This window comes from Bradyrhizobium sp. STM 3566, from assembly GCF_045571445.1.
GTDB lineage: Bacteria > Pseudomonadota > Alphaproteobacteria > Rhizobiales > Xanthobacteraceae > Bradyrhizobium > Bradyrhizobium vignae.
The window spans coordinates 6112799-6574171 of sequence record NZ_CP120692.1; the positions used below are offsets into that span (position 1 = coordinate 6112799).

Consider the following 461373-nt stretch of genomic DNA (forward strand, 5'->3'; position numbering starts at 1 on the left):
CTCGACCTGCTCGCCCATGCCGATGATCCCGCCGCAGCAGATCTTGATGCCGGCATCGCGCACATGCGCCAGCGTATCGATGCGGTCCTGCAGGCTGCGGGTAGTGATGATCTTGCTGTAAAACTCGGGGGATGTGTCGACGTTGTGATTGTAGAAGTCAAGGCCGGCCTCGGCGAGACGTGCGGCCTGCTTCGGCATCAGCATGCCGAGCGTGACGCACGTTTCCATGCCGAGTCCGTTGACCGCCTTGACCATGTCGCAGACGGAATCAAGATCGCTATCTTTTGGCGTGCGCCAGGCCGCCGCCATGCAGAAGCGCGCGGCGCCTGCATCCTTCGCGCGCTGCGCGGTCGCAACCACATCCGCGCAACGCATTAGACGAGTGGCTTTCAGGCCGGTCTTGTAATGGGAGCTTTGCGAGCAGTAGCCGCAGTCCTCCGGACAGCCGCCGGTCTTGATGCTGAGCAGGCTCGCAGTTTCGACGTGGTTTGGATCAAAGTTCTTGCGATGAGTGCACTGCGCCTGACGCATCAGGTCGGCAAAAGGAAGGTCGTAGAGCGCCTTAGCCCTACTGAGTCAAGCGGTCGCAGTCCTTGAGGCTGGGAATCAAGTATTGAGGAGATTCAATCTTTGGCGCGCGGAGGCAAGATGGATCTCGATCAGAGCGAAGCGCGGTTCGCGTCGTATGTCGCGGGGCTTGGGAGCGTGATTGGTCACGCGGAGCGGGCGAGGCCGCTGCGCGACTATTGCACAGGCCTTATGTTGCGGGTGAGCGCAAGAGCGTTGAGCCGATGGCGGCGCGGACGGCTCCGGCAAGGACGGCAGCACAGCACCAGTCGCTGCTGCACTTCGTTGCCAACGCGGGTTGGTCAGATGAGGACGTGCTGGCCAAGGTCCGCGAGATGGTGCTGCCGGCGATCGAGAAGAATGGACCGATCGAGGCGTGGATCATCGACGACACGTCATTCCCCAAGCAAGGCAAGCATTCGGTCGGCGTGCACCACCAATATTGCGGGCAACTCGGCAAGCAGGCCAATTGCCAGGTCGCAGTGTCGCTGTCGATCGCCAACCACTCTGCCAGCCTGCCGGTCGCCTATCGGCTGTATCTGCCACAGGAGTGGACCAAGGACCGTGTCCGACGGAAGAAGGTGGGCGTTCCAAAGGAGATCAAGTTCAAGACCAAGCCGCAGATCGCACTGGAGCAGATCCGCTGGGCCTGCGAGGCCGGCCTGCCGCGCGGCGCCGCGTTGATGGATGCGGCCTATGGCAGGGACTCGCAGCTGCGCGCTGGCATGACGGAGTTGGGCGTGCCTTACGTGGCCGGCATCGTGCCGACCATCTTGATGTGGGCCCCTGGCAGCGGCCCACGGCGGATGGACAAGCCGATGAACAACACGGGCCGCCGCGATGAGCCCGATCTGATCTCGGCCAAGAAAGTGGCACTCGGTCTACCAAAGCAGGCCTGGCGCACGGTGAACTGGCGCGAACCCTCGGCCGATCAGCTGTCCTCGCGCTTTGCGCGTGTGCGTGTCCGTGTCGGGTACAACAAACTGATCCCCGAGACGCTGTCGCCGGAGTGGCTGTTGATCGAATGGCCAGAGGACGAAGCAGAGCCAACCAAATACTGGCTTGCCACGGTGCCTGAGAATGTCAGCTTCCAGCAATTGGTCGATTTGGCCAAGCTGCGCTGGCGCATCGAGCGCGACTATCAGGAGCTGAAGCAGGAGGTCGGGCTTGGTCACTACGAGGGACGCGGTTGGCGCGGCTTCCATCACCACGCAACTCTGTGCATCGCGGCCTACGGGTTCTTGATCGCCGAGCAGGCGATGATTCCCCCTCAGCACCTCGTTCCGTCGCGCCGGTCCAGGTACCTTCCTTACCCGACAATTATAGACCCAGAGGCTCCGCCCATGCGGCCTGAACGCCATGTGCCAAACTCAATCGCAACCATGCGCGTGCGGCTGATCCACGATCTCATCAAAACGATGACGCGATGTCCCTGTTGCGGTGCCATTGCCGCTTCACGCACGCATAGAAACCCGTGACGCAGTAAGATTAGTCTCTTCGACTTTCCAATGACAACGAACCTGCGCATCGGTGCCTGTTTCTTTGCGCTGGGCTTGCGCGGCAGCATCCATAACCATCTCGCTCAATTGTAGATAATCGCGTCAATTATCTATCGTCATTGCTCTCGAAGAGATGCTAATCGAGTTGCCTCACAAATGCATCGGTTATTGCGGTAGATAATCTATGATCACCTACTGACAACATGACGACGGTCGCGCGCATCGCGGATTCAATCGCTGAGCGCATTATCAGCGGCGCCTTAGAGCCAGGCGCGCCACTCCGCCAGGATCATGTTGCACGAGAATTCAATTCCAGCCACGTCCCCGTGCGTGAGGCATTTCGGCAGCTGGAGGCGCAACATCTTGTTGTTGCTGTGCCACGTCGCGGTGTTCGGGTCGCCCCGCTCGATACCCGCTCAGTGAAAGAGATCGCTGAAATGCGAGCTGCGCTTGAGGTGGTGGCATTGCGCCATTCGGGGCCAAGGCTCACAATAGGTCATTTGACTCAAATCGAGCTCGCCTTTGATCCAAGGAGATAATGCAAAGACGGTCGAGGAATTTGAGATGGCCAACCGCGCCTTTCACCAAGCCTTGATCGCGCCCTGCGGAATGCCGCGTCTGCTCGCGAGCCTTGATGGACTGCAGCTTGCCAATTCGAGATTGGTGTTCGCGATGGCGCGATCAGTGGGCTGGCGACCGCGGTCCAATCAAGATCACCGCCTGATTCTGCAAGCCTTGCGAACGCGCAACTTAGATCAAGCCTGTAACCTGCTTACGCGGCACATTCAAACCATTGAGCGCCTTGCCCTTCCGGCGTCCTGAGCAACTCTGGCAAATTTCATTACGGATCGCCGACGATCGCAAGCGACGATCATGTGGCAAGCGCCTAGCCTCATTGCAACGGCCTCTATTCCCAGATAGTTATGGCACCAGCTAGCGACATCTCCAGGAATGGCCATGATTCGTCACATCGTCTTCTTCAGCGCCAAGGAAGAGGCGCGTTACGACCAGATCATGGACGGTCTTTCGCTTCTCACCACGATACCACATGCGCGCCGGCTTGAGGTTGCCCGCAACCGCAAGACCGATCAGCTCGGCAACGATATCGACATCGTGGTCTATGGTGAATTCGACAGCGAAATGGAGCTCGCGGCGTACAAAGCGCACGATCTCTACCAGCAGTCGATTAAGTGGGGCCGACCGCTCCGCGAGCTGCGCTTCGCGGCCGACTACGAAATATCAACAGATGCTCCTTTCACCTCCATTGCAGGATGACGCATGGAATAGTGGCTCCCACTCGCGACTTGTCACCTGAGGACAGGGACGTCCTTTTAGGGATCCAATCGGGGCAGCAGAAGACAGAGAGCCGTGCGTTGTGACGTGGCGGCTCTGGACGAGGCGGCGGCGAAGTATGGCACTCCAAATATCCTCAACATGGATCAGGGTAGCCAATCCATCAGTGCGACCTTCACTGGCGCGTTGACGAACCTGGGATCAAGATCTCCATGGAGGCCGCGGTCGTTAAATTGACAGCATGGGCGGCAGTGACGGTCGCTTAAGCAAAAGGGCATCTATTTCAAGCGAAAACGCGATAACTATTGCATTAGCGCCCAGCCGGTATCCGCTTTGTGTGACCCACTACCCTCTACTCATGAGAAGACTTGAAGACGTGGCAAGCGTATTGCATTCCGCCGCTGCCCCCTGTGGTCCCTGATGGGATTGGCAAAATTAACGAGCGTGTTTTGATTGCAAGCACTCGGACTACATTAGGCGATATTGAGGATTCGCTCCAGTCGCGCGACTTCGTCCCGCAACATTTCGATAGCCGCGTCGCGATTGTCCGAGACATTCCAGGCGGTGTGGACTGGCGCTTCAGCGTGAGACGAGGCCGATAACGCTCCCCTCTTTGCTGTCTGGAAACCCACCACGTCCGAAATATCCGCCGATAGCGTTCAGTTACCTCCTCTCCCGTGTCCATAACTCCGGCTTTTCGGGCGTGTAGCAGTTCCTCCTCATATCCGAGTTCTAGAAAAAGCTCGGCGCCGACCAGATTGGTCATTGTTTGCATCTCTTCGACGCTCAATTGAGATCGCCATGCCTCAACAGAGCCTTGGTCGATGGTGGTTCGCTCTAGTATTTTTCGGTCTCCGAAGCTGCTGGTTCGGAGATAATCTGCTTGTTTCATGTACGCAGATGTGAAAGCCGCTGGATCACACTCGAGCGCCGCCAGCAGCCGCCGAACTTCCTCGTCAGGGTGCGCCACGAGCATTTCGTATTGCACCACGTGTGTCTGCGGGCGAGTGCGGTGCGCAGCTAACCTAGGAAGGCCCAGAACTAAATCGGCAAGGGAGGATATGATCACGTCGGGCATGCGGAGCATGAGATCGACGATACTGGAGACGCTAATAGTATGCGAGCTTTCTGCCCGCAGCGGGATGCCCCACGTAGATTTCAAGGAAGCGGCGATTGCATAGGGGATTGCGCATCAGAAGGATATGCGGCGCTTCTGGGTAGACCGAATCGAGAAACTCAAGAGCCGTCCAATATCGTGGTGTCTTGTCTAAGATGATCCGCTTGCCCGCTTCTGCGAGATACTGATCGTATGCTGCATCCGCAAAAGCGCGGCTGGCCGCCGTGCGATTTATCCGCCCCAAGAATTGAGAGGTCGCGGCCTCAATCAGTGCGCTCCCCGCCGGATGGCAAGAATCCACCCAGCCAAATGCTTCAAGCGCCAGCATTAACCAGGGCTCAGGGGGAGCCACAATGTCTGGATGATGCTGGAGCAAATGCGCCAGGAGTGTGGTTCCGGATCGTGGAAGACCGAGGAGAAAACACACCGCAGGTGAACGGCCAGAACGTCCGCTCATCGTTCAGACACTCGTGCTTGAAGAGAGCCCACCGTCGGCTTTAGCTCGACTGGGCGAAGCAAAGCCAGCCAGAGGAGCTCTTGAGAGCGGCTACTTCCGTACAAAGTCTGAAACCGACGACGATTCATACCCTCACGCCTTGGGAGTCGCTCAATCAATTGGGCCGGACTGCGGAAGACTTAACTGGCATCGCTTTGCTAATTGCTCGAGAGCTACACGAAATCAAGCGAGCGCTCAATTGCACGAACATTGATCGCCGATATGGGAAGGTTGGAAAGAACTATACGGAAGTTTGCCTGCGGCGAAGACGCCGTTCATATCGCGGATATCACACTTGGAAGGACCCAGCAATTCTGTCAAAGGGGAAGCGATCCCGACCCAACTTCCTGTGGCCCGTCCGCGGTCAATACACTTGATTATAGCTCCGGCCGGCTTGTCTTACACAAGCCTACTCCCCCAAACCGCACCGTGCATTTGGGTTAGCGGATCATGCAACGTTGCTCCTTACTTGACCAACGCGAAGAAGGGTTGGAATAACGGATCTGATCCAAAATTCAACTAGTGGTTCATCGCAGTGGTTTTGACGTTTTGATACCGAGCCATTCGAGGATGGGCAAGTTTTCGGGTGGCAGGAGGATCTCGATGCTTCGTGCGACGCCGGGCTGACGACGAATGAAGCCGTTGCGTTCGAGGGTGACGATCATCTGGTGGACTGACGGCGCGCTGACGCGGAAATGCCGCTGGATGTCAGCCTCGGCGGGCGGCTGTCCGAACATGTACGAGTAGGTATGGATGAAAGCGAGATAGTGTCCCTGCTTCTCGGTGAAGTGCGCGCCTGATTTTTGACTCATAGCTGGATTCGTCCCGGCCTCCGACAAGGAGGCGAAGCATGAATGTACGTTATCGGGTCGAATTGAGCCAAGCCGAGCGGGACGAACTGACGGCGATGCTCGGCGGCGGCACGCATTCCGCCCGCAAACTCAAACGGGCTCAGATTGTGCTGGCGGCCGATTCCGGCAGCTGCGACGCGGAGATTGCCCGAACCGTCCGGGTCAGCCTTTCCACCGTCGGCCGGACCACACGCCGCTTCGTAGAAGGCAATCTGGAGCGGGCCTTGAGTGAGGAGCCGCGTCCGGGCGCGGAACGCAAGCTGACAGGCAAGGAGGAGGCCCTGCTGGTGGCGACGGCATGCGCCAAGCCGCCCGCCGGCCGCAAACGCTGGACGCTGACATTGCTGGCCGACGCGATGGTCAAGCTCACCGGCCACGACAGCCTGTCAGGCGAGACCGTGCGTCGCCGGCTGGCCGAGAACGACCTCAAGCCATGGCGCCGGGATATGTGGTGCATTCCTCATGTCGACGACGAATACGTCGCCCGGATGGAGGATGTGCTCGATCTCTACGCCGAGGCGCCGGATCCCGAGCGGCCCCTGGTTTGCTTCGACGAGACCAGTCCAGCTGATCGGCGAGGTACGCCAGCCGATCCCTGCCCAACCGGGATAGCGCGAGCGCTACGATTACGAATATCGCCGCAACGGTACCGTCAATCTCTTCGTCACCTTCGATCCGCATCGCGGTTAGCGCAACGTCAAGGTTACAGACCACCGCGCCGCCGTGGACTACGCACAATGCATGCGCGAACTCGTCGACGTCCATTATCCCGATGCCCCCTGCATCCGTGTCGTGCAGGACAATCTGTCGATCCATACCGCCGGCGCACTGTATCAAGCATTTGCGCCTGCCGAGGCCCGTCGCATCCTGCGCCGCCTCGAATTCCACTACACCCCAAAACACGCCAGTTGGCTCAACATGGTCGAGTGCGAGATCAGCGTGCTGCAGCGCCAGTGTCTCGGCCGCCGCATCGACGATCCCAAAAGGCTTCGAAAAGAGATCGCAGCATGGCAACGGATGCGAAACAAGGCGCGAGACCGCATCAAATGGTTGTTCACAACCAACAAGGCCCGCGCCAAACTCGGTCGCGCCTATCCAGTTGCCACCAAAGAATCAAAACCACTGTGATGAACCACTAGATTATCCGATCAACAAGCGCTTAGCCGCAACTCTGCTGATGCAGACGAGATTGCTCGGGCGTTCATGGGTAAAGCTAGTCTCGGCAAATTTCTGTGGCGCTGAGGGCAGCCTGCAAGCCGCCCTACCGCGCCATTGCCGGCGTCACCCAACGCTATCGCTGATGTCCGAGTCCAATTCCGAGGTTTAGGGCCTTCTGGCGGAGCGCACCGACGCTCCGTTTGGTCATCTTTGCAATTTTGACTACCGGCGTTCTGGCCTTCGAATGGACTTTGAGCTCCTTGATATCTGCTTTCGTCCACTCGCGTCGCTTAACGCGTTTCTTGGTTGCTTTTTTCACGATGTATGCTCCTTTTGAGAGGCGTGGCTTGTAACACGGTTTTCTCTGCGAGACGATCTGACCTGCCCCTGCGTATTTCCTCCAGATGGAGTTAGAGTCCGGCCCGAAGAAGGACGGACAGATGAAGCGAGCAAGGTTCACGGAAGAGCAGATTATCGCAGTGTTGAAGGAGCATGAGGCTGGGGCAAAGACGGCCGACCTGGCTCGCAAGCACGGGGTCTCGGAAGCAACGATCTACAATTGGAAGGCCAAATTCGGCGGCATGGACGTTTCAGAGGCGAAGCGGCTGAGGGCGCTGGAGGACGAGAACGCGAAGCTGAAGAAGCTTCTAGCCGAGCAGATGCTCGACGCCGCCGCCCTTCGCGAGCTTCTTTCAAAAAAATGGTAGGGCCCGCCGCCAAGCGCGCTGCGGTCGCGCATCTGCAGGCCGTCATGAGCCTGTCGGAGCGGCGGGCCTGTTCGATTGTCGGAGCGGATCGGAAGATGATCCGCTATCGCTCCAGCCGTCCTCCGGACGCGACTCTCCGTGGCCGGCTGCGTGACCTTGCCAACGAGCGGCGGCGTTTCGGCTACCGCCGGCTGTTCGTGCTGCTGCGGCGGGAGGGTGAGCCATCGGGGATCAACCGGATCTACCGGCTTTATCGGGAAGAAGGGCTCACCGTCCGCAAGCGGCGGGCTCGCCGCAAGGCCGTGGGGACCCGTGCCCCGATCCTAGTCGAGGCGATGCCCAACGCGCGCTGGTCGCTGGATTTCGTCCACGACCAATTCGCCAACGGTCGGCGCTTCCGCATCCTCAACATCGTCGACGACGTCACCAAGGAATGTCTGGGCGCCATTCCGGATACGTCGATCTCAGGACGACGCGTCGCTCGCGAACTGACGGCCGTCGTCCAACGACGCGGCAAGCCAGGAATGATCGTGTCCGACCACGGCACCGAGTTCACCTGCAATGCCATGCTCGCCTGGTGCAGGGACGCAGCTATCGACTGGCACTTCATTGCACCGGGAAAGCCGATGCAGAACGGCTTCGTCGAGAGTTTCAACGGCCGGATGCGTGACGAGCTGCTCAACGAGACTCTCTTCTTCGATCTCGACCATGCCCGCGCCAAGATCGCCAATTGGGTTGCCGACTACAATCTTCAGCGGCCTCACTCGTCGCTGAAATACATGACCCCCGCGGCTTATGCCGCCCACCTCACCGCAACGGACGATCGGCTACGCAACCCCGACCAGCTCCGCCGATCGTCCGTTGCTCCAACCGCGCCACTTGGCGTACAAAGCTCCGAGACTCTAACCGCTGCCGGATGAAAATTCAGTGGCAGGTCAGATCGTAAAAAGACGTCGACATAGGCTGTCACGCCTACATATAGTCTCGATCATGAGTCGAAAGCGTCCGGATCTAATGAAGCTCTGGAACTGTAAACTTCGTACGGCCGCGGCGCTGAGAGATTCGTTATTTGAATGCCTCCCAATCGACTTATTACTGTTCGAATCTAAGCATGAAGACCGACACGTTCCGGAATGAACGTCGCTATGAAGCTGAACAGCTCCAACCTGGGACGTTCGGAGCGCGAACGGAACGTCGCTGTGTTTGAAGGTCCGGCGATGATTGCTTATTGGGGCCGCAGAGGTGAGGGGCACGAAACCCCCTGGCTTTGATTCTGTGCCTTTTGTAAAGTTCGCCTTTGCAACGCATATAACGAGAAGACCGTAGCTGCTCGATAGGCCCGACTGAAGTGATGAATACCGGTAAAGCTGACGCCTGCTGACACCACTAAACTAAATGCTTGCTGGTCGAGCTCGATCGGCAGCATGCAGCCCAGCTGCAAGTGATCGCGCCATGCGCGGTTGAGAAGATGTATTGCTGAATGAGCCACACTATCCTTCAACAATGCTAAAGCCGTATAAATGGGCTTCGTGCGGAAGCCAGATCCCGGTCAGGACACCGAACGCTCACAAGACAGGCAGAGGCCTCGCTAGGTGACGCCTCCAACAAATCGACAGGTTCTACCTCAAGGGCCTTTAACTCATGTCTGAACATGATGCGTTCGGCGAGAATCAGATTCGGCCGATCTTCTCGATCAGGTAATGTGCACGCTGACCCGAGAATTTCCATCATTGAGTTTCAATTGAGCAAACTGCTGGTCGCCTCGAACCACGTCATCACACCAGAGACGGCCCTAAATCGAACCTCGCGATCTAGGCGAAGTACATCACAATCAATCGGCAAGATAATGAGCCACGAGCCTTTAAGCCGATGGCGGCTTACCTACGCTCAATCGCTTGCGGGGCGCCTTTTGCCCACGTTCATTCCTAGCTGCAAAGTCAAAGGAGGCGGCTGATCAGTTATCGGCTCTTGCGCGTTCTCTCGCCAGACCTCAGCTTGCATGACAGTCCGATCTAGCTGTTCGAGTGTCTCAAGATATTTTCTTCCCTCCTCGCTGATGATCCAACATCCAGCCTCCCGCTCGATCAACCTCTGGCCAAAAATATCGAGTTGGGGTGCGCGGCTTGCGATGCGCTTCATACGAGCCGGCCACTCCGGGCCGCTGCTATAATAGATAGCCAAATGCTGCTTAACGACTTCGATGCTCGCCCGACCGTGTGGCTGGCCGGCAAGTATTTTCAGAATGGACAGTTGAAAACTCACGCGCTCGCCATCGACTCAAATAAACTCTCCATATTAATGAACTTGAGGTAAGCTCTTGAGCCGCGCGCAGCCTTTCAAAAGAAGTCGTCTTCCTCAAGTCCTTAATGCACGACAACCGCTTGCTTCCGGTGCGATAACCAACGCTTTGGACGGTATCTGAGACACCCTCCCCAGAGTGTTCCGAAGAACGATGCAGCATGGGGGTGCCGTCTAAGAGTGTGTCACGGTCTCAACTGTCGGCTTCCGCCGATTTGGGATCAGACGACGTCGGTGGTAGCCTCGCTGTTGCACATCATGTCGAATGACGTCGCTCACGGAACGAACCGCCCGCTTCTTTCGCTTCCAATTCCCGCCCAATCCCGCGGGGATCGCAAAGCCTCTCGGGACGACCAAGAGATGTCTTCGATTCAGATAGATATCGAACATATCGTCTCTCTTTTGACACGAGCGTAGATCGCTCATTCACTCATTTGGTGACATCGAAGCAACAGTCTTCTTTAAAGTCGCTGGACAGCCAAAGGATGCTCCACGGTGGGGCAAAATGTAAGCACTCACGTCCCACCTACGTCTGCTGAGAGCGCAATCGAAACGAGCTGTGATGCGCAGAACGCATCGGAGGCCTCAGCTAATTGGTGGCCCTGTTGAGCAGGCCCTACGATTTTTTGCAGCTAGCAACTACTCCATGGATCATATGCCTGATCAGGATTAGCGACCCAATCTTCGCCATCGGCCCCAACAACGGTGTCGCGATCGTCGCGCCAGAAACTGACGAATACGTGTACGTCGGCAGTCGAAATAATCCTCTGGGCCACCTTCGACCACTGTGTCGCGCGTAAAGCAATGGAATCCCCCACCAAAGATCCGCGGACCGGGACGACTTGAAGGCGTTTCTATTCAAGGATCGAGCCAGCTCGGGGGAGCAGGCTGAGCGGCCCCCCCCCCAGTAGGGCTATCGCATATGGGCGAGGGCGGAGAGAAGGAAGTCATTATTCCATCTGGCTTGGAGCATTTTGTGGCTGATGCGGGCAGGACCGGGCGTTGCCTGCAGGGTATTGATGGCCAGCTTGCGGATGAGGGCGAGATTTTCGGCGGCGTGATCTTTGCGGCTGCGGCAGGCATCTTCGTCGAACAGAACGTCGAGAACCCAGTGCAGGTTGTTCTCGATGCTCCAGTGAGCACGCACGACCTCGAGCAGCTTTTTGGCCGACAGCAAGCGCGAGGCGAGGAAGTATCGGACCGTGTGCTTGACGGCCTTGCCAGAGTTGGCGCGCCAACTGTCGATGCGACCGACTGCGGCGATAGCGGGGAAGTCGTATTGCTTCGCCAACTGAGGAGCCGGCGCGACGATGGCCTGCCGGCGCTCGACGCGACCGTGGGCAGTGGCTCTTCGTTGACTCGCTCGCGCGGGCTTTCGGGCTGTATCGACCAACGTCTTGGCGGCCTTGAAGAGCCGGCCACGGTTACTCTTGATGGCCAACACGTAGTGCCCCTTCCGATCGAGGATGGCCTGCGCGGTATCGGGCCGGCAATGCAAGGCATCGGCGGTGACAAGAGCCCCGTCCAGATCGAGCAGCGCGAGAACTTCGAGAGCCCCGGCAACCTCGTTGCGGTTGGGAGCCTTTCTCTGAGCCAGCGCCATGCGAGTGCCTGCGGCCCAGACATTGACCATATGCAGCGGCGTGGCCTGCCGGCCCCGCGTGTAGGCCCCGCGCAGCGCCTTGCCGTCGATGCTGACCACCCCCTTGATGCCGAAGCTCTTGCTGAATTTGCGCAAAACCGCTTCCAGCCCCTTCGGATCCAGCGCACGGAAGACGTTGCTGAACGTATCGTGGCTCGGAATGCCGTGCCTGAGCTCCAGGAAGCGCCGCAACAGCTCCTCGCGGCCTTGGCCAAAGAACTCGAACTCGGTGCAGGTCTTGGCGCCAGCCAGCGTCGCCGCCAAGGCGATGACGAGGATCTCCACAAGATCATGTCGGGTGTTGCTGGCGCGCGGGTCCTTGAGCGGTCGAAACAGGCGCTTGAGCTTGCGCATTCAGGTCTCCCTCTGGAATCGAGAGACACCCAAAGAATCCAGTTCCAACCGCTTGGCAACACCCTGCCAGCACCATATGCGATTCCCCTACCCCCCCCCAGGGAGGCGGCATCGACATCGAGCGCTGCCTAGCACGCACGGTGTTCGCCGCCGGCGTCGTCACAAACGGTCTTGATAAACCGAACGCTAAATGAAGGCATGGTCTTCTCTCGATCTGGATTCGCCTGACCATTACTGCCACTTCGGGCGAGAGTTTTTGATCTGCCTCAATTAGCATCTAAAGGGGTTTGTCCGCTCCCCCAAGAACAGGCCGCGGGACTGAAGGTCCTGTTGCCTCGAAGGAGCGCGATCATCCTTGTCGAACCTGTCATATCGCCCGCTGCTTTGGGCCGATGGCCGGGGCCTCGTAGGCACCTCATGCAAAAACGGGGCTTTGACCGAGAAATGTCTCGGCCGGGCGTGTTCGGCTCGTAGCGTCCGGTCGAGTTCTGCCTAGATATCAGCTTCCATCTGCACAACCATTGGCGTGCGTTTGAGGACGAATTGCCTTTCCGGACTCTTTGATCGAACCATCGGCTATTCTCCCTCGGTCCGCAAAAATAACGCGACGCGTTTCATCGGCCGCCGTTCCATCCCCGGCCCATCAAGGGCCGGGTACTTTTGTCGGCGAAGGCTTGCCTCGACATTGTGGAGCGCGCAAAATGGCCACTAGCGAATTAACTTTGTCAACAACAGACCCAAGCTCGGGATCAATGGTTTTGCGGATAGGATGCAGCGCGCAGCTCGCGGGCGGCATCGACCATGTTGGCCAACGCGGGTCGCACTTCCTCCCATGTGCGCGTTTTTAGGCCGCAGTCCGGATTGACCCACAGCTGCGATTTCTGCAAACGCGCCAGAGCCAACACCATCAGCTCCTTCATTTCGCTCGTCCCGGGAACGCGTGGAGAGTGGATGTCGTACACACCCGGTCCAATTTGATTTGGATATCTATACTTTGTGAATGCGTCCCGCAGCTCCATTTTTAAGCGCGACGTTTCTATCGATATTACATCCGCATCCATTGCGGCGATCGCCGCTATGATGTCGTTGAACTCCGAGTAGCACATATGTGTATGGATTTGCGTGTGATCGCTAACGCCGGACGAGCCGATGCGGAAGCAATCTCCTGCCCAATCGAGATATGCGTTCCACTCCGATCGGCGCAATGGTTAGTACCTTCGCGGAGTTCGGGTTCGTCAATGTGGATCATGGCTGCACCGGCATCCTCGAGATCGCGGAATTCGTCTCGGATTGCGAGTGCAAGTTGACGACAGACCTCGCTTCTAGGAAGATCATCGCGAACAAACGACCAATTCAGGATTGTCACCGGTCCGGTCAACATCGTCTTCATTGGCTTTCTCGTTAGTGACTGCGCGTAGCGCCACCATTCCACGGCGATCAGCTTCGGCCGCACTACATCGTCCAACAGGATCGGGGGCCAAACGCAGCGCTAGCCATAGGACTGCACCCATCCATTGCTGGTCGATGCGAAGCCGGCGAGCGAAAACCGTGATAGCGAAGCACACGGTTCAAACCGTGGCAGTGGCGCTCCAGGCTCCGTCAGACATCCGCCCGAGATGCTCGCCTCTTCCGCTGCAGGATAAGGTGCCCAAGCTGCGGCCGATCAGCCGAATGGAAACATCGAAACACGCGCACGTCGGATAAGCGACAAGAAGGCACGAAAACCAGTACGTATTTCCGCCTATTGCTTTGGCATGAAGAATGCAATCCGTCAGCATGCCCAGACTGCTCCTGCTGGGCACGTCCATCAGCCAATTGAATGCTGTCGCTGACAGGGAAGTTAGTGGCACGTGACATAGGCCGCGTGCGCTTGCGGGAACAGCCTCATCGTGTCGTCGCTAAATCATTGCTCTCACTCAGAGCAGGTTCAAAGGCACGTGCTGCCTAAGTCTCTGGATGAAAGAGCGGGGCCGAGGCTATGAAGAGAAGGTTTGCAAGACGCCTGCTATGGATTTGTCTAGGTACATTTCTGATCTGCCTCGCCTGGCCAGCCATTAGCAGCCGTATTCGCTCGATCGACAGCCCCCTTATCGAGAGATTCAGGTCAGCTTGGGGGGCGCAAGATGGAGAGACGGTAGAACAAATCATCTCCAATGTCGCGAAGGTGGCACAGTTCGTCCCTCAAATGTGGGGCGTCGCTGAACTTGAACTTCGCGAAGACGACTTCGTTTTCATTTCGTGGACCAAGCACCAGAACAGAAACTCTGACGAACAGTACGTTATCGCCTGGAAAGTCGGGCTCGATGGTACGATTGAACTTGCGTCAACCTATGCGAAGCCGATGGAATTGGGCTGGCACGCGCTCGCACTCTCGTTGATCGCCAGTGAAGTCGTAGATGGCGAAAGGAACGCAAACCTTCGCTTTCTACATGATCTGTCCAACTTCAATTTTGTGACTACCTCCCAAGGCCGGCTCGGCGATCTTCTTCGGCAAGGCCGATGCACTATCGTTGAAGCTGTAGTTGATTACTTACCGAAGCCCAATGACAAGCCGACCCAGAAAGGTGATCTGTGGCGCGTTCTGCTGTTAGTAAACTGTAATATCCAAGGACCACGTTATTTTACGCACAAACGGGGTCATCACTTTCGAGAAGAGCGAAGGAAACAATGGGAGCCACAGTCCAGCTTTGCCAATCTTATTGCCAAATTCCCTCCTGGGTCCTGGTTTCAGCGCACCGAACCAGAGGAAGAGGAAGAGTAGGAGAGCGAAGGCCTCATTGAACGGTCGCGCACCGCAACATGCGCCGAAGCTCGCCCAGCCCCTAGCGCCGGGGCCAAAGCGAGACATCCGCGCCCTGCAATTGCGACGGTTAAGTCGCCTCTCCCGCCGCCTTCGCGCCGTCGCCAAAGGTTGGGCAGCATGATTTCGCCATCTTGCCGGCCGTATTAGTTTGCGAGATGCTTTCCGACCTGCCCTCCGCGCCGTGAGAGCGACCTGCTTCCCGGCGAACCAGCTCTCATGCATTCTTCGATGCGTGCCGGTGGAACACTAGACGGCGCTGGCACTTTGGTGCGCCCCGGAATATTGCCGCCAATCGTCATCACGACGCCAAATGTGCCGATCGTATGAGAAAAGCCAACCAGGGCGCGGCTTTAACAAACTCCAGTCGCGCCAGCGGCGCGCTCACGGCAACGAAGGCATGCAGCGGCGAAACGCGCCGGTTCGTTTCCGACGGGCAATCGCTCATCGCAACAAAGGCGTTACGGATCGGCTGCACGACCACCGGCAGCGCCGACAGGAGCGATCCGACCACGATTCCTGCGAAAGTAAAGGACAGCGTGCGCTCGTCCCAGAAAGACGCGATAATTCCACCCGGTCCGTGGGGGCCAAGCAAAACAACTACGCAAAAGCCGAGAGCCGTGGGCGGTAGCACCAGCGGCAAAACGATAAACGCGGCCACCGCCTCACTTGCGAGAGTCTTCGAAAGCGCCAACCACCAAGCGAGGGGCACTCCAACCGTGAGAAGGATCCCGGTCGTTACGCTGGCGAGCTCGATCGTGAGCGCAACAGATTGCGAAATCTCTCCCCAAACGACATCCATGTGCGTCAGCTCACAGCTCGGCGCAGGTCGCCGTATCGAGCAGCGATCTCCTGTACGCCGGTCTCACCTGGCGATGTGGCGCGAATCCCGTTTTGGTCGGGCCGGAGGTCGTCGCCGCGGCCAAATTCACACGCGCCTTGTCTGCGAGAAAGAGCAGCATCGCGAGCCTCATCGACAACCCCGGTGGCGAGTCCGGCTCGATTGATCTGACAACGGTCGCTTCTCTCTTGTCATCAGCAATTCTTGTGCCGCTTGCGAACCATGAGGTCTCTATCCCCATGTGAGAGGACTTCGCGTTCGTGCCGATGCCACTTTGGAGCGGACCTCACGACGCTCTGTCAGGGTTCTGGCATCTTTTTGTTCCTAAGCAGACGGCGACAGCCGCACAAGGAAGAATCGGAATTTTTCGCCCGAGGAGATGTTACTAAGAATGGTAGACGGTTCGCGCCGCGCAGGAGGCCTGCCGTATGGCAGCAACACACACGGTTCAGCTAAGAAATCGCCCTGGGCGGCTTCTGCGACTTAGCAAAAGGGTGCGAGGGCCCGCCAGCGAATGCCGCTTCTGACCGACTTGGCTAATGCGCGGCGTTGGCGCTCGTTGCAACAACGAGCTTCGCCGCTAGCCGCAACGCAGCTCATGCCAAGAATTTTTTCGCGCAACATAGTGCCTAAACCGGGTTTCCATACGGCAACTACATGCAATCCAAATAATCAATTTCGTCGATGCTGCTGCATCGATCTCAGCACTCCGCACCTACGGCCGGGAAGCTATGCTGTTATTTGTGCTCGACCTTGAGAACGTCGAGCTCATACCAGTCAGCCGGTGCCGCTGACGAAAGAAGAGTTGTCCGCCGCTAGTTAATCGGCCCCAGTTCGGACATCTGGTGCAGATCTTGCTTAAGGAAAATGGATAACGCAACTAAACGCCTGCCTTTAGATGGACGCGCCGGCTCCCGGAACTGCCTTCAATCGGACACGGCTAAAATGATGAGTCTCGTATGACGCTGTTGCCTCGCAACGACTCGGCGTCTCAGCGAGTATCTTCGGGAAGGAAGCGTCATGACTACCATGACAGCTGCGTCGCCTCTACGCGCGTCGCAAGTTTGGTATAAAATACTCTACGTCCAGGTGCTAATCGCAATCTTGATTGGCGCGGTGCTCGGCTGCCTTTGGCCGTCTGTCGCCACCAACGATTGGGTTAAGGCGCTCGGTGACGGGTTCATCAAGCTCATCAAGATGGTGATCGCGCCGATTATATTCTGCACCGTCGCATCTGGCATTGCTCATATTCAGGATGCAAAGAAAGTCGGGTCCGTCGGGGTCAAGGCGCTCTTCTATTTCGAGATTGTCTCCAGCTTTGCCTTACTGTTGGGCCTCGTTATGGGCAATCTGGTCCGAATTGGCCATGGCCTTGCGGTCAAGCCAGATGCTGCGGCGGTCGCCACTTACGTCAAGCAGGCGGAAGCCTCGAAGAGCGTCGACTTTATTCTCAACATCATTCCCGACAGTGTGGTCGGCGCCTTCGCTCGCGGCGATGTTCTGCAAGTTCTCCTTTTCGCGATCCTTTTCGGCTTCTCGCTAATGGCGCTGGGAAAGCGGGGGGAGCGTCTGCGCGGCATGATTGACGACGTCGCGCACGCGGCGTTCGGGGTGATCGCAATCATAATGAAAGCGGCCCCGATCGGTGCCTTCGGCGCCATGGCTTTCACGGTCGGCAAGTTCGGGCCCGGAGCACTCGGCAATCTCATCGGTCTGATCGCGCTATTCTACGTGACGGCTGCGCTATTTGTGTTGGTGGTGCTTGGTCTAATCGCCCGCCTCGTCGGCTTTTCGATATTCAAGTTCCTTGTCTATATCAAGGACGAGATTCTAATCGTGCTCGGCACTTCGTCCTCCGAAAGCGCGCTGCCGCAATTGATGGAGAAGCTCGAGCGGCTAGGCTGCTCTAAGCCGGTAGTCGGGCTGGTGGTGCAACTGGCTACTCCTTTAACCTCGACGGCACCAATATCTATATGACACTTGCAACATTGTTCATTGCCCACGCACTCGGCGTCGATCTCACATTCGGCCAGCAGCTCACGATCTTGCTCGTCGCAATGCTAACGTCGAAGGGAGCCAGCGGCGTCACCGGCGCAGGGTTCATAACGCTCGCTGCGACATTGTCGTGGTAAACCCAGCTCTGGTGCCCGGCATGGCAATCGTGTTTTCGATCGACAAGTTCATGAGCGAGGTGCGCGCCCTTACCAACATCATCGGCAATGGCATCGCGTGCGTGTTCGTATCCTGGTGGGAAGGCGAGCTCGATCACGCAATGCTGCAGTCTCGGCTCAACCAGCCTAACGTTTCCACTACCAGCTACACGACAAGCACAACGAGGTAGGTTCCGGAACTTATCCGCCGCCCATCCGACACGAACTTTATCCCGTGCGCTCCCCGCGTACAGCCCTCCTCAGCACCGCTGCCAGGCAGCTTCTCCTAGAGGCAGGCGAGCAAAGGAGTAGAGACTCCTTTCGGGGCTTCTCTTTCGCGGTCAGTGGCTACCGGCGGTGCAATACTTAGGGAGCGTTTGCCGAACCAGATGAAGAGTGATTTCCCGCATAGCGAACTGGGTATTGCTCCGTCGACCAATACCCATATAGGCGGTTTCCTCATGCGAGTGAGGACGTTGCAGGGATCCTGCGACTCGTCATCGCCATTGCTATGCGCGCTGCGTCATCAAGTTAGCGGTCGATCCGCTTGGATTAGATGGCACTCGACGGAGCAGTGGCGGATCATATACGGCTGGTTCGGCGCAGGCGCTCGATTCCAGCGACACCAGTTGGAGACGAATCTTTTGCGACTAGCCGTGATGGCCTGATCCGATAGGTAGCACTCGCGTAACTCCGGCATCTGAACTTGCACTTCCTCGTGGAAACGGCCTTGCCGGGGAGGTCAGTGGTTCGGGAGTACGCAGCGGGTGTAGAGGGTGCATCGGCCAAGCGATCGAGCGACTGCGCCGAATGGCTACCGGCGGGGGCGCAAAGCAGACATTTCAGCCTCGCCGGCAGGCCAGTGACAGCTCATCGAAAAGTTTAGGACAATTATACGTATGTTTATAATGCGTTTTTTCCCCGCGCGTGCTGAGTTCGGCCGCAGGTGACCAATCTCGCACACGCTAAACCCAAGCGTTGAAGATTGCCCCAATTTTGCCGAAAATGCTATAGCTCTCGCCGGAGAACAGGCCGGACGGTCTTAAAATGTTTGTCCAGATCAGGAGTCTTAAACGTTCAGCCCCGCAGTTCATCTTCGGCGGCATGACGCTAGGCGCGGTTACATTGATATGCGTATACCTTCAGGCGCATTTTGCCGCGGCGGCGTTCGTCTATATGTTAGTAGTATTGCTGTTTTCGTTAATGGGCATCTTCATCGCGTCATCCGCGCTTTGCGTCGCAGCGATCGCTGTTCTCGCGTACTACTTTGCGCCGCCGGCGTTCAGTCTGCGTTTCGATGACCCCCACGATCTTCCAGTAGTCGTTGCATTTTTTGTTGTCTCCATTGCGGGAACGTACCTGATGGGGAAGCTCCGCCAGGAACGAGAGGCTGCGCGTGTGGCTGCGGCCCAACTTCAGCGGAGTGCGGCGGATTTGGAGGATCGCGAAGAACTTTGGCGCGCGATCTTCGAGCACAACCCGGCCATGTACGTCATGGTCGATGAAGCCGGTACTATCCTCAACGTCAATACGCTTGGCGCGACACAACTCGGCTATACTCGTGCCGAACTGATCGGCCGATCCGTGCTGGACGTATTTCTCGAGGAGGATCGCGCGTTCGCTCGCGAATGCGTTCGGAGCTGCCTTGAGAATGTCGGACAAGCGCGCACGTGGGATGCCCAGAAAGTCAGGAAGGACCGCTCGGTCTTGTGGGTGCGTGAAAACGCCAAAGCCATGCTCTGGGCGGATCAGCGGCCCATTGTCCTTATCGCCTGCGAAGATATCACGGACCGAAGGCGGACCGAACTTGCGCTGCAGCGGAGCGAAGCCCATTTGGCCCGGGCGCAGGAGTTGAGTCACACAGGTAGCTTCAGCTGGAACACAACTACCTGTGAGGCTTTCTGGTCAAACGAAACATTTCGCATTTTCCAATTGGATTCTCAGACGGTGCGACCCGGGCCGCAGCTCGTCGTTGAGCGCACTCATCCAGATGATAGGGCTTCGGTAAGAGAAATTATCGATCGCGCGATGCGAGACCAGAGCGACTTCGAGCACGAATACCGGCTTCTGCTACCGGACGGCTCGATTAAGCACATTCATGCGCAGGCACGTGCCACGCGAACCGCCTCTGGCGAGATTGAGTTTGTTGGCGCAGCCACCGATGTTACGGCAGCGAGGACAGCAGAACAGCAGTTGCGCCGCAGCGAGGCCTATCTGGCAGAGGCCCAGCATCTCACTCACACAGGAAGCTGGGCCTGGGATGTCCACGGTCTAGATTTCGTGTATCGCTCCGCCGAGGTCGATCGTCTGTTTGCCTTTAGCCCACAAGAGCCGGTATCGATCGAGACCATTCGATCACGCATCCATCCGGACGACCTGCCGCGGCTGCAGGAGGTGCAGCGCCAAGCGATTGAACTTAAGGAGCGGCGGTTCGAATATGATTTTCGCATCCTTCTACCAGATGGCGGGATAAGACGCATACACTCCGTTGCGCAGGTGGTGATCGGCAGCGATGGTAACGCCCGCGAGCTGATCGGAACGCATATGGATGTGACCGAGCAACACGCAGCTAAGGAACGCCTGGAAAACACACTTGCCGCATTGCGTCAAAGCGAACAGCGCTTTCGCGACTACGCCGAAACAGCTTCCGACTGGCTCTGGGAGACCGGGCCGGATCACCAGGTCACTCACGTGTCTGAGCACACCAGCGCTGCGGGAATTTTGGCCACAGGATTGACAGGCCTCTTTCGCTGGGACATTGCGTGCGACCTCGAAGAGGAACCGGAGAAGTGGCGGCAGCATCGGGCGACATTGCAGGCGCACCAGCCATTTCGGGACCTCGTTTATCGTACGCAGAGTCGGTTTGGATCTCCAATATATGTCCGCACGAGTGGCAAGCCCTTTTTCGATGGAAATGGTACTTTCCTCGGCTACCGTGGCGTGAGCACTGACATTACCGCTACCATTCGTGCCGATCAAGCCGAACAAGAACTACGGAAAGCGCAAGCGGAGCTTGCACATGTGACGCGAGTAACAACGTTAGGAGAGCTGACAACCTCGATCGCCCACGAAATAAACCAGCCTCTCGCCGCTATTATCAACAACTCCGAGGCGTGCCTCGGCTGGATGGGTCGCGAGGCTCCTGATCTTGCCGCCGCGCGTTCCTCCGTCGAATGGATCATCGAAGATGCAATTCGGGCAAGCGAGGTGATCCGTCGCGTTCGCGCGCTCGCGAAGAAAGGTGAGATTGAGATGGTGCCGCTCGATATTAATGAGGTCGTTAAGGACGTCATTGCGCTGGTAACACGAGAGCTGGTGAGCCACCGGGTTAGGTTGCGAACCGAGTTGACGGCCGCGTTGCCTATGATCCTCGGTGATCGAATTCAGCTACAACAGGTCATCATTAACCTGGTGATGAACGGAATCGAGGCGATGGACGCAGTTACAGACCGGCCGCGCGAACTTCTGATTCATTCATCCAAGGACGATCTGGGACACGTGCAGCTCGCTGTGGCCGATTGCGGCGTCGGCGTAGCCGAGAAGCACGCGGACCACGTCCTGGATCCCTTCTTCACTACGAAGTCGACCGGCCTTGGAATGGGCCTTTCGATCTGCCGTTCGATCGTGGAAGCTCATGGAGGCCGGCTGTCAATGGTCCCCAAAAATGGACCCGGCGCGACCTTCCAGTTTACCCTGCCGCTGCATAAGGAGGCCGTGTCGTGACAGAACGACTTGATTCGCCAGGTGAAGGCGGCAATGCCGAGGCCTCGACGAAGGCGATCGTCTTTGTCGTTGAGGATGACATCTCCGTGCGCCGCTCGCTTACGAACCTTTTTAAACAGGTGGGGTTGGAGGTCATTGCGTTCGGATCGGCCCGGGAGATGCTGCAGAGCCAAATTCCGGACGTCACCAGCTGTCTAGTTCTTGATGTTCGACTGCCAGGCCTGAGCGGCCTTGACTACCAGACCGAGCTCGCCAGGTTGAACATACACATCCCGATCATTTTCATTACCGGCCATGGCGACATTCCCATGACTGTCAGGGCCATGAAGGGAGGTGCCGTCGATTTTCTCGGCAAGCCATTCCGCGATCAGGAGCTGCTTGATGCCGTGGTTGCGGCGACAGAACGCGATCGCAAGAGACGGGAAGCTCAGCGAACCGTCGCGAACCTGCAGTCGCTATTTGAGACCCTAAGCCCGCGAGAGCAGGCAGTGATGAGACTTGTCGCAGCCGGCCTGATGAACAAACAGATCGCCGCCGAACTCGGGCTCGCGGAGATTACCGTCAAAATCTATCGCGGACACGTAATGAAAAAAATGAGTGCCCGCTCGCTGGCCGACTTGATCAGGATGAGCGAGACGCTGGGACTTAGTGCCAATCGTCCTGAACAAACCCAAGTATGATTTTACAAGTCTATCACTTAAGCCCACTTTTCGCCGAAAGTGGCTAGCGCTTGACAGCCGCTGTACTGCGTTGGGAGGGCTCATCTTGTCCACGCCTTTGATTTCTGTTGTCGACGACGACGCCTCGGTCCGTGCGGCGACAGAAAACCTTTTGAAATCGCGTGGCTACGACGTGCAAATATTTTCGTCCGCCGAGGCACTCCTGCTGTCGCCGCAATTGGCCGAGACATCCTGTGTCATTACCGATGTGCAGATGTCGGCGATGAGCGGGCTGGATCTTTTGGCAGAGGTGCGAACACGTGGTTACGACGCACCGTTCATCTTCATTACAGCTTTCCCCGACGAGCGCGTGCGCGCCTCAGCTATGGACGCGGGAGCGATGGGATTTCTCGCCAAACCGCTTGGCGGGAAAGAGCTACTCAAGTGTCTCGACAACGCACTGAAGGCATATGGCGCTCGAGGCGGCATCTGATTCCAACCCGAGGCTTGACTTCATGTCTGACTAAAAAACACGTCAGAACGAAGATTCCCACCGCCAAGCATCGTTTCGCAGTTGGAACTGCAACTCGTCCTAAATAATTCCAGCTACCAACAATCTAGCCCCCACAAGAACGCGCATTCCTCGTCGACTGGGCTCCGTCGACGGAGAGCAGTTCCCGCTGATGAGCAACAGCTACCTATGCCCGACCACGGATGTTGCGACCCAATTTGAAATGAGGCCATCAGCATAAAGCCAGCCGGCCGAGCGTTTAGACGTCAGACCAATCGGGTTGACAGCCGCACTGGTCGATTGATGTGGGCCGCCGTGCGGCAGTTAGGCAGTTACGAGCGATTTCCCGGATTAAAAATTAGTTGTATTCCCACCCACAAACGACGCAACGCAACCCAAGCCGAGCGGCTCGAGCCCGAGACCTCTCGGCCTGGACAAAAACACTACAGCCTCATTCCACAGTGACCGATTTGCCGAGATTTTCGCGGCTGATCCACGTCCGCGCCCATGGCAACGGCGGTATGGTAAGCTAAGAGCTGGATCGGAATAGCGTAGACCATCTGCGTAAAGCTTGTGGCCATTGTCGGCAGCACGATGGTGCCGAGTGTGTCCACCGTCGCTTCCGAAGCCCCCTTCGCATCGGTGATCAGGACTATCTTGCCGCCCCGAGCGGCCACTTCTTGCATGTTCGAGACGGTCTTGTCGAAGATTTGGTCGTAAGGCGCGATCACGACTACCGGAATAGCCTCATCGATCGTAAGCGTAGCTCTGCAGCCCTTTTGAATGACGTACGCCTCCGATGGGGGCCGTCTTGCGTGAGGGGTGGTAATTCGCGAAGCGTGTGACCTTAAGTCTAGCTTTAAGGTCATCAGGCGATGCGGGTCGAGGTTTTGGGCGGGCTGGAGCGGCGGCGGCGTTGGTCGCAGGACGACAAGGCACGGATTGTCGAGGAGACGCTGGCACCGGGCGCGAAGGTAACTGAGGTTGCGCGGCGCAACGGAGTAGCGGCCAGCCTGGTGTTTACCTAGCGTCGACAAGCACGGACATCGGTATCCATTCGGCGTAGGCCGCAGGACTACCGCTTGAGCAGTCCAGGGTTCTCTTTGTAGAACCTGATCAGCTCGATGAGCTTTTCGATTCCGAAGTCGGTGAACGCCTGGACGCCGTCTTCTCCGACGCCATAGACCCAGATGACGCCGTCCTCGATTTCCATTTCGTTGGCGATGTCCCAGAGCCAATCTTCGTCTTCGCCGAGGTCTTTCGCGACCTGGGCGATGGTGGTGACGTGATGGACCTTGTTGACGTGCATGGTCATGCCGCTCGAGCGGAGATCGCTGATGCTGGCGTCCAATTCCAGGGCAGAAGTTCGTTCAGCCGATGAGCCGGATGGGCGGCGATGCGGGCGAGGATGTCGGTGAGCCAGGCCTGCGGGTCGATGCCGTTCATTTTCGCGGTGACGATGAGGCTGTACATAGCTGCGGCGCGCCGCCCTCCGCGATCAGATCCGCAGAACAGCCAGGACTTCCGTCCAAGAGCGATGCCTCGCAAGCCCCGCTCGGCGGCATTGTTGGAGAGACACACGCGTCCATCTTCCAGGAACCGCGTGAAGCTCGCCCATCGCTTCAGGATGTAGTTGAACGCCTTGGTCAGATCGTGGCCGCGAGACAGTTTAGCGAGCTGTTCGCGCATGTAGAGCTGAAGATCCTCGACCAGAGGCCGGCTCAGCGTCTGCCGAGCCTGAACGCGTTCCTCGGCACTCTTGCCATTGATGGAGCGCTCGATCTCGAACAGCGCATCGATCCGCCGCACGACCTCGATCGCAATCGGCGAGAGCGGGATCTCCTTCTTTCCGGCACCCTTGCGCCGCGCATTCTCTTCGATGTCAGCCATGGCAAAGAATGGGCGTCGTCCATGCGACCAGCAGGCAGCTTCCCGGATCGATCCAGGCTGGCGCCCGGCCAAATAGAGCTGGTTGTACCCATCATAGGCGTCGGCCTGCAGGATGCCGGCATACCGGGCCAGATGCGCCTGGGGATGCTCGCCCCTACGGTCGCGGGAGTAGTAGAACATCGCCGCCGGTGGCCCGGCGCCGCCAAACGGCCGGTCGTCCCGGACGTAGATCCAGCACCGTGCCGTATCGGTCTTGCCCTTGGCCAGCACCGGCACCGTCGTATCATCGGCATGCAGGCGCTCGGCCGCCATGACATGGGCTTCGATCAGGCGCAGCAGGGGGGCCAGCGACGCATTGACCGATCCCACGGCGTCCGCCATCGTCGACAGCGCGATCGGCACGCCTTCCAGCGCGTAGCGCTCAGCCTGGCGGTTCAAAGGCTGATGTTGGCCGAACTTCTCGAACATGATCATGGCCAACAGGCTTGGGCCGGCCCATCCCCGTGCGACGGCATGGAATGGCGCCGGCGCCTGGCTGATCTTCTCGCAGTCACGGCAGGAGAACTTCTCCCGGACCGTCTCGATCACCTTCCACTGGCGCGGCACCACTTCCAGCGTCCGCGTCACGTCCTCGCCGAGCTTGCGCCGACGATTGCCGCCACAGCACTCACAAGCCGTCGGCGGCTCGATCACCACTCGTTCGCGCGGCAAATGCTCAGGGAAGGTCTGGCGCTCGCGACGCTTGCGCGTAAATCCGCGCACCGTCGTCGCCTTGGCCACAGCGCGCTCTGCCGCCAGCTCGTCTTCAGTGGCGTCACTTTCCAACTCGTCGAACGTCAAGGCCAACTGCTCGATCAGGCGCGACGAACGCTCCGACCGCTGGCCGTAAATCTGATGTTTTAGTTTGGCAATTTGCAGATTCTGCTGGGCAATCAGCGCTTCGTCCTCAGACGCTTTCGCACGGGCGACCGCGAGCTCGGCGGCGATCTCCAACCCCTTCGCGCGCTCGGCTGCCAGCGCCGCCTTCAGGGCGGCAACGTCATCCGGAGCAGCGTCGCGATCCGCATTCATACGACGCAGTGAATCACAAATTGGACGCGATGGGATTCCCCAAAATGCAAGAAGCTACAGATTCTGCGCTCAGCCCGCGCTCTGCGGCCGCCAGCTCAGTTGGGGATTCCGCCAGTCGATGCCTTCGAGCATGTAAGCCATTTGCGCCGCCGAGATCGATATCGCGCCGTCCGACGCCGAGGGCCAGATGAACTTGCCGCGATCCAGGCGCTTGGCGTAGAGCGACATGCCAAGCCCGTCATGCCAGAGGATCTTGACCAAATCGCCGCGGCGCCCCCGGAAGATGTAGAGATCGCCAGCATGAGGATCGCGCTTCAGGCTCTCCTGGACCGCAAGCGCCAGGCTTTGCATCCCGCGGCGCATGTCGGTGTGGCCGGTGGCGATCCAGACCCTTACGCCGCTCGGGATCGGGATCATCGCCGTCTCAGAAGCTCAAGAACCCGCTGCAGCGCCTCAACGTCCACGTCGCGGTCAACGCGAACACGACAGCTGCCAAGCTCGATCTCGATAATGCCGGCCCTTGCACGTTGCGCAGGCGGTGAAGACACCGGTTCTGGCGCGCTACTCGAGATCGTAGCCGCCGCAGGCGTGATCTCCACTGGAACAAGCACCGGCGCGGCATCCCCGCTCAGCTTGCCTTCGCGCGCCAACCGGCGCCACGTGAACAGTTGGCTTGTCGACAGCCCGTTACGTCGCGCCGTCACCGACACCAGACGTGGCCCGCCATAGCTCTCGGTGACGATCCGCTGCTTTTCTTCCAATGTCCAACGGCGTCGAGCGCCCGTCGAGACGACTTCAAGTCGGGAAACCTTCGGCATAGGCATATGGTCAGTCATAAGCCTATGTCTTCATCGTCTATCAAACAGCGCAAGGCGGTCCTCGCCGGAGCGATACAGATGAGCAGTATTGCGCCTGAAAAGGGCGACAAACTTGCTGGCTGTGTACTCATTAAGCAGCTGTCCGCTTAATATCCGCTTGTCGCCTAACAGCGGCTAGAAAGCGGTGTCTCCGGAGCTCGCTGAACCGGCGAGCCGACGTTCTGAAGGCGCGTTCATATCGAATTCGCTCAGAACATGCCGAGCCAGCGCCAGTAGGTCGACGCGCAAATCACATAGACGATGCAAGCGAGCAGGCTGATCGGGACACCCACCTTTGGGAAGTCGAGGACAGTCAAGCGGCCCGTACCGTAGACGATGATATTCGGCAGCGTGTTGTAGAACATCAGCACCGGGTAACCACCGATGATCATGCCAGCCGGCAAGACGAGCACGCGCGGATCCACCTGAGCGGTCTCCGCGAGAGCCAACACGATCGGAATGATGCCCGTCGCCATAGCGGTTGTCCCGACGAAGAGCACATGCAGCAGCTGCAGGACGATCATGACAACAAGCAGCATGGCGAGCAGACCTGCCCCGCCCAAACCGAGTCCATGGAATATCGTCCCTGCAATCCAGTTTGCTGCGCCGGTCTTGATCAGCAGATCGCCGAGCGTGATGCCACCGCCACATATGAGGATGACTTGCCAGGAGATCTCGCGGCTGCATCATCACGCAGCTGGGTGTTCCTGCCGAAACAGGCAGCACTTGTCGGACGCGCGCTACTTGAGATGGATCAAAGGCGGAACAGGAGCATCGCGGCGACGCCGACTGTGAAGATTCTTGCCCCGAGCTAGCTCTTTGCCCATGCTCGAAATCTAACTTAGGGTGGGGCCGGTGTGCAATTCGTGCCATTCCCAAGCCAACTGATGGGGTGGATGGCCCCCTCTCGCGGCATCGAGTGCCATAATGGTGGTCGTCGAAGATCACCAGTAACGGGAGCCATCCATGGGCAATATTACAGCAATCGGTCTTGATCTGGCAAAGAACGTTTTCCAGGTGCACGCGGTCGATGAGGCGGGCAGCGTAGTCATGCGCAAGCGGCTGCGACGAGGCCAAGTTCTTGCTTTCTTTGCGGAGATTCCCTCGTGCCTCGTGGGGCTGGAGGCCTGCGCGACGGCGCATCATTGGGCGCGCGAGCTAACTGCGCTTGGCCATGTACCACGACTCATGCCGCCTACCTATGTGAAAGCCTATGTGAAGCGCAACAAGAACGACGTGGCCGATGCCGAGGCGATCTGCGAGGCGGTTAGACGTCCATCGATGCGCTTCGTACCGATAAAGACGACGGAGCAACAATCGGCCCTCATGATACATCGGGCTCGCGAGTTGCTGATCCGCCAGCGCACTATGCTAGTCAATGCCTTACGTGGGCACTTGGCCGAGTTCGGCCTTATCGAGGCGCAGGGGTTGCACAAAGTGGCGAAGCTGATTGCAATTGTCCTGGACGAGAAGGACAGGCGCATATCGGATATTGCCCGCCAGGTGCTGAAGATGATCGTCAGCCAAATCGAAGATACTCAAACCCGGATCGCTGGGCTCGAGAGGCAGATCCTAGCATGGCACAAGAACAACCCAGTCAGCCAACGACTGGCCACCATCCCGGGGATAGGGCCGATCATCGCCACCGCCATTGCAGCAACTGTTAGCGATCCAGGGGCATTCTGCAGCGGCAGAGACTTCGCCGCTTGGCTTGGGTTGGTGCCGCGACAAAACTCCACTGGTGGTAAAGCGCGTCTGGGCGGGATTAGCAAACGAGGTGACTGTTATCTCCGCCGCCTGCTCGTTAATAGCGCTCACACCGTGCTGCTCTGTTCGAAACAAGCCAAGACCGACCCTTGGCTAAGCTCCTTGCTCAGTCGAAAGCCAAGACTAGTTGCCGCAGTCGCCTTGGCCAATAAAACGGCACGTGTAGCTTGGGCGATTATGAGCAGACAGGAAACCTACCGAAATGCGACATTGGCGGCCTGACCTCTAAGGGGCGTACCGCCAGCTTGCGAGAGTGAAAACACGTGATGGCACAGTCGGTCACCCGACGGATCGAGAGAAACCTGACCGCCTCAGTGGCGTTCGAACCCGGCCAACTGATAAGGCCTCGATCCGCGGAATCCATCAAGGCCAGCGGTTATGTACGACCGCGAAGAAAGGCCGGACACATGACTGCAAGCGACCACTGCTCATCACGCAAAAAATTCTTGCAAGCCGGGGGCCAATGGTATGGACCCCGCCCTCGCCGCGGTGGAATCTCGAGCGTCAACTGCAGTGAAGGAGGATATCATGCAGGTCGTTCGGATAGGTCTAGATCTAGCGAAGTATGTCTTCGAAGTTCACGGCGTCGACAACCACGGGAAAGTCGTTGTGCGAAAGAGGTTGCGTCGCGATGCGGTGGCCGGCTTTTTCGCCAATTTACCGGCCTGCCTAGTCGGCATGGAGGCTTCCAACGGGGCACACTATTGGGCTCGCGTACTCACGGCGCTTGGCCATCAGGTCCGACTGATCAGCCCTCAGTTCGTGACACCATACGTCAAGTCAAACAAGAACGACCAGAACGATGCGGAAGCCATCTGCGAAGCGGTCGGCCGTCCGTCCATGCGCTTCGTGCCACCGAAATCAACCGATCAGCTGGCGGTACAGGCTGTCCACCGCATTCGCCGACGCCTGGTCGCCGACCGGGTCAGGCTCGCTACCAGATTCGCGGTCTTCTGTCCGAGCATGGCATTGTCATTGCCCGTGACATCGCGCAGCTGCGGCGCGGCCTCGCTGTCATCGTCGGGAACATCAATGACGGCCTCAGCGAGATGCTCCGAGCGCTCATGAGGGAATTGCAAGACAAGAGGAGTTGTCCGAGCTTGATACCCGCGTTGCAGCCTATGACCGGCGCATAAGGGAAATCTTCCGTACGAATGAGCAGTGCCAGCGGCTCGGCAAAATCGAAGGCATCGGACCTGTGACAGCAACAGCCTTGATCGCAGCCGTAGGCGATAGAAGCTGTTTCAAGAACGGCCGCCAGTTCGCGGCTTGGCTTGGCCTGGTGCCGAAGCAGCAATCCAGTGGAGGGCGGGCCCGCTTGTTAGGCATCAGCAAACGCGGCGATCGATACCTGCGGACGCTGATGATTCACGGAGCTCGTGCCGCCTTAAGCCGGGCCACTGGCAAGCAGGATCCGCGAAGCCTCTGGCTCGGCAAAATCCGACAACGGCGCCATCCCAATGTCGCGGCCGTGGCTCTTGCCAACAAGAACGCGCGGATCGTGTGGGCTATGCTCACAGGCGACGCAGCTTATGAGCCGGCGCTGTCGGTGAAGGCGGCCTGAAGCGAAGCGGCAATCAAGGAAAGGAGATCTCACCCGGCAATTGCAACAAATGGCAGGAGATGGCGAAACGGTCACCCGTCGCTTCCCGAACCTGATGTGTGGACCGGCACGGCTTGCGCCGATGTCTCGGGGCCGTTGAGGTGGAAGCGGGCGAAAACCATCGAGGCTCGCGGCGGAGACGTTGTCCAGCCGCATCAAGAAGCCGGATATACGTCTGCAGTTGTGACCGTCGATCCTGATCAAGCCGGTCGTTGCAATCGGGCGGGGTCCATATACTCGCCAGCCTCTTTGGTCTGCATTCGGCTAATGCACGCTCCAGCTCGCCGGCTAAAACCTTGTAGTGCGCAGCCGCGCGGCGGAAGACATTTCGCTTGATGTCGCTCTTAGCCGATCGTCCAAGCTCCTCGCAGTTGGCGATGTTCGCCCCGGAGCCTCTCAAGGTGGACAAGGATGTCTTTCATGGAACCGTCCCGATCATGCCGAGCGCGTTAGCAGATCGCTGATGATTGGGATAGTACAAATGGCACCGTGCTCAGGATACCTGCTCGGTGACTTTGGATAGCTCGGATTCCAGCCTCAGAGCCCGTTGAGCAGGCGCCCCTCATGTGTAAGGGTTGGTCGGTCGCTGCTTGCGCTGTTCGTCTACCCTCCTCTCCCGCGCCAGTAGCGGTGGCAGACAGCGGAACGGCATCGAGAATAAAGTCTACCCAGGCGGTCGCGACTCTCAATTCGAGAATCGAAGCGGGATCGGCCCAGAACACCACGATCGTATTTCCTTCTCAGACGCTTGATGCCTTACGATCGACCACCTTCGACCGTTCTCAGAAACGATTATTGCTCCGAATTTCGATAACGGGCTTGAATAGACTGCCGATCGTCGGTTTCGATGTTCACCTGACGCGCGTGGCTCCAAGCGGGGAGTTAAAACGCACTGATCCGAGTTTTCTCGGCTCCGTACATCTATTCGTCCATGCACACCATGGCGAGGAGGTCTTTCAGGATTTTACGATCCAGGACCCGACAGTTGTCAATTCCGCGTCCCCGGCCGTCACCTTCGTGCCCGTCGCGCTCACGCAAAGCATCGGTACGGGCCGGCCGAATCTGCAAGGAAGCCCGTTGAGGATCACGAGCATCTCCGTTCTCGCACAGGATCGGTAAGTCACGTTAAAGTCCAATCAATTCGCCCAAACATGTCGCGGCTGGAGAAGTCGTACTTTCATGACTTGAAGGCGCGGCCGCCGCTACCACTTGCCTCGCTGGCGCTAAGCCGAGCCGGGTGTTGAGGTGTCAGCGCCCCATCTCTGCGAAGAAGTTAGCGCGACCAACTGCAGGAGACGCATGGCAGACACTTCGCAGAGCTAAAGATCGGAAAGTCTGCTGCCCTGTTCGATGACAAGGGAGAGCTTGTCGGCGCCCACCCCGGTGGTTGGCGCATGCAGTTTCGCGAAGATGATGGTGGAGCGGAAAGCCTCCTGTTGCGTGCGAGAACGGCCACACAGGCATCAGCATCGAAGTCCCAACGACAATGGCGAGCTTCACCGGCCCTAGCCAGGAGCAGAATCCCTGTCCGTTCTGCGGCCAAAGCTTTCAGCCTCTCCGGGCCACTCTGTTCGAAACGAACAGGGGTCTTCGAACGCGTCGGCGGAATGCCATCTTAGCGCTGTCCTGTTTCCTCGCGACTACAGAGCCGTGAGATGGCGGCTTTTGTGAACTACTTCACACTTAGGGCTGCCAAGACCTGATAGGCCCTGTCGAGGGGAAGACTATCGAATTGATGACACGGGGGTAGGTGGTGGCAACACCTGATGAGATCCGCCAAGAGGCCTGGACGCAATTTATCAACGCGCGAGGCACTTCCACCGTCTTTCAGAGACGAGCTGCAAAGCTGAAAAGATGGATGCAGGCCCGAGATTTTTCTGCCGTCGCGATCCCGGTGATCACTGCCTTTGTAGCTACAACTGACTTCGTCGATAAGCTTGGATCGTTCAAAGCAATAGCCCTTGGCGTTTTGGCCTTCGCTGTCTTGATGCAGGTTCTCTTATCGGCTTGGTCATTAATCGCCCGCTGGGACGAAGAGCGGTCTTACTCGCTAAGGGCGCTGCGGGACGCCAACGATATGGAGGTTAACTGGCGAGAAATTGCCAAGAACCTTGTTGCTGGCGATATTGAAGAAGCTTTTGAATTCGCAAGATCGCAGCAGAAAGTTATCGACAGCCACGACATCGGCAAAGAAATTTCCGAAGATGAGCGACGCATCGGATTGCGCGCAGGACTGAAAGAGGTGCCTCGTCCGTGCGTCGAATGCAAGAAAATCCCGGCAACGATCGACGTACCCAAACACGTCGTTAAACCCTGTCCAGTTTGTGGAGGAGAACTATAATGGACAATCAAACACGCGCTGTCTTGAAGGGCTATCTTTCGCTCAGTTCGCAGCAACGCAAGGAAGTTGCAGACATCATTGATAACGAGCGTAAGCAAAAAATCACTGAAGGCACGATCCGTAAAGATGCTGGGATCAGCATGGGGCCTTCTGGCTCCGGCTGCCCCTGCTGCGGCCGCTAAGTCCCGCCCGCCGATTCACGCTGGCGGGCAGATTGAGTACGGGGACCGGCAGATCTCCGGTCTTGCGCCGATTGTCGTCAAGATCGACAGAAGCCCCCAACCGAATAGGCGGAACGAGGCTTCATCTTTTGCAGCTCGTGTAAGTCCTATTCGGGCTTCGCTCTTCTCGACAGGCATGCGACGACTCCACGGTGTCCTCCAAGGCAACGTGGCATCGGCGCGGGCCTTCGCTTTCTCGAAGCGTGTACGCGCGGCCTGCTCTTCCTCCCGCGTCGCATCGAACGTATCCTTAAATCTCATTGTCGTTGGTCCGCTCCTACTTACGGCGCGCACATTGTATGCGAGCCCGGCGCGTCGCTCAATGCAGACCGTCGTATACGGTATACGCCCCCTCCTCCTCCTCGTCTTTGTCAACGTCATCGTCTGGCCAAATGGGGCCTAACCCGAAGCGGATAGAGCACAACAACCGGGATTCAGTGTTGCCAGTGCAGCCTGCGCCTTAATCAGGCGATTTTTCGATACAGAAAAATTTCAGCAAGTCTTTCGATCGCCCTCCAAAGGCACATTCTTATACGCCCCTTAGGAGGCTGAAGCCTCGCAGCCTCAGTTCCCTCCGTTTAGACCAGCTGGACATTTTGGTGTTAGACCCGACTTAGAGAGGGCGGCCGACAATGACGGTCAAAAGCCCGTGGCCCCACAGCCGCTTGCCGCCGCCTTGGCATCATCCAGAGTTACGGCATCGACGATGGCGTTGCGCTTCTCGTAATCGATCGGCAGCGTGTGCTCCTGATGCTGCAGCAGTTTCAGCGCAAAACTGGAGGACGTGTCGAGCGCCAGCATCTGCGAGCCTTTGAGATAGGACTTCACGTCGTCGAGTTCTTTCTGAGTGGGGCCATCCTCGGCGACACGGCGGACCTCCTTCTCGATCGCCTTTATCGTGTCGCCGGCGCGCTCGGCACGCGTACCGGCTGTGCCGATGAAGATCGCCGAGTGCTCCATCCACAGCGGCGATTCAAACACGACTTTGTCGGTTGTCCGTTTCAAAAATACCGTTTGAAAAATCAGCTGCCCAAAAGGTCTTGCCGGCTAAGACACTGATATGGTGAGCGCACCAGGGCTCGAACCCGCTGATTAAGAGTCAGCCCCGGGGTAAGAACAATCTCATCGGAATCAGACTTTGTCCGCCGGCCAGCAGCCGCGCCCCCCTCTCCATGCTTGGCAAGCGCCGCGATCGCATCCTCGATGGAACTAGCACTACTTTGGCAGATTGTTGATTTTGGCGCGTTTTATAGGATTCCCGAATCAATTTTTTAATGATTCATGGGTGGTCGGCTCTTGGAGGGCTGACCATGCTGGGATGGGAAGACGAACTCGAACGCTGGCTGATGCCGTTCTTGGACCGACTGGGTCATAAGACCCGGCAGCGGATGTGTCCTCTGTATGTTGCGGGATTGATCGGTCCCGGCGATCGTAAGAGCGTTCAGCCGATGGCGGAACGCCTTGCCACCAGCACCTACGACCAGTTGCACCATTTCATTGCGGACGGTGTCTGGGACGCGACGCCGCTGGAGACAGAGTTGCTCAACCAGGCGGACCGACTTGTCGGCGGCAGGGATGCGGTGCTGGTTATTGATGACACCTCACTTCCCAAGAAGGGTGAGCGCTCGGTCGGTGTTGCGGCTCAATACGCCTCGGCTCTCGGTAAAACGGCAAATTGCCAAACACTGGTGTCTTTGACGCTTGCGCGCGGCGAAGTACCCGTGATGGTCGCGTTACGTCTCTTTCTGCCTGACAGTTGGACAAGCGACGAATCTCGTTTGAAGCGCGCTCGCGTGCCAGTCGAACATCGAACGCCACGGTCCAAGCCGGAGATTGCTTTGGCCGAGATTGACCGCGCGATAGCAGCCAACGTGCGCTTTGGATATGTGCTGGCGGATGCAGGATACCGCCTCAGCGCACCGTTTCGACAAGGGCTAACAGAGCGCGGGCTGGTCTGGGCTGTCGGAATCCCGCGGCACCTGAAAGTGTATCCGGTCGATGTGAAGCTCATTTGGCCGATTACCAAAGCCCGCGGGAAACCACGAAAGCACCACGTGCCCGATATCTTATCAATTGCGGCCGAGCAAATGCTGGCCGGCGCCAAATGGAAAACCGTGAGTTGGCGTAGCGGGACGAAAGGTCGGCTTAAAGCCCAATTTGCTGCGGTCCGTGTCCGGACCGCCGACGGCCCTCCGCAGCGGATATGGGATAAAGGTCAGCAGCATCTCCCAGGCGACGAAGCCTGGCTCATTGGCGAGCAACGTGCGTCCGGGGAGAAGAAATACTATCTGGCCAATCTTCCGGCGGCGACGGATCTGCGCACGCTGGCCGCCACCATCAAGGCACGGTGGATTTGTGAGCAGGCGCATCAGCAGTTGAAGGAGGAACTTGGACTTGATCACTTCGAAGGGCGATCATGGCAAGGTCTTCATCGCCACGCCCTGATGACAATGATTGCCTACGCCTTCCTGCAACATCGTCGCCTCGCACACGCGGGGCGGAAAAAAAAAAGAATCTACGGGCCTCCGCCTCAGCCAACCATGCCAGCCGTACGTCACGCCATCGTCGATCTCATCCTTCGGCCGCCGTCTCAGCATTGCCCATATTGCCGAAGGCAAATCCGTGAAAAACAGCGGCGAAAACACAATCTGCCAAAGTAGTGCTAGGGTCTGTACTCAATAGGGATTCCCGCTGAGGCGGAGTTGTGATTGTCGGGCGACATGGGAAATTGCCCCCCCATATTGCCTCAGATGACAATGTTACTGAAGCGCACCCTGGTGTCTTTCTGGATCGGCTGCCGCGAGTCGGAGCAAGCCGCTCGCGAAGCGCGCCCTCCAGAGCGCCGTAGCGAGCGAGCGGCTTGCGGTGCTTCGGCGAAAGAACCTGTCAGGATTAAATACGAAGGCGCGAAGCTTGGACCGATAGTGTGATCTCTGTGCTGCTGATGAGCTGTCGAGCGGCCTTTGATCGCCAATTCTTCACCAATCGCTGCACCGTGCGCCGCTGATGGCCGCTGAACCGACCGGGCGCATGCGCTTCCAGCCGGGAGAGAAGATCGACCGCGGACAAGTGCGGAGCCGCGGCGAGCCATTCCTCGATGATGGGAATGTAGGGGTCGAGCATCGATGGCCGACGTGGCACAGGCTTGCGCCGCACATAGCGACGACGATGAATGCCCCGCTGCTCACCCTGTTTCCAACCATCGCCGAGCTCTCGGGCAAAGGCCGCTAAGTCGCCATGCCCCTGCGCGACAGTCATCGCTGGCTTTCCAGCCCGTTGATCGACGCGCTTACCCAGCTCATTCTGAGCGTCCCGCATCTGTGCCAGCAATGCCACCGGATCAAGCGTCCGGTAAATCTCCCGCAGCCGACCTTTGAATGCCTCATTGAGCCTCGGGTGGACCAATGCTCTTTCGTACGGCGTAGCGGGAGGAAGATAGCGCTTGATCATCTTGGCACCTTCGCGGTGCTTCTCCTTCAGCTTAAACGAGGGCTGGAAGAAATTGATGTGCAGCCGTGCCGCCGCAAACAGGCGAGCTAATGAGCGAGCAGCATCAATGCCTTCAAACCGCCCGTAGCCCACCAGGCGGCGAACGATAGCTCCGTTCTTTTGTTCAACGAATGCCTGATCGTTCTTCTTGTAGGCCCTGGAACGAGTGACTTCGACATCGTGAGAACGGCACCACGACACGACCGTGTCGTTCATGAAGGCGCTGTCGTTGTCAAAATCGAGCCCCCGAACGGGCCAGGGAAATAGGTTCTGCGCGCGCTCGAGAGCTTCGACCACAAGAGCTGCTTCACGCACGACGAGCGGAAAGCATTCGGTCCACCCCGTTGCGATATCCACCATTGTTAGCGTCTGAATGAACGCGCCGGATACGGACATGCCGCCGTGCGCAACCAGATCCGCTTCGCAGTACCCCGGCGGAGGTGATCCCCAGTCATTGAATGTACGCACCGGGACTTGCCGCCGTACGGCACTGGAAAAGCCCGCCCGCCGTCGGCGTCCTCCGGCTGCTGCGATCTTTACGTCGCTCAGCAGGCGATCGATCGTCGCCGCGCTCACCTTCAAAACCTTCGACCTCTCATCGGCAGAAAGCTTCAATCTGCCGTGCCGTTCAAGAGCCGGAAGCAAAAACGGGATCATCGCGACGAGCCGCTTACTGCAGAGCCGGTCAGAGGCGTCCCATAGCACAATCAGTGCAACGCGAATGGAAGCTCCGTAGGTCCGGCTCCGTCGCCGCGGCACGGCCGATCCCGATGCCCCGTCCACCGACAGTGCTCGGATAGCGTGCTTGCGATGCCATCCCGTAACGGCACACAGCTCGTCCAGGATCCGTGCCTTCTCGAGCCGTCCGCTCGCCCGATAACGCTCCACCAGCGCTGATGTGATCTCGCGCTTTGCGCGCATGCTGATCTTCCCTGCCATACCCGCCACCGAACTGATTCGGCAGCTCCGCCCCAGACACGACAGGGAAGTTGTCCGGTAACATTTTTACTGAGGCAATGCGCCCCTCGCGACACGATCAAAACGGGGGTTTTATGCAGCGACTCAGTTCAGGTCCTCTGCGGTTCAAAGATCCGCGGAGGGAGGCCATGCTGGAGCCGGACGAGGTTTCGGCGATACTCCGGCTCAACGAGCTGGGGTGGGGTAGCAAACGGATTGCCCGGGAGCTCGGGATCAGCCGCAACACGGTGAAGGAGTACATCGCGGCCGGCGGCTGGACACCTTATCGGCAACCGCAGCGCAAAAAGGCACTTGAGGGCCAGGAGAGCTGGCTCAAGGAGCGTCTGCGGCAGCACCGCGGCAATGCTGACGTGATCCGCCAGGAGTTGGCAGCCGAGAAAGGCATCGTTGTCTGCCTGCGCACAGTTGAGCGGGCGGTACAGCGCTATCGCCAGGAGCTTGCGGCGGAAGCGCGCGCGACGGTGCGGTTCGAGACAGCGCCTGGCAAGCAACTGCAAATCGATTTTGGTGAACGGCTGGTTGAGATCGGCGGCGCCAAGGTTCGCGTCTACCTGTTCGTCGCCACGTTGGGCTACTCGCGCCGGCATCATGTCAGAGCCTTCCGCAACGAACGGCAAGAGAACTGGTTCGACGGCCTGGAAAGCGCGTTCATGAAGTTCGGCGGCGTGCCCGAAGAAGTGCTGTTCGACAATGCCCGTGCCTTGGTCGTAGAGCATGACGCCATCACGCGCACAGTGGTCTTCAACGACAAGCTGAGCGCATTTGCCAAGCACTGGGGCTTCCGGCCCCGTGCCTGCGCGCCATACCGAGCCCGGACCAAGGGCAAGACCGAGAACGGCGTTGGTTACGTAAAACGAAACGCGATCGCGGGCCGCGCCTTCCCGAGCTGGGACGCCCTTGAGGCGCATCTTGAGGCTTGGACGCGGGAGGTCGCCGACCTGCGCCAGCATGGCACGACCGGCGAGCCTCCGATCGAGCGGTTCAGGCGGGCGGAAGCGCAGGCACTCAAGCCCATCGTTGGGAGGCCGCCCTTCCAGGCTGCACGTGAAGTGATCCGCCGTGTGCAGGCCGACTGTGCCGTCGAGATCGATGGCAACGCCTACTCGGTGCCCTGGCGGCTAATCGGCGAGATGGTGCGAGTGATGATCGCCGACGGGCTGGTGCGCATCCACCATGGGATCCATGAGGTGGCCGTCCATCCGATTTGTGCCGGTCGTCGCCGCCGCGTCGTCGACCCCGAGCATTTTGCGGGCCTGACTGGCTTTAGATCGAACCGAGCTGCCGCGCTCGCAGGATCGTCCGTTGCGCCGCACTCGCCGGCGCTGCTGCGGCCGCTCGGCGAGTATGAGGCAATCGTCGGAGGGGGCTTCTGATGCGCGCCGCTGTCCCCGATCGCCTGAGCGATATGCTGACCCGCCTGAAGCTGACCGCCGTCCGCGACCAGTTGGATGGGCTATTGGACGAGGCCGGCCGACAAGAGCTGAGCCTGCGCGAGACCCTGGTGCTACTGTGCGAGCGCGAGATCGCCCGCAAGGACGAGCGGCGCATCGAGATGACCCTCAAACTCGCTCGCTTCCCGTTCGTTCGCGATCTCTCCGGCTTCGACTTCTCGGCCCAGCCGTCCCTAGACCCCAAGCAGGTACGTGAGCTTGCCGGTGCGCGCTGGATTGCCAATGGCGAGAACGTGCTGCTGCTTGGGCCGCCTGGCGTTGGCAAGACGCACCTGGCGGTCGCGCTGGGGCGTGAAGCGATCCTGGCTGGGCATTCCGTGCAGTTCGTCGCAGCCACGACGGTCGTTGCGCAACTCGCCAAAGGACACAGCGAAGGCAGGCTTGACGAGCGGCTCGCGCAATTTGCCAAGCCAAAGCTCCTGATCATCGACGAACTCGGCTATCTGCCCTTTGAGCCCAATGCCGCACATCTCTTCTTCCAGCTCGTCAGCCGCCGTTACGAGAGAGGCGCGATCCTGCTCACCAGCAACCGCAGCGTCGGCGAGTGGGGCTCAGTCTTCGGCGACCCTGTGGTCGCCACCGCGATCCTTGATCGCCTGTTACACCACAGTCACGTGATCACAATCCGCGGCGACAGCTACCGCTTGAAAGAAAAGCGTCGTAGCGGGCTTTTGCAGAAGGCCGCCGCGCCAGAAGCTAAATCGGAGAAAAAGCCGTGAAGCAAGCCGCTCGCTCGCTACGGCGCTATGGGGGCGCGCTCCGCGAGCGGCTTGCCACATCCACCAAAACAACAAGGGGGTCACTTCTTCACGTCGCTACGGGGTTAAATCCGGACGTCGCTTGACATGTGATTCAAGACCTCCGAGTCGAAGGGGGGCTTGATGGGGCAAAAGCTATATTGGCTGAGTGAGGCGGAGTGGAAGCGGATTGAACCGCTGTTGCCACGTGGGCGGCGCGGCGCCCATCGCGTGGATGACCGACGCGTGATCAGCGGGATCCTCCACATGCTGCGATCGGGCGCACGCTGGCGAGACTGCCCGGCAGATTACGGCCCCTACACGACCATCTATAACCGCTTCAATCGCTGGAGCCGCCAAGGCGTGTGGGGCAATATTTTCTACGCCTTGACTGGCTCAACCGGCCGGGTCGGGACAATGTCCACCGACGCGACCCACATCAAAGCCCACCGCTCGGCGGCGGGCGCAAAAGGGGGGACTTCCAGCAGGCGGTCGGCCGCTCGCGAGGCGGACGCACCACCAAAATCCACGCGCTGACCGAGGATTATGGACGTCCGATCGCCTTCGTGATCACGCCTGGCAACTGCCATGACCTCACGGCGGCGCGCGATCTGCTGCCTGCCGTCTCACCTGCTCGACGATTGCTTGCTGACAGGGCCTATGACGCCAATAGCCTGCGTGAGTGGTTGGCCGAGCGCGGAACAAAGGCAGTAATTCCGCCCAACCCAACTCGCAAGCATCCGCACCGGTACGACGTGAAGGCCTACAAAGGACGCAATCTCATCGAACGCATGTTTTGCCGCCTCAAGGACTTCAGGCGGATTGCGACCCGCTACGACAAGCGAGCCGACAACTTCCTCTCGGCCATCCTCTTGGTCGCCGCCGTTACTTGGTGGATCAATTGAGTCCGGACCCTAGCACGATGGTATTCGAAGGGCCACGGCTTCATTCGGATCCTCTCGGCGATCTATCAATGGATCATTTTCTGATCCTCAAGAATCCGACCAATTGCCGGAGCGGCTTCGCCCACATCCTTTTGTGCATCAAGCAAAGTACAGACGCCGTGAACAACATTACGATGGACGACAGCCCTAGTCGACGAGCGCAGTGGCATTGTAGCCTCGGCAGCTCGCCTTCGGCTTGATGAAACACAACCCTACTTCATCATCGCTTCGACCTCTGCGCGAAAAGCCTTCCGCGAGGCATCGCGTGAATAGAACATGTGGCCGCCCGAATAGGCCACGAGTTTGACGCGATCCACCGCCGAGGCAAAGGGCGGCAATTGGTCGAGCGCCATCTTCGAGCCGAAATAGGGTGTGACAAGATCGAACAGGCCGTGTCCGACCAACACGTTCATCTTGGGGTCTGTCGCAAGCATCTCGCGCAGCTCTGAAAGCGATTCCGGGGGGCTACCGTTGCCAAAATTCCAGGCCGGCCTGACGCCACGGTTGAGCAGTTCATAGGAGCCGTCTGGCCGCCAGTTAAGCTTGCGCGTCAAGACATCAACGGCGGCGCTCGCCAGCGGCGCCGCCACCGCATCCCCCGAGGGATCGCCGAAGCGGTGGCCATCGGAGTCCGGATAGGCATCGAGGCCGCGCGCGGAGGCGTCATAGCCGCCCGTCACCTTGCCGCTCTTGCGTTCTAACTCGCGACGGAATTCGCCGACGCCAAAGCGCCCGGCCAGCCGTCGGCTTACGGCCTGGTCGATGCCGGTCAAGGCGGCGACTTTGTCGGCTAGACGGTTGGTGGCCTCCCTATCTGCCTGGCCTTTGACGAGGTCAGTCAAGAATTCACCACGCGCGTAGGCTTCGATATCTGCGAGATCGGCGCGTGTGACCGCTCCCCTGCCTTGGCCCTTGGCTTCGCGGGCCACCGCGACATAGCTTGGCAGCGTCGCGACATATTGCAGAAGGCTCGTGCCTGCGACGCGGTAGTCGAACAGCGGCGAGACCAGGATCAGGCCCTTCACGCCGACGCCCAGCTGAATCTGCAGATTGCGCACTACCTTGGGTCCACGAATGCCGCCGTAGCTTTCCCCCGCAATATATTTCGGCGAGGAGAGCCGCTCGTGCTTCTCAAGCCAGCGGCGGATCACTAGCGCGATCGAACTGGCGTCGCCGTCGACCGAATAGAACTGCTCGCTCACTTCCTCGCCAGTCGCCACGAAGCGGCTATAGCCGGTGCTGACGGGATCGATGAACACGAGGTCGGTAAAATCGAGCCAGGTCTCGGCGTTGGGCCTGACCTCCGGCGAGGCCGACGGCGTGACAGTCTCCGCATCGATTGGCAATCGCCAGGGCCCGGCACTGCCGAACTGCAGCCAAGCGGAGGATGAGCCGGGGCCGCCATTGAAGAGAAACGTCACCGGACGCGTGGCGCGATCTGTCCCGTCGAGCTCATAGGATGTGTAGGCGATATCGGCCTGGGGCTCGCCTTTGTCGTCTAATAGGCAGATCGAACCCGCAGTCGCGACGAAATGAAGCGTCCGGCCCGGCAGCTCCAGCGTCTGTTTAGTGATGGAATCCTGCGGCAGGCGATGCTGATCGGCGACCACTGGCAAACTCGGTGTGCTACCGCTACGCGCCCCTGGCTCTCCCTTCGGGCCGGCCGGCATCGTAGAGCCGAGGCGCGGCGGCGAATCGTCGGCCCGGGCGCCCATTACGGCGCAGGTAACGAGGGCTAGCGCAAGAGAGGTGCGGCGCAGCGCGATCAAATCGAACAGCATTGATTTCTCCCGGTCCGACCGGACCTTGCTCGTCAATCAAGAAACAACTGGTGAGGCCCGGTCCGAGCTGCCAATTGCCCGTCTTGAGGTTGCGGCACAATCCGGTTTCGCACGACTATGTTACACAGTGGGTGTTTCCCAAAGCGGCTCTAGTCACTTAGCTGAAAACCGGGAACAACAGACCTACTAAGGCTGGTAGTCTCTATTATTGGGCAAGGCGTCGGCGGATTCGCCTGGCTTGGTCTTCAGTATTCAAATTTACCCGTCAGATCGAAAGGCCGGCACGGCGGATGAGCGCTGTTGATGCTCAGGTCTGTACCTTTCGGGAAGTACTGCCGCAACAAAGCGTTGGTGTTCTCGTTAGTGCCACGCTGCCAATGGCTTTGCGGGTCGCAGAAGCAGACTTGGATACCCATCCGGCGCTCTTCATGTCAGACGGGAAAAAATCACAGAGTTGGAGCCCGTTTGACCTGCCACTGAATTTTCATCCAGCAGCAGTTAGAGTCTCGGCGGTTTGTGTAGCGAGACCGAACTTTGGACCACCCAGAACTAGAGTTTTGCGCTCTTATCACGTTGGCGGGCTGGTGGCGCCGGCGTGATTTTGCAGCAAAATCGGCGGCCGATTGCCGATCGCTCCATGGGGCCGCTCCTCGTTGTAGTATCTGCGCCAAGTCTCCACCTTTTCCCGGGCGTCCGCAAGCGACAGGAACCAATGGGCGTTGAGGCATTCGACCCGGAAGCGGCCATTGAACGCTTCGATAAAGGCATTGTCGGTCGGTTTGCCCGGGCGTGAGAAGTCCAGCGTGACGCCGCGCTGGTAGGCCCAGAGGTCGACGTCGCGCGACACGAACTCGCTGCCTTGGTCGAGGCGGATCGTCGCCGGGAAGCCCACTTCGTTGCAAACCCTTTCCAGCACCTCCACAACATCGGTGCCGCGGAAAGTGAGTCGCGGCTCCAGGGCGGGCGAGAAGCGGGAGAAGATATCGATAATCGTGAGCACCCGGAGCTTGCCACCATTTGCCAGCTGGTCATGAACAAAGTCCATCGCCCAGGTCTCGTTGGCGCGCGTCGCTGGCCTGCGGTCATCGCGCAGCTTGGCCTTGACCCTCCGCTTCGGCGATTTATTGCGCAATTGCAGGCCCAATTCGCGATAGATGCGACGGGTCTTGTTCTGCCCATGACGCCATCCCTCGCGGCGGAGCAGGACGTGGACGCGGCGATAGCCGTAGCGTACGCGAACATGGCAGATCTCCTTGATCCGAGCTTCGAGGGCGGCCTGGCCGGAACGACGAGATTTGTAGTGGTAGGTCGAGCGATCGAACTCGAGGGTCTCACAAGCCTTGCGGATCGAGACTTGCCACTCACCACAAACCTCATCGACGAGCTTGCGCTTCCGACCAGGCTTTATAGCTTTCGGCGGATCACGTCCTGCAACATCTCCTTGTCGAGCGACAGATCGGCTACCAGCTTCTTTAGCTTGGCGTTCTCGTCCTCGAGCTGCTTCAGCCGGCGCATCTCGGTCGGCAGCAGACCGTCATACTTCTTCTTCCAATTGAAGTAGGTCGCCTGGCTGATCCCGGCCTTGCGGCAGATCTCCGCAACCGGGACCCCGTCGTTGCCCTGCTTGAGAATGAACACCTTTTGGGCGTCCGAAAACTTCGAGGCCTTCATCGTCGTCGCTCCTCCCAGTCGAGGGATTTACGCAGCGCCAACTCTAGCCAAAAATGGTCCAGTTTGCCGGCCTCAGATCACATCGTTCCCTCGCCACCGCGAATGAAATCGCCGTCGAGAACAGCTGAAAGACACAGGCGAAGGCGATCGTCGACGGCCTATTCAAGGCGATCGCCATCGCAGCTTCGAAGAAGCTGACCTTCACGCCAGCCAAAGCAATCGAGAACGTTCTCAACGGATGAGCGGAGCCGTTACAAGTGCCGTAAATCGCTAGACGATGGAGCCTACGCCCCTCATCCATCGTCAGTGGCTCGTCGCATTGGCGGATGAGGCCGGCCAGCTCGGCTTCGAGCACCTTGCGCCCCGCGGGCGTGGACGGCGATTTCCGCCGTCCCGCGCGCAATTCCTCGATGGTGTCAACGATCATGAGGAGCTCTCCCACCGCCGCGACCAGATCAGCACCAGGCCTTCCTCGCCCTCCAGCCCGATCAGGGGGCGTAAAACGGAGCGGGAAAACTCGGATCGTCCAGCTTGACCGTAAGCGCTTAGCCATGAACCTATTGAAGCTGACTTGACGTTTTGCGGAAGCGCCACGGCATCAGGTCGCCGATTCTGCTATGGGGATGGCCATCGATGATCGCCTCGAGTGTTTCGGCGATGTAGGCGGCCGGATTGACTTGGTTGAGCTTGCAGGTAGCGACTGTCGACGCCAGCATGGCCCAGTTTTCTGCCCCGATTTCATGGGCCGCGAAGAGGGCATTTTTTCTGGTTAGGCAGACTGGCGGATGGCGTTCTCGACCGGGTTGGTGTCGAGCTCGAGACGCCCGTCTTCGAGGAAGCGGGTCAGCCCCTGCCAATGATTGAGCGCATAGCGGATATCCTCGGCGAGGGTCGAACCGCTGGAGATCATCGACAGCTGTTTCTCGAACCACGACTTTAACGCGGCTACCATTGGCAGCGAGTGCTCCTTGCGCGCGGCCAACCGGATGTCCGGCGATGAGCCGCGCACCATGGCTTCGAAGGCGTAAAGCTGCGCGATGTGCCGAACAGCGGCCTCGGCGATCGGTGACTTGCTGTTGCGCACCAATTTGACGAAGCGCCGGCGCAAATGGCTCCAGCAATGCACGAGCGTCCATGGCCCTTGCGGTCGAACGACCTCGGTCAACCGGTCATAGCCGTCATAGGCATCGCATTGCAGGTAGCGTCCGCCAAAACCGTCGAGGAACTGCTCAGCAAAGGCACTGCTGCGACCGGGGGCGTATCGGAACAGCACGATCGGTGGACTTGGGCCGCTGTGGCCACGGTCGTCTGACGCGATCGCCCAGAAGTAGCCTTTCTTCGTTTGACCTCGCCCCGGATCAAGCACCGGCCGTGGTCTCATCCATGAACAACCGATCCGCCATAGCCAGGTGGTGGCGCATGTGGTCCGCGATGGGCTGAAGATGGAAGCAGGCGCGGCCAGACCAGTTGCCCAGCGTCGCCCGATCGAGCCGGATCCCCTGGCGCGCATAGATCTCGGCCTGACGGTAAAATGGCGTATGGTCGCCAAATTTGGAGACGATCACGTGCGCGATGGCCGCTTCGGTCGGCAGCCCGCCGGGTACGACGTGCTCCGGTGCGTGCGCGTGCACGACGGGGCCCGAGCAGCGGCGACAGATGTATTTCGAGCGGCGCGTGACCAGCACCCGCCATTGCGCCGGGATCACGTCAAGGCGCTGGCTGACGTCCTCGCCGATCTTCGTCATGGCGCCGCAACCGCACGGGCAGAGCGTGCTTGCAGGCTCGATGATCCGTTCCACGCGCGGCAAATGGGCAGGCAAGCAGCCGCGATTGCGATGAGAAGCTTGATCCGTCACGCTCCGCGATCGGCCCTTGATCACAACCTCGGCTCTCTCCTGCGCCGCGTCCAGGATGCCTTGCGCGATCTCCACGTCTTCCAGCGGTAAGTGATACTGATCTGGCCGCAGCTTCTCGGACTTCGCGCCGAACCTGTCGGCCGCAATTCGGCGAGGATGACCTCCAGGCGGCGTCGGGCTTCTTCCGACGCCGCCAGCGCCCCCTGATGCTCCCTGCGTTTGCGCCAAAAGCGCTTTCAGTTGTTCATTTTCGTCGCGCAGCGCCGCGATGCTCATGCGCTATTTCGAGCACATCGCCGCCGCGTGTGCCACGATCAAAATAGCTGCCGAGTCATGCTGCCGCAGTTATCCCGCCGCCTGCGGGCGCCGTGCTTCTTCCGGGCGGACGAATCTCCAATCCAGCCCTTCGAACAAGGCAGCAAACATCGCGGGCGAACTGCGCATCACGTCCGCGATCGTTGGCCAAACGAACTTGCAACCTTCGAGGCGCTTGTGCACCAATACCAGGCCCGTTCGATCCCAGACCAAAACCTTGATCCGGTCCGCTCGTTTCGATCGGAACACGAAGGCTGCGCCGCTGAACGGATCGAGACGGAGCATCTCCTGCACCTTTGCCGCAAGCCCGTCATGGCCACAGCGGAAGTCGATCGGCCGCGTTGCAATGTAAATCTTCAGATCAGCACCGGCCGCGATCATCGTGACGCTCGCACCGCACGGATCACCCGGGAGAGCTGCTCACCATCAATGGCCGTATCCGTCCGCAGCACGACATCTCCGATCGCGATCTCGAGCGTGACCGTCGGAGCGTGACGCTCCTCCAGCGCATGTTCCACGACCAGCGGCGCGAATGTCGGCTGCGGCGCGTCGCACGGCGGCAACATGCCTCGCTGTCGAAAACGCCGTCGCCAATTGTAGATCTGCCATCGCGTCGCTCCGTGCTTGCGCGCAACCTCGGACACCTGGGCACCGGGCAACAGACTCTCGGCGACGATCCGAGCTCTCTCTGCTTCCGAGCGCACGCGCCGCCCCGACGGTCCTTCCAGAACTTCCAACCGGCTCACCGACCTTGGGCCGTCTAAATGGACGTCCTTTTTGCTGTCCAATCCCATCTCAAACCTCCGTCCAACCCCGGAGGCTTCTTCGCACAGCTATTACGATCCCGAAGCAAGGGCTCCGGCTAAGCGCTTACGGATGATCTTCGCCTGATCACCGTCTGCGGCGAGGACCTGAACGACGCCACGCTCACCGGGGGTCGAGATAGGGTCTATAATCGACGAACGCTGACAGCCAGGCTGCCATCAGGGCCGGGACGCGTAGCTTGAGCGTGCGGCCAGCGATCAAGTCTGTGGCCTGCTTCTTCAATTGAAGCGAGTGCGGAGAGCATCGAGTTATCGATACTCACTTGCCTTGTGATTGCAGGCGCTCGAAATCCGTGCTCCATCTTCGTACGTGCGCGACTGTGATTATCACGCTGGCTCACGATGTACCGGCCCCACTGCGCCCCCTGCCTTTGGCCACTCACCAAAAGCACAATCAATCCAAATAGATGCGGCGCGCAGCTGCTCTGCACAACCACCCGTTCCGGCGCGTGGCGATCGAGCAGGAGGGGCGACCAATGGGCATTGTCACCTAGACCGTCGTCATTCAATGACAGAAACAACAAAAGCTGGCTGTGTCGTTGCCATTCTGGTCGCGGACCCCGGTTGCGAGCACCAGCGGCCCTCTATCGAGCAGCGGGCTGATCTCATTCGCCTCGAGATCCCTGAAATGCGCCTCGCCGTCCTCCGCGAAAATCATGGTTATGGACTTGCCAGCCTTCGCCTCGATCTCTTTATCGGAGTCGACGAACGTCAGCCCCAGCTGCTTTGCGAGTGCACGTCCCACACCGGATTTCCCGGCCCCCATCATGCCAACGAGCACGATCGGGCGGTTGTCGAGGGCGCCAACAATCTCTGTTGCGTGCCGACCGCGCTGCACATGTGGGCCGGGCCACGTTCGACACACGAGCAGGGCTGGCGCCAACGCTGTTGACGACTTCGGCTTCCCAATGGGGGATCTCTGTGGCCCCCTCGGGGATGACAACCTTGTTGCACGCCCGTCGCACGCGCTCCAGGAGTTGCTCGGCTATAGACTGATCCGAGGGCTCTTCGCTCCCTCGCTGCAACCGTCTGAGCTTCTGCAGCTCCTTGTGGGTCGCATGATTGTCGAGCTTGGCCTTGTAGCTGTCTGCGGTGTGAAACTCGAGCTCAAAATGGTACCCGCCAGTCGTGGCGAGCACTGTCCTAATGCCAGCGAAGGTCCGCGATCGCGTCCTGAACCAGTTAGTCGTGCTGACCTCGCTATAGCCGCTCTCCTCAAACGCTAGAATGGCTTTCTTGAAGGCACGTGTAAAATCCCTGTCAGAGAATTCGAAGACGTGTCGTACAGCGTTATTGAAAAGCTGGATGCCGGTCTCAGAGCTGGCCTGGATTCCGGTGAGCTCGTCTGTCATTGAGCTTGGCGATCTAAGACGCTTAGCCAAATGGGGCATCTTCGCGTCGATGCCGGCCCCCTTAAGTAATTCGGCAACCGACATTGCCGTCCGGGTGATGTCCTTCTCTTCGGCTTGAGCGCGAGAAGCCTCCATTTGGGCGCGCTGTGCCGCTTCCTCGCGAGTCAACTTGATTGTGGTGGCCACATCTTCGGCAGCAAGCGTTAGAGCCGAGGGTTCGCGCAGAATTCCCCGCTCGGCAGCAAGCTTAATCGAGGCTTGCATGACCGACGCCGCCAGCGTCGGATTGCCTTTAGATCCTCCAAGGCCGCATCGACATCGAAACGACCTTGGTTGAGGGTAGCCGCCAAGCTCTTGATGTATGGCGCCGATTTCAACCCGGCTGTCTGTTGCAGCAGGCGCTGAAGCTGCCTGCTCTTGATCATAAAGGCGTAAGCGCCAGAGAGCAGCTCGATCTTCTACACAACTTCAAGAATCGAATGAGCGCATATCCTGAGGTTACGCAGTGCTACTACGTAACGGGTTCGGCTGATTTCATTCTGGTCGTCAACGCCGGCTCTATGGAGGAATATGGAGCATTTACCGAGCGAGCATTCTTTCCCGACAAGAACGTCAAATCATTCAGTACATATGTGTCGATGCAGACGATCAAGTTCACCACCCGCATCAACCTTGACGTATCCTGACTAGCGGGCTTTGCTTATGCCTGTTGATTTCCGCTCCAAAGCGATAGGTCGGTGGGACCTTCCGTGGCAAAGAGCAGAACCTTGGCGGACTGATCGAGGCCAAGTTTTTTACGGTCCTTCTCTTCGGTCGCCCTCAAGAGGCCTGCTAATCCAGCCGCTCCGGACTCTCCGACGTGAAGAGCCTGATCGCCTGAAACACCTTCATGAAGCAAACGTACCGCGCCCACGGCTTCTTCTTCGGTCACCGTGATGTAGCCGCTGGTCAGCTCGTGGAGGATCGGCCAAACCAACAACGATGGGCTTTGGCATTCAAGCATCGACATGTGTGTCGCAGGTCCAGATGGGAGCCGCACGGGCATCTTGGCTCGGGCGCTTTCGTAAAGGCATGCCGACCGTTCTGGTTCCACGATCCAAAGATGGGTATCGCTCCCGAATAGCCCTCGTGCCGCGCCATGGGCGAACACGCTTGCTGCAAGGCCTCCCACACCAGCCTGAACCAGAACATGCGTAAACGGCTTCGAATGTCCTGCCGTTGCCGCAATGATTTCGTCGATTAAAATCGCATAGCCCTGGACCACAAACGTGCAAGCAGTGTCGTCCTCGCCAGGGCCAACCGTATCCGGAACAGCGATCCAACCATCCTGGAAGGCAGCCTTGGCTGCAGCTTCGACGGAGTCGTTATAGTCTCCAGCCACGCGCACGATTGCAGCGCCGAGCCGCGAGATATGAGCAGCCCGCTCGTCGCTCACACCTTCGTGGAGATATACGACGGCCCGGGCCCCTATGAGCCTCGCTCCGGCCGACGCCGAACGGCCATGGTTACCGTCCGAAGCACACGAAAATGTGAGCTCTGAAAGAATAGATCGCACGCCAGGCTCCGCCAATTCGGCAGGCAGAACCGAGCGTCCCGTCCGTCTTTCAACGTGCTTCATTGCGAGCTTCAGCACCGCATAGGCGCCGCCGAGCCCCTTGAAACTGCCTATACCAAGCCGCTGCGTCTCATCCTTGATCCAGATTTCGCCGAGACCCAGCTTGGCGGCGGTATGCGGCAGGGAAATCAAGCTGGTGGGTGCATAATGCGGGCAGACCCGAAGGAGGCGGAGAGGCTCATCTCCTGCGTTGCGGTCGCACCACCAAGGAGCCTTTATCAATCCGGGTGAGCGATTGCGCAACAGAAAGGGCCGATGCTTGGCAAGCGTCTCCGACGAAGTTTCCGCGGACTTTGAAGTGGGCAGCAAGGTGATCCTCCAGGCCAGGCAATTACGATCTTCTCGAACCACTTTGCCAGTCCTTGAGGCCGTTTGGCGCAATCTATGAAGCGGCAAATGAAGGATTTTGGCATTGTGAGCCTTAAAATGGCGGGTTTGGGCCATTCTGTCAGTTATGTTTCGAGAGATTTTGCCGGTCGAGGGACCGGTGGTGTCTGCGCATCTATCCATCTACCTTCGTCGCGAAGAAGGAACTTCAGGTGCATAATGTTCGGAAGCAAACTGCAAGCTCGATCAGGATCTTTCTGATTCCGACGTCGCTCGCTTGCGAGCGGATACGCCGGGCGTTGCACACCGAATCCACCTTAATAACGCCGGCGCTGCGTTGATGCCGAGCCCCGTCGTCGATGGTATGGTCGCATACCTTCAGCGCGAAGCCACAATCGGCGGATACGAAGCGACTGCCGAAAGCACGCGGCAGTTGGAGGGCGTATACGATAGCATTGCTCGACTAGGCTGTGTGGACTCTTGGGATTCTCAAATCAGATGGAACATGATTCAAGGCTTTCTTTTAGGAGAAAGCCTTGGGTGTCCTGGATCGGCTCGTTCTGAGCGACATGCAATGGGACCGTATCTCCGGCCTGATCATCGGTCGGCCGGATCAGCGCGGTTCGACCGGCCGGGACAACCGGATGTTTGTCGAGGGCGTGTTGTGGATCGTGCGAACCGGTTCGCCATGGCGTGATCTGCCCGAAGCGTTCGGCGAATGGAACAGCGTCTTCCGACGCTTCAACCCATGGAGCGCCAAGGGGGTCTGGCTGCGCATGTTCGAAGCGCTCGCAGATGATCCAGACTTTGAATATCCGATCGTTGACTCCACCATCGTCCGCGCCCACCAGCACGCCAGCGGCGCAAAAGGGGGGCTCAAAATCAGGCCATCGGGCGTTCGCGCGGCGGCCTGACGACCAAATCCATATGGCTGTCCGCGGCTGGGTTGTCCGGTCCGCTTCTTTCTCACCGCAGGTCAAGCCGGTGATGCACCTCAGGCCCAGCCGCTCATCGAGGCGCTCGCAGCCGAGGTCGTGATGGGCGATGCGGCCTACGATTCCGATGCGTTGCGATCCGCGATCGCCGCAAAGGGCGCCGAAGCCGTTATTCCGAACAACCCCTCACGAGCAATCAAATATCCGCTCAACAAACCCCTCTATGCCGAGCGTCATCTGATCGAATGCTGCTTCTCGAAACTGAAGCGGTTCAGGCGCGTCGCTACGCGTTACGAAAAGACCGCGCGAAACTACATGCGCTCCAGGCCTCCGGGTCCAGAACGTGATTTGCCTCGTCGGAATAACCTCGACCCGAGCGCCCGTACGGCGAGCGACCTGCAAAATCGCAATAATTTGTCGCAAACTCTGCGGAGCTAGTGAGAATTCGGTCGCCAGGGCCAAGGCGGAGCGAATAGAACGCGCGCTGCCACGCCAAAGTGGCATTCTCGGCCAGCGCGATTTCTTCGCGCTTTGAGCCGACTAGGCTGTGTGGACATTTACCTTAGCCAGAGCAGAGTTGCGGCGATAGCGACGATGGCGAAGTAGGATAAGCGCGTAAGGCTGATCGCCATCACGTGGATACCGACCAACGGCGGCTTGGTGAACCCAGCTGAAGCCGTGGGACGCATCGCACGCGCTCATAGCGTTCGCTACCTGCTGGATGCGTGCCAGGCCGTTGGCCAGATCCCCGTCGACCGAGGCGATTTCCTGAAGGACATCGAATCCGCCATGATAGACCTGTTCGGCGCACCTTGGGTTGGACCTGAGCGCTACGAACTTAGGCCCGACGCACGACGATTCGAGGCTTGGGAAGCGAACTACGTGCGCGGCTTGGGCTTCGTATCGCCGCGGACTACGCGCTTTCGATTGGCATAGACAGGATCGAACAACGTTGCCGCCACCTTGCGAACGAATTGCGAGCAGCACTTGCCACCGTCCCTGGGGTGTTGCTTTACGATCTTGGAGAACGTCCGGCTTCAATCGTGTCGTTTACAGTTCGGGGCACAGTCGCCCGCGAGGTCAAGTGCAATCTTGCAGGGCAGAACATTAATGTATCCGTCTCGCCACCAACAAGTACACCGTTAGATGCATCGAGCAGAGGTCTGCCGGACATCGTTCGCGCATCCCCGCATTACTACAATACGATTGATGAGGTTCACAATCTCGCGTCAGCGGTGAAGGGAATTGCCGCGTCATCATAGGCTGCGGGCGGCGCCGATTGATCAAACACGTCCAGTTTGCGATTTCGGCCTAGCGTGTGGCTTATCTAGAGGTCGCCTTTCGGATCACGACTCTGCATCCTCAATTTCGGTCGGCGTAGGGGCCAAAGAAGCTAGACGCGCTAGCATCACTTCTGAGCTCGCGGTACTAACGGTAGAACGCCCTATTTGCTGTGACTATTTCGGTCACGACATCAAAGACCGCCGCCATCTTTGGGACGTGCCGTAACTCCTCGTGGATGGTAAGCCAAAACTCTCGATTGGTCCTTGCCTCGGAGGCCGGTACGCGCCGGAGCGTGGGTTCAAAGTCCGCCAGGAGGTGGGAAATGTTCCGCAAAGCCTCGCCTGACCGCCTCCAACTGGACAAGTGGACTGGTGCTGCGGAAAACGACGCGTCTCTCGCCGATAGTGTCCTGCAGCCATTTCACTGCGGAGATTTACTGCAAAGGCGTTGGCCGGCGCAACCATATCGGCGAGCCATTTCCGGAAGAGCTCTTCATGCGCCTTCATCAAGGCTCACGCGCGCCTCCGTCACCAGATTGCAAACAGGGATTGGAACAATCAAGCCATGCCGATGTGGAATCCAGCACAGCCAAATAGCACTAGGCGTACGGAGATGCGGCCAGGCGTGTTTTAGGCTGGCCTTCCGCCGAGTGCGGGTCGACCTCGACGGCTTGCCGCTCGAACAGACTGCGATAGATGCCGCCGGGTTGCACGATCAGTGCCGAATGCGCGCCCTGCTCGACGATCTTGCCGCGATCGAACACCAGGATGCGGTCGAGGCAGCGCACCGTCGAAAGGCGGTGCGCGATTACGATCGAGGTGCGGTCCTTCATCAGCCGCTCCATCGCCTCTTGGACCAGCGCTTCCGATTCCGAATCCAGGCTCGACGTAGCCTCGTCCAGGATCAACACTGGTGCATCGGCAAGGAACGCGCGCGCCAACGCTATACGTTGCCGCTCACCACCCGACAGATTTACGCCCCGCTCACCCACAAGTGTGCGGTAGCCCTTCGGCGATCGTATGATGAAGTCATGTGCATTGGCGAGCCTCGCCGCCTGCATGATCGCCGCCAGGCCGGCGCCGGGTCGGCCATAGGCGATGTTTTCTGCCAGTGAGCGGTGAAACAGGATCGGCTCCTGCTCCACGATCGAGATCTGGCTGCGTAGTGACTGCTGCATGGCTTTCGCAACGTCCTGGCCGTCGATCAGGATACGGCCGCCGGAGAGGTCGTAGAGCCGCTGAAGCAGCTTGACGAACGTGGTCTTGCCGGAGCCGGAGCGGCCGACCAGACCAATCCGCTCGCCGGCGCGAATGTTGATCGACAGTCCGTCGTAGAGCGGCACGCGAGCGCCGCGATACAGGAAGGTGACGTCCTCGAACGTGATCCTCCCACAGTGAATGTCGATTGGTTTGGCGTCGGGGGCATCGACGATGCCGATCGGCTCGCAATACGATGGTAACCAGTTCCTCCATGTCGTTCACCGAGCGCTGCAGATTGTTGATGTGCATCCCAACATCACGCAAATAGGCGTGAATAATGTAATAGCTTGTCAACACATAGGTGATCTCGCCTGGAGAGGTCCGCCCGCCCAGCCACAGCAGGATGGCGCCGCCGATCACCGAAGCACGGAAGCACAAGAGCATCACGAGCTGCACCGCGCCCGCGTTGTTGGACCGCAGCCAGGTGCGCTGCACCCGCGCCCGCCAGCGTCTGACGATACTATCAAGCCGCGCATCCTCACGTGCTTCAGCACCAAAGGACTTCACCACATTATTGCAGGTGAGTGCGTCCGCTAGCGTGCCGCTGACTTTGCTGTCCCAGGCGTTGGAGACGCGCGCCGCCGGTGCGATGTAGCCGATCGTGAATGCCGTCGTCATGGCGACGTAGAAGACTGCGCCGAGGCCGACCACGGCGCCGAGCTCGGGCCAATACAGGCCGAGCAGGATCGTCGAGCCGACGAGCACCGCGAGTGACGGCAACAATGCCATCAGGATCGTATGATTAAACAGATCGATCGCCCACATGCCGCGGGTGATCTTACGCACGGTCGAGCCGGCGAACGAGTTACCGTGCCAGTCCGTTAAGAAGCGCTGCACTCGCATGAAGCCCCCCCGGGCCACATCTGACATGGTCTGCAGCGTGAGCGGCACGATTGCCCGCAAGCCCGTAAGTCGCAATATAATCGAGAGCAGACCAAGTGTGAGGGTACCGGCGAACGCAATCAGTGCCGCATGCCGCGCCCCTTGGTCGGAAGGGACTGAGGCCAATGCATCCACTAGATGGCCGGAATAGACCGGCATGAACAGGTCGGCGACCGTTGACCCTAAGAAGCCGGCGAGGACAATAGTTGCGCGGACTGGCTGCTTCAGCCACTGCTCCAACGCAAACGGGAGAACCAAGCCGATTGTGGCCGGTCGTTTGTCGTCTTGACTTGTCATGGCGCTAGGAGTTGGTGGCACGCGCGGTGTGCAAGCCGGGCGATCCAAACCCGATGCGCACAATGCTTGGCGCGCCGTTCGAGCAATGCGATAAATGCCCGCAATGTCGGGGCTGCGGCCGAACTCTTCCCATTTCCCTCACTCTTGGCGTAAGCGCTGAGCTAAAGCGCCACGTGCTTTGCGAGCTTCTCCGGCTGAGAGCATGAATCTGAAACATCGGCCAACCTTGCGCGATCCGAGCTTGTGTGAGCCAGATAGGCGGGATCGGCGCCACTCTCTTCTTCATCTTTTCTCTTCCGGCGCATGCACTTTGGTGGTCGGCGAACTTCGGGTTGCGGGGTCGCGCATAGAGATCCATGGCAAGCCTTCTGCGCCGTGTAGTTTGCCAGTGTTTGGACCAATACCAACATAACTTGCTGGGATAGGTGCGGGGCCCCCAGCGACCTCAGCGTTACCTCGATCAACTCGATCGCGCGATCCTTGTTGCCGCTCTCATAATAGTACCGGGGGCGACCGCCGGATAGGACAGGAACTTAGGGGCCTCCTCGCGTGGCGGACGATCCACTGCCAGAATGTGCTCGGATTACTCATGGCCCATTGCGAAGCGCTCGACCTGCGGCAAATGAGAGTTGTCATTCGCCGGATCGAAAAGTTGGCGCATCGCCATGGCCATCCACAGCCCGGACTTTTTGTTGATCGCATCACGAACAAATTGGCGCATCACGGGCAGGCCGGCCTGCACGTCGTTCATTTTGTGGAGCAACAGATCCGCATGCAGCGCGCGGAAGTTCACTTCATCCGGCAGAACAGCGACGGCTTCTTCGACCACCGAAAGCGCCTCGGCCCAATCCCGTGCCTCCATCGCCGGCGTCAGTTTAGCGAAGATCGACATTGTGCGTTTGCCCTTAGCGATCCGCTCGGCATCGGCGGCTTTCGCTTCATCGCTGGTCCGCCAGCGGCCGTTCAGAATCTTCGGCAAAACGTCATCGAGTTGCATCGGGGAATCGATAAAGGCGACGTGGCCATCACGGTCGACCACGAACGAGGTGGGAATTTCGACAGAAAAGCTGGAATCCATCCAAAGCTTGTCCATTTTGCCTGTGTAGTTGAACCCAATCCGATAGTTGAGATTCGGCAACCTTTCGGTCAACCATGCGTCCAACTTGCGTCGGGCCTCTTGCGCTGTTTGAGCGCGTTCACGAGCTGCTATTCCGATAACCTCAACTCCGCTATCTCTGTATTTCTCGTGCAGCTGCACCAGGCGGGACAACGCCGCCGCACATGGCGCGCACCAAGTTGCCCAAAATTCGACAATGTACACTTTCCCCTGCTGGAAATTCGTGACGGGCTGACCGCCCAGCCAGTTCTCCACCTTGATCGAGGGAGCAGGAGATTCTAAGCCGGGCGCCATGTTACTCTCCAAAGTGATTGTCGGAGGCTGCGCGATGTTTTGCGTGAGCTGACTTCCGTCGGGACCGAGAGGGGTGACGCCTTTGTGTAGATGCGCTTCCGACCGAGATGCGCGGCGAATGTCGGTGTCCCCGGGCTAAGCGCGATCACACAAAAAGCCACAAGCAATAAGCGCTTCCTCTCACAAACGGGCCACATCGTTTCAAGGAAGGTGAGCATGGCTGGTCTCGCGTTTGGTGCGCTGAGCGCATTCAGTCCTGCTGCATCTTAGTAGCAACGTCTGTGCCAGCATCGTCGCGAGCAGTGCCTGACTGCGCATGAATAGCTCAACGGCACGATCGCCACGTATCTGCCTGCCTGCGACAAACCGGTTGAGCCGCAACGCTTGGCTACTCTGAATGACGTCTCAAAGGTGAAGAGAGTGCTCCAGCTGCGTAATCCAGTCAACCTCACTCGAGGTGACGTTATCCGATCATCGCCGAGCCTCGCACGGTGGTCCGGGCGCGGTCACTCGCACGGCTCTGCATCGACCAATCCAACCAAAGCGCGGCCGCTCAACCAATGGCACCGGCAGGCGAGCGATCGCCTTGCCGAAAACAGACCCTTCCCTGTGGCTTGGGGCACGTGCAGATCGGTCAGAATACAAGGCGCATGTCTGAAATCCGCCTCCGACTGTCTACGGAAGCCAGCTGCGTTAAAAAAGCGAGATTGCCCCTTCTGTAGTGCTGGCCCAAATCCTGCACCGGCTCTAGGCGCCAGAAAGTTTGGTGCCGGCAACAAGATGGGAGTCGAGTTGAGCCTCGATCGGTCAATCAACAATCCGGATGTCGCACGGGAGGTCGTTTATCTGTACCACGCTCGGAGAACGGAAGATTTTCCTGCTAGCCACGGCCTCGTCCGCATCAGTCTTGGCACCGGAAAACTGCTTTCAGAGGAGGGGCGGCCTATCTTCACTTGCACGCCCCCCTTCTGCGGCGGGCGATGTCGGTTGGATTCGGAGACAGACAACGATGTCCACGTAAATCTAGGCACTTGTCGGACAGTGCCGCGCGGAACCGCCAGAGCGCGGAACGAGCTTGCTGGCGCACCGCTACACCTATTGAACCACAATGCGGCATTTCGCCATAAACACCGGATCATACGTTCAGGCGCGTCATCTGATAGCTGGATGAGGCGGCTTCATCTCAATTTGCCTGTCCTGACCTTCCAGCTGCAAGACCTCTCCCGAGTTCAAGGCGGCCTGGGTAGCAATCCTCGACATGGCGCGATCGGCAACCTAGCCGCGCCCAACCCTTTCCTAACACCGCCATCGCCTGCCGCGTCAACGTTGGCGGCTGCCTGCTCACCCTGAAGCGAGGCGCCAATAGATGATCGATGAACTGGATCTGCGAACCTTCACGTTACACCCTCAACGCGCCGCTGTGCTTGGCGAAGTGCACACGCGCCCCTTCACTCGCCTTGTTTCGCCCTTCAGCGTGATCCACTTCGCTTTTGTTGCACAGGGCGAGGCAGCCACAAGCGACCGCTGTCGTTTTATCGACTTTTGCCTCGAGCGCAATCTTACGCCGCCTGAGCAATCGGCGAAACTTCACCAAATTGTAATCGGGCCCGTTACGCTACGCTGGGAGCAGCATTCGGAGTTTACAACATTCACCTGGATCTGGACTGACGAAGATTGTTCTGCCGCGGACCGATTTGACAAAGTTGATGACACTGTGCGATCGCTGATCCGCGCGTTACGTCAGACCGGACAGTTGCTGGTCGCGATCAGGCTAGAAGTGGAGCGGGAAGGATCGCCCACCAAGCGGGCCGAACAGATTTTTGACAAGAACAGCCTGGCCATGGTTGCCACAAAGAGCGGCGCAGCCGTTGCCGCTTCAGACTTCCGCGTAGACGAAAAAGGCTTCACGAAAATCCTCGTCTGCGATCTCGGGTTGACGTCGCACGATCTCGGAGCGCTAGTGCAACGGCTCCTGGAGATCGAGACCTACCGCCCATTGGCGCTTCTTGGCCTGTCGGCGGCCCTGGAGCTTGCACCATCTATTGATCGCATCGACCGCCGTCTTGTTGAGGCGCTCGAGAAAATGCAAAGTGGTGAGGGGCTCCAGTTCAACAACCATCTGCTTGCCGAGCTGACGGCATTGGCCGCATCCTTCGAAAGAGGCGCGACCGGCAGCCTGTTTCGGTTCGGCGCCAGCAGGGCCTATAACGAGCTGGTCCAATCTCGACTATCCATCATTGAAGGCAACGATGTCTCGCGCTATCCAACCTGGTCATCGTTTTTGGCACGCCGCATGGCGCCCGCGATGCGAACCTGCGCAACTGTGGAGGATCGTCAGGCGACCCTGTCGGTCAAGCTCGCGCGTGCCGCCGATCTGTTGCGAACCCGGGTCGACGTCGAAATCGAACGACAGCATCGTGACCTGTTGCAGGCTATCAACGAGCGCGCGAGACAGCAGCTTCGGCTTCAGTGCACGGTCGAAGGATTGTCAGTCGGGGCGATCGGATATTATGTGGTCAGCCTGTTTAGCTATCTTGCCAAAGGCGCGCATGATGTCGGACTGCAAGTAGAGCCCTCGTTCCTGACCGCAGCCTTCGTGCCGATCGCAGTCGGCGTGATCTGGCTGATGAGTTACAATGTCCGAAAGCGACACCTCAAGCACGACGATGCGCGCTCGGTTACTTGCGAGTAAAAGCTCCTTGAGGAAATCGGTGGGTTCGTCCTGCCAAGCTCGCGTCGTCGGGGGCGACGCTGCCGCAAGATTGCTGCCGCCGACTGCGCAAGGTAATGCCCCGCCAGGACCGGCCGGGCAAGGTGCACTGTGGATCGGGTCAGTCGCCGTTGCGTCTCCGACGGGACCAAATCGAGCTGAAGCCCTCACCTTTGCTGGTGTGCTGGCGCTTTGGTGCGCAACTATTTCTCGTAATTGTAAACGCTGAGCATTGGATTTGCCGTCACAAAGGTCGGGCTGTGGAGAGATCTCGGTAGCTCAGATTGTCGGATTTGAGACGACCGCCGGCAAGTTGACGCGGCCAACTGTTAGAAAACCTGCAAAGCACATCCAATTCAGTGTGGCACATGCATTGCTCTAGTCGGTGCATCGTCACCAATCGCAGTGCGTGATGTTTGGAGCGGATTTGGCAAGCTTTCCGCGACTCAATTCTCGCCGCGACGCTTCACCATTTGCGACAATTTAAGAAGCCGGTGTGGACCGGGAAAGTGCAAGGCCTCTGATGAAATCGAGAGTTCTTCTGTTGGGTGTCACGACGATTGCGGCCATGGAAAGCGGAGCGGCCAACGCACGCGTTGAGCCAGGACCGACGCTGCCGCTTACCGTATGGAATTGGTCGGGTGGCTATATCGGCGGACACGTCGGCGGTGGGTACGGGCAAACCTCCTTCAGCAATCCCTACGGTCCCTCGATCTATGGCGGCATCGTGGAAGCCCGGCATTTCTCGCGGGTGGCCAGATCGGCTACAATTGGCAGAGCAGCAGCTGGGTGTTCGGCATTGAACTGAATGCCAGCGGCCTTATTTCCGAAGGCACAAATACCTGCCTCGCTCATTCGGGCTTGATTGTCAGCGCAAACTGCGTCGCAGGTCCCGACCTCTTCGCCAGCGGGACTGGCCGCATTGGCTACGCTTTTGGCGCATTCGGTCATACGCTGGCGTATCTCAAGGGACGCGTCTCCTGGCAAAACAACAGGGGCGATGTCGTCAACAACTTTGAAGGCGGCCAGCCACAAGAGAAAACCCATTTCGACTATGGTCGGGTCGGGAGCATCATCGGGCTGGGCGTCGAGCAAGCGATTACGCCTGCATGGTCGGTGAACGTCGAGTATGACTATCTGCACTTTGGCGGACCGGGCGTCGCGACGCCTTCGACAGTGCAATTTCCGCCGCGTGCGGTTCTGCCAGCGAACACAACCAGCCTGTCCAGCGACTATCACGTCGGAAGGATTGGCCTTAACTACCATTTCGACGCCGACCGAAGGGCTGCAGAGTGGTCTAGTGCGTCACTGCCAGGCAGCGCACGGCCCATCCCCTACGTGCCGGGCTGGTCATTCGAAGGCGGCTCGCGGCTCTGGCTCAGCCGGGGGAGATTCCAGTGGGATCACAGCGCAGCGGACCAAGACGAAGATCCCAGCTTTCTGATATCAAGGCTCACGTATCATGGACTGGACGGATTTTCCGGGGAGTTATTCGGCCGCATCGACGGCCCGTGGGGAGTTTTCCTGAAGAGCGATCTTGGTACCGGGCCTCTCAACAAAGGGAAGATGAGCAATGAAGATTGGATCCCCCACAAAGAGCGGCCCTACCAGAACGCCCTTGAAAGTCAGTCAAACGGAAGATTCACATATTACGCGGCCGACGTCGGCTAAGATTTCCTGCGCGCTACGAACTACAAAGTAGGTGGATTTATAGGCCGGACCTATTACAGCCAGAGCTCGGACAGGACCGGTTGTGTTGAGGTCGCTCATCCCTGGCGTCGATGTCTTGCCCCGGGTGACAACAGGATCGTTGGCACTGAGGATACGCAGTGGAATGCTCCTCGAATCGGCCTGAGCGCCGAAACCATGCTGGCCGAGCGCTGGCTCTTGAGCACTGATGTCGCTTACCTGCCCTGGACTGATTTCATCGGGCGAGACAATCACCTCCTGCGTGCCGAGACGACCTTCACGGAACAACGCGGCAATGGTGGCGGCGGCGTCCAGCTTGAAGGTGCGCTGTCCTACTTCGTCACCAGCAACTTTAGCATTGGCTTTGGTGCCCGCTATTGGGCTATGTGGACTAAAAGGGACGCTTGGTCCATGCACTGCGAACGGTTGCATCGAGCACTCGCCCGCATTTGCGAAGTACAGCATGGAGCGCTGGGGTACATTCTTTCAGGCTTCATACAAATTCGATTCAAAGACTTGATTTCGGCAGGCCCGAAACTATCAAACGCGACATCCAGGCGTGCTCGTAAGCATCGACCTCGGCACCATAACAACGGCGCCGAGGTCGTGGGTAACGATGGTGAAGCACCTCGAAATCGAGCAGAGCTGCTGCTTGGTACAATGTGCAAGCCCAGAAGGCTCTCGACTTCCTTGAGGACCAAAATTGTCGGGCCGACACGCTGGCACCCATCATCCGGCCTTCCTTGAGGATTTTCCAACCTCCTTCGATCGTTTCTATGGCAATACAAGTAAAGTGTCGGAGCTTCATTTTCGCTCTTGAACAAAAGTTTCAATCCGCGTCCCCAAGTTGACGAAACGCCGCAACGTTTCAGGTTGGCCTGGAAACGACAGCAGTGCGCGACACTCAAGAGGGTTGGCGCGTCTGTTTTTGTCCAAAAGCTGGGTAATTCTCGGATCTGATCATCCAAGAGCTTCTTGCCGTATCGGGATCTTCCTCGGACAAGGAATGCAGATTGAGTGCGTGCATTCTGGCGGCCGGTAATCCCGAGCTCGATTCATTTGTTCGAGGAGCTAGCGCGCAGCCTCGAATTCCCGCCGCGCTCGCTTGGCTGCCGCTTTTGTTCGAAGCTCGCCCTGCTCTGGCCAACGATTATCGGGATGATTGGCGAAACTGACACGCTCCTTGAAGTCCTCGATCAAGCTGCCCAGGTCTTCCAGCCCGTTCTCAGGGAGTGTGCACGACCAAGTTTGTTGTCGTCCAGGACGCGATGACTTCGCTCGCTTCTGAGAAAGTTCTTTGGATCTATTCAGCACTCCCGATCAGGGCTATTGAAATGGCTCGAGCCAGAACTCGGCGGTTCTCTGGGTGGTTCACCATTGTCTCGTGGTTGCCTGGAACTTGGTACAGCATGAATAGACCTAGCATTCACAACCCGGTCCCAACCCTTCATTGGCAACTCCCGGTCGGGTTGTCCGTCATGTGATAACCCACGACTTGTGAGAGGCTCACTTTCATAAAAAACTGGTGGATTTCAATCGGCAGCGACGGAATGCGATAAGACTGTAGCGACCGGTGAAATGTCGTGGCCCTTTGATACATCGAAAGTTCGTTGTGGATCTCGTAATCTGAAGGGAGCGCACCTAGTTGTTGCGCCTTTTCAAGCACCTCAAAGACGGAAGATTGGTCGGCGTCGCGTTCCAGTACCTGCCGATGTGCATCCCGCAAGACCCCGCAACGATCCAAGACAAATTCTCGCGCCAAATTATCGAGCAGCGCGTTTGAAGAAACCGCAGGTAGACTAACATCGATGAAGGCCATGAATGACACAGCTTCATCAAGACGCAGTAGCTGCTCGGCAATTGCATAAGCGAGGATTGCACCTGATGAGTATCCAGCAAGGCGGTATGGGTCATGTGGTTGGATCTCTTTCATCGCGACAATCATCTCCGCGGCCATCGTCTCAAGAGGCAGCGGCCAAACGTCGTTTATAGGCGGCCATGGCAGAGTGTAAACAAAGTTCGCCGACCGCGCCGAACGGCACCGGCGCGCCATCGCCATCCAGCAAGTACACCCGCGTGTTGGCGATGGGACGTCCGACGTGAGGCATCGTGAGGCCAAGTGTGTGCGGGTCCGGGTTCGAAGGCGACCGCGGGGCCCAGGACGGCGTCGCGGTCTCCAGGTCGACCACCGTCACTCCCGCTAGAGCCTCCGCACCTAATGCGGTTCGACCGGCAACATCACAAAGCAGCAGTTTCGGTTTTGCATCGTCGACAATCTGCCGCAGCCGTTCTGAGGGATAAGCCGGATCCAGCGGCAGATAGGCGCCTCCCGCCTTGAGGATAGCCAAGACACCAACCACCATCGGTAGGCTGCGTTCTAGGCAGATCGCCACTGGCTGGTCCGGCCTAACGCCGAGCTCGATCAGATGATGCGCCAGCTGGTTGGCCCGCGCATTGAGTTCGTCATAGCTCAGTCTCTCCTTCCCGTGGACCACCGTCACCGCTTCGGGGCCTTATACACCTGGGCCTCGAACAGCTCATGTATACATCGCTCGTGCGAAACAAGCGTTGCCGTGCCATTCAAATCCTCCAACGGATCTCGGCGTTCGTCGCCTGGGAGATGTCGATTCGGCCGACAGCCTGCCCGGCATCGTTCATCGCGCCGCGCAACAAAGTTTGCAAATGCTGCGTCATGCCGTCGATCACCTGCGGGGCTAATCGCGCGGCATCAAAATGCCAGCGGAAGCTCCCATCCGGAGCACGAACTTCAAACGTCAGCAAGTTGCCGCATACGGCTTGGCCAGCTTTGTGGCTCGTCGTCAGATCGTCAGCGACGGAACCGCTCTCTGACGTGACTGCAATGCCGATCGGCCAAGGCTGGCGCAACCGCAACGCCTCAACATCTCGCAATGTCGGGCAACGAGCGATTAGATCCCGGGCAAAGCTCGCATGCGCCCTCAGCTGAGCGACTTCGGCCGCTACGGCTTTGCGCACTTCTTCAAAACCATGATTAAGATCAATGCAAACATTCATCGGCACGACGGAGGCGATCAAAGCCTCAAGGAGCTTAGAGCCAGCCTGTAATCCATCCCATGCAGGTTTCCATCCCACTTGAGGTTCTTTTTCTCCCGTGAGGCGCGCGAGATAGATCAACCAAGCCGTTAGCAAATACTTCGAGCGATCTTGCGGACATAGTTTGGCCAAAGCGCTTAGGTTGGACCACGAACTCGACTGCCATTCGGGAGGCGGCGCAGCCGCGGACGATGACAGTAAAGGAAAATGCAATCGCTTGAACTGTCCAAGCCGCTTCCGCCAAAAATTCTCCAGAGGCGCCAGCAACTCATGTGCGGCGGTTATGCTCTGCACCTGCTCATCGCTCAAGATAAGAAAGCGACCACTTTGATCCACGTTGAAACGCTTGGCAAGAGCTTGCGCATCCAGCACGTATTTGAAAGCACCTCGACGCGCTCGCTCTAACACGTCCAATGGCAATGTGAATGGATTGGCGATTGAGAAGATCCAATCTACCGGCTCAGCCTTCATAAATGACGAGAGCTCTTCAATACTTTCCATACACGGAATGTTGGCATCAGCTGCCCACTGAGCAAAGGTGGAATCGGCACACAGCGCTGCACCAATGACGTGGTCCATTACCAATGCCAGCTGAGCGTCGCGGATTGCGGGCCTTCCGCTGCCGATAAACACGCTTGAGAAGGTTATTCGGCTTGCAGAAGGCCTATCCCGGTCGCTTGGTTCGTAGGCGTTCGCGGGCTCCAGAGGCGACTCGTGCTCCATCGTCATCCTTTCAGCAGTTCAGCTATCAGGCTGGCCTGTGCCATCGGCGCCCCCCTCCCCCCGCAATTTCGGTCACAGATCAACCTGGGCTGTGGCGAAACCTGGCTACCCAAGGCCAGAATCTCTCAATCTCCTCTCATCGAACGATTTCTCCTGCGTGTCGCAATTCAGAGGATTACGCATCTATCGTGCCAAAGTTGAAATCGACTGCAATCAATGCGATAGCAGGGTCGGTGCTATGTCACGTGTCCAACAGCGCCGCTCGATATCGTACAAATGGGGCGCTATAAGTCGGCATGCGCCTCCGGACTCTCGCTCGGTGTTCCGGACAAAAATGGACGTGGATTGGCAACGTGAGCCGTCAGCTCAGCTGAACCGCATTCGGCGAGCGCGTCTCCTAAGACCGCTCCGAAGGATTTAGTGTCAATCGGCTTGCAAGTGAGCCAGGAGAGAAGCAAGCCGTTGCTCGACAACATGCACGCCCGGCTGCTGCGCGATCGAGAACCTCTCTCGCGCTCCTCCGAGATCCTGAAGCCCACGAATTACATGCTCAGGTGCTGGGCCGGCTTTGCCCGCTTTCTTGACGATGGCAGGATCTGCCCCAGCAATAACGCCGGCGAAAGAACGTTGCACGGCATAGCCTTGGGAAGGCGCAACTGGACCTTGGGCGGCAGCCTGGGCGGTGCCGACCGCGCCGCCATGGGAATTGCTCCTCATATTACCTCAGAAGACAATCTTACCGAAGCGCCCCCAGCTGTTGCCCGAATTGGACGCCGCGGGTCCGAGCAAGCCGCTCGCGAAGCGCGCCCTCCAGAGCGCCGTAGCGAGCGAGCGGCTTGCGGTGATTCGGCGAAGCAACACGTCGGATTTAGACACCGAGGGAAGCTTGGACCGATAGTATGGTTTCGGTGCTGCTGATGAGCTGTCGGGCGGCCTTTGATCGCCAATTCTTCACCAACCGCTGCACCGTACGCCGCTGATGGCCACTGAACTTATCGGGCGCATGCGCCGCCAGCCGGCAGAGAAGATCGACCGCGGACAAGTGCGGAGCCGCGGCAAGCCATTCCTCGATCATGGGAATGTATGGGTCGAGCTTCGATGGCCGACGTGGCACAGGTTTGCGCCGCACATACTGGCGCCGATGAATACCCCGCTGCTCACCGTGTTTCCAACCATCGCCGAGCTCTCGGGCAAAGGTGGTCAAGTCGCTTTGCACCGGCGCGACCGTCATCGCTGGCTTTCCAGCCCGCTGATCAACACGCTTGCCCAGCTCATTTTGAGCGCCCCTCATCTGCGTTAGGAATGCCAGCGGATCAAGCGTGCGGTAAATCTCACGCAGCCGTGCCATGCGAATGGAAGCTCCGCAGGTCCGGCTCCGCCCCCCTCCCCGCGGCACTGCCGTGCCCCCCGTCCACTGACAGAGCTCGGACGGCAACGGCGCACAGCTCGTCTAGGATCCGTCACTTCTCGAGCCGCCCGCTCGCCTGATAACGCTCGGCCAGCGCTGATGTGATCTCGCGCCTTGCGCGCATGCTGATCTTCCCTGCCATAGCAGCCACCGAACTGATTCGGCAGCTCCGCCCAGGCACAAGGAAGTTGTCCGTTAACATTTTTAGCGAGGCGATGCGGACCTTTGCTATTAGCGGCAGTTCATATCAGATCGTCGTTTACTCGCGTCGCTCAATATGTGGAGCCTGCCGGGTCGTAGAGGTTGTGGCGCTCGGTTCCGTTGAGGGGCGGGTTAAAGATGCTAACGAGGACCGTGTCCTTGCCGCGTCCCCTGCGCAGAAAATGCTTGTCATGCTTGTCGAGCACATACATGTCGCCCTTGCGAATGGGATAGACATATCCGTCCATGTCCTCGACCTCGCCCTCTCCGGCCATTGAAGCGACCGACCACTTCGTTGATTGGGGCAATGGTACGAGCCACCGATGCAGCAGATGATCATCGATTATTTGCCGCCTCGCGACCTCATGATGAGGCCGCCGGCGAGAAATCGCGTGGTCCCGAATGCGCGCGTCGTTCGCGCCTCCGATTTGACCACTCCGTTCCGAAGGCTAAACGCGAGCGGAAACGTCGCGACCGAAAGAGACCCGAGCGCGGCCTGATCTTCGGTGAGGCGCCGTTCAACGAACTGACTTTCGACATCCGACAGGCTCGCCTTCAGCAGGCGACGATAGCGGTCGATGATGTTACGGTGAGCACGAATGCGGGCCAACTCTTTATCGAGCATCCTGAACGCTCCTGAGGTGTTCGCAATCTCTGCGAAGAGATATTCAGGCGAGCATGTCGTCGATCAACGCGCCGCCTGTCATCGCATTCGGTAGGCGGATAAGGACCATGCCAGTTCGTGATATCCTCCCTCCCCTAGCCCTAGCAATTCCATGGCGACGATCCGCACCGTTTTTGGCCCACCTTACACTGTCTTTCTTCCCGACTAGTTCCGCAAACAGAGCTGAACGCTGGTAAGGCGGAGGGAATGGGCGACTCACGCTCCCCTCGCCAGCCGCTTGTCGCTAACAAAGCTCGCCCGTCAGTACTCTCTCCGAATGAGCTGAACATCATTTGCCGATGTGCTATACGCTCTCGTTGAGAATAGCTTTGTTTGAAGGTTTCGATGTCTCTTTCGATTGAATTGATTGTCGACGGCTATGTGAAACTAAACAACCGTAGCGCGCTGGAGAATCTTCTGGCGCATCGGCGGAAGCTAGTGCAGCAGTTGAACTGCGTTACCGGCACTGATCCGAAGCAAACGATCGCTCAGGTCACTCAAGAAATCGCAGTCATCGAAAGGGCACTTGCGGCGCTCGCACGGGAGTAAACAGGAACGACGCACCGGCTCGGGTCAGTTGACGGCGTTCCGGCGCCGAACATTGACTTCGGCCGCTTTTTTCGGTTGAGGCTTATTGGCGCGATGCGTTCACCGGCATCGTAGCGCAAGGGCGTGCGCAAAGGCCAAGATGCGCAGCCTTTTGTGCGAGCTACTCTCTTGCTTCAGTGATCGGCCGCTCGCGGCGAGCAACGCGCCAACCGATATACATATGCAGATGCGCGAAGCCGGCTGCATGGCCTGTCGTGATGGATCGCGGTAAACAACTAGGGGGACAAGGATTGACTGACGGCGCCTCCTCGCAAAACAGATTCTTCGTTCGGAGGGCGGGAACGGTCGGGCGGTCTATGATCGAGAACGTAAGGCACCAGCGCTGATTGTGACAAGCTTGGCACTAATCTAACGATTGAAGAAGCCGAATCGACAAAGTTTGCACCGCTCCGCAGGAACAAGATTTCATTTTGAGCAGAGCATTCCAGATGCCGGATTGTGTGATCGGTCGACCCCGCGCGTGCGATGGGGTGCCACTAGGAACCGGAGCGCATTGATACGACACTTCGCCGGCCGCCATCGCGCATACGTCCCATTTGACGCGTAGTCGACGAACACTGCGTACTGCTTCTTAACCAGCATACCGACCACCGCCGCACGCTGATGAATGTCGCCAACGAAACGAACAATGAACTTCAAGGCGCGGAGCCTTTCGCATCCGCTGCGCGCAAAAGAATGCGCCATGACAATGCTCCATCGGATAATGCCGAAGGTGACGTGTGAGCGCTATCGATCTGTGAGGACGATAACTTTCCGCGAGCTAGCCGGATCGCTATGCCGCAGGGGACATCGCAATTCGCGAACCTGGATAACAGGCCAGGATCCTTCACCACTGTGCCTTTGAAATTCACCTCGATGACAAAGGCATGTAGTAGATCTACCGCCACATCGTTGGTGCTTTGGAAAGAGCTTCCTGACCAACCTGTTTAAGCAGATCGGGGCGCGTCTCACCTTTGGTGGCGGCCTCCAGGATTTTGGAGGCGACGTAGACGCGGACGCCAACGTCATACGGTGAAACGCTCTCGCAAATCTCATCCAGGATCGTGCGCAGAAGCGCGGTCGTGGCACCGTCCAGCATTGGAGATCTCCCTCACCCCATCAAAGAAGATAATGGGCATTTGTAGGACCGCAACTTAAATACAACAGATCGTACTAGCCTTCGCGCTGCCGGGCGGCTGATTTTCAGCGCGGTGCCCAGCACGTCGCCCCCTCTCTGCTTAACAGCCAAGCCTGCTAGAGCTCAGAGGCCAACTTGACGCTCTTGGGTCCCCGGAGATGAAGTCGCGCCGGCTTATTGCACGCCGGACTGGCTTCCGGCTGTAGCAGGCCAATGCTCGGACGGTGCTGCTCGTTACGAGTCTCATCTAGTTCAATTGCCGCCAGAGGATTTGCCGCTTATCGAGCCTGCTGCGTTCAAACGAATGCTTCGGCATACCCGCCCGGAGGGAGTTGGTAGAGATCGCTTGCCACTGCCCTGCTCCGGAAGACCGCACCTATCGGCTCCAGGCCCGAGCCCTTCCCATCCTGCGCTGGCTCGCGAATAATTTTTGCGGTGAAGGGTTCGTTTGCATCAAAAATCAGCGCCAACCCCGCGTCTGGCGAAGAAATCGGGCCGAGATCCGTTGCCCGCTCTCAGTCACCCGCAACTCACCCCGCTAGCGGCTCTTGAGGGAGGTTCGGCTTTGTGCAGCTTGACTAGGTCGACTGCGCGATCCTCGCGATTTCATGATCATGGGCGTCTGTTATCGATCCATCATCGCACGTATTGGCAGCAGCGACCTTCCTTTGGCAAAGCCGCTTGCAGGCGGATGATCTCGCTGCTACTTGGGTTTTGGACATTTAAGCTAGTGTAGCGGAGGGACCCTGCGCGGACACGCGAACGTCGCGTGAAACTTCATCAGGGGCGCTGCCGTAGTGCAGGATTTGCGCGCGACAGCGCGGCGCATTGCATTAATCGATATTGCCATTTTGTTATAGTCTCCGCCCAGAGTAATCACATTCAGCCGAGCGCGGCATGTTTAGTGGCCACGTTATCTGCGCGATTCTTGGATCGTCGACCATTGTGGTAACTGGGCATGAGTTGTGAGCGGGCTGGCGTCACCAAAGCCTGCGAGATGGGCGCGAGCTCTCTGCAGCGAGTGAGCTAGCAAACCAGGCCGCGCGGGCTGCCTGCTGAAACTGCTGCGATCTGACGCCGAGACGACTGGCTCAGGTAAAAGAAGCGACCGGCTCGTTGATTATCTGCCGTGCTTTTGTTGAATCACGCGTTTTTTTTTAAAACGGAAAGGGAGCTATATGAATCATCTCGGCAGTAGCCGTCGTCGCACAACATCTGTGATGACCGACGAACAGCAAGAGCTGGAGCGCTGCAAGCAGGAGATTGCGCGTCTCAGACAGCTGGTCGTACGACTTTCTGAAATTGTTTTGCGCCACGTCGTAACTAGCGCGCAAAGCAGCCGGAATGTGCCTGAGAATCTGAGCGAGCCGCCGAGGTCATAATACGAAATGCGAACTCGCACTTGGGGTGCTTTCGGCAGCGCGGTGCGGCCTCGCCTCGCCCCGCCAGTGGCAGAGTCAATTCCAACCTACATCATGAGCTCGATCGCGGGGCAGTTGTTGAGGACACAAAAGAGCTGCTCCGATCGCGTTCGAGAGTTCTTCCAGGATTATCAGGATTTGCAGGGCTGACCCATCGGGCTCGAGTGCTTCTAGGCGCATGACTTGCGCATCTGGCTACGATGGCGCCCAGGACAGGACTACATTGTCGATCAACCGAGTCGAGCCTACGTAGGCTGCGACAGAGAGCACCGCCGGATAGCGCAGAGGGCTCACGGCACGCTTGAGTGTCCCAGTGTCGACAAGCTCAAGGTACTCCAGTCCATCGACCTTTTCCAAATGCGTCCTTGCGAGCGCACTCAGGATTGCCGCGTCGCGCTCCCCTGAGGCAAACTCTTGCGCTGCGGTAGCGAGGGACTTCGTCTTTAGGGCCAATCTCCGCGCCTGTCCCTTAGGGGAACTCGTGGGGCTGCTGCTTTGGCGTCGGGGCACCGAGCAAAGCGAATGGATGGCAGGCCAGGAATGTCCAAAGGAGACAGGTTGCTGTGAGGGCAGCGAGAGTCGCGGTCGAATAGATGTCGTCGCGAAGCCGCTTAGATCGAGCCAGCCTGTTGACCCTGTAGGTTCTAAAGTCGATTATTTGTGCCGATGTTTCTGTCACTTGACCTCCACACCCTCTAGAGGGCCACTCGCATTTTCTGACCAGGGCCGTACCGGCCACAACTCAGTCAGTCCCTTCCTAGGCCGCCCGCCGCCATCGAAGCCATTTCTGATCAGCCTCCCGTCGCGCCTTAAAGCGGTTGACGCATTTCTTGGAGCAAAGGGCCGTTCTGCAGCAGTAATGCCTGATCAGCCCAAACTTTCCGCCGCACTCGCGCAGCACGCTCAACGATAAAGAGAGCTACGGAAGCCAATGTGCATTCTCGCCTCCTGTGAGACATTTACTTGGGAAGCCCCGCTGCCCTCTGACCACAGCACCGCGTGCACCATCGCTCGGTCCGTCCACCTGGTTCTTGCAGCCATCAAGTGACTAAGTGCGATTGCCTCGCGAAGCAGTACTTTCCGCAGAAAGCCTCCCCGAGAATTTTCTCAAGATAAGGGATTGCTTTAATCGTGATTAGCGCAATTCGCTCGACATTTCGGCCAAATGCTGCGCATTTCTCGACTAGCCGGCAGGATTACTGCGGCGGTTGGATCAGGAGCGCTTAAAGCAAGTGCTTAAAGCACGAGCCTGCGAAATCTTGGGTGCTTGCAGCCTCGTGGGACACTCAAACGGCAGCAATACGGACACTTTCGCCTTGCAAACTCCTGTCACTGCAGAAGGAGTCTCATGCAGTCACATCAGCAAGTCAGCAGCGTCACGGATGGCAGCATAGATTTCATCAAGGTCGGCGGCCGTAACGCAGTAAGGCGGCATCACGTAGATCGTGTTACCGAGTGGGCGTAACAGCAGATTACGCGCTTGGAAGAAAGCCAAAAGCCTCGGTCCGATGTCCGCCAGATACCCGGCATCGCTCGTGTTGAGTTCAAGCGCTGTGACTGTCCCTGTGCGTCGGACGTTTGCGAAACGTGAATCGGCGCGGAATGGCGCGAGTGCCTGTTCTTGCATCCTGGCCAAGGATGACAGCCGCCGGCGATATTCCTGATCCTGCCATAGGTCCAGATTTGCCTTGGCGGCGGCACAGGCCACTGGATTGGCCGTGTATGAGCTCGAATGAAAAAAAGTACGCGTGCGATCTTCCGAATAATGCGCATCGAAAATATCGGCACGACAGAGTGTGACGGCGAGCGGCAGCGCCCCGCCCGTGAGGCCTTTCGAATAGCAGGCGATATCGGGCGCGACATCGGCCTGCTCACACGCAAACAATGTACCCGTCCGGCCCCAGCCGGTCATGACCTCGTCCGCAATGAACAGGACGTCAAAGGCTTCGCAGACCCGCTTCATATCTCTTAGGACCGAGGGAGAATACATCAGCATTCCGCCTGCACCCAATATTAGCGGCTCCACGATAAAGGCTGCGGGACGTTCGTTTAGACAAGCGGTTTCAAGCGCATCAAGCGTTCTTTGCTCACGATCTCTTGTCGGAAATGGAATCGAGGTCACCTCGAACATCAGCGGCCCGTAGGCCGCGTTGAACACGCCTCGGCTACCTACCGACATCGCCCCGATCGTGTCGCCATGGTACGAGTGCTGCATCACCACAATTCGGGTTCGCTCTTTTCCGGTATTGTACCAGTAGCCAAGCGCCATTTTCAGCGCGACTTCGACGCTGGTTGACCCGCTATCGGAGAAGAACACATGTTCGAGCGCCGGGGACGTCACCTTCAATAGTTCCGTCGCAACTTGCTCAGCCGGTTCGTGAGTGTATCCAGCGAAGATGATCTGGTTGAGCTTGCCTGCCTGTTCTCGGATCGCGTTCACGATGCGTGGATGGCAATGGCCGTGGGTCACGACCCACCAGGCGGAGATTGCATCGATAAGGCGTCGGCCATCTTTGGTGTAGAGATAAGCCCCCTCTCCCCGCAGCACCTTCGTCATGTCCTGCTGTAGAGCATGCTGCGTGAACGGGTGCCAGATCGGCGACCTCTTGGCCATCTTCATAGGTTCAGGAAATCACTGCCAACAAAGGAGACTTTGAAAGCGGCCTGCAGCCCATCGTTCGTGAGGGGATCAAGCCACGGGAGCCGTCCCAACCAACGCACTCTCCCGATCTCGCAAACCGCGCTTTCAGTTTCTGCGTTTCTTTCGCCAATGAACGCAATTCCAAGGATTCGAATCTGACGCTTCCGCAGAGCCTCTATGGAGAGCAGAGAGTGGTTGATTGTGCCTAGTCCCGTCCTTGCGCAAAGCACGACGGGAAGCTGCCAGCGTTCGAAGATGTCGATGTAAAGAGTGCGCGCTGCCAACGGCACCATGAGCCCGCCGGCGCCCTCGATCACGAGTGGCCGCTCGCCCATGTCCGGCAGTCCAAGTGTCTCTGTGTCTATGCGAACGCCGTCAATCTCCGCGGCGTAATGGGGCGAGGCGGGCGTCCGAAGTCGATAGAGCTCCGGGACAATGCGATCGGACGAGAGGCCGCCGAGGCGGCAGACGCACTCGGAATCGGTCTCTTGTTCGAGTCCAGCCTGGACCGGTTTCCAGTAATTCGCGCCGAGCAGGCCAGCGAGTCCTGCGGAAAATACCGTTTTGCCGACCCCGGTGTCCGTACCGGTCACGACGATCCGATTATTGATCAAAACGACCCCCTCGTCACCTCAACAAGCGCATCGAGCATTGCGCACACGTCCGCTTCCCCAACATTGAGCGTCAACGAAATTCGCAAACGGGCGGTGCCTGCTGGGACGGTTGGCGGCCGAATTCCGCGGATGTCGAAGCCGCGCGCCTGCAGAGCAGAGGCAATTCGCATTGCATGAGCATTGTCACCGACGATATACGGCACGATCTGAGAGGTCGACGGCGTGTGCAAACCAAGGGAGGTGATCTGCCGATGCGCGAACGCAACGAGCTTGGCCAGCCGTTGCTGCCGCTCCGGCTCCTTCTGTAAGATGAGGAGTGCCTCTCGAACGGCAACGGCCATCAATGGTGATGGGGCAGTAGTAAAAATAAATGGACGGCAGCGGTTGACCATGAAATCGCGCAGGATGCCGGAGGCCGTAACAAGTGCACCCGCCGCACCGAGCGCTTTGCCGCAGGTATGAACGACGATGAGATTGTCGCGCCTGTCATAAGGAGCCGTGAGCCCTCGTCCCTGATGCCCGTAAGCACCTGTGGCATGAGCCGCATCGACGATCAGAAACGCGTCATGGCGATCGGCGATTGCCACCAGCTCTTCGAGTGGAGCGAAGTCGCCATCCATGCTGTAGAGACTTTCGGCCACAATCCAGATGCGGCCCGCTCCACCATTGGTTCGCCACTCGCGAATTGCGTCTTCGACTGACTGGGGATCATTGTGCGCGTGAACTCGGTACTCTGCGCGGCCGGCTCGCGCCCCTTCGTGAATACTGGCGTGCACGAGGGAATCGAGAACAAGCAGATCGCCGCGCTGCGGCAGCGTTGTCAGGAGGGCAAAATTTGCGATGTAGCCGCCTCCAAAGAAAAGCGCCGCCTCCGCGCCAAAGAACTGAGCCGCTTCCGTTTCGAGCCGTTCATGCTCCTCGCAATTGCCGCGCAGAAGCCGCGACCCGCCGGCGCCAACCGGAGTGCCCGCCTCGAGCGCGGCGACCATCGCCTCTTTGATGCGCGGGGCGCTCCCGAGCGCCAGATAGTCGTTGGATGCGAAATCGATCCCCACGCGCGGCCTGAGTCGCGCCGCCGTTTATCTTCGTTCAAGGCCTTCAGCGCTGCGACGTAGGGACTAAGTCTAGCTGTTTGGATTGACCGCATTCATCTCTCCCAAGATCGCATCAAGTCACGTAAAAGATCCGTTGGCCGCTGAAGAAGGAAGGATGGCCGTTGAGGCTCAACTTGCCAGGATGCGATTGTCTCGGTCCACACGCACAATGCGTGGCTTGAATATCTTTGCTTCGGCCGCGTCGAATGAGGCATATGCAACGATAATGATCTTGTCTCCGGGCATCGCCAGTCGGGCGGCCGCACCGTTCAGGCTTATCGTGCCAGACCTCGGCGGCGCCTCGATCACGTAGGTGGCAAAGCGCGTTCCAGTTTCGACATTGTAGATTTCGACGCGCTCGTTGATCACTATTCCTGCTGCCTCCAGGAGCGTACGATCTATCGAGATCGAGCCTTCATAGTGCAGATCAGCTTCAGTCACTGAGGCGCGATGGATTTTGCCCTTCATCAAAGTTATCTGCATTTCTCGCCTAGGCTGGATGTAGGGGCAACATATTGCGCGCACTGCTTCCCTCCGGCGAGCCCGGACGTGATGCCGAGCCGGGCCAGCAGATCCGCATCGCGATCAACTCTCGGGTTTTTGGTGGTCAAGAGCACGTCGCCTATGAAGATCGAATTTGCGCCAGCCAAGAAGCAAAGCGCCTGCAATTCATCCGTCATGTATTGCCGCCCGGCGGACAACCGAACCACACTCCGCGACATCATGATCCGCGCGGTCGCCACCAGCCGGACCAGCGCGATCGGGTCGGGAGGTTCCGCGGTGTCTTCCACCGGCACCCCCTCGGTCTTGTTCCATAGGTTGATCGGCACGCTTTCGGGATGGCGGGGGAGATTGGCGAGCAGCACGAGCATACCGAGGCGGTCCTCGACCTGCTCGCCCATGCCGATGATCCCGCCGCAGCAGATCTTGATGCCGGCATCGCGCACATGCGCCAGCGTATCGATGCGGTCCTGCAGGCTGCGGGTAGTGATGATCTTGCTGTAAAACTCGGGGGATGTGTCGACGTTGTGATTGTAGAAGTCAAGGCCGGCCTCGGCGAGACGTGCGGCCTGCTTCGGCATCAGCATGCCGAGCGTGACGCACGTTTCCATGCCGAGTCCCTTGACCGCATTGACCATGTCGCAGACGGAATCGAGATCGCGATCTTTTGGAGTGCGCCAGGCCGCGGCCATGCAGAAGCGCGTGGCGCCCGCATCCTTCGCGCGCCGCGCGGTCGCAACCACATCGGCGCAATGCATCAGACGGGTCGCTTTCAGGCGGGTTTCGTAATGCGCGCTTTGCGAGCAGTAACCGCAGTCTTCCGGACAGCCGCCGGTCTTGATGCTAAGCAGCAGTTTCGACGTGGTTTGGATCGAAGTGCTTGCGGTGAGCGCGCTGCGCCTGAAGCATCAGGTCGGCAAAAGGAAGGTCGTAGAGCGCCTTAGCCTCCTCGAGGTTCCAATGATTTTGAACCTGCGCCCCGTCGCCTGTTTCCTTCCGTTGGATCTGCGCAGCAGCATCCATAACCTACCCCGCTCAATTGTAGATAATCGCGTGAATTATCTATAGTCATCGCTCTCCAAGAGATGCTAATCGAGCTGCCTCGCAAATGCACCGGTTATTGCGGTAGATAATCTATGATCGCTGCTGACAACATGACGACCGTCGCGCGCATCGCGGACTCGATCGCTGAGCGCATTATCAGCGGCGTCCTAGAGCCAGGCGCGCCACTCCGCCAGGATCACGTTGCACGAGAATTCAATTCCAGCCACGTCCCGGTGCGCGAGGCCTTTCGGCAGCTGCAGGCTCAACATCTTGTTGTCGCTGTGCCGCGTCGCGGTGTTCGGGTTGCCCCGCTCGATACCCGGTCAGTGAAGGAGATCGCCGAAATGCGCGCCGCGCTGGAAGTGGTGGCATTGCGCCATTCGGGGCCTAGGCTCACAACAGCTCATTTGGCTCGGATCGAGCTCGCTTTGATCGAAGGGGACAATGCAAAGACGATCGAGGAGTTTGAGATGGCCAACCGCGCCTTTCACCAAGCCTTGGTCGCGCCGTGCGGAATGCCGCGTCTGCTCGCGAGCCTTGACGGACTGCAGCTTGCCAATTCTCGATTGGTGTTCGCGATGGCGCGATCGGTGGGCTGGCGACCGCGCTCAAATCAAGATCACCGCCTGATTCTGCAAGCCTTGCGAACGCGCAACATCGATCAAGCCTGTAACCTGCTCACGCGGCACATTCAAACCATTGAGCGGCTTGCCCTTCCGGCGTCCTGACCAATTCTGGCCACGATCCATTGGGGATCGCAGACGATCGCAAGCGACGAACATGCAGCAAGCGACTAGCCTCATTGCAAGGGGCTCTATTCCCAGATAGTTGTGCCACCCGCTAGCGACATCTCCACGGACAGCCATGATTCGTCACATTGTCTTCTTCAGCGCCAAGGACGAGACGCATATCGACCAGATTATTGAAGGTCTTTCGCTTCTCACCACGATACCACATGCGCGCCGGCTTGAGGTTGCCCGCAACCGAAAGACCGATCAGCTCGGCAACGATATCGACATCGTGGTCTATGGTGAATTCGACAGCGAGGCGGAGCTCGCAGCGTACAAAGCGCACGATCTCTACGAGGAGTCGATTAAACGGGTCCGACCGCTCCGCGAGCTGCGGTTCGCGGCCGACTACAATGTATGATAGGTGCCCCTTTCGCCTCGCCGGCAGCATGAGCAAGGTGCTGCCGCAGCACAAGTCCACCGCCGGATACACTTAGCAATCGGCCTCAATGTTCGACCCATCGCAGACGAGAGTCGTTCTTATCGGGTGGGGCAACAGATGGAACGGCACTTTCACGACGTCAGCCGCCGGTGATCGATAAGCCGATGTACGTTTGCGAATTGCAGTGGATTGAACCTGTCACAGCGATGCGAGGTCTCGCGCATCGGTCGCATCTCACGTTTCTCGATAGCGCAGCAAGGCACGACCTGCTTGGGCGCTACTCATATCTAACGTGCGACCCCTTCAGCACCTACAAGGTCGCGAACGGCCAAGGCAGTTGGAACGGACTAACTCTTCAGGGCGATCCATGGATGGTCCTTCGCACACTACTCGCGAAATACCCGCAAGAGCATCATCCCGATCTCCCGCCGTTCCAGGGTGGAGCGGCAGGCTACCTTGCCTACGACATGAACAGGACAGTGGAGCGATTGTCTGCGCCGGCAATTGCCGGAATGGGTTTGCCCCAATCCGTCCTGCATTTCTATGACGTGGTCATCAGCTTCGACCACCGGGATAACAAATGCTGGATCGTCTCGACCGGATGGCCTGAGCAGGATCGCGTGAGACGGAGCGAACGCGCGCGTCGTCGAGCCGACGAGTTTGCAGCATTGCTTGCTCATCCAACGGCGCCCCAGAACGGTTGTGACGGCAAAGCGGGCGCATGGCGCTCGAACTTCAGCCGCGAAGGCTACGTTGCGGCGGTACAACGCGTGATCGACTTCATCCTGGCTGGTGACGTGTTCCAAACGAATATTGCGCAGCGTTTCAGTGCCCGCCTGTCGACCTCGTTTGATCCGCTCGCCTTCTACTGTCAGCTGCGATCATTGAATCCAGCGCCTTTTGCGGCCCTGCTGCGATGGGGAAAGCTGACCATTGCATCGAGTTCGCCGGAACGATTCCTGAAGCTTGAGGGGCGACATGTCGAGACACGACCCATCAAGGGCACGATCGCGCGTTCGCCTGATTCGAAGGAAGACTACCGCCGTGCGGCTGCTCTCCTCGCTTCCGAAAAGGATCATGCCGAGAACACGATGATTGTCGACCTTTTGCGAAACGATCTGTCACGCGTTTGCACTGCACATTCGGTCGAGGTTCCGGCCCTGTGCAATCTCGAGTCCTACGCCTCGGTGCACCATCTCGTGTCGATCGTTACGGGGGAACTTGCCGGAAAGGAAGACGCCGTTAGCCTGCTCCGTGCTTGCTTTCCGGGCGGCTCGATTACGGGAGCGCCAAAGCCGCGGTCGATGGAAATTATTACAGAAATCGAGCGCATAGCGCGAGAGGTCTATTGCGGGGCGATTGGCTTCATCGGGTTCAACGGGCACATGGACACAAATATTGCGATCCGCACCGTCACGATTGAGGACGACCTGGCTGTGTTTCATGCCGGCGGCGGTATAACGGTGCTGTCCGATCCCGAGGCCGAATACGAGGAAACGCTCGCCAAGGCAGAACGACTCTTTGCTGCATTCGGTTCTGAACCAGCTGGTGCATTTTGATTGCCATCATCGATAATTACGATTCCTTCGTGTTCAACATTGCACGCTATTTCCGCAAGCTGAGTGAAGCAACGGAAGTAATCCGGAACGACGCTATCAGCATCAGCGAGCTCGTTGGTCTCAAGCCGCGCGCGGTGGTCATATCGCCCGGCCCCTGCACCCCAAGGGAGGCCGGAATATCGACAGCAGCGGTCCGCGAATTTTCAGGACGCGTACCAATTCTCGGCATCTGCCTTGGACATCAGTGTATCGCGAGCGTTTTCGGAGGGCGCGTGGCGCGTGCGCATCGGCCCATGCATGGTCGGCGCTCATACGTTGCGCATGACGGCCGAGGGTTATTCAAGGCGCTGCCCACCCCGCTTGACGTCGGCCGCTACCATTCTCTTATCGTCGAGCTTGATCATTCATGCGGGCAGAACCTGGCAGTGACAGCGCGCTCGGAGGAAGGCGAGATCATGGCCCTCGCGCACCGCGATCATCCCACCTATGGCGTCCAATTCCATCCCGAGTCGATCCTTACCTCACAGGGGCACGTCCTGCTTATGAACTTCTTGCGACTCGCAGAGGATTTCCGAAACCACGCGGAGGAATGAGAGCTGGGCCTGCCGGTCAAATGGTGGACCGTTGGTTTCCGCGTCCTTACGTCGTTGGAAGGCGCAGCGTCATATAGCAGGCATTTTGTGTCAATCAGCGCTGTTTCGTGCTCGGCTCCGCAGTCAGCGGCGCGCCTCCCACAGAAACCGGACCTTGCGGTTTGGGCGGGCGGACGTCTCTCTTGGCCGGCTTGGATGTGGTGCGCACGGGTGGCGGAGAGGCGGCGGGAGAAGGAGAAGCAACAGGCGCCGGATTCTGCAGCTCCTCGATTCTTTGGGTCAGGGCTGCGATCTGATCCGAGATCCGCTTTAGATCGGCTTGTTGTGCATCGACGTTGCGATTGAGCTCGACCAGTTCATCGGCTGTCTTCTGCTGCCCCGATTGGATCCCTAAAAGAACGGCCCTATCCTCAGCTGAGAGGCTAAGTGTGGGAGGCTCGACGTCATGCGCCGGCGGCGCCTCCGCAAACGCTTCGATATGCGTCCACAAATAGGCTCCTCCTGCGCAAAAAGCGAGCGATACGGCTACCAGAGCAAAGATCCACCGAAAGCCTTTTGAGGGTGTCTGCAAGACAGGCGGCAACTCCGATGTTTGGGATTGATCCATCACAGCCCCTCTCATCATTTCGATCTGCTTCTGTTGTTCTCGTTGCCGCGATAGCAGAAGATGGTCAAGAGCTGCCGCACGCCGCAACACCCGCGGCATCGTTTTCAGCAATCTTGTCCCACTTGATCGGGTCGGAGTCTTTACGAGAAAAGCATTGCGCTCCAGGTGGTGAGGTAAATAGTGAGGGCCGGTAGACGGGCTTACCCTTGAAGCACATTCATACCTGCTTGCTCTTAAGGCCACCGAAAGGTGCGCGTCGGGGATTTGCTAGGTGAGCCTCCAGCGCTCCTGTGCCTAATTGTTCGATCGATAGTTGCCGTGCCGAAGTTGACCTGACGCAGAAATGCTGCGCAATGCGCGCAAAAACGCGTGATGCGAGCGCTATCATAAGCCTACCTATATCTTTCGATGGATGGGGACTTAGTGGTCAACTGTACGAAACCGAGCCAGGAGATCAGGTCGGCCATTCAGAAAGGCAGCACTACGTGCGAAAACAGAGCGTTTTGCGGAAGCGGATCCCTGCGGAAGCCTGAGCAGATCATCCGCGACCGCCGGGCCTCCAAACGTGGAAAACCATACCAGCCCGCTGCCCGGCTGCGTCAGGTCGCGCAGAGATCCTAGCGCGCCAACGGCCGATCGCGAGATCTAAATGAAAGCAAATGCGAGCAGGCTAGAGCAAAGCAGCGCGAGGCCAGCGGCGGTCAGCGCCAACAGGCTGCCGGACACAATGTCATGATTGTGCATGGATCGTCCTTCACGGCGCCCGGAAGCAGCGGATGGGCGGCTGCCTTCGCGGTGAATAGCCAATCACTAGATTACTACTCGAAACCGCCGCACTATTCCTGCGGCCCTCAAGGGAAAATGCATTTTTTGAGCGCAATCATCCCGCTGTTTGGCGGCTACCGGCGAGAACGAACGAATATCAAGGTTTGTGAGCCTTTTGCTCGCCAATACGTTGTATGCGATAGATGCCCCGACAAAGCCGCTCCTCCTCCAAAGGCACGGGATGTGAGCCGTTTCATAATTGCGATATATCGTTTCGGGTAATCCTTGTTGCATGCGCGTTCTCCTGATCCTCCTGGCGGCTCTAACGATCATGTTGGCGGCACGCGGCCAGCACCAGAATGCCTTCGTGCCACGCCCGACGGCGTCCATGCCCCCGGTCGACGTGCCGTAACCCAAGCACCTGACTCTGTCCTCAAATGACCTGAAGCATTTCATCAATATCGGGGAGCAATTAGTGACACGGCTCGGACTCATATTCGCGATCTGCACTGCCGCCTTTGTAGGCAGCACATCTTCCGCACTTGCCTGGGGGCAGCTAGGTCATTCTGTCATTGCGGAACTGTCTCAGCGGCACTTAAGCCCGGCTGCACAGGCGAAGCTCAAGGAGCTGATCGGTGACACTTCGCTGGCCGCCATCTCAAACTGGGCGGACGACTATAAATTCACGCCGGCAGGAAAGAACACCTATCGCTGGCATTTCGTCGACATCGACATCGAACGGCCGACATATGACGTCGCCCTTGACTGCAAGGATCAAAACAATCAGGGAACCTGCATCGTCCAAGGTCTTCCGGCGGCTATTGCGATCCTCAAAGACAATTCGCGCTCTAAGGAAGACAGGTTGCGCGCGCTGAAGCTCGTTATCCATCTGGCTGGGGACCTGGAGCAGCCGTTGCACGCAAGCGAACACAATGGCGATCAAGGCGGTAACAGACTTCATGTCATCCTGCACGCGAAGCGGTCCGACGGCACGTCATATACACGCGCTTCGACCTTCCACAGCATGTGGGATGACTCTCTGGTCGATCTCCAGGCATATTCGTGGGGGAGTTATGCTGATTCGCTCGATGCCGATCCGCTGCCGACAGTCGAAGCCCCGCCCTATGATGAAGCACGAGTTGCCGCGTGGGCCAACGACACGCACGCCTTGGGTATAAGAGCCTATCAGTTACTGCCGGCAGGAATCCCGGACCACAACGATTCGAGCCACCCCGTAGAGATCAGCAACGATTATGCTGTGGCTATCAAAGCGGAGCTCGATCGCGAGCTGATAAAAGGAGCCGCGCGTCTTAAAGCTATTCTGGAGGATGCATTCGGCAGTTCATAGATCAACTGTCAAATTTTGGTCGGCCGCAGCAAAACCCTCCCACAGATCTCCAAACCGATTTCACACGATCGGTGTTGGCTGCCTTGTACACTCGCACCCGCGCGATATGCCAGGGACCGTTCTGGCGATGACGTCGACGGCTTGAAGGCAACCTTGTCGTATGGTCGCGAACGCACCGCGCAGCGTTTCTCGCGCTCTCATGAACTTAATCGACCCACGGTGATTGGGACCTCTTCTGGCTGGCAATTCAGAGCACCGCGCGAAGCGCGCACCGGTCAGCGCCGATCCACGCCAGCCTCGTCGTGGTCGGAGGCGGCTAGCCTACCGTCTACTCGCGCTGTCCTCTAATGGATGCTGCGCCTCGCGTCCTGCGAGGCTCCGCGGCTCGGCCACACTGTCGTGCATCACGGGCCTCTTCGGCTCGTCCTCTGAGCAAAATGCATTTGCCTTCCCTCCTGAAAGCCGCACACGTCTTCATTGATACGAATGGAACCGGCCTTGTTCGCTGCTAGGATTACCTAGCATCGCAACAGAGCAAACGCGGTTGCTGCCACAGAGCAGGTAACAGCAGACCTCCTCGTCGCTCCAACGGCCCTCACTTAACGAGTAACGCACGTCTGCTCTCATGAAGTCCAACATCCGCAGACAGCCACAACAGCCCGGTCGCACCGGCCAAAGGAATACGGTTCAGAACTGTCGAAAACCTCAAGCTAAATAATCTCGAAGTATCTCCGACGTTCAAAGTCAGTGACCCGATGTTGAACGGCTTCCCACTCCCAACAACGTGAGCAAGAAAACGTTTCAACAAACCTTTCTCCGAAGATATCACTGGCTGCTGCAGACTGTGCAAACCGAGATGTTGCCTCTGATAGGTTTTGAGGCAGTCTCGCGGACGGACGACACATCTCCACGCTTGCATCACCTGCGATAGAAGACGGTAGCGCCGCACCCGTCTCGACCCCCAATATTCCGGAACCAATCGCACCTGCCAGCGCGAGATATGGGTTCGCGTCTGCGCCAGGCAGCCGATACTCCAAGCGATGGGCAGATGGCTCCCCCGGAATGGCACGAACCGCGCAGGAACGGTTGTCAACTCCCCAGCTTGGACAGATTGGCGCCCAACAGCCAGGCACCAATCTCTTGTAGCTGTTGAAGTTCGGCGCAGCGAGCACACAGAACTCATTCATGTATTCTAGCTGTCCGGCGATGAATTGACTCATAAGTTTCGAGACGTTGCCGAACGCATCACCGTCGTAAAACGCATTCTGACTATCCGAGGACATCGAGATATGAATATGGCCGGACTGGCCGGGCCATTTCTCGGAAACCTTGGCCATGAATGTAGCCATCATGCCTCGCCTTTGCGCCCAGGCTTTTATCATCGACTTGAATATGGTTGCTCGATCAGCGGCTTCCAGCGCATCACAATGACGAAGCGATGCTTCGACCACGCCAGGTCCCGTTTCAAAGTGCAATCCGCTGAGAGGTGTTCTAGCCTTCTCACAAAGCGCCAAGATCTCGTCGAACAGCTCATGTTGCGCGACAGAGCGCGCAATCGAGTAGCCGAACGGGCCGCGCGTTAAAGGAGCCCATTCGCCGAACGGCTTTTCTCCGATCGTGTCTGCATTCTCCTTGAACAGCATGAATTCAAACTCGAACCCGGCAGTGCAGCCGTATCCGTGGTCAGCAGCCCTTCTCAGCACCTTCCGCAGAATACCCCGCGGGCAGATGCTCTCATGTGCGCCCGTGAACTCCGCGAGGTAGAGATACTGATCGCCGACAAGAGACACTGAACGGCCGGTGCCTGACAGAATACGCAGGTCAGCATCTCCGAACGCTGATAGCGGCTTTTGCGTGAAACTGGCCGGAATAACCCGATCCGAACAATCCCACGCCAGCACCGCTTCAGAGAACTTGATAACTTTATCTCCAACCGAGAGATCTTCACCCAATACGTGTTTTCCTCGCAAAACGCCATCGAAGTCGCTTACGCCGACCATCGCCGCGCGGGCTGGATTTGCTCCGGTCAACCTGGCACCAGCAGTTGGCATTAGTCGCGATCCTGCGTCACTAAATCGAACACCTGGTCCATCCGCATTGCTCGCAACTTGCGATAATCATCCTCAAGCTGAGTCAAATCGCTATTCACGAGATAAACGATGCCAGGTGTCGACGCCAAGTCGATCGTGGGAACCAGCTTTTGACCAATTGGAACGAAGGCGATGGCATCCGCGAAGCTCGGAAGCTTGCGGATTGCTTCGAGCCCCGGGTAACCGGCAACGACACCGCCCATATCTGAGATCAGCGAGACGCAAAGTGCGGGGGCCTGCCGCTTGTACGGCCCGCGCCGCCTCATATATTCACCAAAGCCCTTGGGATCTGCGTAGCGCCAGGCCGTCAGGGTCATATGATTGTGCCCCAACGCCATCGTTCGTGCTCTTGCAGACATGGTCCCTTGAAGCCTCGCTCCGAAGTCCACCAGAACCGGTCCCCGATGATCGACGATGATCTCAGCATGAGCCGGTCCGTCGACGATCTGTAGTGCCTGCAACGCACGCACCAAGTAGTCGGACAGTTCCTGAACGATTGGTTCGCTGCCGTCCAACAATCTCTCAAGTGAGCAGACCGATGATGCCCCATCAATCGGAACCGTGTCATAGGTCCAGGCCTCCGTAACGAAGGCTTGCCCGTCGATCGAGACGGCATTCACGGTGTATTGCTGGCCGTTTATTTTTTCTTGTCCAAGGGCAAAACGATTCAACGCTCCGATACGGTTCGTCTTCCCGACAATTGTGCTTAGAGCTCGCTGAATATCTTCTTCTTTCGAGCAAAAGAATACGTCTTCGGTACCCGTACTGTTCAGAGGCTTGATCACGATCTGATCGAACTTCGCTTCACGCTTCCAGCTCGCGATCTCTACTGCACTGTCGGACACGACCTGTCTGATCGATCGCACGCCTGCAGAGCTCAGCGCGCAAGACAATCGCGCTTTGTCACGCCGAGCAGCGGAAAGCGCGGTCCCATTTGATGGTAAGCCAAGCCGCTCCGACAGAGAATCGGCGAGCTCAACTCCGGTCTCGCACCCCGCGATTACGAACTCCAAGTCCCTCCCGTGGAGAGACTGAAGATGATATTCAACGATTTCGTCATAGCCCATCCGCTCGTTGGGGCGAATGACTTCACCATAAAGATCCGCATTGAAATGCGACTGGAATATGGGCGGTATCTGTGCAGCCGACATCACATGGACCGTTCCAATTCCATAGCGCTTGAATTCTTCCGGTAGATATCGCCCGGTAGAGTATGCGTCTACGATTACACAATTCCGTTGCTTCATGCGGATCTCCGATACTGCAAGTAGATGTTGCCGACAGCGACAGCCGTAATGAGAACGTTTCCAATGAACGTATGTGACGAAGGCACGATGCGAGAATCGAAGTACTGGAATAGGAAGGTGATGACAGGGGCGCTGGACAGGACCATGTTGACGGTGAACGGCTCTAAGCGGCGAATGCCCTGCTGGATCAAAAGCAAAGGAACAATGATCGTCGACAGCCCAATTGTTGCGATCGCAAACCAATGCTGCGAGATCTCGGGCACGATAGATGAATGGTCGACCAGTCCCAGCAGCAAGAGGATCGTTCCATAAAAGCGATGCGCCAGGACCTGTCGGCCAGAAAAACCACGGTCGAACAGAAGTTTGACAAATATATTTGTAAGGGCCAGCGATAGGCCGGCCACGATGGCCAAGGCGATGCCAAAGGACGATCGAGGCCCCCACTCCACGCCTGCGTTGCCGCTGGCCGAGATCCAAACCATGTAACTCCCGATAGTTGCGATCGTACCGCTCACGACAATATCGGATGCTGGAGGGACACCCTGGCGCCTGATCAGTGCGTTTAACCACACTGTTGCGGTTGGCCCCAGAGCCACCATGAAGGCGACGACAATCGCAGGTTCAGCGTATTTCAGTCCGATAAATAGGCCGATCCAGCTGATCGCTGTCACGGCATTAAGCGCGACGAAGACCAGCAGCGACCAGTTCGCCACCGTTGCCTTGCCTCTCTCGTGGCGAGCCAGCAGATTGAACGTCAGACAAACCATAGCGAAGGAGAACAGGAGCGCGACGAACACATCCGCCTGCTGAAAATACGACGCCGCATAAACCTCGCCTGCCGCGCTCACGACGACATAAAGCGCCACAAAGAAGACCCCTAGAGCGAAGGGACCCGTTAATCGCCCAGTTTTCCTGTGCCCGCGAGGCGGCGCGCGACCCTCGCAGGACCAGGCGCGTGCATCGGTTCCGAAGGACTGTCCTTTCGGCCCGCACGGACCACGTTTGGTTTGAAATGTCACAATCCGCCTCTAGTTCTTCTTAGTCTGGTGGTACCCCACACACGCCTCTCCAAATGCCTTGAAGAGTTGCTTGCTGAGGGGATCGGTTGAAACGTGCCATTCGGGGTGCCATTGCACACCGATTTGCAGCGTTGGGGCGCCAATGACCGAGGCCGCCTCGACCAAACCATCGGGCGCCCACGCCTCGGGCCTCAGCGCTGGGGCAAGCGCCTCGATGCCTTGGTTGTGCAGCGAGTTGACTTGCGCGTCGATCGTCCGCGCGATTGGAAAGAGCGGGCCATCGGAACATATCCTGACGCTGTGCGCGGCGTCGTACTGGCGGTCTCTTGGACGGTCTGGCTTCTCGGCATGCATCGCGCCACTTTCCGGGCTCCACTCGGCAAGCGATGAGCGGAGCGTGCCGCCGAAATAGACGTTGAGTTCCTGAAGCCCACGGCAGATGCCCAGAATAGGCATTCCGAGCGCGATAGCGCTCTTTATAGTTACGGCAGAGAGCCTGTCCCGCGGACGGTCGAGGATCCCAACCTCAACGTCCTGCCGATCAGCGTCCGTCAAGTACGCAGGCGCTCTCAGGACGGCCGGGTCGATGTTCGATTCATCACCCGTCAACACCAAGCCGTCGAGCCGGCGCATGATCGCCGGGGCGACCTCCTCCCTCGCATCTTCGGCGTCGACCGTCGGCAATATGATGCAAGCCACTCCCGCATGACGATGGAGTGCCTGCAAGTACTTGCGCCGCAACCAGTCGCGATGCACACCATCGATCAGAAGACGGTTTGAAGTGACGCCGACCACGGCTCGGGTGCTCTCTGGCCGTAACAACGTCACGCGACCTGCCCTCGGGTGCGAACCTCGGCAAGGGACTGCTCATACAAGCGTCGATTTCGCTCCTTCAACTGAGCTATGACGCTAGGTTGACCTTGAGGTCCCTTGACAAAGAGCCCGCCCCAAGTCGCGGCAACCTTCGCGTAGTTCGGATCCTGCATTCGGATTTTCTGAGCTTTGCGCAACAGCCAAAACGGGATACCGGGCGAAAGGTGATGCTCAAGGTGGTACTCATCCAAATTCTGCCCAAGGATGGCCCGCTCGAGGAAATTTCCTTTCCGATTCCGGGTGAGATAGACGTTCTGCGTCTCGGTTTCGCACATAGGTGAGTGCTCGGCGAGCTCGATAAACCAGCCGAGGACCTGAAACGTGGTGAGATAGGGCACGATCCAAAACAGGACGACGATATGGAGCAGCCCAACAGCATATGAGCCGCCCAGGATGGTGACCCAGAAGAGATAGAAGCCATACTTGTCGATAAGTATGCCGGAGCGGCTCTGATCATCGACCTCTGTGATCGAAAATCGATTGGTCCAAAGATACTTCAGATACGCCACTGTCGCGCCACCGAAGATCGGCTTCCAGATCATGTTGAAAGCGTACCGCTCCGGAGGCTGCACGTCGTAAACGCCGCTGGCCAGGAAGAACTTCAGGTCGGGATCCTTGTCCGGGTCTCCAAGATAGGGATGATGCAAATAGACGTGCGAGATCCGGTAGGCCCAGTGGCGCTGGAACAACGGATAGGAGGCGAACAGAATGCCCAGCACGTAGTTCCAGGTCGTGTTCTTCGCGAGCGTGCGGTGAGCCGCATCATGAGCGATGGTTGTCAATCCGCGCTGATAGGCACCAATTAGAATGACGGCCAGCGGGTAGAGCCACCATGAGACCGACACAGTCGCGAGCGTGCACGCTGTGATGACAGCGTAATCTTTGGCAATATAAGCAGCTCCCGTTATGTTGTCGGGTCTCAACTCGGAGAGCTGCTTATTGATCTCTCGGCTGAATTGAACGGCCTCATAGCGTGATGACCTCAATTTCCAAGCTTCTGCCTGATTCATGAGAACCTCCTCCTGATCGCCTTGCAGGTTGTCAGATTGCGGAAAGCGCCTTGTCCAGATCGCGCAGGATGTCGTTGACGTCTTCGATGCCGACGCAAAGCCGGACCGAGCCGCCAAATATGCCGGCGGCTTCGCGCTTTTCCCGCGGGACGGTGGTGTGGGTCGTCGAGACAGGATGGGTCACGAGCGTGCGGGCATCGCCGACATTCGAAACGTGATACATCAAGTCGACGTTCTGGATGAACTTGCGCCCGGCTTGTTCGTCCTCCACTTCGAACATGACCATCGCCCCGTGCCCGTATGCAGCATTGAGTGTCTGTTCGACGGTTTCCCGATCCGCGCCTTCAAAGAGCCCCGGGTAGAAGACACGGCGCACTTTAGGATGCTCCTTGAGAACGTCGGCCACGATCCTGGCATTCGCGCAGTGCTGCTTCATGCGAAGTGGCAGCGTTTCAAGCCCCTGGATTAGTTGAAAGCTCGCAAACGGGGCGATCGCCGCGCCGGTATCGCGCAACCAGGTCATGCGAGCCTTGAGCAGGAACTCGCTCTTTCCAAGATCGTCGACATCGCGCACCGCGTTATGCCAAACAATTCCGCCATGCGCATCGTCGGGACGATTGAACAAGGGAAAGCGAGAGGCTCCCCGGTAGCTAAACTCGCCGTTGTCAACGATCAGTCCGCCGAGCGTCGTACCGTGGCCGCAAATATATTTCGTTGCGGAGTAGGTCGTAATCGCAGCGCCAAGATCTGACGGCCGGCATACCAGTGGCGTTGTCGTATTGTCCACGACCAAAGGCACGCCGTACTTTCGGCCGATGTCGGCCAGCTGTTTGACGGGGAGCGGAACCAGACAAGGATTCGAAATCACCTCTCCGAACAGACATATCGTGCGATCATCAATGGCACGCTCAAAGGTCTCGGGCTTTCGAGGATCTGCCGTCCTCACGCTGATCCCAAGGCGCTTTAGTGTGTTGTGGAGCAGGTTCCAGGTATTGCCATATAGATACGGAGAGGCGACGACATTGTCCCCCACTTCGCCACTTGACAGGTTGACGATAGCAAGGAACGTCGCCGCTTGACCCGACGCAACCGCGAGCGAGTCGCTTCCCATATCAACGGCGGCGTAGCGCCTTTCCAACGCGCGGGTCGTCGGATTGATGATCCTTGTGTAGGTGAACCCATCGGCCTTGACGTTGTAAACGTCGGCAATGTGGTTTAGATCGCCATCGAGCTCATAAGCTGTATTCTGGTAAATCGGCACTGCGACGGCTTTCGTCGCTACGTCACGTCGATAGCCCGCATGCAGAACAGCAGTCTCAGCCGAGAACGGCAGCTGCGTTTCTTTAGCCGTTCGAGCCGGCATATTTGCGCGAGCCGCGCATGTCTCTTGCGCCGACATCGGCGCCACCGACCGAGCCTGGCCGGACCGGAAATATGTACGAAAGGCGCACCCCAGCTGCTCGATCCAGCTTGATCGGATTTCTCCAATGCAACCGATGCGGAAACTCCGCGTCGGAAGATGCAGCTTCGAGTAGACGTAAAGGTTGTGAGCCGCCAAGTGGCGGTACAGCCCGTCAAATCCTGCCTGGTCCACGATTCCGGACGGCGCACTGAACGCGACGCAGACCGGCGACAGCAACTCCGTGGACAGCAGCGGCGACACTACTCCTTCGAGTTCTTTGACGAGATCGTCCCTGATCTTCTCATACCTGCGGCGCCTGGCATCAATTCCCTCCTCGTGCAGAATCTCCAAGGCCTTTGTCGTTGCCTGAACAATGTGGGTGGGTGGGGTCGATCGCCACTCACCAGTGCGCTCGAGCGAGAGCCATTGATCTCTCACGTCAAGCACAAACGACCTCCGTTCTTGAACCGCATTCTCGAGCAGCTCGCGAGACGCGATGACAAACGCTACTCCCGGCGGCCCTTCTATGCACTTGTTGCTCGAGGTGACCAGGACGTCAGCTCCACGCTGGCGCAGATCGATATTAAGGGCGCCAAAAGAACTCATCGCGTCGACGATGGTCTTTACGCCACGTCGCCTCGCCTCCTCCACGATCGCGTCCAGCGGATTGACGATTCCGGTTGTCGTCTCGCAATGCACGAAACATAGGTGCGTAACGCCGGGATTTCGGCTCAGATACTCGCCAATTTCTTGAGGATTCAAAGGATCGGTCGCTCGCTTGACGAGCTTCAGCGCTTCGACGCCCCACAGCCTCAAGATTCGCAAAATGCGCTCGCCATAGATGCCGTTTATGCAAACGAGCGGCCTGTCGGCTTGGGACACAAATGAAGAGAGAGCGGCTTCCATTGCAAAAGAGCCGCCTCCCTGAATAGGCACCACCGAATAGTCCTCAGAACTTCCCAGCAAGTTGAGCATCAGCCGCCTCATGCAGGCGGTCACTTCCTTGAACTCGCAATCGCGCGATGCGAGATCAAGCTGCATCTGGCTTCTGACCGCCAGCGATAACGACAATGGACCAGGCGTCAGCAAAGAGCGCTGTCTCGTCAAACCATTCCTCCTCAGGTTGTAGTGGTCAATTGATCTGGGGCCACCAGGGAGCTCCTGTGGCGAGCATCGACTTTCTCGGTCAACAGCTTCGGGGCAGGCGCCATACGCGGGCGCGTTTCGCCTCGGCGTCCGAAAACCCTGCCGGATGCCAACCTCCGTATCTCATGGCAGATACGGAGCGAGCGCTCCTAAAGCTCATCACTGTTGCCATTCACGCCTCTCAGAAATTGGCTTTGCGACCGCCCCCTCGAACGCAACTGGCACCCACGCGCGCTCTCATCCAGCCACGGATGTGCCGGGTTGAGCGCGCTCGCCTTTTGCGTCGCGAAGCGGCAGGTCGACCGACCGACTTGCGGTGAACCTGCCCTATGCAGGCAAACCTTGACCTTACGGAACGATGCAGTCGGATGTCATCGCGCCTGGGAGGCAGATCAAGGCATGGCACACACGGTGATCGTCGTTGGCAGCGGGAGTTTGATGCGTGGGCTTGAGGCTTGATGCATTCGCACTCCGTCACTCATTGGAGGGTTTCGGACGCTGATGACTGTCCCGTCCATTTCAAAAGCGTACAACTTGACGCTAGGGGCGTTTCAACCCTCTCCGGGCATTTTCTTGCGTGAATTTTTGCCGACCGTACCCGCATCTGCCCGCGACAAGCCGACGCAGACAGCACCGTGCGGAGATTCACAGCGAGCTATGACTACTTTGACAGTTCAGGACGCTCGGCCTCCCGCCTGCGAGCGTGCTACCTGCAGGTGAGTGATGGCTCAATCTTGCCGTTCACGTACGATTCCTCGCCACCCCCCAAATGAAGGTACCGAGCTTAACCAGCTCGCCGACGAGATCCTCCTGTTGCTGGTGTTGGGAAACTGTACGCCCTCGTCGCACATGAGTATCAAGCCCTTGCGCTTGAATGGATCGGCCCTCTGGCTGCGGTCGCATCCGCCTCGAAGGCAATTGAGCGAACTCGGATCACTGACCGTTTCGGAACGATCTGTTCGACAGCTTTAGGCTAGTCTTTTCCGATCGAAGCACAGCATGAGCGGCCGTTTGAACTGGGCTACCACATCACGCATGATTTCAATCGATTGAGCTTCGAGGCGGCCCAGATGTTTCGGCAGCATATATCTTCAATTCGGTGCAGCATCTCTGCCCTTCACCGTTCTATGGCTCCAGCCCGGAGTGGGAACATCCGCGGCGGAACGGCCGGCCAGTGGCGTATGGCTTGTCCAAAGCCCTGTTGGACAGCAAGCATATCTGTTGTGCCGCTGGTGCGGCCGGCGCCCGCGTCACACCTGATCGGGAGAACAGCTCGTACGGGTCAAGGATCTTGGCTAAATTACCCGACGTGTTTGGCTCGAAAGCATTCAGATCGACCTAGGGGTATTGAGGATCTGCTCAAGCCGCGCGACCTCGCCTCGTAACATCGCGATAGCCGCGTCGCGGTCGCACATGGCATCCAGCCTCGCAGCTCGATCAGCTTCTGACGCCAATAGCGCCTGTTGCAACTGGACAGCCATCGAAGTGGCCAGGCGCAAATTCTCCTCAACGTTGGCGCCTGATGGACCGTTCGCCTGGCGCACCTTGGAGATGTCCAACGCCGAGGGACTTTTCTCCAAAACGCTCCGAGCAGTGTGGACCGACTCTCCGGCGTGAGGGGGGCCGGAGGGTTCTCCCGCCTTGGCACTTCGAAAATCCCACCAGACTCGGAATAGCCGACGATAGAGCTCAGTTACCTCCCCTCCCCTATCCAGGACTCCGGCCTGCTGTGCATGCAGCAGTTCTTGCTCATACCCAAGTTCTACCAAAAGCTCGGCGCCGACCAGATCAGTCACGGTTTGCATCTCTTCGACGCTCAATTGAGATCGCCATGCCTGGACAGAGTTTTGGTCGACCGCGTTTCGTTCCAGGATTTTTCGGTCTCCGAAGCTGCTGGATCGAAGATAATCTGCTTGTGGCATCGCTGCAGGTGCGACGGCCGCCGGATCACAGCCTAGCCCCCTCAATAGACGCCGGATTTCCTCGTCCGGATGCGCCACGAGCAGTTCGTATTGCACGACCTGTGTCTGCGGGCGAATGCGGTGCGCGGCGAGCTTGGGAAGGCCTAAAACCAGATCGGCGAGTGAAGATATGATGACGTCGGGCAGACGAAGCATGAGGTCGACGAGAGTAGAGACGCTGACCGGATGCGAGCTTTCTGCCTGGAGTGGGATGCCCCACGTTGATTTCAGTGAAGCGGCGATTGCATAGGGATTGCGCATCAGAAGGAGGTGTGGCGCTTCTGGATATACAGATTCAAGAAACTCAAGCGCCGTCCAGTAGCGTGGTGTCTTGTCTATGATGATGCGTTTGCCGGCTTTTGCCAGATACTGACCGTATGCTGCATCGGCAAAAGCGCGGCTGACGATTGTGCGATCTATCCGCCCCAGGAATTCCGAGGTCGCGGCCTCAATCAGTGAGCTGCCCGCCGGATGGCGCTGGTCCACCCAGCCAAATGCTTCAAGCGCCAGCATCAACCAGGGTTCAGGCGGAGCCACAATGTCTGGATGGTGCTGGAGCAAATGCGCCAGGAGTGTCGTCCCGGATCGTGGAAGACCGAGGAGAAAGCATACTCTAGGGGAGCAGCCAGAACATCCGCTCATTGTTCAGACCCTCGTCCTTGAAACTCGAACCATGTCGGTGCTCGCTCGAACAAGCCAAACAAACCCAGCCGCAGGATCGCGTGGGCAAGCGCTTGCGTACAAAGCGTCAAAACGGCAAGCATTTCTCTGCCACTCATGATTTCAGAACCGTTCAGTTCAATCGATCGGGCGGGATCACGGAAGAATAACTGCATTTGCCTCCTCGATTGCTCGACCTCGAAACGAAGTCAAGCGGCACTCAATTACACGAATATTGATTGGGGATAGGATATGGGAAGGTTGCAAAAACTATACGTACGTTTGCTGAAGACCGCCCGCGGCACACGGAAGTTATTACGTGTAGTTACAAGCTGCCTGTTAATGGGCCATGGAACCAGCAAATGCGACATGCACCTCGCTGATGCTCGGCATACGCCAACGAAGCTCGGCAAAAGAGCGGGCAACTCGGCGAGTGCGGCAAAGAAGCAGACCACATGGCGGACATCTCATGTGCCAGCTGAATGCTGCCGTTGGTCCGTCAAGACACGGAGCCATAGCCCCGGGCCGCCTGTTGTTGCGCAAGCCCATTCCTCCAAACTATACCACGGGTTTGACTGCCTGCTCTTGCGAGCGTTGCCTCTCCCCTAATCGGCGCCAATGGAGGCTTGTAAAGGATGGAACCTGACTTAAGATGCCTCCGGATTTACCTGATGAAGCAAGCGCGCTTGGACGCATCTCTTCTGACGGAGACGAGATCGTCGGGCGGTTCATGTGGGAGATCAGATCGATCCATGCGTGTCTCGAAGAGCTTGCCAATCAAAATATGCTGGGCACCACTTGGCCACGGTGAACGATCCTGATGGGTGCACCAATTTGGGCAAAGAAACGGGGGTACAGGTCAACCTGCTGTCACGAATGATGCACGTCGACCCTTCCTTCGTAACCTACTCAAAGCTGCTAGAGAAACACGGTTTCTTGCGGCATGAGTCCTTCGTAAGGATGTGCGGATTGTGCTAATGTCGCTAACGGCCATAATGTGCAAGCATCTCGCGTCGGGACAGGCAGCGCAGGATGAGCTCGCTTTTGACGAAAGCGGCGTTGTCCGATCAAGCGAGTTCATTGCCAAGCGTGCTAGAGTGAGGCGTCGCGTGGCAGGAGTCCGCTCTGGCATTCAGAAGACCAAACCACGATTGTCAGAAACGGAGCTCGCTAACCAATGAGTCTCCCATTCTTCGAATACGTCTTAAAGCAGCGCGGTCGAAGGTGGTTGTGGTCCCTTCACGACGCTGAGGGCGCGCAGGTGATGATGGGTTCAGGACGTAACCGCCCCGCCGCCATCTATCAAGCTAACAGAGCGCTTTTTCAATTGCTGTTGAGCGCGCCATATCGCCCAGGAGCTCGACCTAGCCGACAGGCTCGGCGACGCCGGCTTACACCCAAACTTTAGCTGGCATGAGCTTCGAGGATGTCCCCATTCGCGAGTTTGTTTCCATTTGGCTAAAGCGGTCAGCCGATGTGTTCGGCCCGGCGCTGCCTCGCCGAAGCTGAAGAAGCTGATGCCCGAACGAAGACTAGATTCGCCCCGGAGGGGTTTCGTCTGCGACTGGTCAGCTTCTCGAGGTAACGCGCCTAGGACTGGGTTGGCCCCATCGCATGTGCTCCCGGACCAAGCGGCTTTATCTTCAAGACCGGTCTGTGGCTATGCTATGTCTTCACTCAATCATACATTGCAAGCGGCCGTCGAACCGCCTTCCAAAAAACTTGATCAAAGATAAGGAGACGATGGAGCCCGTTCCGCGACATTGAAGAGCATCCGGCACGTGCGTGAAAAACTCTCTCAGCGCAGACGGCAAAACTAATGTGCAACAAAGTATTCATGGCCAAACAGGGCGGCTCGACAGCCGCCCTGCCGCGCCATTAGCCAGCGTTGCTGAAATTAACGCTGATGTCCGAGTCCGATTCCGAGATTTAAGGCCTTCTGGCGTAGCGCGCCGACGGTGCGTTTGGTCATCTTTGCTATTTTTATGACCGGCGTCCGAGCCTTCGAATGGACTTTGAGCTCTTTGATATCAGCCTTCGTCCACTCGCGCCGCTTAACGCGTTTCTTGGTTGCTTTTTTCACGATGAATGCTCCTTCTGAGAGCAGCGCTTGTAGCATAGTTTTTTCGGAGCGACGACCTTAAAAAGACGAACAGTCATCGGAACTCGCGCCAAGTATTAGCTCGGTCATGTTTTCGGAAGAGAAGGCGTCTGGACTACTGCAGCTGATTGCTGATTTCGTACAAACGCTGTGTTGAGAGGCTTCGTTATTGAATGCAGCCCCATTGGCGGTTTAGCCCGCGCTAGTTAACTAAGTGCTAGAGCCCTTCGGGCCGTGCGCGAATACTAGATTCGGTCTCGCCTTCGTGTCCGTCGTCCGGGCTCGATTCAAGGCGTCGAAGTGCACGAAGACATCAGGTCCTCCACCCTCAGGTCGGATGAAGCCATATCATCCCTTGGTCCCGTTGAACCGCTTCACAGTACTACTAGCCACTGCATTATCTCCAAACTGAACTTGCGCGATCTAATCGGGGCATGTAGCCACCAGCAAGGGATTGAGCGGCAAGCCGTCTCGCCGATAACCCTTGCGCCGACTCAATCGCTTGCCAAGGAACGCTTTCTGCGCGCGCTCGTTCGCAGCTGCGAAGACACCATGAGTGGCTACTCATCTTCGGGCTCTTGCGCGATCTCCCGCTCAACCTAACCCTGCATAGCACCCAGATCTAGCAGCTCGAGCAGCCTCTCAAGAGCCTTCCTTCCCTCGTTGGTAATAATCCAGCACCCGGCCTCTCGCTCGATCAGCCGTTGGCCGAAAATATCGAGCTGCGGCGCGCGGCTCGCGATGCGCTTCATACGCGCCGGCCACTCTGGGCCGCTGCTGTAATAGATGGCCAAATGCTGCTTAACGACTTCGATGCTCGCCCGTCCGTGCGGCTGGCCGGCAAGTATCTTCAGTATGGACAGCTGAACAGTCACGCGCGCACGCCATCGAGTCGAGCAAAAGCTTCATAATACTCATCCTGAGGGAAGCCGGGGCGCCGTGCGCCGCTTTTCCAAAAGAAACCTTGCGCCATCAGCCTAATGAAGCAGGATACCGACTGCCGTCGACGACAGCCTGGATTGCTTCCTCGCCAGCGCAAAATTGCTTCGCCGTAAGCAAGGTTCTCAACGGCATCGGCGACATCCTACCCACAGTGTTTTGAAGAATGTGCCAACGGAGATAGGGCTAAGCCCGTGACGAGGTCTCGACTGACGTCTTCGATCGATTTGAGATCAAACTACGTCTGTGGTAACCGCGCTGTTGCACATCTTGCCGAATGACATCGCTCACTGAACGCACCGCCCGCTTCTTTCGCTTCCAACTGCCGTCCAACCCCGCCGGGATCGCAAACCCTCGCGGAACGACCAAAAGATCGCGTCTCCCGTTCAAATAAATATCGAACATGTCGTCCCTCGTTTGACACGAGCGTAGATCGCCGGTCCATACATTTGGTGACATCGAAGCAACAGTTACGCTTAAAGACCCTACGCGAGTTTTCTCCAGATTTCGCCCGTACTTGAGCATGCCCTGGGGGCAATCCCGCTTTTCCTTCACGTGCTCCGCATCGCCGAGGATACCGAAGCCTTCGCACGCCTTATTTATCGCTAACATAACGAGACGGTTGAACCGAATTTCCTTCAGTAGACAGGGGCCAGATCTGCGATATGACAGCCTTTTATTCAGCATTGTCTGCTGTGGCATTCTTCTTTTATTCTGAGTATTTCCCTGCCCGCACGTCAACCCGTACTCGGTTGCTGTTGTTCCGATGTAGGTGAGGACCGTCGCGGCACGCATAGATAAGGACTGCTTCACCCCTGTCGTGGATTTCAAGGCGGCAATGAAGCTTGCCCTGTGTCGGCCTCTCTTTGAATGCGGGGATGTTCAGAAGTCAAGATCTTCGGCGAGGAGCTGATTGAGCGATCAGTCGCGAGAGCGCTGCGGGAGGATCCTCACGACCGAACGCGCAGGGTCTATTCACTCGGTCAATCTTTGAGCGCACTTGCATGGTTTTGCCTCTCGAGCTCGGCGCCGCAGCGGGCTTTCGTCTGACAAAGCCAGCTCACCCACTTCAAATCGCGCGATACGTCTCCATAGCGGCAACAAGCGCATTCTCCGAAAAGCCGGCAACTGCGAGACGCTTGCTCAAAAGTTCAGGAGAGCGTCTTTGTGACATGGTTCGAAAGGCAGATGAAAACAGATTGCGGTCATGGGCCACCGCATCGATGTCCTGCGGGCTCATGTAAGCCAGTAAGAATGTCCGGGACAGGCTCGCGCACAACCGGCTGAGCGGATGCCTTACCCGTCAAGGGCATCGATGTGTGCAGATTGGCCAACGATGCATACTCTTTCAAACAACCACAGCTGCCGGAGGCAGACTTGTTCTTGACATGCAAACAAGAGCAATTTGTGGGAGCAGATCCTTATCCGGATCGCACTGCCGGTACGACGCTTGGAGGAGCGCTGCAGAGCCAGTTGAATGGCAGGCGGCAAATCCTCCAGCAGGTCCGCTTAGGTGTGGTAAGACAACGGGCCCGCCGATTTGACGCCAGTATCACCATGTTGTTCTCGAATCGACGATCGACGCGAGCCTGTCGGGGATCACGCTTAGATTACAGATTGCCCCACAATTCAATTCGCGGATTTCCCGCGCCAAAGTCAAGCTAACCGGCCCATGCCGGCGGCAATGCAGGCGGGGTTCGAAGCTCTATCACATCGGCGAAGACCGTCCAATCGCGGACACTCTTTTGCTTGCAGAAGTCGGCCTCAGCCTGCTGTGCAGCAGCGCTCAACGAGGCAGCATCGACTTTGAAGGCTGCCTGACAGGCACGATGTTCGTGGCCGGTATCGTCACAAACGGTTTTAATGAACCGAACATTAAATGAAGGCATGACAGCTCTTGTGGTGGGTTTGCTGATCTACCATTGTGCCACCCGCGCCACCAGAGTACTTGATCTGCCTCAAGCAGCATCCCAAAAGGTTGTCCGCTCCACCATCGAGATAATGTTGAGACTCTGGCAGCGCCCGAGCGCTGCCGTTGTCCCGCAGACCACGCGACCTCTATTTGTCCAGCTTCGCGGATCGCACTTTGGTTTGAACCGCGGGATCACTGGTCTACTCATGCCCTCGACCGACAAAGTTGAGTCGCCGATGACTCGAGGAATGTCTTGAACAGACGATTGAGTGCGCCATGCACCGTCACGCCAAAAATGCCGGCTATTGATCACGATCGATCCCATATGCGGCTCGCAGCCGCAGCTCGAGGGGGGCCAATCTAGATGCGCATCAGCTCTTTTTGACCTGTATCAATAACGCGGCGACTGCCTACTGATAGAAGTGAGCTTCTTGCTCAACGTCGCACACATGGCAGACAGAAAGACATGGTGCACCATCATCTTTTCATGTCCAGATACCGGCGACACAGTTCAAGGAGCGCTGCCGGATCCACCCAAGCCGCGTGCCGATGACCTGCGCACAACAACCTGCGCCGCGCGCGAAGGCGTCCACTTCATCGAGCCGCGGACGAGCGCTGATCGACGCCGAGCGCAGCTAGGCTCATCCGAATGGTGCCAAGCGAGTTCCGGCTCTTTCGGTTCTCGGGAAGGCCGCGCCCGCTCACAACGGCTGACGTCATCACAACCGAAAGCCCCACGCTGACGACGTGGGACAAGGAGATTCCCACCAACGAAGGATGTTCGACATGACAGACCATGGGGACATTCGCCCCGCCGCGGGTCAGGCTGCGGGAGCGGCAGTCGAGTTAAACTTCTGCAGAACAGCGGTTAATACCAGCCGCCGGCGGCTTGAGCTGATCCAGATCGATTCAACCGAAGCCCGGGAGTTGTTTCGCAGCGCCAATCCCAATATCTCTGCTGGCGAGAAGATCATGTCCCGGCGCGAAAGGTTCAACGGCGCCACGGCCGATAAAAGCCCGGCCACGACTGGCGCAATCGAGACCACGCCGCCTGGGCAATATTGCGCTGAGCCCGATCGCGGCGCCAAGCCATCTCGTGCGAAGTGTTCAGAAGGTTGCCTGAATTTGTCAGCCAGCAGCGATGAACACCGTGTAAGATCTACTGGCGACCTGACGTGGGAGCGGCTCGAAACGGTGCCACCCTCAGATCGGGACCTGGAGATTGCCGTGATCGAAGGTGGTACCATTCACCGGGTGGTCTTTCCTTGCCGCCGGGCCTTCGGCGGCTGGATCAAGGCCAAGACAGGAGAACACGTAGCCGTGCAGCCGACGCACTGGCGCATATGGCCCAAATAGCCATCCCGCGAAATAAATTGATGTGAGTTGAGGCGCCTTCAGCTCCGGTGGCCTCTCGTAGGAAACCATGTAGAATCGAATAAGAGCGTCTGCCAGGAAACATGTCAGACCACGTCTGGTAAAGCTATGGCATTGCCGCGGCCGCCGCCGCGCTGGCTCTCGTGATCTGCCCGGCCTAACGTCGCTCCCCTGCTCTGCCTCTTGATCGGCGTGGCCTTTAATCCCGCTGCCATGATCGATATCGCGGAATTCGCGGGCGCCATGATCGTGATTGAGGAGAAGAGAATCATTCTCTCGTTCAGCGCCCCAGCCGCTCGTGTAATTGGTTTCTCTCCGGACGACGTGGTCGGAATGAATGTATCGAGCTTGCTGCCGCAGCTCTACCGCCCCGAGCACGAGCGCTGCATCGCACGTTGTCTGGCCAAGGACGAGCGGCACATCATTGGCATCCGCCGCATCGTCGTCGGCGAACCGAGCGACGGCTCGACCTCCGTCGGTGAGGCCAAGGTGCGCGCCGAACGGTTCTTCACCGGTTCCATCCGAAATCTCGGCGAGGGTCGGCGGAGGAACGGCGGTTGGAAGAGCTGCAATCTGACCTCGTGCGGGTGTCGCGGCCCGGTCGCCATACGTGAAATGGCATCGTCTATTGCCCGTGAGATCACCGGCCGCTCTCCGCAATTACAAACTGCGGGACACAAAGCCTCTGCTGGCGCGCAACGAGCCGGACGCCAACTGCAATGGTGGCGCACTCGAACGCGCCGCCTCTACACGCTCTACGCGCCAAAGATATCATCAGCGCCTGCGGGACTTCATTTCCAGGGACGAGCACACTGCGGAGACTCCGCTCACGCTCTTTGAAGAAGCTGTGGCTCTGGCCCTAGTGGCCCCAAGGAGCAAAGCGTCCGCATGATGACCCCCAGCGACCGCGGGGTCATTGTCGACAAGATCCAGATTCAGCAGGTCGCGCTAAACCTGATACGCAATGGAATCGAGGTCATGGCTTCCTGCCCGCGCCGCGAAGTTGCCAAGGTCGACACGTATACCGTTGCCGATAACGGCCCGGGATCAAGCGCTGATATCCGCCGACCGACAGTTCCAGCCCTTTGTCACGAACAAACGCCATGGCATGGGTGTGAGGCTATCAATCTGCCGGACGATCATTGCGTCATATAGCAGCCATATCGTCGCGGAAGCGACTCCGAGTGGCAATCCTTAACTCGGCATCTGCGGAGCGTAGCGAAAGAGACATGATTGGGCGGCGCATTCTTGTGATCGACGATGACGCCGCAATGCGGGACTCGCTCGCGTTTCTTCTTGATGTTAACGGTTTCTACGTAGCAACCTATGAGACAGCGACCGCGTTTCTTAATGACCACGCGGGCGGTCCAGTCGATTGCATCGTGTCAGACATCCGTATGCCGGGTATGAGCGGTCTCGAACTGGTCAGCAAAGTGAAGGCCAATCGCGTAGACTGCCCGGTCATCTTGATAACTGGTCATGCCGACGTATCGCTTGCAGTCGAAGCGATGAAAACGGGCGCGGTCGACTTCATCGAGAAACCGTTCGAAGAGGAGGTGCTATTGCGTGCGATCAATAGTGCCTTGAAAGCGCGGCCAACGAAACTCGCCGATGACGCAGCGAAACTGCAGGCGGAAGCCCGCCTCGCGGACCTCTCCTCCCGCGAACGTGACGTCCTGCAGGGACTATTAGCCGGCAAGATCAACAAGGTGATCGCCCATGATCTCGGCATCAGCCCCCGGACAGTCGAGGTTTACCGTGCAAACCTCATGGCCAAGGCCAATGTTCGCAGCATGTCCGAGTTGATGCGGATCGCCATTACCGCGGGACTCTAACAGCGGCGCAGATGGTGCGACGATTCATGCATTCAAGCTGCGCAGTCCAGACGACGAGGAGGGTTTTCAGGTGCACGGCAACGAGCCGATCATGTTTTCGGTGGTGGCTATTGATGCAACCCAAGCTGCTGGTTCCTTGGAATCCCGACCGCACCTGAAGCAGATCAATTGCGTCACCGAAATTTGTGCTCCGATAACAGAAGGTCTGTCAGCCCGGAGAACGGCATAGTTCGGCAATATATTGTCCATCCTCCAACGGAGCTCCCAGTGCGGGCTGCCGTGAACGGTTCGATTTCCTTCGCATTGGAAACGGGTGAGCATGTTGACGCTGTGGCAATCGGTCACGAGAGGACCATCCTTCCGTCATTGCGCTTGGCTGGGCGACAGTCACCTCGGTCTTCGAAATCAAACGATCGCGTGCGTTGGAGGCGCATAATCATCAAGCGCGGCGACGACGTCAGCCGCCGTATATCGATCCGAGTTTGAGCAACCAAGGGACCCCGCCGGCCGCATTTCAATGCCCCCTCCTCATCGGACTTACGTGTAAATACTTAAGGGCTTCTACCTAGGGAAAACATCCAAATTTCCCAGTTCGTCAGGAACAGACAATCTGCGTCCCATCGACGTTCGCAAGATAGGGTCCGCCATGCACGCCTAGGCCGCCAGTTTTCCCGAGAGCAGCCGCCATCGACCAGCGTCTTGTGTGGGCAACTCAACACTTCGGCTAAGCTGCTTTACGCCAGCTCAAATTTGAGCGCGCTACTTTTTCGCGTCGAACGGCGCGACAAACGCGGCGCAGCGAAGGGCCCCGATTCGGTGCTTAAGCGATCTTCCGAGCCGCAAAAACGCCGCCAGCCAACATTGTGCCTCCAGGAGCACCGCAATGATCATCGATCTTTTGCTTCGAGAGCATCGCAACATTGATCTGCTTTTGGTCGCTCTTGAACGCGAAGTGGAGATTTTTGAGAAAGGGATCCGTCCTGATTATGAAGTCATTCGCGCGATTATCAGCTATTTCGAGGTTTATCCTGAAGTGTACCATCATCCACAGGAAGATTTGATTTATTCCAAACTAAAGGCTCGCGATCCGGATGCAGCTGCAATCATCGGCGATCTCGCGCTCGAACACCAGGAAGTCGTCGACCGTTTGCACCACTTCGCGCGGGCTATTGACGCCATCCTCGCGGATCGTGAACTTTTTCGGCAGGACGTCGGCAATATCATACGGGACTTTATAGTACGCGAGCGGCACCACATGATGTGGGAAGAACGAGATTTCTTTCCGACAGCTCTGAAGGCGCTCTCAGCTCAGGATTGGACCGAAATCGCTTCCGGCCTCACCGATCATGGAGATCCGCTGTTCAGCGAGACAGCGGCAGCGACTTCCGATGCGCTAAGAGCGCATGTTCTGCAATTGGAGCAAGAAGCCGAGGCCGAACGGAGCTCGGTCGCGTTTGCATCCGACAAGGCCGCCCCCCCGTGACACGGCGCCGAGACGAACGGGCTGTATTGATCGCTGCCGTTTCACAGCCGGACAGGCGGCCTCATGTTCACCCCGTCGAAATGAAAATGGGGGGGGCTCGCGCGCGCGTAGGCTGCCCTACTGCCAAAATGGCTTCTGCGCAATATAATCGCTTGCTCGACCACCGGTGCAAACGGCGCATCCGAGCCTTCCTGAGCTCTCGTGACGGTTCATGCATTGGCTACGCTTGCGAGATCCTTAAAGCCGGGCTTCTCCTATCATCGCGCGATCGAACATAAGTTTTCCAGGCAGGAAAGCGCGCCGAGTTTGCGGGTGGTGCCCTGCGGTGGCCGCCGGGGATCACCGTCGCTCGCTGATGTCGTAGTCGTTCCCGACGTGCTCATGAGCGACAAACTTTGGTGTAGATTCATAAACCTCGGACTATATGGTGGCATACCACGGCATAATCGAGCTAGGCTGAGCTTGTGTTTCAACTCGGCTCCGATGCGTCAGCGTCGCTCCTTCTCCAGACTTTCGCCCGGCCCGCCTAAGCGGGACCGGGCATTTTTTCTGTTCCCAAGGCTACCTCGATTACCGAGCGCGCAAATGACCACAAGCGGATCCGCCTCGTCGAGAAGAGACCCAAGCCTGGATCAACGGCCTGGCGGATCGAATGATGCGCGCAGTTCGCGGGCCGCAGCGACCATGTTCGCTAGCGCCGGCCGAACCTCCTCCCATTTGCGTGTCTTCAGGCCGCAGTCCGGATTGATCCAGAGCTGCGAGTCGTGCAGTCGCGTCCGAGCCAACGCCATCAGCTCCTTCATTTCGCCCATCTCGGGAACGCGTGGAGAGTGGATGTCGTACACGCCCGGCCCGATCTGATTTGGATATTCGTAGTTCCTAAACGCGTCGAGTAGTTCCATTTTCGAGCGCGACGTCTCGATCGAGATGACATCCGCGTCCATTGCAGCGATCGCACCGATAATGTCGTTGAACTCCGAGTAGCACATATGGGTATGAATTTGCGTCTGATCAGCGACTCCCGATGAGCAGATCCGGAAGCAATCCACGGCCCAGTCGAGATAAGCCGTCCACTCCGATCGGCGCAACGGCAATCCTTCGCGAAGCGCCGCTTCGTCGATCTGGATCATGGTCGCTCCAGCATTCTCGAGATCGCGGACTTCGTCGCGAATCGCGAGCGCGATCTGGCGGCAGACCTCGCTTCTGGGAATATCATCGCGAACAAAAGACCAGTTCAAGATCGTCACGGGTCCGGTCAACATCGCCTTCATCGGCTTCCTCGTGAGCGATTGCGCGTAGCACCACCAGCCTACGGTGATAGGCTTGGACCGCACTACGTCGCCAAACAGGATCGGTGGCCTGACGCAGCGCGATCCGTAGGACTGCACCCATCCGTTCCTGGTAAATGCGAAGCCGGCGAGGTGCTCGCCGAAGTACTGCACCATGTCATTGCGCTCGAACTCGCCGTGCACCAGGACGTCAAGACCGATGTCCTCCTGCCAATGTACAGCGCGCGCAGTCTCCTCCTTGAGGAACCTGTCGTATTGCTCGTCGCTCATCGCGCCTCGCGCATGCGCCGCACGGGCATTCCGGACCTCTGTGGTCTGCGGAAACGATCCGATCGTCGTGGTAGGAAAAGGCGGTAGTCCGAAACGATTGCTTTGGATCTCGGCACGACGGGCAAATGGGCTCGCGCGGCGACGCATGGTCTGATCGATCGCTTTCATCCGCACAGCGACATTGGCATCACGGATTTTGGGCGAAGTCTGGCGGACAGTCGCGGCACATTCCGACTCGGCAAGAGCTGGCGCGACATTCTGGTCGCCTGCGAGTGCCCGCGCCAGGATCGCAAGCTCTCGCATCTTCTGGACCGCAAAAGCAAGCCAGCTCTTGACGTCAGAAGCGAGCCCCGTCTCGAGGCCAACATCGACCGGAACATGAAGCAGAGAGCAGGATGGGGCGATCTGTACACGATCTTTGCCGAGCTTCGCAATCACGGGTTCGAGCCGTTGGCGCAGCGAGGACAAATTCGACCGCCATACATTCCGGCCGTCGACGACACCGAGCGACATGACGAGATCACTTCGGCCGCCAGCGATGATCTGGTCCAACAACTGTGGCGCTCGAACCAGATCGAGATGCACTCCGGCAACTGGCAGGCTCAAGGCGGTGTGCAGATTGTCGCCGAGGTCGCCGAAATAGCTGGCAACCATGATCTTGATGGCCGGCCCCTCCTTTGCGAGCCGGTCATAGGCATGCCGCAAAGATTTTCGCATCCCCTCATCCAGATCAAGAACCAGGCAGGGCTCGTCGAACTGAACCCAATTAGCCCCACGTTGGGCCAATTCCTGCAGAACCTCGATATAGACTGGTATCAGCTCATCTAATAGCGAGAGTGGCTGGAACGCAGGATCGGGACTCTTGCCGAGCTTTAGGAATGTAACCGGCCCGATCAGGACAGGGCGGGTCTGAAAGCCGAGAGCCTTGGCTTCCTCATACTCCTCGATCGGCTTGCGAGAGCATAGCCTGAAAGTCTGTCCCGTGTGAAACTCGGGAACCATGTAGTGGTAGTTGGTGTCGAACCACTTGGTCATCTCCTGCGCGGGTGCGCCAACTCCGCACGGTTGATCACCGCAAGTCGCATCCTGGTCGTCGACTTGTGAACCACGGGCCATGGCGAAGTACGTCTTGAGCGAAACGAGTTCGGATTTCGAAGCGTAGATCTCCGGGATGGCGCCAACCATGACACTTGTGTCGAGCACCTGGTCATAGAGGGAGAAATCGTTCGATGGAATGACCGTGACGCCGATAGATTTCTGACGAGCCCAGTTCGCGGCACGCAGGCCAGCTGCGTCCTCGAGCAACTGCTGTTCGCTGCTTTTTCCGGCCCAGTAGCTTTCTAGAGCGAGTTTGAGCTCGCGCCTTGGACCGATGCGTGGCGTTCCGAGCGTGGCAACCGGAAGGGAGAGAAGAGACATAGCGGTAACCCCATGTTGGGGGCAAAGGCCATGGCGGACGCAGGCAGGGGAAGTCGCACGGTGCGACGGCTGCTTGGCGCACCACCGGGACACCCCGCCCGTGGACGAATATATTGTCGGGGCAGGTCTCCTGGCTCACGGGTCATTGCTGCTGTCCGGCCTTCCCGAAGCCGCGCAGGCTTCAGTGACATCGTTGGACAGCGGCTCGCCGCTCACAGTTGCGGGGGCAGCGCCGGCATCTTCACCGGCTTCCCTCTTAGCTCCGGATCAAGTGGGACCGGAGAACCTCGACGACTTGGGATATCGGCAAGACAAGTCTTCCGTCAACCTCTCAGATTATGTCTCAAGCTGGTGCTGCGACATCCGCTACGCGAAGGGCCGCGCATCCTTATCGTTGCCTCGATGGAGAAAGGCTCTCCAGTCAGCCATATTGTAATAACCGTCACAGCTGCCCCGGGCCCGCACGCCAGATGGTGGAAGGGACAAATGCGGCTTGCGCCGGCAGGCACCGCTGCCTGGAGCAGAACGCATTTGATGCCCCGGCTTCCCGCCGGTCTTCGAGCGCGTCCGCCATCCAGCCGCCCTATCGACCAGCTCGATCCGTGCTGAATAAGCCTAGGGTTCAGACTCAATTGATCCAATAGGCGACGATGGCGGCGAGGTGCACGGCAGCCAAGAAGTTCCTGGCAAGTTTGTCGTAGCGAGTTGCGACACGCCTGAAATCCTTGAGCCGGCAGAAACAGCGCTCGATAACATTGCGCCCTTTGTAGGCGCGTTTGCTGAAGGTGTGGAGGGTCACCCTGTTGGATTTGTTTGGAATGACGGGCTTTGCGCCGCGATTGGCGATTTCGGCGCGAAAGCCGTCGCCATCGTAGCCTTTGTCCCCAATGAGGGCAGACATGGGCGGCGCGAGTTTCAAAAGGGCCGGCCCTGCGGCAATATCTGCGTCTTGTCCCGGAGTGAGATGAAATGCGCAAGGTCTGCAATCAGGGTCGCTCAGCGCGTGGATTTTCGTGGTCCGCCCACCGCGCGAGCGTCCGATCGCCTGTTCATGCTCCCCCCTTTTCCACCGCTCGCCGAGCGATGCGCCTTGATCGAGGTGGAGTCGATGGACAAGGTCACGCCATCCTTGCCGCAGCGGGCGAGCGCTTCAAAGATCGCCTGCCAATGTCCGCGCTTAGCCCAGCGATTGAAACGATTGTAGATCGTCGTGTAAGGACCATAGTCGGGCGGGCAATCGCGCCAGCGTGCGCCGCACTGAAGCATGTGAATGATACCGCTGATGATGCGTCGATCGTCATCGCGCGCCGGGCCGGTCTGGTTCGTTGGCAGATGCGGCTCGATCTGAGCCCACTGCTTGTCGTTCAGCCAGAACAGCCCTTTGCGCACCGAAGTCCCCCATCCCGAATCAACTTGGTGCGAAGGAATCAGAGATCGCTAATTAGGTACAGACCCTAAGACACCTGGCAAAGCCAGCAACATGCCTGACCAGCACGTTGATTTGCAGTACCAGCCAAACGCCAAATGCTCGGCGATGAAGATCGGCTTCGTCGTCGTTGGCCTTCTACCGCAAAGCGGCCGAACGGGAGGCTGCTCTCGAGCCGCACGTCGCGAAAGAAGCGGCAAACGCCGCTCTGGCCTCTTGGCCGCGAGCGCCCAGAGGATGGCAGAGATCGAAAGCCACATTCCGGCAACGATACGAACGAAACGGTTCTATGGCGGCAAGCGTGCTCCCAATTGTCATCAGGAACTTGGTCGAGGCGTTCAGCTGCGCCGTCGAATATTCGGTGCGTGCAAGGACGCATAAGCCGCGTTGCGTAGCGTTGAAGGTAAACATCGAGACGTGCGCAAGTCGGAAAACCGACAAAGAGGACAAAAAAGCGGTGCAAATTGCCGTCTATTACCTGGCACGAGGAATGCAAGTCTTCGGATATGCCCAGTCCTCCTGCTGGGCATATCCAGCACAGCAACTTGAAGCTGTCGCCGGGAGCGAAGTTAGCGGCGCGTGACATAGAGGGGAGCGCCCGCTCGCACGGGACACCGTCGGTCTCCTCGTTGCGTCGCCGCTAACTTCTTGCGCTCGCGAATAGCAGGTTGAAGCTTGCCCGCTTGGAATGACGTGTGGATGAAACCAAATAGGCCGGCGGTTATGAGGAAAGTGTCTGGAAGACGCGCGCTATTGTTTTGTCTCGGCCGATCGTTGATCTGTATGGCCGCGCTGGCTGCGACAAGCAACAGTGTTCGCGCCATCGAGAGCCCCCATATCGAAAGATTCAAGTCAACGTGGCGAGCGCAAGACGGTGAGACAATAGAACAACTTATCTCCAACGTTTCGAAGGTGGCACTTTTTGTCCCTCGAATGTGGGGCGTCATTGAACTTGACCAAAACGACTATGTTTTCGTTATGTGGACCAGGCACCCGGATGATACATTAGACGAACAGAACGTTATCGCCTGGAGAATCGCGCTCGACGGCACGTTTCAACTTGCGTCGACCTATGCAAAGCCGATGGAGTTGGGTTGGCACGCCCTGGCGCTCTCGTTGATCGCTACTGAAGTCAAGGAGGATGAAAGGAACGCAAATCTTCGCTTTCTGCATGATCCGAGCAACTTCAACTTCGTGACGACCACGCAAGGCCGGCTCGGCGATCTTCTGCGGCAGGGCCGCTGCACTATTGTTGAGCCTGTTGGAGTGGACTACTTGCCGAAGCAGAAGGACAAGCCGAACGAGAAAGGCGATCTGTGGCGCGTTTTGCTTTTGGTGAACTGTAATATTCCAGGACCCCTTGCTTTTACACACAACGGGGTCATCACTTTCGAGAAGAGCGAAGGTCAAGATTGGGAGCCGCAATCCTCCTTTGCCAAGCGTATCGCGGCCTTTCCTCCTGGCTCCTGGTTCGCTCGCATTGAGCCAAAGGAACGGGAAGAGTAAGAGAGGAGCAAAAGCCCTGTAAAATGGTCACAGAGCAAGATCGCGCCGCTGCTCCTTCTGCCGCCGAACGCTTCAGAACAACTGCAAGACATATCAACGCTAAAGCGTCGGTGCTTACGCATTCGCAACAGTCGCGAGCCTTTCCCGCAGCCTTCAGCTCGTCAGGAAACACTCGGCCGGCACGATGACTCGAGTCTTTCTGCGAGGAGTAGGGTCGGCCGCAGCGGCGCGTGCCAGCTGGCGATTTGCCCTCCGACCCAGTGAGAGGACACCAATCTGCGGGCGAACCAGCTCTTTCATGCTACTCTTCAAGAGACTGGACCTGGAGATGCCTCGGGCCCAAACCCGATCCGGCGTGCACGCCGGGCATCGCGCGACTGACTGGTGAGCGTGCCGCCGCAGAGGCTGCGCGGGCGGCACGATCGTGTGCCGCGACGAAACCTAACAAGAGTGAAATGGGGCATTGTTAGCGGGCCGGCACACCCCCTGGACACCGGCCTTTTTCCGAGTGCCCCGGCGAGGAGCCCCGGAGCCGTTCGCGAGGCATCGAGGGCCGGCTGAGTCGGCGCTAAATTTCCTCGCGCGCATTCGTCTGCGCGTCATAGATCCGGATTTGAACCATGGGAAAACGCTTCTTCAGTTCTGCTCCGCCTGCCCTGGCGCCGTCTCTGGTCGCGAATTCGGCTCTGAGTCGGCCATCCACTTCAAGCGCGTAAGAAGAGACCGGCAATTCCCGGGGGGCAGCAACCATTTCATTCCCATTATGTAGTGAGATCGTTGAGAATAATTTGTAGCTTGAGTCGGCCAAACTGCACCAGAGCGACCTACCCGAGTGCCGCGATGGGGCAACCATGTTGTGGATTGACGCGTCGCACCGAATGGCATGCGGGCGGCTTATCCCCGCCCGGTGCGTATACGACGAACCCACTGAGGCTGCCGTTCCCCTGACGCAAACGCACGCCCTCACCCTGGGCTTGCTGGGTAGACCCAGTTGGCACAAAGGATAGCCAGGTTGCTCCTCGACGCGTGGCTTCCACTCGACGCTCAAGATTCGCAGGCGACTTTTGTTCTTCAAGTGCGTGAGAAACAGCGTTCGAGGTTCGGCTTTCTCCCGCATACCGAGCCCGCGGCTGCGCGATGGGGATCTTCTCTCCTCAGGTCGAGAGGGTGCAGTGCGCGCCCAGAGAGAGAGAGAGAGAGAGAGAGAGAGAGAGAGAGAGAGAGAGAGAGAGAGAGAGAGAGAGAGAGACCGGCGAGGCTCGACGGATACCGCGACACGTACGCCGGAAGAAATCTCTTGAACCTCACGCAGCGTCAGGTCGTAGCTTGGAAACTACGGCCACGCCTTCATAGAGTAAACGTCGAAAGATGCCGATCGAATAACGGGCATAGTGCGTTTAAGCAGTCGAATGGCGGCGCCGGGTCGTGCGTGAACATGGATCAAGAGCGAAAGGTTATTGTCGGGATGAAACAGCGCATAATGGTGGTCGCATTGCTCGCTGTCATCGCATCTCCGGTGTGCGCGGCGAAGCTCAGGGGCCCTGCGCGCATCCTCGACGGCAATACCATCGAGATTGAGCAGACCAAGATTCGGCTCTCAGGCATCGAAGCTCCTGAGACTGATCAGATTTGCCTCGACGCCCACGGCCGGAAATGGACTTGCGGGGTAGCTGCTCGCGACGAGCTTATCAAGCATTCGAACGGACGAACGTGGGATTGTCATACCAAGGGAGTCGATGAGTACTGGCGGTCACGCGGCAGTTGCTTCATCGAAGGCGAGGACGTGAACGCCTGGATGGTACGCTCGGGCTGGGCACTCTCGTCGGGTCCTTACGTCATCTATGAGGTTGTGGCGAGCAAAACCTGTGCAGGGCTATGGTCGGGGGCGTTCGTCGCGCCCTGGGACTGGCGTCGCCGCAATAAGGGGACGATCATCATCGGCGCGAGCTCGGTTCCGGTCGACGCTCAGGAGCTCCTGCTCGGATCCGCCCTGCTATCGGACCCGCCCTCGTCTGAGTGTGTGATAAAAGGCACCGTGGGCCGCAATGGCGAGCGGATTTATCACCTGCCCGGGCAACTCAGTTACGAAAAACTCGACATGACGAAGCCCGGTGAACGCTGGCTCTGCAGCGAAGCGGAAGCCGAAGCCAACGGGTGGCGTAAAGCCGCGCGATGAGGTGAGATACATGCAAGCAGGCCATTCTCCGAATATGCCCTATCTGACCAAGTTCGCGTCTTCGCGCCGCTCGCTGTTGCTGTTCGCTGTTTCGGCGGCTTGCCTGCGGCTTGGCAACAACATTGTCGATGCTAAGGAAGCAGAAGCGCCCCCCAAGCCAGATAACCTACTCTCCCCGGATGCTGCCCTGAAGAGGCTGATGGAAGGCAACGATCGCTATGTCCAGGGCGCATCACGACGCGACGATTTCCAGCGCGAGCGCCGAGTCTTAGTGGATGGCCAAAATCCATATGCCGCGATCCTGAGCTGCGCCGATTCTCGCGTGGCGCCTGAACTTGTCTTCGGTAGCGGACTTGGTGATCTGTTTGTCTGCCGCCTCGCCGGCAACTTCGCCAACGATGACACGCTCGCCAGCATGGAATATGCGGTAGCCGTGCTGAACACGCCGCTGATCCTGGTACTTGGTCACGATCATTGCGGTGCGATAGGCGCCACGATTAAGTCGCTCCAGGACGATAAGCCGCCGCCGGGACACATTTCATCCCTCGTCGCTGCGCTTGCGCCTGCGGTAAAAGTAACCCGCCAGCAACGCGGTGACACGTTCGCTGAAGCAACCCGACAAAATGTAATCGATAATGTCAACAAACTCAAATCGACGGGGCCGATTTTGAACGCGGCAGTTGAGCAGAACAGACTGAAGGTCGTCGGGGGCCTTTATCGGCTCGACACCGGCAGGGTCGATTTGCTGAGCTGACGCTGGCCCCTTCACGCGGCCAGCTACTCGTTTGCCGCCTGATACAGGGCTTCGGTCGAGTTCCGCGCAATTCGCTCGTGCATCGCCTGCATCAAATGCACGGAGTACAATTCGCTCCACAATTGTAATAGCTTCGGGAATACCTTTGGTATGCGCGGCCTCTTAATTCTCCTCGTATTCTACGTGCTCATGTTCGCAACGCGAGGCCAGCACCAAGAAAAACTGATACCGGGGGCGACACTATTCACGCCTGCACGTTGATGGCTAGGCCAACAGAGGTGGTGCAAGCAGCAAATCGCGGTGCGCGGCATGCAGGGTCTGAGCTCTCGGCCTAACGGAACACGCGACGTTCCGGCAGTCTCTCAGCCGCGATCCGGCAAACCACCTATGCTCCTGCCATGATCACCACGCTCATCCAGGGCCGAAGATCACATAGAGCAGGATGACGAGCACCACGGCTGCCCACCCGGCGGATGTATAGAAAACTACTACTTGCGTCGGCAGCGCACGGTCCGTCCTGCACCAGCCCCTGTTGAGGACGATACTGACACACCCGGCGATGGAGCCCCCCAGGTCGTACTGCGCTTAGCAGCCTGGGGATGCGCGAGAGTTCAGTCGCTCTACGGGATTGCTGTCGGCCCAAACCGAAAACCTTGCTAGCGCTTCCTGGTAGGGGACGGCAACCTCAGGTCTGACGGGATCATGCCGGAGAAGAGGAGCGGCGACATGGACGAGTACGTCGCGCGCAACGTAGATGGGTACCGGCGTCCTGTACGGCACTGGTCTCAGCAGCAAGGACCGGACGACGATTGTGCCGCTATTGCTGTGCGAGCTGGACAAGCTAAGCTAGGATCCGAAGCATCTAAGGTCGCTGAAGATAGAGGCATCAGCGGCCGCAAAGGGTGAATCACGCGAGACTCTGCGCGAATCGCTTGGCCTTTGGTACAGGCGGATCAGTTGCTGCGAACCTCGAAAATCTCAAAGTCTCCTGGAAGATTTTTGCCTTCGCTTGCATGAACGGCGGCACTCTTGCAGCATCTAGAAAACGACTTGATCGCGAAACGGCAGCGCCTGACGCGGCCGTCACGTTTGTTGAACACCTTCCCTCTGACGTCCGCTTCCAACCAACACACCCACAGTCGTGAACAACGGTACATTGCGCTGTTGGTAATGTCGGGAGATCGGAGCGGGCTGAACCTCCACTGGCAAGCCGAGCCCAACTGGTCCGCGGTCGAGCTCCGATTCAGTGTTCTCCTCCGCCCTGTCCGGTTGGTGACGTCTTGTGCCAGGAACCAGACACGGCAGGCGCGAGCATCCTGCTGGCGTGCGCACTTTGAACGTGATCTCGCTCGATTAAAGACCCAGATGGCAAACCATGTTTGATGGCACGTCGATTGCTGGGCAGACGGAAAAGAGCCGCAGGCTTGGAGCGCCTCGCGTTCGCCAAGTCGGGAATTCGCAACGTGGCTCGAGCCGGGCGGGCTCCATTGGTGACAAATCGTCCGTTGGAGACGACATGACAAAACGAGCGGTGCCGTCAACCGTCGGAGACATAGTGCAGCAGAGGCGGATCGATCTCGCCGCCGCATATCGGCTGCTTTGCCGCTTGAGCCTCAAAGACAGCATTGACAGCCATACTCTGTCAGCCTTTCCGGCCCTCAAGACGTTTTCTTGCAGCCAATACGTTGGGGCGCTAACCGCCTGCAATCGCGTCACAGTACAATATCAACTGCGGCAGTTTCGACGATCCCTTCCGACTAGTTATCAATCCGGCCGGCTTCGCCATGCGCGCGCGATCCAAATCAATGAGGCGCGGCGTGGTCGGCTCAAGACACCGAGGACAGCTTATGAACGCTCCACCAGAGAAGATCACTGCAGAAACCGACACTACGCCTGCGACCTGGGATAATCTGTCGCCGCTACTGGTCGATATCCGCGCGCGTCGAAACGAGTTCGCCCCCGCGCAGAAGATTCCCGATGAGATTATCGAGGGTTTCAAGCGCGTTGGCGTCTATCGGGCCTTGGCCGCCAGGCGGTTCGGCGGCGACGAGCGAACGCCGGCCGATTTTTGTCGCCTGATCGAGCGCATTTCCGAAGCCGACGGCTCCGCCGGTTGGGTCGCCAGCTTCGGCGATGGGGCTCGCTACCTCGCTGCCCTTCCGGACGAAACGCTTCGCAAGGTATACGCGAATGGACCTGACGTGGTGTTGGCAGGTGCGCTTTTCCCGCTCCAGCTCGCCAGGCGAAGCACCGACGGGTTTGTCGTGAGCGGCGTGTGGCCATTCGCCAGCGGCTCACCGGGCGCGGATCTGATAGGCGTTGGCATCACTGTGGAAGACGATGAGACCGGTGGCCTTCCGCGGGTAGCCGTAATGCCGGCTGAAAAGGTGACAATCCGCCCCAATTGGGACGTCATTGGCCTGCAAGGCACCGGCAGCCACGACGTCGTTGTCAACGAGGTCATTGTGCCGGAGGAATGGACCTTGATCCGCGGCGGGCCGCCGACACTCGACGGTCCGCTCTATCGTTATCCGTCCGTGGCTTTCGCTGCACAGGTGCATGCGATTGTCGGCATCGGTATTGCGCGCTCCGCGCTAGACGAGGTAATCGCCATGGCCGGAAGCCGCGCCTCAATCACTGGAGCGCCTGTGATGGCAGAGCGCGGCTATGTCCAACTGGAAATGGCCAAAACCGAAGCCTTGCTGCGTTCGGCCCGTTCCTTCTTCTATGAGGCCACCGAGGAGCTGTGGAAGGAAGCGCTGAAAGGTGCGGTAAACCCGAGCACGGCGGCGCTGATGCGACTCGCCGCGACGAACGCTGCGCGGCAGAGCGCTGAGGTCTGTAGGATTGCGAGCGGTCTTGCCGGAAGTGCGTCGCTCAATACCACCAGCAATCTGGCGCGCGCCATGTGCGACAGCTTTGTGGTCGCCCAGCACGCAGCTTTAAACGAGGGAACGCTTCAAAGCGCCGGCCGACTCCTGCTCGGAAGTGAAGCACAGCCGGGATTTCCATGAAGTGGTTGTCCACGCTCCGCACGCCCCTCAGCAACGGATTGCCGGACCTGCGATATGATGTTCTCTTCAGCTACAGGACCTAGTGGCGTGCCGGCCTTGTTTAAACGACAGGAGAAATGAGCATCTGCTTTCGGTTTAACAGATTTGTGATGACTGTCGTCATGTGCTCTCCGGTACAACTCACGATCATCACGGGATTTTGCCTTTTCTGTGCTTTCACAAGCGCTTCTGGCCGCGACACAGAGCGTCGCAATGCCCAGAAATCACTTCGATGAACCTGAGCGCGCGGGGCTCGCGGCCGTTGCAAAACGCAGCAGCCGTGCAGCATTTACGCGGTAAATAGGATCCAGCCAAACACATAGCATAGCGTCTCCTTTGTGCGCATTGGCAGTCTCGAATACTCGAGGTTGGTAGGCACCCGCTCAGCAGATTCGCACTGTTCTCGCTCTCGGTGAGGTGTGCGCGGAGGTGGAGGCTTATGCCAGCGGCCGTAAGGCGCATTCCCTGCTATTTTAGATCGCACTGTCGTATTCGCGACAAGACAGGTGGGTTTCGGCCAGCGCATCCTTCCCATCAACACCGATAGTCGCATCGCCTCGACATTGTATCAAAGTACTTACGCGCGGACACTCGTTTGAGGTCTGTCACTTGATGGGCGGAAAGCCACGACATGCCCTTCGGGGCGTCAAGAACCAGGAGCTGCTCTTTGCGGAAAGCGGTGGACCTCAAGACGCCCTCGCCGCCCCACGCAGCAAGGCTGTTGTTGTGGTCCGAGCATCCGGAAGTCTCGTCTGTGTCCTTCGTCGCAACAGCTTTCCGCCGCGTTCATAGCCCCCTATTGATGGCGCCGATCGATCTTCCGCCTCGGGTCGCATGTACAGTTTCTGGTAATCGCTCACCGCTTCTGCCGCAACGCTATCCTGTGCGGGCGCCAAACCTTCGCCGAGTGCTTCGCTGTAGGCGAATTGCCTTCATCGGCGCGAGACTGGACTCAATCCTGATCTTCTGGACAAGACGACGCCCTTTCAAAAATAGAATGCGACGCGCATGTCGATCGCTGGCAGATCCCCTGCAGCTGCCTGTGAGAGGGTCGGCGGGTTGAATTTTGAGCTGATCAGCTCAAAGACGTTGACTCGCACGTGGCGTCAGATTGTAGCATTTCGAAATAGCTGACGGGGATGCCCGGCAACTCAGACCGGCCGCTGTCTGCTACCGTCGGTGAGGCGATGATACCAATGCAGTCGATGGTGTGTACAGCAGATGGCGGAGCAGGTGCCCCAATCGCCGTCTGCGGGCCCGCACGAACATCTCGGGGTGCTCGCATACGAACAACAACATACTCCGTCCCAGCCTCGGGGAATGCTGGCTTGCTGCACTCTGCGGCCGGAACGTTGACGCCGTTCGAACGGCTGCGAATTGTGTCTGTTCGACTCCGCTCAGTTAATCTGCATGACTTTGACGATCCTCAGGACAACGGAGAATACGACCTTAAAGGTTTGTGCGAGGCAGTCGCGAGCTGCATTTCATCAATGTCGTCTCATCCAAAAAAACGACGCCAGATTTCTTCGATCATTGATCAATTCGCAATTGGGCATTTGCGGTGAACGTCTTTCCGCAAATAACCGCCGGCAGTTCTCCCTCTGTCGGTGGCTGACTTTGGCCCGGCCATCGAGAAGAGGCCGGGCTTTTTTTTCGAGCAATGACTGGCAGCTTCAAGTGTTCTGGCCCGCCGTGTCTCATGATTTGCGAAGGAGGCGGGAGCCAGAGGCAAACGGAAGCGATCGATTGACAGTCACTCGCTGAAATCGATCGATCCCGTCCTAGCGCCCGACCTGCCCTGGCTGCTCGCCTCATGGGCTATGGCGCATCGATCCCTATCACCGGGCCACCCGTCGCCGCAACTCTGCTCGGAGCACCTGATGCACGGCATGAGTCATAGAGAGACCGTACGCGCCATCCTAACGCTCTCTATCTGCTCGACGACTTTGTGGATCCGTGCTCGTGATGATGTCTGTCCAGGATCGAGAACGCGTGCCCAGACGCAGCGCACATCCTGGCCGAGATCGAGCGCTCGGTCGGCCGCGTCATCAGTCCCGGCAAGCTCTCGCGCTCGGGCTCTCCCTTGCTGCTACGCTGTGGGGCTTTGGATCCTGCAGGTGGATGACAGCCGGGCATATGCATGCTTTCTCATCAGGAAGGACGTGATCAGCTAACAGAAACATTCTGCGCGAGATGCGCAGAACTCTGCACCGACATTTGAATGGCCTCCGCGCACGCGACCGACTATTGTCGATCCATATCTCGCCTAGTGTGCCTAACTGCTACTGTGATCCTGTCGCCGCTGCCGGTCGTCACGAACGCTGCGCCAATTCAAAAGCGGCCCAAGGTCTGGCAAGGTTACGGCTTCCTGCCCGGCTATCGCCAGCCGCTGAGTAACAGCATTCAGCTCTACAAGCACAAACACGCAATACCACGGCTCTCGCGCGCCGACCAGCGCCACTGATATATTGACCCCGTTCCTCAGTACTACACTGGGGTGGCGAGTGGCACTATTTCGGCCCCCCGGCTTCCGCGGCGGACGCTACAATGGCGGCAGTTTCGGGCCATGTTGGAGGCGGACGCCGATCGGACCGATCTGGAATTGCGGGTGATCGGGCGGCGCGCCTAGGAGACACCTCGGGCATTGCGCCGGGATTACGTTGAGGCGTTTACTGACGTCCTCGCCTATCTTCGTCATCGCGCCGCAGCTGCACTGGCGAAGTGAGCGCGCAGATCGGTGATCAGCTCGACCTGAGCCACATCAGCAGGCAAGTAACTCGGGTTGCGATGACGATCTTGATCCGATCCGGCACGACATCGGCCGCTGATGATGCGGCCGCCTTCTCCAGCGTCGCGCCGGGACGGCTTGTGGCACAATCGGCTGCTGCGGTTATGCTGGACGCGTCACGGCCATCTTCATTTAGAATGAACAGATGCTTCAGCTCGCTTTCTCGTTGAGACACGAACGTCTACAACTGGTGCAATTGCTTTGCAATTTGCTCGAAGCAGTGCACCTACTTCCTAGAAGTCCAGACCATGCAGCAGCCGCTCAGACAATTCAGCGCTTTGAGCACCGGCTGGCGGTGTTGATTCAAGGGTCTGAAACGGCACGGCTTGCTGACCGCGACGTCGTCGGTCGTGCCGGCTCGCTGACGTCAGAGACTCACCACCCGAACGCCGACGTGATGCGCGGGTCAGCAATGGCGGTCGGAAACCGGGGTGCCCGTTCGGCTGCTCATATCCCCTCACCTAATCATCACCAGTTTTGCAGTTTTGGATGACACAGACCGCGCAGGTCATGTCTTGCAGCGATGAATGAGGCGCTCGATCCGCGCAGCCACTAGAAGCGCGTATTTTTGAGCAATACATCACCCTCCACTGTGCGTGGATAGTGGGCCGCCACTTCGAATGATGGCAACAGGTCAAGAATGGCTTGCAGGGACAACTGCCCTTCGTAGAGCTCGCGGTCGCTATATTCCGTGTAGACGAAGCGCGTGTTACTTAAGGTCTGCCTGCCGCCGGCAATAACATCGGCTTCGGCTCCCTGAACATCCATCCAGATGAAATCGACCGTGTTCAGCTCCGCTTCGCTGCACCAGTCATCCAGCCGCCGCGTTTCAACCGAGACGGGGCGATCGAACCGAACCCACTCATACTCGGTAAGATGATTCTTCGGACGGCGTATTGAGCCGGAGAGGTCCCATTCCTTCGCATCACCATCTGCATTGCTTGGATGAAAGTCGATCATCCCGTTTCGATCACTGATGGCAATTTCAAACAGCTTCACCTTATTGAGAGATGAGCCCAGCTTCTTCTTGAAGCGCGCGATCGCTCTGGGGTCCGGCTCAAAGCAGTAGAGCTGAGCATGCGGGCAGAGATTGAGAAATTGTTGCGTATCGGTCCCGTCATTGCAGCCGATATCTAGGATGACCGGATTCGGCTTCTGAAGAAGTGAGACGATGTGCTGGTGTACTTCTACAGGAGACACAGGTGCTTTTTCCATTTGGCCCGGAGATCGCGTGAGTTTTCGAACTTCGAAGCCGAAATCACACGCCAGACGCACTGGCACAACGTATATCAACGTATATCGTTCATATGCCGCTGAGTCCCCTTGATCCATGGCGGCTATTTGGATGCCGTCAATATCAAAAGGGACACCGCTCGGACAGACAGGTGCAGCGACTGCCCCGCAATACAAATTCCAACCCAGCGTCGGCAGAGGCGCCTCTGTCAGCCAAATCGTTCGCCGGCGGCTCTTTTTTTCGGGACGGGCGAACGATCGGCTTCACTCGAATCTCGTCTTACAGCTATTCTCAGCGGAGCGTCCCCGGGCAGAGTGATCTCTCGTCCGCAGCAATAGCCAATCAGCTCGATCACAGCTGGGCGAACTGTGTTCTGCCGACCAACGGTCGCCATCTAAGATTCGCTGACGCAATTTGCGGTTTTCGAGATAGTTGGCATATTTTTGTGACTACGTCAGACCGATTGAGCACTGCTCATCGAGGGGCTTTGTGCACCGCACGGTTCGCCGGCGTCAGCCGCTAGATGCTGGCGTCAGACGACGCAATCATATGCTGCACCCTGCCGTCGTAGTTGAAATCGCAGCGCTTAGATCGATGCAACGGCCCCCGTACAATGTCGAGGACGCTGGGCTCAATCCGGGTGCTTCGACGAGGCGCAATGTCATTTTTAGCGCAGCTTGGCGGGCTGCGTACCTGAGGACGTTTGCTTCCGGACAAAGACACGCGAGACCCAGCTACGATTCAGCAGAACTGAGCGTCTCTCGGTGAGCTCGTTTTGGCCTGACTCTTGCTATGATTAGGCTTGTCACAATGTGACTATCTCAAACTTGAGCTCAGGAGTTCTGCATGAAATTCCGTCCGCTTCACGACCGCGTCGGCAAGCGCATCGACGCCAACGAGAAGACCGCTTGCGGCGTTATCATTCCCGACACAGCCAAGCAAAAGCTGTAGGCATGGATCGTTCAGCTCATTTTTGGCTTGACCCTTGCTACAAATTGGCTTGTCACAATGTGACTATCTCTAATTCGTCAAACGCTCAGGAGCCTTGCATGAATTTCCGTCCGCTTCACGACCGCGTCGTAGTCAAGCGCATCGACGCCGATGAGAAAACCGCTGGTGGCATTATCATTCCCGACACAGCCAGGGAAAAGCCCTCCCAGGGCGAAGTCGTCGCTCTCGGCCCCGGCGGCCGCGACGAAGCCGGCAAGCTGATCCCGATCGACGTCGAGGTCGGCGACCGCGTGCTGTTCGGCAAATGGTCGGGCACCGAAGTCAAGATCGACGGCCATGAGCTGTTGATCATGAAGGAGAGCGACATCATGGGGGTTCTCACCGACGTGTTTTCCAAGAAGAAAGCCGCCTAATCCAGCGCTCGCACAGCTCCCCCTGACGAGCGCCCGCTTGGGCGCGCCGAAGGATGAGAGAATAAGAACTGAGGGAATTGTTTATGACAGCCAAGGAAGTCAAGTTCGGAGTAGACGCACGGGACCGCATGCTGCGCGGCGTCGACATCCTCGCCAATGCCGTGCAGGTCACGCTCGGTCCCAAGGGTCGGAACGTCGTGCTCGACAAGTCGTTCGGCGCGCCTCGCATCACCAAGGACGGCGTTGCCGTCGCCAAGGACATCGAACTCGAAGACAAGTTCGAGAACATGGGCGCCCAGATGGTGCGCGAAGTAGCTTCGAAGGCGGCGGATGCTGCCGGCGACGGCACCACCACCGCGACGGTCCTGGCCGCCGCGATTGTCCGCGAAGGCGCTAAGTCCGTTGCCGCCGGCATGAACCCGATGGACCTCAAGCGCGGTATCGACCTCGCGGTCGAGGCCGTCGTGGCCGACCTCGAGAAGAACTCGAAGAAAGTCACCTCGAACGACGAGATCGCCCAGGTCGGCACTATCTCGGCCAACGGCGATGCCGAGATCGGCAAGTTCCTCGCCGACGCCATGAAGAAGGTCGGCAACGAGGGTGTCATCACCGTCGAGGAAGCCAAGTCGCTCGAGACCGAGCTCGACGTCGTCGAGGGCATGCAGTTCGACCGCGGCTACATCTCGCCCTACTTCGTCACCAACGCCGACAAGATGCGCGTCGAGATGGACGACGCCTACATCCTCATCAACGAGAAGAAGCTCTCCTCGCTGAACGAGCTGCTGCCGCTGCTCGAGGCCGTGGTGCAGAGTGGCAAGCCGCTCGTCATCGTCGCCGAGGACGTCGAAGGAGAAGCGCTCGCGACCCTGGTCGTAAACCGCCTGCGCGGCGGCCTGAAGGTTGCGGCCGTCAAGGCTCCGGGCTTCGGCGATCGCCGCAAGGCCATGCTGCAGGACATCGCGATCCTGACCGGCGGCCAGGCGATCTCGGAGGATCTGGGCATCAAGCTCGAGAACGTCACGCTCAACATGCTCGGTCGCGCCAAGAAGGTGATGATCGACAAGGAGAACACCACGATCGTCAACGGCGCCGGCAAGAAGGCCGACATCGAGGCGCGCGTGGCCCAGATCAAGGCGCAGATCGAGGAGACCACCTCGGACTACGACCGTGAGAAGCTCCAGGAGCGTCTCGCCAAGCTCGCTGGCGGCGTCGCGGTGATCCGCGTCGGCGGCGCGACCGAGGTCGAGGTGAAGGAGCGCAAGGATCGCGTTGATGACGCGATGCATGCGACCCGCGCGGCGGTCGAGGAAGGCATCGTCCCGGGCGGCGGCGTCGCCCTGCTCCGTGCCTCCGAGCAGCTCAAGGGCCTGCGCACCAAGAACGACGACCAGAAGACCGGCGTCGAGATCGTGCGCAAGGCGCTGTCCTGGCCGGCTCGCCAGATCGCGATCAACGCCGGTGAAGACGGTTCGATCGTGGTCGGCAAAGTCCTGGACAACGAGCAGTACTCTTATGGCTTCGATGCGCAGACAGGTGAGTATACCAACCTTGTCTCCAAGGGCATCATTGACCCGACCAAGGTGGTGCGGATCGCGGTTCAGAACGCCTCCTCGGTGGCGGCGCTGCTGATCACCACGGAAGCCATGGTTGCCGAGCTGCCGAAGAAGGCCGCGGCTGGTCCGGCATTGCCTCCAGGCGCCGGCATGGGCGGTATGGACTTCTGATCCACTCTGCCAACGTGTCAATGATGACATGCAAAACCCTGGCAGGAATGCCAGGGCTTTGTTTTGCGCGAGCTTGCAACGTAGCCCTTGCAAGCCGCGCCAAAGGTCCAGCCCTCGGCCTATCCGCATGAACGGCGGTAGGGCCTAGACGACCAAGGTAAGACGGTCCAGCACTGCGATGGAAGTGGGCCTGTCGCGTTTGTCTGTCACGAAGCTGCCTCTACCAAGCGCTTGAACGCTTCGTCTGCCGTCTCCGGCGGCGACCGAAAGGCTCCGACGCACCGATCGGTGGGAGCCAGCCCAGCGATCGGACAAGGTTTCAGTTCAAATTCGAGAGCGTTTCTTCCGTGCCCAACATCACCGGTCGAACTCCCCCCGGGTGCCCGTCGCGAGAGATCAAGATCGGCCGTCAACACAATGCGAGCGATCCGCTTGCAGATGTGAGCGCAAGAACATTCGCCCGCGCAGCGGCCGCAATAAATCCAAGTCCCGGAGAACGTGCTCATACTGATCTGGCATCCACACTATACCAATGTGTAGCCGAGCTAGCCACGGGGATGAATTGGCACGAAGCGCGACCGGGTTCATTGTGGGCCTTATGGCCATGTATACTCAGGTTTACGCCCAATTCACGGAGGCGCAGGAACGCACAGCCGAAGGCCGTGCAGCTGCACTATACTCCAGTTTGATCGCTGACCTCAGTCAGCTGAATTTCGCAGACGCGGATGACCGTCGAGCATTCCCTCCGACCCTACATAGCATATTGGCAAGGCATGGACTGTTCGGGCTCACGACGCCAGGAGAGCACGGCGGATTAGCTCTTCCCTTGCAGGAGGCTATCAACCTGATCTCCGCTACTGCATCGTTTGATGTCTCCGCTGCCTCTACCCTCGTCATCCATAACTTCCTCGCCTTGCCCTGCATCCAAGCGGCACCGCACATTCCCGAACAAAAGCAAATCATTTGGGGTGCAACACGCGGCGATCTCTGCGCTTTTGCTTTGACCGAGCCTGGAGCCGGTTCGGCCCCGAGGCATATAGAGGCTTCGGCTCTCATGCGCGAAGATAAAGTTCGTATCTCTGGTCGCAAGATCTGGATCGGTCTCGCTGACTGGGCTCGCTGGATCGTTTGCTTTGCGCGCGCGTCTGGAGCCGATGCGAAAGGTCGGCTCGTTGGTGTACTCGTTGACAGGCAAGCTCCAGGCCTCAAGGTCACGCACGAGCATCGCACACTCGGTCTACGTGGCATCATTCAGAATACCCTGGAGTTCCAAGATGTCGAGGTGCCGCGTTCTTACGTGCTCTCTCGCGATCAAGACGGCTGGGGCGCAGCGGCATCTAGTATGAACCGAGGCCGTGTCGGTGTGGCTGCTATGGGTCTTGGAGCCCTTGAGCGCGCTATCCAGGTCGCAGCCTCTTATGCAAGCCATCGTCGGCTCGGTAAATTGCGTATGATCGAGAACAGCTACATCGAGCAGTTATTTGGGCAGATGGTGCTGCGGCGGGAAGTCGTCAAGGCGATGCTGGCCGCATCCTGCCGACTTGTGTCGGCGCAGGGCGCGCCAAACGTCCACCTTGCGTCGGCAACGAAGGTTTTATCCTCGGAGTGGTGCGGCCTTGTCGCTGATCAATGCGTCCAGCTGTTAGGTGGCCGTGGTTACGATGAGGGAGCGCCTTTAGCCAAAATCTATCGAGACGCTCGCATCCTTCGCATCTTCGAAGGTCCGACTGAGGCGCTCCTATCACATCTCGGCCGGTGCCTACTCTCTAAAGCCACCCGTGACGAAATAGCCGATCTCTTTCGGTCTGTTGGAGCGGCATCAGTTCATGCTGCAGCAATTGAGGAGCTCTCTGGGCTCAATGAGACAGACGGTGCCGTGCTGATCTATGCGGGTTGGCTCACCACATTGGGACTGGCACAAGCTGTCATGTCTGCTGGTTGCTTCTCTGCCACAGATTGCGCCCCAGCAGCGGCTGACCTGGTCAGTTCCGAGCTAGCAACTCTCCGTGCTCGCGCGCCGGCACGGCAATCTGTCGAAGTCCGGACTCGGGCTAGTCGGACTCTGACCACCTTCCTTGAAGACGCGGCTTGTTCTATTCGCTCACCTGTCCTCACAGACGATTATCTTAGACTGGTGCAGTACGTCTGAGATCTACCGGATGCCGGACGTCTTTCTAGCTAGTGGTCCCGCGCGCGACGATGCAATCGCGCAAGGGTGAAGCATTCCTGCGCACTGCCACGTCTAAGCCGGCAGGCTCTGCTATGAGGGCCTAACCTACTGAACCCATCAGCCATAGTGAGCCGTATGACGGTCTGGCTTAGGACCAAGACCATCGAGCCACTCGATAACCGCGCTTGAACTTGCGACACTTGCAGGTGGCCCAGCGAAAGGGCGGCGCACGCTCTCTCGCAGAGCCGATCCAGAGCATCCGCAAACCCACCTATTTTCCGGGTTTCCTGGAGCGCCTGCGCATGGCCGAGAAGGCGCTCACCGCTGCCGTCTCGATCCGCTCGGTCGACACTTGGTGCAGAGCAAACGGTCTCTCCGATTGCGCTGGAGCGGTCAGACACCTCCATGCGTTGTTCGAGATCGAACGCACCATCAATGGCTGGGACGCTGACGAGCGGCGCGCCGTGCGCCAGGAAAAGCAAGCCGCTTCTCGAGGACATGCACGCCTGGTTGTTGCGCCAACGCGAAACCCTCTCCCGCTCCTCCGAGGTCCCAAAGCCTGAATTGAATGCTCAGGCGCTGGGACGAGTTCGCCCGCTTCCTCGAGGATGGCAGGATCTGCTTGACCGACAATTGCGCTGAGCGCGCCTTGAGAGGCATTGCCTTAGGAAGGCGCAGCTTGACCTTCGCTGCTAGCCGGCGTGGCGCCGACCGTGCCGCCATTATGCTGACGATGATCACGACCGTCCGATCGCAGCGGTCGGCGACCTCCTTAGAGGGGGATCGCAACATTTGGGCTATGAGGGGATCGGCACAAGTTCACGACCTCTTTGAAGAGATCGGTTTATATCTATGCTTGACCATAGGACCGATGGGTGGGGTTCCAGATAATGTATCGACCCACACCAACCGCTTTCGTTTTGTGAACGCATCGGGTTCGTCAGCTTTCGGAAAGCTAACCCGTGTACAGTGACGTTGAAGTTAGCGGCCCGTGGTAGGGACAGCGCCTGCCCCGTGTATGCGTGGGGCCTTGAGCGCCGAGTCACGTTTCCGCTAACTTCAACCAGTGCGGGCGTGGCAGAAATGGCGTCTGTCCAACCTGACCAGCGCCGAGTCGCGCCCGCGCTGCTTCCGGTGTGAGACTGAGATCAGATCTAACCCACATAGCCTGATCACTGGGTCGGTTCCGTTTTCGACGTCACCAGAGCCAGACGGCAGCGGAAGCGCTGCGGCGAGGACAACGGCCGTACCGTTGCGGAGCTCGTGACGAGCGTTGACTCGGTCGTGAGCTGGTGCGGCGACACGCATCATCCTCGACAGCAGCTGTTTGGCGGCGAGGTCACTAGAGAAGTGGTCGGCGACGATTCCGAAGCAGACGAAAATACAGCTTGTGCCGGCTGTAGTGGATGCGTGATGCTCGCCCTTCGCCTTGAGCGAGCAAGGCCTCGAAACGCACACCAGGAGCTGAGCCAGCTTTCAGACAAGGTCTAACCGGCCAACGGACCTGCTTGAATGCACGCGCAGCCCCTTCAGGCTCTGACGCGCGAGGGCATGCGCTCATCAACCTGAGTGAACCGGCCCACCTCTCTTGATTATTCTCGTCTCGCTGCACTACTCTCAGAGAGCTTCTGTCGAGCGTACTCCTGCAACGAAGGCTGCGTTGAGCTCCGCTAGCAAGCACGTCGGGTGCACGTTCAGGGGGCCACAATCCGTGTTGCCTGCCGCGATTGCACTTTCGGACCCGATGCGGCTGTCCGGCATCGATCGCGAAAGGATCCGATCCGTGGGGCTCGACACGTCTGTTGCAACCTCCCAAACACTCACGTCATTCTTTGTGTGACGACAATCGATATATCATGTCCGTTCGGGCTCCTGTAACGCTCGGCGAGACTTTTGAGCAACTCACCCATCTGACCTGACTGAACTGTAAATTCTCCATAGTTTGGATCAAAGAGCGTCGTCATTCCATTCGATGTCGACGTTGCGATTGTGTGGGCACCACCTGCGCGGAAACGCAAGCTGACCAAATAGACCGATGGATCGTCGGTGATTTCATTCACGATCTGGTCAATGCGCGAAGATGTACCAAACCTATGTCGCGTCTGTTCGGCGGACGGCTCTAGGCCGGCTTCGCGTAACATCACGCTTTTTGCCTCAAGGTTGTGAGACTCTTCCGCTCTATCGCTTTGCAACAGAGTCTTGAGCTCTTCATATCGCTGCTGACGCATTGCCGCTGAGCTGTGATTTTGAGTCCCCGGGCGTAGCGCCCTCATCCGGGATGAAGGGCTGCTTGGAAGATTGAGGAGCCACTCCGCTGCCAATCCAACGCAGATTCCATCGACATTGGCCTCGGGCAATTCGGCCGTCCTGTATTCGAACAGAGGGTGCGTAGACCTCACTGGAGAGGATGGACTTGAGCTGGAGGACAGAGAGGATATGCTGGGATCCGAGGTGCTCGCACTATAAATGATTGCCTCCGAGGCATGTGGCTTGCTGCAGCAGAGCCCCATTTTGTCGGACAAATCCCCAGATGGCGCACTCTGCCGTTGAGCCAGATCCGTCATCGTTTGCGCAAATCCGCAACTGTCCGCCGACGGACTCTGTTCGTCAGCTTGATTAGGGCGTGTGGGTTGCCCATTAACTCGATTATACATGCCGGTTCGCCTGCTTCAGCGTACGTTTCTTCAGAGCGAGCGCGGGCTGCTTACGCCCCGCCTGCGGATGATATTCGCGGCAAGCTGACGACGAGCTGACAACCAGATAAGTGCCGAAGCTACCGCCCCCCGCGCCCACTTGGTGTCTCCACCGCCACTGCTCACGATCCTCGCTCCGGGTGCGGGGTGGTGGCCGACGAGCTCATGTCTGTCGCTCAGCGACGGCAGGCCGACCCTTTGCAATTCCGGACGCAGTACAGGGTCGTGGCGCCCCTGGAAAGCGCGTTCGTCAAACTGAATTCGACCGTCCCGTTGGCCTCGATCTCACATTACCGCGTTATGCCGCCGATCGGCACATACTTTTTCGCTCCAAAGAGTTGCGCAATTGGCGTCGTCGGAACGGCCAGTGACTGCGTTGTGTCCGGTCGCCGGCTCGATGGAATGTTGCTGCCGGACCCCATTCAGCACGGCTCCGCAATCCTTACCCGGATCAGTGCACTGTTAGCTGCCCAATGTGACAGCAGAAAATTTCAGGCTCAGCCCGCCCCACACGGCAAACACGCGATTGATCTTGACCTATACCGGCTTATGTCGCCTCAGATCGGCGCGCCGACTCGGTGCTTCTGCAGCCGCTCGGCGTTACCTTCCGCTCGGATATTACCAACTCACCTCATCATGCTGTCGCGCTCATCCGCGCGAACAACATTGCCGCGTCTGAGGGCCCTAGTCCAACAATGCCTACAAAGCTTGACGGCGGCGTCGGGATCTCCCGATGAGTGGGTCTCCAAAGGTGAAGACAATATCGGCTGTTATTCACGTACTGAGATTGTGGCGGATGCAGTTGCATGACGCACTCCTCCTCATCCCAGAACAGGTCTTTGACAAAGCACATCTCTTCCCAGTTCGGACAGCGTCGCGGCGTCGAGACGGCAACATGCTCCCAGCCGGGACGGACGAATCCACTTATTTTTAGTTCACACCCGCAAGGCCCCTGCACAAGGAATACGCCGCAAGGTCCCGATCCCGGAGCGGTACCGAATCGGCCGTGTTGCACGCGGCCGGCCTCCAGCTTCTCTATCATTTGCGCGCGCACGCCCGCTCCTTTGCCTCTCGGATGGCCTTGAGCTCGACGCGGACGACGTTGTCTCGCAACTCGTCAATCAGCTCGATCCTCGGCCCAGCGCTCCTAGACCACTCTTCAGTGCACCATCTGAGAAATCCGCAGATGTCCATCATCACTCGTTCTCCTGTTATGCTCTTTTAATGCTTTCACTGCGGGCGACGAACGCTCTCAAGGGCCACCGATTGCTTGAGTATGAGCGGCAGCACGATGCGCGCGATGGCAACTCAGTCCGCCGATTGCACCTTCCCGCTCACAACGCAACTCTGTCCTCAAGCTTCTCTTATGCGAAGCATCTTGCTCATCGATGCCAGCCAGTATTGGCCGCACATGGCCGAACAGAGCGCGCATCAGCAACAATAATGTCCGCCACCGCTCTCTCGCGCTTCATGCAAGCGTTAGCGCCCGTTCATGTTCGACGGCGACCTGCCTGAACACGAGAACTTGGCGGCTCTTGGCAGCCACCCCCTCTTCAATGAATTGGTCCTAATCATGGCGCGCCCCTGTAGTTGCGCTCGACATCCACATTCGATGACGATTCGCAAAACCAGTGCTGGCATCAGTTGGTGCTTCGAGGCCGTGTCAATGCTCGCTAAGACTGTAGCATTTGACTATCCGCGTTTTGTCCTCGAGTCCGAATACTGCCAATGCGCCGTCTATATGAACTCGGCTTGAATTGTACGAGGTAAAGCCGAACAGGCCTGTAACAGAGCCGCGAGCGCCTGACATGAACCGTTCTTGAGTTGAAAACATGCAGCGCATTGCCTGCCATATCGACGTCTCTCGTAAGCTAACGGTCAGAAACAATGATTAGTCGATCTCATTTAGTGCGACGGTCGTCCGCTCTCCCTGTTTCACCACGATGGAAGTTCCTCACTCATTGTTCACGGTATGGCGCTCGCGAACGCGCTCACGCGTTTGCTGCTAACGCGGGTGTCGTCTTTCAGACATGGACGTCGCGAACCCGACCTCGGGCAGCGGCTCTGTGTCGCCAACGCACGACAGACGCGCCTTTGCTTGCATCACAGCGGTCCCGATACTTCTCCGTCTTGGCATGTCGATTGCTGCGGAGACGGAAAGCGGCCTTAAGTGTACCGACGATACACGAGCATCCCATCGGCCGGATGCTCGCCGCGCAACAGACAACGATTCTGATACTCTCCTATGAAAGAGGCCTGCGAACTTATGAGTGGTACGAGGGATGCAAAGCCCGGCATTTTTCCGTGGACCAGCGCGACACTTGATGAAATGACGCATTGGCGCACACCAAAGCACAGAACGATCAAGCATTACGGAGGCGATTATCGCTCCGGGCGGGCGCAAACGAGGTGGAATCTTTGGCCGCTGGCCGCACTCCTTATAAATGCGCTGCTTTGGGCAGCTATCTACTGGATCGTCGCAGCGTTCTTGTGAAGCAATCTGTCGGACGAAGCCCCCGGGGGCTTTCGGACGTCTCCCGCATGCCGCAGCCGCACCTTATGCGCAGAATCGATCGGACGTGGCGAGCTCTTTCACAGACTCCGGTTCCAGCGAATACTTCGCGCGACTACCTGGAAATGCGCATCCACGGCGCAAAGGAACAATTGAGGCGTGACGCAGATATCTCGGGTTTAGGCGAAACTGATTGCCATTGCAGCCGGGACGAAGTGCCAAACACTGACCTCTAACAGCTCAACACGTCCCCGCGCGGACGTCATCCGCGATTCCGCGCTAAGCGCCAAGCATTGACCGGAACATATCTAGGGTTTCGCATTTTCGTGATATGAGAACTAGCTTTCGAGAAAGCTGACTGAATAGCTCGACCTGACGGGCGTTGAGCAGACCTGCTCCGCCTTCCCTTACGTGTCGCGATCAGGAGCGCGGCACAGGACCGTAGGGTGACGCACTGCGGTACCCCTCAGCCGCTGACTTGCTTGCTAAGCGACATTGGGGCGCCACTGGTCGAGTAGCGATCAACAGGCCGGGGCGTCAGCGACGCTTACAGCTCTTCCTCGGGCCACATATCGTCCTCGTTTTTGTGCATCTTCCACATCTGCGCACGCCGAGCTAGCTTGTCGTATTCCTCGGCAATTTTAAGCAGCCTGTCTTTGGCTCTTCCGTCATCGAGCGCTTCCGCCTTCTTTCGCGTTGCTTCCGCACGGCCTCGCCAGTGGTCGGGCTGGTAGAGTTTACTTTTCGGATTCATGCCGAGAGCATGCAACTCGCAGATCAAAGAAGTGCGACACCGTCGCTCCGTATAATCACGTAGCAGCGACGCTCGCGGCCTCGGTTTCCGAAGCAGACGTTCGCCGCGCACAGCCGCTATTCTCGAGGGCCTCAGCGCGCGTTTGAGCCGACGCTCGAACGAAGAATGCACATCCCGACATCCTCAGACGATCGTACGCACGAAGGGACTTGAATCGCACGTAGCGTTAGATTGTACGATCCTGGACACGTCCGACAATCCAGACCGTCCCGAACACGTCATGAGTACTACGAATGCTTCAAACATCGAGCCTCACCTGGCGCGCCTCACTCAGGACGATAAGATCCTACAGGAGCATCCTTGCCCGCGCTGCGTCGGAGCTATTCCTGTCGCGGCTGGACGAAGTCGCGCGTTTCGAGATCTGCACGGCAGGCGGTCCCCTGACCGTTGCCTCACCGGAACGGACGCGAGACGGAGGCTCGATCCCAGATCGCCCACCGAACGTCTTCACTTAACGCGGAACACCGGCGCAATTACACCAAGCATCGTCCTCGCGCGCGCCATCATGGTTCCCTCCAAACGACGAGTGCATCATCAACAGTCGCTTGAGTGCACCTGCGCTTCTGCCTGCTCTCTCCGCGCGATAGCTGGCGCAGGCCCTTCAACCCGGCGTCCCTCCTGCTACGGCGTCATTAGTTGGCTGGCGAGTAGGTTGCGCCAGAGCACCTAAGCACAAGTCACGCTCAAGCAATGCCTCGCGCCATTAGGGCATGCACTGCATCAACGGAAGATCCAGGATGATCACTTGCAGGACCAGCTCAGCCGCTAGTGCCTCCACTCTTAATGGTGCTCTGCCGCTACGGCAGATATCGTTTCTGTCGTTCCGCACAAATGACCTGCACCGTACGGACCAGAAAGGCGGAAGAACGAGCTTGCCGGCATGTCCTTAAGCAGTTCCGGCCTGTTTCCCGATTGACAGGTCATGTTGCGCTTCGCGCAGGAAGAACAATAACGCAGCCACACGGGCCTTGAAGGTAAATCATGACTCAAGATCAAACAACTCAGTTCACTTCGCGCCTCACACTCCACTGCGCCATTGCCCTTGTCGTGGCAATGACAGTGGCAATCCCAAAGCCGGTCAAAGCGGGCGATCAAACACCGACCGCAGAAGAAAAAGAGGCTTGCATGGATGACGTGTTCCGCCTTTGTAGCAGCCACATACCAGATCGCTCCGCTATCACTGCCTGCCTGAGATCCAAGCAAGCGAGCCTCAGTCAGCAATGTCGCTACGTGATCTCCGCGCGAGACACTGGCCATAAAAGCAGCAACTCGAGGTGAAGATGTGGCGGCCAGAAATGGAGAGCTTGACCCTCACGTAGCGTCAGGTTGTAGCCTCGCCAAGCTGTGCCCACACTCAACCGACTGCCGCCTCAAGCGTCGATTGGGCCGTGCCGCTGGGGCAGGCGACTGCATCAAGGCAATCGGTGCCTGGGTCTCTTGAACAATGTCTCGCTGTACGGAAGAGCTCGAGGTTTGGACAAGGAAGCGTGTAAAGTTCGATGGAAGTGCTTAGATCGATCATCGGCAAAGTTGCCACGGGCGCCACTCTGACGCGTGAGGAAAGCGCGTCAGCCTTGGACAGCATAATGTCGGGTGACGCAACTCCCTCGCAAATCGGTGCTCTGTTGATGGGGATGCGCGTCCGGGGCGAGACCGTCGAAGAAGTCACCGGCGCCGCCTGGGCGATGCGGAATAGAGCGCCGCGGGTCGAGGCGGCATGCGACCCCGTCGGTCTGGCTGGCACGAGCGAGACCCTTATGTATTCGGCCAACGTGTCGACATGTGCTTCCTTCATCGTCGCCGGGGCCGGCATTCCTGTGACCAAGCATGCCAACCGCGCTGCGTTTTCGGGTTCAAGCGCCGCAGACCTGCTGGCGCGCCTCGGTGTGAAGGTCGATCTCAAGCCTCAGGCCATCGCACGTTGCTTGAAGGAAGCCGGTATCGGCTTCATGTTTGCCTCCGTGCATTATCCGGCGATGCAGCGCATCGGGCAGATCCGGAGCGCGGTTGGAACCCATACGATCTTTAATCTGGCCGAGGCTCTGTGCAACCCGGCGGGGCTCAAGCGGCAGATCGTTGGGGTATTCTCTCCTGAATGGGTGCAGCCTCTGGCGTACGTCTTGAAGAACCTTGGCGCCGAGTCGGTATGGGTTGTTCATGGCTCGGACGGGCTCGAGGAAATAACCCTCACCGGCCCAACGTCTGTAGCTGCGCTCGAGGCGGGTATAGTCCGCACCTTCGAAGTGACGCCCGAAGAAGCCGGGCTCGCCCGCTGCCGCAACGACGCGCTGGAGAGCAGGGATGCGGAGGCTAGTGCCGTCGCGCTGCAAAATGTGCTTGATGGCATACCAGGTCGATTTCGCGACGCCGCTCTTTTGAACGCTGCGGCGGCGTTGGTCGTGGCTGGGCGGGCCTCGACACTGCAGGAAGGCGTAGCACTTGGGCAAGAATCACTTGATCGCGGCGCCGCAGCCAGTCGACTGAAGCGCCTGATCGCGGTTTCGAACGCCTGACAGCCGAGCGGGCCGATGTTCCATTGCGATCAAGTCTGCGGATCACGAGTGCGAAAATATTGCGGCCTCGAATGCGCACCAGCTCTGCGGATTTCAAGGAGCGTGCGCCGCCTATGCTCGCCCGCACGAAAGCAATTTGCGCCGAGCACGCGGCCCGAGAGCCCACTTTTTTGTCGACGAAATCCTGTTCACCCCGGGCCGCCGAGGTGAGGACCCGCCATCAAGCACGCCGCGCGCCAAAGGAGAGAATCGATGATGTCCTCGCAGAGGATTGAAACACTCGGGTCTATCGCAGTGATGGAACACATCATTCGGAAGTTTCGGGAGTTGATCGACACAGATAGCTCGATCCCGCCGGAGCTGCGCGGTGCGCTGCACGCCACACTCGATGAGCATCTTCTCGATGCAAAAAGACGTATTCTCCTAAAAGTGCATTAGGTGCACCGATGCCGTCTACATCCCGAGACAATCTGGCAGGCGCGCGCCGTACCGCGATCGGCATCATCCCATCCGCACGGGTCCAGCGAGACTCCAGCCTCGCCTACTCGGATCGCGACCGCGGCTGCATGTGCACTGGCGCGTCGCCGGGTTGCTCAGGGCGCTTCCTGTTTGATGAGAGCCCCGTGAAAACAGTGGCGGCGGCAGTTCTCAGTGCTACCGCCGCGATTGCCGATCCGACTCAAACAATTGCCTGGGCTGCGACTGGTTTCAAGGATTAGAGCTCGTATTGAACGGTCTCATGAGCTCCAGCGATTTCGGCGCTTTGTTTGTCTATGCTAGCGCCGATGTGCGGCCTGTCGAAAACTACCAGCTTTGGTAGATCAGTTGTGATCGACAGGCGAGTAGCATCGTTCCGGCAGCAGGACGGAATCAACGGCACGCCTTGAGTCACAACCGTTAGAGCCTCTCTAGACCTTCTGGCTCGATTCCGATGTGAGTAAATGGTCATGTCATGATCTTGCGGAAGCGATGACAATCGAATGCCAAGGCGTCAGACAACTATGTTCAGCAGCGCGTTCGAGATCGCCCCGATCCTTGAGAGCATTCGCACCTGGGTCGTGATCGAATCTCCGACGGAGCGGCCAGATCAGATCAACAAATTGGCCAGGGTCGTCGCAGCAGGGGATCGCGACCTACCGGCCAACGTCGAGCGCGTTGCGGGGCGTGACGGCTGCGGCAATCATTTGATCACCCGCTCCTCTTGGGGGCAGGCCCGTCCCGGGCATTTTGGTGTTGAGCCATCTCGAGACGGTTCATCCGATGCGATCCATCGAACGGCTACCATCAGCGACCCTGATCTCAAAAGCAGACGAACTTTCTTGACGCAAATCGCAGCGCTGAATGCGTGGGACACCAGACCGGTCGGGCGCCCCGGTTTGGAGCCCCAGTCCCGTTCATAACGTTGCATAAAAGGGCTTGAATCGGACGTAACGTTAAGTTGTACGTTCTTGAGGAGGGCACCTATCTCGATTCATCGGAAGATATCGCTTGGGATTATGGAGCAGCAAGTTGAAAGAGCCCGACGGGGTCAAGAAGGTCCTGTTAATCGATCATATTGAAGGCCAATGCCGTTGCATCATCGGCTTCAAAGATGGAGACGCCAGAGAGGCCTATATGTGCGGCGAGCCTGTATATCAAAGACGCGGCAAGAAACTCTCTTCATGGTGTGCCTACCACTACGGACAGATGCACACGGCCGCCGCCCAGCAGAACAGAGAGAGTGATCAATCGGCCGCGAGCCCTCAAGCAGTGTCCATTGTTCGCAACCCATGAGAACCATCAAATGCCGCGTCATCCCAAGGCACAAGGGCAAAGCATGTGATCGGGGCCTCGCCAAGCAATTCTGGGCTGAGGCGAAAGCAACTCGCGGCAAGAATACTATGCGGGCCTGAGTCGCATGCATAACGAGCTTGATCTCTGCCGCCTGATCGACCGAACCGGTGTGCATGCTCCGACAAACCTGCGATCCATTTCGAAGGGCACTCTCAGCTTCGTCAGCCTCAACGGAAAGACTGAGCGGATCGCTCGCTCCTTCAATCAGCGCGGCGTTCAGAAGGGAGACCGGATCGCGATCCTCAGCATCAGCAGGCGGAATTATCCAGAGCTGCAATGGTCGATGAGAAAGCATCGACCTATCCTCTCTCGGAGCGGGACGGCGCCAAATCAAACTTCGCTTAGTGCTCACCAAGACGTACCAAGTTCACCATTATTGGCATCACGATCCCTGTCTGATCGCGCCCAAATGCCCGGAGGTCGCGCATGCCGCGGATCCTGATCATGAATGCCGGTACAGCTCAAATGTCCGGCGTCGATCTGACGCGAGCTCAACTCTCGCTCGCCGCCAATTCGGCATACCGTTCGGCGTGGTTTGCTCATGAAGGTGACCTGATAGTGTCCCCGGTAGACATCCCGGCGGATCTGCTCTCCTTCATTGGCGCGACGCTCGATTTCGACGCATCGAGTCTCTGTCTCCTTGTACCTGAAGGTGGCCGCCAATCACCGGTCCTTGATGATGGCACACTTCTGTCCAAGACTGTTGTTGAGCGCATCAACAGACATATTCGTCAGAAATCAACCTGGCGATTATATCCCTGTTACACTACCGAAGGTGTCGCACGCCTGGCGGCCATGTTGGGCATACCGCAGACCGGCGGCGACTTCGCTCTGCAGCGAGGGCCTGATCTGTTGAACCGCAAGAGCCACTTCCGTCAATTAGCGACAAGCGTCGCACTTCCGCTGCCCAATGGTTCCGTCACGGCAGACCCAAACGAACTATCCAGAGCTGTTACTTCCCTCAGAGCCGAGACTGGCAGCGTCATTGTAAAGCTGGACAATGGAGCCGGTGGAGTCGGAAACGTCATCCTGACCGGCAACGAAAGCGATCCACTACCGGGGGCAAGAGATACCCGGCGAATTCCGTGGCCCTCGTTTGATCCTGACGCGCTTTGGTCTGAGATGACAAACGCATCTTGTAAGACGCTGGTCGTGGAGTCGTACCACCTGGCCAAGTCATTGTTCTATCTCGAGTATGAAATTGAGAATGATGGTTCAATCGTCTTCACGAACAGTGGAAACATACGTCTGCGTAAAAGCGCCGATCGGTCCGAAAGAGCTCTGATCTGGACAGGACTTGAGATTCCAAGCGACCTGGGGAACGAGCAATGGTTGATCGCACAGGCGCATGCCTACCGATTCGTGGCGCTTGCGCGAAACCTGGGATATCGCGGAATGATCAACATTGACGCCATTTTCGCGGATGACGGACGGCTGCTGTTTAATGAAGCGAACGGCCGCTGGGGTGGCGGCTCGGTATTACACAGCATTGCGGTCCGGCTGCTGGGCTTCGACTATTCCGGTCGCAACGTTATTTTATCCGTAAGAAATGTTCGATCACGATCCCTCCAAACAGCGTGTGAGCGTTTCAGCCAGGACGGATTTCTGTTCGACCCCACACGCAAGGAGGGCGTGATCCCGCTTGCCTCCGACGCAGAGGTTGGCACGGTGGAGTGCCTTGTGATTGCGCGCAATAGGCCGGCGGCCCGCGACCTGGAGCAGCGGCTACTGCGAATGGTTTGATTGAGATCCCAGCGAATATATCTTCAACCGCTCAATTAATCCGAACTTGTCCCTGCTCTCGACCGCGTGGCAAGGATGCGCTGGCTTGATGAATAGAGACTTGCATCGGCACGCCGCCACCTGCATTGGCGATCTCCCGCAACTGCTGTTCGAAAGCCGCGGCATCTGCCGACGAGGAAACCGACAAGTTTTCTTGCGGGCTCCCGCTGCCCGACTGCTGGAGCCCCCCGAGTTGAGGTAAAGTCCATCCATTCTCTCTGTCGAAATAAATACTTAGGACTCGGCTGACGCAGGACGGTCGAGCAAAAGGCCGAGCGGGATCAGGGAGCTTCAGAAGAGTCTTCTCTTCTGATGGCCGTTCCAAAGACCCAGTGCGCGCAGGTGCCGTCCCAAACGGGCCGAGCATTCGGCTGTTTGCTAGGTCTGATTGCTGTGGAGAACCTTACGACAATACAGGGCTTCCTACGCGAAGCGCGAGTACACGATAGCGCGCGCCGACACACCTCCCGGTTTGACGCAGCGACGATGGCTTGCCGCAGTTACTCTGAGCAACCTCGGCTAGGATTACGCGTGGTGGCCTTTACAGGCATCAAGGATTGCGATGACTTCCGACCGGCATTTTGGCAGCGTTTGCGAGGGATCGTCTGAGCACAAGAAGGCCAAGCTACCCCCTCTCCTGAGAGCTCACCCCTTACCAACTTCATTCAAAAGCAATCTCAGCCACCCCACCTCACACGCCAGCGGTAGAGTTTTCGATGATCCGGCGGTTCGCGCCGCTGCGTTTTGAACAGAAGTAGACCAGCGATCGGCGTTCGCCGGACAGCACAGGCTTCACCTCGTGCCGGAGCTTACATGTGGTGACAAGCACGGCGCCAAATGGCGGTCGGAATACCTGGTGTTCGTACCCGCTTGGATATACCACGAACTCACCTCCCTCGAAGTCCCTCGCCAGCTGCACAATGACCGCGTACTCGAAATCCGGATCGCTCGCAGCATCCAGATGAATGCCAACAAACGAACCAGGAGGCATCCGATGCGTTTGGCACCGGCGAATCACGTAATCCGACGTTGCTCCCAAGATCTTTCTTAGCGCGAAGCTGCGGTCTTTCCTTTCCAGCAGTTCCATGATCTGCCCTGGAGCTGCACCGCTCACATCGCTAGGAGCGCGGCCGGGCGGGTCGACCCTCACGCGTTTGACGAAAACATTGTGCGAGTCGCCGGCATCTCCCTCCCTCACTTCTTCTTCGGGAATCTCAGTCTGCAGCTGATCGATCTTGGCCAACTCATCTTGGGTGAATAACATCTGGGGGCCGATCACCACCGTCCCCTTCACCAACAGCTCAATACGGTATTTTGTCAACGCTTCTTCTGAAAGCAGACGAGACTTATCATTCATTGCGCGCGCCATTCGAATTCACTCCAGGGTTTCATGTTCGTTGCAGGACTCCAGGCCCCGGTGCATCGAGCCAAATGCTTGCTCCCAATGCTCGCCATCGAACTCGCTTATTGTTATGCGTTCGATGGTCCTGTCATCCAGGCATCGAATATTCACGCTGAACCCGGCGGGGTTCGACCGCGGCCTATAGAATGGCTTTACACCACAAACCCGGCAAAACGTGTGCCGAGCGATGTTCTTGTTGAACTGATACTCCGTCAGAAATTCTTCGCCGCACTCTATTCCGACCTTATTGTCAGGTACGAGCAAGTGCAGAAATCCTGACATTTGGCAGATTGAGCAATTGCATCGAACTGCAGAGAGCTCTCGCGGTGCTTGGACGTAGAACTTGACAGAACCACAATGACAACGGCCACGGTGTTCGATCTCCGAGTGATCATCTCCTTCGAGTGAGGCAATTTGGAGCAGATCGCAGCACCACTGAAAGCTAAGCCGATAGGCTCGATGGAATTCATCCCAAAAGCGAGCGCTACAGTCAGGAGGGACAAGTTCGCCAATGAGCCGGCTTGTCATTTCTCCGTGATACTTCTCCGCGGGATCTTCTCCGCCGACATGGCTACGGAAGTACTCCAGGTCGTCAGGCCGCGCATTAAAGGTTTTGACGAGAGTCGTCCATAGCGACTGGATCATGTCCGCAGCATGTAGCTCAAAAGCGACCATGTGGGCGCAACGCACTAAGGGATCTTTCGACGACAATCCGGCATAGAGAGAATGCAGATACCGCTTGGTCGCGGCGCTGTAGTTGGGTCGTATTGCTCTGCGGAGGAGTTGCGACGCATCTTTTCTAAACAGGTTTGAGTGGAAGTTCTCAGTCACGAGGATATCGGGTAGCGCCGCCTTGCCGCCCTGGAGAATTTGGCCATAACCGCCCGTCTCATCCCAGCAGATGAAATTTGCGACCACACTGGTCAGTTCAACGTCCCTCGCAATATCCCGATTGTGCTTCATTGCATCGAAAATGAGATCCCGTTGCGACCCCGCCTGCAGGTACGGGAACGCCTGTGACATCGCCAGATATTCAGGCAGCAGGTTAGCGACCTGGTCCTCGGACATCTCCGCAGCGAAGGGGTGCGGGCCGAACAGGGCTCGCGCCTGCTCAGACAAGTACTCGCAGCATATCTGCGGAGGCTGATCGGGTGTAAATCGAGATGCTCGAGATGTCATTTGACCCCTGGCGATGAGGAGAGAACGATCGTTGACGGCGCCACTTTGGATCCGGGCCGACTATTGGCGACCGCGAGTTCGTCAGTTTCGATGGGCTTGTGATCGCGTTCACCATCCAGGCGCACTTCTTGGTGGCCACCTTCGCGGTAGCAGACAGTGCCATGCTCAGTCCTGCTCACGCGCATCGAAGGGAACGCGTAGGTCAACTGACGGGCGATCAACACGGATTCCGGTTTACGAAAATCCCGGTGCCGCGAATTCCCGGCACGGTCAGCATTCGCTTGCAGAGTCATGGTGAAATATTGCGCCGCGCAGGCCCTCGCAGTTGCTGCTCCTGCCATTTGATCGAACTGCTAAGAGCTTCGTACAGCATTGCAAGGACTATCCGCATCTACCTGGCCGTGGGGCCTTCGGGGGCAAGCTGTGCGAAATGCCGGCTGCCGGCCGGCACACGCTTCTCAAAAAGGGACCGCCCTAGCGCCACTACGCTGCCTTCTTGCACGCTTAGAGCAATCACCGTGCCAACTCGTGCACTCACTCCCAGTCTGAATGCTTTGACAAACTCTCGCGACCGACTCCTCATTGCAAATGTATTGAACCTGACACGGCCGCCAGACAGCAGACCGCGAAAAGCCAGCCGCCACCCAGAATGGGCTCTCCAGATCAAGCGTCACGGACAAGTGCAGCAAGATCGGTTTCGAGCTTCGGCTGACGCTTGAAGATTGCGTCTATCAACGCCTGCGCCGGCTGCTCGCCGGCCTCGACCAGCGCTGCCTTCTCAGCCCGCGCAGAGGGAGCGAACACTCGCTTGACGACGGTCGGCGATCCCTTGAGGCCGCATTTGGAGACGTCTTCGATACCGGCATCGTTTGCGCTCCATTTAACGATTTGGGCACGCGCGGCACGCAAGGCATCCGGCATCGCGCCGCGCCGAATCTGATTCGTTGCCTCCAGCATTGTGATCAGACACGGCAGCCTCGTGTGCAGCACCTGAACACCACCTTCGGAGCGTCGTTCCGCTTCAATTGTATGGGCGGCGAGATCTAAGGATCTGACCTTCGCAACATAGGTTAGCTGCAATACGCCCAGTCGCTTTGCGATGCCGGGCCCAACCTGCGCCGTATCGCCGTCGATGGTCTGCTTTCCCGTGAAGATGAGGTTTGTCGGGCCATATTCGTTGCCGATTTTTCGGATGGCTGTTGCAAGTGCATACGTTGTGGCCAGGGTGTCGGAGCCGGCAAAGCAGCGATCGGTGAGTAGGACGGCGCGATCGGCGCCGTAAGTCAGCGCCTTTCGCAAAGAATCTTCCGCCGATGGCGGTCCCATTGTAAGCACCGTAATTTCGCCGCCGAACCGATCGCGCAGCTCCAGCGCGGCCTCGAGGGCGAAGAGGTCATATGGGTTAATGATGGTCGGCACTCCCTGACGCATGATTGTATTGGTCACGGGGTGCACGCGGATCTGCGCCGAGTCCGGAACCTGTTTGATGCAGACGACATTGTGCACGGTGTTGCTCCAAAAGCTGCGACAGCTGCGGAGAGCACAGCAAGTGTTGTACCATCGCCCGCCCTTTTGGGATCGACTTGCCATCACAGAGGCTTAGACCGGGTGATGCGCCCCTCTAGCCCGCTTCCCGACGAACGAATGCTAACATAGTCAGGACTGCGACAGCGCTTTCCGCAGGGCGCGCGAGCTGAGCGAGGCCAGGATGGCTTGCGACAGATTATCGCCGCCAATCACCAGCGGCCGGCCGACCGGTTTGACGTCCAATGAGCATTGCCGCTCACTAGTCCGAGCTTGATCGACGAATAAGCATGACGCTTGTTAGATGTTCAGCAACCGACTGTTCGCGATTGCATGGCCCGCAGGTGACGCTAAGTATGTCATTGCGAGCAAGTCCTCCGTCATCGAACCAGGTGAGCCCGCCTTTCGACAGCAGACCCGCAAGCGTGCGCGGTGACGCTCGGGGCCAAATCGCCCCGTGGGCTGACCCATTTCCTTCAGACTGCGATGAGATTGCCTATCGGAGATAGTCCTCTTATAGCTATTTGGCAGTAGCAGTTCCCACCGATGTCGTCGTTCAGAACCGCTTTATCTCGATTCCATATTTCCTCAGCGCGTAGCCAATCTGGCGCGGCGTTAGTCCGAGCAGGCGCGCTGCTTTTGCCTGCACCCAGCCAGATCTTTCCATGGCCGCAATGACCCGTTCGCGATCGGCTATCCTCGCGCCACTAACGAGAACTGTGCCGGGAGGCCCCAGTGAGGCCAGTTCGCCGCCGACAGACTGGATCGGCTGGGTCGGCTGGCTCGGCTGAGCTAGCGGAATGGTGGACTTTGCGGGCACCGATGGCATGGGTGCGGGTTGGTCTGGTCTCTCGTCCGACGTGCCTTTCCACAGCATCGCAGATAGGCACTGGCCGTGGCAGCATGCAAAGTCACTTCTCACGATCGATGATCCGGCGCACAGAGTCGCTGTACGCTCGATGCAGTTCTCGAGTTCGCGGACATTTCCCGGAAAGCCGCAGTTCATCAGTACATCGATCGCACTCGCCTCCAAAGTCAGCGTACGGCCGTTCTCGTTATTAAAATTTCTGAGGAACTCCCTGGCAAGCAGCGGAATATCACTGCGTCTTTCGCGCAGCGGTGGCAACAGTAAGGGAACTACACTGATGCGATAGTAAAGGTCCGCGCGAAACTCGCTCCTTGCGACAGCCTCTTCAAGGTTCTTGTTGGTCGCAGCTATTACTCGAACATCGACCTTAACAGTCTGGTTACTGCCGACGCGCTCGAACTCCTGCTCTTGCAGAACGCGCAGCAACTTTGCCTGGAACGAAGCTGAGATCTCGCCGATCTCGTCAAGAAACAGCGTTCCTTTGTCAGCAAGTTCGAAGCGCCCCTTGCGCGAGCTGAATGCACCGGTAAAGGCGCCTTTCTCATGTCCGAATAATTCGGATTCCAGGACAGTCTCAGGAAGCGCCGCGCAATTCAGCTTAACGAACGGGCGCCTGGCGCGGGACGATGATTCGTGAATGGCCTTGGCTACGAGTTCCTTTCCGGTACCGGATTCGCCACGCAGCAGAACCGTGCTGTTAGATCTGGCTACAACCGCAATCTTCTCGAGCAGCCCGCGCAGGGCCGGACTGTCGCCAATGATCCCATGGGCGTGTAGCTTCTTGCGCTCCCGAGCCGGTTGCCTGAGCTCTAGTACTTGCTTTTGTAGCCGGTCTTTCTCCGCCATCAGCCGTTCGCGATCGCAGGCGAACAAGCGATGTAACTTCACTGTTTGTCCCACCAGGTTGGCGATCATGGCGAGCAGTCGCGCATCGTACTCGAGCCCGAGGCTCGACCTATCGTCGCGGATCCGGTCAACCGTCAACGTACCCACGACCTTCAGATCAATGCGAATCGGAACCCCGATGAACGACACCGGGATATCATCAGAGGCGCCGAGCACTTCCCGGTCGGCAGCGCTGAATACCGGCTCGGCGGCCACGTTCTCGACGACAAGAGGCCTGTCCGTCGCGATGATCTGGTCGATTGCCTTCCGCGGCAGTCGCATCCGGTAACGTTCGTCGCTGCCTTCGCTCCAGCCCGCGCCCACTGTAATGTCCGGCATGCCGTCGTCATCGAACAGTGAGACAATGCCGTGTCGTATCTGCACAAAAGACTGCAGAAGACCAACAACGTTGGCCAACGTGAGTTCGAGCCGACAAGGAGCGGTGAGTATTTTCGATATTTCGAAGATACCGGTGAGCGCGCTCTCACGCAACGGCTCCCCCGAGAGCTTACCTTCCGGCTCAGGTTGCGAGGCAGGTCTTTCACGTGAGGAAGGTATATCCAGCATGAGGCGGGCTCCGTTCTCTTGATCATCCTCCCTGGTACCTTGTCCCGGTTGGCGAGCTTCGTTTTGCATGTCACTCTCGATCTAACGCCAAGTGTTGACGAGATGACATAGAACCATGACACCTTTTCATGGCACGACGGTAAACTTACGGTGTGCATTCATTTCATTTTTGCGGATTGCGTGCGCGTCGTCAGCGGAGAACATAAGCACCGCTGCTGCAGCTCACGTCAGCTGCGTCGCCAAGGCCGGCCGATTCACAGATGTTGCCCACCATTGATCGGTACCTCGGCCCCCGTGACATAGCTCGCCGCATCCGAGCACAGGAAGAAGATGACCCTGGCCACTTCATCCGGGGTTCCCACTCTGCGAAGCGGGATACTTGACACGAGACGCCCTTCTGTGTCGGGCGACAACATGTCCGTCCTGATTTCGCCGGGCGCGATCGCATTCACGCGAATACCATGCGGCGCATAATCGTGGGCCATTTCGCGTGTGAGGCTCGCAAGCGCAGCTTTCGACGTCGCATAGGCACTGCCGGCAAACGGGTGCACCCGCGAGCCCGCAATCGAAGTCACATTCACGATCGATCCTGACGCGGCTCTTAGCTCGTCAAACAAACCCTGCGCCAACAGGATCGGGGCCACCAGATTGAGATGGAACACCTTCATCCAAATCTCGATTGACGTCGTCAACGACGTCATCCGATCGCCAGCGGGCGTTTTCGGCGAGACACCGGCATTGTTCACTAGCGCGTGCAAAGGTGCACCGGCCAAGCGTTTCTTGACCTCAGTGATCGCGCGCGGCAGCATTCGATGATTGCTGAGGTCGATCTGGAGATGATCTTCGTTCCCTGCCTCCCAGGGGCATCGCTCGTGGTCAAACGGTTGACGCGCGCAAGAAATGATGCGCCAGCCCGCCTCCGAGAACAGCTTGGCGGTGGCATGACCAATTCCGCGCGATGCGCCGGTGAGTAACATCACCTTCTGTTCTCCGCCCCGAACACGGGCTTTATGGGCTTGAAGGGGGCAACCCAAATTTGCTTCGGGCACCGGGCCTTTGATCAGATCGTCATTTGGCAGATCCAGACCCACGCTCGCCTCCTCTCCTGCTGCGCGACGCACGCGTAGCAGGATTTGGGCCACTGCGATGCATGTAAATCGGCTTCCGTTTTGCGTCCTAATGTCGCGCACAGCCAATGCTTGTCGGGTTCAAGACACGTTGCGTGTGCCTTGTGACAGCGATGGTGCATCAGCTACGCAATATCGCAAGCACATTCCCCTTCGAGAAGGCAACGAGCCGCACTCTCTTGCTGATCGCACAACCGGAAGACCAGCAGATGGCCAACGCCTCTCGTCGAGGCAACGAGAGATCAGGATAGCGACTGCGGTGAGTAGCCGCCTCAACTCAAAAAGCTGACGTCACCAGCTTCTACGTTAGGTTCGTCGGCAACTGATGCGACTTCATGGCTCCTGTTCTGTGTCCAGCGCTGGCACATCGCCCCGCCGATTCGTTGCGGACCACCACCTGGCGTACTGAATTTCTCCTCAAGACTAGTGGAGCTCGAGAGCGCCCGTCCGCGCCAGCGAGCGCCGACCGCCAAGAGGGAACTCGCCGGCTGAACGGAGACCTTTCGCATTTTCATCCGCGATCGACCACCGATTAGCTTCGACTTGCGAGCTTCCGAGGCGACGACAAAGACGTGTTCCCCCTGTTTAACGCGGCGGCGTCACGCTAAGGTCATTGTTCTCGAGCTTCAGCGGAAGACACTCGCACCCCGCCTCGTTCTGGTCTGCGGTGGAAGTTGGCGACAGAGCATCACTTTGGGCAGACAATTGCCGCCCCGAAAAGATCTGCCAATATTGCTGGATGCAAAAAGCGACAATCAGATCGATCAGCCTGGCTACGACTTTCATGAAGCCACGAACTCTTGCGAGGTTTCTTCAATCAGGATCAATCGACTCGGATCGTTCAAATCGAATTCTATAACGCGTGGGGCAAAGAGACGCGCATAGCGCGTGAAGGCGCTTGTCGGGGGAAAACGGATCACGGTGTCGCAGCGCGCTAGGAGATACATATCAATGAGGGCGGAAAAGCCGCCCTCGGCTCCGAGCCCGGCCTTGTGCAATGGGCCGGCCTGAGGTGCCTGGAACCGTTTTGGGATCGTCCAAACATCGGGAAATATAGTCGAAACCTTCTCGAGGACGATTGCGCTGTCCGTGCACAGGAAAGCCTTCACGGGTTTTGCGTGGGATAACCCCCTCGCCTTATCAATGGCATTACAGACCTGTCGCAAGGCGCGCTCCGAATCAGCCCAGTAGGGAGCATGCCCCATAATATCCTCGCCATTGCCATGGCGGACATGGATGCCGATTACGCTGTACGATTCAAAGTGCTCGCGGTAGATTGCATCGATCCGAGCCTGAATTTCAGGTCGTGGCTTGATACTCCGAAAGATTTCTCGTTCGGCCTCCTGATCGCAGCGCCACATCAGGCAGGCGTCACATACAACCGTGTTAGCGTCACTATCTTTCTGACTTTGGAATAGTTGATCGAGTTCGTCGCGTTCCCGGAAAATCTGCTCGTCCGGGCGATAGACGCAATCGATGGATGGTTTATTCCACCAAGCCGGGAAGAATGGTCCCGGAAATGAACACTTATTGATCTCGTCGTCGCAAATCACCCGCACGCCAGCAATGCCTTGAACGGGTTCGAAGAAGACTGGAAAGGCATTCGTGAATGGCTCATCGAGGTAACAAGATCCCCGCCAATCAATGGCTAGCGTCCGTCCTGTCTGCTTTGCAAAACGCCAGGCTGCCGCCAGTGACCACAGGCAATCGCCAAACCCCGTACGCCGCCGGGAAACTACGAATCGTTCATTCCTCAAACCGCTAAGCATCTGCATTGCCTGTTCCAGGCCTCCTGTTTGGACAGAAGACGTCACTGCAGACGTCTCACTCATCTCGTCCGACGCCATGGCCTGAAATCGCGGTGCCGGCGAACTACGTCGGTAGAACTTCATATCAGCGATATCCCTGGTGCGCCGCGTTCTTTCAAGTTTGCGTTTCTTCAGCGGCGTAGCGTCGACGTACCGATCTCAGTCGGATGCAGATGCCGCCCTGTGCGTCGGATGGCCTGGCCGCCCTCACATGCGGGCGATAGCAGCGAACGTACGATAACCCTCAAGCCATGCAGCAGCTGCTCTGGCAGGTTGAATAGCCTCGAGCTATCGCAAAAGAGCATCGCGAGGTGGCATCAATTCACTTTTCGGCGTTTTTGCGGAATTTCATGTCAACGCAGCAGGCGCCGCCGAAAAAGTACTGTCGACACGAAGAAGGGCAATACCGCGTACAGGCAAAGCGCACCGACATGCAGCGCAGCGTCGCCGACGCCGCGCTCAAGCATCACCGGACGAATGAGGTCGACCGAATGCGCGAGCGGCAACAAGCCGGCGAAGTGCTGAAATGAGCTGGGCAGTTGGCTTATCGGGAAGACCGCGCCACAAAGAAACACCATGGGCGTAAGAATGAGCGACTGGTAAAACACGAAGTAGTCGTAAGTTGGCGCAAGAGCTATGACGACCATTGCGAGGCTAGCAAAGACAAAGCCAGTAAGGGCGACTGTTGGTATCGCACAGAAAATGGACGTCCAGGATGCATAACCCAGCATGGCAGCCACAATCCCAATTGCTGTCCCGGCCAGAACGGACTTACTGGCCGCCCACACCAATTCACCTAGAACGACATCGCCAAGCGTGAGCTGTGTGAACAGGACTGCCTCCCAGGTGCGCTTTGCATCCATGCGAGCAAAGGCAGCATATAGGGTTTCAAAGGTCGCGGATGTCATGGCGCTGATCGCGACCATACCCGCCGCCAGAAACGCGATGTACGAAGTCCCCTCAACCTGTCCCATGATGAGTCCGAGGCCAAAGCCGAGGCCAAACAGATTTGTTATGGGATCTGCGAGGTTGCCGAGAAGCGATGCAAGCGCGACTTTCCTCCATGCCAGGAAATTTCGACGCCATACCGCGATCCAGTTGTATGCGTTAGCGGGCATTACCGCGGCATAACCTTCACCCATCGCTCATTTCTCCATCTCACGCCCGGTCAAACGCAAAAACACGTCCTCGAGATTGGGCGGGCGCTGCAGAACGCGAAGGTTCGCTCGCCCGCGCAGGTGCACGCGTATCTGCTCCGGGTATGGCGCATAACAAAAAAGAGTTTCTCCGCTCACTTCGATGTGCCGCGCATAGGGTCTGATCAGCTCACGAAGCTGAAGTGGATCACTGCCATAGATTTCGATCACGTTGCAGCCGATATGCTCACGGATCAAGGCGTCGGGCTTGCCTTCGGCGATCTTAGATCCACTCTCAAGCACGCACAGCCGATCGCACAGGCGTTCGGCCTCTTCCATGAAGTGAGTGGTCAAGAGGATCGTCTTGCCGCGCGCAAGCAGAACTCGCAGGCGTTCCCAAATCAGGTGACGTGCATGCGGATCCAGACCAGTTGTCGGCTCGTCCATGACGAGTAAATGTGGATCATTAATCAGGGCGCGCGCCAGCGTCAGCCGCCTCTTCATGCCACCGGACAACTCGGAGACGCGCACATCCGCCTTACGCTCGAGGCGCGCAAACTCGAGCAGCGATGGCGCGAGCTCCTCGATCTTGCGAGCGCTCATGCCGAAATAGCGGCCAAACACAAGCAGATTCTCTCGCACGGTGAACTCTAGTTCAAGGTTGTCGAACTGCGGCACCACGCCGATGCGTGCCCGCGCCACACGAGCGCGGGACGGCACAGGCTCATTGAGGACCGTAATCTTGCCTGCATCCGGCGAAATCATGCCGAGGAGCATACGCGCAATCGTGCTCTTGCCAGCTCCATTTGGCCCAAGCAGGCCGAAGCATTCTCCTCGCGCAACCGAGAATGACAGTTCATTGACGATGACCTTGTCGCCAAATGACTTTTTCACGTCGGCAAGGTCGATCGCTACCGTGGACATGTTCACCTTAGGCTGAAAGAAGTCGTTCAGCGGACGATGGCTTCTCAACGACCGTTTTGGTCCAAAGCTCGCCGTCGCACCACACATGCTCAACACGCCCCCATTGGCAGGCCGCGGCAGCATCCGGGAAGAATCCCCGTCCGTGGAGGTTGGCGCTCGTGTTGCAGAGCAGCGGGATTCCCGTGAGTTGCTCAAATTCGACGAGAAGCGCGGCGACCTTGTGCGGAGAGTTGCGGGAGATTGTCTGCAGCCGCGCCGAGCCGTCAAGATGGACCACAGCGGGGACCTTGTCGCGCCATTCCGCCCGGGTCTGGTGATCGAACAGCATGTAAGGATCTGTCGTACCTGGGCTGAAAATTTCTGGCGCCCGATCCTCCAGACAGATCGGCGCCACTGGCCGGAAGTGCTCGCGACGCTTAATGTCGTTGAGATGATCCTTCATTGCGGGCGATGTCGGCGCTGCAAGAATGCTTCTGCCGCCCAACGCCCGCGGCCCAAGCTCGGCGCGCCCGGAAAGGAAGACGACCGGCTTGTTGTCGGCGAGAATCGCCGCAAGTTCACGCAGACTGCATGGCGTCGCCTCCCAATCCGGCGGAAGCTCGCTGTCCTGCAGGTCCGGACCACTGTAGACTGACCATTCCAATGGCCCGAAGCCATTTTGCGCCGCTATCGCGCCACAAGCGGCGCCGATCGCCGATCCGCTGTCATTCGGAAAGGGTGGCACCCAAACATCATCGAACAGTCCCGTCGCACGAAGCGCGCTGTTCCACTTGATATTGAGACCGCAACCTCCGGCGATACATAGATTTCGCGCTCCCGCAAGCGACGAGTGTCGCAGCAGAACCATCGCCATTTCCTTGACAAGAAGACGCTCCACGAACACATGAAAGGACGCAAGGACGTCCTCCGCTCGCTTGTCCGTCAGGCGCAGCGCGCTTGCCTCGAAGAAGTCGTGCAGTGCCGCAAGAGAGGATTCCGCATTGTTGATGTCAGCGCGGTAGCGACGAGCCTGCTCGGTGTCAGCGGCGAAGCGCTTTTCATAGAGCTCCTGAAACACCGCCACGATGCTTTCGTCGACAGAGCCAAGCGCGATGTAAGCCATCAGCTTGCCGGCTATGCCCAAATCCCAACTCGAGCGGTTCGGTTGCCTGTAAGGGCCGAAGTGAAGGCCCGCGGCGGCGTAGGCATGGCCGATCATCGGAAATAGGGATGCAATGAGCCGCGCCCCCCGAGGTTCGACATAGTAAAGACGTGGAAAGATGCAGCCATCCCATACCAGACAGAGTGCGGGTTTTCCCGCGCTGGCAAAGGGACTGGTGCTATACGCTGACGCGACGTGGCCCGTGACGTGCGGGTAGCTCTTATATGAAAAGACCTTGCCTCCGAGGATCAGGCCAAAGCCGTCGACGGAATCAAGAAGGCCCTCAGCATGGCGCTCGACATATGGCGCCCCTTTCAGCGCGATCGGCACAGCGCCACTTAGGACCTGGAACTGCGACTCAATCTCGCCATCCCAGCCGTCGATGACGAACTGATCGATATCCCGCGGATCCAGTCCATGCTCCGCCAAGGCGAGCACGACTGCATCGAGATTCTCGACGGATTGGTAGCGTGGACCGTTGCCGCACTTTTCTTGCTCGGTGCAAAAGACAAGCCGCCCGTCCTCGACGACGGCAATTGCCCCGTCATGTGTTAACTTGATACCGCAGATGCGCATACGATCCCCTGGTCTAGTGACCGACGTTTGATTGTTCTGACGAGTGACCCGGCTTTCGGAACCGAACGATCAAGCAGTCTTCGTTGACCGATTCGGTGTGGCAGTGCAGTCGCTCGACCTCCGATAGGCTCTCGGTGAAGAGCGCGATCACCGTTTCGGCACCAGCAGCATGACCCCACCGTTGACATGTGGCGTCACGTGCGGACCCGAAAATCAGAGCTCCATTTGGAGCGAGCATACTCACCAGGTTGCGGATAGCCGCATGCATCTCGACAACGTCCTTGAGGTAGTAAAGAACCTCGGCCACGACGATCAAATCGAACTGCTCAGTGGTTGAGAATCGCTGAATGTCGCAGACCACCCACGTGATATTTGACCGCTTCGACGTCCGTCGTCGCGCTCGCTCGATGGCCTGCGGCATGACGTCGACCACGGTGAGTCGCTCGCATAGCGGCGCCAGCATGTCGGTGAATGCGCCGGCTGCACATCCAACTTCGAGGGCACGCGCAACATTTCCATTGCAACGCGACATCCGAAGCATTTGTGCGTATCGCTCCTGCTCGAAAGAACTACTGTCGAGGCGCCATGGGTCGTCGACAGCCAACTCTCGCTCTAATAGCTGGTGACTTGCGTCCGGACTCATGAGCCAATCACCTACTTGCAGGCCGTCGAACGATCGTGAGCGCAAGCACTCTTCGTTGCCGTCAGGCTCGATTCACTGGACGACAACCCCGCCTTGCGAATTGTTCCAGACATTCCCCATTTGCTCGCAGCACTTCGTCCAGCGGTCGGGTGCAGGATGACAGACTGCTTTTCCCCTTCGGCCGGCACATTGGTGACCTTGCGCGATAGCCAATCGCTGTTGCTCAATGTACAAAGCGCATAGGCCTTCAATGGAAGTAAGAGAAAGATATTGATCGGTGTGTGGAGCGAGAAGCCGAGAAAGCGCAATTCGCGCGCACGAAGGGCCGCCACACTGCACCGGACCATTGTCATTGCTGCAATCGTCAATCCCGTCCACCAGGGCACAGAACCGACGATCAGGAGCTGTGCAAGCGCTGCCAGTGATGACAGGGCGAGAAGCAACGGGCCGAGATTTTGGCCGATAACGTCTAGCGTCAGATAGCCATCGAGCTCCGGCAGCAGGCGCAGTGCAAGGAACGTATCCCGGAAGGTACTGCGCGCCCAGCGGAGTTGCTGACGTAGATATGGCCCTAGGCGGTCCGGGACGACTGTTGCTGCGATCGCGTCCGAGACGTATTCGGTTCGAAATCCCGCCTTGAGCATGAGGATCGTTAGATGGCGATCCTCGCCGAAATCGCTCGGCTTGCCGCGAAAGAATTGCGCCTCGTATTGATCAAGAAGCAAGGCGAGCGCGGAGCGACGATACATGGCACATGGGCCGCAGCAGCACATGACGGCACCGAAACGCGCCTGCGCCGCGCGCTCTTCGTTGCATGCCAGCCAGTATTCCATATCGATCAGCCTGGTCAGCCAGGTTTGGCTGCGATTGCTCGCTATCAACTGACCCATGGCCGCACCGATTTGCGGGTCATGCATCTTCAATACGAGCTTGGTAACGACGTCAGCGGCAAGTATCGTATCCGAGTCGACGTTGAGGACCAGGTCACCGGATGAGCTGCGTATTGCGGCGATCTGGGCCTTGCGCTTTCCGACGTTCTTTGCCAACAAGATGATGCTGAACCTCGAATCGTTCGCATAGATTTTGTGTATAGGCGCGACAAGGTCGCGATTTGCAGATCCGTCGTCGACCACATAGACCTGTAGCTTTCCCGTGTAGTCTTGACTCGCAAGCGACTCCAGACATTGGGCGAGCGTGACTGGATCCTCGTTGAAGCATGGTACGATGACGTCTACACTGGGAAGGACCGCCTCCGATCGTCCCAGGTTGTCCTGCAGCGATGGGTTCGTCGCCGGTTGGGCATATAGCGCTTGCGCGCTCTTGTATATCGTCGAGAGCAGCGCATAAGACGAAACAGCGGCAGCACTGGTTGTAGCGAGCAGGTCCATAGGATGTTGGTTCTGTTCAGTGAAGTTGAGGGAGTGGACGGATTACAAACCCGCGCCGTTGTAGTGCTGGGATCAGATGTGACAGCGCCATCGTGGTCTGATCACGCAGCGTGGCAGCAGTGCAAAGTCGCTCCTCATCAGGCGGATATCCATCGTGCAGGAGCACAATTGCTCCCGGGCGAACGGTCGCCAGTACTGAATTCACAATTCGATCAACCCCGGGGCGTGACCAATCTCTGGGATCGACCGACCAGTGCACAGCTGTGAGACCAGCGCTCGCTGACGCAGAGAGCACCTCTTGTGTCCACATGCCGTAAGGTGCCCGCATGTGTCTGGGCGAAGCCTGCGGGCACGCCGAACGGATCGCCTCGCTCGCCGTCAGCACTTCGTCGCGCACCTCCGCTGGTCCGCATCTGGATAGATCCGGATGCGTCATCGTGTGGTTCGCAACCTCGTGCCCTTCCGCGATCATTCGCCGAATGAGTTCAGGTTGTTCGGCCGCATATGTGCCAATCACGAAGAACGTCGCCGGAGCTTGATGTTTCGCCAGGACATCGAGCACCTCTGGCGTGCAAAATGGATTGGGCCCATCATCAAAGGTTAAATAGACGGGGCGACTTCCGGTCACGTCAGCATAGTCGCAACGGACAGCGGATAGGGGGAAACGCTCTTTCACAACTCAGGTCCGTTCCGATCGATTATCGTCCCGGCGGGCCACTCGCTTATCGCGCGTCCAACCGGGAAAACCACCACGATCACGTCTTCGATGCGGATCGGCGACAGATTGGGGTAGACGTCCGGATGCGTGGAGCGGACGCGAATGCCAGACATCAGGGTGGCGAGCCCCTGCCTTGCGACCAGTCGGGTCATATGTTTCGCAAGCGCAGGCCGAACCGTACCAAAACCGAATGGAACCCCAAGCTCATGCAGTATCGGATACGTCACGCGCATTGCGTGGCTGATTCCCTGTCCTTCGAGGTCCGGGCGCACCGCATACAAGCCGAGCTCGGCAACGAGTAGATCGACCCCACCAATCTTGATGAAACGGCGTAGTAGCCCGACATGAGCGGCTACCCCGCGCGCGTCATAACCGATAATGCGGACCTCGGGCCTCGCCCCGGCCCAACTTCGGTTGCCTTCAAATGGCTGCGCATTGAACGCACCGGTCGGCCCGTAACTGTTGCGGAAGAACTCGGCGAGTTCGGCATGATCGCTGAGCTGCAATTCGCTTTCCCAGCGACGGCTCCACTGCACTTGAGTGCGTGCAGAAGGATCTTCCGTTCGTGATACGGCAATGTTCATGGCGGGTTTCTTTGCGCCAGTTGAATTATGAGCGGAGATGGTCACGTGAACTCCCTAATCGCCGAACCGCTGATCAACACTCAAATGCGCTGCCACGACCCGCCGAGAGCGCGGCACTTCTCGACTCCACCGCGCCGTGCGGCTTCGCTCGCGACGAAGCGATCTCATGGTTCGGACTCGTCATTCGGCCAATGCCCCGCGCGAGATATCCCGGAAGATGCCGACGAGGCGATTGGACTAGCCACACTCTGTCTGCCCCACGGAGCTTTTCCGCCTCGGCTCGCATCGCTGTCGACGTTTTGACGTCTAAGGGCAGGCCTTCGATCCGCGGAGCCTCATCGAGGGCGCATCCGAGTGGCATCAAATCAAGCTGGTTCTCATGCATCTTCGACACGCCCTGAAATGCGGTGGACAGGCGAGCTATTTGGGAGCCGCCTGAATTACTTGACATCCGCAATCTGCGTCTGCCGCTCTTTCGGGACACTAGAATGCGGCTAAACGCGCTCTCAAGTGTACGCGGGTAAACCTCCAATATGGAAACGGATGGAACGCGCATACCAAGGTTTACGCAGATCGGCCTGGCATCTCCAGCGAGCGCGCTTCGCACGGAGAAGAAGCGACGCGGCTCGCGCGGACCGACCATCGCCATCTTCGAGACGAATGCGCCCGCTGCTCGCACGTCGAGTACTTTTTCTCTGAGCCGGCGTGAATGAGCAGCAGCCATCGTGGTACGACCGATTACTTTTCCAAACTGATGTTTGCTATTCAACATCCCCCAGTTTGGTAAAATCGATTGTTCCGATGGAACACATCCACATGATGGATAGACTCAGAACATGCGGTTCAAGGGACTTGATCTAAACCTTCTCGTTGCGCTCGATGCTCTGATGACGGAGCGAAACCTCACAGCGGCGGCGCGCAAAATTCACCTGAGCCAGCCCGCTATGAGCGCTGCGATCGCGCGGCTGCGCAGCTATTTCCGCGATGAACTATTTACCATGAGAGGTCGCGAGCTCGTCCCCACGCCTGGCGCGGAGGCGCTTGCAGGTCCGGTTCGCGAGGCCCTGCTGCACATCCAACTCTCGATCATATCGCGGGACGCGTTCGACCCTACTCAGTCGAGCCGACGCTTCAGGTTCATTCTCTCCGATTTCATGACCATCGTCTTTTTCCGCAAAATTGTGGACCGCATTGCACAGGAAGCTCCCGCGGTGCGCTTCGAATTGCTGCCATTTTCCGATGAACCCGATGAGCTGCTCCGCCGGGGCGAGGTCGACTTTCTGATTCTGCCGGAACTGTTCATGTCGAGCGCGCATCCTAAGGCGACGCTGTTCGACGAGACCCTCGTATGCGTGGGATGCCGCGCGAACAAGCAGCTCTCCCGGCAGCTTACGTTCGAGAAATACATTTCGATGGGGCACGTTGCGGCGAAGTTCGGACGCGCGCTCAGACCAAACCTCGAAGAATGGTTTTTGCTTGAGCACGGCGTCAAGAGACGCATTGAGATCGTTGTGCAGGGGTTTAGCCTGATTCCACCCATATTGTTGGACACGGGCCGTATCGGCACAATGCCCTTACGACTGGCCAAACACTTCGAAAAGCGGATGCCACTGCGGATCGTCGAACCACCGCTCCCCCTGCCCGCATTCACCGAGGCTGTGCAGTGGCCTGCGTTCCACAATACCGACCCGGCGAGCATTTGGATGCGGCGGATATTGCTGGAGGAAGCATCCAACATGGCATCTATGCATCAGGAGCCTCCAACTCGCAGGCGCTGCTAGGCTCGACATAGGCCGCTCCACCTTCCAAATACGCTAACGATCCTTCGATCGTGCTCGGACGATTTCGTCACTTCAACGTCTCTGGCGCGAAGCTGCCAGAGACGGCGATCGGCTGCGAAGACTTGGCCCGTGGTGAGCTCCTGGCCTCGCAGGTGAGGTTTGACGCGCTTGCACTGCAAACAGGCGACGCCGGCACTATCGGCAGAACACGCCCTCCTCCAGTACACTAATGTTTGGCTTGCCCGATAAAATGGCTTGAATCGCACACTGCGTCAGGTTGTAGGTTCGCCGCCGTGGCTAACGCTGCGCTACGCGGCCGTCGACTGGGCACTTTGGCGAACTCACCGCACTGGCCGGACACTAGGTTGATCTGCCATTAACCAACTGACCGGGTCCTATTGTGTGGCTCGCCGGAAGCGGCGAGACCGACCAACTTCGGGACTCCTGACGGTTTGCGGCGGCCGCTGGTCCGCCTACTGCCGAGCTCTCCATCGTTGCGGTCATTTCACGAGCGTCTTTTTGCGATCGTGAGTTGGAACGATGTCCATTCGGGCGAGCCAATAGGACCTCTCCAGACGCGGCCGTCATTGCTCGCGGTGGCGTCGCAATTACGTTCACGCCGGATAACAAGACATGCGCTTCAAAGGTCTGGATCTAAATCTGCTCGTCGCGCTGGATGCTCTAATGACCGAGCGCAACCTCAGCGCAGCGGCACGCAAGATTAACCTTAGTCAGCCTGCCATGAGCGCAGCCGTTGCCCGGCTGCGTTCCTACTTCCGTGATGACCTGTTTGGAATGAGGGGCCGTGAACTTGTCCCGACGTCACGCGCGGAAGGACTCGCAGCCCCTGTGCGCGAAGCTCTAACGCACATTGAACTCTCAATTATCGCGCGGGACGTGTTCGACCCAGCTCGGCTGAACCGGCGGTTCAGGATCGGCCTTTCTGACTTTATAACAGTCGTATTCTTTCGAAATGTCGTGGAGCGCGTCGCGCGAGAAGCACCCGCCGTCAGCTTCGAACTGGTGGCGCTCACCGATGAGCGCGATGAGCTTCTCCGCCGTGGCGAAGTCGATTTTGTTATCTTGCCGGAATTATTCATGTCCAGCGCGCACCCCAGGGCGGCCCTATTCGAGGAGAGGCTCGTCTGCGTAGGTTGCAGCACGAATAGTAAACTGCTGCGGCCTCTTACATTCGACCGGTATATGTCCATGCGCCACGTGGCGGTTAAGATCGAAGGTGCGCGCAAGACGCCGGTCGACGAATCCTTTTTACTCGATCTCGGCCTCAATCGGCGCATCGACATTCTTGTGCAGAGCTTCAGCATGATCCCGCCCCTGCTGGTAGGCACAAACCGCATAGGGACGATGCCGTTAGGGCTCGTAAAGCATTTCCAAAGAACGATGCCCCTTTGCATTGCGGAGCTCCCGCAGCCATTCCCCGCCTTCGCTGAGGCGGTCCAATGGCCCGTGCTTCACAATAGCGACCCCGAAAGCCTGTGGATGCGAGAGATATTGTTGCGGGAGGCTACCCGCATGGCGACTGGAGACGAGCCCTCCATCATCTGCGCTTCGGAACGGGCAGATGCTGCCGGAGATTTCGCATGATCTGCCTCGCCGTTTTTCGTAAGGACGTTCGCAAGGTCTGCGAACTTCATATCCCAACGAATGTCTCAGAGCAGACAATTTAGGCTCGCCTCGCTCGAATTCATGATCGCTCCATAAAGATTGTCGCAGCGGACGCCTAGCATGATGAGTTCTGTAGGTCTTTCGCACGTTGGCAATCGGCTCAAGGCGCGAGGGGCGGCTCGGACTATTGGCTTGCTTAGAGAGACGACGTACGTGGCACCGGGCCGCCGGCCGCACCCGCCTCGACACAGCAGAAAGGGCCATGGGCTGCTCTCGTCAACTCTCCGAATCGGTAGGGGCTCCGATGAACGGAGAGGCTGAGCTTCCTCGCAGTCGTACCATCACACACCGTGAGCGTGCCGGTCATCGATCATGCACATGGCCGCGATCTCTCGCGCTGTCGAAGCAGGGATCGCGCTCGCGTGTTGCCCTGTCGCATCACCTGTGAGCACATCGCATCTTCGTCGCTCGCCGCCGCGGGTCTGACTTCTTTTGGCCCTATCGCAGCCAAACGTCTTGACGACGTGCGCTGCCACGACAATGACAAGCAAAGGAGCTGAACGTTGGAGCAATGCAGCGGCGTGTTCGATCCGGAAGAGCTTTCCATCCTGGGAAGCCTTTATGATAGTGCGGTCACCGCGCTACCCCCGTCCATGCAAAGTCCGGAAAATCGCACAGCAATCGCCAAGCTCATCCTGGAGCGTACAGCGGCTGGCCAGACTCAACTGGCATGCTTGACGAACTTGTTGATCACCATTTCCCCCCAGGGTTGATCCCACGCCATTCTGAGGATAGTCACCACTCTCGCGCTGGAATGAAAGACGATCCAGCGAGAGCTTTGAAATTACTTGAATCACACGTGACGTCAGGTTGTAGGCTTTGAAATTGAGCAACATGAGCAAAGCTACACCACGAAGGCGTCGATGGCGCATTGGCGAACTTGCAGAGGCGACCGGAGTAACGGTACGCACGCTGCATCATTATGAACACACTGGGCTCCTAGCAGCTTCAGAGCGTACCGACGGCGGCCATCGGATGTACGACCGCGAAAGCATGCAACGGGTTCACCAGATTCGGGCGTTACGTGAGCTTGGCTTCTCCCTTATTGAGATCCGTAAGGCTATGGAGGGCACGACCTCACTCCCCGATCTTCTGCGCAAGCATCTACAGCGGATAGAACTTCAAGTCGCTCGAGCAACTCTGTTGCGAGATCGCTTGCGCAACATGACCATCGACAGTGAACTCCAGGTAAGTGTGGATGAGCTGCCTGCCACCCTCAATGCCATGTCGCGGGTCGAGACGCCCAGTCAGACGTCCCGATGCACCTGCAAGTTAGCTGCCGATCGCGAGGAGCGGTGGCGGCGGATCCGCGACGACTTGCGTGATTGTATGGATCGGGGCGAGCATCCTTGCGGGGAGCGGGCCAAGGCTGTCGCAGTTGCAGCACGCTTGCTGATCAGCGAAATCGCCGGCGCCGATACGCGCGTTTCGATGATCCTGAAGGTCCTTGCACGATTAAGCGCCCCCCGTAGCCTAGCTGGTTGGGATCCCTGCCTCATGCAATATCTCGATCTCGCCCTTGGCGGGTTAGAGGATCAGCCGTACTAATATCTGATGGCCGGCTCCGCGCGGCCTTGGCGATCGGCCCTGGCAATCTGAAAACGCGATGATACTTGGTAGGTCGGCGGCTCTGATGCGGGCCGAACGTTTTATAGGTTCAAGCAGACAATCGTCATGACCTCGTCGATCGGTGCTCCCTGACGCACTGATCGAGGCTCCCTTCGAAAACGGCCTTGAACCGCACGTAACGTCAAATTGTAGGTTCTATCGTGGCCGCACTCTGGCCGACCGAACGCAAGCTTCGCCTTGCAAACAGCCTTAACGTGCAGGCACGCCTGATCGAAGCTGCCGGCAGTTCACTTCAGGTAAGCACTGGGATCTCTGCAATGTTGAATAGACGTTGTGCTTCTGCTGCGAGTGCAGCGCTTCTCTTCTGCACTCTCGCCTCGGTTGCGCGCGGCGCAGAGGTCAATATTGCCGTGGCTGGCCCAATGAGCGGAAGCAGCGCTGCGATGGGCGCGCAAATGCGCGATGGTGCAGCTGCGGCGGTCGAGGCGTTGAACGCTTCTGGCCTACTTCTCGATACCAAGGTGATCTTGAGTGTCGCCGACGACGCTTGCGACCCGAAGCAAGCTGTCGCAGTCGCCAATAAACTCGCAACAGAGCGGGTCAGCTTGGTCGTTGGCCATTTCTGTTCGTCTTCGTCGATCCCGGCCTCCGAGATTTACGCCGAAGCAGGCATCATCCAGGTGTCACCCGGCTCGACAAATCCTCAGCTAACAGAACGCGGCCTTGCAAGTGTCTTTCGGATCTGCGGCCGCGACGACCAACAGGGCATCGTTGCCGCCGAGTACATTCACCGGAACTACCCTAACGACAAGATAGCGGTGCTCGACGACAAAAGCACCGCAGGCAAAGGTATCGCCGACGTGGTCGAAGCCTATCTTCGGAACTTCGGCGAACAAGTCATTCGGCAGAGCTATGTAGCCGGTGAAAAGGATTACAGGGCGCTGGTCTCAAGAATGAAGAAGGATCGGGTGCGCGTCGCCTATATCGGCGGCTATCATACCGAAATCGGATTGTTTGTACGCCAGGCGTCAGAAGCAAGAGCGGCGCTCATCGTCATGGCGAACGATCCGTTGATGACCTCTGAGTTCTGGGCCATTACTGGCAGCGCTGGAACTGGCACGTTGTTCACCTTCATGCCGGACCCAGCCGCGAATGCCAATGCGGCCGGCGTGGTGGCCGAACTCAAGGCATCCAACCTGTCTGCCGAAGGCTATACGCTTTACGCCTATGCAGCCGTGCAAGCATGGGCAGAGGCGGTGAACCGGACCGGCTCTTTCAATGCTGCACGCGTGGCCAACGCACTTCGTTCACGGCAGATCGATACAGTCATTGGGCCAGTCCGGTTCGATGCAAAGGGAGACAATGCGGCTCCTGGCTTTCTGGTTTACCGCTGGCGAGACGGCCGTGTTGAAACTGTCGAGCAGAACTGATTGGCATCAACGCCGTCTCCCCAAAAAGCCAAAGTGACAAGGATTATGAGACGCACTCAGGTCGTAGGAACAGCGATACTCGCAAGCTCTCTTATACTTGCAGCCTTCGGAGCGTTTCTCGCGTTCGTCGCAGCGCTCGCCGAGCTACCGGATGTCGACCTGACGGAGACGCTACGTCCAATGATAGACAAATAGTAGCCGTGCCGATCTGATCTGGCTCGCAAGGCACAGGACCTCTGAAGCGGCTAACGATGCTTCTGGTCGAGGACATGCTCGCTGTGGAGGCGCTTGGGGAACGTCTATCAACGGTTGGACTGGACCGCCATTTGCGCATTCTCGTGATCCACTCACATGGTGCAAGCTCAGATCGCGCCCTAAAGAGAAACGGCCTAAGCGGTCAAATGACGAACGAGACTCTTTGAGTGCGATGCCATGAAGCAACCAGGCCTCGCCATCTGCCCCATTATCGGAGATTGATCGAGTGAAGAGTGGCCTTCCTTCAAGACTAACGTGCGGTGTTTTCGACCATTTGGATGACGACGGCCGAGATGTCACACGACAATATGAAGATCGTCTCAAGCTGACCGAGGTCTGCGACTCGCTCGGCTTCTACGCTTATCACCTGGCCGAACACCACTGCACACCTCATGGCAGAGGGCCCTCGCCGAACCTGTTTCTTTCGAGCGTCGCGCAGCGCACCCGGCGATTACGCTTCGGTCCGCTCGTCCTGTTGCTCAACCTTTATCATCCGTTGCGCGCATTCGAAGAGATTTGCATGCTTGACCAATTGAGCGGCGGCAGGCTCGAGGTCGGGATAGGCCGCGGCTCCCAGCCGATTGAATGTGGTTATTTCGGCATCACTGCCGACGCTGCACCAAGCCGTTATACGGAAGCCAGTGAAATCCTGAATATTGCGCTGAAGGGACATATGCTATCTTATCATGGACGCTACTTCGAGTTGAGCGACGTACCCTTAACGTTGAGGCCTCATCAACGTCCATATCCGCCTATCTGGATCGCAAGCAATCGGGCTGAGACGGCACAGTGGGCCGCGGCAAATGGCGCCAATCTGGCGTGCATAGGCCCCGCCAGTGTTGTCCGGAACGTTACGGACGCCTACCGCTCCCATCGAGCCCACAATACAGCCGCACATGGCCGCGAGCCATTTCTCGGGCTGGCCCGCATGGTCGTGATTGCGAAGTCTGATCGGGACGCTCATGCGGCGGCCGAAACTGCGTATCGGCGATGGCTGGAGAGCTTTAAGTTCCTTTATGAGCTTAACGCCATTCCGACACCGCCCGCCCTTCCGCTGACCTTCGATGCAGCACTTGAAAGCGAATTGTGCGTCGTTGGAACGCCGGCTTCCGTCCGACAGCTCCTTCTTCAGCAGATGGAAGTGGCAGGTGCCAACTACTTGCTTTGCCAGCTTGCATTCGGAAACCTACCGCTGGAGATTTCCCTGCACACCGCAACCGCGATCAAAGCTGAAATTCTCGATAGCTTTGGCTGGTAATGTCTGCATTTGGGGTAGTATGCGTGGCAAATAAACCGAGATGCAGGATGAGCCCTGAGCAATCGCGGGCCTTCATTGCAAAGGCCCGCGAGATCGAAGCGGACGAAGAGCGTTCGGCCGCGGATGAGTTGATAAAGCGGCAGCAAGACGCCAGGAAAAATAACGCGCTTTCGATGTAAGAGGAAAGATTACGCGCGTGCGCGATCCACAAACTGGATGCTTCCCATCAACACTTTCGATTTTACCATTTTCAGCCAAATACCCCATAAGTCGATCGCCGGTTTCCGGAAAGCACATTTAACGAATGTCGTGTGAGCAATGGACCCTTTTTGCTTTCAGCCTAGTCGCAGGCCGATTCAAGGTTCTCGTGGCTGCATCGCCAACGACACCCATCACTCTTTGGAGTCGACGCACGTGCCGCGCAAATGCGGTCGGATGGTCAATCGCAATGTCTGGCGCGTAATCTATCGCCCTGGCGCCTGCCTTCTCAATCATCCAAAGGCCTCGAAGAAGATCGACTCTCACGCACACTGCTTGGCCAAGGTAAATGCGTGCGCTGCATAGAATTGGGGCAGGCGAACTGGCCTCTACCACGGTGCGGGCTGGACTATTTGCCCTGACCAGGGGGGCGCCCCCGACGATCCGACGCTGTCGCGGCTTTCAAAGAAAGCAGTGCGGTCAGCTATCTGACCACGCTAGGCGCAAGCCGCATATCCTCCGCCCAGGACGAGGCAATGATGTCGATCGGTGTGATGAGACCAGCCTAGCGATCTTACTGCCCACCCCTGTACGCCGTGTAATCGTGGAGTCTCACTCTGCTCGCGTCCTCAGTCTTCGTCGGCAGGCGGCTTCCACACCCATTTCCTACAGACTGACGCTACCCTATCTCCTTCCATGCGCCGGCGCTGTTCGACCATATCCCGGCGCGGTTATCCCTTCTCAGCAATCCTTACTTCACCATCGGAACGAGGGGTGGAGATGCGCGATCTGCCGGTCTTGTGTCTTAGCGCGCCCACCTTCCAGGAGCCCATCCGCACCCTCGTCGGGCCAGGCATCGCCTGTCAACGAACGCAGAGAGAAACCGCAGACGTATGTAGCGGATGTTATTTCTGGGTTGCCTAGCATGGGCTGGGCCATAAGTTTCTGGTATGATGAGCAGACCGGTCTGGACCAGTTGACGGAGCGCCTTCAGCAACAGCTTCGTCCAGCGCCAAGCTCTTTTTATGGCACTCTGCCCTGGGGAGCCTCCGGTTACGTCTGGATCGCTATGTCAGGTTACGAGCAATCGCGCAGCAGTTCGGGTCGCACTTCTCGACTCGCGGTCATCAGCGGTGTCCCCGCTGGCTGGAATCACTGCCACTGTCCCACGCGCTGGACCGGCTCGATATCAAGTGCCGGTTCGCGCTCTCTGGTCGATCGCCTTTGCGGTCCTTTAGCGGCACATGCCTACCACCCTCTTCCTCCGGCGACCGTGCGTGCACACCTTGCCTTGTGCAGCAGCCATTCGTTCTATCGCCGCCTCTGCCGTCTCGCCAACGGGAAAGCACGACCCAACCGTTACTCAACCTGGTTTCTGCATTTAACTACTTTGGAGCAAACACCGTGGAACTTGACCCTTCCAATTCACGCTCAGAGGACCTCGATGATCGCATCGACCTGCAACTCGACATCGTAGCCGCCCTCGTAGGCGAAGAAGGCAACGAGCTCGAAGCGATCCGACTGCTAAACGCCCTGACAAACCAAATGATTACGGCGGAACTTGAGCTCGGCCAGCTCGGCGATACGAGAACCGGGGGCCGCGCCGGCGACCAGAACACGAGGCGACTGTCGCAAGACCGTGGCGTTTACTACCCAGAAGACCTTCAGGTTTTGGGACGCCTTTTCGATCAGGCCGTGGCGGCATTACCGGCAGTGTTGCGAACTCCCGACAACCAATTGAAGATCGCGAAACTAATTCTGTCACGTGCAGCAGCGGACTGAGATGTCGTTTGGCTTTCTCTCCGTTTGATGGCGCGCATCGCGGGGCTGGCTGCTACGGCCGTGCGCGCCAGGGATCGACGACTTGGTGTTTATGACTCACTGTCCCGTCAAGCGCGCCGCTTCCGCCGGCCTTTCCATATCACAACTGTTCGCCACCATTCTCGAAAGCTGGAGCCTGCACCGAGAGCAGGAGGCCACGTTGGGTCGAGCAAAGGACGACGGCACGCGGATACTTGTCAGAAAGCAAGCAAGCAGTGGTCGGAAAACGCCACACGCTTCAAGAAACGCTTCTTAGCTAGAGACTGCGAAAGGAGCGGAGCGATCCATTTTCATCGATGGTCGGCTTTAGTCGCGATTGGCATGACCCCGATCTTCCGATTGCGGGAACAATAGCCCAATATCGACCGACACCGAGAAAAAAAGACCACTTTGGCAACGAAGCCGCGCGAACAACGCGAGCTCGTTCAGTCGCTTCAGAAATATTCGAACGCGCCTGGCAATACGACGTTCGGGGTCATCGGAACTTCAACAAACATCTGTAAATTCATGACGCATCGAGAGCAGCTCGATGCTCCGAGTGTACTGCGGCTCTGATGTCTTACTTGCTGGGACAAGCCACAGACGCTCGGTTTGCTTTTGCGAAGGTACTTTCCTTGTATCAGGCCGTCGTGGAGTGTTGAGATGGATCAGCAGATGCAAGATGCTATCGTGAGCGTCGCATTTGATAAGGCCTGGCGCTTTGTTGAAACGGATCCGTTGCTGGCGCATAATCGCAAGACGGTCCTTCATAGCCGGTTGTGCACTTTACTTGAGTCTTCGATAAAGAACGGCGAACGGAATACTTTGAATCTGGCTAACGAGGCGATACGCAGCTTGCGGGCTGAATTGGCGCGGTCGACCGAGCAATAAGGCGCTTGACCCTATACTGCCACACGAGCTTGGCTTGTGGGGACATCGGCGGAAAAATACCGGGGCTGAGCGTGGTGGAGCTGACCCTCCTTCATGTTCAGCCCCTGCTGAGACGAGCACGTTGGCGACGACTATCGCTTATGCAGCTCTTCTGGTGATCCAAGACCAGTCACCTGGAATCCAGTGCAAGTCGGCGACAAGACGAGACAGCCGCGCTATTACTCGCTGGCGCCAGCAAAAGCGATACCGTTTCCTCTCCTGACCCCTGGCTCGGCACGAACTGCGCAACTTCAAGCAAGGGCCCTCGTCAAGCACAGCTGCATCCACATCTGTCGATCGAGGGCGAGGTTTAGCTGTGCTAGAGTTGTGACCGGTCCTCAGCAAAGCGATCCGGGGCCTGTGATGGATCGTCCCGCATCGCTCACGATTGCAAGTGGTAGCACGAGCCTCCTACCGAAATAATGAACTGGAGCGCCCGAGGCCGGTCCTCGATCAGCGGTTTTCATTTGCCGAACTCTCTGAATAGCGGGCATGCACGGGGCATGCTGGCGCGGCCTTGCTCTGTCGCTAATTCGCGGCTGAGGGAGCCAAAGATCTCGGCTCTGTCACGGGCCATCACGAACTAATCGTGTTCAAGGACGCCTCTGCGCGAGGCGACCAGTGTCAGGCCCCAGCATTTCCGTCGAGGCAGTGCATGGCAAGTTGCGCGCTCCACAATCTGACGCAGCGTGCGATTGGGCCCATTTCTTTCGAAGACATGTTGTGCGGCAGTTACAGCAATTCGCGGTCATATTGTTAAATGCACGCCGCCGGGGGAGCACCGAAAGGAAACGACACTCGAATGAAAAATATTCTGATTCTGACCGCAGCCATCGGCGTACTCGGTGCGGCCGCTCCCGCATTCGGCACGGACCTGGCCGGGCAGCCTGTCAAGGCCCACGCGGCATCGCTGCCGGTCCCAGCCCCGATTATCGACTGGTCCGGCTACTATATCGGCCTCAATGGTGGCTGGGGAACGGGCCGCAACTGCTGGGATTTCAATGGCGTCACTCCCGAAGGCTGCCATAATTCGGCTGGCGGGACCATCGGCGGCCAGATTGGCTATCGTTGGCACATCTTCAACATGGTCTACGGCATCGAAGGTCAGGGCAACTGGGCCGACTTCAGCGGCTCCAACGTCAGCAGCGTCTTTCCGGCAAACACCGTCGGCACCACGACAGATGCATTCGGTCTATTCACGGGGCATATCGGCTACGCGTTCAATGCCGTCCTACTTTACGGAAAGGGCGGTGCTGCGGTGACCAGCAACACCTATCACGTCAACTCGGTGGCTACGGGCGCCGAGCTTGCCAACAGCAATGATGTCCGTTGGGGTGGCGTGCTGGGCGCCGGTGCCGAAGTCAGCCTCACGCCGAACTGGTCAGTTGGCGTCGAGTATAACCACTTGTTCATGCAGCGCAGCAACATCAGCTTCCCAGGATTTCTCGGCACGGACCGCACCCACCAGGACGTCGATCTCATCACGGCACGGCTCAATTACAAGTTTGGCTCACCCTTTGCCAAATAGAGACCTCCAAGCGGTTGAGTGAAACGGAACCCCGACCCACGGTCGGGGTTCTTTCCTCAGCGGGACCTCTCGCTGCCGGCTTCCAATCCCAGTTCCGAAGCACAAAGTGCGAGTTCATCTGAGCAACGGGCCACAGGCTGGGTGGTGTAAGGCCGAGATGGGGGAACAGGGTCAGTCAACTTCGACAGTCCATCGATCTCATGAAGTCCCACAACCTCACGCAGCGTGAGATAGCGGACTTGTCGCAAGGAGCGTCGCGAGCTCCGCCGAAGGCGCGATGCTCAACATGGTAGACTCTGCCAGCCCACGATTTGGCACTTAGTGCCCCGTTTCTTAAAATTCAAAGAACATTGAGGCGAATAGCGATAGCGACCGCTTGAATTCGGCTCGTCGCACCCAGCTTCCGCATCGCATTTTTGACATGAAAGTTGACCGTATTCTCGCTGATTTCCAGGATCTTTCCGATTTCCCATGACGATTTCCCCTCCGCCACCCACCGCATGCAACTGATCTCTCGCTTTGATAATGCCACTTTTCTCTCGCAACCATCATCATTGCACGGACGAGCGATCTCGCTATAAGCGGTGTGAAAGAGGCAGGCCAGCGCGTTGAGATGACCGATGCAGTCCTGAGGATCGGCATCGTCGAACGCGGATGCAAACGACACAACAGATATCCGACCCAACGGGCCGAACAACGGCACGCTCATGCCGTGCTTCAGCCCCGCCTCTCTCGCCTCCTCCAGTACGCGTCTTTCGTCCGGTTGAAGTTGATAGTGGTCGGCGAGTTGATCCCACAAAAACGGCCGCGAATGCATCGGCGTCCGCCGGACCACCGGATCGATAGTATGGTACTTCCGCTTGAAATATCGGTCGCACCAGTCTGGCGGCCACTTCACAGCCACAGTAGGAGGTGGATACTCTGCCAGGCGAAGTGGCTCAACGAAGTTGAGAGCGCCATATGCAACTTCACTGAAGCCTTGCTTGGTGGCACAGCCTACAAGAAGCTCGAATAGCGCTCTGAGTGAATGAGTCTGGCTCGCACATTCGGTGAAGCTAAAGAGGTCCATGATAGGCCCCTGAGTACGACGATCGAGCTCCCCGTCGTCGTGTTCGATTGCGCTTGTTTCAGGCGAAGCCAAATTCCAGTCCATGATCTGAACCTGACGGTTAGTTATTCGTGCAGTCTGAGCGCTCGCCCTGTGCCGGGCGCCATTCGCCGAATTCTTTGCCCTGCCGCCGAGTGCGCCGGCGCGATCCATCAAACACCCGAGATAGGGCCATCATCCTTATCTCAAAGGCCGAGCGGAAGTGATTGGTCCAGTTCGCCGATAGCGCACTGGTCAAATTAGAGATCATCGCTCGTCATCCGCGTTGAAGGACCGTGCCACCGGTACGTACCCAACGGTGCCCCCCTTGAATGATGCGGACGCCGATAGAAGGTTCGCGGGTCCAGGACCGAGCTGACGACAATAACCAGACAGCTTCAGCGGCTAGAGGCTCGGCTCTGTTAAGCTTGCAGAGCGAGAAAACGCAGTCGCGTCCGAACGACGCTTTCGTTTGTCTCGAGGCCGAGCACGACGAGATCCTGGGCTCTGATCTGCGCGATACAGCTAAGCTCGACCACGCGCTTGGCTGTGCGCGACTCGACGAGCGTCCTGTCAGCATCCAGTCTCCGCTGAGAGACGAAGACAACACGAGAGTCATGTCTTTTCCCAATCTTGCGAATTGCCATCGCTAATCGCTCGCCGATCCTCCGCCGTGCGACGGCGCCGGGGACGTGATCGATGAGCAACACGCAACAGCCGGCGCAGACGCCATACTCCTCGCACCATTGTCCGGCGTCTCATCGGCTCCGTCCGGCAGGCCTGGCGCAAACGTATCGAACGTGCAGAAACGGGCCGCGTCAAAGGCGCAGCGAGAGATACTCGTCGCCGCGAGATCTGCTTGATGCGGAGGAGATTTTGCATGCGCTTCTCCAACAGCGAGATGACCCAGGTTCGACTAGCAAGTGTCGTACCAACTGTTGATTTCAACAAACTCAAACGTCGCGGAGAGGGGTTCGGACCCGCACGGTTGGTTGCGAGGTAGGAGCGTCGAAGCCTTTCTAACATGCGAAAGAAAGGCGACAGCACCATTGCGAGGCGCGGCAGGAGATGAGCTACAGCAAGAAATGCAGCTCACCCCGGCGGCCCCTGGAGTGCCGCCCCTCAGGGTCTCAACGCAGCCCTATTCCAGCCCAGTCAAGTACCAGCTTCGGCAATTGATGGGACGGTTCAACCATGGCACTCGTTAGGAACTTGACCTGCCTGCACCTCCGGCCACCGATTTCGGCGAAATGCTTAGATCCGTCGCCAAGCAGAAACACATTTAGACCGCGCTTGATGCACGAATCATGATGGGCTCGGCGCAAAAAGGCGAAGATCTTCGCCAAGACCGGTGAGGCATGACTTCTCTGCTCTTCGCGATCATCTCAATGCTCTATGCGAGCGTTGGCCAGGCTGGTGGCACTGCATTCCTCTCGTTAATGGCATTTTTTGGTATGTCGTCGACAGAGATGCGCCCGACGGCGCTTGGTCTCAACATTGTCGTCGCGACTTATTCTACGTGGCTCTTCAACCGCAACAGGATCGTTGACTGGACGATCCTGCGCCCGCTTCTGTTTTCGTCGATGCCAGCGTCGCTCGCCGGTGGCCTGATTGTGCTCGGGGACCACATGTACAAGGCGCTGACCGGGCTCGTTCTTCTTCTGGCGAGCGCAGTGATGATCATGCAGCGGGCACGAGTTTCCGATCGTGTTTCCGAAACTCCGGTCGCAGCAAGCGTGAGCTTTGGCGCGGCCCTTGGCCTGGTTTCCGGGCTGACCGGCGTGGGTGGTGGAGTGTTCCTCGCGCCGACGCTCATCACACTGAATTGGGCATCACCGAAGCAGACCGTCGCGTTATCACCCCCTTTTATTCTGGCCAATTCTGCAGTCGGCTTCGTCGGAGCTCTTTTCAGCGGCCAATTTCCTTCTCCGGATTTGGCTCTTTACGCTATCTCCGCCCTGGTGGGTGCGGTCGTTGGAACGATAATCAGCCTGAACTGCCTGAACCCGGCAGGCATCAGATTTATCCTCGCGGCGGTTCTGCTTGTTGCCGGCATCCAATTGGTTCTCGCTTGAAAGTCTCAATTCCCATGTTTCGTGGGATCGGCACGAGATCCTACACGGTCAGCTCGAGTGCACATGATGGCGGCGGCAGCTTCTGGTCCGCGCGCCTTGCCTAACTCTGAAGGCTGCCAACGGGACCACGAAAAGCTGTCGGGCCGAGCGACGATGGGCGGCATCTTGCGATCCCCGCTGATCGTCATGAGCCGAGCGGCCCGTATCTCGGCACATCCCGTTCGCGCACCCCATTTGGCAGTAGGGCTATCGCATATGGGCGAGGGCGGAGAGAAGGAAGTCATTATTCCATCTGGCTTGGAGCATTTTGTGGCTGATGCGGGCAGGACCGGGCGTTGCCTGCAGGGTATTGATGGCCAGCTTGCGGATGAGGGCGAGATTTTCGGCGGCGTATCTTTGCGGCTGCGGCAGGCATCTTCGTCGAACAGAACGTCGAGAACCCAGTGCAGGTTGTTCTCGATGCTCCAGTGGGCACGCACGACCTCGAGCAGCTTTTTGGCCGACAGCAGGCGCGAGGCGAGGAAGTATCGGACCGTGTGTTTGACAGCCTTGCCAGAGTTGGCGCGCCAACTGTCGATGCGACCGACTGCGGCGATAGCGGGGAAGTCGTATTGTTTCGCCAACTGAGGAGCCGGCGCGACGATGGCCTGCCGGCGCTCGGCGCGGCCGTGGGCAGTGGCTCTTCGTTGACTCGCTCGCGCGGGCTTTCGGGCTGTATCGACCAACGTCTTGGCGGCCTTGAAGAGCCGGCCACGGTTACTCTTGATGGCCAACACGTAGTGCCCCTTCCGATCGAGGATGGCCTGCGCGGTATCGGGCCGGCAATGCAAGGCGTCGGCGGTGACAAGAGCCCCGTCCAGATCGAGCAGCGCGAGAACTTCGAGAGCCCCGGCAACCTCGTTGCGGTTGGGAGCCTTTCTCTGAGCCAGCGCCATGCGAGTGCCTGCGGCCCAGACATTGACCATATGCAGCGGCGTGGCCTGCCGGCCCCGCGTGTAGGCCCCGCGCAGCGCCTTGCCGTCGATGCTGACCACCCCCTTGATGCCGAAGCTCTTGCTGAACTTGCGCAAAACCGCTTCCAGCCCCTTCGGGTCAAGCGCACGGAAGACGTTGCTGAACGTATCGTGGCTCGGAATGCCGTGCCTGAGCTCCAGGAAGCGCCGCAACAGCTCCTCGCGGCCTTGGCCAAAGAACTCGAACTCGGTGCAGGTCTTGGCGCCAGCCAGCGTCGCCGCCAAGGCGATGACGAGGATCTCCACAAGATCATGTCGGGTGTTGCTGGCGCGCGGGTCCTTGAGCGATCGAAACAGGCGCTTGAGCTTGCGCATTCAGGTCTCCCTCTGGAATCGAGAGACACCCAAAGAATCCAGTTCCAACCGCTTGGCAACACCCTGCCAGCACCATATGCGATTCCCCTACATTTGGCAGGACGGTCAATGTTGGCGGGGCAGCGTAGCAGATGAAGCGTACCTCCACTCGTCGATGGCTTGCGCGGCCTCTAATCTGGCGCGCAGAATCGTCCGATGCATCTGGCCGGGATTGCCTTGCCATCAGCACGACGTTCAAAGTCGTTGTGAGTTGGTGAGCTGCATTAGACAGCGATGAGACGCCCCTGAGCCAAGGCGCCCCGACGCACTTCGCCGGGGGGCTGCAAGTGCGCTGGGGTCGCCCCAACATCATCAGTACATCCGTGATGATGCTTGTGGCAATGAGACAACCAGCGTGGCGGAATTGAGGCTTATGCGTTCGATACTAGGGATGAACGCTCGTTTGGTCGGCTGCGTCAAAGGACTTGAATCGCACGTTGCGTCACGTTGTACTATGGCGCTCCTCGCGCTGTCAGCTAGCCGCCAACCTATCTTCCGTGGCACGCGGGCCATGGATGGGAGGCAACCGCTGAACTCTGTGAGCACCAAATCGGCTTTTGCTTGAAGAAGACTCCGCTTTGAAGATCCAGTGCGAGCTCGGCTGCTCCTGGTGAGACCTACAAGCCCCTGTTTTCGTCGCAAAAATGACTGACCGTCAGCGAATGCGAAATGACGTGCCCTCCGATGAGCGATTGATCGCTCGCGCCGGCTCGTCGGGCACCTCTAGCAGCTTCAACCGTGCGCGCACGAGAACATTCATAACCTAAACGTCCGGATAATCGCCAAACGAGCGGCTCTCTCTTCCTGCTCTGCCCCTAAGCCGCGTTGACTGTCACATCGAAAACGGGACCAGATCTTAGAAACGACTGGGTGGGTTTGACATAACGCAAAGACACAAGAGAGAGCATCGGTTAGCTCTCTGTGTGTTTGAGCCTGGGAACGTTAAGCGTTGCGGACCTTCCTCCTAAACAAGTATTGCGATGCTCGCCTGCCTTGGTACACGATCTATCCGACCGTACCGGATTTCTCCGCGCTTGTTGGTGCCAAGACTTGTGAGACATGGCTGAGGCGGCTGCCGCCCCACGAGCCCGTTTCGTTCTATATCCATGTTCCATTCTGTCACTCTATCTGCTGGTATTGCGGCTTTCCTACAAGCCTCACTCGCAGCGAGCGACCCGTCCGCAATTATTTGGCAGCACTGCGCGACGAGATAGGCTTGGTCGCAGAGCAAGTGCCGCGCGCTCTGCCGGTGAGCGACGTGCATTTCGGCGGCGGGACGCCGACCACCATTGCACCGAGCGATTTTCTCGACTTGATGGAATTCCTGCGACACTGCTTTGCTTTCAGCAAATCAGCTACCATCGCAATAGAAATCGATCCGCGCGGAGTCACGACCGAGATGGTCGAAACGTTACAAGCGGCCGGGATCAGCCGCGCGAGCATCGGCGTGCAAAGCTTCGATCCAGTGGTTCAAAGGTCGGTCAACCGCGTGCAGAGCGAGGAGCTCACAGCTTCGGTCGTCAAAAGTCTACGGCAGCATGGCATAAGCCGCATCAATTTCGACCTTCTCTTCGGACTGCCGCATCAGACAGTGCGGTCCTGCGTCGACTCCGCGCGGACGGCTCTGGCCATGCGACCAGACCGGCTTGCGGTTTTCGGCTATGCTCACGTCCCCTCCTATATGAAACGTCAGCGCCAGATCGACGAGACGGCGCTGCCGGACAATGTCGCCCGCGCTGAGCAAGCCGCGGCTATTGCAGATACGCTGGTCTCGGCCGGCTACCGCCAGATCGGGCTCGACCATTTCGCCCTGCCCAATGACGAGCTTGCGCTGGCGCAGAAATCTGGTCGGCTGCGCCGCAACTCCCTGGGTTATTCGGCTGATGCCTGCAAAACCGTGATCGGCTTAGGTCCGTCAGCCATCGGCCGTCTGCGTGACGGTTACGTCCAGAACGAGATCGCAACCGCTTCCTATCATCAACACATTCAGGCTGGGCGTCTGGCAACGTCAAAAGGCTACTGTCTCACCACCGAAGATCGCCTCCGCGCCGCAATCATCGAGCGTCTAATGTGCGATTTGCAGGCCGACATACCAGCGATCTGTGCTGCTCACGGATTTGATCCGATTCCTCTTCTCGATTCGGCCGACCGCCTGGGAATGCTTGCCGAAGACGGGATAGTGGCGATCGAAGAGGGATTCATTCGGGTCAAGCAGGAGCACCGGTTTGTGATTCGCGCCGTTGCTGCCGCGTTCGACACTTATCTCGACCGTGCCCCTAAGAACTAAGCCACGGCATGTGAACAGATCGCAAGCCTTTAAGCTCTTGGCGAGGGAGCGATCCGAAGAAGCGCCTCGGGCAGACAGGTCAGATTTCGAGGAAGCAGGATGGTGTGCTGGCACAAGCTTTCAGGTACCGTCTCAAAATTGGCGAGGGCTGATTAAAAAGGGAGCTGATTGTAAGGACAGGCGCAGCGCGCTCGGCCGCCCAGGGCTACGCCTCGATCATGCGGAAAGGGCTCTGCCCCATCTCCCCTAGAGCGCTCTCGATGGTGACAGCCTCAGCGACATGCCGCTGTAGACGCCGGCGCCCGCAGAAGCTTCGGGTATTTTGCGGGTCTAGCCAGTTTTGCCAAGCTACGGTCCACCTCCTCGAGCACAGTTGGAGACTCGACCATGCCTACAGCGTCTCAGACCTCAAGGCTCGGATGTCTTCGGTCCGGCGATCACTCGCGCGCCTCCGACGGAAAGAGGTCTCCGTGGTTTGGACCGCCCGAAGCGTTTCCTTTCGACGCTCGAAACAGCCCGGACTGGCGACACAGGAGGCTCGGAAGCAGCAGAAGGGACAGGTGTTGAACTCTGCAGGGAATCGATCCACGACGTCAGCGTGGTGATCTGATCCAGGATCCCTTTTAGCTCATCCCGCTGGGCATTGATCCGATTATTGAGTACTGCGATCTCATCGCCGATTTTCTGCTGTGCCCAGTTTATCTCAAACAAGGCTGCCCTGTCTTCCAGTGACAGGCTCATCGTTGAAGCGAGGTCCCGGGCTTCCGGCTTCTCGACAAACTTCTCAAGGTTAACCCAAAGCCAGGCCCCAGCAGCACACGAGCTGACGAGGACAAGCGGGAGCACCAACACAGGTAGAATCCGTCTTGACGGCCTGTGCAAGAGCCGCCGCAAGTCTGAAGCGGTCGCTTGATCAATCGAGTCCATTGTCCCTCGCTCAGGACTTCGACGCGACAGGCTGCGATGCTCATGCGCTCCGGGAACTGCCAGCGTCGACATAATCAATTGCCGAGCTTCCCGATCGGCTGCTCTGCTCCTATGAAACGCTACTTCTTGAGCAACGCAACGCGACAATTTGCGCGCGTTCACGTGATAGCGTCACCAGCGAGCAATGCTCATTTTTGTCGGCAATGGCGCAGCATTTTCTCACCATTCAGAAGAACCTCCGAGATTTTCTTCCCGTGCCACGGCACGAACGAACACCGTCCACTCATTCCTGAGTGTGTTCGATGGAGTCCCGCCTCACGCCTTGCCGAGACCATCAACTTCATTCGGGGCGCGCCACGTAGGCGCCAGGGCCGATCGGCAATGGCCGATTGGACCGGCAAGAACTGCACCTGGTCAACTACCAAGTCCGGGAGATTGTTCGAGATGATGGGGACGTGGCAAGCGTGACCAACGACCCCGCGCACGTCAAGGATTGGGATGCAAGACAGGTTTTGCGGCGCTGACGGCAGCCAGCACATGCTCGCCGATACGGGAGCAGTTTCTTTCAATTTCGGACCAAGGGGAAAGCACTCTGCGCTTGTTATCGCCTTTTCGCTAGCGGCTTGTCTGGTCGGCAATTCCGTACGGGCACAAACGGGGAGCAGACTTAGTCCTGGTAACCACGCTTCGGATCAGGCCAGCAAAAGAGGAAAGACTTCCGGTCCGGCCGCAAAGCTCCCGCTCGGCCTGATTCATCAGGCAATCCGCTCTCCTGCCCTGGGGCCAGCAGCAGGTCCCGGAGTGCCTTTCGAAAAGAGCGGCAATGCGGACAGGCGTGCTCAGACGAGACCGCAAAAAACGATCGATCCCTTCGAAAGGTACGACAAGCTGCGTGAGAAAGGGACGTGGCTCAACATACCTGGACCTGCGGACACGATCGATCAGGACAGGGACGGCGTTAGATCGGAGCTGGCAGATGTCGGCATCGGCTACATCGGCTGGACACACAACAGCTTTGTAAACAACCAGCTGCCGAATGCGGCCAGAAGCCCTATCGCAAACCAGCTCTATATGGGCCAGAATCCGACCTTCGCGTCGGCAAACTTCATGATCGTTACCTACGATCTCAGCCGGTTTGGCATTGCCGACGGACAGATTGTCTTAGGAGCCGAGCACCAATACTGGACGTGGGATCGCCCGGGACCAGATCGAGCGGGAATCAATACGCTCGCCTACTACCAAACTTTCTTCGACAGGACGCTAGAACTCAAACTTGGCTATCTCAGAAACCAAAATGAGTTCACCGGCACATTGTTCGGAGGGATTACAGGATCGAACATGTCTGCCTTGTTCCAGGCAGGGATGAGCACCAATGCTGCGCCGACGCCGGCGGTCAACTTGAAGTACAATTTTGACGATCGCTTGTACAACAAGGTCTCCGTACAGCGCTCAATCAGTCCAGATGGCGTCTATGCCCACATAACCGAGAACCCCACCGGCTTGAATTGGAGCACGGCCAATGCGGGCATCCTTCTCGTTGACGAAGTCGGGTACAAGAGCAAGGCTGCCCCCGGCCTGCCCGACACGTGGCTGCGGGCGGGCGTTGGTTTCAACAGTAGCCGCTACACGAATTTGGTCGACCCCAAGCGACAAAGGGAAAGTGGGAATAATTTTTTCTACATCGCTGCGGACAGGCAGCTCTGGCAGAGCGACGGCCTCGGGTCGCCGTCTCGCGGCATCTATGGCGGCTTCTCCATCATGGGAGCTCCGCCTGACCTCAACAGGATCAGCCAGTATTGCGAGCTTCGTCTTTATGCGAAAGGCCCCTTTGATAGCCGGCCCAGTGATCTGATTGCACTCGTTGCTAGCCAGACGAGCTGGAGCAAATTTGCGGTGGATGCTGCCCTGGCTAAAGGCCAGCTTGCGCATCGCGATACCACGGCAATCACCGGAACATATACCGCCCATCTTGCTCAGGGAATATATGCAGGAGTGGGATTATCATACATTCATAACCCCACAAGCGTAACGCACACGCCTCAAACGGAACACGCGCTCAATCTGTTGGTATCTACGTTGATATTCTTCTGATCATCACAAACGCATCCACTTTCTCGTGACGCACGGGACTTGAGCTTCGCGATCTTTTCGGAGCGACCGGCGCCAGACGAGCCCGTTGGGATGTAAGGCTGCGCCGGCTGTAAGAGCGTATGGACAGAAGATGTCGTTGGATCGCAGGGAGGGTGAGGCAGATTGTGCGGGAGAGCCTGGTCCCGAACGCGGTCATTTCGAGGTTGGCAACCGCGAATAACTCTTCGCCGCGGAACCATATCCAAGTCAGGTTCTCGAAAGCTTGCCCGACTAGGCAGACCTGTTCAGGTGATCCTGGAGTGAGGTTAGCGTGGATCCGCAAAATTTTGACCCGTTTAACGTGCCAGCTTGGTCACAAGTGCAGCAGGACGTCCCGCAAGAGCCGCAGACGAGCCAAGCCGGACAAGATGGTTTTGAGCAGCACTTGGCTGAGGCAAGGCAGGCCGAACCCGCTTCCGTTGGCGGACGAGGCTCCTATCCCCATCTATCCACTGAAGACGGGGACGTTATCGACAAGGCGATTGCTCAATATGTGGATCAGAAGAACCCACAACCGAACACGGTCAAGCTTTATACTTCGGCACTTCGTCGACTAGCGAATGATCTCCGCGCCCGTGGGCAAACGACTGATCTAAGGGACCACGAGTCCCTGATCAACCACATAGATACCTACTTTCCGAAAGACGCCCTGATGAAGACAGGCGTAAGCGTCCTTCGTGCGTATCATGATTCAGGTCATTTGGTTTCTCGCGGGCGACCGCGCGCACTCCCCTCAGGGAAAGACGCATCTAACGATGACCGGCAATCCCCGGACGAGGCGATGGACCCACGTGCCGGCAGCAATCTCCTGGCAAGTGAGGAGGTCCCCGTCCATCATGAACATGACACAGCTCAATCGAGAGCAGCGAAAAGACAGAGGACGCTAAACGATCTGGAAGAAGTTCAGGTATATCGGAAACCGAGCGCAAGCGCCGCTTCAGGAGCAAGTGGCGGAGCAATGCCAGTCGCCTCAACGGGCGTCATAATCCGGGGTCAGTGGGACAGGCGGCCTCTTTATCCCGAGGATGCTGCCGATATCTTCAGGCTTGAGGAGGCGCTCATTGAGGGCGGGACGGCCGCCGTTACGGCGAAGCAGCACGCAGGTTCTCTTATTGGCTATAGCCGCTGGCTCTTCGCAAAAAACAAACCGAGCATTGTTGCTCGGCTAGACGGCAGATCGCTGAGCGATGGCAGTGACGTGCGCGAGTTCAGCGGTGCCTCTAATAGCAAGAGGCTCGTTAAAGCATTAGAGCATCTGCGGACCTTCCGGTCGACCGGGACCATCGTGCCCATCGTGCGTCCAGGGCGTACTCGCGCTAAGCTCAACCCTTCCCCTCAAAACGTTGCGCTCGTCAATCCCGAAGGCGCTTTACTGACAGAACCGACACGCATCGACAGCGCCGCTGCGCAGCACCGCGCGGCGTACGAAGCTATTCGGCAACAGGAGCATCAGGAGGGACACGACAACCAACCTATCTCGTCGGCTCTCCTCGCAGGACCGGGCGTGGTCGATCCAGAGCAGCTTCCTCAGGAGCAGCCTCCGCTCCTGCGGGACCATCTTGATGACCAAGCTATCCCCTCGCCGGTTTCCCTGCCTTCAGAGGAGCTCCAGCAGCTCGAAAAGGACTTGCGTCACGAGCTTCACCGGCAATCGGAGGATCCCCCCTTTTTTTCCTTTGATCCCGAAGAGTTTATCATTGATCCAGACCAGTTCTTTCCAGCGGAGTTTCGGCGACTGCTCGAGGACGAAGACGCACAGGAGCTTGCCGAGGAGCGAGATAGTCAACCCGCCACCTCGGCTTCTATCCAGGAGCAAGTCGCATCCGATTCGGGGCAGTTCCCTCAGGCAGATCTTCGGCGAGTACTGGATCATCTCGATGATCAACCCAGCAACTCGCCAGTCTCTGTCCCTCCAGAGGAGCTGCGGCAACTGGAAAACGACTTGCATGACGCGCTTCACCGGCCGGGGGAGGATCCGCCTGGCCCGTCGGTTTCCCTTGATCCAGAAAAGCTTACCATGGATTCAGAGCAGTTCTCTCCAGCGGAATTTCCGCGACTGCTCGAGTATCAGGACGCACAGGAGCTTGCAGAAGTGCGCGATGATCAACCCGCCACGTCGGCTTTCATGCAGGAGCGAGTCGCATTCGATTCGGGGCAGCTCCCTGAGGCAGTTCTTCGGAGAGTACTGGATCATCTCGATGATCAACCCAGCCCCTCGCCAGTCTCCGTCCCTCCAGAGGAGCTTCAGCAACTGGAAATGGACTTGCTTGACGCGCTTCACAGACCACGGGACGTTCACCCCGCCCCTTCAGTGTCCATTGATCCAGAAGAATTTACTCTCGACCCAGAGCAGTTCCCTCCGGGGGAGCTTCGGCGACTGCTTGATAATGAATAAGCAGAGGAGCTTTAGAACGGGCGAGATGATCAACCGGCCTCTGCAAGGGCACATCGCATTCGGCGCAGACCAAAGTCCTCAGGATCGAACTTCGGAAAGTGCTGCAAGGTAGCCAAAGTAAATTAGCACCCCGTCGCCCATATACTTCGCGACGAATAGTTGGCGGGATTCTGGAAACAGACGGCATCAATAAACGTGGCCGCATCATTTGACCAGAGTGCCATGCTGTTCAAGTGCGGGTACGTGTCACGGGGACGTCCCCGCCCGAAACACTGACTGAGCCAACATCGCCGACGAAATCAGGCGTGTAATCACGCCCCACACCTCTGCGATCCGCATCGATTGGGTGCCTGGCCAGTCAAGCGCCACGTAGTAGAACGTCTCGCGCGAGCTGCCCACCGCGCATTTGGAATTGCAGCCAACTTGCTTCTTCACCGAGGTTCGGGATAAACGCGAACGCGCTGGCGTCCTTCGCTTTCCACCAACTCGCCTCTATATCGCATTCCGCGGATTTCGAAATAGGTCGGCCGCCCGGGCTGGGGCATGAGGCCCTCGCCTTCCAAAACGCGCACGAGGTAAGGCGGCAGGAACCGCTCCCTATGCTCCCAGCCGCCCCGGATAAGATGGCCAAGATCGACTGCACCTTCCCCGGTTTGCCTTGCGCTTACGATTGGCCGTGGACGATGCAGCGGCCGGGATGGCCCGGCTTCGTTCATCCCAGCGGCGCGCGGGTGATGGATCAGGCGAATATCTCTGCGACCGCCCGGTCCAAATGTCGCCGAATAGCGCTCCCCACTGATTGCAAACTGACTTGGCTCGAACTGGTTTGGCAGCAGATTGATGTTGCCCAAAACATCGATCAGCACGTCTGAAGCCGCCTGGGAGCCGTGGCGCCAGTTGGCGCCAACGATTGCTCCAATGTCCCGCAGCTCCGAAGCCGCCCCCGGCTGTCCTGCGAACGACGAGGCGGCCGCAAATTCAGGTGCTGGCGCGGAGCGCGCATCGTCACGCAAGTCGTGGGGTGTGGGTGGATCCAGATCAACAAAGGACTCGAGACCGCCATAGATGTTTGATGATCGAGGCCTCACGGACGAAGGTGATGCGGGTTCTTGCATCTGTTGCCCAAGCCAGGCCCAGGCTCCCTGGCTCGGGGTGGCTGGAGTGGCAGGAAGCTCGAGCGGCAGATGAGCTTGTGCAGCCCACTGCGGCGCCGGCACCGGCGAGGCAGGTTCGTGCATTTGGTCGCCGAGCCAATCCCAGGCTCCCGCGCTAGGCGTCGCAGGCGTTGCGGGAAGCAGCTGTGACGGGTCGGCCGGCCATCCGCTTTGCGGCGCCGGCATCGATGAGCCAGATCCGTGCATTTGCTCTCCAAGCCATTCCCAAGCTCCCGCGCTCGGCGTGGCTGGCGTTGCGGGAAGCCCTTGTGGCGAGCGGGCCCGACGAGCAGCTTCCGCAGAAGGCTGACCCGGGTCCTCAGGAGGCGGCAATCCCAGTGCCCTGTTCGCCTCAAGGATTTGCTGGTAGAGCCCAAGCCTGACCAGATCAGCGTTGATCTTGCTGTCGCCGGTCTCGTGCTTGTACTCTTCAACGTCCTGAGCCAGTGCAGGCGTGGAAAGTCGGCCGGCGATCGGCTGTCTATCATGCGTCTGCAGCCACTCACTCAGCCTGAACATGCGGCGAGTTTGCCTGTCGATCGTCTTTGGGTCTATCCTGTCTGTCGCCTTTTCCGCCGCCGCCCACATGCGAATGAGGGTTGCGTCCTCAGCATGAGGAGCCAGCCGGCGGACATCGGCTGCCAAGCTGTTTCCGGCACCGACTTCACGAAGCTTCTTCAGGGCCGCCTTGATGCGCCTGCCGCGGTCCTTTGCGTAGGTGTCGACGTCCTCATCGAGCTCAGCCTCGAGCTGGTGGTTTTCCACATCCGGATTTTCCAGCTGCGCGTTTTCCAATTCCCGGCGAATTCGATCGGCAATTGAGGGCCTGCCGGCGTCGCTCAGGCGCGCGCTCAAATGGCGCAAATCGGCTGCCGCATTCTTGATGGTACCGTCGCTGAGGTTACCCGCCGCCTTGTTTCGGAAATCTTCAATGAGCTCCTCATCGGCCGAATTGACCCCGCGCGTCCGGCCCGGCTGCCTGGCGTAGTCAATTCGCAGGTTCGTCGAAAGGACGTCAGATTGACCCGTGTCGCGCGACGACTTTCCGCTGCTGCTCCCGCCAAGGGCCTTGCCGATTCCCGACTTGAAGCGTGACCATAATCCGCGGCTTTTTCCGCTCTTGGTCGAGGCGGCAGACTCTGCGTCCGGAACGCTGTAACGTGCGCTGCTGAACAGATCATCTCGCAAACTAGACTGCGGCACTTGCGCCGAAGCGGGAAGCTGAAAGCTAGGAATGTCTACGCTCCGGCGCGTGCCACCTAGCGCACTCTCCCTGAAAGCGGAGTGCGGCGGCACCCGCATCGAACCGCCGAAATCCTCCCGCCGGACTGCTCGACCGCCTGCTGCGGGGGCCGGATCATGCGAACTTGACTTGCTCTCATCGGACGGATCGAGATTCAAGTCCTGGAGCCGCCCTTCAAAGTCACGCTGCTCGCTGGGGCTGCCCGCTCGCTGCCCCGTCCGCCCCTGCAGGGCGGCGTACTCCCGCATCCAGGCTCCTGAATCGAAGAATGGGTCAACCGGATCCATCCTGCTCTCCTCATGTTTATATAGACCCTGCAGCAACTCGTAGGGCGTGGATTACGGCCAAATAGTAGCTCGTTCAGCAAGAACCAGATTCTCGATTGTTGTAGCCGCAACCTTTCGAAAAGCTGACGGGATCGCTCCAATTTCGCCGCACCTCTTCCGCCTCCAGTTCGAGCGACGAAATTCATCGACCGACCTGACAATGGATCGCCTGTCGATCGTGCGTCGAACACAAGCATCACGGCCCGAACAGATAGCTGCCTCGTCAACCTGACGGCTGCGGCAGCGCCTCCGCAATCGAGGATTTCCCCCCTGCGCGCCTTGGTTTCCTCAACAACTTTTCGACCCAGGGAGCGCTCGTTCCGAAGCGGCTTTGGACGGGACGCAGATAGGCCCTCGCCTGGCGCGCAGGAATTTTCGTCGCTCGGCAAGACCGAACGGCCCTGATCGACGGCAGCGCACGTTCCAAGATGCCAAAGAGTTGGCAGCGATGGGCGGGGCTAATGTCCTTTACCGCCGCAGAGCAATGATAGATATCTCTGCGGCGATTTGCGAGCCTTTATAGTTCCAGGCCACGCTCTGTGAGCACACGGTGCATGACCTCACCTTTGATCTCGCCAGCGATCTCGTTTCGGACTTGGGCTCCGAGCACCCGCTCGGCATCTGGATCGCCTAGAAGACCATGCTCGGCCAGTCGCTGACCCAAGCGGGTTTGAAACTCCTCGTCCATGGCTTCGACCACCCGGTCTCCCATCGCTGCATGTTCGTCTGGAGCGATGCGCTTCAGCACCGTATCCCAGGGTTGCCAGAGGCTAGCCATGTAGTTGGTAAACTGGCTTGCTTCCCGCTCCCGGATCAGGTTGAGCGCCTGCGTCGCATCATCCTCGCTTACATGAGCGACCTCCAGGAAGCGCATGTCAGGGGCGAGATGGCTGAGCTCCAGCGGCTCGCGCAGCCGATGTTGATAGGCCAGGTAGACTTCGATGTCGTCTACGTTCGGGTTGCCGCTGGCGAGCGAGTTGATCCTGTCGCGCGCGATCTCGTCCAACGCCTCCAAGCGGAAGGCGACGCGGCCGCGCTGGATCAGTTCGCCCAGGCGGTCGTCATATACCCCGTCCTTGACGTCAGCGTTGATGCGCGCGGTCTGCATACCATTCCAGTGCAAGGTGACGCGATCCTCGCAGCTCGTGTTGGCTTCGGAAGCCTGCGCAAAGAACTGCTCGCGCAACGTCGGATTGGCGGCCGCATGCCGCAGATCATTAGCCACTGCCTGCCGAAACTCGTCATAGCCGTAATTCACGGTGCCTCGCAGCCTCTCCAGGAACTGTGCGTAGTCTTGGGCGCCGGGCTCATCCGCAAAGTGCTGCCATTCGGCCAGAGTGGTCGGGTCGTCTGCGAGCCAGTGTGCGGCGGCCTCATGCAGAGATTGCTGTGTAAGCTGCGGTGGCGCTTCAGCCGCCGCCAGATGAGCGAGGATGTCGTCCGGCAGCGCGTTATCGCCCAATTCGAGGTTCTCCAGATGCGGGTAGTAGAGGCTATTATTCGGCACAAGAGCATCTAAAAGACCTTCAGGCAGGCTGGTCAGCTGGTTACCGCTGACATTGAGTGATTGGAGCGTGCTCGGAAGAGGGTCGGGGAGGTTGGCCAGTTGATTGCCGCTGACATTGAGTTCAATGAGCCACGAGGGCAAGGACTCCGGGAGGTCAGTCAACTGATTGCCACTGACCGCAAGCGAGGTGAGCCCGCTCGGGAGAGCGCGCGGCAGGCTGGTTAGCCGGTTGTCGTTTGCGTTCAGGATCTCGAGCCCGGCCGGGAGGTTAGCCGGCAGACTGGTCAAGCTGTTGTCAGCGACCTCCAGCTCAGAGATCGTCGCCGGAAGATTGTCCGGCAAACTGGTCAAGCGATTATGGCTAATGAGAAGATGCTGGAGACCGGGTGGGAACATGGCAGGCAGGCTGCTTAGCGCGTTGTGCCTGGCGCGCAGCTCCAGCAACCTTGGCGGCAGAGCGGCGGGCAGAGCGGTGAGTGCGAGCGAAGACAAATCCAGCGAGCGCGAGCCTGTGTTTTCCGAATTCCTGATTCGTGTGCGGCCCTGTCGCCTATTCTCGGCTTCGCCCTGCCCCTCTTCGGCAACCCAATTGTCCAAAATCTGCGCGCGCGCGGAGGCTGGGGTCCGATACCCAGTCAAGGTTTCGACCAAATTCGCCAGGGCACGATTGAAGCCGCCGAGGTAGCTTTCCTGGTCCGCGTCTTCAGAAGGGGCCGAGGAAGAACCTGCACTCCACTGTGCCTGTCCCGTGTTCATCAATTTCTCCATCGTCAGAACAAAGATACCCCCGCTTCTCAAGCTCGCGAAGCAGGTGGCTGCAATGATCATTCGAGAGCCGGTGCACGTGCACTGCGCCCCCCCCCCGACTTAAGTGGGGACAGCTTCGCACGAGCCCGAGCGCGGCAAATCGATCGATACTGCTGTGAGCTTGCTGCCTTTCGTTGACCAGATAAGTCCGGCAGGACAGTCAACGGGGTAGCGTTTTCTGCCGTTAGCAGGCCTACCTGTCGATCAGCTGACGAGTGTCGCTGCAGAACCTCAGAGTTGCTCAGTTTGCCACTGATGAGCGAGGCGAGCCAGCTTGCGGCTGAACGGTCAAGCTTCGTAAAGATCAGCTCGACACCGACTGGCACGGCGTCTGAGAGGGGCACCGCGAACTTGGCCGCTCGGACCGCCTGCCGCCCTTCGTTTCCAGCTACTCGGCCGAACAGAGTCCGCTGGCCGCCGTTGAGATAAAGCAGCATCGCGGCTCTGGGGCTCTATATTGAAACCGCTGTCGCCTTGGTATCCGCAGAAAAGTGTACGCTGGAAATAACTACCCGCGGCCGAGATCGAGCCACTGTTTAAAATCGTCGTACCGACAGTCATGCCGGCTCCGATGCCATGGATGCCACCTTGATAGTCTGTCAGCTTACCGAAAGCTAAGTGTCTTAGCTCCTAGAGCATGTCGCCATGGGCTGAGTTTACTCAGTTTCGTAAGGAGGGTGAGATTGATCCTTTTGAAACAGGGCAGATTCGGGGCGGCGATGACATCCCCTCTGCATCTTCCGGACAGGAGGGCGCGGAAAACGGGGCGGCGGCGCAGTGGAACGAGGTGGTGACAGGCCACGCAGCGAACTCCGGAGATTCTGCCCACCCGGAGGACGATGAAGGCGACGTGCTTGAGAATTGGGCTGCCGAACCGGAGGTAGGCCCGCTCGAGGATCGGGACGAAGCGGTGCGCCGAGTGAATGCTCTCGGTGAGGCCATTACACTGGATCTTGAATCGCTGTCCCTTACAAGCCTGCCAAGACTTCCGAGCGCTGTCGTTGTGCTTGATGTGCCCTTCAACAGGCTGACCACTCTGCCCGATAGCCTGCCCGCTTCGCTCCGGCGTCTTGACGTTAGGGGTAATCAGCTGACCACCCTGCCCGAGCTTCCGACCGAGCTCAGAGGTCTCGACGCGAGCTCAAACCGGCTGAGGAGCCTGCCTGGGGTCCTCCCTGCTGAGCTCGAGCTTCTCGACCTCAGCCACAATCAGTTGCAGGAACTGCCCGAGGTGCTGCCTGCTTCGCTCCAGTTTCTCCGGGCCAGCAACAATCAGTTGACCACTCTACCGGAGGCCCTTCCGGCCGCCCTCCAATTTATCGACGTGAGCCAAAACCAACTGACGCGTCTGCCGCGGCACTTCCCTGCCTCGCTGGACTTTCTCGACGTCGGCCAAAACCAATTGACGACCCTACCCGACGACCTGCTGACGCAATTGACGGCTCCTGGCAGCATAGTTCTGACCGACAATCCTCTGCCCGAACAGGTGCTCACGAACCTGGATATAGCTCTACACGCCGAGGGCTATGCCGGTCCGACCGTCTACCATTCCCGCAATGACGAAAGTGAATTGTCCGAAACAGACAATGAACAGGCCGATGCTCTCATTGAAACGGTCGCAGACTGGCTCCGGGGCAATCCACAGGAGGGTGATCGAGAGGTACTGGACGCTTGGCAGCGCGTTGCTGAAGAGCCGGGCGCGCGAGAATACGCGCTCTTCCTTGGTAAACTGTTCGACTCCGTGAACTCTGGCAACGAAGAATTCCGGCAGTCGGTGGCCAATGATCTGCGCCAAGTGGCGGAAAAGCCGGAATTGCGCAAGCGCTACTTCCAACTGGCCCTGGACGCCAACGAGAGCTGCGAGGATCGCAGAACTTTGACCTGGAATGGCATGCAGACCGCACGCCTCATCGCAGAGGTCGAGAACGGCGCCTATAACAACAAGGCCCGGCTTCCCGATCTCATCGATCTGGGGCGGGTCATGTTCCGCCTGGACGCGCTGGAGAGAATTGCGCGCGAGAAGGTTCACGCGTTAGGCTCGGGCAACAACGTCGAAGACATCGACGCCATTGAGGTCCTTCTTGCTTATCAAAATAAGCTTCGCGAGCGGCTGGGGCTGCAACACGTCGCCCCCAACATGCGCTTCTTTGCGGTTTCCGGTGTGACCGACGCTGACGTCGACAGTGCAGAGACATCCGTGCGGAACCGAGAGGCGGCGGAATTCCCCGACTATTTGGCCGTGGACTGGCAACCTTGGGACGACGTGGTGCATCACATCGCGCCGGAAGACCACGCCACGGCGCACGACCAGCTCCTTGCTGCAATGGGGACGGAGTTCGAACGCCGGCTGCAGCAACAGCTCACCGACAAAGGTTTGATCGGGGTCGAAGCTGACCTTGTGGAGGATGCAAAGCTAGAGTTGGGTGCCGCAGTCCGTAGGGAAATCGCTCGTGAGATCATGGGCGCTCTCCGAGATAAGGTGCTCAATGAGAACGGCCTCACCTTATGAACCGGGCTTTGCCGTGTTAGAGCAGCTTCCGGGCTGGTCACTCCCAGGTCGTCCTCAACCCGGATCGTTGTCTCAGCTCGCCGCTGTATGCCAGCCGGGCAGCTATGATCGTCTCGGATATTGTCGAGACCAACCTTCAGTGAACGAAGCCCTTCTCTCTTCTGGGCCGATGAGATTCTGGACTACGAAATCCGCAACCGATGCTGGATCGGAAGGATTAGAGAATCTGGGCAAGTTTGTCATGCGCGCGATCCGTCGGTCGGCTCCCCGGCTCTCCTAGCGCTCGCGAAGCTGCCGCTCCAAATCAATGGCTTGATCGGCATTGTGAGCGCGCTTCAGCAAGGCGCGGCGTTCATCACCTGAAGGCTTTCGCTCCGCTTGATCTCGCATATCCTGTGCGAATTGCGTCAATCTCGTTTCCAGAGACTCTGTTTGCTTGAACCGCCTGCGCTTCAATCCCATTGCAACCTCCCTGTACCATTGCAACCATCGTACGCCTTCATGCTGCGCGGTGCAGGAACATATGTTTATTTTCGGCTCAAACCTGTGATCGAGCTCGCATGCAACAATCCTTCGGAAGGTGCAACAAATGTTGGTTCGACCAACGTCGGCTTGGATTTTGAGCTGCATACTCAAGTTACTCATTGAGCTTACCCCAGTCTCCCTTGGCTTGGCGTTCTTGGCTGGCGCTGCGCGATTTCCGCCCGTGACACCTTCCCCATGTGACAAGCTCCGAGCCTTCGTGCTTGCCGGGACTAAGCGCGCCGAGGCCGGTTGCGGGCGATGTACCCGCTTTTGAAGGACACCTTCGTAGTCGAGCCTGCTGGCGGCAGCAAATAGGGGCGCGCGCCGCCTTCATGAAGCTCGCTATAGAGGATAGGATTTTCCAGCCTATGCCGGTCAATCCTTCAGTAGCCGCCGCGCTTCAGCTGCGGCTCCGGACCAAGATCCGTGCCATTGAACCAGAGCAGATCGAATCAAAATACGGCGACTGTCCTGGTCGCCGAATCTGCCAGCATCTCGGAAAGGCTCGCCCGTCACGGGCGACACGACCGCCCATCACTCTCGACTGACTGGGAATCCGAATTCTGCCTGCAATGGCCGAAAATCTTGTATTCGAGTTCAGGCGGTTGCGTGTGCTGGCTTTACGATCGTCCTCGTCGATATGACGCTGAGAGCGGCTCCCGAAAGGCGCCTTCAACTCAAGGGGCGCCACTGGGAGGGTGGTGAAGCCCCGGGATCCGAGACGGGACCGGCGACGGGTAGGCTTCGCCAGCAACTCACAATAGTACCGCCGCTGGTCTTTGGTGGGCAATGAACGTCCGGGATCGATCGGAGTTCTATTCAAGTCGCGCGGCCGCAATCGGCAGGCTCGAAGCAGCGAAACTGAGCGGGTGGACCAAGCCTGCTTAACGTGTGTGAATCCGCGTTTACCGGGAGTCAGATAAGAGATTAATTTCGACTATCAAAATGGTTAGGGGCTGCTGCTCGGGCTTTTACGCGGGTGCGGCAGCTACTCGTTCACAGCATACCTAGACTCTTGGGAACGGCCGAGGTCGGCCGGCGGGCGGCGGCAGAGCTCGCGGCTGAGATCGTTGAAATGGACTGACTGTCTTTGTTCGGGGGAGATCGCCGACCCACCTTTAAGAATCGAGGAGTGAGATTAACGACGGGGATGTTTGTCGAGGCATGAAAGGTCCGATATTTGCAAACGAGCAGAGGACCAGACTTGGTAGCCGGGACTTTACCGTGAATGCAGACGAGCGTCGGCGAAATGGCAATCAGCTGGTTCCTATTGGATTCGTTGGAGTTGCCACCATCGCAGTGATCGCCTGGCTTGCAGGGATAATTTGGGCGAGTTGGAGTATAATCACGTGGATTTTACACTAAGCACCAAGGGGCCGGAGGAGGATTTCACAGGCCTTTCCGACCATTTCATTATTCGGATGTATGAGTTCATTCGTGATCAGGTGGCGGCGGATGCGGCAGCGGGCACACGGCTTGTTGGAATTCCGGCGAGGCATCGCGCCGACAGTCTGCTTGCTGAGATCAACCGCAGGGGACTTTATTGTAGGCCTATCGATTGGCCCCCCTTGGAGGTGAACGGCGAGCCGAGCTGATGGCGACCTGAACGCATTCGGGCAGGCTCGCTTTCTTGCGATCGAAGCCGCGGAAGCCATCAGACGCACAGTAACAGATGTCGCCTCACCAACGTTCGGAGCTGCCGCGAACGTTCTGCACCGCGCCATTTGGCTTTGACTGCGACCTGACGAAAAGCGGCAATCATCCCATTCCCGGGGGGCCCGCGTTTCAAGCAGGGCGGCGCTTTGTATGAGGTGGAGTACCTGTTGTCGGCAGCTGCTGATCTCGCGCCCTCTTGCGCTCTTCTTCGTCAGTCGCGCTGCCGAAGAGGCGCAGAGGAAAATACATCCGACCAAGGTAAGGGGACATCACGGACTCGAGCAGGGCTTCTTCAGGAGCCTCAAAGCTTTGCTAATCCGCCACTACGGTGGCCAGGAATTTCTGCACTTCCAGCTTCAGACGGTTGCTATCCTGAGCCGCGGACCTGGCAACGGCAAGCACCTGCGTTGACGCGGTGCCCGTCTGGTCCGCACCTCGATTAACTTCGAGCTATTGTAGCGACCTCGGTCGTACCAATTGCCGCCTGCTGCACATTCCGAGCAATCTCCTGGTTTGCAGCGCCTTGCCAAGCACCTCCTACCATCCCGGCTGCCGTGCCAGCGCCAGCATCCACCCCGCTCCCGACTTAGACTTTGCTGGGTAGGCTGGTGAGCAGAGTGCTTCGTCAGCGGCGGGCAAACGCTGTGACTTGCGTTGATCCGCGGACGAGCAGCTCCGCCATGCCTTTCAAATCGGGGCAAAGCGCTTTCTGTTTCGCTACGCAAGACGGAAGACTTTCCAAGCTTCGAAAGACGATTCAGAAGACGTCACTCGCCTTCCGTCGTTGCGCAGAATACCGGCCGAGCAGTGCCTTCGCTTGGCGAAGAGTACTCACCCCGTCCTATTCAAGACCTCCATGTGCAGAACCCGACAGAAAATTTCGATTGAGTCGATCTGAAACCTCAAAGAGATGATGGTCTGAATCAACTTCGCAAGTCCTGGCATGTCAATTGCTGGGAAGGGCCCGCTACATCACGCCACTAACTAGACGCGAAGGCCGAGTCAGACCCGACTTGCCGTGTACACCAAGTCTCTAGCATAGAAGCGGCTCTGTTAACTGCCGCTCCGCCAACGGAGCCAGGTTATGTTGATCGACACATCCGAAATCTTCGACTCCATTCGCATCAATAAGCAGGAAGCGCAGAAGCGCCAGCCCGCTCCGCTATGCGAATGGCCTGGCTGCCAGAACAAGGGTACCCATCCCGCGCCCAAAGGCCGCGACAATGTGCGCGCTTATTGGCACTTCTGCATCGATCATGTTCGCCAATACAATCAGTCCTACAATTTCTTCTCGGGAATGGACGCGGAAGCGGTCGCGCGTTACCAGCAGGACGCGCTGACCGGCCATCGTCCGACTTGGAGGATAGGCGAGAACATCAGCGCGCACAAAATGACCGGCAGCACTGCCAATTTCGAGGACGACTGGCATGCCCTCTGCACGCACCTCGAGCTGAACGGACGCGCCGGTGCCCACCCCCGCGCGAAGGTCAAGCCTGAAGCGCGCAAGATTTTCAATGCCGAGGGCAAAGCGTTGCAGGTGATGGGCCTAAATGCCAATGCGACGCTCGGCGATATCAAGGCGAAGTACAAGGCGTTGGTCAAGCAGCACCATCCTGATGCCAATGGCGGCGACCGCTCCACGGAGGATCGCCTGGTCGAGATCATCAAGGCCTACCAGTACCTGAAGACCGTGGTGCGCTAGAGCTAGCCCGAACATCTCAGCGGGCCTCAACGGCTCATCGGAAGTGGAGGGCGGAGACATCCAGAGCTTTTCTCTGGCGTAACCGTCCAGTGAGGCTTTTGATCACCCACAAATATGGCCCCAGCGCGATATCGGCAACAGCCCACGCCGCCTTCATATCCGCACTCCTCCGTCATGCATCCCACGATCGCCGTCGTCTCGTCACCCTTGCTTTGCCTTCCATCCTTATCGTTCCCTCGGCAGCCAATCGGTGGCGCCTCCGAAGAACACGCCCAGGGACCATCTTGCAGCTTCACCATCTGTCAGTTGATGGGAGTGAGGCTCACGGCCTGAGGGGTTCGCCCCGACGCCGAAGGATCTGTATTCAGCATAATAGCTTGTTCTCAAGGTATTGGTCTTGCCGGGCGTCCATTCGCGCCACCCTTCCGCGATCACGGGGGCATCTATCTTCGCCGCGAGGAAGACCACTGTGGCGTAGGGCCGCCAAGGGCGGCCAAGTGCGATATAGCCCGCAGCAGGGTCGGCAGTTAGCCTACAATGATCAAAAACATACCCACTGTCCTCATCCGGCGCTGCCTTGCTCTGAGCGGTATAGATGACTGCTTGATTTGCGAGGCCGTGCAACTCACATTGCCGGAACCAGGCCTTGGCGTTGCCAAATATGAAATCGACATGCCCCTCGATGTAGCAGTTCGAGAAGTATTGTCGTGACATTCTGCCGTTTGATCCCTTGCCGGCAAACAGCGTGTCCTGGGCACCGAGCAGGCGGACGCGCGTAACGACGTCCCTGTCTCCGGTAACGGACAGTGCTACCGCCTGAGAGGGGGGATTGGCCGGATTGAGCGCGTAGTCGTTCTGGATGGTCAGATTCTCGAGCCGCAAGGCATCGCCAGCGGCATCCAGCGTCGCCGAACGAGCGGTCCCTCCTACATTGATCGCGCCGTCCCCATACACAATGACCGTATCCTCCGGCTTCCTGCCAGTCCCTTCCATATGAACACCGGATTTGGAGATTTTGACCTTCTCGCGATAGACGCCCGGCGCGATCCGGACATTTCCGCCTTCCGCTGGCAAGGCGTCGATGGCTTGCTGCACGGAGCGATAGTCTGCATTTGCGGCATGCGACACGAATAGAGGCTCAGCGTAGGCTGCCGGGATGCAGAAACATCCGACCAGAAGCGCAGCGGAGGGCACGAAAATTCGCATGTGATCTCACTCTTCGTTGAGCTCGCGGCACGTTCGACGCAGTCGATATGAGATACCGCTCCGGGATGGCCGCTGTGCATGGTCAAACACATTTTCATGGCCAGCCCAGAACCCCACGTAACTCTCGCAATTGCGGTCCTGCAAACCGGGCGGCCGCCCGCAACGAAGTACCGGACATGAGGCTGAGGTTCTGCAACCCGAGCGATTTAGGCCTGCCGATGTGCAAGTCACCAGCCGGGTTCGGCGCCGGGTGTCGTGCTTAGCGATGTGCGTCGCGGAATGCTCTGGAACATGCCTCCGATCCGCGCGGCAGCGGTTCGCTGGCTCGTCCCGGCAGCGGCGGCGATACGTCGGAGGGACTTGCAGTCACCTTCGCGTGTTCGAGTTGCCAGGTCGCGAAATTTGCAAATCGGACGTCCTCGAGTGCAACGTCGAGGGCATGCCGCTCGTCTACGCCGCGCATCAGCAGCACACCATTGTCACCACGCACATGGCGCAGAACGATCTGCCGATAGACCGGAATCCTCGTGCCTTGCGCGCGGGGATCATATTTTGCATCGAACGACACCGGCGACCGGTTTCCCCTCAGGCACACGTTCTCATAAGTCACGCGCTCGACAAGACCGCCTCGACTGACATCGCTCTTGATGCGCAGGCCAGACGTCGTACCGTCCAGCGTCAGATTACGCACCAGTATGTCGCTAACTCCGGAATTCACCTCGCTGCCGATAGACATGCCGTGCCCCCAGCCGAAATAATTATCAAGGATGGAGATATGGCTGCTTGAGCCATTGTCGCCGGCCTTGATGGCAACGTTGTCGTCTCCCGTGCGGATGAAGCTGTGGGTGATGGTCACATCCTGGCTCGCGCCGGGGTCGATGCCGTCGGTATTGCGCGCATCCGCCGGTGAATCGATGGTCAGGCCCCAGAAAGTGGCACCTTCGACCCGGTTCATCGCGACGTGGAAATTGGGGGCATTGCGCAAGGTGATACCAGAGAACGTGATGTCCTGCGCATGATCGATCTGGATCAAGCGCGGGGCGTTCTGGTTGCCGCCCTCAGCTTGCGCGCGGCGGGCCAGCTGCCACCAGGTTTCGGCCCCGCCGCTCATCATTGCGCCGCCCTGACCATCGATGATGCCCTCGCCGTAGATGCCCCCACCACGCGTTTTGGAAAAGCTGATGAATGGCCGGCAACCGTCGCCCTTGCCCATGATGCGACCACATTGTCCCCGGCCCTTGTCGTAAGCAGCTGGTTCGGGGATGGCGATCAGCGCGGCGCCGCGTCCGATCCATAAGGTCACGCCCGATTTCATCTCGAGTGGACCTGAGTGAAACTCGCCGCGCCCGAGATAAACTGCAGCGCCAGCGGGGCAATGTTCGATGGCGTCCTGTAGGCTGACTGTATCGTCCTTGCCGGAAGGCACAGGGCGATCGCAGACCGTATGAGGTGCAACAGGTTCGGCGATCGCCCGGCGGTCCTGGGCTTTTGCGGCGGGGCAGACAATCATGGAGACGAGTATGGACGATAGGGCCCAGTTGCGAAAACGCTTTGTCATCGAGCTGCTCGTGTTTTATCGCGCGCATACTTGCCGCGTGCCGTTCTGGTAATGAGTGCTGGCTCCGATGGAGCCGCCGCGCACGTCACTGGCCCGCGCAAGTTGACATTTATAAGACGCAGCAGAGGCCTGGACTTGCGATCGCGCAGTAGCACCTTGCCTATGCGCGAAAACGAAATCGTTGTGCGATCTCCAAATCCAAACAGATTCTCAGCGTTCTCATACTGATTGAGTGCCCAACTGGTCCCGATTTGCGGGCGACGCGCTCGATATGAGCTAAACGCGGCGTTGGCTTTTTCGGGAATTCAGGTGGTCGCGATAGCGAGTTCGGAGCGTCTGCGACAATGGCTTGTGTCCTCTAATAATCGCTGGACAACCGGCGAGGCGCGTGATCGGAGGACGCCGGCTCATGTTCAAGCAGTCGCCGAAGCTCTCCTGGCGACATCTGCCCCTCGTTGAATATAATAAATGCATCTGGATCAGCCCTAACCGGCAGATCGCCGACCTGATGATCTAGGTCGGACGACACCGGCCCATGGTCCAGCAGTCCACGGAGCTCGCCTGTTGAGAATGGCAGGTACTCGAGTTCCCGCGCCGCGGTATTGGCCATCGACGGCATGTGGCCGGAGGACGGGTCCACTCCGCCCGGTGCAGGCGCATCATCGATCAGTCGACCAAGCTCCCCCGCAGAAAGCGGTAAGGAATCGGAACTGAAAAGATTTGGATCTGTCGAGCCGGAGTGCTGATCGAACAGCCGATCCGGCAGCGGTGGTGTGAATTCATCACCCAGCAGTCGCCAAAGCTCCCCAGGCGAAAGGGGCGCTGGAGCGATGACAGAAGGTTCTGGATCTAGCGAGCCTGCGGCCTCCTGTGCGAGCCGATGTGGCTGCGACGTCGTGGGTTCAATATCCAACAGCCGCGACAGCTCCCCCGGAGAAAGCGGCAGGGGCGCGAAAGTAAAGGCGTCTAGATCTGCCGGGGCTGCGAGCTCATCGGCCAGCGGATCCGGATCCAACTGCGCAGACTCACTAGCCAAGAACTGGGAAGGCTCCGCGGGAGCAAACTGCCGGGCGTCCAACGTGAGCTCCCCTGGATCGACGGAGACCGGCGAATGCACTGATTGGCTCTCCAGTGCTCGCCTGCGTTTCGCCGGGCGGTCCGTGAGATCCTCTGGATCCGAAATGAATTGCTCTCGACCCGTGAAAGCCGACAGAAGGATGGATTGATCATCCCACCCGCCGTCGATTTGGTCGCGAAGCTCCTGTTCCTGCCTCAGAAGTTCGGGATCCTCGGCCATGACGGACGGCTCGTGGCCATCGTCATCATCGAGGAGACGCCAAAGCGCCTCCGGGATGACATCCGACCTTGGCGAGCCGGCGGCGGCGCTGCTTTTGGCCTGGTCAGGGCCGACTGATGAGGAAGAGCCATGCTCCGAACGGGCCAAGCCCCCTCGATGCTCGCGAAGGGCCCAGAGCGAACCTGTCATTCTCTTCCAGTTCTTCGGGAAGGCTTCCTTAACATAGTCGTGCAGCGCCTCATCGCTTGTTCCAGCAAGCGTCTCGCCGCGCTCGGCGAGACTGTTCGACAGCTTGCGAAGGGTGGTGTCATGATGCTGGACGGTAGCTGGCGCCCAGTGCTTGCTCTTGATACCTTCGTCTATGACGCTTTCGATAAGCGGCGCATCAACTTTAGTTGGAGCAACACGTGTGCGGCCAGTACTCATCGAAGTGGCGGCACGCGCGCGCCTGACCCTGACTACAGGCGAACCTCCGCGCTGTTCTTGAAGCGCCCGCAAAGCTATACCTACGTGCTTATTCTCCCTGAACACGGTGTCAGAGAGCTGATTTAGTGCACTATCATCACTGGATTCGAGCGACTGGCCCCGTTCGCCGAGGTAATTCGCCAGCTTGTAAAGCATTAAAGTATACTTCTCGGCCGTCAACGGCGACAGTTTTCGGCGAGCACTGACGCCGCTCATCATCTCGTGAATGTAATCAAAATCCGCGCGCGACACATTCGGCGGCGGTTTACGGCCGCGGCGCCAGGCAAGGTCAGCGGAATCGACCGCGCGCGCCGCATCTAGTTGCTGCTCAAAGGCGCCTGCTCCCGTCTGGTTCGGTTGATCGTCCGGAACGCCGTGCTGTACCTCTGGCGGAGGTGCGGCATTGGATATGGCGAAATCGTGCGAATCCATGCCAGCCTCCTCAACCAAGGATCACCAGGTCAGTCCGTATTCGGAGAAGCTTTCCAGAAGCTGACGAGGCTACGGCCGGCCCCGGATCGCATTCGCCGGGAACCCTTTTCTTGGGTTCTCACGAATTTAGGTGACTGAAGTGCCTGCCCTCTTTCGGATGGCATCGTGATCATTTGCGAACATAGTCAGCGAGTTCTCGTCATCCTCCATGCAATGTCGGATGAGACATGGTCGGCTCCCGCGGTCAGCACACGCCCGTGACCCGCATGCCATAGCGGACCATCGTGTCATTGAAGCGCCCCCTCGCGCTCCAGACACGTCTGGCGGTAAATTGAAAGACCTTAAGAAGGACAAAACGGAACTGGCTGGCTCAAGGTGGAGAGCTTTGACATTCCCTCAGAACATCTACGTGAGCAGCCCCCAAAACAGGAGGCTCTAGCCTAAGACGCGGCGCTACGTCCGGATGTGCGTGCATCTCTGGCCAACGCACCGCGGGCAACCAAAAAGACGAGCCTCTCGACAGGGCTGCCCCCCGTTGTCCGGTACGTCCGCCGGGCTCGCAACCCTATGCGCCTCGAAATCTTCACCAACTCCGCGACAAAAACGTTCGCCGCCAAGTCCGGCGCGCAGCTTTCAGCGATCCCATGATTGACTCGAAAACGCCGCACCAGCATTCTGATCAACAGGATCATCGACGCTTGAGGATGTGCGCGGTCGTCTTTTACCTATTGAATTGATTGCCGCAGAGTTGCGCTGGCATTCATCTATCGACGGTGAGACCGCTCGACGCTCAAGCCTTCGCTCCAGATCCGCCAATTCTGCCTTACATTCGGCGACAACCGATTGAGCGTGAAGCAGCTTGACCTTGAGCTCGTCCTGTTGCCTGACTATTTTCTCGAGATCCCAATCGTCCTGCATCAGCTCATTGACCATCTGCAAAGCGCCGATTCAACGCCGCCGCTTAGCTTTCAAACCCAGACTCGGCATCTCGCAGATGCCCGCGCTTGAGCCCCAGCCAAAAGTGACGCAACCAATGGTCCTGAGGTATAACGCTTTTACGTTGGCCTGCACCATCTTGTTGAGGACCGCCATTCGGCGCGCCCTTTACAAGACAATCGGATTCTGCCCAGCAAACCGGAGCGCGATCCGAAGATGGCAGAGTTCGCGGCGCAGCCGCATGGTTTGGAAAGCGCATCAGGAGACCTCCGCCACTGATCAAGCGTGCAAGTTTCATCTGAATACCTCGCCCGAATGCTGAACGAGCATCACAGTCAGAAGTGGTTGGTCACATGTTCAAGCAACCGGCATGCCAATGCCGGCTGAGCGTTTTATGAAGAAACGATGTCGGTTTTCCGGTGCTGTTGTCGCGTTTGAACAAACCACGTCTTGAACGAGACATCCGAAGCCACAACCACGACGTCCACAGCAGCGCTCACGATTGCAGCGGTCAATAGAGAAGATTTTGCGTGCGGCGGCGAGAATGCTCTCACCATTTTTGATTGGTGGGTTGTGCCGAAGCACGGCAAGGAGCCACCCTACTCATTGCGTTCGCGCTGCGGAACGCAGGTGTTGTTCACAAAGGCCGACGGAGGTCGTCGACCGAGCAAGCTCATCGGGATCGGCACCGCGTTGATCCGCGCGCATTTTCTAATGAAGATCTGGCAGGACTGGATCGAGTTCTTCCTGCTCGAGCGTCTTGGCTCCATCTTCCGCCAGGTACACTGCCAGAGCCGCGATACCGGAGTTCGGTGGACATCGAGCGGGTGCCGATTTTTTGAAGGGCACTTGTCCCAAGCGCTCGGCGACTTCGACGCTCATGAGGTGGGGACGGATCGGTCGATCGACGGCGCGCTCGATGGTGTGGAAGATCCAGGTGCCGTCCGGATCGATGTCCGACCAATGAAAGATCGGCGTCTGTTCGGATACCAATCCTGCGATGGTCCGCAGCGCCTGCTGGGTGGCAAGCGAGGGGTACCCGCCGACATACATGGTCGTTCCTAATCGGCCCGGGTCCGCCTCGGCAATGTGCCGGTTGAAGCTTGCGAAGTTTTCAATCGTCAGAAGGTAGGCCGGCGGCTGCCGGAAGCGGACGCGATCTGCTTCGTTGGGACTGATCCCGAGATAACGCGGAGAGATACCGGACAGGTCGGCTCCATCAAGGTCGATCTTGCCCGCGATCAGCAGCGGCGGGGCGAAGCGCTCCAGTCCGATCGCGCGCAGTGCCTCGCGGGGGCGGGCGCCAGGCGGAAAGTCCATTATGCCGCTCAAAAGCCGGACCACGGCACCCTCGATGTGCTCGAGTATCTTGCTGTGCCCCACCGTACGTCGCGAGAAAGTTTTGTAGTCGACGTCCAGATGCTTGTTATCGAGGATCGCCTGCGCGAGAACGAATGCGTGGCGCAGCGTCTCGACGTCGGACGAACCGAATCCGTGCCACGTCTTACCCCGCGCCCACACCTCTGCGATTTGAGAGCCACTGTTCTTCAGGGACTCGTGCAGCGCCACGCCGGCTACAAGCCGCGCGGCGGCGTCCTCCGCGATGCGTGACGCCGGGGTGCGGTCGAGATATCGGTATAAGATCTCCGCTGAGGCCAACCGCACGTGCGCCACTTGGTCTCGTTTGGCACCGCGGCCCCAGCCAATGGACACCGCGCCGGCACTTTCGGCTATCCTGATCTGCTTCAGAAAAGCGTCCGCCGCGACTACCGACGAGAAAGCGGCATAGTCGGGGTGGGCGATTGGGCTTGCGGCGCCGGCCTCGAAGCGGTCGAGCAGGTCGTTCAGCAGGCCGATCGCGTCCGTGAAACGTCGCGCCATGACTACTCGGCAGCCAGACGGGTGGCGAGCTCATCTTCGGACATCAGATCCGGATCGATGGCCATCAGTTCGCGCTTGGCCTTCTCTTTCAGTTCCACCACTGTGGCCCTGGACTGTTCGCCGATGCGGTCCACCTCCACGATGGTGTCCATGTGCTCGAGCACGGCGACCCGCTTCTCGAACGGCGCCGCGATCACGAACTGGAGCCCCAGGTTCTTGTAGAAGCTCATCATCTGCCGCTGGTTCTTGCCGTCCATCTTGGAGAAGGCTTCGTCGAACATGGCGAGGGCGAAACCGGAGGGCTTGCCCGTGCGGCGCTCGGCGCTGCCGTAGACGGCGGCCAGCGAAGCGCCGATGGCGACGTAGATGGGCACCTGCTGTTCGGCGCCGGATCCGGTGCCGCGCCGCTGCTCCCAGCGGGTTGAACGACCCGTAGCTACATCCTCCATGTGAATCTCGAAGGTGTAGAAGTTGCGGTAGTCCTCAAACTGGGTGAAGTCCTTGTCTGGATCCTCGAGCAATGCCTCGAGCGCAAGGATCGTATCCTTATGCGGGAAGTCATCGGGCACGTCGCCTCGGAACAGCATATCGAGCGCCTCCGGAGAGGTTTTGGTAATCTCGATGATCTTCAGGATGGGCTGGAATTCCACCACCTGGGTGCGGTGGAATGAATAACGCTCGTTGTGGAAGGGATGTGCGTAGAGGCTACGGTTCAACGATTGCAGCTCCCGCTCCATCTTGCCGATCCGGGCTGTGAGCGCGTTGATGAACTCGCCGCGCAACAGGGTGGAGGCCTTTTCCGCCGCTTCCCGCGCCTGCCGTTCGTACTGGCGCAGCTCGTTGGATTCGATATCAGCGATGAGCTGCTCCATCCAGGGCTTCACCTCCCTCAGCGGCTCGCTCTCCGCACCGACTTGCGAGCTCATCCCGAACTGGTCGAAGTAATCGTAGAGGAGCTCGCGGACCCGCCGCTCGATGCGGGCGCGCTCTGCGTCCGAGGCGTCCGCATCCTTCAGCGCCCTGTCCGCGATAGCGCGGTGCTTCTCGGCGAACCCCTTCTGGACTGCGGCATTGAGGCGCTCGCGGTACACGATCCTGCCCTTGGCGGCGGAGTAGAGCGGGAAGATCTTGCGATAGATCGACCGGGCGACCCGCAGGTTGAGCTCGGAGCCGGGTACGTTTTCGCCCTCTCCCAGTCTCCTCTCTGCCGATCTGACCTCACCGTCGTGCTCGCCGAACGCCTTCTGCTGGATCTTTCGCTCATCGAGCCTCTTCTCCTTCAGCTTCTGCTGCGCTCGTTTCTTGTCGCGAAGTCCGCCGTCGCCCGCCCCATCGAGCGCTTCGAGCCTCGCCTGGGATTCGGCGATGTCGGTCTGCGCGGCCGCGAAGGCAGCGGCGCAAGCCTTCAGATCGTCACGTCCCTCACAGATGTTCTTCAGAGCGGCAAAGGCCTGCTCTGCCGCGTGGGCCTCCTTGCTCTTTTCCGTTTGGAGCCGATCCAGTTCTTCGGCCTGATCCTGCAGGGAGCGCAAGGCGTTCGCCTGGGCCGCCTTTCCGATCTTGTGTTGCGAGGTTTCGATCCAGCGATGGGTCCTTACGAGTCCGTCGTCGTAGAGGCCGTCCTTCATGATAGCCCGGCCGGGTCTGTTGAACTGGTCAAGCGTGTCCGCGAGGCGGACCGTGCCGTAGCGGCGCATGATGAAGGCCATCGCGTCCGGATCCTGGCTCCGGAAGATCGAAGGGAAAGTGCCGCGCTCCGGCTTGGCCCTGAACTGCTCGAGCTTGTTGAGGCTCACGAGCGATGCATGGCGAAACTCGCGGCGACCTTCCTTGAAGATTGACGTGGCGGCGCTGATATCCGCTCTGTCCACGAACACGGCTTCCCGGTCGCGGCCGAGGAGCGCCTCGGCGGCTCCTACCCAGTCGGGTTCGGCGACTTCGATGATGTCGCAGAGCACGCGCGGGACCATTCCGCTCCGCCGCAGCCTGCGGCAGAGGAGTTCAGTGTCGTCGCCGAGATAGGCCCGCGCCCCTCCGGCGGCGTGCTGTCGGATCCGTTCGAGCACCTCGTCGCGGCGACCTCGGAGCCCGGAAAGCTCCGCGATGATCGTTTGACGTGCTTCGTCGATCTTCGGCAGCCATTTCGCGCCGCTTGCGGCGAAGGACTTCTCGGCCGCGGAGAGTTCGTCGGAGACGCGCCCGATGTCGGCACCGGCGGTGGCGGTCAGAAGACGCCCAAGCGCAGGAACGAAGTCCTCGAAACGGTCCGCGCACATCGCGCGGAGCGGCTCCAGGCGACGGATGTTCTCCATACGAGCTTTGAAGTCCGCCGAGGCGCGGTGCGCCGCCTGCCCGGCCACATCGGCGGTCTGCTGCAGGGACTTTCTGCCGGTCTTGGCATCGTGCTCGGCGATCGCGGCCGTGAGGCGTTCGATCTCGTTATCGATGGCCTTGACGTCGTCGTCGATGAATTCGAGTTCTTTTGCTGCCGCGTCCCGGCGCGCCATCTCGGTACGCCGCTTGGTCTTGAAGTCCAGGTTTGTCGCGCGCGCCGCGAGCCAAGTCGCGCGTTTTGCGATCCACTCCTCCCTGAACTTGGTCTCGAGCGCTTCTTCAAGAGTGCCGAGGACGGCCCGAAGCGCCCTCAGGGCTTCGAGCCTGAGGCGCATCTTTCTGATGGTTTCGCTGATATTGCGGTATGTCTGGATCGACTCGCGCAGCTCCTTGATGCCAATCGGACTGTCCTCGAGGATATAGTTCCGGACGAACTGCGTGGCCGTCTGGTTGTGGTCGAGCGTCATCGCGTTGACGATTGACTTCTGCAGGGCGCTGGCGTTCTGCTCGCCATAGGCCGAATGCGGCAGAAGATGGCGCATGTACTCGCGGACGTAGTCGCTCGGCCGGTCGCGATGATTGACGAAATTGCCTTCGCCGACCGCCGCGACGATCCGGGCGCGCACGTCCTCCCACTGCGCCGGGAATTGCGACTTTCCTCGCTGCTCGATGAAGTCCTTGGAGCTCAAAACGGTGCCGACGGCGATGAACAGTGCCAGCACAGTCTCCCTGCTGTCGGACTTGCGCGCCTCAAGCGCCATGCCGATCGTGACCGGCGGTCGATCGCCTTCCTTGTCTTCGAAGCCTAGCGCCACATAGGTGCGTGCCTCGTCGCGCCGGCGCTGGTCTTCTCCGAGCGTCCCAAGGCAGTAATCGACGACGCTGCGCTTCGAGCCGCTGCGCGATTTTCCGCTGTCGCCGGCGACCGCGTTCAGGCGCAAGAACCGCCGGCTCCCGCCGGTGAGAACGACCTGTGCCATGTCGAGGATTGTCGATTTGCCGGACCGGTTCTCGCCCAGGACCCCGACGTGTCCTGTCACGTCAATGTCGGCGACATCGAACAGGTGCCAGTTCACCATCGTCAGGTGGCGTAGCTCCATCATGCCTCGTCTCCTGCAGGCTGCGGAAACCGCGCCTCCTCGCTACGGACGTAGCGCTCAAGCCGTTGGAGGGCGTCGCTGCCACTGATCAACTTAATCATCGGGCGGATTCTGATCTCGCAGTCCTGCTGCTCGTCGTCAAAATCACCGATCTCGACCAAACTGCGTTGGGCGGCCTCGCGCAGGATGTCCCGGAAGCGGGCGGGCGAGATCGCGCCTCCGCCGCCGTGTTGCGCCATCTCACGGTAGCGATCGAACAGGTCGTTCAAAGTGGCAACTACGACGGCCCGGTCCTCGACCGCTCCGACGTTGACCTCCTGTTGCCAGTATGCCGCCAGTACCAAGACAACAATGGTTTCGTCGAGCTTCATTCGAGGCAGCGGCACGTCCTCGTCCATTGCGACGATGCCGGCCCACTGCGCCTCCGGATCGCGATGGACGCGGTATCCGCAACTATCGAAGAAGCCGTCGACCACGTCGCGAAAGCGGCCATCCATGATCGTGTTGTAGACTGTCCCAGTCCGGGGATCTCCCGCGAACACGAACTGCCGCCGTAGCAGGAACTGCAGGGCTTTGCGGAGGTCGGCTGCCTTTTCCGCGCCGAAGGAGCGCTCGACGTTTTCGAACTCACTGAGCACGGGCAGCGTCTGCTTTCCGAAGGTGGCCGGATCGCCTGACCACGAAGTTCGCACACCGAAGCCATTCGCTGTCGTGGGGCGGTGTGTCTGGGCGCGGCTCCAGATCGAACCCGGCCGCGACCTGCGCCGGAACCTCGCCCGTTAACGCATATCGGCGGGCGCAATCGAAGGCGAGAAAGTCGTCCACGGTCTCGATTTCCATGAAGCGGGCTTCCTTGGTCGCGAATGGCGGCACCTGGCCCTCGAGAAATCGTCTGACATCCTCAGGTCGGGGCGCGATGCGAGCGATGTACTCGAGGCGGAGCTTCTTCCGCAGTTCGTACAGCGGGTCCGACGGGGGCCCTGCGAGCTCCCTCGCTTCCACGGGACGGCGCGGCTGCCTGGCCGGGGCTGATGGTGCTCCGACCAGGGGGACCGCAGCGGCTCGATGCTCCATTCGATAGTCGCCTTGTGGTGTCTGCCGTCCCGCAGTAGGGCATCCAGGCGCCGCACCAGGTCGCCGGCCCGGCCGACGAGTCCCTGCCCGCCCCGCTCGGCGTACTTAATGGTGTTGCGGACCCGGGCTTCGAGCTGCCTGCGGAAGGCCTCGATCCTATCGAACATCTCCCCGATCTGATCGAAGATGCTCTCGATCGCCAGCAGGTCGTCGGCCGCGGCCATTCGACCGTCCTCGATGTCGGCTGCCATGCTGGAAGCTGTGTACTCCTCGGCGAGGACCTGCATGGTTTCTGGGGTGTAGGAGATCCGCCGCGCGAGATCGACGATGGCATCGCGGAAGCGGTACGGATGGTTGACGGTGAGGATGGACTCGAAATCCTTCAGCAGGAGCTGGTCGACGAACTCCTCGAAAAAGGCTTCCAGCCGGGTAGCAACTGTTTTCGACTCCATGACGGTCCGTCGGACGCGCTTCAGGTCAGCCAGAATGGCCCGCAGGCTCTTCGTGAACTGGTCGGCCTGATTGCGCGCCTCGCGGAGGGCGAGCGCGGCTTCGCGCTGCTTGCGGTCGGTGATCTCGGGCCTCAGTTTTTCGACGGCCTCCAGGTTGAGGCGGATTTGCACGATCAAGCCGCCGAATCGCTGCGAGAGATCCTTATTGAGGCTCGCGAGCCGCTGGATCACGAGCAGCGGTCCCATAGCCATGTCCACGGTAACGCGAAGCCCGTATTCCTCCTCTTCAAGCCATCCCCAGGCGAGCAGTCGGGCGTACAATTGTCGGGCAAGGCCGAGCGCCTTGTCGCCCTTCTCGGAAGCGAGCGCGACGTCGGCCTTCCGGATGCGGCGGCGTCCCGCGGAGATCATTTCCGGCAGGCTGCCGAAATCATCGCCTTCATTCCAGAGGGCGGGGTTGGCGCGCATGACGTCGTAGATGGCATGGACGACCTGCTGAGGGGTCGGAAACGACGGCGCGCCTGAAAAGAAGCGTTCATGCAGGTCGAGCAGACAGGCTGCGTATAGGTGCTTGTGATCGCGCGAGAAGGCCAAAAACGCGTCGTCATGCAAATGGCGGAACAAGGACAATCGCTATCACTCCCTGAATCGGCATCATCCAAAAAGGGATGCAGCTTGCCACTCCGACACTCAGAATCTGCCGAGGGGATATCTCAGTCAGGTGTATCGCAAGGCTGCCGCAACTGGAAGGGTCTGTTCGCTGTATGTTCGTCTATAGCTTGCCACAGAGCTGCTGTCGAGCTGTAGCTCTCGCCCTCACCTGTGCAGAGATGGGGCGTACTGGCCTCCCGGCTCGTCCTCAAGGGCTCGTCGAAGCGCTTTCGGTCCTGCTTTGTCCTCTATTGAGTCCTCGCTGTGCCATGCGCCTTGAGCGCAGATTTGCAGCCACACTCAGCCGCTGAAGCGGGCGGGCTCGGCTTTCGTCGCAACATGCGTCTATTGCTATGGCGCTGACGCTGCTGCGTCTTCCGCCGTTGGATCCGCTTGCTTCAGGCGCTCTAGGTAGCCGCGTGCGCGCGAAATCACCGCCTCGACCACCGTGTCCAGGACGGGATCGCCGCCGGCAGGCATGGCTTCGACCTCGGCCTTTGCCGCCATTGCATGGTGCGTCACGGCCTGAGCAATCTCGGAGACGCGCCGGACCGTCTGCGCTGGAGAGAGCTTGCAGTCGATGGCCAAGCGCTCCCAGTGGTTGCGTCCGAGCTGGTCAGCCTGCTTCTGCCCGCCGATCTTCTGCGCCATGTTGCGGGTGATCTTCGGATATGGCGCCGCACAGACGATGTCGTAGCCTGGCGCCATGGCGGCGCCCCGCGCCGATAGCATCAGCGAGTAATTTTTGGCGTGGGAGTCCGTGTTCCACACCATCGGATTGAAGATCGCAAGATCGACGAAGCGGGCGCTCTGCTGTGCTGTCATGTGGCGCTGGGTCACGCCGACCATGTCGGCCAATGATGGTCCTTTTAGACCTCTATCGTTGTTCTGGTACTTGGCAGCTGGCGGGCGGCCCAGGGCTTGGCAGAAGTCCTCCTGATGCAGCCGCCGCCACCGCTTGCCGTCATGACGGCGGTCATAGCGCTCGACCAGCAGGTAGCTACGTTCGCCTGCCGTCCCGGTCGTCACGTTCGGCGTGGGGATTCCGATCATGCGCGCGAGCGTCAGGCAGAATGCCTCGTTCTGGACGGCGCCAGGCAAGCGCTCGCCATCGGGCTTGATGATGTGGGTCGATGGCGCTCCATCGATCGGTATGTACAGTGTATCGCCGTCCACAGCGACGGCGAGCTTCGTTTGCACACCGGCAAGCGACATCGACACGCCGTCCTCGCCGACGAGGAAGGGCTTGTGGGGTAGCTCATTCAGGATGCGCTCGAGCGAGGCCTTGTCGGGGATCTCTCGCCATCTGCCGGCGACGAGACCGGTGCCAGGTTGTCCGACGGAGAGCGCGCCGGCGGTGTCGCGGCCCATCTCGGCAAGAAGACCGATGACATCGGCCGGCGACTTGCCGAGCATATGACCTACGGTCCCAAGAGTTGCGTTCTCCGGCAGCAGATTTGCCGCCCATGGCAGAATTGTCGAGGCATGGTGCGACGCCCGCGAGAGCGGCATGGTGAGCGACACAGGGAAGGCGCCAGTCAGCCCTCGCCAGGATTCGGCATAGGTGAAGGCTGACGCTTCGTCGGCGGCCGTGATCCAGCCGACCTCTCGCGTCTCAAAGTAGACCGGAAGACGGTCCATGAGGCTCCTCCTCGTCGCTGTCGGGAATGTCCGGTGTCTCGGAAGTGTTCACGCGGCGGGCTTGGGCGTCCTTGAGAACATCCTCGATGCGCAGCCCGAGCACGTTTGCCACGTGTAGGCTACGCCCAAGCTGACAAGTGCTTTTTCCGGCCTCAAGGTCGACGATGAAGCGCTTTCCTGTCCCGCTCACCATGGCCAGCTCGTCCTGCCGGAGGCCCTGGCGTTTGCGTTCTTCCTGGATGAGGCGACCGAATGCTGCAGCAAACTCGGCCGCTTGGCGCGCGACACCGGTCTCGCCACGAGCCTCGTTTCCGCCCGAGGGGGGAGTGCCCCTTGCAGGTGTGTTCATAGCTCTCTCGCCAAAAGTTACCGAACGGGAACTTTAGGGGTTCAAACAGCAAATGTCCAGGGAAATGTTACCGATCGGGAACTTTCAATCAACTCGATGGAGAGGGCATAAAGTTACCGCACGGGAATATTTCCCTCAAAGTGAGGCTGAGCGGCCCCAAAGTTACCGATCGGGAATTCTCCTCTCAATACAAACGGGGTTCATTGAAGAGGAGGTCGACAACGGAAAGCTGGAAATCCCCTGCGAACTCTCTGCAGTCCCGAGCGACAGACAATAGCCATGGTGGATCACAACTCGCTCCATCCTGTGCGAGGGCATCACCCCAAGGTGACAAGAACGTAAGCGCCGCCTTGGAAGTGCCTCTGGCGTATCGTGACCCGGCGATCCTGGCCACGAGCACCCGGGGCAATCATCTTCCACCTGCGAAAGCTGTTTCCAGCAACAAAAGCCTCATCAGCGGGCTTGGCATAATCCCTGATTACCGCAAGGGGCCGCGCACCAGGCGCGGAAGGCCCGCCGCAGGCGGACGACGGTCCGGCCCTCTCACCGAACTTGAGTATCGACCCGGCGGAGCTTCGCTGCCTGCTCCATGACGAATTCATGACCTACCAGGCGATTGATAATCCGTCGGGACTTCACGACGACATGGATCATGGTGATCAGCTCCCCACGCAAACTCTGGGTACTGCGGAGCTGTTGGAGATGCTCGCTTCGTCTGGCAATCACAGGTGCAGCAGGGTGACAGCTGATCCATCTGATCAACACCTGCTCTAGCTAGCGACGATTACGCGCGCTTCCTCCGACAATCATTCCTCGCCATCAACAAGCGCGGTCGATTTGATCGCCGCTGCGCGAGAAGATAAGAACTTTACCTAAACATAGGTGCCGCGCCGTGCAAGCCGCGGCGAAAATCAATGCGCTCCAGCGGTCCGCTTCTCCAGCAACGACTCCGGGCGCTCTGACTGCGACTGCGGAGGAAGTCAGTGATTTTGCCGCGTCCGTGATTACTTGCGCGGCGATTTCGCTTGGCGAGGAATTGGCCCAACCCGGCACTCAAGTCCGGCGCGCACGTCAAGCTGGAGCCCTGGTTAAGAGGGGCCGCTCTCTTTGATTGGCGAGGGCCTTTTCGAGCGAGACAGGAAGTGCAGCCCGTCTTGCGTATTGCCCAGCAGAGAGTATCACGAAACACATAGTCCGCCGGGAATCCGGCCGGTGTTCTGCTAACGGCTTCATGCTCACGAGGTGTGCGCGACGTACACTTCCCGGCGTGTTCACGGGCGTACGGCTCGGACCGTTCGTGGCTAGCTGGCCGAAATATGTTGCACAGCGGTACTGCGACGTGAGTGGTACAGCTGTAACTCTCGCTGCAGCGATTAGTCGGCTTCAGAAGATCAAGGCTCTCAAGCGGTTTGCGAGACAGCCCATGCCCAGAAGAGACGGCCAAAGGCCGAACGCCCGGCGCGCCATGATAAGGCATCGCCGGACAGGTGCGAGAACACGCTTTGCAGAGCGCAGTTTCCGCAGGGGGATCAAATCAGCCAACCCGGAGATCCTCAGCTGACGTCTTACCCGAACGCCCGGCCTTGAGCTGATAACTGACCCGAGCCCCCTCTTCGAGGGTGGTGTAACCGGCCTTTTCGACAGCACTGATGTGCACGAAGACATCGGGACTTCCGTCCTCAGGCCTGATGAACCCATAACCTTTGGTCGGGTTGAACCACTTCACAATACCCATTGCCACGGCCGCATCTCCATAGTGAACCATTGTGATCTAGCGAAGAGTCTCCCCGCCATCAAGACGGCCGGCAAGAGATGTCCAGAATCGCTGCGCTGGTCACGTGGTTGTTTTCTGTATCGCCTGGTCTCGCTGCGGCCGCATCGTGCAAGCGACAAAAATCCTGACGTCGACTGCAGTTTCGCCGCAGGGCTTCAGCCCAGATGACGTTTTGATATTCGCTTCACTCGTCGCGCGCACCGCTGACAGAAGAGTTGCGGAGCCTCGAACATGCCGCGTTGGACCCAGAGCCCGCGGATGGTTTCATCGACCTTGAACAACAGGGCGGCCTCAAAATCCTTTGCGCAGCCTGGAGCAGGGTTATCAATCCGAGCATGCCTGCATGAAGATACCTGAGGTGTTTTCTTCAAGCACGAAGACGCTCGCAGATCAGCGCTTTGGCTCCTCGTCTTCGGATCTCAATCGCGTGTCGCGCCCAAGACAATCCTCAAGGAAGCGCATTTGGGCAAGTTATCCGTCCCGCATGTGGTGTTACTCGCGCCACCCCCGAGCGAACGCACCGCAATCAACAAAACGCCCACCATACGGAGGCTATCACTTCGCCCGACCCGCCATAGAGCGATGCGTCTTGGCTTGCCGGTGGCGAAACTTGCCGCCGTACACATGCGCCCTTCTTTCAACGATCCCACAATCGCCTGGAAAATGCCACGGGACCCCTCTTGTCACGATGGTTTCGCCATGCGGGCGATGGCGCTCTCCGCATTGGATTGGTTGCCGCTGGGTCGCGGTGGCCTTCATCTACCGGTAGTGAGATTGCTCGACGCTCGAGCCGCCGCTCCAAGTCTCCATTCGGCGACAACTGATCAGGCACGAAGCAGCTTCACTTTGAGCTCGTCCATTTGCCTGACCTTCTTCTTCAGGATCCAAATCGTCCTGCATCAACTCACGACCGCCTGCGATGCAAGGCCAGCGCTTGGCTCCAAGACTCCCGCTCGACACCTGGTCGCTTCTGCCGGCTGAGCCGCGGCTTAAAAGTGACGCGAACGATCATTCCAAAGCATAACGTCTAACCTTAGCGGGTATCATATTAATGAGAGAGCCATTCATCGCCAGTCCGTTACATGACCGGCGGATTCCGGCTGCCAATGCAAAGCCCAGCCGAACATGGCCGAGTCGCGATGCTGGCTCGCGGTTTGGGAAGTGCATCAATCTCAATACCTCGCTCGGATGCTGCATGAGCATCATGGTCTCAAGTGGTGTCGTCACACAGGCTACCGGCATGCCAATACACTCGAGCATTTCTATAGAGAACACTACGTAGGCCTTCCCGCGCCATCTAGTGGCTGGCGCCCTATCTGTTGCGCCTGAAACAAGCGATGGCTTGAGCAAGACAGGGACAGTCGCAACCTTTCGGCCAGCATGATCTCACTATTTTGCGCAGGTCGTTGCGGTACGAGCTCAAGTGAATGTGGCTGCAGCGACAAGACCGCACCGGACTAGATAGCTGAAGCGTGTGCAATCTGAGCGGCCTCTTTGATGAGCTGGATATCAGCCAACGCACGGCAGCGCACGTGCGTCTGGCTAAACAATACCTGTCCTGAACATCTTTCGTGGCGCTATCGTCAGCTTAGCGCTGAACGCGCGCTCCATCCGGGGGCGCTCTCGTCATTGAAGGAAAACGAAAACGTCCCGCCCGCGATGGTCGTAACGATCATAGGCCTACCGTTTTTCTTCCAGCCAATCGATTTCCGTGTCAGGCTCACCCCGCTCATCACGTCGTGCAGGTTCTTTGGCCATCACTTGCTCTTGCGTCGCCGACAGAGCGGCATCTGTGCGGCTATCTCACCCGCCGAATTGTCAGCTTCCAGAAAGCTGCACCTGCCAGTCTGGCATCGTGGAGATATCTCGGTCGATCCACGAGTGCATCGAACCGGAACATCGTCAATGGGAGTTACGAGATGGTTCGAATCCATGACGCGTTCGACACCGCAAGGTCAGGCGCAACTGAGCAAGCTGAAAGTGGAGGTCAGATTGCCTTCGACATGCACCTGGACGGCGTTCCGCTGGAGCAAGGGCAACACGAAGGAGCAGGACCTTCCGCTGCGGTTGTCTCAAGCGACCCGGAGGACCGCCTCGACACCGTAAACCAGCAGCCCGACATGAAGCTGGTCGTCATCTCGAACCGGGTTGCCCCCTTCGCCCCTGATAAGCCCCAGACCGGCGGGCTTGCGGCGGCCCTCGAACCGGTCGTTGAACGTTCCGGTGCACTCTGGGTGGGTTCCTCTGATACCCGAGGAGATGGGACGGACCAGCCCTTGCCGCTGGTGAAGAGCGGTGCAGGCGACGTGGCAAGGCTAGACCTGCCAGAGGCGGACTATCCCGGCTATTATCGAGGTTTTTCGAATTCGACACTGTGGCCTGCACTGCACTCCCTGCTCCAGCGGATGTCGGGCTCCGAAGGCGATTATGAGAGCTATCGGAATGTCAACGCGTTTATAGCGCGAGCGGCCTTCGACGTCCGGGATCGGGACGCATTCTGGGTCCATGATTATCATTTACTTCCGCTCGCGGCTGAAGTGCATAGGCTCGGCATCGATCGGCCGACCGGCTTCTTTCTGCACACGCCATGGCCGGCGCCCGACATGATCGAGCACGTACCCCACCATCGCGAACTTATGAAGTTGATGCTGGAGTACGATCTGCTCGGCTTTCAGACAAACCGGGATCTCAACAATTTTCTGGCTTGCCTGCAGGTCTATTTCGGACTTGAGAGCAAGAATGGCATCGTCACAACAGAGCGTGGCCAGACGCGGCTCCAAAAATTCCCGATCGGCATCGATCCCAAGCAGTTCGCAGAGTCTCTTGCGGCAGAGCTTTCCCCGGCAGAGGAAGAAAAACTCTCGTCATTATTGCAGAAATTCGAGGGCGCCAAGTTTGCGATCGGCGTAGACCGGCTCGACTACACAAAGGGTATCGATAAGAGGGTCGAAGCGTTCAACCACCTTTTAGCCGCGAAACCTGGCAGCATCTCGTTGCTGCAGATCGCGCCGTCCTCTCGTGCAGATGTCGGCGAATATCAGAAATACAAGGAGGACGTGGAGAATGCGATCAGCCAAGTCAATGCTGAACATGCCAGGGAGGAGTGGAAGGCGATCCACTACACGAATGACTCGTTCAGCCAGGCTGCACTCGCCCGTCTTTACCGCGCCGCAAATGTAGGTCTCGTCACGCCGCTGCGTGATGGCATGAATCTGGTAGCGAAAGAATATGTCGCGGCCCAAGACCCAAATGATCCCGGAGTTCTGGTACTATCGAAGTTTGCTGGGTCGGCCGAAGATTTCAGCGAAGACGAGGCACTGCTGGTTGACCCAAACAATCCCGAAGAGATTGCAGACGCTATTTCGAAAGCGACCAACATGCCGCTGGAGGAGCGTGTCAAGCGCTGGCGGTCGATGATGGATAAGATTGAATCCTATACCATCCACGACTGGTCAGCTGACTACCTCCGGGAACTGGACAAAAGTCGCGTCACCGTTCCGGCTGATCAGTTCCACCATCTCGGTCTCGGCTGGACCAACGAGGCCCAGATGCCGCTCTATCGAAATTATACAGCGGCGCTGACTGCCTACAATGAGATCGAGCCCGCGGCTTGCGCCTTAAAGGAAGCCGCCTACGCAGACGTGAAGTTGGGTTTTCAGGCGTTGGCGGCCCCGCTGAAGCATACACAGGATAAACTCTGGGATTTGCGGGCGCCGACAGGATCACGCGATGGTGCACGCGAGCAAGGTCTCGACACTAATGAGGATTGACCGCGCAAAACGCACGGCGGATGGCGGGCCCTGAGCAAAATCGCGACTTTCGCGTTGAGGCGGCTCATGCGGGCGAATCACGTCCGCATAATGAACGAGACCTTTAAGTACCGGCGTCACGACAATGCGGCGTCGCCCAACACCAAAATTGCCGCACATCGCTATGTTGCTGCATCTGACCGACGCTGATGCGATGGGCGCGAGCGGTACTCGGCGCACTGCTGTCCGCACCGGAAAAGCGCTTACCTGAATAGACCGCGCTAGTACCTTCAACGAATAGCTCGCCGTGAGGGCAATAATCGCGAGCCGGTCCGGGTGATCCGCAGCAGCGGGCTGCTCGAAAGAAATCTCCCCTCTTGATCTTGTTTGTGAAGTCTGGCTGCTATGGGCCTAACTGATGAGGGATGGTGGGCCGCGCCGTAAATGACCAGTGCACCGGCTCAGCGAATATCCGCGCGTCGAGACCATCTTTATTGACAGCCTCGATGAACAGCGGTCGCGAGCACGGTCGTGACGAAAGGGCAAGCAGCGCCGGCCTGACGAGCGCCCCCTCACACACAGCGAGCTCGCGGCTTTTCAATGTGTCAATGGCACCCGGGTCCACGACCCAAAGTCCAGCGTGCAGATCAAATGTCTACCATGGAAGGTACAGCGCGACGAACAGCAGCAAGGCCAAAAGCCCGAATGTCCAGATAATCGGCCCCATCATTGTCGACATTTCTAAAGCTCGTTCGAGCTCTTCGGCCGCTCGCTTGCAATCTTCTGCGATGTTCATTAGCCCATTCCGCTCGAGATCCAAGTGGGCACGCTCCGCTTCAGACCGACAAATCTGCTCGACCCGCCGCAACTCTCTGAGATTTCGTTTTCTTCGTTTGTGCCCGCTCATCCGAGCAGCCCAGTCTCAGGGCGATGCGGCAAGAATTTGGCGGGCCAGCTCAAATATGACTGCTGCCAGGTCCGACAGGCCTACGTCACGTTTGTCGTCCGACGTGAGGCAGGCTAGTCCCACAAAGCTAATCGAATCGACTCCCCCAAGCCAGCGACGGTAAAGACTTCGAGCTCCTGCACCGGCTCCTTGTGGAGCGAATGACTTCGCGTTTGCTGAATCGAAGAGAAGGGCGCGACCATATTAAGCGCTGATTCAGCGGCAATGGTATCGCTATCCGAGAACGCGCATACAGATTAAGATCATCAAGAATGATCGCACAGGGAAGTAGATCGGAGCGACCGCCTGCATATTTCGTAAACACCTCGGCCGCGATATCCACGCCGGGCTTAGAGGTTCGCAAAGCAAACCAGTCGCCCACGTATTGTCGCATCCCGGAAGCGCCCCAGATCTTCTGTATCCCGTTGCGATGACCGGGATATCACAGATTTCCATCGTGGTTGAGCCCGCCGCCTCAATCCAAACCAGCTTGGTTGCGCCAGGTCGCAAAATGACCGACCTCACCTGGAAGCCCGCTCATTCTTTCGGGGAAGATCAGATAGGCGTCGTTAAAGAATTTGCACCGTATCAAAGAAGGACTTGACGGATCGTAGTCGTCTTTTGTCCGATGTCGTCACTATGTACGTTTTGAAATGAATGCTGAGCTCGTCGACCGGTTTGTATACGAGTTCTTCTGTTGGAAACACACTGTCTTCGAGAAGTATTCCTATCCCGATTCCGTGCAGAACGGCTTCCTTCAGAACCGCATAGGTGGTCATCTTGATAATGTTCGGCATGCTTATGCTGTTCTCAAGGCATGCTTTCTGTATTTCGCGCAGCGTGAGTGAACCATCCTCGGTCAAAATGACTCTTTCTTGAGCAAGTTCAGCCAGACTGAGTGTCTCTCTCCTCGCGAGTGGATGCTCCCGGCGGATGAGTGCCATAAGCCGCGTCTTGCTCAGCTCCACATGAAATAGATTGGCGATGTCGTCTGGCTCAGTGACGATGGCAATGTCTACATCATGTTGCTCAAGTCGCTGCTTCGCAAGTTCCCAAGTTACTAGCGAGAAGGTGATTCTCACCGCGGGAAAGCGTCTGTTGAACTCAGAGATGATCGGCATCGCAGGACGAGGCGCATTTGCGATGACCGTTAGATGCCCAGCTGATAGGTCACTGTAGGCATCAACCGTCTCCGCGACGAGTTGCTCAAGGACCCGCACGCGATCAGTTAGCGCAAATAGCTCCTGAGCGGGCTTGGTCGGCTCAAGCCCATTGCGATGGCGGATGAAGAGTGTCGTGCCCATACGTTGCTCCAGCTTGGCAAGATGCTGGGTGACGGCCGACTGGGTAACGCCGAGGACAGCCGCAGCCTCCGAAACGCTTCTTCGCCGGAAAACCTCCGTGAAGGCTGCTATCTGGTGAGAACTGATCTTCATAGCGCTCATGGCCTTGTCGCGCGGGCCTTCTTCGCATTCCGAACCTGGGCTCTAGGCCTGCCTGACCGCATAGCGCTCTGCGCTTCCAAAAGTCGGAACCCTTTGGATTGGCGTGTGATCATCATTGTGGGGCGCTAATGCGCTCCCGCCACCTGGATCTCGAGAAATCCGTATCGGCACCAGATCCTCAGGTACAAGAGCCTTCGTCCTACTGCTTCTTGAATCGTCCCCGACACGGGAGTGCTCCTCGATGAAGCAAGGCTTCTGCTCACCCGAATCGGGAGCAAGATGAACGGCGCCCTCTCGAACTACCGACCGCTTGCAGCGCTACTTAACCGGGACTGACGTGAAATCGACGTTTCTTATACCGCTTTCGCTTGGCACGACGAAGCGCTCCTCGATAGGCTCTCAGATCGCCATACAGTGGCCTGTCACGGTGCTGTGAATGAAGATCACACGGTATCTGAATTGTCAAACATCTGCTGTGTCCGGCAAACGTCGTGCGCTAGCCCTGGCGGTCTGCGCCAGCAATGTTCGTTGCGCATACCTAGGATAGGTTCAACTTTCGAGTGTCTCAGCCGGGGCCGTTCTTAAAAAACGAACGGACCAGCTTGATCATTGAGCGCGCTGAAAGGGACCTCGCGATCGGCGGCTATTTGGTGCGAGGCATATGACATCAGCTATGAGCGGTAGGCGACGGCATCAGCCCGTTAAGCCGATCAACTCTACGCTGCGCATCATTTACGGGCGCGGCTTTCGATGAGTGTGATGACGCCATCTCAACCGGCCGCACGGAGAAATCGCGTAGGCCTATGCGCAGGGTAATCGGTTCATACAACATATTGCTAATTCTTAGAGAGCGTTGTTTTTCGCCATCTCGGCAGCGTGCGGAAACCAAACTACGGCGCTCGCCTTAACGGATCAGAGCTGCGGCAACCAAATAGTCAAACGTGAGATTGTCGTGGCCTGTAGAACCGATGTCGCTGCTATTAGCTGCGCTAATATCAAGACATTTCTACGTCAACAGCACTTGCTATGCCCCCTGAATGAAAGCGGTCGGGCAGTCCTCGCGCAAAGCTAACAGCGCAACGCTCTCCCGCAAGGCATCAATACAGGAGCCTACTCCCCCGACGAAGGAGGGAGGCGGGACAACCTTTTTCACTGCAAGCAATAGGACACGCTATGAAAATAAGCATCGATCGGATCCTCACGACTCATGTCGGTAGTCTGCCGCGGCCACCCGCATTGGAGGAGAAGCTGCTGGCGAAAGAGAAGGGCAAATGGGACCCCGCCGCTGGCTTGTTACTAGCTGGTGATATCAGCTCGGCGGTCGAGGACGTCGTGAAGAAGCAGGCCAGCATCGGCTTAACCATCGTCGACGATGGCGAGATGAGTAAATACGCCTATTCGACCTATGCGCGGGAGCGCATGACAGGCCTGACCGGAGTTGATCAACCACTCGCGCTATCCGAATTGGCCGAGTTTTCGAATTTCGCAAAGAGGGTCAATCTAGACATCAAGACGCCGGCCTGCGTCGGGCCGATCGAGTATCACGGAGAAGCGGCTGTTGCGACCGATATCGCCAACCTCAAGAAGGCGCTCGCTACGGTTTCTGTTGAGGAGGCGTTCATGAACGCATCCTCTCCCGGAATCATGGCCCATTACATGCCGAACAATTTTTATCCGTCCCAAGAAGCCTACCTCTATGCGCTGGCGGATGCCATGAAGCAGGAGTACGACACCATCGCAGACTCGGGCCTTCTTCTGCAGATCGATTGTCCGGATCTTGCGCTCGGCCGCCATTTCCGCGCCAATCCGATGGACGTTGCGGAATTCCGCAAGGAAATCGCCCTTCACGTCGAAGTGCTTAATCATGCTCTGCGCGACATTCCCGCCGATCGGATGCGCCTGCATCTATGCTGGGGCAATTACGAGTCGCCGCATCATCACGACATCGATCTTCACGAGATCTTCGACATCGTCATCAAGGCACGGCCAATGGCGCTGTTGCTTGAGGCTGCAAATCCACGTCATTCGCATGAATGGAGCCTGTTCAAGGAAACCCGACTGCCCGAAGACAAGGTCATCGTGCCCGGCGTAATCGATACCTGCACGAACTATATCGAGCACCCCGAAGTCGTGGCGCAGCGCATCGAACAATATGCCAATCTGGTCGGGCGAGAGCGCGTGATCGCCGGCACGGATTGCGGCTTCGCCAGCTTCGCAACATTCCACAGCGTCGACCCGGACATTGCCTGGCGCAAGCTCGAATCGCTAACTCAAGGCGCTGACATTGCATCTCGTCGGCTCTGGAACGCGAGCTCCAGCCGAGCTGGTCAAGCCATCGCATCCTGACAACGTGACACGCTCGCAAATATCACAAATGAAAATCATCCAAATCACCGACCTCCACCTGGTTTCAAAAGGTGAGCGTCTGTTCGATAATGATCCAGGTGAGCGCCTAAGTGCCTGCCTCGCCGATGTCGCCAAGCACCATTCAGACGCTGGGCTTTGTGTCATTACAGGTGATCTTGCCCATCACGGCGAGAGGAGCGCCTATCTTCGCCTGCGCAAAGCACTCGAGGTTTTGCCGATGCCGGTGCGACTTCTGATGGGCAATCACGATGATCGTGATAATTTTCGCAACGTATTTCCTGATGCTCCCATAGACGATGCCGGCTTCGTCCAGTCGGCGCTAGACACGGCGGCCGGGCGCTTTCTTTTTCTCGACACCAAATGCTCCGAGGGCCATGCGGGTCATTATTGTGCGAAGCGCCAGGCCTGGCTTCGCGAGCGCCTCGAAGAGGCGAAAGGCAAACCGATTTATCTGTTCATGCATCACCCGCCGCTGTCGGTTCATTTCCGGCCTGCGGATGAGCTGATGCTTGGCGACGGCGAGGCCTTCGGAAAGCTTCTTCAGGGGCATTCTATCCGCCATCTGTTCTTTGGACATGTGCATCGCCCGATCGCCGGAAGTTGGCAGCGGATTCCCTTCTCGACACTGCGCGGGCTCAATCATCAAGTGTGGCTCGATTTCGAGCGTAGTCGAGGAATTCCCTGCAGCATGGAGCCGCCGGCTTATGCGATCGCATTTTTGAATGCGGATGCTGTGGTGATCCACACCCACGACTTTCTCGATACAAGCGCAAAGTACTTGTACGATCCCGACCTTCCCGTCGAGCGTCAAGTTGTTCCGATGCCGCGAGCGACCGAACGCTAATCCCGCACGCGGCGGGATCCCCTTTCTCGCTGACGATCGTCAAGCCTGCCTCTCCGTCGTCTGCCCCGGCGGCAGTCTCGGTCGCGCCATTGAGTTCTTTATTTCGAGTCTCGAAGGAGCATTCTCATGGATTCGTCCGTCGCGCGTTTTGTAGCCGAACGGCCGATAGCGCGGCGCGCCGCACCAAACGAAACACGGGCTTCAATGGGCGGCACCTGATCTCTTCGTCTATCCAAAACAAGGAGCATTCATATGAAACTATCCCGTCGTACGTTTCTCGGCGCTTCTGCGGCGATCTCGGGGGCATCCATCGCTGGCGCACTTTCTGGTCGTGCCTGGGGCGCATCCGACAGTGTTGCTATCGCCTCCCTACACGACTTGTCGGGCCCCCTGGATATTTATGGTGTGCCGTCGAATTTGTGCATGAAGGTCGCCGTCGAGGAGATCAATGCCGCCGGCGGCCTCCTCGGCAAAAAGGTCGAACTCAAGGTTTATGACGGCCAGTCCGACATCAACAAGTACCCGCAATACGCTCAGAAGGCCGTGCTGAATGACCGGGTTGTCATGGTGCAAGGCGCGCTCAGTGGCGCTGCCCGCGAGGCGACGCGCCCCGTTCTGCGCAAGCACAAGATACCGTTTATCTATGGTTCCTTTTACGAAGGCGGGCTCTGTGAGAAGAATACCTTCTGCGTCAATACGGGGGGCAACCAGCAAGTCGTTCCGCTGCTCGAATGGTCGTTCAAGAATCTCGGCAAGAAGCTCTATTACATTGCGTCGGACTACAACGCCCCCCGCAATTTCGGCATTTGGAATCACGTGATGGCCAAACGTGAAGGCGGTCAGGTGTTGGCCGATGACTATTACCCGATGGACGTCACTGATTTCACCGCGGCCATTGCAAAAATCCAGGCCGCCAAACCGGACATCGTGCATTCCTGCCTGGTTGGCGGTCCAGCCATGTCATTCTATCGGCAATGGGCCGCGGCCGGCATGCTGAACAAGATTCCGATTATCTCGATCGTGTTCGCCGCGGGTAATGAGCACGCGTTACTTGCTCCGGAGGAAACCGATGGCGTGATCGTCGCCTACAACTACTTCCAGGAACTCGACACGCCCAAGAACAAGGAGTTTCTGGCCAAGGTCGAAGCCGTAGCCGGCAAGAACCATTCCTACATCAACGGTGAAGTGTTCGGCGGTTACAGCGGTGTCATGCTCTGGGCCGAAGCGGTCAAACGTGCCGGCAGTTTCGAACGGGACGCGGTTCTGGCGGCTCTGGAAAGCGGCATCCGCTGGGAAGGCCCGGCCGGGGTCATGACCACGGACGGTCCCACTCACAACACGATGCAAGATGTTCACATCATCAAGGTCAAGAACCGCGTCTGGAACCTGATCGAGAAGAAGGAGCAGATTGCGCCGGACACATATGGCGGCAGATGCAACGTCTTCACCAATCCACACCAGACCGAGTTCCTGATGCCGCAGATCTAGAGGGCTGGCAGCTGCGGCGCGTCATTCTGCGGTGCCGCAGTTCGCCTGTCTCTCATTTCCGCAAGCCGAGATAGATCATGGACCAGTTCGTCATATTGTGTTTCGCGGTGGTCAATTCAATTGCGCTTCTTGCCCTGATTAGCCTCGGGCTTACCGCCATTTTCGGAATGATGCGCGTCATCAACTTTGCCCATGGCGAATTCATCATGCTTGGCGGCTACGCCACCGTGATTGCCAATCATGCCGGGGTTGATCTTTGGCTTTCCATGCTGGTTGTCTCGCCCCTTGTCGTCGGCCTGATCGGCGCTGTGGTCGAGCGACTCATCATTCGGCGGCTCTACGGTCATTTGGTGACGACGATGCTGGCAACCTGGGGACTTAGCCTTTTCCTAATTGGCGCGGTGACAGCCATCTTCGGCAACACGACGCTGGGCGTGAGCGCACCGCTTGGCAATATTGCAATTGGTGCCTATTCGATCAGCGCTTACCAGCTGTTCCTGATCGCGATCACGGCTCTGCTCGTCGTGTTCTCCCTGTTGGCGCTGCACTGGACGAAATATGGGCTGATCGCTCGGGCGGCGATGCAGAATGCAGAAATGGCGGCGACTCTCGGAGTCGATTGCGATCGCGTTTATGCGACCACCTTCATCATCGGCGCGGCAGCCAGTGGCCTCGCCGGCGCGCTGCTCGCGCCGATATCGGGCGTGCTTCCGCATATTGGGGCCGCCTATGTCGCGCGCGCCTTCGTGACCGTGATCAGCGGTGGCGGAGCTCTCATCACGGGCTTCCTGTCAGCCGCAACGATCCTTGGGCCGGTGGAAGCGCTACTGTCCTATTTCGCAACGCCTGTCGTCGGCCAAGCCTCGCTGTTACTTTTGGCCGTGATCATCCTGCGCCTATTTCCGACGGGCCTCTCCAGCCTCTGGACTGGAGGGCGATAAAATCATGCTGCGCCACATCAAACATGCCCTGTTTCCATTCGCTCTCGTGCTCGCCGCCGTTACCGGGCCATTCGTTCTGGAGCCGTTCGACCTCGTCAATTTGTCCGCCTTTTCGGCCATGGCGATTGCAGCGCTTGGACTGGCCTTCGTTTGGGGGACGCTCGGGATCCTTAACCTCGGACACTCTGTGTTTTTTGGTATCGGTGCGTATGCCTATGCCATCGCGGTCTCAAATTTCGGCGACAGCACCCTTGCCGTGTTGATCGGAACCATGCTGCCGGTGGTATTCTCGCTGGTCCTCGGCTCCTGCCTGTTTTTCAGCCGGCTGGGTGATGTTTATCTTGGCGTCATAACCCTCTGCGTAACGTTGATCTTCTATTCTTTCATGACGTCGACCGCGGATCCCTGGTTTCACATCGGGCCGGTGCCGCTAGGGGGCTTCAACGGCATTACAGCGATTCCCTCGCTCAATATGCCTGCTAATCCGCAGGCCTCCTTATCTACAGAAGCGGCCTTTTCGATCTGCCTGCTCGCATTGGCGGGCGCTCATGTTCTGCTCTCGCTTGTTCGTTCGAGCGATGCCGGTCGGATCATGACGGCGATCCGCGAAAGCGAGTTGCGGAGCGAGCTTCTGGGCTACGACATCCGTTTCTACAAGCTCGTCGGTTTTGCTTTGAGCGCTGCCATTGCCGGGTTTGGCGGGACGCTTTACACAGCGGTAATGGGGTTCGTCAGCCCAAGCGTCTTTGATCTTCCGCAAGCCTCGCAATTCGTTCTGTGGGTTATCGCTGGCGGCCTTGGGACCTTTGTCGGACCCGTGGTTGCAAGCTTCGCCTTTCAGCTTCTAAGTAGCCAGCTTGGTGCCAATCAGGTTTTCAACACGGAGCTGATTTTCGGCGCGACGATCGTCTTATTCGTCCTGCTGGCGCCGCAAGGCCTTCAGCCGATGATTGCTCGCATAGCAAATCTAAAGCTCACATACCGTTTCGGCATCTTCAGGCGGAAGGAGAAAGCGGCATGAGCGGCTTTCCCATTCTCGCAACCCGCGGGCTCGTCAAACGGTTCGGCGGGGTTGCCGCAGTCGACGGCGTGGACCTGGTCGTAGATGTGGGCGAAATCCGCTGCCTGATTGGCCCGAATGGGGCTGGCAAGAGCACGTTGTTCAAATGCCTCACGCACCAACACCAGCCAACCAGCGGGCATGTTCTGTTCGAGGGTCGGGATCTTCAGGGCTTGCCGACCCACCGCATTGCCCGCCGGGGCATTGCGATCAAGAACCAGATACCCAGCATCTACGTCAATCTTGACGTCCGCGAGAATATACGGCTGGCCGCGCTGCGAAGAAAACTAACGAAGCGCGAGTTGGACAGCGTCGTTGATTTGGTCTTAGCCGAGATCGGCTTCGACAACCTTCAAGCCAAACGACCGGCCGCGACCCTCTCACACGCGCATCGCCAATGGTGCGAGCTCGGCATGCTGCTCGCCAGCAATCCGCGGCTTGCTCTTCTGGACGAGCCAACCGCGGGCATGACGCGCGACGAGATGCTGAAGACGGTCGACATCATCAAGCGGCTTAACGCTCGTGCCACCGTTATCGTGGTCGAGCACGATCTTGAGTTCATTGCCCGCCTCGCCCAGAAGGTCACGGTTTTGCACAGGGGAAAGGTGCTGGTGGAAGACAGCATGGAACGGATTGAGGCGAACGAAACCGTGCGAGACATCTATCTCGGTCGCAAGAAGGACACAGCCCATGCTGAAGGTTGAGCGTTTGAGCGCGGGCTACGGCAAGACGCGGGTTTTGCGCGGTCTAAGCTTCGATCTCGCGGCTCAGGAACTTTTAGGCATCGTCGGCCTGAACGGGATGGGCAAAACGACCTTGCTCAAGACGGTCATGGGTCTGCTTCCAGCGGAGGACGGCAAGATCCAACTGGACGGTGTCGCGATCGAAGGTCTGCCTGCGCACCGGCGCAGCCGGATGGGCTTCGGCTACACCCCACAGGGTGGAGCGGGATTTCCCGGCCTGACAGTCAAGGAAAACCTTCTGCTCGCAGGCATGATGCCAAGTGCAGGCCATGCCAAGCCGCTCAGCGAAATCATGTCGCTCTTTCCGCGGCTCGAGAGGCTTCTTAACCGTCCCAGTGCTGCCTTGAGCGGCGGGGAACGGCAGCTGCTTGCGCTCGCGCGCACCATGGTCAGGTCGCCGCGCCTACTTCTCCTTGACGAATTGACCGAGGGCATCCAGCCGTCAGTGACCGACGACATCGCCGAATGCCTCTTGTTGATCCACCGACGTGAAAGGACCGCAATGATCATCGCCGACCAGGACCTCAGTTTCCTCGCATCGCTGGTCGGCAGAGCGCTCCTGGTCCAGAAGGGAGAGGTCGTAGCGCAGCGGTCGCCTGCCGACCTTCTAGCTGACACCGTATTTGAGACGTAAGTGACGATCTAGTTGGCGCTTCGAGGCGGGGTGGATATCCAGGCCGATGCGGGACATCGCCGGCGACAGAGCGGCGAGGTCAAAGCGAGGATCGTAGTGGGGTCGTATGCGCCGGGCGAGGTCTTGTCGGACGTGGCGCGGCGGCACGGCATCGGCCACAGCATCTATTCGTGTGGCGCAGGGCGGCGTGTAGCCGGCGTGCTCAGCCTGCCCGATGATGGTCCGCGTTTAGTGACGCAGCGATGGAAGCGCGTCGCGCTGAGGTGGAGCCCAAAGCAACGGTACCGAGCTCAATAAATTGAGATTGGCGGACGGTGGTGCGCGCGGCAGTCGGGGTCACCCAGTATGGCAGCCCGATGTGCTCCGGGCCCGCGAGGGCGGTCGCATGATCGCGGTTCGAGCGTCAAGGCTTGGTCAAGCCACCTCTCTCATTCTGCCGGCAATCGCCGCCGCAACAACTAGGATCATGGCCATTCCAATCATGCCGGCGTTAAAGGATCCGGTCGCTTCTTTGAGCGAGCCGACCCATGTAGGGCCCAACGAAAGCACCAAAGGCACCGACGGAATTGATGAAAGCGATACCCCCGGCAGCAGCCGCGCCAGTCAGAAAGCTCTGCGGCATCGTGTACAGGATCGTCCGTGCAGAGATCGTGCCCACAAGAGCAAGCGTTAAGCATGTGAGCGTCGGCAAGAGAGACGAGAGGACCGCCGAAAGGGCGAGACCAACTGCGCCAAGCATCAACGCAGCCATCAGATTGTAGATCTTGTAGCCCTTGCGATCGACAAGCCCGGCCCATAACAACATGCCTACGCTTACAAAAAGATATGGCACGGCCGAGAGCCAACCCACCTGCATGTCGCTTATGTTGTGAGTCTTTAGAATCAGAGGAAGCCAGATTCCAATTCCGAATGAGCCTATCGTGAAAGCGAACACGATGGCTGTCAACATCATAACACGGACATCTTTTATTGCAGGCCAAACGTCCTTTTTAACGTTCTTGTGCTCTTCCCTGGCGAGTTCTTTGAGCAGCGCTTCCCGCTCTCCAGGCGTCAGCCACGACGCGTTAGTTGGCTTGTCGGCAAGCAGGACGAAGCAGAGGAGGCCGAGAAGGCAGGCCGGAAGGCCCTCAAGCAGGAACATCCATTGCCAGCCGGCCAGTCCGCCTAATCCATCCAGTTCGAGTAGCCAGGCAGAAAGAGGGTTGCCGATTAAAGAGGACAGTGGTGTTGCAGCCATGAACCAGGCGAGTGCCCTGGTCCGTGATCGCGCCGGAAACCAGATCGAAAGGTACCAAATCACCCCGGGAAAGAAGCCTGATTCAAATGCTCCCAGAAGCAAACGGACCAGGTAGAAACTGTACGGTCCAACTACAAATGCCGTCGAGCCGGCCGCAAGACCCCAGGTGATCATGATGCGGGCGAACCAGCGGCGCGCCCCGAAGCGATACATGAACATGTTGCTGGGCACTTCCAGCACACAATAACTGACAAAAAGAATTCCTGCGCCCCAGCCGAATTGGCTAGCACTCAAGCCGATGGCACTGTTCATCTGCAGCGCAGCGATGCCGACGCTGCTGCGATCAATGTTATTGAAAAGATAACCTAGGACCAAAAGCGGCAGGAGTCGCCGCCTGTTTTTGGCAACAGCGCTAGCGACCAAGGCAGACCTCGCCTCGGCTTCCCCCATTTAGTTCTCCTTCCGCAGCTAAGTACTCTTTCATCCCGGAGCGACATGGCTAATAGAATCGAAGGTGGAAAGACGTGAACCACAGGTATCGCTAGTCCAAGGCGCGATAGGGCGCGTCATTCAAGGCCAAGTTATCGTAGTGCTCTCGAGCGGCAGCACTGGACGGCTGTTCGGGGTGATTCCGTGTCGCAAGTCCAAGCACCGCACGAGCTTTATCTGTTGTGGCGTGCTCGTCACCAAGTTCCCGAATAACGCGCCTGTTTTCTCGCCAAGCCCTACATTGGAGGTAATGACTCCCTGTTCGACTTGTCTTCCAGGCCGACGCGAAGGTAAGCGCCGGCGAGCACTCGTTGAATTGTTGCGAATATTGGTGGGCGCGATGCGGCAGCCTCGTTGGATCCGGTCGTAGCGTTCCTCTAAGGGGCTGTTAGATTTCGGCATATGCGATGCCGGTGAAATTGCCCTGAGACCAGAGCACGTTGCGTTTGTTCTTTCCATCGAGATCAGCAGAATAGATTGATCCTGCGAGATCAGTGACGAACATCTGGTTACCTGGAACGTTGAGGGCTATGCCGATCCCCTCCATGAGGTGCGTGATCAGGATCTCTGGTCCACCCTCGGTATCCGGTCTTGCCCGATTGACAGTGTTGCCGCGCGGAGGGTCGCCGCGGTCAGTCCAATAAAGGACCCGGTTCGACAAATCGAACTCTAGATGAATGGGTTCCGGCAAACCGCCGTAGAGCAACTCGACATCAGAGCGATTCGCCGGGTCCTCGCCGCTTCGAGTAGCGGTGTTGGCCCGAAAGATGCGGCCCAGCCCGCCATTTTCAGGACCTTTCTGCGTCCAATACATCTGCTGACGCTCTGTATCGATCGTGATGCCCACGCACCATCTGGTTGGATCCCGTCGATCGACCTCGCCGTGACCAGCCTCGATGAGCGTCTCGATCTCTGACCCATCGAGATTGCAGCGCATCACGCGCATTCCTTCGCGGTCGCACCAATAGAGCTTGGCGTTCTTTTGATCGAGTTGGATCTGCTTTGGCGTGAACGTCGCACCGCGTGGGACAATCACTTTCCGAGCCCCTCCATCAATGTCAGTCCGCTCGATTGAGCCGTCGTTGACATCGATAGCGGAACCCATGTTGGTCCAATAGATATGACCGGCACGGACATCGACGGCGAGTCCGTCCGGAAGTTGACAATCGGTGACAATGACCTTTCGATTGGAGCCATCCGGATTCATGGCCTGAATGCGGTTGGTGCTGACCTCGAGAAAAAATAGCCGGCCGGCTGACGTCTTCGGAGGAATCGAGGGTTTCGAATTGGGGGTATTAGCACCGGGCACGCTTTTCGCCTCGTGACGGATGTGTAATCTACGCTAGTCGCTGACGAGCTTGAGCTCGCACCAATTGCCGAGCCGATCTCTTCGCTTCAGGCAAGGGCGCCTAAGGCTTGAGGCATCTCAGCATCTTGTATCGCCGTCCGGTACAAGCTCCGTCGAGTGGGGCTATACAGTCCTTCGCAAGTAACGCAGCAAGAGCTGGGCCAACTCACTACGTCTGTGCCAGCTATGGTCGCCGGAATCTGCCAAAGCCCACGATAACTGATTGTGCTGGCGTGCTTTGAAGATAGCTGCACAGCTTTTCTTGTTTCTAATCCGCCACCATTGCTGCCCCGCGGCACCTTGGACAGCCGAAGCCGAGGCAATCTGAGTCGCCTGCCCTGCTTGACGCTTACAGTTGCGGCCATCAGACGGAAGACAGGCACAAGTAGATCAGCGGCGCTTTTTCATGGGTCGGGATCGATCTTCGCGTACGATCAACTGCAGTGATTGGAAGAAGCATCCGCCGAATCGACGTAGATTGTCGCGCCGACCTGCACGCGACGCAGGTCCTGCCGGTATCCACCGGCTCTCGCCTTATGAACCGTCTCGATGGCCGGAGGATTCTCTGCACCGAAGATAAGGGCCTCTGCGAGGACGCGGCCGGTCATCGTGGACGGTCGCGAAATGCCAAGCAGGCTGAGCACGGTCGGCGCAAAGTCGCAGATACCTGATGGCACATGCGATTCCACGCCGCTTCTGAACAATGGGCCCGCCAGGATGCCGAGCGACGACATTTCTTTGGCGTGCAGCCCGCCGTGCACACCGAGCCCAACCGGCGAATTCGGGCTCCAGCAGCGGCCGGGAAAGCCAAAGGAATCGAGACAATGGTCTCCCCGAAACGAAAACAATATGTCAGCCGACCGGGGATGATCGGCGAAAACCAGATGACGGGCGAGGCTACCTGGGGCGATCCCATCCTCCCCGCTCTTAGCGGCCGTAAAAACCGGTCCGCACCAAGACCGTTCCATCATTGCCGCAACCAAGCGGCGGATGGCGCGGTCGGATGGCTCCCTCAGGTAAATGGCGCCAACCTGACCCGATATGACGACCGCGTCGATCCCCGGTCCTGGCACTTGGCCACAACGCATCCCAGTCGCCTTCACCGTGTCCAAGAGATCAGCCTGCTTGTGGACCGTGACATGGCCATGATCGGATGCAACGATAAGATGCACGCCCTTGGGCGCACCTTCAGATTCCCACCAGTTCAGCACCCGGCCGAACTGGCGGTCGAGAAAGCGGATCGCCTCCAGGGTCGGCGTCGCGCCGATTCCGCAATGATGCGACGACGTGTCCGGCTCGCCGAAGGAGAGAATTGCGACATCGGGCTGAATTTGAGGCCAGACCTCGTCAAGAAACGCCGAAGTTAGAAAGGCTTGAGCGGCAAGATCCGGCGTACCGAGGGGCGTAGGCGCGGGCGTCGGCCCAAGCCGCGCCTCCACCCTTTCGAGCATTGCGGCCGGCGTTGCGACGCGGGCGAAATGACCCGAGAGCGTCACTTGGCTCAGCGATCGAGCCTTGTGGTTTAGCATGCGAGTTGCTCCGGCCGAATTGGAGGCGAGAACCGCAAACGTCTTGCCGTTCGCCGCGAGGATCTCGCCCAGCGACGGCGCGCCGACCACATGGCCGCAACTCGCGGCATCGAGGTCCTCGACCAAGCGGTCGTCGCTCGTATCGATCAAGCGCGGCGCTGCGGCCACGCGGTCGACAAACCTGTTGCCGACAATGCCATGACGATCTGGCGTCGCGCCAGTGATCAGGCTCGTCAGTGAAACTCGGGTGTCGCTGGGGTAGATGGTGCGCTGCCGCGCTAGCGTAGCACCGCGGCGCTTGAGTCTATCGAGGTTCGGCGTCCGCGATGGACTAACAAGATCGGGGCGAAGCCCGCCAAACAACACGATGATAACCCGGTTTGGACCTGATCGATCTGACATAATGGCACGCTCACTTAGCTGTATGTTTCAAGGCTCCTACGGCTGCTCGCTTGAAGCGCCGAGACACGGTTAGAGATCGACACAGGCTGGGTGAGAACATGTCACCGATGCTTTTCGCGCCGTCCATGTGAGCCTTTCCGTGATCCCATCACGACTTTCGCTCAGAACGCGAGATCGTGCCGCCATCATCACACACGACAGCCGCTCCCGGACACAATACCTGGGCCGGTTATCCTGAATACGCATTCCTTGCCTTTAACGTCCCTCACAGAGCACTGTCGTCCCGATGATGCCTTCGCTCGCCAACTCAGCAACGTCCTTATCGGAGAGCTTGAGAAGCTCAGTCAGGATCTCGCTATTGTGCTGCCCCAGCGTCGGCGCCGCCGTCCGAATCATACAAGGTCCGCGCCCCCCGCGGATCGGCATTAATGGCTGTAGATGCGCACCGATGAAAGGGCGCTCGACTTGCTGCAGAAATCCGCGCGACCTTAGATGAGAATCCTGCACCAGGTCGATTGGATGCCGAGCTACGCCGGAAGCAACTCTTACCGACTGCAATTCGACCATTGCCTGATCTGCATCACGGGTGCGCGTCCAGGCTTCGATAGCGTTCTCGATGTCATCCTCAACGCTACGGCGGGCTTCCGCAGAATTAAGCGAGGCGTCCGTGGCCCAGTCTCGTCGACCAATAAGAGTGGCCAGCCTCTGCCACATCTCATTGTCGGTGGCAGCTACTATAAGCCAGTTATCCTCGCCCGCGCATCGAAAGCAGCCGTGAGGCACGAAATGCGGATGTCGATTGCCGTACCTTTTCGGCGGCATAGGGTCGATCGAGTGGATAGTGAGCCATGGCGCCGCAAATGGCAGCATGCATTCGATCTGGGCAAGGTCAATAAGTTGTCCTTGCCCGGCATCACGGGCACAAATCAGCGCGATCAGAATTGCGGCGCAGCCGTTCAAGCCGCCGATAGCATCTCCGAAGGCAACATGGCTCATCACGGGCGGCATATCGGCCTTTCCGACCACAGTCGGCAAGCCCGAGCCCTGCTCGAGAGTCGAGCCGTAGGCCCGACAATCGCGATACCTACTATCCGCGCCAAACGCGGACATCGACAGCTTAACCAGTCCAGGGTTGAGCGCTCGTAGCACATCAAAACCCAGTCCGAGCTTCGGGAGGACATCTACTGAATAATTGTCGACGACAATATCGGCTTTCGCCAAAAGGCGCTTAACAAGAGCGAGACCTCGTGGCCGCGTGAGGTCAAGTGTAATGCCGCGTTTGTTGCGGTTCATGATGCAGAAGCATGGCGCCCGCTCGTACATTTTGTCTTCGATGAAAGCCGGGCGTCGGTCAACGCCGCGCCACCAATCCGGATATTGGATGGCCTCGATCTTGATGACGTCCGCACCAAGATCCGCCAGGATGCGCGTACACAAGGGTCCTGCCCACCCCATCGAGAAGTCTATCACGCGAACCCCATCCAACGGCGGCCGTCCGGCATTAATGCAGGCCGATGAAGGTGAGGGCAGACGCCTCCGGACGTTCGCGATAGCTTGCTGTTCGCCCGGTACCGGAACCTTACCTCCTCGGCGCGGCGGCGTTAACGTCAAGCGTTGCATCGAGCCAGCGGTCAGGCCCTCCTCTTCGTCAAGGAGCACAGGCACGATCGCGCCGCGCTCTGTCCTCTCACCGTCGTGGAGAAGATCGGACATTTGGGGTACTGGCACGATAGGAATCTTACGTTTACGCCCCTCCGTAAACCACTGCTGCGCTGTACGCGTTTTCAGTCTCGGTAGGAATTGTTGTTCGATCTGTTCAATGTCGCGCAGACGATCTTTGCCGAGGAGCAGAGCCGGATTCTCGCCGAATTCGGAAAGGCCGAGCATATCGCAAAACGCTCTCCACTGAGCGGGTGTGAAGGCTGTAACGCCAAGCCATCCCCTTTTCGTTTCGTAAATACCCGCCGGAAAGACTGGCCAGAAGCGATTGATGCCAAGACGGCGTACGACCTCGCCACACGCCGATGCCTCAAACATGAGGTATTCGCTGAGAACGAGGCTCGATTCGAAAATACTCAGTGACCACCTCCGGCCCTGCTCGCCCCGCATTCGAGCAATCACCGAAGAAGCCGCGGCAATAAAACCCCACAGGCCGGCCAGAATACCTGTCTGGAAATCTGGAGCGTGTGAAGGTGGCCCTTCTGCCGGTCCAACCAGCTTGATCAGCCCAGCAAGCGCACGGACCGTCGAATCGGTCGCTGCAAAGCCTGCATAGGGTCCTCCACGCCCGAACCAGCTCGCCTCAACGTGGATCAAGCCCGAGTGGCGGTCACGGATCGCAGCGACGTCAATGGGCGGGCAATTCGCGGAATCAACATCCCGACCATCGATCAAGACGTCGCAATCCTCGATCAGCGCAGTTAGTCGCGCGATCGCCCCCGCCTCAGCAGGGTCAAGGATAGTGCTCGATTTGTTGAAATTGAGAAACGCGAACCACGCACTTTGGCCATTGGGAGTGAGTGGCGCAGTACGGCGTATTCGATCTCCCCACGGCGGCTCGATTTTCTGAACGTCAGCCCCGAAATCCGCAAACAATCGAGCGCAATAGCTGCTTGCGTCCGAGCTGCCGATCTCGATCACCCTCAGATGTGACAATACCCCTGGAGATTGTTTCCTTTTGCTATCCATACGATGCCCCAAATATCACTCGCCGACTCCGCTTCATTACGAGCGAGCGTGCCGCTGCTTAGCAGGCCATGAGTATCCCGGCCGTCGTGGTACAGCGATCAAGGGCCCGTTCTGTAGCCGGTACTCGGAAGCGAGCCTGAGCTCGGCGGAAATCACGTGGACCCGAGCGACAATGACTAGGACACTCAACATCCGGCTCGAAGAAGCAAAATGCCCTTAAGTGGCCGGCACTTGCGTGTCCACGGCGGGATGAATTGCCGAATTTATGCAGAATGTAGGAACAGCTAGGTGCAGACAAGGCTGTATGCGCTCTTTTCGCTATCGTAGAGGAAGTGAAGCCAATGCAGCAACAATTGTACCAATCGCGTCCAGCGCGAAATTGATGACGCGAGACAAGGGCTAGATGGACTTTGCATCTCGTCCGAGGCAATGGCGCATTGAAGCAACTATCACAAAATGTGCGGAATGAGACAACGCGTCGGCTTGCGCTCGGCTGTCTGCCAAAAAAGATCCAATATGGTGGCGGCGTGTCGCTCCGTTCTTTCTAGTCAACTACCAACTCTCGCAATTGATTCAGTGGAAAGACTTGCGTTACTGCAGTGGGCGAGCGCTAGCGTACCGTCAGCGGTCGAATGCAACAGGAGCTCTCCAGCTAATGGAAGCGCATAATGACTCGGACGCGCATTCGCCAAGCACGCTGCCTCAGTTGTCACCGGAGATATTTCTGGCCCTCGTGCTGCCGAGTCGGTCCGCTCTCAGGGGCCGCATCCTCAGCCTCTTTCGTGCGGCGCCAGCTTTCTCAGAGGTGGCGGCCGTGATGAGCAATCTCATCTACTTCTGAATGACTTTGATCTAGAGGGACATGCGATCATGCAATCGTCTGCATTATCATCTGGCGCCGCGTCAATGTCGCAAGGCTCGCCCGACTGCCCTATATGCGGACCCGAGTTAGCGCAAATAATCAGGTGGCGTGACAGTTCGTATGCCGCGGATCTCTATATTGCGGCTGTCTCATGGCTGGATCTTTTCACCTACCTTGACGGTCATCCGGTAACGGAGGAGGAGCTCCGGGTCCATTTCTCCCTTCGGGAGCGTCCGATGCGGACCATGCTTCGCCTCTTTGAATCGTGGGGCCTCATCACTAACGAAGCCGGCCGGCTGCACGCAACCGCAGCGTCCGTTCGGTATCTGAGTGGCAAATCCCCGGACAGCGTCGCATCGTATATTGCAACGATGAAGTATAAGCCTTCTGTTCGGGAGCTTTACGAAGTTTTGCGAGATGGAGGCGCCGACACCTGGCACGTTGAGCGCGGGGTGACGAAGAGCTGGGACGCCCTGATGCAGACCGACGAGTTCGCTGACCTGAATACACGCGGGATGGAGGAGCGAGGGCGGATTTTTGCGCCACACCTCGCAACTCTTCTTGATTGCACGGATGAAAGTTCCATCCTCGACGTGGGCGGTGGATCGGGCGTCTATTCCGCTTATTTGCTAATGCGCTATCCCGCACTCACAGCAACGATTCTGGAACGGCCGCCCGTTGATCAGCTTGCGCGGAGATGCCTCACCGAGCGGAAGCTTTATCCCGATCGCGCCCGAGTCATAGCTGGAGACATGTTCGTTGACCCGCTACCAAGGGACGCAAGCCTCCATCTTTATTCGCACGTTCTTCACAATTGGGGATCAGACAAGGTCCGCCTTCTCCTGAACAAGTCCTACGACGCTCTTCGTCCTGGCGGGCGCGTGGCGATTTTCAGCTGCCACCCGGACGACCGTGGAGGCCATCCGTCTCCGGCTGCTGAAGCAGAATATTCCGTGCTGCTCACGACAGGGTACGAGGGCTGCTGTTACAGCTTCGAGGACATGCGCACGATGCTTGAGGACGCTGGCTTCGAGCAAATCGGATATCACAAATCCATCTGCAACCGCAGCTTAGTTGTCGCACGAAAGACCACCTAAAACATCAAGACGGCTTGGGGAGGCATTTGGTGCTGCCGCTGCTCTTCTTCAATTCGTGAGTGCGACATGCCGATTCAGACCAACGTTCTGTTGTCGAAGCTCCGGACAGCTGGGTACAGTCTCTTCTCCGGCGTCCCCTGTTCACACTTTGCTGACCTGTTCGACGAAGCAGCTCGTCAGCCTGGATTCCTGGCGATTCCCGCAGCTAATGAAGGCAGTGCAGTTGCCTTGGCCGCGGGTGCGGTGCTGTCTGGTCGCCGAGCGGTCGTGGCGCTTCAGAACTCCGGTTTCGGAAATATCATCAACCCGCTGACCTCATTATTAATGGTCAGCGAAATACCGGTCCTGCTCCTCCTATCCGTCCGCGGTCACCCCGATGAGCCTGCGGATGAGCCACAACACACGATTATGGGGGCCAAGACAATGGCCCTCTTGGACTTGCTCTCTATTGAGTGGCGCGACTTCGATGGAACTGATACCGGCGCGGATCGTGCGATCGCGCGCAGCGACGAACTATTTCGCAAAGGGGCACCCTTTGCGCTGCTCTTTCGGACTGGCCAGCTATCCAGTTGCAACGCAGTAAAGCGACCGCCTGGCACGATCGACTATGGGCTCAGTGTCGGGGAGGTCATCGAGACGATTTGCAAGCAGATCGACTCAGATACCCTCATTATTTCTACGTCCGGATTTATCTCTCGTGAGCTGTTCCGGGTCTGGGATCGTCCGCTGAATTTCTATGTCCAGGGCTCGCTCGGGCATTGTGGCGCGGTCGCTGCAGGACTTGCGCTTACGGCGCCTGCCAGAACGGTCCTGGCATTGGATGGAGATGGCAGCGTACTGATGCACATGGGGGCTCTGTCGACCATTGGCTACGCAAGCCCAAACAATCTGATCCACCTGGTGCTAGATAACGAAGGCTACGTTTCAACGGGTGGTCAGCTCTCGACCTCACGAACATCATCTCTCGACTCCGTCGCCTCAGCGTGCGGGTATCGCACCGCCGCCCTTTGTAAACGGTCAGACCATCTCATAGCCGTCACCCAGCAATGCTTGAGGACGAGTGGCCCTCACTTCATAGTTTGCAAGGTCAACCGGCTTCATCCGTCGCGGCTTCCTCGCGTCACCTCTCGATATTCGCCTCTTCAGAACAAGTCCACATTCCAGCGAGCGCTCCACAACCGCGGCAGCGAGCCAGCTACAGCATGGTAGAAGGAAATAGTGATGCACCGGAAGCCATCATATTCGACTCTGGCCATGCTGTGCCTGGTCTACATTGACAACCCTTTCCAAAGCGACGTGCCATCAAAGAACCGCTCCGGCGGCTCCGCTCGCCGCCAATGCATCTATTCCCGACCAAGACGCGACATGTTCCAGCAATCTCACAGTCACATTCTGGTTGAGCTATCGCATGCCTGATTTCGATCAAGACTATCATCCAATGCTCATAGCAGGTTCGCCTTCCCATTCGGACCGGACGATCGAAGTAAGAAATCCTTTCACGGGGATGCTTGTAGGCAAAGTGCCGCAGGCACGACCGGAACATGTACGGAAAGCGTTTCAGGCGGCGGCGCGAACTCGTCCCCGGCTGACCCGACGCGAACGGATGGATATTCTCCTTGGAACCGCAAGCGCGGTTAGACGAGATCAAGATCAGCTGGCTCGGCTAATTACATCGGAGACGGGTCTCTGCCTGAAAGACGCCCTGCACGAGACCAAACGCGCCTGCGACGTCTGGTCGTTTGCCGCCCACGCAATGATTCAGAGCGAGGGCGAGATTTATCCATGTGACATCGGCACAACTCCTCACGAACGACGCATCTTTGCCATTCGCAGGCCTCTTGTCGGTGTGATCTCCGCAATCACTCCATTCAATCATCCTCTCAATCTTGTCAGCCATAAACTTGCTCCAGCCATAGCGACAAACAACCGCGTCGTCCTAAAGCCATCCGAACGAGCTCCACTGACCGCCCTGGCACTCGGCAGGATACTGTTTGAGCAGGGACTGCCGGAGGAGATGCTTTCAATCCTGACGGGAACCCCGGATTCGTTGGAAGATGCTATGTTCACCGACCCGGATGCGGAGCTGGTGACATTTACAGGGTCCGTTTGCGTAGGGCGATACATCGCCGAGCGGGCCGGATACCGGAAGCTCATACTCGAGCTCGGAGGGAACGACCCAATCATCGTTCTTGAGGATGCTGATCCCGAACGTGCAGCGTATTTAGCGGTCCAAGGTGCAATCAAGAATTCGGGTCAACGATGTACAGCCGTCAAGCGGGCCTTGGTAGCCGACACTATCGCGGACGATTTTGCAGATCGTGCGCTCCATTACATGCGGCAGGTCATGACCGGCGACCCCAGCGATCCATTTGTGGACGTCGGGACCGTGATCAGTCAAGAGGCCGCTCAACTTATCGCTCGACGTGTTGCCGGCGCGATTGATGATGGTGCCATCCGGCTACTCGGCAGTCGGCCTCACGGCGCATTTTATCCACCTGCGCTCTTGGATCATGTTCGAGCGACCTCCGAACTTGTTGTTGAAGAAACATTCGGGCCCGTGCTGCCGATCATCCGTTGCCCAAACGATATCGATCAAATCATATCAATCGCAAACGCTACCAAGTTTGGACTTTCCGCGGGTGTTTGCTCCAACCGGATTGATCATGTCACAAGACTGATCAATGGTCTCGACGTAGGAAGCGTGAATGTGTGGGAAGTTCCCGGTTATCGGACCGAAATGACGCCCTTCGGCGGAATCAAGCAATCCGGGCTCGGCCATAAGGAGGGGATTCTCGAGGCGATGCGCGGGTTCACGCAGCTGAAGACGTACTCACTCCCGTGGCCAGTCTAGGGTTACAACGGGCTACAGCATTCCGAAAAGTGATTCGAGGAACAGTAAGAGCCTGTTTGCCGTCAGCACTTATGGGACGAGTTGAGGACCATCACGGAGCAGCGATTTCCGGTTCATCGTAGCCACCATGAGCGAAGATGAAGCGGAAATCGAACCGCGTAAAGCGCCGGCAGATCAAGCGCTAAAAGCATTCAGCGTCAGACACGCCGGTGGTGCGCGCCTCGGGCATTGATATTGCCCGCCGCACGGTCGCGAAGTACCGCGAAGCAATGCGCATTCCTTCCTCAGTGCAGCGCCGTCACGACAAAGAATGGGTAACAATCAACAGCCGAGCATCGGCCATATCTCGCCATCCTCCCAAGCCGTCGATTGGGGAGCCCGAAAGCGACCCTTTGTCGTAACTTCCGAAAAAGCGGCCTTGAACTTCGTCCGGCGCTATTACTCGCCTCGGACTGCGTTGGCCAGGAGCGATAAGCGACGACTGGAGTGCTGCGATATTAGAGAACGAGACTTTCCCCAGCTCGGCTCGATCACATCACCGAGATAAAATCCGCTGGTAGCGCGTGGCTGGAGGGCGGATGGGCTCTTGGAGGGTGCAATTCGGGGAGGTTTAGATGATAATCCCGGCCGGCCGCTGCTACCAACGCGCGGCTTTGGATTAGATCATGAGTAACGTTGCTCGAAGCAACACCGCCGATCACGATGGGACGCGGCTTCTTCGCCTCAGGGACTTTGCCCGGCAAGTTGATGACGAGAAAACTCAGAAGGCAGTTGGCACCATTCTGTGCGTTTGCACGTTTCGGCCCCCCGCAAGCAGGTTGGCTAAGCCGCCGGCGGTGGATTAGACAATTGCGCTAGGACAATCGTAGCCCGCAAACGGCAGGAGCGAAAGCGGCACTGGTGCCTCGACTTTTTCCGAGCCAACGGCGAAGCCCGTCAGCTTCTCGCAAGGTTTCCGGGGTAACGGTGCCGTCCTTGTTTACGAAATTGGTGAGCCCGGGACAATCATACCCATCTAAGAGGACGCGATGTCCCGTCTCAGGTGGTTCTTACCAATACATAGATTGACGGAGAATCTTCAGCAGGCAATCCAGCCAGAGAAAACGCGCCGGACGAACAACAGAGCACGGTCCGGAGCTGTACTGGCGTTCTTGTAACTCAGATCTCGTGGTGAAAAGATCGCTGCACTAAAGCCACGATCGTCTACTGGCCCGCGCTGAGAGACCCCTTTTGTCCCGCGACAAGCTAATGGCTCCTGCGTCACCAGCGCTTCACCTCCTTCACCATCGCAATGCTCCGGCGGAGCCCGTCGAAGTTATGTTCCCTGCGCGGAAAAGAGGTGGCCACGTCAGCGAGACGTCACCACCACTGCACGATCATACTCACAAGTTCGAGACAAGCCGTGCTCTCGTTTAGGGCATCATCAGCTTGCTCGTATCAGCCAACCCGGAGATCCTCAGCTGACAGTTTGCCCGTACGCCCCGTCTTGAGTTCATAACTTACGCGGGCTCCCTCCTCGAGGGTGGTGAAACCAGCTTTTTCTACGGCACTAAGGTGCACGAAAACATCGGGGCCTCCATCCTCGGGCCTGATAAACCCATAACCCTTGGTCGGATGAACCACTTCACAATACCCATTGCCACGGCGGCACCTCCATACTGAACGCTTGTGATCTAGCGAAGAGTCTTCCGCTCATCAAGACCAGGGACAACTAACGCCGCGGGCTCGATGCCAAGGGCTCGCGCTCTTTTTTTGTCGGATGGACTAGCTATGCTTCAATACGCGAACGATAGGAACGTCCCTGGCGCGAATTCCAGGCCTCAGGGTCCTGATGACGCTTTTGCCTCGGCTTGGGTTGCTGGCTGCCGGCTGCCGGTTTACAGGAGAATTGCATGCATACATACGCCGCTCTAATCACCCAAAAGACGAGCTGGGGATTAGTGGCCCGCGAAGATCGTTCACCAAGCCGGCAAAGCTCCGTGAGCATCACCCGATTTCGGTGAGGCGTGTACACCGCTAGAGTTCGAGCGACGTCTACCAGCAGCACGTTTTGGAAATGCGTCGGCCGACTGTCACTGCCGCCCCCCCCAACGCCGTCTAATCCGCCTTTGGATAGGCATAACTTCAGGACGTCTGCCGCTATGATCACCGGACCTTCCTGTGACGCGTATAAGGCCAGTAGGCTCGCAGCGGGAAGACACACGATTGGGGCCGGGCTCACCGTCGAGCTTTCAAGAGCGTGACGCGCCGGCGGCACTACATCGGCTCGCTCGTCCGCGTTACGCCTCACCATTACGATAGGCGACGACCTGGAAGCGCGCATATATCAGCGCCTCTTTCATCGCAGTACAGTCGGCGGGACGCAATTTCTTTCGCATTTCGCCACCGTAATCCACGGCCTTATGAGCCAGAGCCCGAACCGCGATCTAAATAAGACCCAGACGCCTCGCTTTGACCACACACTCGGTCCGGGTGCTCGTTTCGAGCTTTCGCATCGCATTCTTGATGTGGAAATTGACGGTGTTCTCGCTGACGTTCAGGATGACCCCGATCGACCAGGATGACTTCCCCTTCTCGACCCATCGCAAACACTGTACTTCCCGTTCCGACAGTACAACCACTTTCTCTTCGATATCGGCCATGACTTTTTCCTGGGCGTGAGAGATCAGGAACGGCATCAGCAAATGCCATACCATTCACTCGCCCAGGCAAACTGCCGCCGAATCAGAGCAAGTTCTTCGGAGCTAGCGGCTCCACTCTGGTGAGGCTGCCATTTCAAGCCGGCCCTATCGAGGAGCTCTCGCCATATGTCGTAAACGCCACAATCTCCATTACGACAATCGTAGCGGTCGAGACCACACTCTGTGTGAAATATCGCCCCTTCACTAAGCGTTCCTCGCGCCAGAGAGCGGGACCAACGCCCGTGAGCTCATAACGACGGCTTTGCATTTCATGTCAATCCTTGGAGATCATGCAAGCCCTTTACGTCAAAATAAACTACCAAAGCTGGTCATTGGTCGACGTCACTCCAAAAGGCTAAGAACGGCGACGTTTGCGTCAATCGAAGCGCTTCCAGGATTTGTGAATGCGGTATCAACCACAAGCCGTTCGGCCCACCGCAGGTCAGCAATACACCGGGCCATCCCCTGTCGAAAAGCTTCGCGCCGAGGTCTGTTCGAATGGTGAGCTCTCGTTCCTGATGGAGGCGCATGATGGCCTTTCGGCTAGAATCGCCGAGCGCGCGGGATTCAAGGGGCTCTGGGCGTCTGGTTTGTCGATTGCCACTTCACTAGGCTTTCGCGATGCCAACGAAGCCTCATGGACCCAGCTCGTCGAGAGCGTCGAACGCATCGCGGATTCGACTGAGCTACCAGTGCTCGTTGACGGGGATGGGGGCTTCGGCAATTTCAACAATGCCCGCCTCTTTGCACGCCAGCTTTGCAAGGCTGGCGCGGCCGGCGTCTCGCTTGAGGACAGCTGCTTCCCGAAGATGAACTCGCTCATTGGTGACCGGCATCCCCTTGCCGATATCGATGAATTCTCCGGACGTCTGCGGGCTGTGAAGGATACGGTCGCGCAACACCTTCTTCTCGTGGCCAGGATCGAAGCGCTGATCGCCGGTCACGGATTGAACGATGCCATCTTGCGTGCTCATGCCTATGCGGACGCAGGCGCCGATGCCGTCTTGATTCACTCGCGAAAGAGTACCGCGGACGAGATTCTTTCGTTCGTCACCGAGTGGGGGAACCGGCTTCCTGTCGTGATCGTTCCGACGACATATTATCGAACGCCAGTCTCCGCCTATCGTGATGCGCGCATCTCCACCGTTATTTGGGCCAATCACTCCATGCGAGCTGCGGCAGCTGCAATCCGGCGCGTCTGCGATAGTATCGCAGCTCAGGAGAGCGTTGCCAGTATTGAATCTCATATTGCGCCGCTCAGCGAGATTTTCGAACTCCTAAGGTATGACGAACTCGCCGCGTCCGAGAAGCGATATCTGCAGCCCGGATAGCCTAGGATAGCAGGGTTTGGCACCTGAGTTTTCATTCTTCAAGACGTTCCCGTGCGCCCTCACCTCTCGTCGGTCCCGCTCCAGTGTCACCTAACGGGCTGCGAAGCAAACTCCGGAGACGCTCTGGACATCCCAAAACATCTCGCCGTACGGCTCAAGAAACCACACACAGATCGGTGCCATTCTATGCGTCGACTACAAATCACGCCTTCTTTCAATCAGCGAGGTGATCCTGAGCTGGTTTCGAGCTTTCGCATCGCATTCTTGATATGGAAGTTGACGGTGTTCTCGCTGACGTTCAGGATGACCCCGATCGACCAGGATGACTTCCCCTTCTCGACCCATCGCAAACACTGCTTTTCCCGTCCCGATAGCACTACCTCTTTCTCATCGACATCCGACATGACCTTCTCCTGGGCTTGAGAGAACAAGAACGGCATCAGCAAATGCCATACCATTCAGTCGCCCAGGCAAACTCTCGCCGAATCGGAGCAAGTTCGTCGGCGATAGCGACTGCACTCTCGCGAGGCTGCCATCTCAAGCAGGCCATATCGAGAAGCTCTCGCCATATGTCGTAAACGCCACAACCGCATTACGGCAATTGTAGCGTTCGAGACCAAATTCTGTGTGAAATACCCCCTTCACTAAGCGTTCCTCGCGCCGGAGAGCGGGAATCAACGCCCATGAGCTCATAACGACGACTTTGCGTCTCGCGTCAATCCTTGCAATCATGCATGCCCTTTACGTCAAAAAAACCTACCAAAGCTGGTCATTGATCGCCGTCAATCCAAAAGGATATAAACCGCGACATTTTGCGTCAATCGAAGCTCGGCCGTCTAGGATTTGCGTATGCAGCGTCAACCACAAGCCCTTCGGCCCACCGCAGCTCATCAATACACGCGGCCATCGGCTGTCGAAAGGCTTCGTGCCGAGGTCTGTTCGAATGGTGAGCTCTCGTTTCTGATGGAGGCGCATGATGGCCTTTCGGCTAGAATCGCCGAGCGCGCGGGATTCAAGGGGCTCTGGGCGTCTGGTTTGTCGATTGCCACTTCACTAGGCTTTCGCGATGCCAACGAAGCCTCATGGAGCCAGCTCGTCGAGAGCGTCGAACGTATCGTGGATTCGACAGAGCTACCGGTGCTCGTTGACGGCGATGGGGGCTTCGGCAATTTCAACAATGCCCGCCTCCTTGCACGCAAGCTTTGCCAGGCTGGCGCGGCGGGCGTGTCGCTTGAGGACAGCTGCTTCCCGAAGATGAACTCGCTCATTGGTGACCGGCATCCCCTTGCCGATATCGACGAATTCCGGGCGTCTGCGGGCTGTGAAGGATAAGGTCGCGGAACATCTTCTTCTCGTGGCCAGAATCGAAGCGCTGATCGCCGGTCATGGATTGAACGAGGCCATCTTGCGTGCTCATGCCTATGCGGACGCAGGCGCCGATGCCGTCTTGATTCACTCGCGAAAGAGTACCGCGGACGAGATTCTTTCGTTCGTCACCGAGTGGCGGAACCGGCTTCCTGTCGTGATCGTTCCGACGACATACTATCGAACGCCAGTCTCCGCCTATCGTGATGCGCGCATCTCCACCGTTATTTGGGCCAATCACTCCATGCGAGCTGCGGCAGCTGCAATCCGGCGCGTCTGCGATAGTATCGCAGCTCAGGAGAGCGTTGCCAGTATTGAATCTCATATTGCGCCGCTCAGCGAGATTTTCGAACTCCTAAGGTATGACGAACTCGCCGCGTCCGAGAAGCGATATCTGCAGCCCGGATAGCCTAGGATAGCAGGGTTTGGCACCTGAGTTTTCATTCTTCAAGACGTTCCCGTGCGCCCTCACCTCTCGTCGGTCCCGCTCCAGTGTCACCTAACGGGCTGCGAAGCAAACTCCGGAGACGCTCTGGACATCCCAAAACATCTCGCCGTACGGCTCAAGAAACCACACACAGATCGGTGCCATTCTATGCGTCGACTACAAATCATGCCTTCTTTCAATCAGCGAGGTGATCCTGACACGCTCGCCGGAGGCCCCAACGGAGGCGTCCACGCTTGAAGGAGTGACACTCGGGATGAAGAAAGCGCTTGGAACGCCTCTGAATGCTCTGCGGCCACTACCCCTGACCTGCCACTGAATTTTCATCCGGCAGCGGTTAGAGTCTCGGAGCTTTGTACGCCAAGTGGCGCGGTTGGAGCAACGGACGATCGGCGGAGCTGGTCGGGGTTGCGTAGCCGATCGTCCGTTGCGGTGAGGTGGGCGGCATAAGCCGCGGGGGTCATGTATTTCAGCGACGAGTGAGGCCGCTGAAGATTGTAGTCGGCAACCCAATTGGCGATCTTGGCGCGGGCATGGTCGAGATCGAAGAAGAGAGTCTCGTTGAGCAGCTCGTCACGCATCCGGCCGTTGAAACTCTCGACGAAGCCGTTCTGCATCGGCTTTCCCGGTGCAATGAAGTGCCAGTCGATAGCTGCGTCCCTGCACCAGGCGAGCATGGCATTGCAGGTGAACTCGGTGCCGTGGTCGGACACGATCATTCCTGGCTTGCCGCGTCGTTGGACGACGGCCGTCAGTTCGCGAGCGACGCGTCGTCCTGAGATCGACGTATCCGGAATGGCGCCCAGACATTCCTTGGTGACGTCGTCGACGATGTTGAGGATGCGGAAGCGCCGACCGTTGGCGAATTGGTCGTGGACGAAATCCAGCGACCAGCGCGCGTTGGGCATCGCCTCGACTAGGATCGGGGCACGGGTCCCCACGGCCTTGCGGCGAGCCCGCCGCTTGCGGACGGTGAGCCCTTCTTCCCGATAAAGCCGGTAGATCCGGTTGATCCCCGATGGCTCACCCTCCCGCCGCAGCAGCACGAACAGCCGGCGGTAGCCGAAACGCCGCCGCTCGTTGGCAAGGTCACGCAGCCGGCCACGGAGAGTCGCGTCCGGAGGACGGCTGGAGCGATAGCGGATCATCTTCCGATCCGCTCCGACAATCGAACAGGCCCGCCGCTCCGACAGGCTCATGACGGCCTGCAGATGCGCGACCGCAGCGCGCTTGGCGGCGGGCCCTACCATTTTTTTGAAAGAAGCTCGCGAAGGGCGGCGGCGTCGAGCATCTGCTCGGCTAGAAGCTTCTTCAGCTTCGCGTTCTCGTCCTCCAGCGCCCTCAGCCGCTTCGCCTCTGAAACGTCCATGCCGCCGAATTTGGCCTTCCAATTGTAGATCGTTGCTTCCGAGACCCCGTGCTTGCGAGCCAGGTCGGCCGTCTTTGCCCCAGCCTCATGCTCCTTCAACACTGCGATAATCTGCTCTTCCGTGAACCTTGCTCGCTTCATCTGTCCGTCCTTCTTCGGGCCGGACTCTAACTCCATCTGGAGGAAATACGCAGGGGCAGGTCACCCCGATCTTGCCCCGAAACCCCTGATCGAACTCAATGGCAATTCATCCAGCTCGACGCGCTACATAACCTCGGGCGTGCCGGCTTGGAACAGGTTACGATTGTTGTCGAGTATCGCAAAGAGGCGATCCAAAATGCCTGCGGCTGCCACTTTGGCGCTGTTGCAATCAAGTCCGTCGACTCCCCTCTCAGGATCGTACCGGAAGTGCCTATTCGCTCTGGTTGGCGCGTGACACACTCCTTTTCGGTGACCACTTCGTTCTTGAGGGCGACGTCTTCTTCGAGGAAAATGCTTTGAGGTTGATCATGCCGAGCGCATCTTCGCAAAAGCCCATACGCGTGATCCAACCGCCTGGGGCTAGGTTCATGATGGTCACGGAAGTTTGCCGCAGCACCTGTTTATCACTTTCGCGGCTGCGTCTGTTGCCGGCGCGCAAAAGCGCTTGAGACTCACAAGCTTAACGGGGCCGAACCAATGCGGCCGGCTATTATCTCAGCAGAACGCGACCGGGTCGTCCCGGCTTGGAGGGTGAAACACACACCTCAAGCGATGGTGGGCAAAGGAAACAGTTGTTTGGCCGGCGGCCGCTTTGGTCACAGGAATGGGACGATATCTACACTTTGAAGGAGGCAGATGACTTCGATTTGCTTGCTTGCGTTTTTCCGGATCGACGCTCTCCTGCAAGCGACTGCTCCGCCGAACAAATCTAATCTAAAGTCGAATCTGACTCTAATGATTTGTGCGCACAGTACACCTCATCGATCGGCATTCAATGATTGCGGACACTACGGATTCAACCGCCTGCTGTCTCGGACCACGAAACGTCTGATGGCGCGGCGAAAAGATCCTTAGAGCAATGGTAAACTTCACTTTTTAGCTCGTCACCTGTTACCCACACTAGCCAATTATCCTCAGCAATATCCTCTTCAACAAGCCGCAAGATCGATCCGCCGGGTTCATGATGATAATAGTGTGGAAGCCCTTTATCCACTCGCCAGCGAGCCACAAGCGCGCATAAGAAATCGGGAGCCCACATAGCATAAGCGATGCGGCGCGTAACTCGGGCTATCATCCCCGGGACGCCCTGTCCTCTAAGATCTCTGCGCACCCAAAGATCCCCGTTGTAGGCTATTTTTCCGGTCATTTCCTCTGCGGCGGGGGCCATGCAAGCGCAACGATCGTGATGATGCGCATGTGTGATCGGCTCACTGTAAAATGCTCTCAGCGACCGAAGATGCTCTGCAAAGCTACTGTGCGAAAGGTCATACAGCCGAGTAGCATTTGTAAGCACGACGTCGTTGTTCTTGTCGAGGCCGACCACCCAATATCCCTCGCCTGGGCGAATAGTCGATCGGTCAGGCCGAAAGTTTGGAAACGTTCGCCCTTTCGTCGGAGTTGCCCGGGTAATTGAGACATATTCATGAAAATCGAATCCCAGGAACAGGGTGATGTCTTTCTGCGCGGCCATGGTGTCGCATATCGGGCTGGACCGTGAGAGATGCACCGGAATGCGTGCGCACATTTCTGCCGCTCGCTCGTCAACCGTCATGAGTTACCTCGCACGTTATAACGATCAAACATGATACGCTCTGCACAATGAATGTCGTACTACCTTTTCTCTTGGGCGCTTACGGGCCAAGTTGTGGGATGCCGCTCGTACGCAGGTACGCGCGAGAGGACCAGACTGGTGGCGTTCACATTGAACTAATCGAAATCAAACAACTCGCAAGTCTTGTTGGACGGACCACTGCGCATGCGATCGCGAACTTCTTTCGCTTCAGCTTGCATCTTTTTCGAGGAACACAGGACTCGTTCACCAAGGCCCCTGAGCCGCGCCTCACGCAGCATAATCATTTTAGTCGTCCTGCCCGTCTACATTGGCTGACGATACGTCGATGCTTTGACTTCCCGTTCAGTTTGCATCAAGCAGCGGCTAGCGACTCATGTATTTTTCGGCTAAACTGTTCTTCACTCGAAGAGTTCTGCCCTTCTGTCACATGTGCGCAACCTTCGCTTGCTTGCAGAGCCTTTCCAGCATCACCACTCCGCCCCGATGCCGCCCATCTCACCGCAACGGACATCGGCTGCGATCCGGACGTCCATTGCTCACCCCTACTTGGCCGACAAGATGGCGACGCGCAGTTTCCGTGCCAGATCAGCTCGCATCATCTTTGTCTCTATCCCGCCGGGATTTATGCCTCGCAGTCCCTCTTTGATCCAGGGCCTCCGCCAAGGCTTCTTCAAATATTTGAAGGCCCCTATTGAGAGTCTCGCTATCAATCGTGAGTGCCGGCAACAATTGTATGACCTCACCAACCGAAGCGCATCGCTCAATAAATAGACCTCTCGCGAAGGCGTTGCGTCTGGTCGCTTCTGCAATTTCAGACGTCTGGCAATCAAATCCCAACGCCAGCCCCCTCCCCCGAACAGAAAAGCTACTCCCATAGTAGCATGCAACGTCGTTGAGCCGGCAGCGCGCAAGCTCTCCCAAGCGCTGCACCTCCTCCGAGAGGAGGCGGTCGCGCCAATAGATATCTATGGCCGCGGCTGCAGCCGCAAACGCAATGTCGGTCTTTTCCGTACCCGCGTTCTGCACAGGCCAAGTATGGTCGACCTCATCTTTAATTAGCAGCATTGACAACGGCAAACCACAGCCGCTCAGAGAACTCGACATCACAACGATGTCCGGCGATAAGCCCGCGACCTCGAAACTAAAAAATTGGCCTGTCCGGCCACAGCCCATTTCCGTTTCGTCTAGTATCAGAACGGCGCCAGTCTCTTTCGCAATTGCCTGGATCGACCTTAACCACTCTTTGCTCGCTACGTTCATGCCACTGTTTCGCTGCACAGCTTTGACCAGAATTGCAGCTGGACGATCAATGCCGCGGTACTGGTCAAGCAACACCTTTCGCAAATGGTCGGTTGTACTAACGACCGGCCCAACATAGCCGTCGAATGGGACAAGACCTAGTCCGCGTGGAGACACGTCAACGCCAGTACGTCGAAGCCCGCCACCGCGCAGAGCAATGGATTCGCTCTGTCCACTGGTGAACGAGACGATATTCTGACGTCCCGTAACTTTGCGCGAGAGCTCCAGAGCTGCGTCGATAGCGATGGCGCCACTTGGTCCAGTGAATTTGAAATGATATGGCCGCAAACCCCGTTCGCAAAGCACGACAGATCTGAACGTATCCACAAACTTAAGTTCAGCAGAAGTAGCCATGTTAAACCCGCTGACCACCGCATCTGACGTTAGATACTCGAGAATAGCCTCCCTGATCTGATGATTGTTGTGGCCGTAGTTTAGCGACCCGGCTCCTGAGTAGAAGTCGATAATCCTCCGGCCATCCACCGTCAAAGCAATGGAACCGCGCGCTCGAATTAAAATGACCGCAGAGGTCTCCGTATCAAAATGGCTGTTCATAGCGGCTTCAAGTCGTGCATTTTATCCGGCTCGCTACCCACTCTTCTTGCACTGCGATCCTCCAACAGCGATCAGCCAGGCGCCTGCTCGGCACGACAGCATATGTTCCCGAATTAGTTCACTCAGTTACCGGAGCCCCTTTACCGGAGCCCCCTTGCGACCCGTTGCTGGACGACTGGGTAAATTGCTGCCGGGGAGTAGATGAGGCGCAGCCTGGGATCCGCCGCCCCTTGGCTTGATCCTCCTCTGCACCTTTTCGCCCAATACGGAAGTGCTTCACGTCGTGCCGCGGTAGCCTCTAGTTCTTCAATCGATCATCCTCCGGCAGATCATCTAACCAGCAAGCGGACTCGACGTATTGCCTCGAAAAGATCTTCCCGATTTTTTCCGGGATCTTGTTTTGATGATATCGCATATAGATACGTCCATCATCACCCACATCAAGAATCTCGATCTTCCCGGTGTAATGCGACATGATATATTTGAAAGTCTTTTCGATGCCCGCCAGACGTTGATTGACGCCTTTCGCGATCTCTATTCCGCGACGAAGCGGCACCTGAAAATGGGACGCACCCTTTACCGGCCTTGCTTGAAAGAGATAATAAGGGCGGATGCCAATTTGGTGGAACTTAGAGAAAGTCGCTGTCAAAAGCTCTGGATTGTCATTTACGTCTGCAAGCAGCACAGATTGATTGAGGAACTGCACTCCTTGTGCACGCAAGGATCGGATATTTCGCTCAGCATCGACCGAGATCTCACCGATGTGATCGAAATGCGTGACAAGCACCGCGGTCTTGCCCGCATCACGTATTCGTTGGAAGAGAGCAGGTAGAGCGGGATCCTCGAAGCGCTTTGGCTCAAAGGCGAACAGTTTGGTGCCGATTCGAATGGAACCTAGATGCGGAATCGAGAGTAGATGAGCAAGAATCTCGTCGAGCTTTGCCGTACTAAGAACAAAGGGATCGCCTCCCGACAGCAGGACGTTTGTCATCTCAGGATGGCAGCTAATGTACTGACCAACTTTCGCGACATCCGGGACGATCTCATCTGATTCTCGGCCAACTAGTCGCTTGCGGAAGCAAAACCGACAATAAGAGGCACAACGGTTAGTCACCAGCAGCAAGCCGGTCTGTGCGTACTTGTGCTGAAGTCCACGCACCACGGTGTTGTCATGCTCACCACTCGTGTCCAGAATGCCCGGACTGTCGAGCTCCTTAACCGACGGCTCCACAATCCGTCTTAGCTGCTCGTAGTAGCCGCTGTTCGCCATCTGCTCGCGGTAGAATTTTGTGACATGATGACGTGTGATGCTACGCGCTTGTAGCTCTGTCTCCTCAATCTTGCGATCGCCTTCTATAAATCTCATGACCACGGTGCCGGGGGATGCCTCTGATTGGCCGGATGACAACCGAGGTGAGAGATCTCCAGCAGCCGTCAATTCGCCTGGCGCACTGCCCGCGTCAGCTATTTGAGTCAACGGAGAAGGTTTCATTTGAACTCCTTCGGAACGGAGGGAGATCGTTCCGCAATGACGTTATTCGTCAGCTTCCAGCAATCCGCGTGCCAACAAGATCTGGCGCTCCACCAGCGCAACACATCAGACTCGAAGCGACTTCCCGGCTGTCGAGTAAACAATGGTCGTCCGTTTGTCGGGATTCAAACATGATGTCCTCGATTGGACATAAGCTCCGATGAGACAAGAAGGCTCATTTGCTTCAACCGTTCGCCGCTTGACAAGTTTGACGGTCCGACCGATCAGACACCACCGCCCCAATGTTTCGGAGGTCACAAAAAGAGGTCCTCTCGCTACGACAGACTCTCAGAGCGTTGGTAGGCGTACTCGTCCCATGAGACCGGCGACCGCGAACGGATAGCTTGCGCCCATCGAAATAGACGCCGCTTAGAACGTGCACTTCTCCGCGGAGACTAAGTCAGCCAACTGATCGGCGATTTCTCAGGCCAAAAGGGGGATTCGAACAGGGCAATCGGTCTGCTCCCATCGCATCTGAAGCAGAATGAAAATAAATCCTCACTGCCTCCCGAACTACCCTCTTTGAAGATCTGCGTACCTTGCTTGCTGCCTCTACTGTATGGCTGCAGATACGAACATGTCCGGTAAACACTGCCGTTGCCTGGCTTTTACGGCACAATATTGAACGTCGAGCGGCTCCGACGGCCGCTGAACGCGATTTGACGGGCGAACTCCCTCTGTTGGTAGGTGCGCACATCTGTACGCGTCGCTAAATGTGCGGCTGCTAATCCAGTAAGTCAGTCCGGCATGCTACGACGCGAAGCATGCGGTTACCAAAGAGCCCGACGCCGTCATGACCACAATCGTCGATTCAAAGGCATAGTTTTGCGGAGCATGATGGATTGAGGTCTCTATTCACGTAAGTAATGAGACGACAGTGATGCAGATGAAGCTCTAGGTTGGTTTCTATGACACTCTTCGTAAACGGACATCACAGGATGAAGGCCGTTTCCATCGGCTTCTATGCCATTTTCAACGCAAGTCCCTTGCTCTTCGGCCGCGCGGCCGCGGTAGAGGAATGATACGATGGAGATGCTGACGAGAACTCCAAGGGACGGCAAGATTGCTAGCTCCCACTCACTCGCGAAGCCATGCGGGGTGGCAACTTGCCATCCTCACTTCGGCGAGCTGCTCCAGGGAGCTTTCGCCCTTGAGAACGGGGCGGACCGCCGCACCGTGCGCGCGCTCGTTTCAGTTCACATGCCGCACGCCGATGGGTCCGAAGCCCGTGCGACGTTGGAGCCGAGCCGCATCGGAAAGTTTGTGCCGCAAGTCGGCCGCACCGGCATCCAAGTGACACCAAGTCATTTCTACAAATGTGAGCTCGCGGCTCGACTTACCCTCGATGCTTTTGAAATGGGGAATATGGCGGCCACCCTTGAAGTTAGGACTTTCGTTCCGGAAGGCGCCGGGATGGGGTCGTCTACGAGCGGCGTAGTGGCCACCATCCGCGCGATCGCGAAGAGCGTCGCGGCCTATCGGGGATCACGCGTGCTTATGGCGCCCCATCTCCAAGCGAAGCTTGCGGTGGCGGCCGAACATGCGTGCGACTCGCTGATGTTCGACTGCACAAGCAGCACCATTCTTTTCGCCCACCGGATGGGCAAGGTTGTCCAGCTTTTCAACGGTCCTCTCCCTCAAATGTACATTTTGGGGTTCGACACCGGCGTGGCCCAGGGGGGCATTGGAACAGACCGCTTACCGCGGGCGCGCTACTCACGTGATCAGATCGCCGCCTTCGGTTGCGCATTGGCCGTCCTGGAGCGTGCGATCGCAGAGCAGAGCGTTGCACTCGCCGGCCGGGTGGCGACTTTTTCCGCCATACAGAGCGAGACCGCCCTTCAGAATCCGCTCAAAAAGCCGAAGTTTGACGAACTCCTCCGCATCAAGGAAGACACAGGATCGGCCGGCATTGTTGTTGCGCATAGCGGCACGGTCGCCGGTCTGATCTTCGACCCGCATTTAGCCGACCTTCGCAGCCGACTGGATGAGGCCAAATCCGCGATCGGTCGCCTTGGCTTCGATATCCTCCGTAGTTTCTCGACTCCCTATTGAGGATAGCCCATGGTGCACACGCTCTCCGACACCATCGATGCCCATGCGCCTCTCAAGATCGTTTCACTGCGGCCAGAAAACCTGGCCGCGATCGATTTCAGGATCATGAAGGTATTTCCTGCCTTCAACATCATCGAATCGGGCCTTCGCGATGGCACGATCGGCCCCAACACGACGATTGTCGAAACCTCTAGCGGAACGATGGCTCTCGGTCTCGCCATCGTTTGCATGCAGTTCTCGCTCAAGTTGCACATCTTCGGCGACCGCGCCATCGAGCCCCCCCTTAGACGCACGATCGAGGAGTTAGGCGCTGAAGTTCACCTCGTCGAGGCGACAGCGTCCGAGGCGAACGTCCAGCAGCTCCGTAAAAAGGCACTCCTCGACTTTATGGATCGGACCGGAGCTACCTGGTCACGACAGTACGACAACCTCGGCAACCATCTTTCGTATGCGCGCCCAGCTGAGCAAGCCATAAGGCACTTCGGGAAGATCGACATTCTGGTCGCAACCGTGGGCTCCGGAGGTTCATCCTGTGGCCTTGCCCGCTATTGCCGCGCATTCTTTCCCGAAATGAAACTCGTCGGGATCGACACCTTCGGTAGCGTGTTGTTCGGGCAACCGGCGGGCCGGCGTGATTTGCGGGGGCTCGGCAACAGCATTCTACCCGGCAACTTGTTCCACGACGCCTTTGATGAAATCCATTGGCTCGGCGCTAACGAAGCATATCAAGCTGCACACCGGCTCCATCGCGAGACTTCGTTAAGGCGTGGGCCGACGAGCGGGGCGGCCTATCTCGTCGCTAAGTGGTACGCCGAGCGCTTTACCAAAAGCAAGGTGCTCGCGGTCTTTCCAGACGATAGCAATCGCTACGAGCATAATGTTTACGATCCCGCGTGGATGTACGCCAACGGCTATCAGGCCGCACGCGCCGCGACCGAGCCTGTCCTTGTTCATCACCCGCTTCATGCTGATAGCGGCTGGTGCCGCTTCAACTGGAGCCGGCGCTCGTTGACCGAGGTGATGGGTGATCGACCTTCCCTCAATTGAAGTAGATACAAGTGACCAACCCAGCTGCGATCTTCATCGAATCCAACACCACAGGCTCGGGCGCCGACTTTATTCGGCGCGCACAAGGACTTAAGCTCGTTCCGATCCTTGTGACAGCCTCACCAGAGCGGTATCCCTTTCTGAGCCGCATTTCGGGCCTCGAACTACGTATATGCGATACATCTTCAGAAACCGCTGTTAGATCTGTGATCGACAGCATCGCCGCCACCACGCCGATCGCGCTGCTAACGACCTCAAGCGACTTCTACCTTTACACAGCAGCGCTGGAAGCTAGGCGGCTAGGGCTTCCCGGTCCGAATCCAAATGCGATCGCACTTTGTCGAGACAAGGACCGCCAGTCCGCAGCCCTGCGGGCGGCAGGTATCGGCGTGCCCTATAGCGCGACAGTGCGAGCGGAGTGCGATATCGGCAACGCGATCAAGCAAATCGGGTTACCTGCGGTAGCCAAACCGATCAGCGGGACCGGCAGCATCGGGGTCACCCTGGCGGACACCGAATCAGGCGCGAGTGATGCTTTGCGCAAGCTACTCCGGACCACGAATGACATGCGAGGCCGCCCTATCCAGCCTGGTGCTCTTCTTATGTCGTATGTCGCCGGCGAGGAGTATTCAGTCGAGATTCTCGATAGCAAGATTCTCGGGGTAACGCGCAAACACCTTGGTCCTTTGCCGCATTTCGTTGAAATCGGACATGATATACCAGCGTCGATCTCGCCCAGGTTGCGCGTGAAAATCGAAAATGAGGCGCTTCGTGCCATCCAAGTTCTCGGGCACGTGAAGGGACCAGCTCATGTCGAACTCCGGGTCGGCGAGGATTGTGTCACGATAATCGAGGTCAATCCACGCCTTGCTGGCGGTTCGATCCCCACCCTTTTTCGTTACACAACTGGTTTCGACCCGGTCCTCGCGGTCCTCCGTGCCCTGCTCGGAATGTCCTCGCCCGCTTTGACCGGAGACGCACACGGCTCGATACGATTCATTGTTCCGGAGCGTGACGGCTTCTTCGGCCTTCCTCCGAATTGCGAGCAGCTCGTCGATCGCTTCGGACTGACGGAGTTCGTACTGTACCAAACTCCACCATTACAGTTCAGGCGCTGTAACGATTTCCGCGACCGGATCGGTCACGTCATTGCAGTTGGCGACGACCCTTCTGCTGTTGCACGACGCGCCGAAGCTGCCGTCGCTTTCATCCTTGGCGCATGAGGAGATATCTTTGCAGACCACAGGCCGCATCAAATCGACTCTTCACCCTGAAGCCAGCGCCATCGTTTTCGACAGTGATCTACAGCGTGCAGCCAAGGACGAGCTACCCTTCTACGCCGATATCGATCGGGCCCAGGCCATCATGCTTGAACGAGCCGGATTGATCGACTGCGATCTCGCCCGAAAAGTGCTGACCGAGCTGGACAAATTGCAAGCTGAATCCTTTCAGAGCATTGCAGGTCGACCCGCCCCCCGCGGCTCCTATCTCGCTTATGAGGATCATCTCCGTTCAGTAATTGGCAACGAAGCCAGCAATTTACATCTTGGCCGGAGCCGAAACGATATCAATGCGACCCTGTTGAAACTAAAGCTGAGAACGCCGTATCAAGAACTGTCAGACGAACTACTAAAGCTTCTGCGACTGCTGTGCAGTCTGGCTCGGGAGCACCTTGAGACCGTCCTCCCGCTGCACACCCACCGTCAACCAGCATTGCCGTCCACTTTTGCACACCATCTGACGGCCTTCGCCAGCGCGCTCGCGCGCGATCTAGATGCGCTTCTGGCCGTGCATCCGATTCTCAATTTTTCCTGCCTCGGGGCCGGCGCGGGCGGCGGCTCGACCTTGCCCATCCTGCCGGAGTTGACGGCCAGGCTACTCGGCTTCTCAAGCCCGCCACTTAACTCCATCGACAGCGTGGCCTCTCGGGACCTGGTTCTTCGCCTGCTGGCAGCTTGCGCGATCCTAGGATCATCTCTAAGCCGCATCGCCGAGACGTTGCTGCTGTGGGTCGGCGATCAGGGATTGGCCGCTCTACCTGACGAACTAGTCGGATCTAGCTCCGCCATGCCTCACAAGCGCAATCCTTTCCTTCTCGAGCAAGTCCAAGGAAAAGCAGGCGCGATCCTTGGGTGTTTCGTGGCCGCAGTCACTGCAATGCATAGCACGCCCTTCACAAATTGTGTGGCGGTCGGAACGGAAGCTACGCGCAATCTCTGGCCTGGGATCGACCATTCAATTGGGGCGGCGCGCCTCATCCGCTTGTGTCTCTCGGGCTTGATCATCGCCGAAGACACAGCATCCGCAATGCTCGCAACGTCGTTCGTGAATGCCATGGAAACGGCGACTCGCCTCACCCTCGGCGGCGACCTCGATTTTCGTTCCGCCCATAATGAAGTCGGCCGGTTGGTTGCCAGAGCACTTGAGGGTGGTGCGCCGAACCTCTTGACGATCGGGCAACACGATCGGGCGCTCAACTCAGAGACCTCACCGCCCCCGGACGTCATCGCGCGAACGGCTCGGGCAGGGGGAGGACCCGCGCCGGATGCCACAGCGACATCGCTCGAGGAGCTGGAGAGCGGGATCGAACGAGCAGCCGCCGCTTTGGGTGAACTTAGCAAAGGCTGGAGCCGTGCTCAAGAAGAGCTTCGATCAGCCATCGCGAGTGTCAAAGGACCAAGACGAGAAGGACTCGATAGCGGAGAAGAAGCTCAAAAATGAGACCCGACATGCCACACTGCGCGAAGACATTCAAAAGCATTGGGCCGAGCGATCGGTCAAGTCAGTCAACGGTGAGCCGAGCAGCCTCTGAGCACTACATAAGCGCAACCACTGTGCCATGCTCAGCTCCTGCCCGCTCGGGGCTTTCACACCGACGCGGCCGGGGCAACACGGGCCGCTTGAATACTTACTGGTTCGCCAGCGGAGGCACTATGATAACGAGCTATCACTCGGAAGACTATTTATGACAAGGAACAATTCTCGTCCTCTTGGAATTCTCAACCTGGAAAGGGGGCCGGCACCCTCCCCCCGAGGCTCGGCTCGCTCCTTCACCCGTCAACATTTGCGTTTCCAATCATCTCGGAAACTGTCGAGGGAACGCTCTTGGTTCTGCTTCTATCAGAACGGTTCCTTGCGTTCCTGTTCCTTCCAGCCGAATATAAAGGTCGGGTTAGGCAGACTTTGCGTTTGATGAAAGAACAAGCCATTGACGTCCGTGGTGACCTGCGAAACCGACTTACGATATTTTTGTTGGCGAACCTGGCACGACACCGCAGCTGACGACTCGACCTCGACTTCTTGTTGTTCTCTCCTCTGGCGAAGCAATTGTAGTCGTCCCAGACGGATCGATCAGCTCTCTATAGGGATACGACCTGGGTAGAAAGTTGCCGGACGGCCCAATCGAAGGAGTGTCCGCGCTTGCTTACGCATTTGCGTGAACTACTGGCGAGCATGCTAGTATTGGCATCGAGCTTGGCCCGTAAAGCTTTGGTTCCCTGCGACCACCTTTGTCGATGCAACGGAACGATCTTCACTCCTTCGAATGACCGGAGCTAAATCGGGTGTGAATCGTATGGGCTTGCTTCCGAAGCGTTTGACAGTCTCACACCGAAGCTGCGTCCGGGTGGCGGAACGAGAGGCGTGTCGTCTGTTCGAGTTCGAACGTTTTTGTCGCGAAATCGAGAAGACGGCGAAGATGTGGATGGATCACCGAAGCTGATGCTGCACCAAGACGTTGGTGTCGTGACCGAATCTGGCTCACAATTACTTATTTCTCGTGCATCTCGAGAAATAACGTGTCTCGGCACATAAGGAGAAGGCTCCGGCTCCGCAGAAGCCGCAGGCCTGAAGCTCGGAAGATAAGAGACCGTCTTCTCTGGCGAAGAAGGACTGGGTGAACGCCAATATTACGCACGGATGTCCTAGATCATGCGGCCGCGGAAATGGCCGCCTGGCCGCTAGAAAAACGCTCCCATGCCAGCGCGCTCGCAATCCCGCTCCTGTCAGAAAGGAGCTGGCTCGCTATCAGGTCTTTGACATCCCGCGCGAACAGCTTTGTTCGCTTCCCGCTTGAATGCTGCGTCTGCAAACTCCTGCAGGATATCACCCAACCGTGCGAGCTTAACGCCATCCATCGTTCGCCAACCGAAAGTCTCGATCGTTTGGTATGTAGCGCAGCTTCGTTCGTAAGCGTAGCGACGAGACCCTTTGGATTGTTTGTGCGGAGTCTTGAGAGCACCGTTAGAAGAGTCATCTTCTGGAAGGGTGCTCACAATGGACGACCATTCTGACGACATAAGACGACCGTTGTCACCGCGTATTGAAGTGTTCGCAGGCGCAGGTCGCAAGCGCTGGCCGGATGATTTGAAGGCGCAGATTCCTGCGGAAAGCCTCGAGCCGGGGGCGATTGTCACAGACGTCGCCCGTCGCCATGGCTGCCGGCCCCAGCAAGTGCATGACTGGCGGCGCCGGGCGCGTTTGGGCCAGTTGGTATTGCCGGCGTCGGCGGACACGCTGTCGTTCGTGCCGGTGATGTCGGAATCGGCGTTGCCTGCGGCCGCAGACCCCTCCGGGTCGCCGGAAGCCGCCGTTGTGACGGTTGAGTTCCAGGGCGCGCGCGTGGAGGTGCGCGGGGCGCCTGGCCTTGCTGTATTGAGCGATGTGTTCATCGCGCTCCGACGGACACGTTCATGCTGACGCCACCCCCGAGCCTCATGATCTACGTGGCGACGCAACCTGTCGACTTCAGGAAGGGAGCGGAAGGCTTGGCGCTGCTGGCGAAGGAGACGCTGGGCCATGACCCGATGAAGGCGTGGCGGCGGTGTTCCGTGCGAAGCGCGCCGATCGGGTTAAGATCGTCTGGGACGGCAGCGGCCTTGTGATGTACTGGAAGCGGCTCGATGGCAGCGGCTTCAAATGGCCCCCCATCGTGGCCGGTGTGATGCGGATGAATGCGGCCCAGCTGTCAGCACTGGTGGCCGGCATGGATTGGACGCGCATGCACGCGCCTCGAACCCCGCAGCCGAAAGCGCTTGCGTAAAGATACAGATCTTCGCTGCATCGTGACGCGAAGCATGGCAAGCTCGGGCCAATGAGTGATTTGCCCGATGAGCTGCCGAGCGATCCCGCCGAGTTGCGTGCATTTGCCGCGGCTCTTCTGGATCGCTGCGCCCGGCTCGAGCGGGTTGTGACCTTGCCCCCATATGTGGAACGGCCCGCGTGGCAAGAGCTTTTTCAGTCGATTTCACACATAGGAACGGTGCGGTCATATGTCCGGCCTTTGCGCGCGGCACATGGCCGCTGGCCTCGATGAGATCCGCGGAAGAGGAGCTAAATCAAGTTTGCGCGTTTGAGCGCATTGGGGGCAGTAGCTTCACTCGTTTCGGGATGTCGTCCCATGGGTTCATCGGCTGTTGTTGCACCTTGCCCTCTGCCGGCCTGCGCCGGTCAGATCGCTTTGGCGGTCCTGTGTCTATCAGACGGCGGCCGCGGCAGTCAGCGGGTCGGGACGTCGGTACGTCCCGCCCTTGTTCAGAAGCGCCCAGATGATCCGCGCCGTCTTGTTGGCCTGCGCGACCGCGGCAACCTTGAAGGGCCGTCTGGCGAGAAGCGCCTTCAGCCACGGCCGCGCCCGAGCGTCGTTTCGGACAACCCGCAAGACGGCCGTCGCCCCGACAACGAGCAGAGAGCGGAGTTCCGGATTTCCCATCTTCGTATTCCTCCCAGTCGCTCTTTGCCTCCGCTTGAATGAGGCCGCGGCGTCAATCCCAGCCAGGCGGCAAAGTGGCGAGCCGACTTGAACCCGCCGGGATCCGGCACGAGCGCCTTGATGGTCGCTGCCGTGATGGCGCCGACGCCAGGTATCGTGGTCAACCGACGCATGTCCTCGTCGTGCTTGGTCTCCACAACAATCGCGCGCTCGAGTCTCTCGATTTGGTCGGCTGAAGCTTCAATCTCGTCGGCAATAGCCCTCAGCGCGAAGCGCGCTGCTGCGGGCAGGCGAGCATCTGTCTCATCCCGTACGATTGCGACCAGCGCCTCAATCTTTGCCAGGCCAGCGGTGGCGATGATGCCCAATTCGGCCAGATGCGCGCGCAACGCGTTGACCGCCTGCGTTCGCTGCCGCACTAGAAGAGCGCGGGCCTTCAGCACCATCGCGGCAGCCTGTTGCTCGGCCGTCTTGATCGGGACGAAGCGCATGGTCTTGCGGATCACCGCTTCGCTGATGGCCTCTGCGTCCGCCGCATCCGTTTTGCCTCGCTTTACGAAGGGTTTGACATAAGCCGGCGGAATGAGCCGCACCTCATGACCGAGAGCTGCGATCTCGCGCGCCCAATAGTGGGCGCTACCGCAGGCTTCCATTCCCACCAGGCATGGTGGCAGTTTCTCGAAGAAGCGCAGAACCTCGCTGCGCCGCAATTTCCTGTTGAACACGGGCGAGCCCCCCGCATCCGCGCCGTGAACTTGGAAGACGTGCTTGGCCAAATCTAACCCGATGGTGCTAACCTGTTTCACGGAACGGTCCCTCCTTTGTGGCGTTCGAACAACGACCACGTTCTAGCACTTTGATGCTGTTGGAGCGGGCCGTTCCACCACATCAAGTTTTATCCATTCCTGAGTTCGCCCCGGTCGTTGGATTTGTCCATTTGGGCGGTGGTAGCGACGGGAGCTGGCGCGGAGCCCTCAGCATAGCGCAGCGCCAGATCCCGTCGCGGGTTGCAGGTGATGGCGAACTCGGACGGCGTCCTCCATCCGAGCCGTGAGTGTGGTCGTGTGTCGTTGTAATCCGCGCGCCAGCATCCGAGCGCGACGCGGGCCTGGGCCAGCGAGGTGAACAACGTCTCGTTCAACAATTCATCCCGCAGCCGGCCGTTGAAGCTCTCGATGAAGGCGTTCTGCATGGGCTTGCCTGGCGCGATGTAGTGCCAAGCGACGCGGCTCTGATCGGCCCACGTCAGAATGGCGTTGCTGGTGAGTTCGGTGCCGTTGTCGCTAACCACCGTCTTGGGCTTGCCGCGCTCGGTGATCAGGCGGTCCAGTTCCCGCGCCACCCGGGCGCCCGAGAGCGAGGTATCGGCCACCAGCGCCAGACACTCGCGGGTGCAATCGTCGACCACGGTCAGAATGCGGAAGCGACGGCCGTTGGTGAGCTGATCCGACACGAAGTCGAGCGACCAACGATCGTTGGGGGCCATCGGCGCCATCATCGGTGCCCTGGTCCCAATTGCCCGCTTGCGGCCACTACGGCGCGTACCGCGAGCCTCTCTTCCCGGTAGAGCCGGAAGAGCTTCTTATGGTTGACCAGATAACCCTCCCGCTTGAGCAGCACGTGCAGGCGGCGGTAACCGAAACGGCGACGTTCCTGGGCGATCGCCCTCATGCGCTGGCGAAGGCCGGCATCATCTGCGCGGGTCGCCTTGTATCTCATCGTCATGCGGCAGCAGCCGATGGCTTTACACGCCCGCCGTTCGCTCATTCCGTAGACGTCCACGAGATGGGCGACAGCTTTCCGCTTGGCAGCGGGCATCACCATTTCTTTCCCAGGAGATCTTTCAAGGCCGCATTGTCCAGCATGGCGTCGGCCAAGAGCCGCTTCAGTCGTGTGTTCTCGTCCTCCAGGGTCTTCAGCCGCTTGGCCTCCGACACCTCCATCCCGCCGAATTTTGCCTTCCATTTGTAGATGCTGGCGTCACTGACGCCATGCTTGCGGCACAGATCGGCGACCGAAACGCCAGCTTCGTGCTCCTTCAAAATCCCGATGATCTGCTCTTCCGAAAAGCGGCTGCGCTTCATGCTCTGGTCCTTGTTGTGGGCCAGAGCGAACTTCAAGCTGGATTAAGCCCGTGGGGCAAGGTCAAACCGAACTTCCCCCTCCCGGCCTGCGTCCGCAATCGCGACGGCATTTCTCAGCTTGGCCACATCGATTCCGACGAATGCTTCCCTATAATCTGCCACGGCTCGTCCTCCTGTGATGAGGATCGGCTCGGTCCGCCCGAGCAACCCTCGGACGCGCAGTGTAGGGCGAGCCACCTCATCGGCAGACACGGACATACGGCCTTACCCTCCGTTAGGGCCCCACGCATGTGAAATCGCGATCTCTGATCCGCTGCGACAGCCAGGTTGTGTGGTCTTTCGAATCGCCTTCGCTTTATGACCGCCGATCCGACCTGGCCCCGCGCTGCTGGTCTCCTCAACCCGCCGCAGTCTAACCGGTTGGCAGTGCTAATGTGAGCGTCACGATAGTATCACCGGTGCCCGGGCTTGACTTGCGCGGAATGCTTTGGATAGCGCGGTCGGGATGATTGACGCCGCCGGCGCGCGGTGATGGGGTGACCCTGGTTCGGAGCGGGTAACGAGATCAGAATGACCAGCGAGTCGCAGCTGCGCGAGAAGCTTCGGAAGATCGAGGCCTTGTTCGCAGGTGCCGGAACTGCTGGTGAGCGCCTTGCGGCGGAAGCCGCGCTGCAGCGGGTGCGAGCTAGGGTCGAGGAACTCGCTCGCCACGATCCACCGATCGAACAGCAATTCTCACTTCCCGACCAATGGTCTCGGCATCTTTTTCTAGCGCTTTGCCGCCGATATGGGCTGCGGCCGTTTCGTTATCACCGGCAGCGACGCAACACGGTGATGGTCCGTGCATCACGAGGCTTCGTCGATCGAGTCCTGCTGCCGGGTTCACCGAGCTGGAGGGTGCGCTGCAAGTGTATCTGCACGAGGTGACGCTGCGCGTGATCCGCGAAGAGATCTACGACGACGCCAGCGATGCGCAGGAAGTTCCTGACGCCTTGCCGTCGAACTGATCAAGCGGCGAGCTTTGCCTCCGAACCGTCGCGTTCGGCCTTCCAATTCCACGGCAGCAGCGTGTTCAGCTGATTGATCTTGGTGCGTCCAGAGACGATGCGCTCGAGAACATCGGTCAGATAGTGCCGCGGGTCGATGTCTTGCAGCTTTGCCGAGTTGATGAGCGAGGCGAGAGAATGGCCCATGTCTCGGCGCCGCCTTCATTGCCGGCAAACAAGTAGTTCTTCTTTCCCAGGCCTATCGGCTTGATGCTGCGCTCGACCGTATTGCTGTCTATTTCGATGCGTCCGTCATCGATGAAGCGCGTCAGGCCGTCCCAATGGTTGAGGGTGTAGCGGATGGCTTTGCCCAGACCGGACTTCTTCCAGACTTCCAGCAGTCGCGCTTCGAGCCAGGGTTTGAAGTCCTCGATCAGCGGCTTGGTGTTGGTTTGCCGCACCGCAGCCCGATGCGCCGCTGGCAGACCGCGGATGCGATCCTCAATGGCGTAGAACATCGCGATCCGTTGCAGCGCTTCCGCGGCAATCGGCGACTTCGTCGCGACGTGAACGTCCCAGAACTTCCGCCGCGCATGCGCAAAGCAGAACGCGAGCTGCACCAGATGGCCGCCGTTCTTGATCAGGCCCTTGTAGGCGGCATAGCCGTCGACCTGCAGGATGCCGTGGTAGTCCCCGAACAGCTTCTTGGCGCGGATCGCCTTGCGATCCTCGGCAAACATGTAGACCAACGCCGGCGGCGCCGGGCCACCCCACGGACGGTCATCGTGGCGATCGCCCAGAACTGGCAGACTTTGGTCCGGCCACGGCCGGGATCGAGAACCGGCAGCGGCCTCTCGTCGGCAAACAGCCGCGGGTAGGACATCACTGTGTCGCGCAACAACGTGTGAAGCGGCTTCAGCCACCAGGCGGCGCGGCCCATCCACGAGGCCAGCGTTTGCCGGTCGAGCGTGATGCCTTGGGCGGCAAACATCTGTTCCTGGCGATACAGCGGCAGCTGGTACCCGTATTTCATCACCGCGATGTGGGCCAGCAACGCTTCCGTCACCATCCCACCGTCGATCGCCTGGGCCGGCGCGGGTGCCTGCAGGACACCCTGGCGGCATCCCCGGCAGCCGTACCGCGGGCGCACAATGCGCTTGACCCGGTACTGCATCGGAATGACGTCGAAGGCTTCCTTGACGGTCTCCCCGATCTTGTGCAGCTGCTCGCCGCAGCAGGGGCAGATCTGGCTCTCCATATCGATCACGACATCGATGCGCGGCAAATGCTCCGGAAGCTTCCCACGGTTGCGTCGCGCCGGTCGCTTTCCACGGTCCTCCGCTCCGTCGGGCAGCCTGCCTCCGGTCACGTCGTCGTTGGCGGCGGCACGAACCGCCTGTGCCGTGATGGTGAAGAGAGACAGCTGTCCGAGATCCAGTGTCTCGGAGCGGGGACCGAAGATCGTGCGCTTGTACTGGGACAGGATCATCAGGAGCTTGTCGTTCTCCTGGATCGCAGCGTCGCGTTGGGCGATTGCCGCATCACGCTCGGCCGAAAGCGAGCTGCATTCCGCCGACAACGCCGCAAGCCGTGACGATAGCACTATCACGGTTTGACGGAGCAATGCTGGATCGAAAGGCAAATCACTCATGCAGAGTGATTCTACAACAACTCCGCATGAGTGACGAACGACTTAATAAGGATCAACCAGCTCGTAGTGGCTGATCCACAACTCGCATCGGCAGACGCTTCCAGTCCGAGCCATCGAGCAGCACCGAGAGCTGAGCATGAGATAGCGGCATGACGCCTCCCTTGATCGGCGGCCAGGTGAACTGTCCCTCGATTCTTTTGTAGTAAAGGACAAGGCCGCTCCCATCCCAGGTCAGGATCTTCACGCGATCTCGGCGCTTGGAGCGGAAGACATAAAGTCCGCCGTCGAACGGATCGGCTCCAAAGGCCTCGCTCACCAGCATCGCCAATGAGTCCATGCCGCGGCGGAAATCGACCGGCTGCGTCGCAATCCAGATCGACAACCCAGATCGAAGCCCGATCATCGACCAATCGCCCCGACTGCCGCCAGCACCTCGCACAGTGCCCGCCGGTCGATTGTCCCCCTGACACGGATCCGAACCGCGCCGACCTCGATCTCGATCGCCGCCTGCTCCCCACTCGGCAATTTGCTCCCGCAGCCGATGATCGCGGCCGGCACAAAGCCAAGTAGCATGCCTCTGTCCCCGCGCTCCGCGACTTGCGCCTGCGTTGCCTGGCGACGCCAGAGAAACAACAGGCTTGGACTGATATCGTGCCGCCGCGCCACCGCGGACACGCTCGCCCCCGGCGCAAAACTCTCCGCAACAATCGCCGCCTTCGCGTCGGTCGACCAGCGCCGACGCCGGCCCGTCCCCGTGATGATCTCGATGCGCTGCAGCGTGTCGGCGCCGTCTTCAAGGATAGACGTATGCCTATCCTTATCGCTATCCTTACGACTATCCTTACGACTATCCTTGGACATTGTGACCCCGCGACAAACCATTCCGCGAGATATTCTTAGCCGACCAGATCAGCCCTCAGTGCGTGGTCCCTGGATGACGCTCACGTGCTAATCACGACCTCAAACTGTCTTGCCGCCCGATTGGAGGGCATCCTGCCCTCAATCGCGGCCACGACGTGCTTGCGGAGATCCGGCTACTGGCACAGTCCGCGGTCTGGTCAACTCCCAATGTCGATAATTGAGCGGATTGCACGGAGGTGCCATGTATTCGGACGAGCGTCAGGTTGACCAAAACCGGGTTGGAGGAGTTCGCGATGCAAATCGATAAGCTTTAGGTGTCCGCTGGACCAGCAGCACGATCGGCGCCCGCGCTTGCGTCGAACTCGTCATTCATTTAGCGCGATTGCGATCCACGCTTCGCCGATGTTGCAGCTTGAGGCAGTGTGATGGACGCCGGGCCATTTGCTGCGCAAAGGAACTAGATCAAGGGAGTGGCTAACTGTGAATACAAATGTTGAGAGTGGCAGATGGATGCGTGCTATTCTTGGCCGATTGACCTTACCTTTGATCGTCGCACCAATGGCTGGTGTTTCTGGGGTGGAATTGGTGACCACTGTCTGCCGGTCAGGAGCGATCGGTGCGTTTCCCACAACCAATGCCCGAACGGTTGAGGAGCTCGATCACTGGCTCGTTCGGATTGAACAAGACTTAGCCAACCTAGATCGGCCCGTCGCGCCGTACTGCCCAACGCTAATGATGCGTCACCGACGGTTCAAGGATGATCTGGCTTGTCTAATGCGTCACAAGGTGGAGATTGTCATAACTAGCGTCGGGTCGCCGGCGCAAGCAGTCCATACCTTGCATGAAATCGGCTGTCTTGTGTTCGCCGACATCGCCTCGCTGCGCCACGCGGAAAAGGCGATCGAGGCCGGTGCAGACGGTTTGATTTTGCTCTCCGCTGGCGCGGGAGGGCATACCGGATGGGCGAATCCATTTGCTTTTGTTCGCTCGGTCCGCGCGATATTTGATGGTCCGATTGTTCTTGCGGGCGGAATCACAAACGGCGTTTCGCTAGCGGCAGCTCGCGTGCTCGGGTGCGAGCTTGCTTGCATGGGTACTCGCTTCATAGCCACTTGGGAAAGCATGGCGAGTGACTCCTATCGTCAGATGTTAGTGAACAGCACTCTTGACGACATAGTCTTAACGAGCGCGTTTTGGGGACTTCCTGCGAACGTGTTGCGGAGTTCAATAGTGGCGGCCGGTCTTGACGCCGCCAAACTTGAGGACTCAGTATACAACGCTACGCTGAATGCAGCCAGTAAGAGTTCTAGTGAAGGACCGCCCCAATGGAGCAACATTTTCTGTGCTGGTCACTCAGTGTCAGGTGTCAGCTCAGTCGCCGGTGCAGGCGAGCTTGTCAAAGAAATCGCCGGAGAGTACGAAGAGGCGTTAGCCAATGTCGTTCGAGCTCGTGGCTAGCCCAGCTGACTCCGCTGCTCGGCTGATTGAACTTCAAGAGAGTGGTGGTGCAGACGAAAGTTACAACCCCGGAGACTCACCCTTGCAATGTCGAGAATTGGAAAACTAGCCAAATGAATGCACAACAGGATAAGAGGTGAACAACTATCCTCTTGATATGCGCGAGTTTCGTATGAAGGTTCTCTTAATGTGACTTAAAGGCGACATCAAACGGTACTCCCGCAAGATGTGCGCCTCCTAAGTGGGTGAAGTCCAAAGGTGCCGCTACGAGCGCGATCAGGTTCGCTGGCCTTAATGTGATGGGTATCCGATGAGAAACGTGATTGCCCGCAGCCAGATGTCGCGGCAGGTGTGCTTTGGACCTGTCTACGGGAAACAGGTTGATCTGAACTTGAGAAGGAAAAAGCGGAACTGTTGGCAAGCACGTCGTCGACAAAGCTCAGTGAGCGGCTTGGATATGAGTGCACCATCGCCACAGCTCTGTCGGCGAGCCGCTCCTTGCGGAGTAAGCTCCTTCTCGGACTAAAGGCGGTAGATCTGGCTAATACGTGTGTGGGCAACACGCACCGCCCAGGCCTTCATCGGAGACCATCGGGTTGATGCCCTGAGAACGACGTTGGCAGCTTCGAACAAGGTTGTGCGCGTCTCTCCATCTGCGACTTTTGTGATCCGTCCCACCCGATCAACCTCGATTGGTATCGACGGGGCATTAACCCGAGATAGGCGCCGACAGATTGGGAATGCAGGAATCGCCTGGGATCGTCCACAGTGTATTCCTCCGTTGAGGCTTTCAATTACCCACATCGTCGACGAGTTCTGATTGAGAGGCCGAAGGCGATGTCATTGAGGCGTGTTAGGCCTCGCCACACCACCATGTTTCCTGGCGGCGGATCGTGGTTGCGCGCGAGGTAGCCGCCCAGCATGGCAATCTGGAGCAAGTAGGTGGCGAGGGTCTTGCGCAAGATGCGCGGCTTGGACCGCGCCGCGTCGATGGCATCTAGCGTCGCGATTTCGGTTGAGGTGAGGACTGTCTCCGGCGCAGCGTCGGGCTTCGCTCGTGCGGACATGGTGAGGAAGAAGATGCGCCAGCTGACCATCGCGATGAGGGCGAGGAACTTGGTCAGCCGCTCGGCGGTCTCAAGCCTCGTCTCTTCGGCGCGGCAGCCAGACTTCATTACCTTGTGAAACACCTCTGCTTTCCAGCGCAAGGCGTACCATTCGAGCTTCTCGATGGCCATGGTGAAATCTCCGACCGGCAGATTGGTCACCAGCTTCCAGTCGATCGGCGGACGGCCCGCCGGCGGGTCGATCTCAAGGGCGTGAATGTAGGTGAGAAGCTGAGGACTGTATCGCTTCTGCTTGCCTATGGGCGGCAAGGTTTGGATTGCGGCGAACTTCACGTGCACGCACGCCGTCTCATCCTGTCCTATCGCGACGTAATGGCGTCCCGCCCAAGGCGTGGCCGAGAGCTGGGCGAAGACCCTATGAGCTCCATCCCGTGGCTCTGCGTCGGCGGGCGCGCCGGCCAATCGGTTGGTCTGCACTCGCACCAGAAAGCGCGTGCCGAGATCCTGCGCCAGGCAAAAGAGCTCGTAGATGTCGCTCTCGCGGTCGGCCACATGCACGCAGCGTTCCGGCGTGCCCACGAGCGCCATCGACTGGCGCAGGTTCTCCAGCCAGCGATAGCTTTCCTTCGTCTCGATCGGTACCCGCGTGGGGTTCACATGCCGCTTGAGCGTCCAGGTCCCCTTGAACTTCGTGCGTGTCCAGAACTTCGCTGCCGTCAGCCCGAGCGGCGTGCCGCCGAGGGTTACGGCCAGGCTCGAATGCATCAGCACTCCGCACAAAGTCACCACGTTGGGCTGACCCGCCTTGTAACGTCCGGCGTTGATGGTCTTGGTGAAGCCGATCTTACCCGGCTGCGCACGGCTGTAGATGAACTCGGTGGTATCCTGCAGAATGAGGATTGGTCCTTCGCTCGCCGCGCAGCGCATGGCGGTCGCGGCAAAATGGCCGGCCAGCATCCCATGCTCGGTAACGCGCGGATTATCGAAGAAGCGATAGGCCGCCTTCGTCGCCGCCCAGTCGCCGCACGCGGCCGGGACCGGTTGGCCAGGTGCCGCCGACATCTGATCAAGCAGGCGGACAAATCGGCGCGCCAATCGCTTGTCCGGCAGCGTTCGGCCCGGCAAAGCCGCGCGGTGTCACGTGGAAGGGCGCTGGCGGCTGGGTGATCCTCTCGCAATCCCGGCACGGCAATGCAGCGGAGCGGGCGCTGCGCGGCTTTGCCCTGGGCCGCAAGTCATGGCTCTTCGCCGGCTCCGAACGTGGTGCCGAGCGCGCCGCCACCATGGCGACGCTCATCATGACGGCAAAGCTCAATGACCTCGATCCGCAAGCCTGGCTGGCGGACGTCTTGGCCCGCATCGCAAGCACACCGCAAGGTCGGCTCAATGAGCTGCTGCCTTGGGAATGGAAGAGAACCCCCGTTCAGTCTGCGGCCTGATCGGGCCACCGCACAACGCGATGATCCCGCGGCCCTCACCGGCTTTCAATTACCCATAACTTTGACGACTCGGGCTGATCCGCTGATCGGCGAAATCTTGAATCGAAAGAATCACTTGTGATTCCTTGCTGAGCACCTGATTCGCGAGGGGGTGCTCTATGGGGCTGACATTAAGGGATCGATCGGCAAAAGGCTGTTTGCGGTCCTTGGAAGGCGAATGTTGGATTGATCGAGAGAGTAGTGGATGCGAGTTTAGGGACGCGCGGCTCGGCGACAGATTCCGCAAACTGCTCACACAGATTGGAAGCGCCATGGGACAAAGCATTCCGCTCGTCTGCCAGGATTGGGCGAATACCAAGGCAGCCTACCGCTTCTTCTCTAACGACCGGGTCAGCGAAGTGGACATTCTGGCGGGCCATTTCCAATCGACACGTGATCGTGCCGCCGCCACTGAAGGTCTCGTTCTTGTGCTGCACGACACGACCGAATTTAGCTATCAACGCGAGAAGTCAGAAGCGATCGGCATCACCAAGAGCATAAACAGTGGACGGGATAAGGCAGGTCGCCTCAGATCGCACACGGTTTGCGGCATCCTGATGCATTCGAGCCTCGCGGTTACAATCGAATGTGTGCCGCTGGGGTTGGCGGCCGTCAAGTTCTGGACCCGGAAGAAATTCAAGGGAACAGCAGCGCTTAAAAAGAAGATCAATCCGACCCGGATTCCCATCGAGAAAAAGGAAAGCGTCCGGTGGTTGGAAAATCTCAAGCAGTCTACGCAACTCTTGGATCATCCGGGACGATGCATCCATATCGGTGATCGCGAGAGTGACATCTACGAGCTTTTCTGCGCAGCGCAGGAGACCGGAACTCATTTCCTGATCAGGACCTGCGTCGACCGCTTAGCTGGAGACGGGGATCACACGATCGCCGACGAAATGGACGAGGTCGCCGTCAAAGGGCTCCATCGCATCGAAGTCAGAGACAGCAACGGCGATTCCGACCAGGCCGTTCTTGAGATCAGGTATCGCAAGATTCGAGTCCTGCCGCCGATTGGAAAGCAGAAGCGCTATCCCGCTCTGACCCTGACGGTGATCCATGCCGAAGAGCGTGGGACGCCGAAAAACAGAAAGAAGATCGATTGGAAGCTGATCACCGACCTGCCTGTTGGTTCCCGCGCCGGCGCCATTGAGAAGCTCGAATGGTATGCTTTGAGATGGAAGATCGAGGTGTTCCACAAGATCCTCAAATCGGGCTGCAAAGCTGAGGAGTCGAAGCTCAGGACCGCCCAGCGTCTGACCAATCTGACCTGACTTGGCGGGTCTTCTGAATGACGATGCTCAACCGCTCCGTCCCAGACGCGCCGCCAACCCTCGCGTTGACTGCGACTGAAATCGGCGTGCTCGATCGCCTCGTCAACGACAAACCAAAAGGAAGCCAGAAAACGCTCTCGCACTATCTGATCAAGATCGCCCGGCTCGGCGGTTATCTCGCCCGCGCCAGCGATCCGCCGCCCGGTAATACCGTCATGTGGCGCGGGCTGTCACGCCTCACCGACATCTCGCTGGGCGCCATGGTCGGAGCAGAATTTGTGGGTAATTGAAAGCCTCACCGGACGGTTACTCCACAGTGGAGCGGAAGGTCAACGCAGAGACCGGGCCGACCCCCGGGCATCGTCATCAAAAGCCGACAAGCTGGGTCACTGCGCACGGCCTTTAGAACCAGACGATGCGGTCGGGCGTACTCCCGCATCGGCGCTTCGCTTCCCGCAAGCAGCGAATTCATGATCGCCTCCAGTAAGGCGTCATCGCTGACCAACTCACGAACTCCCTCGCGAACAGAGTCCGCGAGAAGATTCCGACTTTGTGACCGAGCGGACGCAGAAGTCCGCGGATGACTTGCTCTGCGGCAGCGATGGAGCGGATGATATGCTTGCGAGCCGCGGCCAGCGTCCGCGCCCTTTGGCTGCCGATGCTCTTGACGTGAACAGGCTTGAACCTTGAACATCCCGTTCTCACCACCTGGGCGATCCCACGGGCGTCATTCCGGTCGGTCTTCACTGGCATGGCCGAAAGTGCCGCCTTAACCTGGCGGGCTTCCAAACTGACAGCCGGCAGCCCCCAGTTCGATTAGATTTGCGGTCAGCCATTCTGACATCGGTCCTGCTTCAAGGCCCACCCCTTCAACTTGACCAGCCCATGGTTTGAGGTACTGCACAATGGATGGCGCGTCCGCCAACGTGGTTCCCTCCCGGATAAGCTTTCCGGTCTCGTCCACCGCATATACCGCAACGGAATTCAGCGAAACATCGAGGCCGACGTAGATCATGGCTTCTCTCCTTTCCGGATTGAGTTGGTCCATGATCGTCAGCAAAAACGTGCCGCGCGGCAAATCGGTCAGGCGATCGGGACCGAATACCCCATCTCTTCCTTGAAACACATCTTCATCTGTTCCCCTTCTTTGCGCCGGACTGTCGCCTTCTTCTGGGACATCCTTAGGCAGGTAAGTAGTAGGTGGCCCCTCGCTGTGACACCGCCAAATTCTCGATGTCACCCCTAACAGCGCCGGTAACTCGTCAACAAAGCTGGTTCCTAAGTTGACGTATGCCACTCGATCACCTTGTCCAGAGCTCGGACCGAGACTCCCGTGCCTTGCAGAAGTGGTCGGCCGGCGAACATGGGTGGGACTCCATCAACTTCCTTATCCCAATAGACTCCGCTCATCTGCGAGACTGCGACAACAACAATCTGAGGATGTTCGGCCTCGAGCGCTTTAAGAGCCATGCCGACTTCTGATTCGTCATCGATGCTCATCGGCAAATCCTTCCCCCATAGGAGGATGTCAAACTCACCGCTATCTCCGAGCGTCTGCATGCACCTGCTCAGGACCCCGGTATTGAAGGCACTCTGGGCGCTCAGATCCAGAGGGTTGAAGCTGTTCGCGAATGAAGGAAGAATGGCGGCCAATCGTTTGCACAACCGATCGGAGAACGAAACAAGGTTTAAGCTCCGCGTAGACAAAATCAGATCGGCCATGATATTTCCCATGCCACCGGAAAAGCTCGCAAAGGCAACGCGATTACCCCGCGGTCGACAGAACGCTTTGAAAGCGAGGACGGTTTCGATCAGGTCCTCAGCCGAATCCACAGTGATCACACCCAATTCTTTGAGGAACTGGATCTCCGTCTCATAGCTGTTCGCGGCTTGGGTTGCCGTGTGTCGGCTGATTCCCTTGCGCACCTCAAGATGGGCGCCAACGCGCAACATGATGATCGGCTTGCCTCGTTCCCGCGCGCGCGTGCAGGCAGCTGCGAAATTCTCCGGATCCTTTAGCCCCTCGGAATAACTCACAATGACTTCTGTTTGTGGATCGGTAGCGAAGAAGCTGATTACTTCGGCTGTCGTGACGGTGACTTCGTTACCGGTCAGAGCAATTTTTCCTATCCCGACACCTCTGCCGATTAGAGGATGCATAATTGTGAACATCTGACCGCTCTGGAAAACGCAACTCACGCCCCCCGGAACGATTTTAGGTATCCTGCTATCGCCGATGGCAACCATTGGCCGGTGCAGATTGATGACTCCGAGGGTGTTAGGCCCGACAACGGTTGTTGTCGGCGAGCGCTTTGCCCAGCGCTCAATTTGCTGCTGTCTTGCGCGGCCCTCCTCAGTGTCGAGTTCAGCGAAGCCGCTTGATATGATCTGCACCGCGCCCACCGACCTGAGCTTGCATTCCTGCAAAACAGCCAGAATGTTCTCAGCCGGAACACATAGAACGGCAAGGTCAACTTGGAACGGAACGTCTGAGATGGACCTGTAACACTTTACACCGTCGACCGCACTATATTTCGGGTTGACCGCAGCGATACTGCCATTGAAGCCGCACGACCTGATGTTGTTAAGAATGCATTTCGCGAAGCTCGGTTTCGGCGACGCGCCTACCACGGCGATTCCCTGTGGCTCGAAAAGCGATCGGAGATTGCGATCGCCTTTGATCATCTCCAATTTGCCCAAATCAGGGTGATGAGCGTCAGCCGTGCTCAGTCCAAGTACTGTTGTCTTTTCACTAGGCTTAAACATGTAATTCCTCGGGCTGTCGAGCTGAAAGGGGGTTGCCACAATTTTCAAGTCTCGTGCCAGGCCGCGCGAGTACCATAATCGCACGTCGGATCGTCATGAGCGGTTGGATAGTTGTGATGCGTCACCGGGGCCCGCAATCTTATTCATTTGGAAATCTTCCACTGGGGGCCGCAACATCGCCGCATGTAAGGGCAAGAAAGCGTCCTTCGTCTTCTGCATCTACGCACCGTTTCTAACTCTGTGAGTGCTCTTCCAAGAGCAACTGCCATGCCAGCGGCGCTGAACCGCATGGGGCGTTGAGTTGTTTCAAAACTGTCGGCTGCAAACGGAATCCAGGCATTTTATCCAACAGCCGTCGCTTCGCTGTCTGAAACGGGACAATATCTGCGGCTATTCGGGCTCTAAGCTAGTGTTAAATTTCATAGTCGCGTTATTAGAAGCCTCAGCCTCGATGCGAGATATCCCGAATGACGCTCCTTGGTGCACGTAAAAAGATTAGCGGAGCCACCAGGTGCGGCTTCTACAAGCAGTTATTGACTTGCAGAGAGCGTTTCAGAGCTACTGCGCTAGAGGTCTCAACGATTATTTAGCAATGGCGCGCCATCGGTGCGCGAGATGTTTAGCCGTAGCCCTTCTGAGTCAAAAAAGTCGGGATCGCATTTAGAGGCGAGCTAATGATTGATGCGAGGTCGTCGGGATTAGGCCCAAACAAAGGCGTAAGTGAAGTACGTGAGAGAGCCGATCTTGCAGATCGTGTTGCTGGAGCGCGCGGTCGTCCAAATCAATTGCTGTTTCAGTCCGTGAGCTCGGCCGCATCGTACACGCCGAAAGCGTCGGCTTGGCAGTAGAATATTGAGCGGGGAAGTGCGACCCTCTCGCTACTCGGCCCTCCGCGAGCGCGCTGCTTAGCATACAGAAATTGTTCCAAAATGGAAGGAAAGCCGTAGTGAAACTGAGTAATCTCGGCCGTCCGACTAGCTACGATGACGTAACGACTCCGACAACTTTTGCTGCGTTCGAGACGTTGGTGGTCAGGCGTGAGTTTTCGTTTCTCGTGACAGAGGACGCGCCAATGGAATTCAAAACTGGCGCGACAATTGCTGGGGAGATGGCGCCGCGGCCAAGTCGGCAGCTCGATGAATCTGCTCGAGACTTGGACGGCGCTACGCTCGAAAATTGAAGCGTCGTGGACTTCCGATAAATCTTGTTCAGCCGCTTTTGGCATAAGTCTAGCTTGCTGTGCGAAAAGAGTGCGAGTGGTTCCGAGGTGGTCGTGGCTTTGCAATCGCAGCGTGGCTTGAGTGCGGTAGAATCGCGGGCGGCCAGAGGGGTAGGCGGATTCAGCGATCAATGCAATGTCGGGGGGCTCACATCCTCCTGAGGGACGTTCGCAGTTGACTCGCGAACCGCCGAGATATTTAGGGGTTGGGTTCGGGGTATTCAACTAGTCAGTACTGGCGCGCCAGCTTGGATAACGCCGCGCTTGGCTCGAGAGCATCGAAGTGCAGGAGGCGAGTCCAAAAGCAGTGCGCGAGGACGCTAAGATCAATGTGTATGTCTAAGGCGAGAATTCATGAGCGATGCGTCTATTTCGGTATCTGAGAAGCAGCCGCGGGAAATCGGACTGCTTGGAAGTGGAGTAATTGGAGGCGGGTGGGCCGCCCGTTTTATCCTTAATGGAATAGACGTGCGGGTGCATGGCCGTTCGCCCGGTGCGCTCGAACGCGTACAGGAGCAGTTGGCAAAAGCGCGTCGGGCATATCGGCGATTAACCCAAGCTCCGCTGCCATCCGAGGGATCGCTGACCGTGGTGAATTCGCTTGCCGACGCGGTGCACGGCGTCGATCTGGTGCAAGAGTCTGTGCCGGAGCGCTTGGAAGTCAAGCAGCAGCTATTTGCCGAAGTTAGCCGGGTGGTGGGCCCTGAAACGTTGATCTGCTCGTCGAGTTCGGGCTTGGTGCCGTCATTGCTGCAAGCTAAGATGGGGCGACCCGAGAGCCTGCTCGTAGCCCATCCGTTCAACCCGGTATACCTAGTGCCTTTGGTTGAACTGTGCGCAGGACAGCGCACAGCGCCCGAGGCTCTGGCGCGGGCGGGAGAGATCTACCGGGCTATCGGGATGCACCCACTTGTCGTGCGTAAGGAGGTGGACGGCTTCATTGCGAACCGGCTGCAGACGGCAGCATGGCGTGAGGCGCTGTGGTTGGTGCACGATGATCTAGCCACCGTACAAGAGATCGACGACGCCGTCCGCTACTCTTTTGGACTGCGGCAAGCAGCGTTAGGTCCCTTTCGGACTTACTTCGTCGGCAGCGGTCAAAAGAGCTTTCGCAGCTTCTTGGAGAAGTGGGGACCCGGGCGGAAATCGTCTTCAAAGCTCGATGAGATACCCGAGTACAGTGATGCCCTTCTGGACAAACTCGCCGAGCAGTCCGACGCACAGGACCTGCTCGAGAGCGTAACCATTTCTGAGTTTGAGCAAAAACTCGACGACGGCATTGTCGCCGTGCTGAAAGGATTGCGCTCTCTGAATTATGGTGCTGGTGAGACCCTATCGCGTTGGGAAGAGGGTCTGCGCGACCGCGCTACGAGCCGAACTAGCAGATCCGACGCAGGCACAGCGCCAGAGATACCGAAAGGCTGAACGCGCAAATCAGAGCCAGCAGCTGTTCGTCCTTCAGCAAAGCCACCGTCACATTGGTGACCACGACGAGCTCACCTCGGTCGAACAACTTGTGCGGTGGCTCCGTTCGCGGCCGACCTCACTAGCTACTTCTCGTCTCTTGGAGCCGCCCGTCGGATGATGATCTTCCGCAATTGTCCATAGGCCGACGTCTCTCTCGTAATCAATTATCATAACGCCGTGTTTAGTTTAACCGAGGAAAACTAACTGAATCCACGCGTCCCAATTAGGAGTCTGCACTTTTGGTCAATCACCGCAATCAAACCGTCTTCTCGCGTCCGTGTGACGGCGTCCTCCTAGACCTCAGTCTCGAGGAACGCTCCCGTTTCGCCGTCCAAGCCTTCAGCGCGGCTTCAGGTGGAACCTCGATTGCCAACCGGTTCACGAACATCGAAGGCTCTCGAAGAACTGGATTCGACGGAGCTGCCTGTTTTGGCTGATGGGACCTATTGCCTGATCAAAATCTGCAAGAAAAGTCCGTATTCGCTTAAATTCCGCCTCCGGGAGACAGATGAAGCTTTGAATCCATCTTGAAGCAAAAATGTGTCGATTGCCAGGTGCGGAGCTGAAGGCGCTACCTTCCGCGGAAATCGACTAGACATACCAAAGGCTACCGGCCGGCGAGTTCGGGCTAACTGTAACAGTGCCGCCAGCTTACTGAACTTAATTCGCGACATAACATAGGAGAGTTTGATGTCCCTGAAGGTGATCATCACGTGTGCAGTAACTGGGGGTAATAGCGCAGTCCTCGCGAAACATCCGAACATTCCCAAGACGCCATCGGAAATTGCAGATGCTGCGCTGGAGGCAGCTAAGGCAGGAGCCGCGGTCGTTCATATCCACGTGCGCGATCCAAACACCGGTCTTGGGTCGAACCGATTCGAACTCTATGAACAGGTCGTGAAGAAGATCCGAGAAGCGGCAACTGACGTGATCATCAACTTGACCTGCGGAATGGGCGGCGAACTGGTTCTTGACTCCGTTGACCCTATCAAAGTCGGTGCAGCGAGCACGCTTAAGAATCCCGCGGGGCGATGTCTCCACGCGGCCAAGCTTCAGCCAGAGCTTAGCACCTTGGATTGCGCTACCATGACCTTCGGAGAGCGCATCTATGTTGCACGTATGTCCGAATTGAGAGAGATGGCGGCCCTTATGCGAGAGGCCGGCGTCAAGCCTGAGTTGGAATGCTTCGATTTAGGCCACATTGAAACCGCAAAGAAGCTAATATCCGAGGGCGCGATTGATGGCTCTCCTCTCTTTCAGTTCTGCCTCGGTACAGGAAATGGTGCGCCGGCTCTTCCGATCGTTCTCCAAGCTATGCGGGAGCTTTTGCCCGAGGGAGCCATTTGGGGCGGATTTGGCTGTGGCCCCGATGAAATGCCCATGGTCGCACAGGTAGTGGCCATGGGCGGCCATGTCAGAGTAGGATTGGAAGATAACATTTACCTGCGGCGTGGTGTGCTGGCATCCAACCGCGAGCTGGTCGAGAATGCGGTGGGTATCGTTGAGCGCATGGGAGCTAGCATCGCAACACCGGCTGAGGCGCGGGCAATCCTTGGCGTTGTGAAACGCGGATAACTTCGCCTAGATCCTGGCACGGCTTCAGTATACTAGCTCTCGGGTTGTTGATAGCATCGGCACGCGCTGGATGAACTGTTGGATTCATCCTGCTGCAACTTGACGAACTTCTAAACGAACGGGCTTCCAACTAGATTTCTGGCTGGAAGTCGCCCGCTTAGCGTCTCAGAAGGTGATCTTCCCTCGAAAAGTGGACGTGTTAGGCGGCTTTTAGCTCCATTTCGCTTGGGGCAATATATCCGATGGCGGAATGGAGTCTTGTTCTGTTATAGAGGCCCTCGATGAAGGCGAAGATGTCGCGCTTGGCCTCGGCGCGGGTGACGGCAGCCAAATACAGCCAGGGATGTAGGTGATATCTGCGAGCCAAACACGGGGGCCTGCGCTGTGAAGTCACGCGCGATCAGGTTCGCGGCGATCGGCAGGTCATGACGGCCGTCGGTGGTGCGCACGCGGCGCGGCGGTGTCATGATAGCGCGGATAACGTTCCGACGCATCATCCGCTCGACGGCCGCGGCTGACACCTCGGCCCCGCCGGCGCAGAACGGATGAGCAGGACTGCCGTAGCGACCGCTGCTGCCTTGATGGACTTGCCGGACTGCAGCCAAGGGCGCGGCATTGGATTTGGTCCGCCCCAGAGCTAGCAAACTGTCCGAAACAAGAACATGAGTTGGCATGAAACGTCCTCGATTGTGCCAGGACAAAGCAGCCGCCGCTACCTTCCTTCTACTGTATTCCTCCGTTGAGGGCCGTTGAGGGCCGCCTTGTTTGACGGAGGCGAACGCTGCAGGTCCTAGGGGTAATCCTAGGAGAAGCGCTATGACGATTTCGAGGGCGGAGGTGATCACATCGGTCGAGCGGCGGCGCCGGTGGTCGCGGGATGAGAAGGAACGGCTAGTTGCAGCATCGCTCGAGCCCGGAGCCAATGTTTCCGAGGTGGCTCGCATGGCCGGCCTTCATGTGAGTCAGCTGTTCCGGTGGCGCAAAGAGCTTTGTAAGCACGGGGAAGCGAGTATAGCGCCGTTCGTGCCGGTCGAGATTGGGCCGTCTGTGCCGCCGCGGGAGGTGGCCGAAGCGCCAATGGCGACGACGGCGGCGCGTCGACGGAAGAGCCAGGGCATCATCGAGATCGATCTTGGTAGCGGGGACCGCATCCGGGTCGATGGCGACGTTGATGGAGACGCGCTACGTCGCGTTCTCGATGCTTTGGTACGACGATGATTCCGGTTCCGACGGGCGCGCGAGTGTGGCTCGCGACAGGCTACACGGACATGCGCCGAGGCTTTCCGTCGTTGGCACTCCAAGTGCAGGAGGTGCTGCGCAAGGACCCGCTCAGCGGTCATCTGTTCGTCTTCCGCGGTCGCCGAAGTGATCTTGTCAAGGTGATCTGGCACGATCGCCAGGGAGCATGCCTGTTCACCAAGAGACTCGAGAGAGGGCGGTTCATCTGGCCTTCGGTTGCGGGCGAAGCAGTGACGATCTCGCCGGCGCAGCTGAGCTACCTGTTGTCCGGAATCGATTGGCGCAACCCGCAAGAAACCCAGCGTCCGACGCGGGTCGGATAGCCGTTTTGGGTTTGAATCTGCTGCTTGATCTGATTCAATGGCTTCATTGTCTCGAAGCCGGACGACCTTCCATCGGACCTTGTCAGTGCCCTGGCGGCGCTGCAGGCCGAGCGTGAGGCGCGGCTGCGAGCCGAGGCGGTAGCCGCCAGCGCGCAAGCGGAGCTGTCGGATAACGCGGCGGTGATCGCGCATCTCGAGTTGCGGATCGAGAAACTCAAGCGCGAACTGTACGGGCAGCGCTCCGAGCGCACGGCGCGGCTGATCGAGCAATTGAAATTGGAACTCGAAGAACTCGCCACCACGGCCAGCGAGGATGAGCTTGCCGCGCGCGCCGCGGCGAAAACCCAGAGCGTACGCGCCTTCACGCGCAAGCGGCCGGTACGCAAGCCCTGGCCGGACGACATCGAACGCGAGCGCATCATCATTGAGGCGCCAAAGACCTGCGCCTGTTGCGGCGGATCGCGGCTGGCGAAGATTGGCGAGGACCTGACCGAGACGCTGAAGGAGATCCCGCGCCGGTTCAAGGTCATTGAGACCGTGCGCGAGAAGTTCACTTGCCGCGATTGCGAGAAGATCAGCCAGCCGCCGGCGCCGTTCCATGCCACGCCGCGCGGCTTCATCGGTCCGCAATTACTGGCGACGATCCTGTTCGACAAGTTCGGCATGCATATCTCGCTCAACCGCCAGAGCGCGCGCTTCAAGTGCGAGAGGATCGACCTGCCATTCTCGACGCTGGCCGACCAGGTCGAGCACCGGACCTTCGCCGTCATGCCGCTGTTCCAGCTGATCGAGCGTCATGTACTCGCAGCCGAGCGCCTACATGGCGACGACACCACCATCCGCATCCTGGCGAAGGGCAAGTGCACGACCGGCCGGATCTGGACCTATGTGTGCGACGATCGGCCCTACGGTGGACCTGCGCCGCCGGCGGCGATCTATTACGCCTCGAACGACCGACGGGGCGAGCATCCCCAGAAGCATCTGGCCGCCTTCGCCGGTATCCTGCAGGCGGATTGCTATAGCGGCTTCGAGCCCTTGTTCGACCCGCAAAGGAAAGCGATGCCGATCACGCCGGCATTCTGCTTCGCGCATGCGCGGCGGGGCTTCTTCGAGCTGGCCGATATCGAGAAGAAAGCTAGGGAAGGCAGCAAGGGTAGACCGGTCTCCCCGATCGCGCTGGAGGCGGTCGGACGCCTCGATGCATTGTTCGAGATCGAGCGAGCCATCAATGGCCGTAGCGCCGAGGAGCGGCGTGCCATGCGCCAGGAGAGAAGCAAGCCGCTGCTCGACGACATGCACGCCTGGCTGCTGCGCGAGCGAGAAACCCTCTCGCGCTCCTCCGAGGTCCTGAAGCCCATGAATTACATGCTCAGGCGCTGGGCCGACTTTGCCCGTTTCCTCGACGATGGCAGGATCTGCCTCAGCAACAACGCCGCCGAAAGAGCGCTGCGCGGCATCGCCCTGGGAAGGCGCAACTGGACCTTCGCCGGCAGCCTGCGCGGCGCCGAACGCGCCGCCATCATGCTCACGATGATCACCACCTGTCGTCTTAACGATGTCGATCCCAAAGCCTGGCTTGCCGACGTCCTCGCCCGGATCGCCGATCTTCCCGCTTCGCGTCTGCACGAACTGCTGCCCTGGGAATGGAAGCTCCCGCGCCAAGCCGACGAACCTACCGATCAGCAAGCTGCCTAACCCTCACGCAGCGCTATCATAGCGCTACCCGGCCCCGCGCGCATGCGTCAATCAGGCGGTCTTCGTCGTATGCGTACCTTCTACTCGTATGATCGGCATTTTGTTCGTATCCGACGCACAAATCCTTCTCTTATCGTGAGAGAATGCTTGTTTCGTCGCGTATGCGGCCATGCTCGCGGTTTATCAGCAAGGCTATCCATTATGGGATTTGGCGAGGCTCGCACATCCGGTGAATGTTCGGCGCTACCCCTCTGCCTCTCGCTGTGAGAACGTTGGATGTGAGCCGTTCCGATTGCGGCACGCCGTGGATGCGAGCAATTCTACGAGCGAATGCTCAGGGGGATACCCCAGACTCCGCAGTAGCCGGACAGGAATGCAGCTGCGGTTCAGCGTAAGCGGCAAGCTGAGGCCGTCAGATGGCGTGGTTCCACGGCATAAGCGCGTCTATTTCGCTGCTCGGCCAGCCATTGACGATACGCTGAAGCGTGAGAGCAAGCCAGGCGAGCGGATCGACGTTGTTCATCTTCGCTGTCTGCAGCAGTGTCGCGATGGTCGCCCAGGTTCGTCCGCCGCCGTCGCTGCCGGCAAACAGATTCTTTCTCGTAATTGTTTGTGGCCTGATGGCGCGTTCGACGATGTTGGAGTCGAGCTCGATGCGACCATCCGTCAGGAAGCGTTCGAAGATGGCACGGCGCGAGACGGCATAGCGGATCGCCTCAGCGAGCTTTGATTTGCCGGAGATCCGCCGCAAGGTCCGCTGCCAGAAGTCGAAGAGATCTGCGACGATCGCCGCGGAGGCCTGCTGGCGCGCGGCAACGCGAGCGTCGGGGCGTTGACCGCGCACGGTTTTCTCGACCTGCCAGAGTCTTGCCATCCGCTCGACCGTCGCCGTTGCCACTTCTGAGCTCCCTGCAACATGCAGCTCGTAGAACTTGCGTCTGCAGTGTGACCAGCAGCGAGCCAAGGTGACGCCATCATTGCCGCGATCGGATCGCGCGAGCTTGTTATAGGCGGCATAGCCATCCACCTGCAGTATGCCGCGATAGCCATTGAGGTGCCGGACCGCGCATTCGCCGGAGCGGCTGTCTTCGAAGCGATAAGCCACCATCGGGGAACCGCTGCGGCCAAACGTTCGGTCATCCCGGGCATAGGCCCACAAATAGGCCGTCTTCGTCGATCCGGAGCCCGGAGCGAGCGTCGGCAAAGTGGTTTCGTCGGCAAAGACCCGTTCGGCCTTCTTGACCTCGCTGAAGATGTAGTCCGCCATGATCTCGAGCTCGAAGCCGAGCTTGCCCATCCATTGCGCCATCAGCTGGCGGTCGAGCTCGACCTTGTCGCGGGCGTAGATCGCCTCCTGCCGGTAGAGCGGCAGGCCGTCGGCATATTTGGCGACGGCGATCTGGGCCAGAAGCGCTTCCGTCGGAATGCCTCCTTCGATGATATGGGCCGGGGCCGGCGCCTGGATCACGCCGTCCGCGTTCTTGAACGCATACTTGGGACGGCGCGTGACGATCACACGGAACTTGACCGCCACCACATCCAGACGCTCCGACACGTCCTCGCCGATCAGCTCTTTCTGCTTGCCGGCATGCTCAGCCAGCTCTTCCGGGTCAATGACGATTTCGACCCTTTCCAGATGGGGCGCAAAGCCCTTGCGCCGACGCGGTGCACGCTTGCTATCCGCTTGCGCACGGCCCTTGCTGACCCGGGCCTTGATCGCAGCGATGCCGGTCTCGATCTCCTCGAAGACAAAGGCTTGCTGTTCAACGTCGCCATTCGCAGAGCCGAGCTTTTCCGATCGTCGGCCGAACCGCGCGCGGTCGAAGGCCTTGAGGATCTGCGTCAGCCGCTCGATGCGCGCATCGGCATCGGCGTTGCTCGCCTTGAGATCGGCGACCTCGCTCTCCAGAGCACCGGCGCGGGCCGCTTTCTCGGCCATGGCAAGCACCATGGCCTTCAGCGTCTCCACGTCATTTGAGAGGTTGAGATCGGGCCGCGTCATTGCCCCGACCAGAGCACATTTTGCTCAGCTTCTCTTGCCCTTTTAGGCCGCTGATTCACTTCCCCGCAGTGCTTTTACCCAACAATCTCCGGCGGCTTGACCGCCGCAGTCCGGACCCGCTTCCAGTCCATCCCATCCACCAAGGCCGTCAATTGCGCAGGATTCATCTGCACCCGATGATGCCCGATCTGCGGCCAGCAGAACTTCGCCTTCTCGAGACGTTTTAGAGGCACACGCCGGAGCCATCCCACCATACGATCTTGATTCGGTCGGCTCTTTTGGCCCGGAACACATAAAGCGCACCGTCGAACGGATCTGAGCCCGCATCGCGCACCAGCGCAACAAGGCCATCGATACCCTTGCGGAACTCGACTGGATGGCTGGCCAGGAACACCTTCACGCCGGAGGGGATCATGCCGAACGCACCGCGCGGATCACCCGCCGCAACTGCGCCTCGTCGACGTCCACGCCGGCACGCACGATCACCGCGCCGGCCGCTGACGCCACCACACCCTCGCAACTCGAGTGCCGCGCGTGATAATGTCGCTCCGCCCCCGCATCACGGCGCCAGGCGAACAGCTGCCATGGGTGAATGCCAATCCGGCGGGCGATCGCCGAGACGCTCGCGCCAGGCTCCAGTGCCTCCGTCACAACTTGCGCCTTGAACTCGTCCGACCAGCGTCGGCGAAGCCGCGGTGCCCCCTCAAGGCGGCCCGCGATCGCTTCGATCATATGGAAGGTTCTAGTTCCAGAACTAGGCGCAGACATAGAAGCTCACATCGGCTCACAAACTCACCAGCCGATAGCCGATCGCTCATCGCCTCCGCCAGACGGGGTCTCCTTGCCGCTTACGGTTCAGCAAGGATGCATCGCAATCGTTCGCACGAAGGCAAATCTCCGAGAAGGCGTCCCGTGGCCGGCCCGCTGATGGACGGCGGTGTAACTGGAGCCCCAGCATCGGACAGCACCGGATACGCTTAGCTCAAATTCGGAAAAGTCGTTGTCGATGATGAGGACGAAGCTCTTCGGCTCGCGTCGAAGATCAAAGCCATCGACGTGCGTCGTGGTGGGAAGTCCTAGCGCTTGAAGCGCAACGATTTATTGCCGGCAGTGTCCTGGGAAACAGCGCACAGCGATGAGCGTGTAGCGCTGCGCCGTGGCGTTACACTAGCACGGCTGGCGCGCGCGACCATTTTCGTGGCAATATGGGTGGCTACGCTCTGCATGCTGGAGATCGGATGAGCGTTGTGATGGCTATAAACAGCGAAATCCACCTCGACACCGAAGCCAGGGACAGTAACCGTCTGGCGCAGCTTCCTGGCGCCTGTTACTCTGCGAGAGCAGATGAAGCTTTGACCATTGTAGGATTTCCGGAATCGGATTCGTTGCTCAGGCATAGTAACCGGCCCTGGTCAGCCAAGCGGAAGCTTTGGACAATGCTCTTGCGTCGAACTTAAAGACTCTTAGCGCGATTCCCGAGCTATGATCGTTTGATCAGCAGTCTCATATTGCAGTATTTCGTCGTCCGTTAAGAGCGACCAAGCGACTGATGTGGAATCGTAATCTGGCAGACCGGCTTTTTTGCGATTGCAGGGTTTTGATGCTTCGGGGATCGGAACCTTGCAATTTCATTTTCAGGATTCCGTCGAATCGCCAGTCATGATTCCGTGGCCGCATCGGAGGGGGCGATGCGGCCGAAGAAGCAGAAGGCGACGGTATCGGGCGATCTGTTCCGGGCCAGGCTGGACCAGATCATCAATATGAAGCACGAGCTGGTTCAGCTCGCCGGCAGGGTCGACTGGGACTGGATCGATGGGGAGATCGCGCCGCTCTACAGCGAGAACGGCCGGCCCGGCATCGCGACCCGCTTCGTGATTGGGCTGCTGCTGCTCAAGCAGATTTACGGCCTGTCCGACGAGGGGGTGTGCGAGCGCTGGGTCCACGACCCGTATTTCCAGTACTTCACCGGCGAAGAGTTCTTCCAGCATTCATTTCCGCACGAGCGCTCGGACCTGAGCCACTGGCGCAAGCGGCTCGGCGACAAGCTGGAGCTGCTGTTGGCCGAGAGCCTGCGGGTGGCGCACGAAGCCGGCGCGTTACGCAGCCAGGACCTCAAGCGTGTCACGGTCGATACCACCGTGCAGCCGAAGGCGATCACCTTCCCGACCGATGCCAAGCTGCTGCACGCGGCCATCAAGGGGCTCAACCGCATGGCGAGGAAGCACGGGGTCAAGCTGCGGCAGTCCTATCTTCGCGTCGCCAAGACCGCGGCAATGATGGCGGGACGCTACGCCCATGCCAAGCAATTCAGGCGGCATCAGCGGCAGTTGCGCATCCTGCGCAGCCGGCTGGGCCGGATCATCCGCGATATCGGCCGCAAGATCGAAGGTCGAGCTGTGCTCGAGAACGCCTTCGTCCTCCCGCTCAGCCGCGCTTCGCAGATCCGCTCGCAACAGCAGCGTCAGCGTGGCTGGAAGCTTTATTCCTTCCACGCCCCGGAGGTGGAGTGCATCGGCAAGGGCAAGGCAGCCGCGCCTTACGAGTTCGGTGTCAAAGCCTCCATCGTCACCAACAACCGCCGTGCTCCCGGTGGCCTGTTCGTGCTGCACGCCAGGGCGCTACCCGATAACCCATATGACGGTCACATCTTGCGGGACGTCATCGACCGCACCGAGACACTCACCGGCTGTCCGATCGAGCGGGCCTATGTCGACAAGGGATACCGCGGCCACGACGCACAAAATCCCCGCCGCATCTTCATCTCCGGCCAGAAGCGCGGTCTCTTTGGGGTCATCAAGCGCGAGCTGCGCCGCCGCTCCGCCATCGAACCCATCATCGGACACCTGAAGACCGATGGTCACCTCGGCCGCTGCTACCTCAAAGGCCGCGCTGGCGATGCGGCCAACGTCATCCTCTCGGCCGTCGGCCACAACTTCCGCCGCATCCTCGCCTGGCTGAGAGCTTTTTGGCGCCTGATCCTGACCACCCTCATCGCAGCCACGAGCGACCGCTCACCGCTGAAATCGAGTTCTTAACGGACGACTATTTCTGCAAAATTGCGTGCGCTCTTGTCCGATTTCGCCCAGAGCTGCGGCTCGGACGAATTCTATGCAAGGCGTTGGGCACTCGGCCGCCTCGGCACAACGCCATTCAAACTGGCGCACATCCGCTTGCATATCACGCCATAGGCGAAGCGCCGCAATCATCGGCGCTTGGTCCGCATGGTCAACTGGCCGTCACTAAGTAGTTCGAAGATAGTCCCATGCTGAGGTTGCATGCACCGTCAGAACGTGGAAAAGACGGACCGTAAACATAGGCCGGAACTCCAGCTTAACGCCATAGGCGCGTATCCGTCGGCCGAGACTGATGATCAGCTATGGCGTGACACCCGTTACCATTTCGGCGTTCCGCTGTAGTATGCTCACCATCTCATGATCGGGATCGCAGTAACTAGGCTCGGTTGCGTTCAACACCTCAAACGGAACGCCAGGATAATCAGCCAGGATGCGGTCGATCTCAGCCAGAACGCGCTCCTTCTGGAGACCGACCGGTAGCCGAATATCGTAGTCAAAACTGAGTCAGGAATCATGTTGATCTTTAGCCCGCCCTGCATTCCGACATTTGTGGTCAGGCAGGCCATAATATCGGTCGCCCGCTGCCCAGGCCGGTCTCAATCGCCGGGCGGCCACGCTCAATTGCCCTCGCAACGTTTGCCGGCACGCCGGCGCGAAGTTCTTGTAGTCCCTCAAGCGCAGCAATGACGCATGCCGCACCGGTCGCGCTCTCACCCGTATGTGGATAGGCGCGGTGGCCACCCCGCGTGTGGATCTGGAAGCGGAGCCAATCAGCCCTTTTTCCCCAAACGGCAGCGTATGTCGGCTACTAGGCTCAGCACTGAGGCAGCAATCGCCCAGCACCTCGGGATGGTTTGCGACAAGAATCCGCGCCCCCCATTCGCCGAAGGTCTCTTGGTCCGAAAGGACGGTCAGCGTCAGGCGCCCGGCGAGCCTCTCCTTGAGAGGGGCCAAATGGACGTAGGTGAAAATCGAAGCAGTAGTGCCGGACTTCATATCGCAAGCACCGCACCCCATACGCGCCCCTCGCTGATCTCCCCGCCCCAGCAATCCTTGCTCCAACCTAGGCGATCCCCGACCGGAAATTCGTGTGTGGTACCGGCCAGGCCCTTGCTCCGCCATCAAAAGCCGCAACGATGTTCGGCATCATCGGCTCGGGATCAATAATTCTGTAGTCGAGTCCCTGACCATCCAGAAAATTACCGACGAACTCCCTGGCAGCGCGAGTGTCGCCAGGAGGATTGGGGTAGCTATGTGCAAAAACCGGACATGAAGCGCTGAATTCCGGTCGCGATTCTCCTCGATCCAAGCCAAGATTTGCCGCTTGTCATGCGAGATCGTTTGAGCTGAAGCGTTTTTCGGAGGAGATGTTTTCAGGCGTTCCTGCCGATCTTCAAGGTCAAGAGCGCAGTGACACTTGGCATTTGCAACGATGAAGGATGGCTCGCACTACCTAATGCTAATCAAGCAGGCAGACGGCGTTTGTACCGATCGTTGTCCAAGCCAAGCAGGTCAACGTATTGTGAACAGTTATCGGCGACAAGTTGTCGATTTGCATAGCGAACTCCTTGAGCACCCTTTAACCAACCTGACTCTTGTTAGCTAATTGGTGACATGCTCATGCAATCCATTCAATTGTTAACGTTGAGAGATGACAAGAGCGCTCGTCCTCGTTCGTTCCGGGTGCGAAGAATATCCGACTGCTCGGTTTTCGAACGTACATCGGCCGCCGCAGCGGCCCGCGCGTGGAAGATTGGAATACGAAGCCGTACCGACTGAGCAGGCATTCCAGCAGTTGAGATTGAAAGCTGCTATCACCCGTGAACTGGCCGATTCATGTCAGCGGTCGCGAGGCAAGCGGAAGATTAAATCAGGCACCCTTCTCATCATCGTGGACCCGCTGGAGACGGATCCACGGCAGACGAAATGCCGGTCGAGCTTGTTCCCCTTCCACGTTTCTAGGATTATGATCGACCGGGTTCGCGATCTCTTAAAGTGATGGGATTGTGGCTATGCTTGGCGACATCCTTTACGTCGGAAGTGCGGCGCGGTTTGGAGTCCTCGCGCAGACGGGGATGCGGTCGTTGGTTCGAAGGACAATAGGGCCCGGATCGTCAACGAGATGCCCGTACCAGGCGCGATCGTTCCGAGATTGGCCCGCGACGCGGGCTGCCCCACAACAACTGCTCATCTGCACTGGTAGGCACGCCAGTTTGACAAAAAGAAACGAGACACGATCTTCCGGCTCTATTACGCTAATGAGCTCTAGGCGATGTCATGCTGTCTGGCTGGCGGTTTGACTCTCGCACGCAGTGCTATCCTCGTAAGGAATCGCCCGAGCAATACGCACCAATGACGGGGCACACCGAAATCGCTCTGGTAAGCTGCCGAGTTATCAAACCTCTGCAAACTTAACTGAACCGTCGCTCCGAAAATCGATGCCCCGTAAGGGCTGAGACAATCGGTCCGCCGCTTCTCTGGGCGTCTACACTTGCGCTCCTGAACACCCGTAACCCAAGCAGCGGCTTCAGGTCCAACGTTTCTGCTCAGCGTCGTAGGTGTTCGATAGCGGATCGCTTACGGCCATCAGCTCTCGTTTGAGCACCTTATTACTGGTGACGGTTCTCGGAAGCTTCGGAATAAATGCAATATACCGTGGCACCTTAAACACGGCAAGGCGCGCCTGAGCGTGCTCCAGAATGCGCTCTACCTGGAACTGGGCTGGCGTGAGTCCTTCTTTCAGTTCCACGTAGACCTTGACTTCCTCACCCCTTTTCTGGTCGCGAAGGGGCACAGCCGCTACGTCCGCGATCTCGGGAATTTCCCGAATAATTGCCTCGACCTCGCGCGCAGAGATATTGTCGGCAATGCGACGGATTATATCCTTCTTACGTCCCACGAACCAATATAGTCCGAGTTCATTGCATCGCATCAGATCACCGGTCTTGAACCATTGCCCATTGAAACTATCTTCATTCACTTCCGGCTTATTCCAGTAGCCCTTGAAGATTCCGCGTCCACGTACCCACACCTCGCCGACCTCGCCGACCGCAGTAGGGCTACCATCCCCGTTGATCAAACGTAGTTCTCGAAATGGGGCGCTAATCCCGACCGAACCGGCATCATTCATCTCCTGGATATCTTGAGGCATTTGCGTGCCACATCCGATTTCCGTCATGCCCCAGGCGTAATTGCTGCGCACGCCAAGCTGCTCGCGAAACCGGCGCACTGTCTCAGCACTCCAGCCGTCGTACTGCCAGACGTTTCTCAGGCATCCAGGTATGTCATGGTCGCCTTCCGCTATCTGCCTCGGCAGCGCACACCACTCAATAAGGTGTTTCTCGATCCAATCAATGAATTGCGATGGGTCAAATTGTTGAGCGACGTACAACGTACCGCCCTGTCCATACGAGTTCAGAAGAATCAACGGGCTGAACATATGGCCGGAGGACGCCCAACTCAGATATCTCTTGTATGGAGTCAAGTAGGTAAGTACGCACGACAACACGCCCCAATAATCGTGCGTCAACATGCATCCCTTCGGAAAACCCGTAGTACCTGACGTATATTGAATAGTCAACAAGTCACCCGGTTGGACATCCTCGCCCGCCGGTGATTCGTCGATATCCCTAGAGATGCGATGAAGGCCGACAAGCGTCTCGTTGGAAGACTGCCCGACTAGAATGATTCTCTCTCTTGCAAGTTCTTGCGGCCAATGATCCATCGTGCAGAACACTGGCCATGCAGATTCATCGACGACGGCGAATTTCGACTGGCTGTCGCTGACGATGTATTCGATCTCCCGCGGAGTGTAGTCCATATCGATCGGGACCGCCACTGCACCAAGCTTTGCGAGCGCGAACCACAGTGTCGGCATTTCTATGCGGTTAGGCAGCATAACCGCAACGCGATCGCCCTTGCGCACTCCGAATGTACGCAACGCATGTGCATAGCGGTTTGAGCTGCGATCCATCTCCCGGTAGGTCGCGCGCTCGCCGCGCTCGAAAATGTCTATTGCGGTTGTGGAGCTGTGCGTTCGCGCCCGCGTCGAAACAAGCTGTCCGATAGTTGTAGATCTATATGCAGCCTCTAACGCCTTGTCCCGGCGCAAGGCGTTGTTTATCCCGTCGCGCAGTTGATTCGATTTAAAGTTTGTAGTTGGCATTGGCATTCCTCAGGTTCAGGGGGACAAGAACAAGTCGGCTGGCGAAACAACCTTTTCCACGGTACAGCTTCCTCAGGCTATCTTCGGTCTAGATCCAGGGCATGGGCGCGACGATCCCCGCACGTCACGCGTTTGATAGCCTCGTGCCCCTTAGGCGAGCTCAACTGCTCACTCGCATTAAGCAAGAGCTACATTGCCGGCTGACGCCACCTAGTACTTGGTGCTACATCAACAACAAAGATCGGAATACTACCGATTCTGGTGAGGAATATGCTGCAAGCGGCCAGTATAGTATTTCGAGTCATAGGTTTGCATCGGAGATCCACGTCGCTGCGTGAAGAAATGGAGGCGCGCAGTTGAACGTAGCCGCTGGCTCGGTAGTTGAGCAAGGATCGCAGGCTCCCGTGTAAGAGGATTGCGGGTCTTCGAAGCCCGCCCCTTCAGACAGAAGTTTCCAATGGCTGAATTCAGCCCTCTTCGCCGCATGTTCAAGGATATGGCCGTCCCCAGTTTATCGCTAGCGAGTCGACGATCGCACCTTGCCTCGGTATCGAAGCTGAGCCGGTATTCGGTCGCTCTTCCGATTGTCTCTCGTTGGAGGATATATTCGCGTTCCAGGACCGGGATTTCCTGGTCGTCGCTGAACCAGATCGTCTGTGCGCTGCGCTTTTTTACGATGTGACGATCGGCTACGACGCAATTTCGGAGCGCGTCAGCTATGCACGCAAGCGTGCAACCTGCCGGTCGTGCTGAGCGCTAACGACGTCGTGCGCTTCCTGGAGGCATTTCCAAGGCCCTAGAGCCGCACTGCGCTGACGACGGTCGATGCGGCCGGACTACGCGTGTCGGAGGTGGTCCTATCGAAGATTACAGACGTCGACAGCCAACGGATGGCCATCGCGATCGAACAGGGCAAGGGCGGCCAGGACCGTCGTGTCATGCTCTTGTCCAGACAGATCTGCCAGATTGTGCGAACGGCCGGTTCTCCGCAAGACCACCCGTCGCTGGATCTGAGCCCGGTTTTGCTCAATGGCCTCGGGCCTGTCGCGGAGCGAGGGACAGAGCCGGCGGTCTTCCTCAACCCGAACAGTTGCATGAGCTTCGAGCCCGAACCGAGCTAGGAAGGGAGTAGATGATGGCACAAGAGCTATCGTTGTCGTTGGCATCGATGTGCCCAAAGACAAGGTGGATGTGTGCATTCGCTCATTGTCGCAACGACAGACCTTTGCGAGCAGCCCAGAAGGTCGGCGAGCGCTGATCCGCTGGCTTCGCAAGCACCCGGTCGGCAAGGCCGCCATGGAGGCTTCCGTCGTTATGAGCGCGAGTGGGCCAATGCGCTGCGCCAGCACGGTGGATCCGATGCGGGTGCCCAACTTCGCGAAATCGGCTGGACAGTTCGCCATTAAACGATCCGATCGATGCGGAGATGATACCCTGGTTCGCCGAGAGCTTCACCGAGGCAAGAGTCAAGCCTACGGTATCGCTCCGGCGAGCTCCGGCGAGCACCGCCTTGCGCGGTTTGATGGGTGATGAGGACATAGGCGTATGACTGACCATATGCCTATGCCGAAGGTCTCCCGGCTTGAAGTCGTCTCGACGGGCGCTCGACGCCTTGGACATTGGAAGAAAAGCAGCGAATCGTCACCGAGAGCTATGGCGGAATACAAAGCCCCCTGGAGCCTGAAGCGCGATCCTCATGCTGGCGATCTCTACATCTTCCGAGGGCGCCGGGACGATTTGGTCAAGATCCTCTGGCATGACGGGCTTGGTATGTCGCTCTACGCCAAGCGCCTAGATCGCGGCAAGTTCATCTCCTATGGCCTTTGTCAACTGTTTTGAACGCAGCTTCCCGATCGCCCGTTTGGGACGTGGATATTTGATGCATACGATCCGCATAGGTGAGGACGCCGAGTGTTCTCGACGGTCGCTCAGACTCCTATGCGGGGATTGGCAACCCCATGATGACGGTGCGTCGGAGGGCTGCCTCGCTCTGGCCTCGGACGTGGGCGTTTCCGCTGTCCAAAATGAACTCGAGGTTCCCTCTACGGCGCTCGGCGTCCTCGCTGATGCGGATCATAGGATGCGTGGTCGGTTAAGCGCCTAGCGGGACGCGCTGGCCGATGGACCAGATGAAGCCGAGCAGTTCCCGCGTAACTGCAGCAGTGGCGACGACTGAGCGTTTTCCGCGCGCGATAAGCTTCCGATAGGTCTTGTGCAGACGTAGCTGCGCTTTCCAGATATCTTGTGAAACTGGCGGGCAACGCTCTTTCATCCATTGCCCGACCTTCGGCGTGGTACGATAGCTCCAGGCAGCTTCACACAGCACGGCCCGCGCGATCGAACTGCCCGCCTTGGTGACTTTGTCGCGCGGCGATCAGGATGGAAGGCAGCGTCATTCAAGGTGAGAGAGTTTCGCTGGGCTCGTGACGTAGGGAGGGCGTAGCCCGACCGGAGTTACGAGCCCAGCGTCGGCGCGATCCCGAGGAGGACCGCGCCGACTGGTGATCGCGGCCGGCGGGGTTATGCAAGTGGTCAGGAGTTGGCGCTGACGTTCGAAGAGCTGGAAGCCGATGCCACCGAGGACGAGCTTGCGGCGGAACGGGCGGTGGCGAGGGCGACCACGGTGCGGGGATTTACCCGCAAGCGTGCCGAGCGTCAGACCTTCCCCGAGCACCTTGCCGGGGAACGGGTGGTTATCGATGGACCCACGGCTTGTGAATGCTGCGGCAGCAGCCGCCTGCGCAAGCTTGGCGAGGACGTGACGCTGACCTTGGAAGTGGTGCCGCGCCAGTGGAAGGTGATCGAGACGGTCCGGGAGAAGTTCTCCTGTCGGGACTGCGAGAAGATCAGCCAGGCGCCAGCACCGTCACATGCCGTCCCGCCGGGCCGAGCCTCCTGGCCATGATCATGTTCGAGAACTTAGGTCAGCATGAGCCCTTGAACCGCCAGGCCGAGCGCTACGTGCTGGCGGCGTTCAAGCGTTCACCGACTTCGGCGATTGGTGAGTGGACGGGGTCAAGCCCGGAAGTCGCCCGGAGGCGGTGGCGCGCCAGCGCCAGCCTTGAGGCCGGCGGATCGCCTGCTAACTTCAACACAGTTGATCTCCGCAGCTCTTGCGCATTCTCCGCAGCCATTGGGGGCTGCCATTCTATTCCCTTGCGCGGCCGAGACCGTCGCCACCAGCGCAGCCGCCCGAAGCATCTTGCCGGCCAGCTCGGCGCGACCGTCTTCATACTTGGGCCAGACGCCACCACACCACCCGCATGTCCACTGCGTCGTCCCCGGGCACGGACCTTCGCTCGAGGGCACACGCTAGACTAGGTCGCTTGCTGGCCCGGCATCTTTCTGTTCGTGCGCTTCCTCTCTCGGCTGTTCCGCCGCTGTTCCTGCAAGAGCTGCAAGCCTCGTTCTTGGCGGGCAGTTCGCTTTCTTTGGCAATCTCGTCCATCTTGCCGATCCCACCCCATTCGCCGAGCGCCTCGGTCAACTTCGATGCCCGTTGAGCCTGCAGGCCCGCATCCCGATGGCTGCCGAGTGATCGTAGAGGCGATCTAGAAGCGCATCAGTGCCATGGCGTGGGGGCAGCCCAGTAGCAACGGCATTAAAAGTCGCGTCGAACCAAACCGCTGGACTTCATGGAGGAACTCTGGACCAGAGCTGATACTGCTCTCTTGCTGGGTCGGCGCCGCGCGGATCCCGCTTCCCCGCCCACGTTTGCTCATGAGCGCTGGAGGACCGTGACCTTACCGCCTGCCTGCGCCACTGGCGACCAACTACGACGGACTACCTTATGAAAGATCAAGCGGCTCAAGTATGACTTCCTGTAGACGGTCTCCTATGGGATAAAAGAACGGCAGCTCGCCGGATTTTGGTTGACATGACACCGAGCAACTCAGCCTGATAGGCTCAGCAAACTTTTCGCAGATCGAAATTCACAGGTCCTTTACGAGTTAAGCTCGACGATCAAGGCTGGATCGGGAAGAATGCCTTTACATGATACCGCCCGTTCCACGGTAGCGCTTACGAAAAGCTGGTTTGCACTGTATTTCTCGCCTAGCCTGGGAGCATTGAATCTGCTCGCGCTAGCACGGCTTATTGGGTAACATGCGGTTAACGCCTGACGTGTGCACCAGATGTGACAGCAGAAATGGGCCTAAGCTACGAAGGTAGCCATATTGATTCGTCTCGGTCAAATACCTGTATCCGGCAATATAATTTGGTTTCCGACAACATCGGCACATAAATCTTTCGGCCAACGAGTATTCCGAGCAATTGTAATCAACGGTTATTTCATCGGTCTCACCACCAATCTCCGCGAGGGCGGTCAGAATAATAGCCTCACATTCGACGCGAACATATGCGGTGGGATGACAACTATGATTGAGGAAGTCAATGACGTTACTACAGAGGTGCCGATGACGACCAATCTGTATGGTTCGCTTGTTGGCCGCCGCTAGAATAACCCCACCGAGTCTTCCGACGACCGCGCCGCATGAAATTGGCTTACGCGAAAATAGGCCAAATCCGTTAATCTCTGAGGGCCCAACGAAGAGCCAATTACTTGTTTTGGAAGCGTGGTCATCCGGAGCCATACTGTGAGTCTCCCGCCTGCTGGTGGACGGCATGATGTTTACACTGCCGTCTGAGGGTTTGTCGCCGCGTGACGTCCGTATGATTACCCTCAGCGATAGCCAATCTAAATCGCGCCGCTCCTGTCGTGGCAACTATCAATTCTGATGGCCAATGGTGCAGATGCCGCACATTCGACGGCGACACGACTAAGTTCTCAGGATTGTTTACCCCACACTACCCACAGTTCTCGGCTCCCTATTCGCCCTCGCGGAGCGCCTCCCTTCACGCAGGATTGGTGGGCACCAAAGAAGGTCGGTGACTCACGTGTTAAGCCACCCGCAATGTGATCGCCACGCGGCCCTGTTTAGGCGGCCAGCCGCTGCGATTTCGGCGCCGAGTTCGATATCTGTGAGTCTCGAGAGGCCGCGCCAGATGACAACATTTCCAGGCGGCGGATCGCCCGCCCTTGCCAGGTAGCCACCCAATCGTGCAAGTTTGGTAAGATAAAATGCAGGGTTCCAGGGCGACATCGTCGATGGCTGGCGCCGCTGATGATTCGATCGAGCAACGCGATCTCGGTGTCCATCAATGCGAGCTTCGGTGACGCGTCTGGGGCGATGCGATTGAGCATGGTGAGCCAGAGGACGCGCCAGCTGAGAATGCAGAAGACCGCCATTAGATTGGCAAGTCGCTCCGCGGTCCGGAGTTTTGAGCCTTCCGCCTTGCAGCCCGATTTCAGATCTTGTGGAACACCTCCATTTTCCCCGCATGGCGTACCAGTTGATCTTCTCGATTGCTTCGGAGCGACTGCGGACGGCTAAGTCCGTGATGAGCTTCCACTCAATTGGTTTACGGCCCTTTGGCGTACCGCGCTCGGTGGCATGGATTATCGTCAGGTCGAGGGCTGGATAACGTTTCTGCTTCCCGATGGGAGGCAAGACCGCGATCCGCTTGAACTTGATTTCCAGCGCGGCCTTCGTCGTCTCTCCCTTGTCGTTGCGCACGTCGATGTAATGCAAGCCTTTGACGCTGGTCTCTTCCATCTCGGTTGCAATCGTATAACCGCCATCGCCTGCCAGCCGATCGACGCAGGCGCGGACAAGGAAGTGAGCGCCAAGCTCTTGCGTCAGGCAATATAATTCGTAGATGTCGCTTTCACGGTCGCCGATATGAATGCAACCCGCCGGCTGTCCGAGCCGCTCGATCGACTGTTGAGATTGTCGAGCCAGCGAACGCTTTCCTTCTTCTCAATCGGAACGCGGGTCGGGTTGATCTTCTTCTTGAGCTGCCCGTGCCTTTGAACTTTTTCCGTGTCCAGAACTTCACCGCCGCCAAGCCCAGCGGTAGGCCCTCGACAGTCACGGCGAGACTGGAATGCATCAGCATTCCGCAGACCGTGCGATGGCGCCAACGGCCGTCCTTGTCCCGGCCGCTGTTGACGCTCTTGGTCAGGCCAATAGCGCTCGTGTTTGCGCGCTGGTAGGAGAATTCCGTCGTGTCCTGAATAAGGAGGATCGGGCCTCTACAATCATCGTAACGCGCGTGCGTGGCGGCGAAGTGACCGCTGAGGATGTCGGCTTCCTCCACGCGCTCGTTGGCGAAGAAGCGGTAAGCCGCCTCCGTGTTCGCCCAGTCCTGGCACGCGAACGGTATGCTCCCGCCCATGCCGTCACCAATTTGCTTCAACAGCTCGCTAAATCGTTGACCGAGACGGGCATCCTTGAACGCTGTCTTGTCGATCTCGCGCTCCGTCCAATGTTCGACGACACTTTCATCACCATCATCCGGCTCGGCCGACCAACGACACGTCCCGCTTGAACACATCAAGGCACCTCGCCGTCGCGATTCAGGTGCCCGACAATGGATCACAAGCGATTCATCCGATTCAAGATTTTTCGATCAGGACTGCCGCAATCGAATCAAGCATTTGTGGGTAATTGAAAGCTCCACCGGACTTACTCCTCACGGAGATGGCGCTCACTCACCGATCCGGCCGGCGACAGTTGGACCGCGGCTGACATCAAGGAGAAGATCGAGCGGAAGGAGTTCTTCTGGGCGCATGCTTTCGTCGTCGCCTGCGCCCGCAACGATATCGATCATCGCCTTCACCAAGCCCAAACATCCCTGACCAACGGTCAAGTCGAACGCATGAACTGAACAATCAAGGACGCCAGGGTCAAGCGCTTCTACTACGAGACTTACGCCGAGCTCTCTCAGACTCGTCAACGCCTACAACTTCGCCAACCGACTCAAAACTCTCAAAGGCCTCACACGAGTTCATCTGCAGGGACTGGACAAAAGAGCCAGAACGATTCACCCTCAATCCGCTCCAGCTAATGCCGGGACTAAACAACTAGCGCAACCGCTACGGGATCTGGCGCTACGCTATGCCGATGGCGCGCACCTGCTCGCGACTCCATCCGCAGGCGCGAACTTAGGACTGCACAAAACTGAATGAGGCCAACTGTTGAGAACTGTCCGGTGGACAGTACAAAGGCTGCACCTCATTGTATCCATCCGGGCTAGACCGCGGACAGGAGCTCACCGATCCCAGCGCTTGAGGAGCTCGGGGTCGTCCTTGTGCATCCTGATGAGCTCGGTCAGGTTCTCGATGCCGAAGTCGGTGAACGCCATGACCTGGTCGTCACCTATGCCGTAAACCCAGATGACGCCATCCTCAGTGTCCATTCCGTTGGCCACGTCCCAGAGCCAGTCCTCGTCTTCGCCGAGGTCTTTTGCGACGCGAGCGATGGCAACAGATAGCTCATCTGCGCCTGCGAGATCGACACTACGCCGTCCGCCAGCGACGGCCAGACAAAACGACCTCTCTCGAGTTTTTTCGTAAACAGGCATGCTCCCTGGCCGTCATGCCAGATCACTTTCAATAGATCGCCTCTGCGTCCGCGGAAGCAGAACAAATGACCACTCAGCGGATCGCGGCGCAGCACCTCTTGCACCTGCAGTGACAATGAGGCGAAGCCTTTACGCATGTCGGTGTGGCCCGTCGCCAGCCACACCCGAACTCCCGTAGGAACCGGAATCATCGCGGATCCAAAACCTCGATGATCCGGCGAAGCGCCTCAACGTCAACGCCCGCATCAACAATGACCCGCCGCCTGCCGGTTAGCTCGATCTCGATCCGACGCTCCGTCGAATGTACGGTCGCGCTCTCCGATGACGCCGCCACCGACGCCGCGGGCACCCCCTCGGCCACAACTGCCCTGACAAAGCCAGCCTCGGATTTGGTCCCCGTCGCCGCGAAGGCTCTTCGCCAGGTCACCAATAGAGAACGCGACAAGCCGTACCGCCGGGCTGTCGCCGCAACCAGGCGCGGCTCGGATAGGCTCTCCAAAACAATCCGCGCCTTCTCTTCCTCAGACCAACGCCGCCGCCGGCCCGTATCAACCACTTCCAGTCGATTCAACGTACTGATCGTATGGCTGTCCATACGTACAGTTCTCAACCATCAGGCCAGCCCGCCGCAAGGCGTCTCTCCTCGGAGGCTTACACCTCATTAGGAGAATGAGACTTCTGAAAGTGATCAATAATTAGCTCCGCAACCTTATCCGAACGATCTATTCCAGAAGCTAACTGAGCATCGTAAAGCCCGCCCGGGTCGGCAATGTTAACTTCCATTACATAGGGATAAGCTAGATCTATTCCGACGAAATTGATCCCATGTTCCATCAGTTTTTGACCTATCAACTCGGCAAGCTCGATTTCACCGGAATGCAAATCGACTGGAATTGCCTTTCCTCCTTGCGCAATATTTGACCTATGATCGTCTGCGCGCCGCTTCCGACCATGCCAGGCAGTCGCCTGTCCGCAAACAACGATGACGCGTTTTTCGCCTTGCGCTACTTCGGGGATAAATTGCTGAAGAATAGCGTACTCAGCTTTAAACCCGCTTAGCCCATGGCGGGGTTGGCGTTGTATGACGGTGCGGAATTCCTGTTCTGGGAGAGGGCGAAATCCGATTTCTCCGAAAGCATTTCCGGTAAGGCATTGGAGGATCGTTCGAACATTTGGTCCGTTAGGAGGGAGTAGGAAGACGTTCTGGCCGCAAGAGGCGTTGGGCGGCTTGGCTACCCACCACTGATCTGGGCTCTGTTGATAGCGATCAGAAAGTAGCGAGAAATCATTGGACGCATACGAGTAAGCTCTGTTGTTTTTTGGTACGAGGTAGCCCAAAGCATGTTTGGTGTTTAGAAGCATCATGCCTTCGATGCTGTTAACGAAGGCGGTATGTTGGGAGGCGAGCCACAGCATTTGCCAGACGTCACGAGCCACGCTAGAGTGGGGCTCACTGTTGGCCCAGATCAGCTGACATTCGTCAAAAAAATATACGCTCAGGGTCTCTTGTGCGGCAGAGCTGACGTGACGCGGCTCACCGCTGCCTTGTACCGTCACCCCTTGTGTGAAATAGCGGTAGTCATCTGCCGCAATCGCATTAATCTCGCCGAAAATTACCTCCCAGCCGAAACGACGGAATGCGTTACTGATTAGTACATCATTTTCACCTAAGCAATCCGCACGGCTTGTGAGTATGAGCAATCTCATGACGCTCTCCTGATCATATTTGGCAAGTGCACAGTCCAGAGCGTCGATGGTACCGAGATGGCCAGCTGCCATCATCATAAAGTAAGCGGACGGTACCTCGAATTAAAATTTAGACGCCGTTCGCGACGATCTGCTCTGCCGCTGTGACATTCGGCTTCGCATCCACTCCACGTTGCCAAAAAGCAATCGCCGTGCCAGCGTTGCTCCCACTGTGAGCTAATAACTAGTTGAAATGCGCGCTCCGCGAAGAACATCATCGTTTTAAGCCTGACAATACTTGTACCATTGTCAGAAACCAGACAACGGTCGCTGGCCTCCAACCGGTAGAACCGGCGCTCGTCGCAAGGTGTTTTCGGCGCTCTCATTTGACGAATTACAAGTGCCAATGCTGAAGGAGCACGAAGCTGGCGTTTCGGTCGCCGATCTGTGCCGCAAGCATGGCGTCAGTGACGCCAGCATCTACAAATGGAAGGCAAAATTCGGCGGGATGGAGGTGTCGGAGGCCAAGCGGCTGAAGACCCTGGAGGACGAGAACACACGACTGAAGCGGCTCTTGGCCGACGCCATGCTGGACAATGCGGCCTTGAAAGATCTCCTGGGAAAGAAATGGTGATGCCCGCTGCCAAGCGGAAAGCTGTCGCCCATCTCGTGGACGTCTACGGAATGAGCGAACGGCGGGCGTGTAAAGCCATCGGCTGCTGCCGCATGACGATGAGATACAAGGCGACCCGCGCAGATGATGCCGGCCTTCGCCAGCGCATGAGGGCGATCGCCCAGGAACGTCGCCGTTTCGGTTACCGCCGCCTGCACGTGCTGCTCAAGCGGGAGGGTTATCTGGTCAACCATAAGAAGCTCTTCCGGCTCTACCGGGAAGAGAGGCTCGCGGTACGCGCCGTAGTGGCCGCAAGCGGGCAATTGGGACCAGGGCACCGATGATGGCGCCGATGGCCCCCAACGATCGTTGGTCGCTCGACTTCGTGTCGGATCAGCTCACCAACGGCCGTCGCTTCCGCATTCTGACCGTGGTCGACGATTGCACCCGCGAGTGTCTGGCGCTGGTGGCCGATACCTCGCTCTCGGGCGCCCGGGTGGCGCGGGAACTGGACCGCCTGATCACCGAGCGCGGCAAGCCCAAGACGGTGGTTAGCGACAACGGCACCGAACTCACCAGCAACGCCATTCTGACGTGGGCCGATCAGAGCCGCGTCGCTTGGCACTACATCGCGCCAGGCAAGCCCATGCAGAACGCCTTCATCGAGAGCTTCAACGGCCGGCTGCGGGATGAATTGTTGAACGAGACGTTGTTCACCTCGCTGGCCCAGGCCCGCGTCGCGCTCGGATGCTGGCGCGCGGATTACAACGACACACGACCACACTCACGGCTCGGATGGAGGACGCCGTCCGAGTTCGCCATCACCTGCAACCCGCGACGGGATCTGGCGCTGCGCTATGCTGAGGGCTCCGCGCCAGCTCCCGTCGCTACCACCGCCCAAATGGACAAATCCAACGACCGGGGCGAACTCAGGAATGGATAAAACTTGATGTGGTGGAACGGCCCGCTCCAACAGCATCAAAGTGCTAGAACGTGGTCGTTGTTCGAACGCCACAAAGGAGGGACCGTTCCGTGAAACAGGTTAGCACCATCGGGTTAGATTTGGCCAAGCACGTCTTCCAAGTTCACGGCGCGGATGCGGGGGGCTCGCCCGTGTTCAACAGGAAATTGCGGCGCAGCGAGGTTCTGCGCTTCTTCGAGAAACTGCCACCATGCCTGGTGGGAATGGAAGCCTGCGGTAGCGCCCACTATTGGGCGCGCGAGATCGCAGCTCTCGGTCATGAGGTGCGGCTCATTCCGCCGGCTTATGTCAAACCCTTCGTAAAGCGAGGCAAAACGGATGCGGCGGACGCAGAGGCCATCAGCGAAGCGGTGATCCGCAAGACCATGCGCTTCGTCCCGATCAAGACGGCCGAGCAACAGGCTGCCGCGATGGTGCTGAAGGCCCGCGCTCTTCTAGTGCGGCAGCGAACGCAGGCGGTCAACGCGTTGCGCGCGCATCTGGCCGAATTGGGCATCATCGCCACCGCTGGCCTGGCAAAGATTGAGGCGCTGGTCGCAATCGTACGGGATGAGACAGATGCTCGCCTGCCCGCAGCAGCGCGCTTCGCGCTGAGGGCTATTGCCGACGAGATTGAAGCTTCAGCCGACCAAATCGAGAGACTCGAGCGCGCGATTGTTGTGGAGACCAAGCACGACGAGGACATGCGTCGGTTGACCACGATACCTGGCGTCGGCGCCATCACGGCAGCGACCATCAAGGCGCTCGTGCCGGATCCCGGCGGGTTCAAGTCGGCTCGCCACTTTGCCGCCTGGCTGGGATTGACGCCGCGGCCTCATTCAAGCGGAGGCAAAGAGCGACTGGGAGGAATACGAAGATGGGAAATCCGGAACTCCGCTCTCTGCTCGTTGTCGGGGCGACGGCCGTCTTGCGGGTTGTCCGAAACGACGCTCGGGCGCGGCCGTGGCTGAAGGCGCTTCTCGCCAGACGGCCCTTCAAGGTTGCCGCGGTCGCGCAGGCCAACAAGACGGCGCGGATCATCTGGGCGCTTCTGAACAAGGGCGGGACGTACCGACGTCCCGACCCGCTGACTGCCGCGGCCGCCGTCTGATAGACACAGGAGGTTCTTCGGTGAGGTTGATGCTTCGGCCACCAACATGCGCCGCGTCTTAGAACGGATCGCCAACCGCCGCGTCCACTTCTCTTACGAAGCCGGCCCGACTGGCTATGGTCTTTCCGCCTGGATCCGGTCGCTCGGCCACGAGTGCACGGTGGTGGCGCCATCGCTGATCCCAAGGAAGGCGGGCGATCGGGTGAAGACGAATCGCCGGGACGCCGTTTCTCTCGCGCGTCTGCTACGCGCTGGCGAGCTGACTGCGGTATGGGTTCCCGATGAAGGCCACGAGGCGATGCGGGATCTCGTTCGCGCGCGAGCGGCAGCGGTTGAGGCGCTGAGGGTTCACCGGCAACAGGTGAGCGCCTTCATGCTCAAGCACGGCCGTACCTACCCTCGCAAGAAAGGTTGGACGATGCGCCTATCTGCGCTGGCTTCAGGAGCAGCAGTTCGATCACCCCGAACATCAGATCGCGCTCCAGGAGATGGTCGAAGCAGTTCGCGTCGCCAGGGAGCGGGTCGAACGTCTGGAGCGCACGATCGAAGAGTTCGTCTCGGTATGGTCTCTGGAGCCACTCGTACGGGCGCTTCAGACATTGCGAGGCATCGATCTGATCGTCGCGGTGACATTCGCGACTGAAGTCGGTGACGCGAGCCGGTTTGAGAGCCCCCGTCAACTCATGGGTTATCTCGGCCTGGTGCCGGGCGAGCGATCGTCTGGGGAGACCGTCAGGCGGGGCGGCATCACCAAGGCCGGCAACGGCCGCGTTCGCCACATGTTGGTCGAGAGCGCCTGGAATATCGACACGGGCCGAAGATCGGCAAGACAAAGCTATACCGGCTCGAGCAAACTTCGCCAGCAGTGCGAGAGATTGCTTGGAAGGCGCAGAGCCGCTTGACGGCCCGCTACCGGAAGTTGGCTGCGCGCGGCAAGCGAACGACGGTGGTCTGCACCGCTATCGCCTGTGAATTGGTCGGGTTCATGTGGGCCGTTGCCAGGCAAGTGCAGCCGGCCTGATTAGGCGCACTTCTCATCATCGTGCATGGGCGGAGGCGGGACCATGGCAGAGGGAATGCCCGTCAGACGCTTTGTGGCCGGCAAGCGCCGACGCCCGCAGTAAGATAGGAGCAGACCTCGGACGCACAATCGGGAATGCGGTAGCCAATCCGCGCATCAGAGCTTGATCACCGACGTCCTTCGGTTCCGCCTCCACCTATGCACGACCATCTCTATGAACAGCCGATCGACGATCGGACGATGCTCTACGTCTCAATCCTTGACAAGGACATCCAGAGCGTAGCTCTGCGGCCCTTTTGATTGACGCCTGACGCCTATTCTGAGCGCGTGGTGCGTCGCCGCGGCTTACTCCCAATGACGCAGCGCGTAACGCAGGGCCTTCGCCGTTTCGCTCTTCTGCGCAAGGGTGAGCAAGCTTGGGCTCAAACCACTCTTCAAGGCTGTAGCCAGAGGCCGGGCATGCGCTTGTTGCCCCGCGCGGCGCTCGTCCGTAGATCGGCCGCGGAGTGCCTTCTCGACCGTGTAAAGCTGGGCGATGCGCTCGAGGGCCTTGCGGGCAACCGGAGCTGGCGCCGGCGCAGCCTCCCGCTCGATCTTCACAAACTGGCGCTGCAGATGCCACCCGCAGAAGGCGAGCGTCCCCGACAGGGCGTTCGCGCGCGTCTCTCGGGTCATGGTCTTGTAAGCCTGATAGCCGTCGCAGTGATGATGCCGCGATAGCCCTCAAGCAGCCGCAAGCCATGAACGGCGCCGCGGCCCAGTGCATAGGCATAGACCACCCCAGGCGGATCAGGTCCGGCCCAAGGCTTGTCATCGCGTGGCAGCGCCTAGAAGTAGCCGGTTTTTGTCCTGCCGCGCCCCGGATCCAGCACCAGCGCCGGGGTCTCATCGACACAGAGCTTCGAGGAGGCCAGCAGAAGCTGGCGCAGACGATGCCACAAGGGCTTCAATTCCTGGGCGGCATAGCCGACCCAGAAGGCGAGCGTGGAATGGTCGATGGCGATACCGTGCGTCGCCAGCATCTGCGCCTGCCGGTAAAGCGGCAAATGCCAATGATACTTCGCTCGATCACATGCGCGACCAGCCGCTTGGTGGGCAATCCTCCCATGATCAGTCGCTCGGGCGCGGCGTGCTGGATGGGCCTGTTTCTCGGTAAGAGCGATCCGTCCCTTTGGGGGTAAGTTCGTGGAAAGTCTCGGCCGTAAAATGGACGGCGGCTATATTGCGCCTGCAACTATTCAGCCTGATCAGGCGCTGCTGCAGAAATACGCCGAACAGGCAAATGGTCAGGCAGGGCTGATCGCGTTGCGCAACGCTGGAGTCGTGAGAATTCGCTCCGAGTTGCAGCGAGTCAGGACAACCTTTGCGGGGAGCGACACATGAGCTGGGTCAAAACTTGGGAAGGGGGCGTCGAAAAGGACTGGTTAGACCAGCTTGATCGCGTCAATTTCCTCCACCAGCGCATAGCCGCTCTTGCGAGTGTCGAGATTTGGCGCCGGACAAGGGGTGGTAATCAATCTGAGGCAGGTCTTCACTTTGTCTTGACCGAGACGTATGTTCGTTATGTTCGCGAACTGCACTTGGGCGCCCTTATTAAAATCCGGACATCCTCATTGCCTCGGACACGAAACGATTTCATCTTCTTCATCGCCTCGAAAGCGCGGGCGATCTCGTTTGTATGGTCGAGACGCTCCATCTATGCTTTGATCCAGTGGCTCGAAGGCAAGATTGTTCGAGGAGCATGACCATGCAGAAATCCATCCTGGTTGAACGAGTGCTTTTGATTACTTACGGGGATTGATTGCCGACCATCGCATCATCTAGGGAGTAGCTCGACCGGGTGTCCATCAGACCGGCGGCAACTCACCCAGGCAGTTTCTTCCTTTGCTGCGTACCAACATTGTTGATCACGGTTGCGAACACGAAGCCCTTCTTCTGACGATGGTCCAGGTCTCGGTTCATCAAGCCGACCAGCGGAAAGATTGACCCCATTGAAGGCAGGCAAGCTGGACCATTTTGGCTAGAGTTCTCGCTGCCGAATCCCCTCGGCTGGGAGAAGCGACGGACCATGAAGGCCTCGAAGTTTTCGGATGCCCAGAAGGCGTTCATCCCGAAACAGGGCAATGACGGGTTGCGGTGGCGGAGATCTGCCGTAAAGCCCGGATCAGCCAGGCTGACGTACTTCAATTAAAGCAGAAGTATGACGGACTACTGCCGACCGAGATGCGTCAGCTGAAGCAGCTCGAGGAGGAGAACGGCAAGCTGGAGAAGCTGGTCGCGGACCTGTCGCTCGACAAGAAGATGCTGCAGGATGTAATCTGCCGAAAGCTATGAAGCCTGGTCGGAAGCGCATACTGGTCGACGCGGTCCGCAGCGAATGGCAGGTCTCGATCCGCAGGGCCTGTGCCGCTCTCGAATTTGGCGCTCGACCCACCACTACAGGTGCCTTCGCTCCGGCCAGGCCGCCCTCGAGCAGAAGATCAAGGAGATCTGCCATGTTCGTATCCGCTACGGTTATCGTCGTGTTCACGTCCTGCTGCGTCGTGAAGGCTGGCGTCATGGGCAGAACAAGACCCGTCGCATCTATCGCGAATTGGGCCGGCAATTGCACAACAAAACGCCCACGCGCCGGTTCAAGGCCAAGCTGCGCGATGATCGCAGGCCGGCACACGATCGAACGAGACCTGGCCGATGGATTCGTCCATGATCAGTTGGCGAGCGGACAAAGCTTCGACTTGCGATCATCGATACCTTGTCCCGCTTCTCGCCGGCGCTGGCGCCGCGATTCACCTTTCGCGGCACCGACGTCGTGGAGGTGTTGGAAAGGGCCAGCAAGGAAGTGGGGTTCCCGGCAACGACCCGCGTGGATCAAGGCAGCGAGTTCGGGTCGCGTGATCTTGAGCCTACCAGCGCGGCGTCGCGCTCGACTTCTCAAGCCTGGCAAGCCGACTGACAACGCCTTTATCGAGCGTTCAACGGCCGCTTCCGGGCCGAATGCCTCAACGCGCATTGTTCCTGTCCCTTGTAGACGCCCAGGAAAAAGTGGAGACTTGGCGCAGATACTATAAGGAGGAACGGCCCCACGGGGCGATCGGCAACCGCAGATTTTGCACGGCATTCCCAGTCCGCCAACGTGATTGAGGCGCAAAACTCTAGTTCTGGCTGGTCTAAAGTTCGGTCTCGCTGCAAAAGGCCCGAGACTCTACCTGCCGTTCGATGAAAGTTCGGTGGCAGGTCATCTCGACGACACGTTTGAGCTCCTGTCTCTAAATCGGCTGGAGGCAGAAGAGAGCCTTAGGCCAGCGCCGTCGCCAGAGGCTTCTCCAGCAACCTTTTTCACATGGGCTTCTAAGGCGCTGACGTATTGTCCGTTCAATTCCGCTATTGCTGAGTTGAAGAGCTGAAGGTGATGCAAGATCGAAGGTGCGCGATCACATCTGGAATTTTGATTGCGTGGCCCTGCGCGGCTTCCTTGCCGCGGAAACGATTCGTCTTGGGATGTACAACCGGCTGCGCGATAAAGTCGGTGTATTAGCAGGAGGGGTCAACAGTCCAAGGTTGGGTGTCGATTGCCAGCGCCGCGGTTTGTGAATTGTCTCAGCTACATTGTAGACGCCGGCGGCGTCCGATTCTGTAACAAGAGACATCCGTTGCACCAACATGCGAATCTTGGGTCGCAGCATCAACGAGTACTGCGACCAGAAAGGATGATTGTGCGTTCGCGCCCGGTTTCCGTTGAAAGGATCTCGTTCGTTCTTTTTTCGATAGAAGCACATTTGGCTCTTGGACTGTTCGGGCTGAACCTCTGATCAGCGGCGCCATTCGTTCCGAGGCCGTAGCTCGAGAGAAAGCTCCCCATCGGCCCCAAAGCTGTCTGGCGAACAGAACCTCTGAATCTCATTTGCTCTCTTCAGGAATAGAACTCGGATAGTCCATGCCGATTTGAGCGCGCGGCTAAGTAACTGCTTAACAAGCCGATGTCCATCGAAGCTGAGCAATGCATCCTCTGGGCACCGCAGCCAAGTCGGGCGTAGTATCTGCGAACGCGCTAGGTGGCCCTCGCGGAGGGAGGCTTGACCGCCTTCACTCGGGTCACGCTGCGCCGACCGTCGACGCTAGTGGGCAGATCGCCACTGATCGTGGCGCGACGAACTATTCGACGCAGATCACCGTAATCGTTGACGGCATAGTGTTGCGTCGCACGATTGTCCCAGATTGCGACATCGCCCTCCTTCCAGTTCCAGCGCACAGTATTTTCAGGGGCAGTGACATGAGACTGGAAGAGATCCAACAGCTTTTGTCCGTCATACTTCGGGATCCCAACAAAACCCTGCACGTAATAACCGAGCACCAGCGCGCGCTCTGCGGTCTCGGGGTGAACCCGCACAGCGGGATGTTCAGTCTCATATATTGTGCTAGTGAAGACCTCTTCATAATATTTCTTATCGGCCTCGGTGGTGGAGGGCCTGATACCGTAGTCGTTGGTATGAACGGCCCAGAGCTCGTCGGCAAGCCGTTGCAGCGGCTGCGCTAGGTCAAGATAGGCAGCAGCCGTATTTGACCAGACTGTATCACCGCCGAATGGAGGAACTACGACGCCTCGCAGCACCGTAATCTTGGGATAGGCTGCCATGAAGGTCCCGTCGCTGTGCCACAGGTCAACCCGGAACCGCGCAGAATCGACCTCTAGGATCGACGCGGTTCCCTTCGTAGCACCAAGCGTTGGGTGCGGCACGAGCGTTCCAAAGCGAAGTGCGAAACGCTCGTGCTCGGCGTCGTTGAGATGACCCTGATCGCGGAAGAAAATAACCTTATGCTTGAGCAGCAGTTGGTCGATCGCAGCGATCGTTTGGTCAGGCAAATCGCCTGATAGTTTGATATTTCTAATTTCAGCGCCGATGCGAGCAGCGCGTTTGACGACGTCGGAACGCGGAACAACTTTATCGATCCAAGCTGTGTCTATCATCATGATATCCTTCAGGTTCAGGTTTCTTTGCAAGACAAGTCTGTACTAGTTAGCTGCCGCGGTACGACAGCTTGAATGTCAGATCCGGGCGTATAGAGCGATTGACGCGTATACGCGGCGATTGGCTCGTTGATGAGTCTTCGTGGGGTGCAAATCGGCTGGAGACAATTTCCCGACTGGTAGCGGGATCAATCGGTTTGAATCCAGAAGAACTCGCAAAGATCTGGGTGCGGGCGGAGGGCAGACGGCGATCGTGACATTCATGTTTGAAGCTCATGTTCTGGCCCACCCCAAGCAACCATCGTGCCATTCGCGCGTTGGGCCGCGGAGCCATTGACGCAGCGGTCGCAAGGCATCGAGCAGTGTGGTTGGATACACCCGCGCACGTGATTCGGTTTTGGTGTCGAGCATCGCGTTCAATTTGAGGCGTTTGCGTTCTGAACCCGACACAGTGTTGACGTGGGTACTCTGCCTGCGCGGCGCGAAGTACATGCCCTCCTTCAAGCAGGGCACCTGCCAGCCTTTAATGGCACTGCAGAGTTAGCTTAATGGATCAACTAGATCGCTCGCTGGCTCCCGATCATTGCTCTTTTCAAATCAGCTGTATTTACATCGCCATCCGCGCCAGCGATAATTCGCTCGGAACCTCGCCATCCTTTGTTGTTCGCACGCAGTTACAAGCATCGAATTCGGTCCGGCGCTGTCCTTTGTGCACGATTGAGTCTCCAATGGGGCTCATCGCTAAAGCACGATGCCGCTCGCCGAGTGCTGATGCGCCATTCACTTTCGCATTCCACACCGAACTAGGTGGTAGCTCGATCGTCGATCTCTCAGTGTCGGTAGCCATTCACAAGCGAAGGAATGCACCGCATAGCTGAACGACGAGGATAAAGCACGCGGAACAATGACGAATGCTGCGGCTTTGGCATGTTTTGATTTTAGTCGGCGACTGGCGACGCGCGGTACATTTTTTCTCAGCGGTTCGCGCAGCCTGGCGCCGTGGCCGGCGTCTGCACGTTGTGATCGCTCTCCGCGGCAGAGCAAGCTCAGCAGACGTTTGGATCAAAAAGGGTTGACCGCTCGCGCTAAGGCAACTCGCACAACGGCTCAATCGCGATCAAACGCATACTACTGAGCAGTGCTGGGAACGCGATGTTGACTATGTTCGTGTACTCAATACGTCTAGCAGATCAGGGCGGACCATGATTAAAGCTAACGAACATCGGGGCTGGGTGCGCTACGACCTGACGGATTTCGAGTGGAGTGTTATCGAACCCTCCGAAGGAGGGTCGAGGTCGCGAGCCAAGCAACAACCGCCGCGTTCTCAACCGCATCTTCTGGGGACTGCGCGTGGGAGCGCCATGGCGCGATCTGCCCGAGCGATAGGGGCCTTATACGATCGCTTAGAATCGCTTCAACCGCTGGCGCAAACCGGGCATCTGGGACCGGCATGATGGATGCGGTCATCAAGGCACACGATGGCAAGGTGCAGATGATCGAAATCGTGCGGTTCCATCAGCATGCTTCCGGGGTGAGAAAGAGTGGAGATCGTTGTGTGGGCTGGAGCCGACGCGGCCTCACAACCAAAATCCACGCGCGCGTCGACGCGCGAGGCCGCCCGGTCCGCCTCATGATAACCTCCGGCGAGGCCCACGACGCGACGTGCGCCGACGACGGGCTCGATGCGCGCGCCGTCGGGATCGCCGACAAAGGCTATGACGCCGATCTTGTTCGTGCCCACATCCGTGATCAAGGTGCGATCCCCAACATTCCCAACAGATCCAACCGGAAGAGGAAGTTCCGGAGGAAGAAAGCCATCTATCGCGAGCGCAACCACGTTGAGCGCTTCTTCAACAAACTGAAGTAGTTTCGACTCATCGCCACCCGCTACGACAAGCTCGGCGCGACGTTCTTCGCTTTCTTTCAACTCGGGGTGCGGCCTCAATTGAACGAAGCCAAATTCGCACGGAAGCTGAACTGCCGCCCTTTTCGACCGGACACCGGCGTTAGCCGGAGGAGCTAGGCCTAGTCCTAGGAGCCCGTCTAAGTAATGCTTAGCGTGCGCGGAGGAGAGAGGTCGGATTTTTTGCATCGCGCCCGTTTGAGATTAGCGGGCCCCGGGCCCGGCGGCTGGAGGAACGGGTTCGAGACCTCGAACGCCTGCTGGGCCGCGAGACCATGGAGATCGAGATCCTCAACGAGGCTCTTGATCTTGCACGGGTAAAAAAACCGACCTTGCCGTCGCGATCGCAGGCACCGGAGGATACCCGTGAAACGGATCGCAGAGACCCTCGGGGTGGCCCGTTCCAACCTGATTGAGCGAGCGGGTGGCAAGCGTCCGAAGCGCGGTCCCCAGACCCGCGCCGGGGATGCGGAGCTCACGTCTGATATCCGTCGCCTGGTGGATAGCCGCCCAAGCGATGGATACCGGCGGATCGCCGCGCTCCTCAAGCGCGAGCGGCGATCCGCCGGCCACGACCCTGTCAACGCCAAGCGCGTCTACCGACTGATGAAGAACAGCGGCTTGTTGCTGGCCCGGCATATAGGGCGCCGCACCCCGCGGGCCCATGACGGAACGATCATGACAAGCCGCTCCAACGAGCGTTGGTGTTCGGATGCGCTGGAATTCACCTGCTGGAATGGCGAGATCGTGCGGGTTGCCTTTGCCCTGGACAGCCACGACCGCGAGGTCATCAGCTGGGTGGCCACAACGGCTGGGATCTCCGGCGAGATGATCCGGGACATGATGGTCCACTGTGTCGAACAGCGGTCCGCCGACATCCGCGCTCCGCGCAAGGTGCAATGGCTGACCGACAATGGCTCCATCTTCGCCGCCTATCGCACCCTTGAGATTGCCGCCGCCCTGAACCTCGAGTCCTGCTTCACGCCGGTCGAAAGCCCCGAGAGCAACGGCATGGCCGAGGCGTTCGTCAAGACCTACAAGCGTGACTATGTTCGTGTGAACCCGATCCCTGACGCGAGCACCGCCGCTGCAGCGGATCGACCAATGGATGGAGGATTACAACTCGGAACACCCGCACTCCCGGCTGGGCTACCCGGTCACCGCGGGAGTACATTGCATCACTCAAACGAGCCGAGTGTCCGGTCTGACGGGGGCAACTCCAGAAAGTCAGGACTAGAGGATCAGCCATGGTTGAGAAGGTATAGCGAACGAAAGTGTAATCGCATTTGCGGGTCGTTGAAATCGTTAGCTCGGCTGCAACGCGTTATTGCGCGCTTGTTCTGCGATTTTGGCGCCGACATTCAGGAGGTCGGGCGCGATCCGCTTCGCCGGAGTTCCCCACGCCGCGATGGCAGAGCGCGTGGTTCAAATTCCTGAACTTTAACAAATCCAGCATCGTCATCGACCCCACTTGGCGGATGGTAGTGGAATGTTGTGGACCCCGATGGAGAATTGCGCATCTGCTTGATGCCCGAGATATGTACCGCAGATTGCCCGAGATGATCTCGCCGCCACCGGGAACGGCGTCCCGAGCTGATCTACCTCGAAGCAAGCTGGTTTGACTGGTCGAGGGCTCCCATTAATCCCGAGCCATCTCCTGAACGCGACGGCGCCGCCTACCAAGTAAGGCAATCCAATATTCCCCACCAGACCTGGCAGTGTCCCGATGTGAGCTGATAAGGTACAGCCACTACTTATTAGTCGTCTTATTACGATGCGAGAAGAGGAATGGTCATAATCAAACTATCCAACTGAGCGCCGCAATCCTCTATAAACATTCGAGTGAGTGTGTACACGTGAAACCCAACGGATTGCCCTGCCGCTTCGTGTCGGCATCAAGCAATGAGAAGACTGCACATCGACGGTTAAGGGCGCCAGCAGTCGTAAGTGTCACGTGCATGCTTAAGGCAGGCTGAGGTCTCGGACATCCACCCGTCGAGCAGTCGCTAACCGTCTACGAGTTAATAGGAACGAAAAATGTTTCCTACAAAAGTGCGCAGACCTCCGCTTCGGGAACGGGTTGAAAATGTGCTGCGCAAAATCGAGGTACTTGAAGCGGCATATGAGACGATCACCATCGGTCAGCTGGTGTCCAGTAAGGCAAGAGAACACGGCACAAGGATCGCACTTGATGTTTTTGACCGCGACCAGCGCGCCACCTACTCCGAGATGGACGAGCTGTCTAACAAATATGCGCATGCCTTGCGTGCATTCGGCGTGCGTCGGGGCGAACGCGTAGGGGTGATGCTGCCCAACCGGATCGAATTCCCGATTCTATGGTTCGCAATAGCGAAGCTCGGAGCGGTAATCGTCCCGATTAACATGCGCTACACGCCCAGAGAGATAGAATACGTTCTGAGAGATGCAGAGGCAAAGTTCGTCGTCGTCGACGAATCTGCGTGGTCATCGTTTGATGCGATAAAGGCGAGGCCGCAAGGTCTCACAACTGAACAAGCGATTGTTGTAGGACAGCAATTTAAGGGGGCATCCACTACCCTTGATAAGGTGCTCAGAGGAGTGGCGGATACTTTGGTGACGGAAGATATCCGTCCCAGTGACTTGTTGAGCATTCAGTATACTTCCGGGACAACGGGCTTTCCGAAAGGCTGCATGTTAACTCACGATTACTGGGGCGTGTTCTCGTACCAGGCGGCGAGTTGGGACGGACAGCCGTACAAGAGATGTCTATCTGCCCAGCCGTTCTTCTATGTCGATGGGCCATGGCATCTTCTGCAATCGTACCGACATGGTGGCACGCACTACCTGGGACCGCAACTGAGCTCGTCTCGCTTCATCGGTTGGGTCAAGCAGCACCGCATCGAATGGTGCCAATGTCCCGAGCTGATAGCCCGCCAGGCGGAGGCCGACGACGAAGATGGGACGACATGCTTGAAGCAGATTCTGAATTGGGGCTGGGGGGCTGATACGGTGCGTCGTTTTCGGAAACGATTTCGAGTGCGGACCCAGGAGGCTTACGGGATGACAGAAATCGGCTTCGGTACCCGAATGGCGACTGATTTTGATGATCTGGCCGACTCCGGATCTGTAGGGATTCACGCACCCTTTCGGGCGCTGAAGCTGACAAGAGAGGATGGGAGTCTCACGCCGGTAGGTGAGATTGGCGAGCTCTGGGTAAGAGGGCGCGGAGTGTTCAATGGATATTGGAAAAAGCCGGACGCAAATGCGGCGTCGTTTCACGGGGAATGGTTCAGGACCGGTGATCTGATGCGTTGCGACGAGCTCGGCTTTTATTGGCTCGTGGGGCGGACAAAGGATATGATCCGTCGCTCAAGCGAGAACATCGCTGCACTCGAGGTGGAGGCCGTGATCCGGGAGATTCCCGAGATTTCCGATGTAGCGGCCGTGCCGGTTCGCGATGCGAAGCGCGGCGAGGAGGTGAAGATTTGCGTCCAATTAAGGGACGGCGTTAGGCCAGACGATCACGCCGTCCAGCGCATACTCGATCACGCCCGCACTCACCTCGCCGCGTTTAAGGTACCGCGGTACATTGGCTTCATTTCATTGCTTCCTAGGACCGCGTCTAGCAACAAAGTGCTCAAACGCGAGCTGATGGCAACTAGCGATCCACTTGCGGGAGTTTACGATACTGAGGAGAAGCGCTGGAGGTAGGTGCAGCTTCTCACCAATAGGAGGTGTGCACCTGCTGTTTCAGTACGTAAATCGGTCCGACGAACCAGGTTGTTCCCACTGGCATTCTATGACTGCCAGCGATCCTACGAAGGATATGTTGATTTCGAGATACTGCTTTGTAGGCCCGGGCGCTCTTCAGAATCTGCCCAAGGGGAAGACTGGGTCGTGGTCGAGTAGCTCGGCCATTTGGCTTTGCCCTCACAGATCCGGGCGGGCGGCTTTCCCGCACCCGGCTCTTCCCGAGAGTAACCCGCGTCATATCCGCGCCTGCGCCCACTGCGAGTGATGCGTGGAGTTGGCAAGCGGAAGCGTGCCGTCAGGGTCTCGAACTCCGGCCAGCCCATGCGCCGACTTTTCTGGCTGCGCCGTCTCAGACAACGCAGCCAGGTTCGACGCACTTCGCGGTAGAAGCCGTTGAGCGCTGGATAGTTGTGCGGCCTGCCATAGTAGCCATAGTGCCCGCGCAGCACGGCGGCGAACCACTCGTGCTGCTTGGCCAGTGGCGCGTGCATGAGCCGCCAGGCGTCCTGGCGCAACGCCGTCAGCTTGCGCGTCAGGCGTTTCCCTTCCGTCTTGTGCTTCACGATGAACCGGCCATCTCGGGTCCGCCCGCAGTAGTGGGTGAAGCCCAGGAAGGCGAAGGTTTCTGGCCGCCGATCGCCGCGCCGCTGACGCGAGAGGGCCGCGAACCGGCCAAACTCGATCAACCGCGTCTTGTCTTCATGGAGCGTCAGGCCGAAGCTGGCCAGTCGCACCTTGAGGGCCAAGAGCATTTCCTGCGCATCGGCCTTGCTCGTACGCCTCCGACGAGGACCGTCTTGCGTGACGGGTGGTAATTCGCGAAGCGTGTGACCTTAAGTCTAGCTTTAAGGTCATCAGGCGATGCGGGTCGAGGTTTTGGGCGGGCTCGAGCGGCGGCGGCGTTGGTCGCAGGACGACAAGGCACGGATTGTCGAGGAGACGCTGGCACCGGGCGCGAAGGTAACTGAGGTTGCGCGGCGCAACGGAGTAGCGGCCAGCCTGGTGTTTACCTGGCGTCGCCAAGCACGACATCGGAACAAGTTGCACCATCTTTTACGCCGGTGCAGATCGCCGCCGTAGCAGCCTCGGCTGAAGAAACTCCGAAGCTTTTGCCTACGGTTGATGGCCGAGTTCGTTCGGCGGCAGCTGCGCGTACTGGATTGATAGAGATCGATCTCGGCAACCGACGGTGCATCCGGGTGGATGCGCACGTCGATCCGGAGGCGTTGGCGCGGGTCCTCGATGTGCTTGGACGCCGATGATTTCTGTACCAGGGAATGTGCGAGTGTGGCTGGCTACAGGCTACACGGATATGCGCAGAGGCTTTCCATCGCTGGCCCTCCAAGTGCAGGAGGTGCTGCACAAAGAACCGCTTAGCGGTCATTTGTTTGTCTTCCGTGGTCGCCGCAGCGATCTTGTGAAGGTGATCTGGCACGATGGTCAGGGAGCCTGCTTGTTCACAAGAAAACTCGACAGAGGAAAGTTTATCTGGCCATCGGTTGCCGGTGAAGCGGTAACGATCTCGCTGCGCAGTTGAGCTACCTGCTGTCCGGGATCGATTGGCGCAATCCGCAAGAAACCCAGCGCCCGACGCGGGTCGGATAATCGTTTTGGGTTTGAATCTGATGCTCGATCTGATTCAATGGCTTCATGACATCGAAGCCGGACGATCTTCCGTCGGACTCTCGCAAGCGCCTACCTTGCGCTGCTGGCCGAGCGCGAGGCGTTGCAGGCTGAACGCGATGTGGCAGTCGCGGATGCCGCCAACGCGCGGGCGGAGCTGTCGGACAGCGAGGTGCTGATCGCTCATCTTGAGCTACGGATCGAGAAGCTCAAACGCGAACTGCACGGGCAGCGCTCCGAGCGCACGGCGCGGCTACTTGAGCAGTTGGAATTGGAGCTCGAAGAACTCGCCACCACGGCGACCGAGAATGAGCTGGCTGCGCAGGCTGCCGCGGCAAAAACCCAGAGCGTGAGCGCCTTCACGCGCAAGCGGCCGGTGCGCAAACCGTGGCCGGACGACATCGAACGTGAGCGCGTCGTCATCAAGGCTCCAACGACCTGCGCCTGCTGCAGCGGATCGCGGCTGGCGAAGGTCGGCGAGGATGTGACCAAGACGCTGGAGGAGATTCCGCGTCGCTTTAAGGTCATCGAGACGGTACGCGAGAAGTTCACCTGCCGCGATTGCGAGAAGATCAGCCAGCCGCCGGCACCGTTCCATGCGACGCCCCGCGGCTTCATCGGCCCACAATTGCTGGCGACGATTTTGTTCGACAAATTCGGCATGCATATCCCGCTCAACCGCCAGAGCGTGCGCGGCTTCGAGCCGTTGTTCGACCCAAAAAGGAAAGCAATGCCGATCACGCCGGCATTTTGCCTGGCCCATGCGCGGCGGGGATTCTTCGAGCTGGCTGACATCGAGAAAGCCGCCCGGGAAGGCAAGGGCAAACCGGTCTCTCCGATCGCGCTGGAGGCGGTCAGGCGTCTGGATGCGTTGTTCGAGATCGAGCGCGCCATCAACGGCCGTAGCGCCGACGAGCGGCGTGCCGTGCGCCAGGAGCGAAGCAAGCCGCTGCTCGACGACATGCACGACTGGCTGCTCCGCGAGCGAGAAAGCCTCTCGCGCTCCGCCGAGGTCCTGAAGCCCATGAACTACATGCTTAAGCGCTGGGACGACTTCGTCCGCTTCCTCGACGATGGCAGGATCTGCTTGACCAACAATTGCGCTGAGCGTGCATTGAGAGGCATTGCCTTGGGAAGGCGCAACTGGACCTTCGCTGGCAGCCAGCGTGGCGCCGATCGTGCAGCTATCATGCTGACGATGATCACGACCTGTCGCCTCAACGACGTCGATCCCAAGGCTTGGCTCGCCGACGTCCTCGCCCGGATCGCTGATCTTCCCACCTCGCGTCTGCGCGAACTGCTGCCCTGGGAATGGAAGCTCCTGCACCAAGCCGGCAAGTCCGCCAATCAGCAAGCCGCTGACCCTTCACGCAACGCCATCGTAGAACTCGCCGTGCTCGCGCGCATGCGTCAATCAGGCGGCCTTCGTCGTATGCGTACCCTTGCTCTCGAATCCCATGACGAAGTCGTCCGCGTAGCGCACGGTCACAATGCGACCGCGTGCATGGCGACGACGCCATTGGTGGGCCCAGAGATCGAGGATGTAGTGCAGGAAGATGTTGGCAAGGAGCGGGCTGATGCCTGCCCCTTGCGGCGTGCCCCTGTCCGTCTCTTGCTTCTCGCCGCTCTCAAGAACGCCAGCTCGCAGCCACAGCTCAATGAGCCGTAGGATACGAGGATCGGCGATCCTGTGCGCCACCATCCGCAGCAGCCACTCGTGGTCGACCGAGTCGAAGAAGCTGCGAATGTCGGCATCGAGCACCCAGTTCACGCGCTGGCTCATGATCGCCGTATGCAGGGCATCAAGCGCCATATGAGGATTCCGCCCCGGCCGGAAGCCGTAGGAGAATCCGAGGAAGTCGACCTCGTAGACCGCGCTCAACACCTCGGCCACCGCGCTTTGGACGATCTTGTCCTCGAGCGCCGGCACACCGAGAGGCCGCTTGCCGCCATCGGCTTACTGCTGTTCGCTCCTAGCGAGAAAATGCCGCCAGGGTACGAGGTCACAACACCCCAATGACGTGCGAGGTACCAGCGGAGGAGGCCGGGCGCTCCGAAACCCCGGCCATCTCCGCACCCGGCCTCCTCCTCAACTCAAGCCAGGAGCAAAATAAATGAGGCAACCGATCGCACCCGGGAGCATCAGTACATGAGGCAATACGCGCTCTCATCCTGATTGTCGCGCTATACGTCCGCCTCATCGGCGCGATCCTGCTCGAACAGAACGACGAATAGGCCGTCCAGCGCGCCCGTTACATGACGCTGGGAACCATCGCGCCGTTGAGCGATGATCCAACCGTCAGCCTCCCGGCTATCGCCAGCTGACCAGTCCGGCTCTTGCCGGCGAACGCGGTGTCCCACCGCCAGTTACACCACGCTCAGGGACACGATCGAAGACTGCCGCGCATCAACCGAAGATCGGCATTGCAGGCTCGCTAACCGAAGGCTTTTACAGGGGGCTATTGGTTGCAGGAAGCTTTAGCCGAGCCGCACGCCCTGTCTGGAGCGGTCTTGTTGATTGATGAGGCGTCAACGCGAACAGTTGTTGCCCTTAGCCATGCTGCCTCCGCAAAAAGGGATACTTGAAGGTCGAGTTGCCTTGGTGTTGAGAAAACCAGACTGGCGGCATCGTCGCTCGCACGTTCCTGGGGCAGATCAATCAAGCTTGTCGCCTTTGACCACTTTGTCCGGATGGGTGTCCCTAGGCACTTCGGCCAAGGGTGAACAACGTTTTAAGCGAAAGGGGGCCAACGTGCCGTCAAATGATCGAAGTCGCAGACATGCCGTTGCGTACCTGAGGCCATGTGGTTGCAGCACAACGAGAATCTGCCTCTTCCATCGGAGGAGCGTGCGATGCTCCAGCGTCTTATCACGGAACTCGAACGCGTGACGAAGCAACTGTCGGAAATCGACAAAGTCGTGGCCCAGCAGGCTCTGGACGATCCACGGGCTCTCAAGCTGATGACGATCCCCGGCGTGAGTTCGGTCGTCGCATCGAGTGTACTGGCCCCATCGACGACATCGCACGCTTCCAGTCACCGGATAAGCTCAGCAGCTACTTCGGTTTGACCCCTCGAGTTCGGCAATCGGGAGATCATCCGGCAAGACATGGTCGTATCTCGAAACAGGGCAATCGTGACGCCCGCAAGATGCTGGTTGAAGCGGCCTGATCGGCCATGACGGCGCCGGGGCCGCTGCGGGCCTTCTTCAACCCCATGCAGAAGAAGCATGGGCCTGGAGTCGCGCCGTCGAGCACGGCACGTAAGCTCGCAGCGATGATCTGGCACGTCCTGACGACCGGGAAAGATTATGCTTACGCACGACCGGCGTTCACAGCGATGAAACTCTGGAAGGTGGCACTCAAGGCTGGAGCGCCTCGTGCCTATGGCAAGGCTGGCCCGGGTCGGGACTACTGGATCAAGGAACTGCGTGACCGGGAAGCTCGCGATGTCGCACGCGTCGAGCAGGCGTACGAGCGGAGCGTGGCGGCCTGGAAGGAGAAGCCAAAAAAGCCGCCTTGAACTGACTATAGGGCTTCTCAACACCATCCGAAATGCAGATCCTTCCGTCGTGGACAAGGCGGGCAAAGCCCCCTCCCAACGATTGAGCAGATAGTTGATCGGCCTAATCACGTTGGACGAACGCGAGAGCCAGGCAGTTTCTGCCCGCAGCCAAGACTCAAGGTCGGTCAACAGTGGCACGCTCTTCGAAATCCAGTGGTGCCAGCCAGGCGCCGGCTCCGACCTCGCCTCGCTGGCGACCCCGGGCAGAGGATAACCGACTACTTCCTCGCAAACAGCCAGAAGATTTGGAGCAGCAACGCCGAACAAGGCGGACTGGATCTTTTGCCTCGTGCGAACTGATACAAGCAAACAGAACGGCATCTCGTTCCTGCTCTTCGATATGGAAACCCCTGGTGCTTCAGTCAAGCCGATCGAGCTGATCTCGGGATAGTCGCCGTTCTGCGAAACCTTTTCGACAACGTAAGGACAAAAAAGAGCCCTTGTTGGTGAATAAACAAGCGCTGAATTACCTGCTCTCTCCGACTGGAGCATCCGATGCTGAGGAGCCACATCGCTACGCAGAGCAAGTTGCCGTCGACGAGTCGGCACGTTATCGGCCCGAGCAGATGCGTTTGAAGGTCGAGCGGGCCGGCGGTGGCTTCGGCTGACCGTCGAGAAACATTTTGTGACGTTCGGCCACATGGCTGACTTTTTGATCGTGGCGGCGCGGACCGCCGGTTTATACGACGAGGAGCTGGGGGGTCACCCTCTTCTCCTCGTCGAAAGCGACGCGGCGAATCTCACGCGAGAGGCTGGTCGACGCAAGGATCGCCGCACGTCTGAAGTTCGGTGGCGTGGAGCTCGCAGCAGATTCAGCCATGGCGCCGTAGATGACGGATCCAAGGGCCAGACAAAAACGCCTAGCGCGCCTCGGGGCCGCGGCTGAAATGATGCGCGTGGGGCTCCCGCGCACTGGACATGACTATCGATTACCTCGCACAGAGAATGCAAATCGGGCGTCTGATTGGTTCGTTCCAAGCGCCGCAACTCCGGGCCGCTCACGTTTACGCGGAGATGGAGGTCGCGCGCGCCGCCGTGCTCAAGGCCCAGCAGCCTCTCGACGGTGACGACGGTCAATCCGAACAGCCCGTGATGATGGCCAACGTTGTGACAGGCATGGCTAGCGCGCTCGCTGTTCAGGAAGGCATTCAGATGCAGGGCGGCATCGGCATGACGGACGAGTAGGATGTCGGTTCTATATGAAACGATAGCGAGTGCTGCCGAACTGAACCGCTTGGCGCACTTTGCAGGTTATTGAAGAATCGGGGGATCGCCCGAACTCCAATGCCGTATTTGCTTCTCCTATGGAGAGACTCGTGTCAGTCCCTACACCGAGGCGGCATCAGAGCAGTTGATCCGCTCCTCGAATTCACTCGACCTAAGGCTAGCATCGCGACAACTAACTGCAGGCGCGTCCAGTGTCGACTAGGCATGGCGGGAGAACGTTTTGCGCAACGAGATCGTTTCTTCGGCAACTTAGGTGCAAAGGGCGCTCTCTTCCAGCCGGTGTTGCATGCGATCGGCAGGCGCTCAGGCATTGCGTATACCGCGCAGGCGGTCGGAGCGCCGCCGCAGCAGTTCGATCGTGGTCAGGACGGTGAGGGAGAACAGGATCAGCACCGCGGCGGCGGCAGTGATGGTCGGACTAATCGACTCGCGGATCCCCGAAAACATAACCCGCGGCAAGGTGCGCTGCTCAGCGCTCGAGACGAAGAGCGCGACCACCACCTCATCAAAGGAGGTGATGAAGGCGAAGAGCGCGCCTGTGATTACTCCTGGCAGTATGAGCGGCAAGGTGATCTTGAAGAAGACAGTGATTGGCGGAGCACCGAGTCCGGCGGCGGCGCGGATTAGGGACTGGTCAAAGCCTATCAGAGTTGCGCTGACAGTGATAACGACGAAGGGCGTAGCCAGCGTGGTGTGCGCCAAGATCAGCGCAAGAAAGGTGTTGAGCAGCCCGACATCGGCGTAGAAGAAATACAGCCCGACCCCGGTGATCACGACCGGTACAATGATCGGCGCGATCAACACGCTCATCACTGGCGTTCGCCATGGGAATTGCGGGCGGTTGAGTCCGAGCGCCGCCAATGTTCCCAAAGAGGTCGACAGAAGCGTGACGGAAACGGCAACCAAGAGTGAGTTGTGGAGTGCCCCCTGCCAGCGTTCAGTCAGGAAGAACTCCTCATACCACCGCAGCGACAGGCCTGGCATGGGATAAGTAAAGAACGGCACAGAGTTAAAAGAGAGTGGGATGATCACGAGGATTGGCGCGACTAGAAACAGCAGCACCATCCCGCATAGCAGCCGGTGGAGATAATACCAGCCCTTCTCCATTGGAGTGGCGTAGACGGAAGCAGTCATCGTTCTCATCCCATCTTGATCCGTTCAATGCCAACCAACTTGCTGAAAACATAATACAGTAGCAGCGTCATAATAAGCAGGATGGCGCCGAGCGCTGAGGCCATCCCCCAATTGAGCGATTCGCTCGTATAGTAGGCAACAAATGAGCTAACCATTTGATCAGCCGGCCCGCCGACCAGTGCGGGGGTTATGTAGTATCCCAGGCATAAAATGAAGGTTAGGAGGCAGCCGGCACCAATTCCTGGTAGGGTCAGCGGGAAGTAGACTTTCCAGAACGCGTAGAAAGGACCTGCGCCGAGCGAGCGGGCCGCTCGGACGTAGTTTGGAGAGATCGTCTTCATGACGCTGTAGATCGGCAGGAGAGTAAGGGGAAGCTGGATATGGGTCATGGCGACGATCGTCCCGACCCGATTGAAGATGAGCTCCGCCGGCTGCGATATGACGTGCAGGGCCATCAAGGTGTCATTGACGATGCCGTGCTGCTGCAGGAGAACGACCCAAGCGGTCGTGCGCACCAATAGGGAGGTCCAAAACGGCAGCACGACCATGATCATCAGAAGATTGCTTGACTTACGGGGCAACGTCGCCAGCAGATAGGCTAGTGGGAAGCCAAGCAGCAGCGTCGCGACTGTTACACCGATGCTAATGCCGAGGGTTCGCAAGAAGACGTCGCGGAAGATCGCGTTCTCTGGCGGTGAGGCAACAATCTGATCGTTCAAACCATACTGGAAGTCGAGAGTTCGGAGCAGGTAAAAGGCCGTAAAGGCTGACGTTCCTCGCTTCAACAGGCTCCAGACATCGTGCCGCCCCCATAGCGGGTTGATCTCGATCAGCGCCCCCTTGTAGGGACCGGCGGCAAGCGTGCTTACCTCGCGGCCGCTCGATATCACCTCGCTGCGTGAGCCGGGTAGCTCATGATTGATTCGTTCGCCGATTCGGGCCGCGGTTTTCTGCGCCCAGGACGTTTTCAAATCGTTGACCAATGCGGCGTAAACCGTCTCTTCGGGCAGATCCCTTCCGTCCCAACCTCTCAGCGCGGCCATCGTTCGTGGCATCAGAAATAGCAGCGTATCGTCGTGAACCGCATTGAACATCATACGGCCGATAGGCAAGATAAAACCAATCAGTATGAACAGCAGAAGAGGCAGAACAAGCGCGAAAGCCCTCAGCTTGCGTGCCCGCTCTATCCGTTGTAGCTTGATACGCAGCGGCACGCCGTCAAAGGTGCCCGTGATTTGGACGGCCATCGTTGCCATCAATTCCTCTCTCTCTGTTCGTGCACCTGAGGTGACGAGGAGGACGTAGCCCTCCCCGCGATTGCTTCACTGCTGCTTCGCAAGCCAGGCGGTAAAGCGCTGGCGCAGCTGGTCGCGCTTCTCAATCCAGAAAACGATGTCAAGATCGACGGCCTGGGCCGCATGCTCCGGCGCAGTTGGAAGGTCAGCCAGGATCGTCGGATCAATTAGCTCCGTTGCCGCGGTGTTGCCAGTGCCGTACGCAATATAACGCGTCATCTCGGCCTGAGATTGGGGCGAAGCGGCGAAGCCAATAAACTTATAAGCCTCGTCCCGGTGCGGAGTGCCTTTGGGGATCGACCACAGATTAAATGTCGCAATTTGCGCGTCCCACATGATCTCGAAATGCTTGCCAGAATTTTTGACAGCATCATAGATCCGGCCGTTCCAGGCTGAGGTCATAACAACTTGGCCGTCCGCCAGTAACTGCGGCGGCTGGGCGCCGCTTGTCCACCAGATTACGTCCTTCTTAATCGTATCCAATTTTTTAAGGGCGCGCTCCACGCCTTCGGACGTCTTGAGAACGTTGTAGACGTCCTTCTTGGCGACGCCATCGGCGATCAGCGCCCATTCCAGGTTGGTGTAGGGATCTTTATAGAGTCCGCGCTTCCCGGGGAACTTCTGCAAATCGAAGAGGTCGGCGATGGTCTGCGGACCGTTCGGAAGCTTGTCCTTGTCATAGGCGACAATCGTCGCAGAGACATGAGTTGGCACTCCGCAATCATACTTGCCGTCGCCCAGGAACTTCGTGCGGTCAAGACCAAGCTTCTTCCAGTCGAGTGTTTCAAGGACGCCCGAATCGCATAGCGTTACCGCCGCTGATTGATTGATGTCGACTACGTCCCAACTCACCGTTTTAGTTTCGACCATGGCTCGGATCTTGTCGACCTCATAATTGTATTCGTCTTCGGTGATCTTGATCCCAGTCGCCATCGAGAAAGGCTGGAACAGCGCCTTACGCTCGCTTGCCTGGAGGGCTCCGCCCGCAGCAACAATCCTCAGCTGATCGCCGGCGAAAGCAGGTTTGAGCGCGATCAGCGCACTCACCACCAAGCCAGTTATGGCGAGAGCGCTCACGGTCATCAATGATTTTCTCATTATTCATTCTCCTTCTTTGCCCACCATGGAGCCGGATTGCGGCGTTGGCGAATTCAGCTATCTGGCTCGAAGTACGGCTCGGCTCGTTATCAGGGCGCGTCGAGCGCCCGACAATCCTCCGTTTTCCAACCGAGCGTGATCTCTGCGCCGGGCTCAATTTGTGCCATCGAGTCCGAATTCGGCAGCTTGACCACAAAGTCGTCATGGCCGCACACCGAAACCCGGGAGCGCACATGATCTCCCAAATAAATCAGCTCTGTGACCCGCGCGCTAAAAATATTGGGCAGCGAGCCGGGCGGCGGATTCAGCTTCACTCGCTCCGGCCGTAATGACAGCAGGGTCCGTCGGCCAACTGCGTCGACATTGACCGCCAGCGCCTGCACATTACCACCGCTGGGAAGCTCCACCTTGCAGGTTGTACCGTTGATCGCCACGACGTTCCCCAGCAGCCGGTTGTTTTCGCCAATAAACTGAGCGACGAACGTGTTCTGCGGCTGCTCGTAGAGATCGGCCGGAGTGGCGAGTTGTTGGATGACGCCATCATTGAACACGGCAATCCGGTTAGACATGGTCAACGCCTCCCCCTGATCGTGCGTCACATAGACCACGGTTACACCCAGATTTTCATGGATATGCTTGATCTCAAGCTGCATTCGTTCCCGCAGCTGCTTGTCAAGCGCGCCGAGCGGCTCGTCCATCAGCACGAGTGTGGGATCGAAAACGAGCGCGCGTGCGAGTGCGACACGCTGCTGCTGGCCACCGGAAAGCTGTCCGGGCCGACGGCCTGCGTAGGCGCTGAGCCGGACCATGTCGAGCGCCCGCTTGATCCTGATCTCCGTTTCTGACTTGCCGATCTTGCGAACCTTGAGTGGGAAGGCGAGGTTCTCTTGCACAGTCATATGCGGAAAAAGCGCGTAATTTTGAAATACCATTCCGATGTCGCGCTTGTGCGGCGGTGTCTTCTCGATTGAGCGACCCGCCAACAGGATCGAGCCATGCGTGGGCGCTTCGAAGCCAGCCAGCATCATGAGCGTGGTCGTCTTTCCAGAGCCAGACGGCCCCAGCATTGTCAAAAACTCGCCTTGGGCGATGCCCAAGTTGAGATTCTTAACGACCAGCGTTTCGCCATCATAGGTCTTCTGAACGTCACAAAATTCCACGAAGCTCGAGCCCGGCATCGTTCCTCTTTCCCTCCCTTACGTGTAGGCGCTAGAACTACTGCGCCGCTGTCGATGACCAGACCACAATTGGCTTTCGAGAGATTACAACAGCCGTAGACAATCGCCCTTCATCAGATCCACTGGTTCCCGCGTCTCCGTTTTGACCTGATGGACGATATCGGACCAGCGGGCCGCTTTTGCTCAATCTCGATCGCCGCAACGCTGAATTTGTGCATCTCGTCCGCGGTTTCAAAGGATTTCACTAGATGCAGCTACAAGAACGGCGAACTGTGAACGCGCGGACCTTAGAAAAATCTGGACGGCTAGCGCCGCGAGGCGCAGCGGCCCGCGGAAATGGCAAAAGAAAGCGAGTTGCGCACGGTAGGCGCCGTCATCGGCGAGGAGCTGCCGCTAGTGTCCTGAACCAAAAGTTCGGAACGTTGTATCGGGTCATTTTAACGGCAGAACCGCTCGATCGAAGCAAGGATGTCGTCGGCTGACTTGGTCCACGAAACGGCTTGGGATCAGCGTTATGTCGTTCGATGAACGAGGCGATGTCCGCCTTGACGGCGGCTACGCCGCGATAGACGCCGCGCCTGATCTTCTTATCGGTAGGAAGCCCGAAGAAGCGCTCGACCTGATCGAGCCATGACGAACTGGTCGGGGGGTGAGGTGCATAGCCAGCGCGGCCGTTCAGTCAGCCAATTCCGGATCAGCGGGGTCTTGTGGGCGGCGTAGTTATCGATGACGAGATGGACGTCGAATTGGGGCGGCACAGCCGCCTCGATCTCGTCCAAGAACTTGCGGAACTCGGCGGCACGGTGCGCTCCGTAGCACTTGCGATAAGCCATCCGGTAGCAATGTCGAGGGCGGCCAACAGCCATGTGGTGCCGTGTCTTTTGTAATCGTGGCTCCTTCGGCCCGGCTGGCCGGGAGGCATCGGCAACATCGGCTGACTGCGGTCCAGCGCTGGATTTGACACTGTTCGTCTGCACACAGAACGATGGCGTGTGCCGGCGGCTCGCGTGCCATCATCCCGCCATCGCGGTTTGGCCGAAATTCTTCCGGTTCAAAGAAGAATTTAACAGTGATGCCCGCGTCTTCACAACCGACTAGTTTGGCAGGTATGACCGAGCCCGACTAGAAAGCGGCCTCAAGGCGGCCCATGAACCAGTAGCAGTTCTCTCATTCCGCCGCTAACCGCACCAACGGGTGGCCCATGTCGATGAGTTGATCAAGGGCCCGAAGGAACGGCTAGTCATCCGCAGTTGCGCGGATCAGTGTTTCCCGCTCCCCATCATCGTGGGTCAGGCTATCGTGAGTTATGAGTCTGGCTCTTGTGTCGGTGCCAAGCGTTTTTGGACTGATTTGTTTCGCCGCACCGTGTATCCGCGCATACCGTACGGACTCTGCACTGCAGGTTTGTTAGCCGAGCCGTCTCAGCGCGTTCTTCAGTGATCCTTGTGCTCTCCGTTCTCTCGTAGAAGGACGAAGTGCAGGAGAAGGTCTTTGGCTGCGAACTTCTACGAGATCAGCCGCGCACCGGCGCCGAGCAATAGAGGTCGCGATCCCCAGGCAACTCTTGCGCGATGATCCCGTGTCATTTGCTGATGCCATCGTTCGAGGAGAGGCAGGCCCGAACCTGTTGGCCGTGATCTCGCTGGCTTGTGCGCGTCGGCCCGCGTGAGGCCGGTTAGTAGCTCAGAAGATGGCTCCGAGCGCTTCGTATTGACGATAAGGTCGTGAATGTCACCCAGACGATCTGCCGGTCTGTGACCTAGGCCGTCACCGACGATAGTTCGAAGACGTCCCCCCGTGAAGCCCCCAAGAACAAGGCTGCTGGAGGACGCCGCTCCTCTCAAGGCGCTCTAGCACTGTCCTATGTATGATTAGCAGCAGTGCTAAATGGCAGTAGATACGGCGAGGCTCCGCCAATTCGCCTGATGTCGTCATTAGCATCTTCCTTGATCATGTCGGCGCCTTTCTCGGCGACCATGATCGTGGGCGCGTACGTGTTGCCGGAAGGAAGCGTCGGCATGATCGACGCATCAATTACGCGAAGCCCAACCAAGCCGCGCACACGCAGGCGGTCATCAACCACTGCCATAGGATCGTTGCCCATCTTGCAAGTGCCGACAAAGTGATGGAGCCCTCCGCCGGTACATCGAGCGTAATCAAGCCATTCTTCGTAATTCTGCACTTTATCGCCAGGACACATCTCGAAAGAAATCCATTTGGCGATGGCTGGGTGTTGCATGATCTTGCGTGCGACATGCAATCCGTACACAGTAGTGTCGCAGTCCATTTTCGAAGATAAATACTTCGGCTCAATGGCCGGCTCGCTACCAGGGATTGTCGAACAAACATGTATCGACCCGCGCGAGGTGGGCCGGCATTGATTGATTGCGACGCTCATTCCGGGGTCTCTCTCAAGGTGTCCCGGCCGGGCTAGATCCATCGTACCGGGCGCCATGTGGAATTGCACGTCGGGCGTCGGCTGACTGGGAAGGGTGCGTACGAAGCCGGCGACTAGTGCTGTCGGCCGAGCGAGCAGACCGGTTCCACTGACGTAGTATCGTATGATTTCGCGCAAAAGCCCGAAGCCCCGGGCTCGCTCATTGAACGTGATCGGCCGGTTAATGCGGTACCTTAGGTTTACATAGAAGTGGTTGCCATAGTTCTCACCAACCCCGTTCGACTCGTGACAGACTTCGATCCCTACTTTCCTCAGGACTTGTGGCTGGCCGATGCCCGAGAGCTCTAGCAAGCCGGGCGACTGTATAGCGCCGCAAGAGACAATTACCTCAGCTCCGCAGCGCGCCTCCCGAATTTCGCCATAGTGGCTATAAGCTACTCCAACGGCGCGCTTTCCCTCGAGCAGGATCCTGCTGACAAGCGCGTTGGTCTTGATGTGCAGGTTGGGCCGGCTACGCGCCGGGTCAAGAAATGCGCGCGCCGCCGACCAGCGCTGACCGTTTTTGATCGTCGTTTGAAAGTAACCAAAGCCCTCCTGCTGGCCATCATTGTAGTCGAGGTTGTGCGGAAAGCCGCTGGCCTCGGCGGCTTCGATGAGCGCGTCCCCGAGCTTATGATGCTCGCTGATGTCGCGTACATTCAGTGGGCCGCCCTTGCCGCGCGACTCCTGCCCGCGACCCTCGTAGTGTTCTGAGCGCTTGAAATAGGGCAGCACATCTTTATATGACCAGCCGCGATTTCCTAATTGGCTCCAGGTATCGTAATCGAGCGGCTGACCGCGCACATAGAGCATGCCGTTGACCAAACTCGAGCCACCCAGCCCCCGCCCGCTTGTACATGGGATTCGCTGCGTGTGCGCGCTGTCATCGACCTCGAAGTTCCAACTGAAGGTTTTGCGGAGCTGTGGCGTGGTGTAGCCCGCCGGCATATTGATCCACATCGATCGGTCGCGCTGACCAGCCTCTAGCAGCAGTACCTTGACGCGCGCATCCTCGCTGAGGCGATTGGCAAGTACGCAACCGGCCGATCCACCACCCACGATGATGTAATCCCATTCAGGCACAGTATGAACTTCCTGTCTCAAGTTCGAACCTTTCCGCTCGTCTAAGGGCGATCAGCAATACTGGTTGTCGAGTAGATATCTAGCGCACTTCGTGCTCCTGATGTGGTACTTCGGCACTTCTCGATCGGCGGTGAGCACAGCCTCCAAGCGTTCGAAAACATTAGCGACGGGTTGATCTTGGTTTCTGCAATGAGCCGTCCAGTCACGCGAAGGTTCGGCGCTTCCGCGCCATTCTTCAGTGGCTTCGCCTGGCCGGCCGCCCGGCGTCGGGTTATCACGTCCAGTTCACGCGGACCTCCCGCGTTATGAGTCAATCGCCCGGAACGTTTCAACCCACTTAATCCCAACGCTCGATCCAAGCTGCGTTCCGGTTTGAAAGCAGCACCTGTCGGCTAAAAGTAAGCACACCGTTCTCATCCAATTGGCGAGCCGCGCACTCAACACAGATCTGAGAGCTCGCCGGGGCGGCTCACCTGTAGATAAGGGTGTCGGTCATGGCTCAAGTCCCTGCGCGCGAGATCTCATTTTCCTTACAGGTGATGAATTCGAGCAGCACCGGAATGCCATCCTGGGTCTTCTCGATGCCACGCTTGATTGCTGGCACGATATCCTCAGCCTTCGAGATACGCTCGCCATAGCCGCCAAAGGCGCGCGCCATTGCGGCATAGTCGCCGGAGATGTCGGTCGAACGATATTTTTCGGTCGAAATCGACATGATCTTTAGCTCGCACGCCATGGAGAAGTTGTTGAGCAGGATCGATAGAATTGGAATTCTTTCGCGCACAGCCGTTTCGAAATCCATTCCGGTAAATCCGATGGCCGCATCGCCCCAGACATTGATGCAGAGTTTGTCTGGTCTCGCGAGCTTCGCGCCCATTGCTAGCCCCAAACCGTAGCCGAGTTGCGTCGTCTTACCCCAGCCTAGATAGGAAAGCGGCTCGACTGACTTCCAGAATGGCGTGAGCTGGTCACGCGGGCTACCCGCGTCGTGAGTGATGATGGTGTTCTTGACGTCGACTGTGTGCTGAAGGTCCCACAGTACGCGATACGGGCTGAGCGGCGCGTCTTTGCTTGTAAGCTTCGGCATCCACTTTGCGAGCCACTCTGTGTGCGAGGCTGAAATGGCTTCCGCCACCACTCGCGCATCGCGATCGGATGTGACGCTCTTGCCGACCTCCTCCAAGAGCGCATCGAGCACGAGACGGGCGTCGCCGACGAGGCCAATTTTCGCTTCGACGTCCTTGTTGAGATGGTTGGGATCGAGCGTCGAGTGGATTACTGTCTTAGCCTTAGGCATGGCGACAGCGAAATCAGTCTCGGTGAAGGAGCAGCCGATGCCGAAGATGACATCAGCTTCGGCCAAAAATTTCCACACGGCACGCGGCATCGCGGCGCCGCCGGAACCGAGGGAGAGCGGATGTATTTCAGGAAATGCAGATTTGCCAGCCAGACTCGTGGCGACGGGGATCGCGAGCCGCTCGGCAAGCCGCTTCAGTTGCGGCCAGGCACGGGCATAGTGCACGCCCTGGCCTGCATAGATCACCGGCCGTTTGGCGCCGATCAGAAGTGCCGCCGCTTGCTTGATGTGCGCGGGATCCGCGCCATAGCGGGTGCGCAGCACCGGCGTGTAGTTCAAGGGCTCTGGCACCTCCTCATTCCACATGTCCGTGGGGATTTCGACCACCACCGGTCCGCCGCGACCATTCTTCAATTTGGTGAAGGCGCGGCGGAAGATGTTGGCGACTTCCGAGGCGAGCGTGATCGGCTCGGAGGATTTTGAGAAAGGCCGCATAGCTTGGCTTGAGTTGAAATTGGGCTCGGTGTTGGCGAGCCGGCGCGGATAGCCCATCGGCAGCACCAGCACGGGGACTGATTCACCAAAGCATTGCGCGACGCCACCCATCGCGTTCTCTGCGCCGGGACCATGTTGCATGCAGAAGGCACCGATCTTCTCACCCGAGGTAACCCGAGAGATCGCATCTGCCATGTGAACGCCAATGCGCTCCTGGCGCACCATGACGGGACGGATGTCGGCTTTTGCGGCATGTTCGATCAGATGGTTTACCGGATAGCCGCAAAGAATTTCGATGCCTTCGCGCTTGAGAATTTCAGCAATCGCATCACCTAGCTTCATGATCTTAGTCCCCACAATCAACCGAATATGCCTCGGCCTGCTGTTCGTAGTTGCCGCACCTTTACCGATTATCCATTCCGGACAGTTGCCCACGGTTGGTCACGAGTAGTGGCTATCGACGTCGCGGGCACCGTGCTATGCACGCAGCCCTGTTTCATCCAAGCGACCATGTCATCGCCAACAAGTCTGCTTATGAGACACCTGACCGTCGCACATGTGACCGGCATTGCGCCGCTCTTCCTCAGCCGCTCCCTCCGTCGGATGTGAACCGCGCAGAATGCGGCTCATTCACATGTTGCAAGTCGTGCATCTAAGCTCGCGACACGGCACACATCTACGGCGCGACAACGCACAAAGGCTGCAAAGATCGACTACAAATGGGAGAAGTTCTGCAGAATGCGAGCAATCTCGCTATTCATCGTCACTAGAGTAAATGGGAAAAGGTGAATGATGGGGTGCGCTACCCTAGGGTCTACCGCGCTGAAGCCTCGAAGCCGTGGCCTGAGAGCGACGGTTACGAAGAAGTGCGCCGCGGCCGTTCCTTCCTGCAACAGGCGCAGGTGGAACGCTGCATCCCCTTCTCCGTCCGACCCGTTCAAAGATCGTGAAACTCGCCCATCTCATGTGCCCAAGCGGGACAACCCTTGTGACAGCGGGATCGTGGTCATGTTCTTGCCATCGGCTTGCGCGCGACGTGCGCTTTCGAGGCTCTGCGCTCCGGCGTCGGCTGCCCTTCAGGTCGCTCTCCGTCTGGGGCGTAACGCGAAGAACCAGTGGCTGTGATTCTCATGTGCTGAAAGAATGGATTCTCGCCTATCAGAACGCACGCCCTCGGCGATGAGCTTTCCCGCGCATGGGTCCGCTCACCTTTCGGCCCAAGTCGCCTCCGTATCTGCTAGTGGGCTCTCGTAGGCATCGGTGCGAGGCTGTACATCATCGCGTGCGCGCCGGGTCTTGTGAAAGCGCAGTCGATCGAAATGTGGTTTGCGAAGTACTGCGAATAGAAAGGCCCCCGGCGGGCATGCCGGAGGCCTCTTGGAGGTCTACCTAAATGTATTTGAGCCTCTGTTGTCTCCTTCTGCTAAGATAATGAAACTCACCAGTTACGATGAACGCGCAACATCATCTGAAGGCTTTGCTGGTCCTTCAGTTCGTACACCCCGCCCGGCTTGGCGACACCCGATTGTAAGGGCAAGGTTACCGTGCTTCCGCTCGCGTACTTCTGGTCAAGCATCGCGTAAGCAACCTCGGTCGAGAAGGTCAGGTTCTTAACAGGCGTCCAGCGCGTGGCCACGCCGATCACCGAATAGTTGAAGTCCGGGTTGCAACCGGCCACGCCGCTCGACAGCGCAAGAGTTGCGACGAATGCGCCGCAGATGTAGCCCTTCGCCGTGCTGTTGTACCGTACAGCCCCCCAACCGCCGAAGATTGACGAGTTCCAGTACGGGTTCCAGTTGTGGGTGTAGCCGCCGTTGAATCCGTAGCTCGTGGTCAGCTGCTGGCCCGCGCCTGCAACGAAGACCGAGTCAGAGAGACCGGCAATGCCGACGCTCTGGTAAGCACCCGGGACCCCCGTGCCGCTGTACATCGCGAAGGTATAGGGGGCATACGGCTGGAAGTTGTAACCGGTTGCGCCGTTTGTATAGACGCCCTGGACGTTGATCGTGTCACCCGCACCCGTCGGGATATTCTTGATCGACAATGCAAGCTGGCCAGCCCAGCCCCATTTGTCGCTTGGATGCCCCGTCGTTTCTTCAGCGCCGTAATAGCCAGCGTGATTATCATGCGCAGCCACAGACGCCTGGAAAAGTCCCCACGCCTGGTCCACACGCAGCATGGCGACGAGATCGGGAGACCTCGAACCACCAATGTCGCCAGCGCCATAAGTGCCGGCCGCAAGGCCCGTGGCCGTTGCTCCGCTCACGTTCCAAATATTTGTGGTATTTCGAATGACCTGGTCCTCAGCCGAGAAGCTGGCCGTGATGCCCTGCCCAAAGTCCGCTGTATAGGCAAACTGATTGACAGCCTCCCACCCGCCGCCGCCTGGCAAGCCGTCGAAGCCGTTTGCAGGATAGTTGGTCCAAGGTGAAGAGAAATTCGACTGCGCTCTACCAAAGGTGAAGCCAGCGAACTGTATGAACGCGTAGTAGACAGAGAGCGAACCACCGGAGATCGAACCGCTGCCACTTCCTGCTGGGTTACTTCCGTTATATGCCGTTGCGCCATTGATAGCTGTTGTACCGGCACCACCATAGCCGCCCGCGGTCCAGGTGAACGCGAGTTCAGCGTAGGTACGAAGGAGACCATACTCCGTCGCGGTACGGGTATCCATGCTGAGGTCGGCGCGGGATTGACTTGTGTAGTAATTGCTCAGACGGTTGTGCGCGCCAGCGACGCCGCTGGCTGCGGCTCCCCAGATGCCATTTGAACCAAGAACGGTTGTGGCACGCACGTAGCCGCCGAGCTTGATGCAAGTGTCGGTACCAGGAATGTAATAGAACCCAGCGCCATATAGAGAGCAAATCTTCACGTATTCGATCGCCTTGGCCTTCATCGGAAGATCGGCAGCTTGCGCTCCGCCCATAGCGATCAGACCCGCCGCCGAACCAAGAAAGAGGCTCTTCGCCATCTTCATAAAAAACCCTCCAGTTGTTTAACCCAAGACGGACTAGTCTCGCTTCCGCGGAGATTAGCCGCCTTCGCCCCCAATCATTCTCGACCTACAGGGCCTTCCTCGAACATCACCGATAAATTGAACCGGTGAGGTCGCGGCGCGGACCATTCCGCCGCTCGCATGAATAAGTTGACAGATTGCGTTAGTCAGCGGCGCGAAAACTTTGTACGAAGCGGACAGAAGCTAGTGTGCTTTGAGTCAGCGTGATGTAATCGCCTCAGAAGAGTACGATATGTACCGTAGCGTCTCGTGATCGTACTTTTCGTACGCGTCAGTCATCTTAGACGCGGTCAGTGCAACCGCTATTCGTGAGGCGCGCCTCCGGTCCGCCTTAGTGATGAGGTTACTGAATGTGAGATTCGCTCACTTGACGCGATTACGTGAATGTCGCCGTCCCAGTTCGCGCGTCATCATTGTCGGTTCTCTGTGCTTGCGATACGAACTGTCGTATTAGCAGCTGCCGTGCAGACAGAACGCAACGAGTCGTTCCTGGATCTCAACTGTACGGGGCAATATCCAAGGAATTGGATCAGTCGCACTGACCCTAGTTGGTCGTCCGTGAAGAGCGGCTAAGCGACTGAGCTGGAATCGCATTTGTGGTTGCGGGGTGTTTTAGGATTGCAGGGTTTTGATGCTTCGGGCATCGGAACCTTGCAATTTCATTTTCAGGATTCCGTCGAATCGCCAGACATGATTCGGTGGCCGCATCGGAGGTGGCGATGCGACCGAAGAAGCACAGGACGACGGGATCGGGCGATCTGTTCCGGGCCAGGCTGGACCAGATCATCAACATGAAGCACGAGCTGGTTCAGCTCGCTGGCAAGGTCGATTGGGACTGGATCGACGGCGAGATCGCGCCGCTCTACAGCGAGAACGGCCGGCCCGGCATCGCGACCCGCTTCGTGATCGGGCTGCTGCTGCTCAAGCACATTTACGGCCTGTCCGATGAGGGGGTCTGCGAGCGCTGGGTCCACGACCCATATTTCCAGTACTTCACCGGCGAAGAGTTCTTCCAGCACGCCTTCCCGCACGAGCGCTCGGACCTGAGCCACTGGCGCAAGCGGCTCGGCGACAAGCTGGAACTGCTGCTGGCCGAGAGCCTGCGGGTGGCGCACGAGGCCGGCGCGTTACGCGGCCAAGACCTCAAGCGGGTCACAGTCGATACCACGGTGCAGCCAAAGGCCATCACCTTCCCGACCGATGCCAAGCTGCTGCACGCGGCGATCAAGGGGCTCAACCGTCTGGCGAGGAAGCACGGGATCAGGCTGCGGCAGTCCTATCTTCGCGTCGCCAAGACCGCGGCCATGATGGCTTCCCGCTACGCCCATGCCAAGCAATTCAAACGGCATCAGCGGCAGTTGCGCATCCTGCGCAGCCGGCTGGGCCGGATCATCCGCGATATCGGCCGCAAGATCGAAGGTCGAGCTGTGCTCGAGAACGCCTTCGCCCTGCCGCTCAGCCGGGCCGCGCAGATCCGCTCGCAGCAGCAGCGCCAGCGCGGCTGGAAGCTGTATTCCTTCCATGCTCCGGAGGTCGAGTGCATCGGCAAGGGCAAAGCAGCCGCGCCTTACGAGTTCGGTGTCAAAGCCTCCATCGTCACCAACAACCGCCGTGCTCCCGGCGGCCTGTTCGTGCTGCACGCCAGGGCGCTACCCGATAACCCGTACGACGGTCACACCCTGCGGGACGTCATCGACCGCACCGAGACACTCACCGGCTGTCCGATCGAGCGGGCCTATGTCGACAAGGGATACCGCGGCCATGACGCGCAGAACCCGCGCCGTGTCTTCATCTCCGGCCAGAAGCGCGGCGTCTTCGGTATCATCAAGCGCGAGCTGCGCCGCCGCTCCGCCATCGAACCCGTCATCGGACACCTGAAGGCCGATGGTCACCTCGGCCGCTGCTACCTCAAAGGCCGCGCCGGCGATGCCGCCAACGTCATCCTCTCTGCCGTCGGTCACAACTTCCGCCGCATCCTCGCCTGGCTGAGGGTTCTTTGGTGCCTCTTCCTGGCCACCCTCATCGCAGCCATCAGCGACCGCTCACCGCTGCAATCGGCTTCTTAACGGACGACTAGTTGCGGAGCCGCAACTCACCGCGGCGCGGCGGAAGGACATTCTATTCTTCAATCAGCCCAAGTGTGCTTCAGGGGTACATGAGCAAACGTGCAATGATTAAACCGTTCAAAGAGGCCGTTGCTTTCGACACATTCGTGCTCGGGAGAGGAGGCAATACATCATGGTCATGGTTGCTGTTGTGCTACTTAGTAATGCATGCAGCTCGCGTCCCCCAAGCCCGGCCTCATCCATCCCATTCCCGTTTCGACAAAAAGCGGCCTGGCGGCAGGCGTGCTCGATCGTCATCTTGACGGGCAGGTGATTGGGACTACCGCACCGCCTCGAGCTTGGACTTGAAGTACTCGAGCAAACGATTGATGTGATGTCGGGCTTCACATCGCGCCTGTGTCGTCCGCCGCCAAACTGCTAGCTCGGGCCCTGCGTACAAGAGCAACTTGAATTGGGGCTCCGCATGTGGCCGTGCCGCACTATAGTTGCCGTTTAGTAGCCCAAGTGCTCGTTCACGGCCGCCGCTGCAAGGCTCGGAATTGAGATTCGACGCCGTCGCACGCGCTATCCATAGCAGACACTGCGGTCTCACTTGGAGCATAAGCTCTTGAAATCAGCTTGTAACAGCCGCATGCCGTTTCCTCGAGGCGCTGCCTGTCCCAGATGTGCAACATGCCGCGTGCCTTGCGAATCAACCCCTGCTGTTCAAATCGAATTAGCGATTCCGTTACACCAGGGCGACGCAATCCCAACATCGAAGAGAGGTAGTCATGTGTAATAGGCAGGACATCAGCATTCAGGGCGTCGCTAGCCAAGCAGAGCCAGCACGCGAGCCGCTTTTGCCGATCGTGTCGAACGCCGCACAATCCGGTCTGAGCGCAATGCAAGTTCTGCGCTTGAGCGTACCGAAAGAAATGCTCCCGGAGGTCGGAGCACTCAGACAGGACGCCTCGCAAATCTTTCACAACAATTCTGTGCGCGCTCCCGGGAACGAGCACAACAGATTGACCGGTGGCAAGATGCCCTCCGGCTAAAAGCGAAGCGCCGACCGCGCCCCGATATCCCATTACCGCTGTTTCAAGGACGCTTCCCGCTGCGACGATCCTCAGCGAGATGAGCCCGGACTCTATGAAGTAGATATGGTCAAGGGGCCTTTTGGGTTCTTGCAGCACCGTGCGTTCTCTCAGAACGACCGGCTCAAGGTATTCTCCTATTGCCGCGAATTCTTGAAGAGAAGCGCTTGCGAGAATCGCGTTTCGGACGAAAGGCCGCGTGTTGGAACGCACCGCACCAGGACGGTGCAGCATTGGAGGTGTCGCAGACGCCTGTTTGACAGCGGCAGCTTCGGAGCTATCGCGCCCGCCGAGAACGGAGAGGAATTGGTCGGTCATACTGCGGCCCGTCTCTTGAAAACAGAAACTCTTAACCGTCAACTCCTTTTGGCCTGCGCCGTCTTAAGTTTAGCAGTGGGCCGTCTTTGGTTCATGCAATCAGGCGCCAAATGGTGAGTGAATCCTGCGTTTAAAGCCGCTGCGATGACGTATTCCACCGCGCAATGTTTTTTGGAATACCAGCGTCGTACATTGTAGGCAGCATTCGTGGAGAGCGGCTCAACTCATCAGACCGGCCGGTTCGCCCGCGTGCATTCGGATACTGAGAGAGCTCGGATGGCCGTAAGTCTACTACCCGTGCCGCGGCGTCGGAAGTGGCGTGCAAGTATGGAGAGACGCTGCGGCACAGTTTACGATCGATGATCTCCCGCGAATCGATGCTCGCCGAGGAATCTGCTAAGCTCTCAATCGCGGCAAGAATTGACCCGCTTCCATCCAAGACGGGCATGTCCAGCTTGATACGAATTCGGTCGAGAAAGTCATCTGTTCAGTTCTGCCTGACCGGAAAAAAGCTCTCTTCTCCGGTTATGAACTCGGCGCTGAAAACTGGGCTCAGAAGCTATTGGCTCACGCCGCATTCCGGCACGCAAGGGACCCGCCGTGTTCAGGAGGCTCGCCGCTCCATCACAACTTCAGTCAAAGCTACGAGGACTACACTACGCCGTGTTCTCCGAGATGGATTGAGCAGCTTGCTGCTCGAGCTCGATGAGAGTCACTAATAGTGCGGCGGCGTGATTACCCAGACCACTTTTGCCGGCACCGTTCCCGGGTTTGCGCAGCGATGTTGCGAGGTGCTGTTGAATGAAAAACTATCGCCCTCCTCAAGCTCGAAACGCTTTCCATCCACCCACAGGTCCAACCGGCCAGCAACTAAAATCCCCGCTTCATTGCCATCATGGCTGTACTCGCCACTGTCGGCACCTGGCTCGATCGTGCTCAGAAGCAATTCGAGGGGACCGGCGAGATTGGGAGACAGTAACTCTTCAGCGATCCCCAACCCTGTAAATGTTAGGCGCCGCCGGTGCGCTTTACGAACGATGATCTCCCTTTCATCGGCCGCGGCCTGCAAATTGCCGCTGAAGAACCAGTTCATATGGACGCCGAGAACGTCGCTGAGCTTCTTCAAAACTCCAATCGGCAGCTTGGATTGATTTCTCTCAATTTGGCTCAAATAGCCGACCGAGATCCCGGCCGCCTGAGCAACTTGGGTCAAGGTCAGCTTCTTGATTTTGCGTAATTCACGGATCGGCCCGCCCAACGCGGCGTCAGAGTCCACGTTGGCCGCGGAGCTCCTGGTTGCCCATTCGTCAGCCGCGCGTATCGACCTAATAGCCATCGAAACCTTTGACTTCAAAGCAATGCCGGCACGAAAGCCTGCTCCAATATCCCGGGGGAAGGACAGTCTGGCGGCAGCGCCAACGTCGGAAACGTCATCTAGGGCCCACTTTATAGATGTGACATCCTTGAAAAAAAACATGCTAAATGTGAAAAAGCACGTTCACATGTGTGAAAAAATCTGAGATAATTTCACGATTAGGCAGAGGTGGGTTGTGACGGAACTTCCAAAGTCGGCTCAAGTGGTCATCGTTGGCGGCGGGATCATGGGCTGTAGTCTAGCCTATCATCTGACCCTTCGCGGCTGGAAAAACGTTGTTCTGCTCGAACGAAAGCAGCTTACGTCCGGAACCACTTGGCACGCCGCTGGCCTCGTCGGACAACTGGGTGCAACGCACAATCTCACACGATTGGCTCAATACACGACGGAGCTTTACTGCGAGCTCGAGCGCGAAACGGGACAAAATACCGGATACCGGCAGATTGGATCGCTAGCAATCGCCAACAACCATGAGCGTTTTGAAGAGCTCCGTCGCGGCGCCTCAATGGCCCGATGCTTCGGCTTGGAGGTCAACGTGATGTCGGCGAAAGAAGCGGGCGATCTTTGGCCTTTGATGTTGACTGAAGATCTCGTCGGCGCGGTGCATCTTCCAAAAGATGGACAGACCAATCCCGTCGACACGACTCAGGCTCTGGCGAGGGGAGCGAAGGCCCGGGGGGCGAAGATAATTGAAAACACTGAAGTTACGGACATTCTCATCAAGAATGGACGTGCCAACGGGGTGCGAACGAAAAACGGTGAAATAGAAGCTGAATTCGTTGTCAATTGTGCTGGCATGTGGGCGAGGGAGCTTGGCGCAAAAGCCGGAACGACAGTCCCTCTTCACGCGGCCGAGCACTTCTACATCGTGACTGAGCCGCTCCCCGAGATCAGAAAGCACCTTCCGGTACTGCGCGATGCCGATGCCTGTACCTACTTCAAGGAAGACGCCGGCAAGCTGCTGGTCGGTTGGTTTGAGCCTATCGCAAAACCCTGGGGTATGCAGGGGATCTCCGAGAGCTTTGAGTTCGATACTTTGCCAGATGACCTCGAACACATTGAACCATTGCTGGAGGGGGCAATTCGTCGTGTGCCGATATTGGCAAACACGGGGATTCAGTTGTTCTTTAATGGTCCGGAAAGCTTCACGCCTGACGACCGTTACATGCTGGGCGAAACGCCGGAAGTGCGGAGTTTGTTCGTGGCGGCCGGCTTCAACTCGATCGGTATTCGCTCCGCCGGCGGAGCAGGTAAGGTCCTGGCCGACTGGATTGTCGACGGTCATCCGCCAATGGATCTTTGGGACGTTGATGTCCGACGGGTCATGCCGTTCCAGTCAAATCGGCGATATCTAAGGGATCGAACTGTCGAGACCCTCGGCCTATTGTATGCCATGCATTGGCCATTTCGGCAGCCCGACACTGCAAGAGGGGTTCGCCGTTCGGCTTTGCATGATCGCCTGCTTGCGAGAGGAGCGTGCTTTGGAGAGCTCGCCGGCTGGGAGCGGCCGAACTGGTTCGCGCCGCAGGGGCAAGAGGCAAGGTACCAATATAGTTATGGCCGTCAGAATTGGTTCGAATACTCAGCCGCGGAACATAAGGCTGTACGACAAGGCGTTGGGCTATTTGATCAATCGTCCTTTGCGAAGTTCATCCTCGAAGGGGACGATGCAGAATCAATCCTAAACAGGATATGCTCCAACAACATATCCGTACCGATCGGCCGCATCGTCTATACGCAATGGCTTAATGATAGAGGCGGCATTGAAGCAGATCTCACCGTCACACGGGAAGGCCCGAGACGTTTCCTTATTGTGACGGGGGCGGCAACGCAAGTCAGGGACTTTGCTTGGCTGACACGTCACATTCCAGAGGGTGCCCACGCCATCGCGATCGATGTTAGCTCTGCCTATGCCGTGCTGGGTGTCATGGGTCCGCAATCAAGGCAGCTCCTCAGCAAACTGACGGATGCTGATCTTTCAAACCAGGCATTTCCGTTCGCGAGTTCTCAACTCATTGATATAGGCTATGCCAAGGTCAGGGCGAGCCGCATTACTTACGTCGGCGAACTCGGATGGGAGCTGTACATCCCAACCGAGTTCGTCCAGGACGTATACGATCGTCTTCTCGAAGAAGGCGCTGGATTCAACATGCGCCTCGCCGGTTATCATGCTATGAATTCTCTACGCATGGAGAAGGGATACCGCCATTGGGGACACGACGTCACGGACGAAGACACCCCGCTGGAATCCGGCCTCGGCTTTGCGGTGGCGTGGTCCAAGCCGCAAGGATTCATCGGGCGAGATGCACTAGTTCGGCAGAGGGAGGCGGGGCCGCGCCGAAAAATGATCCACATCGCGCTGAATGATCCAGGCGTGCTGATCTACCACAACGAGCCAATCTGGCACGACGGACGTCTTGTTGGCCGTATCACATCAGGTATGTTCGGACACACGATCGGCACGTGCTTGGGATTAGGATTTATCCACAACTCGAACGGCATTGTCGATGCATCGTTCCTGAAGAGCGGGCGATTCGAGGTCGAGGTCGCCGGGCTGCGTATTCCCGCGCAGGCATCACTACGCCCGTTTTACGATCCCAACAACAATCGCGTAAAGGATGTTGAGGAGCGTACTCTCGTCTCGGCCGCAGCCTCGTAGAAGAGTCTAAACTGTCATGACTACAGCAAGCGCTGTCACCGAGCCTCGCACCGTTCATGCCGAAACACAGAGGTCCTTTGCCGACGCACCTTCCAAGGTTCGCGCCCAGCGCCCCGATTTCATCCTGACGTTCTCATGCACGGAGCGCATTGGGATCGTCCACGCCGTATCGGGCTTTCTCGCCGCACACGGCTGTAATATCCGCGACAGTGCTCAGTTCTCAGACAGCAGTGTCGGAAGGCTTTTTATGCGCGTAACATTTGATGCGCCCCGCATCTCGCTTGAGGGTATCCGGTCAGAATTTTCCCAAGTCGGCGCGTCGTTTGGCATGAGCTGGGAATTCCATGACTGCAATGTGAAACCTCGACTCTTGGTCATGGTATCGAAAGCGGGGCACTGTCTAAACGACCTGCTGTTCCGGTACGCAACCGGCACGCTTGCGGTCGAAATCCCCTTGATAGTCTCGAATCACCGGGACTTCTACCGGCTAGCCGCATCCTATGACATTCCGTTTCATCATATCCCCATTAGTGCGGATACAAAGTCCGCACGAGAGGCAAAGCTCCTCGACCTCGTTGAGCAGGAGCGGATCGAGCTCATTGTCCTGGCGCGGTACATGCAGGTGTTGTCGGACAATATATGCCAAAAAATGCCCGGCAAGATCATAAATATCCATCACTCTTTCCTGCCGAGCTTCAAAGGCGCCCGCCCTTATCATCAAGCCCACTCACGAGGGGTTAAGTTGATTGGGGCGACGGCTCACTACGTCACGGCAGACTTGGATGAAGGCCCGATCATTGAGCAAGATGTGCTCCGGGTGGATCATTCGCTCACCCCAGACGATCTTTCGGCAATCGGAAGAGACGTCGAAGCCGCTGTTTTGGCGCGGGCCGTCAAGTTGCACACGGAAAATCGGGTTTTTATGAATGGCGATCGCACGGTGATCTTTCGATGAACATCGCGGATACAAACCATCAACTGTACGAGGTAACAGCAGCAGCAGCCACAACCGTCTTAAGGCGCGTGCTGCGCAAAGATATGCCAAAGTGGCTACTTCGCCTTTCGCACTAGGGAATCACGAAATCATCGCGCACAATCGTAAAGGGTCGAGATCCAGGTCGGCTTATGACTTCGCCAAGGGACTCGTCCTTGAACAAGGCGTGGCAATGATGCCCCCTAACGGGTTTGGCGAGAGCGCGATCGGCTATTTGCGCATCAATCCGGACGTCCCGGACACGGAGATAGACGAAGCGGCTATGCGGAGCGCCCGCTACACCCAGCGGCTCGGGCTTCATCGGGCCGTCTGCGGAATGAGCCGCCCGATCGAAAGCCCGTCGATCAACGGGACGCGGCGCTCCAAAGTCATCGTGCGTGTGTAGGACGGCTCTTGGACGGGTGAGGCCTAACGATCGGCCTCCGGCAGTCTTGGCAGGATCAAGGAAGGATATGGGAATGAACGGCGCAGATCTGCTGTGCGATGTCTTGTCGGTGAACGGCGTCAACGTCTGTTTAGCAAACCCCGGTACCTCGGAGATGCACTTCGTGGCGGCCCTCGACCGCAAGACTGACATGCGCTGCGTGCTTGGACTTTCTGAAGCCGTGGTGGCGGGAGCGGCCGACGGCTACGCCCGTATGACCGACAAAGCGGCAGCCACGCTCCTGCATTGCGGCCCGGGATTAGCTAACGGCCTGTCCAATATTCACAACGCAAGGCGAGCCCGGAGCCCCATGCTCAATCGTGGGCGATCACGCCACTTACCATCTCCAACATGATGCCCCGCTTGCATGCGACATTGAGGGGTTGGCACGGCCGATGTCGCACTGGCTCGGACGCGCTGGTCATGCACGTGAGATTCGAGAGCGCACCGAGGCAGCACTGGCGGCAACGTATCTCACGCGAGGTCCCTCTACGTTAATATTGCCGAGTGACGCTGCATGGGGCGAGGCGGCGTCGGAGCATATCTCGCCAATTCTCCTTCCCGTGTTACCGGCGGTCGAAGCCGACTCGGTCGCAGATTGTGTGCGTGCTTTACGCAGTGGTCTGACGGCCGCGATTTTCCTGTCCGGGCAAGCGATGCGGGAAGAGGCTCTCGTCGCGGCGGGACGAATCTCTGCGGCGACTGGCGCGCAGCTCTTTTCACAAACCTCCGGGCGCTATCAGCGAGGAGCCGGGCGCGTTGCCGTACCGCAGGTGCCTTACAAGATCGATCTCGCCTTGGACACCTTGAAACACATCCAGGTGGCAATTTGCGTGGGATCCGGGCAACCGATAGGATTCTTTGCTTACCCCGGAAAGCCGGGAACGATGTTGCCCGAGGGCTGCCAGGTTATCCAGCTTGCCGGACACGAACATGACCTGCGGCAGGCGCTCGAGACGTTGGCGGAGGCGCTCGGATTGAGCGACAAAGCCCCCTATGCGGTTAATAAACTGCGACAGCACGAAATCTCAGATCCCGCAAGCGATACCCTGACAGCGGATGCGGTGATCGTGGTCGAGTAGCTCGGCCATTTGGCTTTGCCCTCACAGATCCGGGCGGGCGGCTTTCCCGCACCCGGCTCTTCCCGAGAGTAACCCGCGTCATATCCGCGCCTGCGCCCATGTGCGAGTGATGCGTGGAGTTGGCAGGCGGAAGCGTGCCGTCAGGGCCTCGAACTCCGGCCAGCCCATGCGCCGACTTTTCTGGCTGCGCCGTCTCAGACAACGCAGCCAGGTTCGACGCACTTCGCGGTAGAAGCCGTTGAGCGCTGGATAGTTGTGCGGCCTGCCATAGTAGCCATAGTGCCCGCGCAGCACGGCGGCGAACCACTCGTGCTGCTTGGCCAGTGGCGCGTGCATGAGCCGCCAGGCGTCCTGGCGCAACGCCGTCAGCTTGCGCGTCAGGCGTTTCCCTTCCGTCTTGTGCTTCACGATGAACCGGCCACCTCGGGTCCGCCCGCAGTAGTGGGTGAAGCCCAGGAAGGCGAAGGTTTCTGGCCGCCGATCGCCGCGCCGCTGACGCGAGAGGGCCGCGAACCGGCCAAACTCGATCAACCGCGTCTTGTCCTCATGGAGCGTCAGGCCGAAGCTGGCCAGTCGCACCTTGAGGGCCAAGAGCATTTCCTGCGCATCGGCCTTGCTCTCGAATCCCATGACGAAGTCGTCCGCGTAGCGCACGGTCACAATGCGACCGCGTGCATGGCGACGACGCCATTGGTGGGCCCAGAGATCGAGGATGTAGTGCAGGAAGATGTTGGCAAGGAGCGGGCTGATGCCTGCCCCTTGCGGCGTGCCCCTGTCCGTCTCTTGCTTCTCGCCGCTCTCAAGAACGCCAGCTCGCAGCCACAGCTCAATGAGCCGTAGGATACGAGGATCGGCGATCCTGTGCGCCACCATCCGCAGCAGCCACTCGTGGTCGACCGAGTCGAAGAAGCTGCGAATGTCGGCATCGAGCACCCAGTTCACGCGCTGGCTCATGATCGCCGTATGCAGGGCATCAAGCGCCATATGAGGATTCCGCCCCGGCCGGAAGCCGTAGGAGAATCCGAGGAAGTCGACCTCGTAGACCGCGCTCAACACCTCGGCCACCGCGCTTTGGACGATCTTGTCCTCGAGCGCCGGCACACCGAGAGGCCGCTTGCCGCCATCGGCTTTGGGAATGTAGACCCGCCGCACCGGCTGTGGCTGTGAGTGGCGGAGTAATTCTCCCCACTTATGGCATTTGAAAATTCCCCAGTTTTCGCGACGGCCGACCGGCCAGGGCATGCCCTGGCCGGTCGGCCGTCGCGTCGAATCGCCGACGTTCCTCCTGCAGGCGGAAGGGAGGGCGCGGTGCTCAAACTTGGGGAACTTGTCATGATCCTGGATTTGCATCGCCAAGGTCTGTCGGTCAGCGCTATCGCCCGGCAACTTGGTGTCGATCGAAAGACAGTCAGGGCCTACATCGCCAAAGGATTGGAGCCGCCGGTCTACAAAAAGCGAGCGGTGCGGCCCGGAATTGTCGACCACTTCGAAGCTTATTTGCGTGAGCGGCTGGCTGCCTATCCTGCGCTCACCGCCGTGCGGCTGTGGCGTGAGCTCAAGGAACGCGGCTTCGTCGGCGGCTACAGCATCGTACGCGATCGCGTGCGCGAGCTGCGGCCTGCCCAGCCGGCAGCCTTCGAAGTGCGTTTTGAAACTCCAGCAGGTGAGCAGGCGCAAGTCGACTTCGCCAGGTTCGAGGTCCAGTTTGTCGATGAGCCAGGAGTCAAGCGCATCGTCTGGCTGTTCTCGATGGTGCTCGGCTACTCACGACTGATCTGGGCGCGGTTCGTTGTCCATCAGGACCTGCAAACAGTGCTTCGCTGCCATATCGCCGCTCTGGAAGCGATCGGCGGCGCTCCGCGCGAGATCCTCTACGACCGCATGAAGACCGCTGTCCTTGGCCAGGACGCCGAGGGGCTCGTGGTCTACAACCGCGCGCTGGTCGATCTCGCTCGCCATTATGGCTTCCAGCCGCGCGCTTGCCGGCCTTATCGGCCCAAGACAAAAGGCAAGGTCGAGCGGCCATTCCGCTACATCCGCGAGGACTTCTTCCTCGGCGGGGTCTTCCGCAATCTGGACGACCTCAACGGCCAGCTCCGCCATTGGCTGGATACCGTCGCCAATCCGCGGGTGCATGCCACGACCCATCGGGTCGTCAATGAGGCCTTCGCCGAGGAAAAGGCGGCACTGCAAGCCTTGCCGAGCGCGCCCTACCGGGCGGTGTTGCATCTGGAGCGACGGGCCTCGCACGAAGGCATGGTGAGCGTCGGCGGCAATCTGTACAGCGTGCCTGATACGACGCGGCGGCGGGTCTTCGACGTCCACGTCCTCGCCGACGAAATCCGCATCTTCGAGGGCAGCGTGCTGGTGGCAAGTCATGCCCCGCTCGAAGGTCGGGGCCAGAAGCGGCTCGATCCGGCACATCGCAAGCTCGCCAGCTTCGGCCGACGCCGTCCAGGCAGTGCAGAACCCGTCACCCTCACGCGCGCCGGTGACCACGCCGTTCGTCGCTCGCTTGACTTCTACGCGGCCGTCGGTCGCCGCCTGGCAGCCCAGGAGATCGTATGATGAGTGCTTCCTCCGTCATCGAGCGCGTCAAGACCAACCTGGTCAGTCTGAAGATGCCGCGCGCCCTGGAAATCCTCGATGTCACCCTGCGCGGCCTCGAACGCGGCGAAATTAGCGCCCTCGACGCCATCGATGCCTTGCTCACCGAAGAACTCACGATGCGCGAGAACCGTCGCATCAAAATGGCGGTTCAAATGGCCAAGTTGTCGGCCATCAAGACGCTCGCCGGCTTCGACTTCGCCTTCCAACCGTCGCTCGACAAAAACCGCGTCCTGGCGCTCGCCGGATTGCAGTTCATTAATCGGGCCGAGGCGGTCCATCTCATCGGGCCACCAGGAACCGGCAAGACCCATTTGAGCCTCGCTCTCGGCGTGGAGGCCGTTAAGGCAGGGCGCAGCGTCTACTTCAGCTCCCTCGCCGATATCGTCGCCTCGCTCGCCAAGGCCGAACGTGACGGCGCTCTGCGCGAGCGGATCCGCTACTACTGCCGGTTCGCGCTGCTCATCGTCGATGAAATCGGCTACCTCCCGGTCACTCCCGGTGGCGGCAACTTGTTCTTCCAGCTCGTCAACGCCCGATATGAAAAAGGCGCTATGATCCTAACCTCGAACCGCGGCTTCGCCGAGTGGGGAGAGATCTTCGGCGATTCCGTCGTCGCTACCGCGCTGCTCGATCGCCTGCTTCACCACGCCGTCGTCATCCAAATCGAGGGCTCGAGCTATCGCCTACGCGAACATGCTGATCTCGTCCCCGAGACGATCCGACACAAAACGCAGGCAACCGCGAACCCCATTCCCCCGACCCTGAAACGGCGGGGCCGTCCACCAAAAGACGGAGGTGCTGATCACGTCGACGGCTGATCGCCATCCCGCCAACTGGGGAATTTTGCGGCGCCACTTCTGAGGAGATTCCGTGCGCCGTTGACAGTGGCCGGTAGCGAGCAGTGTGGACCCGTGCGCAGAGGTCGCGGATGTTATCCGTGAGCCCTTCTTCGTACTTCGCCACCGTTATCCCATCGACCCCCGCGCTGGCCTGCCGCTTTTGTCGTCGAAACGCCCGAAGCAGAGCGTCTTCGTCGATGTGGTGCAGCAGGGCCGTGAACCGGGTTTGGGCAGCCTGCTTGGCCGCCGCGTTCACCCGCTCGAGGTTCGGCGGCAAGGCAACCCGGCTCTGTGTCCGGCCCCTGGCCTCCTCGCGCAGGCTCCCCTCGGGCTGGTCCCTTCCCTCCATGCGTCTCGTTACCTTCGACGACTTCACAGGTACTATGGATCAGTCCGACTCCCGACCTTAGCTCGGACCGCGGCTCTGGCAGTGCCTTGCCGCTGTCCCCCACTGGAGACCAATCCAATGGACCTGGTCGGGCCTCTCATGTTCCGATGATTACCTTCCATGCGTGATCCGGCCATCGACCCCGACGGAGCGGCATCGTCTCGCATAACGACGATGCTCATGCTGCCTTCGTGACTAGGGAACACACTCGGCCTCCGCGAACATCCACCCTTTCGAGGCTCATTCCCGCACCCCGCATGGCTCCTGTCTACACTTCGGACCCCGCGTTGCGGCGCCGCCCGCAAGACTCGGTCCCGGCTTGCCCGCTTCGGCTTTGGCCGGATGGGACTTCCACCCACAAGCAATCATCAGCTTGGCATGACGTACTCCCGTGGCGTGGTGTAGCTGAGTGCGGGTCACCACGTTCGCCGGCATGGGCCGGATCGGTCAGCTGGCGATTGCCGGGAAGCTGACGGCGGCATCATCGCCCAACGGCGCGATGGTTTCCAGTGTCATGTAGCGGCCGCGCTGAACCGCCCACTCGTCATTCTGCTCGAGCAGGATCGCACCGACGAGGCGGACGATGGCGTCTTCATTGGGGAAGATGCCGACCACTTCGGTTCGGCGCTTGATCTCGCCATTGACCCTTTCGAGCGGATTGGTAACCGGTATGAGATGTCTCGGTGCCAACGTTCCCGCTGCGGTGTTCTACATCGTGGCGTATGGTGCGACCATCGGGACAGAGGCACCGGGAGCACGAAGTGCGGGCAGGCCGATGTTATTCGATGAGCCGAGAGCTCGAGTTAGTAGCTGGCCGCCTCTGCGACTCGCCCGGTTGCGCTGGGAGCGCGAATCCGTAGTTGTCGTGTCGCCCGCAGCTCCCGTCATATGTCTGGCAGGAGGTGCGAATGCGACGGGTGATTGGCATCGACGTCCACCGAACTTTCGGCGAGGTGGTGTTTTGGGAGGACGGCAGGCTCCGACATGCGGGCCGCATCGATATGACGCGGACTGCGCTGGAGGGATTCGGCAAGACCCTGCTGGCCAGTGATGAGGTGGTGGTCGAAGCGACTGCCAACAGCATGGCGGTGTCGCGGGTTCTGGCGCCGTTCGTGGCACGGGTGATTATCGCCAATCCGCTGCAGGTGAAGGCGATCGCCCAGGCTCACGTTAAGACCGACAAGATCGATGCCGGCACGCTCGCCAGTCTGCAGGCGGCCGGGTACCTGCCGCAGATCTGGACGCCTGACGCGGAGACCGAACGCAAGCGTCGGCTGGTGGCGCGGCGCTACCAGGTCGTGCGCCATCGCACGCGGCTCAAGAACGAGGTGCATTCGATCCTGCACGCGCACCTAATCCCGAAGTGCCCGCATGCCGATCTTTTCAACCCGCGGCCGGGCGTGGTTGGGCGCCCAACAGCTGCCGCACGATGAGCGCGCGGCCATCGATCGGCATGTCCGTGAGCTTGACCGGCTGGCGGAAGACCTGGCTCTGCTCGACCGTGAGATCGCGCAGGACGCCGTCGACGATCTCGCGGTCAACAGATCGTATTGCCTCATGTACTGATGCTCCCGGGTGCGATTGGTTGCCTCATTTATTTTGCTCCTGGCTTGAGTTGAGGAGGAGGCCGGGTGCGGAGATGGCCGGGGTTTCGGAGCGCCCGGCCTCCTCCGCTGGTACCTCGCACGTCATTGGGGTGTTGTGACCTCGTACCCTGGCGGCATTTTCTCGCTAGGAGCGAACAGCAGCGCATTCGCTTGCTCGCTGCGCCAGGATTTCAGCCGACGTTGAAGGGTTCGAAGAAGCTTGTTCGGATAGGCTCCAGGATATTCCATCTGCAAGCGCGAGAGCAGTTCGCTGCCAGTCCGCCAAGGCTCAGCTTCAAACCATTTTCGCAAATCTGGCGTTGCTCCGGATGAGCGGGTCGGGACGACGTCGGCCTCTTTTCGCCTTCACGAGTGGCCGATCCGTCGGTCGCATGGCTCCGTCCTTCCAGGCCGTGCGCAAGCTTGCCAGGAAGCGATCGATCGGTTGCGATGCCACAGCAGGATGGCCGATTGGTTGGGTATCAGCGAGGGCCGCGAGGCGCTCCTGCACGTCGCGGATGTCGCGCAACAACGCGACTGGATCGAGAGCGGCATAGATTTCTTGGAGATGATGGCTGACAGCGTCAGGCGTGCGGGCGTCCGCTGCCAGGCGCTGGTGTGGTGTAGCCGGCGCGCTGTATGTCTTGCGTACACGGGCACCGTCGCGCTGCTTGGCTATCAATTTGAACGAGGGTTGGAAGAAGTTCACGAACAGCCGCGCCGATCGATAGAGTTCAGCCAGCAGCTTGGCCGCTTCCAGGCCCTCGAACCGACGATAGCCGACTATCCTGCGCACGACGGCGCCGTTCTTCTGCTCGACGAACGCCTGGTCATTTTTTCGGTAGGGCCGGCAACGCGTGAAGACGATGTTGGCCGCCTCGCAGTAGGCTTTCAGCGTCTCGTTTATGAACACCGTATCATTGTCAGTATCGAAGCCGAGCAGCGCAAAAGGCAATTGTTTGCGCAATTCCGTCAGCACCGTGCTCAACAGCGTTTGTTCGCGCACGATCAGAGGAGCGCACTCCGTCCAGCCGGTAGCAATGTCGGTGAGCACGAGGGTCTGGATGAAGCTGCCGCGCGCAGATGGACCGCTATGCGCGACAAGGTCGGCCTCGACGAATCCGGGCGCCGGATCATTCCAATCTGCCGACGTCCTTATTGGAACACTGCGACGCAACGAGTGCGTGGCGTGCCGCCGACGCTTGCGACCTAATCCTTCTCGGACCCCCACCAATGCGCGGTCGATCGTCGCAGCGCTCATTGCCAAAAGTTTGTCGCGGATCTCGGGGGTAAGGTCGAGGTGGCCATGCCGTTCCATCGCCTCAATCAACGCAGGCATTAACGCCTTCAGCCGCTTCCCGCAGATCCGGTCTGACGCCTCCCAAAGGAGCACGAGCGCGTTGTGTTCTACCTCATTATACATTCGACGTCGCGCCCTTCGGCTTGGGCGCGCGTCTTCCTGACCTCGAAGTAGTCGCATCGCATGCTTGCGATGGAATCCGGTGATGTCGACGAACTCGTCCAATATCCGCGTCTTCTTCGCGCGATCCGAACGCCGATAGCGCGCGCCTGCTGCCGCCGTCAGTTCCTTCCGCGTTGCCATGCTTAGCCACCCCATCTTCGCCCCCGCTCGCTCCCGATCCAAGGGAGCAATTTACGTGAGGCAACGGCTCAGCATCTGGTAACAATTAGGGCGAGGCAATGCGGATTCTCATCCTGATTGTCGCGCTATAAGCTACACCATCACCTGGGACACGACCGATGCGGTCAGCATCATGATTGCCCGCCGGCTTCCTGAGCAGGCCATCGTAATCGACGAAGCTTTAACTTCCATCGGACAAACCCACACGCTTTCGCATATGCTTCCACCCCACGATGTGCTTCCTCTTACTAGCGGATCAATCGGCATCGGCATTCCGCTAGCAACCGGCGGAGCATTCGCCTCCCCTGGCCGAAAGGTCGTGGCACTTCAGGCCGATGGCAGCGGTATGTACACCGTGCAAGGGCTATGGACGCAGACTCGCGAGAGGCTGAACGTACTGACGATCGTGTACGCCAACGGCGCTTATCGCATTTTGCAGGGCGAAATGACCAATGTCGGTGTGAACACTTTTGGCCGCAATGCCAGACGTATGCTCGATCTTGATGGACCGCGCCTCGACTGGTGCTCGCTCGCCAAAGGCATGGGCGTGGAGGCTGGGCGGGCAGAAACCGCTCTCGAATTTCGGCGTCTGCTCGAGGCGGGGCTGCGCTCTAATGGGCCCTTCCTAATCGAGGCCGTCGTCAAATCGTTTGCGGCTGGATACGCAGGTCGGAGATCTCGTTTTCATTCGCCCGTCTCCAGCAGGGCCACTACATTGTAGGCTTGGTAAGTTCGACTTTCGCCGCCAGTATGTCTCCAGCGCGCTGCCATTCATCCTCGATATCATGCCTCGACTAGCGCGTTTACGCACTCAATCAGCTGAGATTTCGTGCGGTAAACACAATGTATTAGCTCGTCGCCTTGTCGAACAGCGCATGCCGTTCACAGGATCGGGCCTACGGACCTATCGCCTCTGCACTGTCTGAACGGTGAAGAATGCCGGCCACCGCGGCCGCGGCCGCGGCGCTACCGGGTTGTGCGCCATCGCATCCAGGCTCAAGAACGAGGTGCATTAGTCGATCGAAATGTCGCACGCCACGCGCGCCTCGTAGCCGCGCTTCAACGCGTCGATCTCATCATCGTTGACGACTGAGGACCGGAACCGATCACCACGCGTGATCTGCCGAGATTTGGATGGTCGTTACGACAAGAGGTCTTTGTTGAGAACTTACCGCGTCGCAAAGCATGACAGCATCGCCGGGCCATCCTCGCCGATCCGAATGGCGAATGTGCACCGCATCATTCGCAACGCCCGCCGCATTGAACTGCAAGGGTGACAGCCTTCGTCGGCGGGCGCCAAGAAAAAAGATAAACACCCTCGCGCACCGCCGCCCCGCCGCCTACTATGTCGCTGGGCACTCCGTGCCCAGTCTGGATACTACTGCCAGTTCGCTTTAAAAATGGGGCACCCATCTAGGATGACCTCGCCATTCATGACGGTCGCGTCACGTGTGAATCGGCTACGAGTTCTCACTTCAATATGTTCACCTGCAGGCAGACAAATATCTAGCCGCGCCTCGCAGTGCACGGCGGCGGCATCTGGGCGTGCTGCGGAAGTGTTCGCGCGCACGGACTGCTGGAAGCGGAAGGTGCTTCCGGTCGAAGTGCGAAGGTCGCTCGTGGAGCCGATCTCCACGGAGACTGCACCCGTAACCGCGTCGCGCTCAATCTTCCAAATCGGCGGCTCACCGGGTGCGTGCCACGGCCTGCGACGCACGCTCGGATTCGGGAGCGGCAGTGCGGGCCCGTCTATCGGCATGGCGGTTTTCGGCACGATTGGCAGCCGCACGAGTGAGCCGCGAAGCTGCACTCTCACAGTGGGATTAGTGCGCAGCGGCCAGATGAATGGAAAGTCCGAGCACGCAATCGCGAGTCGCAGCCGGTGGCCTGCCGGAACAGAGTACGACGTTGCCCAGAGTTCAACCCGATATTCGGCCATTGTGCCGCGCGCAACCGGCTGAGCTCGCTCTAACGTCTCACGGTGGGCGGCGGATAACCATCCAGTCGTGATCAACGTGGAGCTACCGTCCGGCGCGACCGCGTTGAGCTTGGCAACCAGTTGGAGTTCTTCGCCGTCCTCTAACGTGACGTGCAGGATTGCTTCGGGCGAGCCGGTGATCTCGATCCCCTGATCGAGCGGGAGGCTCGTGTAAGTGAGCGAACGCAAGTCGTCGTATCCCTGCTCCAACGGATGCCCGACACCCATCTGAATCATATCTGGTAGCGTCGCCGCCGTACCGACCGTTGGGTCAGAGTGGTATGAGTCACCGCTTTCGCTCTGCGTCGGCGCGAGACCGAGGGTGTGTCCGGGTTGTAGGTGCCAATCCTGCATCTGCGTGCGGGCCATTGGCCATTCCCTTTCGTGCTTCCAGTGCTCGGCACCCTGTACGTAGACGGTAACCTCCGGTTCGGAAGAAACGCCGTTCTCGTCACCCTTGAGCCAGTGGTCAAAGAAGCGTCGCAGTTCGTGTAGGAAGTCCACCGGCGCGCGTGCCGACATGTCAGGAAATTGGTGGGTCCACGGACCTATCAAGAGCTTCCTGGGGCCCACGACGTCCCGATACAAGTCGACCATCGATTGAGGATAGAAGTCCCGCCAGCCGCCGATGGCGAATGTCGGGATCTTGATCCTGTCCGTCGGGATTGGCTTAACTTCGACCGAATTTTCGTGGCCGTCGCGCTTGTGAAAATTCCGTGCGCCATCGCGCTTGAGCCGATCAAGCCGCTCGCGCCAGACACGCATCCACCGTCCCTCATGGTCTTGAAAAGTCGGTGGCGCAAGGTCAAGCGCCAGCATCATTCCCAACCAGCTCGCGTTGCCGATACAATTCTTGCACCCGCCCGGTGCAAAGTCCTTAGGACGGCCGGATACACCGTGTATCGGAGCAATCGCCTTCAAGTGCGTTGGCTGTTGCGCTGCAACAGCCAACGAAAGGGTAGCGCCGTAGGAAATACCCCACACTCCGACGGAGCCATCGCACCAATCCTGCCCCGCCGCCCATTCGACCACTTGCGCAGCGTCTCTTCCCTCTCTCTCGTAGTTGAAGTCGGCGACTCCGTCCGAGCCGCCGGTGCCCCGCAAGTCGACCAGCAGAGAGGCGTATCCGCGCCCCGTCAAGTAGGTACTCGCGTGCGCATGCGACGCGCCCGCGCGATCATCCTTGCGGTACGGATAGAAGCTTGCGACAGTCGGATACTTCCCCGGGGCAGTCGGTAGACAGAGGCTTGCTGCGAGCTGGATGCCATCGTTGAGGGTGATCAGAATGTTATGCACCCAGCGAACCTCGTATACACTCTGATCTTTCTCACATTGCATTGACCCACCTCCTCAGCGCCCTAAGTATCTAGATGTTAGGCTGAACTGTGAATCTAGTTCTGGGTCGCAATGAATAAACGCTAATTGCGGCCTCCACGGAAGGAAACTCTGCACAAAGTAAAGTTGTCCGGCAGAAAAGCTGCATCCACAACATTGCGCGTTTTTAGCGCCGGTGTCGAACGGACACCCCGATGGATCGCGGTGTCCATTCTATCCGGATTGCAAGGTCTGAGCGATCGATTGCTTTGCGAACACTTGGTTCGACTCGTAGTCCAACGCAAAATCGAACAAGAGGCAGCGGCTGGCTCCGAACCACAATTCCTTTAGCTCTAGGCGCTTGCCGATCAAGATACTGACAAGAGTTCGAAGCAGCGATCTGGCCGCGGCTCGCATTTCCGATCGAAGGCCTGTCAGATCCCTCTCCGATTACATTCGGCCGACATTTGCACAGTTTTGACGAGACGGCTGTCTGTTCTAATTCGATTCAAGTCGAAGTGTGTCCCTTGTTCTGCAGCAAACTCGTCTCGATGATATCAAACAGCTCAGCTTTGTGCGACAAGTCCATCATTGATCGAGAATCTTGAGAGCTCAGCTACTTGCGATCGTACCTTTCTTCAGCGCCCGAGCGCTTCGGCAGTGCTACGCAATCAGTTCGACCTCGTGACTTTTTCGACCGAGTTCGTCTCTCATGACTTTAGTAATAAGTGGGGCGATCTCAGCAGAGAAGATCCCGTTAAATGTCATCTCGATTCCTAGGTTCTCTCCTTAACATTCGGCGAGATTTGCGGCGAGCCCCCCGAGCGAAGTCTCCTTGTACTTCGACTGCATGTCACGGCCGGTTTCCCGCATTGTTGCAATAACCTTATCTAGCGACACGATATGGGATCCATCGCCTTGCAGTGCGAGCGATGCGGCGCTGATCGCCTTTATTGCGCCAAATGCATTTCGCTCGATGCATGGCACTTGGACAAGCCCACCGATAGGATCGCAGGTCATCCCAAGATGATGCTCCATGCCGATTTCCGCAGCGTTCTCGATTTGCGCATTGCTGCCACCAAGCACCGCCGCAAGACCAGCCGCAGCCATGGAGCAAGCGACACCAACTTCGCCTTGGCAACCGACTTCGGCGCCGGAGATCGATGCGTTCATCTTGAACAAAGCGCCGATCGCGGCCGCTGTTAGCAAAAATTGCCGCACACCTGCAGCGCTGGCGCCGCGACAATGATCGCGGTAGTATCGCAAGGTCGCTGGCACAATCCCGGCGGCTCCATTGGTCGGCGCGGTCACCACCCTGCTTCCGGCGGCGTTTTCCTCGTTGACGGCAATGGCATATAAGCTAACCCAGTCGAGAATTTCGTGTTGCGCGCGATCGTTTGCCCCCGCAGACGTGGCAAGCTTATGGTACAACGCGGGTGCCCGTCGACGGACGCCCAAGCCCCCGGGAAGCTCACCATGGGTAACCATTCCGCGATCGATGCAGGCCATCATCACTTCCACAATCCGATCGAGCTCATGCTCGATATCCTGTGACGCACGTGAAGCTGCTTCATTCGCGAATACTAGTTCAGCAATTGAGAGGTGCGACGCCGCGCCCATCTCCAGCAGGTCCCTTGCCGAGCGGAAGGGATGCGGAATGGGGGTAATGGCTGCAGGTGCTCGTCCGAGGTCGGATTCACGAACCACGAACCCGCCACCCACGGAGCACCATCGCTCCTCCTGCATGATCTCACCCTCGCGATCAAAAGCGATGAATGCCAGCGTATTTGGATGCTGGAGCGGTGCTGCCATGCGATCGAACCTAATAGCGGTGTCCGGGTCGAACGCGATTGAAAGTTGACCTGCAAAATTCAATAGCCGGTCACGGCGCACAGAGGCGACGAGGGTCTCTGCGAGATCTGGATCAATCGTCTCTGGTGAATGGCCAGCAAGCCCGAGAATGACCGCCTTGTCAGTTCCGTGTCCCTTTCCGGTCCACGCGAGAGAGCCGAACAGGGTGACGCAAACCGCATCAAGGCGCGGCAACAGGCCTGCGGCGAGCAGGGCTTCACTAAAGCTGGCAGCAGCCTTCATCGGGCCAACCGTGTGCGACGAAGACGGGCCAATCCCAATCTTGAATAGCTCGAAAACCGAAATCATGCTGAACTGCTCCCGATGCTCCCCGCACTATGCCGCAAGCTCACTACGGGCTTCGTCCAGCAATTGCCACACATAGGGAGCAAAGGAACGCCAGACGTCGACGTGAAACATGGAGGCCTCCAGCCGCGCAAGCACGACGGGCGCCTTGCCGATACGGTCCGCGTGCACATGCCGATGGGAAAACGTACCTTCGAGAGATCGAGCGGACAGCCGTGATTGAGAACATATTCGGTCTTCGCCCCCGAAAGCGAAAAGCCTACCGAACGATGACTGATGTCGACAAGTGCGCAAGGATGTCCGGCCAGCGCCCCGTCGATGCGGGCGAACAGTTCCGCCGACGCTTCGCCAACAGCCTGCAACAACCATTCATCCGGCCCGAGCCAAAGGGCGGACCGTGCTCCCTTAGTTGTAAAACGGCACGCAGCCTGAGGTAGCTTGAGACCAAAGGCATTGCTCGCGATTGCCACTGCCGAGGAACATCCGCGGAAAGAGAACTTCGCGGCACCGGGAAGCACAGCTAAGTTTGCATAAGGAATGACGCGCGCCTTCAATGCAAGCGTCATCAATACGTTCAATCGCGGGATCCGTGAATCAAGCATGGAGCCTCAAGCCCTTTGGATCATAGAAGACGGGTTCGACCACGTCGACATCAATGGACCCAGCGCGGGTCGGAACTGACAACCGCGTGCCGATGCGCCCCCTTCCACCTCGAACTAAGGCAAGTGCAATCGGCCTGCCAAGCGCCTCGCTGCGGTACGACGATGTCACGTGCCCGAGCATGGTCATGGGAATACTTTCATTCGGATCGGCGACCAGTTGTGCGCCTTCTTCGAGGAGGCTTCTGGCATCGACGGTCAGCAGTCCAACAAGTTGTTTGCGGTCATCTCGGGCCATTGCCGGCCTTGCGAGAGAGCGCTTGCCGACAAAATCTTTCTTGGTTTTACCGACCGCCCAGCTCAGCCCGACATCGTGAGGTGTTACCGTGCCGTCAGTCTCCTGGCCGACGATGATGTAGCCTTTCTCGGCGCGGAGAACATGCATCGTCTCGGTCCTGTAAGGCGCGATACCGTAAGTTTGTCCTTCCGCCATGATCGACTTCCACACCGCCGGAGCGTATCCGCTGGGCACATTGACTTCGAAGCCCAGTTCGCCCGTAAACGAGACTCGGAACAGCCGGGTCGGGACGCCGCAGATCCAGCCCTCGCGTAGGCTCATATGAGGCATCGCTTCGGCGGAGAGATCAATTCCCTCGACGAGCGGCGCCAAGACCTTCCGCGCATTGGGCCCCTGGACCGCGATCACAGCCCATTGCTCGGTCGTCGAGGTCAGCCAGACCTCGAGATAAGGCCACTCAGTTTGCAAGTAGTCTTCCATCAGGTTCAGGACACGAGCCGCCCCGCCCGTCGTCGTCGTGACATGGAAGCGATCCGGCGCGAGACGGCCGACGACGCCATCGTCAACGATGAAGCCATCCTCGCGCAGCATGAGGCCATAACGGAGCCGTCCAACGTCGAGCTTATCCCAACTGTTGGTGTACATACGGTTCATGAATGTGGCAGCATTCTTGCCGACAATCTCGATCTTTCCAAGCGTCGAAGCGTCAAAGATGCCGACCGACTGCCGCGTAGTCCGACATTCACGCGCAACAGCAGTGCGCATCGTTTCGCCGGGCTTTGGGAAGTAGTGGGCGCGCTTCCACTGGCCCACGTCTTCGAAGACCGCGCCGTTCTGTTCGGCCCAAGAGTGAATGGGTGCCCTTCGCTCCGGCTCAAACAATGCGCCGCGGGACTGGCCGGCAAAGATGCCGAAGGTCATTGGCGTGTATGGAGGCCGGAAAGTCGTGAGGCCAACCTGAGGAGGCGCGACGTTCCGCAGTTCGGCCACGATCCCCAACGCGCTCATGTTCGAGGTTTTGCCTTGATCGGTGGCCATCCCCATGGTCGTGTACCGCTTGACGTGCTCGATTCCCCTAAATCCCTCGTGCACCGCCAGAGTAATGTCCCTCGTCGTGACGTCATTCTGGAAGTCGACCCACGCGCGCGCCTGCTGGTTTCGGTCGTTCGTCGGAGCACCGATTAAACCGCCCGACGCCGCACTTCGCGCTTCCACTGAAAACGCATGCGCGATCGAAACATCGCCAGCACCGGCCCGGAATGCCGCGGCCACACCGCCCGAAAAGCCGTCATCCAGCGCTGCTGCGAGATCATAGACACCCTGACAAGCGCCAACTGAACTCTCCCGTTCGGCGGACACCCCAGGAAGGTAAGCCTGCAAGCCACCATCGTATTTGAGCTTGCCGCGCGACTGTGAGAACAGATGCACGCTCGGCGTAAACCCGCCGGACATCAGGACCAGATCGCAGTCGATCTTTAGTCGCTGAGGCTTTCCTGTATCGGTCGACACGAGCATTGCCGAAGACACGCGCAGCCGGCCGCTCGTCCTGGCCAGCGACGTCTGTGGCAGAACGTCGATACCCTTCTCCCTGGCGCGCTCCACCCAGTATCCGCTCGGGTTGCTGCGAAGATCGGCAATGGCCGCAATTGCTACTCCCGCTCCCTGAAGATCGAGCGCGGCTCGGTAAGCGCTGTCGCTGGCTGTAACCACGACTGCGCGGGTTCCCGGAAGCACGCCGAAGCGATTGACGTAGGTGCGAGCGGCCTCCGCCATCATGACGCCTGGCCGATCGTTGTCCGGAAACACGATCGGTCGCTCTATCGCGCCTGTCGCAAGCACGACCTCTTGTGCCCTCACTTGCCACAATCGCTCGCGCGGCAGATTGCCTCCGACCGCCCGATGATCGGTAACCCGCTCATTGAGCCCGATGAAATTGTGTGGATACCAGCCAAATGCCGTTGTACGCACCATCAGGGTGGCGTTCGCCAAAGAGGCGAGTTCGGCTAGCATGGCTCTGCACCAATCGGCCGCCGGTTGCCCGTCGATTTTTGCTTCGGTTTCAGCCAGCAGAGAGCCACCCATCTCCGCCTGCTCGTCGCAGAGCAACACCCTGACGCCAGTTCGGGCCGCAGCGATAGCTGCCGCAATCCCCGCCGGTCCGGCACCTATGACCAACACATCGCAATGGGCATAGACCTGCGTATAGCGATCCGAGTCGGCCTTGGTCGGAGCGCGGCCCAGACCAGCGGCTCGGCGGATCAAAGGCTCGTAGACATGCTTCCAGGCAGCCTTGGGCCACATGAACGTCTTGTAGTAGAAGCCCGCCGGAAGAAAAGCCGACAGGACCTCGTTCACGGCGCCAATGTCGTAAGCCAAAGTCGGCCAGCGGTTCTGACTTTGGGCCACCAGACCTTCATAGATTTCGACCTGGGTCGCCCTCAAGTTCGGAGTGTAGTGAGCCTCATCACGCCCCACCCCCACCAGTGCGTTCGGCTCCTCGGCGCCGGCCGTCATGATACCCCGAGGGCGATGATACTTGAACGACCGGCCGACGAGATGCACACCGTTGGCTAATAACGCTGACGCCAGGGTGTCTCCGACAAATCCCCGATACGACTTTCCGTCGAAAGTAAATCGGACAGGCTTGTTGCGGTCGACGCGTCCTCCTGTCGGCAAACGAAACCGAGTGCTCATGAGGGCGAGCCCCCTTCATTGAGCGGAAAGTTCGCCCCGATCAGGTAGGTAACGGCGATCGTGTCGTTGACTGTATTCCTGCGAGCATTGAAGAATCGGCCGCAGCCGTGGATATGACGCCACCGTTCGGCGTGCATCCCTTCGGGATTATTTCGCAAATAGAGATACGCGCTCCATGCCTCGTCATCGAGGCTCATTGGATCTGGAGGACGCCATTTATGTGCTTCGCCACCATAGATGAATTCGAGCTCCGGCCTCGGACCACAATAAGGGCAATTGATCAGAAGCATGATCGCTGGATCTTTCCCTAATGAGCCACGGCAGCCGCGGCCGCCTCGTCAATCAGAAATCCGTCCCGGAATCTCTCGATCGAGAAGGGTGCATTGATGGGATGCGGCTCGTCCTTTGCGATGGTCCATGCGAATAATCGCCCGACCCGGGTGTCGCTTTGAAACCACCGGTTCCCCACCCGCAATTGATAAAGAGACCTGGTATTGAAGTTTTGGCAATGATCGGCGATCGATCCGGCGTGACATCGACGATACCGCCCCAATTTCGGAGCATGCGCAGCCTGCGGAACATCGGCACCAATTCGCAGATGGCATCCAGCGTATGATTGGTGATGTGAAGACCGCCTCGCTGCGTATACGAGATGTAAGCGTCGGTGCCGGCACCAATGACAAGCTCCCCCTTGTCGGATTGGGAGAGGTAGGCGTGAATGGTGTTCGACATCACGACGCACGGGAACACGGGCTTGACTGGCTCGGACACCAGCGCCTGCAGCGGATAACTTTCGAGCGGCAGGCGAAAGCCGGCCATAGCGGCGACGACACTGCTATTTCCTGCCGCCACGATGCCGATCTTTTTCGCTCGAATCGAACCGCGCGTCGTCTCGACCCCGTTGACTGCACCGGACGGATCACGGCGAATCTCCGTGACCTCGCAGTTCTCAATCAGATCCACCCCTAGGGCGTCGGCCGCTCGCGCGTACCCCCAAGCCACCGCATCATGTCGCGCGGTCCCGCCCTTGCGCTGCAATGCACCCCCCAGGATCGGGTAGCGCATGGAGCCGCCCACGTTGAGTGGCGGACAGAACGCCTTGCATTCCTCCGGCGAGAGCCATTCGTTGTCGACACCGTTTAGCCGGTTGGACTGGACATGCCGCTTGAAGACCTTGACGTCGTGAATGTTGTGCGCCAGCATCAATACGCCGCGAGGGGAATACATCACGTTGTAATTCAGCTCACGCGATAATCCATCCCACAGAGTCAGGGCATGGTCATAGAGCCTCGCACTCTCGTCAAATAGATAGTTCGATCGGATGATCGTGGTATTTCGCGCGGTGTTGCCGCCGCCAAGCCACCCCTTCTCTAGAATCACGACATTGGCTATCCCGTACTTGTTAGCAAGATAGAACGCCGTGGCGAGCCCATGGCCACCTCCTCCGATGATCACGACATCATAGGCAGGCTTCGGATCGGGGGAGCGCCATTGGGGATGCCAATGGCGTTGGCCCATCGCCCCCCCGCGCAAGAGAGAGAATATGGAGTATCTTTGCATCTGGCGCTTTCCTTTGAGCAAAGGTATCCCACCCCCATCCGGCATACAGGCATAATAGCGCCATCAATCTTGGATATTGGCGACACCGCAACCGGAACGGTAAGATCCATCATTGCGGAGTAAGTTGGTTAGATTATTGAGCTTGGACGTCGACGCTCACTGTGACTGCGCGCTCATAGACCACGATAGTTTTGTAGGTCTTGTTAGGAGCACGACCAGCCGCGCGGTAGTCCTATTCATAACCTTTGGTATCATACGCCAAGCTCTGAGCACGCCGACGACAAAGGCTGAATCGCGGACCTAAGCGAGTACCGTGAGCGTTCATTTAAGTCGCTCATCCCTGCTCGTCGGGACGCTCTAGCTTTCAATCGATTCCACTGCTCCTCCGTCATCCAACTCCGATTTCCAGCCTCTTGAATATACTCCCGACAGCACATGCAGACTTCCGGCTGTGGTTTCGACAGCTCGCGGGAGCGACGGTCGCGTCGCTACACGTCTTCTCTATTCCGGTGTGTGGGGCTATTGCTCAAGCATTTTCGGCAGATGCCGCGCAGGTCCAAGAGCATTTGGCGTGCTCATGGCTGGTAAGAACGGCTTTGAGCCGTTAAGTATCGGATGACTTGAAGCAGCCCGGGCGACTACGTGATCAACCGGCGCACGCTGCGGAGCGCATTGAAAGCCATGCTCGGCCATCGTTTTGACTATACAATTTTCATAAGAGGATTGATCGTACACGCACGACATGGCCTTCCTCTCCACGAAACGCAATTCGGCCAGAGATTTGTCGTCGACATCGAACTGCACGCCGACCACCTTGATGCAGTCCGCTCTGACGATCTCAATGATACGGTAGACTACTCACACGTTGTACCTTTAGTGGCTAAATCCTTTGCCCTTTCGACGCATTCCGCACTTGGGCAAGTGTCTACTGCTGTCGCGGAGGAGTTACTTAAAACATACGCCAGATTGGATGCCGTAACAGTAACGGTGCATACGCCTCATGCGCCGATTCTAGCCATCTTTGACGAGGTTGGCGCTCGCATCACGCTTAGACGGCGGCCGTAGATTAAGCTGAACTTCCTGATTAACGTTGACAATCAAAAGTACGGCCGGCGCTCGCATTGCAGGAAGCCCGTTGGATCCGCGTCAATGCCTCGGGTCATCTCACGATCCTGGCTCCCCTCGGATGATGTAATCAACGGAATACGGGCGATCCTCCAATTTGGCGCTGATAGTCCAATAGGGCCGAACCAAGCGGGGAGGCATCCCGCCTGCTTTTCCTCCCAACCCTGAATAAGCACGTTCATAAAAGCCACGCCGCCGCGACGGGCGGTCGAAGGCGAGCAGCCAAACGCGTCCCGAAAGATTCGGTTGAAGTGGGAGCTATCTGAAAACCCGCTCTCGGCCGCAACCGATGTGATGGACTTTTCCGAATTTGCAATAAGCCAGAGACCATAAAAGATGCGCAGGTCGCGGGAGAACTCTTGAATGCTTTTTCCCGTAGTGTTTCGGAAGACCCGCTCAAGCTGGCGTTTGGACAGACCAACCTTACGGGCTATCTCGTGAGCTTTGGGCGGAGTACTCAAGTGTTGCTCAATGAGCAGCATGGCGCGTCGAACGCGAGTCTCCCCGACGGTTGCGATGCTTGGTGGTTGAGGCTGCGCGTCGGCCGCAAAGCGCGCCTTGTCAGTCACCATTATGTGCAGGCTCTTTTGAGCACGCCCCGGCCCCAAGTGCCGTTCGACCATCCAAGCCGCAAGATCAAGAGCTGCAAGTCCGCCAGCACAGGTTATGAACTTACCGTCGGCGATAAATAGTTGGTCCGCGACGGGAGCGACATCGCTGTAAAGCTCGATAAAATCTGGAAAGTGATACCAGCTCACGCAGCACTTTCGCCCCTGCAACAGCTGCGCCTCGGCCATTGCGAAGGTTCCAGTGCACACGCCGGCAATCGTTACGCCACGAGCGGCTGCCTGTCGAAGGAACTGCAACGTTTCGGGATGATAACTGCGGCCGCGATCCAGCAACCCACCGACAACCACAATGTAATCGAAGCGCTCTGGTCGCTCGAATGTCTCCCATGGCGCTACCAGCAAGCCGCAACTTGCGGATATCGGTTGAAGATCCGGCGCGAGAATGCTCCAGGAGCAGCGTTCGGGGCGGCTCCGGTCCCCCTCGTCGGCGGCCAGCCGCAATAGATCGATGATCGAAGAAAAGGCGATCAGAGTAAAGTTCGGCAATAAAACAAAACCGACCGATAACTTGCGGCACGGAAACCTAGCGGAGCCTGAACCTGCTTTGACCTTGGCGTCAGCCATGAAAACTATGACCCTCGTAAACCGTACTCCTGCACAATAGCCGCACTATTGATATTGATTGTGCCACGTGCGGTAATCGACGTTTATATTCGGCAATGATCTCTCCCGTGCTAGAAGAATGCTCCTTCAGCTGCGTTCCTCGGTCTAAAGTGATCTGATCGATGCCTAGAATGACTTTTGGCCAGCCAACAGCGGCCATTGGCCGATGATCTTTTCATCAGCGGCAGGTCCCTGTTCGCGCGCATGACGCGCAGCCGTGTCGTCCACAACCCATGCGGAACCTACCGAATTTTGTCTACGTTGGCAGCGCCTTCCATCCCCATCGTCATGCGCTTGTTTGCCCCCATGTTGTAATGAACCCGTCGGGCTCGGAAGCGCCGGTCCCGAGGATTGTACGAGCCGGCATGTTGGCGCAAGCTGGTCTGGACGATAGGCTTTGGTGGGCAGAGGAACATGAGAGTTGCGTTCTGCACCTATCGAGCGATGAGCCTGCCGACTCGGCTAGAAGCAGCGGGATATAGTTGACCTGCCTCAAGGCGCAGGCGATCTTCGACCTCTTTCATGCTGAACATCCAGTGCATGTCGGTTCTTCTATCGAGGGCTACAACAAAGGTCCAAGCCCGACCGGAGCGTTGTCTCTACTTCCTGAGTGCCTCACTGAGCTCCGGAACCGCCTGGTAGAGGTCGGCGAGCAGGCCGTAATCGGCGACCTGGAAGATCGGCGCGTCCTCGTCCTTGTTGATCGCGACGATCACCTTGGAGTCCTTCATGCCGGCCAGATGCTGGATCGCGCCGGAAATGCCGACCGCGACATAGAGCTCGGGCGCCACGACCTTGCCGGTCTGGCCGACCTGCCAATCGTTCGGCGCATAGCCCGCATCGACCGCGGCGCGCGAGGCACCGACGCCGGCGCCCAGCTTGTCGGCGAGCGGCTCGATGTATTTGGCGAAGTTCTCGCGGCTCTGCATGGCGCGGCCGCCGGAGACGATGATCTTCGCGGAGGTCAGCTCGGGACGGTCGCTCTTGGCGACCTCCTCGCCGACGAAAGTCGACAGACCCGGATCAGCGGCCGCCGCCACGTTCTCGACCGGCGCGCTGCCACCTTCGCCAGCTGCGGCGAAGGTCGAGGTCCGCACCGTGATGACTTTCTTGGCGTCCTTCGACTTCACCGTCTGGATGGCGTTGCCGGCATAGATCGGACGCTCAAAGGTGTCGGGGGCGACCACCTTGATGATCTCCGAGACCTGCATGACGTCGAGCAGGGCGGCGACACGCGGCATCACGTTCTTGAAGCGCGAGGTCGCCGGCGCGACGATCGCGTCATAGCCGGACGCCAGCGACACGACCAGTACGGCCAGCGGCTCGGCGAGATCGTGCGCGTAGAGCTCGCCGTCGGCGAGCAGCACCTTCTTCACGCCGGCAAGCTTGGCAGCGGCCTCCGCCGCGGCCTTGGCGTTCTGGCCGGCAACCAGCACCTCGACATCCGCGCCGAGCGCGGCAGCCGCGGTGAGGGTCTTGTTGGTCGCATCCTTGAGCGACGCATTGTCGTGTTCGGCAATCAGAAGCGTCGTCATCAGAGCACCCCGGCTTCGTTCTTGAGTTTCGACACCAGTTCGGCGACGTCCTTGACCTTGACGCCCGCCTTGCGGCCCGCCGGTTCAGTGGTCTTGAGAACCTCGAGACGCGCAGCGACATCGACGCCGTAATCGGCGACGGCCTTCTCCGCGATCGGCTTCTTCTTCGCCTTCATGATGTTGGGCAGCGAGGCATAACGCGGCTCGTTGAGACGCAGATCGGTGGTCACGATCGCCGGACCCTTGAGCTTGACGGTCTGCAGCCCGCCGTCGACTTCGCGGGTGACCTTGAAATCGGAGCCTTCGACCTCGAGCTTCGAGGCAAATGTCGCCTGCGACCAGCCCAGCACCGCGGCCAGCATCTGGCCGGTCTGATTGCTGTCGTCGTCGATTGCCTGCTTGCCGAGGATGATGAGACCGGGCTGCTCTTCTTCAGCAACCTTCTTGAGGATCTTGGCGACAGCGAGCGGCTCGACGGTGCCTTCGGCCTTCACCAGGATGCCGCGATCGGCGCCCATGGCGAGACCGGTACGGATCGTCTCGGAGGCCTGGGCAGGCCCGACGGAGACTACCACGACTTCAGTCGCCTTGCCGGCTTCCTTCAGACGCAGCGCTTCCTCGACCGCGATTTCATCGAAGGGGTTCATCGACATCTTGACGTTGGCGAGTTCAACGCCCGACCCATCGCCCTTGACGCGGACCTTGACGTTGTAATCGACCACCCGCTTTACCGGCACTAAGACCTTCATCGATCCTCTTTCAGTTTAATAGATCCCCTGAGCGAACTCGGTGGGAATGTACAATTCCCCTCCCAGTTTGCCGACATCGTGGTAGCCCCGGATCGAGCTAAAGTGTGCACGCTTACTTTGGGGAACGTTGGCGGTGCGGAGGACGGACGCCCCCTCGCACCATTCCTGCGGTGGGTATTACTTTGCGAGCCAGGCCGTAAAGCGCTGGCGCAACTCGGTGCCCCTGTCAGCCCAGAACTTGGAGTCGACCGTCAAACCCACACGGTCATGATCCGGCGCCGTCGGGAGTTGGGGCAGAATCGCCGGATCGATAAGCGCCATCGCGTCCTGGTTGGCGGGACCATAGGGCATGTAGCGCGTGAAGTCGGCTTGGGTCTGAGGCGAACCGGCAAAAGCCATGAACTTGTAGGCGTCGTCCTGCCGCGGAGCGCCCTTGGGAATTGCCCACCCGGTAAAGCCCAGCAGCACGCCGTCCCACATGATCTCGAAATGCTTGCCGGAGTTCTTGACCGCATCGAAGATGCGGCCGCTATAGGCTGCGGTCATGACAACCTGGCCGTCGGCTAGAAGCTGCGGCGGCTGGGCACCGGCCGTCCACCAGACGACGTCCTTCTTGATCGTGTCGAGCTTCTTGAAGGCGCGGTCGACGCCTTCCGCCGTGTTGAGCACTTTGTAGACGTCCTTAATTGCCACGCCATCGGCCATCAAGGCCCATTCGAGGGTGGCGTAGGGATCCTTAAGCAGTCCCCGCTTGCCAGGAAACTTCTGCAGGTCGAAGAACTCGGAAATGGTCTTTGGACCGTTGGCTAGCTTGTCCTTGTCATAGACGATGGCCACACTGGTGAACTGCATCGGCACCCCGCACTCAAAGCCCTCAGCGCCCCGAAATTTAGCGCGGTCGAGGCCCAGCTTGCTCCAGTCGATGGGTTCGAGAATGCCAGCATCACATAGTCTTATGGCATCCCCTTCGCCAATGTCGACCAGGTTCCAGGTTACGGTCTTGGACTCGACCATGGCGCGAATCTTGGTGGTCTCGCCATTGTACTCGTCCTCAGTGACCTTGATCCCGGTCGCCTTCGTGAAGGGCTCGAAATATGCCTTGCGCTGGGCCGTTTGATAGGCGCCCCCCCAGGAGGTGATCGTGAGCTGATCGCCCGCAAAGGCGGGGTCTATAGCGCCGAGGATCCCGCCCAGTAACCCAGCTATGGCTAGAGTGCGCGCCCTCATCCGTGAATTTCTCATCATCTACTCCCTCCCACTATGCCGCTCCGGTATAGAGACGGCGCTGCTAAAAATTCCGGCCGGGCTCTCGATGGCGCCTGGGATCGTCCTCACGCGCCATCGAGCACGCGACAATCATCAGGTTCCCCAACTGACATGATCGCGCACCGGGCTCGATCTACGCTCCCCTGTCCGACTTCGGCAGCTTTGTTACAAAATCATTATGCCGGCGGGCAGGCACGTGCAGGAAGCCTCACGAAGGCATCGTTCGTGTGTTGCATCGCTTATTACCCCCCACCCCGAGCGTTCCATCCCCAGCTTATCACCCGCGTCGCCGCAACTTCGTTCTTGATGGATTGCGGCTTATCGAACTTGCCGTCGAGGCGATGCGTATGGTCGCAAACGAGCCGCCGTTGACCAGCCGAAGCATTTCGTCCCTGCTTGTGTTTAAAACCGCGACATCGAGGTCGACCGAAACTGCGTTGAATAGTATCAGTCTGCTAAAGCTGAAATTCATCGATGTATCCCCTCGCATTGCTGCAATTCTGCATTAACCGGCCAGGGTCGGAGGGTTTATGTCGCGGGCAACCACAGGACGCGATGTGCGCTTTGGAATGCGAGGCCGGCGTCCATAGCCGATCCGCTCGTGCCATGGCTAGAAGGTGCACCACTCGACCAGTTTCCGCGACAATTCGGCTGCGAACACATTTTATGATTTGGCGGCCACGTCGCATCGGACCATCTCCTGAAATGCGCCTTCGACGATTGTGCAATTTGCGTCTGTGAAACGAGGAGCAGAGAGCCCGAGTTTTCGTGATCACTTGCCCAGACCGCCGAGGCAGCCGACGTCAACGCGGACAATTCTTGGTGAATCTCCAAAGCCTGATTAGATGCAAGAGCTCGGTCATCACTCGTCCTTCAGCATGGCTTTCGCCGGACGGGTGCCACCGCAGCAAAATGCCGCTCGATCTCGCGCGGGCTCCACCCCGATGATGAGCCCTATGAGAACAAGATTAGACGTCCGGCGGGCTGGAAGTGTTGTCTCGCCATCAAACCTCTCCCGCGTTCCGACGCGCTGATAAACAGAGCGATGCACCGGGTCATCTTCAAGGGTGAAGACCCCCTTCGCCCTGATGACGTTGGCCGGGATCTGACGCAGCCCAGCCGAAAGCAATTCTCGATCGAGCGGAACGTCCCAGGAGCCTGTCCAGCTTGCGAAGGATGACGCGTGCGCTTCCGTTGCGCAACGGACTCCCGAGGTGCGCTCCGTATTGATCCCGAGCACGACATCGACGGGAATATCAGCCTGCACGACTTCAACGATGGTCCGTGCTCCCGCGATTTCCTCAATGCGAGACCGAACCAATTCCGTCCGGCCATTCAGCAGATCAATCTTGTTTAGAACGATGAGATCCGCGGCCAAAAGTTGTGAGGAGACAAGCCACGCTGTTTCGGGGGCTTGAACGCGGTCGAGAAACGTTTCCGTATCCACCAAAGTCAGGACGCCATCCAGTCGGATTGCGGGGTTGGCCAACGCGACCTGTGCGATGCCATATGGATCGGCGACCCCGCTGGCTTCGAGGACAACTGCATCGGGCGGGTCGGATCGCTGGAGCAGCCGCAGCAACGCCTCCGTGAGATCGCCCGAGATCGAACAGCAGGCGCATCCGTTGGTCAGGCCAATGGCCTCCTCGCTACGAGAGCGTATCAGTTCTTCATCGATGTTAATGGCGCCGGAATCATTGACCAGGACGGCAATCCGGCGTCCATGACGGACAGAGAGTAGTCGATTTATCAGAGTCGTTTTTCCAGCGCCGAGGAAGCCGCTGATAACGGTCAACGGCAACATCGTGTTCTTTTGAACGCCTGTTGGGATCAGCCGAGCAGCTTCGAATATTCCCATCAACATCTTCGTGACCTCGCGATTGCGCGAAGCTGGTGCGCCATCTGGCGGCTTGCGCGTTTCGCGAGTCATGCCGGCTGCAGACTTCCGCCAAGGACTGTGCCCCAGATCTTGATGTCTTTCAGTGCAATTGGATCGCCTTCAAAAGGATCGCTCTCCAGGATTGCGAAGTCGGCAAACGTGCCAGGCTCTAGACTGCCCAGCGTTTGCTCAGCGCCAAGGACATAGGCAGCATCGATGGTGATTGCTCGCAGCGCGCGTTCGACACCAATCCTCTCGCCCGGAGCAAGAACTGTTTTCCCATCGTGAGCAATCCGATTCACGGCAACCCACGCCGCCGTGAGCGGATGCAGTGGCACGAGAACAAGCGAATAATCAGAATGCAGCGCGAAGGTCGCGCCCTCACGCTCAAGAGATCCAAGCCGAGCCACCGCCTCTGAGCGATCGGGCCAAACCCGTGTTCGCTGTGCAATTGGCTACGATAGTGCACAAAATAATTGTTCACGCTAGCAACGCCGCCAAGCACCTTGAGGCGGCGCGCTTGGTCCGGCCTGCTGATGCAGTAGTGCTCGAGCGTGAAGCGATGGTCGAACTTTGGCGCGATGTTTTGCAGCCTGGCAAGCGCATCGAGCGAGGCATCAATCGCCTCATCCCCATTTGCGTGACAATGGATTTGAATGCCGGCTTTCCAGAACGGAAGCATTCGTTCGTGAAGCTCACTCCAGGGAATGTCATTTCTTAGGCCGTTACTTCCATCAAGATAGCCGAGGAAATTCAGGCGCAGCGACATCGCAGGGAATGAGCCATCTGTCAGGAATTTAATGTCACGGATAAACAACCTATCGTTGTTCCACCTCATTGCATCCAGCAGAAAGTCTGCGGCTCTGCCGCCGTGATCCGCGTAGAGACTCATTTCCCATGGCACGAGCCCCATGCGAACTGGATAGTTTTCGTCAGACATCACCGCCGAATACAATTGCCATTCGCTTTCGGTGCTACCCATTTTCGGCGGTCGTGGTGACGCCGGCCTTGCGCGCGATATCGCCCATCCTGCGCAGGCCCTCTGCGCCCCCTCGCTGTGCGAGCGAATCCCGCATTGCGCCGATCGCAAGTCGGCCAGCTTCAAACTCGACGAACTGGCCGTTCAACCTGCCGTCAGGATATCGCATCACCCCGTGGACGTTCGAATCGATCGAAATCTTGGCACATGCAATCGCTACGCTATTCAGATAGATGTAATGCGGAGCGTAAGAGATGACCCAGATGGGCCGCGTGATGGACATCTCGTCTAGTTCGTCGCGGTGGAGATGACCTCCTTGCGACAGTGGATCTAACCCCCAGGCGATCAATGGCGCAGTGGGATCGGAATTGGATCTATCAACCTCACGCAACTTTCCAATTACCTCGGGGCGCGTCGGCAGGCCTCGGTTGATCCCCTGCGATCCGGGCGAATCGATCGGCCCAATGTAGTGCGTAGCGAGGTAACCAGCCGAGAGCGCGAAATGCGTATGCGGATCGATTAGCCCTGGCATGATTCTTGTCCTCGAATGTGTCGTCGATGTTGTAGGAATGGCGGCTGAGCCAGGGCCGCATGGAATCGATTGTACCGGTCGACAGGACACGGCCGTCCATGACGGCGACACAATGGGCAAAAGGCCGACCAACATCCATTGTGATTACTCTGCGCGCCCGGTATACTGTAATCTCGCTCATGTCTGGACTTTCGCCCGCGACACCTCCTCCCGCGATCCGAACTGGAAGCTGGTTGGCACCGGAAGCGCGAATTAGTCGTCCGTTAAGAAGCCGATTGCAGCGGTGAGCGGTCGCTGATGGCTGCGATGAGGGTGGCCAGGAAGAGGCACCAAAGAACCCTCAGCCAGGCGAGGATGCGGCGGAAGTTGTGACCGACGGCAGAGAGGATGACGTTGGCGGCATCGCCGGCGCGGCCTTTGAGGTAGCAGCGGCCGAGGGGACCATCGGCCTTCAGGTGTCCGATGACGGGTTCGATGGCGGAGCGGCGGCGCAGCTCGCGCTTGATGATACCGAAGACGCCGCGCTTCTGGCCGGAGATGAAGACACGGCGCGGGTTCTGCGCGTCATGGCCGCGGTATCCCTTGTCGACATAGGCCCGCTCGATCGGACAGCCGGTGAGTGTCTCGGTGCGGTCGATGACGTCCCGCAGGGTGTGACCGTCGTACGGGTTATCGGGTAGCGCCCTGGCGTGCAGCACGAACAGGCCGCCGGGAGCACGGCGGTTGTTGGTGACGATGGAGGCTTTGACACCGAACTCGTAAGGCGCGGCTGCTTTGCCCTTGCCGATGCACTCGACCTCCGGAGCATGGAAGGAATACAGCTTCCAGCCGCGCTGGCGCTGCTGCTGCGAGCGGATCTGCGCGGCCCGGCTGAGCGGCAGGGCGAAGGCGTTCTCGAGCACGGCCTGAGCTTCGATCTTGCGGCGGATATCGCGGATGATCCGGCCCAACCGGCTGCGCAGGATGCGCAACTGCCGCTGATGCCGTTTGAATTGCTTGGCATGGGCGTAGCGGGAAGCCATCATGGCCGCGGTCTTGGCAATGCGAAGATAGGACTGCCGCAGCCTGATCCCGTGCTTCCTCGCCAGACGGTTGAGCCCCTTGATCGCCGCGTGCAGCAGCTTGGCATCAGTCGGGAAGGTGATGGCCTTTGGCTGCACCGTGGTATCGACTGTGACCCGCTTGAGGTCTTGGCCGCGTAACGCGCCGGCCTCGTGCGCCACCCGCAGGCTCTCGGCCAGCAGCAGTTCCAGCTTGTCGCCGAGCCGCTTGCGCCAGTGGCTCAGGTCCGAGCGCTCGTGCGGGAAGGCGTGCTGGAAGAACTCTTCGCCGGTGAAGTACTGGAAATATGGGTCGTGGACCCAGCGCTCGCAGACCCCCTCATCGGACAGGCCGTAAATGTGCTTGAACAGCAGCAGCCCGATCACGAAGCGGGTCGCGATGCCGGGCCGGCCGTTCTCGCTGTAGAGCGGCGCGATCTCGCCGTCGATCCAGTCCCAATCGACCTTGCCAGCGAGCTGAACCAGCTCGTGCTTCATGTTGATGATCTGGTCCAGCCTGGCCCGGAACAGATCGCCCGATCCCGTCGTCCTGTGCTTCTTCGGTCGCATCGCCACCTCCGATGCGGCCACCGAATCATGTCTGGCGATTCGACGGAATCCTGAAAATGAAATTGCAAGGTTCCGATGCCCGAAGCATCAAAACCCTGCAATCCTAAAACACCCCGCAACCACAAATGCGATTCCAGCTCAATCGCTTAGCCGCTCTTCACGGACGACGAATTAAGCTTTTCCTGAAGACCATTGACCTGCACTGTTTACCGATTTGAGTGCGAACGACAGCTTGGCAACAGAGAAGCAAAGACTTGCTGCTTAGACGGCGACCACGCTGACGAGGCGGCAGCTTCCGGGCTTCTCGAAGTTCCGAAAAATGTTTTGCGGCAAGGTAAGGGCGTCGCTCCTTCATGCCATGACTTCCCGCAACGGTAAGGTTATCGCAGTCTCATGCGCCGACTCGGTAAATCCGGGCGCCTCAATCAGCTCGATCTTGGGAAGGGTCCGATGCTGTGCGTACTGCCTCCTCTGTGTCGGTTCCGCCGACGACTGTCCCGAGAATTTGGATTTGGAGAATTCGGCCTGGTTCGCATGCGACCGGGTCCTGTCCGAGAACAACGAAATCAGCGTATTTTCCGACGGCAATGCTTCCGATCTTGTCGTCCATTCGCAAATGGTATGCCGCGTCGATTGTGATCGCTTTTAGCGCGTCTTCCATAGAGACCCGCTGCTCAGGACCCAGTATCGCGCCCTTCATCGTGCTTCGGTTAACCGCAACGTTCAGACAGATAAGGGCATTTGGCCATGTCATCGGAGAATCGCAGTGATAGGAAACTCGCATGCCCTTTCTTGTGGCGGAGCCCGAGGGGACGAAACGAGCAGCACGCTCTTCACCAAGCAGGTAGTCACGGATTGCCTCGCCCCAATGATGGATGTAGGGCAGAAAGTATGAGCAGACGACATTGAGTCGGATGGCGCGGTCGATCTGATCCTCGCGCATCATCCCGCAATGCTCGATCCGAAGCGGACCTGATACTTTGTCCGGCCCGACCTTGTCGATCACCTTCTCGTAGACATTCAGGACCATGTCGATCGCCCGATCTCCATGGGCATGGATTGCCACCTGCCAGCCCTCGCTCGCATATTTGAGGACCAATTCGTGCAGCTTGTCTTCTGAATAGTTTGCATGGCCCGTGCTGTTCTCGGGCAATCCCATCCCCTTAAGCGTCATTTTATTGTTGAGGTATGGTTTGGTGGTCCACACATTTCCCAACAGGACGGAGCCGTCCGCCCATAGCTTGACGCCAATCATGCGGAAATCGTCATCGCCGAAGTTCAGAGGAACCGTTATCTCGTCGCCACGACTCGATTCGTACCCAATGATACGAAGTAGGTTTGGCCGCGATTTTACTGCGGCCTGGAGCATTCGGGCGTTGCCAGGGTTGATTCCGATCTCTGACGTTGTGGTATACCCTGCTCTAACGAACTTCTGTATCCACTCCTCGAAGCTCCGCTTCTTCCGCTCCTCGCCACAAATTTCGAAAAAGTGATCCATCACTTGCCAGGCTGCCGTTTCCTCAAACTTCCAAGGAAGACCATCTGCGGCCTTGAAGACGTTTCCATCAGGTGGAGGGACGTAATCAGCATCGATACCAAAAGCGGCAAGTGCTTTGGTGTTTATGTACATTCCGTGAGTGTTGGAGGTTCCGACAAGGATGGCATTGTTCGGAGCGATGTCGTCGAGAAGTTCGCGTGATGGCTCTTCCATTCCCTCGTGCAATTGGGGATCAAGTCCGAGGAACAAGATGATCTCATCGGGCTCGGCTTTCGCTACACGACGGCGCATCTTCGCAACTACCGCGGAGAAGCTCGGTTCGTGAACAGCTCGAATATCAACGACTGGATCCCCCCAGAGAATCCCGCTCGACATGGGATGACTATGCGCCTCAACGAACCCGGGGAGCATCGCACTGCCCTTCAGGTCCGTTTTCTCAGTGCCCACACCGCAGAACCGTTCGACGTCCATCTTGGAACCGACTGCGACAATCCTTCCTCCTCGGACTGCAACGGCTTCAACGGTCGGTTTCGAGGGATCCATGGTCCGGATTGGACCACCAAAAAACACACGATCGGCTAACTTCATCTGGCACCCCAGTTCGACTTACTCTTGCTGCAGACAAGGCGCGCTGACGCCAACGCTATGCCAGTATCTTTGAATTCGATGGATCATACTGCGCAGCAAATTGGGCTACGGCCTTGTGGCGTCTTCCTGCCACCTCGATCTCGAATTGTGTTGCGGAAAGGAACGAAGCATCGACTCCGTCGTCGTTCTCGACGTAGCCCATACCGAGGGAAGCTCGGACACGATGTCCATAGGCGCCAGAGGTAACAGATCCGACGAGGCGACCATTGGCCCATATAGGTTCTTGGTGATACAAAAGAGGGGCATCTGGTTCGACCATGCGGAATTGCACCAGCCGTCGGCGTACGGATCCTTGTTCCTTCTGTCGCAGCAATGCCTCGCGGCCAATGAACCCTCCCGGTTTTTCCAACTTCACTGCGAAGCCGAGGCCGGCCTGGTAGGGCGTATCTTCGGGCCCGATGTCATGGCCCCAGTGGCGATAGCCCTTCTCCATACGCATAGAGCCAAGGGCGAAGTAGCCAGCCTGTGACAACCCGTAATCAGCCCCCCCCTCAACGATCCTGTCAAAAACATGCGCAGCGAACTCGGCCGGCACGTACAGCTCCCACCCGAGTTCGCCCACATACGTGACGCGACTTGCGCGTAGCTTCGCATAGCCGATCTCAATTTCCTGGCTCGATGCGAACGGAAAGGCTGAATTCGAGAGGTCGCAACCTGACAACCGCTCGAGCAACGGCCTCGCACTAGGCCCCATAAGACCGAGCATCGGCAATCCCGACGTCACATCCCGGATGAAAACATGGGCCTTATCTGGAGTGTTGCGTCGCAACCAAACCAAGTCGCGTGTTTGCGACGTCGCCGCCGTCACAACCAGATAAGAATCTTCCGCAAGCCGAGTTACTGTAATGTCCGCCTCTATTCCACCCCGCTCGTTTAGGCACTGTGTGTAAACAAGCTTCCCAATGGGCACGTCCACATTGTTGGAACATATCCGGCTGAGGACCGCACAGGCGTCCCGCCCATCGACCATATACTTGACGAAGCAACTCTGATCGAAGAGAGCGACTTTCCCGGCTGCATTCCGGCACTCCTGACCGACGATATCGAACCAGTTTTGCCGGCCGTATGAATATTCGATTTCCTTCGCCCTGCCGTCGAGAGAGAAGTACCCAGGCCTTTCCCATCCAGCAGCCTCCGTCATCACTGCACCGAGCGCCTTCAACCGATCATGGAAGACCGCTTGACGAACGTTACGTGAAGTCGTGTATTGACGGTATGGCCAATGCATATCGAACAGGAGGCCAAGAACCTCTTTCGTTCGATCGTAAAGATACGTCTTGTTCGATTGGAACGGGTGCATGCGGAGAACATCGACGTCGGCGAGATCGACCGGTGCGTGCCCCTCCTTGATCCAAGAAGCGAGCGCCTTTCCGATGCCCCCGGAAGACAAAATGCCGACGGAATTGAAGCCGCAGGCCGTAAAGAGCCCCGACACCTCGGAGGTCTCCCCAAGCAGATATCGATTGTCAGGCGTGAAGCTTTCGGGGCCATTGAAAAACAGCTGTATGCCGACATCGGCGAGCGCCGGGACCCGCTTCACCGCCATATCCAGAATTCGTTCGAAATGGCCGAAATCCTCAGGCAAGGATTCAAAACAGAATTCGGGTGATATGCCTTCGCGCCCCCATGGCTTGGCATGTTTTTCGAAGCATCCTACAAGCAACCTCCCGGCGTCTTCCTTATAGTAAGCCTCTTCATCGGTCATGAAGAGAACCGGCAGCTGTCGGGGCAAATCTCGAATAGGCTCAGTAACAACGTAGAAGTGTTCCGCTGCGTGGAGCGGCAGGGAAATGCGCTGCTTGGCAGCAAACTCGCGTGACCACATCCCGCCGCAAATGACGATCTTCTTGGCGCGGATGGCACCTTCATTCGTGGAGACGCCAACGGCACGTCCGCGCTCAACCAAAATTCGATCAACCTGCAAGTTCTCCACGATTTTCGCGCCGCCCATACGCGCGCCCTTTGCAAAGGCTTGCGTGACATCGGTAGGATTTACTTGGCCATCTTTTGGGGCCCATATGCCTCCGATCACGTCTTTAAGATTGAGCAGTGGCCAACGCTCCGTAATCTCTGCAGGCGAGACGGCATGCATCTCAAGGCCGAAGTTGCGTCCCATGGAAGCGCCGCGTAGCAGTTCCTCCAGACGCCCAGGACTTTTGGCGAGGCGGAGAGCTCCATTCTGTTTGAAACCTGTTTCCTGACCGGTTTCCGGGCCAAGACTGTGAAACAGCTCCCCCGTGTATTTGGCAAGCTCGGTCATGTTCCGGGTGGCTCGCAATTGCGTCACCAGACCGGCGGCGTGCCAAGTTGTTCCGCACGTCAACTGCTTGCGCTCGAGCAAGACGATATCGCTAATGCCCAGCTTAGTAAGATGATAAGCGACCGAGCAGCCTGCTATGCCGCCGCCGACAATGACGACTTCGGTCTTCTCAGGAACCCTTGTGGTCATTATTGGAGACTTCCCATCGATCGGTCGTGAGCGAATTCGACGACATGAGTGTTAAGAGCAAACCGTGAGAGTGATCCGAAGCGGCTAACGATGCGCCAGGCGCGCACGACAGTCGCCATTGCTTGTTCGTTTTGCGGAGTCTCGGCGTACGCAGGGAAATTCGTGAATAATAGGACGACTGTATCGTTCGACAAATTGCGGAAAACGAGTAATTGCCGCCGCGCGACCCGAGCACCTTGATCTGTCACGTCCACTTGTCCCATCGGGAAATCTGTCTCGCGGCTCCGCTCTGCGCAACCAAGGAAAGGAACGGCCCGTTCATGAAACACTGTTTGGTGCTGAAAGATCATCTGTGTCGATTCCGCCGACGACTGTCCCGAGAATTTGGATTTGGAGAATTCGGCCTGGTTCGCATGCGACCGGGTCCTGTCCGAGAACAACGAAATCAGCGTATTTTCCGACGGCAATGCTTCCGATCTTGTCGTCCATTCGCAAATGGTATGCCGCGTCGATTGTGATCGCTTTTAGCGCGTCTTCCATAGAGACCCGCTGCTCAGGACCCAGTATCGCGCCCTTCATCGTGCTTCGGTTAACCGCAACGTTCAGACAGATAAGGGCATTTGGCCATGTCATCGGAGAATCGCAGTGATAGGAAACTCGCATGCCCTTTCTTGTGGCGGAGCCCGAGGGGACGAAACGAGCAGCACGCTCTTCACCAAGCAGGTAGTCACGGATTGCCTCGCCCCAATGATGGATGTAGGGCAGAAAGTATGAGCAGACGACATTGAGTCGGATGGCGCGGTCGATCTGATCCTCGCGCATCATCCCGCAATGCTCGATCCGAAGCGGACCTGATACTTTGTCCGGCCCGACCTTGTCGATCACCTTCTCGTAGACATTCAGGACCATGTCGATCGCCCGATCTCCATGGGCATGGATTGCCACCTGCCAGCCCTCGCTCGCATATTTGAGGACCAATTCGTGCAGCTTGTCTTCTGAATAGTTTGCATGGCCCGTGCTGTTCTCGGGCAATCCCATCCCCTTAAGCGTCATTTTATTGTTGAGGTATGGTTTGGTGGTCCACACATTTCCCAACAGGACGGAGCCGTCCGCCCATAGCTTGACGCCAATCATGCGGAAATCGTCATCGCCGAAGTTCAGAGGAACCGTTATCTCGTCGCCACGACTCGATTCGTACCCAATGATACGAAGTAGGTTTGGCCGCGATTTTACTGCGGCCTGGAGCATTCGGGCGTTGCCAGGGTTGATTCCGATCTCTGACGTTGTGGTATACCCTGCTCTAACGAACTTCTGTATCCACTCCTCGAAGCTCCGCTTCTTCCGCTCCTCGCCACAAATTTCGAAAAAGTGATCCATCACTTGCCAGGCTGCCGTTTCCTCAAACTTCCAAGGAAGACCATCTGCGGCCTTGAAGACGTTTCCATCAGGTGGAGGGACGTAATCAGCATCGATACCAAAAGCGGCAAGTGCTTTGGTGTTTATGTACATTCCGTGAGTGTTGGAGGTTCCGACAAGGATGGCATTGTTCGGAGCGATGTCGTCGAGAAGTTCGCGTGATGGCTCTTCCATTCCCTCGTGCAATTGGGGATCAAGTCCGAGGAACAAGATGATCTCATCGGGCTCGGCTTTCGCTACACGACGGCGCATCTTCGCAACTACCGCGGAGAAGCTCGGTTCGTGAACAGCTCGAATATCAACGACTGGATCCCCCCAGAGAATCCCGCTCGACATGGGATGACTATGCGCCTCAACGAACCCGGGGAGCATCGCACTGCCCTTCAGGTCCGTTTTCTCAGTGCCCACACCGCAGAACCGTTCGACGTCCATCTTGGAACCGACTGCGACAATCCTTCCTCCTCGGACTGCAACGGCTTCAACGGTCGGTTTCGAGGGATCCATGGTCCGGATTGGACCACCAAAAAACACACGATCGGCTAACTTCATCTGGCACCCCTTAGATCGATGTACTCTCTAATGGGAAATCAAGGGGCGCTTCGGACCTCGCCGCCGCGCAATCGGTTGAATACGCGCCCCAGGACAGAACTTCAGGGCCTTCGCAATCGCACTTCTGTCGAGTTTCCCGCGACGTGCGATCAAGACGATCCGACTGATCTCGGGACCGTCTGCTGTTTCCACTTCGACGGTAGAGCGCCTTCCCACAAGTTGAAAGATTGCTCGTAGCGGGCGCCCCCTGTTGACCATTAGACCTAGAACGCCCTTGCCCCGAAGTATTTGGGAGGGAAGCTCGTCACAGAACCGCTTGAAAGCTCCTGCGTCGACCGGAGAGTCCCAGAAGAAAGAAGCGCTTTCATAGAGATCAGAATGGTTACCCTCCGTGGCGGCTCGTTGTCGACTACGCCTGGTCTTCTCTGCCAGGCCAAATAGAATGGCAGTCGGAATTTCGGCCCGTACAACTTCCGACAGCTTCATACTCTGTTGAGCTGCCTGAAGCGTCTGACGCACCTCGATGCGGACGGCCTCTGAGACTAAATCGGTCTTATTTAGGAAAACCAGATCGGACATGGCGGCTTGATCGATTGCCAGCTCTGTGCTTCGAAAGTCGAGATCGAGCAGGTTAGACGTATCGATTAAACAGAAGAGCCCATCGACATAAAATAGCTCCCTAATCGGATCGCTATCGAATATCTTCAATATGCCTGCAGGATGCGATACGCCACTGCACTCGAGTGCTACGCGCGTAAACTTGTCCGGAAATCGACTGAGGGAGACCAGGCCCGCCGCAAGGTCGTCCTGAATGGAGCAGCAAACGCAACCATTACTGAGCTCGATCCGATTTTGCGTTTCGACCTTGATGAGGTCCTGATCGATATTCACAGAGCCGAAGTCGTTCACCAAAACAGCCAGGCGATCATCCCCCGGGTTGTGCAGGAGACGATTTATCAAAGTGGTTTTGCCCGCACCGAGAAATCCGGAGATGATTGTGGCTGGAAGCATCGCAACACGTGCCCTATCCAATGACTGACAAGTCGGAGGCATTCTTCGGTGGGCAGCCTGACGTTGAGATCCAGCTCCTACACTCGGCCGCGCCACAGGCCACCCCTCCCCGAGAAGAAGCAACGGAATGAGCCCCGGAAACGGAGCACTCGACGGCGAGCTGCCGTCTAATTTGGGCTAGCTGGGAGTAAACCTCGAAGGAAGCACTGGCTCCCGCGATGCGCGTAACCTTGAATTTGTCATCGACAGCTGCGGAAGAGGCGTGAAAGCGGCCAGCCATTCATGCCTCCGAACGCATATGATCCTGCCGCCCGTTGCTCAAAATTGCCCCCATAACAAGTTGGCAGAAAAAGACTCCGATTTTTTTACGCTAACGAGATGGCACGCTAAAATTATTATGTCAATGTGAAACTTTTGGAAATACTTTCATGCAAGAAGCCGCACAGAGGACATCTGCTCCACGACCCGGTTGATTTGGAAACACTATGGAGGTCGCAGAGGTGCGCTGACGGTTTCTAGACCTTCGTCGCCAAGCGCGACCACGATCAACGATGCCTCGTCCGAGGAGACGGCCACCGCGACCGGGAGCTTCCGGCCGTGATCAGCCGTGCAGGCGAGACGCGTGCGAATGCTTCAAGTTCGGAGGGGTTGTAGATCTGTCCGAGGTCATCCGCTTGTTCGTTTAGCGTCTGCTGCTTACCGTGAACAATACCAAGTTTTAGTTGTAAGCGCGGATCAGTTCAGGGATTTGGGATCTCACCTCGGTTGGTAGGCTCGACTGAGCAAGCGGTTTGGAACTCTGCTCCCCGCGTCGACCAGTTGATCGCCAGATTTCTCTTCGCCTCGCAGAATGAAATTCTGCTCGTGCCGGCGCATCGTTATTATCAAATTCGTGAGGCGTGGCTAGTTCAGCTCTGCGAGACGCCGTTTGACGTCATGCACGCTTGCCCTAAAATCCATCATCTTCGTTAAAGCCGATCGCTGCGCAGCGACCACGTTGTGAAAGCGGGTTGCGTAGAAATCGAGGACTGACCGCAAAGAGGTCACCTGCTTTAGCGGATCATCATCCGGCAAGCCGATACAACTTCTTCGACACAACTCAACTCTGTGAGCTGCCGCTCGTAACGTAAGCGTCGTTCTCAGGCCACGGCTTTGAGGTTGTGACGGCAATAAGCCCACGGAAGCAGCTCATCGATGTTGCTGTTTGGATGGCCGTTGACGATCCGGGTGAAGGCATCGGTCAGATAGGCAAGCGGATCGACGTCATTCAGCTTACAGGTTTCGATCAGAGAGGCGATAATGGCCCAGTGCTCGGCGCCGCCGTCGGAGCCTGCGAACAGCGCATTCTTCCGATTGAGCGTAATCGGGCGAATTGATCGCTCGACCGCGTTGTTGTCGAGCTCGATGCGGCCATCATCGATGAAGCGCGTCAGCCCCTCCCAGCGTGAGAGCGCATAACGGATGGCATCGGCCAGCTTGCCCTTTTGGCTGATCAACGCGAGCTTTGCGCGGAGCCACCGTTCGAAGGCTTCCGCCAGCGGCCGGCTCTTCTGCCGCCGGACGAGGCAGCGCTCCTCGGCGCTGCGGCTACGGATGTCCTTCTCGATCGCGTAGAACTCGGCGATGTGCTGAAGCGCCTCGCTTGCGATGGGCGCGGGACCGGGTGTGGCAAGTTCGTAGAAGTTACGCCGCATATGCGACCAGCAGAATGCAAGCTGAACCTCGCCACGCTCGGCGAGCTTGCCATAGCCGGCATAGCCATCGACCTGCAGGATCCCCTTGAAGCCTGCCAGATGGGCAATCGGCCGATCGGCTTTGCGGTCGGGGGCATAGACATAGGCGACGCCCGGCGGATCAGCGCCGCCCCATGGCCGGTCGTCCGCCGCGTAGGCCCAGAGCTGACCGGTTTTGGTGCGCCCGCGGCCGAGATCGAGCACTGGCATCGTCGTTTCATCGGCGAACAGCTTTGGCCGTTGCCTGAGCTTGCCAAGGAGGCGCTCATGCAACGGACGCAGGTGGAAGGCTGCCTGGCCCACCCAGTCCGCCAACGTCGAACGATCGAGCTCAATGCCCTGGCGGGCGTAAATCTGCGCCTGCCGGTAGAGCGGCAGGTGATCGGCATATTTGGAGACCAGCACCTGGGCGACGGTGGCCTCGGTCGGCAATCCGCCCTCGATCAGCCGGGCCAGGGCCGGTAATGGGTCATCTCGGTCTCACGCCGCAGAGTGTCAATGTCCACGACGAGCAGCTGTGTCGCGACGCCGGGGCAGCGATCGTCTTTGCGCCGAATGTAGAAGAGATCTAGGTTGCCGAATGCTTTTGGCTATTTTTCTGGAGTAGGGCAAGATTATTCAAGTTGGAGATTTGCGGCGGAAGCTTTGCCGGAACGTCCGGGCTTCCGCTCGTAGATAATCCTGGCGCCCTCCCCATGCTCTCGCGCACCAGGGTCGCAAGACCCTCCATGCCCTTGCGGAAGTCTACCGGCTTGGTCGCCACCATCACCCGGACCGCGCCTGACGGACCGATCACCGGCTCGCCTTCAGCGCCTGGACGACAGCAATAGCGCTCATTGTCAGACAACGGATACCATTTGAGAACATCTCAATTCCTCCTTTCTGGTGTTACTTTAGTGCTATCGCTTCAATGAAGCACTGATGCGATAAACTCGCGAGCCCAGACACAGTTCAGGTAAGAGCTTCCGATGACTTGCCTTTAGATTCTCGGACACGGAAACTTGGTCTACCAAGACGAATTCGAGTCATTCCGGGTAGGCGCAAGATCACACGTTTCGGAAGATATCTGTCCGACCAGTACTCGATCTGGCACCAAAGGATTCCGCGCTTCGTTCCCGACTGGCGGACCCGCGGCGTTTGGATTGGCACAGTTCGTATCCTAGCCGAATCACGTTGTACTGCAGCCAGAGTGTTTGCTGCAGGTCGCTTTTGGTGTGCTGCGAAACAATGCATACGCGCCCATACGGATCGGAAAAAATGGCTAGCCGTGTCCTTCTCCCAATGCCGGTTTGCCGCATGAGTTGATTTACGGGCTTGTCGTCGCCCCCCAATATGCACATGCGAAGGATCACGCTTATTCCGTAGTGTAGCGGTTTGTCGGCCGCGATAAATGGAAGAACGCTCACACTTGCGCTTAAATTATGCGCTCAACTCCATTTTCTGATTGATTTCACCATGGCGATTACCGCCTTCTCCGCGAAGGCGACCATGTGCGCGATGTCGGCAAACTGAGCTAATCTTCAATTCGCCAGCGTGCCAGAAAGGCCGAGTTGCCCTTTCTCCAATCTGCGCAGATGCGATCTCTATTTGCTAAGTTTGACCAAGCAACCCGAGCAATGACGGGGATATCCAAACTCAGTGGCTCATCCTCTTGGTTTGAGTGGTTCTTCCACAAACACGCTCGGCTTGACTTTTATTGCGGTCAGGCTGCTCATAGAGAGCCGTCAATGAAGTGATAGAGCTGAAGACATGTTCCTCCTTAACCGGCAGACAGCTTACCGCGATCCTCTGGAGGCGTCAGACGCCGATACTTTGAGCATCGAGACCGCTCGTGAAGTCGAACGGTTTCTTAGGTATCGCGACGGCCACAAGGAAACTCCTCTCATTTCTTTAGCCGGGCTTTCTCGTGAGATTGGTGTTAGTTCGATCCATCTCAAGGATGAAGGCCATCGCCTCGGCCTGGGCAGTTTCAAAGCTTTGGGCGGTTCTTACGCTGTGATCCGATTATTGCTCGAGGAAGCAAGTCGGCAGTTCGATGTCGACACGTCAGAGTTGCACACGCCTGAAGTGAGAGCTGTGGCAGCAGGTATGACGGTCTGTTGCGCCACCGATGGTAACCACGGCCGATCAGTTGCTTACGGCCCAACTTGTCGGCGCACAATGCTCCATCTTCGTTCATTCAGGCGTGAGTGATGAACGCATCGCCGCCATTGCTCGGTTTGGCGCGCAGATGAACCGCGTCGATGGCAACTATGATGATTCTGTAGCCGCGGCTACCCGAGTTGCGGCAAGACAGAGTTGGACATTGGTATCTGATACCTCGTGGCCCGGCTACGAGCGCATCCCGAGCCTGGTAATGCAGGGCTACACTGCCCTCCTCAGCGAGGCCCTGCGTCAGTTGCCTGAACGTCCCACTCATGTTTTCGTTCAGTCAGGTGTAGGTGGACTTGCCGCTGCCGTTGCCGGACACCTCTCGATTTTGCTGGACCATGACCGTCCTTTCTTCATTGTTCCGAGCCCTCGCGTGCAGCGTGTCTTTTTGAAAGCGCACGAGTAGGGCATCCTGTGAAGGTGGCTCATACGCAATCGACCGTAATGGCAATGCTCGAATGTTACGAGCCTTCGCTTATCGCTTGGCGTGTACTTTCGCGTACAGCAGACGGCTTCATGACCGTGGACGACGATGACGCAATCTGCGCGATGAAACGTCTGGCAAATCCGACGGATAGCGATTTGGCGGTTGTCGCGGGCGAAAGTGGTGGTGCTGGTCTCGCAGCGTTGCTGAAGGCCGCTTCCAATCCAGACTTGCGTACCAAAATTGGTCTTAATCCGAATGCACGGGTATTCTTGATCAACACCGAGGGTGCTACTGATCCTCGCCTTTACGAAGAGCTGGTCGGTGTGACACCAGCGCACGTGACTGCGAACGCTCTGCTCGAGAACAGTCGAGGAGTAGCGAGCTCTGGTTGACCAATGATTGTCGCCGCCACACCCTCCCACTTGTTGATCTTGATGCAAGGCTCTTCCTGACGATCTGGGCCCCACGAAGCAATAGGAAACAACACGATATAGGTCGCTTCCCGTCCGTCTAGCTGCGCGCGACATCCAACCGCTGCGCGGACAGAGACCACGCATTTATTCCAAGATGGTCTTTGCGATGAAAGCCGCGTCGTTCGGGACGCGCTGACCGTATCGTCATGCGCGCCCCCGTTGCGACGACCTTACGTATTCTTCAGCGCGACGCGGAATTCGGCCTCGGTCTTGGCCTTGACCTCGTCGAGCGTGACGCCGTCGGCGAGCTCGATCAGCGCCATGCCGCCGTCGCCGTGCTTGTCGATGGTGAAGACTGCAAGATCAGTGACGACCATGTCGACGACGCGCTCGCCGGTCAGCGGCAGAGTACACTTCTTCAGCAGCTTGGCGCCATCCTTGGCGGAATGCTCCATCACCACGACGACGCGCTTGACGCCGGCGACGAGGTCCATCGCGCCGCCCATGCCCTTGACCATCTTGCCGGGAATCATCCAGTTGGCGAGATCGCCGTTCTGGGCCACCTGCATGGCGCCGAGGATCGACAGATCCATGTGGCCGCCGCGGATCATGCCGAAGGATTCCGCACTCGAGAAATACGAGGTCGACGGCAGCTCGCTCACGGTCTGCTTGCCGGCGTTGATCAGGTCAGCGTCTTCCTCACCCTCATAGGGAAACGGGCCCATGCCGAGCATGCCGTTCTCGCTCTGCAGGCTGACATCGACGCCATCAGGGATGTAGTTCGAGACCAGCGTCGGGATGCCGATGCCGAGATTGACGTAATAACCGTCGCGCAACTCCTTGGCGGCACGAGCGGCCATCTGTTCACGGGTCCAGGCCATATGACTCTCCTGAGGGGTTGCGAGTTAAGCCGCAGGCCGCGGACGGGTGTTGCGGAATTCGATGCGCTTCTTGGCCGTACCGACCTCGACGATGCGCTTCACGAAGATGCCGGGCGTATGGATGTGGTCGGGATTGAGTTCACCGGCCGGAACCAGATGCTCGACCTCGGCCACAGTGATCTTGGCGGCGGTCGCCATCATCGGGTTAAAATTGCGCGCGGTCTTGCGGTAGATGAGGTTGCCGGCGGTGTCGCCCTTCCAGGCGTGCACGATGGCGAGGTCGGCGAACAGACCGCGCTCCATCAGATATTTCTCGCCGTCGAACTCCTTCACTTCCTTGCCTTCGGCGATCAGCGTGCCGACGCCGGTCTTGGTGTAGAAGGCCGGGATGCCGGCGCCGCCGGCGCGGATGCGCTCGGCCAGCGTGCCCTGCGGGTTGAATTCGAGCTCCAGCTCGCCGGCGAGGAATTGCTGGGCGAACAGCTTGTTCTCGCCGACATAGGACGAGATCATCTTCTTGATCTGGCGGGTTTCGAGAAGGCGGCTGAGGCCGATGCCGTCGACGCCGGCATTGTTGGAGACCACCGTCAGGCCCTTGACGCCGGACTCCCGGATCGCGTCCGACAGCTCCTCGGCGATGCCGCAGAGGCCGAAGCCGCCCGACATGATCATCATGTTGTCTTTTAGAATGCCATCAAGCGCCGACTTGGCGTCGGAATAGACCTTGTTCATGAATTACCTGACCTTATAGAAGGGCTTGATGGCCCGGACGCGCTGAGCAGCTGGTATTTGCGATGGGGCCTGCACACACGGCAGCAGGCGAACGATCTATAATGCGGATCTTCGCGCGCATCCTAAGTCGTAGTGCAGCGATGTCGGCGCGCATCACAATTGAACACTTCGAACCGGCCCCGTTGGTGTCGACGTAGCGGCTGGCGCAAAGACACAGTTGGCGCCGCTTCGCCCGAAGTTCTCTACGTAGTATGCCCGCTCCTGCGCTTTCCGTTCCAGGTTGGAGAGCAGAAGGTCCCGATGCATCGTTTGGTACGGCCCTTTCATTGCATCCGGCAAAAAGTTTGTTGCTGCGCGAGCACATTCGTTTTGGATCCTTCTCGCTCCTTCGCGAGGACGCCATCTACAAACGACATTTACGTCAGATTGAGGAGGAAAGTCGGCCAACTCTTGCCGTTAACGTGCATATATTCGGCGCATTTCCTTTCTTTAGTGCAGGAGTTCATCAGAGAGGCTTCGGACGCCCGACAATTGAAGCGCCGTATAATCGGGCAGTCGGCCAGAGCAGCGCGAGGCGTCGGACGGATAGCTGCCCACTCCGTCTCACCGGTAGGCGCAGACTAAAAACCCGTTGGCCGGCGTCGTGATGACGACTTGGTCCAACAGTCAGATGAACGCGGGTGTGCCGCACGTGAAAAATGTTCGTTAGATCAGCGATCCATCTGAACAAGACGCCACGACTAGGAGTCACCTACATAGGTACGCTGGCCGTTGCTCCTGTAGAGAAATGCTGCTCCATTAAGAATAGAGAGGAACTGGCCGCAACCCGGCGAAGAACAATCAACGATTGATTGGACGCCGTCCATTAGCGTGCCAGTGCCGCCGGCAACAGCTTGGCTTCAGCACGAAGACCAACATCACCACAGCGAGCTGCGACTTCGCATGGCGCCGTACGCGGTAAGAGTCTTGGGCGTCCGCTGCTTTGACGATTTGATGTGTTTAGTGAGGCGACGGGCGTCGATGCTGAGTGTCAGATCGCGATCGGTAGTGGCGCGTTTTTGCACGCGATGGTGATCGCTCAAGTCCTTTGCCTCGTGATATTGGGCAGCGCGACAGTCCCAGATCGCAACGTCGCCCGGTAGCCAACTCCAACGCACCGTGTTTTCCGGCGCGGTGATGTATGACTCGAAGAGGCGGAAGATTTTCTGGCTAGTATATTTCTGAAAGCCAACGAAGCGCTGCACAAAATCGCCGATAGCGAGCGTGCGCTTGCCTGTCTGGGGGTGGACGCCAACTACCGGATGCTCCGGTCTCGAAACTCGGCCTGGTAAACACGTCGTCCAAAAGTTGTTTGTCTGCCTCCGCGAGCTCCTCTTTCATCGCATAGGCCTGCGAATTGTTGTGAACCGCCCAGAGCTGATCGGCTAACATCCGCAATGACAGCGGAAGCGCCTGATATGCGGCCGCCATATCCGACCAGACGGAGTCACCGTGATAGGACGGATTTATCATGCTGCGCAGGAGGGAGATCTCCGGATAACCCTCAAGCATGACCACCGTTTGCTGCCGCTGGTCGGCATGACCACCGCTGCGGACCGACTCCGGCTGATAATCCGGCACCAAATCGTCTAGCCGCATGACCAAGCGCTCGTGCTTGGTAGCATCGAGTGCCTGCTGATCACGAAAGAAGAGAACCTTATGCTCGAGCAGCAAGTCGTTGATGGCGTGGATGACCTCGTCTGACAACTCATGCGATAGGCTGACATTCCTGATCTCGGCACCAAGTCGGACCGCGCGCTTGATGACGTCCACTTTCGGAATAACATCGTGAATGGTTGTTGTATCGCTCATAGTCACTTTCATAGTCGCAATCCTCAACGAAGCTCCGCCATGCACTGGTCGTGGAAGCGACGGCGGAGATCTCCTCGGGCGCCAGGCATTAATCGCACAATGGTCGACCTTGCCATGGTGACCTGCCACTGAATTTTCATCCGGCAGCGGTTAGAGTCTCGGAGCTTTGTACGCCAAGTGGCGCGGATGGAGCAACGGACGATCGGCGGAGCTGGTCGGGGTTGCGTAGCCGATCGTCCGTTGCGTGAGGTGGGCGGCATAAGCCGCGGGGGTCATGTATTTCAGCGACGAGTGAGGCCGCTGAAGATTGTAGTCGGCAACCCAATTGGCGATCTTGGCGCGGGCATGGTCGAGATCGAAGAAGAGAGTCTCGTTGAGCAGCTCGTCACGCATCCGGCCGTTGAAACTCTCGACGAAGCCGTTCTGCATCGGCTTTCCCGGTGCAATGAAGTGCCAGTCGATAGCTGCGTCCCTGCACCAGGCGAGCATGGCATTGCAGGTGAACTCGGTGCCGTGGTCGGACACGATCATTCCTGGCTTGCCGCGTCGTTGGACGACGGCCGTCAGTTCGCGAGCGACGCGTCGTCCTGAGATCGACGTATCCGGAATGGCGCCCAGACATTCCTTGGTGACGTCGTCGACGATGTTGAGGATGCGGAAGCGCCGACCGTTGGCGAATTGGTCGTGGACGAAATCCAGCGACCAGCGCGCGTTGGGCATCGCCTCGACTAGGATCGGGGCACGGGTCCCCACGGCCTTGCGGCGAGCCCGCCGCTTGCGGACGGTGAGCCCTTCTTCCCGATAAAGCCGGTAGATCCGGTTGATCCCCGATGGCTCACCCTCCCGCCGCAGCAGCACGAACAGCCGGCGGTAGCCGAAACGCCGCCGCTCGTTGGCAAGGTCACGCAGCCGGCCACGGAGAGTCGCGTCCGGAGGACGGCTGGAGCGATAGCGGATCATCTTCCGATCCGCTCCGACAATCGAACAGGCCCGCCGCTCCGACAGGCTCATGACAGCCTGCAGATGCGCGACCGCAGCGCGCTTGGCGGCGGGCCCTACCATTTTTTTGAAAGCAGATTAGACGGCGGGAGCAACTCAGGCGCGTTCTTGGATCGGAGCTGAAGCGCCACACTGGATGCGGTAGGTTCAGCGGCCGTGCCGCTGCCTTCGCGGATTCGCGATCCTGTCAAACAGGCGCTGAGGGGCTTCCGTTCCCATCGAAGTGACAGCCGACTAGGCCGACACTCGTAGTCGCCTAGTGTGCAATCGGCCCCCGGTAACCGGCAGCAAATCCATCGGGCAGGCTGAGAGTACGACAACCGCATCCATTTCCGCCCGGAGTGTGACGTGATTCCGGGCTTTGACTGGTGGGTACATTGTTCAACGATTCGACACGGCCGGCGTAGGCTTCATTGACGCTCGGGTATGCTCCATCGCCATGAATTCGGACGTCTCGCTTGCATTGAACGCCCAGGTGTCGACGACCTGACTGGGTATTGATGATGCGCACGATCTTAGCTTTGTCGAGACGAACGGTTATGCCGCGCGTGGCTCGTGACGAATTCCTCGACATGTTGATTCTCCTGCAGCGGCCGCATCCGCTAGGATCGGCTGCCGAACCTAAGCGGTTCACACCATATCGCGAGTAGCGTCGGTCAGAAAACCGCGTCAATGTCATGGCCTGCTGGCTACTATATCCCCGTCTTCTTTAGAAAGAACACGACGCCGACTACATTTCGCTCTTGAGCGACTTCATGCGAGCGATGCGCTCGTCGCGCAATTGGGTACGGCGAACCTTGCCTGCATCGTCACGCAACGGCTCCTCAACGAATTCTATGGTGCGGGGCCTCTTATAGCTCACCAGCCTGTCGGCGAGATGCGCCAGCAGCGCCTCGCCCTTTAGCCCAGGTCGAGCCTGAATAATGGCGTGAATGGACGAGCCCAGGTCCTCGTGCGGCAGGCCGATGACAGCGCTTGATATGACCAGCGGGTGCTCATCGATCGCTGCCTCGACCTCGGCAGGGTAGACGTTGGCGCCCCCCACGAGGATCATATCGGTACGTCTATCAGCGAGGTACAGGTATCCGTCTGCGTCGAAATGCCCGATGTCGCCTAGGCTCTCCCAGCCGCCAGGTAGGCTGCGGGCCGTCGCACCGCGGTACTGGTAGGAAGGCTGCGAGCTTTCCCCGCGGCGCATGTAAACCTCACCGATCACACCAGCAGGCAGCTCCTTTCCGTCGGCGTCGCAGACCTTCATTTCACCGACGGTTACGCGGCCGACCGAGCCGCGGTGATCTAGCCACTCGCTTCCGGTAATGGTGGTCCAAGCTTGGCTCTCGGTGCCGGCGTAGAGCTCCATGATTACGTCGGGTCCTAACCAACCGATGAAGGCCTCTTTGAGCCATGGTGGACAGGGCGCAGCCAGGTGCCAGAGAGTCTTCAACGATGAAACGTCATAGCGGGCTCGCACCTGGTTGGGCAGCCGCCAGATCCGGCTCATCATGGTTGGAACCAAATAGATCCAGCTCGCCCTGCGCCGCTCGATCTCGGCGAGTACACCTTCCGCGTCGAATCGCGGCATAAGCACCAGATGGCCATCCTGAGTTATCGCATCCAAGGCGCATCCGAAGGGGCCGTTATGGTAGAGCGGTGCCGGAATCAGAGCCGTTTCGCCTGACCGGAAGCGCCAGATACCAGGTGCATCCGTCGGCTCGGCCGACGTGAGACCCGGTAAGCCCGAGAGAATGAGTTTCGGCGTGCCTGTCGAGCCACCCGAGGTCGCAGCCTGCTTCACCGGGGCCACGCGCGGCTCTATCGGTCGGTCATCATCTGACAAGGCGAGCAGGTCGCACACTGTGACGCGCCGCCGGTTGGTCTCCATACCCGGCAAGGCGATTACCACCGCCGGATTCGCGAGGTCGACGATGGCTTGCAGCTCGGCACTCGGCAGGCGGAAGGACACAGGCTGAGGCGACGCGCCCAGCTTCCAAACGCCCCAGCAGGCCTCGATGAAGTCGACGCTGTTGGGCAAGCCGATGGTGACGAGGTCGCCGAGCCTGACGCCCAGCTTCTGCAGCGCGCGCGCGATTCGGTTCGCTCTCGCCTCCAACTGCCGGCACGTGAGAGTGACCTCGCCACAACTAACCGCCGGCGCGTCGGGGGTCGCTTGGGCCCGCCGATACAACTTCTCCCCCAAGGAGATCAAATCTTCAGCCATTATTCGTCCGACCTCGCCTTCACTCGACCGGGCTGCCCGAACTACCATTTGCCCGCTGCTGACCTGAAGCTAAGAGAGAATTAGCTCACCCTTGCGGGAGAAAATCGCCAACTCTGCAGGCAGAGCGCTCAGATCAGGCGGATTTTGATGCTTTGACGCAGAAGCTCACCGTCAGACTAAAGTTCGGGGCTTTTTGGCGTAAGGTCACCCACGCGTTGCAGCATCCCATCCATCATCTCAGGCGAGAACACACTCGGCGCGATCGCCATTAGCATTGATGTTGCTCGCTAGTTACCCCGTACTCATGCATGTGACGGCGGGCGCACAACGCGTATATTTCCAAGAGGCTCTGGGAGCGGCCGCTCTCACAACAAACCCGGCGAGTAACGTCGCATTGGAAATGGCTGGCGCACTTCGAGGCCGTCTAGCCAACGCTACCAGGACCACATTACATTTACTAGCTAGGCGCGATAGCTTGAGCCGGGTGAGAAATGTGCTGTCCAAGGGTGCGGAACCGCCATCAGTGCAGTCACAATGGCTCACCTTGCGATTCAAAAAGCCCAGCCATTAAGACGGGCGACGCGCGGTTCATGACCCGTCGGAAGGTAGCCGCCGACATCGTCTTTGGTTAACCAAGCTTCGGCGAGTGCGCCAGCGGTACATTCGGAGTGGAGATGCGCGAGAGACTTGTCGGGCGCTCTGCGAGTGGGATGCCATACGCACGGACGATTTAGGCTTATTCATCGCGACTCGTCGCGTGGCGGTCCTTTGTTTACTGTTGGCCATCCTGTCAATATAAACGTCGTCCCTGGCCGGTCGCTAGTTGAGTGAAGCGAAGACCTTGCCTTTCACGATCAAGCGCTCGAGGAGCAATGCCGGCCCAAGCGAGGGATCGTTGGTCTGCTTTGCATGGAACGCGAGGCGGTCGGCGATACGCTTCAGGCGACCTGGTCGGCCCAGTGCATTGGGCCTCCGCGATAGATTGGCCAGCCAAATCCATGGAGCCACACCACATCGATGTCGCTCGGCCTGGCCGCGATTCCTTCTTCAAGGATTCGCGCGCCCTCATTGACAATCGAGTACATCATGCGCTCGAGAATTTGTTCGTCGCTGATGACTCGGCGCTTGCGGCCAAGCCGCGTGAGCGTCTCGTCGATCAGCTTCTCGACGTCAGGATCCGGAATCGGGGTGCGAGAGCCGGCCTCGTACATGTACCAGCCTTTGCCGGCCTTCAGACCAAAGCGGCTGGCATCGCAGATGGCATCGGAAATCTCCGACTTGATGCCCCGATCTTTACGCGAAAGCCAGCCGATATCCAAGCCAGCCATATCGCCCATCGCGAAGGGTCCCATCGGCATGCCGAATTCAGTCAGAACTGCATCGATCTGATGCGGTAGCGCACCCTCGAAGATAAGCTTGTCGGCCTGCTTGATCCGGGTCGTACATGCGATTGGCGACGAACCCGTGGCAGAGGCCCACTACGACCGGCGCCTTGCCGATCTGGCGGGCAATCGAAATCGCGGTCAGCAGCGCGTCCGGTGCGGTTCGCGGCCCGCGCACGATCTCGCACAGCCTCATCACATTTGCAGGCGAGAAGAAGTGCATCCCAAGCACGTCCTGCGGGCGGTGGGTGACCGAGGCGATTTCGTCGACGTTCAGATAGCTGGTGTTGGAGGCGAGGATCGCGCCCTCCTTGGCGTATTTGTCGAGCTGCGCGAACACCTCTTTCTTGACGGCCATAGTCTCGAAGACCGCTTCGATCATAAGGTCTGACTCTTTTAGGTTACTGAGACCTACCGTGGCGCTAATCAAGGCCATATGTTTGGCGGGAGCGTCCGCGGGGATGCTGCCACGCGCGGCGGATGCTTCCCAAGTCCTCTGAATGGTGTCCAAGCCACGCCTGAGCTGTTCTTCCGTACTCTCGATTAGGATCACAGGAACGCCGGCATTAGCGAAAGACATCGCGATGCCACCACCCATCGTTCCAGCCCCGACGACCGCCACCCGTTCAACTCGTCGTGGCTTCGTGGCTTCGTGCCTTCGGGAAGGTCTGCAAGTTTGTTGGCAGCGCGCTCTGCCAAGAAAGCATAGCGCTGCGCCTTGGACTGCTCGCTCTCCAGCAGCTTATTGAAGCCCTCGAACTCTTTTTTAAGCCCCTCTTCGAACGGCAGGTCCATCGCAGCGGGGATGGCATCTGCGGCGGCGAACGGCGCTTCCAGCCCGCGCGCCCGCTTGGTCATTGAGGCAACTGCCTTGGTGAAAAGCGAACGGTCGGCCTTTGCTGTGGCGAGCTTTTGTATCATCATCGCGGAGCTTGCGTACTGGCAGCCGATCGGCAAGAACCCTGCGCGCGAAGGCTTGCCCGCCTGCGGCCGCACTTTCCACGACGTCCGCGATAAGGCCGCTATTCAGTGCTTCTCGCGCAGTGATCGGATCACCCCCCACTATCATCTTTACGGCAAGCCCTGGCCCAACTGCGCGGGGGAGGCGTTGCGTTCCGCCGCCGCCAGGCAGAAGGCCCAATTTGACCTCGGGCAGGCCGAGTTTGGCGGCGTCGGTCGCGACGCGGGAATGGCAGGCCATTGCGGCTTCCAACCCTCGCCCGAGGGCATGGCCATGGATGGCAGCGACAACGGGCTTAGGCGAGTCCTCGATGACCCGCATAAACTCGTCCCATGTCGGGGGCCCTCGACGGCTTGCCAAATTCGGTGATATCCGCCCCCGCGATGAATGTACGGCCGGCGCAGGTCAGAACGATCGCCTTCACCTCCGGATTGGAGATCGCGAGTTTCATGCATTCCAAGATACCGCCGCGAACCGCAGCACCTAGCGCATTCACGGGCGGATAGTCGACCGTAATAGTCGCGATGACATCATGAAGTTCGAGCTTCACGACCTCAGCCATGCGACATCACCACGTTTGCGTTCCATCTTCTTGGTCACTTATCAGCCCTCCGAGGAATGCGAGCCGTCGGAGGTGATAGTCGGCATTTCCAAACAAGTTGTCGATCATCGTGACGCGCTTGAAGTAATGGCCAACGCTGTACTCCATCGTCATGCCGACGGCGCCATGCAATTGAATCGACTGGTGGCCGATCGCTTTCGCTGACTGGCCGATTTGGGCTTTTGCCGCCGAGATCGCTCGAGCGCGCTCCTTCGCATCCCCGCTGGCTGCCATCATCGCGGCATACATCGCCATGGAGCGCGACTGCTCCAGTTCAGCAAACATGTCGACGGCCCGATGCTGAAGTACCTGGAAAGAACCAATTGTCTCGCCAAATTGCTGGCGGGTCTTGAGATAATTGAGCGTGATCGATTGCATCTTTGCGAAGCAGCCGACAGCTTCGGCGCAAAGAGCTGCGACCGCCTCGTCCGCAACCGTCAGAATGACGGGAAATGCGCCCGCGGGATCTCCAATTACATCCGCCGCCTCAACGCGTACGTTTTCCAGCGTGAGTTCGGCCGCATGCAGTCCATCCTGCGTTCGATAGCGGCGGCGCGTGAGTCCCGGCGCCTCGCCGTCAACGAGGAAGAGGCCTATCCCATCCCTTTCCCGCGGCTCTCCAGCCGTTCTCGCCGACAAGATTATCTTGTCGGCCGCAGCACCATGGAGAACAAGGCCTTTAGCACCGCTGATCAGCCACCCGTTGCCGTCCTGATTCGCTTGTGTCTCTACGTGGAATAGGTCATAGCGCGAATTTGACTCTGCATATGCGAAGGCAAGTTTTGTTCGCCCTTCTCCAACCGCTGGAATGAGCTTGGCCTTCTGCGTTTCGTTTGCCGCGTACCGCAGGATGCCTCCAGCGAGCACTACGGTCGCGAAATAGGGTTCAAGGATCAACGCCTGGCCCAAGCTCTCCATTACGATCATCATCTCGACCGTGCCGCCGCCGAAGCCGCCATAGGCCTCAGGAAACGGCAGAGCCAAAAGCCCAAGTTCGGCATAGCGCGTCCACATGCTCTCGCTAAAGCCGGCCTCTTCGTTCTGGTACTTGCGCCGATGGTCGAAATCGTAACCTTCGAGCATCAGGCGCTCAAGGCTGTCCTTGAGAAGCCGCTGCTCCTCCGAAAGATCAAAATCCACCGGTAAACTCTCCTGAATGCAGGCCCTAACAGTCTCCTTAGCCCGCTGCGAATAGGCTTGTGTCTTGTCTCCTCGACCAAGAACGTCAGAGGCCGAGAATCGCCTTGGCGATGATGTTTTTTTGGATTTCGTCAGAGCCGCCGTAAATTGAGACCTTTCGGGCATTGAAATAGGCGGGCGCGATAGCTGCGGCCCAATCCGGACCAATGGGCGGACTGTTATGCGCCTGTATATCTTCCTCCGACAGATAGGGTTGCGCATAGGGGCCGACGACGTCCATCAGAAGCTGCGCTGTTGTCTGCTGGATCTCCGAGGCCTTTATTTTGAGGATAGCGCTCGCAGAGTTTTGGGTGACACTTTGGCCTTTCGATGCGTTAGCCACCACTCGAAGCTGTGTCACCTCCAATGCCTTTAGGCTAACTTCAAGGGCCGCGACCTTTTCGCGGAATGCGATCTGGTCGATCAGCCTCTGCTCTCCGAGACGGCACAGAGCAGCAAGCGTTTTGATGCGCCGGACACGCTCTTTCGAAGAGCCAATCGTGGCGATGTTGAAACGCTCATTGCCAAGAAGGAATTTTGCGTAGTCCCAGCCCTTGTTTTCATCACCAACAATGTTCTCGGCGGGGACGCGAACGTTGTCGAAAAAGACTTCGTTCACTTCGTAGCTACCATCAATCAGTTTGATTGGGCGCACGCTAATTCCGGGCGACTTCATATCGATGAGGAGGAAGGAGATTCCCAATTGTTTCTTAACATCCGGATTGGTCCTGACCAGGCAGAAAATCCAGTCGGCATGTTGCGCGAGAGTCGTCCATATCTTCTGGCCATTAACAATGTAGTGGTCGCCATCCCGCACAGCCCGCGTTTTGAGCGAGGCGAGGTCGGACCCCGCGCCAGGCTCTGAGAAGCCCTGGCACCACCAGTCATCTCCGTTTGCAATGCGCGGCAAATAGTACTTCTTTTGCGCCTCAGTGCCGAAAGTATAAATCACGGGGCCCACGAGGGTCGCACCGAACTCGGGCAATCCCTTCACCGGATACATCTGCAACTCTTCCCCGAAGATATAGAGCTGGGTCGGCGTCCAGCCGGTGCCACCATATTCTGTGGGCCAGTCGGGCACAGCCCAACCCTTCCTGTGCAGAATGCGCGTGCAAGCAACCATCTCATCTCTAGACAGGCCACGGCCCTCGATGATCTTGCGGCGAGTCTCCGGGGGCACGCTGTCGCGCAGAAACTGACGCACTGCTTCGCGGAACTCCCGCTCTTCCTTCGTGAACGCGATATCCATTCGATTGTCCTGAGAGGATTCTGTTTAGGCCGCTGTTCCTCTGTATTTATTCGAGAGCTAATGAGAGGCCATAGACATGACGATCAATCGGCGGCGGCGGCGACCCTATTTATTCGAGTTCGGTACCCACCACCAAATTTCTGCTGTCAACCAGCAGTTCGTGACGAGAAAGAAGAGGTAAACCGAACCGATGCACAAAGGCTGCAAAAGGCGGCTCGTTATCGGAGTAATTCTGCAAAAGGAGCATTTCCGAGATCTCGGCCCCCACTACAAGTGTTAGGACGAGCACGCCGGGGAGCACTTATTGTACCTGATCATCACCACGCAATAACAGCAGCGGTGGACCTACTGCCGATAGGAGAAGCGTGCCCAAGCCCTCGACTGGCTCGCCCGTGTCCTGAACGGGTCGATTGGAACCGCCCTAGCGCCTTGCTCCAACCTTGGCTGTTCCTTTAGCCGGCAAGCCGCCTTGCAGCTCGCTTACCCTGCTGCCAGCTTGACGAGCTCCTCTTCCGTACGCTGGCAACGAATTTTAGCGCCCTTTGACAAACGACGCATGGGTGTCGGCTCGACGTCGCAGCGGCCGGGAATACGGACAGGACAGCGCTCGAAGAAGCTACAGGCATCTCCCCGTCCGGTACGCGCAACACCGGCCGTGGTCTCCTTGAGACATTTTTCGCTCATTCGGTCTAGCCAGCCCTGCCGTAACTCAGGCACCGATGAGATCAGAAGATCAGAATAAGGATGCAGGGGGCGTTTATGCAGCGCTTCGCGGCTACCATGCTCCATTATCTGTCCGGCGTAGAGAATCATCACTTGATCGCACACGGCTTTGACAGTGGAAAGATCGTGGCTGATGAACAGGTAGGCGACGCCGATCTCGCGCTGCAACTCGGCAAGAAGATCGAGAATTGCGGCCCCGACCACGGTGTCGAGCGCGGAGGTCACCTCATCGCAAAGAATTAGCGAGGGTTCGGCGGCGAGCGCCCGTGCTAGATTGACACGCTGCTTCTGACCGCCCGAGAGTTCGCTCGGATAGCGGTTGGCTACGCTCGCTGGGAGGCGCACCATATCAAGGAGCTCGGCGACACGGTGCCGTTGCTTGTCGCCTGAAAGCCCGTGATAAAATTCTAGTGGGCGGCCAAGGATGCCGTTGATTGGACGTGATGGGTTGAGCGCGGTATCCGCCATCTGAAAGACGATCTGGATGCGCCGCAGCTGATCGCGTGTGCGGTGGGCCGCGTTAAGTGGCAGCAGCTTACCATGGAGTTTCACCTCTCCCTGCGCGGCTGGTAATAGGCCAGCAATGACGCGTGCGAGCGTGCTCTTGCCACAGCCGGACTCGCCGATAACGCCGAGCGTGCTGCCGGATTTGATCGAAAGGCTGACGTCCCGAAGCACCGGCACTGCGGGTATACCCTGATTGTTAGCACTGCCGTAGCCAACGACAACACTCCTCACCTCGAGAACAGGAGTAGCCGCCTGCTCCGAGGCAACGGATGCCGCGGCCCGCACCTGAGGTTCGGCCGCGGCGAGGAGGCTCTTGGTGTAATCGTTCTTCGGCGAAGAAAGGATGCGCCCGGTCGCATCGACCTCGCGTATGGTGCCGTCGCGTAGGACGATGATACGATCGGCCATTTGTGCAACTACCGCGAGGTCGTGTGAGACGTAGAGCGCCGTGGTGCCGCGCTCCTTGATCGCCTTCTTAAAGACACGCAGCACCTCGATCTGTGTTGTCACGTCGAGCGCCGTGGTCGGCTCGTCGAAGATGACCAGCTTCGGCTCGGTGACAAGCGCCATGGCGGCGAGCAGGCGCTGTAGCTGCCCGCCAGATACCTGGTGCGGATAGCGCTCGCCGACCTCCTCCGGATTCGGCAGGACGAGTTCGCGAAACAACGTGACCGCTTTCGCCTCAGCCGCGGCCGCCGGCATCACCCGGTGGATTTGCGAGCTTTCGATCACCTGCTTAAGTAGGGTGCGGGCCGGATTGAAGGAGGCTGCCGCGCTTTGCGGCACATAGGCGATATCGCGCCCGCGTAGAGATGCCAGTTCGCGCCGGCTCATGGCGAGCACTTCCCGCCCATCGAAGGTGATATTCCCAGCAACGATGCGCGAGCCCGCGCGGGCATAGCCCATCAGCGAGAGTGCCATGGTAGTTTTGCCGGAGCCGGATTCGCCGATAAGGGCAACGACTTCGCCCGGCTCGACGGCGAAGCTGGCATCGTTGACGATCACGATTTCGCGCCCGCAATCGTCGCGCGCCGTTACGCGCAGGTTGTCGACATTGACCAGCGGGGCCATCTCAGTGCTCGCCGTTCGAGGACCAGCGGCCCGGCAAATTGTCGATCAGCAGGTTGACGCCGATCGTCAAGGTCGCAATGGCAACCGAAGGCGTAACCACCGCGAGCGCACCATCGGCGAGCCCGGCGATGTTCTCGCGTACGAGGGAGCCCCAGTCGGCGTCCGGCGGCTGCACGCCGAGACCAAGAAAGGAAAGACCCGAGAGAATGAGTACCGCAAAAACAAACCGCAAGCCGAAATCGGTCAGGACTGGACCTGCGATGTTCGGTAGAATCTCCTCGCGGATGAGATAGCCGGTCCCCTCCCCGCGGGCGCGCGCCACTTCGACGAACTCGAGCGTGTTCACGTTGACGGCGAGCGCGCGCCAAATGCGGAACGCGCCGGACGTATAGATCAAGGCGACCGTGCCGATTAGCACCGGCATCGAACAGCCGAGCGCCGCGATGACGACGAGGGCTGCCATCTTGCTCGGGATCGAAATGAGCGCGTCGAAGAAGCGGCTGAGCACCATGTCGACCGCCCCACGCGAAACCGCGGCCAGCATACCGAGCGTGCCGCCCATCAGGACGGCGAGGAAGGTCGCCGCCGCGGCGACGCCGACTGTATAGCGCGCGCCAACGAGAATGCGGCTCATTACGTCTCGCCCGAGAAAGTCGCTACCGAGCGGAACGGCCCAGCGCATCTGCCCGAACACGTCGTCGTCGACCAGCGCGCCCACGTCATGAGGCGCGACGTAGGGTCCGATGATGGCCATTACCGCCCAAAACGCCACGATGCTACCGCCAATTATGCCGGCGAGTGGCAGACGGGGGCGGCGCCGCCGCCGGGAAGGCGATTCGATGACCGCGGCTGTTTGATCGGCGCTCATCGATAACGAAGCCTCGGGTTGGACAGGATGCCGGCGATATCGGCAAGCATCACCAGGAAGAGATAGGCCGAGCAAAAGATCATCACGCAGGCCTGAACGAGCGGCATGTCCCGAGTCGAGACGGCATCGACGAGAAGGCGTGCGAGCCCCGGATAATTGAAGATTATCTCGACGATGATGGTGCCGCCGAGAAGGTAGGACAGGCTGAGCGCGACAGCATTAGCGATGGGGCCGATCGTGTTCGGCAGAGCGTGCGTCAGCACGATCCGCATCGGCCGCGCCCCCTTGAGCACCGCCATCTCGATATAGGGCGAGCGCAGCGTATCAATGACGGCAGCACGCGTCATGCGCATCATCTGCGCAATCATCACGCAACTCAGCGTGAACACCGGCAGCGCGAAGAGGCGGAAGAACTGGTCAAAGGAGGCGATTCCGTCCGCATAGGACAGCGCCGGAAACCAGCGCAAGTGTACGGCGAAGACGATCACGCACAGCGTTGCAATCAGGAACTCAGGTACCGCTACGATTGACATCGTGAGGAAGTTCGCGGCACGATCGAAGAGGCTGCCGCGCCAGACCGCCGAGGTGATTCCGAGGACGAGCGCGATCGGTACGCATACGACCGCCGTCACCCCGGCGAGCATCAGCGAGTTCGGCAGACGGCTAGCGATCAGCCCCGCCACCGGCAGGTTGTTGACCAGAGAGCGGCCCGGGTCGCCCCAGAGCAGGCCGCCGAGCCACAGGAAGTAGCGGATATAGGCGGGATCATCGAGGTGGAGGGCGTGGCGCAGGCCCGCGACAGCCTCGGGCGTCGCACTTTGCCCGAGCACCGCCTCCGCAACGTCGCCCGGCAGGATTTCCGTGCCGATGAACACCGCGACTGAGACAAACCCGAGCGTCAGGATCGCAATCGCGATCCTGCTTGCGAGTAGCCCAACCAACGCCGTCCTCATATTGGCCATCCCGGCGCCGCGCTCCGACGCGCACCGCGTCCCGAGGATGTCGCAAGAACGGTCATTGGTCGAGCCAAATATTTTCGGCGAAGTTGAAGCCCATCAGGCCACCGGTCGGGATAGGCCGCAGACCCTTCAGCTTGTTAACATGGGCATCGAGATAGCTCGCGAACACCGGAATGCAGACACCGGAGCCTTCGTGCACGAGGCGCTGCATCTCGCTGTACCGCTCGCGGCGTCTCTCGGTGTCGGTCTCCGCGCGAGCTTCGAGCAGCAGCGCGTCGAAGCGCTCGTTGCGCCAAGCGCTCTCGTTAAAGGGTCCTTGCGAGTAGAAGAACTGAGTGAATGTAACATCAGCGCTCGCTTTGGGCGGATTGCTGCTGAAGAATATCGGGTGCTTTGCCCAATGGTTCGACCAGAATCCGTCGGCCGGCACGCGTTGCAGTTGGAGGTTGAGTCCGATCTGCTGACCGACCTGCTGCAGGACCTGACCCATCTCCTCTGAGTTTGGGGCGGCGGGTGACACGACAACGGGGAAGACCTGGTTGGCAAAGCCCGAACGTTGCAGATGGAAGCGCGCCTTATCGACATCGAAGGGGCGCTGCGGCAGGCTAGCATCGTAGAAGCGGTTGGTCGGGTCGATCGGCTGATCATTCGCGACCACCGCGAAACCCCGATAGACCGTCCGGCGGATTTGCTCGCGATTGAACATGTGCTTCACCGCCAGCACGAAGTCAGGATTTGATCCGGGCGCTCCGTCGAGGCGCAGGACAAGATCATGGTAGGCACCGCCCTTGGTCTCGAAGAGGGTGAGGTTCGAGGCGGAGATGATCCGCGGCACCAAGCGCGGACTGACCGTGCCGATCAGCTGCATATCGCCCGCGAGCAGCGCGTTGACGCGAGCCTGTTCGTCCGTAATGCCAAAAACCTCGATCTCGTCGAGATAGGGCTTGCCGGGCTTGAAGTACTCAGTGTTGCGTACCGCGAGCGATCGCACGCCGGGTTGAAATTCCTGGCACTTGTAAGGGCCGGTGCCATTCGCAGTACGGAAATCGGTAACGCCGTCCTTAAGGATCGCGCATTGCCAGGTGCCAAACATGGTCGGCAGATCGGCGTTAGGACCACTAAGACGTATGCGCACCTCGTTCGGCCCGGTCGCGGCGATCTCCTCCATAGGCGCGACTAGGGTACGCATGGCCGAGCCGATTGCCGGATCCTTGTGGCGCCGCAAGGAATAGACGACGTCGGCGGAGGTCAGCGGGGAGCCATCATGAAAGCGCACGTCGCGACGCAGCTTAATAGTCCACACTGTCGCGCGCTCACTCGGCGCCATCTCCTCGGCAAGATCGAGCTGCGGGGTCAAGCTCTCGTCGAGAGTGGTGAGCCCGTTATAGAACATAAACGCGCGTGAAAAGTCGGTCTGGGTCAACCCCCTCGCGGGATCCATAGTCTCTGTAGCCGAACTCCCATTGGTCGCCGCCTTGATCCTACCGCCACGTCGCGGGGTTTCCGCGTGCGCCGTCTCGGCGAACGTCGCAAATGTGCCAGCGGCCGCGACCGACATGCCAGCCGCAACGAGCCGTTTTATCACGTCCCGCCGCGACGCTCCGCGCCTCAACGCCTCACCCAGGCGCAACGCTCCGGCCTTCTTCAGTCCTTTGGCCGATGATTCAGACATGGATCACTCCTGCTGGCGTCGCGGCAGGCTCCTTTAGCCTGCCATGTTCTTGGCCGCGGCCTTTGACTCCGCGACCGTGGGGCCGACAGAAGGCTCTTCGCTTCTGAGATGCTACCAGTCTCCAGCGCCGGAATTCGCCAATGGAGGCCCTAAGATCACCGAAATTATGCGCATCCTTGTAAGAATCCGCGTATTTAAGTCATCTCTTGATCCAGCTTTTGAAGGCCGTCTCAGCGCCTGGGGCCGACGCGGGTCTGCGCCGCAGCGGTTCCTGCCAATTTGTGGTAGCGGGACAGACCAGCGATTGGGAATTGCCATCGGTTGCAGTCACGGCGCTGAGCTTGGCCCAAGCTGGTTAGGCGCCCTGCTCACAATTGCCAGCATGGATGACATTGATCCTATTCGAAAGATCTTCGCGAACCCGCTCTGGCGCGGGCCGACGCGGGCGAAACTGTTCGTTTGATTGCAGACGCGCCTCTTCAGATCGGTCCCTCCTGTGTGACGAAGTGAAAGACTCTTCGGCGAGAGACCGGGGGCGTTTCGCCCGAGAAGATCGGTGATCACAAGAAGCCGGTTCTGTCCGGCACGAATGACAACTGGCTACGCGCGGGAGCAAGACAGACGTGCGGGCGGTGCGGATGTTCGTTCACGCCGAAGGGCTGAGCTTCAAAAAGGTTCTCGCCGACCGAACAAGACCGCCCGATATCGCGCGTGAGCGAGGGGTTGTCGCGGCGAGCTGGAACGCCGTCGCATTGCGCATCAGATCTGGATAGCGGGCGCGTCCAAGACCGTAGACGCACTTGAGCAATGCCAAGAACGTCGCGCGATAATGTCGTGGCCTTGTCAGCGTAGACCGTTGCCTCGTCGCCGCAGATTAGCCGTCGGCGCCCACGGTGTGGCTGACCTTGGCTGCCGTAAAGGCCAGGCGCCGGATGATGCGACTGCCTTCGTCCATTGCCACATGCAGCTTGCAAAGCATTTGCCGTCCTTCTTGGTCCAGGCAGCGTCAGGATCGGGAGCGCGTTTGACCAGCTTGCCGACGGGCCGCCTGTCAGCGTCGGGGGCAAATCGCATCCCGTGGTTCGGGCGGATTGACCGCCGAGGGATGCAAAGAAGCGTCGATCAATGCCGCGCTTCAAGACGAAGCCAGCTCAATCCGCGCCGTCCTGAGGCAAACGTGCGCTCCGCCAGCGCGGTTTTGCCTAATCGTTCGCGGAAGCGCCACAATGTGGAGTGATCCGGCGCCGGATCGCTCAGCGACAGACCCAAACGCGCCGAAACGACAAGCGGTCTAGAAGCGCCTCCTCAAGCCCCGGATCCCGGCCCCCATACCATGCTGCTGCAACAGCGCCTCAAACAGCGCCAGCGAGAGGTAACCTGGCCTCCATCGACTCGCTCCGTAAGTCGCTCAGCAGCGCTTTAATCGCTCCAGTCGAGCAGTTCCGACACTGGCGCATTGGCTTCAGCCACGTCATTCAACAGTCCGTCTGTCTAGCTCAATTGACCAAATTTCCCCCCGAAGGGCTTTGCAGAAGTCACTCAAGATGCGAGGAGATTCGCCCGAGGAACAGATGGCGGAGCGTAGCGGGGCCATGTTGGTCTTGATCAGGCCTCATCAATAATACTAGGCGCGAAGCGAGCATGACCTTCATCGTGCGCTGCGCCACGACCGGACCAGCGCGCCCCCTGGCCAATCGAGGGACCCATCGACGGTGAGTCTTCATGCTCAATGTCGTGAAAGTGTTGGCGCCCACCCTGGCAGAGGCGAGGTCGTCATTCTCAACACCTCTGCAGGCATAAGGGTAGGTCTGCCCGCAACGGCATCGGCGCCAGAGGAGCCCATCTCCTGTTCCTGCCGCCCTACAACCCGACGACCGACGAATAAACAAACGCTCTCCATTCCAGGGTTTTTCAGCAGAATGGTAGATCGATATTACCTTCAGCGAATGAATACGCTCCCTCGCGAGCACCCGGCTGTCTCGTTTTTTTTGCTCTATCAATCGACAATAGCACGCTCATGCATCTGGTTTCGGCGAGGTGAGTCATCTGCTTTGGACGCTGTAGGGACTCAGGCTACACGAGTCCGACTTCATCCACCGATCAACGGTACGGGCCGTTTTCGCGGTCACACGATCTCTGTGGCGGCAGTCCGAAGGTAGCACTGAACTCGTCGGCGGCGTGGACGAAATCGTGCTCAAGATCGGGAGGAATTCGCAGCACGCGCGTGGCATAGCTGAGTGCGATTGCAGGGGGATGGCTCGCGATTTTTTTCTCCGAGGGAGTCTGATTTGCCTCATCCAACCTGAGACCTATTTGATATGAAACGCCCTGCATTCTTCAACTTACAAGCAGCATTTCGGCTGCCTTTGCTCCTGGATTAAAGGAAATGATCGTCGAATTTCGGTATGGTTTCGGCATGACATCGCGTGTTTCACGGCTTGGTCTAGCGATGCGAATCAACGCATCAACCATTCAAGACGACGACCGCCCTCGAACGTGATTCTTGATTTTGAGTCCTGATCCGGCATTCTGGTCAGTCTCAGGATTTGACAAAGTAGAGCTAGCAACGGCTTGCCAGCTTGCGGCGGCTGTTCCAAAACCGGAGTAAACGAATGTCGAAATCTGAAATACTGGACGCAAGCAAGTTTGCCAAGGTTACCTGTATCGGCGGCGGCGTAATCGGAGCTGGTTGGGCCGCGCACTTCATGCGAGCTGGACTTGACGTCGTGGTGTATGACCAAGCCGCCGAGCGCGAGAGCTATCTCCGAGAGAGTCTTGCGAGAGCTATGCCTGCGCTCGCGGATCTGGGTATGGCGCCGGGGGCTTCACCTGCACGAGTCTCCTTCACTACCAATTTCGAAGAGGCATTAAGAGGTACCGATTTCGTCCAGGAAAGTGCTCCCGAAAACATCGAGGCGAAAATTCGCTTGCTTTCGGAAATTGACGCGCTTGTGGCGCCTGATGTGATTATTGCCTCAAGTTCTTCGGGCTTCCTTGCCTCAGACTTGAGGAGTCAGGCGCGGCATCCCGAGCGCATCCTTGTCGGGCATCCCTTCAACCCGCCTTTTCTGATTCCACTTGTTGAGATAGCCGGAAGCGATGCAGCTCGAGAGGCGGCGGACAGGGCTACCGCATTTTACGAATCGACTGGCAGCGAAGTGGTCGAGCTAGACCGCGAGATTGAGGGCTACATCGGCAATCGTATCCAATACGCCGTTCTCAGGGAGGTTCTCTATATGATGTCGCAAGGGGTGGCCAGTCTGGAGGCAATTGATAGGGCCATCGCCGCAGGTCCAGCTATCCGCTGGGCTGCAATGGGGCTGTCTTCTTCTTTATACCTTGGGAAGAGCGACCCGTCTCAATGGAGGAAACTTGTGGAAAGTATTGGTCGTGACATGGACGGTTATTTAGCGCCGGCGAGCTTCCAACCTGACCAGGAGCTGCTGCGGACCTATGCTGAAAAGGTCGCTGTCGGGATCGGAGCAAATGGGCAGGCGGGGCTGATGGCGTTGCGCAATGCCGGCGTGGTGGGTATCCGCTCTGCTTTGACGCGTGCGAAAGCAGGTCTTGGAGGGAAAGAAATATGACCTGGATTAAGACTTGGGAAGGGGTCGTCGAGAAGGACTGGTTGGACCAGCTTGATCACGTCAATTTCCTGACCTACCAACGCATAGCCGATCTCGCCAGTGGCGAAATCTGGCGCCGAGCAGAGGAAGGTGCTGAGTCGGCAGCGGATCTTCAGTTCGTAATGACAGAAACGCATGTCTGCTATATTCGCGAACTGCGGTTGGGAGCGCCGGTTGAAATCCGTACATCGCTGATCGCGTGGGATACGAAGCGGTTTCATCTTTTTCATCGCTTGGAAAGCGTCAGCAATCTCGTTTGTACGGTCGAGACAATGAACCTCTGCTTCGATCCTACGAACCGCAGAGTGGCCCCGTTCCCAGCCGCAATCACTAGCTATTTTGCATCGTGGGGGAGCTCGCCAGATGATGTCCATGCGCAGTTGTCGATTAGGCGAAGGCCGTCTCCCAGTTGATCACCAGAAAGACTGAGTTCTGGCCGCCGACCGCTCGCTTTGACCAAACTAGCCGGCTCCCGCGATCGCTTTGCTCGCAGCCGGGAGTAAAAGTGGTCATTCAGGTTGCGCTCGCACGCAAGCTGCTCGTTCGCCTTAACGCCTAGAGATCGGCACACTCTCAAACCGCTATCGCTAACGGCAAGCCTCACAGTCCGGCCGGCGGCTGCCTGGGTATCAAGCATCCTTTTTGAACTCTCTAACGGAACGTCGGTAGCGCTCGTGTCGTCGGAGTTGGTCAGGGATGCGGAGAGCGCGCGTGCGGCTGAGGCCTTTTTTGGTTAATCGATGCAACTTGGTCACCCCAAGACGTTAGTTTCGCTTGACGGATGTAGCCGCGACTGTCGACTAGCCCGACGCTGCTTCATGGTTCGCGGGATCAGAAGTGCCGTGCCATCAAGAGCCGTGTACGGAGTTTTGCGTCTGAGCTATCGCGACAGCCATTGCGCGATGGTGTGCGCTGATTAAGAACCCCAACAGTTCCGTGCGCCGCAGAGAGGGCACGGGAGTTGCTAGCACGATCAGACGGGTTATCGCTCGATGCGTGGGTGCGGATTAAACATTGCTGGAATTCTCATGCGCTTTTTGCCCTCGTTTGCGCATGTGCCGATGGATGCTGCGCTCCTTCCGAGATACACCTGATTGCCGAAACCCTTCGCGCACGCTGCTGCGGTCTTTGTTGGCGACGGTGGGCTGGTTGCTACCGCGAGCCCGCCCGATCTTGGCGTCGACTCGGTACCAAGGTCTCGGGGTTACGAGATGTGGCGCCCCCCCCACTCACCGCGAGACGATCGACCAAGCTATGATTGATATATTAAAGGACAGACAGCCCGGCGACGGCTACGCCCCGCATCCGGGCGCGGAAGATTATCGAGCACCTCCGTCGGATTGAGCCAGAGTGCTGCCCATCTCATGCAGCGTGGAGGCGGAGCCCGTGAGTAGTATTGCAAGAATGCTGGACTGGAGAGTGGAGAGCTATATGTGATGCACCGATCGCTCAAGCCTGCAAATGGATGGAAATATGCATAATGCTCTTAGAAATCGCTGATATTATGCCGAGTTGACTTACATCGAGCCGCAAACCTGTCGTCGAGTAACTTAAGATACAATGGTTTTGACGCGCGGAAATAAGGGGCGGCCTTCCCGGAAGATCGGGCAAGCCTGGGAGGCTATCGGCCGCCAAAATCGGCCTGCCCTCAATAACGTGACTGGTCGAAATAAAAAGCTGGTGCCGGAAGGTCCACTGGCCTGCAATTCATGGCAACTGATAAGGAGTCTTTGATGTCTCGGAAGGTCATCATCACGTGCGCAGTAACTGGGGGCAATAGTGCAGTGCTTGCGAAGCATCCGAATATTCCAAAGACGCCTTCACAAATTGCGGATGCAGCGCTGGAGGCCGCGAAGGCGGGCGCTGCGGTTGTTCACATCCACGTTCGTGATCCAGACACCGGACTCGGATCGAATCGATTCGAGCTCTATGAGCAGGTCGTGAAGAAGCTTCGGGACGCGGCGACTGACGTTATCATTAACTTGACCTGCGGAATGGACGGTGAGCTGGCGATCGATACCGTTGATCCCATAACGATCGGCAAAGCGTCCACACTTAGGGCTCCCATGGGACGCTGTCTCCACGCCATCAAGCTTCAGCCAGAGCTTAGTACTTTGGATTGCGCCACGCTGTTGTTTGGCGAGCGCATTTATGTTGCGCGCATGTCCGATTTGCGTGAGATGGCGACGCTTATGCGTGAAGCCGGAGTAAAGCCTGAACTGGAATGCTTCGACCTTGGCCATATTGAAACCGCCAAAAAACTCATTTCGGAAAGCTCAGTGGATGGTCCTGGCCTGTTTCAATTCTGCCTCAGCACTGGGAATGGCGCTCCCGCTACTCCTATTGTTCTGCAAGCGATGCGGAGCCTTTTGCCTTCAGGGGCGATCTGGGGTGGATTTGGGTGTGGCGCGGATGAAATGCCGACGGTCGCACAGGTAGTCTCGATGGGCGGACATGTGCGAGTAGGATTGGAAGACAACATTTATCTTCGACGTGGTGTACTGGCATCAAACGCCCAACTTGTCGAGAATGCAGTCGGCATCATCGAGCGCATGGGAGATAGCGTAGCAACACCGGCCGAGGCTCGGAAACTTCTTGGGGTTGTGAAACGCGGATAACCGTATTTGATTCCAGCATGATCTTACGCCATGCTGGAATCTCATCAATCGGCGTCAACGGGCCTAAAGAAGAGCGATCAGGCGTCCGTCGAACAGACGAACGATGCCGTCGTTCGCCACCTCATGGGCCATGGCCGCTTACTTCTTCCAGCCGTTGTTCAAGCGGAGGAGGAGCGTCGTGAAGGGGGTAGAGTAATCAAGAGCTATCCCTTCCCATCGAAGCCCAATGAGCGTGCATTGGCGCATCCCACCACGGCGTGAAGAAAAGGCTCCGCGATCATTATCGCTCGGTCGATCCGGTCGCGCTATTGGCGGAGATTCGGACCCAAGAGGAGCCAGGCAATCGGCTCGACCGTCGTGCCGGACAGGCGCTCGGCGTGCAACTCGCTCACACTCGCGCCCCGCCAGCGAGCACGACGACGCTCGCGAAGACGCTCGGCGAGACGGTGACGGCCGGCAAGCCGCGTGCCACGTACCGTTAGTCTATGGGCAGCTCGGCAAGTTCGCGCTGACCACGGTCCAGCGCTATGCCCGTGCCACAGTTCAAGCCCGCCAAGCGGGCCTTGAAGACGCTCCGAACTTATCTCGGTGGCCTTATGGTGAGTCGGCCACAAGCTAGGTGGCGACGACGACCTGCTCGGTGGGATCGTGTTGGAGCACATGCTGGGCAGGCGACGGGTGCTTGAACAGAACAGAAGCAGCACCAGCGTGGACCGAAGGTCTACTCGCTGAAAGTTCCAGAGGCGGAATGCATCGGCAAGGGCAAGGTCCACCGGCCCTATGCGTCTCAGTTGCCATCACGCTTTCGCACGCCAGAGCTGGCCAGTTCGTCGCTCATGTGAAGACGCTGCCCGGCGGTCCTTATGACCGCCATACACTCGAAACGCATCGTCCCGGACATGAAGGCACTGATCGGCAACATCATTTTCGACAATAGAAGTCGCCGCCACAATGCGCCACCTACTGCAAATTCAGGGTCTTAATCGTCGAGCCGGTGATCGGCCATCTCAAATCCCAGCACCGGATGGGCCGCAATTATCTCCGGCATCGCGAGGGCCATGCCCCCAATGAAAGCCTCGCCGCAGTCAGCTACAACTTCCGCCGTCTGATCCGGTGGCTCGCTGGCGGTCCCAAATCCTCATCCCGATCGTGGTCGCCTTCAGCTCGTCACTGGCTGAAATCCGCGTTCTTCAAGGTCGACTGATCAGCGTCGCCTTACACTTGCCCGCCGCGATGACCTGGGCCTCATGGCCACAGTGGACGATAAATCACGAGTCGGTCGGGATCCTGTCTGGGTCTTTAAGGCCTCAGGTCCACGTCGTTGGCCAGGGCCGGCGCCGTCAGCTAGGCGGACCGTCGGCGCAACAAATAGAGATCCCACGTTGCCGAACGAGAGCTCGCCCTTGGCGCCCTCCGCGTGGATCCGGGCGCGCGGTGTGGGATGCTCCCAAGAGAACGCCCCGCCTGCACGAGGTACCGTTGCCATTGATGCTCATCTACAATCAGCAACATGCCCGCAGGGTTGCCAAGGACATCGGACGGGTCGGGGCATGCGATTTAGAGTGCAACTTCGGCCGCCGCGCGCAGACCATCCTGTATTCGACAGCCGCGGCGCATCAAGCTGGCGCGTCGATACACCATCACTCTGGGCCAGCTGCGCTATCTCCCCCTCCAAACTGGATCGCGCTTTTCGGCGAACGCCCGCGGTCCCTCGAGCCTGTCTTCCGAGCAGCTGAGCGTTTCGACAGTTGCGAGTTGACGCCGCGAAACTCGGTTCATGGCGTCTTGGAACGTGAGTGTCTCGGCTACGCGCACCGTTTCCTTGATCGCGGCAAAGACCAGCGGCGGTCCGCCTGCGAGCAGCCGCGCAATCTCCCAGACGCGTTCGTCGAGCTTTTCCTTGGGCAGCACCTCATTGACGATACCCCAGCGATGAGCCTCTGCTGCATCCATCCAGCGACCGGTAAGCAGTAGTTCCATAGCGATGTGATAAGGGATCCGTTTCGGCAACTTGATGCTTGCCGCGTCGGCCAGTACGCCGGCGCGAATCTCCGGAAGCGCGAAGGAGGAATGGTTGGAGGCGTAGATCAAGTCGCAGGAGAGCGCCAGTTCGAAGCCGCCGCCAACTGCCATGCCATTGACACAGGCAATCACCGGCTTGTTGAGGCCGCGCAGTTCCTGCAGCCCACCGAATCCGCCGACGCCGTAGTCGTCGTTGCGGACTTCGACGCCGGCTGCTGCCGACTTGAGGTCCCAACCGGCGCAGAAGAACTTGTCACCGGCGGTCTTGACGATTGCGACCCGCAACTCGGGATCGTCTCGGAACGCCTTGAAAGTGTCACCCATCAGCCGCGACGTTATGTGGTCGACGGCATTGGCTTTCGGCCGGTTCAGCGTAACCTCAAGGATCGCCCCTTCACGGCAAGTTGTGATGACGTCAGACATTCTATTGTTCTCCTTTATCTCCAAGCACCAGCAGCGCGTCAGCAATCCAAGCGCCCCCGCCTTTTGAACAGACGATCAGCGGGTTAACATCCAATTCCTCGATCTCGCGGGCATTCTTCTGAACAAATTCAGCAATGCCGGCGATTGCTTCGATAGCCGCCGCGATATCGGCCTTAGGCCGCCCCCGATAGCCTTCGAGTAATTGATAAAACTTCAGGCTGCGCACTGCGGTCTCGATTTCACAGCGTGCCGTGGGCAGCATGAGGGTCACGCTGTCGCGAAGCAATTCGACCAGAACGCCGCCGGTGCCAATCGTCATGATCGGGCCAAACATCGGATCGCGAGTAAAGCCGACGATAAGTTCGGCAACTCCGTTGCGCACCATGCGTTCGACATAGAGGCCAGTGCCGAGCGGCAACAGATCATGGGCCGCCGCTCTGACGGATTCCTCATCCTTGAGATTCAGCCGCACGGCTCCGACTTCCGATTTGTGTGCGACGCCTAGCGCCTTCAGTGCTACAGGAAATCCGAGCGCCGTGGACACGATCCCCGCTTCCTCGGCACTGCCTGCGCGCTGACCTTTCGGCACTGGCAGACCGGCTTTGAGTAGTCTTTCCTTGGCTCCGGCTTCGTCAGACGTTACACGCTGGTCGGTTGACGCACCTGCAGCTGTGGTGTCAATTGGCTCCGCCTGTGGCTTGCACCACGCCGAACCAATGAACGCCCCCGCTTCGGCGGCTTCCATCGCTTCCGAAATGCCCAATAGAGGTACTATGCCCCGCTCTATGAGTCCGGCAGTGTACTCTTCAGGCATGTTCTCGGGCAACGAGGAGACGATCGCGCCCTTCGCCTTGTTGGTCCTCAGCGCCGCTTCGAAGGCGCGTATGTTTGGCCAATAGCTGGCGTTCGAGCAGCGGTCGGGACGCGGGAAGTCGAGGACCATCATGTTAAAGTCAAAGCCACCCGACACCATTGCAGTGAAGGTCTCGGTCAGCGCCGGCTCGTTATTCCAGATGAAGGTGTGGTAGTCGAGCGGGTTAGCCACCGCGACCAGCGGCCCAAGGGTCGATTTGACACGGGCGCGGTGCTGATCGGTGAGCCAGGGGAAATGTACAAGACGCCCTTCGGCGCTGTCGGCCATGACCGAGGCTTCGCCGCCTGAGCAACTCACCGAGGACAGGCGGAAGCCGTGCAGCGGCCCTGTTACGTGCAAAAGCTTCAGCGCTTCGATAAATGTGGGAATGGATCCGACTCGAGCGATACCGAGTCGCTTCAGGAACGCACCGGAAGCGGCATCCGAGCCGGAAAGCGAAGCGGTATGTGATAGGGTCGCCTGGCGCGCCTGCTCGGAACGGCCAACTTTCATCGCTATGATCGGCTTCTTCAACTCGCGCGCACGTGCAGCCAGCCTCTCAAAACCGGCGACGGAATCGAAGGCCTCCACATGCAGGCCGAGTGCCGTGACACGATCGTCCTCTATCAAGCCAAGCGCCATTTCGGAGAGACCGGTCTGCGCCTGATTGCCGGCAGTCATCAGAAAAGCGATCGGTAAGCCACGCTTCTGCATGGTCATGCTGATGGCCATGCTTGATGACTGCGTGATAATTGCGACGCCACGGCCGCCTTCGGCTAGCCTGATTCCGCCATGCTGGTCGGGCCATAAGAGTGCACCGTCGGCATAGTTGATCAGGCCGTAGCAGTTCGGACCGAGAAGTGGCATCTGCCGGGCTGCCGCGACGACCTCGGCCTGCAGCCGTTCACCTTCCTGGTCGTAGGCTCCGACTTCGAGGAAACCGGAAGCGTAGCAGACGGCGCCGCCGGCACCGCGCGCGGCCAGAGCTGCGATCACCTCTATGGTGAGGTGCCGGTTCACACCAACGAAAGCGGCGTCAGGTGCATCGGGCAGGTCGGCCACCGACCGGTAGGCCTTGCGGCCGGCAACCTCTTGCTTGGTGGGATGCACCGGCCAGATCTCGCCGGCAAAGCCCATGCCAATGGATTGCGCGACAACGGATGCGGCCTGCCGCCCCCCGAACACGGCGATAGATTTCGGACGTAGAAGACGTTCCAACCTACGCATCGATCAGTTTCCAAATTCAGCTAGCGGAGTCCGCCCTGGATGCGCTCCAGTGGCCGATCGTCTATCAGACAGTACCGCGGTATGTGGCGTCGAAGAGAGAGTTTGCGCCACCGAACGGGATTTCACGGGCGTCCTGGAACTAGGTCGATCACCGCATTGATGTTCAAACCTGGTCGGGACCACAGAACCGGTGCCCAGTGAAATCGCAATGGGAAGAGGGCCCCGCATTTTGACGAGTCCACGCAGCCCACTCCCTTAGATTCCTTTCTCAATTCATTGGCTCACCGACGAGCCCCCCGAGAGCCGCAAGCCGCCTTAGATGAAAGTCTGTATCGCCAAACGAGGCACCTAACATGGTGATATGTTTGAAGTAGTGGCCAACGCTGTACTCCATGGTCATTCCGATGCCACCATGGAGTTGGATCGACTGTTGCCCGATCGCCTTCGCCGAGCGACCAATCTGGGCCTTTGCCGCCGAAACTGCGCGCTCGCGGTCGGTCGTATTGGGTTCGCCTACCATCATTGCGGCATACATGGCCATCGAACGGGATTGCTCTAGTTCGACGAACATGTCGACCGCCCGATGCTGCAATACCTGGAATGTGCCGATCTTCCTCCCGAACTGCTCGCGCGTCTTCAGATATTCGAGAGTAATGGCGTGCATTTTGGAAAGGGAGCCGACGGCTTCTGCGCAAATTGCTGCAATCGCCTCGTCAGCCACTCGCGAAATAACCGGGAACGCCCTTGCCGGATCACCAATTACATTGGCCGCATCAACGTGCACGTTCTCGAGCGTGATCTCGGCCGCGCGCAGGCCGTCTTGTGTCGGATAGCCGCGGCGTGTAAGACCCGACGCTTGGGCGTCGACCATGAACAGGCCGATCCCATCCTTGTCCCGCGTCTCTCCGGCTGTTCGGGCCGATATGATATACTCGTCGACGGAGTCGCCGTAGAGAACGAGGCTCTTTGTGCCGTTCAGGATCCATCCGTCCCCGTCCTTTTTCGCCTGCGTCTTAATGTCGAAAAGGTCATAGCGCGACTGCGGCTCAGCATAGGCGAAGGCCAATTTCAGTCGGCCCCCCGCGATCGTGGGGATGATTTTTGCCTTCTGCGCCTCGCTCGCTCCGTGCCGGAGGATGCCGCCGGCAAGAACTATGGTCGCGAAATAGGGTTCGAGGATCAGCGCCTCGCCGAAGGCCTCCATAACGATCATGGTATCGACGGCACTGCCGCCGAAGCCGCCATATTCTTGAGCGAAGGGCAATGCTAGAAGCCCGAGTTCGGCATAGCGCGACCACATCGCTTCACTATATCCGCGCTCCTCCGCCTGATACCTGCGGCGGTGGTCGAACCCGTAGCTGTCGAGTAGCAGCCGCTCGACACTATCTTTGAGAAGGCGCTGCTCCTCGGAAAGATCAAAGTCCAACGTGAAATTCTCCTGAACTGGGGCCGCCAACGGCCGTTGAAGTATCAGAGGCCGAGGATCGCCTTTGCAATGATGTTCTTCTGGATCTCGTTGGAGCCCGAATAGATTGAGGCGGCGCGGCTTCCAAAATATGTGGGCGCGGCGCTTGCGACCCGATCGAGGCCAATCGGTGACTCATCGCCACTCTCGAGTTCCTCTTCCGAGAGATAGGGAAGCGCGTAGGGCCCGGCTACATCCATTAGCAATTCCGCGGTCACTTGCTCAATTTCCGAGCCTCTGAGCTTAAGGATAGAGCTTGCAGGGTCTTGCGAGCTCTTCTGCTGCTTCGATGCATTAGTGACCACGCGAAGCTGCGTCAGTTCGAACGCCTTCAATTGGACCTCGACTGCAGCGACCCTCTCGCGGAACGCGGCTTGGTCGATTAGTCGCTCATCACCGAGGCAACACTGCGCGGCAAGTCTCTTGGCGTGCCGGATGCGCTCCTCGGAAATGGCTACTCCGGCGTCGGCGAAGCGTTCATTACCAAGAAGAAACTTGGCATAGCCCCACCCCTTGTTCTCTTCGCCGACGAGATTGTCGACCGGAACACGGACGTTGTCGAAAAAGACCTCGTTAACTTCGTGACCGCCGTCGATTAGCTGTATCGGACGCACACTGACGCCTGGCGTCTTCATGTCGATTAGAAGGAAGGAGATCCCTTGCTGCTTTTTCACATCAGGATCGGTCCTGACCAAGCAGAAGATCCAATCAGCGTATTGCGCCCACGTGGTCCAGATCTTCTGGCCGTTGACGACATAGTGACTTCCATCACGCACTGCTCGTGTCCTGAGTGAAGCGAGATCGGAGCCCGCGCCCGGCTCAGAGAAGCCTTGGCACCACCAGTCCTTAGCGTCGGCGATACGCGGCAGATAGTATTTCTTCTGCGCCTCATTGCCGAAGGTATAGATGACGGGGCCAACCAAAGACTCGCCGTATCCGAACTTAAACCGCGCAGGAAGCGCTCGCACCTCTTCGGCGAAAATATACTGCTGCAAGGGAGTCCACCCCGCTCCTCCATATTCTTTGGGCCAAGTCGGGACACCCTTCCGATTGAGGATACGCGCTCCCGCAGCCTTCTCTTCTTTCGACAACTGACGGCCTTCGGCTAATTTGCGCGGTATCTCCGGGAACATGTTTTCACGCAAGAACCGCCGCACTTCTTCGCGAAAGCTCCACTCATCTTCTGTGAATGCGAGATCCATTGACTCTTCCCGTGACTAAATTCGGATTCGAACTGTTGCGATTGAGGACCACTGAGCAAACGTTGAAGAATGCGGCCGCAATTGAGACGTTGATGAGCTAGGGAAGACAGTCGAACAGAGTTCGTTCGCACAGCGCGAGCGCCTCACCGGCGCCGGAGCGGCGCGAGCGTAGCCCCTGTAGTACCGCACCAGGGAGTCGTCGCGCTTCGTTTCGGGCTCCGAGATGGTGAGGTGTTCCGCCTCCACTTGCTGCTCCGGCTCAGGTTCCTGCACAAGCTCCACGCGGCGAACGGCGTCCGCGAGGGTCTCAACCACTGCTAGCGCTCCCTCCGCCGGCAGCGGACCTTGTGTCAGCCGCTGGTACGCCCGCCGCGCGGTTGACAGTATCTGCTGTAGGCGATCGAATGGGCGCGGGATCGTACACCCGCACGTCAACCCCGTTTAGAACAAATCGTGCGGCCCACCCTCCGCCGATCGTCCCGCCTCCTACCAACCCGACCTTTTGCGGCAGTTTCCTGGACGGAAATGTTGAGCTTTCAGACGACATTGCACTCTCAGGCATGACGCTTCTCGCGAACCTCATCAGGGCGCATAGGGCCCACCCCGGATCCTATCGAGAATATCTATCGTACGCTCCACCAGACGGAGCCTGGCCGTCGATCGCCCACGGGAGCTGCTCCGGGCCCGCAGCACACCCGATCCCCGCTTCGCAACGAGGACAGCACCTGTGATGGCAGGTATGAACACCTCTGAAACCACTTCCACCGCTACGCCAAGTCAACGATACATTTGACCAAATACTACCGGCCCCTAGACGCACAAATTAACGAATATAGAGGGTCCGCAAGCTGAAATCAGGCGCTCGATCGCCCCAAGTTGAACTTTTGCCTCTTCACCTTCGACGCTGCTCAAAGAAAGCTGCCGGAAACCGCCTGACCTTTTGTAACGGATCTGCCGGCAATGCTTGCTACTTTTGGTTAAATGAGCAGCAATTGCAGGTCGGCAATCAGTTCGTCAGCGCCGACGGAATCTCTTGCTTTTTAACCGCGGCGTCGACTGCGTGACAGTGACGCTGCAGGCCTTGAAGTGAAGCGGTGATATTTTCGCCGGCACTAGCCTGAGTTAGATTTCGAAGCGAGGGGTGGGGAGCTTCGCCAAGTAACGGGCGACCAATTCAGCTAGGTCGCGTCTTCGCAAAAAGTATCCGCTGCCTGCGATCCGGGCGATCGTGACGGACGCACTCATCACGCTCGCCAGCGATAAACCACGGCATCTAATTCGCAGCCGGGCACAGGATACTCTTTCGTTGGCCAATGCCTCAACAGGCCTTCACCGCTGCACTGGGAAATAGGGTACGACCTGGGGTCTCGCAAGTTTCCTCATCTCGCCAATTGCGGCGGCGCGGGACCAAGACTTAGCCTCCAGCAATGCCTTCTGAACGCGCTAGGGATGCAAAACATAAGCAGGAGCAGCCGACCTCACTCGCGATTCTTGACCTTCACAGGATCGACGACCTCCTTTTCTAGGCCAGGTGACCTATACTATTTGATGCCATATGGCGCTCACGCTCTAGCTGCTTTCACAAGCCGGCTCTCAACAACCTGACGCTGGCCGATGATTACGCCGCGTACTACGGCGGGAGGTCGAATTTGCATAAGCGAGATCCAGAAGGTTGCTTGAGCAACAAGATGAGCATGTGCGCGTAATGATTCTCAGACGGAACAGAGCGCGATGCACGCGCCTTGATCGTGTCGCGGAAATATGATTTCCAACGAGGTCAATTCTTGTCGAATCCGGAACGTTTCGGAGAAGTGCTGAACGTGGTGCGGCTCGCGCTTTGTCGCCAAAGGTTCCGGCTGACAAAGCGCCTGCCGCCGCTTCGAATGCGTCTCCCTCGACATGCGCTCTATCAAACATCACCGGATTCGGAGGCGGCGAGGTGCGCAGGCGATCTGCGTCGAGGGCCCGTCGGCCATCTCAAGGCCGAGCACCGCATGGGCCGCAACTATCTCTGGTATCGTCAAAGCGGTGCGATCAATGCCGTCCTTGCCCCCCGGCTATAACTTCAGCCTCCTGCTCAGGCGCTCAGGCTCTCGTTTCACATTCCGTTTCGCCCTACTTGCCCCCCCGCTCGCACCTCACGTGGCGTCAGACAGTCCACTCCATTCGTTCGCCTGTTGGTGCGATTCTTCACATCCGCTTCACTATTGACGAATATTAGTCGCCCGATGCCAAATTAGATGTACACTGGCAAGGATTAGAGTTGTTATCAAGACTATGAGCGTCGATACCGCCGCGATCGTTGGATCAATCTGAAAGCGTAGCTCGTCCCACATGCGGCGGGGCAAAGTGACGGCGTCAGATCCCGACAAAAACAATGCTACGACCGTTTCGTCGAATGACGTAATAAATGCAAATAACATCCCGACCAGCACGCCTGGTCGAACCAGCGGCAACGTCACCTGCCAAAACGTGCCGGCAGGAGTCGCCCCGAGACTCATTGCTGCCTGTTCAAGCTTCGGATCGATGCCAGCGAGGCTCGCGCTCACGCTGGTCACAACAAATGGCACAGCAAGACAAGTGTGCGCCAGCACGATCGCTACCGGACTGCCGACGAGGCCGTAGCGGGCGAAGGCGTAGTAGACGCCGATTGCGACCACGATGACCGGCACTACGAGTGGCGAAAGAATGAGACCTGTCGCAAGCACGCGAATGGCTCGCGGCAGGCGAGCAATTCCAATCGCAGCAAGCGTTCCCAGGCTCGTCGAAAGCATGACGACCGCAACCGCCACCCAAACACTGAGCCAAGTTGCATCGAGCCAATCGGCATTGCCGAAGTACGCCCGGTACCATCTGAGGCCAAATGCCGGCGGCGGAAAAGACAGGTATGTGGCAGAGGAAAACGAAACTGTGCAAACGACAGCGATCGGAAGCGCAAGAAAAATCAGGATCAGCGTGACGATCACGTTCGCTAACGGTCGGAGGACGCTCATCGCATATTCATCCGGAATGCGTTGCCCACGCCGGGTAACAACTGGGCGAATGCTATCAGTAAGAGCGCCGTCGCGAGCAGCACGCTCGAAAGAGTGGCTGCGTACCCCCAATTTAGCTGCTCGACTTGCTGAGCGATCAACATAGAGAGTGTGATATCACGCGAACCGCCTACCATTGCGGGGGTGATGTAGAACCCAAGCGCCAGGACGAAGACCAGCAGCGCGCCTACACCCACACCTGGCATGGATAGAGGCAGCGTGACTTGACGGAACGTCGCCCACGGTTTGGCGCCAAGGCCAGAAGCGGCACGGGCCAGCATGGGATCTATCTGCCGAAGCGCATTGGCAATTGGCAGGATCATGTACGGCAGCAGGATGTGCGTCATCGCGATCTCGGTAGCCAAAGTCGTGTTGAGCAGTTGAATCGGTCGATCCACCAGACCGACATGCATAAGAAAGTCGTTAATTAGGCCATTGCGGCCGAGCAGCACCATCCAAGCGTAGCTGCGCACCAAAATTGATGTCCAAAATGGCAGCAAAACCACGATCATAATGAGAGGTGCGGTTGAACGGCCGCGAGACAGCGCGAGCGCCACCGGGTATCCTAAGATCAGCGTGGCTAAAGTGACTACAAACGAGGTCTTGAGAGTAAGCCAGAACACTTTCAGAAAGACGAAGTCGAGGGGAAGCGCAGCGTAGTGATTCAGCGACCACGCGGGATCGTTCAGGCTGCGCATCAGCATCGCTATGACGGGAATAGCGTAGACGACTGCCATGAATCCCAACAAGGGCGCGGACAGAAGCAAGGGAACAACCCACGAAATCTTGTGTTTCGATGCGCGCCCTGGGGCTATCCGGAAGATGCTAAATGACCGCGCCGATATGAGTTTTTCGGACATGACTTTAGACAACGATCGTGTCGGCAGGCGACCACGTTATATCTGCGCGCTCGCCGGGAACTCGACGTCGAGTGGCCGCACTTGAGGGCTCCTTAAGTATCAGCGAGGTGCCTCCGTCCGTTTCAAGCAAATAGCGGCAGCGCTCGCCGCAAAACACCGCCTCGGTCACAGTCACGCGTGTTCGGTTGGTAGCGCCTCCAGACCCAACAAGCCCATCGGCGAAACGTAGACGCTCGGGCCGTACGGCCACGGTTATGTTAGCGCCCGTTGGCGGACACTGCGAGCTCATCGCTCGTATCAACGCGCCTTCGCACTCAACTACTACGACATCGTTTTCTAACCCGCGTACGAGTGCCGGCAAAAAATTCGATTCGCCAATGAAGCCGGCCACGAATCGGTTACAAGGTCGGTCATAGAGAACCTCGGGGCGACCGACCTGCACCACCCTGCCTTCGTGCATAACCGCGACGCGGTCAGACATTGTAAGCGCCTCATCCTGATCGTGCGTCACAAGGATACAGGTAATCCCTAGCTCTGCATGCAGTCGGCGCATCTCCAGCTGCAGATTCTCGCGCAGCTGCTTGTCGAGAGCACCTAGAGGCTCATCCAAAAGTAATAGTCGCGGATTGAAGACGACGGCACGGGCGAGGGCAACACGCTGTTGCTGCCCACCCGACATCTGCCGGGGATAGCGGCCGCCATAGCCCCCTAGGTGCACTAGCTCGAGCGCCTGTCCCACAAGTCTCGTCCGTTCCGCTTTGGGTACTCCTCGCTGCTTTAATGGAAAGCCGATGTTCTCTGCCACGGTTAGGTGCGGGAAAAGCGCGTAGTTTTGAAAAACCATTCCGATGTTACGACGATAAGGCGGCATCCCGACCACCGACACGCCGTCGATCGCAATGTCACCGGCCGAAGGAGCCTCGAAACCCGCGATCATCATGAGCGTCGTAGTCTTTCCCGATCCGCTCGGGCCTAACAGGGTCAGGAATTCGCCGGACTGAAGGTCCAGTGACACTCCAGTCACCGCTCCGATTTTGCCGTAACTTTTCTGCAGGGTATTAAGCGATACCGAAGCCCCACGGCCAGAGTGGTGCCCAAGCGAGATCGAAGACCGAACACCGTCGTCTTTGGTGGGGGACAATCCGTTCACATCACGTAACGATGAAAGAGCACGCATTAACTCAATAGCCATTTGTTGAATTTCGCAACCGCAGCCTCTCGATTCGCAATCCACCAGTCGTAACTGTAAGGCACAAGCTGTTTCTTGATCTCGGGTGCACTCGGAAGCATCGCAAGCCGTTGTGGCGGAAGGTACTCGATTGCACCTTCGTTCACCGTTCCAAAGGGACCGGCGAGCGCGAACCGCGCCTGGGGCCGCGCCATTGTTGAATATGCCACAAATTTCATGGCGTTTATCTTATTTTTGGCGCCCTTAGGCACCCCCCATGCATCGCGTTTAGCCAGACCTTGATTCCAGCAGATAGCCACCGGCACGCCGTCCTTTTGCAGCTGCTCCATGCGGCCACTGAAAACCGTCGTCATCACGACTTCGCCGTCAGTGAGCAACTGAGCGGGCTGAGCGCCAGTGTCCCACCATTTGATAACGTGCTGCTTGATCTTGCTGTAGCTTTCTAGAGCCTTATCGACGTTGATGGGATACACGCTTTCAGCCGGAACTCCGGCTGCCATCAAAGCGAATTCCATTTCCGGGTTGTTTGAGCCCACGGCGCCGGTCAGCGCACGCCCGCCCGGGAATTTCTCGATATCCCAGAAATCGGCCCAATTCTTGGGAGAAGCTCCCTTAAACGCGTCGGTGCGATAAGCCGCTACCTGAGCCCAAAGGTTAAACTCCAGCCCATACTCAAAACCATGCTCCTTCTTTACGCTTTCGTCGACCAACGAGTAATCAACCTTCTCGAAATAATCGCCATTCTTCATCAGATTCATAATCGAGCCGCGGCTAGCATGCATCACGTCCCATTCGACATTTCCGGTGTCAACCATCGCCTTCAGTTTGGCTGCGTCCGCAGTAGGAAAGGCACGAACCTTGATGCCCGTCGCTTTTTCGAACGGGCCGAAAACAGCTTTTTGTAGTGCGTCCTGCGTTGCACCTCCGAAGCTAGCCAGGCGGATCTCTCCCGACCCCTTCAGACTGCTCGGGATCTCGGTATCGTCTGGCCATGCACCTTCCGCGAGACTCGATCGCATGACGAAAGGCGCGGCGGCAACCCCGGCCGCTAACTTGAGTGCCGATCGGCGGCTCAAACTGGAGATTAAATGTCGGCTCACGAGCGTCTCCTCAGCTTTTTGCTCTCCTCATGAAGGCAAACCTAATTCGCGTTCCGCTCCGCATCTTCTTATCTGAAGCTTGGTAAGGCGGTGAATGCATATCAGACCTGCGAGCGCTTCGGCGGAAGGACCAGAAGTTTTCAAACTGACCAGACCAGTCCGGATTTAGCGATGTAGGCGCGGCTAATGGCGCGCGAGACAGGCAGCGATAGTACCGACGAGACGACTGGCGGCCTCTGTTTGAACTTGCCCGAACCCAACAATGAATCCTTGTCGCGCTGGATCGGTCAAATAGCACTGCGATAACGCTTGGACGAAAACCCCGGCCGCACGTGTACGCGAAGCGGCTTCGATATCGCTAATCCGCGCCGCAAGCGACTGAGTGAAAAAGGCGACGAAGTGCAGTCCGATGCCGGACGTAGGTATGTCGAGGTCGTCTGCGAGTTGGTGGCGAAATTCGTGGACGACCGCGTCATGCCGTTCGGCATAGACTGCGCGCATCCGACGCACGTGGCGGATGAGCAGGCCACTTCGTAGGAAATTGGCCAATGCGAGCTGGAGGTGTGTGGACGTGTGGAGGTCGATGCGGGCCCGGCCTCGTGCAAAAATATCCGCAAAGACCTTGTTCGCGACGAGATAGCCGATACGCAAACTCGGAAACATGATTTTGGAGAAGGTACCAACATAGATCACGCGGCCCGTTTTATCGAGCGACTTCAATGACGCAATCATGTTGCCCGGCTGACGGAATTCGGAATTGTAGTCGTCTTCGATAATCCAAGCATCTTGCTGGTGTGCCCATTCAAGCAGTTGAAGGCGACGCTCCAGACTTAGCATCATGCCAAGCGGATATTGATTTGACGGCGTGACGATGGCGAGTCTCGCGTTTGGCGCGCGCTTGATCGCTTCAGAGACGATCAGACCACTTTCGTCGACGGGAACCGGAACAAGCTGTCCTCCGGCGGCGCTGCAAGCCCAGCGCGCTTCTGAGAAGCCCGGCTCTTCGAGCCACACCGCATCTCCCGGATTAAGGAGCATCCGTGCGAGCAGATCGAGGCTGTTGGCCGTGCCAGATGTGATGACGATCTCTTCGGGCCTACAGAGGAGCCCGCGAACGGAACCGAGGAAATCCGCAACTGCGTCCCGCAATCTCGGTACTCCCTGCGGCGCTGGTGCGAGCAGAAGCTGCCTTTCTGGCGCGCGCCAAGTTTGCCGCAATATGCGTGCCCAGGCATCGAATGGGAATGATCCGATCTCCGGCGCGCCGGGACTGAATGGAGACATCGGATTGATTTCATAGTCGTCCGAGAGAAGCAGTTTCCAGACGTTCGAAAACTGCTCGACGCGCAAGCGCGGCGGGGTGCGATAGGGGGAGTGGGTCGAAAGACGCTGATGGCCGCAAACAGGTGGTTCCAGCGCGACCTTGAAACCACTGCGATCTACAACCTCGAGATATCCTTCGGCGCACAGCAGCTCGAGCGCGTCATTGACGACCGAACGTGAGCAGCCGATCTCGAACGCAATAACGCGAGAGCCGGCGAGGAGTGATCCGTTCGGCAACTCACCGCCAAGAATGAGGTCTCGAAGATATTGCGCGATCTGCTGGTGGAGTGGGATCGCTCCGGCTCTCTCAAGTCTCAGCCCGGCTAGCGATTTGCGCATCGACAACGGTTTCCGCTCCGCCATAACCTGGTATTCTCAAGGGTGCTTTTTTTGCAAACCTATCACATCCAAAGTACGAAATGCCAGCTGTTGCGATTGTATGCTGGTCTGTCGAAAACACAATAATCTGGATATTTCGCGGCAGCAATCGATGCCGTAACGTCAGCGATACCTACGTCGGCTCGCCGCCGCGGGCTCGCAAACGCCGCAAGCGCTCCTCCTTTAATCTTCCAGAGTACCGCCATGACTAAAATGAAGATGCAGACACCCTCCCTCTGTTCGGGTGAAGGATCGATCCGCCGGTTCTATGCGCCATACGATGCCATTCGCTTGCCGACGGTTGCCCGAGCGGAGGGCGTCTACATGTGGGATACCGCAGGGCGGAGATATATCGATGCTTCGTCTGGGCCCGTGGTGAGCAACATCGGCCATGGCAATCGCCGCGTGATTGAGGCGATGTACGAGCAGGCAAAAAAGGTCACCTATGCCCATCGTACTGTCTTCGAAAATGAACCGAACATCTTGCTTGGCGATCTGGTCACTAGGCTCGCGGGACCAGGACTTGAGCGTGCTTACTTCGTTTCCGGTGGATCGGAAGCGACCGAGACTGCAATCAAACTCGCCAGGCAGTATGCTGTTGTACGTGGCGACGCAGCGCGCTGGAAGGTCATTAGCCTCGACCCTGGCTATCATGGCGCCACCCTGGGCGCCTTTGCGATCAGCGGCGATCCGCAAACGCAAACGGTATTCGGAGCCTTGGCCAGAGCGATGCCAAAGGCACCGGCGCCGTTTAGATATCGGCTGCCACCGAACCACGATTCGGACAGCTATGCTCGATATTGCGCCGCAGCGCTCGAAGAGCTTATCGTGCGCGAGGGCCCTCAAACTGTCCTCGCCTTTATGATGGAGCCCGTCGGCGGGCTAGCCACGGGCGCGTTGGTCGCGCACGATGAATATTACCGGACCGTACGCGAAATCTGCTCGCGCCACGGAGTTTTGCTCATCTATGACGAGGTTATGAGTGGTGCCGGTCGCACCGGCGCTTTTCTCGCAGCTCATCATTGGCCTAATGCCAGGCCAGATCTCGTGACACTCGCGAAAGGCATTGGAGCCGGCTACACTCCTCTCGGCGTGGTGCTCGCCCCTTCTGCCATGGTTGATACTGTGGTTGGCGCTGGCGGATTCCTGCATAGCTACACCTATGCAGCCAACCCTCTCTCGTGTGCGATTGGGCTCGCAGTCGTTTCGGAGCTGATAGACCAAAATCTGATGGCGAATGCAGGCGCGATGGGTTCGCGAATGCGCCAGCGACTTGAGGAATTGCAGGCAACAAGCGGCATCATTGGGGATATTCGTGGCAACGGCCTCCTGATGGCGATCGAGATAGTCGCGAACAAGGAGACGAAGGAAATGCTGCCGGCGGAGCGGCAGGCCGTCTATCGGATCGTTGAACTTGGCATAGAGCGCGGGCTGCTGCTTTACTCGCGGCGCACGGCGAACGGAAAATTTGGGGAGTGGTTGATGATCTCGCCGCCCCTGACGGTCACGGACGAGGAGGTCGACGAGATAGCGCGCCTGATCGGTGAGACGCTGGCCGCTTACGAGAAAGAGCTCGCGTCATAGAGACTATTAGTTGCGCTCACGCTCGATGTTCTACGCTCCGCGCCGTCACTGGCAGTGTACTACAGAAATCCGAACGCAGTTGCCTCCGAAGCATAAAAGGGATCTCGACTTCGAACGTGGTGCGAGAGTATCGCCTTTAGCGATCACACTGCCTGGTCAAGTCAGTAGATTGCCGCAATCCGCGTGGCAGACCCGGAAGCGCAATGACGGGGCGCAACGAATGCTCTCAACTGCAAAAGGGCGATTTAAACTCGCCCCCACTTTGGTCGACACCGATCGAGTTGGCCGCATGTCTGTTCCTTCACCATGCGCGACGGCCGCCAGCTGCAAGACGATCAAACTCGCGACAACGAGACCTCATGCGCACATGATCGCGCAGGGAAGCTCAGATCATCAAAACCTCCCCGAATTCGACGATGTTGAGGAGCCCTGAAGTGAGAGACAACGCACCCAATTTCGAGGTTCCACGGCGCTCCACCCAATATGCGCGCGATCAGATGGTCGCGACCTCGCATCCGCTAGCCACACTTGCCGCGCGCGACGTGCTCAACGCTGGGGGGAATGCGTTCGATGCAGCGGTTGCAGCCAACGCCGTTCTTGCCGTTGTCGAGCCTGCGATGACTGGTATCGGCGGAGATGGTATGGTGATTTTTTCCACGCCTGATCACCCTCAACCGCGAGCGTATAGTGCTTTGGGAACGGGTATCGCTGATCCAGCAAGCGGCGTAGTTGCCTCGAGGACCGCCTTCCCTGGCTGCGTAGACATTTGGGATACCCTGGCGCGGGATTTTTGCTCGTGGTCGTTGGCCGACCTGCTCGCCCCTGCAGCTGCCTTCGCGAGAAACGGCTTCGTCGTCTCGGAGAGAACAGGAGCCGACTGGGCCCGCTTCGCAAGCACGCTTAGTGCCGATCCAAACGCGGCACGCCATTACCTCAAATCCGACGGAGAGCCATTTCTTTGCGGAGATGCATTCAAACATCCCTCCCTTGCGGAGGTCCTGACCAAAATCGGTCGTGAAGGTCGCGCCGCCTTCTACGAAGGGGAAGTCGCCGCAGAATTGATAAAGGCATACAACGCGTTGGGGGCTAACGTAAGCGCCAGGCACTTGGCGGACTATCGTGGTGCTTACGTGGATACAATTTCATCGCCTTATCGAGGATTCGACGTTCACATTTGCCCTCCCCCCTCGGCCGGGGTTGTAGCCCTACTCATATTACGCCTGTTCGAAAGATTGGGTTTCGCCGACAAAACTATGCAGCAGCGCACGCGGCTCCATTTGATGATTCAGGCGGGAAAGCTCGCCTATGCCGCCCGTGATCGTATCCGTTACGACGCTTCGACCGGCCAATATAGTGCCAACGTACTGTTTGATGATAATTTTGTTGACGAGCTAGCGGTCAAAATTGCTACAGGTCCAGTAGATCACGAAAAGGCCTCTCCATCGTTTTCGGGCCCCCACGAGACCACCTATCTCACGGTCGTCGACAAAGCTCGCAATGTGGTGTCGTTCATGTCGACCCTGGTCGACTTCTTCGGTTGTCAAAAGGCCACGCCGGATTCTGGTATTCTACTGAATAGTCGAGGCGAATATTTCACAACAAACGCACAGGATCCAAACCTCTACGCGTTCGGTAAGCGTCCGTTATCCTTTTCCATGCCAGCTATGGTCTGCCAACAGGGCAAACCATTTATCAGTGGTGGCGTGGTTGGAGGAGTGTTCCAGCCGATGGGCCTAGCGACCGTGCTTTCTCGCATAATCGACCAGGGTATGTCCGCTCAGCAGGCCGTCAGTGCGCCGAGAATCTTCGGCCGACCCGATCAAGTGGAATACGAGAGTGGATTCTGTTCGGAGACGGTCGCGGCTCTTGCCAAGCTTGGACACAACTTGGTCCCTCGTTCTCAAGGGCCATTCGCACATGAGGGGCCTCTTGGAGCAGCTCAGGTGATAGTCTTGCGCGATGGCATTCTGGAAGGCGCGGCAGATCACCGAAAAGACGGGCTAGTCATTTGACGCGATCAGCCCAGTAGGCACCATCTGAACGTACTGCAGGGTGAGACGCGGTCGTGAATGAATATCCATTCAGTATAGACGAATACCAAGCGCGCCTGTCGCGTGTCAGAGAGGGCATGGCGGAGGTGACGATAGACGTCTTGCTTGTAACGGTACCTGAAAATATATTTTATCTTTCGGGATATCGCACTACGGGGTACTACGTCGCTCAGTGCTTAGTCATTCCGATTGCAGGAGACCCATATTTCGTTGTTCGAAATATGGAGTTTCCGAACGTAAAAAAACTTTCCTGGTTGAAAGACGGTTACCCTGTTCCTGACATCGCGAACTACGGTGATGAACTCGCGAGCCGTATACGGGATATCACGGAGAAAGGCTCGCGCATCGGTTTCGAGGAACAAGGGTTCTTCCTGCCACCTGCTTTGCTTGCGACCATACGCAATAGCTTAGTTGACCGGAAACTCGTGCCGACCAGTGGCATCGTAGAACAAGCAAGAAGAATAAAATCACTCCAGGAACTTGCATACATGTCCATGGCTGCGAAGGCCGCTGACGCCGGCATGGAAGCAGGTGTGGAGGCTATCGTTGCCGGACGAACGGAAAATCATGTAGCTGGGGTCGCTTATCTGGGGATGATGCTGGCAGGAGGCGAGTACCCCAGTTCGAGTCCATATGTGGTTGCGGGGCCTCGTTCAGCTCTCGGGCACAGCACCTCCGAGCGAGGGGTCATAAAGCGCGGCGACGTCGTATACCTAGAGGTTGGTGGTTGTTGGTTCCGTTATGGTGCAGCGATAATACGCACCGTCTCGGTGGGGCGGCCCGCGTCGGAACTTCAGAAAGCAGCCGATACGGCTCTCGGGGCCCTCAATGCTATGCTTGATTTTGCCAAGCCGGGCGTAAGCTCTGGAGCGGTCGATGCTGTCGGACGAGGGATCGTAGAGCGAGCCGGCCTGGCGAAATTCTGGCCACACAGGGCGGGATACTCTATCGGCATCGGCTTTCCACCCGGATGGGGTGAGGGTCACATAATAGACCTGAAGCCATTGGATCCCAGAATACTTGAAGTGGGGATGACGTTTCATTCAGTTCCCGTAATTTACATTCCAGGTCTTGGTGCCGTCGGCTTTAGCGAGACCTGGACTTTAACCAGTGCCGGTGCGCAAGTGCTTACCAACACGGCCAGGAAGTTAATTGCAATTTGAAAGTCTGCCATGCGAGAGAGCATGAAATTCTGACATGGCGAGTGGGTCGATCCTTATCGGGCTGAAGACGCTGAAGTGATCAACCCGATAGCGACTTCGCTAAGAATGTCGCCGCCAGCGTGGTCAGCATGGTAGGCAATTCGCGCCAAACCTGCGGCGCGCCCGAATGCTGCTGCCAAATGACATGACCGTCGCCCGCGAGAAGATCATTGGCGACTGTGTCGCCTTGCAGGTACGCATCCGGCTAAGGCCCGGCTATGGCCGTTCTTGGGGGGAAGGCTGATGGTGTGCTTAAGCGGCGTGGGCGACGCTTTGAGGCTGCCAATTCCAAGGCAGCAGTGCATTGATGCGCTTGCCACGGTGATCTGGTAGGCACCAGGACGTCGGCAAGCTAAGCCTGCGGCTCAATATCATTGAGCTTGGCGGTAGCAATAAGGCTGTAGATGGTAGCCGTAGGCCGGTATGCGCAAGCGTTCCTGCAGCGCAAGACCATTGATCGTACGCCTCCGACGAGGACCGTCTTGCGTGACGGGTGGTAATTCGCGAAGCGTGTGACCTTAAGTCTAGCTTTAAGGTCATCAGGCGATGCGGGTCGAGGTTTTGGGCGGGCTCGAGCGGCGGCGGCGTTGGTCGCAGGACGACAAGGCACGGATTGTCGAGGAGACGCTGGCACCGGGCGCGAAGGTAACTGAGGTTGCGCGGCGCAACGGAGTAGCGGCCAGCCTGGTGTTTACCTGGCGTCGCCAAGCACGGACATCGGAACAAGTTGCACCATCTTTTACGCCGGTGCAGATCGCCGCCGTAGCAGCCTCGGCTGAAGAAACTCAGAAGCTTTTGCCTACGGTTGATGGCCGAGTTCGTTCGGCGGCAGCTGCGCGTACTGGATTGATAGAGATCGATCTCGGCAACCGACGGTGCATCCGGGTGGATGCGCACGTCGATCCGGAGGCGTTGGCGCGGGTCCTCGATGTGCTTGGACGCCGATGATTTCTGTACCAGGGAATGTGCGAGTGTGGCTGGCTACAGGCTACACGGATATGCGCAGAGGCTTTCCATCGCTGGCCCTCCAAGTGCAGGAGGTGCTGCACAAAGAACCGCTTAGCGGTCATTTGTTTGTCTTCCGTGGTCGCCGCAGCGATCTTGTGAAGGTGATCTGGCACGATGGTCAGGGAGCCTGCTTGTTCACAAAAAACTCGAGAGAGGAAAGTTTATCTGGCCATCGGTTGCCGGTGAAGCGGTAACGATCTCGCTGGCGCAGTTGAGCTACCTGCTGTCCGGGATCGATTGGCGGAATCCGCAAGAAACCCAGCGCCCGACGCGGGTCGGATAATCGTTTTGGGTTTGAATCTGATGCTCGATCTGATTCAATGGCTTCATGACATCGAAGCCGGATGATCTTCCGTCGGATCTCGCAAGCGCCTACCTTGCGCTGCTGGCCGAGCGCGAGGCGTTGCAGGCTGAACGCGATGTGGCAGTCGCGGATGCCGCCAACGCGCGGGCGGAGCTGTCGGACAGCGAGGTGCTGATCGCTCATCTTGAGCTACGGATCGAGAAGCTCAAACGCGAACTGCACGGGCAGCGCTCCGAGCGCACGGCGCGGCTACTCGAGCAGTTGGAATTGGAGCTCGAAGAACTCGCCACCACGGCGACCGAGAATGAGCTGGCTGCGCAGGCTGCCGCGGCAAAAACCCAGAGCGTGAGCGCCTTCACGCGCAAGCGGCCGGTGCGCAAACCGTGGCCGGACGACATCGAACGTGAGCGCGTCGTCATCAAGGCTCCAACGACCTGCGCCTGCTGCGGCGGATCGCGGCTGGCGAAGGTCGGCGAGGATGTGACCAAGACGCTGGAGGAGATTCCGCGGAGGTCATCGAGACGGTACGCGAGAAGTTCACCTGCCGCGATTGCGAGAAGATCAGCCAGCCGCCGGCACCGTTCCATGCGACGCCCCGCGGCTTCATCGGCCCACAATTGCTGGCGACGATTTTGTTCGACAAATTCGGCATGCATATCCCGCTCAACCGCCAGAGCGTGCGCGGCTTCGAGCCGTTGTTCGACCCAAAAAGGAAAGCAATGCCGATCACGCCGGCATTTTGCCTGGCCCATGCGCGGCGGGGATTCTTCGAGCTGGCTGACATCGAGAAAGCCGCCCGGGAAGGCAAGGGCAAACCGGTCTCTCCGATCGCGCTGGAGGCGGTCAGGCGTCTGGATGCGTTGTTCGAGATCGAGCGCGCCATCAACGGCCGTAGCGCCGACGAGCGGCGTGCCGTGCGCCAGGAGCGGAGCAAGCCGCTGCTCGACGACATGCACGACTGGCTGCTCCGCGAGCGAGAAAGCCTCTCGCGCTCCGCCGAGGTCCTGAAGCCCATGAACTACATGCTTAAGCGCTGGGACGACTTCGTCCGCTTCCTCGACGATGGCAGGATCTGCTTGACCAACAATTGCGCTGAGCGTGCATTGAGAGGCATTGCCTTGGGAAGGCGCAACTGGACCTTCGCTGGCAGCCAGCGTGGCGCCGATCGTGCAGCTATCATGCTGACGATGATCACGACCTGTCGCCTCAACGACGTCGATCCCAAGGCTTGGCTCGCCGACGTCCTCGCCCGGATCGCTGATCTTCCCACGTCGCGTCTGCGCGAACTGCTGCCCTGGGAATGGAAGCTCCTGCACCAAGCCGGCAAGTCCGCTAATCAGCAAGCCGCCTGACCCTTCACGCAACGCCATCGTAGAACTCGCCGTGCTCGCGCGCATGCGTCAATCAGGCGGCCTTCGTCGTATGCGTACCATTGATCTCGCGCTCAATGGCGAACAGAACATCGATGCGCTTGACCGCCTCGGCCGCGATCAGCGCCTTGGTGAGCCGCGCCATATCAAAGAACTTGCGTCTCCCATGCGCCCAGCACGCAGCCTCGATGATCGGGCCGCCCTTGCGATTGGCCTCGTAGAGCCTGCCAAAGCCGGCTTAGGCATCGGCCTGCATCAGCCCGGCATAACCCGCCAGATGTTGCTCCGGATGCGCACCGCCACGACCGGGCGAGTAAAAGAGCTCGGCCGCTGGCGGTTCTGGGCCGGCAAACGGACGGTCGTAGCGCACATAATGAGATGGACAGTCCCGCCCTGTCGAAAGAGCACCCCAAGGAGGACGAGCTATGGCTATTCCACTGGATTACAGCGGATGGAGAGATTATCCGCAAGAAGCTTGCTCGGGGGAAGGTTCTCGATTTCTTTTCACGGCTTCCTAGTTGTCTGGTTGGTCTTGAGGCTTGCGGCCACCATTGGGCTCGTGAACTAATAAAGCTGGGACACAAAGCACGTCTGATGCCACAGATCAAATCGGAAAGGTGGGCGACATCGTCTCGGAACCTCCGAGCGACTTCATATCGGTACACCCGGGCGACTTCGTCGGAATCCGCACACACCCGCCCGACGCAATGGGGATTACCGCGGCCGTTCATCTGCCAGCGCCTACACCGCGGCCTTCAGCGCCGCCGCATCGACCGTGCCCGTGATCCGCATCCGAGCCCCGGCCGCAAACTCGATCTCGATCGATCCGCCGCTGCTGGACGGCGCGACTGGACAAGGCATCGGCTCTGATTCCGCGACCACTACCACCGGTACGAAGCCAGGTTGATCGGCGGCATCCTTCGGCTCAGACCGGAACGACCGTCGCCATCGCAGCAGCAATGAGCGCGAAACGCTATATCGCCGCGCTGGCATCGAAATCCGTTCTCCTATCGCCGGCCTTGGACCTCCGTAAGCGTAGCGTAGAGACCCATTGGATTGTTTGTGCGGAGTCAAGCCGTCGGGGCTGTCGGCAGTCTTCATCGGCAATCGGGCGCTAAAGACGCCTGGGACCTATCTGGGCCGCGTCGCCCGCTATATTGCCCGCAAGATCGACGGCGATGTCTGGCTCAAGGAGATGGTGCTCGCTCCGATCCTGCACCTTGGCCAGGCGCGTGCGCGATCAGAAACAGCATAGCAGTGGACCGAAGTAGCGGCAGCGCGCTTAGATAATAACCCGGGCCCATGACTCTTAGGTTCGCTGATATGACAGTTCACGAGGCAGAACTCCTGCGATTTATCGGCATAAGTTGAAGCATTCATCTGCCGACATTGATTTCAGAGCCAAAACGGGTCGTGACAGTGCTCGGCCATGGAAAGGCGTTGCGGCGAGAGCTATCGAGATTGGTTGTGAAGCGATTTGAAAACGAAAGGCGCCGGCGCAAGCCAAAACAACTCGGGATCTTAGTTTCGGTGGCGGGGCCGGCGGTGCACACAGCGATCCAGGGACCTGTTTGGACCGCCGAATGGGCGACGTTACCAATCATCAGACGATCGACTGTCAGAATGCTAAGAGTTTTTCGTCCGTCCGGGTGGCCGACGTACTGAACGTGACAATGCGATCCGCATTTTTGGGCCTCATCGAGGCATGTGCTCTGTCCACGCCTTACAGCTTGCCGACCGACGAATTTCCTGCGGCCATGATCGTCTGTATTTTGAGTAGTCATTCCCGGAAGTCAAAAATTCACCGCATCTCCTCCCTTGAGCGACAAAAGCTCACGAGCTTCGTCAGGCGAGGCAACCGTTCGCCCAACCCCTTCGATAATTGTCCGAGCGATCCGTACTTGCTCGGCGCTACTGGTCGCCAACTTGGCTGGACCGCTCCAGAGCGAATCCTCAAGGCCGACTCTTACATGGCCCCCTATCGCGGCGGCGATGGCCGCCACTTTCATTTGGTTGCGGCCGGCTCCTAGCACAGACCAGTGATAATCTGAACCGAACAAGCGGTCAGCTGTTCGCTTCATCATCAGGATATCCTCAGCGTCGGCACCGATTCCGCCCAGGATTCCGAACACGCTTTGCACGAAGAACGGCGGTTCTATTATTTTTCGATCAGCGAAGTGCGCCAAAGTATAGAGATGACCGATATCGTAGCATTCGACTTCGAAACGAGTCCCGGCCTCGGCGCAGCTGGTTAATATTTTCTCGATGTCTGCGAATGTATTTCTGAAAACGCGGTCTCTGGACCCTTCGAGATATGGTCGCTCCCAGGCGTGCGCGAATTTCTTAAACCGCTCGAGCATGGGATATAGTCCGAAATTCATCGACCCCATGTTCAGAGACGCAACCTCTGGCCTAAAAGCCGCGGCGGGCCTCAAGCGCTCATCAATCGACATCGTAGCAGCGCCGCCGGTGGTTAGATTGATCACGCAGTTTGATCGCTGCTTGATGACGCTGAGGAATGGCAAGAAAGACTCTGGGCGCTGATCCGGAGAGCCGTCGACCGGGTTGCGCGCGTGCAGGTGAACTATGGCGGCTCCTGCCTCGGCCGCGGCAATCGCTTCGGCGGCGATTTGCTCCGCGGTCACCGGAAGATGTGGCGACATCGAAGGGGTGTGGATCGATCCAGTCACAGCGCAGGTCAGGATCGTGCAATTGGATCGAACCATAGAATCTCCCTGGGCCTCGTATTTCATCTGACCGACGATCCGCGTCAGTCCGCCTGGATCGCCCACACATTCGCAGCTCTATTAAAGATGCGAGCTCCTTCAACCTAGTCGTGGGGCGATCTTTCAAGATGCTCTTTGCGAGATGGTATACCTTGTATATCTAGTGGAAGTCAACCGCTCCTGATCCATCGCAACGAGTTGGCGCGATGGGCTTTTTATTCTGTACGAATATTCGGCGCGACGAAGACACGGAATGCTCGCAGGCTCGACATGGGCGGCCATTCCATGCGCCTGGAGAACAAGGTCGTCTCTACACCGCTTGCGGGTTGACCCGAATGGCTAAGATCGTGCTCAAGCGCTATCTGCTAACCGATGCCGCGCCGCCTCATTGTGCGGAATTGCGCATCGAGACGTGGCCACGACTGGCGCGCGAGCGCTCGAGTCTGGTAAGCGCGGACGGACCAGCGCGCGGCCTTATCGGCTCCAAAGCTAATTTACTGTGAGATCACTTCTTTCTCTTAGAGGAGCCTGAGCCCGTGACTGCGTGGCGAAAGTGATAAACAAAGTGATCGGCTCGCGAAATGGCGCGCCCGACGAACAGCGATTCACCGCCTCGTCCGATAGCGGAACATTGCGTAATAAGCACCGGGAAGCCGGGCACCACTTTGAGAAGCGCGGCCTGCTCCTCTGTGGCCGTCGAACCTTCGACCTGGTAGTCTATGTACTCGAAGGCGGCGTGTGATTCGATCAACGGCGTTACGAGGCGTTCGCGGATCTTAGGTATTAAAACATCGGCGAACTTATTGGGAAACCAAGTCGTATCAAGCACGACCGGCTCATCATCCGCCAGAATAATCTTGTCGAGCCGATATCCCATACCTAACTTCTGAAGCTCGAATGGGCCACCATCGCTGACATCGACCAGCGTCAATTGAAGGACTTGGATGCCGAGCGTGAGGCCCGCCTTGCGAAAAGTATCTTCATAGTCCATCCCGATAACGCGGACGATCTTGCGCTTGCTTGCGACGAAAACGCCAAGGCCCTGTCGCCCGACGAGACGTCCCTCGAGCGAAAGGTCGCGAATCGCGCGCCTGATGGTGATCGTACTGACGCCAAACTCTCGGGCGAGTTCTAGGGCACTCGGCAGCTGAGCACCGGGCTTATATGTCCCGGCATCGATAAGATTTCTCAGTTTTCGAGACACCGACCGATAAAGGAAGCCGTCATTCTCTAGACGCTCCGATTCTGATGTCTGCCGCTTAGCCATCATCAAAGCCCGTTTCACATTAGTAAACACCGTCGCAGCAAATGGCCCTCTGCCCGCCACCCTCTGCATAATGTCATACCGTCGCTTGGGACTGGTCAGCCGTAAGTACAGCAACAGTTTTAGCGAGCCGATCGACAACGCGCTCTAACCTAGAGCCCTTATCAACTGCTGGTAGGCCAACTTGGGAAAAGTCGCAACTTCGATGGCAGCACATAGAATTACGCCCACAAATGCGCGTTGGCTGGCGCTATCGATACTCCGTCGTGGCTGAGCACCGGGCGCGGCGGTTGCCGCCAGGGGCAAAAGCGCCGCCAAGCCAATCAGCCCGCCATGGTCGCAAAGTAATTTTGGGCGAGCTGCTCGTCATCAATGTCCGCCTCGAATCGCGACAAGTCACTGGGTCAAGAAGCGAACCCGCAGCCGTCACGCCGGTGCAAGAGAATAGTCGGTTGGGCCCAAGGTGCGTCGCCCTCATCTCCGAGGTAGGTTAACGCGCCACGACACGAACCGGCGTTGACCGATCCGTTTTTATTCGGCTTGGGCACCCCTAACCCGATCGCTATCGGGCAGCCGTGGCGTACGCAACGGAGACACCGGCCAGACTCTCTTCAGCCCACGATGATCGCCTAGTCAAAATCTGCCGCCGATACGATCGGCCAGTCCGAGTCCTGCTTTAGCCCGGTCTCTGCCATCAGCCTGCGAGCGGACGCGCAGGCAGATGCGTAAACGACCCGCTCGTCCAAGCGGGGTGGAACGGCCGCCCCTGGCGATGACTAGGCCATCGCAGATCACGGTACCCACCGATTTGGAGCGCAAGGCGGCGCCCGCCAAATCTTACACTTGAGTTGGCGGCATCAATGCGGAACCTCCCAAATCACAAGCTCTCAACGGAACGTGGGACGAGCGTGGGATCCAGAGCCTGCCACTCACCGGGCCACGCAGCACATCGGACAGTTCAGCACGTTTTCGAGGGACAGGAAGCTGGTCGAGCTCACGCACTGCCGTTTCTGGCAATTGGCACCACGCGCCGCCCATTGATCGCATCACGCTAGGGCGAGCCACGCTTATCTCCCCTTCCAGACCGGATCGCGCTTTTCGGCGAAAGCCCGTAGTCCCTCCAGCCTATCCTCCGAGCAATGGAGAGCTTCGACACTCGCGAGTTGGCGACGCGAAATCCTATTCATGGCGTCTTGGAACGTGAGGACCTCCGCAACGCGTACAGTCTCCTTGATCGCGGCAAATACGAGCGGCGGCCCGCTGGCGAGTAGTCGCGCAATCTCCCAAACGCGCTCCTCTAGCTTTTCCTTAGGCAGCACCTCATTGACGATACCCCAGTGATGCGCCTCTGCGACATCCATCCAGCGACCAGTGAGCAGGAGTTCCATGGCGATGTGGTAAGGAATGCGCTTCGGTAACTTAATGCTTGCCGCATCGGCCAGCACGCCGGCGCGAACTTCCGGGAGCGCGAAGGCAGAATGGTCGGTCGCGTAGATCAGGTCGCAGGAGAGCGCCAGTTCGAAGCCACCGCCGACTGCCATGCCATTGACGCAGGCAATCACCGGTTTGTTGAGGCCGCGCAGCTCCTGCAATCCACCAAACCCGCCGACGCCGCAGTCGTTGCTGCCGGGTTCGTCCGTAACTCCTGCCGATTTGAGATCCCAACCTGCGCAGAAGAATTTATCACCGGCCGACTTGACAATCGCGGTGCGCAGCTCGGGATGGTCTCGAAACGCCTTGAATGTATCGCCCATCAGCCGGGACGTTTTGTTGTCGATGGCATTGGCCTTCGGCCGATCCAGCGTGACCTCTAGGATTGCGCCTTCGCGGCGGGTGGTAATGACGCCAACCATTCTGATTTCTCCATTTCCCCAAGCACCAGAGTTTTACTCTTTTCGAAGCACCAGCAGCGCGTCTGCAATCCAGGCGCCTAAGCCTTCTGTACAGACAATCAGCGGGTTTATGCCTGTTCGTCGATCTCGCGGGAATTCTGCTGACAGTGTTACGATGCCTGAAATGGCCTAGATGACTGCCGGTACATCCGCCTTCGGCCGGCCGCGATAGCCTTCCAGGAGCGGACAGAGTTTTACTCCGCGCAGCGCTGCTGCTATATCGTCGCGTGTTGCCGGCAGCATCAGGGTTACCGTGTCGCCGAACAACTCAACCAGTACGCCGCCGGTGCCCAGCGTCATTACTGTGCCGAACATCGGGTTGGGGACGAGGCCTACGATTAGTTCGGCGATGCCGTCACGCATCATACGTTCGACGTAGAGACCGGTCCCGAGCGCGAGCAGATTATGCGCGCCGGCGCGAACTGACTCGGCGTCACAGAGATTCAGCCGCACCGCACCAATCTCCGATTTGTGCACGACGCCTAGCGCCTTCAGTGCTACAGGAATTCCGAGCCCCGTGATACGATCACTGCCTCTTCCGCCTTGCCGGCGCGCTCGCCCTTCGGCACCGGCACCAGCTTTGAGCAGCATTTCCTTGGCTTCGGCCTCCTCAAGTACCAGGCGGTCGCCGCCTAGCCTACCTGCAGCCGCGCTATCGATTGGCTCCGCCCGCGGCTCCGACCACGCGGCGCCAATGAAAGCGCCTGCCTCTGCAGCTTGCATCGCTTCCGAAATCCCTTTTAGAGGTGCTATCCTACGCTCGATGATTCCGGGGATGTACTCTTCAGGCATGTTCTCAGGCAGTGACGAGACAATCGCGCTCTGGTCCTTATTGGTCTTCAGCGCCGCTTCGAATGCGCGTATAATCGGCCAATAGGTGGTGTTTGAGCATCGGTCGGGACGCGAGAACTCGAGCACCATCATGTTGAGATCAAGGCCACCCGAAACCATTGCCGTGAAGGTCTCGGTCAGCGCCAGCTCGTTGTTCCAGATGAAGGTATGGTAGTTGAGCGGCTTCGCTACCGCGATCAGCGGCCCAAGGGTCGATTTGACACTGGTGCGGTGCTCGTCGGTGAGGCGAGGAAAATGTACGAGGCGCCCTTCCGCACCGTCCGCCATGACCGAAGCTTCGCCACCCGAGCAACTGACCGAGGAGAAGCGGGGGCCAGGCGGCGGTCCGGTTACGTGCAAAAGCTTCAGCGCCTCGATGAATGCGGGCGTCGATTCGACGGGGGCGATAACAAATCCCTTCAGAAATGCGCCGGAAGCGACGTCTGAGCCAGCAAGCGAAGCGGTATGCGATAAGGTTGCCTGACGCGATTGCTCGGAACAGTCGACTTTCATTGCGATGATCGGCTTCCTCAACTCTCTCGCACGCGCCGCAAGCCTTTCGAAACCGTGTACGGCATCGAAGGCCTTGATGTGGAGCCCGAATGTGGTGACGCGATCATCCTCAATCAAACCAAGGGCGATCTCGGAGAGACCGCTTTGCGCCTGATTGCCGGCGGCCATCAGAAAAGCGATCGGTAAGCTGCGCTTTTGCATCGTCATGCTGATTGCGATGCTTGAAGACTGGGTGATAATCGCGACGCCACGGCCGCCTTCGGCCAGCCTCATTCCACCATGCTGGTCGGGCCACAAAACTGCACCATCGGCATAGTTGATCAGAGCGTAGCAGTTCGGACCAAGCATCGCATGCCCTTGGCAGCCTTCACCACCTCGCTCTGCAGCCCTTCGCCTTCCTGGTCGTAGGCTCCAACTTCGAGAACACTGGAAGCATAGCAGACGGCCGTCCAGCACCGCGCTCGAGAAGCGCTGAGATCACGTCTATAGTGCGATCCCGGTTCACGCCGACGAAAACGGCGGGCGCACCGGGCAGATCGGCCACTGAACGGTACGCCTTTCGGTCGGCAATCTCATCTTTGGTGGGGTGCACCGGCCAGATCTGGCCGACAAACCCCATCTCAATGGATTGCGCAACAGCAGATGCGGCCTGTCGACCTCCGAATACAGCGATAGATTTCGGAAGTAGAACGCGTTCCAATTTATGCATCGATCGGGTCCTAAATTCATATCGCCAAGATCGCGCTGGGGCTCGAATGGTGATCCATCGCCGACTTCTGCGGTGAATTCCGTCAAACAGCAACCCCCCAGAAAAGGTGAGGTCAAGGGGATTCTGCGGTCAAATTGATTACCGGATTCAGATCCAAACTGCTCACGCCCGGAGGACGGTACGGCCACATCCACTAGCAGTTCCGCGGTCATCTGCTCAATTTCCGAGCCTCTGAGTTTAAGGATGGAGCTTGCAGGGTCTTGTGAGCTCTTCTGCTGCTTCGACGCATTAGTAACCACGCGAAGCTGCGTGAGTTCGAACGCCTTCAGCTGGACCTCGCCAGCGGCGACCTTCTCACGCCTGGTCGATTGTCGCTGACCGCCGACGCAACGCTGCTCGGCAAGTCTTTTGGCTGCCGGATGCGCTCCTTGGAAACGGCTACTCCCGCGTCTGCGAAGCGCTCATTGCCGAGAAGAAGCTCGGCATAGTACCACCCCTTGTTTCTCTTCGCCGACGAGATTCTCGGCCGGAACAATGACGTTTTCAAAAAAACCTCGTTACGTCCGTGACTGCCGTCGATGAACTGTATCGGACGTACGCTGATGCCCGGCGAGTTCATGTCGATCAGGAGAAAGGAGATCCACTGCCGTTTTTTACATTAGGATTGGTCCTGACCAAGCAAAAGCTCCAATCAGCGTATTGCGCCCGGGTGGTTCAACTCTTCTGGCCATTGACGACATAGTCCACGCCATCACGTACCGCAATCGTCCTGAGTGAAGCGAGATCGGATCCGCGCCCGGCTCAGAGAAACCTTCGCACCACCAGTTCCTCTGCATTTGCGATACGCGGCAGATAGTGTTCTTTTTTCCTCATTGCCGAAGGTATAGATTACTGGCCCGACAAGAGACTCGCCGCATCCAAACTTAAACCGTGCTGGAAGCGCCCTCACCTCTTCCGCAAAAATGTATTGTTGCAGTGGAATCCCCGCGCTCTGCCATATCGTAGGCCAAGTCGGGACGCCCTGCGATTGAGGATACGCGCTCCCGCAGCCTTCTCCTCTTTCGACAGCTGAAGGCCTTCGGTCAATTTGCGCGGTATCTGCGGCAACATTTCACTCAACACCTGCCGCACTCCTCCGCGAAAGCGCCATTCTTCTTCTGTGAATGCGGGATCCATTCTAACTTGAACCGCCACAATGGCGATTGCGGAGCACTGCCAAACTTGAAGAAGGCGGAGGCCTCAGTCGGAGAAGTTGCATCGAGATCATCCTCAGCACGACGCCCCTCGTGAGCTTCATCAGGACGCCTCCCGCGGGCCCTCGGGGGCCGATCAGCACCATAAGCTAACTTCGCTCGACCGCGAGGACAGCGCCATGACTGCGCAGGCAATGAACACATTTGAACCATTTCACCGCTATGCCACGCCGACGATACAATTGCATAAATGCTGCCGGTGCGTCATGCAGAAATTAAAGAATATGGCGACTGATAAGCAGAAATCCTGCGCCTCCTCGTCACACCGTTGAAGCATCACTTCTTCCCATCCCGACGGCGATCGAAGAAAGCCGCCAAAGCCTCTCATCTTCGTTCGAGCTCTAATTGCTTGTTGGTTTCACAGCTCGGCTGTCATCGGGTCGAGCGAACCGATGAGTGCACGAGCGCGCAAGGCAGCGCGGTGCCGACTCCGCATGAGCGAGATCCAGAGCCGTGCAAGGACAATACAAGCATGTCCTCGCAATCATTCTGAGTCGGTGAGGATAGCGGGCTCTATGCGTACGTGTTTCGTCCGGCCTACGTCATGCCCTCCACGAGGTCACTTTCTGATCGAATACGGAGCATATCGAAGACGACGCTCGACGCAGCGCGGCTTCACTGTGTCATCGAAAGATCCGGCGTCAAAGTGCCTGCAGTCGCTTCGAATGCACCATGCGAAATTGCCGGTATCAACCAGATTTGGAGCCGCGACTGTCCCTCTATGCTCAGGACGCAAGAGCCGAAATGGGAAGAGCTCAACGCCCTCGCCACGTTCTTATTGTACGAAAGCTTCACCTATTCCGTTCAGACGCAGAATTTAGGCCAGACGAGGTACTACATCGAGGGAATACGGCTCGTGAGACTGTTAGCATTCAACGTGACTAGGTCCAGTGGGCCGTCCCGTTCCGATCCTCGACCTTGATGGGAGCACCATGTCCGAGATCCTTGTTTTCCCAAAGCAAGAATTCGTTCCTTGTCTCAATCCCCCCTATTTCCAGTGACTCCGATGACAGAGCTCTCGCCTGTGCTTTCAGCAATTGATCAGTTTCACATCGATCGACGCCGCTACCCCCATGGAGTCGCTTTCATGGATGGGCAATACCTGCCGATGTCCGAGGCCAAGATCTCTGTGCTCGATTGGGGTCTCCTGCACTCTGACGCAACATACGACACGGTGCACGTGTGGAACGGCCGGTTTTTCCGATTGGATTTGCATCTTGACCGCTTTTTTTCGGGCGTTGAACGCCTTCGAATGAAGCTGCCTCATGACCGCGAGCAAATCGCGTCCATCCTTGAGCAGTGTGTCGCCTTGTCCGGCCATAAATCGGCTTACGTTGAGATGATCTGCACCCGTGGCTCATCGCCGACATTCAGCCGTGATCCTCGCCTAGCAGAGAACCGCTTCATTGCGTTCGCTGTTCCTTATGGTTCGGTCGCGAACAAGGAACAATTGGAAAGAGGCTTGCACGTCGCGATTAGCGAGACCGTTCGCATCCCGCCAAATTCAGTCGATCCTACGATCAAGAACTATCATTGGCTCGATCTGGTGAAAGGTCTTTTCGACGCCTACGACAAGGGCGCCGAGACGGCGCTGATCCTAGATACAAACGGACATGTCGCTGAAGGGCCAGGCTTCAATGTGTTCCTTGTAAAGGATGGATCATTGAGAACACCCGCCTTTGGAGTACTGCCAGGTATCACGCGTCGAACCGTCCTCGATCTTTGCGCTGAGATCGGGATTCCCGCCACCGCTGGCGAAATCAGCCGTGACGATATCAAAAAGGCTGATGAGGTGTTCATTACGTCCACAGCCGGCGGTATCATGCCCGTGACGCGCATCGACGACACCAAGATTTCCAAGGGGCAAGTCGGTTCCATCACGCGCCGGTTGATGAATCTCTACTGGCAAAAGCACGCAGATCCGGCTTGGTCGACTGCTGTCATTTATGCTTAATGGGAAATGCCCATGCGTTCGCAACTTGACGGGCGAATTCGTGACAATCTCGATGAGCTCTCATCGCGAAAACTCCTGAAAGTCGAGCAAGAGATCGCCTCGCCTCAGTCGACGTATATACACCTGCGCGCACTTGGCGAGCGCGATCTCCTGAACATGTGCGCCAACAATTATCTCGGTCTGGCCAATCACCCGCTCCTGGTGCGAGCCGCGCATGCAGGTCTCGAACGACATGGCTTTGGAATGTCGTCCGTGCGATTCATTTGCGGCACGCACTCTGTTCATCGAGCGCTTGAGATTAGGCTTTCCAGCTATCTTCGCACGGAGGACACCATCCTATTCGGTTCGTGCTTCGATGCGAACACCGGGCTGTTTGAGGCCCTGCTCGACGCCGACGATGCGGTAATCAGCGACAGCCTGAATCATGCAAGCATCATAGATGGGATTCGACTCTGCAAAGCAAAGCGCTACCGCTTTTCCAACACTAACATGAACGAATTAGAGCACGCTCTACGCGAGGCAAGTCACTCCCGAACAGTGCTCGTTGTGACCGATGGCGTGTTTTCGATGGATGGCGCCGCCGCGAATCTGCCTGGGATCTGCGAGCTAGCGAAACGTTACCGCGCCTTGGTCATGGTCGATGACTCTCATGCTGTGGGGTTTATCGGCCCAGAAGGGCGTGGAACGCCAGCGCTGTACGGGCTCGAAGATCAAATTGATATTCTTACCGGCACGCTCGGCAAGGCACTTGGCGGTGCATCTGGCGGGTACGTCTCTGGCCGGAGTGAGATCATTTCCTGGTTGCGACAGCGTGCGCGCCCATACCTCTTTTCAAACTCACTGATGCCTGCAATCTGTGAGGCTTCATTGGCCGCAATCGACTTGGCAGAAAGCGCAAACGATCTCAGGCAGAACCTCTCTGCTCGCACTGGTCAGCTACGACAAGGATTGAGCGCCCTGGGATTTCAAGTTTTGGGCAACGATCACCCAATTGTGCCCGTGATGACGGGGGACGCGGCAGTGGCGGTCCAGATTGCTGAGTTCTTGCGTGCGCATGGCATTCTGGTCGTTCCGTTCTCGTATCCTGTTGTCCCGGAAGGCACTGCGCGGATCCGCATGCAGGTAAGTGCCGCCCACAGTGCGGACGACATCGAAAGAGTAATTGCAGCATTCCGATCAGCAAAGTCGGAGCTTAACAAGCCAACTGTCACACGCGAGCTCTAAGCTCCTTAGATAGGAGTTCCAACATCAGTCATCCGTAAGAGATCAATTCACGGCAGGCGCGCAAGATCGCTTCTCCGGCATGGTCCAAATATATTGAGGCGGGACCCTAAGGTCAGCTACGCGTAGAAGTCGAACGCGCCACCTGATTGCACTCTGTCATTAAAGCGCAACTTTATTCACTAGAGCATGTTGTTTTTGGCTGGAATCGGGATTCCCACCGGGAGCGATTTCTGATTCAACATCCATGCTGGAGGGCGGAGGCCGGCATGGATGACGCGACCCTATTCGGAAGACATCCGGGAACGGGCTTTGGCGCGAGCTGATGCGGGAGAAACAGTTCGTTCGATTGCCGAGGCGCTCCAGATCAGCGCCTCCTGCGTGACGAAGTGGAAGAATCTGAGACGGGATACCGGAGGCCTGTCACCTGGCCAAATCGGCGGCCACAAGAAGCGGGTTCTGTCGGATGCCAACGCCGACTGGCTGCGCAAACGCATTCGCTCGGGGCCATTCACTTTGCGCAAGCTGACGCAGGAACTGGCTGCACGCGGGATCAAGACAGACGTGCGGGCGGTGTGGACTTTTGTTCACACCGAAGGGCTCAGCTTCAAAAAAACGATTCTACCAGCCGAGCAGGATCGTCCCGACGTCGCCCGTAAGCGGACCCGCTGGAAAGCACATCAAGGCAGGATCGACGTCGCGCGGTTGGTGTTTATCGACGAGACGTGGATCAAAACCAATATGGCACCACTGCGCGGCTGGGGGCCTTGCGGGCAGCGCCTCCAAGCCTCTGCACCTTTCGGCCATTGGAAGACAATGACCTTCATCGCGGCGCTGCGTCACGATCGGATCAGCGCGCCTTGGGTGATTGATGGTCCCATCAATGGTGAGCTCTTCACGCTGTACGTCGAGAAGGTGTTGGCACCCACCCTCGCACCGGGTGAGATCGTCGTTCTCGACAATCTTGGCAGCCACAAGGGCAAAGCGGCTCGCCAAGCCATCCGCGCCAGAGGCGCCCACCGCATCTTCTTGCCGCCCTACAGCCCGGACCTCAATCCGATCGAGCAGGTCTTCGCCAAACTCAAACATCTCATGCGAGCTGCCGAGCCCCGTGACGTGGAGGCAACCTGGAGAAAGGTTGGTGAACTCCTCGATCTCTTCTCCAAGGAGGAGTGCACCAACTACTTCAAAAACTCAGGCTATGTTTCCGTATAAAAACATCATGCTCTAGTCCAAGCTAGCCGTGTTTTATCTGCTGTAGTTTTGGCGCTCGCCAAGCCTTTGGTTGGCGAGATGAATTGAGACAAACCTGGTGATTCAGATAGCCAGCACTGCCTCAACCAAATTCACCCAATAGCCGATGCCATAAGGTAGCGCTTCATCGTTGAAATCATAAGCCGGATTGTGCACACCTGCGGTCGGCCCGTTGCCAATGAAAATCATAGCGCCCGGCCGCGCCTCGAGCATGTAGGCAAAGTCCTCGGCGCCCATACGCGGTTTGATGTTCTCGTCCACAGACGTGGCCCCGACCAGACTGCGTGCCGCCCTGATCGCCAGATTGGTCTCCTCAGTGTGGTTGAAGGTCACCGGGACCGATCGACGGTATTTGAACTCGATATCCGCGCCAAATCCGCGCGCGATGCCCTGGGCTGCCGCCATGATCTGGCGTTCGGCAAAGTCTCGCAGCTCCGGAACATGAGTTCTGACAGTGCCGGCCATTTCGACTTGGTCGGCAATGACGTTGTAGGCGTTGGCGGCATTCAACTTGGTCACTGAGATGACGAGCGAGTTGATCGGATTCGTGTTGCGCGAGACCAGGGTTTGCAGGCCGACGATGATCTGCGCCGCAATCACGACTGGATCGATGGTCTCATGCGGCTTGGCCGCATGGCCGCCCCGACCCTTCACGACAATGTCAAAATCGTCTTGCGAGGCCATGATCGGCCCATCGCAGATGCTGAACTTGCCGATCTCTGTGCCCGGCGCGTTGTGCATGCCAAAGACTTTGGAGATGCTGAAACGGTCCATGAATCCTTCCTGGACCATTTTCAGGCCGCCGGAGGGGAGTTCCACTTCTTCTGCCGGCTGAAAAATCAAGGCGACGCAGCCTTTGAAATTGCGCGTCCTGGCGAGATATTTCGCAGCGCCCAGCAACATGGCCGTATGACCATCATGCCCGCATGCGTGCATTTTACCCGGCGCTTTCGAGGACCACGGCTTGTTTGAGGCCTCAAGAATCGGCAGCGCATCCATGTCGGCCCTCAACCCGATCGTGGGGCCGTCTCCACCCTTTCCTTGAATCAATGCAACGATGCCGGTTTCCGCGATCCCCGTTTCGATGTGATTGATGCCGAACGAGGCGAGCTTCTCGGCAACGAACCTCGCGGTATTGTGTACTTGAAAGTCGAGCTCGGGATTTTCGTGAAGATAGCGGCGCCACGCGGTTACCTCTTGCTGTAAATTACGAAACTGATCAACACTATGCATGTCAGACCTTAAAATCCAAATCCATTGTCGATACAGCACCGCTCGAGCGTGCGGCGGAGTCTCGATGCGCACGCGTCAAGCGGCCCCGCGTAATTTTCGCTGCAGTCGCTCGCATTCTGACTTTTTTCAATGGAGTACACCGTAAGCAAAATGTAGAGATGTCATGGCAGGACGTCGCATCTGTTTGGCGCAAACCGTGTCGGCTTCTGCACTCTGCTCAAAAGCTTCAACTTGCCATAGTTTCTTAGGCCGGCTTGCTCGATATCCCACACTCTCGTGCGGCCATTGAGACACAGGCCTAAAACGCCAATGAGACGTCATGGACGCTTCAGGCTTACGGCGAGAGCTCGGCATGCCCTTTCTGCTACGTTCCGTCTTATTTGTTATATGGCTACCACCGGTATTTTTCGCGGAGCACGAGAAGTGAGCAACTGCGAGCCAGTTTCGGTCAGGACAACCACCTCTTCATGCAGCATCAGTTTCGGTGATCCGTCGAAATAGGAGGGATATGAGGTGCTCGGTTCAATATTAATGATCATGCCTGGTTTTAGTATCGTCCTATCGTCCGGTTGGACCGACGGTAACTCCGGCATCCATAAGCCCATGGAGTGTCCCATTCGGCCGATGTTGGTGGCCTTACCGCGATTGTTTGAGCCATTTAGTACGGCTGACATTGCGCTCCAGACGTCACAGATCGGAATGCCAGGTTTAGCAGCGGCAATTCCCGCTTCGGTGGCATCCCAAACGACCTGATAGGCATCCTCGGTGTGCGGATCAGGTGCACCGAAAGCAAAGTGTCGATCGAAATCGCTCCAATAAAAGTCGAACAGGCAGCCGGCATCAATAAACAGCACGTCTCCATCCGACAGAAATTTGTCGCTCGGGACACCATAAGGACGCGTATATCCCCCGCGGCCAGAAACACCCACTATTTTGCTTGTCTTCTCGACACCGCGACTGAAACATTCGAATTCGAACTGGCGACAGGCCTCGCGTTCCGTCATTCCAAGGCGCAGCTTTGTTGGCAGCGCTTCAAATGCGTCCGACACAAGGCCGCATACGGTTCGAATTCTGCCGACTTCTGCCGGAGACTTGATCATTCGCAAAGGGGTAAAAATCGGATCCGATGCGTCGACGAACGTTCGAGGCCTGATCGCATCCGCAACACGCAAGAAATCTCCTGCGGGGAAACCAAGCCTACTCTCCGCGCCAAGCTCTACGCCGATCCTAGCGTGCTCCGGCAGTAATTCACACACCGCTCGTGCAAGGGCGGACACACCCTCATCTTTCGGATTTGGGCTAGGCCAGCTCCGGCAATCTTTTACCCAGGTCGTTTCTTTATAAAACTGGTCGATTCCCTCTGGGACGATGGCAACGGGGTCAGCTGACGAAAGAATGAGAAGAAATCGTGGCCGGGTCGTCTGCTGCGGGGTCGTGCTAGGCTCACCAATGAAATACCGCAAATTGTGTTCGGACGTCGCCAGAAGCGCGTCAATGGCATGCTCTTTCATCAAACGCCGCGCGCGCTCGACGCGGCCCTCGTATTCGATCCGGGGAAACGGATCATACTGAATGGTCCTAATCGAACCAATCCCCATACCGTTCATCGCTCTTCTCCAGAGAAACACGTCAATCGCAGGACGACCAACAATTTTGATGCCGGTTCGACAGCAGATGGCCGCCTTCGCGCGCTCATTCTACAATATCCTTCGCAAGAGCCGCGCGCAGTTTTTTATGCGAAAGCATCGGAACACCGAGCTCCTCTGCGATCAGGCGAGCAACTCCCTTAAAAGGCGCCTTTAGCTTGTCGTGGTACACGATGCTTTGGATCCCACCTACAATGGAATGCACGCAAGCTCGCAGGTCGATCAAACGACTTTCCTGGTCATAGCCATGCGACACGAGCCAGTGGTTTGGTAGGATGTGACTAGCCGCGATCGGGGGTCGATCGCGCGACTGCAATACCGCATTCGTGAAGCTTGGCTCGAAGTGAACGCCTCCGATGCAGAGCACGGAGTGTACCGGTTCCTCAACACGATCGAAAATTCGCAGTAGCGATCGCGCCAGCACTCGAGCCGCAACAGGATTTGCCCAATCTTCGGGCGAGCTACCGATCTCGATATCGACAGCCGACGGTCGCAGGTCAGCGAGACGGGTCCCGGTATCACCAGCCTTGACGCCCGACCAATGAGTCGCTTCCAGGTAAGTCCGAAAGGAGTCAAGACCGGAAGTGACCCGCTCGGTTTCGATCGCTAGAAGAAGCCCCCGCGTAATCCGGGGGTCGACCGCGCTAAAGGTTCCCGTGCCCAGATCGCCAGTCGTTTGAACCGAGAAGATCGCGTTTGGCGCGTTGGCACCCTCGTGCCAATTCACGATACCAATAACGTTGGCATCACCGAAGCGTTCATTCAAGATTGGCGCGTAGCGCGCATAGTCGTTACTTACGACCTCGTTCGTGGCCACGATCGAAATTCTGGCGTCATGCAGGCCAGCGATTTCGAGGACGGAGTGCCCATCGACTTCGAAACTCGTTGGAACGAGAGCGCATTCGGCCTTGAGAGCATCCAGCACGTGCCCCGCGACGGGGTCTTTTTCCCGATCGACGCAGAAGACAAAGACGCCATGTCTCATCGAGACCCTCCGCCCAGTTCAAAGCCGATCGAGAGCACAGGACGTCTATCTTCAAATTGGCGCCGTCTTTTCGACTTTCTCGGAAAACACGATGCTCCCTGAACCGAAATCCGCGCTTGCACGGCGACGAGAGTGGGCGGGCGGGAGGAGATTAACTCAAGCCCGAATAGCGTCACAACCGCGCCCCTCGCGCACTGAGTTCTGTTACGGGCGAGCCTGTTTGACGGAGCAGCGAGCGGAACTCGCGCAAATTGAAGATCGCGGCAGCGGATCGCCGGACCATCAGCGAACTTAACCTGCCTGCGCGGCGAACGAGAGCAGCGAATCCTGCCGCCACAAGCCAGAGACGTCGACGCAAGCGATGTGAAGAGCCTCTCATCGAGCAGAGCGACCGCCTCAGGCGCGCAGTCCTCCATTTTGGCTCGACTTTGAAAGAGATGCATGCCAGGCACAGCTTCGTAGGGTCCTACACCACCGCTTATTTATTAGAGCGTCGCCACGCAAACATTGTGCGTTCTTTTGGGGATCCCGCAGTATTTCTGCGCTTGCCGCCGATAGCGCGCTGAAAACCAATGGGCGAAACCACTGGGATGTCCGGCGAATGCAATCATCAAAAAGCGAGATCAGCATAGTACCAGGCAACAGACCACCTGCTAATCTTGGTAGGGAGCTGGGGCAAACACCGAGTTGTTCGAGCTAGGGCAAAAATCGAGTTGTCGCTTACGCGTCCACTTTTTGGGTCCGACGATTCATCACGGCTTGACAGGTAGCGAGTACGTCTGAGAGTATTATCGTGTCTGATGATGGTGTGCGGGAGAGCGCGATAAGCCTGCAAAGGCGTATCACCGCCGACGGAGCAACTCCCCAAGGAAACTCTCAGGCCCAGGACCGTACACCGAGGACGATCTGGAGAGAGGTGCTGGTCAGCACCCACCGAAGGGGACCGTGATCCACGAGGATTGCGGACAAAGCTCTCAGGTGCAGGGACAGATTTGGGGACGGAGACATGGCGAAGCCATTCACCGTTCGTTGAATCCTGTCCTGGAGCACACGATGAGTACGATCGTCATTATAGGATCCGGTATCACCGGAGTTACAACTGCCTATGCCCTGGCCCGCCGCGGCTATTCGGTTACAGTCTTGGATCGCCAGCGCTATCCGGCGATGGACACTTCGTTTGCGAACGGCGGCCAATTGTCGGCGAGCAATGCCGAGGTGTGGAATAGCATCGCAACAATCGTTAAAGGCTTGAGGTGGATGCTGCGCAAAGACGCACCATTGTTGCTGAACCCAAGCCCCAGTTTTCACAAGTATACTTGGCTGGCAGAGTTCGTAGGCCAGATTCGAAACTACCGCCACAACACGATCGAAACGACGAAACTCGCGATAGCTGCTCGCAAGCATCTTTTTGAGCTAGCCGATCGGGAGAGCATCGATTTCGACTTGGAGCGGCGAGGAATTTTGCACGTTTACTCGAGCAAGCTCGACTTCGATGCGGCCTCTCGCGTGAATCAGTTGCTGCTCAAGGGCGGATTGGATCGCCGTCCCGTGACGCCCTCTGAAATGCTTACAATAGAGCCAGCTCTGCGCGATCAGTATTATGGCGGATTCTTTACCCCGTCTGACTCAACCGGCGACATTCACAAGTTTACGCGCGGCCTCGCTGCGGCTTGCGAGCGAGGGGGCGTACGCTTCGTCTTTGGTGCCGAGATCTGCGGCATGCGGTCCGATCGAGACGGCGTGGTCGTACACTGGAAACGAGGTTCGCTAAAGGAAGAACTCAAGGCCGAACGCGCAGTGGTTTGCGCGGGGGTCGGCAGCCGCCGCATTGGTTCAATGCTGGGGGACAACATAAACATTTATCCCGTCAAGGGCTACTCCATCACGGTAGAGCTGAGAGACGAAACGAGCCAAAAGGCTGCGCCCCGTGTCAGCCTGCTTGATGAGGCCACCAAGATCGTGACCAGCCGGTTAGGAGAAGATCGCTTCCGGGTCGCGGGGACCGCCGAGTTTAATGGCGAAAACCGCGACATCCGCTGGGACCGAATTAAGCCTCTGATACGGTGGGTAGAGCGATCGTTTCCGGATGTGTCTACCGCTCAAGTGGTGCCATGGGCGGGCTTGCGTCCTATGACACCTAGCATGATGCCGAGGGTTGGCCGAAGCAAACGCCCGAATGTTTTCTACAACACCGGCCATGGCCATCTCGGCTGGACATTATCCGCTGTCACAGCTGAAATGATCGCTGATGTCATTGCGACAGACCGCAGCAATACTCGGCTGAGCGCATCCGTGTCCTGATCCTGTTGAATGGGTCCTGGTTCATGCTCCCGCCGATATCGCGGCAGGAGCATGTCGCTTGTGATAGCGCGGAAGCGGGATTTGCAGTCGCCTTCGAAGGATGATGCGCCCGTCAGTCAGGGCGACTTGGTTCCGGCAATTCATTGTACAGGTAAGATCCTGCGGACCACTTGGCACGCTGTTTCCAAAGCCTTCGTATGACGCAGTTGTTGCGACCGTCCCGAATGGACACCGACCAGATGGGGCTGCATGAGCGACGTCGTTTCTTAGCAAGGCGCACGCGGTACACACCGTGAAGTGCCGTTTGCATTAGGGCAGGACGTAGCTTTGCGCGGCCCGAATCAGGCGCCAAAGCCGTTCGCGCCGCTCACCCAAGCGTAAAACCAACCTGAGCTGCCACTGAACTTTCATCCAGCGGCGGTTAGAGTCTCGGTGGTTTGTACGCCAAGTGGCGCGGGTGGAGCAACGGACGATCGGCGGAGCTGGTCGGGGTTGCGCAGCCGATCGTCCGTTGCGGTGAGGTGGGCGGCATAGGCCGCGGGGGTGAGGTATTTCAGCGACGAGTGAGGCCGACGGATATTGTAGTCGGCGACCGAACCCGCGATCTTGGCGCGGGCGTCGTCGAGATCGAAGAATAGGGTCTCATTGAGCAGTTCATCGCGCATCCGACCATTAAAACTCTCGATAAAAGCCGTTCTGCATCGGCTTTCCCGGCGCGATAAAGTGCCAAGCGATGGCTGTGTCCTTGCTCCAGGCGAGCATGGCGTTGCAGGTGAACTCGGTGCCATGGTCGGACACGATCATTCCTGGCTTTCCGCGTCGCTCGACGATTGCCGTCAGTTCGCGGGCCACGCGCCGTCCCGAGATCGACGTCTCTGGAATGGCGCCTAGGCATTCCTTGGTGACGTCGTCGACGATGTTGAGGATGCGGAAGCGCCGGCCGTTGGCGAACTGGTCGCGAACGAAGTCCAGCGACCAGCGGGCATTGGGCTTAGCCTCCACCAGGATCGGAGCCCGGGTCCCCACGGCCTTGCGGCGGGCTCGTCGCTTGCGGACGGTGAGCCCTTCTTCGCGATAAAGCCGGTAGATCCGGTTGATCCCCGACGGTTCGCCCTCCCGCCGCAGCAAGACGAATAGCCGGCGATAGCCGAAACGCCGCCGCTCGTTGGCGAGATCGCGCAATCGGCCACGCAGAACTGCGTCCGGCGGGCGGTTGGAGCGATAGCGGATCATCTTCCGATCCGCCCCCACAATCGAGCAGGCCCGCCGTTCCGACAGGCTCATGACGGCCTGCAGATGCGCGATCGCAGCGCGCTTGGCGGCGGGCCCTACCATTTTTTTGAAAGCAGCTCGCGGAGGGCGGCGGCGTCGAGCATCTGCTCGGCCAAAAGCTTCTTCAACTTCGCGTTCTCCTCTTCCAAGGCCCTCAGCCGCTTCGCCTCGGAAACGTCCATGCCGCCGAATTTGGCTTTCCAATTGTAGATCGTCGCTTCGGAGATCCCATGCTTGCGAGCCAGGTCAGCCGTCTTCGCTCCCGCCTCATGCTCCTTCAATATCGCGATAATCTGCTCTTCCGTGAACCTTGCTCGCTTCATCTGTCCGTCCTTCCTCGGGCCGGACTCTAACTCCTTCTGGAGGAAATACTCAGTGGCAGGTCAAACCGATCCAACGACACCTCCTTCCGAAACACCGAGATGCATAGCCAAGCTCAAGTCTCGTCGACTCCCAACCACTACGGAGCGACGGCAACTGCTGCGCGCGCAGCTGACGCTCATCTTAGAAAAGTCTGCGTCACGGGACGAGCGGCGTTTCGAAGGACAGTTTGCAATCCATGCAGCATATTTCTTGTATTTGTTGTTAGATCGACGATACTTATGTGACGGCGATTTTTTTCGACGAGATTTGCTTAATACGAGATGTTTTTCTGCGGAAGAACCGATCCTTCGCAGAATCTCCTCGCTGCCCCCGGAGCCTGTTATGCGATACGACCGAATCGACGCTCACATCCTGGAGATCGTGCAAAAGAACAACCGTCTCACATCCGAGACGATTGGCGAACTAGCCGGGCTTTCCGCTACCGCCTGTCAACGCAGGCTGAAGAGGCTTCGCTCGGACGGCATCATCGAGGCGGACGTTTCGATCGTTTCGGCCAAGGCGGTCGGAAGACCTATTCAGATGCTTGTGCTGGTGACATTGGAGCGGGAGCGCTCCGACATAATCGATAGATTCAAAAAGGCGATCAAATCATCCGTTGAAGTCGTCAATGGGTTTTACGTTACAGGCGATGCTGACTTTGTCCTCTACATAACTGCACGCACCATGGATGACTATGAGGAGTTCACGCGGCGATTTTTCCGTGAGAACCCCGATATCAAGGGCTTCAAGACCATGGTGGTCATGGACCGGGTAAAAGTCGGATTTGCAATTCCAATTGAGGCTCCGTCCGAGGATTGAAAGAGTGTCTCGCCACCAGACCCGGCTCACCTACCAAAGCAAGTCCGGTAAGGTGTCGCGGCACCGGTTGCGAAACGAGCGCAGGTCTTCGCGCATTGGCGTGCAACTTCGACTGAGTGGCGACTCCTCTCGGCTATCAACGCCGACCGCTCATTGGGGGGCGCTTCGTGGCGCGAGCGAGCTGAATGACCCGATCCGATGAACCCGCAAACACTTACCGACGAGAGACGTCGGTTGGGCAGCGCACCTCGCTAGCGCCCTTTTTCGTCGCGTAGTGCGGGTAAAACGCTGAGAGTTTCCTTCGATTTTGTGCTCTATGTGGCTACGCGTGATGAAATATTCAAACCACTTTAGAGTATGGCCTCACCTATATGCGTTCATCGCTGCTGACCTTTGGTCAGATCTAAGAAGATCGGCTCCGCTTCAGTGGCGCGCCAAGGCGCCGCGCCTCGCTCGGCGGCGCCTGTCACGAAGAAATCAACTTTTGGAGTCAATACAAGGCGCCGAAAGGATAAGACCTCTGGCTGAGTTGAGTGGCACCTGGCCTTCGGCGGCATCTCGCAGGGAGTGACTACGGTTTACTCGTCAGGATCGGGATAGTCGAGGCGGAACCCTTGGCGTGAAGCTGACTATTTTGAGGTTTCTCTTACATCTAAGCAGCGCAAGTCGAATGACGCCTCCCGTTTGCCACTACCGTCTTCTCATTTGTCGAGCCATCCGGGGTAAGGCAGCAAGCTAGATGACTCGTCTCAAGCCTCGCACAATTAGCACTGAAGGTATAACAGCGCCCTTCCGCCATATCACCTTTCGGCGTATCTGGCTTGCGAGTCTCCTTACGAACCTGGGCGCCCTGATCCGGAGCGTCGGCGCAGCGTGGGCGATGACTCAGATGACAACGTCGGCGGACAAAGTTGCGCTTGTGCAGACAGCGTTTTTGTTACCGGTTATGCTGATTTCGATGCCCGCAGGAGCAATTGCGGATATGTATGACCGGCGGATCGTGATGCTTGTCGCGCTCAGCATGTCGCTAGTTGGTGCGACCGCGCTGACGGCACTTACCTGGCTAGGGATGGTCACGCCAGACTCGTTGCTGGTCCTGTGTTTTGTAATCGGCAGCGGTGTGGCTCTGATGGACCCTGCCTGGCAATCCTCAGTTAGCGAGCAAGTGCCGGCGGAAGCACTCCCAGCTGCGGTCGCGCTGAACAGTATTAGCTACAACATCGCGCGCAGCGTGGGGCCGGCGATCGGCGGGATGGTGGTTGCGGCAGCCGGCGCAGTCGCTTCGTTTGCCCTAAATGCATTGCTATATCTGCCACTGCTTGTTGCGCTGTTCTTGTGGAAGCGAATCTCCGAACCGTCATATCTTCCGCCCGAAAAACTAAACCGCGCCATCGTTTCGGGGATCCGCTACATCGCCAACTCGCCATCGATCAAAATCGTCCTGATTCGTTCCGTGATCACCGGCGTGATCGGAGGTGCCATCATCGCGCTAATGCCGCTGGTCGCCCGTGATCTCATTGGAGGCGGTGCTCAGACCTATGGAATAACTCTCAGCGCGTTCGGTCTTGGCGCGGTGGTTGGAGCGCTATACGTACCCGAGGTACGGAAGCGCCTGAGCGGTGAAGCAGCAATTCGTGCCTGTGCACTGTCCATGAGTGGGGCGCTTCTGGCAGTGGCGTTGAGCCACGAGCTGGTTCTAACATCGGCCGCTCTCGTCCTTGCGGGGGCCGTGTGGATGATCTCCTGGGCCCTCTTCAACATTGGCGTGCAGCTATCGGCGCCGCGCTGGGTCGCGGGGCGCTCGCTCGCAGCCTACCAAGCAGCAAGCTCGGGAGGCATTGCTGTCGGTAGCTGGGGCTGGGGTCATTTGACCGATGCCGCCGGTGTCGACACAGCGCTTTTGATATCAGCAGTGCTGATGTTAATTTCTCCACTATTGGGGCTTTGGCTCCGTATGCCTCGCATAAACCCGCAAAGCGGGGATGCTGAAGCGCTCGCGCATCCTGAGGTTCGGCTAGCGCTCACGCATCGCAGTGGACCGGTTGTGATTGAAATCGAATACCGCGTGGCACAAGAGAATGCGCGGGCCTTTCATAACGTCATGCAAGATGTGCAGCTGTTCCGGAAGCGGAATGGTGCGTATGGCTGGTCGATTGCTCGCGATATCGCTGATCCTGAACTGTGGACAGAACGCTACCATTGCCCCACGTGGCTTGATTATCTGCGTCAACGCAATCGCTCGACGCATTCAGAACGCGCGCTAGATCGTCAAGCTGCGTCCTTTCACGTGGGTCCGGAGCCCGTGCGTATCCGGCGCATGCTAGAACGTCCGTTTGGCTCCGTTCGGTGGAAGGACGATGTACCTGACTATACCGCCAACGAGGCCTTGCTCGGTGACTATAACCAGAATCGAACGTAGTAATTGTCACTGATAGCCCAGCTTGATGTCGCAGATGGAGCATCGCGCAGGCTCTCCGACAGCAGAAACCGGAGCGATCCACTCATGCATAAGTGGCCGCAGAATGCATGGATGTTATTGTCGTAAATGAGGTTTCTGATAAGCGTCAGCAGAGACGCAAGAGAGTCGAACCATGTTGCTTCTCAACCGGCACACCGATTACCGCGCGCCACTGGAAGCTTCGGATGCCAAGATGCTCAGTGTCGAAGGAGCGCGCGGAGTAGAGCGCTTCCTTGCGCATCGAGACGATTACAAGGCAACGCCGCTCGTCTCGCTGCTGGGCCTTGCTCGTGAGATCGGCGTTGCCTCGATCCACCTGAAGGACGAAGGCCATCGGCTTGGGCTTGGTAGCTTCAAAGGTTTGGGTGGTTCCTGTGCCGTGATCCGCCTTGTGCTGGAGGAAGCAGGTCGGAGGCTCGGCCGGGTCCTTCGACCGAGCTCCAATTGCCCGAAGTAATTGCCGTAGCGCGGGGGACGACGGTATCGTGCGCCACCGATGGCAATCACGGCAGATCAGTCGCGCATGGTGCCCAGCTGGTTGGCGCGAATTGCGTCATATTCGTTCACTCGGGCGTCAGCGACGAGCGGATCGCGGCTATCGTTCGCTTTGGCGCGCGGACGATCCGCGTCAGCGGCAACTATGATGACTCCGTCGCCGAAGCGTCCCGAGTTGCCGCAGATAAGGGGTGGATCATAGTATCTGACACGTCCTGGCCGGGCTACGAGCGTATCCCGGGCATAGTGATGCAGGGATACACCGCTCTCGTGAGCGAAGCGCTGCGTCAGTTATCCGAGCCTCCGACCCACGTATTCGTTCAAGCCGGCGTGGGTGGGGTCGCTGCTGATTCTGGGTTCTGGCTGGCGACAACAGGCCATTCTTCACCGTTGTCGAGCCTTCGCGCGCAGCGTGCCTGTTTGAAAGCGCTCAAGCTGGCCATCCCGTCAAGGCGGAGCATGGGGCGCCAACAGTGATGGCGATGCTTGAGTGCTACGATCCGTCCCTCGTCGCATGGCGCATCCTTTCGCGCGCTGCCGATGCCTTCATGACGGTCGACGACGAAGACGCCATCAGCGTCATGAAGCTAAACCCTGTCGATGGCGATCCCGCTGTCGTTGCTGGGGAAAGTGGCGGCGCAGGTCTGGCAGGACTGCTGAAAGTTGCCTCCAACCAGACATCGCGGTCAATGACCGGCCTTGGACAGAATGCACGGTCTTCCTGATCAACACCGAGGGCGCGACTGATCCTCGTCTCTATGAAGAACTCGTCGGTGTAAAGCCGGCGCAAGTGACCGGGAGAAATATTGTACCGACTCGGGACGAGAAGACGCCGGTGTCGTGAGCCTACGGGACGCCTTCAGGCCCGCACCGGTTTCATCGCGATAGAGGCGGCCTGCTCTTTCGTCTCGAATTGGCCGCGCGCAGGCTCCTCCTTTTGACCTGTCGAAGGTCAGATGTCGGCCGGGAGAAGATATCCTCGCCAACCACGATGCAGGGCATTATTCCCGCAAGAGGGGCGTGTTCCTCGGACCACCTTGCCCAGCCTCTTGGCAACAGGCGCGCTCGGCGTTCCGATTCTGCATGTAGACGAGGCCGTGCCGGATGGTCGAAAAGTTTACAGTCGAACTAAGTGACCAGATATTGCCATCGATTCTCGGTAGATGTCGCTGTGAAACGCCAGGGCCCGGCGGGATCACTCTTCGGGCCTCCTCGTAGCCGAATATGTTTCAACGGCTTACGTCATTTGTGTGCCCCCGTCGCCTAAACCCCAGCCGCCTGAATTCGGCGGCTCTTGAGACTAATCGGAGACTGCCGGTCATCCGCTTAACGGAGCTGTCGTTACATAATTTAAAAGCTAACACCCAAACCCGCTTCTTCGAGCAGCTTCGTGATCACCATTGGCAAGCGCAGGACACCCTTCTTCGTCATGCACGGAGAAGTCGGCCGCATTAAGACGAAAGGCCACTGTCCTGCACCAGCGTGCGAACGACACGCCGCTCTCGCGATGATAGATGGCACTGATGCGATAGAGACCGCGCTCCGACAGCTCCACGGCCCTGCACGATACAAAGTACAAGCAGGAGCGTCTCATCCATCGCCAACCTTCTGCCAAAGACCAGTCACCTCACCACTTAACAAGGCAGCCGTGCTCAAGATCACCGACGCCCTGCTGATTGTGCAAACATCGCAAATGATGTCAGACATACCGCGAGACTACCTGACGAGGTGCTCCGACATCTCGGCACCAATCGATAACACCTTTGCGAATGAAAAAGTGGGCTTGGCAGCTTCCCGTCTGCCAGATCGAAGGGGCGACTGTCGGCCTATTCAGCCAATCTATCGATATTGTCCAGCGCCGAGCTCCTGCCAACTGGATCTGAATATGCTCGCCGCATCGAGGGCACTTCAGGTGAAGCCATTTCTGGTAACCTCCCCGCACTTCCCGAAAAATAAAGCCGTCGCTGAACTCATCCGGTGGCTCCGGCACATCTTTCACCAGGAAATCGGGACGACGAAGAAGCCCGATATCAATCATAAATTGAACCCAGGAGAGTGGCAGTCGCATCATGAGGCAGTATCCAGAAACGGATCCATATCACCTCTACCATCGTAGCGGCGCCGATCGCATAGCTTGCAGCCTGGCCGTGATTTGCCAGAAGGCAAGAGATCGGCTTCTTTTACTTCATCGAATCTTCGCACGCGCTCAGATGCCGCACCGTTCGCTCCCCTAAAGACATTCAACCGTTGGAACAGCTCATTGACGGCCATCGTTGCGACTTCAGTGGTAAACGTTACGACAACGGGACTTGGATCAGCCGCATCTGCGACATAACCCGCCCGCCTTCTTTGCTCGTAAACTGCAGGATCTTTTCGCCGAAGACCCTCGCCAAGCATGATGTCAGATTTAATCAATCCCCTGCACACCTGGCAGGGGCTGCCTGGCTGGACGACAGTGACTCGTCCGTCAAACGCATCGTAGCCCCCGTCGCTACGGGGGTCGATGAGCAGCCCGAGATCGATGATCGGTATGAAATAGAAATGCGCCAACCGGTTGAGCACATTCCGGCCCAAGTGATCGTCGGTACAGCCAAAAACGACGTCGCATGACTTGAGGGCGTCCCGCGCCTCGATGTCCTCGACGTGGTGCGGAATACGCGCAACTGAAATCGGAAGACCGATAGCAGCGATTGCTTCGCCTAGTACATCGACTTTCAATCTGCGAAGGTTTGCGTCGGTCCGCGTCGAGTAATGTAGCCGGTTCAGGTTTGTTTCGTCGATGAAATCGGTATCAAAAAGTGCCAAGTGCCTCACACCGATTCTTGCGAGAAGAGCGGCAACGGCAGAGCCCGTCCCTCCGCACCCGACGACACCAATGCGCAGTCGCGACAAGTCCAAGGTGGACTGCTGGCCGAACGCCCTGACCTGGCGGTCGAATGCCGGGCGCGCAGTTTCAGTGTTGACTTCTGGGTATGTGAACCGCCAACGACATCCCATCACCCGGATCATGTCGACAGGGCGAGGTTTGAGGTTCGGACCGTAGGCACGTCCGGCCAAACGCCCATCAGGCGTCATGATAAGCGAGAGATGCGGTCGATCACTCTCCAGCCGGTTAAACGCGATCTCAAACGTTTCTTTGTCCGCGATATCGTCCGCACTCGAGAAGCGAAGGTACCCGGCGGGATGTGAATGGATGACTGCAACCGCAAAGTTCTGCGGTTCAGCACGCTTCACCGCCTGGTAAAAAGGTGCCGTTGACCAGGTAAGGCCGACCGGAGAGCGTTTGATGAACGCGCTCTCGGGCACCTCAATAATCTCGCGTGCAACAATCCGCTCCTCTTCCTCACTCGTCCAAGCGTCGCGAGAACGGGAGCGCCCACACAGAAGAAGTGCAGCATACTCGCTCTCGTCGCGAAATATACTTTGCTGCAAGAGCGCACGCTGCTCTTCAAGAATTGTGAATGTTACGCGGGTCATACCTTAAGGGCGTCCCGAACGTGCTGTAGGTAGGTTTCCAAGCCATCGATATCCGGCCGCCATTGGTCCTGTGCTAGATGACGCGACCAAAACTGCCATTTCGCACCAAAAAGCTCTTGATCGATAGCCGTGTTCTGCGGGCCGCTGCCGTCCTGTCTTTTCAGGTAGGGTCGAGTATAGAAGCTGTCGAGCTTAGTCGTCGCGTACTGCGGCGGGATCAGTATCATGAGGTCACACGTCGCACAGCTCACAAGGCGGTCGCCCTCGCCAGTAAAAAGATTACCGGAAAATTGAAAGCCGGGGAAGATAATGCCATTGCGAACTGTACCGGCCGGCGGTGTCTCGCTCTTCAGTTCATATGCAATCGCTCTTCGCCGAAGAAACTCCACATCATCTTCGGGGAGAAATGTCATTGGCCTGGCGAAGTAGTAGGTTTGCGGGTTGTGAACCGTTTGATTCCATTCGGGTCTGCATGCTCACTAAGATCGACTTCTTGCGTATCTCCGATTTCTGGATCTTCCCCGCCGCCGGGCACGCTCATATTCACGACCCAGTCTGCGGGTGAACCAGCGAGCGTCTTGATCTCCGCGCCATTTATGAACTGCTTCGGCCAATCATGCTCTTTCTTGTTTACGATGAGCTTCTCGTTGCTCTTTTTGTCCTCTGCCATAAATTGCTTCCTTATCATCAACAGCTAACAGGAGACTAATGCTCAGGTGAAATTAGTTGCAGCATACACCCGCGCTAGTTGTGAAGGCTGTGCACTCCTTCAAAAAGCCCATGCGCTGACCAGACTCCATATCCCATAGACTACGGCAGAGGGGGCGCCGGTTTTCAGCGTTTGAGGCGAGATTCGCGATGAACAAGAGCACGATATCTCGTTTTCGAGCCGCCAGAAATCGCAATCGCCCGCACGCAATTTATCAATTGGTCGGGATGATGCTCGATCAACTCGAGGACCCCCCTCAATTCCCGGCTGAATGCGCTGGTCCACCTCGCCTGAGCTCAGCGAACTGGCGCAAGATGACGAACAGCGCGATCATTCCAGCGCTCAGCTCAGCGATGGCTTGGCTGGCCAAAACCCCACTAAAGCCTGATATGAGAGGAAATAGAAGTACCGCCGGTATGAAGAGATACCCTGCCTAGCGAAAGAGACCACCGCGCTAAGGCGCCCCCCAGCGACTGAAGCATTGTCGTCACGAAACTCTCAACACCGTAATATCCAAAAAACAGGTGAAAGACGATGCAGCTTAAGGATTGATATCCGACCTCGAACCAGAAGAGGTGGATCGCCGCTGCTTGATGCATGTGTTCGCCGATGCAAAGCGGACAAGGATCTGTGTCTAGAAAACGGCGTGGGAAATGACGCTGCAAACCCGCGCGATAATTCACCCCAATTCTGGGAAGTGGCAGGCGATCGAGCCGGCACCGCAAGGCTGTATCTCGGTTTAGGAATTTCAGGGCCGAAAGCCTATTCCCCCACGCGGCAGCGCATTGCGCTGCCGGTATATTAGACAAGCGCGGTCGGAACGCGCCTCTCTTCCGGTGACCTTCAATGGAAGCGGAACGAGCTCGCTGATAAGGCCAATGATCTGAGATGGATCGAAATCGTCAAACAGCCGACCTCGTGTCGAGGTCAGGCTATCAATCCAGAGCGAATAGTTGCCGAACAGGGCTCCACACGCACCGGGCATGGCAGCAAGAAACACATCAAAGTCCTGACAATGCGCTGATCTGGCTCCAATACTAAGGAGACCCGCTGTCGCTTCCCCGTCGATCTCAAGATGGTACTTGGCCCGATCTACCCGCGAACGGCCGTTCGCATCCTCCCGACGATCTCCGAGACTTGCATCGTGAAGCTCTCTCGCGCTTCCTTCGGCAACACTCGTGCCGCTCGATGACGCGTCGCTGACGCGCAGATTGAATTGACCTCAGTCAATATCCTCGCAGTACTTGAGTTCGTCTGGTGCTTCGCTGTCCGCGTAATGCTCGATGCGCTTCAACCAGGAAGAGAGCCTTTGTACGGTCTCAGGGCCATTCAAATCATGGCCTGCAGCAAGAGCGTTGTATGCGCCCTCCCATGTTTCCAAGAATAACCGATAGCCCATCCCATCAGCTATGAAATGATGCATCAGCACCAGCAGATAGTAATCGCCCCTTTCCGAAGTACGGAAGGCCGCGACCTGAACAAGAGGCGTGTGACCGTCAAACCGGAACATGTGTTGTTCGCGGAAACGACGTTGTGGGGCGCCGCCTCCGTTTCCCCGGCCGCCAACTCCCTGATGGTCGGCGTTCGATAAAGTTGGTTGACGGTGAGATTCAGCCCGGCTTTGCACGCCAGCGTGACGCAACGCACGCTCAGAAGAGACTCGCCGCCGATATCAAAGAAACTGCTGTCGATTCCCACCCCCTTGACCCCTAATAGATCCTCCCAGATCCGAGCAAGAACTCGCTCGTTCCTGGTGCGGGGCTCAGCAGATTGACTGGTTTCTATCCCGCGGTAAGGAACGGAGGATAGGCGAGTACGGTCTATCTTTCCGCTCGTCGTCAGGGGAACACTGTCAACCAACCTGAAAAAAGCCAATGATGTCGGCGCTGCCTGGTTGATCCCGTACAGCGTGTGGCATGCCGACGACACCGACGACAATATCGTCCTGACCGCTATACATTCGTAGCAGCAGCTGGAAGCACGCCAGTAGTGTTGTCGACGTGGTGCGGCTATTTTGTCGCGCGAATTCTCTTACCCGACTGGAGAGATCGCTGCCAAGCAGCACCGGATGCGAGGCGCCGCGGTATGAATGTGCGCGCTCTTCCAAGCGAAAGCACCGGCGGATCATCACCAATCTGGCGACGCCAATAGTAACGTTGGTTCTCCAGCGCCTCTGAAGAAATGTGTTGTTTTTCCCACGCAGCATAGCCCGAGAGTGACACACGGTTCTCTGGCCAAGGCGCCGCGGCATCTAAATATCTCTGCTGAAGATCTCTGAGCAGAACAGAAATCGACCAGGCATCAAGGACAATTTCGTGAGCGGTGATCAAATATAAGATGATTGATAGGACCAAACCGGACAACGCGCGCGCGAAACAAGCGGCCTTGTGCGAAATCGAAATTGTCTTTCAGCACCGTTCGCCGAAGCTGTGCGATGAGCTCGTCCGCCTCGGAGGAGGTGAGATGAGATGCTTCGATCAATTCAAGATTGGTGCATGGCGGAGCATCAAAGCATTGAACCGGACCGTTCTCGTCGATAAAGCGGGCCGAAAGTGCCTGGTGAGAATGAATGACTTCGGAATTGGTCATTCACCCCTATATTATCGATACGCAAAATGCCGGACCAGATTTGACGTAGCCGGACTTCGAGATCTGATTGCGGCTCCTCGAAGGCCGTTGACAATACCGGCCGAACACTCCCCGGGTCAGGCAATGCTGAAAAGTCGACCTCTCCATTCCTGGTCAGTGGAATACCGCTGACGTGGATGATTCTTTCCGGAAGCATGTAGCTGGGGAGCGCCTCGGCAAGAAACTTCTGAAGGTCGCTTTCCTCCAGCTCAGCTGGAGCCGTCACATACGCAACCAGCCGCCGCTCGGCTTGCGCCTCCGCCCCAGCTATATCTCGCGCCGTAAGCTTTACACCTGCGCAGACAGAGGCGACTGCGACGGCGCCATGCACCAAGGGATGAGCGGACAAACGAGCTTCGATTTCTCCCAGCTCGATTCTGTGCCCGCGAATTTTGACCTGACGATCCCGTCGCCCGAGACATTCCAAAAGGCCCTCGGAACGGAGGCGCCCAAGATCACCTGTCCGATATAGGCGCCAAAAGGACAGGTCGTCCGAGTGCATAATCCGATGCAAGCTGGCCACTGATTCCGGCGCAATCCGGCCACCGATTCCGACGGAAGTCGGCCACCCATTCCGATCGAAGCCGGCCGCCCTGTTGAGACCGGCCTGACGCTCTCGAAGACGGCGATCGAATCGCGGACCAGCCCTCCTTTGCGGTCAAGCAAGGGGAGGTCTGATGCCCGCCGAGAGAGCGCCGATGCGGAAGGTTCGAGAAGTCTTGAGACTGCGGCACGCCCTTGGCGTGAGCGAACGGCAGATTGCGGTCACCGTCGGCATCAGCCGATCAACGGTTGGTGAGTATCTGCGGCGGGCTGCCGTGATCGGCATCACCTGGCCGGTGCCGGAAGGGATGGACGACGGCGAGCTCGAGCGCCGGCTGTTCACGCCGCCGACGTTCGATGAGAAACCGGCGCGGCCGTTGCCCGACTGGACGGCGGTGCACCGGGAGCTGAAGCGGCGCGGTGTGACGCTGCTCCTGCTGTGGGAGGAATATCGCGCCGAGCACGCCGACGGCTATGGCTACAGCCGGTTCTGCGATCTCTACCGGAAATGGAGCGAGACGATCTCGCCGACCATGCGGCAGGTGCACGGGCCCGGAGAGAAGCTGTTCGTCGACTTCGCGGGCGACACCGTGCCGGTGTTCGATGCCGCGACCGGGGTACAGCGGCTGGCCCATGTCTTCGTCGCGGTGCTGGGAGCATCCAACTACACCTTTGCCGAGGCGCGCTGGTCGGAAGGGCTGGCCGACTGGATCGGGTTACATGTCAATGCCCTGCGCATGATCGGCGGTGTGCCGAAGGCGATCGTCTGCGACAATCTGAAGGCCGGCGTCACCGCCACCTGCCGCTATGAACCGGGCATCAATCGCACCTACCAGGAACTGGCCGAGCATTACGGCACTGCGATCCTGCCAGCGCGTCCGAGGAAGCCACGCGACAAGGCGAAGGTGGAAGTGGCGGTGCAAATTGTCCAGCGGTTCGTGCTGGCGCGGCTGCGCAACCGGCGCTTCTTCTCGCTTGACGAGCTCAACGCGGCCATCCGCGAGGCGGTTGCCGACCTCAACGCCAAGATCATGCGCAAGCTCGACGTGAGCCGCAACGAGTTGTTCGCACAGATCGACGAGACGGCGCTCAAAGCCTTACCGCCGCCGTATCAGTACGCCGAATGGAAGAAGTGCCGCGTCGCGCCCGACTATCACGTCGAGATCGCCGGTCACTACTACTCGGTGCCCTCACGCCTGATCCGCGAGGAGCTTGAGGCGCGCATCACCGACCGGACGATCGAGATCCTGCACAAGGGCTTCCGGGTCGCCAGCCACGCCCGCTCTGACGTGCCCCATCGCCACACCACGATCTCGGAGCACATGCCAAGTGCGCATCGGCGCTATGCCGAATGGACGCCAGCACGGATCAAACGAGAAGCCGCCAAGATCGGCCCCGCCACGATCGCTCTCCTCGAGGCGATCATGAAAGCCAAGCCACATCCCGAGCAGGGCTTCCGGGCTTGTCTCGGCATTCTGCGGCTCGCGCGCAGCTACGGCTCGGCCCGCATCGAGGCCGCCTGCCGGCGCGGTAACGACATCGGCGCGACCTCCTACGGCTCGATCAAGTCGATCCTGCAGCACGGGCTCGATCGCGCTTACGCAAACGAGAGGCCGCCGGACGACCCACCGATCCGCCACGGCAATATCCGCGGCACCGATTACTACCACTGAAGAAAGGAGAGACGATGTTGACACATCCAACCCACAACCGCCTCGTCGCACTCGGGCTTAACGGCATGGCGAAGGCCCTCGACGAACAGCAGCGACAGCCCGACATCGCCACGCTGGCCTTCGAGGAGCGCCTCGCACTGCTGGTCGACCGTGAGGCGACCGAACGCGAGAACAAGCGACTGATCGCTCGGTTGCGGTTCGCCAGCCTCCGGCAGAACGCCGTCGTCGAGGATATCGACATGAAGGCGCCGCGCGGGCTCGACAAGCCGCTGTTCCAAAAGCTCGTCGCCGGCGAATGGATCGACCGGCATCAGAACCTGCTCATCATTGGCCCAACCGGCGTCGGCAAGAGCTGGATCGCTTGCGCCTTGGGCCACAAGGCCTGCCGGGACAACCGCTCCGTGCTCTATCAACGGCTGCCGCGGCTGTTCGACGCGGACTGGGGACTTGCCCCGATGACTGCCGAGCAGCAACGCGACCTCTTGGAGATGATGGAGGATCGCCATGTCAGACGCTTGACGACGAGCCCGCCAACTGACCTGATGACGACGTCGTCGCGAGAGCCCGCCTCGGTAGGCGGCCGGGATCATCGGAATCCCTGGCCGGCTTCAATCGGTACAGGCGGCCGGCTTCGCTCGGAATCCACGGCCGACTTCGTCGGAATGCGCAGTCCGAGAATGGATTTGGCCCAAACGCATCCTTGGTGCGGACCTGGTCATTGACGTAGCCGGCAGCAACACCAACACCGCTAACACAGATTTCGCCCACTTCTCCTACAGTGCAGGCCGTGGTCCGTCCGCTACATAAACCTCAACGTTTTGAATTGGCCTGCCGATCGGCACATACGCCTCAGCCAGCGCAGGCGGCACGGAAACAAGATGATGCGTCACACCTTCGACGCACTCGGTCGGCCCGTAATGATTGAGAATGCAAACGCGGGGATACAAGACAAGCCACGCACGCGCCAATCCGGCGTTAGAGGTTCTCCGACCGTAGAAATAATCCGCAAGCCGTCCACGGCTCGCTCTGCCGCGGCAAGCGATTGCAGATACTCAACAAACACTGGCTATCGATGCGTTGTGGTGCCGGCTCAAGTGCCGGGAAATCGGACAATTACGATAATCGCAAGCCATGACACAGCCTGTGGGCGCGTTGATTGCGGGTGCCATGCAGAGATGGCGGGTCCTCTACAAGACCAGGTAGGTGCCAAAGTGGACGCGCCGTCCTAGCCTCCGCCTGTTCCTCTGCCGATCACCGAGCCAGAAGCGAACACCGAGAAGCTCAGACGGAAAAAGCCTTATGACGTGCGGAATCAGGGTGGCTGCGCATGCACACCTCGATGACGAGCTCCGGCGCTCCGATTTTGGCACCGAAGAAGGCGACGAATGGCGGGGCGCGTGCCTACGCAAAATCAATTAGCCAAGAAGCAGTCCTTGGAACGTCAACCGGTTGATGCGATCACGGCGATCAATCGGTTTGCCGGTTCGGATCCGGAGAGAGTTGCGCTGAGGCACGGCGAGACGAACTCACATATGAAGCGCTACGATCAAGATCAGATGCCCTCGCAAGGACTTTGCGAGAGCAGGGTGCTCGCGGCGCGGTTGTCGGCTACTGGGGGGGAAGGGACCTCGACTGGGCGACGGCGGTCATCGCATAGATCAACATACCTACCGCTCGATCCATCGCTGCCGGCTTCCCGAACATCATTCATGATCGAGCAGAGCCGCTGCGCTTTATTGATAGGCCGAGACCTTCCGGATTCGCTCAGCCCATTCCAGGGGAGCAGCAAGACAGCTCCGCAATTCGTAGCTATAGAGGCGGCACTGGGCCGGATGCAGACCCCCGTCCGTTATACCATCGCCTAACGTGGATGGACTTGCCTGTATTCTGTTTACGTCTGGTTCGACGGGCCATCCTAAGGGCACAATGATCGAGCGCGCCGGCCTAAACAATCATTTGGCGGCAAAGATCGATGCTCTAAGTCTCACTCGGACGGATTGCGTCGCGCAAACGGCATCGCACTGCTTCGATATCTCGCTTTGGCAGCTTCTTGCCGGGCTTTGCGTCGGAGCCTCTACATTGATCATCGATGATGGGACACTGAGATCGCCGTCATCGCTGCTTCAAGCAATTCAATGATGCGGCGCTACGGTCGTCCAATTCGTACCGTCGATGCTGGCGTCTGGCCACCCCGGCGATACAGCTTGTACGGACGAAAGGCTTCTTACCCTAACCACCGCCAGACCAATGTTGTTCAAGCCCGTCGTCGCATCAAGGACCCGGCGGCGCTCAACATTCCAACGAGTATATCGAAGCTCGCAGCAGCAGTCCCAAGTGCGGCCTTGAGGTCATCCAAGTGCCGGCACCGGCAAATAAAGCGCCCGATTACCTCGTCACCTACATCCAAACAGCTCAGCTTATTTGGCCATTATTTGACCGAGATTTATTCATGACTGTATTCGGGCCCCTCAGTTCAACGATGCGGGACTGCATGAGCAGCATTATCCATGACACAAACCTTAGCCTGCTGATGCTGCGAGCGGCGAGCACTTGTTCGGCTTGTGAGTCCTGCTCACGTAGTTCCGAGCGGCATTGTGTGCCCCCGGGCCAGTACTCTGGTACTAGCTAGCTAGACTGTGTACCATAAACCCGGCGGCGTGATGCGACTAGGGTCCGGACTCAATTGCTCCACCAAGTAACGGCGGCGACCAAGAGGATGGCCGAGAGGAAGTTGTCGGCTCGCTTGTCGTAGCGGGTCGCAATCCGCCTGAAGTCCTTGAGGCGGCAAAACATGCGTTCGATGAGATTGCGTCCTTTGTAGGCCTTCACGTCGTACCGGTGCGGATGCTTGCGAGTTGGGTTGGGCGGAATGACTGCCTTTGTTCCGCGCTCGGCCAACCACTCACGCAGGCTATTGGCGTCATAGGCCCTGTCAGCAAGCAATCGTCGAGCAGGTGAGACGGCAGGCAGCAGATCGCGCG

301 protein-coding genes, 76 pseudogenes and 3 riboswitches (2 of these 380 only partly in view) are annotated in these 461373 nt (G+C 58.4%); of the genes and pseudogenes, 164 read left to right on the plus strand and 213 right to left on the minus strand.

Going from position 1 to position 461373, the window contains the following annotated elements:
* Positions 1-573: pseudogene (bioB, locus tag P6U27_RS29435) on the minus strand (biotin synthase BioB) (its annotated part extends 411 nt beyond the left edge of the window); the annotation flags it as partial.
* 75 nt (positions 574-648) lie between these two features.
* On the opposite strand from bioB (P6U27_RS29435), the pseudogene P6U27_RS29440 reads away from it, so the two are divergent.
* The 3 genes and pseudogenes from P6U27_RS29440 (at position 649) to P6U27_RS29450 (ending at position 3341) form a co-directional block, all read left to right on the plus strand.
* Positions 649-1921: pseudogene (locus P6U27_RS29440) on the plus strand (IS701 family transposase).
* Positions 1922-2269: 348 nt separating this feature from the next.
* Positions 2270-2888, plus strand: a pseudogene (locus P6U27_RS29445) (GntR family transcriptional regulator).
* A gap of 135 nt (positions 2889-3023) precedes the next feature.
* Positions 3024-3341 (plus strand): Dabb family protein, encoded by a 318-nt coding sequence (locus P6U27_RS29450; protein WP_407121605.1) that lies wholly within the window; start codon positions 3024-3026, stop codon positions 3339-3341.
* Between the two features lie 370 nt (positions 3342-3711).
* Here the strand turns inward: P6U27_RS29450 and P6U27_RS29455 are convergent, their stop codons facing one another.
* The 3 genes from P6U27_RS29455 to P6U27_RS29465 form a co-directional block, all read right to left on the minus strand.
* Positions 3712-4446 (minus strand): sulfotransferase domain-containing protein, encoded by a 735-nt coding sequence (locus P6U27_RS29455; RefSeq protein ID WP_407192982.1) that lies wholly within the window; start codon positions 4444-4446, stop codon positions 3712-3714.
* A gap of 22 nt (positions 4447-4468) precedes the next feature.
* Complete coding sequence (locus tag P6U27_RS29460) at positions 4469-4933, minus strand: sulfotransferase family protein (RefSeq protein ID WP_407192983.1); 465 nt, start codon at positions 4931-4933, stop codon at positions 4469-4471.
* A 566-nt stretch (positions 4934-5499) separates the two neighbouring features.
* Positions 5500-5784 (minus strand): LexA family protein, encoded by a 285-nt coding sequence (locus P6U27_RS29465; protein WP_407121602.1) that lies wholly within the window; start codon positions 5782-5784, stop codon positions 5500-5502.
* A gap of 38 nt (positions 5785-5822) precedes the next feature.
* On the opposite strand from P6U27_RS29465, the pseudogene P6U27_RS29470 reads away from it, so the two are divergent.
* The 3 genes and pseudogenes from P6U27_RS29470 to P6U27_RS29480 all read left to right on the plus strand — a co-directional run bounded on the left by P6U27_RS29470 (position 5823) and on the right by P6U27_RS29480 (position 8608).
* A pseudogene (locus P6U27_RS29470) lies at positions 5823-6951 on the plus strand (IS630 family transposase).
* Positions 6952-7421: 470 nt separating this feature from the next.
* Positions 7422-7574 (plus strand): annotated as a pseudogene (locus P6U27_RS29475) (transposase); the annotation flags it as partial.
* Positions 7541-8608, plus strand: coding sequence for an IS3 family transposase (locus P6U27_RS29480; RefSeq protein WP_407192984.1), 1068 nt, complete (start codon positions 7541-7543; stop codon positions 8606-8608). The pseudogene P6U27_RS29475 and the gene P6U27_RS29480, both read left to right, overlap by 34 nt.
* A gap of 967 nt (positions 8609-9575) precedes the next feature.
* Here the strand turns inward: P6U27_RS29480 and P6U27_RS29485 are convergent.
* From P6U27_RS29485 to P6U27_RS29500, 4 genes are all read right to left on the minus strand, one after another.
* Entirely contained in the window at positions 9576-9950 is a 375-nt protein-coding gene (locus P6U27_RS29485) for a hypothetical protein (RefSeq protein ID WP_407121601.1), read from the minus strand.
* Between the two features lie 949 nt (positions 9951-10899).
* A complete protein-coding gene (locus P6U27_RS29490) occupies positions 10900-11982 on the minus strand; it encodes an ISAs1 family transposase (RefSeq protein ID WP_407192985.1) in 1083 nt (360 codons plus the stop codon).
* Positions 11983-12731: 749 nt separating this feature from the next.
* Entirely contained in the window at positions 12732-13088 is a 357-nt protein-coding gene (locus P6U27_RS29495) for a hypothetical protein (RefSeq protein ID WP_407192986.1), read from the minus strand.
* Positions 13058-13435: a hypothetical protein gene (locus tag P6U27_RS29500; protein ID WP_407192987.1), complete on the minus strand. Its 378-nt coding sequence runs from the start codon at positions 13433-13435 to the stop codon at positions 13058-13060. The genes P6U27_RS29495 and P6U27_RS29500 overlap by 31 nt, the downstream gene beginning before the upstream one ends.
* Positions 13436-13960: 525 nt before the next feature.
* Between P6U27_RS29500 and P6U27_RS29505 the strand changes: the two genes are divergently transcribed.
* Positions 13961-14743: a nodulate formation efficiency C protein gene (locus P6U27_RS29505; RefSeq protein WP_407121600.1), complete on the plus strand. Its 783-nt coding sequence runs from the start codon at positions 13961-13963 to the stop codon at positions 14741-14743.
* Positions 14744-15083: 340 nt separating this feature from the next.
* Here P6U27_RS29505 and P6U27_RS29510 read toward each other — a convergent pair whose 3' ends face one another.
* Positions 15084-15584 (minus strand): molybdenum ABC transporter permease, encoded by a 501-nt coding sequence (locus P6U27_RS29510; RefSeq protein ID WP_407121599.1) that lies wholly within the window; start codon positions 15582-15584, stop codon positions 15084-15086.
* A 1059-nt stretch (positions 15585-16643) separates the two neighbouring features.
* Here P6U27_RS29510 and dctA point away from each other — a divergent pair.
* The 4 genes and pseudogenes from dctA to P6U27_RS29530 all read left to right on the plus strand — a co-directional run bounded on the left by dctA (position 16644) and on the right by P6U27_RS29530 (position 22648).
* Positions 16644-17964 (plus strand): annotated as a pseudogene (gene dctA / locus P6U27_RS29515) (C4-dicarboxylate transporter DctA).
* An 856-nt stretch (positions 17965-18820) separates the two neighbouring features.
* Positions 18821-21496: a PAS domain S-box protein gene (locus P6U27_RS29520; RefSeq protein WP_407121598.1), complete on the plus strand. Its 2676-nt coding sequence runs from the start codon at positions 18821-18823 to the stop codon at positions 21494-21496.
* A complete protein-coding gene (locus P6U27_RS29525; RefSeq protein ID WP_407121597.1) occupies positions 21493-22176 on the plus strand; it encodes a response regulator transcription factor in 684 nt (227 codons plus the stop codon). Before P6U27_RS29520 ends, P6U27_RS29525 begins: the two co-directional genes overlap by 4 nt.
* Positions 22177-22261: 85 nt before the next feature.
* Positions 22262-22648, plus strand: coding sequence for a response regulator transcription factor (locus P6U27_RS29530; RefSeq protein WP_407121596.1), 387 nt, complete (start codon positions 22262-22264; stop codon positions 22646-22648).
* A gap of 469 nt (positions 22649-23117) precedes the next feature.
* Here the strand turns inward: P6U27_RS29530 and P6U27_RS29535 are convergent.
* Positions 23118-23421 (minus strand): annotated as a pseudogene (locus tag P6U27_RS29535) (SIS domain-containing protein); the annotation flags it as partial.
* A 120-nt stretch (positions 23422-23541) separates the two neighbouring features.
* Between P6U27_RS29535 and P6U27_RS29540 the strand changes: the two are divergent.
* The gene (locus P6U27_RS29540; protein ID WP_407121595.1) at positions 23542-23694 is read left to right on the plus strand and encodes a transposase; all 153 of its coding nucleotides are present in this window, start codon (positions 23542-23544) and stop codon (positions 23692-23694) included.
* A 47-nt stretch (positions 23695-23741) separates the two neighbouring features.
* Here the strand turns inward: P6U27_RS29540 and P6U27_RS29545 are convergent, their stop codons facing one another.
* The 5 genes from P6U27_RS29545 to P6U27_RS29565 all read right to left on the minus strand — a co-directional run bounded on the left by P6U27_RS29545 (position 23742) and on the right by P6U27_RS29565 (position 27104).
* Positions 23742-23981 (minus strand): hypothetical protein, encoded by a 240-nt coding sequence (locus P6U27_RS29545; protein WP_407121594.1) that lies wholly within the window; start codon positions 23979-23981, stop codon positions 23742-23744.
* Complete coding sequence (gene tnpC, locus P6U27_RS29550) at positions 23978-25627, minus strand: IS66 family transposase (protein ID WP_407192988.1); 1650 nt, start codon at positions 25625-25627, stop codon at positions 23978-23980. Before tnpC (P6U27_RS29550) ends, P6U27_RS29545 begins: the two co-directional genes overlap by 4 nt.
* 69 nt (positions 25628-25696) lie before the next feature.
* Entirely contained in the window at positions 25697-26044 is a 348-nt protein-coding gene (gene tnpB / locus P6U27_RS29555; protein ID WP_407121592.1) for an IS66 family insertion sequence element accessory protein TnpB, read from the minus strand.
* A complete protein-coding gene (gene tnpA, locus P6U27_RS29560; protein ID WP_407121591.1) occupies positions 26041-26463 on the minus strand; it encodes an IS66-like element accessory protein TnpA in 423 nt (140 codons plus the stop codon). The genes tnpB (P6U27_RS29555) and tnpA (P6U27_RS29560) overlap by 4 nt, the downstream gene beginning before the upstream one ends.
* Before the next feature lie 230 nt (positions 26464-26693).
* The gene (locus tag P6U27_RS29565) at positions 26694-27104 is read right to left on the minus strand and encodes an anion permease (RefSeq protein ID WP_407194496.1); all 411 of its coding nucleotides are present in this window, start codon (positions 27102-27104) and stop codon (positions 26694-26696) included.
* Between P6U27_RS29565 and P6U27_RS29570 the strand changes: the two genes are divergently transcribed.
* From P6U27_RS29570 to P6U27_RS29590, 5 genes and pseudogenes are all read left to right on the plus strand, one after another.
* Positions 26985-27299, plus strand: coding sequence for a hypothetical protein (locus P6U27_RS29570; RefSeq protein WP_407192989.1), 315 nt, complete (start codon positions 26985-26987; stop codon positions 27297-27299). The genes P6U27_RS29565 and P6U27_RS29570 overlap by 120 nt on opposite strands.
* Before the next feature lie 151 nt (positions 27300-27450).
* On the plus strand, positions 27451-28473 hold the full coding sequence (locus tag P6U27_RS29575) for an IS110 family transposase (protein ID WP_407121589.1): 1023 nt from the start codon (positions 27451-27453) through the stop codon (positions 28471-28473).
* A 306-nt stretch (positions 28474-28779) separates the two neighbouring features.
* Positions 28780-29815: pseudogene (locus P6U27_RS29580) on the plus strand (IS110 family transposase).
* A 1792-nt stretch (positions 29816-31607) separates the two neighbouring features.
* Positions 31608-32195: a mobilome CxxCx(11)CxxC protein gene (locus P6U27_RS29585; RefSeq protein WP_407121588.1), complete on the plus strand. Its 588-nt coding sequence runs from the start codon at positions 31608-31610 to the stop codon at positions 32193-32195.
* Positions 32195-32377, plus strand: a complete 183-nt coding sequence (locus P6U27_RS29590; protein WP_407121587.1) for a hypothetical protein — start codon at positions 32195-32197, stop codon at positions 32375-32377. The genes P6U27_RS29585 and P6U27_RS29590 overlap by 1 nt, the downstream gene beginning before the upstream one ends.
* A gap of 652 nt (positions 32378-33029) precedes the next feature.
* On the opposite strand, the pseudogene P6U27_RS29595 reads toward P6U27_RS29590, so the two are convergent.
* A pseudogene (locus P6U27_RS29595) lies at positions 33030-33400 on the minus strand (M16 family metallopeptidase); the annotation flags it as partial.
* A 290-nt stretch (positions 33401-33690) separates the two neighbouring features.
* Here P6U27_RS29595 and P6U27_RS29600 point away from each other — a divergent pair.
* A pseudogene (locus tag P6U27_RS29600) lies at positions 33691-35042 on the plus strand (IS701 family transposase).
* Between the two features lie 266 nt (positions 35043-35308).
* Here the strand turns inward: P6U27_RS29600 and P6U27_RS29605 are convergent.
* Positions 35309-36844, minus strand: coding sequence for a DDE-type integrase/transposase/recombinase (locus P6U27_RS29605; protein ID WP_164937308.1), 1536 nt, complete (start codon positions 36842-36844; stop codon positions 35309-35311).
* A gap of 113 nt (positions 36845-36957) precedes the next feature.
* Between P6U27_RS29605 and istA (P6U27_RS29610) the strand changes: the two genes are divergently transcribed.
* From istA (P6U27_RS29610) to P6U27_RS29620, 3 genes and pseudogenes are all read left to right on the plus strand, one after another.
* A complete protein-coding gene (istA, locus tag P6U27_RS29610; protein ID WP_122401601.1) occupies positions 36958-38256 on the plus strand; it encodes an IS21 family transposase in 1299 nt (432 codons plus the stop codon).
* Entirely contained in the window at positions 38256-39053 is a 798-nt protein-coding gene (gene istB / locus P6U27_RS29615) for an IS21-like element helper ATPase IstB (RefSeq protein WP_122401602.1), read from the plus strand. Before istA (P6U27_RS29610) ends, istB (P6U27_RS29615) begins: the two co-directional genes overlap by 1 nt.
* A 162-nt stretch (positions 39054-39215) precedes the next feature.
* Positions 39216-39976, plus strand: a pseudogene (locus tag P6U27_RS29620) (IS5 family transposase).
* A gap of 251 nt (positions 39977-40227) precedes the next feature.
* Here the strand turns inward: P6U27_RS29620 and P6U27_RS29625 are convergent.
* The 9 genes and pseudogenes from P6U27_RS29625 to P6U27_RS29665 form a co-directional block, all read right to left on the minus strand.
* Positions 40228-41796: a S10 family peptidase gene (locus tag P6U27_RS29625; protein ID WP_407121585.1), complete on the minus strand. Its 1569-nt coding sequence runs from the start codon at positions 41794-41796 to the stop codon at positions 40228-40230.
* Positions 41797-42092: 296 nt separating this feature from the next.
* A pseudogene (locus tag P6U27_RS29630) lies at positions 42093-42209 on the minus strand (IS30 family transposase); the annotation flags it as partial.
* Positions 42210-42364: 155 nt separating this feature from the next.
* Positions 42365-43467 (minus strand): IS3 family transposase gene (locus P6U27_RS29635; protein WP_407121584.1). Its coding sequence is split into 2 segments (ribosomal slippage): positions 42365-43206 and positions 43206-43467, totalling 1104 coding nucleotides; the frame shifts between segments, so codons are not numbered across the junction.
* A gap of 43 nt (positions 43468-43510) precedes the next feature.
* On the minus strand, positions 43511-43894 hold the full coding sequence (locus tag P6U27_RS29640; RefSeq protein ID WP_407121583.1) for a hypothetical protein: 384 nt from the start codon (positions 43892-43894) through the stop codon (positions 43511-43513).
* A pseudogene (locus P6U27_RS29645) lies at positions 43891-44009 on the minus strand (DUF736 family protein); the annotation flags it as partial. The gene P6U27_RS29640 and the pseudogene P6U27_RS29645, both read right to left, overlap by 4 nt.
* 15 nt (positions 44010-44024) lie before the next feature.
* Positions 44025-45520 (minus strand): annotated as a pseudogene (tnpC, locus tag P6U27_RS29650) (IS66 family transposase).
* A 148-nt stretch (positions 45521-45668) separates the two neighbouring features.
* Positions 45669-46019, minus strand: a complete 351-nt coding sequence (gene tnpB / locus P6U27_RS29655; RefSeq protein WP_407121582.1) for an IS66 family insertion sequence element accessory protein TnpB — start codon at positions 46017-46019, stop codon at positions 45669-45671.
* Complete coding sequence (tnpA, locus tag P6U27_RS29660; protein WP_407121581.1) at positions 46016-46432, minus strand: IS66-like element accessory protein TnpA; 417 nt, start codon at positions 46430-46432, stop codon at positions 46016-46018. The genes tnpB (P6U27_RS29655) and tnpA (P6U27_RS29660) overlap by 4 nt, the downstream gene beginning before the upstream one ends.
* 535 nt (positions 46433-46967) lie before the next feature.
* Complete coding sequence (locus tag P6U27_RS29665) at positions 46968-47207, minus strand: shikimate kinase (RefSeq protein ID WP_407121580.1); 240 nt, start codon at positions 47205-47207, stop codon at positions 46968-46970.
* Positions 47208-48143: 936 nt separating this feature from the next.
* On the opposite strand from P6U27_RS29665, the gene P6U27_RS29670 reads away from it, so the two are divergent.
* Positions 48144-48500 carry an Lrp/AsnC ligand binding domain-containing protein gene (locus tag P6U27_RS29670; protein WP_407121579.1) on the plus strand — a complete coding sequence of 119 codons (357 nt, stop codon included), beginning with the start codon at positions 48144-48146 and terminating at the stop codon, positions 48498-48500.
* Between the two features lie 14 nt (positions 48501-48514).
* Here the strand turns inward: P6U27_RS29670 and P6U27_RS29675 are convergent, their stop codons facing one another.
* Positions 48515-49738 (minus strand): diaminopropionate ammonia-lyase, encoded by a 1224-nt coding sequence (locus tag P6U27_RS29675; RefSeq protein WP_407192990.1) that lies wholly within the window; start codon positions 49736-49738, stop codon positions 48515-48517.
* Positions 49739-50033: 295 nt separating this feature from the next.
* Here P6U27_RS29675 and P6U27_RS29680 point away from each other — a divergent pair.
* Both P6U27_RS29680 and P6U27_RS29685 read left to right on the plus strand, forming a co-directional pair.
* A pseudogene (locus P6U27_RS29680) lies at positions 50034-50216 on the plus strand (aminotransferase); the annotation flags it as partial.
* Between the two features lie 76 nt (positions 50217-50292).
* Positions 50293-51009 (plus strand): annotated as a pseudogene (locus tag P6U27_RS29685) (IS5 family transposase); the annotation flags it as partial.
* A 7-nt stretch (positions 51010-51016) separates the two neighbouring features.
* Here the strand turns inward: P6U27_RS29685 and P6U27_RS29690 are convergent.
* Positions 51017-51223 (minus strand): annotated as a pseudogene (locus P6U27_RS29690) (aminotransferase class V-fold PLP-dependent enzyme); the annotation flags it as partial.
* A 74-nt stretch (positions 51224-51297) separates the two neighbouring features.
* Here P6U27_RS29690 and P6U27_RS29695 point away from each other — a divergent pair.
* Positions 51298-51953: pseudogene (locus tag P6U27_RS29695) on the plus strand (aminotransferase class V-fold PLP-dependent enzyme); the annotation flags it as partial.
* Positions 51954-52573: 620 nt separating this feature from the next.
* On the opposite strand, the pseudogene P6U27_RS29700 reads toward P6U27_RS29695, so the two are convergent.
* Together P6U27_RS29700 and P6U27_RS29705 are read right to left on the minus strand one after the other, a co-directional pair.
* Positions 52574-54413, minus strand: a pseudogene (locus P6U27_RS29700) (ABC transporter ATP-binding protein).
* Between the two features lie 583 nt (positions 54414-54996).
* The gene (locus tag P6U27_RS29705; RefSeq protein ID WP_407192991.1) at positions 54997-55824 is read right to left on the minus strand and encodes a TlpA disulfide reductase family protein; all 828 of its coding nucleotides are present in this window, start codon (positions 55822-55824) and stop codon (positions 54997-54999) included.
* 1366 nt (positions 55825-57190) lie between these two features.
* On the opposite strand from P6U27_RS29705, the gene P6U27_RS29710 reads away from it, so the two are divergent.
* Both P6U27_RS29710 and P6U27_RS29715 read left to right on the plus strand, forming a co-directional pair.
* Entirely contained in the window at positions 57191-58516 is a 1326-nt protein-coding gene (locus P6U27_RS29710; RefSeq protein ID WP_407192992.1) for a DUF3422 family protein, read from the plus strand.
* Positions 58517-59323: 807 nt separating this feature from the next.
* The gene (locus P6U27_RS29715) at positions 59324-60205 is read left to right on the plus strand and encodes an outer membrane protein (RefSeq protein ID WP_407192993.1); all 882 of its coding nucleotides are present in this window, start codon (positions 59324-59326) and stop codon (positions 60203-60205) included.
* Here P6U27_RS29715 and P6U27_RS29720 read toward each other — a convergent pair.
* The 4 genes from P6U27_RS29720 to P6U27_RS29735 all read right to left on the minus strand — a co-directional run bounded on the left by P6U27_RS29720 (position 60164) and on the right by P6U27_RS29735 (position 63874).
* Positions 60164-60655 carry a hypothetical protein gene (locus P6U27_RS29720; protein ID WP_407121573.1) on the minus strand — a complete coding sequence of 164 codons (492 nt, stop codon included), beginning with the start codon at positions 60653-60655 and terminating at the stop codon, positions 60164-60166. The genes P6U27_RS29715 and P6U27_RS29720 overlap by 42 nt on opposite strands.
* Positions 60656-61670: 1015 nt before the next feature.
* Complete coding sequence (locus P6U27_RS29725) at positions 61671-62180, minus strand: thioesterase domain-containing protein (protein ID WP_407192994.1); 510 nt, start codon at positions 62178-62180, stop codon at positions 61671-61673.
* Between the two features lie 4 nt (positions 62181-62184).
* Complete coding sequence (locus P6U27_RS29730; protein ID WP_407192995.1) at positions 62185-62724, minus strand: AMP-binding protein; 540 nt, start codon at positions 62722-62724, stop codon at positions 62185-62187.
* A gap of 79 nt (positions 62725-62803) precedes the next feature.
* Positions 62804-63874: a hypothetical protein gene (locus P6U27_RS29735; protein ID WP_407121572.1), complete on the minus strand. Its 1071-nt coding sequence runs from the start codon at positions 63872-63874 to the stop codon at positions 62804-62806.
* A 576-nt stretch (positions 63875-64450) separates the two neighbouring features.
* On the opposite strand from P6U27_RS29735, the pseudogene P6U27_RS29740 reads away from it, so the two are divergent.
* Positions 64451-64720, plus strand: a pseudogene (locus P6U27_RS29740) (transposase); the annotation flags it as partial.
* 166 nt (positions 64721-64886) lie between these two features.
* Here the strand turns inward: P6U27_RS29740 and P6U27_RS29745 are convergent.
* Positions 64887-65366: a hypothetical protein gene (locus tag P6U27_RS29745; protein WP_407123217.1), complete on the minus strand. Its 480-nt coding sequence runs from the start codon at positions 65364-65366 to the stop codon at positions 64887-64889.
* Positions 65367-65698: 332 nt separating this feature from the next.
* Positions 65699-65896: pseudogene (locus P6U27_RS29750) on the minus strand (ectoine synthase); the annotation flags it as partial.
* Between the two features lie 38 nt (positions 65897-65934).
* Here P6U27_RS29750 and P6U27_RS29755 point away from each other — a divergent pair.
* Entirely contained in the window at positions 65935-66267 is a 333-nt protein-coding gene (locus tag P6U27_RS29755; protein WP_407121571.1) for a hypothetical protein, read from the plus strand.
* 369 nt (positions 66268-66636) lie between these two features.
* A complete protein-coding gene (locus tag P6U27_RS29760) occupies positions 66637-66840 on the plus strand; it encodes a hypothetical protein (RefSeq protein WP_407121570.1) in 204 nt (67 codons plus the stop codon).
* A gap of 937 nt (positions 66841-67777) precedes the next feature.
* Here the strand turns inward: P6U27_RS29760 and P6U27_RS29765 are convergent.
* The 7 genes and pseudogenes from P6U27_RS29765 to bioB (P6U27_RS29795) all read right to left on the minus strand — a co-directional run bounded on the left by P6U27_RS29765 (position 67778) and on the right by bioB (P6U27_RS29795) (position 75311).
* A complete protein-coding gene (locus P6U27_RS29765; RefSeq protein ID WP_407121569.1) occupies positions 67778-67978 on the minus strand; it encodes a hypothetical protein in 201 nt (66 codons plus the stop codon).
* A gap of 1655 nt (positions 67979-69633) precedes the next feature.
* Positions 69634-69870 (minus strand): annotated as a pseudogene (locus P6U27_RS29770) (pantoate--beta-alanine ligase); the annotation flags it as partial.
* A gap of 922 nt (positions 69871-70792) precedes the next feature.
* Complete coding sequence (locus tag P6U27_RS29775) at positions 70793-72058, minus strand: adenosylmethionine--8-amino-7-oxononanoate transaminase (protein ID WP_407192996.1); 1266 nt, start codon at positions 72056-72058, stop codon at positions 70793-70795.
* The gene (gene bioD / locus P6U27_RS29780) at positions 72055-72690 is read right to left on the minus strand and encodes a dethiobiotin synthase (RefSeq protein ID WP_407123186.1); all 636 of its coding nucleotides are present in this window, start codon (positions 72688-72690) and stop codon (positions 72055-72057) included. Before bioD ends, P6U27_RS29775 begins: the two co-directional genes overlap by 4 nt.
* A pseudogene (locus P6U27_RS29785) lies at positions 72690-73840 on the minus strand (8-amino-7-oxononanoate synthase). Before P6U27_RS29785 ends, bioD begins: the two are co-directional and overlap by 1 nt.
* 76 nt (positions 73841-73916) lie before the next feature.
* A complete protein-coding gene (gene panD / locus P6U27_RS29790) occupies positions 73917-74270 on the minus strand; it encodes an aspartate 1-decarboxylase (RefSeq protein ID WP_122405139.1) in 354 nt (117 codons plus the stop codon).
* Positions 74261-75311 (minus strand): annotated as a pseudogene (gene bioB, locus P6U27_RS29795) (biotin synthase BioB). Before bioB (P6U27_RS29795) ends, panD begins: the two are co-directional and overlap by 10 nt.
* Positions 75312-75424: 113 nt before the next feature.
* Here bioB (P6U27_RS29795) and P6U27_RS29800 point away from each other — a divergent pair.
* The 4 genes from P6U27_RS29800 to P6U27_RS29815 all read left to right on the plus strand — a co-directional run bounded on the left by P6U27_RS29800 (position 75425) and on the right by P6U27_RS29815 (position 78654).
* Complete coding sequence (locus P6U27_RS29800) at positions 75425-76060, plus strand: GntR family transcriptional regulator (RefSeq protein ID WP_407192997.1); 636 nt, start codon at positions 75425-75427, stop codon at positions 76058-76060.
* Between the two features lie 136 nt (positions 76061-76196).
* Positions 76197-76481 (plus strand): Dabb family protein, encoded by a 285-nt coding sequence (locus P6U27_RS29805; protein WP_209294483.1) that lies wholly within the window; start codon positions 76197-76199, stop codon positions 76479-76481.
* Between the two features lie 170 nt (positions 76482-76651).
* On the plus strand, positions 76652-78061 hold the full coding sequence (gene pabB, locus P6U27_RS29810) for an aminodeoxychorismate synthase component I (RefSeq protein ID WP_407121566.1): 1410 nt from the start codon (positions 76652-76654) through the stop codon (positions 78059-78061).
* Complete coding sequence (locus P6U27_RS29815; RefSeq protein ID WP_407121565.1) at positions 78058-78654, plus strand: anthranilate synthase component II; 597 nt, start codon at positions 78058-78060, stop codon at positions 78652-78654. The genes pabB and P6U27_RS29815 overlap by 4 nt, the downstream gene beginning before the upstream one ends.
* 94 nt (positions 78655-78748) lie before the next feature.
* On the opposite strand, the gene P6U27_RS29820 is transcribed toward P6U27_RS29815, so the two are convergent.
* The gene (locus tag P6U27_RS29820) at positions 78749-79372 is read right to left on the minus strand and encodes a hypothetical protein (protein WP_407121564.1); all 624 of its coding nucleotides are present in this window, start codon (positions 79370-79372) and stop codon (positions 78749-78751) included.
* A 1129-nt stretch (positions 79373-80501) separates the two neighbouring features.
* Here P6U27_RS29820 and P6U27_RS29825 point away from each other — a divergent pair.
* Positions 80502-81374 (plus strand): S1/P1 nuclease, encoded by an 873-nt coding sequence (locus P6U27_RS29825; protein ID WP_407192998.1) that lies wholly within the window; start codon positions 80502-80504, stop codon positions 81372-81374.
* 710 nt (positions 81375-82084) lie between these two features.
* Here P6U27_RS29825 and P6U27_RS29830 read toward each other — a convergent pair.
* The 11 genes and pseudogenes from P6U27_RS29830 to P6U27_RS29880 all read right to left on the minus strand — a co-directional run bounded on the left by P6U27_RS29830 (position 82085) and on the right by P6U27_RS29880 (position 95758).
* Positions 82085-83425 (minus strand): glutamine synthetase family protein, encoded by a 1341-nt coding sequence (locus P6U27_RS29830; RefSeq protein WP_407192999.1) that lies wholly within the window; start codon positions 83423-83425, stop codon positions 82085-82087.
* The gene (locus tag P6U27_RS29835) at positions 83425-84711 is read right to left on the minus strand and encodes an ATP-grasp domain-containing protein (protein ID WP_122405147.1); all 1287 of its coding nucleotides are present in this window, start codon (positions 84709-84711) and stop codon (positions 83425-83427) included. Before P6U27_RS29835 ends, P6U27_RS29830 begins: the two co-directional genes overlap by 1 nt.
* A complete protein-coding gene (locus tag P6U27_RS29840) occupies positions 84708-85577 on the minus strand; it encodes an EamA family transporter (protein ID WP_407193000.1) in 870 nt (289 codons plus the stop codon). Before P6U27_RS29840 ends, P6U27_RS29835 begins: the two co-directional genes overlap by 4 nt.
* Before the next feature lie 162 nt (positions 85578-85739).
* Positions 85740-86525, minus strand: a complete 786-nt coding sequence (locus P6U27_RS29845) for a gamma-glutamyl-gamma-aminobutyrate hydrolase family protein (protein WP_407193001.1) — start codon at positions 86523-86525, stop codon at positions 85740-85742.
* A 29-nt stretch (positions 86526-86554) separates the two neighbouring features.
* Complete coding sequence (gene rtxC, locus P6U27_RS29850) at positions 86555-87613, minus strand: dhydrorhizobitoxine desaturase (RefSeq protein WP_122405150.1); 1059 nt, start codon at positions 87611-87613, stop codon at positions 86555-86557.
* Between the two features lie 31 nt (positions 87614-87644).
* Positions 87645-90122, minus strand: a complete 2478-nt coding sequence (locus P6U27_RS29855) for a 2-aminoethylphosphonate--pyruvate transaminase (RefSeq protein WP_407193002.1) — start codon at positions 90120-90122, stop codon at positions 87645-87647.
* A 1367-nt stretch (positions 90123-91489) separates the two neighbouring features.
* Entirely contained in the window at positions 91490-92764 is a 1275-nt protein-coding gene (locus P6U27_RS29860; protein WP_407193003.1) for a sulfotransferase family protein, read from the minus strand.
* Complete coding sequence (locus P6U27_RS29865) at positions 92761-92958, minus strand: hypothetical protein (protein WP_407193004.1); 198 nt, start codon at positions 92956-92958, stop codon at positions 92761-92763. The genes P6U27_RS29860 and P6U27_RS29865 overlap by 4 nt, the downstream gene beginning before the upstream one ends.
* A gap of 1721 nt (positions 92959-94679) precedes the next feature.
* A complete protein-coding gene (locus tag P6U27_RS29870) occupies positions 94680-94865 on the minus strand; it encodes a hypothetical protein (RefSeq protein ID WP_174221599.1) in 186 nt (61 codons plus the stop codon).
* 228 nt (positions 94866-95093) lie between these two features.
* A pseudogene (locus P6U27_RS29875) lies at positions 95094-95276 on the minus strand (cold-shock protein).
* Between the two features lie 206 nt (positions 95277-95482).
* Complete coding sequence (locus P6U27_RS29880) at positions 95483-95758, minus strand: hypothetical protein (protein ID WP_407193005.1); 276 nt, start codon at positions 95756-95758, stop codon at positions 95483-95485.
* Between the two features lie 1809 nt (positions 95759-97567).
* On the opposite strand from P6U27_RS29880, the gene P6U27_RS29885 reads away from it, so the two are divergent.
* From P6U27_RS29885 to P6U27_RS29910, 6 genes are all read left to right on the plus strand, one after another.
* Positions 97568-97705 (plus strand): hypothetical protein, encoded by a 138-nt coding sequence (locus P6U27_RS29885; RefSeq protein ID WP_160118887.1) that lies wholly within the window; start codon positions 97568-97570, stop codon positions 97703-97705.
* Positions 97706-98520: 815 nt separating this feature from the next.
* Positions 98521-99090, plus strand: coding sequence for a hypothetical protein (locus P6U27_RS29890; protein WP_407193006.1), 570 nt, complete (start codon positions 98521-98523; stop codon positions 99088-99090).
* A gap of 210 nt (positions 99091-99300) precedes the next feature.
* Positions 99301-99948 (plus strand): PAS domain S-box protein, encoded by a 648-nt coding sequence (locus P6U27_RS29895; protein WP_407194497.1) that lies wholly within the window; start codon positions 99301-99303, stop codon positions 99946-99948.
* Between the two features lie 48 nt (positions 99949-99996).
* Positions 99997-100263: a hypothetical protein gene (locus P6U27_RS29900; protein WP_244607772.1), complete on the plus strand. Its 267-nt coding sequence runs from the start codon at positions 99997-99999 to the stop codon at positions 100261-100263.
* A gap of 74 nt (positions 100264-100337) precedes the next feature.
* Positions 100338-100943, plus strand: coding sequence for a response regulator FixJ (gene fixJ / locus P6U27_RS29905; RefSeq protein WP_122405158.1), 606 nt, complete (start codon positions 100338-100340; stop codon positions 100941-100943).
* Between the two features lie 883 nt (positions 100944-101826).
* Positions 101827-102426, plus strand: coding sequence for a hemerythrin domain-containing protein (locus tag P6U27_RS29910; protein ID WP_407193007.1), 600 nt, complete (start codon positions 101827-101829; stop codon positions 102424-102426).
* A gap of 632 nt (positions 102427-103058) precedes the next feature.
* Here the strand turns inward: P6U27_RS29910 and metE are convergent.
* Both metE and P6U27_RS29920 read right to left on the minus strand, forming a co-directional pair.
* Positions 103059-105404: a 5-methyltetrahydropteroyltriglutamate--homocysteine S-methyltransferase gene (metE, locus tag P6U27_RS29915; RefSeq protein ID WP_407193008.1), complete on the minus strand. Its 2346-nt coding sequence runs from the start codon at positions 105402-105404 to the stop codon at positions 103059-103061.
* Positions 105405-105506: 102 nt separating this feature from the next.
* Positions 105507-105709: riboswitch (cobalamin riboswitch) on the minus strand.
* Positions 105710-106032: 323 nt separating this feature from the next.
* Positions 106033-106793: pseudogene (locus P6U27_RS29920) on the minus strand (IS5 family transposase).
* Between the two features lie 820 nt (positions 106794-107613).
* On the opposite strand from P6U27_RS29920, the gene P6U27_RS29925 reads away from it, so the two are divergent.
* Complete coding sequence (locus tag P6U27_RS29925) at positions 107614-108336, plus strand: nodulate formation efficiency C protein (protein ID WP_244607773.1); 723 nt, start codon at positions 107614-107616, stop codon at positions 108334-108336.
* 568 nt (positions 108337-108904) lie between these two features.
* Here the strand turns inward: P6U27_RS29925 and P6U27_RS29930 are convergent.
* Entirely contained in the window at positions 108905-109087 is a 183-nt protein-coding gene (locus P6U27_RS29930) for a hypothetical protein (RefSeq protein WP_122405163.1), read from the minus strand.
* A 714-nt stretch (positions 109088-109801) separates the two neighbouring features.
* Here P6U27_RS29930 and P6U27_RS29935 point away from each other — a divergent pair.
* The 4 genes and pseudogenes from P6U27_RS29935 (at position 109802) to P6U27_RS29950 (ending at position 116931) form a co-directional block, all read left to right on the plus strand.
* A complete protein-coding gene (locus P6U27_RS29935) occupies positions 109802-110512 on the plus strand; it encodes a thermonuclease family protein (RefSeq protein ID WP_209294498.1) in 711 nt (236 codons plus the stop codon).
* Between the two features lie 10 nt (positions 110513-110522).
* Complete coding sequence (locus P6U27_RS29940; protein WP_122406864.1) at positions 110523-111266, plus strand: carbonic anhydrase; 744 nt, start codon at positions 110523-110525, stop codon at positions 111264-111266.
* A 1847-nt stretch (positions 111267-113113) separates the two neighbouring features.
* A complete protein-coding gene (locus P6U27_RS29945; protein WP_407193009.1) occupies positions 113114-114280 on the plus strand; it encodes an acyl-CoA dehydrogenase family protein in 1167 nt (388 codons plus the stop codon).
* A 2260-nt stretch (positions 114281-116540) separates the two neighbouring features.
* Positions 116541-116931 (plus strand): annotated as a pseudogene (locus P6U27_RS29950) (hypothetical protein).
* A gap of 728 nt (positions 116932-117659) precedes the next feature.
* Here the strand turns inward: P6U27_RS29950 and P6U27_RS29955 are convergent.
* The gene (locus tag P6U27_RS29955) at positions 117660-118307 is read right to left on the minus strand and encodes an FkbM family methyltransferase (protein WP_122406865.1); all 648 of its coding nucleotides are present in this window, start codon (positions 118305-118307) and stop codon (positions 117660-117662) included.
* Between the two features lie 880 nt (positions 118308-119187).
* Between P6U27_RS29955 and P6U27_RS29960 the strand changes: the two genes are divergently transcribed.
* The 6 genes and pseudogenes from P6U27_RS29960 to P6U27_RS29985 all read left to right on the plus strand — a co-directional run.
* Positions 119188-119292 (plus strand): hypothetical protein, encoded by a 105-nt coding sequence (locus tag P6U27_RS29960; RefSeq protein WP_407193010.1) that lies wholly within the window; start codon positions 119188-119190, stop codon positions 119290-119292.
* A gap of 98 nt (positions 119293-119390) precedes the next feature.
* The gene (locus P6U27_RS29965; RefSeq protein ID WP_407193011.1) at positions 119391-119705 is read left to right on the plus strand and encodes a co-chaperone GroES; all 315 of its coding nucleotides are present in this window, start codon (positions 119391-119393) and stop codon (positions 119703-119705) included.
* 83 nt (positions 119706-119788) lie between these two features.
* Complete coding sequence (groL, locus tag P6U27_RS29970) at positions 119789-121429, plus strand: chaperonin GroEL (protein ID WP_407193012.1); 1641 nt, start codon at positions 119789-119791, stop codon at positions 121427-121429.
* 604 nt (positions 121430-122033) lie between these two features.
* Entirely contained in the window at positions 122034-123578 is a 1545-nt protein-coding gene (locus tag P6U27_RS29975; protein WP_407193013.1) for an acyl-CoA dehydrogenase family protein, read from the plus strand.
* Positions 123579-123847: 269 nt separating this feature from the next.
* A pseudogene (locus tag P6U27_RS29980) lies at positions 123848-123970 on the plus strand (IS256 family transposase); the annotation flags it as partial.
* Positions 123969-124350 (plus strand): annotated as a pseudogene (locus tag P6U27_RS29985) (transposase); the annotation flags it as partial. The pseudogenes P6U27_RS29980 and P6U27_RS29985, both read left to right, overlap by 2 nt.
* 1069 nt (positions 124351-125419) lie before the next feature.
* Here P6U27_RS29985 and P6U27_RS29990 read toward each other — a convergent pair.
* On the minus strand, positions 125420-125956 hold the full coding sequence (locus P6U27_RS29990) for a YopT-type cysteine protease domain-containing protein (protein ID WP_407193014.1): 537 nt from the start codon (positions 125954-125956) through the stop codon (positions 125420-125422).
* A 3395-nt stretch (positions 125957-129351) separates the two neighbouring features.
* A complete protein-coding gene (locus tag P6U27_RS29995; protein ID WP_174221600.1) occupies positions 129352-129558 on the minus strand; it encodes a hypothetical protein in 207 nt (68 codons plus the stop codon).
* A 1559-nt stretch (positions 129559-131117) separates the two neighbouring features.
* Here P6U27_RS29995 and trpD point away from each other — a divergent pair.
* From trpD to P6U27_RS30020, 5 genes and pseudogenes are all read left to right on the plus strand, one after another.
* Positions 131118-132131, plus strand: coding sequence for an anthranilate phosphoribosyltransferase (gene trpD, locus P6U27_RS30000; protein WP_407121537.1), 1014 nt, complete (start codon positions 131118-131120; stop codon positions 132129-132131).
* 252 nt (positions 132132-132383) lie between these two features.
* The gene (locus P6U27_RS30005) at positions 132384-132569 is read left to right on the plus strand and encodes a hypothetical protein (protein WP_122405176.1); all 186 of its coding nucleotides are present in this window, start codon (positions 132384-132386) and stop codon (positions 132567-132569) included.
* 563 nt (positions 132570-133132) lie between these two features.
* Positions 133133-133415 (plus strand): annotated as a pseudogene (locus P6U27_RS30010) (M20 family peptidase); the annotation flags it as partial.
* 225 nt (positions 133416-133640) lie between these two features.
* Positions 133641-133904 (plus strand): hypothetical protein, encoded by a 264-nt coding sequence (locus P6U27_RS30015; RefSeq protein WP_145987060.1) that lies wholly within the window; start codon positions 133641-133643, stop codon positions 133902-133904.
* A gap of 486 nt (positions 133905-134390) precedes the next feature.
* Positions 134391-135707, plus strand: coding sequence for a peptide ligase PGM1-related protein (locus tag P6U27_RS30020; protein ID WP_407193015.1), 1317 nt, complete (start codon positions 134391-134393; stop codon positions 135705-135707).
* 730 nt (positions 135708-136437) lie between these two features.
* Here the strand turns inward: P6U27_RS30020 and P6U27_RS30025 are convergent.
* The 15 genes from P6U27_RS30025 to P6U27_RS30095 form a co-directional block, all read right to left on the minus strand.
* Positions 136438-137115 carry a 2OG-Fe(II) oxygenase gene (locus P6U27_RS30025; protein ID WP_122405178.1) on the minus strand — a complete coding sequence of 226 codons (678 nt, stop codon included), beginning with the start codon at positions 137113-137115 and terminating at the stop codon, positions 136438-136440.
* Positions 137116-137121: 6 nt separating this feature from the next.
* Positions 137122-138267 carry a GFA family protein gene (locus P6U27_RS30030; RefSeq protein ID WP_407193016.1) on the minus strand — a complete coding sequence of 382 codons (1146 nt, stop codon included), beginning with the start codon at positions 138265-138267 and terminating at the stop codon, positions 137122-137124.
* A gap of 56 nt (positions 138268-138323) precedes the next feature.
* A complete protein-coding gene (locus P6U27_RS30035) occupies positions 138324-138668 on the minus strand; it encodes a hypothetical protein (RefSeq protein ID WP_209294505.1) in 345 nt (114 codons plus the stop codon).
* A gap of 322 nt (positions 138669-138990) precedes the next feature.
* Positions 138991-139833 (minus strand): electron transfer flavoprotein subunit beta/FixA family protein, encoded by an 843-nt coding sequence (locus P6U27_RS30040; RefSeq protein ID WP_122405180.1) that lies wholly within the window; start codon positions 139831-139833, stop codon positions 138991-138993.
* Positions 139834-140407: 574 nt separating this feature from the next.
* Entirely contained in the window at positions 140408-142240 is a 1833-nt protein-coding gene (gene nifA, locus P6U27_RS30045) for a nif-specific transcriptional activator NifA (protein WP_407193017.1), read from the minus strand.
* 185 nt (positions 142241-142425) lie between these two features.
* Positions 142426-143262: an SDR family NAD(P)-dependent oxidoreductase gene (locus P6U27_RS30050; RefSeq protein ID WP_122406867.1), complete on the minus strand. Its 837-nt coding sequence runs from the start codon at positions 143260-143262 to the stop codon at positions 142426-142428.
* Between the two features lie 621 nt (positions 143263-143883).
* The gene (locus P6U27_RS30055; protein ID WP_122405182.1) at positions 143884-144084 is read right to left on the minus strand and encodes a hypothetical protein; all 201 of its coding nucleotides are present in this window, start codon (positions 144082-144084) and stop codon (positions 143884-143886) included.
* Positions 144081-145190 (minus strand): nodulation protein NodZ, encoded by a 1110-nt coding sequence (locus P6U27_RS30060; protein WP_407193018.1) that lies wholly within the window; start codon positions 145188-145190, stop codon positions 144081-144083. The genes P6U27_RS30055 and P6U27_RS30060 overlap by 4 nt, the downstream gene beginning before the upstream one ends.
* A 269-nt stretch (positions 145191-145459) precedes the next feature.
* The gene (locus P6U27_RS30065; RefSeq protein ID WP_407193019.1) at positions 145460-146248 is read right to left on the minus strand and encodes an ABC transporter permease; all 789 of its coding nucleotides are present in this window, start codon (positions 146246-146248) and stop codon (positions 145460-145462) included.
* 3 nt (positions 146249-146251) lie between these two features.
* Positions 146252-147172, minus strand: a complete 921-nt coding sequence (nodI, locus tag P6U27_RS30070) for a nodulation factor ABC transporter ATP-binding protein NodI (RefSeq protein ID WP_407193020.1) — start codon at positions 147170-147172, stop codon at positions 146252-146254.
* A gap of 1 nt (position 147173) precedes the next feature.
* Positions 147174-148883, minus strand: a complete 1710-nt coding sequence (gene nodU, locus P6U27_RS30075) for a nodulation protein NodU (RefSeq protein ID WP_407193021.1) — start codon at positions 148881-148883, stop codon at positions 147174-147176.
* A gap of 13 nt (positions 148884-148896) precedes the next feature.
* Positions 148897-149526, minus strand: a complete 630-nt coding sequence (nodS, locus tag P6U27_RS30080) for a nodulation methyltransferase NodS (protein WP_407193022.1) — start codon at positions 149524-149526, stop codon at positions 148897-148899.
* Between the two features lie 11 nt (positions 149527-149537).
* Positions 149538-150914: a chitooligosaccharide synthase NodC gene (gene nodC / locus P6U27_RS30085; protein ID WP_407193023.1), complete on the minus strand. Its 1377-nt coding sequence runs from the start codon at positions 150912-150914 to the stop codon at positions 149538-149540.
* 16 nt (positions 150915-150930) lie between these two features.
* Entirely contained in the window at positions 150931-151590 is a 660-nt protein-coding gene (gene nodB, locus P6U27_RS30090; RefSeq protein WP_407121520.1) for a chitooligosaccharide deacetylase NodB, read from the minus strand.
* Positions 151587-152216: a NodA family N-acyltransferase gene (locus P6U27_RS30095; protein WP_407194498.1), complete on the minus strand. Its 630-nt coding sequence runs from the start codon at positions 152214-152216 to the stop codon at positions 151587-151589. Before P6U27_RS30095 ends, nodB begins: the two co-directional genes overlap by 4 nt.
* 836 nt (positions 152217-153052) lie before the next feature.
* Here P6U27_RS30095 and nodD1 point away from each other — a divergent pair.
* The 9 genes from nodD1 (at position 153053) to P6U27_RS30140 (ending at position 164651) form a co-directional block, all read left to right on the plus strand.
* Positions 153053-153997, plus strand: a complete 945-nt coding sequence (gene nodD1, locus P6U27_RS30100) for a transcriptional regulator NodD1 (protein ID WP_122405191.1) — start codon at positions 153053-153055, stop codon at positions 153995-153997.
* A 633-nt stretch (positions 153998-154630) separates the two neighbouring features.
* Entirely contained in the window at positions 154631-155602 is a 972-nt protein-coding gene (gene nodD2, locus P6U27_RS30105) for a transcriptional regulator NodD2 (RefSeq protein ID WP_407193024.1), read from the plus strand.
* A gap of 915 nt (positions 155603-156517) precedes the next feature.
* The gene (locus P6U27_RS30110) at positions 156518-157231 is read left to right on the plus strand and encodes a MerR family transcriptional regulator (protein ID WP_209294518.1); all 714 of its coding nucleotides are present in this window, start codon (positions 156518-156520) and stop codon (positions 157229-157231) included.
* Between the two features lie 221 nt (positions 157232-157452).
* A complete protein-coding gene (locus P6U27_RS30115; RefSeq protein WP_407193025.1) occupies positions 157453-158682 on the plus strand; it encodes a branched-chain amino acid ABC transporter substrate-binding protein in 1230 nt (409 codons plus the stop codon).
* A gap of 481 nt (positions 158683-159163) precedes the next feature.
* Positions 159164-160195, plus strand: a complete 1032-nt coding sequence (locus tag P6U27_RS30120) for an LLM class flavin-dependent oxidoreductase (RefSeq protein ID WP_407193026.1) — start codon at positions 159164-159166, stop codon at positions 160193-160195.
* 47 nt (positions 160196-160242) lie between these two features.
* On the plus strand, positions 160243-160374 hold the full coding sequence (locus P6U27_RS30125) for a hypothetical protein (RefSeq protein WP_407193027.1): 132 nt from the start codon (positions 160243-160245) through the stop codon (positions 160372-160374).
* 1423 nt (positions 160375-161797) lie between these two features.
* Positions 161798-162175, plus strand: a complete 378-nt coding sequence (locus P6U27_RS30130; protein WP_407193028.1) for a NolY — start codon at positions 161798-161800, stop codon at positions 162173-162175.
* Positions 162176-162856: 681 nt separating this feature from the next.
* Positions 162857-163084 (plus strand): hypothetical protein, encoded by a 228-nt coding sequence (locus tag P6U27_RS30135; RefSeq protein ID WP_129144899.1) that lies wholly within the window; start codon positions 162857-162859, stop codon positions 163082-163084.
* A gap of 841 nt (positions 163085-163925) precedes the next feature.
* Complete coding sequence (locus P6U27_RS30140) at positions 163926-164651, plus strand: outer membrane protein (RefSeq protein WP_129144898.1); 726 nt, start codon at positions 163926-163928, stop codon at positions 164649-164651.
* Between the two features lie 340 nt (positions 164652-164991).
* Here P6U27_RS30140 and P6U27_RS30145 read toward each other — a convergent pair whose 3' ends face one another.
* Complete coding sequence (locus tag P6U27_RS30145; protein ID WP_407194499.1) at positions 164992-165720, minus strand: LuxR family transcriptional regulator; 729 nt, start codon at positions 165718-165720, stop codon at positions 164992-164994.
* A gap of 1376 nt (positions 165721-167096) precedes the next feature.
* Here P6U27_RS30145 and P6U27_RS30150 point away from each other — a divergent pair.
* Positions 167097-167813: a sulfite exporter TauE/SafE family protein gene (locus P6U27_RS30150; RefSeq protein ID WP_407193029.1), complete on the plus strand. Its 717-nt coding sequence runs from the start codon at positions 167097-167099 to the stop codon at positions 167811-167813.
* 246 nt (positions 167814-168059) lie between these two features.
* Here the strand turns inward: P6U27_RS30150 and P6U27_RS30155 are convergent.
* A pseudogene (locus P6U27_RS30155) lies at positions 168060-169141 on the minus strand (ISAs1 family transposase).
* 988 nt (positions 169142-170129) lie between these two features.
* On the opposite strand from P6U27_RS30155, the gene hemN reads away from it, so the two are divergent.
* Positions 170130-171467 (plus strand): oxygen-independent coproporphyrinogen III oxidase, encoded by a 1338-nt coding sequence (gene hemN / locus P6U27_RS30160; protein WP_407193030.1) that lies wholly within the window; start codon positions 170130-170132, stop codon positions 171465-171467.
* A gap of 408 nt (positions 171468-171875) precedes the next feature.
* Here the strand turns inward: hemN and P6U27_RS30165 are convergent, their stop codons facing one another.
* The gene (locus P6U27_RS30165) at positions 171876-172208 is read right to left on the minus strand and encodes a hypothetical protein (RefSeq protein ID WP_407193031.1); all 333 of its coding nucleotides are present in this window, start codon (positions 172206-172208) and stop codon (positions 171876-171878) included.
* 684 nt (positions 172209-172892) lie between these two features.
* On the opposite strand from P6U27_RS30165, the gene P6U27_RS30170 reads away from it, so the two are divergent.
* Together P6U27_RS30170 and P6U27_RS30175 are read left to right on the plus strand one after the other, a co-directional pair.
* Positions 172893-174485 carry a carbohydrate porin gene (locus tag P6U27_RS30170; RefSeq protein ID WP_407193032.1) on the plus strand — a complete coding sequence of 531 codons (1593 nt, stop codon included), beginning with the start codon at positions 172893-172895 and terminating at the stop codon, positions 174483-174485.
* A 310-nt stretch (positions 174486-174795) separates the two neighbouring features.
* Positions 174796-176919: a hypothetical protein gene (locus tag P6U27_RS30175; RefSeq protein WP_407193033.1), complete on the plus strand. Its 2124-nt coding sequence runs from the start codon at positions 174796-174798 to the stop codon at positions 176917-176919.
* Between the two features lie 431 nt (positions 176920-177350).
* On the opposite strand, the gene P6U27_RS30180 is transcribed toward P6U27_RS30175, so the two are convergent.
* Positions 177351-179603 carry a hypothetical protein gene (locus P6U27_RS30180; protein WP_407193034.1) on the minus strand — a complete coding sequence of 751 codons (2253 nt, stop codon included), beginning with the start codon at positions 179601-179603 and terminating at the stop codon, positions 177351-177353.
* A gap of 556 nt (positions 179604-180159) precedes the next feature.
* Positions 180160-181905 (minus strand): T3SS effector NEL-type E3 ubiquitin ligase NopM, encoded by a 1746-nt coding sequence (gene nopM, locus P6U27_RS30185; protein ID WP_407193035.1) that lies wholly within the window; start codon positions 181903-181905, stop codon positions 180160-180162.
* A 688-nt stretch (positions 181906-182593) separates the two neighbouring features.
* Between nopM and P6U27_RS30190 the strand changes: the two genes are divergently transcribed.
* Positions 182594-184465, plus strand: a complete 1872-nt coding sequence (locus tag P6U27_RS30190) for an NEL-type E3 ubiquitin ligase domain-containing protein (RefSeq protein WP_407193036.1) — start codon at positions 182594-182596, stop codon at positions 184463-184465.
* Positions 184466-184741: 276 nt separating this feature from the next.
* Here the strand turns inward: P6U27_RS30190 and P6U27_RS30195 are convergent, their stop codons facing one another.
* Positions 184742-184927, minus strand: a complete 186-nt coding sequence (locus tag P6U27_RS30195; protein ID WP_122405210.1) for a hypothetical protein — start codon at positions 184925-184927, stop codon at positions 184742-184744.
* Positions 184928-186958: 2031 nt separating this feature from the next.
* A pseudogene (locus P6U27_RS30200) lies at positions 186959-187172 on the minus strand (methyl-accepting chemotaxis protein); the annotation flags it as partial.
* Positions 187173-187730: 558 nt separating this feature from the next.
* On the opposite strand from P6U27_RS30200, the gene P6U27_RS30205 reads away from it, so the two are divergent.
* A complete protein-coding gene (locus P6U27_RS30205) occupies positions 187731-188348 on the plus strand; it encodes a J domain-containing protein (protein WP_407193037.1) in 618 nt (205 codons plus the stop codon).
* Positions 188349-188573: 225 nt separating this feature from the next.
* On the opposite strand, the gene P6U27_RS30210 is transcribed toward P6U27_RS30205, so the two are convergent.
* The 11 genes and pseudogenes from P6U27_RS30210 to P6U27_RS30260 form a co-directional block, all read right to left on the minus strand.
* Positions 188574-189554, minus strand: coding sequence for a pectinesterase family protein (locus tag P6U27_RS30210; protein WP_209294818.1), 981 nt, complete (start codon positions 189552-189554; stop codon positions 188574-188576).
* A 259-nt stretch (positions 189555-189813) separates the two neighbouring features.
* Positions 189814-191112, minus strand: a complete 1299-nt coding sequence (locus tag P6U27_RS30215) for a glycoside hydrolase family 28 protein (RefSeq protein ID WP_407193038.1) — start codon at positions 191110-191112, stop codon at positions 189814-189816.
* 358 nt (positions 191113-191470) lie between these two features.
* Complete coding sequence (locus tag P6U27_RS30220; protein WP_407193039.1) at positions 191471-193306, minus strand: hypothetical protein; 1836 nt, start codon at positions 193304-193306, stop codon at positions 191471-191473.
* Positions 193307-193939: 633 nt separating this feature from the next.
* Positions 193940-194239: a hypothetical protein gene (locus P6U27_RS30225; RefSeq protein WP_407193040.1), complete on the minus strand. Its 300-nt coding sequence runs from the start codon at positions 194237-194239 to the stop codon at positions 193940-193942.
* Between the two features lie 714 nt (positions 194240-194953).
* Positions 194954-196123, minus strand: coding sequence for a Wadjet anti-phage system protein JetD domain-containing protein (locus P6U27_RS30230; protein WP_407193041.1), 1170 nt, complete (start codon positions 196121-196123; stop codon positions 194954-194956).
* A gap of 2 nt (positions 196124-196125) precedes the next feature.
* Positions 196126-199497, minus strand: coding sequence for an SbcC/MukB-like Walker B domain-containing protein (locus P6U27_RS30235; protein WP_407193042.1), 3372 nt, complete (start codon positions 199495-199497; stop codon positions 196126-196128).
* A 59-nt stretch (positions 199498-199556) separates the two neighbouring features.
* Positions 199557-200195 carry a DUF4194 domain-containing protein gene (locus P6U27_RS30240; RefSeq protein WP_209294812.1) on the minus strand — a complete coding sequence of 213 codons (639 nt, stop codon included), beginning with the start codon at positions 200193-200195 and terminating at the stop codon, positions 199557-199559.
* A pseudogene (locus tag P6U27_RS30245) lies at positions 200185-201713 on the minus strand (Wadjet anti-phage system protein JetA family protein). The gene P6U27_RS30240 and the pseudogene P6U27_RS30245 overlap by 11 nt, the downstream one beginning before the upstream one ends.
* A gap of 372 nt (positions 201714-202085) precedes the next feature.
* Positions 202086-203375 carry a type II toxin-antitoxin system HipA family toxin gene (locus P6U27_RS30250; RefSeq protein ID WP_407193043.1) on the minus strand — a complete coding sequence of 430 codons (1290 nt, stop codon included), beginning with the start codon at positions 203373-203375 and terminating at the stop codon, positions 202086-202088.
* Entirely contained in the window at positions 203350-203724 is a 375-nt protein-coding gene (locus tag P6U27_RS30255) for a helix-turn-helix domain-containing protein (RefSeq protein WP_407193044.1), read from the minus strand. Before P6U27_RS30255 ends, P6U27_RS30250 begins: the two co-directional genes overlap by 26 nt.
* A 1534-nt stretch (positions 203725-205258) precedes the next feature.
* Positions 205259-205465 (minus strand): cold-shock protein, encoded by a 207-nt coding sequence (locus P6U27_RS30260; RefSeq protein ID WP_209294768.1) that lies wholly within the window; start codon positions 205463-205465, stop codon positions 205259-205261.
* Between the two features lie 1952 nt (positions 205466-207417).
* On the opposite strand from P6U27_RS30260, the gene P6U27_RS30265 reads away from it, so the two are divergent.
* Complete coding sequence (locus P6U27_RS30265; RefSeq protein WP_407193045.1) at positions 207418-209268, plus strand: trehalose-6-phosphate synthase; 1851 nt, start codon at positions 207418-207420, stop codon at positions 209266-209268.
* A 634-nt stretch (positions 209269-209902) separates the two neighbouring features.
* Here P6U27_RS30265 and P6U27_RS30270 read toward each other — a convergent pair.
* From P6U27_RS30270 to P6U27_RS30280, 3 genes are all read right to left on the minus strand, one after another.
* Positions 209903-210043, minus strand: coding sequence for a hypothetical protein (locus P6U27_RS30270; RefSeq protein ID WP_407193046.1), 141 nt, complete (start codon positions 210041-210043; stop codon positions 209903-209905).
* A 384-nt stretch (positions 210044-210427) separates the two neighbouring features.
* Entirely contained in the window at positions 210428-210649 is a 222-nt protein-coding gene (locus tag P6U27_RS30275; protein ID WP_407194500.1) for a hypothetical protein, read from the minus strand.
* Positions 210650-210762: 113 nt separating this feature from the next.
* The gene (locus P6U27_RS30280; protein WP_407193047.1) at positions 210763-211638 is read right to left on the minus strand and encodes a LysR family transcriptional regulator; all 876 of its coding nucleotides are present in this window, start codon (positions 211636-211638) and stop codon (positions 210763-210765) included.
* A gap of 1173 nt (positions 211639-212811) precedes the next feature.
* On the opposite strand from P6U27_RS30280, the gene P6U27_RS30285 reads away from it, so the two are divergent.
* The 8 genes from P6U27_RS30285 to P6U27_RS30320 all read left to right on the plus strand — a co-directional run bounded on the left by P6U27_RS30285 (position 212812) and on the right by P6U27_RS30320 (position 220012).
* Positions 212812-213984, plus strand: a complete 1173-nt coding sequence (locus P6U27_RS30285; RefSeq protein WP_407193048.1) for a cobalamin-independent methionine synthase II family protein — start codon at positions 212812-212814, stop codon at positions 213982-213984.
* A 28-nt stretch (positions 213985-214012) separates the two neighbouring features.
* Positions 214013-214849, plus strand: a complete 837-nt coding sequence (locus P6U27_RS30290) for a phosphodiesterase (RefSeq protein ID WP_407193049.1) — start codon at positions 214013-214015, stop codon at positions 214847-214849.
* A 252-nt stretch (positions 214850-215101) separates the two neighbouring features.
* Complete coding sequence (locus P6U27_RS30295; protein ID WP_407193050.1) at positions 215102-216337, plus strand: ABC transporter substrate-binding protein; 1236 nt, start codon at positions 215102-215104, stop codon at positions 216335-216337.
* Between the two features lie 77 nt (positions 216338-216414).
* A complete protein-coding gene (locus tag P6U27_RS30300) occupies positions 216415-217278 on the plus strand; it encodes a branched-chain amino acid ABC transporter permease (protein ID WP_407193051.1) in 864 nt (287 codons plus the stop codon).
* A gap of 4 nt (positions 217279-217282) precedes the next feature.
* Positions 217283-218299, plus strand: coding sequence for a branched-chain amino acid ABC transporter permease (locus tag P6U27_RS30305; protein ID WP_407193052.1), 1017 nt, complete (start codon positions 217283-217285; stop codon positions 218297-218299).
* Positions 218296-219042, plus strand: coding sequence for an ATP-binding cassette domain-containing protein (locus P6U27_RS30310; RefSeq protein WP_407193053.1), 747 nt, complete (start codon positions 218296-218298; stop codon positions 219040-219042). The genes P6U27_RS30305 and P6U27_RS30310 overlap by 4 nt, the downstream gene beginning before the upstream one ends.
* Positions 219029-219715 carry an ABC transporter ATP-binding protein gene (locus P6U27_RS30315; RefSeq protein ID WP_407193054.1) on the plus strand — a complete coding sequence of 229 codons (687 nt, stop codon included), beginning with the start codon at positions 219029-219031 and terminating at the stop codon, positions 219713-219715. Before P6U27_RS30310 ends, P6U27_RS30315 begins: the two co-directional genes overlap by 14 nt.
* A gap of 96 nt (positions 219716-219811) precedes the next feature.
* Positions 219812-220012 (plus strand): hypothetical protein, encoded by a 201-nt coding sequence (locus P6U27_RS30320; RefSeq protein ID WP_407194501.1) that lies wholly within the window; start codon positions 219812-219814, stop codon positions 220010-220012.
* A gap of 193 nt (positions 220013-220205) precedes the next feature.
* Here P6U27_RS30320 and P6U27_RS30325 read toward each other — a convergent pair whose 3' ends face one another.
* From P6U27_RS30325 to P6U27_RS30340, 4 genes are all read right to left on the minus strand, one after another.
* Positions 220206-221402, minus strand: a complete 1197-nt coding sequence (locus tag P6U27_RS30325; RefSeq protein ID WP_407193055.1) for an MFS transporter — start codon at positions 221400-221402, stop codon at positions 220206-220208.
* A gap of 427 nt (positions 221403-221829) precedes the next feature.
* Entirely contained in the window at positions 221830-222750 is a 921-nt protein-coding gene (locus tag P6U27_RS30330; protein ID WP_407193056.1) for a 3-hydroxyacyl-CoA dehydrogenase, read from the minus strand.
* A gap of 473 nt (positions 222751-223223) precedes the next feature.
* A complete protein-coding gene (locus P6U27_RS30335; protein ID WP_407193057.1) occupies positions 223224-224720 on the minus strand; it encodes an alkaline phosphatase family protein in 1497 nt (498 codons plus the stop codon).
* A gap of 255 nt (positions 224721-224975) precedes the next feature.
* Positions 224976-227408: a CoA transferase gene (locus P6U27_RS30340; RefSeq protein ID WP_407193058.1), complete on the minus strand. Its 2433-nt coding sequence runs from the start codon at positions 227406-227408 to the stop codon at positions 224976-224978.
* Between the two features lie 1098 nt (positions 227409-228506).
* Between P6U27_RS30340 and P6U27_RS30345 the strand changes: the two genes are divergently transcribed.
* The 4 genes and pseudogenes from P6U27_RS30345 to P6U27_RS30360 form a co-directional block, all read left to right on the plus strand.
* Entirely contained in the window at positions 228507-229367 is an 861-nt protein-coding gene (locus tag P6U27_RS30345) for a methyltransferase (protein WP_407193059.1), read from the plus strand.
* A gap of 66 nt (positions 229368-229433) precedes the next feature.
* A complete protein-coding gene (gene aepY / locus P6U27_RS30350) occupies positions 229434-230576 on the plus strand; it encodes a phosphonopyruvate decarboxylase (RefSeq protein WP_407193060.1) in 1143 nt (380 codons plus the stop codon).
* Between the two features lie 199 nt (positions 230577-230775).
* Positions 230776-232218, plus strand: coding sequence for a phosphonoacetaldehyde dehydrogenase (gene phnY / locus P6U27_RS30355; protein ID WP_407193061.1), 1443 nt, complete (start codon positions 230776-230778; stop codon positions 232216-232218).
* 212 nt (positions 232219-232430) lie between these two features.
* A pseudogene (locus tag P6U27_RS30360) lies at positions 232431-232619 on the plus strand (hypothetical protein); the annotation flags it as partial.
* Between the two features lie 1036 nt (positions 232620-233655).
* Here P6U27_RS30360 and P6U27_RS30365 read toward each other — a convergent pair.
* Together P6U27_RS30365 and P6U27_RS30370 are read right to left on the minus strand one after the other, a co-directional pair.
* Positions 233656-233861, minus strand: a pseudogene (locus P6U27_RS30365) (cold-shock protein).
* Between the two features lie 783 nt (positions 233862-234644).
* Positions 234645-234860, minus strand: a complete 216-nt coding sequence (locus P6U27_RS30370; protein WP_407193062.1) for a helix-turn-helix transcriptional regulator — start codon at positions 234858-234860, stop codon at positions 234645-234647.
* A gap of 443 nt (positions 234861-235303) precedes the next feature.
* On the opposite strand from P6U27_RS30370, the gene aepX reads away from it, so the two are divergent.
* Positions 235304-236230: a phosphoenolpyruvate mutase gene (aepX, locus tag P6U27_RS30375; protein WP_407193063.1), complete on the plus strand. Its 927-nt coding sequence runs from the start codon at positions 235304-235306 to the stop codon at positions 236228-236230.
* 218 nt (positions 236231-236448) lie between these two features.
* Here the strand turns inward: aepX and P6U27_RS30380 are convergent.
* Positions 236449-236619, minus strand: a pseudogene (locus P6U27_RS30380) (helix-turn-helix transcriptional regulator); the annotation flags it as partial.
* A 574-nt stretch (positions 236620-237193) separates the two neighbouring features.
* Between P6U27_RS30380 and P6U27_RS30385 the strand changes: the two are divergent.
* Positions 237194-238004, plus strand: a pseudogene (locus P6U27_RS30385) (isocitrate lyase/phosphoenolpyruvate mutase family protein).
* A gap of 359 nt (positions 238005-238363) precedes the next feature.
* On the opposite strand, the gene P6U27_RS30390 reads toward P6U27_RS30385, so the two are convergent.
* The 5 genes and pseudogenes from P6U27_RS30390 to P6U27_RS30410 all read right to left on the minus strand — a co-directional run bounded on the left by P6U27_RS30390 (position 238364) and on the right by P6U27_RS30410 (position 244529).
* A complete protein-coding gene (locus P6U27_RS30390) occupies positions 238364-239431 on the minus strand; it encodes an IS3 family transposase (protein WP_407192984.1) in 1068 nt (355 codons plus the stop codon).
* Positions 239398-239586 (minus strand): annotated as a pseudogene (locus P6U27_RS30395) (transposase); the annotation flags it as partial. The gene P6U27_RS30390 and the pseudogene P6U27_RS30395, both read right to left, overlap by 34 nt.
* Before the next feature lie 820 nt (positions 239587-240406).
* Complete coding sequence (locus P6U27_RS30400) at positions 240407-241162, minus strand: hypothetical protein (RefSeq protein WP_407193064.1); 756 nt, start codon at positions 241160-241162, stop codon at positions 240407-240409.
* Between the two features lie 606 nt (positions 241163-241768).
* Positions 241769-243037, minus strand: coding sequence for an aminotransferase class III-fold pyridoxal phosphate-dependent enzyme (locus tag P6U27_RS30405; RefSeq protein WP_407193065.1), 1269 nt, complete (start codon positions 243035-243037; stop codon positions 241769-241771).
* Positions 243038-243335: 298 nt separating this feature from the next.
* On the minus strand, positions 243336-244529 hold the full coding sequence (locus P6U27_RS30410; protein ID WP_407193066.1) for a KamA family radical SAM protein: 1194 nt from the start codon (positions 244527-244529) through the stop codon (positions 243336-243338).
* Between the two features lie 1065 nt (positions 244530-245594).
* Between P6U27_RS30410 and P6U27_RS30415 the strand changes: the two genes are divergently transcribed.
* The 6 genes from P6U27_RS30415 (at position 245595) to tnpB (P6U27_RS30440) (ending at position 252711) form a co-directional block, all read left to right on the plus strand.
* Positions 245595-246623, plus strand: a complete 1029-nt coding sequence (locus P6U27_RS30415) for a hypothetical protein (RefSeq protein WP_407193067.1) — start codon at positions 245595-245597, stop codon at positions 246621-246623.
* Positions 246624-246632: 9 nt separating this feature from the next.
* Complete coding sequence (locus P6U27_RS30420) at positions 246633-247670, plus strand: pyridoxal-phosphate dependent enzyme (RefSeq protein WP_407193068.1); 1038 nt, start codon at positions 246633-246635, stop codon at positions 247668-247670.
* Between the two features lie 11 nt (positions 247671-247681).
* Positions 247682-248893: an ATP-grasp domain-containing protein gene (locus P6U27_RS30425; RefSeq protein ID WP_407193069.1), complete on the plus strand. Its 1212-nt coding sequence runs from the start codon at positions 247682-247684 to the stop codon at positions 248891-248893.
* Positions 248826-250391 carry a lyase family protein gene (locus tag P6U27_RS30430; RefSeq protein WP_407193070.1) on the plus strand — a complete coding sequence of 522 codons (1566 nt, stop codon included), beginning with the start codon at positions 248826-248828 and terminating at the stop codon, positions 250389-250391. The genes P6U27_RS30425 and P6U27_RS30430 overlap by 68 nt, the downstream gene beginning before the upstream one ends.
* A gap of 1554 nt (positions 250392-251945) precedes the next feature.
* Positions 251946-252368, plus strand: coding sequence for an IS66-like element accessory protein TnpA (tnpA, locus tag P6U27_RS30435; RefSeq protein ID WP_407193071.1), 423 nt, complete (start codon positions 251946-251948; stop codon positions 252366-252368).
* Between the two features lie 115 nt (positions 252369-252483).
* Positions 252484-252711, plus strand: coding sequence for an IS66 family insertion sequence element accessory protein TnpB (gene tnpB, locus P6U27_RS30440; protein ID WP_407193072.1), 228 nt, complete (start codon positions 252484-252486; stop codon positions 252709-252711).
* 435 nt (positions 252712-253146) lie between these two features.
* Here tnpB (P6U27_RS30440) and P6U27_RS30445 read toward each other — a convergent pair.
* The 6 genes and pseudogenes from P6U27_RS30445 to tnpA (P6U27_RS30470) form a co-directional block, all read right to left on the minus strand.
* Positions 253147-254186, minus strand: a pseudogene (locus P6U27_RS30445) (IS110 family transposase).
* A gap of 89 nt (positions 254187-254275) precedes the next feature.
* A pseudogene (locus P6U27_RS30450) lies at positions 254276-255464 on the minus strand (IS3 family transposase).
* Between the two features lie 63 nt (positions 255465-255527).
* A pseudogene (locus P6U27_RS30455) lies at positions 255528-255722 on the minus strand (IS110 family transposase); the annotation flags it as partial.
* 749 nt (positions 255723-256471) lie between these two features.
* Positions 256472-258101: pseudogene (gene tnpC, locus P6U27_RS30460) on the minus strand (IS66 family transposase).
* Positions 258102-258153: 52 nt separating this feature from the next.
* Positions 258154-258504 (minus strand): IS66 family insertion sequence element accessory protein TnpB, encoded by a 351-nt coding sequence (gene tnpB / locus P6U27_RS30465; RefSeq protein ID WP_122401294.1) that lies wholly within the window; start codon positions 258502-258504, stop codon positions 258154-258156.
* Complete coding sequence (gene tnpA, locus P6U27_RS30470; RefSeq protein WP_407193073.1) at positions 258501-258962, minus strand: IS66-like element accessory protein TnpA; 462 nt, start codon at positions 258960-258962, stop codon at positions 258501-258503. The genes tnpB (P6U27_RS30465) and tnpA (P6U27_RS30470) overlap by 4 nt, the downstream gene beginning before the upstream one ends.
* A gap of 510 nt (positions 258963-259472) precedes the next feature.
* Here tnpA (P6U27_RS30470) and P6U27_RS30475 point away from each other — a divergent pair.
* Positions 259473-260420, plus strand: a complete 948-nt coding sequence (locus P6U27_RS30475) for an NAD(P)H-dependent flavin oxidoreductase (protein WP_407193074.1) — start codon at positions 259473-259475, stop codon at positions 260418-260420.
* A 794-nt stretch (positions 260421-261214) separates the two neighbouring features.
* On the opposite strand, the gene P6U27_RS30480 is transcribed toward P6U27_RS30475, so the two are convergent.
* Entirely contained in the window at positions 261215-262582 is a 1368-nt protein-coding gene (locus tag P6U27_RS30480; RefSeq protein ID WP_407193075.1) for an IS4 family transposase, read from the minus strand.
* Between the two features lie 95 nt (positions 262583-262677).
* Between P6U27_RS30480 and P6U27_RS30485 the strand changes: the two are divergent.
* The 3 genes and pseudogenes from P6U27_RS30485 to P6U27_RS30495 all read left to right on the plus strand — a co-directional run.
* Positions 262678-262926, plus strand: a pseudogene (locus P6U27_RS30485) (transposase domain-containing protein); the annotation flags it as partial.
* 158 nt (positions 262927-263084) lie between these two features.
* On the plus strand, positions 263085-264236 hold the full coding sequence (locus tag P6U27_RS30490) for an IS4 family transposase (protein WP_407193076.1): 1152 nt from the start codon (positions 263085-263087) through the stop codon (positions 264234-264236).
* Between the two features lie 17 nt (positions 264237-264253).
* Positions 264254-264526: a hypothetical protein gene (locus P6U27_RS30495; RefSeq protein ID WP_407193077.1), complete on the plus strand. Its 273-nt coding sequence runs from the start codon at positions 264254-264256 to the stop codon at positions 264524-264526.
* A 178-nt stretch (positions 264527-264704) separates the two neighbouring features.
* Here the strand turns inward: P6U27_RS30495 and P6U27_RS30500 are convergent, their stop codons facing one another.
* Genes P6U27_RS30500 through P6U27_RS30510 form a run of 3 tightly spaced genes read right to left on the minus strand, consistent with a single transcriptional unit; the run spans position 264705 to position 267002 of the window.
* Entirely contained in the window at positions 264705-264989 is a 285-nt protein-coding gene (locus P6U27_RS30500; protein WP_407193078.1) for a hypothetical protein, read from the minus strand.
* Positions 264990-265005: 16 nt separating this feature from the next.
* Positions 265006-265533 (minus strand): hypothetical protein, encoded by a 528-nt coding sequence (locus P6U27_RS30505; RefSeq protein ID WP_407193079.1) that lies wholly within the window; start codon positions 265531-265533, stop codon positions 265006-265008.
* On the minus strand, positions 265515-267002 hold the full coding sequence (locus P6U27_RS30510) for a CoA-binding protein (RefSeq protein ID WP_407193080.1): 1488 nt from the start codon (positions 267000-267002) through the stop codon (positions 265515-265517). Before P6U27_RS30510 ends, P6U27_RS30505 begins: the two co-directional genes overlap by 19 nt.
* A 1573-nt stretch (positions 267003-268575) precedes the next feature.
* On the opposite strand from P6U27_RS30510, the gene P6U27_RS30515 reads away from it, so the two are divergent.
* The 5 genes from P6U27_RS30515 to tnpC (P6U27_RS30535) all read left to right on the plus strand — a co-directional run bounded on the left by P6U27_RS30515 (position 268576) and on the right by tnpC (P6U27_RS30535) (position 274520).
* Complete coding sequence (locus P6U27_RS30515) at positions 268576-269646, plus strand: 3-hydroxyacyl-CoA dehydrogenase NAD-binding domain-containing protein (protein ID WP_407193081.1); 1071 nt, start codon at positions 268576-268578, stop codon at positions 269644-269646.
* A 732-nt stretch (positions 269647-270378) separates the two neighbouring features.
* Positions 270379-271263: a 3-keto-5-aminohexanoate cleavage protein gene (locus P6U27_RS30520; protein WP_407193082.1), complete on the plus strand. Its 885-nt coding sequence runs from the start codon at positions 270379-270381 to the stop codon at positions 271261-271263.
* An 816-nt stretch (positions 271264-272079) separates the two neighbouring features.
* Entirely contained in the window at positions 272080-272481 is a 402-nt protein-coding gene (gene tnpA / locus P6U27_RS30525) for an IS66-like element accessory protein TnpA (RefSeq protein ID WP_407193083.1), read from the plus strand.
* Complete coding sequence (gene tnpB, locus P6U27_RS30530) at positions 272478-272825, plus strand: IS66 family insertion sequence element accessory protein TnpB (RefSeq protein ID WP_407193084.1); 348 nt, start codon at positions 272478-272480, stop codon at positions 272823-272825. Before tnpA (P6U27_RS30525) ends, tnpB (P6U27_RS30530) begins: the two co-directional genes overlap by 4 nt.
* Positions 272826-272870: 45 nt before the next feature.
* Positions 272871-274520 (plus strand): IS66 family transposase, encoded by a 1650-nt coding sequence (gene tnpC / locus P6U27_RS30535; protein WP_407194502.1) that lies wholly within the window; start codon positions 272871-272873, stop codon positions 274518-274520.
* A gap of 412 nt (positions 274521-274932) precedes the next feature.
* Here the strand turns inward: tnpC (P6U27_RS30535) and tnpC (P6U27_RS30540) are convergent, their stop codons facing one another.
* The 3 genes and pseudogenes from tnpC (P6U27_RS30540) to P6U27_RS30550 form a co-directional block, all read right to left on the minus strand.
* Positions 274933-276522, minus strand: coding sequence for an IS66 family transposase (tnpC, locus tag P6U27_RS30540; RefSeq protein WP_407193085.1), 1590 nt, complete (start codon positions 276520-276522; stop codon positions 274933-274935).
* A gap of 74 nt (positions 276523-276596) precedes the next feature.
* Positions 276597-276937 (minus strand): annotated as a pseudogene (gene tnpB / locus P6U27_RS30545) (IS66 family insertion sequence element accessory protein TnpB).
* Positions 276934-277254, minus strand: coding sequence for a transposase (locus P6U27_RS30550; protein WP_407193086.1), 321 nt, complete (start codon positions 277252-277254; stop codon positions 276934-276936). The pseudogene tnpB (P6U27_RS30545) and the gene P6U27_RS30550 overlap by 4 nt, the downstream one beginning before the upstream one ends.
* A 956-nt stretch (positions 277255-278210) precedes the next feature.
* Here P6U27_RS30550 and P6U27_RS30555 point away from each other — a divergent pair.
* Positions 278211-279557, plus strand: a complete 1347-nt coding sequence (locus P6U27_RS30555; RefSeq protein WP_407193087.1) for an IS5 family transposase — start codon at positions 278211-278213, stop codon at positions 279555-279557.
* A 2566-nt stretch (positions 279558-282123) separates the two neighbouring features.
* Here P6U27_RS30555 and P6U27_RS30560 read toward each other — a convergent pair.
* Positions 282124-283761, minus strand: a complete 1638-nt coding sequence (locus P6U27_RS30560; protein ID WP_407193088.1) for a class I adenylate-forming enzyme family protein — start codon at positions 283759-283761, stop codon at positions 282124-282126.
* Between the two features lie 890 nt (positions 283762-284651).
* Between P6U27_RS30560 and P6U27_RS30565 the strand changes: the two genes are divergently transcribed.
* From P6U27_RS30565 to P6U27_RS30575, 3 genes and pseudogenes are all read left to right on the plus strand, one after another.
* Complete coding sequence (locus P6U27_RS30565) at positions 284652-284882, plus strand: hypothetical protein (protein ID WP_407193089.1); 231 nt, start codon at positions 284652-284654, stop codon at positions 284880-284882.
* A gap of 424 nt (positions 284883-285306) precedes the next feature.
* Positions 285307-285600, plus strand: coding sequence for an IS66 family insertion sequence element accessory protein TnpB (gene tnpB, locus P6U27_RS30570; protein WP_407193090.1), 294 nt, complete (start codon positions 285307-285309; stop codon positions 285598-285600).
* Positions 285601-286309: 709 nt separating this feature from the next.
* Positions 286310-286723 (plus strand): annotated as a pseudogene (locus tag P6U27_RS30575) (IS66 family transposase zinc-finger binding domain-containing protein); the annotation flags it as partial.
* A gap of 1120 nt (positions 286724-287843) precedes the next feature.
* Here P6U27_RS30575 and P6U27_RS30580 read toward each other — a convergent pair.
* From P6U27_RS30580 to P6U27_RS30590, 3 genes are all read right to left on the minus strand, one after another.
* Positions 287844-288386 carry an SET domain-containing protein-lysine N-methyltransferase gene (locus P6U27_RS30580; protein WP_407193091.1) on the minus strand — a complete coding sequence of 181 codons (543 nt, stop codon included), beginning with the start codon at positions 288384-288386 and terminating at the stop codon, positions 287844-287846.
* Between the two features lie 267 nt (positions 288387-288653).
* Entirely contained in the window at positions 288654-289376 is a 723-nt protein-coding gene (locus P6U27_RS30585) for a hypothetical protein (protein ID WP_407193092.1), read from the minus strand.
* A gap of 112 nt (positions 289377-289488) precedes the next feature.
* Positions 289489-290157 carry a transposase DNA-binding-containing protein gene (locus P6U27_RS30590; protein ID WP_407194503.1) on the minus strand — a complete coding sequence of 223 codons (669 nt, stop codon included), beginning with the start codon at positions 290155-290157 and terminating at the stop codon, positions 289489-289491.
* A gap of 159 nt (positions 290158-290316) precedes the next feature.
* Here P6U27_RS30590 and P6U27_RS30595 point away from each other — a divergent pair.
* A pseudogene (locus tag P6U27_RS30595) lies at positions 290317-290690 on the plus strand (IS481 family transposase); the annotation flags it as partial.
* Positions 290691-290874: 184 nt separating this feature from the next.
* Here P6U27_RS30595 and P6U27_RS30600 read toward each other — a convergent pair.
* The 4 genes and pseudogenes from P6U27_RS30600 to P6U27_RS30615 form a co-directional block, all read right to left on the minus strand.
* A complete protein-coding gene (locus P6U27_RS30600) occupies positions 290875-291186 on the minus strand; it encodes a hypothetical protein (RefSeq protein ID WP_407193093.1) in 312 nt (103 codons plus the stop codon).
* Positions 291123-291377: pseudogene (tnpB, locus tag P6U27_RS30605) on the minus strand (IS66 family insertion sequence element accessory protein TnpB); the annotation flags it as partial. The gene P6U27_RS30600 and the pseudogene tnpB (P6U27_RS30605), both read right to left, overlap by 64 nt.
* On the minus strand, positions 291374-291781 hold the full coding sequence (gene tnpA / locus P6U27_RS30610) for an IS66-like element accessory protein TnpA (RefSeq protein ID WP_209296671.1): 408 nt from the start codon (positions 291779-291781) through the stop codon (positions 291374-291376). The gene tnpA (P6U27_RS30610) and the pseudogene tnpB (P6U27_RS30605), both read right to left, overlap by 4 nt.
* Before the next feature lie 56 nt (positions 291782-291837).
* Positions 291838-292893, minus strand: a complete 1056-nt coding sequence (locus tag P6U27_RS30615; RefSeq protein ID WP_407193094.1) for a RimK family alpha-L-glutamate ligase — start codon at positions 292891-292893, stop codon at positions 291838-291840.
* Between the two features lie 385 nt (positions 292894-293278).
* Here P6U27_RS30615 and P6U27_RS30620 point away from each other — a divergent pair.
* From P6U27_RS30620 to P6U27_RS30630, 3 pseudogenes are all read left to right on the plus strand, one after another.
* Positions 293279-294428, plus strand: a pseudogene (locus P6U27_RS30620) (IS3 family transposase).
* An 89-nt stretch (positions 294429-294517) separates the two neighbouring features.
* Positions 294518-295557, plus strand: a pseudogene (locus P6U27_RS30625) (IS110 family transposase).
* A 10-nt stretch (positions 295558-295567) separates the two neighbouring features.
* Positions 295568-296578, plus strand: a pseudogene (locus tag P6U27_RS30630) (IS110 family transposase); the annotation flags it as partial.
* A gap of 348 nt (positions 296579-296926) precedes the next feature.
* Here the strand turns inward: P6U27_RS30630 and tnpC (P6U27_RS30635) are convergent.
* Positions 296927-297716 (minus strand): annotated as a pseudogene (gene tnpC, locus P6U27_RS30635) (IS66 family transposase); the annotation flags it as partial.
* A gap of 47 nt (positions 297717-297763) precedes the next feature.
* Between tnpC (P6U27_RS30635) and P6U27_RS30640 the strand changes: the two are divergent.
* The 4 genes and pseudogenes from P6U27_RS30640 (at position 297764) to P6U27_RS30655 (ending at position 300169) form a co-directional block, all read left to right on the plus strand.
* A complete protein-coding gene (locus P6U27_RS30640; RefSeq protein WP_407194550.1) occupies positions 297764-297961 on the plus strand; it encodes a hypothetical protein in 198 nt (65 codons plus the stop codon).
* Positions 297958-298323 (plus strand): hypothetical protein, encoded by a 366-nt coding sequence (locus P6U27_RS30645; protein ID WP_407193095.1) that lies wholly within the window; start codon positions 297958-297960, stop codon positions 298321-298323. The genes P6U27_RS30640 and P6U27_RS30645 overlap by 4 nt, the downstream gene beginning before the upstream one ends.
* Before the next feature lie 323 nt (positions 298324-298646).
* Positions 298647-299719 (plus strand): annotated as a pseudogene (locus P6U27_RS30650) (IS3 family transposase).
* 282 nt (positions 299720-300001) lie between these two features.
* Positions 300002-300169, plus strand: coding sequence for a hypothetical protein (locus tag P6U27_RS30655; protein WP_407193096.1), 168 nt, complete (start codon positions 300002-300004; stop codon positions 300167-300169).
* A 457-nt stretch (positions 300170-300626) separates the two neighbouring features.
* On the opposite strand, the gene P6U27_RS30660 is transcribed toward P6U27_RS30655, so the two are convergent.
* Positions 300627-301544: a TauD/TfdA dioxygenase family protein gene (locus P6U27_RS30660; protein ID WP_407194504.1), complete on the minus strand. Its 918-nt coding sequence runs from the start codon at positions 301542-301544 to the stop codon at positions 300627-300629.
* A gap of 1202 nt (positions 301545-302746) precedes the next feature.
* Between P6U27_RS30660 and P6U27_RS30665 the strand changes: the two are divergent.
* From P6U27_RS30665 to P6U27_RS30680, 4 genes and pseudogenes are all read left to right on the plus strand, one after another.
* Positions 302747-303567, plus strand: a pseudogene (locus P6U27_RS30665) (IS5 family transposase).
* Between the two features lie 273 nt (positions 303568-303840).
* Positions 303841-304476, plus strand: a pseudogene (locus P6U27_RS30670) (DDE-type integrase/transposase/recombinase); the annotation flags it as partial.
* A 79-nt stretch (positions 304477-304555) separates the two neighbouring features.
* Positions 304556-304684, plus strand: a complete 129-nt coding sequence (locus P6U27_RS30675; RefSeq protein WP_407194505.1) for a hypothetical protein — start codon at positions 304556-304558, stop codon at positions 304682-304684.
* A gap of 800 nt (positions 304685-305484) precedes the next feature.
* A complete protein-coding gene (locus tag P6U27_RS30680) occupies positions 305485-307137 on the plus strand; it encodes a class I adenylate-forming enzyme family protein (RefSeq protein WP_407193097.1) in 1653 nt (550 codons plus the stop codon).
* 104 nt (positions 307138-307241) lie between these two features.
* Here the strand turns inward: P6U27_RS30680 and P6U27_RS30685 are convergent, their stop codons facing one another.
* Positions 307242-307925 (minus strand): maturase, encoded by a 684-nt coding sequence (locus P6U27_RS30685; protein ID WP_407193098.1) that lies wholly within the window; start codon positions 307923-307925, stop codon positions 307242-307244.
* A gap of 115 nt (positions 307926-308040) precedes the next feature.
* Between P6U27_RS30685 and P6U27_RS30690 the strand changes: the two genes are divergently transcribed.
* The 3 genes and pseudogenes from P6U27_RS30690 to tnpC (P6U27_RS30700) form a co-directional block, all read left to right on the plus strand.
* The gene (locus tag P6U27_RS30690; RefSeq protein WP_407193099.1) at positions 308041-308259 is read left to right on the plus strand and encodes a transposase; all 219 of its coding nucleotides are present in this window, start codon (positions 308041-308043) and stop codon (positions 308257-308259) included.
* Between the two features lie 205 nt (positions 308260-308464).
* Entirely contained in the window at positions 308465-308716 is a 252-nt protein-coding gene (tnpB, locus tag P6U27_RS30695; protein WP_407193100.1) for an IS66 family insertion sequence element accessory protein TnpB, read from the plus strand.
* Between the two features lie 113 nt (positions 308717-308829).
* Positions 308830-310120: pseudogene (gene tnpC / locus P6U27_RS30700) on the plus strand (IS66 family transposase); the annotation flags it as partial.
* Positions 310121-310243: 123 nt separating this feature from the next.
* Here the strand turns inward: tnpC (P6U27_RS30700) and P6U27_RS30705 are convergent.
* Positions 310244-310759 (minus strand): annotated as a pseudogene (locus P6U27_RS30705) (reverse transcriptase domain-containing protein); the annotation flags it as partial.
* A gap of 224 nt (positions 310760-310983) precedes the next feature.
* Here P6U27_RS30705 and P6U27_RS30710 point away from each other — a divergent pair.
* The 4 genes and pseudogenes from P6U27_RS30710 to P6U27_RS30725 all read left to right on the plus strand — a co-directional run.
* Positions 310984-311127, plus strand: a pseudogene (locus P6U27_RS30710) (IS256 family transposase); the annotation flags it as partial.
* A gap of 528 nt (positions 311128-311655) precedes the next feature.
* A complete protein-coding gene (locus P6U27_RS30715; protein WP_407193101.1) occupies positions 311656-311871 on the plus strand; it encodes a hypothetical protein in 216 nt (71 codons plus the stop codon).
* On the plus strand, positions 311868-311972 hold the full coding sequence (locus P6U27_RS30720) for a transposase (RefSeq protein ID WP_407193102.1): 105 nt from the start codon (positions 311868-311870) through the stop codon (positions 311970-311972). Before P6U27_RS30715 ends, P6U27_RS30720 begins: the two co-directional genes overlap by 4 nt.
* A 6-nt stretch (positions 311973-311978) precedes the next feature.
* A complete protein-coding gene (locus tag P6U27_RS30725; protein ID WP_407193103.1) occupies positions 311979-312323 on the plus strand; it encodes a hypothetical protein in 345 nt (114 codons plus the stop codon).
* Between the two features lie 25 nt (positions 312324-312348).
* On the opposite strand, the pseudogene P6U27_RS30730 reads toward P6U27_RS30725, so the two are convergent.
* Positions 312349-312509 (minus strand): annotated as a pseudogene (locus tag P6U27_RS30730) (transposase); the annotation flags it as partial.
* 4 nt (positions 312510-312513) lie between these two features.
* Between P6U27_RS30730 and P6U27_RS30735 the strand changes: the two are divergent.
* The 3 genes and pseudogenes from P6U27_RS30735 to P6U27_RS30745 all read left to right on the plus strand — a co-directional run.
* Positions 312514-312753, plus strand: a pseudogene (locus P6U27_RS30735) (acyl-CoA dehydrogenase family protein); the annotation flags it as partial.
* Positions 312754-312811: 58 nt separating this feature from the next.
* Complete coding sequence (locus P6U27_RS30740) at positions 312812-312973, plus strand: hypothetical protein (protein WP_407193104.1); 162 nt, start codon at positions 312812-312814, stop codon at positions 312971-312973.
* A gap of 310 nt (positions 312974-313283) precedes the next feature.
* Complete coding sequence (locus tag P6U27_RS30745; RefSeq protein WP_407193105.1) at positions 313284-313550, plus strand: acyl-CoA dehydrogenase family protein; 267 nt, start codon at positions 313284-313286, stop codon at positions 313548-313550.
* A gap of 345 nt (positions 313551-313895) precedes the next feature.
* Here P6U27_RS30745 and P6U27_RS30750 read toward each other — a convergent pair whose 3' ends face one another.
* The 7 genes from P6U27_RS30750 to P6U27_RS30780 form a co-directional block, all read right to left on the minus strand.
* A complete protein-coding gene (locus tag P6U27_RS30750) occupies positions 313896-314726 on the minus strand; it encodes an ABC transporter permease (RefSeq protein WP_407193106.1) in 831 nt (276 codons plus the stop codon).
* A gap of 5 nt (positions 314727-314731) precedes the next feature.
* Positions 314732-315982: an ABC transporter permease gene (locus P6U27_RS30755; RefSeq protein ID WP_407193107.1), complete on the minus strand. Its 1251-nt coding sequence runs from the start codon at positions 315980-315982 to the stop codon at positions 314732-314734.
* A gap of 66 nt (positions 315983-316048) precedes the next feature.
* Entirely contained in the window at positions 316049-317119 is a 1071-nt protein-coding gene (locus tag P6U27_RS30760; protein WP_407193108.1) for an ABC transporter substrate-binding protein, read from the minus strand.
* A gap of 89 nt (positions 317120-317208) precedes the next feature.
* Complete coding sequence (locus tag P6U27_RS30765; RefSeq protein WP_407193109.1) at positions 317209-318297, minus strand: ABC transporter ATP-binding protein; 1089 nt, start codon at positions 318295-318297, stop codon at positions 317209-317211.
* Between the two features lie 1861 nt (positions 318298-320158).
* Positions 320159-321838, minus strand: a complete 1680-nt coding sequence (locus P6U27_RS30770; protein WP_407193110.1) for a GMC family oxidoreductase — start codon at positions 321836-321838, stop codon at positions 320159-320161.
* A 478-nt stretch (positions 321839-322316) separates the two neighbouring features.
* Positions 322317-323951, minus strand: a complete 1635-nt coding sequence (locus P6U27_RS30775; RefSeq protein WP_407194506.1) for a thiamine pyrophosphate-requiring protein — start codon at positions 323949-323951, stop codon at positions 322317-322319.
* 1096 nt (positions 323952-325047) lie between these two features.
* Positions 325048-326586, minus strand: coding sequence for a porin (locus tag P6U27_RS30780; RefSeq protein WP_407193111.1), 1539 nt, complete (start codon positions 326584-326586; stop codon positions 325048-325050).
* A gap of 758 nt (positions 326587-327344) precedes the next feature.
* On the opposite strand from P6U27_RS30780, the gene P6U27_RS30785 reads away from it, so the two are divergent.
* Positions 327345-328691 carry an IS5 family transposase gene (locus tag P6U27_RS30785; protein WP_407193112.1) on the plus strand — a complete coding sequence of 449 codons (1347 nt, stop codon included), beginning with the start codon at positions 327345-327347 and terminating at the stop codon, positions 328689-328691.
* Positions 328692-329203: 512 nt separating this feature from the next.
* On the opposite strand, the gene P6U27_RS30790 is transcribed toward P6U27_RS30785, so the two are convergent.
* Positions 329204-330082: a Crp/Fnr family transcriptional regulator gene (locus tag P6U27_RS30790; protein WP_407193113.1), complete on the minus strand. Its 879-nt coding sequence runs from the start codon at positions 330080-330082 to the stop codon at positions 329204-329206.
* A 715-nt stretch (positions 330083-330797) separates the two neighbouring features.
* Positions 330798-331358 carry a helix-turn-helix domain-containing protein gene (locus P6U27_RS30795; RefSeq protein WP_407193114.1) on the minus strand — a complete coding sequence of 187 codons (561 nt, stop codon included), beginning with the start codon at positions 331356-331358 and terminating at the stop codon, positions 330798-330800.
* 274 nt (positions 331359-331632) lie between these two features.
* On the opposite strand from P6U27_RS30795, the gene P6U27_RS30800 reads away from it, so the two are divergent.
* From P6U27_RS30800 to P6U27_RS30820, 5 genes are all read left to right on the plus strand, one after another.
* On the plus strand, positions 331633-334116 hold the full coding sequence (locus P6U27_RS30800) for an FAD-dependent oxidoreductase (protein WP_407193115.1): 2484 nt from the start codon (positions 331633-331635) through the stop codon (positions 334114-334116).
* A 16-nt stretch (positions 334117-334132) separates the two neighbouring features.
* Positions 334133-335071: a formyltetrahydrofolate deformylase gene (purU, locus tag P6U27_RS30805; protein WP_407193116.1), complete on the plus strand. Its 939-nt coding sequence runs from the start codon at positions 334133-334135 to the stop codon at positions 335069-335071.
* A 211-nt stretch (positions 335072-335282) separates the two neighbouring features.
* Positions 335283-335495, plus strand: coding sequence for a hypothetical protein (locus tag P6U27_RS30810; protein WP_407193117.1), 213 nt, complete (start codon positions 335283-335285; stop codon positions 335493-335495).
* A 73-nt stretch (positions 335496-335568) separates the two neighbouring features.
* On the plus strand, positions 335569-335889 hold the full coding sequence (locus P6U27_RS30815; RefSeq protein WP_407193118.1) for a thiamine pyrophosphate-binding protein: 321 nt from the start codon (positions 335569-335571) through the stop codon (positions 335887-335889).
* Between the two features lie 40 nt (positions 335890-335929).
* Positions 335930-336616, plus strand: a complete 687-nt coding sequence (locus P6U27_RS30820; RefSeq protein ID WP_407193119.1) for a hypothetical protein — start codon at positions 335930-335932, stop codon at positions 336614-336616.
* Positions 336617-336694: 78 nt separating this feature from the next.
* On the opposite strand, the gene ltrA is transcribed toward P6U27_RS30820, so the two are convergent.
* Positions 336695-337966 (minus strand): group II intron reverse transcriptase/maturase, encoded by a 1272-nt coding sequence (ltrA, locus tag P6U27_RS30825; RefSeq protein WP_407193120.1) that lies wholly within the window; start codon positions 337964-337966, stop codon positions 336695-336697.
* On the opposite strand from ltrA, the gene istA (P6U27_RS30830) reads away from it, so the two are divergent.
* A complete protein-coding gene (istA, locus tag P6U27_RS30830) occupies positions 337925-339184 on the plus strand; it encodes an IS21 family transposase (protein WP_122402137.1) in 1260 nt (419 codons plus the stop codon). The genes ltrA and istA (P6U27_RS30830) overlap by 42 nt on opposite strands.
* Complete coding sequence (gene istB, locus P6U27_RS30835) at positions 339181-340044, plus strand: IS21-like element helper ATPase IstB (protein WP_407120139.1); 864 nt, start codon at positions 339181-339183, stop codon at positions 340042-340044. The genes istA (P6U27_RS30830) and istB (P6U27_RS30835) overlap by 4 nt, the downstream gene beginning before the upstream one ends.
* 856 nt (positions 340045-340900) lie before the next feature.
* Here the strand turns inward: istB (P6U27_RS30835) and P6U27_RS30840 are convergent.
* Positions 340901-341116 (minus strand): annotated as a pseudogene (locus tag P6U27_RS30840) (transposase); the annotation flags it as partial.
* A 245-nt stretch (positions 341117-341361) separates the two neighbouring features.
* On the opposite strand from P6U27_RS30840, the gene P6U27_RS30845 reads away from it, so the two are divergent.
* Complete coding sequence (locus P6U27_RS30845) at positions 341362-341886, plus strand: transposase (RefSeq protein ID WP_407193121.1); 525 nt, start codon at positions 341362-341364, stop codon at positions 341884-341886.
* Positions 341887-342141: 255 nt separating this feature from the next.
* On the opposite strand, the pseudogene P6U27_RS30850 reads toward P6U27_RS30845, so the two are convergent.
* A pseudogene (locus tag P6U27_RS30850) lies at positions 342142-343657 on the minus strand (ISNCY family transposase).
* A gap of 136 nt (positions 343658-343793) precedes the next feature.
* On the opposite strand from P6U27_RS30850, the pseudogene P6U27_RS30855 reads away from it, so the two are divergent.
* Positions 343794-344324: pseudogene (locus P6U27_RS30855) on the plus strand (thiamine pyrophosphate-dependent enzyme); the annotation flags it as partial.
* A 735-nt stretch (positions 344325-345059) separates the two neighbouring features.
* On the opposite strand, the gene P6U27_RS30860 reads toward P6U27_RS30855, so the two are convergent.
* The 6 genes and pseudogenes from P6U27_RS30860 to P6U27_RS30885 all read right to left on the minus strand — a co-directional run bounded on the left by P6U27_RS30860 (position 345060) and on the right by P6U27_RS30885 (position 354281).
* Positions 345060-346955 carry a CocE/NonD family hydrolase gene (locus tag P6U27_RS30860; protein ID WP_407193122.1) on the minus strand — a complete coding sequence of 632 codons (1896 nt, stop codon included), beginning with the start codon at positions 346953-346955 and terminating at the stop codon, positions 345060-345062.
* 807 nt (positions 346956-347762) lie between these two features.
* On the minus strand, positions 347763-349133 hold the full coding sequence (locus P6U27_RS30865) for an L-serine ammonia-lyase (protein ID WP_407193123.1): 1371 nt from the start codon (positions 349131-349133) through the stop codon (positions 347763-347765).
* Positions 349130-349732: a sarcosine oxidase subunit gamma gene (locus P6U27_RS30870; protein ID WP_407193124.1), complete on the minus strand. Its 603-nt coding sequence runs from the start codon at positions 349730-349732 to the stop codon at positions 349130-349132. Before P6U27_RS30870 ends, P6U27_RS30865 begins: the two co-directional genes overlap by 4 nt.
* The gene (locus P6U27_RS30875; protein ID WP_407193125.1) at positions 349725-352721 is read right to left on the minus strand and encodes a sarcosine oxidase subunit alpha family protein; all 2997 of its coding nucleotides are present in this window, start codon (positions 352719-352721) and stop codon (positions 349725-349727) included. The genes P6U27_RS30870 and P6U27_RS30875 overlap by 8 nt, the downstream gene beginning before the upstream one ends.
* Positions 352718-353011, minus strand: a complete 294-nt coding sequence (locus tag P6U27_RS30880; RefSeq protein ID WP_407193126.1) for a sarcosine oxidase subunit delta — start codon at positions 353009-353011, stop codon at positions 352718-352720. The genes P6U27_RS30875 and P6U27_RS30880 overlap by 4 nt, the downstream gene beginning before the upstream one ends.
* A gap of 17 nt (positions 353012-353028) precedes the next feature.
* Positions 353029-354281, minus strand: a pseudogene (locus P6U27_RS30885) (sarcosine oxidase subunit beta family protein).
* Positions 354282-354923: 642 nt separating this feature from the next.
* On the opposite strand from P6U27_RS30885, the gene folB reads away from it, so the two are divergent.
* On the plus strand, positions 354924-355346 hold the full coding sequence (gene folB / locus P6U27_RS30890) for a dihydroneopterin aldolase (protein WP_407193127.1): 423 nt from the start codon (positions 354924-354926) through the stop codon (positions 355344-355346).
* Positions 355347-355378: 32 nt separating this feature from the next.
* Here folB and P6U27_RS30895 read toward each other — a convergent pair whose 3' ends face one another.
* The 8 genes from P6U27_RS30895 to P6U27_RS30930 form a co-directional block, all read right to left on the minus strand.
* On the minus strand, positions 355379-356599 hold the full coding sequence (locus P6U27_RS30895; RefSeq protein WP_407193128.1) for a GlxA family transcriptional regulator: 1221 nt from the start codon (positions 356597-356599) through the stop codon (positions 355379-355381).
* A gap of 638 nt (positions 356600-357237) precedes the next feature.
* Complete coding sequence (locus tag P6U27_RS30900; RefSeq protein ID WP_407193129.1) at positions 357238-358173, minus strand: electron transfer flavoprotein subunit alpha/FixB family protein; 936 nt, start codon at positions 358171-358173, stop codon at positions 357238-357240.
* Entirely contained in the window at positions 358173-358922 is a 750-nt protein-coding gene (locus P6U27_RS30905) for an electron transfer flavoprotein subunit beta/FixA family protein (protein ID WP_407193130.1), read from the minus strand. The genes P6U27_RS30900 and P6U27_RS30905 overlap by 1 nt, the downstream gene beginning before the upstream one ends.
* A gap of 177 nt (positions 358923-359099) precedes the next feature.
* Entirely contained in the window at positions 359100-360164 is a 1065-nt protein-coding gene (locus P6U27_RS30910) for an ABC transporter substrate-binding protein (protein ID WP_407194507.1), read from the minus strand.
* An 886-nt stretch (positions 360165-361050) separates the two neighbouring features.
* Positions 361051-362118 carry a CobW family GTP-binding protein gene (locus tag P6U27_RS30915; RefSeq protein WP_407193131.1) on the minus strand — a complete coding sequence of 356 codons (1068 nt, stop codon included), beginning with the start codon at positions 362116-362118 and terminating at the stop codon, positions 361051-361053.
* Positions 362115-362477: an amidohydrolase family protein gene (locus P6U27_RS30920; protein ID WP_407193132.1), complete on the minus strand. Its 363-nt coding sequence runs from the start codon at positions 362475-362477 to the stop codon at positions 362115-362117. The genes P6U27_RS30915 and P6U27_RS30920 overlap by 4 nt, the downstream gene beginning before the upstream one ends.
* A complete protein-coding gene (locus tag P6U27_RS30925; RefSeq protein ID WP_407193133.1) occupies positions 362366-363049 on the minus strand; it encodes an amidohydrolase family protein in 684 nt (227 codons plus the stop codon). Before P6U27_RS30925 ends, P6U27_RS30920 begins: the two co-directional genes overlap by 112 nt.
* Positions 363042-363578: a hypothetical protein gene (locus tag P6U27_RS30930; RefSeq protein ID WP_407193134.1), complete on the minus strand. Its 537-nt coding sequence runs from the start codon at positions 363576-363578 to the stop codon at positions 363042-363044. The genes P6U27_RS30925 and P6U27_RS30930 overlap by 8 nt, the downstream gene beginning before the upstream one ends.
* Positions 363579-363759: 181 nt before the next feature.
* On the opposite strand from P6U27_RS30930, the pseudogene P6U27_RS30935 reads away from it, so the two are divergent.
* Positions 363760-363834 (plus strand): annotated as a pseudogene (locus P6U27_RS30935) (calcium-binding protein); the annotation flags it as partial.
* A 7-nt stretch (positions 363835-363841) separates the two neighbouring features.
* Here P6U27_RS30935 and P6U27_RS30940 read toward each other — a convergent pair.
* The 7 genes and pseudogenes from P6U27_RS30940 to P6U27_RS30970 form a co-directional block, all read right to left on the minus strand.
* The gene (locus tag P6U27_RS30940; protein WP_407193135.1) at positions 363842-365188 is read right to left on the minus strand and encodes an IS5 family transposase; all 1347 of its coding nucleotides are present in this window, start codon (positions 365186-365188) and stop codon (positions 363842-363844) included.
* Positions 365189-365609: 421 nt separating this feature from the next.
* On the minus strand, positions 365610-367274 hold the full coding sequence (locus tag P6U27_RS30945) for an amidohydrolase (protein WP_407193136.1): 1665 nt from the start codon (positions 367272-367274) through the stop codon (positions 365610-365612).
* A 55-nt stretch (positions 367275-367329) separates the two neighbouring features.
* Positions 367330-369783 carry an FAD-dependent oxidoreductase gene (locus P6U27_RS30950; protein WP_407193137.1) on the minus strand — a complete coding sequence of 818 codons (2454 nt, stop codon included), beginning with the start codon at positions 369781-369783 and terminating at the stop codon, positions 367330-367332.
* Between the two features lie 318 nt (positions 369784-370101).
* The gene (locus P6U27_RS30955) at positions 370102-371748 is read right to left on the minus strand and encodes an amidohydrolase (protein WP_407193138.1); all 1647 of its coding nucleotides are present in this window, start codon (positions 371746-371748) and stop codon (positions 370102-370104) included.
* A 27-nt stretch (positions 371749-371775) separates the two neighbouring features.
* Entirely contained in the window at positions 371776-372759 is a 984-nt protein-coding gene (locus P6U27_RS30960) for a CobW family GTP-binding protein (protein ID WP_407193139.1), read from the minus strand.
* A gap of 1139 nt (positions 372760-373898) precedes the next feature.
* Positions 373899-374954, minus strand: a pseudogene (tnpC, locus tag P6U27_RS30965) (IS66 family transposase); the annotation flags it as partial.
* 106 nt (positions 374955-375060) lie between these two features.
* Positions 375061-375258 (minus strand): hypothetical protein, encoded by a 198-nt coding sequence (locus P6U27_RS30970; protein ID WP_407194508.1) that lies wholly within the window; start codon positions 375256-375258, stop codon positions 375061-375063.
* Between the two features lie 983 nt (positions 375259-376241).
* Between P6U27_RS30970 and P6U27_RS30975 the strand changes: the two are divergent.
* Positions 376242-377462 (plus strand): annotated as a pseudogene (locus tag P6U27_RS30975) (diaminopropionate ammonia-lyase).
* 251 nt (positions 377463-377713) lie between these two features.
* Here the strand turns inward: P6U27_RS30975 and P6U27_RS30980 are convergent.
* The 14 genes and pseudogenes from P6U27_RS30980 to P6U27_RS31045 all read right to left on the minus strand — a co-directional run bounded on the left by P6U27_RS30980 (position 377714) and on the right by P6U27_RS31045 (position 396605).
* Positions 377714-378364: a CoA transferase subunit B gene (locus P6U27_RS30980; RefSeq protein ID WP_407193140.1), complete on the minus strand. Its 651-nt coding sequence runs from the start codon at positions 378362-378364 to the stop codon at positions 377714-377716.
* Between the two features lie 24 nt (positions 378365-378388).
* Positions 378389-379096 (minus strand): CoA transferase subunit A, encoded by a 708-nt coding sequence (locus tag P6U27_RS30985; RefSeq protein WP_407193141.1) that lies wholly within the window; start codon positions 379094-379096, stop codon positions 378389-378391.
* A gap of 917 nt (positions 379097-380013) precedes the next feature.
* Positions 380014-380352: a TauD/TfdA family dioxygenase gene (locus P6U27_RS30990; RefSeq protein WP_407194509.1), complete on the minus strand. Its 339-nt coding sequence runs from the start codon at positions 380350-380352 to the stop codon at positions 380014-380016.
* A complete protein-coding gene (locus P6U27_RS30995; protein ID WP_407193142.1) occupies positions 380306-380959 on the minus strand; it encodes a TauD/TfdA dioxygenase family protein in 654 nt (217 codons plus the stop codon). The genes P6U27_RS30990 and P6U27_RS30995 overlap by 47 nt, the downstream gene beginning before the upstream one ends.
* Before the next feature lie 124 nt (positions 380960-381083).
* A pseudogene (locus P6U27_RS31000) lies at positions 381084-382015 on the minus strand (IS3 family transposase); the annotation flags it as partial.
* A 661-nt stretch (positions 382016-382676) separates the two neighbouring features.
* Positions 382677-384164, minus strand: coding sequence for an AMP-binding protein (locus P6U27_RS31005; RefSeq protein WP_407193143.1), 1488 nt, complete (start codon positions 384162-384164; stop codon positions 382677-382679).
* 819 nt (positions 384165-384983) lie between these two features.
* Positions 384984-387069 (minus strand): annotated as a pseudogene (locus P6U27_RS31010) (3-hydroxyacyl-CoA dehydrogenase NAD-binding domain-containing protein).
* A gap of 6 nt (positions 387070-387075) precedes the next feature.
* Positions 387076-388248: an acyl-CoA dehydrogenase family protein gene (locus P6U27_RS31015; protein ID WP_407193144.1), complete on the minus strand. Its 1173-nt coding sequence runs from the start codon at positions 388246-388248 to the stop codon at positions 387076-387078.
* Positions 388249-388333: 85 nt separating this feature from the next.
* The gene (locus tag P6U27_RS31020; protein ID WP_407193145.1) at positions 388334-389536 is read right to left on the minus strand and encodes an acyl-CoA dehydrogenase family protein; all 1203 of its coding nucleotides are present in this window, start codon (positions 389534-389536) and stop codon (positions 388334-388336) included.
* Positions 389537-390016: 480 nt separating this feature from the next.
* Complete coding sequence (locus P6U27_RS31025) at positions 390017-391837, minus strand: ABC transporter ATP-binding protein (protein ID WP_407193146.1); 1821 nt, start codon at positions 391835-391837, stop codon at positions 390017-390019.
* A gap of 1 nt (position 391838) precedes the next feature.
* A complete protein-coding gene (locus tag P6U27_RS31030) occupies positions 391839-392705 on the minus strand; it encodes an ABC transporter permease (RefSeq protein WP_407193147.1) in 867 nt (288 codons plus the stop codon).
* Positions 392702-393658: an ABC transporter permease gene (locus P6U27_RS31035; protein WP_407193148.1), complete on the minus strand. Its 957-nt coding sequence runs from the start codon at positions 393656-393658 to the stop codon at positions 392702-392704. The genes P6U27_RS31030 and P6U27_RS31035 overlap by 4 nt, the downstream gene beginning before the upstream one ends.
* Positions 393659-393719: 61 nt before the next feature.
* Positions 393720-395336: an ABC transporter substrate-binding protein gene (locus tag P6U27_RS31040; RefSeq protein WP_407193149.1), complete on the minus strand. Its 1617-nt coding sequence runs from the start codon at positions 395334-395336 to the stop codon at positions 393720-393722.
* Positions 395337-396458: 1122 nt separating this feature from the next.
* Positions 396459-396605 carry a transposase gene (locus P6U27_RS31045; protein ID WP_407193150.1) on the minus strand — a complete coding sequence of 49 codons (147 nt, stop codon included), beginning with the start codon at positions 396603-396605 and terminating at the stop codon, positions 396459-396461.
* 1343 nt (positions 396606-397948) lie between these two features.
* Here P6U27_RS31045 and P6U27_RS31050 point away from each other — a divergent pair.
* From P6U27_RS31050 to P6U27_RS31065, 4 genes are all read left to right on the plus strand, one after another.
* Positions 397949-398923, plus strand: coding sequence for a 3-hydroxyacyl-CoA dehydrogenase NAD-binding domain-containing protein (locus P6U27_RS31050; protein WP_407193151.1), 975 nt, complete (start codon positions 397949-397951; stop codon positions 398921-398923).
* Positions 398920-399375: a thioesterase family protein gene (locus P6U27_RS31055; protein WP_407193152.1), complete on the plus strand. Its 456-nt coding sequence runs from the start codon at positions 398920-398922 to the stop codon at positions 399373-399375. Before P6U27_RS31050 ends, P6U27_RS31055 begins: the two co-directional genes overlap by 4 nt.
* Before the next feature lie 1320 nt (positions 399376-400695).
* A complete protein-coding gene (locus P6U27_RS31060) occupies positions 400696-401580 on the plus strand; it encodes a 3-keto-5-aminohexanoate cleavage protein (protein ID WP_407193153.1) in 885 nt (294 codons plus the stop codon).
* A 257-nt stretch (positions 401581-401837) separates the two neighbouring features.
* Positions 401838-402062 carry a hypothetical protein gene (locus P6U27_RS31065; protein ID WP_407193154.1) on the plus strand — a complete coding sequence of 75 codons (225 nt, stop codon included), beginning with the start codon at positions 401838-401840 and terminating at the stop codon, positions 402060-402062.
* A 1177-nt stretch (positions 402063-403239) separates the two neighbouring features.
* Here P6U27_RS31065 and P6U27_RS31070 read toward each other — a convergent pair.
* The 10 genes from P6U27_RS31070 to P6U27_RS31115 form a co-directional block, all read right to left on the minus strand.
* Positions 403240-404025: a carnitinyl-CoA dehydratase gene (locus P6U27_RS31070; protein WP_407193155.1), complete on the minus strand. Its 786-nt coding sequence runs from the start codon at positions 404023-404025 to the stop codon at positions 403240-403242.
* A 1-nt stretch (position 404026) separates the two neighbouring features.
* Complete coding sequence (locus P6U27_RS31075; protein WP_407193156.1) at positions 404027-406105, minus strand: acetate--CoA ligase family protein; 2079 nt, start codon at positions 406103-406105, stop codon at positions 404027-404029.
* Positions 406106-406373: 268 nt separating this feature from the next.
* The gene (locus P6U27_RS31080) at positions 406374-407531 is read right to left on the minus strand and encodes an acyl-CoA dehydrogenase family protein (protein WP_407193157.1); all 1158 of its coding nucleotides are present in this window, start codon (positions 407529-407531) and stop codon (positions 406374-406376) included.
* Between the two features lie 44 nt (positions 407532-407575).
* The gene (locus P6U27_RS31085) at positions 407576-408772 is read right to left on the minus strand and encodes an acyl-CoA dehydrogenase family protein (RefSeq protein WP_407193158.1); all 1197 of its coding nucleotides are present in this window, start codon (positions 408770-408772) and stop codon (positions 407576-407578) included.
* 307 nt (positions 408773-409079) lie between these two features.
* Positions 409080-409355 (minus strand): 3-hydroxyacyl-CoA dehydrogenase NAD-binding domain-containing protein, encoded by a 276-nt coding sequence (locus tag P6U27_RS31090; RefSeq protein ID WP_407193159.1) that lies wholly within the window; start codon positions 409353-409355, stop codon positions 409080-409082.
* A 1621-nt stretch (positions 409356-410976) separates the two neighbouring features.
* Positions 410977-411765 carry an ABC transporter permease gene (locus P6U27_RS31095; RefSeq protein WP_407193160.1) on the minus strand — a complete coding sequence of 263 codons (789 nt, stop codon included), beginning with the start codon at positions 411763-411765 and terminating at the stop codon, positions 410977-410979.
* Positions 411762-412541 carry an ABC transporter permease gene (locus P6U27_RS31100; RefSeq protein ID WP_407193161.1) on the minus strand — a complete coding sequence of 260 codons (780 nt, stop codon included), beginning with the start codon at positions 412539-412541 and terminating at the stop codon, positions 411762-411764. The genes P6U27_RS31095 and P6U27_RS31100 overlap by 4 nt, the downstream gene beginning before the upstream one ends.
* Before the next feature lie 127 nt (positions 412542-412668).
* Positions 412669-413856 (minus strand): ABC transporter ATP-binding protein, encoded by a 1188-nt coding sequence (locus tag P6U27_RS31105; RefSeq protein WP_407193162.1) that lies wholly within the window; start codon positions 413854-413856, stop codon positions 412669-412671.
* Positions 413841-414953, minus strand: a complete 1113-nt coding sequence (locus P6U27_RS31110; protein ID WP_407193163.1) for an ABC transporter substrate-binding protein — start codon at positions 414951-414953, stop codon at positions 413841-413843. Before P6U27_RS31110 ends, P6U27_RS31105 begins: the two co-directional genes overlap by 16 nt.
* Before the next feature lie 183 nt (positions 414954-415136).
* Positions 415137-416615, minus strand: a complete 1479-nt coding sequence (locus P6U27_RS31115; RefSeq protein WP_407194510.1) for a PLP-dependent aminotransferase family protein — start codon at positions 416613-416615, stop codon at positions 415137-415139.
* Positions 416616-416858: 243 nt separating this feature from the next.
* Between P6U27_RS31115 and P6U27_RS31120 the strand changes: the two genes are divergently transcribed.
* From P6U27_RS31120 to tnpC (P6U27_RS31145), 6 genes and pseudogenes are all read left to right on the plus strand, one after another.
* Positions 416859-418238 carry an aspartate aminotransferase family protein gene (locus P6U27_RS31120; RefSeq protein ID WP_407193164.1) on the plus strand — a complete coding sequence of 460 codons (1380 nt, stop codon included), beginning with the start codon at positions 416859-416861 and terminating at the stop codon, positions 418236-418238.
* A gap of 434 nt (positions 418239-418672) precedes the next feature.
* Entirely contained in the window at positions 418673-420250 is a 1578-nt protein-coding gene (locus tag P6U27_RS31125; protein WP_407193165.1) for a gamma-glutamyltransferase family protein, read from the plus strand.
* A 116-nt stretch (positions 420251-420366) separates the two neighbouring features.
* Positions 420367-421452 carry a M24 family metallopeptidase gene (locus P6U27_RS31130; protein WP_407193166.1) on the plus strand — a complete coding sequence of 362 codons (1086 nt, stop codon included), beginning with the start codon at positions 420367-420369 and terminating at the stop codon, positions 421450-421452.
* Between the two features lie 585 nt (positions 421453-422037).
* Positions 422038-422439: an IS66-like element accessory protein TnpA gene (tnpA, locus tag P6U27_RS31135; protein WP_407193167.1), complete on the plus strand. Its 402-nt coding sequence runs from the start codon at positions 422038-422040 to the stop codon at positions 422437-422439.
* A gap of 50 nt (positions 422440-422489) precedes the next feature.
* A pseudogene (tnpB, locus tag P6U27_RS31140) lies at positions 422490-422782 on the plus strand (IS66 family insertion sequence element accessory protein TnpB).
* Between the two features lie 45 nt (positions 422783-422827).
* A pseudogene (gene tnpC / locus P6U27_RS31145) lies at positions 422828-424155 on the plus strand (IS66 family transposase).
* Between the two features lie 76 nt (positions 424156-424231).
* Here the strand turns inward: tnpC (P6U27_RS31145) and P6U27_RS31150 are convergent.
* A pseudogene (locus tag P6U27_RS31150) lies at positions 424232-424546 on the minus strand (transposase); the annotation flags it as partial.
* 5 nt (positions 424547-424551) lie between these two features.
* On the opposite strand from P6U27_RS31150, the pseudogene P6U27_RS31155 reads away from it, so the two are divergent.
* Both P6U27_RS31155 and P6U27_RS31160 read left to right on the plus strand, forming a co-directional pair.
* Positions 424552-424773: pseudogene (locus P6U27_RS31155) on the plus strand (IS110 family transposase); the annotation flags it as partial.
* 451 nt (positions 424774-425224) lie between these two features.
* A complete protein-coding gene (locus P6U27_RS31160) occupies positions 425225-425428 on the plus strand; it encodes a hypothetical protein (protein WP_407193168.1) in 204 nt (67 codons plus the stop codon).
* 538 nt (positions 425429-425966) lie between these two features.
* Here the strand turns inward: P6U27_RS31160 and P6U27_RS31165 are convergent.
* The 5 genes from P6U27_RS31165 to P6U27_RS31185 form a co-directional block, all read right to left on the minus strand.
* Positions 425967-426926 carry a 3-keto-5-aminohexanoate cleavage protein gene (locus P6U27_RS31165; protein ID WP_407193169.1) on the minus strand — a complete coding sequence of 320 codons (960 nt, stop codon included), beginning with the start codon at positions 426924-426926 and terminating at the stop codon, positions 425967-425969.
* 478 nt (positions 426927-427404) lie between these two features.
* Positions 427405-428304: a GntR family transcriptional regulator gene (locus P6U27_RS31170; protein ID WP_407193170.1), complete on the minus strand. Its 900-nt coding sequence runs from the start codon at positions 428302-428304 to the stop codon at positions 427405-427407.
* 926 nt (positions 428305-429230) lie between these two features.
* A complete protein-coding gene (locus P6U27_RS31175; RefSeq protein WP_407193171.1) occupies positions 429231-430016 on the minus strand; it encodes a carnitinyl-CoA dehydratase in 786 nt (261 codons plus the stop codon).
* Between the two features lie 168 nt (positions 430017-430184).
* Positions 430185-431672, minus strand: coding sequence for an acetate--CoA ligase family protein (locus P6U27_RS31180; RefSeq protein ID WP_407193172.1), 1488 nt, complete (start codon positions 431670-431672; stop codon positions 430185-430187).
* Positions 431673-431766: 94 nt separating this feature from the next.
* Positions 431767-432108, minus strand: coding sequence for a CoA-binding protein (locus tag P6U27_RS31185; protein WP_407193173.1), 342 nt, complete (start codon positions 432106-432108; stop codon positions 431767-431769).
* Positions 432109-434367: 2259 nt separating this feature from the next.
* On the opposite strand from P6U27_RS31185, the gene P6U27_RS31190 reads away from it, so the two are divergent.
* From P6U27_RS31190 to P6U27_RS31200, 3 genes are all read left to right on the plus strand, one after another.
* Positions 434368-435315 (plus strand): aminotransferase class IV, encoded by a 948-nt coding sequence (locus P6U27_RS31190; protein ID WP_407193174.1) that lies wholly within the window; start codon positions 434368-434370, stop codon positions 435313-435315.
* Positions 435316-435327: 12 nt separating this feature from the next.
* Positions 435328-436539, plus strand: a complete 1212-nt coding sequence (locus tag P6U27_RS31195) for a glycine C-acetyltransferase (RefSeq protein ID WP_407193175.1) — start codon at positions 435328-435330, stop codon at positions 436537-436539.
* Positions 436540-436809: 270 nt separating this feature from the next.
* Positions 436810-437751, plus strand: a complete 942-nt coding sequence (locus tag P6U27_RS31200; protein WP_122401624.1) for an IS630 family transposase — start codon at positions 436810-436812, stop codon at positions 437749-437751.
* A gap of 102 nt (positions 437752-437853) precedes the next feature.
* On the opposite strand, the gene P6U27_RS31205 is transcribed toward P6U27_RS31200, so the two are convergent.
* The 3 genes from P6U27_RS31205 to P6U27_RS31215 all read right to left on the minus strand — a co-directional run bounded on the left by P6U27_RS31205 (position 437854) and on the right by P6U27_RS31215 (position 441654).
* Positions 437854-439023, minus strand: coding sequence for a M20 aminoacylase family protein (locus tag P6U27_RS31205; RefSeq protein WP_407193176.1), 1170 nt, complete (start codon positions 439021-439023; stop codon positions 437854-437856).
* A 383-nt stretch (positions 439024-439406) separates the two neighbouring features.
* Positions 439407-440630 (minus strand): M24 family metallopeptidase, encoded by a 1224-nt coding sequence (locus P6U27_RS31210; RefSeq protein WP_407193177.1) that lies wholly within the window; start codon positions 440628-440630, stop codon positions 439407-439409.
* A gap of 85 nt (positions 440631-440715) precedes the next feature.
* Positions 440716-441654, minus strand: a complete 939-nt coding sequence (locus P6U27_RS31215; protein ID WP_407193178.1) for a D-aminoacyl-tRNA deacylase — start codon at positions 441652-441654, stop codon at positions 440716-440718.
* An 801-nt stretch (positions 441655-442455) separates the two neighbouring features.
* Positions 442456-442555: riboswitch (glycine riboswitch) on the plus strand.
* Positions 442556-442558: 3 nt separating this feature from the next.
* Positions 442559-442646, plus strand: a riboswitch (glycine riboswitch).
* Positions 442647-442707: 61 nt separating this feature from the next.
* Between P6U27_RS31215 and P6U27_RS31220 the strand changes: the two genes are divergently transcribed.
* Positions 442708-443955: a D-amino acid dehydrogenase gene (locus P6U27_RS31220; protein ID WP_407193179.1), complete on the plus strand. Its 1248-nt coding sequence runs from the start codon at positions 442708-442710 to the stop codon at positions 443953-443955.
* A 407-nt stretch (positions 443956-444362) separates the two neighbouring features.
* Here P6U27_RS31220 and P6U27_RS31225 read toward each other — a convergent pair.
* A pseudogene (locus P6U27_RS31225) lies at positions 444363-445550 on the minus strand (IS3 family transposase).
* A 382-nt stretch (positions 445551-445932) separates the two neighbouring features.
* On the opposite strand from P6U27_RS31225, the gene P6U27_RS31230 reads away from it, so the two are divergent.
* The 3 genes and pseudogenes from P6U27_RS31230 to P6U27_RS31240 all read left to right on the plus strand — a co-directional run bounded on the left by P6U27_RS31230 (position 445933) and on the right by P6U27_RS31240 (position 450206).
* A complete protein-coding gene (locus P6U27_RS31230; protein WP_407193180.1) occupies positions 445933-446409 on the plus strand; it encodes an Lrp/AsnC family transcriptional regulator in 477 nt (158 codons plus the stop codon).
* A 739-nt stretch (positions 446410-447148) separates the two neighbouring features.
* Complete coding sequence (locus P6U27_RS31235) at positions 447149-448828, plus strand: MFS transporter (RefSeq protein WP_407193181.1); 1680 nt, start codon at positions 447149-447151, stop codon at positions 448826-448828.
* Between the two features lie 172 nt (positions 448829-449000).
* Positions 449001-450206 (plus strand): annotated as a pseudogene (locus P6U27_RS31240) (diaminopropionate ammonia-lyase).
* A gap of 855 nt (positions 450207-451061) precedes the next feature.
* Here the strand turns inward: P6U27_RS31240 and P6U27_RS31245 are convergent.
* The 9 genes and pseudogenes from P6U27_RS31245 to P6U27_RS31285 all read right to left on the minus strand — a co-directional run bounded on the left by P6U27_RS31245 (position 451062) and on the right by P6U27_RS31285 (position 456402).
* Positions 451062-451433, minus strand: coding sequence for a DUF6527 family protein (locus tag P6U27_RS31245; protein WP_407193182.1), 372 nt, complete (start codon positions 451431-451433; stop codon positions 451062-451064).
* Entirely contained in the window at positions 451430-452839 is a 1410-nt protein-coding gene (locus P6U27_RS31250; RefSeq protein WP_407193183.1) for a ThiF family adenylyltransferase, read from the minus strand. Before P6U27_RS31250 ends, P6U27_RS31245 begins: the two co-directional genes overlap by 4 nt.
* Positions 452836-453252 (minus strand): E2/UBC family protein, encoded by a 417-nt coding sequence (locus P6U27_RS31255; protein WP_407193184.1) that lies wholly within the window; start codon positions 453250-453252, stop codon positions 452836-452838. The genes P6U27_RS31250 and P6U27_RS31255 overlap by 4 nt, the downstream gene beginning before the upstream one ends.
* Complete coding sequence (locus P6U27_RS31260) at positions 453249-453509, minus strand: multiubiquitin domain-containing protein (RefSeq protein WP_407193185.1); 261 nt, start codon at positions 453507-453509, stop codon at positions 453249-453251. The genes P6U27_RS31255 and P6U27_RS31260 overlap by 4 nt, the downstream gene beginning before the upstream one ends.
* Positions 453510-454770: 1261 nt before the next feature.
* Complete coding sequence (locus tag P6U27_RS31265) at positions 454771-455058, minus strand: condensation domain-containing protein (protein ID WP_407193186.1); 288 nt, start codon at positions 455056-455058, stop codon at positions 454771-454773.
* Entirely contained in the window at positions 454971-455477 is a 507-nt protein-coding gene (locus P6U27_RS31270; RefSeq protein ID WP_407194511.1) for a phosphopantetheine-binding protein, read from the minus strand. The genes P6U27_RS31265 and P6U27_RS31270 overlap by 88 nt, the downstream gene beginning before the upstream one ends.
* A pseudogene (locus P6U27_RS31275) lies at positions 455401-455911 on the minus strand (condensation domain-containing protein). Before P6U27_RS31275 ends, P6U27_RS31270 begins: the two are co-directional and overlap by 77 nt.
* The gene (locus P6U27_RS31280) at positions 455850-456137 is read right to left on the minus strand and encodes a condensation domain-containing protein (RefSeq protein WP_407193187.1); all 288 of its coding nucleotides are present in this window, start codon (positions 456135-456137) and stop codon (positions 455850-455852) included. The pseudogene P6U27_RS31275 and the gene P6U27_RS31280 overlap by 62 nt, the downstream one beginning before the upstream one ends.
* Entirely contained in the window at positions 456055-456402 is a 348-nt protein-coding gene (locus tag P6U27_RS31285) for a hypothetical protein (protein ID WP_407194512.1), read from the minus strand. The genes P6U27_RS31280 and P6U27_RS31285 overlap by 83 nt, the downstream gene beginning before the upstream one ends.
* On the opposite strand from P6U27_RS31285, the gene P6U27_RS31290 reads away from it, so the two are divergent.
* The 3 genes from P6U27_RS31290 to P6U27_RS31300 all read left to right on the plus strand — a co-directional run bounded on the left by P6U27_RS31290 (position 456310) and on the right by P6U27_RS31300 (position 459114).
* Positions 456310-456648, plus strand: a complete 339-nt coding sequence (locus tag P6U27_RS31290) for a hypothetical protein (protein ID WP_407194551.1) — start codon at positions 456310-456312, stop codon at positions 456646-456648. The two genes, P6U27_RS31285 and P6U27_RS31290, sit on opposite strands and share 93 nt — an antisense overlap.
* 205 nt (positions 456649-456853) lie before the next feature.
* Positions 456854-458392 (plus strand): IS21 family transposase, encoded by a 1539-nt coding sequence (istA, locus tag P6U27_RS31295; protein WP_407193188.1) that lies wholly within the window; start codon positions 456854-456856, stop codon positions 458390-458392.
* A 14-nt stretch (positions 458393-458406) separates the two neighbouring features.
* Positions 458407-459114, plus strand: a complete 708-nt coding sequence (locus tag P6U27_RS31300) for an ATP-binding protein (RefSeq protein WP_407193189.1) — start codon at positions 458407-458409, stop codon at positions 459112-459114.
* 51 nt (positions 459115-459165) lie between these two features.
* On the opposite strand, the gene P6U27_RS31305 is transcribed toward P6U27_RS31300, so the two are convergent.
* Complete coding sequence (locus tag P6U27_RS31305; RefSeq protein ID WP_407193190.1) at positions 459166-459360, minus strand: hypothetical protein; 195 nt, start codon at positions 459358-459360, stop codon at positions 459166-459168.
* A gap of 898 nt (positions 459361-460258) precedes the next feature.
* Between P6U27_RS31305 and P6U27_RS31310 the strand changes: the two genes are divergently transcribed.
* Complete coding sequence (locus tag P6U27_RS31310) at positions 460259-460531, plus strand: AMP-binding protein (protein ID WP_407193191.1); 273 nt, start codon at positions 460259-460261, stop codon at positions 460529-460531.
* A 540-nt stretch (positions 460532-461071) separates the two neighbouring features.
* Here the strand turns inward: P6U27_RS31310 and P6U27_RS31315 are convergent.
* Positions 461072-461373 (minus strand): annotated as a pseudogene (locus P6U27_RS31315) (IS5 family transposase); it runs 458 nt beyond the window's last position.

Coding starts and splice junctions, on each gene's coding strand:
- istB (WP_407120139.1), top strand. CDS start 339,181: ATGATGAGTGCTTCCTCCGTCATCGAGCGCGTCAAGACCAACCTGGTC.
- P6U27_RS30215 (WP_407193038.1), bottom strand. CDS start 191,112: ATGACAAAGCGTTTTCGCAACTGGGCCCTATCGTCCATACTCGTCTCC.
- P6U27_RS30275 (WP_407194500.1), bottom strand. CDS start 210,649: ATGGAAATCTGTGATATCCCGGTCATCGCAACGGGATACAGAAGATCT.
- P6U27_RS30145 (WP_407194499.1), bottom strand. CDS start 165,720: ATGGACCTCTTTAGCTTCACCGAATGTGCGAGCCAGACTCATTCACTC.
- P6U27_RS30680 (WP_407193097.1), top strand. CDS start 305,485: ATGTTTCCTACAAAAGTGCGCAGACCTCCGCTTCGGGAACGGGTTGAA.
- P6U27_RS31215 (WP_407193178.1), bottom strand. CDS start 441,654: ATGAGACATGGCGTCTTTGTCTTCTGCGTCGATCGGGAAAAAGACCCC.
- P6U27_RS31195 (WP_407193175.1), top strand. CDS start 435,328: ATGCGTTCGCAACTTGACGGGCGAATTCGTGACAATCTCGATGAGCTC.
- P6U27_RS29640 (WP_407121583.1), bottom strand. CDS start 43,894: ATGATCGTTGACACCATCGAGGAATTGCGCGCGGGACGGCGGAAATCG.
- P6U27_RS30815 (WP_407193118.1), top strand. CDS start 335,569: ATGAACGGCGCAGATCTGCTGTGCGATGTCTTGTCGGTGAACGGCGTC.
- P6U27_RS30590 (WP_407194503.1), bottom strand. CDS start 290,157: ATGTGTTCAAGCGGGACGTGTCGTTGGTCGGCCGAGCCGGATGATGGT.
- P6U27_RS31190 (WP_407193174.1), top strand. CDS start 434,368: ATGACAGAGCTCTCGCCTGTGCTTTCAGCAATTGATCAGTTTCACATC.
- P6U27_RS30915 (WP_407193131.1), bottom strand. CDS start 362,118: ATGACTCGCGAAACGCGCAAGCCGCCAGATGGCGCACCAGCTTCGCGC.
- P6U27_RS29625 (WP_407121585.1), bottom strand. CDS start 41,796: ATGCTGTTCGATTTGATCGCGCTGCGCCGCACCTCTCTTGCGCTAGCC.
- P6U27_RS30970 (WP_407194508.1), bottom strand. CDS start 375,258: ATGGTGGCGACCAAGCCGGTAGACTTCCGCAAGGGCATGGAGGGTCTT.
- tnpA (WP_407193073.1), bottom strand. CDS start 258,962: ATGTCCAAGGATAGTCGTAAGGATAGTCGTAAGGATAGCGATAAGGAT.
- P6U27_RS31210 (WP_407193177.1), bottom strand. CDS start 440,630: ATGAACGGTATGGGGATTGGTTCGATTAGGACCATTCAGTATGATCCG.
- P6U27_RS29450 (WP_407121605.1), top strand. CDS start 3,024: ATGATTCGTCACATCGTCTTCTTCAGCGCCAAGGAAGAGGCGCGTTAC.
- istB (WP_122401602.1), top strand. CDS start 38,256: ATGCGCGCCGCTGTCCCCGATCGCCTGAGCGATATGCTGACCCGCCTG.
- P6U27_RS31265 (WP_407193186.1), bottom strand. CDS start 455,058: ATGTTCCGGTTTGACGGTCACACGCCTCTTGTTCAGGTCGCGGCCTTC.
- P6U27_RS30290 (WP_407193049.1), top strand. CDS start 214,013: ATGAAAATCATCCAAATCACCGACCTCCACCTGGTTTCAAAAGGTGAG.
- P6U27_RS31130 (WP_407193166.1), top strand. CDS start 420,367: ATGGCGGAGGTGACGATAGACGTCTTGCTTGTAACGGTACCTGAAAAT.
- P6U27_RS31230 (WP_407193180.1), top strand. CDS start 445,933: ATGCGATACGACCGAATCGACGCTCACATCCTGGAGATCGTGCAAAAG.
- purU (WP_407193116.1), top strand. CDS start 334,133: ATGACTACAGCAAGCGCTGTCACCGAGCCTCGCACCGTTCATGCCGAA.
- aepX (WP_407193063.1), top strand. CDS start 235,304: ATGCGGTATCAACCACAAGCCGTTCGGCCCACCGCAGGTCAGCAATAC.
- P6U27_RS30095 (WP_407194498.1), bottom strand. CDS start 152,216: ATGAACATTGCCGTATCACGAACGGAAGATCCTTCTGCACGCACTCAA.
- P6U27_RS31075 (WP_407193156.1), bottom strand. CDS start 406,105: ATGCGTAGGTTGGAACGTCTTCTACGTCCGAAATCTATCGCCGTGTTC.
- P6U27_RS30520 (WP_407193082.1), top strand. CDS start 270,379: ATGTCCCTGAAGGTGATCATCACGTGTGCAGTAACTGGGGGTAATAGC.
- P6U27_RS30400 (WP_407193064.1), bottom strand. CDS start 241,162: ATGACGGTTGACGAGCGAGCGGCAGAAATGTGCGCACGCATTCCGGTG.
- P6U27_RS30690 (WP_407193099.1), top strand. CDS start 308,041: ATGCGGGTCGAGGTTTTGGGCGGGCTCGAGCGGCGGCGGCGTTGGTCG.
- P6U27_RS29510 (WP_407121599.1), bottom strand. CDS start 15,584: ATGGATGTCGTTTGGGGAGAGATTTCGCAATCTGTTGCGCTCACGATC.
- P6U27_RS31005 (WP_407193143.1), bottom strand. CDS start 384,164: ATGGCTGAAGATTTGATCTCCTTGGGGGAGAAGTTGTATCGGCGGGCC.
- P6U27_RS30760 (WP_407193108.1), bottom strand. CDS start 317,119: ATGAGAAAATCATTGATGACCGTGAGCGCTCTCGCCATAACTGGCTTG.
- P6U27_RS29835 (WP_122405147.1), bottom strand. CDS start 84,711: ATGAAGCAACGGAATTGTGTAATCGTAGACGCATACTCTACCGGGCGA.
- P6U27_RS29935 (WP_209294498.1), top strand. CDS start 109,802: ATGAAACAGCGCATAATGGTGGTCGCATTGCTCGCTGTCATCGCATCT.
- P6U27_RS30985 (WP_407193141.1), bottom strand. CDS start 379,096: ATGAACAAGGTCTATTCCGACGCCAAGTCGGCGCTTGATGGCATTCTA.
- P6U27_RS30550 (WP_407193086.1), bottom strand. CDS start 277,254: ATGATCGAAGCGATCGCGGGCCGCCTTGAGGGGGCACCGCGGCTTCGC.
- P6U27_RS30270 (WP_407193046.1), bottom strand. CDS start 210,043: ATGAACATCGCAGAAGATTGCAAGCGAGCGGCCGAAGAGCTCGAACGA.
- P6U27_RS30600 (WP_407193093.1), bottom strand. CDS start 291,186: ATGCCTGTTTACGAAAAAACTCGAGAGAGGTCGTTTTGTCTGGCCGTC.
- tnpA (WP_407121581.1), bottom strand. CDS start 46,432: ATGGGATTGGACAGCAAAAAGGACGTCCATTTAGACGGCCCAAGGTCG.
- P6U27_RS30140 (WP_129144898.1), top strand. CDS start 163,926: ATGAAAAATATTCTGATTCTGACCGCAGCCATCGGCGTACTCGGTGCG.
- P6U27_RS30370 (WP_407193062.1), bottom strand. CDS start 234,860: ATGGCCGATATCGAAGAGAAAGTGGTTGTACTGTCGGAACGGGAAGTA.
- P6U27_RS29925 (WP_244607773.1), top strand. CDS start 107,614: ATGGCCGCGCTGGCTGCGACAAGCAACAGTGTTCGCGCCATCGAGAGC.
- nodD2 (WP_407193024.1), top strand. CDS start 154,631: ATGCGCTTCAAAGGTCTGGATCTAAATCTGCTCGTCGCGCTGGATGCT.
- tnpB (WP_122401294.1), bottom strand. CDS start 258,504: ATGATCGGGCTTCGATCTGGGTTGTCGATCTGGATTGCGACGCAGCCG.
- P6U27_RS30490 (WP_407193076.1), top strand. CDS start 263,085: ATGGGGCTGACATTAAGGGATCGATCGGCAAAAGGCTGTTTGCGGTCC.
- P6U27_RS30755 (WP_407193107.1), bottom strand. CDS start 315,982: ATGGCAACGATGGCCGTCCAAATCACGGGCACCTTTGACGGCGTGCCG.
- P6U27_RS30335 (WP_407193057.1), bottom strand. CDS start 224,720: ATGTCAGATCGATCAGGTCCAAACCGGGTTATCATCGTGTTGTTTGGC.
- P6U27_RS30065 (WP_407193019.1), bottom strand. CDS start 146,248: ATGGGTGAAGGTTATGCCGCGGTAATGCCCGCTAACGCATACAACTGG.
- P6U27_RS30500 (WP_407193078.1), bottom strand. CDS start 264,989: ATGCCAGTGAAGACCGACCGGAATGACGCCCGTGGGATCGCCCAGGTG.
- P6U27_RS29520 (WP_407121598.1), top strand. CDS start 18,821: ATGTTTGTCCAGATCAGGAGTCTTAAACGTTCAGCCCCGCAGTTCATC.
- tnpA (WP_407193071.1), top strand. CDS start 251,946: ATGGACGACCATTCTGACGACATAAGACGACCGTTGTCACCGCGTATT.
- P6U27_RS30870 (WP_407193124.1), bottom strand. CDS start 349,732: ATGCTTGATTCACGGATCCCGCGATTGAACGTATTGATGACGCTTGCA.
- P6U27_RS30960 (WP_407193139.1), bottom strand. CDS start 372,759: ATGCTTCCAGCCACAATCATCTCCGGATTTCTCGGTGCGGGCAAAACC.
- P6U27_RS30745 (WP_407193105.1), top strand. CDS start 313,284: ATGACTATCGATTACCTCGCACAGAGAATGCAAATCGGGCGTCTGATT.
- P6U27_RS30950 (WP_407193137.1), bottom strand. CDS start 369,783: ATGACCACAAGGGTTCCTGAGAAGACCGAAGTCGTCATTGTCGGCGGC.
- P6U27_RS29490 (WP_407192985.1), bottom strand. CDS start 11,982: ATGCGCAAGCTCAAGCGCCTGTTTCGACCGCTCAAGGACCCGCGCGCC.
- tnpC (WP_407193085.1), bottom strand. CDS start 276,522: ATGACGCGGCCCGATCTCAACCTCTCAAATGACGTGGAGACGCTGAAG.
- nodS (WP_407193022.1), bottom strand. CDS start 149,526: ATGAGTCCGGACGCAAGTCACCAGCTATTAGAGCGAGAGTTGGCTGTC.
- P6U27_RS30345 (WP_407193059.1), top strand. CDS start 228,507: ATGCGGACCATGCTTCGCCTCTTTGAATCGTGGGGCCTCATCACTAAC.
- P6U27_RS30585 (WP_407193092.1), bottom strand. CDS start 289,376: ATGGAAGAGACCAGCGTCAAAGGCTTGCATTACATCGACGTGCGCAAC.
- P6U27_RS30340 (WP_407193058.1), bottom strand. CDS start 227,408: ATGGATAGCAAAAGGAAACAATCTCCAGGGGTATTGTCACATCTGAGG.
- P6U27_RS30955 (WP_407193138.1), bottom strand. CDS start 371,748: ATGAAGTTAGCCGATCGTGTGTTTTTTGGTGGTCCAATCCGGACCATG.
- P6U27_RS30420 (WP_407193068.1), top strand. CDS start 246,633: ATGGTGCACACGCTCTCCGACACCATCGATGCCCATGCGCCTCTCAAG.
- P6U27_RS31280 (WP_407193187.1), bottom strand. CDS start 456,137: ATGACCAATTCCGAAGTCATTCATTCTCACCAGGCACTTTCGGCCCGC.
- P6U27_RS31025 (WP_407193146.1), bottom strand. CDS start 391,837: ATGGCCCCGCTGGTCAATGTCGACAACCTGCGCGTAACGGCGCGCGAC.
- tnpB (WP_407193084.1), top strand. CDS start 272,478: ATGATTCCGGTTCCGACGGGCGCGCGAGTGTGGCTCGCGACAGGCTAC.
- P6U27_RS29860 (WP_407193003.1), bottom strand. CDS start 92,764: ATGAGCGGATGTTCTGGCTGCTCCCCTAGAGTATGCTTTCTCCTCGGT.
- P6U27_RS29800 (WP_407192997.1), top strand. CDS start 75,425: ATGATCGCTGCTGACAACATGACGACCGTCGCGCGCATCGCGGACTCG.
- nodC (WP_407193023.1), bottom strand. CDS start 150,914: ATGGACCTGCTCGCTACAACCAGTGCTGCCGCTGTTTCGTCTTATGCG.
- P6U27_RS29755 (WP_407121571.1), top strand. CDS start 65,935: ATGGTACGAGCCACCGATGCAGCAGATGATCATCGATTATTTGCCGCC.
- P6U27_RS29720 (WP_407121573.1), bottom strand. CDS start 60,655: ATGCAACCGTTCGCAGTGCATGGACCAAGCGTCCCTTTTAGTCCACAT.
- P6U27_RS31260 (WP_407193185.1), bottom strand. CDS start 453,509: ATGGCAGAGGACAAAAAGAGCAACGAGAAGCTCATCGTAAACAAGAAA.
- P6U27_RS29805 (WP_209294483.1), top strand. CDS start 76,197: ATGATTCGTCACATTGTCTTCTTCAGCGCCAAGGACGAGACGCATATC.
- P6U27_RS29460 (WP_407192983.1), bottom strand. CDS start 4,933: ATGAGCGGACGTTCTGGCCGTTCACCTGCGGTGTGTTTTCTCCTCGGT.
- P6U27_RS30005 (WP_122405176.1), top strand. CDS start 132,384: ATGATGTCCTCGCAGAGGATTGAAACACTCGGGTCTATCGCAGTGATG.
- P6U27_RS29945 (WP_407193009.1), top strand. CDS start 113,114: ATGAACGCTCCACCAGAGAAGATCACTGCAGAAACCGACACTACGCCT.
- P6U27_RS30280 (WP_407193047.1), bottom strand. CDS start 211,638: ATGAGCGCTATGAAGATCAGTTCTCACCAGATAGCAGCCTTCACGGAG.
- P6U27_RS29505 (WP_407121600.1), top strand. CDS start 13,961: ATGAAGAGAAGGTTTGCAAGACGCCTGCTATGGATTTGTCTAGGTACA.
- P6U27_RS30750 (WP_407193106.1), bottom strand. CDS start 314,726: ATGACTGCTTCCGTCTACGCCACTCCAATGGAGAAGGGCTGGTATTAT.
- P6U27_RS30025 (WP_122405178.1), bottom strand. CDS start 137,115: ATGGCGCGCGCAATGAATGATAAGTCTCGTCTGCTTTCAGAAGAAGCG.
- P6U27_RS31050 (WP_407193151.1), top strand. CDS start 397,949: ATGTCGAAATCTGAAATACTGGACGCAAGCAAGTTTGCCAAGGTTACC.
- P6U27_RS30255 (WP_407193044.1), bottom strand. CDS start 203,724: ATGAACACACCTGCAAGGGGCACTCCCCCCTCGGGCGGAAACGAGGCT.
- P6U27_RS31245 (WP_407193182.1), bottom strand. CDS start 451,433: ATGATGCGACTGCCACTCTCCTGGGTTCAATTTATGATTGATATCGGG.
- P6U27_RS30785 (WP_407193112.1), top strand. CDS start 327,345: ATGCGACCGAAGAAGCACAGGACGACGGGATCGGGCGATCTGTTCCGG.
- P6U27_RS30300 (WP_407193051.1), top strand. CDS start 216,415: ATGGACCAGTTCGTCATATTGTGTTTCGCGGTGGTCAATTCAATTGCG.
- P6U27_RS29605 (WP_164937308.1), bottom strand. CDS start 36,844: ATGGCAGGGAAGATCAGCATGCGCGCAAAGCGCGAGATCACATCAGCG.
- P6U27_RS30775 (WP_407194506.1), bottom strand. CDS start 323,951: ATGAAGCTAGGTGATGCGATTGCTGAAATTCTCAAGCGCGAAGGCATC.
- P6U27_RS30110 (WP_209294518.1), top strand. CDS start 156,518: ATGAGCAAAGCTACACCACGAAGGCGTCGATGGCGCATTGGCGAACTT.
- P6U27_RS29735 (WP_407121572.1), bottom strand. CDS start 63,874: ATGGACCACGTCATTGGTGCAGCGCTGTGTGCCGATTCCACCTTTGCT.
- P6U27_RS31180 (WP_407193172.1), bottom strand. CDS start 431,672: ATGAGGCTGGCCGAAGGCGGCCGTGGCGTCGCGATTATCACCCAGTCT.
- P6U27_RS31185 (WP_407193173.1), bottom strand. CDS start 432,108: ATGCATAAATTGGAACGCGTTCTACTTCCGAAATCTATCGCTGTATTC.
- P6U27_RS29775 (WP_407192996.1), bottom strand. CDS start 72,058: ATGAAGATGGCCAAGAGGTCGCCGATCTGGCACCCGTTCACGCAGCAT.
- P6U27_RS31255 (WP_407193184.1), bottom strand. CDS start 453,252: ATGACATTTCTCCCCGAAGATGATGTGGAGTTTCTTCGGCGAAGAGCG.
- P6U27_RS31035 (WP_407193148.1), bottom strand. CDS start 393,658: ATGAGGACGGCGTTGGTTGGGCTACTCGCAAGCAGGATCGCGATTGCG.
- P6U27_RS30250 (WP_407193043.1), bottom strand. CDS start 203,375: ATGGACCGTCTTCCGGTCTACTTTGAGACGCGAGAGGTCGGCTGGATC.
- P6U27_RS30210 (WP_209294818.1), bottom strand. CDS start 189,554: ATGCGAATTTTCGTGCCCTCCGCTGCGCTTCTGGTCGGATGTTTCTGC.
- P6U27_RS30180 (WP_407193034.1), bottom strand. CDS start 179,603: ATGGATCCGGTTGACCCATTCTTCGATTCAGGAGCCTGGATGCGGGAG.
- P6U27_RS30910 (WP_407194507.1), bottom strand. CDS start 360,164: ATGAGAAATTCACGGATGAGGGCGCGCACTCTAGCCATAGCTGGGTTA.
- nodU (WP_407193021.1), bottom strand. CDS start 148,883: ATGCGCATCTGCGGTATCAAGTTAACACATGACGGGGCAATTGCCGTC.
- aepY (WP_407193060.1), top strand. CDS start 229,434: ATGCCGATTCAGACCAACGTTCTGTTGTCGAAGCTCCGGACAGCTGGG.
- P6U27_RS30865 (WP_407193123.1), bottom strand. CDS start 349,133: ATGATTTCGGTTTTCGAGCTATTCAAGATTGGGATTGGCCCGTCTTCG.
- P6U27_RS29890 (WP_407193006.1), top strand. CDS start 98,521: ATGACAGACCATGGGGACATTCGCCCCGCCGCGGGTCAGGCTGCGGGA.
- P6U27_RS30475 (WP_407193074.1), top strand. CDS start 259,473: ATGCGTGCTATTCTTGGCCGATTGACCTTACCTTTGATCGTCGCACCA.
- P6U27_RS30510 (WP_407193080.1), bottom strand. CDS start 267,002: ATGTTTAAGCCTAGTGAAAAGACAACAGTACTTGGACTGAGCACGGCT.
- P6U27_RS30515 (WP_407193081.1), top strand. CDS start 268,576: ATGAGCGATGCGTCTATTTCGGTATCTGAGAAGCAGCCGCGGGAAATC.
- P6U27_RS30295 (WP_407193050.1), top strand. CDS start 215,102: ATGAAACTATCCCGTCGTACGTTTCTCGGCGCTTCTGCGGCGATCTCG.
- P6U27_RS29545 (WP_407121594.1), bottom strand. CDS start 23,981: ATGACCATGCACGTCAACAAGGTCCATCACGTCACCACCATCGCCCAG.
- P6U27_RS30810 (WP_407193117.1), top strand. CDS start 335,283: ATGATGCCCCCTAACGGGTTTGGCGAGAGCGCGATCGGCTATTTGCGC.
- groL (WP_407193012.1), top strand. CDS start 119,789: ATGACAGCCAAGGAAGTCAAGTTCGGAGTAGACGCACGGGACCGCATG.
- P6U27_RS31055 (WP_407193152.1), top strand. CDS start 398,920: ATGACCTGGATTAAGACTTGGGAAGGGGTCGTCGAGAAGGACTGGTTG.
- P6U27_RS30790 (WP_407193113.1), bottom strand. CDS start 330,082: ATGACCGACCAATTCCTCTCCGTTCTCGGCGGGCGCGATAGCTCCGAA.
- P6U27_RS30285 (WP_407193048.1), top strand. CDS start 212,812: ATGAAAATAAGCATCGATCGGATCCTCACGACTCATGTCGGTAGTCTG.
- P6U27_RS31120 (WP_407193164.1), top strand. CDS start 416,859: ATGACTAAAATGAAGATGCAGACACCCTCCCTCTGTTCGGGTGAAGGA.
- P6U27_RS31220 (WP_407193179.1), top strand. CDS start 442,708: ATGAGTACGATCGTCATTATAGGATCCGGTATCACCGGAGTTACAACT.
- P6U27_RS30555 (WP_407193087.1), top strand. CDS start 278,211: ATGCGGCCGAAGAAGCAGAAGGCGACGGTATCGGGCGATCTGTTCCGG.
- P6U27_RS30220 (WP_407193039.1), bottom strand. CDS start 193,306: ATGGATTCGCACGATTTCGCCATATCCAATGCCGCACCTCCGCCAGAG.
- P6U27_RS31115 (WP_407194510.1), bottom strand. CDS start 416,615: ATGCGCAAATCGCTAGCCGGGCTGAGACTTGAGAGAGCCGGAGCGATC.
- P6U27_RS29765 (WP_407121569.1), bottom strand. CDS start 67,978: ATGCTGGACGGTGCCACGACCGCGCTTCTGCGCACGATCCTGGATGAG.
- P6U27_RS30410 (WP_407193066.1), bottom strand. CDS start 244,529: ATGAAACCTTCTCCGTTGACTCAAATAGCTGACGCGGGCAGTGCGCCA.
- P6U27_RS31250 (WP_407193183.1), bottom strand. CDS start 452,839: ATGACCCGCGTAACATTCACAATTCTTGAAGAGCAGCGTGCGCTCTTG.
- P6U27_RS29995 (WP_174221600.1), bottom strand. CDS start 129,558: ATGAATCCGAAAAGTAAACTCTACCAGCCCGACCACTGGCGAGGCCGT.
- P6U27_RS30725 (WP_407193103.1), top strand. CDS start 311,979: ATGACGGCGCCGGGGCCGCTGCGGGCCTTCTTCAACCCCATGCAGAAG.
- P6U27_RS31165 (WP_407193169.1), bottom strand. CDS start 426,926: ATGAAATACGAGGCCCAGGGAGATTCTATGGTTCGATCCAATTGCACG.
- tnpB (WP_407121592.1), bottom strand. CDS start 26,044: ATGATCCCGATCCCGAGCGGCGTAAGGGTCTGGATCGCCACCGGCCAC.
- P6U27_RS30765 (WP_407193109.1), bottom strand. CDS start 318,297: ATGCCGGGCTCGAGCTTCGTGGAATTTTGTGACGTTCAGAAGACCTAT.
- P6U27_RS30875 (WP_407193125.1), bottom strand. CDS start 352,721: ATGAGCACTCGGTTTCGTTTGCCGACAGGAGGACGCGTCGACCGCAAC.
- phnY (WP_407193061.1), top strand. CDS start 230,776: ATGCCTGATTTCGATCAAGACTATCATCCAATGCTCATAGCAGGTTCG.
- P6U27_RS30880 (WP_407193126.1), bottom strand. CDS start 353,011: ATGCTTCTGATCAATTGCCCTTATTGTGGTCCGAGGCCGGAGCTCGAA.
- istA (WP_407193188.1), top strand. CDS start 456,854: ATGCCCGCCGAGAGAGCGCCGATGCGGAAGGTTCGAGAAGTCTTGAGA.
- P6U27_RS29910 (WP_407193007.1), top strand. CDS start 101,827: ATGATCATCGATCTTTTGCTTCGAGAGCATCGCAACATTGATCTGCTT.
- P6U27_RS30020 (WP_407193015.1), top strand. CDS start 134,391: ATGCCGCGGATCCTGATCATGAATGCCGGTACAGCTCAAATGTCCGGC.
- nopM (WP_407193035.1), bottom strand. CDS start 181,905: ATGAACACGGGACAGGCACAGTGGAGTGCAGGTTCTTCCTCGGCCCCT.
- P6U27_RS29940 (WP_122406864.1), top strand. CDS start 110,523: ATGCAAGCAGGCCATTCTCCGAATATGCCCTATCTGACCAAGTTCGCG.
- P6U27_RS30560 (WP_407193088.1), bottom strand. CDS start 283,761: ATGCCAACTACAAACTTTAAATCGAATCAACTGCGCGACGGGATAAAC.
- P6U27_RS30495 (WP_407193077.1), top strand. CDS start 264,254: ATGACGATGCTCAACCGCTCCGTCCCAGACGCGCCGCCAACCCTCGCG.
- fixJ (WP_122405158.1), top strand. CDS start 100,338: ATGATTGGGCGGCGCATTCTTGTGATCGACGATGACGCCGCAATGCGG.
- P6U27_RS30845 (WP_407193121.1), top strand. CDS start 341,362: ATGCGACGGGTGATTGGCATCGACGTCCACCGAACTTTCGGCGAGGTG.
- rtxC (WP_122405150.1), bottom strand. CDS start 87,613: ATGAATCAGGCAGAAGCTTGGAAATTGAGGTCATCACGCTATGAGGCC.
- P6U27_RS31085 (WP_407193158.1), bottom strand. CDS start 408,772: ATGGATCTCGCATTCACAGAAGATGAGTGGAGCTTTCGCGAAGAAGTG.
- P6U27_RS30225 (WP_407193040.1), bottom strand. CDS start 194,239: ATGGTCAATGAGCTGATGCAGGACGATTGGGATCTCGAGAAAATAGTC.
- metE (WP_407193008.1), bottom strand. CDS start 105,404: ATGTCTCTTCTCTCCCTTCCGGTTGCCACGCTCGGAACGCCACGCATC.
- P6U27_RS29975 (WP_407193013.1), top strand. CDS start 122,034: ATGTATACTCAGGTTTACGCCCAATTCACGGAGGCGCAGGAACGCACA.
- P6U27_RS29455 (WP_407192982.1), bottom strand. CDS start 4,446: ATGCTCCGCATGCCCGACGTGATCATATCCTCCCTTGCCGATTTAGTT.
- P6U27_RS31200 (WP_122401624.1), top strand. CDS start 436,810: ATGACGCGACCCTATTCGGAAGACATCCGGGAACGGGCTTTGGCGCGA.
- P6U27_RS30055 (WP_122405182.1), bottom strand. CDS start 144,084: ATGAAAGTCGTAGCCAGGCTGATCGATCTGATTGTCGCTTTTTGCATC.
- P6U27_RS30895 (WP_407193128.1), bottom strand. CDS start 356,599: ATGGCTGACGCCAAGGTCAAAGCAGGTTCAGGCTCCGCTAGGTTTCCG.
- P6U27_RS31100 (WP_407193161.1), bottom strand. CDS start 412,541: ATGGCAGTCGTCTACGCTATTCCCGTCATAGCGATGCTGATGCGCAGC.
- P6U27_RS30645 (WP_407193095.1), top strand. CDS start 297,958: ATGAGCTGGGTCAAAACTTGGGAAGGGGGCGTCGAAAAGGACTGGTTA.
- P6U27_RS31070 (WP_407193155.1), bottom strand. CDS start 404,025: ATGTCTGACGTCATCACAACTTGCCGTGAAGGGGCGATCCTTGAGGTT.
- P6U27_RS29710 (WP_407192992.1), top strand. CDS start 57,191: ATGATCGATGAACTGGATCTGCGAACCTTCACGTTACACCCTCAACGC.
- tnpA (WP_407193083.1), top strand. CDS start 272,080: ATGACGATTTCGAGGGCGGAGGTGATCACATCGGTCGAGCGGCGGCGC.
- P6U27_RS29725 (WP_407192994.1), bottom strand. CDS start 62,180: ATGGCCGCGGAGATGATTGTCGCGATGAAAGAGATCCAACCACATGAC.
- P6U27_RS31095 (WP_407193160.1), bottom strand. CDS start 411,765: ATGAGCGTCCTCCGACCGTTAGCGAACGTGATCGTCACGCTGATCCTG.
- P6U27_RS29705 (WP_407192991.1), bottom strand. CDS start 55,824: ATGGCGCCCGGCTTAGAATCTCCTGCTCCCTCGATCAAGGTGGAGAAC.
- P6U27_RS31235 (WP_407193181.1), top strand. CDS start 447,149: ATGACTCGTCTCAAGCCTCGCACAATTAGCACTGAAGGTATAACAGCG.
- P6U27_RS30135 (WP_129144899.1), top strand. CDS start 162,857: ATGGATCAGCAGATGCAAGATGCTATCGTGAGCGTCGCATTTGATAAG.
- P6U27_RS30580 (WP_407193091.1), bottom strand. CDS start 288,386: ATGCCGTCCACCAGCAGGCGGGAGACTCACAGTATGGCTCCGGATGAC.
- P6U27_RS30230 (WP_407193041.1), bottom strand. CDS start 196,123: ATGGCGCGACGTTTCACGGACGCGATCGGCCTGCTGAACGACCTGCTC.
- P6U27_RS30415 (WP_407193067.1), top strand. CDS start 245,595: ATGGAGATGCTGACGAGAACTCCAAGGGACGGCAAGATTGCTAGCTCC.
- P6U27_RS30675 (WP_407194505.1), top strand. CDS start 304,556: ATGGAGGATTACAACTCGGAACACCCGCACTCCCGGCTGGGCTACCCG.
- istA (WP_122401601.1), top strand. CDS start 36,958: ATGCAGCGACTCAGTTCAGGTCCTCTGCGGTTCAAAGATCCGCGGAGG.
- P6U27_RS30325 (WP_407193055.1), bottom strand. CDS start 221,402: ATGGGGGAAGCCGAGGCGAGGTCTGCCTTGGTCGCTAGCGCTGTTGCC.
- trpD (WP_407121537.1), top strand. CDS start 131,118: ATGGAAGTGCTTAGATCGATCATCGGCAAAGTTGCCACGGGCGCCACT.
- P6U27_RS31020 (WP_407193145.1), bottom strand. CDS start 389,536: ATGGATATCGCGTTCACGAAGGAAGAGCGGGAGTTCCGCGAAGCAGTG.
- P6U27_RS30900 (WP_407193129.1), bottom strand. CDS start 358,173: ATGACGACGCTTCTGATTGCCGAACACGACAATGCGTCGCTCAAGGAT.
- P6U27_RS30905 (WP_407193130.1), bottom strand. CDS start 358,922: ATGAAGGTCTTAGTGCCGGTAAAGCGGGTGGTCGATTACAACGTCAAG.
- P6U27_RS30945 (WP_407193136.1), bottom strand. CDS start 367,274: ATGAAGTTAGCCGATCGTGTGTTTTTTGGTGGTCCAATCCGGACCATG.
- P6U27_RS30150 (WP_407193029.1), top strand. CDS start 167,097: ATGACTTCTCTGCTCTTCGCGATCATCTCAATGCTCTATGCGAGCGTT.
- P6U27_RS31175 (WP_407193171.1), bottom strand. CDS start 430,016: ATGGTTGGCGTCATTACCACCCGCCGCGAAGGCGCAATCCTAGAGGTC.
- P6U27_RS30265 (WP_407193045.1), top strand. CDS start 207,418: ATGGTTCGAATCCATGACGCGTTCGACACCGCAAGGTCAGGCGCAACT.
- tnpB (WP_407121582.1), bottom strand. CDS start 46,019: ATGATCGCGGCCGGTGCTGATCTGAAGATTTACATTGCAACGCGGCCG.
- P6U27_RS30315 (WP_407193054.1), top strand. CDS start 219,029: ATGCTGAAGGTTGAGCGTTTGAGCGCGGGCTACGGCAAGACGCGGGTT.
- P6U27_RS29930 (WP_122405163.1), bottom strand. CDS start 109,087: ATGGTTGCTGCCCCCCGGGAATTGCCGGTCTCTTCTTACGCGCTTGAA.
- ltrA (WP_407193120.1), bottom strand. CDS start 337,966: ATGCAAATCCAGGATCATGACAAGTTCCCCAAGTTTGAGCACCGCGCC.
- P6U27_RS29900 (WP_244607772.1), top strand. CDS start 99,997: ATGATGACCCCCAGCGACCGCGGGGTCATTGTCGACAAGATCCAGATT.
- tnpC (WP_407192988.1), bottom strand. CDS start 25,627: ATGAATGCGGATCGCGACGCTGCTCCGGATGACGTTGCCGCCCTGAAG.
- P6U27_RS29960 (WP_407193010.1), top strand. CDS start 119,188: ATGAAATTCCGTCCGCTTCACGACCGCGTCGGCAAGCGCATCGACGCC.
- P6U27_RS29540 (WP_407121595.1), top strand. CDS start 23,542: ATGCGGGTCGAGGTTTTGGGCGGGCTGGAGCGGCGGCGGCGTTGGTCG.
- P6U27_RS31060 (WP_407193153.1), top strand. CDS start 400,696: ATGTCTCGGAAGGTCATCATCACGTGCGCAGTAACTGGGGGCAATAGT.
- P6U27_RS31030 (WP_407193147.1), bottom strand. CDS start 392,705: ATGAGCGCCGATCAAACAGCCGCGGTCATCGAATCGCCTTCCCGGCGG.
- P6U27_RS30305 (WP_407193052.1), top strand. CDS start 217,283: ATGCTGCGCCACATCAAACATGCCCTGTTTCCATTCGCTCTCGTGCTC.
- P6U27_RS31205 (WP_407193176.1), bottom strand. CDS start 439,023: ATGCATAGTGTTGATCAGTTTCGTAATTTACAGCAAGAGGTAACCGCG.
- P6U27_RS29760 (WP_407121570.1), top strand. CDS start 66,637: ATGTCTCTTTCGATTGAATTGATTGTCGACGGCTATGTGAAACTAAAC.
- P6U27_RS30190 (WP_407193036.1), top strand. CDS start 182,594: ATGTCGCCATGGGCTGAGTTTACTCAGTTTCGTAAGGAGGGTGAGATT.
- nodD1 (WP_122405191.1), top strand. CDS start 153,053: ATGCGGTTCAAGGGACTTGATCTAAACCTTCTCGTTGCGCTCGATGCT.
- P6U27_RS29575 (WP_407121589.1), top strand. CDS start 27,451: ATGGGCAATATTACAGCAATCGGTCTTGATCTGGCAAAGAACGTTTTC.
- P6U27_RS30615 (WP_407193094.1), bottom strand. CDS start 292,893: ATGAGATTGCTCATACTCACAAGCCGTGCGGATTGCTTAGGTGAAAAT.
- P6U27_RS30310 (WP_407193053.1), top strand. CDS start 218,296: ATGAGCGGCTTTCCCATTCTCGCAACCCGCGGGCTCGTCAAACGGTTC.
- P6U27_RS30060 (WP_407193018.1), bottom strand. CDS start 145,190: ATGAAGTTCTACCGACGTAGTTCGCCGGCACCGCGATTTCAGGCCATG.
- tnpA (WP_407193167.1), top strand. CDS start 422,038: ATGCGGGTCGAGGTTTTGGGCGGGCTCGAGCGGCGGCGGCGTTGGTCG.
- P6U27_RS30165 (WP_407193031.1), bottom strand. CDS start 172,208: ATGAGCCTGTCACTGGAAGACAGGGCAGCCTTGTTTGAGATAAACTGG.
- P6U27_RS30035 (WP_209294505.1), bottom strand. CDS start 138,668: ATGGCAGGAGCAGCAACTGCGAGGGCCTGCGCGGCGCAATATTTCACC.
- panD (WP_122405139.1), bottom strand. CDS start 74,270: ATGCAGATAACTTTGATGAAGGGCAAAATCCATCGCGCCTCAGTGACT.
- P6U27_RS30125 (WP_407193027.1), top strand. CDS start 160,243: ATGAGCCCTGAGCAATCGCGGGCCTTCATTGCAAAGGCCCGCGAGATC.
- P6U27_RS30405 (WP_407193065.1), bottom strand. CDS start 243,037: ATGAACAGCCATTTTGATACGGAGACCTCTGCGGTCATTTTAATTCGA.
- P6U27_RS30715 (WP_407193101.1), top strand. CDS start 311,656: ATGCTCCAGCGTCTTATCACGGAACTCGAACGCGTGACGAAGCAACTG.
- P6U27_RS30995 (WP_407193142.1), bottom strand. CDS start 380,959: ATGAAAGTGACTATGAGCGATACAACAACCATTCACGATGTTATTCCG.
- P6U27_RS29865 (WP_407193004.1), bottom strand. CDS start 92,958: ATGCAGTTATTCTTCCGTGATCCCGCCCGATCGATTGAACTGAACGGT.
- P6U27_RS29830 (WP_407192999.1), bottom strand. CDS start 83,425: ATGCCAACTGCTGGTGCCAGGTTGACCGGAGCAAATCCAGCCCGCGCG.
- P6U27_RS30170 (WP_407193032.1), top strand. CDS start 172,893: ATGCAAGACAGGTTTTGCGGCGCTGACGGCAGCCAGCACATGCTCGCC.
- P6U27_RS30205 (WP_407193037.1), top strand. CDS start 187,731: ATGTTGATCGACACATCCGAAATCTTCGACTCCATTCGCATCAATAAG.
- P6U27_RS29465 (WP_407121602.1), bottom strand. CDS start 5,784: ATGAGTCAAAAATCAGGCGCGCACTTCACCGAGAAGCAGGGACACTAT.
- P6U27_RS30780 (WP_407193111.1), bottom strand. CDS start 326,586: ATGAAGATGGCGAAGAGCCTCTTTCTTGGTTCGGCGGCGGGTCTGATC.
- P6U27_RS31090 (WP_407193159.1), bottom strand. CDS start 409,355: ATGAGGTTCGCGAGAAGCGTCATGCCTGAGAGTGCAATGTCGTCTGAA.
- P6U27_RS29495 (WP_407192986.1), bottom strand. CDS start 13,088: ATGTGCTACTCGGAGTTCAACGACATCATAGCGGCGATCGCCGCAATG.
- P6U27_RS31105 (WP_407193162.1), bottom strand. CDS start 413,856: ATGGCTATTGAGTTAATGCGTGCTCTTTCATCGTTACGTGATGTGAAC.
- P6U27_RS31300 (WP_407193189.1), top strand. CDS start 458,407: ATGTTGACACATCCAACCCACAACCGCCTCGTCGCACTCGGGCTTAAC.
- P6U27_RS30195 (WP_122405210.1), bottom strand. CDS start 184,927: ATGGGATTGAAGCGCAGGCGGTTCAAGCAAACAGAGTCTCTGGAAACG.
- P6U27_RS30660 (WP_407194504.1), bottom strand. CDS start 301,544: ATGATAGACACAGCTTGGATCGATAAAGTTGTTCCGCGTTCCGACGTC.
- P6U27_RS29590 (WP_407121587.1), top strand. CDS start 32,195: ATGGACAATCAAACACGCGCTGTCTTGAAGGGCTATCTTTCGCTCAGT.
- nifA (WP_407193017.1), bottom strand. CDS start 142,240: ATGCAAAACGAAGCTCGCCAACCGGGACAAGGTACCAGGGAGGATGAT.
- P6U27_RS30565 (WP_407193089.1), top strand. CDS start 284,652: ATGGCCATCGCGATCGAACAGGGCAAGGGCGGCCAGGACCGTCGTGTC.
- P6U27_RS30820 (WP_407193119.1), top strand. CDS start 335,930: ATGTCGCACTGGCTCGGACGCGCTGGTCATGCACGTGAGATTCGAGAG.
- P6U27_RS30940 (WP_407193135.1), bottom strand. CDS start 365,188: ATGCGACCGAAGAAGCACAGGACGACGGGATCGGGCGATCTGTTCCGG.
- P6U27_RS30930 (WP_407193134.1), bottom strand. CDS start 363,578: ATGCCAGGGCTAATCGATCCGCATACGCATTTCGCGCTCTCGGCTGGT.
- P6U27_RS29570 (WP_407192989.1), top strand. CDS start 26,985: ATGCAGCAGCTGCAGGACGATCATGACAACAAGCAGCATGGCGAGCAG.
- P6U27_RS29745 (WP_407123217.1), bottom strand. CDS start 65,366: ATGGCACGGCTGCGTGAGATTTACCGCACGCTTGATCCGCTGGCATTC.
- P6U27_RS31040 (WP_407193149.1), bottom strand. CDS start 395,336: ATGTCTGAATCATCGGCCAAAGGACTGAAGAAGGCCGGAGCGTTGCGC.
- P6U27_RS29965 (WP_407193011.1), top strand. CDS start 119,391: ATGAATTTCCGTCCGCTTCACGACCGCGTCGTAGTCAAGCGCATCGAC.
- P6U27_RS30925 (WP_407193133.1), bottom strand. CDS start 363,049: ATGGGTAGCACCGAAAGCGAATGGCAATTGTATTCGGCGGTGATGTCT.
- tnpA (WP_209296671.1), bottom strand. CDS start 291,781: ATGGACAGCCATACGATCAGTACGTTGAATCGACTGGAAGTGGTTGAT.
- P6U27_RS30980 (WP_407193140.1), bottom strand. CDS start 378,364: ATGGCCTGGACCCGTGAACAGATGGCCGCTCGTGCCGCCAAGGAGTTG.
- tnpB (WP_407193090.1), top strand. CDS start 285,307: ATGACTGACCATATGCCTATGCCGAAGGTCTCCCGGCTTGAAGTCGTC.
- tnpA (WP_407121591.1), bottom strand. CDS start 26,463: ATGACTGACCATATGCCTATGCCGAAGGTTTCCCGACTTGAAGTCGTC.